This window comes from Citrobacter sp. KH_055_1 (assembly GCF_057838705.1).
In genome coordinates, this window is the sequence record NZ_CM174473.1 from 2,297,788 (window position 1) to 2,755,408 (window position 457,621).

448 protein-coding genes, 2 tRNA genes, 1 other RNA gene, 13 pseudogenes and 1 other annotated feature (2 of these 465 running past the window's edge) are annotated in these 457,621 nt (G+C 51.7%); of the genes and pseudogenes, 212 read left to right on the forward strand and 252 right to left on the reverse strand.

Features of this window, described 5'->3' with window-relative positions; all coding sequences use genetic code 11:
* The 7 genes in view from AC3ITF_RS10665 to AC3ITF_RS10695 are tightly spaced (at most 48 nt apart) and all read right to left on the reverse strand, a layout consistent with a single transcriptional unit that may run on beyond the window.
* Positions 1–128 carry the start of an oligopeptide/dipeptide ABC transporter ATP-binding protein gene (locus AC3ITF_RS10665; RefSeq protein ID WP_181820312.1) on the reverse strand. It extends 811 nt beyond the left edge of the window, so only the first 128 of its 939 coding nucleotides appear in the window; it begins with the start codon at positions 126–128; its stop codon lies beyond the left edge, outside the window.
* Entirely contained in the window at positions 121–1,107 is a 987-nt protein-coding gene (locus AC3ITF_RS10670; protein WP_489176403.1) for an ABC transporter ATP-binding protein, read from the reverse strand. Before AC3ITF_RS10670 ends, AC3ITF_RS10665 begins: the two co-directional genes overlap by 8 nt.
* The gene (ddpC, locus tag AC3ITF_RS10675) at positions 1,104–2,000 is read right to left on the reverse strand and encodes a D,D-dipeptide ABC transporter permease (RefSeq protein ID WP_096757047.1); all 897 of its coding nucleotides are present in this window, start codon (positions 1,998–2,000) and stop codon (positions 1,104–1,106) included. Before ddpC ends, AC3ITF_RS10670 begins: the two co-directional genes overlap by 4 nt.
* Positions 1,997–3,019, reverse strand: a complete 1,023-nt coding sequence (locus tag AC3ITF_RS10680; protein ID WP_489176404.1) for an ABC transporter permease — start codon at positions 3,017–3,019, stop codon at positions 1,997–1,999. Before AC3ITF_RS10680 ends, ddpC begins: the two co-directional genes overlap by 4 nt.
* Before the next feature lie 48 nt (positions 3,020–3,067).
* Complete coding sequence (locus AC3ITF_RS10685) at positions 3,068–4,630, reverse strand: ABC transporter substrate-binding protein (protein ID WP_489176405.1); 1,563 nt, start codon at positions 4,628–4,630, stop codon at positions 3,068–3,070.
* Between the two features lie 16 nt (positions 4,631–4,646).
* Complete coding sequence (gene ddpX, locus AC3ITF_RS10690) at positions 4,647–5,234, reverse strand: D-alanyl-D-alanine dipeptidase (protein WP_096757050.1); 588 nt, start codon at positions 5,232–5,234, stop codon at positions 4,647–4,649.
* 14 nt (positions 5,235–5,248) lie between these two features.
* Entirely contained in the window at positions 5,249–6,115 is an 867-nt protein-coding gene (locus AC3ITF_RS10695) for a MurR/RpiR family transcriptional regulator (protein ID WP_115258497.1), read from the reverse strand.
* Positions 6,116–6,515: 400 nt separating this feature from the next.
* Between AC3ITF_RS10695 and hdeB the strand changes: the two genes are divergently transcribed.
* Together hdeB and AC3ITF_RS10705 are read left to right on the forward strand one after the other, a co-directional pair.
* Positions 6,516–6,845, forward strand: a complete 330-nt coding sequence (gene hdeB / locus AC3ITF_RS10700) for an acid-activated periplasmic chaperone HdeB (protein WP_115258498.1) — start codon at positions 6,516–6,518, stop codon at positions 6,843–6,845.
* Between the two features lie 156 nt (positions 6,846–7,001).
* Entirely contained in the window at positions 7,002–8,945 is a 1,944-nt protein-coding gene (locus tag AC3ITF_RS10705; protein ID WP_489176406.1) for a methyl-accepting chemotaxis protein, read from the forward strand.
* 48 nt (positions 8,946–8,993) lie between these two features.
* On the opposite strand, the gene AC3ITF_RS10710 is transcribed toward AC3ITF_RS10705, so the two are convergent.
* On the reverse strand, positions 8,994–10,133 hold the full coding sequence (locus AC3ITF_RS10710; protein WP_115259944.1) for an HlyD family secretion protein: 1,140 nt from the start codon (positions 10,131–10,133) through the stop codon (positions 8,994–8,996).
* A 2-nt stretch (positions 10,134–10,135) separates the two neighbouring features.
* Positions 10,136–10,474, reverse strand: a complete 339-nt coding sequence (locus AC3ITF_RS10715; protein ID WP_096757054.1) for a DUF3302 domain-containing protein — start codon at positions 10,472–10,474, stop codon at positions 10,136–10,138.
* Between the two features lie 375 nt (positions 10,475–10,849).
* Between AC3ITF_RS10715 and AC3ITF_RS10720 the strand changes: the two genes are divergently transcribed.
* Positions 10,850–11,311: a helix-turn-helix domain-containing protein gene (locus tag AC3ITF_RS10720; protein ID WP_137363555.1), complete on the forward strand. Its 462-nt coding sequence runs from the start codon at positions 10,850–10,852 to the stop codon at positions 11,309–11,311.
* Between the two features lie 40 nt (positions 11,312–11,351).
* On the opposite strand, the gene AC3ITF_RS10725 is transcribed toward AC3ITF_RS10720, so the two are convergent.
* The 5 genes and pseudogenes from AC3ITF_RS10725 to AC3ITF_RS10745 all read right to left on the reverse strand — a co-directional run bounded on the left by AC3ITF_RS10725 (position 11,352) and on the right by AC3ITF_RS10745 (position 21,602).
* Complete coding sequence (locus AC3ITF_RS10725; RefSeq protein ID WP_279271958.1) at positions 11,352–12,719, reverse strand: glycoside hydrolase family 10-like protein; 1,368 nt, start codon at positions 12,717–12,719, stop codon at positions 11,352–11,354.
* 12 nt (positions 12,720–12,731) lie between these two features.
* On the reverse strand, positions 12,732–13,019 hold the full coding sequence (locus tag AC3ITF_RS10730) for a VF530 family protein (protein ID WP_096757060.1): 288 nt from the start codon (positions 13,017–13,019) through the stop codon (positions 12,732–12,734).
* Between the two features lie 157 nt (positions 13,020–13,176).
* Entirely contained in the window at positions 13,177–14,511 is a 1,335-nt protein-coding gene (locus tag AC3ITF_RS10735) for an HlyD family type I secretion periplasmic adaptor subunit (RefSeq protein WP_117342788.1), read from the reverse strand.
* A gap of 2 nt (positions 14,512–14,513) precedes the next feature.
* Positions 14,514–16,253: a type I secretion system permease/ATPase gene (locus AC3ITF_RS10740; RefSeq protein ID WP_137400132.1), complete on the reverse strand. Its 1,740-nt coding sequence runs from the start codon at positions 16,251–16,253 to the stop codon at positions 14,514–14,516.
* A gap of 10 nt (positions 16,254–16,263) precedes the next feature.
* Positions 16,264–21,602, reverse strand: a pseudogene (locus AC3ITF_RS10745) (peroxidase family protein).
* Positions 21,603–22,451: 849 nt separating this feature from the next.
* Between AC3ITF_RS10745 and AC3ITF_RS10750 the strand changes: the two are divergent.
* From AC3ITF_RS10750 to AC3ITF_RS10770, 5 genes are all read left to right on the forward strand, one after another.
* Positions 22,452–23,639 carry an OmpP1/FadL family transporter gene (locus AC3ITF_RS10750; protein ID WP_174360862.1) on the forward strand — a complete coding sequence of 396 codons (1,188 nt, stop codon included), beginning with the start codon at positions 22,452–22,454 and terminating at the stop codon, positions 23,637–23,639.
* Between the two features lie 279 nt (positions 23,640–23,918).
* A complete protein-coding gene (locus AC3ITF_RS10755) occupies positions 23,919–24,548 on the forward strand; it encodes a winged helix-turn-helix transcriptional regulator (protein WP_117342784.1) in 630 nt (209 codons plus the stop codon).
* A 308-nt stretch (positions 24,549–24,856) separates the two neighbouring features.
* Positions 24,857–26,839, forward strand: a complete 1,983-nt coding sequence (locus AC3ITF_RS10760) for an alkyl/aryl-sulfatase (RefSeq protein ID WP_137363302.1) — start codon at positions 24,857–24,859, stop codon at positions 26,837–26,839.
* A gap of 112 nt (positions 26,840–26,951) precedes the next feature.
* Positions 26,952–27,248 carry a type II toxin-antitoxin system TacA family antitoxin gene (locus tag AC3ITF_RS10765; RefSeq protein WP_489176407.1) on the forward strand — a complete coding sequence of 99 codons (297 nt, stop codon included), beginning with the start codon at positions 26,952–26,954 and terminating at the stop codon, positions 27,246–27,248.
* On the forward strand, positions 27,239–27,721 hold the full coding sequence (locus tag AC3ITF_RS10770; protein ID WP_489176408.1) for a GNAT family N-acetyltransferase: 483 nt from the start codon (positions 27,239–27,241) through the stop codon (positions 27,719–27,721). Before AC3ITF_RS10765 ends, AC3ITF_RS10770 begins: the two co-directional genes overlap by 10 nt.
* 145 nt (positions 27,722–27,866) lie before the next feature.
* On the opposite strand, the gene AC3ITF_RS10775 is transcribed toward AC3ITF_RS10770, so the two are convergent.
* Positions 27,867–28,673 (reverse strand): SDR family oxidoreductase, encoded by an 807-nt coding sequence (locus AC3ITF_RS10775; protein WP_181506995.1) that lies wholly within the window; start codon positions 28,671–28,673, stop codon positions 27,867–27,869.
* Between the two features lie 148 nt (positions 28,674–28,821).
* On the opposite strand from AC3ITF_RS10775, the gene AC3ITF_RS10780 reads away from it, so the two are divergent.
* Positions 28,822–29,715, forward strand: a complete 894-nt coding sequence (locus AC3ITF_RS10780; protein WP_135912049.1) for a LysR family transcriptional regulator — start codon at positions 28,822–28,824, stop codon at positions 29,713–29,715.
* A 34-nt stretch (positions 29,716–29,749) separates the two neighbouring features.
* Here AC3ITF_RS10780 and AC3ITF_RS10785 read toward each other — a convergent pair.
* Positions 29,750–30,022, reverse strand: a pseudogene (locus AC3ITF_RS10785) (aldo/keto reductase); the annotation flags it as partial.
* Between the two features lie 462 nt (positions 30,023–30,484).
* On the opposite strand from AC3ITF_RS10785, the gene AC3ITF_RS10790 reads away from it, so the two are divergent.
* The 3 genes from AC3ITF_RS10790 to AC3ITF_RS10800 all read left to right on the forward strand — a co-directional run bounded on the left by AC3ITF_RS10790 (position 30,485) and on the right by AC3ITF_RS10800 (position 32,598).
* The gene (locus AC3ITF_RS10790) at positions 30,485–31,534 is read left to right on the forward strand and encodes an NAD(P)-dependent alcohol dehydrogenase (RefSeq protein WP_489176409.1); all 1,050 of its coding nucleotides are present in this window, start codon (positions 30,485–30,487) and stop codon (positions 31,532–31,534) included.
* Between the two features lie 119 nt (positions 31,535–31,653).
* Complete coding sequence (locus AC3ITF_RS10795; RefSeq protein ID WP_223240236.1) at positions 31,654–31,782, forward strand: hypothetical protein; 129 nt, start codon at positions 31,654–31,656, stop codon at positions 31,780–31,782.
* Positions 31,783–31,806: 24 nt separating this feature from the next.
* Positions 31,807–32,598, forward strand: coding sequence for a carboxymuconolactone decarboxylase family protein (locus AC3ITF_RS10800; protein WP_137363298.1), 792 nt, complete (start codon positions 31,807–31,809; stop codon positions 32,596–32,598).
* Between the two features lie 89 nt (positions 32,599–32,687).
* Here the strand turns inward: AC3ITF_RS10800 and AC3ITF_RS10805 are convergent, their stop codons facing one another.
* Positions 32,688–33,587 (reverse strand): LysR family transcriptional regulator, encoded by a 900-nt coding sequence (locus AC3ITF_RS10805; protein ID WP_181695614.1) that lies wholly within the window; start codon positions 33,585–33,587, stop codon positions 32,688–32,690.
* Between the two features lie 220 nt (positions 33,588–33,807).
* Here AC3ITF_RS10805 and AC3ITF_RS10810 point away from each other — a divergent pair, with 220 nt between their 5' ends.
* On the forward strand, positions 33,808–34,680 hold the full coding sequence (locus AC3ITF_RS10810) for an aldo/keto reductase (RefSeq protein ID WP_117342775.1): 873 nt from the start codon (positions 33,808–33,810) through the stop codon (positions 34,678–34,680).
* Positions 34,681–34,732: 52 nt separating this feature from the next.
* Here AC3ITF_RS10810 and AC3ITF_RS10815 read toward each other — a convergent pair whose 3' ends face one another.
* The 6 genes from AC3ITF_RS10815 to AC3ITF_RS10840 form a co-directional block, all read right to left on the reverse strand.
* Positions 34,733–35,797, reverse strand: a complete 1,065-nt coding sequence (locus AC3ITF_RS10815; protein WP_117342774.1) for an alpha/beta hydrolase — start codon at positions 35,795–35,797, stop codon at positions 34,733–34,735.
* Between the two features lie 138 nt (positions 35,798–35,935).
* Positions 35,936–36,697 (reverse strand): carboxymuconolactone decarboxylase family protein, encoded by a 762-nt coding sequence (locus AC3ITF_RS10820; protein ID WP_489176410.1) that lies wholly within the window; start codon positions 36,695–36,697, stop codon positions 35,936–35,938.
* Positions 36,675–37,154, reverse strand: a complete 480-nt coding sequence (locus tag AC3ITF_RS10825) for a (R)-mandelonitrile lyase (protein WP_489176411.1) — start codon at positions 37,152–37,154, stop codon at positions 36,675–36,677. Before AC3ITF_RS10825 ends, AC3ITF_RS10820 begins: the two co-directional genes overlap by 23 nt.
* Positions 37,155–37,218: 64 nt before the next feature.
* Complete coding sequence (locus AC3ITF_RS10830) at positions 37,219–38,676, reverse strand: heavy metal sensor histidine kinase (RefSeq protein WP_489176412.1); 1,458 nt, start codon at positions 38,674–38,676, stop codon at positions 37,219–37,221.
* Between the two features lie 15 nt (positions 38,677–38,691).
* A complete protein-coding gene (locus tag AC3ITF_RS10835) occupies positions 38,692–39,372 on the reverse strand; it encodes a heavy metal response regulator transcription factor (protein ID WP_023320379.1) in 681 nt (226 codons plus the stop codon).
* Positions 39,373–39,394: 22 nt separating this feature from the next.
* Positions 39,395–40,552, reverse strand: coding sequence for an aldo/keto reductase (locus AC3ITF_RS10840; RefSeq protein WP_489176413.1), 1,158 nt, complete (start codon positions 40,550–40,552; stop codon positions 39,395–39,397).
* A gap of 250 nt (positions 40,553–40,802) precedes the next feature.
* Between AC3ITF_RS10840 and AC3ITF_RS10845 the strand changes: the two genes are divergently transcribed.
* The gene (locus AC3ITF_RS10845) at positions 40,803–41,852 is read left to right on the forward strand and encodes a CocE/NonD family hydrolase (RefSeq protein ID WP_370922971.1); all 1,050 of its coding nucleotides are present in this window, start codon (positions 40,803–40,805) and stop codon (positions 41,850–41,852) included.
* 351 nt (positions 41,853–42,203) lie between these two features.
* On the opposite strand, the gene AC3ITF_RS10850 is transcribed toward AC3ITF_RS10845, so the two are convergent.
* The gene (locus tag AC3ITF_RS10850; protein ID WP_117342769.1) at positions 42,204–42,458 is read right to left on the reverse strand and encodes a hypothetical protein; all 255 of its coding nucleotides are present in this window, start codon (positions 42,456–42,458) and stop codon (positions 42,204–42,206) included.
* Between the two features lie 250 nt (positions 42,459–42,708).
* Between AC3ITF_RS10850 and AC3ITF_RS10855 the strand changes: the two genes are divergently transcribed.
* Entirely contained in the window at positions 42,709–42,885 is a 177-nt protein-coding gene (locus AC3ITF_RS10855) for a hypothetical protein (RefSeq protein ID WP_489176414.1), read from the forward strand.
* Between the two features lie 598 nt (positions 42,886–43,483).
* Positions 43,484–43,798 (forward strand): hypothetical protein, encoded by a 315-nt coding sequence (locus tag AC3ITF_RS10860; RefSeq protein ID WP_135912058.1) that lies wholly within the window; start codon positions 43,484–43,486, stop codon positions 43,796–43,798.
* Between the two features lie 343 nt (positions 43,799–44,141).
* On the opposite strand, the gene AC3ITF_RS10865 is transcribed toward AC3ITF_RS10860, so the two are convergent.
* On the reverse strand, positions 44,142–44,696 hold the full coding sequence (locus AC3ITF_RS10865) for a GNAT family N-acetyltransferase (protein ID WP_489176415.1): 555 nt from the start codon (positions 44,694–44,696) through the stop codon (positions 44,142–44,144).
* A 157-nt stretch (positions 44,697–44,853) separates the two neighbouring features.
* Here AC3ITF_RS10865 and tam point away from each other — a divergent pair, with 157 nt between their 5' ends.
* A complete protein-coding gene (gene tam, locus AC3ITF_RS10870) occupies positions 44,854–45,612 on the forward strand; it encodes a trans-aconitate 2-methyltransferase (RefSeq protein ID WP_117343113.1) in 759 nt (252 codons plus the stop codon).
* A gap of 104 nt (positions 45,613–45,716) precedes the next feature.
* Here tam and AC3ITF_RS10875 read toward each other — a convergent pair whose 3' ends face one another.
* Both AC3ITF_RS10875 and AC3ITF_RS10880 read right to left on the reverse strand, forming a co-directional pair.
* Positions 45,717–46,223: a CaiF/GrlA family transcriptional regulator gene (locus tag AC3ITF_RS10875; protein WP_181596739.1), complete on the reverse strand. Its 507-nt coding sequence runs from the start codon at positions 46,221–46,223 to the stop codon at positions 45,717–45,719.
* 369 nt (positions 46,224–46,592) lie between these two features.
* Positions 46,593–49,352 carry an autotransporter outer membrane beta-barrel domain-containing protein gene (locus AC3ITF_RS10880; RefSeq protein ID WP_181490203.1) on the reverse strand — a complete coding sequence of 920 codons (2,760 nt, stop codon included), beginning with the start codon at positions 49,350–49,352 and terminating at the stop codon, positions 46,593–46,595.
* Between the two features lie 327 nt (positions 49,353–49,679).
* Between AC3ITF_RS10880 and AC3ITF_RS10885 the strand changes: the two genes are divergently transcribed.
* Positions 49,680–50,063 carry a GFA family protein gene (locus AC3ITF_RS10885; RefSeq protein ID WP_115258515.1) on the forward strand — a complete coding sequence of 128 codons (384 nt, stop codon included), beginning with the start codon at positions 49,680–49,682 and terminating at the stop codon, positions 50,061–50,063.
* A 5-nt stretch (positions 50,064–50,068) separates the two neighbouring features.
* Here the strand turns inward: AC3ITF_RS10885 and AC3ITF_RS10890 are convergent, their stop codons facing one another.
* The 6 genes from AC3ITF_RS10890 to sad all read right to left on the reverse strand — a co-directional run bounded on the left by AC3ITF_RS10890 (position 50,069) and on the right by sad (position 56,157).
* Positions 50,069–50,983: a bestrophin family protein gene (locus tag AC3ITF_RS10890; protein ID WP_161959037.1), complete on the reverse strand. Its 915-nt coding sequence runs from the start codon at positions 50,981–50,983 to the stop codon at positions 50,069–50,071.
* Positions 50,984–51,198: 215 nt separating this feature from the next.
* On the reverse strand, positions 51,199–52,650 hold the full coding sequence (locus AC3ITF_RS10895; RefSeq protein ID WP_489176416.1) for a tagaturonate reductase: 1,452 nt from the start codon (positions 52,648–52,650) through the stop codon (positions 51,199–51,201).
* Positions 52,651–52,756: 106 nt separating this feature from the next.
* A complete protein-coding gene (locus AC3ITF_RS10900; RefSeq protein WP_137363285.1) occupies positions 52,757–53,284 on the reverse strand; it encodes a GNAT family N-acetyltransferase in 528 nt (175 codons plus the stop codon).
* A gap of 81 nt (positions 53,285–53,365) precedes the next feature.
* Positions 53,366–53,725 (reverse strand): DUF4186 domain-containing protein, encoded by a 360-nt coding sequence (locus tag AC3ITF_RS10905; protein WP_117343108.1) that lies wholly within the window; start codon positions 53,723–53,725, stop codon positions 53,366–53,368.
* The gene (glsB, locus tag AC3ITF_RS10910; protein ID WP_096757076.1) at positions 53,725–54,651 is read right to left on the reverse strand and encodes a glutaminase B; all 927 of its coding nucleotides are present in this window, start codon (positions 54,649–54,651) and stop codon (positions 53,725–53,727) included. Before glsB ends, AC3ITF_RS10905 begins: the two co-directional genes overlap by 1 nt.
* A 117-nt stretch (positions 54,652–54,768) precedes the next feature.
* The gene (sad, locus tag AC3ITF_RS10915) at positions 54,769–56,157 is read right to left on the reverse strand and encodes a succinate-semialdehyde dehydrogenase (RefSeq protein ID WP_489176417.1); all 1,389 of its coding nucleotides are present in this window, start codon (positions 56,155–56,157) and stop codon (positions 54,769–54,771) included.
* Between the two features lie 102 nt (positions 56,158–56,259).
* Between sad and ptrR the strand changes: the two genes are divergently transcribed.
* On the forward strand, positions 56,260–57,135 hold the full coding sequence (gene ptrR, locus AC3ITF_RS10920) for a putrescine utilization regulator PtrR (protein WP_115258521.1): 876 nt from the start codon (positions 56,260–56,262) through the stop codon (positions 57,133–57,135).
* Between the two features lie 150 nt (positions 57,136–57,285).
* Positions 57,286–58,476: a sugar transporter gene (locus AC3ITF_RS10925; RefSeq protein ID WP_096757079.1), complete on the forward strand. Its 1,191-nt coding sequence runs from the start codon at positions 57,286–57,288 to the stop codon at positions 58,474–58,476.
* A gap of 53 nt (positions 58,477–58,529) precedes the next feature.
* On the opposite strand, the gene AC3ITF_RS10930 is transcribed toward AC3ITF_RS10925, so the two are convergent.
* Positions 58,530–59,195, reverse strand: a complete 666-nt coding sequence (locus AC3ITF_RS10930) for a MarC family NAAT transporter (RefSeq protein WP_096757080.1) — start codon at positions 59,193–59,195, stop codon at positions 58,530–58,532.
* Positions 59,196–59,451: 256 nt separating this feature from the next.
* Between AC3ITF_RS10930 and marR the strand changes: the two genes are divergently transcribed.
* From marR to marB, 3 genes are read left to right on the forward strand one after another with little or no spacing between them, the layout of a single operon-like run.
* Positions 59,452–59,886, forward strand: a complete 435-nt coding sequence (gene marR / locus AC3ITF_RS10935; protein ID WP_096757081.1) for a multiple antibiotic resistance transcriptional regulator MarR — start codon at positions 59,452–59,454, stop codon at positions 59,884–59,886.
* A gap of 18 nt (positions 59,887–59,904) precedes the next feature.
* Entirely contained in the window at positions 59,905–60,288 is a 384-nt protein-coding gene (gene marA / locus AC3ITF_RS10940) for an MDR efflux pump AcrAB transcriptional activator MarA (RefSeq protein WP_138140554.1), read from the forward strand.
* A gap of 30 nt (positions 60,289–60,318) precedes the next feature.
* Positions 60,319–60,537 carry a multiple antibiotic resistance protein MarB gene (gene marB, locus AC3ITF_RS10945; RefSeq protein ID WP_096757082.1) on the forward strand — a complete coding sequence of 73 codons (219 nt, stop codon included), beginning with the start codon at positions 60,319–60,321 and terminating at the stop codon, positions 60,535–60,537.
* Positions 60,538–60,568: 31 nt separating this feature from the next.
* Here the strand turns inward: marB and eamA are convergent, their stop codons facing one another.
* Complete coding sequence (gene eamA, locus AC3ITF_RS10950; protein WP_117343106.1) at positions 60,569–61,468, reverse strand: O-acetylserine/cysteine exporter; 900 nt, start codon at positions 61,466–61,468, stop codon at positions 60,569–60,571.
* A gap of 198 nt (positions 61,469–61,666) precedes the next feature.
* On the opposite strand from eamA, the gene ydeE reads away from it, so the two are divergent.
* From ydeE to AC3ITF_RS10965, 3 genes are all read left to right on the forward strand, one after another.
* Positions 61,667–62,854 carry an efflux MFS transporter YdeE gene (ydeE, locus tag AC3ITF_RS10955; protein WP_489176418.1) on the forward strand — a complete coding sequence of 396 codons (1,188 nt, stop codon included), beginning with the start codon at positions 61,667–61,669 and terminating at the stop codon, positions 62,852–62,854.
* Positions 62,855–63,097: 243 nt separating this feature from the next.
* Positions 63,098–63,193 carry a protein MgtS gene (gene mgtS, locus AC3ITF_RS10960; RefSeq protein ID WP_096757085.1) on the forward strand — a complete coding sequence of 32 codons (96 nt, stop codon included), beginning with the start codon at positions 63,098–63,100 and terminating at the stop codon, positions 63,191–63,193.
* A complete protein-coding gene (locus AC3ITF_RS10965) occupies positions 63,193–63,309 on the forward strand; it encodes a hypothetical protein (protein ID WP_420838396.1) in 117 nt (38 codons plus the stop codon). Before mgtS ends, AC3ITF_RS10965 begins: the two co-directional genes overlap by 1 nt.
* Positions 63,310–63,461: 152 nt before the next feature.
* On the opposite strand, the gene AC3ITF_RS10970 is transcribed toward AC3ITF_RS10965, so the two are convergent.
* Both AC3ITF_RS10970 and dcp read right to left on the reverse strand, forming a co-directional pair.
* Positions 63,462–64,382, reverse strand: a complete 921-nt coding sequence (locus tag AC3ITF_RS10970) for a diguanylate cyclase (protein ID WP_181625374.1) — start codon at positions 64,380–64,382, stop codon at positions 63,462–63,464.
* Between the two features lie 151 nt (positions 64,383–64,533).
* Positions 64,534–66,579 carry a peptidyl-dipeptidase Dcp gene (gene dcp / locus AC3ITF_RS10975; protein WP_489176419.1) on the reverse strand — a complete coding sequence of 682 codons (2,046 nt, stop codon included), beginning with the start codon at positions 66,577–66,579 and terminating at the stop codon, positions 64,534–64,536.
* A 71-nt stretch (positions 66,580–66,650) separates the two neighbouring features.
* On the opposite strand from dcp, the gene ydfG reads away from it, so the two are divergent.
* The 3 genes from ydfG (at position 66,651) to ydfZ (ending at position 68,564) form a co-directional block, all read left to right on the forward strand.
* Positions 66,651–67,397 (forward strand): bifunctional NADP-dependent 3-hydroxy acid dehydrogenase/3-hydroxypropionate dehydrogenase YdfG, encoded by a 747-nt coding sequence (gene ydfG, locus AC3ITF_RS10980; protein ID WP_096757088.1) that lies wholly within the window; start codon positions 66,651–66,653, stop codon positions 67,395–67,397.
* An 86-nt stretch (positions 67,398–67,483) separates the two neighbouring features.
* Positions 67,484–68,170 (forward strand): GntR family transcriptional regulator, encoded by a 687-nt coding sequence (locus AC3ITF_RS10985; RefSeq protein WP_115258527.1) that lies wholly within the window; start codon positions 67,484–67,486, stop codon positions 68,168–68,170.
* Between the two features lie 190 nt (positions 68,171–68,360).
* On the forward strand, positions 68,361–68,564 hold the full coding sequence (gene ydfZ / locus AC3ITF_RS10990; RefSeq protein ID WP_096757090.1) for a putative selenium delivery protein YdfZ: 204 nt from the start codon (positions 68,361–68,363) through the stop codon (positions 68,562–68,564).
* Positions 68,565–68,640: 76 nt separating this feature from the next.
* Here ydfZ and AC3ITF_RS10995 read toward each other — a convergent pair whose 3' ends face one another.
* The 5 genes from AC3ITF_RS10995 to AC3ITF_RS11015 all read right to left on the reverse strand — a co-directional run bounded on the left by AC3ITF_RS10995 (position 68,641) and on the right by AC3ITF_RS11015 (position 74,378).
* Positions 68,641–70,107, reverse strand: a complete 1,467-nt coding sequence (locus tag AC3ITF_RS10995; protein ID WP_146716808.1) for a mannitol dehydrogenase family protein — start codon at positions 70,105–70,107, stop codon at positions 68,641–68,643.
* Positions 70,108–70,262: 155 nt separating this feature from the next.
* Entirely contained in the window at positions 70,263–71,642 is a 1,380-nt protein-coding gene (locus tag AC3ITF_RS11000) for an MFS transporter (protein ID WP_117343094.1), read from the reverse strand.
* Between the two features lie 53 nt (positions 71,643–71,695).
* A complete protein-coding gene (locus AC3ITF_RS11005) occupies positions 71,696–72,715 on the reverse strand; it encodes a Zn-dependent oxidoreductase (RefSeq protein WP_489176420.1) in 1,020 nt (339 codons plus the stop codon).
* A gap of 13 nt (positions 72,716–72,728) precedes the next feature.
* Positions 72,729–73,943: a starvation-sensing protein RspA gene (gene rspA, locus AC3ITF_RS11010; RefSeq protein WP_489176421.1), complete on the reverse strand. Its 1,215-nt coding sequence runs from the start codon at positions 73,941–73,943 to the stop codon at positions 72,729–72,731.
* 108 nt (positions 73,944–74,051) lie between these two features.
* Positions 74,052–74,378: a YnfA family protein gene (locus AC3ITF_RS11015; protein ID WP_096757094.1), complete on the reverse strand. Its 327-nt coding sequence runs from the start codon at positions 74,376–74,378 to the stop codon at positions 74,052–74,054.
* A gap of 153 nt (positions 74,379–74,531) precedes the next feature.
* On the opposite strand from AC3ITF_RS11015, the gene AC3ITF_RS11020 reads away from it, so the two are divergent.
* Both AC3ITF_RS11020 and speG read left to right on the forward strand, forming a co-directional pair.
* Positions 74,532–74,873: a DUF1283 family protein gene (locus AC3ITF_RS11020; RefSeq protein WP_096757095.1), complete on the forward strand. Its 342-nt coding sequence runs from the start codon at positions 74,532–74,534 to the stop codon at positions 74,871–74,873.
* 37 nt (positions 74,874–74,910) lie between these two features.
* Positions 74,911–75,471: a spermidine N1-acetyltransferase gene (gene speG / locus AC3ITF_RS11025; protein WP_115258532.1), complete on the forward strand. Its 561-nt coding sequence runs from the start codon at positions 74,911–74,913 to the stop codon at positions 75,469–75,471.
* Positions 75,472–75,476: 5 nt separating this feature from the next.
* On the opposite strand, the gene AC3ITF_RS11030 is transcribed toward speG, so the two are convergent.
* Positions 75,477–76,187, reverse strand: coding sequence for a YnfC family lipoprotein (locus AC3ITF_RS11030; RefSeq protein ID WP_489176441.1), 711 nt, complete (start codon positions 76,185–76,187; stop codon positions 75,477–75,479).
* A gap of 106 nt (positions 76,188–76,293) precedes the next feature.
* Between AC3ITF_RS11030 and AC3ITF_RS11035 the strand changes: the two genes are divergently transcribed.
* The 6 genes from AC3ITF_RS11035 to clcB all read left to right on the forward strand — a co-directional run bounded on the left by AC3ITF_RS11035 (position 76,294) and on the right by clcB (position 82,616).
* Positions 76,294–76,599: a DUF1161 domain-containing protein gene (locus AC3ITF_RS11035; RefSeq protein WP_489176422.1), complete on the forward strand. Its 306-nt coding sequence runs from the start codon at positions 76,294–76,296 to the stop codon at positions 76,597–76,599.
* A gap of 148 nt (positions 76,600–76,747) precedes the next feature.
* Positions 76,748–79,186, forward strand: coding sequence for a selenate/tellurate reductase subunit YnfE (gene ynfE, locus AC3ITF_RS11040; RefSeq protein WP_117343091.1), 2,439 nt, complete (start codon positions 76,748–76,750; stop codon positions 79,184–79,186).
* 10 nt (positions 79,187–79,196) lie between these two features.
* Positions 79,197–79,814 carry a DMSO/selenate family reductase complex B subunit gene (locus AC3ITF_RS11045; protein ID WP_489176423.1) on the forward strand — a complete coding sequence of 206 codons (618 nt, stop codon included), beginning with the start codon at positions 79,197–79,199 and terminating at the stop codon, positions 79,812–79,814.
* Position 79,815: 1 nt separating this feature from the next.
* Positions 79,816–80,670 carry a dimethyl sulfoxide reductase anchor subunit family protein gene (locus AC3ITF_RS11050; protein ID WP_489176424.1) on the forward strand — a complete coding sequence of 285 codons (855 nt, stop codon included), beginning with the start codon at positions 79,816–79,818 and terminating at the stop codon, positions 80,668–80,670.
* 42 nt (positions 80,671–80,712) lie between these two features.
* Positions 80,713–81,327 carry a Tat proofreading chaperone DmsD gene (gene dmsD, locus AC3ITF_RS11055; RefSeq protein ID WP_115258537.1) on the forward strand — a complete coding sequence of 205 codons (615 nt, stop codon included), beginning with the start codon at positions 80,713–80,715 and terminating at the stop codon, positions 81,325–81,327.
* Positions 81,327–82,616 carry a voltage-gated ClC-type chloride channel ClcB gene (gene clcB, locus AC3ITF_RS11060; RefSeq protein ID WP_137363276.1) on the forward strand — a complete coding sequence of 430 codons (1,290 nt, stop codon included), beginning with the start codon at positions 81,327–81,329 and terminating at the stop codon, positions 82,614–82,616. The genes dmsD and clcB overlap by 1 nt, the downstream gene beginning before the upstream one ends.
* Here the strand turns inward: clcB and bioD are convergent.
* The 3 genes from bioD to AC3ITF_RS11075 form a co-directional block, all read right to left on the reverse strand.
* Positions 82,572–83,267: a dethiobiotin synthase gene (bioD, locus tag AC3ITF_RS11065; protein WP_096757100.1), complete on the reverse strand. Its 696-nt coding sequence runs from the start codon at positions 83,265–83,267 to the stop codon at positions 82,572–82,574. The two genes, clcB and bioD, sit on opposite strands and share 45 nt — an antisense overlap.
* Positions 83,268–83,392: 125 nt before the next feature.
* The gene (gene mlc / locus AC3ITF_RS11070; RefSeq protein WP_115259946.1) at positions 83,393–84,613 is read right to left on the reverse strand and encodes a sugar metabolism global transcriptional regulator Mlc; all 1,221 of its coding nucleotides are present in this window, start codon (positions 84,611–84,613) and stop codon (positions 83,393–83,395) included.
* 128 nt (positions 84,614–84,741) lie between these two features.
* Complete coding sequence (locus AC3ITF_RS11075; protein ID WP_117343086.1) at positions 84,742–85,641, reverse strand: LysR family transcriptional regulator; 900 nt, start codon at positions 85,639–85,641, stop codon at positions 84,742–84,744.
* Between the two features lie 96 nt (positions 85,642–85,737).
* Between AC3ITF_RS11075 and AC3ITF_RS11080 the strand changes: the two genes are divergently transcribed.
* Positions 85,738–86,991 (forward strand): MFS transporter, encoded by a 1,254-nt coding sequence (locus tag AC3ITF_RS11080; RefSeq protein ID WP_117343085.1) that lies wholly within the window; start codon positions 85,738–85,740, stop codon positions 86,989–86,991.
* Between the two features lie 32 nt (positions 86,992–87,023).
* Here the strand turns inward: AC3ITF_RS11080 and AC3ITF_RS11085 are convergent, their stop codons facing one another.
* Positions 87,024–87,713: a CPBP family intramembrane glutamic endopeptidase gene (locus AC3ITF_RS11085; protein ID WP_135912074.1), complete on the reverse strand. Its 690-nt coding sequence runs from the start codon at positions 87,711–87,713 to the stop codon at positions 87,024–87,026.
* A 178-nt stretch (positions 87,714–87,891) separates the two neighbouring features.
* Between AC3ITF_RS11085 and AC3ITF_RS11090 the strand changes: the two genes are divergently transcribed.
* From AC3ITF_RS11090 to AC3ITF_RS11105, 4 genes are all read left to right on the forward strand, one after another.
* Positions 87,892–89,379: a carboxypeptidase M32 gene (locus tag AC3ITF_RS11090; RefSeq protein ID WP_135912075.1), complete on the forward strand. Its 1,488-nt coding sequence runs from the start codon at positions 87,892–87,894 to the stop codon at positions 89,377–89,379.
* A 137-nt stretch (positions 89,380–89,516) separates the two neighbouring features.
* Positions 89,517–89,837 carry an acid resistance repetitive basic protein Asr gene (asr, locus tag AC3ITF_RS11095; protein WP_115259947.1) on the forward strand — a complete coding sequence of 107 codons (321 nt, stop codon included), beginning with the start codon at positions 89,517–89,519 and terminating at the stop codon, positions 89,835–89,837.
* An 88-nt stretch (positions 89,838–89,925) separates the two neighbouring features.
* Positions 89,926–90,006 carry a small membrane protein YdgU gene (ydgU, locus tag AC3ITF_RS11100; protein WP_459554019.1) on the forward strand — a complete coding sequence of 27 codons (81 nt, stop codon included), beginning with the start codon at positions 89,926–89,928 and terminating at the stop codon, positions 90,004–90,006.
* A 100-nt stretch (positions 90,007–90,106) separates the two neighbouring features.
* Positions 90,107–90,928, forward strand: a complete 822-nt coding sequence (locus AC3ITF_RS11105; RefSeq protein ID WP_182038024.1) for a trypsin-like serine peptidase — start codon at positions 90,107–90,109, stop codon at positions 90,926–90,928.
* A 35-nt stretch (positions 90,929–90,963) separates the two neighbouring features.
* Here AC3ITF_RS11105 and mdtI read toward each other — a convergent pair whose 3' ends face one another.
* The 3 genes from mdtI to AC3ITF_RS11120 form a co-directional block, all read right to left on the reverse strand.
* On the reverse strand, positions 90,964–91,293 hold the full coding sequence (gene mdtI / locus AC3ITF_RS11110) for a multidrug/spermidine efflux SMR transporter subunit MdtI (protein ID WP_040233868.1): 330 nt from the start codon (positions 91,291–91,293) through the stop codon (positions 90,964–90,966).
* Entirely contained in the window at positions 91,280–91,645 is a 366-nt protein-coding gene (gene mdtJ / locus AC3ITF_RS11115) for a multidrug/spermidine efflux SMR transporter subunit MdtJ (RefSeq protein ID WP_170972989.1), read from the reverse strand. The genes mdtI and mdtJ overlap by 14 nt, the downstream gene beginning before the upstream one ends.
* Positions 91,646–91,752: 107 nt before the next feature.
* Entirely contained in the window at positions 91,753–91,923 is a 171-nt protein-coding gene (locus AC3ITF_RS11120; RefSeq protein WP_096757107.1) for a protein YdgV, read from the reverse strand.
* A gap of 136 nt (positions 91,924–92,059) precedes the next feature.
* Between AC3ITF_RS11120 and AC3ITF_RS11125 the strand changes: the two genes are divergently transcribed.
* Positions 92,060–93,094 carry an AI-2E family transporter gene (locus AC3ITF_RS11125; protein ID WP_489175656.1) on the forward strand — a complete coding sequence of 345 codons (1,035 nt, stop codon included), beginning with the start codon at positions 92,060–92,062 and terminating at the stop codon, positions 93,092–93,094.
* Positions 93,095–93,173: 79 nt separating this feature from the next.
* On the opposite strand, the gene pntB is transcribed toward AC3ITF_RS11125, so the two are convergent.
* On the reverse strand, positions 93,174–94,562 hold the full coding sequence (gene pntB, locus AC3ITF_RS11130; RefSeq protein ID WP_096757109.1) for a Re/Si-specific NAD(P)(+) transhydrogenase subunit beta: 1,389 nt from the start codon (positions 94,560–94,562) through the stop codon (positions 93,174–93,176).
* Positions 94,563–94,572: 10 nt separating this feature from the next.
* Positions 94,573–96,102: a Re/Si-specific NAD(P)(+) transhydrogenase subunit alpha gene (pntA, locus tag AC3ITF_RS11135; protein WP_096757110.1), complete on the reverse strand. Its 1,530-nt coding sequence runs from the start codon at positions 96,100–96,102 to the stop codon at positions 94,573–94,575.
* Between the two features lie 525 nt (positions 96,103–96,627).
* Between pntA and ydgH the strand changes: the two genes are divergently transcribed.
* The 3 genes from ydgH to folM all read left to right on the forward strand — a co-directional run bounded on the left by ydgH (position 96,628) and on the right by folM (position 99,898).
* Positions 96,628–97,572, forward strand: a complete 945-nt coding sequence (gene ydgH, locus AC3ITF_RS11140) for a DUF1471 family protein YdgH (protein WP_096757111.1) — start codon at positions 96,628–96,630, stop codon at positions 97,570–97,572.
* A 186-nt stretch (positions 97,573–97,758) separates the two neighbouring features.
* A complete protein-coding gene (locus AC3ITF_RS11145) occupies positions 97,759–99,141 on the forward strand; it encodes an amino acid permease (RefSeq protein ID WP_096757112.1) in 1,383 nt (460 codons plus the stop codon).
* Positions 99,142–99,178: 37 nt separating this feature from the next.
* Positions 99,179–99,898 carry a dihydromonapterin reductase gene (gene folM / locus AC3ITF_RS11150; RefSeq protein ID WP_153879534.1) on the forward strand — a complete coding sequence of 240 codons (720 nt, stop codon included), beginning with the start codon at positions 99,179–99,181 and terminating at the stop codon, positions 99,896–99,898.
* On the opposite strand, the gene AC3ITF_RS11155 is transcribed toward folM, so the two are convergent.
* Entirely contained in the window at positions 99,895–100,230 is a 336-nt protein-coding gene (locus AC3ITF_RS11155; protein WP_489175657.1) for a GlpM family protein, read from the reverse strand. The genes folM and AC3ITF_RS11155 overlap by 4 nt on opposite strands.
* A 117-nt stretch (positions 100,231–100,347) precedes the next feature.
* Between AC3ITF_RS11155 and rstA the strand changes: the two genes are divergently transcribed.
* Together rstA and AC3ITF_RS11165 are read left to right on the forward strand one after the other, a co-directional pair.
* Positions 100,348–101,091, forward strand: a complete 744-nt coding sequence (gene rstA, locus AC3ITF_RS11160) for a two-component system response regulator RstA (protein ID WP_115258544.1) — start codon at positions 100,348–100,350, stop codon at positions 101,089–101,091.
* Positions 101,092–101,333: 242 nt separating this feature from the next.
* A complete protein-coding gene (locus AC3ITF_RS11165; RefSeq protein WP_489175658.1) occupies positions 101,334–102,686 on the forward strand; it encodes a cation:dicarboxylate symporter family transporter in 1,353 nt (450 codons plus the stop codon).
* 57 nt (positions 102,687–102,743) lie between these two features.
* Here the strand turns inward: AC3ITF_RS11165 and AC3ITF_RS11170 are convergent, their stop codons facing one another.
* The 3 genes from AC3ITF_RS11170 to AC3ITF_RS11180 all read right to left on the reverse strand — a co-directional run bounded on the left by AC3ITF_RS11170 (position 102,744) and on the right by AC3ITF_RS11180 (position 105,466).
* Positions 102,744–103,772, reverse strand: coding sequence for a HoxN/HupN/NixA family nickel/cobalt transporter (locus AC3ITF_RS11170; RefSeq protein ID WP_115258546.1), 1,029 nt, complete (start codon positions 103,770–103,772; stop codon positions 102,744–102,746).
* A 121-nt stretch (positions 103,773–103,893) separates the two neighbouring features.
* Entirely contained in the window at positions 103,894–104,724 is an 831-nt protein-coding gene (locus tag AC3ITF_RS11175; RefSeq protein WP_489175659.1) for an aminoglycoside phosphotransferase family protein, read from the reverse strand.
* Between the two features lie 289 nt (positions 104,725–105,013).
* Entirely contained in the window at positions 105,014–105,466 is a 453-nt protein-coding gene (locus AC3ITF_RS11180; protein ID WP_096757119.1) for an SgcJ/EcaC family oxidoreductase, read from the reverse strand.
* Positions 105,467–106,062: 596 nt separating this feature from the next.
* Between AC3ITF_RS11180 and rstB the strand changes: the two genes are divergently transcribed.
* Both rstB and tus read left to right on the forward strand, forming a co-directional pair.
* Positions 106,063–107,364, forward strand: a complete 1,302-nt coding sequence (rstB, locus tag AC3ITF_RS11185) for a two-component system sensor histidine kinase RstB (protein WP_489175660.1) — start codon at positions 106,063–106,065, stop codon at positions 107,362–107,364.
* Between the two features lie 73 nt (positions 107,365–107,437).
* Positions 107,438–108,367 carry a DNA replication terminus site-binding protein gene (gene tus, locus AC3ITF_RS11190; RefSeq protein WP_489175661.1) on the forward strand — a complete coding sequence of 310 codons (930 nt, stop codon included), beginning with the start codon at positions 107,438–107,440 and terminating at the stop codon, positions 108,365–108,367.
* On the opposite strand, the gene fumC is transcribed toward tus, so the two are convergent.
* On the reverse strand, positions 108,364–109,767 hold the full coding sequence (gene fumC, locus AC3ITF_RS11195; protein ID WP_096757122.1) for a class II fumarate hydratase: 1,404 nt from the start codon (positions 109,765–109,767) through the stop codon (positions 108,364–108,366). The two genes, tus and fumC, sit on opposite strands and share 4 nt — an antisense overlap.
* Before the next feature lie 141 nt (positions 109,768–109,908).
* The gene (gene fumB / locus AC3ITF_RS11200; protein WP_489175662.1) at positions 109,909–111,555 is read right to left on the reverse strand and encodes a class I fumarate hydratase; all 1,647 of its coding nucleotides are present in this window, start codon (positions 111,553–111,555) and stop codon (positions 109,909–109,911) included.
* 263 nt (positions 111,556–111,818) lie between these two features.
* Between fumB and manA the strand changes: the two genes are divergently transcribed.
* Complete coding sequence (gene manA / locus AC3ITF_RS11205) at positions 111,819–112,994, forward strand: mannose-6-phosphate isomerase (protein ID WP_153879526.1); 1,176 nt, start codon at positions 111,819–111,821, stop codon at positions 112,992–112,994.
* Positions 112,995–113,101: 107 nt separating this feature from the next.
* Positions 113,102–114,610, forward strand: coding sequence for a YdgA family protein (locus AC3ITF_RS11210; RefSeq protein WP_137400162.1), 1,509 nt, complete (start codon positions 113,102–113,104; stop codon positions 114,608–114,610).
* Positions 114,611–114,678: 68 nt separating this feature from the next.
* Here the strand turns inward: AC3ITF_RS11210 and AC3ITF_RS11215 are convergent, their stop codons facing one another.
* Positions 114,679–115,707, reverse strand: a complete 1,029-nt coding sequence (locus AC3ITF_RS11215; RefSeq protein ID WP_117343075.1) for a Mal regulon transcriptional regulator MalI — start codon at positions 115,705–115,707, stop codon at positions 114,679–114,681.
* A 170-nt stretch (positions 115,708–115,877) separates the two neighbouring features.
* Here AC3ITF_RS11215 and malX point away from each other — a divergent pair, with 170 nt between their 5' ends.
* The 4 genes from malX to add all read left to right on the forward strand — a co-directional run bounded on the left by malX (position 115,878) and on the right by add (position 120,213).
* Entirely contained in the window at positions 115,878–117,470 is a 1,593-nt protein-coding gene (gene malX, locus AC3ITF_RS11220; RefSeq protein ID WP_489175663.1) for a maltose/glucose-specific PTS transporter subunit IIBC, read from the forward strand.
* 10 nt (positions 117,471–117,480) lie between these two features.
* On the forward strand, positions 117,481–118,653 hold the full coding sequence (locus AC3ITF_RS11225) for a MalY/PatB family protein (protein ID WP_489175664.1): 1,173 nt from the start codon (positions 117,481–117,483) through the stop codon (positions 118,651–118,653).
* 161 nt (positions 118,654–118,814) lie between these two features.
* Positions 118,815–118,985, forward strand: coding sequence for a YnfU family zinc-binding protein (locus AC3ITF_RS11230; RefSeq protein WP_489175665.1), 171 nt, complete (start codon positions 118,815–118,817; stop codon positions 118,983–118,985).
* A gap of 226 nt (positions 118,986–119,211) precedes the next feature.
* Positions 119,212–120,213, forward strand: coding sequence for an adenosine deaminase (gene add / locus AC3ITF_RS11235; protein WP_137400084.1), 1,002 nt, complete (start codon positions 119,212–119,214; stop codon positions 120,211–120,213).
* 47 nt (positions 120,214–120,260) lie between these two features.
* Here the strand turns inward: add and AC3ITF_RS11240 are convergent, their stop codons facing one another.
* Positions 120,261–121,301, reverse strand: a complete 1,041-nt coding sequence (locus AC3ITF_RS11240) for an oxidoreductase (protein WP_096757129.1) — start codon at positions 121,299–121,301, stop codon at positions 120,261–120,263.
* A 241-nt stretch (positions 121,302–121,542) separates the two neighbouring features.
* Between AC3ITF_RS11240 and blr the strand changes: the two genes are divergently transcribed.
* The 12 genes from blr to gstA all read left to right on the forward strand — a co-directional run bounded on the left by blr (position 121,543) and on the right by gstA (position 131,906).
* On the forward strand, positions 121,543–121,677 hold the full coding sequence (blr, locus tag AC3ITF_RS11245) for a division septum protein Blr (RefSeq protein ID WP_096757130.1): 135 nt from the start codon (positions 121,543–121,545) through the stop codon (positions 121,675–121,677).
* 285 nt (positions 121,678–121,962) lie between these two features.
* A complete protein-coding gene (gene ydgT / locus AC3ITF_RS11250; RefSeq protein WP_096757131.1) occupies positions 121,963–122,178 on the forward strand; it encodes a transcription modulator YdgT in 216 nt (71 codons plus the stop codon).
* Between the two features lie 91 nt (positions 122,179–122,269).
* Positions 122,270–122,710, forward strand: coding sequence for a DUF2569 domain-containing protein (locus AC3ITF_RS11255; RefSeq protein ID WP_115258559.1), 441 nt, complete (start codon positions 122,270–122,272; stop codon positions 122,708–122,710).
* Positions 122,711–122,786: 76 nt separating this feature from the next.
* Positions 122,787–123,368, forward strand: coding sequence for an electron transport complex subunit RsxA (gene rsxA / locus AC3ITF_RS11260; RefSeq protein ID WP_005121199.1), 582 nt, complete (start codon positions 122,787–122,789; stop codon positions 123,366–123,368).
* On the forward strand, positions 123,368–123,946 hold the full coding sequence (rsxB, locus tag AC3ITF_RS11265; RefSeq protein ID WP_096757133.1) for an electron transport complex subunit RsxB: 579 nt from the start codon (positions 123,368–123,370) through the stop codon (positions 123,944–123,946). The genes rsxA and rsxB overlap by 1 nt, the downstream gene beginning before the upstream one ends.
* Positions 123,939–126,062, forward strand: a complete 2,124-nt coding sequence (gene rsxC, locus AC3ITF_RS11270; protein WP_279271936.1) for an electron transport complex subunit RsxC — start codon at positions 123,939–123,941, stop codon at positions 126,060–126,062. Before rsxB ends, rsxC begins: the two co-directional genes overlap by 8 nt.
* Positions 126,063–127,115, forward strand: coding sequence for an electron transport complex subunit RsxD (rsxD, locus tag AC3ITF_RS11275; protein ID WP_489175666.1), 1,053 nt, complete (start codon positions 126,063–126,065; stop codon positions 127,113–127,115).
* A 9-nt stretch (positions 127,116–127,124) separates the two neighbouring features.
* A complete protein-coding gene (gene rsxG, locus AC3ITF_RS11280; protein WP_135912090.1) occupies positions 127,125–127,745 on the forward strand; it encodes an electron transport complex subunit RsxG in 621 nt (206 codons plus the stop codon).
* A 3-nt stretch (positions 127,746–127,748) separates the two neighbouring features.
* Positions 127,749–128,444, forward strand: coding sequence for an electron transport complex subunit E (locus AC3ITF_RS11285; RefSeq protein WP_115258563.1), 696 nt, complete (start codon positions 127,749–127,751; stop codon positions 128,442–128,444).
* The gene (gene nth / locus AC3ITF_RS11290) at positions 128,441–129,076 is read left to right on the forward strand and encodes an endonuclease III (protein ID WP_096757138.1); all 636 of its coding nucleotides are present in this window, start codon (positions 128,441–128,443) and stop codon (positions 129,074–129,076) included. The genes AC3ITF_RS11285 and nth overlap by 4 nt, the downstream gene beginning before the upstream one ends.
* A gap of 614 nt (positions 129,077–129,690) precedes the next feature.
* Positions 129,691–131,196 (forward strand): dipeptide/tripeptide permease DtpA, encoded by a 1,506-nt coding sequence (dtpA, locus tag AC3ITF_RS11295; RefSeq protein ID WP_115258565.1) that lies wholly within the window; start codon positions 129,691–129,693, stop codon positions 131,194–131,196.
* A 104-nt stretch (positions 131,197–131,300) separates the two neighbouring features.
* Complete coding sequence (gene gstA / locus AC3ITF_RS11300; RefSeq protein WP_096757141.1) at positions 131,301–131,906, forward strand: glutathione transferase GstA; 606 nt, start codon at positions 131,301–131,303, stop codon at positions 131,904–131,906.
* An 85-nt stretch (positions 131,907–131,991) separates the two neighbouring features.
* Here gstA and pdxY read toward each other — a convergent pair whose 3' ends face one another.
* The 5 genes from pdxY to anmK all read right to left on the reverse strand — a co-directional run bounded on the left by pdxY (position 131,992) and on the right by anmK (position 136,564).
* On the reverse strand, positions 131,992–132,852 hold the full coding sequence (gene pdxY, locus AC3ITF_RS11305; RefSeq protein WP_115258566.1) for a pyridoxal kinase PdxY: 861 nt from the start codon (positions 132,850–132,852) through the stop codon (positions 131,992–131,994).
* A gap of 55 nt (positions 132,853–132,907) precedes the next feature.
* Positions 132,908–134,182 (reverse strand): tyrosine--tRNA ligase, encoded by a 1,275-nt coding sequence (gene tyrS, locus AC3ITF_RS11310; RefSeq protein WP_096757143.1) that lies wholly within the window; start codon positions 134,180–134,182, stop codon positions 132,908–132,910.
* 126 nt (positions 134,183–134,308) lie between these two features.
* Positions 134,309–134,965, reverse strand: a complete 657-nt coding sequence (gene pdxH, locus AC3ITF_RS11315) for a pyridoxamine 5'-phosphate oxidase (protein ID WP_096757144.1) — start codon at positions 134,963–134,965, stop codon at positions 134,309–134,311.
* A 60-nt stretch (positions 134,966–135,025) separates the two neighbouring features.
* Positions 135,026–135,349 carry a C-type lysozyme inhibitor gene (gene mliC, locus AC3ITF_RS11320; protein WP_096757145.1) on the reverse strand — a complete coding sequence of 108 codons (324 nt, stop codon included), beginning with the start codon at positions 135,347–135,349 and terminating at the stop codon, positions 135,026–135,028.
* A 93-nt stretch (positions 135,350–135,442) separates the two neighbouring features.
* A complete protein-coding gene (anmK, locus tag AC3ITF_RS11325) occupies positions 135,443–136,564 on the reverse strand; it encodes an anhydro-N-acetylmuramic acid kinase (RefSeq protein WP_115258567.1) in 1,122 nt (373 codons plus the stop codon).
* Positions 136,565–136,837: 273 nt separating this feature from the next.
* On the opposite strand from anmK, the gene slyB reads away from it, so the two are divergent.
* On the forward strand, positions 136,838–137,305 hold the full coding sequence (slyB, locus tag AC3ITF_RS11330; protein ID WP_096757147.1) for an outer membrane lipoprotein SlyB: 468 nt from the start codon (positions 136,838–136,840) through the stop codon (positions 137,303–137,305).
* A gap of 50 nt (positions 137,306–137,355) precedes the next feature.
* Here the strand turns inward: slyB and slyA are convergent, their stop codons facing one another.
* Positions 137,356–137,796: a transcriptional regulator SlyA gene (gene slyA, locus AC3ITF_RS11335; RefSeq protein ID WP_269473706.1), complete on the reverse strand. Its 441-nt coding sequence runs from the start codon at positions 137,794–137,796 to the stop codon at positions 137,356–137,358.
* A 193-nt stretch (positions 137,797–137,989) separates the two neighbouring features.
* Here slyA and AC3ITF_RS11340 point away from each other — a divergent pair, with 193 nt between their 5' ends.
* The 3 genes and pseudogenes from AC3ITF_RS11340 to AC3ITF_RS11350 all read left to right on the forward strand — a co-directional run bounded on the left by AC3ITF_RS11340 (position 137,990) and on the right by AC3ITF_RS11350 (position 141,129).
* Positions 137,990–138,226 (forward strand): DUF1656 domain-containing protein, encoded by a 237-nt coding sequence (locus tag AC3ITF_RS11340; RefSeq protein WP_096757148.1) that lies wholly within the window; start codon positions 137,990–137,992, stop codon positions 138,224–138,226.
* Positions 138,227–138,228: 2 nt separating this feature from the next.
* The gene (locus tag AC3ITF_RS11345; protein WP_117343063.1) at positions 138,229–139,092 is read left to right on the forward strand and encodes an efflux RND transporter periplasmic adaptor subunit; all 864 of its coding nucleotides are present in this window, start codon (positions 138,229–138,231) and stop codon (positions 139,090–139,092) included.
* Positions 139,089–141,129, forward strand: a pseudogene (locus AC3ITF_RS11350) (FUSC family protein). Before AC3ITF_RS11345 ends, AC3ITF_RS11350 begins: the two are co-directional and overlap by 4 nt.
* Here AC3ITF_RS11350 and sodC read toward each other — a convergent pair.
* The 3 genes from sodC to AC3ITF_RS11365 all read right to left on the reverse strand — a co-directional run bounded on the left by sodC (position 141,105) and on the right by AC3ITF_RS11365 (position 142,892).
* Positions 141,105–141,626, reverse strand: a complete 522-nt coding sequence (gene sodC, locus AC3ITF_RS11355) for a superoxide dismutase [Cu-Zn] SodC (protein ID WP_115258570.1) — start codon at positions 141,624–141,626, stop codon at positions 141,105–141,107. The pseudogene AC3ITF_RS11350 and the gene sodC overlap by 25 nt on opposite strands.
* Before the next feature lie 80 nt (positions 141,627–141,706).
* The gene (locus tag AC3ITF_RS11360) at positions 141,707–142,603 is read right to left on the reverse strand and encodes an aldo/keto reductase (RefSeq protein WP_181219710.1); all 897 of its coding nucleotides are present in this window, start codon (positions 142,601–142,603) and stop codon (positions 141,707–141,709) included.
* Positions 142,604–142,652: 49 nt separating this feature from the next.
* The gene (locus tag AC3ITF_RS11365) at positions 142,653–142,892 is read right to left on the reverse strand and encodes a DUF1289 domain-containing protein (protein WP_115258572.1); all 240 of its coding nucleotides are present in this window, start codon (positions 142,890–142,892) and stop codon (positions 142,653–142,655) included.
* Positions 142,893–142,993: 101 nt separating this feature from the next.
* Between AC3ITF_RS11365 and AC3ITF_RS11370 the strand changes: the two genes are divergently transcribed.
* The 4 genes from AC3ITF_RS11370 (at position 142,994) to rnt (ending at position 145,996) form a co-directional block, all read left to right on the forward strand.
* Positions 142,994–143,593 (forward strand): TetR/AcrR family transcriptional regulator, encoded by a 600-nt coding sequence (locus tag AC3ITF_RS11370; RefSeq protein ID WP_117343060.1) that lies wholly within the window; start codon positions 142,994–142,996, stop codon positions 143,591–143,593.
* Between the two features lie 58 nt (positions 143,594–143,651).
* Positions 143,652–144,749 (forward strand): alkene reductase, encoded by a 1,098-nt coding sequence (locus AC3ITF_RS11375; RefSeq protein ID WP_135912092.1) that lies wholly within the window; start codon positions 143,652–143,654, stop codon positions 144,747–144,749.
* A 97-nt stretch (positions 144,750–144,846) separates the two neighbouring features.
* Positions 144,847–145,254 (forward strand): lactoylglutathione lyase, encoded by a 408-nt coding sequence (gloA, locus tag AC3ITF_RS11380; protein WP_115258575.1) that lies wholly within the window; start codon positions 144,847–144,849, stop codon positions 145,252–145,254.
* Positions 145,255–145,348: 94 nt separating this feature from the next.
* On the forward strand, positions 145,349–145,996 hold the full coding sequence (gene rnt, locus AC3ITF_RS11385; protein WP_096757157.1) for a ribonuclease T: 648 nt from the start codon (positions 145,349–145,351) through the stop codon (positions 145,994–145,996).
* A 50-nt stretch (positions 145,997–146,046) separates the two neighbouring features.
* On the opposite strand, the gene grxD is transcribed toward rnt, so the two are convergent.
* Entirely contained in the window at positions 146,047–146,394 is a 348-nt protein-coding gene (gene grxD / locus AC3ITF_RS11390) for a monothiol glutaredoxin 4 (protein ID WP_003832760.1), read from the reverse strand.
* Positions 146,395–146,726: 332 nt separating this feature from the next.
* Here grxD and AC3ITF_RS11395 point away from each other — a divergent pair, with 332 nt between their 5' ends.
* Both AC3ITF_RS11395 and sodB read left to right on the forward strand, forming a co-directional pair.
* Positions 146,727–147,557 carry a C40 family peptidase gene (locus AC3ITF_RS11395; RefSeq protein ID WP_117343058.1) on the forward strand — a complete coding sequence of 277 codons (831 nt, stop codon included), beginning with the start codon at positions 146,727–146,729 and terminating at the stop codon, positions 147,555–147,557.
* Positions 147,558–147,684: 127 nt separating this feature from the next.
* Positions 147,685–148,266, forward strand: a complete 582-nt coding sequence (gene sodB / locus AC3ITF_RS11400) for a superoxide dismutase [Fe] (protein ID WP_096757159.1) — start codon at positions 147,685–147,687, stop codon at positions 148,264–148,266.
* Between the two features lie 40 nt (positions 148,267–148,306).
* On the opposite strand, the gene AC3ITF_RS11405 is transcribed toward sodB, so the two are convergent.
* Positions 148,307–149,476 carry an MFS transporter gene (locus AC3ITF_RS11405; RefSeq protein ID WP_115258577.1) on the reverse strand — a complete coding sequence of 390 codons (1,170 nt, stop codon included), beginning with the start codon at positions 149,474–149,476 and terminating at the stop codon, positions 148,307–148,309.
* Positions 149,477–149,654: 178 nt separating this feature from the next.
* Entirely contained in the window at positions 149,655–149,744 is a 90-nt protein-coding gene (gene cydH / locus AC3ITF_RS11410) for a cytochrome bd-I accessory subunit CydH (protein WP_072036634.1), read from the reverse strand.
* Positions 149,745–150,041: 297 nt separating this feature from the next.
* Here cydH and purR point away from each other — a divergent pair, with 297 nt between their 5' ends.
* Positions 150,042–151,067, forward strand: a complete 1,026-nt coding sequence (purR, locus tag AC3ITF_RS11415) for an HTH-type transcriptional repressor PurR (RefSeq protein WP_096757161.1) — start codon at positions 150,042–150,044, stop codon at positions 151,065–151,067.
* 17 nt (positions 151,068–151,084) lie between these two features.
* Here the strand turns inward: purR and punR are convergent, their stop codons facing one another.
* On the reverse strand, positions 151,085–151,996 hold the full coding sequence (gene punR, locus AC3ITF_RS11420) for a DNA-binding transcriptional activator PunR (RefSeq protein ID WP_135912093.1): 912 nt from the start codon (positions 151,994–151,996) through the stop codon (positions 151,085–151,087).
* A 112-nt stretch (positions 151,997–152,108) separates the two neighbouring features.
* Between punR and punC the strand changes: the two genes are divergently transcribed.
* Both punC and cfa read left to right on the forward strand, forming a co-directional pair.
* Entirely contained in the window at positions 152,109–153,317 is a 1,209-nt protein-coding gene (gene punC, locus AC3ITF_RS11425) for a purine nucleoside transporter PunC (protein WP_096757163.1), read from the forward strand.
* Positions 153,318–153,602: 285 nt separating this feature from the next.
* A complete protein-coding gene (gene cfa, locus AC3ITF_RS11430; protein WP_135912094.1) occupies positions 153,603–154,751 on the forward strand; it encodes a cyclopropane fatty acyl phospholipid synthase in 1,149 nt (382 codons plus the stop codon).
* 45 nt (positions 154,752–154,796) lie between these two features.
* Here the strand turns inward: cfa and AC3ITF_RS11435 are convergent, their stop codons facing one another.
* The gene (locus tag AC3ITF_RS11435) at positions 154,797–155,438 is read right to left on the reverse strand and encodes a riboflavin synthase subunit alpha (protein ID WP_096757165.1); all 642 of its coding nucleotides are present in this window, start codon (positions 155,436–155,438) and stop codon (positions 154,797–154,799) included.
* A gap of 217 nt (positions 155,439–155,655) precedes the next feature.
* On the opposite strand from AC3ITF_RS11435, the gene mdtK reads away from it, so the two are divergent.
* A complete protein-coding gene (gene mdtK / locus AC3ITF_RS11440; protein ID WP_096757166.1) occupies positions 155,656–157,029 on the forward strand; it encodes an MdtK family multidrug efflux MATE transporter in 1,374 nt (457 codons plus the stop codon).
* 45 nt (positions 157,030–157,074) lie between these two features.
* Here mdtK and AC3ITF_RS11445 read toward each other — a convergent pair whose 3' ends face one another.
* Positions 157,075–157,773, reverse strand: a complete 699-nt coding sequence (locus AC3ITF_RS11445) for an RluA family pseudouridine synthase (RefSeq protein WP_115258581.1) — start codon at positions 157,771–157,773, stop codon at positions 157,075–157,077.
* Between the two features lie 143 nt (positions 157,774–157,916).
* Between AC3ITF_RS11445 and AC3ITF_RS11450 the strand changes: the two genes are divergently transcribed.
* Positions 157,917–158,225 carry a monooxygenase gene (locus tag AC3ITF_RS11450; RefSeq protein ID WP_135912096.1) on the forward strand — a complete coding sequence of 103 codons (309 nt, stop codon included), beginning with the start codon at positions 157,917–157,919 and terminating at the stop codon, positions 158,223–158,225.
* A gap of 127 nt (positions 158,226–158,352) precedes the next feature.
* Here AC3ITF_RS11450 and catA read toward each other — a convergent pair whose 3' ends face one another.
* The 4 genes from catA to AC3ITF_RS11470 all read right to left on the reverse strand — a co-directional run bounded on the left by catA (position 158,353) and on the right by AC3ITF_RS11470 (position 160,578).
* Positions 158,353–159,030, reverse strand: coding sequence for a type A chloramphenicol O-acetyltransferase (gene catA, locus AC3ITF_RS11455; protein ID WP_135912097.1), 678 nt, complete (start codon positions 159,028–159,030; stop codon positions 158,353–158,355).
* 214 nt (positions 159,031–159,244) lie between these two features.
* Positions 159,245–159,493 (reverse strand): hypothetical protein, encoded by a 249-nt coding sequence (locus tag AC3ITF_RS11460; protein WP_135912098.1) that lies wholly within the window; start codon positions 159,491–159,493, stop codon positions 159,245–159,247.
* A gap of 82 nt (positions 159,494–159,575) precedes the next feature.
* A complete protein-coding gene (locus tag AC3ITF_RS11465; RefSeq protein WP_115258584.1) occupies positions 159,576–159,950 on the reverse strand; it encodes a hypothetical protein in 375 nt (124 codons plus the stop codon).
* Between the two features lie 238 nt (positions 159,951–160,188).
* Complete coding sequence (locus AC3ITF_RS11470) at positions 160,189–160,578, reverse strand: hypothetical protein (RefSeq protein WP_135912099.1); 390 nt, start codon at positions 160,576–160,578, stop codon at positions 160,189–160,191.
* A gap of 729 nt (positions 160,579–161,307) precedes the next feature.
* Between AC3ITF_RS11470 and AC3ITF_RS11475 the strand changes: the two genes are divergently transcribed.
* Positions 161,308–161,652, forward strand: coding sequence for a DUF1294 domain-containing protein (locus AC3ITF_RS11475; RefSeq protein ID WP_117343122.1), 345 nt, complete (start codon positions 161,308–161,310; stop codon positions 161,650–161,652).
* Between the two features lie 28 nt (positions 161,653–161,680).
* On the opposite strand, the gene AC3ITF_RS11480 is transcribed toward AC3ITF_RS11475, so the two are convergent.
* Positions 161,681–162,253: a TetR/AcrR family transcriptional regulator gene (locus tag AC3ITF_RS11480; RefSeq protein ID WP_115258586.1), complete on the reverse strand. Its 573-nt coding sequence runs from the start codon at positions 162,251–162,253 to the stop codon at positions 161,681–161,683.
* A 99-nt stretch (positions 162,254–162,352) separates the two neighbouring features.
* Between AC3ITF_RS11480 and AC3ITF_RS11485 the strand changes: the two genes are divergently transcribed.
* The 5 genes from AC3ITF_RS11485 (at position 162,353) to trpS (ending at position 168,536) form a co-directional block, all read left to right on the forward strand.
* Positions 162,353–163,246, forward strand: coding sequence for an ABC transporter six-transmembrane domain-containing protein (locus tag AC3ITF_RS11485; RefSeq protein ID WP_210424340.1), 894 nt, complete (start codon positions 162,353–162,355; stop codon positions 163,244–163,246).
* Between the two features lie 119 nt (positions 163,247–163,365).
* Positions 163,366–164,475, forward strand: a complete 1,110-nt coding sequence (locus tag AC3ITF_RS11490) for an AI-2E family transporter (protein ID WP_117343050.1) — start codon at positions 163,366–163,368, stop codon at positions 164,473–164,475.
* Positions 164,476–164,593: 118 nt separating this feature from the next.
* On the forward strand, positions 164,594–166,378 hold the full coding sequence (locus AC3ITF_RS11495; RefSeq protein ID WP_489175667.1) for a diguanylate cyclase: 1,785 nt from the start codon (positions 164,594–164,596) through the stop codon (positions 166,376–166,378).
* A 116-nt stretch (positions 166,379–166,494) separates the two neighbouring features.
* Positions 166,495–167,298: a PhzF family phenazine biosynthesis protein gene (locus AC3ITF_RS11500; protein ID WP_489175668.1), complete on the forward strand. Its 804-nt coding sequence runs from the start codon at positions 166,495–166,497 to the stop codon at positions 167,296–167,298.
* Positions 167,299–167,531: 233 nt separating this feature from the next.
* Positions 167,532–168,536: a tryptophan--tRNA ligase gene (gene trpS, locus AC3ITF_RS11505; protein ID WP_135912102.1), complete on the forward strand. Its 1,005-nt coding sequence runs from the start codon at positions 167,532–167,534 to the stop codon at positions 168,534–168,536.
* Here the strand turns inward: trpS and AC3ITF_RS11510 are convergent.
* Complete coding sequence (locus tag AC3ITF_RS11510; protein WP_115258589.1) at positions 168,522–168,707, reverse strand: hypothetical protein; 186 nt, start codon at positions 168,705–168,707, stop codon at positions 168,522–168,524. The genes trpS and AC3ITF_RS11510 overlap by 15 nt on opposite strands.
* Before the next feature lie 197 nt (positions 168,708–168,904).
* On the opposite strand from AC3ITF_RS11510, the gene AC3ITF_RS11515 reads away from it, so the two are divergent.
* The 3 genes from AC3ITF_RS11515 to AC3ITF_RS11525 all read left to right on the forward strand — a co-directional run bounded on the left by AC3ITF_RS11515 (position 168,905) and on the right by AC3ITF_RS11525 (position 169,693).
* Positions 168,905–169,288 carry a cupin domain-containing protein gene (locus tag AC3ITF_RS11515; RefSeq protein WP_115258590.1) on the forward strand — a complete coding sequence of 128 codons (384 nt, stop codon included), beginning with the start codon at positions 168,905–168,907 and terminating at the stop codon, positions 169,286–169,288.
* A gap of 247 nt (positions 169,289–169,535) precedes the next feature.
* Positions 169,536–169,612: transfer RNA gene (locus tag AC3ITF_RS11520), tRNA-Val, on the forward strand.
* A gap of 4 nt (positions 169,613–169,616) precedes the next feature.
* Positions 169,617–169,693 (forward strand) — tRNA-Val (locus AC3ITF_RS11525).
* A 163-nt stretch (positions 169,694–169,856) separates the two neighbouring features.
* Here the strand turns inward: AC3ITF_RS11525 and AC3ITF_RS11530 are convergent.
* The 3 genes from AC3ITF_RS11530 to AC3ITF_RS11540 all read right to left on the reverse strand — a co-directional run bounded on the left by AC3ITF_RS11530 (position 169,857) and on the right by AC3ITF_RS11540 (position 176,195).
* On the reverse strand, positions 169,857–171,518 hold the full coding sequence (locus AC3ITF_RS11530; protein WP_489175669.1) for a hypothetical protein: 1,662 nt from the start codon (positions 171,516–171,518) through the stop codon (positions 169,857–169,859).
* A 75-nt stretch (positions 171,519–171,593) separates the two neighbouring features.
* On the reverse strand, positions 171,594–172,256 hold the full coding sequence (locus AC3ITF_RS11535) for a ZirU family protein (RefSeq protein ID WP_223240221.1): 663 nt from the start codon (positions 172,254–172,256) through the stop codon (positions 171,594–171,596).
* A gap of 54 nt (positions 172,257–172,310) precedes the next feature.
* Positions 172,311–176,195: an inverse autotransporter beta domain-containing protein gene (locus AC3ITF_RS11540; protein ID WP_489175670.1), complete on the reverse strand. Its 3,885-nt coding sequence runs from the start codon at positions 176,193–176,195 to the stop codon at positions 172,311–172,313.
* A 545-nt stretch (positions 176,196–176,740) separates the two neighbouring features.
* Here AC3ITF_RS11540 and AC3ITF_RS11545 point away from each other — a divergent pair.
* Together AC3ITF_RS11545 and AC3ITF_RS11550 are read left to right on the forward strand one after the other, a co-directional pair.
* Entirely contained in the window at positions 176,741–177,676 is a 936-nt protein-coding gene (locus AC3ITF_RS11545; protein WP_153880365.1) for a LysR family transcriptional regulator, read from the forward strand.
* A 99-nt stretch (positions 177,677–177,775) separates the two neighbouring features.
* Positions 177,776–178,501 (forward strand): substrate-binding domain-containing protein, encoded by a 726-nt coding sequence (locus tag AC3ITF_RS11550; RefSeq protein WP_489175671.1) that lies wholly within the window; start codon positions 177,776–177,778, stop codon positions 178,499–178,501.
* Here AC3ITF_RS11550 and AC3ITF_RS11555 read toward each other — a convergent pair.
* The 4 genes from AC3ITF_RS11555 to puuE form a co-directional block, all read right to left on the reverse strand.
* Positions 178,485–179,237 (reverse strand): ABC transporter ATP-binding protein, encoded by a 753-nt coding sequence (locus tag AC3ITF_RS11555; protein ID WP_489175672.1) that lies wholly within the window; start codon positions 179,235–179,237, stop codon positions 178,485–178,487. The genes AC3ITF_RS11550 and AC3ITF_RS11555 overlap by 17 nt on opposite strands.
* Positions 179,234–180,238 (reverse strand): FecCD family ABC transporter permease, encoded by a 1,005-nt coding sequence (locus tag AC3ITF_RS11560; RefSeq protein WP_489175673.1) that lies wholly within the window; start codon positions 180,236–180,238, stop codon positions 179,234–179,236. The genes AC3ITF_RS11555 and AC3ITF_RS11560 overlap by 4 nt, the downstream gene beginning before the upstream one ends.
* Positions 180,225–181,280: an ABC transporter substrate-binding protein gene (locus tag AC3ITF_RS11565; RefSeq protein WP_115258598.1), complete on the reverse strand. Its 1,056-nt coding sequence runs from the start codon at positions 181,278–181,280 to the stop codon at positions 180,225–180,227. Before AC3ITF_RS11565 ends, AC3ITF_RS11560 begins: the two co-directional genes overlap by 14 nt.
* 186 nt (positions 181,281–181,466) lie before the next feature.
* Positions 181,467–182,732, reverse strand: coding sequence for a 4-aminobutyrate transaminase (gene puuE, locus AC3ITF_RS11570; RefSeq protein ID WP_489175674.1), 1,266 nt, complete (start codon positions 182,730–182,732; stop codon positions 181,467–181,469).
* A 107-nt stretch (positions 182,733–182,839) separates the two neighbouring features.
* Between puuE and pdxR the strand changes: the two genes are divergently transcribed.
* On the forward strand, positions 182,840–184,315 hold the full coding sequence (gene pdxR, locus AC3ITF_RS11575; RefSeq protein ID WP_117343040.1) for a MocR-like pyridoxine biosynthesis transcription factor PdxR: 1,476 nt from the start codon (positions 182,840–182,842) through the stop codon (positions 184,313–184,315).
* Positions 184,316–184,406: 91 nt separating this feature from the next.
* Here the strand turns inward: pdxR and AC3ITF_RS11580 are convergent, their stop codons facing one another.
* From AC3ITF_RS11580 to AC3ITF_RS11595, 4 genes are all read right to left on the reverse strand, one after another.
* Complete coding sequence (locus AC3ITF_RS11580; RefSeq protein ID WP_489175675.1) at positions 184,407–185,618, reverse strand: cytochrome c; 1,212 nt, start codon at positions 185,616–185,618, stop codon at positions 184,407–184,409.
* Positions 185,619–185,621: 3 nt separating this feature from the next.
* Positions 185,622–187,514 carry a flavin monoamine oxidase family protein gene (locus AC3ITF_RS11585; RefSeq protein WP_115258602.1) on the reverse strand — a complete coding sequence of 631 codons (1,893 nt, stop codon included), beginning with the start codon at positions 187,512–187,514 and terminating at the stop codon, positions 185,622–185,624.
* An 82-nt stretch (positions 187,515–187,596) separates the two neighbouring features.
* Complete coding sequence (locus tag AC3ITF_RS11590) at positions 187,597–188,070, reverse strand: ester cyclase (RefSeq protein WP_117343038.1); 474 nt, start codon at positions 188,068–188,070, stop codon at positions 187,597–187,599.
* Between the two features lie 11 nt (positions 188,071–188,081).
* On the reverse strand, positions 188,082–189,509 hold the full coding sequence (locus tag AC3ITF_RS11595) for an aminobutyraldehyde dehydrogenase (protein ID WP_181638007.1): 1,428 nt from the start codon (positions 189,507–189,509) through the stop codon (positions 188,082–188,084).
* A 291-nt stretch (positions 189,510–189,800) separates the two neighbouring features.
* On the opposite strand from AC3ITF_RS11595, the gene AC3ITF_RS11600 reads away from it, so the two are divergent.
* The gene (locus AC3ITF_RS11600; protein WP_115258605.1) at positions 189,801–190,526 is read left to right on the forward strand and encodes a FadR/GntR family transcriptional regulator; all 726 of its coding nucleotides are present in this window, start codon (positions 189,801–189,803) and stop codon (positions 190,524–190,526) included.
* 24 nt (positions 190,527–190,550) lie between these two features.
* Positions 190,551–191,249 (forward strand): cache domain-containing protein, encoded by a 699-nt coding sequence (locus AC3ITF_RS11605; protein ID WP_096757190.1) that lies wholly within the window; start codon positions 190,551–190,553, stop codon positions 191,247–191,249.
* A 34-nt stretch (positions 191,250–191,283) separates the two neighbouring features.
* Here the strand turns inward: AC3ITF_RS11605 and AC3ITF_RS11610 are convergent, their stop codons facing one another.
* Together AC3ITF_RS11610 and AC3ITF_RS11615 are read right to left on the reverse strand one after the other, a co-directional pair.
* Positions 191,284–192,765, reverse strand: a complete 1,482-nt coding sequence (locus AC3ITF_RS11610) for an APC family permease (protein WP_096757191.1) — start codon at positions 192,763–192,765, stop codon at positions 191,284–191,286.
* Between the two features lie 274 nt (positions 192,766–193,039).
* Entirely contained in the window at positions 193,040–193,171 is a 132-nt protein-coding gene (locus AC3ITF_RS11615) for a hypothetical protein (protein WP_282597281.1), read from the reverse strand.
* Between the two features lie 137 nt (positions 193,172–193,308).
* Here AC3ITF_RS11615 and AC3ITF_RS11620 point away from each other — a divergent pair, with 137 nt between their 5' ends.
* The 5 genes from AC3ITF_RS11620 to AC3ITF_RS11640 all read left to right on the forward strand — a co-directional run bounded on the left by AC3ITF_RS11620 (position 193,309) and on the right by AC3ITF_RS11640 (position 196,958).
* Entirely contained in the window at positions 193,309–193,449 is a 141-nt protein-coding gene (locus tag AC3ITF_RS11620; RefSeq protein ID WP_096757192.1) for a hypothetical protein, read from the forward strand.
* A gap of 403 nt (positions 193,450–193,852) precedes the next feature.
* Entirely contained in the window at positions 193,853–194,686 is an 834-nt protein-coding gene (locus AC3ITF_RS11625) for an ABC transporter substrate-binding protein (protein ID WP_115258614.1), read from the forward strand.
* A 1-nt stretch (position 194,687) separates the two neighbouring features.
* Positions 194,688–195,506, forward strand: a complete 819-nt coding sequence (locus AC3ITF_RS11630; protein ID WP_135912115.1) for an amino acid ABC transporter ATP-binding protein — start codon at positions 194,688–194,690, stop codon at positions 195,504–195,506.
* The gene (locus AC3ITF_RS11635) at positions 195,506–196,291 is read left to right on the forward strand and encodes an amino acid ABC transporter permease (RefSeq protein WP_181688176.1); all 786 of its coding nucleotides are present in this window, start codon (positions 195,506–195,508) and stop codon (positions 196,289–196,291) included. Before AC3ITF_RS11630 ends, AC3ITF_RS11635 begins: the two co-directional genes overlap by 1 nt.
* Positions 196,281–196,958: an amino acid ABC transporter permease gene (locus AC3ITF_RS11640; protein WP_137362977.1), complete on the forward strand. Its 678-nt coding sequence runs from the start codon at positions 196,281–196,283 to the stop codon at positions 196,956–196,958. Before AC3ITF_RS11635 ends, AC3ITF_RS11640 begins: the two co-directional genes overlap by 11 nt.
* A gap of 9 nt (positions 196,959–196,967) precedes the next feature.
* On the opposite strand, the gene ydhT is transcribed toward AC3ITF_RS11640, so the two are convergent.
* From ydhT to ttrS, 9 genes are all read right to left on the reverse strand, one after another.
* A complete protein-coding gene (ydhT, locus tag AC3ITF_RS11645; RefSeq protein WP_117343031.1) occupies positions 196,968–197,780 on the reverse strand; it encodes a protein YdhT in 813 nt (270 codons plus the stop codon).
* Between the two features lie 3 nt (positions 197,781–197,783).
* On the reverse strand, positions 197,784–198,569 hold the full coding sequence (gene phsC / locus AC3ITF_RS11650; RefSeq protein WP_489175676.1) for a thiosulfate reductase cytochrome B subunit: 786 nt from the start codon (positions 198,567–198,569) through the stop codon (positions 197,784–197,786).
* Complete coding sequence (locus AC3ITF_RS11655) at positions 198,566–199,234, reverse strand: 4Fe-4S dicluster domain-containing protein (RefSeq protein WP_096757199.1); 669 nt, start codon at positions 199,232–199,234, stop codon at positions 198,566–198,568. Before AC3ITF_RS11655 ends, phsC begins: the two co-directional genes overlap by 4 nt.
* A gap of 64 nt (positions 199,235–199,298) precedes the next feature.
* Entirely contained in the window at positions 199,299–199,976 is a 678-nt protein-coding gene (locus AC3ITF_RS11660) for a YdhW family putative oxidoreductase system protein (RefSeq protein WP_489175677.1), read from the reverse strand.
* Between the two features lie 10 nt (positions 199,977–199,986).
* Complete coding sequence (locus AC3ITF_RS11665) at positions 199,987–202,089, reverse strand: aldehyde ferredoxin oxidoreductase (protein ID WP_115258620.1); 2,103 nt, start codon at positions 202,087–202,089, stop codon at positions 199,987–199,989.
* Between the two features lie 120 nt (positions 202,090–202,209).
* Complete coding sequence (locus tag AC3ITF_RS11670; RefSeq protein ID WP_096757202.1) at positions 202,210–202,836, reverse strand: ferredoxin-like protein; 627 nt, start codon at positions 202,834–202,836, stop codon at positions 202,210–202,212.
* A gap of 510 nt (positions 202,837–203,346) precedes the next feature.
* On the reverse strand, positions 203,347–203,556 hold the full coding sequence (gene fumD / locus AC3ITF_RS11675) for a fumarate hydratase FumD (protein ID WP_096757203.1): 210 nt from the start codon (positions 203,554–203,556) through the stop codon (positions 203,347–203,349).
* A gap of 93 nt (positions 203,557–203,649) precedes the next feature.
* Positions 203,650–204,234, reverse strand: a complete 585-nt coding sequence (ttrR, locus tag AC3ITF_RS11680) for a tetrathionate respiration response regulator TtrR (protein WP_115258621.1) — start codon at positions 204,232–204,234, stop codon at positions 203,650–203,652.
* Positions 204,209–205,990 carry a tetrathionate respiration histidine kinase TtrS gene (ttrS, locus tag AC3ITF_RS11685; protein WP_137400047.1) on the reverse strand — a complete coding sequence of 594 codons (1,782 nt, stop codon included), beginning with the start codon at positions 205,988–205,990 and terminating at the stop codon, positions 204,209–204,211. Before ttrS ends, ttrR begins: the two co-directional genes overlap by 26 nt.
* Positions 205,991–206,169: 179 nt before the next feature.
* Between ttrS and ttrB the strand changes: the two genes are divergently transcribed.
* The 3 genes from ttrB to ttrA are packed head-to-tail and all read left to right on the forward strand — an operon-like array spanning position 206,170 to position 210,991.
* The gene (gene ttrB / locus AC3ITF_RS11690; protein ID WP_217439024.1) at positions 206,170–206,904 is read left to right on the forward strand and encodes a tetrathionate reductase subunit TtrB; all 735 of its coding nucleotides are present in this window, start codon (positions 206,170–206,172) and stop codon (positions 206,902–206,904) included.
* Positions 206,905–207,927 carry a tetrathionate reductase subunit TtrC gene (gene ttrC / locus AC3ITF_RS11695; protein WP_117343027.1) on the forward strand — a complete coding sequence of 341 codons (1,023 nt, stop codon included), beginning with the start codon at positions 206,905–206,907 and terminating at the stop codon, positions 207,925–207,927.
* The gene (gene ttrA / locus AC3ITF_RS11700; RefSeq protein ID WP_489175678.1) at positions 207,920–210,991 is read left to right on the forward strand and encodes a tetrathionate reductase subunit TtrA; all 3,072 of its coding nucleotides are present in this window, start codon (positions 207,920–207,922) and stop codon (positions 210,989–210,991) included. The genes ttrC and ttrA overlap by 8 nt, the downstream gene beginning before the upstream one ends.
* 87 nt (positions 210,992–211,078) lie before the next feature.
* On the opposite strand, the gene AC3ITF_RS11705 is transcribed toward ttrA, so the two are convergent.
* The 3 genes from AC3ITF_RS11705 to AC3ITF_RS11715 are packed head-to-tail and all read right to left on the reverse strand — an operon-like array spanning position 211,079 to position 213,596.
* Positions 211,079–211,891, reverse strand: coding sequence for a MetQ/NlpA family ABC transporter substrate-binding protein (locus AC3ITF_RS11705; protein WP_096757208.1), 813 nt, complete (start codon positions 211,889–211,891; stop codon positions 211,079–211,081).
* 21 nt (positions 211,892–211,912) lie between these two features.
* Positions 211,913–212,581, reverse strand: a complete 669-nt coding sequence (locus AC3ITF_RS11710; RefSeq protein ID WP_096757209.1) for a methionine ABC transporter permease — start codon at positions 212,579–212,581, stop codon at positions 211,913–211,915.
* Positions 212,574–213,596: a methionine ABC transporter ATP-binding protein gene (locus tag AC3ITF_RS11715; protein WP_115258625.1), complete on the reverse strand. Its 1,023-nt coding sequence runs from the start codon at positions 213,594–213,596 to the stop codon at positions 212,574–212,576. The genes AC3ITF_RS11710 and AC3ITF_RS11715 overlap by 8 nt, the downstream gene beginning before the upstream one ends.
* 334 nt (positions 213,597–213,930) lie before the next feature.
* Between AC3ITF_RS11715 and ynhH the strand changes: the two genes are divergently transcribed.
* From ynhH to lpp, 3 genes are all read left to right on the forward strand, one after another.
* Complete coding sequence (ynhH, locus tag AC3ITF_RS11720) at positions 213,931–214,161, forward strand: protein YnhH (RefSeq protein ID WP_420022522.1); 231 nt, start codon at positions 213,931–213,933, stop codon at positions 214,159–214,161.
* Between the two features lie 7 nt (positions 214,162–214,168).
* A complete protein-coding gene (gene pykF, locus AC3ITF_RS11725; RefSeq protein ID WP_096757211.1) occupies positions 214,169–215,590 on the forward strand; it encodes a pyruvate kinase PykF in 1,422 nt (473 codons plus the stop codon).
* 308 nt (positions 215,591–215,898) lie between these two features.
* Positions 215,899–216,135 (forward strand): murein lipoprotein Lpp, encoded by a 237-nt coding sequence (gene lpp, locus AC3ITF_RS11730; RefSeq protein ID WP_003029373.1) that lies wholly within the window; start codon positions 215,899–215,901, stop codon positions 216,133–216,135.
* 69 nt (positions 216,136–216,204) lie between these two features.
* Here lpp and ldtE read toward each other — a convergent pair whose 3' ends face one another.
* The 8 genes from ldtE to AC3ITF_RS11770 form a co-directional block, all read right to left on the reverse strand.
* Positions 216,205–217,206 (reverse strand): L,D-transpeptidase LdtE, encoded by a 1,002-nt coding sequence (ldtE, locus tag AC3ITF_RS11735; protein WP_115258626.1) that lies wholly within the window; start codon positions 217,204–217,206, stop codon positions 216,205–216,207.
* A gap of 123 nt (positions 217,207–217,329) precedes the next feature.
* Positions 217,330–217,746, reverse strand: coding sequence for a cysteine desulfuration protein SufE (gene sufE / locus AC3ITF_RS11740; RefSeq protein WP_115258627.1), 417 nt, complete (start codon positions 217,744–217,746; stop codon positions 217,330–217,332).
* A gap of 12 nt (positions 217,747–217,758) precedes the next feature.
* Complete coding sequence (gene sufS / locus AC3ITF_RS11745) at positions 217,759–218,979, reverse strand: cysteine desulfurase SufS (protein WP_115258628.1); 1,221 nt, start codon at positions 218,977–218,979, stop codon at positions 217,759–217,761.
* Positions 218,976–220,247 (reverse strand): Fe-S cluster assembly protein SufD, encoded by a 1,272-nt coding sequence (gene sufD / locus AC3ITF_RS11750; RefSeq protein WP_297711083.1) that lies wholly within the window; start codon positions 220,245–220,247, stop codon positions 218,976–218,978. Before sufD ends, sufS begins: the two co-directional genes overlap by 4 nt.
* Positions 220,222–220,968, reverse strand: a complete 747-nt coding sequence (sufC, locus tag AC3ITF_RS11755; RefSeq protein ID WP_489175679.1) for a Fe-S cluster assembly ATPase SufC — start codon at positions 220,966–220,968, stop codon at positions 220,222–220,224. The genes sufD and sufC overlap by 26 nt, the downstream gene beginning before the upstream one ends.
* Positions 220,969–220,984: 16 nt before the next feature.
* Entirely contained in the window at positions 220,985–222,472 is a 1,488-nt protein-coding gene (gene sufB / locus AC3ITF_RS11760) for a Fe-S cluster assembly protein SufB (protein ID WP_096757217.1), read from the reverse strand.
* An 8-nt stretch (positions 222,473–222,480) separates the two neighbouring features.
* Positions 222,481–222,849 carry a Fe-S cluster assembly scaffold SufA gene (gene sufA, locus AC3ITF_RS11765; RefSeq protein ID WP_115258631.1) on the reverse strand — a complete coding sequence of 123 codons (369 nt, stop codon included), beginning with the start codon at positions 222,847–222,849 and terminating at the stop codon, positions 222,481–222,483.
* Positions 222,850–223,347: 498 nt separating this feature from the next.
* Positions 223,348–224,223: a LysR family transcriptional regulator gene (locus tag AC3ITF_RS11770; protein ID WP_115258632.1), complete on the reverse strand. Its 876-nt coding sequence runs from the start codon at positions 224,221–224,223 to the stop codon at positions 223,348–223,350.
* 122 nt (positions 224,224–224,345) lie between these two features.
* Here AC3ITF_RS11770 and AC3ITF_RS11775 point away from each other — a divergent pair, with 122 nt between their 5' ends.
* Positions 224,346–225,197: a Vmh family MBL fold metallo-hydrolase gene (locus AC3ITF_RS11775; RefSeq protein WP_117343022.1), complete on the forward strand. Its 852-nt coding sequence runs from the start codon at positions 224,346–224,348 to the stop codon at positions 225,195–225,197.
* A 68-nt stretch (positions 225,198–225,265) separates the two neighbouring features.
* Here the strand turns inward: AC3ITF_RS11775 and AC3ITF_RS11780 are convergent, their stop codons facing one another.
* The 3 genes from AC3ITF_RS11780 to ydiJ all read right to left on the reverse strand — a co-directional run bounded on the left by AC3ITF_RS11780 (position 225,266) and on the right by ydiJ (position 228,995).
* Positions 225,266–225,454, reverse strand: coding sequence for a YdiH family protein (locus AC3ITF_RS11780; RefSeq protein WP_135912127.1), 189 nt, complete (start codon positions 225,452–225,454; stop codon positions 225,266–225,268).
* 77 nt (positions 225,455–225,531) lie between these two features.
* Positions 225,532–225,942, reverse strand: a complete 411-nt coding sequence (gene menI / locus AC3ITF_RS11785; protein WP_096757221.1) for a 1,4-dihydroxy-2-naphthoyl-CoA hydrolase — start codon at positions 225,940–225,942, stop codon at positions 225,532–225,534.
* The gene (gene ydiJ, locus AC3ITF_RS11790; protein ID WP_489175680.1) at positions 225,939–228,995 is read right to left on the reverse strand and encodes a D-2-hydroxyglutarate dehydrogenase YdiJ; all 3,057 of its coding nucleotides are present in this window, start codon (positions 228,993–228,995) and stop codon (positions 225,939–225,941) included. Before ydiJ ends, menI begins: the two co-directional genes overlap by 4 nt.
* 213 nt (positions 228,996–229,208) lie before the next feature.
* Here ydiJ and ydiK point away from each other — a divergent pair, with 213 nt between their 5' ends.
* Together ydiK and rprA are read left to right on the forward strand one after the other, a co-directional pair.
* The gene (gene ydiK / locus AC3ITF_RS11795) at positions 229,209–230,318 is read left to right on the forward strand and encodes an AI-2E family transporter YdiK (protein WP_117343020.1); all 1,110 of its coding nucleotides are present in this window, start codon (positions 229,209–229,211) and stop codon (positions 230,316–230,318) included.
* Positions 230,319–230,503: 185 nt separating this feature from the next.
* Positions 230,504–230,611: antisense sRNA RprA (gene rprA, locus AC3ITF_RS11800), an RNA gene on the forward strand.
* Between the two features lie 3 nt (positions 230,612–230,614).
* Here rprA and AC3ITF_RS11805 read toward each other — a convergent pair.
* On the reverse strand, positions 230,615–232,990 hold the full coding sequence (locus tag AC3ITF_RS11805; RefSeq protein WP_135912129.1) for a glycoside hydrolase family 3 N-terminal domain-containing protein: 2,376 nt from the start codon (positions 232,988–232,990) through the stop codon (positions 230,615–230,617).
* Positions 232,991–233,262: 272 nt separating this feature from the next.
* Between AC3ITF_RS11805 and AC3ITF_RS11810 the strand changes: the two genes are divergently transcribed.
* From AC3ITF_RS11810 to AC3ITF_RS11840, 7 genes are all read left to right on the forward strand, one after another.
* Complete coding sequence (locus AC3ITF_RS11810; protein ID WP_135912876.1) at positions 233,263–233,619, forward strand: YdiL family protein; 357 nt, start codon at positions 233,263–233,265, stop codon at positions 233,617–233,619.
* A 47-nt stretch (positions 233,620–233,666) separates the two neighbouring features.
* The gene (locus tag AC3ITF_RS11815) at positions 233,667–234,878 is read left to right on the forward strand and encodes an MFS transporter (protein WP_411509006.1); all 1,212 of its coding nucleotides are present in this window, start codon (positions 233,667–233,669) and stop codon (positions 234,876–234,878) included.
* A gap of 239 nt (positions 234,879–235,117) precedes the next feature.
* On the forward strand, positions 235,118–236,353 hold the full coding sequence (locus tag AC3ITF_RS11820) for an MFS transporter (RefSeq protein WP_117343014.1): 1,236 nt from the start codon (positions 235,118–235,120) through the stop codon (positions 236,351–236,353).
* Between the two features lie 21 nt (positions 236,354–236,374).
* A complete protein-coding gene (gene ydiB / locus AC3ITF_RS11825) occupies positions 236,375–237,241 on the forward strand; it encodes a quinate/shikimate dehydrogenase (protein WP_115258641.1) in 867 nt (288 codons plus the stop codon).
* Positions 237,242–237,276: 35 nt separating this feature from the next.
* Positions 237,277–238,035 (forward strand): type I 3-dehydroquinate dehydratase, encoded by a 759-nt coding sequence (gene aroD, locus AC3ITF_RS11830; RefSeq protein ID WP_181517227.1) that lies wholly within the window; start codon positions 237,277–237,279, stop codon positions 238,033–238,035.
* Between the two features lie 157 nt (positions 238,036–238,192).
* Positions 238,193–239,788, forward strand: a complete 1,596-nt coding sequence (locus AC3ITF_RS11835) for an acyl CoA:acetate/3-ketoacid CoA transferase (protein WP_146716764.1) — start codon at positions 238,193–238,195, stop codon at positions 239,786–239,788.
* A gap of 13 nt (positions 239,789–239,801) precedes the next feature.
* Complete coding sequence (locus AC3ITF_RS11840) at positions 239,802–240,953, forward strand: acyl-CoA dehydrogenase (protein ID WP_115258643.1); 1,152 nt, start codon at positions 239,802–239,804, stop codon at positions 240,951–240,953.
* Positions 240,954–241,006: 53 nt separating this feature from the next.
* On the opposite strand, the gene AC3ITF_RS11845 is transcribed toward AC3ITF_RS11840, so the two are convergent.
* Entirely contained in the window at positions 241,007–241,897 is an 891-nt protein-coding gene (locus AC3ITF_RS11845) for an AraC family transcriptional regulator (protein ID WP_115258644.1), read from the reverse strand.
* A gap of 507 nt (positions 241,898–242,404) precedes the next feature.
* On the opposite strand from AC3ITF_RS11845, the gene AC3ITF_RS11850 reads away from it, so the two are divergent.
* The 5 genes from AC3ITF_RS11850 (at position 242,405) to fadK (ending at position 247,472) form a co-directional block, all read left to right on the forward strand.
* Positions 242,405–243,169 (forward strand): electron transfer flavoprotein, encoded by a 765-nt coding sequence (locus AC3ITF_RS11850; RefSeq protein WP_117343012.1) that lies wholly within the window; start codon positions 242,405–242,407, stop codon positions 243,167–243,169.
* 21 nt (positions 243,170–243,190) lie between these two features.
* The gene (locus tag AC3ITF_RS11855) at positions 243,191–244,126 is read left to right on the forward strand and encodes an electron transfer flavoprotein subunit alpha (protein ID WP_489175681.1); all 936 of its coding nucleotides are present in this window, start codon (positions 243,191–243,193) and stop codon (positions 244,124–244,126) included.
* A gap of 59 nt (positions 244,127–244,185) precedes the next feature.
* The gene (locus tag AC3ITF_RS11860) at positions 244,186–245,475 is read left to right on the forward strand and encodes an FAD-dependent oxidoreductase (RefSeq protein WP_146716761.1); all 1,290 of its coding nucleotides are present in this window, start codon (positions 244,186–244,188) and stop codon (positions 245,473–245,475) included.
* On the forward strand, positions 245,472–245,765 hold the full coding sequence (locus AC3ITF_RS11865) for a ferredoxin family protein (RefSeq protein WP_489175682.1): 294 nt from the start codon (positions 245,472–245,474) through the stop codon (positions 245,763–245,765). The genes AC3ITF_RS11860 and AC3ITF_RS11865 overlap by 4 nt, the downstream gene beginning before the upstream one ends.
* A gap of 81 nt (positions 245,766–245,846) precedes the next feature.
* Positions 245,847–247,472, forward strand: coding sequence for a medium-chain fatty-acid--CoA ligase (gene fadK, locus AC3ITF_RS11870; protein WP_146716760.1), 1,626 nt, complete (start codon positions 245,847–245,849; stop codon positions 247,470–247,472).
* A 93-nt stretch (positions 247,473–247,565) separates the two neighbouring features.
* Here fadK and ppsA read toward each other — a convergent pair whose 3' ends face one another.
* Complete coding sequence (ppsA, locus tag AC3ITF_RS11875; protein WP_117343008.1) at positions 247,566–249,944, reverse strand: phosphoenolpyruvate synthase; 2,379 nt, start codon at positions 249,942–249,944, stop codon at positions 247,566–247,568.
* Positions 249,945–250,273: 329 nt separating this feature from the next.
* Here ppsA and ppsR point away from each other — a divergent pair, with 329 nt between their 5' ends.
* The 8 genes from ppsR to AC3ITF_RS11915 all read left to right on the forward strand — a co-directional run bounded on the left by ppsR (position 250,274) and on the right by AC3ITF_RS11915 (position 258,391).
* Complete coding sequence (ppsR, locus tag AC3ITF_RS11880) at positions 250,274–251,107, forward strand: posphoenolpyruvate synthetase regulatory kinase/phosphorylase PpsR (RefSeq protein ID WP_096757238.1); 834 nt, start codon at positions 250,274–250,276, stop codon at positions 251,105–251,107.
* Between the two features lie 155 nt (positions 251,108–251,262).
* Entirely contained in the window at positions 251,263–252,309 is a 1,047-nt protein-coding gene (gene aroH, locus AC3ITF_RS11885) for a 3-deoxy-7-phosphoheptulonate synthase AroH (protein ID WP_096757239.1), read from the forward strand.
* Between the two features lie 178 nt (positions 252,310–252,487).
* Positions 252,488–252,676 carry a hemin uptake protein HemP gene (hemP, locus tag AC3ITF_RS11890; RefSeq protein WP_115258651.1) on the forward strand — a complete coding sequence of 63 codons (189 nt, stop codon included), beginning with the start codon at positions 252,488–252,490 and terminating at the stop codon, positions 252,674–252,676.
* A gap of 75 nt (positions 252,677–252,751) precedes the next feature.
* Positions 252,752–254,734, forward strand: a complete 1,983-nt coding sequence (locus tag AC3ITF_RS11895; RefSeq protein ID WP_489175683.1) for a TonB-dependent hemoglobin/transferrin/lactoferrin family receptor — start codon at positions 252,752–252,754, stop codon at positions 254,732–254,734.
* 46 nt (positions 254,735–254,780) lie between these two features.
* Positions 254,781–255,809 (forward strand): hemin-degrading factor, encoded by a 1,029-nt coding sequence (locus AC3ITF_RS11900; protein ID WP_489175684.1) that lies wholly within the window; start codon positions 254,781–254,783, stop codon positions 255,807–255,809.
* Positions 255,806–256,627, forward strand: coding sequence for a heme/hemin ABC transporter substrate-binding protein (locus tag AC3ITF_RS11905; protein ID WP_117343004.1), 822 nt, complete (start codon positions 255,806–255,808; stop codon positions 256,625–256,627). The genes AC3ITF_RS11900 and AC3ITF_RS11905 overlap by 4 nt, the downstream gene beginning before the upstream one ends.
* Positions 256,627–257,619 (forward strand): FecCD family ABC transporter permease, encoded by a 993-nt coding sequence (locus AC3ITF_RS11910; RefSeq protein ID WP_489175685.1) that lies wholly within the window; start codon positions 256,627–256,629, stop codon positions 257,617–257,619. The genes AC3ITF_RS11905 and AC3ITF_RS11910 overlap by 1 nt, the downstream gene beginning before the upstream one ends.
* Positions 257,612–258,391: a heme ABC transporter ATP-binding protein gene (locus AC3ITF_RS11915; protein WP_489175686.1), complete on the forward strand. Its 780-nt coding sequence runs from the start codon at positions 257,612–257,614 to the stop codon at positions 258,389–258,391. Before AC3ITF_RS11910 ends, AC3ITF_RS11915 begins: the two co-directional genes overlap by 8 nt.
* Here AC3ITF_RS11915 and selO read toward each other — a convergent pair.
* From selO to thrS, 14 genes are all read right to left on the reverse strand, one after another.
* The gene (gene selO / locus AC3ITF_RS11920) at positions 258,388–259,830 is read right to left on the reverse strand and encodes a protein adenylyltransferase SelO (protein WP_137399248.1); all 1,443 of its coding nucleotides are present in this window, start codon (positions 259,828–259,830) and stop codon (positions 258,388–258,390) included. The genes AC3ITF_RS11915 and selO overlap by 4 nt on opposite strands.
* Before the next feature lie 61 nt (positions 259,831–259,891).
* Entirely contained in the window at positions 259,892–260,605 is a 714-nt protein-coding gene (locus tag AC3ITF_RS11925; protein ID WP_174361058.1) for an EAL domain-containing protein, read from the reverse strand.
* 318 nt (positions 260,606–260,923) lie between these two features.
* Entirely contained in the window at positions 260,924–261,388 is a 465-nt protein-coding gene (locus AC3ITF_RS11930; protein ID WP_096757248.1) for an NlpC/P60 family protein, read from the reverse strand.
* Between the two features lie 77 nt (positions 261,389–261,465).
* Complete coding sequence (btuD, locus tag AC3ITF_RS11935) at positions 261,466–262,215, reverse strand: vitamin B12 ABC transporter ATP-binding protein BtuD (protein ID WP_117343000.1); 750 nt, start codon at positions 262,213–262,215, stop codon at positions 261,466–261,468.
* A complete protein-coding gene (locus AC3ITF_RS11940; RefSeq protein ID WP_137363003.1) occupies positions 262,215–262,766 on the reverse strand; it encodes a glutathione peroxidase in 552 nt (183 codons plus the stop codon). The genes btuD and AC3ITF_RS11940 overlap by 1 nt, the downstream gene beginning before the upstream one ends.
* 66 nt (positions 262,767–262,832) lie before the next feature.
* The gene (btuC, locus tag AC3ITF_RS11945; RefSeq protein ID WP_096757251.1) at positions 262,833–263,813 is read right to left on the reverse strand and encodes a vitamin B12 ABC transporter permease BtuC; all 981 of its coding nucleotides are present in this window, start codon (positions 263,811–263,813) and stop codon (positions 262,833–262,835) included.
* A gap of 279 nt (positions 263,814–264,092) precedes the next feature.
* Positions 264,093–264,392 carry an integration host factor subunit alpha gene (gene ihfA, locus AC3ITF_RS11950; protein WP_003030571.1) on the reverse strand — a complete coding sequence of 100 codons (300 nt, stop codon included), beginning with the start codon at positions 264,390–264,392 and terminating at the stop codon, positions 264,093–264,095.
* 4 nt (positions 264,393–264,396) lie between these two features.
* Positions 264,397–266,784, reverse strand: a complete 2,388-nt coding sequence (pheT, locus tag AC3ITF_RS11955; RefSeq protein ID WP_115258661.1) for a phenylalanine--tRNA ligase subunit beta — start codon at positions 266,782–266,784, stop codon at positions 264,397–264,399.
* Positions 266,785–266,799: 15 nt separating this feature from the next.
* Positions 266,800–267,783 carry a phenylalanine--tRNA ligase subunit alpha gene (gene pheS / locus AC3ITF_RS11960; RefSeq protein ID WP_045442121.1) on the reverse strand — a complete coding sequence of 328 codons (984 nt, stop codon included), beginning with the start codon at positions 267,781–267,783 and terminating at the stop codon, positions 266,800–266,802.
* 125 nt (positions 267,784–267,908) lie between these two features.
* Positions 267,909–268,033 (reverse strand) — a sequence feature (Phe leader region).
* Complete coding sequence (gene pheM, locus AC3ITF_RS11965; protein WP_001386830.1) at positions 267,984–268,028, reverse strand: pheST operon leader peptide PheM; 45 nt, start codon at positions 268,026–268,028, stop codon at positions 267,984–267,986. It overlaps the preceding feature by 45 nt.
* Positions 268,034–268,153: 120 nt before the next feature.
* Positions 268,154–268,510 (reverse strand): 50S ribosomal protein L20, encoded by a 357-nt coding sequence (gene rplT / locus AC3ITF_RS11970; protein WP_003030578.1) that lies wholly within the window; start codon positions 268,508–268,510, stop codon positions 268,154–268,156.
* A 55-nt stretch (positions 268,511–268,565) separates the two neighbouring features.
* Positions 268,566–268,763 (reverse strand): 50S ribosomal protein L35, encoded by a 198-nt coding sequence (gene rpmI / locus AC3ITF_RS11975; RefSeq protein ID WP_003030583.1) that lies wholly within the window; start codon positions 268,761–268,763, stop codon positions 268,566–268,568.
* A gap of 96 nt (positions 268,764–268,859) precedes the next feature.
* Positions 268,860–269,402: a translation initiation factor IF-3 gene (gene infC / locus AC3ITF_RS11980; protein ID WP_071830666.1), complete on the reverse strand. Its 543-nt coding sequence runs from the start codon at positions 269,400–269,402 to the stop codon at positions 268,860–268,862.
* A gap of 3 nt (positions 269,403–269,405) precedes the next feature.
* Positions 269,406–271,334 (reverse strand): threonine--tRNA ligase, encoded by a 1,929-nt coding sequence (gene thrS / locus AC3ITF_RS11985; protein WP_096757253.1) that lies wholly within the window; start codon positions 271,332–271,334, stop codon positions 269,406–269,408.
* 305 nt (positions 271,335–271,639) lie between these two features.
* On the opposite strand from thrS, the gene yniD reads away from it, so the two are divergent.
* On the forward strand, positions 271,640–271,747 hold the full coding sequence (gene yniD / locus AC3ITF_RS11990; RefSeq protein ID WP_096757254.1) for a small membrane protein YniD: 108 nt from the start codon (positions 271,640–271,642) through the stop codon (positions 271,745–271,747).
* A gap of 186 nt (positions 271,748–271,933) precedes the next feature.
* Here the strand turns inward: yniD and AC3ITF_RS11995 are convergent, their stop codons facing one another.
* Both AC3ITF_RS11995 and AC3ITF_RS12000 read right to left on the reverse strand, forming a co-directional pair.
* On the reverse strand, positions 271,934–272,167 hold the full coding sequence (locus tag AC3ITF_RS11995) for a YdgH/BhsA/McbA family protein (RefSeq protein ID WP_181517236.1): 234 nt from the start codon (positions 272,165–272,167) through the stop codon (positions 271,934–271,936).
* Between the two features lie 263 nt (positions 272,168–272,430).
* Complete coding sequence (locus AC3ITF_RS12000) at positions 272,431–273,189, reverse strand: DUF481 domain-containing protein (protein ID WP_117342997.1); 759 nt, start codon at positions 273,187–273,189, stop codon at positions 272,431–272,433.
* A gap of 287 nt (positions 273,190–273,476) precedes the next feature.
* Here AC3ITF_RS12000 and pfkB point away from each other — a divergent pair, with 287 nt between their 5' ends.
* Both pfkB and AC3ITF_RS12010 read left to right on the forward strand, forming a co-directional pair.
* Positions 273,477–274,406, forward strand: coding sequence for a 6-phosphofructokinase II (gene pfkB, locus AC3ITF_RS12005; protein ID WP_117342996.1), 930 nt, complete (start codon positions 273,477–273,479; stop codon positions 274,404–274,406).
* Positions 274,407–274,670: 264 nt separating this feature from the next.
* The gene (locus AC3ITF_RS12010) at positions 274,671–275,531 is read left to right on the forward strand and encodes a fructosamine kinase family protein (RefSeq protein WP_117342995.1); all 861 of its coding nucleotides are present in this window, start codon (positions 274,671–274,673) and stop codon (positions 275,529–275,531) included.
* A gap of 68 nt (positions 275,532–275,599) precedes the next feature.
* On the opposite strand, the gene AC3ITF_RS12015 is transcribed toward AC3ITF_RS12010, so the two are convergent.
* A complete protein-coding gene (locus tag AC3ITF_RS12015) occupies positions 275,600–276,136 on the reverse strand; it encodes a YniB family protein (RefSeq protein ID WP_115258665.1) in 537 nt (178 codons plus the stop codon).
* Positions 276,137–276,306: 170 nt separating this feature from the next.
* Between AC3ITF_RS12015 and hxpB the strand changes: the two genes are divergently transcribed.
* The 4 genes from hxpB (at position 276,307) to tcyP (ending at position 280,096) form a co-directional block, all read left to right on the forward strand.
* Positions 276,307–276,975 (forward strand): hexitol phosphatase HxpB, encoded by a 669-nt coding sequence (gene hxpB / locus AC3ITF_RS12020; RefSeq protein WP_096757260.1) that lies wholly within the window; start codon positions 276,307–276,309, stop codon positions 276,973–276,975.
* A gap of 149 nt (positions 276,976–277,124) precedes the next feature.
* Positions 277,125–277,886, forward strand: a complete 762-nt coding sequence (gene kduD, locus AC3ITF_RS12025) for a 2-dehydro-3-deoxy-D-gluconate 5-dehydrogenase KduD (RefSeq protein ID WP_137399321.1) — start codon at positions 277,125–277,127, stop codon at positions 277,884–277,886.
* Positions 277,887–277,981: 95 nt separating this feature from the next.
* Complete coding sequence (locus AC3ITF_RS12030; protein ID WP_096757262.1) at positions 277,982–278,569, forward strand: metal-dependent hydrolase; 588 nt, start codon at positions 277,982–277,984, stop codon at positions 278,567–278,569.
* A 135-nt stretch (positions 278,570–278,704) separates the two neighbouring features.
* Entirely contained in the window at positions 278,705–280,096 is a 1,392-nt protein-coding gene (gene tcyP, locus AC3ITF_RS12035; RefSeq protein ID WP_096757263.1) for a cystine/sulfocysteine:cation symporter, read from the forward strand.
* Positions 280,097–280,160: 64 nt separating this feature from the next.
* Here the strand turns inward: tcyP and cedA are convergent, their stop codons facing one another.
* A complete protein-coding gene (gene cedA / locus AC3ITF_RS12040) occupies positions 280,161–280,403 on the reverse strand; it encodes a cell division activator CedA (RefSeq protein WP_242461270.1) in 243 nt (80 codons plus the stop codon).
* Between the two features lie 212 nt (positions 280,404–280,615).
* Between cedA and katE the strand changes: the two genes are divergently transcribed.
* Positions 280,616–282,874: a catalase HPII gene (gene katE, locus AC3ITF_RS12045; RefSeq protein ID WP_489175687.1), complete on the forward strand. Its 2,259-nt coding sequence runs from the start codon at positions 280,616–280,618 to the stop codon at positions 282,872–282,874.
* Between the two features lie 36 nt (positions 282,875–282,910).
* Here katE and chbG read toward each other — a convergent pair whose 3' ends face one another.
* From chbG to osmE, 7 genes are all read right to left on the reverse strand, one after another.
* On the reverse strand, positions 282,911–283,669 hold the full coding sequence (gene chbG / locus AC3ITF_RS12050) for a chitin disaccharide deacetylase (protein ID WP_489175688.1): 759 nt from the start codon (positions 283,667–283,669) through the stop codon (positions 282,911–282,913).
* Positions 283,670–283,681: 12 nt separating this feature from the next.
* Complete coding sequence (locus AC3ITF_RS12055) at positions 283,682–285,037, reverse strand: 6-phospho-beta-glucosidase (RefSeq protein WP_117342989.1); 1,356 nt, start codon at positions 285,035–285,037, stop codon at positions 283,682–283,684.
* Positions 285,038–285,160: 123 nt separating this feature from the next.
* Positions 285,161–286,003 carry a transcriptional regulator ChbR gene (chbR, locus tag AC3ITF_RS12060; protein WP_117342988.1) on the reverse strand — a complete coding sequence of 281 codons (843 nt, stop codon included), beginning with the start codon at positions 286,001–286,003 and terminating at the stop codon, positions 285,161–285,163.
* A gap of 10 nt (positions 286,004–286,013) precedes the next feature.
* Positions 286,014–286,361 (reverse strand): PTS N,N'-diacetylchitobiose transporter subunit IIA, encoded by a 348-nt coding sequence (gene chbA / locus AC3ITF_RS12065; protein WP_096757270.1) that lies wholly within the window; start codon positions 286,359–286,361, stop codon positions 286,014–286,016.
* A 54-nt stretch (positions 286,362–286,415) separates the two neighbouring features.
* Positions 286,416–287,774, reverse strand: coding sequence for a PTS N,N'-diacetylchitobiose transporter subunit IIC (gene chbC / locus AC3ITF_RS12070; RefSeq protein WP_115258672.1), 1,359 nt, complete (start codon positions 287,772–287,774; stop codon positions 286,416–286,418).
* 85 nt (positions 287,775–287,859) lie between these two features.
* Positions 287,860–288,180 carry a PTS N,N'-diacetylchitobiose transporter subunit IIB gene (chbB, locus tag AC3ITF_RS12075; RefSeq protein WP_003832547.1) on the reverse strand — a complete coding sequence of 107 codons (321 nt, stop codon included), beginning with the start codon at positions 288,178–288,180 and terminating at the stop codon, positions 287,860–287,862.
* 298 nt (positions 288,181–288,478) lie between these two features.
* The gene (gene osmE, locus AC3ITF_RS12080; protein ID WP_096757272.1) at positions 288,479–288,820 is read right to left on the reverse strand and encodes an osmotically-inducible lipoprotein OsmE; all 342 of its coding nucleotides are present in this window, start codon (positions 288,818–288,820) and stop codon (positions 288,479–288,481) included.
* 334 nt (positions 288,821–289,154) lie between these two features.
* On the opposite strand from osmE, the gene nadE reads away from it, so the two are divergent.
* A complete protein-coding gene (nadE, locus tag AC3ITF_RS12085) occupies positions 289,155–289,985 on the forward strand; it encodes an NAD(+) synthase (protein WP_135912148.1) in 831 nt (276 codons plus the stop codon).
* A 131-nt stretch (positions 289,986–290,116) separates the two neighbouring features.
* Positions 290,117–291,004: an excinuclease Cho gene (gene cho / locus AC3ITF_RS12090; protein ID WP_489175689.1), complete on the forward strand. Its 888-nt coding sequence runs from the start codon at positions 290,117–290,119 to the stop codon at positions 291,002–291,004.
* On the opposite strand, the gene ves is transcribed toward cho, so the two are convergent.
* The 7 genes from ves to astC all read right to left on the reverse strand — a co-directional run bounded on the left by ves (position 290,964) and on the right by astC (position 298,739).
* Positions 290,964–291,539: an environmental stress-induced protein Ves gene (gene ves, locus AC3ITF_RS12095; RefSeq protein ID WP_115258676.1), complete on the reverse strand. Its 576-nt coding sequence runs from the start codon at positions 291,537–291,539 to the stop codon at positions 290,964–290,966. The genes cho and ves overlap by 41 nt on opposite strands.
* 342 nt (positions 291,540–291,881) lie before the next feature.
* Positions 291,882–292,367, reverse strand: coding sequence for an ATP-independent periplasmic protein-refolding chaperone Spy (gene spy / locus AC3ITF_RS12100; RefSeq protein WP_096757276.1), 486 nt, complete (start codon positions 292,365–292,367; stop codon positions 291,882–291,884).
* A gap of 347 nt (positions 292,368–292,714) precedes the next feature.
* Entirely contained in the window at positions 292,715–293,680 is a 966-nt protein-coding gene (gene astE / locus AC3ITF_RS12105; RefSeq protein ID WP_489175690.1) for a succinylglutamate desuccinylase, read from the reverse strand.
* On the reverse strand, positions 293,673–295,016 hold the full coding sequence (astB, locus tag AC3ITF_RS12110; RefSeq protein WP_135912151.1) for an N-succinylarginine dihydrolase: 1,344 nt from the start codon (positions 295,014–295,016) through the stop codon (positions 293,673–293,675). The genes astE and astB overlap by 8 nt, the downstream gene beginning before the upstream one ends.
* Positions 295,013–296,491 (reverse strand): succinylglutamate-semialdehyde dehydrogenase, encoded by a 1,479-nt coding sequence (gene astD / locus AC3ITF_RS12115; protein ID WP_153880408.1) that lies wholly within the window; start codon positions 296,489–296,491, stop codon positions 295,013–295,015. The genes astB and astD overlap by 4 nt, the downstream gene beginning before the upstream one ends.
* Complete coding sequence (astA, locus tag AC3ITF_RS12120) at positions 296,488–297,522, reverse strand: arginine N-succinyltransferase (protein ID WP_489175691.1); 1,035 nt, start codon at positions 297,520–297,522, stop codon at positions 296,488–296,490. Before astA ends, astD begins: the two co-directional genes overlap by 4 nt.
* Positions 297,519–298,739, reverse strand: a complete 1,221-nt coding sequence (gene astC, locus AC3ITF_RS12125) for a succinylornithine/acetylornithine transaminase (protein WP_181625285.1) — start codon at positions 298,737–298,739, stop codon at positions 297,519–297,521. Before astC ends, astA begins: the two co-directional genes overlap by 4 nt.
* Before the next feature lie 443 nt (positions 298,740–299,182).
* On the opposite strand from astC, the gene xthA reads away from it, so the two are divergent.
* The 7 genes from xthA (at position 299,183) to AC3ITF_RS12160 (ending at position 306,306) form a co-directional block, all read left to right on the forward strand.
* The gene (gene xthA, locus AC3ITF_RS12130; protein WP_115258681.1) at positions 299,183–299,989 is read left to right on the forward strand and encodes an exodeoxyribonuclease III; all 807 of its coding nucleotides are present in this window, start codon (positions 299,183–299,185) and stop codon (positions 299,987–299,989) included.
* A 328-nt stretch (positions 299,990–300,317) separates the two neighbouring features.
* A complete protein-coding gene (locus AC3ITF_RS12135; RefSeq protein WP_249417565.1) occupies positions 300,318–300,869 on the forward strand; it encodes a TVP38/TMEM64 family protein in 552 nt (183 codons plus the stop codon).
* On the forward strand, positions 300,866–301,573 hold the full coding sequence (locus AC3ITF_RS12140) for a TVP38/TMEM64 family protein (RefSeq protein WP_135953058.1): 708 nt from the start codon (positions 300,866–300,868) through the stop codon (positions 301,571–301,573). The genes AC3ITF_RS12135 and AC3ITF_RS12140 overlap by 4 nt, the downstream gene beginning before the upstream one ends.
* 27 nt (positions 301,574–301,600) lie before the next feature.
* On the forward strand, positions 301,601–302,770 hold the full coding sequence (locus AC3ITF_RS12145; RefSeq protein ID WP_135912154.1) for an ABC transporter substrate-binding protein: 1,170 nt from the start codon (positions 301,601–301,603) through the stop codon (positions 302,768–302,770).
* On the forward strand, positions 302,743–304,278 hold the full coding sequence (locus AC3ITF_RS12150; RefSeq protein WP_117342980.1) for an ABC transporter permease family protein: 1,536 nt from the start codon (positions 302,743–302,745) through the stop codon (positions 304,276–304,278). Before AC3ITF_RS12145 ends, AC3ITF_RS12150 begins: the two co-directional genes overlap by 28 nt.
* Positions 304,278–304,910, forward strand: coding sequence for an ATP-binding cassette domain-containing protein (locus AC3ITF_RS12155; protein ID WP_489175692.1), 633 nt, complete (start codon positions 304,278–304,280; stop codon positions 304,908–304,910). Before AC3ITF_RS12150 ends, AC3ITF_RS12155 begins: the two co-directional genes overlap by 1 nt.
* A gap of 88 nt (positions 304,911–304,998) precedes the next feature.
* On the forward strand, positions 304,999–306,306 hold the full coding sequence (locus AC3ITF_RS12160) for a sulfurtransferase (protein WP_137399332.1): 1,308 nt from the start codon (positions 304,999–305,001) through the stop codon (positions 306,304–306,306).
* Between the two features lie 7 nt (positions 306,307–306,313).
* Here the strand turns inward: AC3ITF_RS12160 and AC3ITF_RS12165 are convergent, their stop codons facing one another.
* Both AC3ITF_RS12165 and AC3ITF_RS12170 read right to left on the reverse strand, forming a co-directional pair.
* The gene (locus AC3ITF_RS12165; protein WP_115258687.1) at positions 306,314–306,937 is read right to left on the reverse strand and encodes a CDP-alcohol phosphatidyltransferase family protein; all 624 of its coding nucleotides are present in this window, start codon (positions 306,935–306,937) and stop codon (positions 306,314–306,316) included.
* Positions 306,930–307,499 (reverse strand): carboxymuconolactone decarboxylase family protein, encoded by a 570-nt coding sequence (locus tag AC3ITF_RS12170; protein ID WP_117342976.1) that lies wholly within the window; start codon positions 307,497–307,499, stop codon positions 306,930–306,932. The genes AC3ITF_RS12165 and AC3ITF_RS12170 overlap by 8 nt, the downstream gene beginning before the upstream one ends.
* Before the next feature lie 79 nt (positions 307,500–307,578).
* Between AC3ITF_RS12170 and AC3ITF_RS12175 the strand changes: the two genes are divergently transcribed.
* Entirely contained in the window at positions 307,579–307,986 is a 408-nt protein-coding gene (locus tag AC3ITF_RS12175) for a pyrimidine (deoxy)nucleoside triphosphate diphosphatase (RefSeq protein ID WP_117343117.1), read from the forward strand.
* Here the strand turns inward: AC3ITF_RS12175 and AC3ITF_RS12180 are convergent.
* The gene (locus AC3ITF_RS12180) at positions 307,952–308,227 is read right to left on the reverse strand and encodes a YnjH family protein (protein ID WP_137399333.1); all 276 of its coding nucleotides are present in this window, start codon (positions 308,225–308,227) and stop codon (positions 307,952–307,954) included. The genes AC3ITF_RS12175 and AC3ITF_RS12180 overlap by 35 nt on opposite strands.
* A 237-nt stretch (positions 308,228–308,464) precedes the next feature.
* Between AC3ITF_RS12180 and gdhA the strand changes: the two genes are divergently transcribed.
* Entirely contained in the window at positions 308,465–309,808 is a 1,344-nt protein-coding gene (gdhA, locus tag AC3ITF_RS12185) for an NADP-specific glutamate dehydrogenase (protein ID WP_096757292.1), read from the forward strand.
* Between the two features lie 18 nt (positions 309,809–309,826).
* Here the strand turns inward: gdhA and AC3ITF_RS12190 are convergent, their stop codons facing one another.
* From AC3ITF_RS12190 to AC3ITF_RS12200, 3 genes are all read right to left on the reverse strand, one after another.
* Positions 309,827–311,767, reverse strand: coding sequence for a DNA topoisomerase III (locus tag AC3ITF_RS12190; RefSeq protein WP_115258690.1), 1,941 nt, complete (start codon positions 311,765–311,767; stop codon positions 309,827–309,829).
* 4 nt (positions 311,768–311,771) lie between these two features.
* A complete protein-coding gene (gene selD / locus AC3ITF_RS12195; protein WP_115258691.1) occupies positions 311,772–312,815 on the reverse strand; it encodes a selenide, water dikinase SelD in 1,044 nt (347 codons plus the stop codon).
* A gap of 116 nt (positions 312,816–312,931) precedes the next feature.
* Complete coding sequence (locus tag AC3ITF_RS12200) at positions 312,932–313,483, reverse strand: NAD(P)H nitroreductase (protein ID WP_096757296.1); 552 nt, start codon at positions 313,481–313,483, stop codon at positions 312,932–312,934.
* A 173-nt stretch (positions 313,484–313,656) separates the two neighbouring features.
* Here AC3ITF_RS12200 and sppA point away from each other — a divergent pair, with 173 nt between their 5' ends.
* The 4 genes from sppA to yajD all read left to right on the forward strand — a co-directional run bounded on the left by sppA (position 313,657) and on the right by yajD (position 317,741).
* Complete coding sequence (sppA, locus tag AC3ITF_RS12205; protein ID WP_489175693.1) at positions 313,657–315,513, forward strand: signal peptide peptidase SppA; 1,857 nt, start codon at positions 313,657–313,659, stop codon at positions 315,511–315,513.
* 56 nt (positions 315,514–315,569) lie between these two features.
* Positions 315,570–316,586 carry an asparaginase gene (ansA, locus tag AC3ITF_RS12210; protein ID WP_096757298.1) on the forward strand — a complete coding sequence of 339 codons (1,017 nt, stop codon included), beginning with the start codon at positions 315,570–315,572 and terminating at the stop codon, positions 316,584–316,586.
* Positions 316,587–316,599: 13 nt separating this feature from the next.
* Positions 316,600–317,238 (forward strand): bifunctional nicotinamidase/pyrazinamidase, encoded by a 639-nt coding sequence (gene pncA, locus AC3ITF_RS12215; RefSeq protein ID WP_489175694.1) that lies wholly within the window; start codon positions 316,600–316,602, stop codon positions 317,236–317,238.
* Positions 317,239–317,396: 158 nt separating this feature from the next.
* On the forward strand, positions 317,397–317,741 hold the full coding sequence (yajD, locus tag AC3ITF_RS12220; RefSeq protein WP_003030690.1) for an HNH nuclease YajD: 345 nt from the start codon (positions 317,397–317,399) through the stop codon (positions 317,739–317,741).
* Between the two features lie 61 nt (positions 317,742–317,802).
* Here yajD and AC3ITF_RS12225 read toward each other — a convergent pair whose 3' ends face one another.
* Entirely contained in the window at positions 317,803–318,078 is a 276-nt protein-coding gene (locus tag AC3ITF_RS12225; RefSeq protein WP_115258693.1) for a YeaC family protein, read from the reverse strand.
* A gap of 41 nt (positions 318,079–318,119) precedes the next feature.
* Positions 318,120–318,533, reverse strand: coding sequence for a peptide-methionine (R)-S-oxide reductase MsrB (gene msrB, locus AC3ITF_RS12230; protein WP_489175695.1), 414 nt, complete (start codon positions 318,531–318,533; stop codon positions 318,120–318,122).
* Between the two features lie 341 nt (positions 318,534–318,874).
* On the opposite strand from msrB, the gene gapA reads away from it, so the two are divergent.
* Together gapA and AC3ITF_RS12240 are read left to right on the forward strand one after the other, a co-directional pair.
* Positions 318,875–319,870: a glyceraldehyde-3-phosphate dehydrogenase gene (gapA, locus tag AC3ITF_RS12235; RefSeq protein WP_096757311.1), complete on the forward strand. Its 996-nt coding sequence runs from the start codon at positions 318,875–318,877 to the stop codon at positions 319,868–319,870.
* Between the two features lie 76 nt (positions 319,871–319,946).
* Complete coding sequence (locus tag AC3ITF_RS12240; RefSeq protein ID WP_489175696.1) at positions 319,947–320,831, forward strand: D-hexose-6-phosphate mutarotase; 885 nt, start codon at positions 319,947–319,949, stop codon at positions 320,829–320,831.
* 36 nt (positions 320,832–320,867) lie between these two features.
* Here the strand turns inward: AC3ITF_RS12240 and AC3ITF_RS12245 are convergent, their stop codons facing one another.
* Both AC3ITF_RS12245 and AC3ITF_RS12250 read right to left on the reverse strand, forming a co-directional pair.
* Complete coding sequence (locus tag AC3ITF_RS12245) at positions 320,868–321,722, reverse strand: aldo/keto reductase (RefSeq protein ID WP_489175697.1); 855 nt, start codon at positions 321,720–321,722, stop codon at positions 320,868–320,870.
* Positions 321,723–321,887: 165 nt separating this feature from the next.
* Positions 321,888–322,634, reverse strand: coding sequence for a MipA/OmpV family protein (locus AC3ITF_RS12250; RefSeq protein WP_115258696.1), 747 nt, complete (start codon positions 322,632–322,634; stop codon positions 321,888–321,890).
* Between the two features lie 433 nt (positions 322,635–323,067).
* Between AC3ITF_RS12250 and yeaG the strand changes: the two genes are divergently transcribed.
* Together yeaG and AC3ITF_RS12260 are read left to right on the forward strand one after the other, a co-directional pair.
* The gene (gene yeaG, locus AC3ITF_RS12255) at positions 323,068–325,002 is read left to right on the forward strand and encodes a protein kinase YeaG (RefSeq protein ID WP_096757315.1); all 1,935 of its coding nucleotides are present in this window, start codon (positions 323,068–323,070) and stop codon (positions 325,000–325,002) included.
* A 122-nt stretch (positions 325,003–325,124) separates the two neighbouring features.
* Complete coding sequence (locus AC3ITF_RS12260) at positions 325,125–326,402, forward strand: YeaH/YhbH family protein (protein ID WP_096757316.1); 1,278 nt, start codon at positions 325,125–325,127, stop codon at positions 326,400–326,402.
* Between the two features lie 86 nt (positions 326,403–326,488).
* Here the strand turns inward: AC3ITF_RS12260 and AC3ITF_RS12265 are convergent, their stop codons facing one another.
* The 3 genes from AC3ITF_RS12265 to AC3ITF_RS12275 are packed head-to-tail and all read right to left on the reverse strand — an operon-like array spanning position 326,489 to position 328,354.
* Positions 326,489–327,121 carry a CatB-related O-acetyltransferase gene (locus AC3ITF_RS12265; protein ID WP_170973041.1) on the reverse strand — a complete coding sequence of 211 codons (633 nt, stop codon included), beginning with the start codon at positions 327,119–327,121 and terminating at the stop codon, positions 326,489–326,491.
* A gap of 38 nt (positions 327,122–327,159) precedes the next feature.
* Positions 327,160–327,570, reverse strand: coding sequence for a hemerythrin domain-containing protein (locus tag AC3ITF_RS12270; protein ID WP_489175698.1), 411 nt, complete (start codon positions 327,568–327,570; stop codon positions 327,160–327,162).
* 13 nt (positions 327,571–327,583) lie between these two features.
* Positions 327,584–328,354 (reverse strand): class I SAM-dependent methyltransferase, encoded by a 771-nt coding sequence (locus AC3ITF_RS12275; RefSeq protein ID WP_117342967.1) that lies wholly within the window; start codon positions 328,352–328,354, stop codon positions 327,584–327,586.
* A gap of 177 nt (positions 328,355–328,531) precedes the next feature.
* On the opposite strand from AC3ITF_RS12275, the gene dgcJ reads away from it, so the two are divergent.
* The 3 genes from dgcJ to AC3ITF_RS12290 all read left to right on the forward strand — a co-directional run bounded on the left by dgcJ (position 328,532) and on the right by AC3ITF_RS12290 (position 331,162).
* Positions 328,532–330,022, forward strand: a complete 1,491-nt coding sequence (dgcJ, locus tag AC3ITF_RS12280; protein WP_096757320.1) for a diguanylate cyclase DgcJ — start codon at positions 328,532–328,534, stop codon at positions 330,020–330,022.
* A 45-nt stretch (positions 330,023–330,067) separates the two neighbouring features.
* Complete coding sequence (locus AC3ITF_RS12285; protein ID WP_135912163.1) at positions 330,068–330,571, forward strand: YbaK/prolyl-tRNA synthetase associated domain-containing protein; 504 nt, start codon at positions 330,068–330,070, stop codon at positions 330,569–330,571.
* A 144-nt stretch (positions 330,572–330,715) separates the two neighbouring features.
* Positions 330,716–331,162: a DUF441 domain-containing protein gene (locus tag AC3ITF_RS12290; RefSeq protein WP_016152803.1), complete on the forward strand. Its 447-nt coding sequence runs from the start codon at positions 330,716–330,718 to the stop codon at positions 331,160–331,162.
* Here the strand turns inward: AC3ITF_RS12290 and AC3ITF_RS12295 are convergent.
* A pseudogene (locus AC3ITF_RS12295) lies at positions 331,145–331,937 on the reverse strand (AraC family transcriptional regulator); the annotation flags it as partial. The gene AC3ITF_RS12290 and the pseudogene AC3ITF_RS12295 overlap by 18 nt on opposite strands.
* A 99-nt stretch (positions 331,938–332,036) precedes the next feature.
* Here AC3ITF_RS12295 and AC3ITF_RS12300 point away from each other — a divergent pair.
* Positions 332,037–333,224, forward strand: a complete 1,188-nt coding sequence (locus tag AC3ITF_RS12300; protein WP_489175699.1) for a CynX/NimT family MFS transporter — start codon at positions 332,037–332,039, stop codon at positions 333,222–333,224.
* 37 nt (positions 333,225–333,261) lie between these two features.
* Here AC3ITF_RS12300 and AC3ITF_RS12305 read toward each other — a convergent pair whose 3' ends face one another.
* Entirely contained in the window at positions 333,262–333,969 is a 708-nt protein-coding gene (locus tag AC3ITF_RS12305) for a CTP synthase C-terminal region-related (seleno)protein (RefSeq protein WP_117342964.1), read from the reverse strand.
* Between the two features lie 198 nt (positions 333,970–334,167).
* Between AC3ITF_RS12305 and AC3ITF_RS12310 the strand changes: the two genes are divergently transcribed.
* Positions 334,168–334,515: a DUF488 domain-containing protein gene (locus AC3ITF_RS12310; RefSeq protein WP_137363032.1), complete on the forward strand. Its 348-nt coding sequence runs from the start codon at positions 334,168–334,170 to the stop codon at positions 334,513–334,515.
* Positions 334,516–334,522: 7 nt separating this feature from the next.
* Here AC3ITF_RS12310 and AC3ITF_RS12315 read toward each other — a convergent pair whose 3' ends face one another.
* Complete coding sequence (locus tag AC3ITF_RS12315; RefSeq protein ID WP_137363033.1) at positions 334,523–334,771, reverse strand: putative hemolysin; 249 nt, start codon at positions 334,769–334,771, stop codon at positions 334,523–334,525.
* Between the two features lie 186 nt (positions 334,772–334,957).
* Here AC3ITF_RS12315 and AC3ITF_RS12320 point away from each other — a divergent pair, with 186 nt between their 5' ends.
* The 3 genes from AC3ITF_RS12320 to yoaJ are packed head-to-tail and all read left to right on the forward strand — an operon-like array spanning position 334,958 to position 336,206.
* On the forward strand, positions 334,958–335,983 hold the full coding sequence (locus AC3ITF_RS12320) for a sensor domain-containing diguanylate cyclase (protein WP_489175700.1): 1,026 nt from the start codon (positions 334,958–334,960) through the stop codon (positions 335,981–335,983).
* A gap of 47 nt (positions 335,984–336,030) precedes the next feature.
* Positions 336,031–336,129 carry a YoaK family small membrane protein gene (locus AC3ITF_RS12325; protein ID WP_096757327.1) on the forward strand — a complete coding sequence of 33 codons (99 nt, stop codon included), beginning with the start codon at positions 336,031–336,033 and terminating at the stop codon, positions 336,127–336,129.
* Positions 336,130–336,131: 2 nt separating this feature from the next.
* Positions 336,132–336,206: a protein YoaJ gene (gene yoaJ, locus AC3ITF_RS12330; RefSeq protein WP_099530266.1), complete on the forward strand. Its 75-nt coding sequence runs from the start codon at positions 336,132–336,134 to the stop codon at positions 336,204–336,206.
* A gap of 49 nt (positions 336,207–336,255) precedes the next feature.
* Here the strand turns inward: yoaJ and AC3ITF_RS12335 are convergent, their stop codons facing one another.
* The gene (locus AC3ITF_RS12335) at positions 336,256–336,504 is read right to left on the reverse strand and encodes a GlsB/YeaQ/YmgE family stress response membrane protein (RefSeq protein WP_115258707.1); all 249 of its coding nucleotides are present in this window, start codon (positions 336,502–336,504) and stop codon (positions 336,256–336,258) included.
* Between the two features lie 358 nt (positions 336,505–336,862).
* On the opposite strand from AC3ITF_RS12335, the gene fdhF reads away from it, so the two are divergent.
* A complete protein-coding gene (fdhF, locus tag AC3ITF_RS12340; protein WP_489175701.1) occupies positions 336,863–339,010 on the forward strand; it encodes a formate dehydrogenase subunit alpha in 2,148 nt (715 codons plus the stop codon).
* Between the two features lie 54 nt (positions 339,011–339,064).
* On the opposite strand, the gene AC3ITF_RS12345 is transcribed toward fdhF, so the two are convergent.
* From AC3ITF_RS12345 to leuE, 4 genes are all read right to left on the reverse strand, one after another.
* Entirely contained in the window at positions 339,065–339,709 is a 645-nt protein-coding gene (locus AC3ITF_RS12345) for a hypothetical protein (protein WP_115258709.1), read from the reverse strand.
* A gap of 208 nt (positions 339,710–339,917) precedes the next feature.
* The gene (locus AC3ITF_RS12350) at positions 339,918–340,100 is read right to left on the reverse strand and encodes a DUF1869 domain-containing protein (RefSeq protein WP_096757331.1); all 183 of its coding nucleotides are present in this window, start codon (positions 340,098–340,100) and stop codon (positions 339,918–339,920) included.
* A 3-nt stretch (positions 340,101–340,103) separates the two neighbouring features.
* Positions 340,104–340,466 carry a DUF1971 domain-containing protein YeaR gene (gene yeaR / locus AC3ITF_RS12355; protein WP_096757332.1) on the reverse strand — a complete coding sequence of 121 codons (363 nt, stop codon included), beginning with the start codon at positions 340,464–340,466 and terminating at the stop codon, positions 340,104–340,106.
* Positions 340,467–340,641: 175 nt separating this feature from the next.
* Complete coding sequence (gene leuE, locus AC3ITF_RS12360) at positions 340,642–341,280, reverse strand: leucine efflux protein LeuE (RefSeq protein ID WP_117343116.1); 639 nt, start codon at positions 341,278–341,280, stop codon at positions 340,642–340,644.
* 236 nt (positions 341,281–341,516) lie between these two features.
* Between leuE and ycaC the strand changes: the two genes are divergently transcribed.
* On the forward strand, positions 341,517–342,143 hold the full coding sequence (gene ycaC / locus AC3ITF_RS12365) for an isochorismate family cysteine hydrolase YcaC (RefSeq protein WP_489175702.1): 627 nt from the start codon (positions 341,517–341,519) through the stop codon (positions 342,141–342,143).
* Positions 342,144–342,200: 57 nt separating this feature from the next.
* Here ycaC and zinT read toward each other — a convergent pair whose 3' ends face one another.
* From zinT to AC3ITF_RS12395, 6 genes are all read right to left on the reverse strand, one after another.
* Positions 342,201–342,812 (reverse strand): metal-binding protein ZinT, encoded by a 612-nt coding sequence (gene zinT / locus AC3ITF_RS12370; RefSeq protein WP_489176442.1) that lies wholly within the window; start codon positions 342,810–342,812, stop codon positions 342,201–342,203.
* A 156-nt stretch (positions 342,813–342,968) separates the two neighbouring features.
* Entirely contained in the window at positions 342,969–343,559 is a 591-nt protein-coding gene (locus AC3ITF_RS12375; RefSeq protein WP_115258711.1) for an ATP-binding cassette domain-containing protein, read from the reverse strand.
* Positions 343,543–344,337 (reverse strand): ATP-binding cassette domain-containing protein, encoded by a 795-nt coding sequence (locus AC3ITF_RS12380; protein WP_181694778.1) that lies wholly within the window; start codon positions 344,335–344,337, stop codon positions 343,543–343,545. Before AC3ITF_RS12380 ends, AC3ITF_RS12375 begins: the two co-directional genes overlap by 17 nt.
* Positions 344,331–345,143: an ABC transporter permease gene (locus AC3ITF_RS12385; protein WP_341516394.1), complete on the reverse strand. Its 813-nt coding sequence runs from the start codon at positions 345,141–345,143 to the stop codon at positions 344,331–344,333. The genes AC3ITF_RS12380 and AC3ITF_RS12385 overlap by 7 nt, the downstream gene beginning before the upstream one ends.
* Positions 345,133–346,107 (reverse strand): ABC transporter permease, encoded by a 975-nt coding sequence (locus AC3ITF_RS12390; RefSeq protein WP_489175703.1) that lies wholly within the window; start codon positions 346,105–346,107, stop codon positions 345,133–345,135. The genes AC3ITF_RS12385 and AC3ITF_RS12390 overlap by 11 nt, the downstream gene beginning before the upstream one ends.
* Positions 346,107–347,693: an ABC transporter substrate-binding protein gene (locus AC3ITF_RS12395; RefSeq protein ID WP_117342956.1), complete on the reverse strand. Its 1,587-nt coding sequence runs from the start codon at positions 347,691–347,693 to the stop codon at positions 346,107–346,109. The genes AC3ITF_RS12390 and AC3ITF_RS12395 overlap by 1 nt, the downstream gene beginning before the upstream one ends.
* A gap of 434 nt (positions 347,694–348,127) precedes the next feature.
* Between AC3ITF_RS12395 and AC3ITF_RS12400 the strand changes: the two genes are divergently transcribed.
* From AC3ITF_RS12400 to AC3ITF_RS12410, 3 genes are all read left to right on the forward strand, one after another.
* Complete coding sequence (locus tag AC3ITF_RS12400) at positions 348,128–350,215, forward strand: TonB-dependent receptor (RefSeq protein ID WP_489175704.1); 2,088 nt, start codon at positions 348,128–348,130, stop codon at positions 350,213–350,215.
* Between the two features lie 268 nt (positions 350,216–350,483).
* Complete coding sequence (yibB, locus tag AC3ITF_RS12405) at positions 350,484–351,341, forward strand: protein YibB (protein WP_135912173.1); 858 nt, start codon at positions 350,484–350,486, stop codon at positions 351,339–351,341.
* Positions 351,342–351,806: 465 nt separating this feature from the next.
* The gene (locus AC3ITF_RS12410) at positions 351,807–353,387 is read left to right on the forward strand and encodes a phosphoethanolamine transferase (protein ID WP_146716721.1); all 1,581 of its coding nucleotides are present in this window, start codon (positions 351,807–351,809) and stop codon (positions 353,385–353,387) included.
* Between the two features lie 164 nt (positions 353,388–353,551).
* On the opposite strand, the pseudogene AC3ITF_RS12415 reads toward AC3ITF_RS12410, so the two are convergent.
* Positions 353,552–353,713: pseudogene (locus AC3ITF_RS12415) on the reverse strand (NADP-dependent isocitrate dehydrogenase); the annotation flags it as partial.
* 659 nt (positions 353,714–354,372) lie between these two features.
* Here AC3ITF_RS12415 and AC3ITF_RS12420 point away from each other — a divergent pair.
* From AC3ITF_RS12420 to AC3ITF_RS12430, 3 genes and pseudogenes are all read left to right on the forward strand, one after another.
* Positions 354,373–354,693: an adhesin biosynthesis transcription regulatory family protein gene (locus AC3ITF_RS12420; protein WP_255432727.1), complete on the forward strand. Its 321-nt coding sequence runs from the start codon at positions 354,373–354,375 to the stop codon at positions 354,691–354,693.
* Positions 354,694–354,914: 221 nt separating this feature from the next.
* On the forward strand, positions 354,915–356,123 hold the full coding sequence (locus AC3ITF_RS12425; RefSeq protein ID WP_489176443.1) for an autotransporter strand-loop-strand O-heptosyltransferase: 1,209 nt from the start codon (positions 354,915–354,917) through the stop codon (positions 356,121–356,123).
* Positions 356,116–358,962 (forward strand): annotated as a pseudogene (locus AC3ITF_RS12430) (autotransporter outer membrane beta-barrel domain-containing protein). Before AC3ITF_RS12425 ends, AC3ITF_RS12430 begins: the two are co-directional and overlap by 8 nt.
* Positions 358,963–359,050: 88 nt before the next feature.
* On the opposite strand, the pseudogene AC3ITF_RS12435 reads toward AC3ITF_RS12430, so the two are convergent.
* Positions 359,051–359,134 (reverse strand): annotated as a pseudogene (locus tag AC3ITF_RS12435) (DUF1441 family protein); the annotation flags it as partial.
* 326 nt (positions 359,135–359,460) lie between these two features.
* Here AC3ITF_RS12435 and AC3ITF_RS12440 point away from each other — a divergent pair.
* Entirely contained in the window at positions 359,461–359,865 is a 405-nt protein-coding gene (locus tag AC3ITF_RS12440; protein WP_137363078.1) for a DUF1398 family protein, read from the forward strand.
* A gap of 173 nt (positions 359,866–360,038) precedes the next feature.
* Here the strand turns inward: AC3ITF_RS12440 and AC3ITF_RS12445 are convergent.
* A pseudogene (locus AC3ITF_RS12445) lies at positions 360,039–360,206 on the reverse strand (NADP-dependent isocitrate dehydrogenase); the annotation flags it as partial.
* 1,077 nt (positions 360,207–361,283) lie between these two features.
* Between AC3ITF_RS12445 and AC3ITF_RS12450 the strand changes: the two are divergent.
* The 5 genes and pseudogenes from AC3ITF_RS12450 to AC3ITF_RS12470 all read left to right on the forward strand — a co-directional run bounded on the left by AC3ITF_RS12450 (position 361,284) and on the right by AC3ITF_RS12470 (position 365,365).
* Positions 361,284–362,267 carry a hypothetical protein gene (locus AC3ITF_RS12450; RefSeq protein ID WP_212023837.1) on the forward strand — a complete coding sequence of 328 codons (984 nt, stop codon included), beginning with the start codon at positions 361,284–361,286 and terminating at the stop codon, positions 362,265–362,267.
* 316 nt (positions 362,268–362,583) lie between these two features.
* A pseudogene (locus AC3ITF_RS12455) lies at positions 362,584–362,673 on the forward strand (hypothetical protein); the annotation flags it as partial.
* 30 nt (positions 362,674–362,703) lie between these two features.
* A complete protein-coding gene (locus AC3ITF_RS12460; RefSeq protein WP_048216591.1) occupies positions 362,704–362,949 on the forward strand; it encodes an excisionase in 246 nt (81 codons plus the stop codon).
* Positions 362,930–364,057, forward strand: coding sequence for a site-specific integrase (locus AC3ITF_RS12465; protein WP_489175705.1), 1,128 nt, complete (start codon positions 362,930–362,932; stop codon positions 364,055–364,057). Before AC3ITF_RS12460 ends, AC3ITF_RS12465 begins: the two co-directional genes overlap by 20 nt.
* 213 nt (positions 364,058–364,270) lie before the next feature.
* Positions 364,271–365,365, forward strand: a complete 1,095-nt coding sequence (locus AC3ITF_RS12470) for a hsdR (protein WP_489175706.1) — start codon at positions 364,271–364,273, stop codon at positions 365,363–365,365.
* Between the two features lie 187 nt (positions 365,366–365,552).
* Here the strand turns inward: AC3ITF_RS12470 and AC3ITF_RS12475 are convergent, their stop codons facing one another.
* The 3 genes from AC3ITF_RS12475 to icd form a co-directional block, all read right to left on the reverse strand.
* The gene (locus tag AC3ITF_RS12475; RefSeq protein ID WP_234610638.1) at positions 365,553–367,319 is read right to left on the reverse strand and encodes an ATP-binding protein; all 1,767 of its coding nucleotides are present in this window, start codon (positions 367,317–367,319) and stop codon (positions 365,553–365,555) included.
* Complete coding sequence (locus AC3ITF_RS12480; RefSeq protein WP_489175707.1) at positions 367,309–368,487, reverse strand: hypothetical protein; 1,179 nt, start codon at positions 368,485–368,487, stop codon at positions 367,309–367,311. The genes AC3ITF_RS12475 and AC3ITF_RS12480 overlap by 11 nt, the downstream gene beginning before the upstream one ends.
* Positions 368,488–369,039: 552 nt before the next feature.
* A complete protein-coding gene (icd, locus tag AC3ITF_RS12485) occupies positions 369,040–370,290 on the reverse strand; it encodes an NADP-dependent isocitrate dehydrogenase (protein ID WP_096757396.1) in 1,251 nt (416 codons plus the stop codon).
* Between the two features lie 202 nt (positions 370,291–370,492).
* Here icd and rluE point away from each other — a divergent pair, with 202 nt between their 5' ends.
* The 9 genes from rluE (at position 370,493) to roxA (ending at position 379,291) form a co-directional block, all read left to right on the forward strand.
* Complete coding sequence (gene rluE / locus AC3ITF_RS12490; RefSeq protein ID WP_135912179.1) at positions 370,493–371,116, forward strand: 23S rRNA pseudouridine(2457) synthase RluE; 624 nt, start codon at positions 370,493–370,495, stop codon at positions 371,114–371,116.
* A 43-nt stretch (positions 371,117–371,159) separates the two neighbouring features.
* Complete coding sequence (locus AC3ITF_RS12495) at positions 371,160–372,089, forward strand: hypothetical protein (RefSeq protein ID WP_489175708.1); 930 nt, start codon at positions 371,160–371,162, stop codon at positions 372,087–372,089.
* Between the two features lie 10 nt (positions 372,090–372,099).
* Entirely contained in the window at positions 372,100–372,561 is a 462-nt protein-coding gene (locus tag AC3ITF_RS12500; protein ID WP_117342947.1) for an NUDIX hydrolase, read from the forward strand.
* A gap of 53 nt (positions 372,562–372,614) precedes the next feature.
* Entirely contained in the window at positions 372,615–373,721 is a 1,107-nt protein-coding gene (mnmA, locus tag AC3ITF_RS12505; protein WP_096757400.1) for a tRNA 2-thiouridine(34) synthase MnmA, read from the forward strand.
* Positions 373,722–373,756: 35 nt separating this feature from the next.
* On the forward strand, positions 373,757–374,398 hold the full coding sequence (gene hflD / locus AC3ITF_RS12510) for a high frequency lysogenization protein HflD (protein WP_117343114.1): 642 nt from the start codon (positions 373,757–373,759) through the stop codon (positions 374,396–374,398).
* A 3-nt stretch (positions 374,399–374,401) separates the two neighbouring features.
* The gene (gene purB, locus AC3ITF_RS12515; protein ID WP_096757401.1) at positions 374,402–375,772 is read left to right on the forward strand and encodes an adenylosuccinate lyase; all 1,371 of its coding nucleotides are present in this window, start codon (positions 374,402–374,404) and stop codon (positions 375,770–375,772) included.
* A gap of 174 nt (positions 375,773–375,946) precedes the next feature.
* A complete protein-coding gene (gene phoP, locus AC3ITF_RS12520) occupies positions 375,947–376,618 on the forward strand; it encodes a two-component system response regulator PhoP (RefSeq protein WP_096757402.1) in 672 nt (223 codons plus the stop codon).
* The gene (phoQ, locus tag AC3ITF_RS12525; RefSeq protein ID WP_146716607.1) at positions 376,618–378,081 is read left to right on the forward strand and encodes a two-component system sensor histidine kinase PhoQ; all 1,464 of its coding nucleotides are present in this window, start codon (positions 376,618–376,620) and stop codon (positions 378,079–378,081) included. Before phoP ends, phoQ begins: the two co-directional genes overlap by 1 nt.
* 88 nt (positions 378,082–378,169) lie before the next feature.
* Entirely contained in the window at positions 378,170–379,291 is a 1,122-nt protein-coding gene (gene roxA / locus AC3ITF_RS12530; RefSeq protein WP_096757404.1) for a [50S ribosomal protein L16]-arginine 3-hydroxylase, read from the forward strand.
* 105 nt (positions 379,292–379,396) lie between these two features.
* On the opposite strand, the gene pepT is transcribed toward roxA, so the two are convergent.
* Positions 379,397–380,623 (reverse strand): peptidase T, encoded by a 1,227-nt coding sequence (gene pepT / locus AC3ITF_RS12535; protein ID WP_096757405.1) that lies wholly within the window; start codon positions 380,621–380,623, stop codon positions 379,397–379,399.
* 250 nt (positions 380,624–380,873) lie between these two features.
* Here pepT and potA point away from each other — a divergent pair, with 250 nt between their 5' ends.
* Both potA and potB read left to right on the forward strand, forming a co-directional pair.
* The gene (potA, locus tag AC3ITF_RS12540) at positions 380,874–382,010 is read left to right on the forward strand and encodes a spermidine/putrescine ABC transporter ATP-binding protein PotA (protein WP_096757406.1); all 1,137 of its coding nucleotides are present in this window, start codon (positions 380,874–380,876) and stop codon (positions 382,008–382,010) included.
* Positions 381,994–382,857 carry a spermidine/putrescine ABC transporter permease PotB gene (potB, locus tag AC3ITF_RS12545; RefSeq protein ID WP_115258721.1) on the forward strand — a complete coding sequence of 288 codons (864 nt, stop codon included), beginning with the start codon at positions 381,994–381,996 and terminating at the stop codon, positions 382,855–382,857. The genes potA and potB overlap by 17 nt, the downstream gene beginning before the upstream one ends.
* A gap of 171 nt (positions 382,858–383,028) precedes the next feature.
* On the opposite strand, the pseudogene AC3ITF_RS12550 reads toward potB, so the two are convergent.
* Together AC3ITF_RS12550 and AC3ITF_RS12555 are read right to left on the reverse strand one after the other, a co-directional pair.
* Positions 383,029–383,233 (reverse strand): annotated as a pseudogene (locus AC3ITF_RS12550) (S24/S26 family peptidase); the annotation flags it as partial.
* A 12-nt stretch (positions 383,234–383,245) separates the two neighbouring features.
* Complete coding sequence (locus AC3ITF_RS12555) at positions 383,246–384,805, reverse strand: EAL domain-containing protein (RefSeq protein ID WP_115258722.1); 1,560 nt, start codon at positions 384,803–384,805, stop codon at positions 383,246–383,248.
* 290 nt (positions 384,806–385,095) lie between these two features.
* Between AC3ITF_RS12555 and AC3ITF_RS12560 the strand changes: the two are divergent.
* Together AC3ITF_RS12560 and AC3ITF_RS12565 are read left to right on the forward strand one after the other, a co-directional pair.
* Positions 385,096–385,218: pseudogene (locus tag AC3ITF_RS12560) on the forward strand (DinI-like family protein); the annotation flags it as partial.
* A gap of 323 nt (positions 385,219–385,541) precedes the next feature.
* Positions 385,542–386,120 (forward strand): serine acetyltransferase, encoded by a 579-nt coding sequence (locus AC3ITF_RS12565; protein WP_121528395.1) that lies wholly within the window; start codon positions 385,542–385,544, stop codon positions 386,118–386,120.
* A 19-nt stretch (positions 386,121–386,139) separates the two neighbouring features.
* On the opposite strand, the gene AC3ITF_RS12570 is transcribed toward AC3ITF_RS12565, so the two are convergent.
* The 24 genes from AC3ITF_RS12570 to AC3ITF_RS12685 all read right to left on the reverse strand — a co-directional run bounded on the left by AC3ITF_RS12570 (position 386,140) and on the right by AC3ITF_RS12685 (position 406,301).
* Positions 386,140–386,718, reverse strand: a complete 579-nt coding sequence (locus tag AC3ITF_RS12570) for a tail fiber assembly protein (protein ID WP_181820219.1) — start codon at positions 386,716–386,718, stop codon at positions 386,140–386,142.
* Entirely contained in the window at positions 386,718–388,415 is a 1,698-nt protein-coding gene (locus AC3ITF_RS12575; protein ID WP_181820218.1) for a phage tail-collar fiber domain-containing protein, read from the reverse strand. The genes AC3ITF_RS12570 and AC3ITF_RS12575 overlap by 1 nt, the downstream gene beginning before the upstream one ends.
* Entirely contained in the window at positions 388,408–388,971 is a 564-nt protein-coding gene (locus AC3ITF_RS12580) for a phage tail protein I (protein WP_181820217.1), read from the reverse strand. The genes AC3ITF_RS12575 and AC3ITF_RS12580 overlap by 8 nt, the downstream gene beginning before the upstream one ends.
* Complete coding sequence (locus AC3ITF_RS12585; RefSeq protein WP_489175709.1) at positions 388,961–389,881, reverse strand: baseplate assembly protein; 921 nt, start codon at positions 389,879–389,881, stop codon at positions 388,961–388,963. The genes AC3ITF_RS12580 and AC3ITF_RS12585 overlap by 11 nt, the downstream gene beginning before the upstream one ends.
* Positions 389,865–390,218: a GPW/gp25 family protein gene (locus tag AC3ITF_RS12590; protein ID WP_103285462.1), complete on the reverse strand. Its 354-nt coding sequence runs from the start codon at positions 390,216–390,218 to the stop codon at positions 389,865–389,867. The genes AC3ITF_RS12585 and AC3ITF_RS12590 overlap by 17 nt, the downstream gene beginning before the upstream one ends.
* Positions 390,219–390,257: 39 nt before the next feature.
* Positions 390,258–391,376, reverse strand: a complete 1,119-nt coding sequence (locus tag AC3ITF_RS12595) for a contractile injection system protein, VgrG/Pvc8 family (RefSeq protein WP_489175710.1) — start codon at positions 391,374–391,376, stop codon at positions 390,258–390,260.
* A gap of 1 nt (position 391,377) precedes the next feature.
* The gene (locus tag AC3ITF_RS12600) at positions 391,378–391,593 is read right to left on the reverse strand and encodes a tail protein X (RefSeq protein ID WP_016150410.1); all 216 of its coding nucleotides are present in this window, start codon (positions 391,591–391,593) and stop codon (positions 391,378–391,380) included.
* Positions 391,568–392,029 carry a phage tail protein gene (locus AC3ITF_RS12605; RefSeq protein ID WP_430640141.1) on the reverse strand — a complete coding sequence of 154 codons (462 nt, stop codon included), beginning with the start codon at positions 392,027–392,029 and terminating at the stop codon, positions 391,568–391,570. Before AC3ITF_RS12605 ends, AC3ITF_RS12600 begins: the two co-directional genes overlap by 26 nt.
* Positions 392,030–392,034: 5 nt before the next feature.
* The gene (locus AC3ITF_RS12610) at positions 392,035–393,960 is read right to left on the reverse strand and encodes a hypothetical protein (RefSeq protein ID WP_181820213.1); all 1,926 of its coding nucleotides are present in this window, start codon (positions 393,958–393,960) and stop codon (positions 392,035–392,037) included.
* A 102-nt stretch (positions 393,961–394,062) separates the two neighbouring features.
* The gene (locus tag AC3ITF_RS12615; protein WP_016150413.1) at positions 394,063–394,362 is read right to left on the reverse strand and encodes a phage tail assembly protein; all 300 of its coding nucleotides are present in this window, start codon (positions 394,360–394,362) and stop codon (positions 394,063–394,065) included.
* 58 nt (positions 394,363–394,420) lie between these two features.
* Positions 394,421–394,927: a phage major tail tube protein gene (locus AC3ITF_RS12620; protein WP_016150414.1), complete on the reverse strand. Its 507-nt coding sequence runs from the start codon at positions 394,925–394,927 to the stop codon at positions 394,421–394,423.
* The gene (locus AC3ITF_RS12625) at positions 394,924–396,393 is read right to left on the reverse strand and encodes a phage tail sheath family protein (protein ID WP_489175711.1); all 1,470 of its coding nucleotides are present in this window, start codon (positions 396,391–396,393) and stop codon (positions 394,924–394,926) included. The genes AC3ITF_RS12620 and AC3ITF_RS12625 overlap by 4 nt, the downstream gene beginning before the upstream one ends.
* A 38-nt stretch (positions 396,394–396,431) precedes the next feature.
* Positions 396,432–397,049, reverse strand: a complete 618-nt coding sequence (locus tag AC3ITF_RS12630; RefSeq protein ID WP_489175712.1) for a phage baseplate assembly protein V — start codon at positions 397,047–397,049, stop codon at positions 396,432–396,434.
* On the reverse strand, positions 397,042–397,596 hold the full coding sequence (locus tag AC3ITF_RS12635; protein ID WP_079813811.1) for a hypothetical protein: 555 nt from the start codon (positions 397,594–397,596) through the stop codon (positions 397,042–397,044). The genes AC3ITF_RS12630 and AC3ITF_RS12635 overlap by 8 nt, the downstream gene beginning before the upstream one ends.
* An 11-nt stretch (positions 397,597–397,607) precedes the next feature.
* The gene (locus tag AC3ITF_RS12640) at positions 397,608–398,264 is read right to left on the reverse strand and encodes a hypothetical protein (protein WP_040230738.1); all 657 of its coding nucleotides are present in this window, start codon (positions 398,262–398,264) and stop codon (positions 397,608–397,610) included.
* 1 nt (position 398,265) lies between these two features.
* Positions 398,266–398,622, reverse strand: a complete 357-nt coding sequence (locus AC3ITF_RS12645; protein ID WP_040230736.1) for a head-tail joining protein — start codon at positions 398,620–398,622, stop codon at positions 398,266–398,268.
* Complete coding sequence (locus AC3ITF_RS12650) at positions 398,622–398,957, reverse strand: capsid cement protein (RefSeq protein ID WP_181820211.1); 336 nt, start codon at positions 398,955–398,957, stop codon at positions 398,622–398,624. Before AC3ITF_RS12650 ends, AC3ITF_RS12645 begins: the two co-directional genes overlap by 1 nt.
* 72 nt (positions 398,958–399,029) lie before the next feature.
* Positions 399,030–401,132, reverse strand: coding sequence for a ClpP-like prohead protease/major capsid protein fusion protein (locus tag AC3ITF_RS12655; protein ID WP_489175713.1), 2,103 nt, complete (start codon positions 401,130–401,132; stop codon positions 399,030–399,032).
* The gene (locus AC3ITF_RS12660) at positions 401,089–402,600 is read right to left on the reverse strand and encodes a phage portal protein (RefSeq protein ID WP_101701294.1); all 1,512 of its coding nucleotides are present in this window, start codon (positions 402,598–402,600) and stop codon (positions 401,089–401,091) included. The genes AC3ITF_RS12655 and AC3ITF_RS12660 overlap by 44 nt, the downstream gene beginning before the upstream one ends.
* An 8-nt stretch (positions 402,601–402,608) precedes the next feature.
* Positions 402,609–402,824: a hypothetical protein gene (locus AC3ITF_RS12665; RefSeq protein ID WP_047357968.1), complete on the reverse strand. Its 216-nt coding sequence runs from the start codon at positions 402,822–402,824 to the stop codon at positions 402,609–402,611.
* Entirely contained in the window at positions 402,821–404,938 is a 2,118-nt protein-coding gene (locus AC3ITF_RS12670) for a phage terminase large subunit family protein (protein ID WP_489175714.1), read from the reverse strand. Before AC3ITF_RS12670 ends, AC3ITF_RS12665 begins: the two co-directional genes overlap by 4 nt.
* 3 nt (positions 404,939–404,941) lie before the next feature.
* On the reverse strand, positions 404,942–405,448 hold the full coding sequence (locus AC3ITF_RS12675) for a DUF1441 family protein (RefSeq protein WP_181517291.1): 507 nt from the start codon (positions 405,446–405,448) through the stop codon (positions 404,942–404,944).
* A gap of 348 nt (positions 405,449–405,796) precedes the next feature.
* Positions 405,797–405,964, reverse strand: coding sequence for a YnfU family zinc-binding protein (locus tag AC3ITF_RS12680; protein WP_219816768.1), 168 nt, complete (start codon positions 405,962–405,964; stop codon positions 405,797–405,799).
* Between the two features lie 190 nt (positions 405,965–406,154).
* A complete protein-coding gene (locus AC3ITF_RS12685) occupies positions 406,155–406,301 on the reverse strand; it encodes a hypothetical protein (protein ID WP_158654543.1) in 147 nt (48 codons plus the stop codon).
* 244 nt (positions 406,302–406,545) lie between these two features.
* Between AC3ITF_RS12685 and AC3ITF_RS12690 the strand changes: the two genes are divergently transcribed.
* Entirely contained in the window at positions 406,546–406,794 is a 249-nt protein-coding gene (locus AC3ITF_RS12690; RefSeq protein WP_080625351.1) for a hypothetical protein, read from the forward strand.
* 161 nt (positions 406,795–406,955) lie between these two features.
* Here the strand turns inward: AC3ITF_RS12690 and AC3ITF_RS12695 are convergent, their stop codons facing one another.
* From AC3ITF_RS12695 to AC3ITF_RS12710, 4 genes are all read right to left on the reverse strand, one after another.
* On the reverse strand, positions 406,956–407,093 hold the full coding sequence (locus AC3ITF_RS12695; RefSeq protein ID WP_182260258.1) for a hypothetical protein: 138 nt from the start codon (positions 407,091–407,093) through the stop codon (positions 406,956–406,958).
* Between the two features lie 333 nt (positions 407,094–407,426).
* On the reverse strand, positions 407,427–407,981 hold the full coding sequence (locus AC3ITF_RS12700) for a hypothetical protein (RefSeq protein ID WP_182260257.1): 555 nt from the start codon (positions 407,979–407,981) through the stop codon (positions 407,427–407,429).
* A complete protein-coding gene (locus AC3ITF_RS12705) occupies positions 407,978–408,526 on the reverse strand; it encodes a glycoside hydrolase family protein (protein ID WP_182260256.1) in 549 nt (182 codons plus the stop codon). The genes AC3ITF_RS12700 and AC3ITF_RS12705 overlap by 4 nt, the downstream gene beginning before the upstream one ends.
* A complete protein-coding gene (locus tag AC3ITF_RS12710) occupies positions 408,498–408,776 on the reverse strand; it encodes a phage holin (RefSeq protein ID WP_016150433.1) in 279 nt (92 codons plus the stop codon). Before AC3ITF_RS12710 ends, AC3ITF_RS12705 begins: the two co-directional genes overlap by 29 nt.
* A 304-nt stretch (positions 408,777–409,080) precedes the next feature.
* On the opposite strand from AC3ITF_RS12710, the gene uspF reads away from it, so the two are divergent.
* Positions 409,081–409,515 carry a universal stress protein UspF gene (uspF, locus tag AC3ITF_RS12715; protein WP_182260255.1) on the forward strand — a complete coding sequence of 145 codons (435 nt, stop codon included), beginning with the start codon at positions 409,081–409,083 and terminating at the stop codon, positions 409,513–409,515.
* Between the two features lie 265 nt (positions 409,516–409,780).
* Positions 409,781–409,993: a KTSC domain-containing protein gene (locus AC3ITF_RS12720; RefSeq protein ID WP_182260254.1), complete on the forward strand. Its 213-nt coding sequence runs from the start codon at positions 409,781–409,783 to the stop codon at positions 409,991–409,993.
* A gap of 26 nt (positions 409,994–410,019) precedes the next feature.
* Here the strand turns inward: AC3ITF_RS12720 and AC3ITF_RS12725 are convergent.
* From AC3ITF_RS12725 to AC3ITF_RS12750, 6 genes and pseudogenes are all read right to left on the reverse strand, one after another.
* Positions 410,020–410,158 (reverse strand): annotated as a pseudogene (locus tag AC3ITF_RS12725) (putative holin); the annotation flags it as partial.
* Between the two features lie 1,286 nt (positions 410,159–411,444).
* Entirely contained in the window at positions 411,445–412,050 is a 606-nt protein-coding gene (locus tag AC3ITF_RS12730; RefSeq protein ID WP_182260253.1) for a hypothetical protein, read from the reverse strand.
* A 13-nt stretch (positions 412,051–412,063) separates the two neighbouring features.
* The gene (locus AC3ITF_RS12735) at positions 412,064–413,092 is read right to left on the reverse strand and encodes a DUF968 domain-containing protein (RefSeq protein WP_182260252.1); all 1,029 of its coding nucleotides are present in this window, start codon (positions 413,090–413,092) and stop codon (positions 412,064–412,066) included.
* Positions 413,089–413,448: a RusA family crossover junction endodeoxyribonuclease gene (locus tag AC3ITF_RS12740; RefSeq protein ID WP_182260251.1), complete on the reverse strand. Its 360-nt coding sequence runs from the start codon at positions 413,446–413,448 to the stop codon at positions 413,089–413,091. The genes AC3ITF_RS12735 and AC3ITF_RS12740 overlap by 4 nt, the downstream gene beginning before the upstream one ends.
* 2 nt (positions 413,449–413,450) lie before the next feature.
* Positions 413,451–413,651: a hypothetical protein gene (locus AC3ITF_RS12745; RefSeq protein WP_182260250.1), complete on the reverse strand. Its 201-nt coding sequence runs from the start codon at positions 413,649–413,651 to the stop codon at positions 413,451–413,453.
* Positions 413,652–414,064: 413 nt separating this feature from the next.
* On the reverse strand, positions 414,065–414,298 hold the full coding sequence (locus AC3ITF_RS12750; RefSeq protein ID WP_102803796.1) for a DinI-like family protein: 234 nt from the start codon (positions 414,296–414,298) through the stop codon (positions 414,065–414,067).
* A 400-nt stretch (positions 414,299–414,698) separates the two neighbouring features.
* Here AC3ITF_RS12750 and AC3ITF_RS12755 point away from each other — a divergent pair, with 400 nt between their 5' ends.
* Positions 414,699–416,105: a M48 family metalloprotease gene (locus AC3ITF_RS12755; RefSeq protein ID WP_182260249.1), complete on the forward strand. Its 1,407-nt coding sequence runs from the start codon at positions 414,699–414,701 to the stop codon at positions 416,103–416,105.
* Between the two features lie 250 nt (positions 416,106–416,355).
* Here AC3ITF_RS12755 and AC3ITF_RS12760 read toward each other — a convergent pair whose 3' ends face one another.
* From AC3ITF_RS12760 to AC3ITF_RS12780, 5 genes are all read right to left on the reverse strand, one after another.
* Positions 416,356–416,775 carry a PerC family transcriptional regulator gene (locus AC3ITF_RS12760; RefSeq protein ID WP_102803798.1) on the reverse strand — a complete coding sequence of 140 codons (420 nt, stop codon included), beginning with the start codon at positions 416,773–416,775 and terminating at the stop codon, positions 416,356–416,358.
* 15 nt (positions 416,776–416,790) lie between these two features.
* The gene (locus tag AC3ITF_RS12765; protein ID WP_142385459.1) at positions 416,791–417,336 is read right to left on the reverse strand and encodes a replication protein P; all 546 of its coding nucleotides are present in this window, start codon (positions 417,334–417,336) and stop codon (positions 416,791–416,793) included.
* The gene (locus AC3ITF_RS12770) at positions 417,248–418,159 is read right to left on the reverse strand and encodes a DnaT-like ssDNA-binding domain-containing protein (protein WP_489175715.1); all 912 of its coding nucleotides are present in this window, start codon (positions 418,157–418,159) and stop codon (positions 417,248–417,250) included. The genes AC3ITF_RS12765 and AC3ITF_RS12770 overlap by 89 nt, the downstream gene beginning before the upstream one ends.
* Before the next feature lie 252 nt (positions 418,160–418,411).
* Entirely contained in the window at positions 418,412–418,966 is a 555-nt protein-coding gene (locus AC3ITF_RS12775) for a toxin YdaT family protein (protein WP_103285479.1), read from the reverse strand.
* 3 nt (positions 418,967–418,969) lie between these two features.
* Positions 418,970–419,221 carry a helix-turn-helix domain-containing protein gene (locus tag AC3ITF_RS12780; RefSeq protein ID WP_306458484.1) on the reverse strand — a complete coding sequence of 84 codons (252 nt, stop codon included), beginning with the start codon at positions 419,219–419,221 and terminating at the stop codon, positions 418,970–418,972.
* A 66-nt stretch (positions 419,222–419,287) separates the two neighbouring features.
* Here AC3ITF_RS12780 and AC3ITF_RS12785 point away from each other — a divergent pair, with 66 nt between their 5' ends.
* The 10 genes and pseudogenes from AC3ITF_RS12785 (at position 419,288) to AC3ITF_RS12830 (ending at position 427,368) form a co-directional block, all read left to right on the forward strand.
* Positions 419,288–419,668, forward strand: coding sequence for a helix-turn-helix domain-containing protein (locus AC3ITF_RS12785; RefSeq protein ID WP_003832307.1), 381 nt, complete (start codon positions 419,288–419,290; stop codon positions 419,666–419,668).
* Between the two features lie 287 nt (positions 419,669–419,955).
* Positions 419,956–420,102: pseudogene (locus AC3ITF_RS12790) on the forward strand (hypothetical protein); the annotation flags it as partial.
* Between the two features lie 45 nt (positions 420,103–420,147).
* The gene (locus tag AC3ITF_RS12795) at positions 420,148–420,486 is read left to right on the forward strand and encodes an RrF2 family transcriptional regulator (RefSeq protein WP_257663862.1); all 339 of its coding nucleotides are present in this window, start codon (positions 420,148–420,150) and stop codon (positions 420,484–420,486) included.
* Positions 420,487–420,627: 141 nt separating this feature from the next.
* Positions 420,628–423,099 (forward strand): 3'-5' exonuclease, encoded by a 2,472-nt coding sequence (locus tag AC3ITF_RS12800; protein WP_182260695.1) that lies wholly within the window; start codon positions 420,628–420,630, stop codon positions 423,097–423,099.
* Positions 423,100–423,166: 67 nt separating this feature from the next.
* The gene (locus AC3ITF_RS12805) at positions 423,167–423,430 is read left to right on the forward strand and encodes an excisionase (RefSeq protein WP_137397962.1); all 264 of its coding nucleotides are present in this window, start codon (positions 423,167–423,169) and stop codon (positions 423,428–423,430) included.
* Entirely contained in the window at positions 423,405–424,523 is a 1,119-nt protein-coding gene (locus AC3ITF_RS12810; protein WP_489175716.1) for a phage integrase Arm DNA-binding domain-containing protein, read from the forward strand. The genes AC3ITF_RS12805 and AC3ITF_RS12810 overlap by 26 nt, the downstream gene beginning before the upstream one ends.
* On the forward strand, positions 424,502–424,711 hold the full coding sequence (locus AC3ITF_RS12815) for a hypothetical protein (protein WP_137397961.1): 210 nt from the start codon (positions 424,502–424,504) through the stop codon (positions 424,709–424,711). The genes AC3ITF_RS12810 and AC3ITF_RS12815 overlap by 22 nt, the downstream gene beginning before the upstream one ends.
* Positions 424,708–425,487, forward strand: coding sequence for a spermidine/putrescine ABC transporter permease PotC (gene potC, locus AC3ITF_RS12820; protein WP_003030794.1), 780 nt, complete (start codon positions 424,708–424,710; stop codon positions 425,485–425,487). Before AC3ITF_RS12815 ends, potC begins: the two co-directional genes overlap by 4 nt.
* 154 nt (positions 425,488–425,641) lie before the next feature.
* Positions 425,642–426,688 carry a spermidine/putrescine ABC transporter substrate-binding protein PotD gene (gene potD / locus AC3ITF_RS12825; RefSeq protein WP_489176444.1) on the forward strand — a complete coding sequence of 349 codons (1,047 nt, stop codon included), beginning with the start codon at positions 425,642–425,644 and terminating at the stop codon, positions 426,686–426,688.
* 173 nt (positions 426,689–426,861) lie between these two features.
* A complete protein-coding gene (locus AC3ITF_RS12830) occupies positions 426,862–427,368 on the forward strand; it encodes a methyltransferase (protein ID WP_146716606.1) in 507 nt (168 codons plus the stop codon).
* A gap of 21 nt (positions 427,369–427,389) precedes the next feature.
* On the opposite strand, the gene cobB is transcribed toward AC3ITF_RS12830, so the two are convergent.
* From cobB to lolC, 5 genes are read right to left on the reverse strand one after another with little or no spacing between them, the layout of a single operon-like run.
* Positions 427,390–428,211, reverse strand: coding sequence for a Sir2 family NAD+-dependent deacetylase (gene cobB, locus AC3ITF_RS12835; RefSeq protein WP_181219562.1), 822 nt, complete (start codon positions 428,209–428,211; stop codon positions 427,390–427,392).
* A gap of 15 nt (positions 428,212–428,226) precedes the next feature.
* Complete coding sequence (nagK, locus tag AC3ITF_RS12840) at positions 428,227–429,138, reverse strand: N-acetylglucosamine kinase (protein ID WP_096757410.1); 912 nt, start codon at positions 429,136–429,138, stop codon at positions 428,227–428,229.
* Between the two features lie 18 nt (positions 429,139–429,156).
* A complete protein-coding gene (gene lolE / locus AC3ITF_RS12845) occupies positions 429,157–430,401 on the reverse strand; it encodes a lipoprotein-releasing ABC transporter permease subunit LolE (protein ID WP_096757411.1) in 1,245 nt (414 codons plus the stop codon).
* Positions 430,401–431,102, reverse strand: a complete 702-nt coding sequence (gene lolD / locus AC3ITF_RS12850) for a lipoprotein-releasing ABC transporter ATP-binding protein LolD (protein WP_489175717.1) — start codon at positions 431,100–431,102, stop codon at positions 430,401–430,403. Before lolD ends, lolE begins: the two co-directional genes overlap by 1 nt.
* Positions 431,095–432,294: a lipoprotein-releasing ABC transporter permease subunit LolC gene (gene lolC / locus AC3ITF_RS12855; RefSeq protein ID WP_117341987.1), complete on the reverse strand. Its 1,200-nt coding sequence runs from the start codon at positions 432,292–432,294 to the stop codon at positions 431,095–431,097. Before lolC ends, lolD begins: the two co-directional genes overlap by 8 nt.
* 261 nt (positions 432,295–432,555) lie before the next feature.
* Here lolC and AC3ITF_RS12860 point away from each other — a divergent pair, with 261 nt between their 5' ends.
* The 3 genes from AC3ITF_RS12860 to ldtC all read left to right on the forward strand — a co-directional run bounded on the left by AC3ITF_RS12860 (position 432,556) and on the right by ldtC (position 438,302).
* On the forward strand, positions 432,556–433,620 hold the full coding sequence (locus AC3ITF_RS12860) for an acyltransferase family protein (protein ID WP_489175718.1): 1,065 nt from the start codon (positions 432,556–432,558) through the stop codon (positions 433,618–433,620).
* Between the two features lie 117 nt (positions 433,621–433,737).
* A complete protein-coding gene (mfd, locus tag AC3ITF_RS12865) occupies positions 433,738–437,184 on the forward strand; it encodes a transcription-repair coupling factor (protein WP_115258743.1) in 3,447 nt (1,148 codons plus the stop codon).
* A gap of 152 nt (positions 437,185–437,336) precedes the next feature.
* On the forward strand, positions 437,337–438,302 hold the full coding sequence (gene ldtC, locus AC3ITF_RS12870) for a L,D-transpeptidase LdtC (protein WP_489175719.1): 966 nt from the start codon (positions 437,337–437,339) through the stop codon (positions 438,300–438,302).
* Between the two features lie 87 nt (positions 438,303–438,389).
* Here ldtC and bhsA read toward each other — a convergent pair whose 3' ends face one another.
* The gene (gene bhsA, locus AC3ITF_RS12875; protein ID WP_096759426.1) at positions 438,390–438,647 is read right to left on the reverse strand and encodes a multiple stress resistance protein BhsA; all 258 of its coding nucleotides are present in this window, start codon (positions 438,645–438,647) and stop codon (positions 438,390–438,392) included.
* Between the two features lie 241 nt (positions 438,648–438,888).
* Here bhsA and comR point away from each other — a divergent pair, with 241 nt between their 5' ends.
* Positions 438,889–439,542 carry a TetR family copper-responsive transcriptional repressor ComR gene (comR, locus tag AC3ITF_RS12880; RefSeq protein WP_137363086.1) on the forward strand — a complete coding sequence of 218 codons (654 nt, stop codon included), beginning with the start codon at positions 438,889–438,891 and terminating at the stop codon, positions 439,540–439,542.
* 81 nt (positions 439,543–439,623) lie between these two features.
* Here the strand turns inward: comR and AC3ITF_RS12885 are convergent, their stop codons facing one another.
* The 8 genes from AC3ITF_RS12885 to hinT form a co-directional block, all read right to left on the reverse strand.
* Complete coding sequence (locus AC3ITF_RS12885) at positions 439,624–440,163, reverse strand: glycine zipper 2TM domain-containing protein (RefSeq protein WP_096757417.1); 540 nt, start codon at positions 440,161–440,163, stop codon at positions 439,624–439,626.
* A gap of 168 nt (positions 440,164–440,331) precedes the next feature.
* Positions 440,332–441,636 carry an NADH-quinone dehydrogenase gene (gene ndh / locus AC3ITF_RS12890; protein WP_117341953.1) on the reverse strand — a complete coding sequence of 435 codons (1,305 nt, stop codon included), beginning with the start codon at positions 441,634–441,636 and terminating at the stop codon, positions 440,332–440,334.
* A 238-nt stretch (positions 441,637–441,874) separates the two neighbouring features.
* Entirely contained in the window at positions 441,875–442,417 is a 543-nt protein-coding gene (ycfP, locus tag AC3ITF_RS12895) for an alpha/beta hydrolase YcfP (RefSeq protein ID WP_115258746.1), read from the reverse strand.
* Positions 442,418–442,437: 20 nt separating this feature from the next.
* Positions 442,438–443,463, reverse strand: a complete 1,026-nt coding sequence (gene nagZ / locus AC3ITF_RS12900) for a beta-N-acetylhexosaminidase (RefSeq protein WP_096757420.1) — start codon at positions 443,461–443,463, stop codon at positions 442,438–442,440.
* A 10-nt stretch (positions 443,464–443,473) separates the two neighbouring features.
* Complete coding sequence (gene thiK / locus AC3ITF_RS12905; protein WP_489175720.1) at positions 443,474–444,298, reverse strand: thiamine kinase; 825 nt, start codon at positions 444,296–444,298, stop codon at positions 443,474–443,476.
* Positions 444,279–444,920 carry a penicillin-binding protein activator LpoB gene (gene lpoB / locus AC3ITF_RS12910; protein WP_096757422.1) on the reverse strand — a complete coding sequence of 214 codons (642 nt, stop codon included), beginning with the start codon at positions 444,918–444,920 and terminating at the stop codon, positions 444,279–444,281. Before lpoB ends, thiK begins: the two co-directional genes overlap by 20 nt.
* A 13-nt stretch (positions 444,921–444,933) precedes the next feature.
* Complete coding sequence (locus tag AC3ITF_RS12915) at positions 444,934–445,308, reverse strand: YcfL family putative periplasmic lipoprotein (RefSeq protein ID WP_096757423.1); 375 nt, start codon at positions 445,306–445,308, stop codon at positions 444,934–444,936.
* Between the two features lie 2 nt (positions 445,309–445,310).
* A complete protein-coding gene (gene hinT / locus AC3ITF_RS12920; protein ID WP_096759427.1) occupies positions 445,311–445,670 on the reverse strand; it encodes a purine nucleoside phosphoramidase in 360 nt (119 codons plus the stop codon).
* 350 nt (positions 445,671–446,020) lie between these two features.
* Here hinT and fhuE point away from each other — a divergent pair, with 350 nt between their 5' ends.
* Positions 446,021–448,210: a ferric-rhodotorulic acid/ferric-coprogen receptor FhuE gene (gene fhuE / locus AC3ITF_RS12925; RefSeq protein WP_135912196.1), complete on the forward strand. Its 2,190-nt coding sequence runs from the start codon at positions 446,021–446,023 to the stop codon at positions 448,208–448,210.
* A 69-nt stretch (positions 448,211–448,279) separates the two neighbouring features.
* Here fhuE and paaY read toward each other — a convergent pair whose 3' ends face one another.
* From paaY to paaC, 11 genes are all read right to left on the reverse strand, one after another.
* Positions 448,280–448,876 (reverse strand): phenylacetic acid degradation protein PaaY, encoded by a 597-nt coding sequence (paaY, locus tag AC3ITF_RS12930; RefSeq protein ID WP_137399362.1) that lies wholly within the window; start codon positions 448,874–448,876, stop codon positions 448,280–448,282.
* Positions 448,877–448,887: 11 nt separating this feature from the next.
* Entirely contained in the window at positions 448,888–449,814 is a 927-nt protein-coding gene (gene paaX / locus AC3ITF_RS12935; RefSeq protein WP_181505925.1) for a phenylacetic acid degradation operon negative regulatory protein PaaX, read from the reverse strand.
* A gap of 157 nt (positions 449,815–449,971) precedes the next feature.
* Complete coding sequence (gene paaK, locus AC3ITF_RS12940; protein WP_135912197.1) at positions 449,972–451,282, reverse strand: phenylacetate--CoA ligase PaaK; 1,311 nt, start codon at positions 451,280–451,282, stop codon at positions 449,972–449,974.
* Positions 451,283–451,310: 28 nt separating this feature from the next.
* Positions 451,311–452,516 (reverse strand): 3-oxoadipyl-CoA thiolase, encoded by a 1,206-nt coding sequence (gene pcaF, locus AC3ITF_RS12945; RefSeq protein ID WP_279271868.1) that lies wholly within the window; start codon positions 452,514–452,516, stop codon positions 451,311–451,313.
* Positions 452,516–452,938: a hydroxyphenylacetyl-CoA thioesterase PaaI gene (gene paaI, locus AC3ITF_RS12950; RefSeq protein WP_062773526.1), complete on the reverse strand. Its 423-nt coding sequence runs from the start codon at positions 452,936–452,938 to the stop codon at positions 452,516–452,518. Before paaI ends, pcaF begins: the two co-directional genes overlap by 1 nt.
* Positions 452,931–454,349, reverse strand: a complete 1,419-nt coding sequence (locus AC3ITF_RS12955; RefSeq protein WP_489175721.1) for a 3-hydroxyacyl-CoA dehydrogenase — start codon at positions 454,347–454,349, stop codon at positions 452,931–452,933. The genes paaI and AC3ITF_RS12955 overlap by 8 nt, the downstream gene beginning before the upstream one ends.
* Before the next feature lie 3 nt (positions 454,350–454,352).
* On the reverse strand, positions 454,353–455,141 hold the full coding sequence (gene paaG / locus AC3ITF_RS12960) for a 2-(1,2-epoxy-1,2-dihydrophenyl)acetyl-CoA isomerase PaaG (protein ID WP_181539753.1): 789 nt from the start codon (positions 455,139–455,141) through the stop codon (positions 454,353–454,355).
* A 2-nt stretch (positions 455,142–455,143) separates the two neighbouring features.
* Positions 455,144–455,911 carry a 2,3-dehydroadipyl-CoA hydratase PaaF gene (paaF, locus tag AC3ITF_RS12965; RefSeq protein ID WP_489175722.1) on the reverse strand — a complete coding sequence of 256 codons (768 nt, stop codon included), beginning with the start codon at positions 455,909–455,911 and terminating at the stop codon, positions 455,144–455,146.
* Entirely contained in the window at positions 455,908–456,978 is a 1,071-nt protein-coding gene (gene paaE / locus AC3ITF_RS12970; protein WP_489175723.1) for a 1,2-phenylacetyl-CoA epoxidase subunit PaaE, read from the reverse strand. The genes paaF and paaE overlap by 4 nt, the downstream gene beginning before the upstream one ends.
* A 7-nt stretch (positions 456,979–456,985) precedes the next feature.
* Positions 456,986–457,486: a 1,2-phenylacetyl-CoA epoxidase subunit PaaD gene (gene paaD, locus AC3ITF_RS12975; protein ID WP_489175724.1), complete on the reverse strand. Its 501-nt coding sequence runs from the start codon at positions 457,484–457,486 to the stop codon at positions 456,986–456,988.
* A 12-nt stretch (positions 457,487–457,498) separates the two neighbouring features.
* Positions 457,499–457,621, reverse strand: partial view of a 1,2-phenylacetyl-CoA epoxidase subunit PaaC gene (gene paaC / locus AC3ITF_RS12980; protein WP_489175725.1) — the end only. Its footprint extends 633 nt past the window's final position; only the last 123 of its 756 coding nucleotides appear in the window; the start codon falls outside the window, past its right edge; its stop codon occupies positions 457,499–457,501.

Sequence of the window (457,621 nt, forward strand, 5' to 3'; positions counted from 1 at the left end):
TCCCCCTGGCGAATCTGTAAATCTAACCCGTTGAGCGCGTGCACGCGCTCGGTGACCTTGCCAAGCCAGTTTTTACGGGCCGGGAAGTTGACATGTATATCCTGAAGCGACAGCAAAATGTCAGTCATGACGAGTCTCCAGTTGGGGATACCAGCAGGCGGACTGCTGATCCGCATGCCCCTGACTGCGTAATGCCGGGACCGCGTCACACTGTGTCCCGGCCGCATAACAGCGTTCGCGGAATGCACATCCGGCAGGCAATTGGGTTAAGTTCGGCACGGTACCCGGGATTGCGGGCAGCAGCGCGCGGGGCTCTCCGTGTTCTGGCGCGCATTTCAGCAAACCAATGGAGTAGGGATGCGTCGGGTGCTGAATCACCGTCTGCGTCGGGCCGCTTTCGATCACGCTTCCGGCATACATGACATACACCCGGTCGCACAGTTGCGAAACCACCGCCATATCATGGCTGATAAACAGCACCGCCGTGCCGCTGGCCCGCGCTTTATGCTTCAGCAAGCGCAGTACCTGCAGTTGCACCGTCACATCCAGCGCGGTCGTCGGTTCATCAGCAATAATCAGCTCCGGCTCGCAGGAAAAAGCCAGCGCGATCATCACCCGCTGGCGCATACCGCCGGAAAGCTCAAACGGGAAGCGCGACATGACTTCGGCGGCGTCCGGGATTTGCATCTCCTCCAGTAAGGCGATGGCTTTTTGTCGCGCATCCGTGCGGCTGAGTAATTGATGATGGCGGATCACCTCTACCATTTGCTGGCCAATGCGCCGGGTCGGGTTTAGGGCCGTCATCGGCTCCTGAAAAATCATTGCCACGCGCGCCCCGCGCCATTTGCGCATTTGCTTCTCGCTGGCGTTCAGCACATCTTCACCGAGCAGCGACACGCGCCCCTGGTGAATGCGATAACTGCCCTCCGGCAGCAGGCGCATGACAAGCATGGCGGTAACGGATTTCCCGGAGCCGGACTCGCCGACCACGCCGACAATCTCACCCCGGTTGATGTGCAACGAGACATGGTTCAACGCATGCACGTCAGCTTTATAGCCGGGGAAGCTCAGGTGCAAATTTTCAATTTCCAGGACGGGTTGGCTCATGACTGTTTTCCTCCGGCTTTCGGGTCCAGCAGGTCACGAATACCGTCTCCAAAGAGATTGAAACCCACGGCGGTGATCAGAATGGCAGCACCGGGAAACGCACAGTACCACCACTGGTCAAGCACGTAGTTGCGGCCAATTGCCACCATGGCTCCCCATTCCGCGCTCGGTTGCTGCGCACCCAGCCCGATAAACCCCAGCGTGGCGGCCATCAGGATCGCACTGCCGATGTCCAGCGAGGCCTGCACGATCAGCGGCGGCAGCGAATTACGTAAGATATGCCAGCTAATCAGATGCCAGCGGGACGCGCCGTACGTACGGGCAGCCTGTACGTAGGTAAACTGGCGGACTACCAGGGTTTGTCCCCGGGCCAGACGTACGTAGAAAGGAATGCGCACAATCGCAATGGCCAGCATGGCGTTAAACAGGCTGGGCCCCAGCGCAGCGGCCAGCGCCATGGTCAGCACCAGCGAGGGGATCGACAGCATTACGTCCATCACGCGCATAATAATCGCGTCCGCCCGTCCGCCCATCACGCCGGACAGGCAGCCCAACAGTGAACCAATCCCACCGGCGATACCCACTACCACCAGTCCTGCTACGATCGACTGCTGGCTGCCGACCAGTACACGGCTAAACAGATCGCGTCCCACTTCATCAGTACCAAACCAGTGAGTAGCTGACGGGGGGAGCAGACGTGCGGTGAGGTCGATCGCATTGGGATCGTAAGGCGTTATCCACGGTGACAGCACCATCATCAACAGCATCAGCACGATGATCGCTCCGCCAATCAGCGTCAGCGGGCTGCTTTTCATCATCCAGAACAGTTTGGCCCAGTCGCGGCGACGGTGAGCGCTCGGCGAGGTGGCGGGCGTTTCTTGTGAGAGCATCATTGTGTACCTCCGCGTCCGATGCGCGGGTCAATCCACAGGTAGAGTAAATCCACCACCAGGTTGACCAGCACATAGGCAAATGACACCACCACGGCAAATCCCATGACGGCCGGGAAGTCGAGCGCCTGTATGGAGGTGACGACCCAGGCCCCCATGCCTGGCCACGCGAATACCGTTTCGGTAAGTACCGCGCCGTAGAGCAGATCGCCCAGCGCCAGCCCCAGGACGGTGATGGACGGAATGAGCGCGTTGGGCAGCGCATAACACAAAATGATGTACCAGCCCGGTAAACCGCTGGCGCGGGCAGTGCGGATGTAATCCTCGCTAAGCTGTTCGAGCATAGCGGAGCGGATCTGGCGGGCGACAATACCAAGATGTACAAAGGCCAGCGTCAGAGACGGTAATATCAGATGCAGGAGCGCATTGAAAAACACCTCGCCATTGCCTTCCAGCAGCGCATCTATCAGGTAAAACCCGGTAACGTGCGTCGGTGGATCCAGCCAGTCATCCAGGCGTCCACCGCCGGGTAATATTTGCAGATGACCGTAAAACAGTACGATAACCCCGAGACCAAGCCAGAACGCCGGCGTCGAAATACCGGTGATTGCCATCAGACGCACAAGGTGGTCGAGCCAGCGGTTACGCCAGACTGCGGATAAAATCCCCAGCGGGATCCCGATAATCAGCGCCAGCAGCAAGGAGCAAAAGGCCAGCTCAAGCGTGGCGGGGAAGAACACGCGCAGCTCATCCATCACCGGACGTCCGGTACGAATCGAGGTGCCTAAATCGCCCTGAAACACATCGCTGACGTAGCGAAAAAATTGCACGTACAGCGGCTGATTAAGACCCAGCTGTTGGCGAATATTCTCAACAATTTCATCACTGGCGCGATCGCCCGCCAGCAGCCGCGCGGGGTCGCCCGGGATCAGGTGCGAAATAATAAAGGTGATGACGCAAACACCGGCCACCACCAGGATAAGTCCCCAGCAGCGCTGGCGTAAAATGCTCCAGAAAGTCATTGGCTTCCCCTTGCGGAGCCAATGCGGCTCCGCATAAACGTGGTGAGATTATTTACTCATGGTGGAGATGTTGAAGACCTGTTCCAGCATTGGGTTAAATACAAATCCTTTGACGTCTTTGTTCATCGCCAGCTGGTAGTTTTTCTGGAATAAATAGACGTAGGCCGCTTCATCAATCACGATGGTTTGCGCCTGCTGGTAATCGTTGGTTCTGGCCACCTGGTCGGTCGTTGACAACGCGCTGCGCAGCAGCTTATCGACCTCACTGTTTTCATAGAATGAACGGTTGCCTGGTAAGCCTTTTTTATCCGACTCAAACCAGTAGTTCATAAACATGTACGGGTCGGCGAAGTCCGGGCTCCAGTTGCCGATGGCGATGTCGTAATCACCTTTACCAACGCGATCACGCATGGTGGCGTTGGCCAGTTTTTCCAGCTTGACCTTGATCCCCAGCTTGCCAAGACTGGCCTGGGTGGCGAGGGCAATCGGCTCCCAGTTCGGGTCGTTATCCGAGTACAGGAAGCTCAGGCTGTCTGGTTTGTTTGCGACTTTGTCCCACTCGGCTTTGGCTTTCGCTTCATCAAAGCTGTATTGCATGGCTTTTTCATCAAAGCCCCACATGCCTTCGGGGATCGGGCCGCGCATCTGCTTACCGTTGCCGCTGAGGATCCCGCTCACCATGCCCTTATAATCCGTTGACCACGAAATAGCGCGGCGTAAATCCACCTGATTGAGCGGTGCTTTACTGTTGTTCAAGTAAAGGTAGGTCACGCGCAGTGACGGGTAATCCGCTACTTTGACTTTGCCTTCCTGCTTTAAGGCGGCAAGCTGATCGACGGGCAGCGCATCAGCAATATCGATATCGCCGCGCGACAACTGCAGACGGCGGGAGGCGCTTTCACCGATGATTTTCACCGATACGCGCTTAAATACTGGCTTGGTGCCCGCCCAATGCGGGTTCGGCACCAGAACCAGCTGCTGTCCTTTTTGCCAGCTCTTTAACATAAAAGGACCCGAGCCCGCCGTATTCTGGGCAAGGAAACCGCGCGCATCGTCGGCGGAATGTTCTTTTAACACCGCCGGGTTGATTATTGACGCGCCGTCATTCGCCAGCGTGTACAGGAAAGGCGCGAACGGCTGGCTGAGGGTAAATTTCACCGTACTGGCATCAATGGCCTCTACCTTCAAATCTTTCGGGAACGCTTCGGCAGGTCCCTGACCAATTTTGATCAGGCGTTCAAAAGATTGCTTCACCGCCTCAGCCGTTACCGGCGTGCCATCGGCAAATTTGGCCTCGCTTTTCAGGGTGAAGGTCCACTCTTTTTGATCGTCAGACGCCTTCCAGCCGCTGGCTAAATCGCCTTCTACTTCCGTGGAGCCTTTATCACCTTCAGTTTTGTACTGCACCAGACGCTGATAAGACGGATAGGTTACCGTCCAGTCGTTGTTATCAATCGTGACGGCAGGATCGAGCGTTTGTGGATCGGCGGCTTTACCGATCACCAGCATATCCTTAGGTACCGCGGCTTGTGCAGCGGGCAGGGCTGCCGCTAATGCTAAAGCAATCAGCGCGGGGCGAAACAGCGATGTTAAGGTGTGTGTTGTCTTCATAACCAGGCTCCAGAAATTAAAGGGGGTGTGGTGTTGTTATTTGGGGGGCAGGGAAACACGCAATACAGTCATCAAGCAGGGGGTAACGAGCTGCGTCTGGTAATTCAAAATGCCACCATTCGCTGCTGATCCCGACAAAACCGCCACCGGACATAATGGCATTCAGCATCAGTCGATTACGCTGTGCGGGTGGCGCAACGGAAGGATGCCAGGCGTGGGAACGATCGTGCATTTCATCAAAATCGGCCCCCATATCGAGGACATTGCCACGTTCGTCCATCAGCGTGACGTCAATGGCCGTGCCACGGCTGTGATTGGAGCCAATCGCGACATCGACAACGTACTGCGGATCCGGGCAGGCATTCCATAGCATCGCCTGCGCCTGCTGCGGACGATAAGCGTCGTACACCACCAGATTCAGGCCCGCCAGTTTCGCAATGCTGATGCTTTTGGCCAGTCCCGTGACCGCATCGGTGTGTAACAGGCAGCGCGCTTCCCGGTAGACGGGTGCGCCGGTAATGTTATCGCGGGTAGCGTATTTGAGATCGATATGCAGTGACGGAAAGATCACCGACAGATCGACCAGAACAGAGGTTTCTGGCATAGCACGATTCCTGTTTATTGTTCGAATTGACCAAACTGCTGTTGGAGTTGGCGATTGGTTTGCAGGCGCCCGGCGAGAGCGTCGCCCAGTTGCGCCACCACCGCGGAGAGTAATAAGTTGAACAGACAGCTGACGGGGGCAAGGGAGTCCCAGAAATGCCCGGTGTCGGTTTTCACCTGGAGTAAATCAATACCGTAGTCTCTGGCCCACGGACACCAAACATCGGTTATCAGCGCCAGCGGAATGTGGCGGTCGCGGGCGACCCGGCAATATTGTCGTGATGTTGCCGAGTAGGCGCGCATATCGGTTATCACCACATACGGCTGGTCAAATCCTGAATTCAGTGACTCAACCCAGCTTCCGGACAAGCCTTCGGAGTAACTGACTTTAGGTCGCAGGTATTCCAGATGGCTGAAAAAGGCGTTGGCAATCCCGCGGGTCGACTGAATGCCGAGGATATACACGGCCTCGGCGTGTGCCAGCTGTTGCGCAATGCGTAAAAATGTGTCGCTTTGCGCCAGTTGATAAACATGGGTAATGGCATCAATTTCCAGCAGCAGCGACTGCTGCGCCCGGTCCGGCAGACGTTGCTGCTGGTGCCAGGAATCAAGCCGTTCATTCATTCCCCACGGCTGATAGGGGATAACAGGCAGTTCGCGCAGGCTGGCTTTAGCATCTTCCAGATTGCGAAAACCCAGTTTGCGCAGATAGCGTCCAACGGTAATGCCACTGGTTCCCGTGGCCTTAGCAATGCCGTCTGCAGTTTCAAACGGAATCTGCGCAGCGTGTGCTAACAGCCAACCGGCAACACGCTTTTCACTCGGCGTAAGCTGGCTGAAGGTATGTTCTACGCGGGCGAATAATTCAGGTTTTGATGTCATTACCGTCTCGCTGTTAGTTGCCTGTCAGATGCCGTGTCGTTGTTACTGGATTAACAATGCAGGACGCGTGCCATGTCTGCGCCCCCGGTTTACTGGCGCCATTTGTTAAGCAATGCGTAATTTTATTAACCAATGATCAACATTTGTGCAGCGTAGTTCAGTTTTGGTGCAACGGTAGGGAAAGCGGGGTATGAATCGGTGGATTTCGTCGGGACGATCACATTGTGAGCGATATTTTCCCCACTGACATCAGAATTGGTAACCCGAAATATAAATTTCAGCCATATCAACGACCATCATCTTTATTCTTTTAATAGTAGGGGTATTATTTTTCCCGAGCTACATTAACGGTTTAAAGCGCAAGTGTAGATATTATCTATATTATAAATGGAGTACTACAATGAATAAATTCTCCCTTTCTACCGCAGGTATTCTGGTTGCCGCGTTGTTAACCAGTGTCAGCGTCAATGCAGCAACTGAGACCACAAAAACTGAAGTGACGCCTAAAGGGATGAGCTGCCAGGAGTTTATTGATTTGAACCCACAAACCATGGCGCCGGTTGCCTTCTGGGTGCTGAACGAAGATGAAGACTTCAAAGGGGGTGACTACGTAGACTATAACGAAACGATCACTACTGCGGTTCCCCTGACCATTGAAATGTGCAAAAAAAATCCACAGAGTGAATTAAGTAAAATAAAAGCTGAGATCAAAAAAGAATTATCTAAATAAGATTAAACACTTATTAAAACCCAGCCACAGTGCTGGGTTTTGCTATACGTGACAGTGTCACATATATATTTTCACATCCTCTGATAAATCATCATAAAGATATAAACACCCGTGCCGATACTGCTTAAAAGTTAGCCTTTTGCAGAAGGAGTTTGTATGGCCTGGTATCCTACTCGTATTTCCACACGTTTAACCATTGGCGGCATTCTGCTGCTTGCCGTCACCACCCTGGTGATTGTCGCGATTATGCTCTGGCGCGGTCAGCCCAGGGTTGTTGAGATCAATACCGCCCTGATCGAAGAGACGGGGCAAGGGTTAACCCGCCAACTGAGTACTGTGTTATCGCGTATTGAGGGTGAGACCGTTAGTCTGTCACGTCTGGCTGAAGTATTACCTAACGATGAATCCCTGTACCAAAGCGTGGTGCCGCACCTGATTGGCGAGGATAAGAATTCGATTATTACCGGCGGCGGGATCTGGCCGGAGCCAAATGCTTTCACTCCGGGCGTGGAGAAGCGCAGCTTTTTCTGGGCGCGTAACGCGGAGGGAAAACTGGATTTTTCCAACGACTATAACGCCGAAGGTTCAAATGGCTATCACAACGAAAGCTGGTATCAGCATGCCAAAGGGCATTCTCAGAACAGTTGTTTGTGGTCTGATGTTTATCAGGATGCCAGTTCTGGCGTCAATATGGTGACCTGCAGTATCCCATACCTGCACTCGGGCACGTTTGCCGGAGTAGCGACCACCGATATTCGTCTGGATAACGTCGCGACCTTTATGCAGCAGCAGGGCAACAGCACCGGTGGCTATGCGTTTGTGGTCGATAAACAGGGACAAATCCTGTACTTCCCGCAGGCCGATAACGCAAAACAGAAAACATTTAGCGATCTGTCCCGCACTGCGCAATGGCTGGCTCCGGTCGAAAATGGCCTGAAGTCGCTTCGCGTTGCCAACGGGGTGAAAACCATTACGCTGGAAAATGATGGCGTGCTGAACACACCGTCGCGGGTGATGCTGTTCCCGATGGCGGACACCGGCTGGGTGGTGGGCCTGGTCACGCCAGAATCACGCATTGTTGGCCTTGCAAAAGTGATGATGCAGGACGTCCTGGAAGTGTTGATCCCGATTATGACGGTTCTGCTGGTGGGCTCCTGGCTGGTGGTGCGCAGACTGATCTCGCGTCTGGACGATACGCGTCGCGCTCTGGATGATATTGCGCAGGGCGAAGGTGATTTGACCCGTCGTCTCGATGTCCGCGGCAAAGATGAGATTTCAGCCATCGCGGAGGCGTTTAATCTGTTTGTCGATAAAATCGCGGCCATCCTGATTACCGTCAGAAGCAGCAGCGTGGTGGTCGCCAATAACGCGGTCAGCCTGGCAGACAGCAATATGGAGCTCTCTTCACGGGTGACGCAGCAGGCAGCGGCGCTGGAAGAAAGTTCAGCGGCAATGGAACAGTTAAATGCGACCGTTCATCAAAATGCGAGCAATACGCAGCTGGCAGATGAGTTATCCGACAATACCGCGCAAACGGCCAACCGCTGCGGCGATGTGATGCAGGGGGTGATCTCCACCATGGATAACGTCAGCGGCTCATCCGGCAGAATGGTAGAAATTGTCGCGGTGATTGACAGCATTGCTTTCCAGACCAACATTCTGGCCCTGAACGCTGCCGTTGAGGCCGCTCGCGCGGGCGATGCGGGGAGAGGATTTGCCGTTGTCGCCTCTGAAGTTCGTACGCTGGCACAGCGCAGCGCTACGGCCGCTCAGGAAATCAAAGCGCTGATTGATGAGTCGGTGTCTCATGTGGGCAGCAGCAGTCAGCAAATTCACACTGCCGGCGTACGGCTGGAAGAACTGGTCAGCAATGTGCGCCAGGTACGCCAGTTGATGGGCGAAATTCGCGTAGCGGGAGAAGAACAACGCAAAGGTGTTTCAGAAGTCACGCTGGCGGTAACTGAAATGGACAGCACCGTGCAGCAGAATGCGTCATTAATCGATGACGCTGCCGCACGTACCCAGGTGCTTAAAGAAGAGGCCGAGCAGTTAGCGCTGCTGGTTTCGACATTCAAATTGCCTGAACCAGCTGCGGCCTGATTCCGCAAAACTGGTATTCGGGCGCAACGTCTGCGCCCGAATACGCCATTAGTGATCCAGATACAGGTAGTGCATCCAACTGGTCATACGCAACAGTATTTTTCGCAGCAACGACAAGGCTTCAAAATGGTGTGCGGAATAGACCGCAACCTGCGCGGCCACGCCATCTGGCAACTGCTGTTCCGCCTGATTCTCACCGACATCAATGCTCACAAGCACTTTGTTGCTTCCTGGCGCCATATTCAGTGATTGTAACGTGCCCTGGGCGTAATAGGCTCCGGTAGGGATTACCGGGGCCACGTTCACCACTTTTCCTTCGATCACCTGTCCCGGCAACCCGTTAAAAACAATCTCTGCATCGTCGCCAACATTAAGACGTAAAATAGCGTTCTGACGGAAAGCCGCCACAATTTGATTCTTATGGGCAGGAATAAATACCATCACCGGTTTAAAAGGGAGCCTCGAGGCATAGGTTCCGGGCCGCACTAGGAGTTGACTGATATAACCGTCACTTGGAGCACGAACAATCGTTTGTTCATAATTGAATCGCGCCTCATCAATTTGTGCCTGTAAACTGGCAATCTGTGAATTTTGACCATTAATACTGCTGTCGAGTTCTTTTTGAATGCTGTTCAATTCAGCATGGGCGGCATCCATCGCCGCATCCTGCGCCAGATAATCCTGACGCGCGGTATCAATATCATTGGCGGTAAAGGGATTAACCTTAGCCCGACTTCCTTGCTGGTAGCGCTGATAATTTTTGTAATACTTATCGCGCTCTGCTTTCGCCTGCTCAAACTGAAGACGCGCGCTATTGCGTTTTTCTTCCAGCGCCATAACGTCATGTTTTTCCGTGACAATGTCCGCTTCCAGTTTTTCCAGTTTGGCTTTGTAGCGGGTAGGGTCAATTTTAAACAGAATCTCACCTTTTTTGATCGGTGTATTAATTTTGTCCGTGACTTCAGACACCACGCCCGTAACCTGTGGGACAACAGGAATACCCACTACCAGTTTTTGCGCATCCTCGGTATAGGGATGGTTGTAATTCATGGTGAGAATTAACGCGCCCAGCATAACTATCCCACCAAGAACCGCTGTAGGGACTGTCCATTTATTTAACGGTACTTTAAATATCTTGAAAATGGCATAAACAATAGCGGCGTAACTTAATACTAATAATGTTTCCACGATCAATTCACCTTCGATTCCTGCACATTACCGGGTGCTATTTTTTCGAGTGTTTTCTCCAGCGAGGCGATCCGCGCGGTAAGTTCCTGCGTATCATTACGCGAGACATGACCATGCCAACCCTGTTTATCACTGTATAACGTTGCCCATATCCACAGAAATGGCCAGAGCGCATGTAGCGTAAACAGGCTTACCCAACCAGCTACATGGATCGCATCCAGATGTGGGTGATTTCTCTTTTTGGCAATTTCATAGGGAATGTCATGCAAAATCAGTACGCCATAAAAAATAACTAAGAACACGAAGATGAGCATCGCTAATGCAATATAATTGAGTACCATAAAAACTCCCGTTGTTAGCGATACATTATCGCCATATTTTTAATGGCAAAGAGTGTTAATATGTTAAAAGTATAAAATAAGACTTCCTCGAAAATTATCCGATATAAGCCAATCCAAAATTGGATTTTCCTCATTTGCTTTTTCCGTTCAGAAGGATAATTATTGAAGAGAGGCAATATAAATAATCTTGAGAATGCTATGACAAATCCCCCCGAACAATCAGGTCGCAGTGACGAACTTCTGTCGGTAAATATTTCCCGACTTTTCAATGCGTTATTACCACTTTCCGAACCACAATCCTTATATCGCAGTGGGTCTTTTATTATGGACTCGCAGGGAGAGAACGGAATTTGGCTGCTGACAGAGGGGAGAATCGTGATAAGACGTCGCATTGATGGTCTTATTCTGGCAAGCCAGCAGGCGCCGATAATGCTGGGAATGGCAGAGTTTTTTCTTCCTACCGGGCAAAATTTTTATGATATTGAGGCCGTCAGTCCTTGTACGACACACGTTATCAAGAAAACAGATTTTATGACGGTCGTGAATCGCGATCAGTTATGGGAGTCGGTAGCGGTCGTTGAAGCCTACATTATCCAGGTGATGAGCCAACGCGATCGCCTTATCACCAGCCGGAGTGCCACAGATATGGTCTGGGGACACCTCGAACTGCTGCAACAAGAACCTGAGGAGATCAGACAAAGGATCTCTGCAGCACAATACATTCGGGATCGTACTGGACTTTCGCGTAGCACGGTTATGGATACCCTTGCCAGACTCAAACGGCAGGGGGCAATCCAGCTTCAGCGCGGTCATCTGGTGTGCATCTGTATCGACTAACATCCGCCGCTTGATGCCATAGCGGCGGACAGTGGCAACATTACTGCCCCCAGCGGGTGCGGATATAGGTTACCGCATCCTGGGTTTGGGGTTGATTAAGGTAATCCTCTCTGAACAGGATCGTACCGTTGATGTGCGGTTCAGTTTCGTTCATATCGAGCTGTTTTTTCAGTTCCGGAACACCACCGTTAACCGCCCAGTCGGGCTCTTTTCTTGACGGCTCACCAACCTTATACAGCGCAACCCCGATATACAGGCGCGTGTTGGTTGACTTGACCACGTTCGCCCACCATTTTGCCAACACATCGTAACGCGCGGCATCCCGGGCAAAAGGCCAGTAAAGCTGTGGGGCGATGTAATCCAGCAGGCCCAGTTGAACCCAGCGGCGTGTATCTGCATAGGATTCATCATAGGCCGCCGCACCACGCGTGTCGGAACCCGCCGGGTCGTGCGAACGGTTACGCCATACGCCTGCCGGGCTGACGCCGAACTCCACTTCAGGATTCAGTTTCTTGATAGTCTGCGAGACCTGCGCAATGAGCTTTTCTGTGTTATGGCGTCGCCAGTCCGCTTTCGAGGCAAATCCTTGACCATATTTTCTGAAGGTCTGACTGTCGTTGAGCGCAGAACCGGGTGATTCGGTATAGAAGTAGTCATCAAACTGCACGCCGTCGACGGGATAATTCTCAACCACTTCCGCCACGATGCTGGTTACCCAGTCCCTGACTTCAGGAATGCCCGGGTCGAGGACGAAACGCTCACCCGCCGTGCGGATCCAGTCCCGATGCAGAACAAAGACGCTGGATGGATTCTGGGACAAGGTATTATTTAATTCCGTTACCGTTCCGGGTTTGGTGTTGACAGAAACGCGATACGGATTAAACCAGGCATGGACTCTCATCCCACGCTTATGGGCTTCGTCGAGCATAAACTGCAGCGGATCGTAACCCGGATCTTCACCAATTTTGCCCGTCAGGGTATCTGACCACGGCAAAATTTTGGATTGCCATAGCGCGGTGGCATCCGGCTTGACCTGGAAAAACACGGTGTTAATCCCAAGACGTTTAAGATTATCCAGCTTGTCCGTCAGCGCTTTTTTCTGCTGGCTAATGCGGATGGCGGACGAACTGCCGTTAACCGAGGAGATCGGCGGCCAGTCCAGGCGCGAAACCGTTGCCAGCCAGACACCACGCATCGGCTCCTGGCTACGCTGCGGTTTGGTTAACGGCGGCTGTGGCGAGGTTTTCGGCACCGGCGGCTCGGAAGAGCAACTGCCGAGTAAGAGCATGCTGCCGACGAGCACGGCGAACCATTTCACGTTGGTTATTGGCAGTATGTTGCGAGAACGGGCGACGAGATTCGCCAGCTTTTTCTGGTAATGACCTGAAATAAAACCGGGTGCAGACATCTGAAAGGGCTCTTATTTCTTATTAGCGCGACTATTAGCCCAGGGATCGAAGTCCGGTGACTCGGTGTTTTCCGGGGCGTCATCATTCAGGGAATCAAGATACAACGCTTCTACTTCAGCGCGCGCCCAGGGTGTGCGGCGCAGAAATTTTAAACTGGATTTAACGCTGGGATCGTTTTTAAAACAGTTGATGTTGATGAGTTGGCTCAGCTCAGCCCAACCAAAGCGGTCAACCAGCGCAGTGACCTGCATTTCAAGCGTTACGCCGTGTAAAGGGTCTTTCGAAGTATGAGCATTCATATGAAGTCCAGTTCAGGGGTGCAAATTAATCATTCACGCACGCAGTAGGCTTGCGAAGGGGAAGGTTACAAGAAAGCAGGGCGACCAGCAATGGCATAAACAGGCCTGATGCTCGCGAATGAGCACCAGGGTTCCTGTCAGGGTAATGAATTGGCGATCAGTATTCTTTAAACGCCAGTTCCAGACGGGCGAGTAAGGGTTTAAACAGGTAGCTTAAAAATGTCCGCTCGCCGGTTTTTATCGTTACGCTGGCGGGCATCCCGGCTTTAATCTTGTAATCACCCAGCAAGCGCGCACCTTCAGAGGAAACCTGCACTTCGGCGAGATAATAGGGCTGTTGGGTGGCTTCATCAATTAACCGGTCAGCGGAGACGGTTAATACATGCGCAGGTACTGACGGCAGCAACGCGTGGTTAAGGGCCGGGAACAGGACGTCCACGGTTAACCCTGGCGCCAGTTTATCAATGGCATGTACCGGTATTTTGGCATCGATTTGCATCGGTTGTCCGGCGGCAACAATATCCATCAGATGTTCGCCCGGCTGAATTACACCTCCAACGGTACTGACCTTAACGTCCAGTACCACACCGTTAATGGGGGAGCGAATTTCTGTGTTATCCAGCTCATGACGGGTAGATACCAGTTCATCTTCCAGCATGGCGACTTCTTTTTGGTTTTCGGTCAGTTCAGACTCTACCTCACGCAGGTATTGATGACGCGCCTGATATGCTTTGATTTTCAACTCATTTTGCTGAGATTTGAGTTTGGCAATGTTCAGAATATCTTCGGATACACTGCTGGAGATTTCAGCGGCCTCACGTTCAAGCACCAGTAATTGCGCTTTCGGGTAGTAGTTTTTTTCACTCAATGCACGAATTGCGCCGAGCTCGCGGTTAATCAGCGTGAACTGATGATCGCGATAACCTTTTATTTTGTTGAGATTTTCCGTCTGCCCGATCAGGCCATCAAGCGTTTCCTGAATCATCGACAATTCATCCTGAATCGTTTTACGCCGGGTATCAAAGAGTTTGGCCTGCAAATTTCTGACTTCTGTCAGACGTTTATTCCCGGAAAATTGCTGAGTCAGCGCGCTATTGAAGGCAATCTCCTCCAGGCCGTCTCGCTCTGCCATCAGCCGGTCTTCAATACTTTTTGCTGAAATATACTGCGCGTTTAAGGCACTGAAACGCATATCGAGCTGCATTTTATCCAGACGGACGAGGACCTGATTTTTTTTGACCTGGTCACCTTCTTTAACGAAGATATCCGTTACACGTCCGCCGCTCAGATGTTGAATTGTTTTCCGGTTGCTTGATACCGTCACCGTGCCATCCGCGACCACCCCGGCATCCAACGGCGCCTGTACCGCCCAGAGCAGAAAGCCGCCAACGCCGAGCACGATGACGATGATTCCCCGAACAATCGGCGCCCAGATATTGGTATCCACACCTGAAGAACCCGGATTTCCAGAACCTTTTGTATTCTTTTTCATCTTCATGCCTCGCGTTTTTGTTCATTGTTGGATGAAGACGCTGTCGCCACTGGTTTTAATACATTGGCCTGGCGTAACGTGGTAAAGACCTGATCACGGGTACCAAACTCCTGGATAGCCCCTTCATTGAGCAGTAAAACCTTGTTCACCACACCGAGCAGCGTGGGGCGATGGGAAATGATTACGGTGGTTTGCCCCTGGGTTCTGAGGGTATTAATCGCCTTGATGAGGGCAAATTCACCGGCATCATCCAGGTTAGCATTTGGCTCATCAAGGACCAGAAATGCGGGGTTGTTATACACCGCGCGCGCCAGCCCGATACGCTGACGCTGACCACCTGATAATTGATATCCACCTGAACCCAGTAAAGTGTCATACCCCTGCGGCAGGCGCAGGATCATCTCGTGCACACCCGCAAGCAGCGCGGCCGCCACGATAAGTTCACTGTCATTTTTCGTAAAACGGGCAATGTTTTGCGCGATTGTGCCGTCAAACAGCTCGACATCCTGCGGAAGGTAGCCGATGGACGGACCCAGCAGTTCTTTATCCCACTGACAAATATCCGCGCCGTCGAGCCTGACTTTACCCGATAACGGTTTCCACACGCCGACCAGCACTTTAGCCAGCGATGTTTTGCCTGAGGCTGACGGGCCGATAATCCCCAGTACTTCGCCTTGTTCAAGCTGAAATGAAATATTGCGTAGCAGCGGAGTATGCTGACCGGGGGCGGCCGCAAAGACGGCTTCGACGCTGATATTGCCTTTGGGTTTTGGCAGCGTCAGGACATCTTTCGGTGCCGGGTACTCCTTCAGCAGGTTTGATAACTGGTGCCACGCGCTGCGAAATTGCACAAACTGCTTCCAGCTGCCGATCACCTGTTCAACCGGGTTCAGAACGCGCCCCAGAATAATCGAGGCGGCAATCATCAGGCCCGGGGTAATTTGTCCCCCGATCACCAGTAGCGCACCGGCGCCCAGCGCGATGGACTGCAATAACACTCGCACGAAGCGGCTCAGGCTGCTTAATCCTGCCGTTTTGTCGGCGATCTGCGTTTGTAATACCAGCACCTTGTCATGCTGGGTTTGCCAGTTGGACTTGAGGGTAGAGAGCATCCCCATCGCTTCAATGGCATCGGAGTTTTGCAACTGCTTATTGAGTTTTGTGGCATTGTTGATGGTCAACGCATGGGCTTGCTGAATAGGTCGCTTCGTCGATAATTCAGACACTATGGTGAGAATAAACAGTATGGATATCCCGCCGAGGGAGAGATATCCCAATAAAGGGTGGACAAGAAAGGCGATGAATAAATAAATGGGGGTCCACGGAATATCCAGCAGAGCAAACAGGCTATTGCCAGAAAGAAACTGACGAACCTGGTCAAGTTCTGCTATTGACTGCGCGGGATTGTTCTCTCCGGTGGCAATCTTTCTTTTAAACGCCGAGTTAAAAATTAGCTGGCTTAACTTCACGTCCAGCCGATTTCCCAAACGAACCATGACCTTAGCACGGGCTGATTCAATCATGGCAATGACAGTATATAAACCGACAATAAGTAAGGTTAACATTAACAGCGTGGTGGTGTTTTTACTCACCAGAACGCGGTCATAAACCTGTAGCATATAAATTGCCGGCGCCAGCATAAGCATATTAATCACACAACTAAAAAATAACAGGATAAGAAAAGTAGGTTTCGTTCCTTTTAATGCATCATTCAGTTCTGTTGGCGTATGCTGGCGCGACATAGTCTTCTCCTTATACGATCAATGAACCGTTGCCGTTATTACTGGCAAGGGTGTTCGGCGTTTCCAGATAAAAATCACCTATCGTGACGGTGCTTGAATTGACGCCGACCAACGTGATGTTGTCAGCCCCGATAGTCACGATGGTATTGCCGTTGCTGCCGGTGATGGACACGCTGCTGGCAAAATTCCCCGCATTAATGCCCAACTGAACCAGGTCAAGATAGTCCTGACCACCATTAGGATTACTGTCAAAACCGGTGATGCGGTCTCGCCCAAAGTTGGCGGCAAAGGCGAAGATGTCATTCCCGGTACCGCCATCCAGATTGTCATTGCCTTCCTGACCATTGAGGATGTCGTCACCGTTACCGCCGGTGAGGGTATCGACGCCCGCGCCGCCAATCATGACGTCGTTGCCGTTTCCACCTTGCAGGTTATCATTGCCGTCTCCGCCATCCAGGAAGTCATTCCCGATCCCACCGAACAGCTGATCGTTGCCTCCCATACCAAACAGCTGATCGTTGCCCGCACCACCGGTAATGATGTTGGCGAGTCCATTACCGGTACCGATAAAGCTGCCGCTGCCGGTGAACACCAGTTCTTCAACGTTACCGGTCATGTCGTAGCTGCTGAGGCTGGTGCGAACCACGTCCGTCCCGCCGTTCAGACCTTCGATCACCAGATCACCAACGTCATTCACGATGTAGGTGTCATTACCGGCACCCCCGGTCATGCTATCTGCCCCCAAACCACCATCGAGGAGGTCATCTCCGGCATCGCCTTGCAGCGTGTCTTGTCCCGCGTCACCAGACAGGCTGTCGTTTCCGGCCCCTCCGACCAGCAGGTCATCACCCGCACCACCAAACAAATTGTCATTGCCGTTTTCACCGCGCAGAATGTCACTCCATGCGGTACCGTTCAGCGTGTTGTTTCCGTTATTACCAACAATCAGATCCCCCACCGGTTGAGTGGTGGTTGATGTCAGAACAACAGGGGGGTTGCCTTCGTCATCAACGACGGTGACCACTACCTGCAACGTGCGTCCCACAGCGGCCTGACCTGGGGTATAGGTTGCCGATGTTGCACCAACAATGTTGATGAACCCTGTCGGGGAACTCATTCGCCATTGGTAGCTGAAGTTGCCGCCACTCAGACCGTCAGCATCAGCAATGCCGGAGACCACTGCGGTCAACGTCAGGCTTTCAGTCGGCGTCAGGTCGTTAATCACCGGTGCGCCGGTGGTCGCCTGATTGCGTGGCATAATGGCCTGGGTTTGTGCTGAGACTAAGGTTTCCGCATCGCCCATTTGGTCGTTAAAACTGGCGACCACACGCAGCGGAGCGCCCTGAATAGAGCCCGGTACTCTGAACTCTACGCCGGTTGCCTGATCGCGCCATTGTCCGTTGACCAGAGCCTGCCAGGTCATGGTGATCACCGTATTTGCCGCGAGTCCGTTACCATCCAGCAAGTTGGCCACGTTAACGCGCAGCAAGTCACCGACCGAAGGTGTCGCGCTGCTAATGTTGACGTTACCTGTCGCTTTTTGTGCGGTGACCCACAGCTGTTGACCGTCGCCAAACTCCAGTTTTTCGATATTCAGCAGGCGGTCAGTGCCGTCATCCAGGTTGAGGGCGGCATTCGGCGTTGCGTGGTCGACCCGAAGGCTACCGTCCGCCATACGGGTAAAGGCATAGTTCGTGCTGATATCGCGATACACCGCAACGTCAGTTTCGGTGCCGTTACCTTCACGCAAGATCTCACGCACGATCGACAGCTGGTTCGGTTTCAGGGTGCCGGCCAGCATGTACGACTTCAGCTCAGCCATGCTTTCTGCACTGGTGAGTCCTGCCATGCCGGTGACGGCAATACGCACGTTCAGCCAGGCATCGCCATCAATGATGTCGTTACCCGCTTTACCCATAATACGGTCGCTGCCGCCACCGCCGAGGATGATGTCGCTGCCGTCATCCGGATTCAGCAACACCGCATTCGGGTTAGAGGAACGCTCGACGCCGAGAATAGACTGTAGGCCGTTGATCCTGTCCGCACCTTCCTGCGTCAGGTTATTGGAGAGCGGGGTGCCCTGAACCGGCGCGGTGCCGATCGGCTGTTCCGTGCCGGTCAAAATGTCGTTGTGCTTCCATCCTGAAAGCCCTTCGACCAGGTCAAAGCGGTCACGCAGAATGAATTCCTGCTGATTAACGAAAATCGGGATCCCGAGATCAGAGTTCGCACCGTTCGGGTCGCCTTTATGGATTGCCCAGTCGAAACCGGCCATACCATTGTTGCGTTGAATACCCGCGCCCTGAACCATAATATCGTCGCCAGCTTCACCATCGTAGTCGGTATCGTTGCCCTGACCGTTCAGCACATCATGACCAATAATGGTACTGTTGAAGAACAGCTCAGAGTTATCACCGGCGAGCGTGTCGAAGCCGTCGCCGCCTTCCAGCCAGTCGTCACCTTCGTTACCCATCAGGGTATCAGCCCCGGATCCGCCCAGCGCAAAGTCGTTATCCAGACCGCCGAAGACCTCCTGTGCATCTTCGCCAACCACCACGAAGTCGCTACCGCTGCCGCCAAAGACCAGGTCGTTACCGTTACCGGAGAAGATGACATCATGCCCGGCATCGCCGTGCAGGAAATCAGCATCGCCAACCGGTGTCCCGGTGTCGGTAATAATGTCATTGCCATCACCACCGTGGACCACATCGGCTTCGTCGCCACCGTCCAGACGGTCATCACCACCGTCACCCCACAGGCTATCGATACCTTTACCACCAATTAACGTGTCGTTTCCGGCAGTGCCGCCGAGTACCACATGTCCGTCGCCGATGTATTTCAGGTAGCCGCCGTCGGCATGGGTATCACCATCCACATCATTCCCCGGAGCCCGTCGCACCAGTAAAGGTGTCAGCAGGTCTTTCAGCGGATTCCCCCATGTTGGATCACTTTCCATTTGCAACAAGGTGTTGACTTCGAAGATATGATCCGGCGTCTGGAACAGGTTAGCGGGCAGGTGAGAGGAATTCGCTTCGCCAAGGTCGCTGTTACGCATCACCAGTGCGGAGAACGAGTTTGCCTCCAGTTCATTGAGCAGGTTCAGGCCCTGAACACGGCTCAGGTAGTAGAACCGGTCGCCGTCCTGCAGCATTTCCATCTGCGTTTCAAACACAAAGTTGAAGGTCGAACCCAGCATGCCGCCGAATTCGTTTTTGCGCTCGGCCAGGCCGCCGATCCAGAAATCGACCATATTCAGGCCGGTTTCTTTGGTAGCCCATGAGTTGGTGCTGTTGAAGAAATCGAGCGCATCTGCTGGTGGGGCATTGTTTTTATCGCCAAACAACAGGAAGTTAACCGCCGCGCGTTTTTCGACGAGGGTGGTGGCGTTAAGGATCAGCTCATGCTGACCGTAGGCGGCCATAAAGTTAATAATGGACGCCGGGTTTTTCAGGTAGGTGGTGAAATCGGCCCAACTGGTATAGGGGCGCAACTGCGAATCACCGCTGAGTTCAAAGAACTGCTCGCGAGCCTGGTTCAGCGTCGGCATTGCGGTATCGCGACCGCGCGCAATGTTGAGTGCACCTAAGTCCAGCGGTAACCCGATGAGGTTATTGCGCAAGGCATCGGTAATAAACTCATCAATCTCGTTGCCCACCTGACGCGTCATGCCGCGAACAATTGCGCCGATGGCCGCATCATCAGAAACACCCACACCGTTGATTTGATTAAATGCCACCGGGTTGAGGAACGCAGTAATTAAATCGAGATCGCCGTTTTCGTTGTCGATATCGGTACGCGCCACGGTTTCTGTGAGCATCGAGTGGCCAAAGCGATACACCACATGTGCAAACTCGGCAAAGATCAGCGGGTTAATATCCGCCGTGTTAGAGAAGACAAACGGGTCGACGGCAGGCTGCACTGTACGGGCAAATTCCTCGAACACCAGGTGCTGGTACTGCATTTCCGTAGAGAAACGTCCTGCCTGGAATAAGTACTCACCATTCCAGACCAGGGTGCTGGTATCTGCGGGCAACTCTTCTATTTGATGGTTCGGCATCAACCACTGATTGATGAGGCCAACATCGCCGGTTTCCAGCAGGGTGGTTTTATATTGTTCCACCAGGCGGTTATGTTCGCTGTGGAACACCGCATGGACGGCAGTCAGGCCAATGTTTTCATTACCACGCCCGTCGCCGGTGATAAAGTGGCGATCGAGCAGTTCGTTGTCATAAGTACCTGCTGGTTGCTCGGTTGCGTTACCGTTGCCAACGGCACCATCACTATCAGCAGCCAGGCCCGCTTTTGGCGCAGCCGTGTGGGCAATATCATCGAGGAACGCATGTCCCGTCCGGAATGTATCTGAGGGTAACGGGCCACCGTTAGCCTCAACCAGGCCACCTTTAGTGACAATTTGTACTTTACCGCTGTCACTTAAAATCAAATTACCGTAACGGTCGGTCGCCAGCAGTGGAACACTAAAGACATCCTGATCGGTGAGTGTAATACCGAGTAAGGTCTCAGCCTGCTGTTTGACGTCAGCCCAGGTCGCCAGACCACCGTTAGCACCGCCCAACAAATTACCGGTAGGCTCAGGTTTACCGTCAATTAATACGTATTCACGGATGAAAATCTGATGCGAAGGGTGAGAGGTGTAGGTTTGGTTTTGATCAATAAATGGCGTCGTCGTGTTGACCGTTTCACGGTCTTTATCAACCGTGGCCCGGGTTAGGATCATAAAGTTAGTTGGTGAACCTTCCACGTACAACGGGTCATCGGATTGCAAGGGAATAAAAACAATCCCGTTGCACCTTTAGGGATCAGATCCAGGCCGTGGTCAAAAAACTGACCAAAGAACGTCATCCAGCCGTTAAAAGCAGGGGAGAGTCCCACATCCGGAGACTGGTTAGGGATGGTTAAGGTATTGCCTTCCCCGGTGATGGTACCACCGCCTGGCACGCCTGATAATGCGTCAAACACCTCCTGCGCGGCCGGGTTAGATGCCGTTTGATCGGATATTAAGTTACTGATAATACGGGGGTCTGCATCAATAACCGTGCCACCGATTTGGAAGTAGCTGGTGTCCAGATCGGCATCCTGCCAATTCAATGCGGTTAACCTTGGCATTGTCTGGTCGGCAGAGCCGTATAACTCCTGGCCGGGCAAAAGGCTATTCCACGAACCGTCTACCGTGCGCAGTCCATAGGGTAATAGCGGGCTGGATACTGACTCTCGAAGGGCATCGCCATTGATCGAACCATCCGGATTAGTTGCTGCTTCAGATATTTTGATCTGCTTAAGAATAAAAGCGAGATCGTGGAGTGTGACAGTAAAGTCATATTGTGAGGCCATAAATAATTACCCCTATCTTTACTTTGGATTAGCTATCATCTGTCATCTCTGTTACTAACTAAAACAGATATGAGAATGAGTCTTATTTGATTCTCGTGTGCTATTACGCGTACAGATTCCATTCTTCAAATAGTTAAAATACTGGCGTCATTATTAAAGTTATTCTCCTGGTTTGCGTGCTAATATATTCACCTCACTTATTGATTAGGTTTGAAAAAATGGAAGTATTTTTAACCCATTGAATCTAATCACATACTCAGGGCACACAGTTTTGCGAAGACGACGTCTTCGCAAAGGTTAAAAGTGGCGTTTTTATCTCACATGACATTTTTGTTATGATCATAACTATGGATTTTCCTGTGGCGACTTCACTCATACTTTATAATGAAAATATCAAATTTTCATTTCTTTACATTTGAGTTAATTATCACCACGCGGTGCTGACGACCACCATTAAATAATGCTTCAAAGACCAATATGTATTGAGGAGTGGTAAGGCATGAGGACCTATGATTCTTTAAGCATTTTGGTCATTATTTAACAAACTAAGCCACTGAGGGTAAGCAAACCCTATGACGAACGTCAATGTAGTCTTATTCTTAATACTCTACGTAAAACAGATGATTTAAATGTGTTTTGTAATAGTGAAGTCGTAGTACTGAAATTGAAAATTTAATATTGGATCGATTTTGTCACGACATCACGCCAGTCCCCTGATTATGATGTTACCGAAAACAATAAGACAATCTTTGCGAAACAGAGGGGTAACTCTATAGTTTTTAGAGAGACGGGCACGTTGTTGGCCATACTCCTTACACAAAAAGATTATCCATCAATGCAGGTAACCAAATGAAGAAAAAAATCATTCTCATCTCCGGGATGCTATTTTCAACGCTCAGTCATGCAAGTGCGCTCTATTTTTACGAAATAGGTACGGAGGATACCGCGCTAGCGGGAGCCGGGCAGGCTGCCCGGGCCCAGGATGCGTCAACGCTATTCACTAACCCCGCAGGCATGACTCGCTTACCTGACCACATGGTTACCACAGGATTGCAGGCAATGGGGGGAGATATTCCCTATTCGTTGAATAACGAATCGGCGGATCGACAAAGCCCCGGCAACGTCATGACAATTTTTCCTAATGCCAGTCTGTTTTATACACAGCAACTCAGTGATTCCGTTTCGGCGGGGATTGGATTATATGGCAACTATGGACTGGGTATCGATTTTGGCAACTGGGCAGGGGATCGGTTAATTAAAAAAAGTACGATGGTAGCAATGACCCTCAGCCCTGGGATGGCCTGGAAGTTGAATGATAAAGTCTCAGTGGGTGCGGCTGTGGGGCTAAACTATGGTTTTCTGTCGCTAACCCGAAATGTCGGGGGTAATGATGAGAAACAAAACGATCATGACTGGGCGACGAATTACCGTCTTGGCTTGCTAATGGATTTAACCGATCGCACCCGAGCAGGTATTACCTGGACCAGTAAGACCGATTATCATTTCAATATCGATGGAAAAGCGCGTTTCCCAAACCTGCCAAATGTTGAGTATGACCTGCCGATCTCCGCACAAGTTCGTGCACCGCAGCAGGTGATGTTGAGTCTGGTTCACGATATCAACACGCAGTGGTCGGTGATGGGCGATCTTGGCTGGCAGGACTGGAGTCAGTTTGGTAGCCCACAAATAACCGTTAATGGTCAATCGAACGAACACGCCAATCGTATGAGAGATACATGGCATACCGCGTTAGGCGTACAGTATCGCCCTGATGAGCAGTGGCGAATTAATGCGGGAGTTGCGTTTGACAGTTCGCCGTACAAAACACAAAGTGATGTTGCTCTGTCGTTACCTACCGGCGACGAATGGCGATTTGGCACCGGGGCACAATACCAAATTACACCTGCCAGTAATATTGGGTTTGCCGTGGAGTACTTGCATATGCAGTCTTCTCAGGTTAAATCAGATGCTTTTGCGGGCGAATATAAAAAACCGTGGCTTTGGTTTGCCAGCGTTAATTACAGCTATCAATTTTAGCGCATCATTTTAATAAACCCGGCTTTAGAGTGATGCTAATAGTAACGTTTGTGGACTATTGAATTCACAACATCTGTTCCCGTGTCATACAGGGAGCGTGCAGTGGCATAATTAATCGTCTGTCGCTACCGGCTGGTGGCCTTTTCCATATGACATAGCCTAATAAAAATAAAATTGTTCTTTTATTAATAGGAACCCTATGGCTGGAATATGGTCTATCTTCATTGAAGTTATCTTGGTTTACATCGTTAGCTCAATTGAAAGAGTACGGGTTTTATCATGCAAATTTTACCACCGGTACGTCCTGAACAAAGTATCCAACGCTTGACGCAAGCGCTTGAACCCATAGCAGAAAAACTCAAGGTTGTGCCACGTCGGCGTATCCTTTGGATGCACAAAAATCAGCCTCAGTTGTATCTTTTTCTGCAAGGAGAGCTTTCTATTTTGCGTTCGTCGGATGGCCTACTGATCGTCACGGTCTATGAACCTCATCTGTTCGGTCTCGCGGAGATGCTCCAACCAATTCACGGTCATTTATTACGTGCAGAAACAGAGTCAACAATACTACGCGTCGATGCGCATAAAGCGCGAGAGCTGTTTCATAAAAATGGTTTATGGGAAGACGTTGCCTCCATAGTTTCCTACCATACCGGTTATCTCTTCTATCGTGATGATTTAGTGGTACAGCAGCGTACCTATTCAGTAATACGCAATCATCTGGAGGAGATGATGCTTTTACCCGAGGAGACACGCCAGCGAGTCGCTATTTTAGATTATATCCAAGAGCGTACGCACTTATCGCGTAGCAGCATTTTGAATGTTGTCTCCGCGTTAAAAAAAGGTGGTTATATTGATTTCGAACGTGGGGGATATCTGACATCAATCAGCAGATTACCTGAGAGGTTTTGAGTAAATCCAAAAATAAATTAAATATCAGTTATCAGCAGGGCTTGAATATTCTATTGTGGTGGTACGTTATATCCATCAACCATGGCTGTATTTCCACAATAGGTAAGATATGAAAAAGACAATCATCACACTCATTTAAGAGTAAATGAAAATTTATAATTAAACATCTTTTTAATTAACCCCATTGGTTTTTGGTGTTAGTCTTTTATTATCGAATAATACAGACTTACATTTTCACCCTTATACAACTTTTCAACATTCAAAAGAGTCGGGAAGCCCTGCTCATAAAGTATATTAGCCGAGGATTTATGCAACTTAATAAAATAGTGGGTTATATGGTCATCGCTGGTGTGTGTTCCACATCATTAATGTCGCTGCCAGTTATGGCGCAAGAGGGAGCGAAAGATGCCACGGCACAAACGAAAAGTGCAAACGATGCATTGTACGGGCAGTTACCTTTCAATGATAAAACTGATTTTTCTAATGCTCACAAAGGATTTATTGCTCCGCTTCCGGCTGACCTGATTAAAGGAAAACAAGGCAATATAGTCTGGAATCCGCAGCAGTATGCGTTTATTAAAGAAGGTGAAAAAGCGCCCGATACAGTGAATCCAAGCCTGTGGCGTCAGTCACAACTGATCAATATCGGTGGACTTTTTGAAGTAACCGAAGGGGTTTATCAGATCCGAAATCTGGACCTTTCAAATATGACCATAATGGAAGGTAAAGAGGGTATTACGGTGGTTGATCCGCTGGTATCTGCTGAGACCGCAAAAGTGGGGATGGATCTCTATTATCAACATCGTGGAAAGAGACCCGTCGTGGCGGTCATTTATACTCACAGCCATGTTGACCATTATGGTGGCGTTCGCGGCGTCGTTGATGAATCCGACGTAAAATCCGGGAAAGTGAAGGTGTATGCACCGGCTGGTTTTATGAAAGAAGCGGTGTCAGAAAATATTATGGCAGGTAATGCCATGAGTCGCCGCGCCAGTTATATGTATGGCAACTTATTACAGCCCGATGCGAAAGGACAGGTTGGGGCGGGGCTTGGGACGACAACCTCCGCCGGGACGGTGACGCTGATTGAACCTACCAACTACATCACCCACACCGGGCAGAAAGAAGTTATCGACGGGCTGACCTACGATTTTATGATGGCTCCAGGTTCGGAAGCTCCATCAGAAATGCTGTGGTATGTAGAAGAGAAGGGCATGATTGAAGCGGCAGAAGATGTGACTCACACGCTGCATAATACCTATTCGCTACGCGGTGCAAAAATTCGCGATCCGTTGGCATGGTCAAAATATATCAACGACGTGATTGGTCGCTGGGGCGGTAAAGCAAACATTATTATTGCTCAACACCACTGGCCAACATGGGGCAATGAAAATGTCGTGACGCTAATGAAGAGCCAGCGCGATATGTATCGCTACATTAATGATCAAACTTTACGCATGGCTAACCAGGGACTGACCCGTGATGAAATCGCGGCGAACTTCACGTTGCCGCCCGGTCTGGCAAAATCATGGGCCAGCCGTGGTTATTACGGTTCTGTCAGCCATGACGTGAAAGCAACCTATGTTTTTTACCTCGGCTGGTTCAATGGCAACCCGGCAACCCTCGATGAATTGCCACCCGTCGAAGCGGCAAAGAAATATGTTGATTACATGGGCGGCCCTGATGTCATTATGCAAAAAGCAAAAGCAGATTATGCCCAGGGCAATTATCGCTGGGTGGCGCAAGTTACGAACAATATCGTCTTTGCCGATCCTAACAACAAAGAGGCACGCAACCTCGAGGCCGATGCCCTGGAGCAAATGGGATATCAGGCTGAATCAGGTCCGTGGCGGAATTTTTATCTGACCGGTGCCCAGGAGTTACGCAACGGCGTGGTGAAAGGTGCGACACCAAATACGGCCAGCCCAGATACGGTTAAAGCTATGTCACCGGAGATGTTCTTTGATTATTTGGCGGTGCACATCAACGGCGAAAAGGCAGCAAATGCAAAAGCGGTCTTTAATGTCGATTTAGGCAATGACGGTGGCAACTATAAGCTGGAGCTGGAAAATGGCGTGCTTAATCATAGTGCTAACGTGCAGGCCAGTAACGCTGATGCTTCAATTGTATTGAACCGCGCGACCCTGAACAAAATCATCCTCAAAGAGGAGTCGCTAAAACAAGCAGAAGAAAAGGGCGAGTTACACGTCAGCGGTAATCACGCAAAACTTGACGAATTCCTCGGCTATTTAGACAGCTTTGATTTCTGGTTTAATATTGTAACACCTTGATTATGTAGAAGGTGAAGTTAAAACCCGCCGAATCAGGCGGGTGCAACTCAAGTTTCGTATAGCAATCTGCTACCAATTGGGCTAAGGTTTGTGTATAGCAATTTGTTACCATATGGAGAAACTTATGCAAACCAGCGCTCGTAAGCCAACTCGCGATAAGCAAATTAATATCCGCGCTACTGATGAGGAACGCGCAGTGATTGATTATGCCGCAAGTTTGGTTAATAAAAACCGCACTGACTTTATCATTGAGAAGGCCGTGCATGAGGCCCAGAATATCATTCTGGATCAGCGTGTGTTCGTCCTGGACGATGCCCGATATCAGTCTTTCATTGAGCAGCTTGAAGCGCCTGTACAAAATATTGAGGGGCGTAAACGCCTGATGGATGTGAAGCCAGAATGGAAATAAACGTCACGGCGCCGTCGTTGCTGACAGAAGGGCATGAGCTGCAGCCATTCGATTGCGGTAATGAGGTGTTAAATGATTGGCTACGTCGCCGGGCGATTAAAAATCAGTACCTCAACGCATCGCGCACATTCGTCATTTGTCTGGAGTCTACTCAGCGCGTAGTGGGTTACTATTCCATTGCAACTGGATCCGTGAGCCACGCTGACTTAGGCCGTAGTTTACGTCAGAATATGCCCGATCCTGTTCCGGTTGTTCTGTTGGGCCGTCTTGCTGTTGATGCCAGTACGCAAGGTCATAGTTTTGGAAAATGGTTGCTTAATGATGCTGTACTGCGCATTTCCAACTTAGCCGATCAAGTGGGTATCAAAGCCATCATGGTACATGCTATTGATGGCAAGGCCAGAGCGTTCTATGAATATTTTGGTTTCGTTCAGTCCCCAATAGCGGCAAATACGTTGTTCTATAAAATTTAAGCAACCGTATTGTTCCTGAATCGCCAGAATGCGTATTACTTGACCACTACAAATGAAAGTCCTGAAAGTCAAAACGGCAGGGTATAACCTCTGATCTCCTCTGTACATTCAAATATACAGGCCTAAGCTGTCATGAGACTGACCGCTATTTGACAAAATTGTCAGGGTTGTAGATTGGTTGATTTTTTGAATACAGGTTCAGCTCGTTAATAATGCACTCCGGTTCTTCCCGGAGAGGCATATTGTCTATGTCTAAAACCCCATCATTTTTTTGTGGATCATCAGCCTGCAGGTCTGCAAACAGTGGCGTAAGATCCTGCTGTGCTTCGCCTCGTTCAGCCACCAACTCGAATGTTTTATTTTTTGCCTCGTCGTTGGTCAGGGCACTGACCAGGACCTGGGCGATTTGCTCTCGAGATATCACACCGTCTTCCGGCGTTCCCGCATGGCGACGATCTCCCTGGAGCATCACGATTCTGTGCTCATCATCATTGTTGTAATCAAACCAGCCGGGCCTGACGATGGTATAGGGATGACCGCTGGCCCTGACCAGACGCTCGGCACGTCTTTTCCAGTCATGAACCTCAGTGCGCTGATTCCAGGTGCTGAGCCGTTCAGTCACGCCAATCGTGGTCATCAGGCTGATACGAACAGGTACACCCTTGAATATTCGTAAAATATTGCGTACTCCGCCGTAATCGATAGCGCGGGCACCAATTCGACCCTGACCATCAGAACCGAGTGTGAAGATGATGGCATCAATATCTTTCGGTAATTCGGTGAGTGTTTCAGGCATTGAAACATCGCCGTAAAAAATATCCGTTCCCCGAGGAAGCAATTTTACTTTGCGTTTATTTCTGACCAGCGCCACGGGCTGATGACCCATTTCAATAGCGGTATTGACGACATGAAGACCAATACTTCCTGTCGCCCCGGCAACGAGTATTTTCATGATAAACCTTCTGATAATGCAGACTTATTTTCGATACAGCCAGAATATCAATTATCATTATTGTCAGTAATAGGGCTAAAATGATTGTGTCTATGAACACCCTTCATGAGTGTGCGATGAAGGGAATGCCTCCATAAGGAAATCGCCTATGCTCAAAGAAAACTTCAACGAACTGCAAATCTTTCTTGTGGTAGCGAGGGAGCGAAGTTTTACCAAAGCAGCGGGTAAACTGGGGGTTTCTCAGTCAGCACTCAGCCACGCGATGAAGGCCCTGGAGGAAAGGCTGAATATCCGCCTTCTGACCCGCACGACTCGAAGCGTTGCCCCTACAGAGGCCGGTGAGAGAATTATTGCCTGCCTTGAACCGCGTATTGCCGATCTTGAACAGGAGCTGGAATCGCTGGTTCAACTGAACGGTACTGCCTCCGGCAATATCCGTTTATCTGCCGGGGAGCATGCCGCGCGAAGTCTGGTCTGGCCGAAGCTAAAACCCTTCCTCAGGGAATATCCGGAAATTAATCTCGAGCTGGTGGTGGATAACGGCTTTGTCGATATTGTTGAGGGGCGTTTTGATGCCGGGATCCGACTGGGTGAAAGCGTGGATAAGGACATGGTTGCGGTAAGAATTGGGCCGGACATGAGAATGGCCGTAGTGGGAGCCCCATCTTATTTCGCTACAAACCCTGCACCCCAAACGCCGCACGAGCTACAAAATCATCGGTGTATCAATATGCGCCTGCCGACAGCCGGTGGGCTTTACCACTGGGAGTTTGAGAAGGAAGGGAAACCGTTACGGGTCAGAGTGGAAGGGCAGGTCACATTTAATCTGCAGGCAGAAAGGATTGACGCGGCGTTATCCGGTTTTGGCATCGCCTGTATACCTGAAGACAGGGTGCAGGATTATATCAAGTCAGGAGAGCTTATTCAGGTTTTGCAGGACTGGTGCCCATCTTTCCCCGGATATTACCTCTACTACCCGAGCCGTAAGCAGCATCCGCCGGCTTTTGCGCTGTTGATCGATGCACTTCGCTATTCAGAGTAACGGGCCCGCATTTTGCTGTGGACCCGTTTGGGTATTAACGGCCTACGCGTACCTGGTGTTCAGGAGAATAACGTTCACCGACGATTTTAATCGTTTCAAGCGCCTGGGTTATCTGCCGTGAGTCATCCTGTGAAAGAACAATGTCGGCAGCCCCCAGGTTTTCTTCCTGCCGGTGTAGCTTGGTGGTACCAGGGATAGGAACAATCCACGGCTTTTGTGCCAGCAGCCATGCCAGCGCGATTTGTGCAGACGTCACACTTTTCTCTGCCGCCAGTTCACCCAGCAATGAGACCAGCTTTTCATTGGCTTAATCAAGGGAAGACGTTGCGATGAGGATAAAAACGCGGGTAAAACCAAAACAGTGAAAGCGCTGATCGATTTTCTGATAGCCACAACGGTGTGATAAAAACCAGCAATCCACTGTTAAGTACAGAGCGGTGAATCTCGTGGACGTTTATGATGAACTCTGCGATTTATTAATTATGTTCATTATTGATATCACAATTGTGCTGTTGTGCGGAGAAAGTCGTTGTTGTTACCTTTATGAACGTTTTGACGAATAATCTTCGCATCAAAATGGCACCAATTCATTAATTGGCGCGTCTCTTGCCAGATAACTGCACGCGCTAACCAGAGGCTTTACTGATTCTGAAATTGAAAAAGGGCGTTGTTATTAACAATCGTTAACAGGCGATACGGCTTCATCTGTCATAATTATCTGATTGCATATTAAAACAACGCCATTTTTCCGTCACGATATGAGGTAGTTATGAAAACGGTTGGTTATGCAGCGCACACTGATGACGCGAAACTGGTTCCTTATCATTTTGAGCGTCGTGATTTACGTGAAAACGATGTCGCCATTGAAATACTTTACTGCGGCGTCTGTCACTCAGACTTGCATACGGTCAATGGGGACTGGGGCCCGCAGCCTTATCCTTTGATCCCGGGCCACGAAATTGTGGGTGTCGTCACGTCCGTGGGACCGCGCGTCAAAAAATATCATGTAGGCGACCATGTCGCCGTTGGCTGCATGGTGGATAGCTGTATGCACTGCGATCAGTGTGAGCATGGCGAAGAGCAATTCTGTCGTAACGGGATGACGCCTACCTATGGCGCACCGGACCGTTTGAGCGGTGAAGTCACCCAGGGTGGATACGCCAAACATATTGTCGTCCGCGAAGAGTTTGTACTGCGCGTACCGGAAAATATGGACCTGGCAAAGACCGCACCGATCCTTTGCGCTGGTATCACCACCTTCTCTCCGCTGCGTACCTGGAATGTGGGTTTGGGAAGTCGCGTTGGCGTGATCGGATTAGGTGGCCTGGGTCATATGGCGGTTAAGCTGGCCGTGGCGATGGGGGCCGAGGTGACCGTCATCAGCCGCAATAAGAACAAAGAGGAAGAGGCAAAAGCACTGGGTGCGAAAGGAATTCTGCCTTCTTCTGATCCACAGTCATTGCAGGATTCAGCCTGCGCATTCGATTTAATTATTGATACTGCGCCCGTTAAGCATGACCTGAATATCTATACCCCATTATTAGATATTGATGGCTCGTTAGTCATTGTCGGCCAGGTTGGTCTGATGGATGAACCGCTCACGGTACCTCTGATCATGGGACGCCGTCGCGTTGCGGGTTCGCTGATCGGCGGCGTTGCGGAAACTCAGGAAGTCCTGGATTTCTGCGCGAAGCATGATATCTATCCTGAGTGCGAAATGATTAGTATCGATCAGATAAACGATGCTTTCACCCGCCTTGCACAGGGAGACATGGCCCACCGTTTCGTCATTGATATGGCCTCGCTGAGCGCAGAGTAAGCAGATACTGCAGGGGAGGAGAAAATAAGTGACTTACCTTCCCGGTTGACCACCGAAGGTTCACCCGAAGGAACGACAGCAAAAAAAGGGATATAACGATTTATGCCCCATGGGGAAATCTGGCTATTTTTTATAAATCCCATAGTTATGTGTCTGGCTTAATTAAACTGGGGCAATTAGATGAGCCTGACGCATTGCCCGTCCCCCCTGATGCCTACAGCGCCAGATTTGAACTGATGACAGAATAATCGTCACTCGGCGGGAGAACATGAATGATAAACAGGGCATTCCTGGCGATTGTTTCTCTGTTATTGATGAGCGGATGCGTTTCCCAAACCACGCAAAACAGGAGTTTGAAAATGACACCAGAAGATACACATGACGCTGTCGTTGAAGTCGCACCCGCTATGGCTGCGTATGCTGAACGATTTATTGAAAAGGATCTCTGGAATCGTCCGGAGTTGTCGCGTCGCGACCGCAGCCTTGTCACAGTTGCTGCACTCATCAGCCGCAATGATACGGCTGAGCTTCCGCACTACCTTAACGTGGCGCTGGATAGCGGCGTTAAGCCTGCTGAAATCTCTGAAGTAATTACCCATCTGGCATTTTATGCTGGCTGGCCAAATGCCACCTCTGCGGCGCTGGTTGCCCGCAACGTCTTTGCGCAACGCCATATCGATACGGCGTCATTGTCAGGGGATAAAGTGGATTTCCTGCCTCTTGATAAAGCGTCGGAAAACCAACGTGCCACGATGGTTGAGTCAAACTTTGGCAAGGTATCACCAGGTGTAGTGAAATATACCACGGATGCGCTATTCCTTGACCTGTGGCTGCGGCCGGGTCTGGCACCACGGGACCGAAGCCTGGTAACCGTCAGCGCACTGGTTACCGCCGGACAAGTGGCGCAAGTGCCGTATCATCTTAATCGGGCGATGGATAATGGTTTGACCCAGACTCAGGCCTCAGAGGTCTTGACACAGCTGGCCTTTGTGGCGGGCTGGCCAAACATTTTCTCGGCATTACCCGTATTTAAAGAGGTATTTACAGGCAGAAATCACACCTGACGGATGACGATGAGCAAAAGCCAGGACCTGAACAGGTGCTGGCTTTATTCTCCCTGGAGTCATATGTCGTTAATCCTGCCAGGGAATACTCAGGGATGTTTGTAGTGGCGCAGCGCGTCAATAACGAGCTGGAAAGCTTTCGAGTGATTTCTGTTTTCCGGGTAGTAAATGTAATAACCATCCCAGTAAGGACACCAGTCTTCAAGGACGCTAATCAGTTCGCCGTGGGCGAGCTGTTTCTCAGCGATATCACGGGGAACATATGCCAGTCCGTATCCTTCTATGGCAGCCTGTAGATTCTGATAGATACGGCTAAACACAAGCTGACCGCTAACTTTGACGTTCAGGCTCTTACCCTCTTTTTCGAACTCCCAGACATACAAATTACCGTGAGTTGGAAACCGAAGGTTGATGCAGTTGTGATCAATAAGATCGTTAGGATGCTGCGGGTAAGGGTGATGGGAAAAATAGTCAGGAGAACCCACGACGGCAAAGCGTACATCCGGGCCGATACGCACTGAGATCATGCCATTAGATATTTGCTCTCCGAGCCGCGTTCCTGCATCAAAGCGGCCGGAGACAATATCCGTCAGCGCATAGTCATCAATCAGCTCCAGAGTAATATCCGGGTATTCCTTGAGTAGCGGCTCAAGCTTGGGCCAGATAACAGAGCCGATCGCATAATCTGACGTTGATATACGTACCGTACCGGCGGCTTTACTGTTGAGATCCTTCAGTGACTGTAATCGCCCCTGGATCCCATCGATATAAGGGCCGAGGTCATCCAACATGGATTGCCCTATATCGGTCAACGAAATACTGCGCGTGGTGCGGGTCAGAAGTTTCATCCCAAGACGGGATTCGAGGGTTCGAATGGTATGGCTGAGGGCTGATTGTGAAACGCCTAAATGCGCCGCTGCTTTGGTAAAGCTCTTTTCACGCGCGACGACTATAAACGCCATTAAATCATTAAGGTTTTCCCGTGCCAACCTGTGCCCCTTACTGCCAAAAGAGAGTGAAGGGGTAGTGTAGCGTAATGCATAGCGAAGGGGCACTTAATGGATGGGCAATTTACTGATTTTAACCGGGTCGGCTTCAGAGGGCGTAATTTATGAAAATCGTGCATAAGTCATATCAGATTTCGCGCCTTACTCATGTCTGTCTTTTTATTCTAGAATGATTGATTAGGTATAACAGAGGAATTCAATAGTGGATTATTCATTATTAAACAACAACCTGAAAATGCCGATGGCTGGCTTTGGTGTTTTTCAGGTAACAGATAAAGAAGAATGTAAACAGTCTGTATTGACTGCTATTCGTGCTGGCTATCGCCTTATCGATACCGCAGCAGTTTACGGTAATGAAGATGCCGTTGGTGACGCAGTGCGCGAGGCCATTGCCGAAGGGTTATGTAGCCGCGCAGAGCTATTTATTACCTCCAAACTGTGGGTACAGGACATGGCCAATTACGATATGGCCAAAGCAGGGATTGAAGCGTCGTTAGAAAAATCTGGGCTGGAATATTTTGACCTTTATTTACTGCATCAGGCCATGCGTGATTATTTCAGCGCGTGGCGTGCACTGGAAGATGCCTATGATGCCGGTAAGCTTAAGGCAATTGGGGTGTCCAATTTCTATGCTCATGTATTAGCAAACTTCTGCGAAACCGTCAGAATCAAGCCAATGGTGAATCAGGTTGAATTGCATCCTTACTTTGCTCAGCCTGCTGCACTTGAAACTATGAAGTATTACAACGTTCAGCCGGAAGCATGGGCGCCCTTAGGTGGCGGAAGACATAAGCCCTATGAGAATGAAATGCTGCAACAAATTGCCGATGCTCACAAAAAAACGGTTGCTCAGGTTGTCCTGCGCTGGAATGTACAGCGTGGTGTCACTGTCATCCCTAAATCCACCCGTCAGGAACGTATTGAAGAGAACTTTGCCATCTGGGATTTCTCATTGACTGAGAGCGAAATGGCGCAAATCAGCTCACTCGATTTAGGCTACGTTGGTGATGCCGTGAAACACTTTAATCCTGAATTTGTGCGTGGCTGTCTTGGTGTAAAAATTCACGATCGTTAATGCTGATATTAGTATTGAGCCTTCAATAATGAAGGCTCAATACGACTTCTTTCTATTGCAGATTTTTCTCTTTCAAAAACTGACTCACCAAATCAGCAATCTGCACATTATTTAAATCAGAGAACGGGAAGTGGGTATTCCCTTTGATTCCCACTTCTGGCAGATGCGTCACCGTCACATCCCCGCCATGTTTGTTCACCACGTCACGCCACTCGCGAGCCATTGCCAGACGTACGCGCCAACTGTCCTGCGCGGGCATGGCGACAGGTTTATCCGGTATGTTATCGCCGTAAATAATCAGAATCGGGATTTTGGTCAGTGCCATAAACTGCGCCATTGGCACAGGCTCACCCTTCAGCGTGTCGAATGCGCTTGGCATAGGGGCAGGGAGTTCTTTTTCCGGGAAGACAAAGCTGCTGCCTGGCTCGAAGGCGACAATGGCTTTGACCTTGTCATTTTTCATCGCCGTGTACCAGCCTGGTCCGCCACCCTGAGAGTGGGTGAAGAGGATAGCGGGGCCGGATTTATCCACGACGGCGGACATCGCATCAGAGATGACATTGATATCAAACGGCCCGGTATTTGGGGTCATCTGACGGAAATACTGATTCAGTGCTTCTTTGTCGTGAGAGAACTGAACGCCTTTAAAATACTCTGGCCACACGCCAACGCGGAACTGGTTGAACCACATCTGTTCATCCGGTTTTGGCGTAACAGTACCTTCTACAGTCGTGCGACCGGCGCTGCCCCGGCGTGGCTGATCGACAAGATAAGTTGAGAACCCGCGACGCAGGAAGATGTTCTGGAACCCTTCGCGACCATCCGGGGTACTTTCCCAGGTACGGGAGAACTGACCTGCGCCGTGCAGCATGACGATAGGGTATTTATGCGGATTTTCCGGAATTTGGTAGAACACAGAGGCATGATCGCCATGATAGGTTTGGCCAGCAGAATCCAGCGGCTTTTTCGCGTCAAATGTTCCAGGCGCGGTGATGATAGTGCCACCTGCAGAAAAGCTTCCCTGTTCCTGAATGACCAGCGGCTCGGCATAGACCGACTGAGCCACCAGGCCACCCGCCATGATGCAGATGGCCAGCGTTTTTAAGATTGTCTTCAATATTACATCCTCTGTTATGTTTGCCGTTCAATCATATCTGAGTTGTCAGCGTTAATTATTTAGCACCCCTGATTGCCCTTATTTGGCAGACTCATGAATGCGGACGATTAGCTGCGTATCGTCTCTAACCAACTTAACTTATTTGCTATCGAGCGCCTGTTGCAGCGCCTTTTCAGCTCGCGTTGCTGCATCACTTTCGCCATGTTCACGCAGCACCTGTGCCAGTTGGCGCAACTGCGCTGCCGTCAGGCCGACCCGCATGCTGGCTCGCGTATGCGACAGCAGCTGTGATTCCACGCCTGGTGTGGCCGCTAATGCGCCAACCGTTGCCAGCTCGCGGCTTTGCCAGTCGAGGTTATCGCGGGCGAAAATATCGCCAAACAGATGCGTTTGCAGGAACTGGTTAATCACTGGGGCAAAATCAAACAGCGGGCCTTGGACGGGAGCGCCTGAGATTTTTGTCTGGTTTGCGGTACCGACACGGCGAAGCTCATCCCCGACAGGGATCGGGGCAACCGGTTCTTTACCCTCAACGTCTTTGATACCACGTTGTTTACGTGCTTCGACGACTTTCATCAGTTCATTAAGCGCATTCAGGCTACGAGGGAAGCCCGTATAGGCATAAAGCTGGACGAGAATCTCTTTGGTTTCGTTTATCGTGAGCCCTGCGTCAAGACCCTGATTCAGGGCTGCATTCAGCTTATCCATCTGGCTGCTGGCCATCGATGCCGCAATCAACGGGATGGCCTGTTGGCGGGCTGACAGCGTATCTGAAACCGTTTGTTCGTGGTTCATTTCTGAGGCTCCTTTACTGACGGGTGCAGCATGTGCCGCGAGACCAAAACCAAAGGTCAGCAGTACCGCTGCCGCTAATGCTTTAATGGGCGTGGTATTGTTCATCTGTCACTTTCTCCATCCAGTTAACGCTTTTGCCATCCACAATCCCGGTTATCGCCAGATGCGTCATCGCGCTGCCGGGGGCCGCCCCGTGCCAGTGTTTGACGCCCGCCGGGCAAGAGACAACGTCACCGGCGCGGATAACCTGCACCGGCTGGCCTTCTTGTTGGGTGAGCCCAACACCCGAGGTCACAATCAGCCGCTGACCTGCCGGATGCGTATGCCAGGCGGAACGAGCGCCGGGTTCAAACGTGACATAAGCCCCGGAAACAGGGATGTCGTTATCCGGTTTGAAGAGAGGATCAACCCTGACACGACCGGTAAAGTTCTCGGCTGGCCCGAACACCGCATTCTGACTTCCTGCGGGGGCGATATGGACAGCGGGATTTTGCTCCGCTGCCCAGGATGAAAATGTGAAGAGGGGCAGTAACAGCCCGAGGTAACGTAAATGTCTAATCATACAAAGCGTCCTTATCAATGAAGAGGGGATTGCCTGCGATGATTTTATCGAGAGTATGATGACGTCAGACTGACGCCCCCCTGACAATTCTGTCAGTTAACCCTGGTCCCGGTTCAGCGTCGGATTGAGCATTGCCCGCCGCTTTATCCGCTTGTATCGCAAAGGTGAGGCCGAAAGTATTGATGCCACTTTCACTACGGGCAAAGGCATCTCCCCGGTGCATAATGGCGACGGCGCGTACAATTGACAGGCCCAGCCCATGATGGGTATCACTTCTGGGCCGGGAGGTGTCAACGCGATAAAAGCGCTCGAAAAGCCGGTTTAAGTGCTCTGGTGCTATCGGATCGCCCGGGTTTGAAACTTCAACACAGGCCTGATGACCTTTTTCGCTTAAGCGCACCGTAACCGTGCTGTTGGAGGGGGAGTGTCTTGCGCTGTTTTCCAGTAAATTAGCCAGTGAGCGGTGGAACAGCCGCCGGTCGATATGCGCGGTGACGTCCCCCTCCACATCCAGAGAAAGCTGTTTTTCCGCAAATGAGGGTTCAACATACTCCGCTGTTTTCAGGGTTTCTTCTCGCAGGGACACCTGGGTAAGCTGGGAAGCATGTTCACCCGCGTGAGCATGAGACAGGAACAGCATGTCGTTAACGATAGACGTCATGCGTTCAAGTTCTTCCAGATTAGAGCCCAATAACTCTTCCAGTTCATCCTGCGAGCGTCGGCGTGATAGCCCTAACTGCGTCTGACCAATCAGGTTAGTCAGTGGGGTACGGAGTTCATGCGCAACATCGGCATTAAAGCTTTCGAGCTGCCGCCAGGCAATTTCCTGGCGCGCTAACACGCCATTAAATGATGATGCCAGTTGCTGTAGTTCTTCGGGCAATGCGTGGGTATTCAGGCGCTGACTATGGTCTCCCGGCGCGAGATGCTGGGCCTCTTTACTGAGTGCTTCAACGGGACGAAGACCGATCCTTGATACGATGTATCCCAGCAAGGCGACAATCACGACGCCCAGTGCGGCTATGATTAGCAACGTCCGGGTGAAGGCATTCAGTGTGCCCATATATGGCGTGGAGTCGATGGCTACAATATAGCGCAGCTCAGGTCTGTCACCGTTAGCGGGGATCTTTTTCACTAACAGAAACAGTGAGCATGCGCCTTCCGATGCGCCGGGTACTTTATTAAAGCCCTCCTGCAAAGAAGACCACTGAACCCCCACCGGTGGTGTTCCCCCCATGCTAAAGCGCGGGTTATCGCTCACTATCCAGTAGCGAACGCGCTCACCTTCAGAATTGGTTAATACGGTAAATTTATTGGCAAGCGTTGACCAGCCGTCAGCCGACGTTTGTGCAGTGATCCACGGGCTCATTAATGATTCGCGGAACAACAGTTCGTTGTGCATCTGCTTTTGCAAAGAGTCATGCAGGGAGCTTCTGAGCAGGATGCCGATAACGGATACAATCAGCAGCGCGGATAAGGCAAACATCAGCGCCAGGTGAACGGAGATGGAACGCTTAGGCATGCTTATCCCCTTCATTTATTCGGACCGGACTTCGAGGACATAACCCATCCCACGAACGGTATGTAATAGCTTGACGTCGAACGGCGCATCCACTTTGGCTCGAAGTCGTTTAATGGCCACTTCAACCACGTTGGCGTCGCTGTCAAAATTCATGTCCCATATCTGCTCAGCTATCATCATCTTTGACAGAATCTCTCCTTGGTGTCGGGCAAGAAGGCTCAACAGGGAAAACTCTTTTGCGGTCAGCTCCAGCCGTGTTCCGGCGCGAAATACCCGGCGAGCCAGCAGGTCGAGATGCAGATCGTGAATTTGCAGTTGGGTAATGTCTGCGCCATCCGTAGCGCGACGACGCACCAGCGCCTGAATACGCGCCACCAGTTCAATAAGCGAAAAGGGCTTGGGCAGATAATCATCCGCGCCAAGACGAAGCCCTTTAACTCGCTCGTCGACCGAGCCGCGTGCCGAGAGCATCAGCACCGGCGTCTGTTTAGCTGCTCGCACACCCTCAAGTACCCGGTAGCCATCCATCCCCGGCAGCATCACATCCAGTATTATCGCGTCGTAGTCGAACTCTAGCGCGTAATGAAGACCTTCCGCGCCATCTGCAGAGACATCTACCGTAAATCCAGACTCGCTCAACGCACGGTTGAGATAGGTTGACGTTTTTTCTTCATCTTCGACTAACAACAGGCGCATAACGGGATTTCCTCTTAACTTTTCAAGGTGCTTCAACATCAGAATAAACCTGCACAGCATCCGGCAGACGTTGCCCCTGGATAGTGATGGCGTCCAGTGAGCGGGTGAGTTCGGTCATCTCGGCGAGAGTCAGCGACACGCTGGTAGCCGCTGTGTTTTGCAGCATATGGTCTTTATTGGTGGTGCCAGGGATGGGAACAATCCAGGGTTTACGCGCAAGGAGCCATGCCAGCGCAATTTGTCCCGGGGCGGCATTTTTTCTTATTGCCCAGGATTTCAGTAGTTCAACCAGCTGTAAGTTGTGTGGCAAGTTTTCAGGCGCGAAACGCGTTTCCGTCGCGCGGAAATCACCGGCAGCGAACCGGGTATTCTCATCAATCCAGCCCGTTAAAAACTGCACGCCGAGTGGGCTCCATGGTACAAAGCCAATGCCCAGCTCTTCACACACCGGAAGGACCTGCTTTTCAGGGCCGCGCCAGAGCATGGAGTATTCACTTTGTACGGCGGTCACGGGTAATGCTGCATGGGCGCGTCTCAATGTGTTGATGCCCATTTCAGACAGCCCCCAGTGCAGGACTTTCCCTTGATCCATTAAATCCTTCACCGCGCCGGCAACATCTTCGATTGGGATCTGCGGATCAACACGGTGTTGATACAGTAAGTCGATACGATCGGTACGCAGGCGTTTGAGCATGTTCTCGACGACATGTCGGATATGCTCCGGCCTGCTGTTAAGGCCCGGCAGACGCTTACCCGTTTGTTGGTCAATGTTCCAGCCAAACTTAGTGGCGATAACGATTTTGTCCCTGAACGGGGCGACGCCTTCACCGAGAATTTTTTCAACTTCAAACGGGCCGTAGGCTTCAGCGGCGTCGAAGAACGTGACTCCTTCATCAAATGCCCGGTGGATGATATTGATCATCTCGGGACGCCAGGGTGCAGAGGTGTCGTATTTGCGACTCATGTTCTGCACGCCCAGACCGATGGCTGAGACTTCCAGTTGCCCGAGTTTACGTTTGCTGGGAGGAGCAGGGCGTTGGTGGGTTTGTCTGGATGAATCTACCTGAGATGATTGGCTCGCCGCTGATACGTGCGGAATCAGCGAAGCGGCGGCAATGCCCGCTCCGGCGGCTAATAGCTTGCGTCGCTCTGGCATTGTTGGGTCATTCTGGCTTTTCATTGATCGCTCCTTTTCTCAGAAAATTGAACGTGAATCTCATTTAAGCGAGACCATTCTGCCTTCTGATTGCCAACATAAAGCTGACGGTTACCTGACAGCGCTGTCAGAAACATTTATCCATCCCAGTCCGTTTCCTGACAAAAATGTTATTTTCCTGTCACGATGCTGACAGCCCTCTCCGCCTAATCTGAGCCTGCAAATTTGATTCCGCGAGCCTGAATAACCAGGCCGACACTCATCGGGAGAGACCATGAAATTCACGCTTATCAGTGCAATGCTACTCACGGCAATGGCTGGGGTGACCTCAGTCAATGCGGCTGATTACAAAAAAAATTCCTTCACTCTCGTTTATGACGGTGCCATTACTGAGAACGTCAAAGGTAAGGTCAACATTCACCCCGTCAAATACGATCTGCATGGCATCCAGATTGCTGCGAATGTCTATACCCCTGCTAACTACGATCCCGCCAAAAAATACCCTGCTGTGGTGGTCGCGCATCCTAATGGCGGCGTAAAAGAACAGGTCGCCGGGTTGTATGCTCAGCGTCTTGCCGAGCAGGGCTACATCACGATTACCGCTGATGCGGCGTATCAGGGCGCTAGCGGCGGGATGCCGCGCAGCGTGGATAAACCTGCTAATCGCATTGAGGATATCCACGGCATGGCTGACTACATCAGCCAGTATCCTGGTGTAGATACCGCCCGCCTTGGTCTACTGGGTATTTGCGGAGGCGGCGGGTATTCACTTGTTGCGGCTGAAACTGACAAGCGGTTTAAATCGATAGCCACCATCAGCATGTTTAATTCAGGCCTTGTGCGCCGCAACGGTATGCAGGATTCACAGCTGGATACTATCCAGCAGCGTCTTCAGCAGGCTTCTGACGCACGTGCTCAGGAAGCCGCCGGAGGCGAAGTGCTTTACTCCGGCGATGCCAACCTCACTGATGAACAGATTGCTAAATTACCTTTTGCCTTGTACCGCCAGGGCTACGAGTACTACTGGAAAACCCATGCGCACCCGAATTCCACGTTTAAATACACCACCAGCAGTCTTCTGGATTTGATGAGCTTTGACGTCACGGACCATATCAATCTCATCAATAAACCGCTGCTGATGATTGCCGGTACAAAAGCGGATACGCTCTATATGACTGAAGATGCGTTCGCGAAAGCCACCGGTACGAAGGACAAAGAACTCTTCCTGATCGATGGCGCTACCCATATCGAGACGTATTGGGTGCCAAAATATGTTGATGAGGCTTTGCAAAAGTTAGACGTATTCTTCGATAAGAATATTTAGTTAGCCTCTAATGAAGCCCCAGCCTTGCAGGCTGGGTGTGTCCATCAGCTGTAGCCACTTTCCGCTTGCGTGTTCACGCGATAGACCCAGATTAACGAAGTTGCGGTTAAAGATAATTACGCTGCTTAAATAGACGCTATGAATGGCATTCATAAGAGTGGTGGATGTGGGTTGGGGCGGCAGTGTGGCTTGTGTGATAAGTGATAAGTGATAAGTGATTTCAAATCATAGATGGACGGGAACGGCGGGAGTATATTTTCTTCTATGTTCGGCAGATACCTTTTAATCTGGCAGAAACAGCGGACGCTGTGTCAGACTAAAAAAAGCCCCGCGTCAATGCGGGGCTGATGTTTATTGCTTGTCTTTTTCTAATGCATTACAAATGCGGAACAGAAATTCGTTATTTTTAAACGAAATCATTATCAGTTCAAATGAAATGCGAGTAATAACTAAAACAAGAATACTTAAACCACAGGCGCTAAAATTACCGTTAAATGCAAATATAACAGCAGCGATAATATAAATAATAGTTAATACCCAGTAAACGGCGACGAGTATTTTGGGTGTTATTAAAGTACCAAACGTTGCAAACTCTTTAAAAGCCATAATCAATCCCTTTGAAATATTAAAAGTGCAGTCATCATACACCTACGCACACTACCTATAGCAAATGTTTTTTAAAGCATCATGTCTAGTATATAAACACATTTAAATTGATTCGTTAATTAAATATGACGGCAATCAGCAACGGCAGGTTAAACCCTCACAAAGTAACACTGCAATTATTGTCACCGAATCCGGACTTGCCATCACCTTTGATGCCAAGACGAGCGAGGGTTACGAGCTGTCGCGCGACGTGGCGGAAGCGGCACTGGAGAAAGGTTATAAAATTGCTGACGGTATCGTAACGAATCAGCCTGAAATCAGTTTCGAGGGCATCGTCACAAGCGTTTATCAGACGGGGTTGTCAGGGCGTCGGGTGTGGGATTCTGTCGCCGCTGCAGCCGCCGTGGCGAATATGCAGGCGATATGAGATAGCGGGGAATTCTTTTCGGCGTACAATCAGTAAAAACAGTAACGTTTGCATATACAAAAAACGCGCCACCGGCGAAGAATAAATCCGGCGATGCAAGCGCGAGCGGGAAAGAATCATCGTGCAAAAAAAATCGACCGAAACTTTTTTACCTACAGGCGGGATCGGTATTTATCCGACATTCACACATGTTGACGTCCGAAAAAGTCGCACGCGCTGGCAGGGTCACTGATGGTCAGTAAATACAGCCTGGAAAAGTTACACTGTCACTTTTTTGGGTTCTCGGCGGCGTCGTATACAAAAACAAGCAGGTCAGGCGGCGGCACGGTTACACACGCGCAGGTCATGCCAGGTGCAACGCTAAAATACGAACCGATAACCGGTGAATTATGTCTGACCGCTGCCAGTGTAGGTGGCAAGTGTGAATGCAAAACGATTTCAGACGATAAATAATTTGCCTGCATTGCCATTCGGGTGTATCTGATGCAGGACGGCGACGAGATTGTCATTTTACTGTGTGCCGGTTTCAAGGACCGGCAAAATAACGACCTAGACGCCGCCGAAAAATATCGGGCTGATTATCTGAGGAGTAAAAAACATGGCCGCGCATGACATCGAAAAAATGTGGGAAAACCTGCTTAAAGAGGACATCGGGTCACGTGTTCAGATTATCCAGGAGATCCACGAGTTAATCCTGGCCGGTGAAATCGAAGTCGCAAAAGGAATGCTGCGCACGCTGATTAAGGTCACGTGCGGTTATCCAGCGATTTCAGACGAGGTCGGCAGGAATTCAAAATCAATTATGCGCATGTTGTCGCCGGATGTGGATCCGGGTGTCAAAGCGTTTATGGCCGTTGTCAGAGCTGCAGAGCGTCAGTCTGAGAAAGCAGCGGCCCAGGCAAAAATACATTAAGTCAGAAACCGTCACGACGAACCGGCCACAATGGCCGGTTTTTTTATGTCTGCGTGGTGTGCTGCGTGAAATCGTGTGCAGGATTACTGGTGAAAATCTGCAGAATTCACGCAGCGTCACGACAGGGAAGGGATCAAACGGACAGGCACGATTCAGACTGCATTAACACGTCTTTTTTAAATGCTCTCTGTCATTTAACATAATATACATTATGCGCACCAATGTGGTATCAGACAGAATCCAGCACTTTATGGTCATCCTTGGTCTGGTTGTTGATAGACTCTGAACGCTATCTTGGCTTCACATACCTTCACTATCTTTGCTCGAATACTGTCTCTCATTTTCATCCTTGGTCTTCAGAATTAACCAATACAGAAATCTTTTGGATTCGATACAGAACATGCAGGGACAGCCGATGATTTGCCGGCAACGCTGGATGCGGAAACTCTTCCACTTTTTTCATACCAAGCCGTTTCATTAAGTGTTCTGAAGGTTTGTTGAGTACCGATGTAAACGATACGACTTCATCCAGCATCAGAACCGTAAAAGCATATTGCAGACAGGCTTCAGCGGCCTCCATGGCTAACCCTTGATGCCAGTACGTTTTGCTGAGACGCCAGCCAATTTCGGTACAGGGAGAAAATGGAAATTTATCAGGCTGCGGGTGCAGACCGACACAGCCAACAAATTCATGCGTTTCTTTGGATTCAACGGCCCAAAAACCCCAGCCGCGTTGTTCTATTCCGTCCCTGAATCTCTCTGCTAGACTGTCGCTCTCCTGTCTCGTCATCGGTGCCGGAAAAAAGCGCATCACATCTGGGTCTGCATTCAGATCGGCAAATGCTGCCATATCTGTTTTTCCCCACTGCCTTAAAATGAGCCTTGATGTTTCAATCATATTGCATTCCTTACCATTATGTTTACATCATCACTCAGCGTTATTCTAGGCACTAGACACTTTACTGCGCCCTTCCCGCTTCAGCAAATACAGCCATAATGTCGTACGCTTAACGTGAAGATTGAATACGATCTCATCTTACACAGGAGATAGCTACATGGCCGACTGGAACCCTGCACTTTATCTGCAATATGGCAGCGAACGCTCAAGACCCGCAGCAGAATTATTGAGCAGAGTAGCGTTAGAAAATGTTCGTTCAGTCGCCGATCTGGGGTGCGGTCCGGGAAATAGCACGTCATTACTGTATCAACGATGGCCTTCGGCCAACATAACAGGCGTGGACTCTTCGCCAAATATGCTCAACGAGGCGCGTGCAACCTTACCGAACTGTCATTTTGTTGAAACAGATATCAGCGAGTTCCGGGCGGAGCAACCTCTTGATCTGCTTTATGCGAATGCTTCATTACAGTGGGTACCCGATCACTACGAATTATTCCCATATCTTGTCTCGCAGTTACACCGTAACGGCGTACTTGCTGTGCAAATGCCGGATAACTGGCTGGAGCCGACACATATTTTAATGCGTGAAGTCGCCTATGAGCAGGATTATCCCGATCGCGGTCGATCGCCTCTTCCCGGCGTGCATGCTTATTATGATATTTTGACTGAAGCGGGATGTGACGTTGATATTTGGCGCACGACCTATTACCACATTATGGATTCACATCAGTCGATTATCGACTGGGTCAGTGCGACAGGCTTACGTCCCTGGTTGCAAGATCTGAGCGAAAGTGAGCAACGAAAGTATCTGGCTCGATACCATGAACTTCTACAGGAGCAATATCCGCTGCAGGAAAATGGCAAAATCCTGCTGGCATTCCCACGCTTGTTTATTGTTGCCAGACGCGATTTTTAATCCCCTTATACTTGCATTGGCCTTTCATTGCAGAGGCTAATGTAGGTAAATAGAAATAGTATTTAGTTGGTATTATTTTATTTCGAAAAGTGACTATTCAACAATTACTCTTCGGTGAATTTGATATTATCATAAATTGGGCACCCCGCTTTCCATGCTTCCAATTGTGTTGCATTATTACCAGTCGGCCTTGATAACATCCAACGGGCCATAAGCTGGTCCAGTTGATTGTTTGTTTTCACGTCCTTTCTGGTATTGCTGCTTTTTTCTGGTTTTCTTACCGATGTCGGGGACGTTGCTACCTTGAGAATTCGTACGGCAAGTTGACAACAACCGCCCTGTACTGGGATTTTACGCATTTCAAATGTGATATCATCATACCCATGTCGATGACAAATATAGCTAAGTATGCCACTGGAACGTCTCAAATCTATCTGAAACGCCTGGCTAACATCATCCCGAGTAAACTCAGTTTTACGCAGAAAACCCCACCAGGCTACCGCCCTGTAAAGCGACATATCACCAAGATGGCGGATCTCGTCTGGAATATGAAAATGACCATGGTGTTTTTGTTGGGACTGTTCACCTGCCCTATTTGACTGATTTATCATAAAATTAACCTGTTTATTCACTATTCATAAAGAGAGGATAAGCAACGTCAAATGCTTTATTGTAAAAAGCGGGAATGAAATATATCTCATGGGTTAATGCAGTGTTGATTTTAAGATGATCAATAAAGAGATATTAGCGATTCGACGAGCCATTACTTTTTTACATGATAGTACGCAGGAATCAATTGATCTTAACCACTGTCTTTTAGTTAGATGAAATAACCTTGTAACACGCCTGTCGGTATATTTTCACACCGTAAGATTATTATGCGATTTGTGAATTAACACTTTTGGTTAATACATTTTCCGCGTGCGAATGGTAGTGGCGAAATAAACACCCCGCATCCTGATTTAGGATGCGGGGTGTTGTCAGAATAACACCTTCACACCGAACATTGCCTGAGAATCACTGTAACCACTGTCGCCAATTTGTTGACCTACGTTTCCCCAAAGGTGCAGACGCGTATTTACTTTCGCTTCAACACCTGCTCTGAGTTCAGCGATATTTTTTGCGCCATCAACGTCACCCTGTATTTCATTCATTGATATCGAATAATTTCGGGAATTATGAAGCCAGTTAGTTTCAATAAATGGCTGAAAAAGCCGATCTTTTCCTTCATCGCGTTGGTTATAGCCTCGCAAATACGCTTTAACCCCCAACCGGCTTTGCAGATTCCCTTTGCCTTTATCTCGGATCACGGTGCCGTTTGCCTCCTGATGATCGTCAGACGATACGTCCATCCAGGTCAACTGAACCTGGGGTTGTAGCCAGTAACTCAGGCGTGCCGTCTCCTTCAACTTAAAGGCATATCCTGCTTCAAGCGAGGCGGTCACCCCCCGTGAACGATATTTCTCTGTCGCCAGTTGTTCACCGCGAACGGTGTTATCAAACCAGTTATAAAGCATCCAGCTGTCAACATATCCCCCGCTTTTCTCCACATTGTTGGCATACCAGGTTGCGTACAATCCGGCGCTGTAACCTGATATCGAACCGTCAGCGCGGTAATGGCTGACGTCTGACCGCGTATTACTTTGGCTGTTTGCGTAGCCGAACATGACGCCCAGATGCCAGCGCTCAACCTCGTCTGAACTCCATTGTGCGACATCACCACCTATTTGCAGAACATAACGGTTACTTTGCGTCTTCAGTTGCCCGCTACTATCACGAAACCGGGTATGCCCACCGACGTTGCGTAACCACATGCTGGTCACGTCTGACTCACCCGTTATGGGGTCAATATAGTGACTTTCGCCCAGGCGATCGTGCAAACGTGTCGTAAACAGCGTATTTCCCGCCGATTTATTCGCAAGGTAAGCGCCTAATTCAGGGCGTAAAACCGAATCGTGAGATGCGGGTTCTTCTTGTTGGACAGGTAACACCGGTGTGTCGGGATCAATAGCCGGTTCTTCTGGGTCACGTATTGGTTCTTCTGGATCGCGTATCGGTTCTTCAGAAGGAGTCCACGTATTGGTCAAATACCAATGATTCGAATCAGGAATGAGTGCGGAGTCATCCGTATTATTTCCCCGCAGTAGTGCGTAATCATAGGCGCCCGCGGTCAAACGGCCAACTGCAACAAACTCACCACCTGACTCGCCGTCCACCCGCACTACCCGTGCACCATTGAGATTACTGACCGTCTGGCTGCCCAGTGCCTGCAAAGCGACACGAGTGGTCCCTGATGTATTCCCCATCACGTGAAGTTGGTTCACCACCGCTTTTTGTTGCACGGCATCTTCTGTTGTATTGAGGATAAGAAGACCGTTGTTGCTGCTGTAATTACCGCTAACGGTCAGGATACTATTGGAACGTTTTAGTGCCTCGTCCGTTCCCGGCTGGCCAAAACTGAGCATACCGTCGAGCGACAGCGAGCGGATAGTCTGACTAAAACCATTCAGATCGACAGTCGCCGTCTCATCCACAGTGAAATCTGAGTTGCGGCTAAAGGCATCCGTGCTGCCAGCCCGCAGCGTACCGTTGCGTAGCGACGTGATGCCCGTGTAGGCATTATTTCCCGACAATAATGTCGTTCCCGGACCATTATGATTGACCTGACCACGTCCGGTTATATCTGCTGCGAGTGAAAAATCGTCACTGTTATGATTAAAATTCAGTTGAACAGTGCTGGTATTGTCGGCAGTATCGCCAAGATAGATCCACGGAACGTTAATGACGCCAGCGCGCTGCGCGACGTCCCCCTCTTCAGACCCTACGTTGACAATGCCTGTACTTCCCTTACCGACGCCTAACCATAAATATTTCCCGGATTTTACCGTGCCACCATTACTCACGGTTAGCACGCCGCGTGCATCATTGTTGCCGGTTCCGTATCCCCCTAGCAAAATCGGCTTAGCGACGTCCAGTAACGAATCCTCACCATCAACCCTGACGGCACCGTTACCAAACAAGTTATTGCGATCTGTTTTACCAACATAGCCAATATTCATGTGTTCGGTTGCGACCACCTGCCCACCATTAAGAATATCGAGCTTGCCGGTGTCCTGATCGCCCACCACGACCCAGTTCGTTTTAACAGTAGATCCCGTTCCGTCAATCATGACGCTGCCGTAGGCGCCGGCATAAAATTCGCCGATGCGGAGTTCATTAATTCCGCTTATTTGGCTGCCAAGCTCCACCAATAAGCGGCCACTGCCGCTGTTAGTCCCTAAAACGAGATCTCCCCCTCTCAGTATCCAGATTGCCCCATTGGTCAGGGTCACAATGCCGGCACTTCCCCGACCAATTGAGCCTGTAAGCGAAGAAATTTGGCGCCCATCAATGACCAACGCACCTGCAGAATCTTTACCAACAATCAGGCCACGAAAAGTATTCCAGACGTCGTCAGTATTTTCAGTATTTGATAACAGAACACTGGCGTTATTATTAATGATCGCATCACTGGTGGCATTGGCGGGTGTATACGGTTGGGCCGCCAATAATATGCGGCTGGCTTGCAGTGTAGTTTTACTTTTATTTTCCGTGCATAACGCGGCTGATTCACGTTCACATAGCCGTTCTTCTGCGATGGCGTCTACGGGTACCAGCAGACCTGTTGACGCTAACAGCAGTCCGGGAATAATCGCTAATCGGCCGGGGCGTTTTGCAGGCATTAGCTGAAAGTTTTTCATAGATAATCCTCCTGATTATCGTGCATACATCCTTTTAAAGCGTCAGCAGGTTAATCCTCCTGACGACATGGATTTTTTATACGAACGCCATGATTACACTTTCAACGGTTTTATCGAGACAATGATCTATTCTGTGAATGGCCTTACGCTCCGCGGAGATAAATAAGCCTTCGTATTGACAATCACAGGTTGTCGTTCATTTAATGGTCTGTTTTATCTTTACACCGGGTATCGCATATGCGTGCCATCGCTTTTTTAAGATGTGCTTCTAGTGGCGAGGCTTGTCATCTGCTAGTGTCAGATAACGTTTCGCTGAAGAGAGTCGTCGTGTCTAAAATCTATTCTGGCGGTTGCCTGTGTGGTTCGGTACGCTTTACCGCAACGAATCCCAACAACTCACATTCCTGCTCCTGTGATATTTGCCGCAGACATACGGGTGCGCCCACCGTAGTGTGGATTGAATTTAACGCTGAAAACGTAGAATGGACGGGCATTGCGGGTCAACCTGCTACCTGGCGATCATCAGAAATATCCAGCCGAGCCTTTTGCCCACAATGTGGTAGTTCCGTGGGCGCCATCGATGACGCCCCGATTATTGCCCTGTTAGCCGGGGGATTTGACGATCCCGATGATGAGAATCTGGCGCCACAGTTTCACTCTTTTTCCGATATGATGCCGGTATGGTGGCAAAAAGGACATGGCGAAAATTGATTCGGTTATGTCAGTTGATAGTGCTTATCGGGCATATGTTTAGCAGGTACAGTCGTTTCATCGTTCATTTGCAGCAAATCAATTTCAATCGCATTACAAATCGCATCCAGCGGCAAGTCGTTATTTTCCGTGCCGAACGGGTCTTCAAGCTCTTCTGCCAACGTGTCGAGAGAAATGAACGTATATGAAATCAGCACGGAAATGAACGGCGTCATATAGTGCAGATCGACCACCAATGCGAATGGCAGCATGATACAAAACAGATAGACCGTGCGATGCAGGATCAAGGTATAGGCAAATGGCACCGGTGTATTAGCAATCCGCTCACAACCTGCAAGTACCGCCGACATATCATTTAATCTATTGTTTAAACTGTGAAATAATATGTCAGATAGCTCGCCATTACGCCTGCGTACGGCTAACCACTCCCCCATCAACAGCAGAATACGGTTGGCCGGTGATTGGCAGGCAAAGACAGTTTGCAAATCTGAGGCACTGAGATATTTCGCTAATGGTTCCGCCTGCGGGTTACGACGCAGGGTCATGCGTAAACAGTGGGCAAAGGCGATTTGCAGACGTACAAACTGCCCCAGCTCGACGTCGTCCGGTAATGTGTTTTTTACCTCACGCAGTAGCGAACGGGAGGCAATCATTAATTGTCCCCACAGGTGTCGAGCTTCAACGTAGCGCGAGTAACAGGCATTGTTGCGAAAGCCTAAAAAGATAGCAATGGCGACGCCCAGGATGCTGAATGGCGCCAGGGTAAATTTGATACCCAGCATCGTATACCATGGCAGCATGATGATAACGGCAATGGAAAGCAGAAAATTCAGCAGTAGGCGCGAGAAAATCTTCGATAACACTGAACCATGCCAGACGAATATCAGACGCAGCCAGTGTTGTTGAGGTCGAACAATCATAGTTATCTTCGGAAAATGTGAAAGCCGCGCCATTAAACGTGATCGCGATCAATGTTGCAAGCACCTCACCGCACTAAATCCCGCCTTTTTACCTGCCTGAACAAATGAGGCGCTACAGTCTCAGACGGTAACTGTATTTAAGAAGCACACTGTATGTTGTAACTAATAAAAAGGTATAAAAAACCCGGCCTAAACCGGGTAATTATGTGACTATTTTAGCACAGTGGCTTCACGGCTTCGCGCATACCGTTGGACAGAATGGCGTCCAGATCGGCAGAAACCTGTTCAACCAGACCGGGAACCTGCGTCAGATCCTGCTCCCAGTGCTCGTTGACCGTCAGTACCGAGTGGACCAACGCTTGCGTGCTTATTTGACGATCGTGGTGCTGACTCCATAGCAGCTGGAAACGCTCAATCCAGTGGGCATCATCCTGAACAGGATAAGACTCACCGTTACGCTCGCCGCGATAGAAAGCAATCAACGCCGCCAGCGCAAACGTCAGACGCGCCGGCAATTGACCATTGGCCTGCTGCCCTGCCAGCAACTGCGGCAAAATACGCGTGCGGAATTTAGTCATTCCGTTCAGGGCAATCGACAACAGCTGATGCTTGATGTACGGGTTGCAGAAACGTCCGGTCACCGCGCTGGCGAATGATGCCAGCTCATCACGTGGTAAATCGAGCACCGGAATGATCTCTTCGTAAATGGCTTTTTCGACAAAAGCGCAAATCTCTGCGTCATTCATCGCCTCACCCACCGTGTCTAGCCCTGCCTGGTAGGCTACCGGTACCAGCGCGGTGTGCGCACCGTTAAGGATGGCAACTTTACGCTCTTTGTACGGCTTAATATCATCAACAATCAGTACATTCAGCGGATATTTGTCCAGACGCAGTTCAGTCGCTAATGACTTCGGCCCCTGAATCACAAACAGGTAGAAGTGCTCTGCAGTATCGAGGAAAGCATCGTGATAACCCAGCTCGGCTTCCAGCGTGGCCACTTCGTCACGCGGGTAACCGGTAACGATGCGGTCCACCAGCGTAGAACAAAATGCGTTAGCCTTGTCCAGCCACTGCACGAACGCGTCCGGCAACGCCCACTCCTGCGCATAACGCAGCACCAGTTCACGCAGCGCATCGCCGTTGTAATCAATCAGTTCGCAAGGAATGATTATCCAGCCTTTATCCAGCGCGCCGTCAAAATGGCTGTAACGCTCAAACAGCAGGCGGGTCAACTTGGCCGGATAGCTTACCGCAGGCGCATCGTCGAACTTGTCGCCCGCGTGATAACTGATCCCGGCTTCCGTTGTATTGGAGAAAACAAAACGCATATCAGGGTTATGCGCCAGTTTCAGGAACTCATCGTATTCGCTATAGACGCTGATTTCACGGTTAACCGAGCGAATTAAACGCGCGTCGCTGACAGCCTCGCCCTTTTCATTCAGACCACGAATGATGGTGGTATAGAGACCATCCTGCGTGCTCAGTGATGGCGGAAATGTACTTTCGATAGGACGAACAATGACCACACCAGAATTCAGATCGGTATGTTCATTCAGTAAATCAACTTGCCAGTCAACAAAGGCGCGCAGGAAGTTTCCTTCACCAAACTGAATGATGCGTTCAGGATAGTGAGCACCGGGAAAATCGCGACGATTTAGTGTTTGCACAATGGGTTCCCTTTTTGATTAGTCATACAACCTGATTGAATTGGTCCAATAGGTTAGCAAACTTTAATACCTTGAAACCCTGTTTTGATCAATCCCTGGTAACAAATTACAATGATTTATAGAAAAGTGTGGTGCCCGTCAGCGTTCCGTCCGGCATTTGGGCGTAGTTGGGGATCATGCCCGCGTTTTGCCAGCCGCAATTGTGGTAGAACAACTCCGCAGCGCTACCGGTGGCCGTGTCGAGCACCAGCGTAGTTTTATGCTGTTGACGCGCACACGTTTCCAGCGCGTTCATCAATTCCCGGGCGATACCCGTTCGTCGTGCAGACGGATGCACCAGTAATTTGGCGACGTCGGCACGATGCGGTTGGTTTTCAGGTTGATCGACAATAAGCTGGACGGTTCCCACCAGGATACCCTGCGTGTTTTCAGCCGCCAGCACAATTCTCTCGCCACGGGCAACGCTTTGCGCAACGCCCGTCCAGAATGGCAGTGACTTATCGCGATTGAAGGGGTGTATAAAACTTACAGATGCACCGTCATTCACGCACTGTTCAAGAACGTCACAAAGCTCGTCGATTCTCGACACAATCTGTTGTGCGCTCAGCACGATGCAGGGGGTACCAGTGGCCATTTTTTTCTCCTCAGATAGTCCCCATGATAGTGCGTTTAACTTTTTCGCAACACAAGGGGTCTTATCATAGGATTATGTTATCTATGGCTGGTTCATTTGCCGCACTAACCAGTGATAAATTACCGTGACAACGTAACGTTGCTGTTCTGCACTTAGCGCCTGCCCTTGAGGAATATCATGCCATTTTGCCAGACAGCCGCGACAGCAGGTTGCCGTCGCATGCTGGGCAATAAATACCGGATGCCCGCGCATCGGCGTCTGCTTACCGTCGTTGGCCGGGAATGCAGGCGCCAGGCGTTTGGCAATAAAATCGGCGGCATGTTGCTCAATCACCGGCGCGCCTTTCTCCATACAATAGCGTCGTTCTTTGTCACCAAGGCGAAACCGTGAACGAAAGGTCGATTTCGCCAGTCGGGAAAACAGCGGTTCGAGCGAGTTCATCAGTAAACCGAACGCCCCATCTGTTGGGTTAACTGTTCCAGCACCGCAATACCTGCCAGTGAATTCCCTGCCGGATCCAGTTCCGGGCTCCAGACCGCTATCGCCATTTCATGCGGCACGATCGCCACGATACCCCCCCCCACCCCGGATTTTGCCGGCAGCCCCACTCGCCACGCAAATTCACCGGCGTTCTGGTACATACCACTGGTCGCCATCAGCGCATTAATTTGTCGGGCCTGCATCGGCGTGACCACCGGCTCATTGAGATGAAAGGCATGCCCCTGATTAGCCAGAAAGACAAAGGTACGCGCCAGCTCCACGCAGCTCATTTTCAGCGCACAGTAGTGGAAATAGTTTTGCAGAACGGTGGCAACATCATGTTGAAAATTGCCAAAGGATTTCATCAGCCAGGCAATGGCCGCATTACGTGCCGAATGCTCAAACTCAGAGCGGGCAACTGTCGCATCATAGGCGATATCCGGCACACCGCTTAGCGCCCGTACGACTTCGAGCATGCGTTGACGTGGCGCACTCAGACGCCCCTGCAGCATGTCGCAAACCACCAGCGCCCCGGCATTAATAAACGGGTTGCGCGGTATTCCTTGCTCCATTTCCAGCTGTACCAGAGAGTTAAACGGATGTCCTGACGGATCTTTGCCTACTCGCTGCCAGATCTCATCTTCCTGATAATGACGCATCGCCACCACCAGACTGAGCACCTTCGAGATCGACTGAATTGAAAAACGTTCTTGCGCATCACCCGCCTGATAGTGCTGACCATCAACGGTACAAATGGCAATACCCAGTTTGGAACCATCAACGGAGGCTAATGCGGGGATGTAGTCAGCGACCTTCCCCTGACCAATCAGCGGGCGAACCTGCTGCACAATGGTTTCTAAGATTGAATTGTCCATGGCCCTGGCCACAACATGCTCCTTGCTCGCAGGTCTGAAAGGCCTGCGAGTATAACAGAGCTGAATGCACCGCGTCAGGATGCAGATGATATGCATGGACGGGTGTCCCGTGTGGAGACACCCTGAAGATTAGATACGGTTTTTCCAGACGGTCTGCACGTTACAAAACTCATGCAGGCCAAAGTGCGAAAGCTCCCGACCAAAGCCGCTTTTCTTCACCCCGCCAAACGCAACGCGGGCATCACTGGCACTATAACCATTGATAAATACCCCGCCACATTCCAGGCGTGCAGCCATATTCTGCGCCAGCGTCTCATCAGCGGTGAAAATCGTTGCCGACAAGCCAAAATCACTCTCATTCGCCAGTACTAACGCATGCTCTGCGTTCTTCGCAACGGTAATTGCTGCTACCGGGCCGAACAATTCCTGGCGGAAAGCGGTCATCTCAGGTGTCACGTCACCAAGAACCGTGATGGCATAGTAGTTACCTTTTCCGGCAATTTTTTCGCCACCGAGTAACAACGTCGCCCCTTGTGCCAGCGAAGCCTCAACCTGCTGATGCAGTTCATCACGCAGATCAACGCGTGCCATTGGGCCGAGATCGTTTTCCTCATTCAGAGGATCGCCCATTTTTAGCGCACTGGCCGCCGCCACAAAACGCTGAGTAAATTCTGCCGCAATCCCTTCCTCAACAATAAAACGTTTCGCTGCCGCACAAACCTGCCCGGTGTTCTGATAACGACCGGCGACTGCCGCCTTCACGGCCAGATCGAGGTCAGCATCGTTAAGGACAATGAACGGATCGGATCCACCCAGTTCAAGCACGCATTTCTTCAGCGCCGCCCCCGCCTGAGCACCAATTGCCGCCCCGGCTCGCACACTTCCCGTTACCGTAACGGCGGCAATACGCGGATCGTTGATTATCTGGCTAACGCCCGAGTTATCGGCATTCACCCAGCCATATACCCCCTGCGGGATACCGGCATCAGCAAACGCCTGCGCAATAATATCGGCACACCCGGTTACATTCGGTGCGTGCTTTAACAGGTAACCATTCCCGGCCAGTAAAATAGGCACGGCACCGCGCATGACCTGCCACAGCGGGAAGTTCCACGGCATAACGGCCAGAATAGTGCCCAGAGGACGATATTCGATCACCGCCTGGTTATTCTCCACCTGTGTTGGTTCAGGATTAAGCATCAAAGGCCCATGCTCTGCATACCAGTCACACAGCGCCGCGGATTTCGCCACTTCTGCACGAGCCTGTTTTATCGGTTTCCCCATTTCCCGCGAGATACACTGCGCCATCTCTTCCGCACGCTGGCGCAGAGCGTGCCCAACCTTGCGCAGCATCTGCGCCCGATGCGCCACGGTGGTGTGTTTCCATTCATTAAATCCACTGGCGGCCAGATCAAGCGCATGGGCAATCTCATCCCGACTAGCCCACGGCATCGCCGTTAACCTTACGCCGTTCACAGGATTGACGGAAATCGCATGTGTTGCTGATGTGATGGTCATAGCTGTCTCTCTTTTTGCAGGGTATGGTCATATCATGAGCGTATTTACTCTTTCTGAAAAATGAATAATATTAACTACACCATTCACGAATAGAGAAAAATAATGGATCTGACGCAACTGGAAATGTTCAATGCGGTGGCGGAAACCGGCAGCATTACGCAGGCCGCCGCGAAGGTACATCGTGTGCCGTCCAATCTCACCACGCGTATTCGCCAGCTTGAAGCCGACCTTGGCGTCGATCTGTTTATTCGTGAAAACCAGCGCCTGCGACTTTCCCCGTCCGGGCACAATTTTTTGCGCTATAGCCAGCGGATCCTTGCCCTGGTAGAGGAAGCACGCATGGTCGTTGCTGGCGATGAGCCGCAGGGACTGTTCTCTCTCGGTTCGCTGGAAAGCACCGCTGCCGTACGCATTCCCGCGACGCTGGCTGAATATAATCGACGCTACCCTAAAATCCAGTTTGCGTTGGCTACAGGGCCTTCAGGCACCATGCTGGACGGTGTACTGGAGGGGACGCTGAGCGCCGCCTTTGTCGATGGCCCGATCACCCACCCGGGACTGGAAGGCATGCCGGTCTACCTTGAGGAGATGATGATCGTTACCCCTCACGGACACGCCCCCATACAGCGGGCCAGCGACGTTAACGGCTGCAGTATTTATGCCTTTCGCGCGAACTGCTCTTACCGCCGCCATTTTGAAAGCTGGTTTCACGCCGATCGCGCAATGCCGGGCACCATCCATGAAATGGAGTCGTATCACGGCATGCTCGCCTGCGTGATTGCCGGGGCGGGAATTGCGCTGATTCCGCGATCGATGCTGGAAAGTATGCCGGGACACCATCAAGTTAACGCCTGGCCGTTGAGTGAAAACTGGCGTTGGCTCAATACATGGCTGGTCTGGCGTCGGGGTGCGATGACGCGACAACTGGAAGCATTTATTGAGGTGTTGAACCCCCAACTGGCGCAGAATGCAGATTAGCTGACGCCGGGTGGAGCAAGTTCACCCGGCCCTCCTTTCCAGGCATTAGGCATAAAAATGTGATTTGAATCACGAAATGATTGTATTTTCACCAGTAACCGTTTTAAGATCGTGACCTCACCTTTTCGCAGCTAATCCAATTTATTTGATATGACAACACACACTGTTTCCCGCAAGGTCGCGTGGCTACGGGTCGTTACGCTGGCTATTGCCGCTTTTATTTTCAATACCACGGAGTTTGTTCCCGTCGGTTTGCTCTCCGACATCGCGCAAAGCTTTAATATGCAAACAGCGCAGGTCGGGATCATGCTGACCATCTATGCCTGGGTCGTTGCCCTGATGTCACTGCCGTTTATGCTGCTTACCAGTCAGGTGGAGCGACGCAAACTTCTGATTTGCCTTTTCGCGCTGTTTATCGCCAGTCATGTGCTCTCTTTCCTGGCATGGAACTTTACCGTGCTGGTCATTAGCCGTATTGGTATTGCCTTCGCACACGCCATTTTCTGGTCGATTACCGCGTCATTAGCGATTCGCATGGCACCCGCCGGCAAACGTGCGCAGGCGTTGAGCCTGATTGCTACCGGGACCGCGCTGGCGATGGTGCTGGGTCTGCCTATTGGCCGTATCGTCGGCCAGTATTTTGGCTGGCGCACAACCTTCTTCGCTATCGGCGTCGCCGCATTAGTCACCTTGCTCTGTCTGATTAAACTGCTGCCAAAACTACCCAGTGAGCATTCAGGCTCGCTAAAAAGCCTGCCGCTGCTGTTTCGCCGCCCGGCGCTGATGAGCATTTATTTACTGACGGTCATTGTAGTCACCGCGCACTACACGGCTTACAGCTATATAGAACCCTTTGTTCAGACCGTTGCCGGACTGAGTGCCAATTTTGCGACCGTGTTGTTACTGGTTCTGGGTGCGGCGGGCATTATCGGCAGCCTCATCTTTGGCAAGCTGGGTAATCAGCATGCATCCGGGCTGATAAGTGCGGCTATCGCGTTACTGACGGTGTGCCTGGTGCTGCTATTACCAGCCGCTGACAGCGAGATGCACCTCGCCATACTGAGTATTTTCTGGGGTGTGGCCATTATGGTGATAGGTCTGGGGATGCAGGTGAAAGTGCTTGCGCTGGCACCCGATGCCACCGACGTCGCCATGGCGCTGTTTTCCGGGATCTTTAATCTGGGTATCGGCGCGGGCGCACTGGTGGGAAATCAGGTCAGTTTGCACTGGTCGATGTCCACAATCGGTTACATCGGTGCGATACCCGCACTGGCTGCGCTGATATGGTCCGTGATTATCTTTCGCAAGTGGCCGGTCGCGCTGGAAGAACAGCCTAACTAGCCATAAAAAAGGGTCCGGTAGACTATACCTGACCCTTTTTTTAAGCGTAGGTTTTATGCGTAGGTTTTGATAATTTCCAGTACGCCATTAATAATAAACTGCACGCCCATACACACCAGCAAAAAGCCCATCAGACGGGAAATCGCTTCAATGCCCCCTTTGCCGACCAGACGCATAATTCCGCCTGAACTGCGCAGGCAGCCCCACAGAATGACCCCGATCACCGCAAAAATAATCGGTGGAGCGACCATAATAACCCAGTCCGGAAACTCAGAGCCTTGACGTACGGTCGAGGCCGAACTGATGATCATCGCAATGGTACCCGGACCGGCAGTACTGGGCATTGCCAGCGGCACGAAGGCAATATTGGCCGTCGGTTCGTCTACAAGTTCTTCTGACTTACTTCTCGCTTCCGGAGAGTCGTGCGCCTTCTGCTGCGGGAACAGCATCCGAAAGCCGATAAACGCAACGATTAACCCACCCGCAATACGCAATCCGGGAATCGAAATCCCGAAGGTATTCATCACCACCTGCCCGGCATAGTACGCCACCATCATGATGGCAAACACGTAGACAGACGCCATTAATGACTGACGGTTACGCTCTGCGCTGTTCATATTGCCGGCAAGGCCGAGGAACAACGCCACGGTGGTTAACGGGTTCGCCAACGGTAACAGGACTACCAGTCCCAGACCTATGGCCTTAAACAAATCCATCATAATTCATCTTTCCTGTGCGTTAATCGTCAACGGCAAGTATACGGTGAAAACACCCGTTTAAGCCATTTTCGCGATGTAAGGATTCATTTTTCTCCTCTACGCATAAGCCTGTGAAATCAAAATATTGAAACGAACGTTCGGTTAGCCAGGTGCAGACGTTTTAGCAAAACGTGGCATTTGCCGACCCATTCATTTGACTTATATTTGCCTAAGCAATAATATCAGCCGTGACTAACTACTTGCCAGGGCAACCATTGTGAAAAACACCAGTGATCTGTTCAACGAAATCATCCCACTGGGCCGTTTGATCTATATGGTTAATCAAAAAAAAGATCGTTTGCTAAACGACTACCTGTCACCGCTGGATATCACGGCATCGCAGTTTAAGGTGCTTTGCTCCATCCGCTGCGCGGTGTGCATCACCCCTGTTGAATTGAAAAAAGTGCTGTCTGTCGATCTTGGTGCGCTGACGCGTATGCTCGACAGACTGGCCTGTAAAGGCTGGATTGAAAGACTTCCTAATCCACATGACAAACGCGGCGTGCTGGTGAAACTCACCGAGCATGGCGCGACAATTTGTGAGCAGTGCCATCAATTAGTCGGGCAAGACCTGCACCAGGAACTAACAAAAAACTTAACGGCGGACGAAGTGGCAACACTTGAGCATTTGCTTAAGAAAATCCTGCCGTAAACAGAAAGAGGTATGACGATGTCCAGACGCAATACTGACACAATCACTATTCATAGCATTTTGGACTGGATCGAGAATAACCTTGAATCACCGCTGTCACTGGAAAAGGTGTCAGAGCGTTCAGGTTACTCCAAATGGCACCTGCAACGGATGTTTAAAAAAGAAACCGGCCATTCATTAGGTCAATATATCCGCAGCCGCAAAATGACTGAAATAGCGCAAAAATTAAAAGAAAGTAACGAACCGATCCTCTACCTGGCGGAGCGTTATGGCTTTGAGTCTCAGCAAACGCTGACCCGGACCTTCAAAAACTATTTTGATGTGCCCCCCCATAAGTACCGTATGACAAATATGCACGGCGAATCCCGGTATTTGCATCCGCTGAATCAATGTAACTGCTAATCGCCTGATAAAGACGTAACCGAGGAAATCATGAAACTTCTGTCATCTGCAATGCTGGCCCTGCTGCTTGTTGTTTCGGGCCAGAGCATGGCGGAACAAACCGCGCAGCCCATAACACCCAATAATCGCGACGCAATAATTATGCCTCCTACGCAGGAGCAGTCCCCGTTTGATTTTAATCATATGGGTGCCGGCAGCGACAAGTCCGACGAACTGGGTGTGCCTTATTACAACATGCGCAGTTTATAAGTCATGATGCCCCGCCACGGCGGGGCTACTGTTATCCCCTCGCCTGAGCGGTCCTGCGCAAACGAAAACCAAACACGTTGATGTACAGCCCCGCCATAATCAACAGCGCGCCGATAAGTTGCAGCCCACTTAGCGTTTCATCCAGTAACACTGCCGCACTCGCCAGCCCAACCACTGGCACGAGTAAAGACAGCGGGGCCACGCGCCAGGTCTCATAGCGTCCCAGCAACGTACCCCATATGCCGTATCCCACAATCGTCGCCACAAATGCCAGATAGACCAGTGAGAGAATAGTCGTCATATCAATAGCAATAAGGCTGTGTACGATGAGACCTGGGCCATCAAGGACGAGCGATGCCAGAAAGAACGGTAAAATAGGGATCAAGGCACTCCACACCACCAGCGACATCACTGGCGGGCGGGATTCATGTTGCATAATTTTCTTGTTGAAGATATTGCCGCAGGCCCAACTCAGCGCTGCCGCCAGCGTCAGCATAAAGCCGAGCATCGTCACGTGCTGTCCATTCAGGCTGGCTTCGATCAACACCAGCACGCCAAACACTGCCAGCGCGATGCCGACCCGTTGCTTGCCCTGTAAACGCTCACCAAAAGCGAATGCGCCCAGCACAATGGTGAAAAATGCCTGCGCCTGCAATACCAGTGACGCCAGTCCAGCGGGCATGCCAAATTTTATGGCGCTGAACAGAAACGCGAACTGGCCAAAGCTGATGGTCAGGCCATAACCGAGCAGCAATGAGAGAGGGATTTTCGGGCGGGCAACAAAGAAAATAGCCGGAAATGCCACCAGTAGGAAACGTAGCCCTGCCAGCATCAGCGGCGGCATATTGTGCAGGCCCACTTTGATGACGACAAAATTTAGCCCCCATACCACCACGACCAGTAGTGCTAACAACCCGTCTTTACGTGACATTCACCCGCCCCTGAAATTATTAAATTTTTGTAAACAAGTTAAAGTAGCGGAAATCGTTGCCGGGTAACAGATCATTAATACAGGTAGGTATAACTGGGCATTTTCAGACAACTTTTTGAGTGTACATCACACTTTTGCCGTGCTATTTCTGTCTGAAATTTAATAAAAACATAACAACATGCATTGTCGGGCAAGAAAATGAATACCACTCTGAGAAGATCCACCCTCGCTTTACTCGCCTCCTCACTATTACTGACGATTGGGCGGGGTGCCACGCTCCCGTTTATGACCATCTATCTCAACCGACAGTACGGCCTGAGCGTCGATCTGATTGGTTACGCCATGACGGTCGCCCTGACTATTGGCGTTATCTTCAGCCTGGGCTTCGGTATTCTGGCCGATAAGTTCGATAAAAAACGCTATATGCTGCTGGCGATTACCGGTTTTGCGTCTGGCTTTATCGCGATCCCTCTGGTGCATAATGTTATCGTAGTGGTGTTGCTTTTTGCCCTGATCAACTGCGCCTACTCCGTCTTTGCCACCGTGCTGAAAGCCTGGTTTGCCGATAACCTCTCTGCCACCAACAAGACCAAAATTTTCTCACTTAACTATACAGTACTCAACATTGGCTGGACCGTGGGTCCGCCGCTCGGCACGCTGCTGGTGATGCAAAGTATCAACCTGCCGTTCTGGCTGGCAGCGCTTTGCTCAGCCTTCCCGTTGGTATTTATCCAGACGTGGGTGAAACGTTCAGAAGTGCCATCCGAGGGACTGAACGTATCCGTCTGGTCCCCCTCGGTACTGCTGCGCGATAAAGCGTTATGCTGGTTTACCCTGTCAGCGTTTTTGGCCTCGTTTGTGGGCGGCGCATTTGCGTCCTGTATTTCTCAGTACGTGCTGGTGGTTGCTGACGGTGATTTCGCAGAAAAAGTGGTGGCCGTGGTCCTGCCCGTCAACGCGGCAATGGTGGTTACATTGCAATATGCCGTCGGGCGCCGTCTTTCCAGCGCCAACATCCGCCCGTTAATGGCCGGCGGAACATTATTCTTTGTGCTGGGATTAGTGGGTTTTATTTTTTCCGGCAACAGTCTGCTGATGTGGGGCATTTCTGCAGCGTTTTTTACCATCGGCGAAATCATTTACGCACCGGGCGAATATATGCTTATCGACAACATTGCCCCCGCGGGGATGAAAGCGAGCTATTTCTCCGCCCAGTCACTGGGCTGGCTTGGCGCGGCATTTAACCCGTTAGTCAGCGGCGTTATTCTGACGACCCTGCCGTCATGGTCGCTGTTTGTGGTGCTGATGATTGCCATCATTCTGGCCTGGGCGCTGATGCTAAAAGGCATGCGAGCTAAACCCTGGGGCCAGCCTGTAGTCTGTTAATTTCTCTGGCGACAGAGCATGTGCTGCCCTGTCGTTTTTTCAGAAAACCCCGATATATTTTCCCTGCTCCGCATATTTTAACATCCTTATTTATTTTTCTCTGCCAATAACGCGATAACTTTACTATTCAGACGAAATAATTCACCTGGTTCAATCTTTGTTTAAGATTAAATTGCTAGTATGGTCCTTAACGAGGTGAAATTAAGGTAAGAGAGGAAACTCACAAATAAAGGAGCATAGACAATGCTGGGTAATATGAATGTTTTTATGGCCGTTCTGGGAATTATTTTATTTTCTGGTTTTCTGGCCGCCTACTTTAGCCACAGATGGGATGATTGATGAACGACGATAGTCCTGCACCGAACCGGCCCCTTGTAGCATCACTGCTCAAGGGGCCATTTTTTTGTCCTGAATGCCGACTACCTGAACGACAGGTAAAAAAAACCGCCGGATAAACCAGCGGTAAATGCTTGCATGGATAGATTTGTGTTTTGCTTTATACGCTATCAGGCAATTCCCTGCGCAGATAACGAATAGTCACCCAACGTATCATCAACAACCCCAATGAACGTTAAACGAAACCAAATCATCTCAACAAAACTCACGCTCAGGCTTGCGTCGTTACCCGCTCTTTGGCACCCACCCGTGTGATCTGCTCATGTTCATCCATAAACATGCAGCGATTCCTGCCAGTCTGCTTCCCTTCATACATGGCTCGGTCAGCACGCCCGAGAGCCGTGTCCAGCGTTTCGCCCTGACGAACTCGTGTGATCCCGGCCGTTACCGTAATATCAATCTCCCCCTGCGGGTAAGGGATCTTTTTTTGTTCAATGAGATGACACAGGCGCAAGCCCGCGAGAGATGCCTGCTCATCCGTTTTTGTTCTGATCAGAATGATGAACTCTTCGCCACCGTAGCGATACGCGATCTCATCATAACGAGTCCATGACAATAAATTTGATGCCAGATTGCGCAGTACGACGTCACCAACCAGATGGCCGTAGGTATCATTGACGTATTTAAAACGGTCGATATCCAGCAATAATAAATATAAATTAAGCGGTTGCGCGTCAAGTAACTGCTGGTCAAAAGACTCATCCAGCATTCTTCGGCCAGGTAAACCGGTTAATACATCGATATTACTGCGGATAGTCAGTAAATGTATTTTATAATCCATCACCGCCGACGTAAAAGCCAGAAGCGCATCCTGAAAACTGTCGAAATGCCATGACTGACTGCGTTCTTCTACTATTACCGATAGCAAGTCCTTACCTAATAAATGCATTTTTTCATGGGCCGCATTTATCTTACTCAAATAACTATAATCTGCGTCATCCTTGACCAGACGCGGGGTAAGCCACTGTCCGAATTGACAGGCACAGTGCGAATTCTTACCTGAAATATCCGCCTGAGTGACATCAGATGACACCACGCAGTGAAACATTTTGACTAGCCATTTATAGTGCGCATCAATCGAGTGATTCAACTCCATCAAGATTGAATCTATTTCTGCCGTTTCTCTCATCATCACGAATCCTTTCCCTGTGTGAGTATTGCTGATAGACAATAGTTTAGCGGCTATAAAGAAAATTTATGTAAATTTATTAATAGTAATTAATATGCCGCAGTCTCGGCCACCGATAATACGGTCAGATTGTAAGCTGACCGTATTATCCCGGCTACTGTTCTAATCCCCGGTTGCGCAGCATTGCATTAATTCCTGGTTCACGCCCACGCCATGCGGGATACAGACCATGCAAATCTGCACTATTACCGCGCGAGAGGATTGCCTCACGAAAATACTGGCCGTTTTCACGGGTTAATCCACCGTTTTCGACAAACCACTGATAGCCATCGTCGGCCAACATTTGCGTCCATAAATAGGCGTAATATCCCGCGGCATAGCCACCACCAAAAATATGAGCAAAATAAGTGCTGCGATAACGCGGCGGCACAGCAGAAATATTCAGCCCTTCCGCAGTCAGCGCACACGGCTCAAACTCCGCTACTGACAATATCCTCTTGCCGTTTTCCAACGCGTGCCAGTGCATATCCAGTAATGCGGCACTGAGCAACTCGGTCATATCGTAGCCCTTGTTAAACATGCTGGCCCGCTGCATCTTATCCTGCAGCGATTCTGGCATTCTTTCCCCGGTTTCAACATGGCGCGCGTAGCGGGCAAAGACCAGTGGATGACTCGCCCAGTGTTCATTAATTTGCGAAGGAAATTCAACGAAATCACGCGGGGTATTGGTTCCTGAGAGTGTGGCATAACGTTGACTGGCAAACAGGCCGTGCAGCGTGTGTCCAAACTCATGGAACAGCGTAATGACGTCATCCCACAGCAGCAAGGCGCGCTGACCCTGGGCAGGTTTTTGGTAGTTACAGACGTTGTAAATCACCGGTCTGGTTTCGTTAAGCATCGATTGCTCAACAAAATTCCCCATCCATGCGCCACCGCTTTTTGATTCCCGGGCAAAGAAATCACCGTAGAACAACGCCAGCCCCGTGCCGTCGTGGTCAAAAATTTCCCATACCCGTACATCCGGGTGATATACAGGGATGTCGAAACGCTCGATAAACGTAATGCCATAGAGCTGGTTTGCCGTCCAGAACACACCATCGTTCAGCACCGTATCTAACGCAAAATAGGGTTTCAGCTGTGCCTCATCTAGAGCATATTTTTCACGGCGAACCTGTTCGGCATAATAGGCCCAGTCCCAGGCCTGCACGCTAAAATCGCCCTGCTCTTTATCTATGGCATTTTGGATTTCAGCCAGTTCATCATGGACTCTCCGACGCGCAGCCGGAACGATAGCGCGCATAAAAGTGAGCGCTGCTTCCGACGTTTTTGCCATTTGGTCGGCAATTTTCCACGCTGCATAATGAGCAAAACCAAGTAACTTCGCCTGCTGCATTCGGATTTCCGCCAGCCGCTGAACGATGGCGCGCGTATCGTTGGCATCATTATTTTCAGCCCGCGTCCATGCACGGGTAAACAGCGTCTCACGGGTCTGCCTGTCATGTAACGCGGCAAGCGCAGGCTGTTGTGTCGTGTTCAACAGCGGGATAACCCAATGGTCCTGAAGCCCTTTCTCCCTGGCAATTGCAGCCGCCATGGCTTTCTCTTCCGGGCTTAATCCATCCAGTTGATGGACATTATCCACCACCAGGGCACCTGATTTATTCGCCGCCAGCAGGCGCTGATTGAACTGGCTTGTCAGCGTGGCTGATTCGGTGTTCAGCAATTTGAGACGCGCTTTGTCTTCTTCATTCAATTGGGCACCAGCCAGTACAAAACACTGATAGACGACCTCCAACAACCGTAAGGACTCTGCATCCAGTCCTAACACGGCACGCTGTCGCCAGACGGCCTCTACGCGCGCAAAAAGTGCCGCGTTAAGATAAATATCATTCGCCAGCGCCGCCAGCTCAGCGGAAAACGCTTCATCAAGACGCTGTAATTCATCGTTGGTATGCGCTGCCGTCATGGCAAAGAACACGCTGGTGACGCGCGTTAACAGTGCCCCGCTCTGCTCAAGTGCCAGCAGCGTATTAGCAAAATTTGCGGGCTGTGAATTTTGCACAATGGCGTCGATTTCGGCACGCTTTTGCCGAACACCTTCGTCAAACGCGGGACGGTAATGATGCACGTCTATGTGATCAAATGGCGGAGCCTGATAAGGCAAAGTGCTTTGACGTAAAAAAGGATTCGTTAACGACATCTTTCACTCCTGAAAACGATTTATTGACGTGGTATGGTAATAGCACATAAAAAGCGTTGAGGAACAGTGAGATGATCGTTTTAGTAACCGGAGCAACCGCAGGTTTTGGTGAGTGCATTACGCGTCGTTTTATTGAGAATGGGCATAAAGTTATTGCCACCGGACGCCGCCATGAGCGTCTGCAAGAGCTGAAAGACGAGCTGGGCGATAACCTGTATACCGCACAACTTGACGTACGTAACCGTGCCGCAATTGAAGAGATGCTGGCCGCCCTACCAGCCGAATGGCGCAACATAGATATTCTGGTCAACAACGCCGGTCTGGCGCTGGGTCTTGAACCGGCCCATAAGGCTAACGTTGACGACTGGGAAACCATGATCGACACCAACAACAAAGGGTTGATTTATATGACCCGTGCCGTACTGCCGGGTATGGTCGAACGTAATCGTGGTCATATTATCAATATCGGTTCAACCGCCGGTAGCTGGCCCTATGCCGGAGGTAACGTGTATGGCGCAACAAAAGCGTTTGTTCGCCAGTTTAGCCTGAACTTACGTACCGACCTGCATGGCACTGCCGTGCGCGTGACCGATATTGAACCGGGCCTGGTTGGCGGTACGGAGTTCTCTAACGTGCGTTTCAAAGGCGACGATGATAAAGCCGTCAAAGCCTACGAAAACACCACCGCGCTGACGCCGGAGGATGTCACTGAAGCCGTGTGGTGGGTGGCGTCATTACCTGCGCATGTCAACATTAACACCCTTGAAATGATGCCTGTTGCACAGTCTTTTGCAGGCTTGAGCGTCCACCGGGGTTAATTTTTATACCCGGCCTTGTGCCGGGTATAGATACCACCGAATAAGTGATAAAGTATTCGGGTTAACTCTCTAAAAAGTAAGAATGAATGACCGTAGAAACGCAACTCAACCCTACACAGCCGGTAAATCAGCAGATTTATCGTATTCTTCGTCGCGACATCGTGCAGTGTCTGATTGCGCCCGGTACGCCGCTTTCGGAGAAAGAGGTTTCCGTCCGCTTTAATGTATCACGCCAGCCAGTACGCGAAGCATTCATCAAACTGGCTGAGAACGGCCTGATTCAGATCCGTCCTCAGCGTGGCAGTTACGTGAACAAGATTTCGCTGTCGCAGGTGCAAAATGGGTGTTTTGTTCGCCAGGCCATTGAATGCGCGGTTGCCCGTCGCGCCGCGTCGATGATCACTGACAACCAGTGTTATCAGCTCGAGCAGAATCTGCATCAGCAGCGCATCGCTATTGATCGTAAACAGCTTAACGATTTTTTCCTGCTGGACGATGAGTTTCATCAGAAGCTGGCGTTAATAGCGGATTGTCAGCTCGCCTGGGACACAGTGGAAAACATCAAGGCAACCATCGATCGCGTTCGCTATATGAGCCTCGATCACGTCTCCCCGCCGGAAATGCTCCTGCGTCAGCATCACGACATTTTTGCCGCGCTGGAAAAGCATGACAGCGATGCCGTTGAGCGCGCGATGATGTTGCACCTGCAGGAAATCGGTGAATCTGTTCAGCTGATTCGTCAGGAAAATAGCGACTGGTTTAGCGAAGATTAATCACTCCCTCACCTCGTTCCGGGGTGAGTTTATGCATCCCTTTATCTCCCCCTCTGAACCGCCAAAAAAAAGCTGTGATTTTGATCGAAAACAAAAAAATTCTTTAACGAGAAGCGTATTTATATTGCGCCCGTTACGTGGGTCTAAAAGCCCACGGGCTTTGACGGTAAGTTGGAGAGGAGAAACCACCATGAAAACATACGATCGTAACCGTAACGCAATCACCACCGGCAGCCGCGTCATGATCAGTGACACTGGCATTACTGGCCGCATCAAGGCTATTGATTCCGATGGCCTGACCGCAGAGCAAATTCGCCGCGGGAAAACAGTGGAAATCGAGGGTTGTGAAGGTAAATACGCCCCTCTGGAATTGATTCGTCTGGGTATGAACTGATTGGTGTGAGTGCCAGAAAATAACGCGCCATCTGGCTGGAGTATAAGCCGGATGGCGACATCAACGTTTTACGTCGTTACTTCAATTTCGCGGCATACTTCGCCACCGTCACCTTCGCCCCTTCCGCCAGTAAGGCCAGATACGCTTCGGTAACTCGGGTTCTGAACAACTCAACCTGCGGCAGCTCACGACCAAAGATAGCATCGATTGCCAGCAGCGCCTGAACACGTTCTTCGCCCTCTTTACTGCTCTGCACCGCATTCTGGATAACCGGCAGTAACGGATCGCTAATCTCAATCGCGTCGCCCTTTTCATCCACGCCACCTACGTAGCGCATCCAACCCGCCACACCCAGCGCCAGCAGGTCGAAACGGCTGCCGTGCACAAGATGCCAGCGTACGGAATCGAGCATACGCTGCGGAAGTTTTTGGCTGCCGTCCATTGCTATCTGCCAGGTACGGTGACGCAGTGCCGGGTTGCTGTAACGTTCAATCAAACGATCGGCATACTGCTGTAAATCAACGCCTTTCACTTTCAGCGTCGGGGCCTGCTCCTGCAACATCAGCGCACGGGCGGCAACACGATAATTGTCGTCCCCCATACAATCGTTAATGTGTTGGTATCCCGCCAGATAGCCGAGATAGGCGAGGAAAGAGTGGCTGCCGTTAAGCATACGCAGCTTCATCTCTTCGAACGGGATAACATCGGCCACCAGCTCAGCTCCTGCTTTTTCCCATTGTGGACGACCGGCAACAAAGTTGTCTTCAATTACCCACTGACGGAACGGTTCACACGCCACGCCCGCCGGATCGCGCACGCCGGTAAGCTGTTCAATTTTATCCAGCGTATCGGGCGTTACGGCAGGAACAATACGGTCAACCATGGTCGACGGGAACGTCACATGCTGTTCGATCCAGTCTGCCAGCCCGGCGTCCACCGCACGCGCGTACGCAGTAACCACGTTACGCATGACATGACCGTTTTCAGGCATGTTATCGCAGGACATCACGGTAAATGCGGCCAGACCGGCAGCTTTGCGGCGAGCAAGCGCTTCAACAATGACGCCCGGCGCAGATTTGGGCTGATGCGGATTTTGCAGATCGGCGGCGATCAGCGGGTTTTCCAGCATCAGTTGTCCAGTTGCCGGGGAGTGGCAGTATCCTTTCTCGGTAATAGTGAGAGAAACGATAGCCACCTGCGGTTCGCACAGGGCGGCAAAAACAGCCTCAAGACCATCAACCTGCGCATGCAGCGCGTTTTTGACAACGCCAACCACTCTCGCCGTCCAGGCATCGGCCGACATTTCCGCGACGGTATACAGATTATCCTGCTGTTTCAGGTCGGCAATCTGCTGCTCGCCGCCGATCAGGTTAACTTCGCAATATCCCCAGTCACTGTTGTGCTCGGCCGCCAGGATATCCGCGTAAACGCCCTGATGCGCACGGTGAAACGCACCAAACCCCAGATGAACAATACGTGGGACCAGTTTGCTACGATCGTAGTCAGGAAGTGCAGCCTTAGCTGCCAAGAGTTTGTTTTGCATGGTATGACCTACTTATCAATGAAATCAGGACTGTCTCAGAGTAACGCCTGTATGGTTGTATGTTTTGATTTGCATTAAACTTTTTACTATTGGTATGACATCATTTGAAGTTATGTGACAGCATGGCCGAATTCCCGACCATGCTGATTAGCGCATCAACTGACCTGAGTCGCACCGGCACGGATCTTCTCGGTTTTACTCACCTCAGCCGCATCTTCCAGAACACTCAGGTCACGATCTTTAACTTCAGGCATCAGGAGTGCTGAAACTAAACCGATCAGTGAGTAGATAATGACCATCACTAAAATAGGCCACCAGGACTGGGTCATGTTACAGAAAATACCGGCTAACACGGGACCAAAACCAACGGCCACTAATCCGCCAGCCTCTTTTGAAATGGCCATGCGCGTAAATCGATTACGAGCACCGAACATTTCAGCCATGGTGATATTTTCGAGGGCAAATAACCCCAATACGGCAAAGTTATGGATAACAATCAGCGCGGTCATGATGACGCCAGGACTATACGAATTATCAACCACAATAGACAGCATTGGATAAGCCAGAATGATGGCTGATATATTCAGGATGATATAAGGCAAACGACGACCATATTTATCAGACAACCATCCCAGAAGCGGTATAGTAATAAATCCAATAACCGAACTTATCATCAACGCATCGGTGGGTATTGATTTATTAAATAACAACGTCTGTACCAAATAACCAGCAAGGAAGGTCTGAATTAAACCTGAGTTACCCGCCTGACCAAAGCGTAATCCGGTTGCCAACCAGAAAGATTTACTGCTGAACATCGCACCCAGCGAACTCTCTGAAGGGTCATTCAATGCAGGTGCATTTTCCCCATCATTTACTTTCTCAAATACCGGGCTTTCTTTGAGATTCATACGTAACCAGATGGCGAAAATCATCACCACCACACTAGCCAGGAACGGAATACGCCAGCCCCAGGCTAACAACTCTTCGCGATCAAGCGCGAAGAACATCACCGCCCAGATGGCCGTGGCGCTGAGCGTCCCGCAGTTTGTTCCCATCGCAACCAGGGAGGAAATAATGCCGCGTTTTCCTTTTGGCGCATACTCTGCAAGCATGGTTCCCGCGCCAGAAATTTCAGCACCGGCACCCAATCCCTGCACAATACGCAGCGTCACCAGCAACACTGGCGCAAAGATACCAATCTGCGCATAGGTCGGCAGCACGCCAATTAGCGTGGTACAAATCCCCATCATGGTGATGGTAATGAACAGCACCTTTTTACGCCCGATGCTGTCCCCCATCTTTCCAAATATAAATGCCCCAACGATACGAGCAATATAACCAGCTCCGTACGTGCCCATCGCTAAAATGAGCGCCATGGCGGCTGATTGTTCCGGGAAAAATATCTCATGGAATACCAGTGCGGCACCCAAAGAATATAACTGAAAATCCATAAATTCGAGAGCCGTGCCTAACCATCCTGAAACGGCGGCTCTCACCAGATCTTTCGTTGATCTTTCGTGTTTTTCTTGATTCATATTGGCTATCTCTAAGAGGTAAGATGCGTACCACTTACTCGCAGTAATTAATATTATTCAGCGAATGTGAGTAAAACTTTGCAGCAGTGCTGCTGGTCTTTCTCAAACAATTCGATTGCGTCTGTAACGTGGTGATAGTCAAAAGTGTGGGTAATCAATTTATTCGGGTCGATAAGCCCTTTAACCAGCCAATCAATAACCACCGGGAATTTATTCGCGTTTAACCGTGATGAATAAATGGAAAGTTCTTTCCCGGTAATGCCCTGCTGTACAATCTGGCAAGGTTCGCTGGAGAATCCCATCAACAGAATCCGTGCCGCCGGCGACGCCAGCGTAATAGCCTCCTGTAAAATAGATGGATGACAAGCTGCATCAACGATGATTGTGGGTTTTAACCCTTTTTCAGCCAGAAAATCCTGTAGCGATTGCTGACCATTATTTATGGTCCAGTCAGCACCACACTGTTTAGCCATTGCCAGACGTTCTTCAATCCTGTCGGCAATCACCACCGTTTTTACGTTATAAACACGTTTAAGTGCCTGAACGGTCGTCAGCCCCATCGGCCCCGCACCGTAAATCAGCGCAATGTCGTTTTCTGTGGGTTTAACTTGTCCGGTCACGTTTGCCGCAATAGTAAAAGGCTCAACCATAACGGCATGCTCATCTTTCACTGAGTCCGGGATCGGCCAGGCATTTTTTGCCGGTACAACAGCAAATTCACTGAAACCGCCATCACGATGGACGCCCAGCACCACCAACGACGTGCAGACGTTCGGTTTACCTATTGAGCAGGGGTAACAGTGTCCACAGCTGATCACGGGATCAACAGATACTCGCTCGCCTAAACGCGAACGATCAACACCCTCGCCTACCGCATCAATAATGCCAAAAAACTCGTGGCCGATGACGCGTGGATATTTTGCGAAGGGATTATGCCCACGATAGATATGACTATCGGAGCCACAAATTCCTGCCAGCTTAATCTTGACCCTGACTTCGCCCGACGCTGGAGTAGGAATTGCTCTTTCTTCAATCACCAGCGTATTCGCTTTTTCAATCACAATACTTTTCATAGCAAACCACTCCTTACCAGTTCCACAAAGTGCCATCTTCCAGGCGCGCGACGGGCAAATAGGCCGGATCGTACGGATATTTCGCCGCGAGTTTTTCGTCGAATTCAATACCCAGACCCGGTTTGTCACCAGGGTGCATATAGCCGTTATCGAACGTCCAGTTATGCGGGAAGACCTCCAGCATCTGCTCGGAATAACCCATATATTCTTGTACGCCGAAATTTGGCACCCACAGGTCAAAGTGCAGCGCAGCAGCCATGCAGACAGGTGACAAATCAGAAGGTCCGTGAGAGCCGGTGCGCACCTGGTACAGCGACGCAAAATCCGCAATGCGACGCATGCCGGTGATGCCACCCGCATGGGTAATGGTGGTGCGGATGTAGTCGATCAGCTGTTCTTCGATCAGCTGTTTGCAATCCCAGATACTGTTGAAGACTTCCCCTACCGCAATCGGCGTCACCGTGTGCTGGCGAATCAGTCGGAAACATTCCTGGTTTTCAGCTGGCGTCGGATCTTCCATCCAGAACAAACGATACTGCTCAATGCTTTTGCCAAACCGCGCGGCTTCAATCGGCGTCAGGCGATGGTGCATGTCGTGCAGCAGGTGTTCGTTGAAGCCGAATGTATTACGCACGGCGTCAAATAACTGAGGGGTAAAATCAAGGTACTTTTCCGTCGACCACAACTGCTCTTCCGGCCATTGCCCTTTGGTCGCTGGCTCATAGGCCAGGCCTTTGCCTTTTGACATACCGTAGGTGGTTTTCATACCCGGCACGCCGCACTGGACGCGAATCGCTTTAAAGCCCATCTCCTGATGGCGTGCGTAATCTTCCAGCACATCATCAATGGTACGGCCAGTGGTATGGCAGTAAACCATCACGCCTTCGCGGGACGCGCCACCCAGCAGCTGATAAAGCGGCATATTCGCGGCTTTCGCTTTGATATCCCACAGCGCCATATCAACGGCAGATATCGCCGACATCGTGACCGGACCACGACGCCAGTACGCGCCTTTGTAGAAGAACTGCCAGATGTCTTCAATGCGGTGCGCGTCGCGGCCAATAAGTTGCGGACACACATGGTCCCTCAGATAGGACGCAACGGATAACTCACGTCCGTTCAGCGTGGCATCACCTAACCCCGTGATCCCGTCCTCAGTGGTAATTTTCAGCGTGACGAAATTACGCCCTGGACAGGTGACAAAAACTTCAGCCCCTACAATCTTCATTCTCTATTCCTTACATCGCTGTGTCTGATGCAGGAAATTTACTCAACTGAGCTACTACCATACAAGTATAATGATCGTAAAATCGCTAGCTGATCACAAAAAAAGGCGCTATGCGCGCCCCCATCCAGCCACGATGATCAACATTCCGCACAGCGCGATCAGCGCGCCAGACCAGTCGTACAAGCTCAGTTTTACACCATCGACAATGCGAAGCCACATCAGTGCGGTCACCACATACACGCCGCCATACGCCGCGTATACGCGCCCGCTCGCGGCTGGGTGCAGCGTCAACAACCAGACAAACAAGGCCAGTGACACCCCGGCTGGCAGAAGCAACCAGGCCGTTGCGCCTCGCTTTAACCAGAGCCAAGGTAAAAAGCAGCCGATAATTTCGCACAGCGCGGTGATGAAAAAAAGTAATGTCGTTTTAAGCATGGACAGTATTCAGTGACGTTTGGTTTAAACATGATACGACAGAATGCGGGCAGTTTATCCATATCCGCCAGGCGGGTATGACCCGGAACAGGAATGGTGTAGAATTTAACCCTGTTTTATCGTTTTTTGCCTTTCTCATTAAAGGAATTCACCATGAACAACACACTGAGCAAACGCCTGTGCCTGACGGCCATGTTGACGCTGGCGGCGGTTGTATACACCTCCTCCGCCTTTGCTGAAACCAGCAAACTGGTCATTGAGTCCGGCGACAGCGCCCAAAGTCGTCAACAGGCGGCGATGGAAAAGGAACAGTGGAACGACACGCGCCAGTTACGCCAGAAAGTGAATACGCGCACCGAGAAAGAGTGGGATAAAGCCGACGTGGCCTTTGACAGCCGCGATAAATGCGAGCAAAGCGCCAACATTAATGCCTACTGGGAACCGAACACCCTGCGCTGCCTTGACCGCCGCACCGGCCGTACCGTCGCGCCATAATTTTTATGCCCAATAAAGGAAATGGAAAGGATACGTTATGACAAGCGCCCTCAGTGTTAAGTTGCGCCCGCTGGAGCGTGAAGATTTACGATTTGTCCATCAGCTTGATAACAATGCCAGCGTGATGCGTTACTGGTTCGAAGAACCGTACGAAGCGTTCGTTGAGCTGTCGGACCTGTATGACAAGCATATTCATGACCAAAGCGAACGCCGCTTTGTGGTGGAGTGCAACGGTGAAAAAGCCGGTCTGGTGGAACTGGTGGAAATTAACCATGTACACCGCCGTGCCGAATTCCAGATCATTATTTCGCCAGATTTCCAGGGCAAAGGTCTCGCCACTCGCGCGGCAAAACTGGCAATGGATTACGGTTTCACCGTACTCAATTTATATAAGCTGTATCTGATCGTTGATAAAGAGAATGAAAAAGCCATTCACATCTACCGCAAACTTGGTTTTATGGTGGAAGGCGAGTTGATTCACGAGTTCTTTATTAACGGACAGTACCGTAACACCATCCGCATGTGTATCTTCCAGCATCAGTATCTGGCGGAACATAAAACACCCGGTTCCAACCTGTTGCAGGCTACTGCACAGTAACGCGGTTAGTAGTAATCAATGGTGTTTTTAATCGTGTAATGGTGTTCAACTGCCGGCTTCACGCTATCATCAACGATGACAAGCTGGCAGTTGAGCGGATTCGCATGATCATCGTATTCACACGTTTGCGTGACGTTTCCCAACGAACGATCGTTCAATAGACTCTCTGCCGTATAATCCAGTTTTTTCAGCGGATCGGCTGACGGTTTCGCATTAACACGTAACGTGTTGTCTTTACTGATGGTGGTTTTTCCCAGCGGATAGCCCTCCGCGTCGTACCGGTACTGCACCTGCATTTCTTTCCCTGTTCCTGAAACAACGAAGCCGTTATCGTCGGTGTCCCACACCACCCCGGCAGCAGGTAATTCCGCCAACTGGCATTTCCCCTGTAAACGGATCTTTTTTTCCAGCGTCTCGGCGTCCAGGTAATAGTTAGCATCCAGCACTAACGCCATTCCGCTGTTGCTCTCAGTATCGTGTAATTCCAGCGTATCAAAGCAGCCTTCTTGCGAGAGAGTGCCACGCACACGCTTGGCCACTTCACCGTTCTCATTCAGCAGTGTCTGGCTGAAATCTTTTACCGTACCACGCAGCGGATCAAACTCGAATTCATTGGAAAAACTGGCCATTTCCGGCGTGAAGGAAACCAACTCCTTGCCGTTATCACAGCCGATCAACACGACGCACAGGAAACCTAACAAGGTCTGTTTCTTCACATTTTTCACCGGCATAAAGAGATTATTCTCAATCATATTAGCAAATACAGTTATTTACACCAGAAATGCTAATCTTAATAAATGTCTGTCATGAAAGGAGTTGGTGATGAAATTCTCTACAGGAATTGTCGCAAGTTTGCTTATCCTCGCCTCCCCACAGGTTCTGGCGGCGCCAGAATCGTGCGAGAGAGTCAGGAGCGATATTGAGCAGCGTATTATTAATAATGGCGTTGCACAAGACAGCTTCACCTTAAGTATCGTGCCAAACGACCAGGCCGATCGACCGGATTCTCTGGTCGTGGGACATTGTGCCAACGACACGCATAAAATCCTTTACGCGCGTACCAGCAACGGCAACGCCCCCGCCAATAGTACGCCGTCTCAGGACGGTCACCCCGCCGAACCGCAATAAACCTGCCCTCCGTTCGCGGAGGGTTACGCTTAATTTGATATGCATTAATAAGCCCTACCCCAGAATAGGTAAACTCAGTCCATCATTAGCATGCTATTAATTTCGTTGTGACGCGTAATATATAGCGATAACTATAATGGAGTGGGTTATGTCTGAAGTTGACCAATATGGAGGTATTAGCCGCAGGACGTTAGTGAAGTCCTCGGCTATCGGTACACTCGCGCTTGCCGCAGGAGGCGTGTCACTGCCTTTCGGGATGCGTACCGCTGCCGCTGCGGTACAGCAATCAATCTCGCCGGTTGAAGAAAAAATCGTCTGGGGCGCATGCTCAGTTAACTGCGGCAGTCGCTGTGCTTTGCAGTTACATGTCAAAGATGACGAAGTTTGTTGGGTAGACACCGACAATACCGGCGATGACATCTATGGTAATCACCAGGTCCGCGCCTGCCTGCGCGGTCGCTCTATCCGCCGACGTATTAATCACCCTGACAGGCTTAATTATCCTATGAAGCGTGTTGGTAAACGTGGTGAAGGTAAATTTGAACGTATTAGCTGGCAGGAAGCCCTGGACACCATCAGCGCCGGTCTAAAAAATACCATACAGAAATACGGCAATGAAGCGGTATACATTAACTACACCTCCGGCATTGTCGGTGGCAACATTACCCGTTCTTCCCCTTATGCCTCGCTAGTGGCGCGCCTGATGAACTGCTATGGCGGCTTCCTCAGCCACTATGGGACGTACAGTACGGCCCAAATTGCAGCCGCAATGCCCTACACCTACGGCTCAAACGACGGCAATAGCACTTCAGACATCGAAAACACGAAACTGGTCGTTATGTTCGGCAATAATCCTGCCGAAACGCGTATGAGCGGTGGCGGTATTACTTACTTCCTGGAGCAAGCCCGGGAACGCTCAAATGCCAGAATGATTGTTATCGACCCTCGTTATACCGATACCGCAGCGGGTCGTGAAGATGAGTGGATCCCGATTCGTCCGGGCACTGACGCCGCACTGGTGGCAGGAATTGCCTGGGTACTGATTACTGAGGAGCTTGTCGATCAACCGTTCCTCGACAAGTACTGTATTGGTTATGATGAGAAAACCCTTCCGGTCGACGCTCCCGCAAACGGACATTATAAAGCCTATATAATGGGTGACGGCGACGATGGCATTGCAAAAACACCAGAATGGGCATCGCACATCACCGGGATCCCAGCCGCGCGCATTATTAAATTGGCCAGAGAGATTGGGAGCGCCAAACCAGCGTACATCTGTCAAGGATGGGGGCCACAGCGCCAGGCAAACGGTGAGCTGACTTCCCGCGCCATTGCCATGTTACCCATCCTGACCGGTAATGTGGGCATCAACGGCGGTAACAGTGGCGCACGCGAATCCACCTATACCATTACGATTGAGCGCATGCCGCTGCCCGACAATCCCATCAAGACGCAAATATCCTGTTTTAGCTGGACCGACGCTATCGCACGTGGAACCGAGATGACTGCCACCCGCGACGGCGTGCGCGGAAAAGAGAAGCTGGATGTACCGATTAAATTTATCTGGAACTATGCGGGCAATACCATTATCAATCAGCATTCGGATATCAATAAAACGCATGAGATCCTGCAGGATGATTCGAAATGCGAAATGATTGTGGTCATTGAGAATTTCATGACCTCCTCGGCCAAATATGCCGATATTCTGCTGCCCGACCTGATGACCGTTGAACAAGAAGACATTATTCCGAACGATTACGCCGGGAATATGGGATACCTGATTTTTATTCAACCCGCGACTTCCGCAAAATTCGAGCGTAAACCCATCTACTGGATAATGAGCGAAATCGCGAAACGTCTTGGAGACGACATCCACCAACGGTTTACCGAAGGACGCACGCAAGAACAATGGCTGCAGTACCTGTATGCCAAAATGCTGGCTAAAGACCCTGCACTACCTTCGTATGATGAGCTAAAAAAAATGGGGATCTATAAGCGTAAAGATCCTAACGGGCACTATGTCGCCTACAAGAAGTTCCGCGAAGACCCTGATGCCAATCCACTGAAGACACCGTCAGGCAAGATTGAGATCTACTCGAGTCGACTGGCAAAAATTGCCCGTACCTGGGAACTAGAGAAAGATGACGTGATTAGTCCGCTGCCTGTTTACGCATCGACCTTTGAAGGCTGGGACGATCCCAAACGCAGTCACTTCCCACTACAGCTATTTGGTTTCCACTATAAATCTCGAACCCACTCAAGCTACGGCAACATCGACGTTCTCAAAGCATCCTGTCGCCAGGAAGTCTGGATTAACCCACTGGATGCGCAAAAGCGTGGTATTTCCAATGGCGATATGGTGCGTGTTTATAACGATCGTGGCGAAGTGCGTATTCCCGCAAAAGTGACCCCGCGTATTCTCCCCGGCGTTAGCGCAATGGGCCAGGGTGCCTGGCACGATGCTGATATGTCTGGCGACAAAATTGACCATGGTGCCTGTGTTAACACACTCACCACCCAGCGCCCGTCACCGTTAGCCAAAGGTAACCCGCAGCACACTAACCTGGTTGAGATTGAGAAGGTTTAAGGAATAGCTCATGAATGCGCAGTACGGATTTTTTATCGACTCCGCCCGTTGCACCGGTTGCAAAACCTGCGAACTGGCCTGTAAAGACTATAAAGATTTAACCCCGGATGTTAGCTTCCGGCGTATTTACGAATACGCAGGGGGTGACTGGCAGGAAGATAACGGCGTCTGGCAGCAAAACGTCTTCTCCTATTATTTGTCGATCTCATGTAACCACTGCGAAGATCCGGCCTGCACTAAGGTGTGTCCGAGCGGAGCCATGCATAAACGTGAAGATGGCTTTGTCGTTGTTGATGAGGACGTGTGTATTGGCTGCCGCTATTGTCATATGGCCTGCCCTTACGGCGCTCCGCAGTACAACGCGACCAAAGGACATATGACCAAATGTGACGGCTGCCATGACCGCGTTGCCGACGGTAAAAAACCCATCTGCGTTGAGTCCTGCCCGTTACGCGCGCTAGACTTTGGCCCCATTGATGAACTGCGCAAAAAGCACGGGACGTTGGCGGCGGTGGCTCCACTACCGGGTGCACACTTTACCAAACCGAACATTGTGATTAAACCCAACGCCAACAGCCGTCCAACCGGGGATACCACCGGTTATCTGGCAAACCCGAGGGAGGTGTAACATGGGCAATGGATGGCATGAACGGCCGCTGGTACTGTTTACGGTACTAGGACAATGCGTCGTTGGCGCGCTGATTGTGAGCGGGCTATGTTGGCTCTCCGCCAAAGATGATGCGACAAGACAGCGTCTCGTTCGCAGCATGTTCTTTCTGTGGGTGGTGATGGGCATCGGGTTTCTCGCCTCGGTAATGCACCTGGGCTCTCCACTGCGGGCACTTAATTCACTAAACCGGGTCGGTGCCTCGGCGCTGAGTAACGAAATAGCCAGCGGATCGTTATTTTTCGCCATCGGTGGCGTCTGGTGGCTGGTGGCTTTTCTCGGTAAAATGCCCGCAGCGCTGGGTAAAATCTGGCTGCTGGTGAGCATGCTCCTCGGCGTTGTATTTGTCTGGGCGATGACCCAGGTTTACCAGATAGAGACCGTGCCGACCTGGTATAATGGTTACACCACCGTGGCCTTTTTCATGACGGTGTTGCTGAGTGGCCCGCTGTTTGCTGCCCTGCTACTGCGTACCGTTCGCGTCTCATTTAACGCCGCGACATACGCCAGCATTAGCGTTCTGGCCCTGTTGGTTTGCATTGGGGTTATTGCTCTACAGGGCGTGTCGCTCGGTGAAATTCACAGTTCGGTGCAACACGCAACGGCGCTGGTACCCGAGTATGGCCGTTTGCAGGTTTGGCGCATCCTGTTGCTCGCCGCCGGTCTGGGTTGCTGGATTTGCCCCCTGATCCGCCGCAAAGAACCTCATATTACAGGTCTGGCGCTCGGCTTAATTCTCCTGCTTGCCGGTGAAATCATTGGCCGCGGATTGTTTTACGGTCTGCATATGACAGTCGGTATGGCTGTTGCAGGTTAACTCACGAGTGCGGGGAAGCCCGCACTTTTCAGGATTGTTTGCATGACCTCTTTTTCTCAACGTGACAACTTCTCCACCGCAGCGCGCGTGCTGGGTGCACTATTTTACTATGCGCCAGACAGCGCAGAAGCGGCCCCGCTCATTAGTGCGCTAAGAGCCAATGGCTGGCAGACGCAATGGCCACTGTCTGACGATACGCTGTGCGAACTGGTTAGCCAGTTTCAGATTGAAGCCGATGAATCACTCTCACAGGCCTGGCAGCGTTTGTTCGTTGGTCCGTACGCACTGCCTTCTCCGCCATGGGGTTCCGTCTGGCTGGATCGTGAAAACGTCTTGTTTGGTGAATCCACGCTGGCATTGCGTCAGTGGATGCGCGACAACGGTATCCAGTTCGACATGCAGCAAAACGAACCCGAAGATCACTTCGGCTCTCTGCTGCTATTAACCGCTTGGCTTGCTGAAAATGGCCATCACAACGCGTGTGAACAACTGCTGGCCTGGCATCTGTTACCCTGGTCAGGCCGTTTCCTCGAAGTCTTTATCGAGAAAGCCGATCATCCGTTTTATCAGGCCCTGGGAGAACTGGCCCGACTCACGCTGGCGCATTGGCAGTCGCAGTTGTTGATCCCCGTCGCTGTGAAGCCATTATTTCGTTAATGCATCATTTGCACGCCTATCCCGACCTGCGCGCGATGCTTCGCCGTCTGGTGTTCGCTGCGCTGATTGGTATCCTGGCAGCACTGGCGGTGGCCGGGTTCCGCCACGCCATGCTGCTCCTGGAGTGGCTTTTCCTGAGTAATGATACCGGCAGTCTGGTTAATGCGGCGTCCAGTCTGTCACCACTGCGACGCATGCTGACCCCGGCTCTGGGCGGCCTTACCGCAGGCTTACTGCTGTGGGGCTGGCAGAAATTTAACCGGCAGCGCCCGCAGGCGCCTACGGATTATATGGAAGCACTGCAAACTGACGGCCAGTTTGACGTTAGCGCCAGCCTGGTGAAGTCGTTGGCGTCATTGCTGGTGGTCGCCAGCGGGAGTGCCATCGGACGTGAAGGCGCCATGATCTTACTGGCGGCGCTGGCAGCATCCTGTTTTGCACAACGCTTTACCCCACGCACGGAATGGAAGTTATGGATTGCCTGCGGTGCTGCCGCCGGCATGGCCGGTGCGTACCATGCGCCACTGGCCGGCAGCCTGTTTATTGCTGAAGTCCTGTTTGGCACGTTAATTTTGGCATCGCTGGGACCGGTTGTCGTCTCCGCCGTTGTCGCCTTGCTCACCACTCATTTACTCAGTGACAGTAACGCGCTGCTTTATACCGTGCATTTGTCGCGAGAGCTGCACGCGCTGGACTATCTGATGATTGTCAGTACCGGCGTGGCGGCAGGGATCTGCGGCCCTCTCTTTATGTGGCTGATGACCACCAGCCACACCGGTTTTTTACGCCTGAAACTTTCACCACCGTGGCAACTGGCGCTGGGGGGATTGATCGTTGGCGTGCTGTCGATATTCACACCAACCGTTTGGGGAAATGGCTACAGCGTGGTGCAGTCGTTTTTACTCTCCCCGCCGCTGCTTTCGGTTATCTCCGGGATTTTTATCTGCAAATTACTGGCTGTACTGGCCAGCAGTGGTTCTGGCGCGCCGGGCGGTGTGTTCACACCGACCCTGTTTGTCGGCCTGTCGGTTGGTATGCTGTTGGGTCGTCTGTGGGGATTCTGGCTTCCCGGTACAGATGAGATTGCGGTGCTGCTGGGATTAACCGGGATGGCGACGTTGTTGGCGGCGACAACGCACGCACCGATTATGTCTACGTTGATGGTCTGTGAAATGACCGGGGAGTATCGTCTACTCCCCGGCTTATTGATTGCTTGCGTCGTGGCTTCCGTGCTGTCGCGAACGTTACGCCATGACTCTATCTACCGACAGCACGCTGCCGAGCATTGACAGTCGGATATACTGAGACAGCTCTCGCTGCTCTGCGCGCGGCAGGTACGGCAACTCGCCGATCAACGGGGCAGGTAATTTCTTGCCGAGCACGTCGATGATTTCAGCGTAATGCGCCAATCCGGGGTTAATGCGGTTCGCTACCCAACCAATCAGCGGCAGTCCGTCACTGGCAATCGCCTGCGCCGTAAGGATGGCATGATTAATGCAGCCTTCCTGAATCCCCACTACCATCAGCACGGGTAGCTGTTCCTGAACCACCCACTCCGACAACGGACGCAAATCGTTCATCAGACTGCGCCACCCGCCGGTCCCTTCGACCACCACGTGATCAACCTTTTCGCTCAGGCTGGCGAGTCCATTGGACAACAGGGTGTAGTTGATCGGGCCGCTATGCGCCACACTACTTTCGTCTTCGCTCAGCGCAATAGGATTAACCGCCTCGTAAGGCAATTCCAGGGAAGAAACGCTTTGCAGCACTAGCGCATCTTTGTTCCGCAAGCCTTCCGGCGTCTCTTTGCTGCCTTTAGCCACGGGTTTATAACCCGCAACACATTTACCCCCTGACGCTAACGCTTGTAGTAATGCGCGGGAAACCACTGTCTTCCCAACAGAAGTGTCTGTACCTGTAATAAAGAAACGCTTCAGCATCACTAACTCCACCGTTATGCTTTGAAAATATAAGCCAGGAAAATAATACAGTGGAGAAAGTCTAAGGTAAGAGAACCTGAATCAGCTTGAGATAGCGCAATTTTTTGTACAACAGTTAAAAAATGTTAACCCTGTAATAGACGAATCAACAAAGAACCGTTATACATCGCGTCCTTCACGAGTGCGGCCCCCGCCATCGTTCCCTGATTGGTAAACTGTGTGCTCTCAACAACAATGTGCTTACTGTAGGCTGGCAACGCCTGTTGGCGAATACTGTCAGCAATGGTCGGAAACAGAATATCTGCGGCCTTGCTGAGCGGAGAACCGATCAAAATCTTTTGCGGGTTGAATAAATTCACCATGATGGCCAGGATGCGTCCCACATGCGTACCGACGCCGTTAATAATATCTTTCGCCAATAAATCACCCTGCATGGCGGCAAGGCATATTGAATCCACCGTCAACGGTTGGCCATGCAGTGAGGAGCTCATCGACTGCTTCAGACGCACCTGTGCGAGTTCAAGAACGCTGTCTACACTGGCTATCGTTTCCAGACACCCATGATTCCCGCAGTAACAACGCTTGCCATACGGGTCCACCTGCGTATGGCCAATCTCGACCAGACTGCTGCTGCCCGCATGCAGTAAATGGCCGTCGGTGATCACCCCCGCGCCCACGTTGTGGTCAATCACTACCTGAATCACGTCGCGGGCACCGCGCGATGCACCAAAAAGCGCTTCAGCCATGGTCCAGGCGCTGATATCGTGCTGAATGTATACCGGTACCCCGGTATGACTCTCCAGCGCGTCACCCAGTGGCATCTCTTTAACGTCATCGTAAAACGGCATGCGATGAACGATGCCATTCTCGGTATCGATAATGCCCGGCATGGTGATGGCAATGGACGTTAAGCGTTCAAGCTTTTGCTGATGACGAATGAAGAATTGATCGACCTGCGCAATCACGCGATCGAGCAGCGGGATCTCGGAGACCAGCGCCATTTCAAGGCAATCTTCAACCACCAGTTTGCTGCTGAGATCGCGCAGTGCGAGAAAAATTTCGCCACGACTGATACGAATAGATAAGTAGTGCCAGGCTTCCGTCTCGACAACCAGGCCAACGGCCGGACGCCCACGACTCCCGGCTTCTTTGATTTCCAGTTCTTGCACCAAATGTGCTTCGAGCATTTCGCGGACAATCTTGGTAATACTGGCAGGCGCTAATTGCGCCAGGCGAGAGAGATCAATACGCGATACCGGTCCGAGCTGATCTATCAGGCGATAAACCGCGCCCGCATTGGTCTGCTTAATTTGATCGATATGCCCAGGCTGACTATCAGCAACCACCACTTACTCCCTTTATTTTCGCGCTCCGAAATAATCTGTAGGCTATGGTGAAGTACTTCAATGGTTTCCGTCAACTTTTTACTTAGCCGTGTGATTTACCGCACATTTTCACCGGTTTTTAAACTAATTTAAGCACGCTGTACCGCCGCTAAAAGCTGCTGGCGAAAGCGTTGCGCAGCATGGCTTTGCTCGCGATGTTTAGGCCACACCAGCCACATTTCAGATACAGCATCCTCTTCTGCTATCGGTACCCAACACATTTCATACAGCTGTACCCGTTTAAAGGAGGCTGGCAGAATAGACACCCCCAACCCCGCCGCCACCAGGCCGATAATGGTCATCGCCTCCCCGACCTCCTGAGTTATAGTCGGCTTCAGGTCGTAGCGACGCATCAGGCCAAGAATATCGTCATACAATCCGGTCCCCACGTGCGGGTCAAAAAAGACAAACGGCTCGCGGGAAAGTTCCGCCAGAGTAACAACCGGCTTTTGTGCCAATGGATGCGCTCGCGGGATCATCGCCATCAGCGGTTCGTGCAGGATAACCTCCCGGTGCAGAGTGTCAGGCAGTTGCGTATTGCGCAGCAGTCCCATATCCAGCGTCCCTTCGCTTAATGGGGCAATTTGCTCGCGGGTGTTCATTTCACGGGTTTGCATATGCACATCGGGGTAAGCCTGGCGAAAAAAGGACAGCGTATCTGACACCGCCTTAATAAACGGTGCTGAGGAGGTAAATCCGATACGCAACTCACCCGCTTCGCCCAAATGCAGACGTTCAGCTCTTGCTGCGGCTTCATTCACCAGCCCGAGGATCTGCCGACTGTCGGCCAGAAACTGCCTGCCTGCGGCGGTCAGCGCCACGCTGCGGTTGGTTCGCGCCAGCAATCTGGCACCCACCTGCTGCTCGAGGATTTGGATCTGTTGGCTCAACGGAGGTTGGGAAATGTTCAGCCGCGCCGCCGCACGGCCAAAATGGAGTTCTTCCGCAACCGCCACAAAGTAGCGCAGGTGACGCAGTTCAATATTCATATTTTTAAAATATTATTTGAGATTATTAATATATTAGACAGAATATTGTGATTTTCATACTCTAAAGACTAGTCCTGTATACCCAATGGATTTCATGTGAGCCGTACAACTACTGTCGATACTGCCCCGACAAGCGATGTTGATGAACAGATTATCTCCCCGCCAGATGCGTTTATAAAACGCGGCACCGCCTCTTTTATGCGCGTCACGCTGGCTCTGTTTTCCGCCGGGCTGGCGACATTTGCCCTGCTGTATTGTGTACAACCGATCCTGCCGGTACTGTCCCATGAGTTTGGCGTATCGCCTGCCAGCAGCAGTATTTCACTGTCTATCTCCACCGCCATGCTGGCAATCGGTCTCCTGTTTACCGGCCCGCTTTCCGACGCCATTGGCCGCAAGCCGGTAATGGTCACCGCGCTCCTGCTGGCTTCCTGCTGCACCTTACTTTCAACGATGATGACCAGCTGGCACGGTATCCTGATCATGCGTGCATTGATTGGCCTGTCATTAAGCGGGGTCGCCGCGGTAGGTATGACCTATCTCAGCGAGGAGATCCACCCTAGCTTTGTCGCCTTTTCGATGGGGCTGTATATCAGCGGTAACTCGATTGGCGGCATGAGTGGCCGGTTGATCAGCGGAGTATTTACCGACTTTTTTAACTGGCGTATTGCGCTGGCGGCTATCGGCTGTTTTGCGCTGGCCTCCGCGCTGATGTTCTGGAAAATCTTACCCGAATCGCGCCACTTCAGACCGACGTCACTGCGGCCTAAGTCATTGTTTATTAATTTCCGCCTGCACTGGCGTGACCCCGGATTGCCGCTACTTTTCGTGGTCGGATTCTTATTGATGGGGTCGTTTGTCACGCTGTTTAACTACATCGGCTACCGCCTGATGCTGTCGCCCTGGGAACTCAGTCAGGCGGTGGTCGGCCTGCTGTCCGTGGCTTACCTTACCGGTACCTGGAGTTCCCCCAAAGCAGGGTCAATGACCACCCGCTACGGTCGTGGCCCGGTGATGTTGTTCTCGACTGGCGTGATGCTCGTAGGCTTGTTGATGACGCTGTTCACCTCACTGTGGCTGATTTTTGCCGGGATGCTGCTCTTTTCCGCCGGTTTCTTTGCCGCACATTCGGTGGCCAGCAGCTGGATTGGTCCGCGCGCTAAACGCGCCAAAGGTCAGGCCTCGTCGTTGTATCTGTTCTGTTATTACCTGGGATCGAGCATTGCGGGTACGCTGGGTGGCGTTTTCTGGCATAACTACGGCTGGAACGGCGTCGGCGGGTTTATTGCGTTGATGCTGATCCTTGCGCTACTGGTGGGGTCCCGTTTACATCACCGTTTGCACGCCTGATTGTGATGCCCGGTATCGCCGGGCACACCGCATTACGTGGACGGCACGAATGCCTGAGCCGCGATTTGCATGCCCACCACCGTCCCGTTCATCAAGATATGCAGCATAATTGGCATCAGTATGCCGTTACTTTTAATTCGGGCATAAATCAGAACCAGTGACACGATAAACAACAGCAATAACGTCCTAAAATCCACATACTGCGTGTGCATCAGCGCGAAAATGGCGGACACCACCGCTGACGTCAACCAGGTTTTATCCTTGAACCAGTACTGAAAGGCATTGAACAGGCAGCCGCGGAAAATCATTTCCTCATAAACCGGGGCAATAAATATCAGCGACAAACTCGACAGCCACAGCGCATAACTACGTAGTGATACCTGGGTTGTCACCCATTCTTCATTTTGTCTTATTCCCAGCAGCCAGGGCCCGGCAAACTGCACCAGCAAAAGTGCGACAAATAAAATACCAAACCACGTCACGTTAAACGTGCCCTTTCCCAGACCTGCTCTTTTGCTAAAAAAGAAATAATACAGCGGTACCAGCACAACGAACTCCGCAGCAAACAGCAGTGGGAACAGTAATCCCTGCGCCTGTAACAGCGCGCTTTCAGCAAAAAAAAGGGGGACAAACGTGAGGCCAAACATCAGAATAAACATCGAAAAACAACCGGATACTGCCCGAGTTCTGGCGATATAGTCACTACTGATTTCCTGTTGCATACCGGCTCCCTGCTAAAAGATTACGCCATAGTTTAAAACATCAAATTTTGTTTATGATAAAAAGTATCATTATCACTTACAAGCTACCAACATTTCGCATTCTCTGCCGAGGAATGGGTAAATGCGGTAAATCACGTTAGACTCACAGGTCTGGTCCAACAGAACGAGAACGAAAATAATGAGTAACAGTACGAATTACCAACAGCTCACCCGCGCGTTCCAGCGGCTCTCTCGCTTCTCCCACCTCTCGGCTATCGCCAGTTGGGACATGTTCACCATGATGCCTCCTGGTGGCAGCCAGGCCCGTGGCGAAGCGCTGGCGGAACTGAACGTCCTGGAACATCAGCTGTTAACCGATCCTAAGGTCGCCACCTGGATTGCCGGGGCGCAACACGAAGAATTGAATGATGTTGAACAGGCCAATTTGCGAGAAATGTCGCGTCTGCATCATCAGGCATCATTGTTGCCGGAATCACTGGTTGAAGCCAAATCCCTTGCGGGTAGCCGCTGCGAACACGCCTGGCGCAGCCAGCGCCCGGCCAATGACTGGGAAGGTTTTGCTGAGAACCTGAAGGATGTGGTGAAGTACAGCCGCGAAGAGGCCAGACTGCGTGCCGAGGCCAAGGGTTGTTCACCGTATGATGCGCTGCTGGATGTGTTTGAACCAGACATGACCAGCGCCCGCCTGGACGTGTTATTCGCCGACCTCAAAGGCTGGCTACCGGACCTGTTAAGCAAGGTGGTCGCCAAACAGTCCCGGCAATCGTTAATCGCGCCGGTTGGCCCTTTCCCGACGGCGGTGCAGCGCGAGTTAGGCCTTGAGACCATGGCGCAGTTGGGATTCGACTTTGCGGGCGGACGGCTGGACATTAGCGCCCACCCATTCTGCGGCGGCGTACCGGAAGATGTGCGCATCACCACACGGTATGATGAAAACGAACTGCTGAGCGCACTGTTTGGCGTTATCCATGAAACCGGCCATGCCCGCTATGAGCAGAACCTGCCGCGTAACTGGTCCGGTCAACCTATCGCCCTGGCACGCTCGACCGCCATTCATGAATCTCAAAGCCTGTTCTTTGAAATGCAGCTGGGTCGAAGCAGCGCCTTCCTGACGCGGCTAATCCCGGCGGTGAAGCGGCATTTTGGCGATCAACCCGCCTTTGAAGAAAGTAATTTTATCGCCTGGAACCAGCAGGTGAAGCCGGGCTTTATCCGCGTTGATGCCGATGAAGTGAGCTACCCCGCCCACGTGATCCTGCGCTACGAAATCGAGCGAGCACTGATTAACGGCGACATTGAAGTCGATGATATACCGGCCTTGTGGAATGAGAAAATGCAGGCGTGGCTGGGGCTGTCAACCATCGGCAATTACCGTAATGGGTGTATGCAGGATATCCACTGGACCGACGGTGGCTTTGGCTACTTCCCTTCCTATACCCTTGGAGCCATGTATGCAGCACAGTTGTTTAGTGCGGCAAATCGCGCGTTGCCGGGGTTAGAAACGGCCATTGCTCAGGGTGATTTCAGCGCACTGTTTGACTGGTTACGCCAGAACATCTGGCAGCACGGTAGCCGCTTTACCACCGAACAGCTGATTACGCAGGCCACCGGTGAACCACTCAGTAGCCGCTATTTCCGCGCACATCTGGAAGCCCGTTATCTGTAATTGCTTACCGTGAGTCATTGTACATATGGTTACACGCCGAAACCAATGACTCACGGAAGCCTTGATATTACAGCGATATAGTTATTTCAACGGCCCCGCAGTGGGGTTGAATGAAAAACCAAATCGAGGGTATGACAATGAAAAAAGTATTAGCTCTGGTTGTTGCCGCTGCTATGGGTCTGTCTTCTGCTGCATTTGCTGCTGAAACAACGGCCACCACGACTCCGGCCGCTGCAGCCACCACCAAAGCAGCCCCGGCTAAAACCACACATCATAAAAAACAGCACAAGGCGGCACCGCAGAAAGCGCAATCTGCCAAGAAACACACCAAAAAAACCACCGCTAAACCTGCTGCAGAACAAAAAGCACCAGAGCAAAAAGCACAGGCAGCTAAAAAGCACAGCAAAAAAGCCGTAAAACACGACGCAGCTAAACCTGCGGCTCAGCCAGCGGCATAATCCGTCAGAAATAACGCTGGCGTCCCCCACGCCAGCGCCTACGGCGCTAGCTCTTGTCGGTTTAGCGCCGCGTTCGGAGGGTAAAAGGGTGTCCCATTACCGCTTTGAGTTCATTCTTATTACACTGATAATTTGCGGCCTTATTGCCACGCACTTTTATCTTTCCTGAGTGTAGTTACCTGATTTTACTCCCACTTTCCCACCGTCCCGTCTATAGTATTCATTGAGGGTTTGCTTTTAATAATCATAATTCCCCACCAGAGTGTGATATGCATAAAACCATTGCGGTATTACTGGGTTCTATTTATCTTTCTCCTGGCGTTGCGCATGCGGATCGGCCAGCAACGCCCGCCACTGAAGCTGAAGACATTAAAACGCTCTTCTTTGGTCATGACGATCGCGTACAGATCCCAGACCCGACGCAATCTCCCTGGGACGCCATCGGACAACTGGAAACCGCCAGCGGTAACCTGTGTACGGCCACGCTCATTTCTCCGCATCTGGCCTTGACCGCCGGGCACTGTCTGTTAACGCCCCCTAAAGGCAAGCCGGATAAAGCCGTTGCGCTGCGCTTTGTGTCAAAAAAAGGCGTCTGGCGCTATGAAATCCACGGCATTGAGGCACGGGTTGATCCTTCACTTGGCAAGCGCTTAAAAGCGGATGGCGACGGCTGGATTGTGCCCCCTTCTGCGGCACCCTGGGATTTTGGTCTGGTGGTGTTGCGTTACCCCCCATCAGGAATTACACCGCTTCCCTTGTATGAAGGCGATAAAACCGCATTAACCGCTGCGCTGAAAGCCGCCGATCGCAAAGTCACTCAGTCAGGCTACCCGGAAGACCATCTGGACGATCTGTATGCGCATCAGGATTGTGTAGTGACCGGCTGGGCGCAAAACACCGTCATGTCCCATCAGTGCGACACGCTCCCGGGTGACAGCGGTTCCCCATTGATGCTGAAGACAGATGCGGGCTGGCAATTGATTGGTGTGCAGAGCTCCGCTCCGGCGGCGAAAGATCGCTGGCGGGCCGATAACCGCGCGATTTCGGTCACCGGTTTTCGCGATAAACTGGACGCGTTAGCGAAGGGATAACAACATGCTGCCCGCAGATACAGGCAGCATTTTTATCAGGCGAGTTTAATCATGATCATACCGGCCAGCAACAATGCCACGCCGATCCAGCCTTTATTATTCAGGCGCTGACCAAAAAGCACCCAACCTGCGGCCAACGTGGCGGCAATCCCGAATCCCCCCCACAGGGCATAAGCAACGGAAAGGTCGATGCCTTTTACCGCCTGAGACAGCGCACTAAAGGCTGCCAGCACGGCGACCAATGACAGCACGCCATAGGCTTTACGACGAAAACCATCGGAAAATTTCAAAAAGACGTTAGCGACAATTTCCAGCACGATGGCCATCCCCAACCAGGCGCCGTGAACCCATTCAAACTGCTGCATGGGTCACCTCGCCCCTCGCTTTTGCTGGCTTTCGTGTGCCTGATTTAATCAGCACGATACCGAACACTAGCGAGACTAATCCGGCCACCTTCATCGCCGACAGGGTTTCATCAAATAACAGCACGCTAAACAGCGTAATAAATAAAATACCGATACCTTCCCATAACGCGTAGGCCACGCCGAGGGCGATTTTTTTAACGGCGAAACTGAGAAAAATATACGATAAGGCGATCATTACCAGCATTAAAATAAAGCCCGCATTACCATTACCTACGCTTGCCCATTTCATCGACAGCGTACCTGTAATTTCAGCCGCAATGGCCAGACCTAATAAAATCCAGTAAAACATGATACTTCTCCTGCTAGAGAATAAAGTCCTTTGGGCTTACTGCATGCAGCAAACCAAAAAATAAAATCAGATAGCTCAGCGCATAACGCCAGCTCAGGCAGAAGAAGGGACTAAAGCGCGTTGCGCCAGAGTTGCTCACCTGCAAGCAGGAAAGTAGAAGAGGTACGAAGAAGTGTAGGTAAACGCAAAAACATCCTGAACGTATTGTCCATAATATTACAATTATCCGCAGTGTTGCTTCTCGTCATCGCGGATGATAATTGTCCTCGGTAGTTAAACACACGCAATTTGTATCATAGGTTCAAGACGAACTCAAAATCTTTTCACTTCTTTACCTGGTTCGTTTGATTTTTGTTATAACGACTCGAGGCAGATCACACTATTATCCAGGTTCAGGATAACTCTTCAGGAATAAACATGGCGAAACCCATTATCACGCGTAGCGGTCTAAAATTAGTCATTATGTTGGGCATGCTGGTGATCATTCTGACCGGCGTCCGCTTTGCGGCCGATATCATTGTCCCCTTTATTCTGGCGTTATTTATTGCCGTGGTGCTTAATCCCGTGGTCCAGCGAATGGTCAAACTTCGCATTCCGCGAGTATTAGCCGTGTCATTGCTGGTGGTTATTATTGTGATGCTAATGGTGCTGCTTTTAGCATATTTAGGGACATCCTTAAATGAATTAGCGAGAACGCTACCGCAATACCGTTCTTCACTGGTTATCCCGCTGAAAAATATCGAACCGTGGCTGCAGCGCGCGGGAATTGGTGTTTCCGTCGACGAACTCGTGAAGTATATCGACCCTAATGCGGCGATGACGCTGGTGACCAATTTGCTGACGCAATTGTCCAATGCCATGTCATCTATCTTTTTACTGCTGCTGACCGTCGTGTTTATGCTACTGGAAGTGCCACAGTTACCCGGCAAACTCAAACAAATGATGAGCAGACCCGTTGAGGGAATGGCCGCTATTCAACGCGCAATCGACAGCGTGTCACACTACCTGGTCCTCAAAACGGCCATCAGTATTGTCACCGGTCTGGTCGCCTGGGGCATGCTGGCCGCACTGGATGTCCGCTTCGCATTTGTCTGGGGACTGCTGGCTTTCGCGCTGAACTACATCCCCAATATCGGATCCGTGCTGGCGGCGATCCCCCCTATTGCTCAGGTACTGGTGTTTAGCGGATTTTACGATGCCCTGGTGGTGCTGGTGGGCTATCTGGCGATTAACCTGATATTCGGTAACATTCTCGAACCGCGCATCATGGGACGCGGACTGGGGCTATCGACGCTGGTGGTTTTTCTGTCGTTGATATTCTGGGGCTGGTTACTGGGACCGGTTGGCATGCTGCTTTCTGTCCCACTCACCATCATCGTTAAAATTGCACTTGAGCAAACTGAAGGCGGCCAAAGCATTGCCGTTTTGCTGGGCGATCTCAATAAAGCGTGAAGCCGCCTCTCTCACTAATAAGCGGAATGTGCCATAAAAAAACGGCCTCCGAGGAGGCCGTATGACATGCTAGTAATAATTACAGCGCTTTCAGAATCGCATCCACGCTGGCTTTGGCATCGCCAAACAGCATATGGGTGTTATCTTTAAAGAACAGTGGGTTCTGCACGCCGGCATAACCGGTATTCATTGAACGTTTAAACACAATGACATTCTGCGCCTTCCACACTTCCAGAACCGGCATACCGGCGATTGGGCTTTTCGGATCGTCCAGCGCCGCCGGGTTAACGGTATCGTTCGCGCCGATGACCAGTACGGTGTCTGTATCGGCGAAATCATCGTTGATTTCATCCATTTCCAGCACGATATCGTAAGGCACCTTCGCTTCCGCCAGCAGCACGTTCATATGCCCCGGCAGACGCCCGGCAACCGGGTGGATACCGAAACGCACCTTGATGCCGCGCGCACGCAGTTTCTCGGTGATTTCGGCCACCGGATACTGTGCCTGCGCCACCGCCATGCCATAGCCTGGAGTGATAATCACCGAGTGCGAATCCTTCAGCATTTCTGCCGTTTCTTCCGCGGAAATCTCGCGATGCTCACCCGCTTCCTGATCGTCACCAGTAGAAGAACCGTCGGTACCAAAACCACCGGCAATGACGCTGATGAAGGAGCGGTTCATCGCCTTACACATAATGTAAGACAGGATCGCACCCGAAGAACCCACCAGCGCACCGGTAACAATCAGCAGATCGTTGCTCAACATAAAGCCCGCCGCCGCTGCCGCCCATCCTGAATAGGAGTTCAGCATCGATACCACAACCGGCATATCTGCCCCGCCGATAGACGCCACCAGATGCCAGCCAAACGCCAGCGCGATAATGGTCATCACCAGCAACGCCAGAACCTGCAGACCCACGCTTTCAGTACGCACGAACAGCACCAGCAGCAGGAACGAAACCACCAGCGCCGCAAGGTTCAGCTTGTGGCGATTCGGCAGCATCAGCGGCTTAGAGGATATCTTGCCGCGCAGTTTACCAAACGCCACAATAGAACCCGTGAAGGTCACCGCACCGATGAAGATGCCAAGGAACACTTCAGTCAGGTGAATATTCACCAGAATCGGTTCCAGACCCGCTTCGTGATACAGGTAGCTGTTAAAACCAACCAGCACCGCCGCCAGGCCAACGAAGCTGTGCAGGATCGCCACCAGCTCCGGCATCTCGGTCATTTCGACTTTCTTCGCCAGACGAATACCAATCGCGCCACCGATGATCATGGCAACCAGAATCCACGCGACGTTACCGGTATCCGGACCAAAGATCGTGGCAATCAGCGCAATCGCCATCCCGGCGATACCGAAGTTATTACCCTGCTGGGACGTTTCATGCTTAGAAAGCCCCGCCAGGCTGAAAATAAACAGGATCGCGGCAACAATGTATGCAGCTGTAACTAATCCTCCAGACATGTGCTACCCCTTAGTTTTTCCGGAACATTTTCAGCATGCGCTGAGTCACGGTGAAGCCACCGAAAATATTAATGCTGGCAATAAGTACCGCGATAAAGCTCAGGAAACTCACCCAGCCACCCTGGCCAATCTGCAATAATGCCCCCACAACGATGATCCCGGAGATGGCGTTCGTCACAGACATCAGCGGCGTATGCAGCGCATGCGACACGTTCCAGACCACGTAGTAACCGACCACGCAGGAAAGTGCGAACACGGTAAAGTGGCCAAGGAACTCTTTTGGCGCCACATCGGCCAGCCAGCCAAACAGAATAACCACCAACGCCATCAGGGCGTATTTACGCCACGGTGAGACTGGTTTTTTCTCTTCAACCGGTGCAGGTGCAGCTTTTGCTGCCGCCTGAGGCTGAGCGGAAACCTGGATTGGCGGCGCAGGCCAGGTGATTTCACCTTCGCGAACCACCGTCACACCGCGCACCACCACATCGTCGAAATCCACGGTGATATTGCCGTCTTTCTCTTTGCACAGCAGCTTCAGCAGGTTAACGAGGTTGGTCCCGTATAGCTGGGAAGACTGCGTCGGCAAACGGCCCGGAAGGTCGGTATAACCAATAACCTTGACGCCGTTCTCGGTCGTGGTCACCTGATTCGCCACGGTGTATTCGCAGTTACCGCCGTTTTGCGCAGCGAGATCGACAATCACGCTGCCCGCTTTCATGGAGTCAACCATTTCACGGGTGATCAGTTTCGGGGCCGGTTTACCCGGAATCAACGCGGTGGTGACGATAATATCGACGTCTTTCGCCTGCGCGGCGAACAGTTCCATTTCCGCTTTGATAAACGCTTCGGACATCACCTTGGCGTAACCATCGCCGCTGCCCGCTTCCTCTTTGAAATCCAGCTCGAGGAATTCAGCGCCCATACTTTGCACTTGTTCTTTCACTTCCGGGCGCGTATCGAAGGCGCGAACAATCGCCCCCAGGCTGTTGGCCGCACCAATGGCCGCAAGACCCGCCACCCCGGCACCGATCACCATCACTTTGGCTGGCGGGACCTTACCCGCGGCGGTAATTTGTCCTGTAAAGAAGCGACCGAACTCATGCGCCGCTTCAACAATGGCGCGATATCCGGCGATGTTGGCCATCGAACTGAGGGCATCCAGCGACTGCGCACGCGAAATACGCGGTACGGAGTCCATTGCCATCACGGTGACATTGCGCTCGGCGAGTTTTTGCAGCAACTCCGGGTTTTGCGCCGGCCAGAGGAAACTGACCAGCGTGGTCCCCGGATTCAACAACGGAATCTCAAATTCTTCTGGTGCGTTGACCTTCAGGATAATCTCTGACTGCCAGACCGCATCCCCGTCAACAATTTCCGCACCCGCTTGCACAAACGCCTTGTCGTCAAAACTTGCCAGTTGACCCGCGCCGCTTTCAACCGCGACGCTAAAACCCAGCTTCAGCAGCTGCTCAACCGTCTTCGGTGTGGCTGCTACGCGGGTTTCATTGGTTAACCGTTCTCTTGGTATGCCAATTCGCATAATGTTCCCTTCCATCTGTATTTTTGATGATGGTTTATCAATGTTCGCAAGCGGCCTGCGCGCACTTACGTAAGAGGTAAGTGTTACCCCAACAAAATAAAACAGTAACAAACTCTGTATAACCTACTGAAATTAACGCCTGTGATCTAGCGCCAAAAAACAGTATTTATTATGAAATTCGCAAAACCGGGATGAATTAACCCGCAGACAGGGATAATGCCCTTGAAATAGCCCGCAAAGGCCGATAAATCGCTCAAGCCAAGCGGCAAAACATGATTAAGCGCCACCACGGAACAATTGATTAACATTAAATTAACTTATGAAATTCAACCGATTTATCAGTTTTAGCGCTGAAATGCCGAATTTTTAGACATATCACGAAATGTTATCGATGTTGTTACGACGGCTGGCACGATGAGTGAAAAATGACGCAGACACTGACACAATTTAAATGCAATAATCAGCCACGTTTCTAGTCAATAACAATACCAGTACCTGGTTTGCGCAAGGCGAAGGATTATTTTTATGAAGCTTAAGAACACTCTCCTGGCGTCCGCACTTCTTTCTGCGACTGCTTTTTCTGTAAATGCAGCGACAGAATTGACGCCGGAGCAAGCGGCTGCCCTGAAACCCTATGACCGCATTGTGGTGACCGGCCGTTTTAATGCTATCGGTGATGCGGTTGCCGCCGTATCCCGCCGTGCAGATAAAGACGGTGCAGCCTCCTTTTACGTTGTTGATACCTCAGATTTTGGCAGCGGCGGTAACTGGCGTGTTGTTGCCGACGTTTATAAAGCCGACGCAGAAAAAGCGGAAGCTAACAAAAATCGCGTCATCAACGGTGTTGTAGAATTACCCAAAGATCAGGCCGTGTTGCTGGAACCGTACGATACCGTCACGGTGCAGGGTTTCTACCGTAGCCAGCCTGAAGTCAACGACGCCATCACCAAAGCGGCGAGAGAGAAAGGGGCTTACTCTTTCTATATTGTCCGTCAGGTCGATGCTAACCAGGGTGGCAACCAGCGTATTACCGCATTTGTCTATAAAGCCGATGCGAAAAAACGTGTTGTACAAAGCCCTGACGCCATCCCAGCTGATTCTGATGCCGGACGTGCAGCATTAGCAGCCGGTGGCGAAGCCGCGAAGAAAGTTGAGATCCCGGGCGTAGCTACCACCGCATCTCCGAGTGCAGAAGTGGGTCGTTTCTTCGAAACGCAGTCAACCAAAGGTGGACGTTACACTGTCACGCTTCCGGATGGTACGAAAGTAGAAGAACTGAACAAAGCAACCGCCGCCATGATGGTGCCGTTTGACAGCATCAAGTTCACCGGTAACTACGGCAACATGACTGAAGTTTCTTATCAGGTTGCTAAACGTGCCGCGAAAAAAGGCGCCAAGTACTACCACATTACCCGTCAGTGGCAGGAACGTGGTAACAACGTGACCATCAGTGCCGATCTGTATAAATAACGGTCACGAGTAACAATATAAGGCGGCTTTTTGCCGCCTTTCGCATTTTTAGTCACAAATCTCCCCATGCCCATTGCATGCGCTCCCTTCTCTCCGTAAAATTCCGCGCCTTAGTGGCTTCCTCCATTTTTATGCGGTTTGCCAAAATAATTATTCTCTCACTCTCGTTTTTGTCACTGGATACAAATGGAAAAGAAATTGGGTCTGAGCGCACTGACCGCGCTGGTTTTAAGCTCAATGCTCGGCGCGGGCGTTTTCAGCCTGCCACAAAATATGGCAGCGGTTGCCAGCCCGGCCGCATTACTGATTGGTTGGGCGATTACCGGCGCGGGAATTCTCCTGCTGGCCTTTGCCATGCTCATCCTGACGCGCATCCGTCCCGATCTGGACGGCGGTATTTTTACCTACGCCCGTGAAGGTTTTGGCGAACTGATTGGTTTCTGCTCGGCATGGGGTTACTGGCTGTGTGCCGTTATCGCCAACGTTTCTTATCTGGTGATCGTTTTTTCCGCACTCAGCTTCTTCACCGATACGCCTGAATTGCGTTTATTTGGCGATGGAAATACCTGGCAGTCTATCGTCGGGGCCTCAGTGCTGCTGTGGGTGGTCCATTTTCTGGTATTACGCGGTGTACAAACCGCCGCCAGCATTAACCTGGTAGCGACACTGGCGAAATTATTGCCGCTGGGTCTGTTTGTCGTGCTGGCCTTTATGCTGTTTAAGCTTGATACCTTTACTCTGGATTTTACCGGTATTGCGCTGGGTGTTCCGGTCTGGGAACAGGTCAAAAACACCATGCTCATCACACTGTGGGTGTTTATCGGGGTAGAAGGCGCGGTCGTAGTGTCAGCACGTGCCCGCAATAAACGCGATGTCGGTCGCGCCACGCTGCTTGCGGTATTGGCCGCGCTGGGTGTTTATCTGTTGGTTACCCTGCTTTCCCTTGGCGTGGTTGCTCGCCCGGAACTGGCTGAAATCCGTAACCCGTCAATGGCCGGACTGATGGTCAAGATGATGGGGCCGTGGGGTGAAATTATTATTGCGGCCGGTCTGATAGTTTCCGTCTGCGGTGCCTATTTAAGCTGGACGATTATGGCAGCCGAAGTGCCGTTTCTGGCATCGACGCACAAAGCGTTCCCGCGCATTTTCGCACGTCAAAATGCGCAAGGTGCACCGTCGTCTTCACTGTGGCTCACCAATATCTGCGTACAGGTGTGTCTGGTGCTGATCTGGCTCACAGGCTCTGACTATAATACGCTGCTGACGATTGCCTCCGAGATGATTCTGGTGCCTTATTTTCTCGTTGGCGCATTTTTGCTGAAAATCGCCACCCGCCCGATTCATCAGGCTGTTGGTGTCGGTGCCTGCATTTATGGCTTATGGTTATTATATGCTTCTGGCCCAATGCACCTGCTGCTGTCTGTGGTTCTGTATGCGCCAGGATTATTGGTCTTTCTTTACGCCAGAAAAACGCACACGCACGATAACGTGCTGAACCGCCAGGAATTGGTTTTGATCGGCCTGCTGCTGGTCGCCGCCGTTCCGGCTACCTGGATGTTGATGGGGTAAACGTCATACCCATCGTTTGATGTTAATGGAGATTACGATGGGTAAAAAGCCCCTGCCAGTACTTATCACCGGCGCAGGCCGTCGCATCGGCCTCGCAATTGCATGGCATTTTTTGAATCAAAAACAGCCGGTAATTATCAGCTATCGTACGCATTATCCATCGATTGATGGTCTGCAAGAAGCCGGCGCGGTGTGCATTCAGGCCGATTTTTCGACCGATGCCGGCGTGCTGGCCTTCGCTGATGACGTAAAAAACCGAACGGATGGATTACGCGCCATCGTGCACAATGCCAGCGCCTGGGTTGCAGAAAAACCCGGTAAACCGCTGTCTGACGTGTTGTCCAGCATGATGCAGATCCATGTCAACACGCCCTACCTGCTCAACCACGCGCTGGAGGGCCTGCTGCGCGGTCACGGCCACGCCGCCGGCGACATCATCCATTTTACAGATTACGTCGTCGAGCGCGGCAGCGACAAACATATCGCGTATGCCGCCAGCAAGGCTGCACTGGACAACATGACCCGCTCATTCGCGCGTAAACTGGCACCAGAAGTCAAAGTGAACGCCATCGCCCCATCGCTTATTCTGTTTAACGAAGATGACGACGCCGAATATCGTCAGCAGGCTCTGAACAAGTCACTGATGAAAACCGCGCCCGGCGAGAAAGAGGTCATTGAGTTAATCGATTATCTGTTGACCAGCTGTTTTGTCACCGGGCGTAGTTTTGCCCTGGATGGCGGTCGCCACCTGCGTTAGTGCAGTTTTACCCAACAAATAATCAGCAACCACGCGCTCAGGCCCCAGCAGACTACCGCCCCGCCGAGCGCGACGGGCAGGCGCATAAACCCGGTGAAGTACCACAGTGAAACAAGGTAGACAAAATAGGGAATAATTGACCACATACTGAAGACAATTGTGGTGCGTAACGCTTCAATACCGCGCTCGCTGGCCACAATATAGTGAGCGATCAGCGCAAATGTCGGGAACAGCGGAATTAATCCGGCAATATAGTAATTCTTTGTTTTAGCCAGCACGCCAATCACCACCACCACCAGCGCCCCCAGCGCCGCTTTTATAAGTAACCCCATCACTTTGCCTTAACACATCAATAACATCAGCCCCTAGCATAACGGAAGCGTTCTCGTTTAGAAAAGATTAATGGAAGGAAAAACAGGGGCGGTGTATGTTGGCACTTTATAATCAAAATGAATGATATGAACACCATCGTATTTGTTGAAGATGATCCTGAAGTCGGTTCGCTGATTGCCGCCTACCTGGCCCGGCATGATATCGAGGTCATCCTTGAACCGCGCGGCGATTTAGCCGAAGAGAAGGTCCTGCAGGTTCAACCCGACCTGGTGTTGTTAGACATTATGCTGCCTGGTAAAGACGGAATGACCATCTGTCGTGATTTGCGCGGGCGCTGGCAGGGTCCAATTGTTCTGCTGACGTCTCTCGACAGCGATATGAACCATATACTGGCGCTCGAAATGGGAGCCTGTGACTACATTCTGAAAACGACGCCGCCGGCGGTGCTGCTGGCCCGCCTGCGCCTGCATTTACGCCAGAACGAACATTCGACGCAGTCAAAAGGTATTCAGGCGGCCACCCTTACGCCGCATACCATACTGCGCTTTGGTACGCTAACTATCGACCCAACCAATCGTTCCGTGCTACTTGCTGGTGACCCCGTTTCGCTTTCTACCGCCGATTTCGAACTACTGTGGGAGCTGGCAACCCATGCAGGACACATTATGGATCGCGATGCGTTGCTGAAAAATCTGCGCGGTGTGAGTTATGACGGGATGGATCGCAGCGTTGATGTGGCGATTTCCAGACTGCGCAAAAAACTGCTGGATAACGCCACAGAGCCGTACCGCATCAAGACCATCCGTAATAAAGGCTATTTGTTTGCCCCGCACGCCTGGGATGATGAACCACGCAAATAACCCCGCCAGGCTGGTTTTAACCCAGCCCAATTCGCCATTTAACGTTACACTGTCACGCAAATCGTCTACAGGATAAGCATAAAGACCTCGTCTCGGTCTGAACCACACTTTTTGTGTGGCTGTCAGTGGTCCCCCTCCCTATAATCCGTCCCGGTCCTGAGCCACTATGGCTCAGCGTTTTATTTCAAAAATACACTCTCTTTCCGGCATTTCAGGTGCTGAATGAGGCAAGAGGCTACATTATGTTCGTTACTCTCGCGTATATCGCGTTATTTTTGGTTTGTTCATGGGCTGTATTCAGAATCGACCAAAAAAGTCACTCCCTGTCCAAAAGCGTTTTCATTGCCATTTTTATCGGTGCCGTTATTGGCTTATCCCTGCATTTTATTGCAGCCGACAACAGCAAAACAATTATCGACTGGTATAACGTCATCGGTAACGGTTATGTCAATTTACTCAAACTGGTTGCGGTTCCGCTAATCTTTATCTCTATCCTGTCGGCGATTAATAAGCTCGAAAACAGCGCCGGAATTGGCAAAATGTCACTCACTATCGTAGGGAGCATGCTCTGCCTGGTGATGATCGCCGGATTTGTTGGCCTGCTCACCGCCCACGTTTTAGGTCTGGATGCCAGCGCGTTTGGCCATATGCAGTCAACATTGACGGCTGAGGATGTGAGTAAAACAGCCGCCGTTTCACTGCCTAAGCTAGTCATCTCGCTGATCCCCACCAATATCTTCCTCGATCTTACCGGGGCCAGAAGCGTTTCTGTTATTGGTATTGTGATTTTCACTCTGCTTGCCGGGGTAGCATTATTAAAAGTAAAACAAGATGCACCGCAAGAAGGTGAAAAATTAAGCGCGGGCATTAACGCCATCCAGATTTGGGTGATGAAAATGGTGCGCATCGTTATTGCCCTCACCCCCTATGGCGTGATGGCATTAATGGCTGGCGTATTTTCCGCTTATCGGTTTGAACAATTTGCCAGTTTGTTAGGCTTTATTGCCGCCTGCTACATTGCCGTGCTGATGATGTTTATCGTGCATGCGCTAATTTTGCTGCTTAGCGGAAACAATCCTGTGCGCTATTTTAAAACCGTGTGGCCGGTTTTAACCTTTGCGTTTGTTTCGCGCAGCAGCGCTGCCTCTATTCCACTGGCCATTACCGCGCAGGAAAAATTTGGCGTACAAAATACCATTGCCAATATCGCGGCTTCATTTGGTTCCAGCATGGGCCAGAATGGCTGTGCCGGGATTTACCCTGCGATTATGGTGGCAATGATTGCACCGACAATGGGCATCGATCCGCTGTCGGTACATTTTCTGCTCGCGATGCTACCGGCGATTGCGCTGGGATCGATTGGGGTGGCGGGCGTCGGTGGTGGTGGGACGTTTGCCGCACTGATTGTGCTTTCCACGCTGAATTTTCCGGTCGCGCTGGTGGGGATTTTTATTGCTATTGAGCCGATTGTCGATATGGCGAGGACTGCATTAAACGTCAACGGTTCGATGATGTCAGGCGTGCTGGCTAACCGAATATTGCGTAAAGAAACGTCCGCGCAGCAACCGTCCACATCGCTCAGCAACGCTGAATAACCGTTCAGAGCAGTGCCAGATAATAGCCTTCCCGCTGACAGGAAGGCTTTATTTAGGTTAGCTGAGCATCAACCTGTCATAGTTTTTCCAGCGATAATTCAGCGCGGAGAGGATCCAGCAACCGAGAAATACAGCAATAATCATAAAACCAACATTACCCATGTGGTCACTCATATTGCTTACCGTATCCCACATTCCGCCCTGAAGTGAAAACGCATCGGACAGTAATCCTAACGCTTCCAGCCCGCCAATAAATACCGCCACAATCACCGAGGTTCCGGTGATGGTCATATTGTAATACAGCTTTCGCTGCGGCTTATTAAAGGCCCAGCCATAGGCCTCGACCATCAGAATACTGTCGAGGCAATCAATTAACGCCATGCCACAGGTAAACAATGCCGGAAACACCAGAATGGACCAGATGGACATCCCACTGGAAGCACCTGAAGCAGAAATGCCTAACAGCGAAATTTCTGTGGCAGTATCAAAACCCAGCCCAAACAAAAAGCCGACAAAATACATATGCCAGTCTTTCCCCACCAGCCTAAAGGCCGAGCGGAAGAGCCAACTCAGAGGCCCTGAAATCGTGATTTCTTCCGCGGTTCCGTAATAGGTGCCCGTACGTTTTAAATGGCGGAATGCCTTCCATACCTGGCAGAAGATAATCAGATTGATGGTCGCCAGAATCAGCAAGAACGCTGCAGAAACGGCCGTACCGATCACGCCCCCAACATTCTGCAACCACGCCATATGATGTTTAAACACGCTGGTAGTGAGGGCAATGCCAATACTTGCCAGTACCACAATGGTGGAATGTCCGAGAGAAAACCATGCCCCGGTGGTCAATGCGCGCTTTTTTTGCTGCATCAGTTTGCGGGTTGCGCTGTCGATGGCGGCGATATGATCGGCATCCACGGCGTGGCGTAAACCGTAGCACCAGGCGACCAGGCTCAGCGCCAGAAGCGAGGTATGATGACTAAACACCGTGAAAGCCCACAGCCACGCCACAATGTTTGCCCCGACCAAAATCGCCACCAGCAGCATAATATCCGGACGTTTTTTGCACACTGAAAACAACGTGTTCATTGTTTTCGGCCCATTAACTTATTCATAAGAGACACAACCTAACCCGCCATTTACTGATTGGTAATCTAAATATTTATCAGCCTAATGATAACGGTTTAAAATTGCTGACGCGTGTCGTAGATCAAAGTTGCAGAGACCCTGAGTCCAGTTCAGCAAACGCGAGATCCGCCACCCGCAGGGTTATTGCCGCAGTATCCCCGTCTTGCAGAAACCAGGCGGATGAAAGCCCACACCATGCCGCGATCCACAGAAGAAGACGCTCGCGTTTAAGTCCGGCAGCCTCTGAAACGATGTTGACGCGCTGGGTGAACCGCGATGGATCAATGGCGATGCCAATACCAGGATCGGCAAGATCGGGATTGGTGAAAATATTGGCGTAATCAAACCCACGCTCACCCAACAACCCTTTCGGATCGATAGCCAGCCATCCAGACTCTGCAAAATCAAGCACATTTCCGTGGTGTAAATCACCGTGCAGCACCACGACATCTTGCGCAGTGGAGAAAAGCATATTGGCTGCCTGCGCGCAACGAAGCATGATCCCACCAAAACGTTGCGCTGTCGGCTCAAGATCGCGAAACCAGTGTTCAAGCGGCGTGAGCAGCGGTGTTGAGGTATCTGCCGCAACATGGAGTCGACGGGCAGTTTGGCAAATGATGCGGCAGGCTCGCGCATCCTGGTCTTCCCGGGACATATCCGTCAGCGATTGTGTCCCTGTGGCACGCTCTAACAGAATCGCCCCATTTTCATGAGCCAGCACCCTCGCCGCCCCTTTCCCGTTCCACCAGGTCATCAACTGACAACCGGTTCGCTCACTGTCATCATCCGTGAGTTTAAGAATGGCTTTCTTGCCACCGTGAATTGTTGTCACGGGTAACAGATACGATGTATGAGTCACGATGGGAGCACCATCAGGGATGAGTTTCCAGCGGCTTAACCAGGTACTGAACATATGCTTTCCAAAGTAATGCCACCCTCTTCAGCCTGAGTGAATCGCTGGTGGAACATTAGCGAGATTTTTACCGCATTATAACGATGACGGGTCAGGGCGACACCTACATCTATACAGAATTTTATGCTAGGTTGAAAAATACAGCCCTCGAGAAAGAGGCAAACGCCAGCTTCAAAAACAGATCGTTTATGCTGCTTTACGGTCGATTTCGCCATAGAATTCAGAATAAAATAAAATCACATCATCGATAAAAACAGGGAGCGCTGAATTCTCGCCCCCTGCACTTTTTTTACCCCTCAGGCATCGCCGAAGAGTGATGGGTGGAGATTTTCCACTCTTTTCCATCCCATGCGTAAGTGAACGTATATCGTGCTGAAACGGTAGATTTATCGGCGAAGGTAAATGTGTAGGTACCGGTATCTATCGCCTTGTTGCACCCCAGACGAATAGTGCGAGTATCAATTTTTCCGGTAGGTTTCTTCGCCAGAAAATGCTCAAAATAATCAATGCGTTCAGCATCCGTTAAGCGGGCTTTATTGGATACCGTTGGCAGTAACACCGCATCGCTGAGATAGTTTTCTGAAACCGTCTTCGCGTTGCCCGTTTTTAACGATGCGTTCCACTTATCAAATAGCGCTTCGATTTGAGCGTTATCGACCTTCACGCAGTCAGGTGCCGACACCGCAAAAACCGGGCCAGACAGAAGGGTCAGTGAAGCAATAAGACCAAATAATTTCTTCATTTTAATCAATCCATTCGTGATCGTATGGCAATGCTGAACCATTGATAACCAGGCTATAAAAATCGCATGGCATGTCATTATCAATGGGAATCATCAACATACGCTGTGTGTGAAAATAAAGAATCCGTGAGGGAAAGGGTATTCAATACGAAGGAGTTATAAGAGATTTTTGTGTTATCGCCACGGGTAGAGACTGTTCAACTTCCTGGTTAATTATAGTTCAGTGATTATTGCTGAAGCATGACTTTCAGTATTTTTGCCCGCATCCAGTACGGGCTTTTTAGATGATGCTCCCCTCATATCGCGCACTCACCTTGCACAAAGACAACCGCCAGCAGCAATTACTCTGTTAAGACGAGACTGTTTACCGGGCCCAACTGCCCTCGCACGTTCAAGACATGCTGTATTTATTACGGGCCTCATGGGCCATGAGAATGCAGAAAGGGTTTATACAGTGTACTCTGCCGGGATAAGCGCGATTGACGATACTCAGACTGAATTTCTGAATCTGCGTCTCGGTGGATACAGCAATCCCCCCGTCAGCCCCTGACTGCAAAAGCGTATTAGCTAACTTATTGAGCGTCCGGTGATTTGTTATGAAGAAGCTGTTTGTACAGTTTTACCTGTTGCTGTTCGTCTGCTTTCTGGTGATGACTCTGCTGGTCGGTTTGGTATATAAATTCACCGCAGAGCGCGCCGGCAGGCAGTCGCTTGATGATTTAATGAAAAGCTCCTTGTATTTGATGCGCAGTGAGCTTCGCGAGATCCCGCCCCATGAGTGGGGGAAGACGCTGAAAGAGATGGATTTAAACCTCTCGTTTGATCTGCGCGTGGAGCCGCTGAATAAATACCATCTGGATGCCACTACCCAGCAGCGTCTGCGCGAGGGCGATATTGTGGCACTTGACGACCAGTACACCTTTATTCAGCGTATTCCTCGCAGCCATTATGTCCTTGCCGTCGGCCCGGTTCCCTATCTCTATTTTCTGCATCAAATGCGCTTGCTGGACGTCGCGCTGATGGCGTTCATCGCCATTTCGCTGGCCTTCCCGGTGCTTATCTGGATGCGTCCGCACTGGAAGGAGATGTTGAGGCTGGAAGCGGCGGCGCAACGGTTTGGTGAAGGACACCTGAGTGAACGGCTGCATTTTGACAGCGGTTCCAGTTTTGAGCGGCTCGGCGTGGCGTTCAACCAAATGGCGGACAATATCAATGCGCTCATTGCCAGCAAAAAACAGCTGATTGATGGCATCGCCCATGAGCTGCGCACACCGCTAGTGCGTTTACGCTACCGGCTGGAGATGAGCGATAACCTCAGCGAACAGGAATCCCAGGCGCTGAATCGTGATATTAGCCAATTGGAAGCGCTCATCGAAGAGTTACTCACCTACGCACGACTCGACCGGCCACAGAATGAGTTAAACCTCACGGAACCAAACCTACCGGTATGGCTCACCACCCATCTGGACGATGTACAAAGCGTTAATCCTGACCGCACGGTACGCCTGCGCCATCTAACCTCCGGTGATTACGGTGCGCTGGATATGCGCCTGATGGAGCGCGTCCTTGATAATTTACTCAACAACGCCCTGCGCTACTGCCAGTCTACGGTTCACGCCAGTCTGCTGCTTCAGGGTAATCAAGCGATGCTGATCGTCGAAGACGATGGCCCCGGCATTCCACCTGACGCCCGTGCGCAAGTTTTTGAACCGTTTGTTCGTCTCGATCCCAGCCGCGACCGGGCCACCGGCGGCTGCGGACTCGGGCTGGCCATCGTCCACTCGATTGCGCAGGCCATGGGCGGTACGGTGATGTGTGACGAAAGCGAACTCGGCGGCGCGCGTTTCACCTTTAGCTGGCCCCTCTGGCATAACATTCCTGAATGTTCCGCTACTTGACCCCTACGGCTCGGTGGTCAGGTAACGTTGGGTGTGCTATAAAAAAGTATGTTGTAACTAAAATGGTAACTCTATGGCTCGTTACGATCTCGTTGAACGTCTGAACAGCACTTTTCGCCAGATGGAACAAGAACTGGCGCAATTCACTGAAAATCTGCAGCAGCGCACGCTACTGATTGCCCGCGTGTTCTCCTTGCCAGAAATCGCAAAAGAGTCGGAGCACGCCCCGCTGGGGGCCATCGACGTAAAACAACATTTAGGTAAAGAAGCTGAAAGTCTGGCGCTGCGCCACTATCGCCACCTGTTTATTCAGCAGCAGTCCGAGAATCGCAGCAGCAAAGCTGCCGTGCGCCTACCCGGCGTGTTGTGCTATCAGGTCGACAGCCCTTCTCAGGCGACGCTGGAGGCGCAAATTCAGCGTATCAACCAGTTGAAAACAACCTTTGAGCATATTGTGACGGTGGATTCAGGTCTGCCACCCGCCGCACGTTTCGAATGGGTGCATCGCCATTTACCAGGACTCATCACCCTCAATGCTTATCGAACGCTGACGGTGGTCAGAGAACCTGCGACCCTGCGATTCGGTTGGGCCAATAAACACATTATTAAAAACCTGAAACGCGATGAGGTACTGGAACAACTGGAAAAGAGCCTGAATTCACCGCGCAGCGTACATCCATGGACGCGCGAAGAGTGGCAGGCTCGTCTGGAGCGCGAGTATCAGGACATTGCCGCCCTGCCGCAACAGGCGAAACTGAAGATAAAAAGACCGGTGAAAGTCCAGCCCATCGCCCGCGTCTGGTACAAAGGGCAGCAAAAGCAAGTGCAATATGCGTGTCCGACACCGCTGATTGCACTGATTAATAACGATAATGGTATGAGTGTGCCGGACATCGGCGAGTTGCTGAATTACGATGCCGACAACGTGCAACACCGTTTCAAACCGCAGGCGCAGCCGTTAAGGCTGATTATTCCCCGGCTGCACCTGTATGTGGCAGATTAACGTCCCGGTCGCATACTTCCGACCATCAGTTCCGGGCGCACCCAACTGTCGAACTCGGCTTCGCTAAGGTAGCCCAGCGCCAGCGCCGAGGCTTTTAACGTCAGCCCCTCTTTGTGGGCCTTTTTGGCGATCTCCGCGGCTTTATCGTACCCAATATGGGTATTCAGGGCAGTCACCAGCATCAGGGATTCGTTGAGCAACTGGTCAATGCGCTCGCGATTGGGCTCAATGCCGGTCGCGCAGTGCGCATTGAAGCTTTCCATACCATCTGCCAGCAGACGAACTGATTGCAGGAAATTATGGATAACCATCGGTCGGTAGACGTTAAGCTCAAAATTACCGGAGGCTCCGCCAATGTTGATAGCCACATCGTTGCCCATTACCTGACAGCACAGCATTGTTAAGGCTTCACATTGTGTGGGGTTGACCTTACCAGGCATGATGGAGCTGCCTGGCTCGTTTTCAGGAATCGCTATCTCGCCGATACCACAGCGCGGACCAGACGCCAGCCAGCGCACATCGTTGGCAATTTTCATTAACGATGCAGCCAGACCTTTCAGTGCACCATGGGCATGTACCAGCGCATCACAGGTGGCCAGCGCTTCGAATTTATTCGGCGCGGTGACAAACGGTGCACAGGTGATCACTCTCAGTTCATCCGCGACCCGGCGAGCATATTCAGGATGTGTATTCAGTCCGGTGCCGACGGCCGTTCCTCCCAAAGCCAGTTCAGCCACATGCGGCAGGCTGTTTTCTATGTGCTTCAGGTTATGTTCCAGCATCGCCACCCAGCCAGAAATTTCCTGACCCAGCGTCAACGGTGTAGCGTCCTGCAGATGCGTACGGCCAATTTTGACAATATCTGCAAACGCGTGGGATTTTTTACTCAGTGTTTCAATTAAAACATTCAATTGTGGAATAAGTGACTTACGCAGAGCCAGCAGTGCGGCAACGTGCATCGCCGTGGGGAACACGTCGTTTGAACTTTGGCTTTTATTGACGTCATCGTTGGGGTGTATTTTACGTTCCATCCCCCGCACGCCGCCCAGCAGTTCGCTGGCCCGGTTCGCCAGCACCTCGTTCATGTTCATATTGCTTTGCGTACCGGAACCGGTCTGCCAGATAGCCAGCGGAAACTCGTCAGCGTGTTTATCAGCCAGCACTTCATCTGCCGCCTGCATGATGGCGTTCGCTTTTTCTGCCGCCAGCAGCCCGAGGTCCTGATTTACCTTCGCGGCAGCACGTTTAGTGAGCGCCAGCGCGTGGATCAGCGAGACCGGCATTTTCTCCGTAGAGATACGAAAATGCTCCAGCGATCGTTGGGTTTGTGCGCCCCAGAGTTTATCGGCCGGAACCTCAATCGCCCCCATTGAATCATTTTCGCGGCGTACCGTTACCATGACCTGCTCCTTATATTAACAATTGATTAGGTTATGTTTCGACATTGCCCATTGCCATTGGTCTTATGAGTATTGACGAGGATGGAACCCTCGTTTGGTGGTTCGTGCGGTAAAAAAAACCGCCCCGAGGGGCGGCTGACGTTACTTAACGCAGCGTGCGCACTGCGACGTCTGAATCTGTTGGAAGAAATCGTTACCTTTGTCATCCACCAGGATAAACGCCGGGAAATCTTCCACTTCAATTTTCCAGATGGCTTCCATCCCCAGTTCCGGGTATTCCACACATTCCAGGCTCTTGATACTGCCTTGCGCCAGCACTGCCGCAGGACCGCCGATGCTACCTAAATAGAAGCCACCGTGTTTATGGCAGGCGTCAGTAACCTGCTGGCTGCGGTTGCCTTTTGCCAGCATGATCATGCTGCCACCCGCAGACTGCAGTTGATCAACGTATGAATCCATGCGCCCGGCGGTGGTTGGGCCCAGCGAACCCGAAGCATAACCTTCCGGCGTTTTCGCCGGACCCGCGTAATAGATTGGATGATCTTTAACATACTGCGGCAAACTTTCGCCGTTATCCAGACGCTCTTTCAGTTTTGCATGCGCAATATCACGTCCGACGATGATTGTGCCATTCAGTGACAGGCGCGTGGAAACAGGATACTGCGACAACTGAGCCAGGATCTCTTTCATCGGGCGGTTAAGATCGACGCGCACCGCTTCGCCTTCACCGGCCTGACGCAACGCTTCCGGGATGTACTTGCCGGGATTATTTTCCAGCTTCTCAATCCAGATCCCCTGGCGGTTGATTTTGGCTTTGATATTACGATCCGCTGAACAGGAGACGCCCATGCCAACCGGGCATGACGCACCGTGGCGCGGCAGGCGGATCACGCGAATATCGTGGGCGAAGTATTTCCCGCCGAACTGCGCGCCCAGTCCAAGGTTTTGCGCTTCAATCAACAGCTCTTTTTCCAGCTCGACATCGCGGAACGCCTGACCATGCTCATTACCTTCAGTCGGCAATTCATCATAATATTTAGCCGACGCCAGCTTAACGGTTTTCAGCGTTGCTTCTGCCGAGGTTCCACCAATCACAAAAGCAATGTGATACGGCGGACAGGCTGCGGTTCCCAGCGTACGCATTTTCTCGACCAGATAATTTTTCAATTTACCCGGCGTGAGCAGCGCTTTGGTTTCCTGATACAGATAGGTTTTATTCGCCGATCCCCCGCCTTTAGCGATACAGAGGAATTTGTACTCGTCACCATCCACGGTATACAGGTCTATCTGCGCAGGCAGGTTGGTTCCGGTATTCACCTCGTTATACATATCCAGCGCAGCGTTTTGCGAATAGCGCAGGTTATCTTCGATATAAGTGTTATACACCCCACGCGCCAGAGCAGCTTCATCACCCCCGCCGGTCCAGACACGTTGCCCTTTTTTACCGACAATAATCGCCGTACCGGTGTCCTGGCAGGTCGGTAACACGCCTTTCGCCGCGATGTCGGAGTTACGCAGGAATTGCAGGGCCACATATTTGTCGTTTTCGCTGGCATCCGGGTCGCGAAGAATATCCGCAACCTGCTGCTGATGCGCCGGACGCAGCATAAATGAGGCATCATGAAATGCCTGGCGGGCAAGGAGGGTTAAGGCTTGCGAATCAACTTTAATGATTTCGTGGCCTTCAAATTCGGAAACGGAAACATGGTCGCTGGTCAACAGATAGTATTCGGTATCATCCTTTTTGAGGGGGAAAGGATGCTGATAATGAAAGGGTTTGTTTGACATTGTGCTCTCACTTACTGCTCGGTCTGGTTATTCTCTGGGCAGATGTTCCATTGCCCTGCTTCCCTGTCGCGGGTCCGGTTGTGCCAGCAACGGCCTTTGTGCAACCAGAATTGCTCAGGGTATTAAAAGCGAGTCATCATATCCTACACAATTTTTTAACAAAAACTGAGACAAGTACGACTTTTTACATGCGCAGGTTACTTCCCCGTGGGTTTCTTGGTTTAATAGTCAGAGATAATTCCACATTGAAACAGGGCTTGATAATGCAAAAACTCATCAACTCAGTGCAGAACTATGCCTGGGGAAGCAAAACTGCCTTAACGGAACTTTATGGCATTGAAAATCCGACCCAGCAACCGATGGCAGAGCTGTGGATGGGCGCCCATCCGAAAAGCAGTTCTCGAGTTCAGAACGCCGACGGCCAGACGGTTTCCCTGCGTGACGTGATCGAGCACGATAAGTCAGCACTGTTAGGTGATGCCGTAGCACAACGCTTTGGTGAACTGCCTTTCCTGTTTAAAGTGCTCTGCGCTGCCCAGCCTCTTTCGATTCAGGTCCACCCGAACAAACACAATTCTGAGGTTGGCTTTGCCAAAGAAAACGCTGCAGGGATCCCAATGGACGCCGCCGAGCGTAATTACAAAGATCCTAATCACAAGCCCGAACTGGTGTTTGCCCTGACGCCTTTCCTGGCGATGAATGCGTTTCGCGAGTTTTCCGAGATTGTGGCGCTGCTACAGCCAGTGTCTGGTGCTCATCCGGCCATCGCTCACTTCCTGCAGGAACCCAACGCCGAGCGTCTGAGCCACCTTTTCGCCAGCTTGTTGAATATGCAGGGTGAAGAGAAATCGCGTGCGCTGGCCGTACTGAAATCTGCCCTTAACAGCCAACAGGGTGAGCCGTGGCAAACTATCCGTCTGATAGCGGATGTCTATCCGGATGATAGCGGCCTGTTCTCTCCGCTGCTGCTCAATGTGGTAAAGCTGAATCCAGGCGAGGCGATGTTCTTGTTTGCCGAAACCCCACACGCCTACTTGCAAGGTGTAGCGCTCGAGGTCATGGCCAACTCCGATAACGTACTGCGCGCCGGACTGACGCCGAAATACATCGATATTCCAGAACTGGTCGCCAACGTTCAGTTTGTCGCTAAACCGGCGAATCAACTGCTGACAACCCCAGTCAAAACAGAGAGTGAACTGGATTTCCCAATCCCGGTTGACGATTTCGCGTTCTCCCTACATGAACTGTCTGCCCGTGAAGCCACTATCAGCCAGCACAGCGCCGCCATTTTGTTCTGCGTTGAGGGCGAAGCCGTGCTGAGCAAGGGCGAGCAACGCTTGGTACTGAAAGCAGGTGAATCGGCATTTATCAGCGCCAATGAGTCGCCGGTGAACGTCAGCGGCACCGGTCGTTTAGCGCGAGTTTATAACAAGCTGTAGCAAGATACTGATATTTTTAACAACTCTTGCTAAGCTAGTAGTGAGTTAAAGACATGTCACCCCTCCAGGCGTCTTCAAACGCCTGGATTTATTTTATGGATATCGAAATGAAAAAAACGCTGGTAGCTGCGGGTGTGGTGGTTGCACTGGGAATCGTCTGGACGGGCGGTGCATGGTTCACGGGAAAGAAACTGGAAACCCATCTTGCTGAGATGGTGACGCAGGCAAACGATCAGCTCAAACGCCTCTCGCCCGAGGCAGGCATTGAGCTGAGTTATGAGAACTACCAGCGCGGCGTGTTCAGCAGCCAGCTGCAACTGGTGGTAAAACCTGTTGCTGGTCAGGAAAATGCCTGGCTGAAGCCAGGGCAAAGCATCATTTTGGATGAATCCGTCGATCATGGCCCTTTCCCGCTAGCCCAGCTTAAGTCATTCAACCTGGTACCCGCGATGGCCGCAGTGAAAACCACGCTGGTGAATAATGACGTCAGCAAACCGTTATTTGACATTGCCAAGGGTGAGTCACCTTTCATCATCAATTCCCGCGTGGGCTATAGCGGCGATACCCGCTCTGACATATCTCTCAAGCCGCTGAGTTACGAAAAAGGCGATGAGAAAGTAGCCTTTAGCGGAGGCGAATTCCAGCTCAGCGCCGACAAAGACGGTAACGCGGTTTCCCTGACCGGTGAAGCGCAAAGCGGCGTGGTCAATGCGGTTAACGAGTACGATCAAAAAGTACAAGTTACCTTTAATAATCTGAAGACGGATGGCTCAAGCTCGGTTGCCAGCTTTGGTGAGCGTATTGGCGATCAGAAATTGTCCCTTGATAAGCTGTCTATTTCCGTCGAAGGCAAAGAGCTGGCGGTGCTGGAAGGCATGGGCATCGACGGTAAATCAGACCTGGTTAACGAGGGTAAAACCGTCAACAGCCAGCTGGATTACACGATCAACAGCCTGAAATTGCAGGGTCAAGATTTGGGTAGCGGTAAGCTGACGCTGAAAGTAGGCCAGATTGATGGCGAAGCATTACATCAGTTCAGCCAGCAGTATAGTGCCCAAACCAAAGCATTGATGTCACAGATTGACGTAGTGCAAAACCCGGAGCTGTATCAGCAGAAAGTGACCGAAGCGTTCTTCAGCGCTCTGCCTATTCTGATGAAGGGTGAGCCGGTTATTACCGTTGCGCCACTGAGCTGGAAAAATGCCAAGGGTGAGACCAGCTTTAATCTGTCCCTGTTCCTGAAAGACCCGAATGCGAACCAGGAAGAACCAAAAACGCTGGCCCAGGAAGTGGATCGCTCAGTGAAATCACTGGACGCAAAGCTGGCGATCCCGATGGATATGGCAACTGAGTTCATGACCCAGATTGCCAAACTGGAAGGATATCAGCAGGAAGAAGCGGCAGGTATGGCGAAACAGCAGGTCAATGGTCTTGCTGCGATGGGTCAAATGTTCCGCATCACGACGGTACAGGACAACACCATCGGCTCCAGCCTGCAGTACGCAAACGGTCAGGTGACGCTCAACGGCCAAAAAATGCCGCTGGATGAGTTTGTCGGCATGTTTGGTATGCCAACACTTTCCGCACCAGATGCCCCGGCCATGCCGCAGCCGTAATTTCCATCTGCGTGATGTCCGCCACAGCCCGATAAAGCAATTTATCGGGCTTTTTTACCTCTGGCGCATTACTTTTGCGTCACCAGTCTGGCGGATAACGTCAGATTGCGCGAATGCCCCTCATCACTGCTGATTCGCTGGAGTACGCGTTCAGCCAGTGTATATCCCATTTCACGCGCAGGCGTGCTGGCCCAAATAATCGGTAAATCATCCAGAGCGTTCTCTGCCACATCGGCAAAGGCGGCTAGCGAGATCTGCTGTTCAAAATAACGGTCAACGCCAATTTCACCACTCTGTCGCCCTGCTTTCATCAGGCCAAACCAAGCCCCAACGGCGATAGTTTCGTTATAGCACACCACCGCACTGATGGTCGGGTTATGCCGTAGTAGCGCCGTCACGGCGTCTGCGGCCTGCTTCTGGCTTGAGGCGCACTCCAGTACCCAATCGCTGTGAAAGGGCAGTCCAAATTTAAGCAGCGTGGCGCAATATCCCCCCACGCGTTCTGCACGGGTCAGAGAGGAGCTCTGTCCCCCTAACCAGGCGATTCGTTGATGACCATGCCCGACAAGATGCTCAACTAACAGCTGCGCAGCCTGCATATTGTCGGGTCTGACGGTGTCAGCATCATCCAGATAGCTGGCGCGTGAAGCAAACACTACCGGAATACCCTTTTCACCGGCCAACTGCCGTAACGCGTCGCTGCTGCCTGCGGCTCCGGCGATCACCACCCCGTCAACACCCTGATTGAGTAACATCGAGAAACGCTGGGCCAGCTGTTCGCCGTCCTTACCGCCATGCAGTAAAAATACCATCCGCCCCTGAGCTTCTAAGGCTTCCGTCAGTCCTGCCGTCAGTTCGGCATAAAACGGCGTCGAGAGATCGCGAACGATTAACCCAATAACCCCACTCTGCCCACCACGCAGCGCCGATGCCTGGCGGTTACGTACGAACCCCAGTTGTTCGATGGCAGCATTGACCCGTTCTCCGGTCGCTGATGAGATACGCCCTTTGCCGCTAAGAACCAATGAGACGGTACTGACTGAAACACCGGCCGCCAGCGCTACATCATGAATGGTTATTTTTTTGGCTATAGCCATAAAACCAGAAAGCTCCCTGATAACGTGATGGATAAAACGTTTTATCAATCATCCGTATTTATACGCCCTATTATCCTTCGATAATGTGATTTGTAACGCACTAAAATTAGGTAAAACGTTTTATCTTCTCGCCATCATTCGTTGGTCGATTTTTTACAAGGAGTCGTTAGATGACGACGAGAACCACACCAAAAGTCACGTTATGGGAATTTTTCCAGCAGTTGGGCAAAACCTTTATGTTGCCCGTAGCACTGCTCTCGTTTTGCGGGATCATGCTGGGGATCGGCAGCTCATTAAGCAGCCATGATGTCATTACGCTGATCCCCGCGTTGGGGAACCCGATGTTGCAGGCGCTGTTTACCTGGATGAGCAAAGTCGGATCCTTCGCATTTAGTTTTCTGCCGGTGATGTTTTGTATCGCTATCCCGCTTGGCCTGGCGCGCGAAAACAAAGGCGTTGCGGCCTTTGCCGGTTTTGTCGGCTATGCGGTGATGAACCTGGCCGTCAACTTTTGGTTAACGGCCAAGGGAATATTGCCCACCACGGATGCGTCGATCCTCAAAGCCAACAACGTGCAAAACATTCTGGGGATCCAGTCGATCGACACTGGGATCCTCGGTGCGGTAATCGCCGGGATCATTGTCTGGATGCTGCATGAACGTTTCCACAACATTCGCCTGCCGGATGCGCTGGCGTTCTTCGGTGGTACCCGTTTTGTGCCGATTATTTCGTCGGTAGTGATGGGACTGGTCGGGCTGGTCATTCCGCTGATTTGGCCGTTCTTCGCCATGGGTATCACTGGCTTGGGTAACATCATCAATAGCGCCGGTGATTTTGGTCCGATGCTGTTTGGTACCGGTGAACGTCTGCTGTTGCCGTTTGGCCTGCATCACATTCTGGTGGCCTTAATTCGCTTCACTGAAGCTGGCGGTACGCAGGAGGTGTGTGGTCATAGCGTCAGCGGCGCGCTGACTATTTTTCAGGCTCAACTGAGCTGCCCGACCACCCAGGGCTTCTCTGAAAGCGCCACGCGCTTCTTGTCTCAGGGTAAAATGCCGGCGTTCCTCGGCGGTTTGCCGGGCGCAGCGTTAGCGATGTACCACTGCGCTCGCCCTGAAAATCGTCATAAAATTAAGGGATTATTAATCTCTGGTCTGATTGCCTGTGTGATCGGTGGTACCACCGAACCCCTGGAATTTTTATTCCTGTTCGTGGCACCGGTACTGTATGTAATCCACGCGCTGTTGACCGGGCTGGGGTTCACCGTAATGGCAGTACTTGGCGTCACCATCGGCAATACCGATGGCAACCTGATTGACTTCGTGGTGTTTGGCATCCTGCACGGGTTGTCCACCAAGTGGTATCTGGTACCGGTTGTCGCTGCTATCTGGTTCGCGGTGTACTACGTCATCTTCCGCTTCGCCATCACCCGCTTTAATCTTAAAACACCGGGTCGTGATGTCGAAATTGCCAGCAATATTGAGAAAGTCATGGCAGGAACGCCGGGCAAATCAGGCTATAACGTCCCGGCTATTCTGGCGGCGCTGGGTGGTGCAGAAAATATCGTCAGCCTGGATAATTGCATTACCCGCTTGCGTCTTTCCGTGAAAGATATGTCGCTTGTGAACGTGCAGGCGCTGAAGGACAATCGCGCGATTGGCGTCGTTCAACTCAATCAGCATAACTTGCAGGTCGTCATCGGTCCACAGGTCCAGTCGGTGAAGGACGAAATGACGGTTCTGATGAATACCGTACAGGCATAAGGGCAACAATATGTTTGATTTCTCAACTGAAGTGGACAGGCACGGTACCTGGTGCACCCAATGGGATTATGTCGCCGACCGGTTTGGTTCAGCCGACCTGCTACCATTCACCATCTCAGATATGGATTTTGCCACCGCACCATGCATTCTCCAGGCGCTGACGCAGCGCCTGTCACACGGTGTGTTGGGCTACAGTCGCTGGAAAAATGATGATTTTTTGGCGGCAATTAGCCACTGGTTCCTGACCCGCCATAACACCCAAATCGATCCGCAATCTGTAGTTTATGGCCCCTCCGTCATCTATATGGTGTCGGAGCTGATCCGCCAGTGGTCATCAACGGGTGACGCGGTGGTTATCCATACTCCAGCTTACGATGCGTTTTACAACGCCATCAAAGGCAACCAGCGTACAGTGCACCCTGTTGCACTGGAGAAACGTGCGCACGGCTGGTATTGCGATATGGCTAAGCTGGAAGAAACCCTCTCGCGGCCTGAAAGCAAAATTCTTCTGCTCTGTAGTCCGCAGAATCCGACCGGCAAGGTCTGGACCCGAGATGAACTGGAAACCATGGCTAGCATGTGTCAACGGCACGGCGTGAAGGTCATTTCCGACGAGATTCATATGGACATGGTATGGGATCAACAACCTCATATCCCATGGAGTCAGGTTGCTCGAGGCGACTGGGCGCTGCTCACATCCGGTTCCAAGAGTTTTAATATTCCGGCGTTAACAGGGGCTTACGGAATCGTTGAAGACGCCGATAGCCGTAACCACTACCTTGCGGCGCTAAAAGGCCGAGATGGCCTTTCCTCACCTGCAGTACTGGCGCTTACCGCGCATATTGCTGCTTATCAGCACGGCGCCCCGTGGTTGGATGCATTACGCGATTATCTGGCCGCTAATCTGCACTATGTCGCATATGAGCTTAATGCTGCGTTCCCTGAGTTAAACTGGCAGATCCCACAATCAACTTATCTGGCATGGATTGACCTGCGTCCGCTCAATATTGATGATCATGCGTTGCAGGATGTGCTCATCCATCAGCAAAAAGTCGCGATCATGCCGGGATATACCTATGGTGCAGAAGGTCGCGGTTTTGTCCGTCTGAATGCCGGATGTCCGCGTGCAAAACTGGAAAAAGGTGTGAATGGGTTAATAAACGCTATTCGTTCGCTACGCTGACTTTACTTGCGCAATACGTCCTGTATTGCGCAATTTTACCTGCTGGGGAATCCGCCTTCTTTGTTACTCTCTCACCATTGCACAATAGGGCAATGTGAGAAAAAACAGTATTTTTCAGCTAACCGTGTATAGTGGGCTTCCACTCAAATCAGGAAGAGCCTATGTCTGAACGTAAAAATGTGAAATCCCGCCGTAATTTTCTTATCAAATGTCCTTGCCCTAACTGCACCGCGCATTCTGAACACAGTTTTTCTCGCGTACAAAAAGGTGCCATGTTGATTTGCCCGCAGTGCAATAAACTATTCCAGGCCGATACCAAACTCCTCGCGTAAACTGCTATTCAGATAACCGCTGCTCAAAACAATTATCATGAATTGCGGTTATCACAGCATAAATCATCACTCCGAATCTCACGACATCTGTCATCTATAATTTCAGCAAATATCACGCCTAAATTAGGCTATTACAAAGCGAATACCTACTTTCTGGATGGTTTTAGCGGATGATGTTTCTGTTGTATAATGGTGCGCACTTTTACTAAAAACAAAGAGTGCGACCATGATTGATAAATCCCTCCCCTTAACCGACATCCATCGCCACCTTGATGGCAACATTCGTGCGCAAACCATTCTCGATCTTGGCCGTCAGTTCAATTTAACGCTTCCCGCTCAAACGCTGGAAACGCTGATTCCGCACGTGCAGGTCACCTCGACAGAACCGGATTTAGTCAGTTTTTTGTCGAAGCTCGACTGGGGCGTGAAGGTACTGGCCTCACTGGATGCCTGTCGCCGCGTGGCATTTGAAAATATTGAAGATGCCGCCCGTAACGGGCTGCACTATATGGAACTGCGCTTTTCGCCCGGCTATATGGCGATGGCGCATCAACTCCCCGTCGCGGGCGTGGTTGAAGCAGTGATTGCGGGCGTACGTGAAGGCTGCAAGACTTTTGGCGTGGAAGCGCGCTTAATTGGCATTATGAGCCGTACTTTTGGCGAAGCCGCTTGCCTGCAGGAACTGGATGCGCTGTTAGCACACCGTGACCACATTACCGCACTGGACCTGGCGGGCGATGAACTGGGTTTCCCAGGCAGTCTGTTCCTGTCTCATTTTAATCGGGCGCGCGATGCAGGCTGGCACATTACCGTGCACGCTGGTGAAGCAGCAGGCCCTGAAAGCATCTGGCAGGCAATCAGAGAACTGGGCGCTGAACGTATTGGTCATGGCGTTAAAGCTGTGGAAGATCGTGCATTGATGGATTTTCTTGCCGAGCAGCGAATTGGCATCGAATCCTGCCTGACCTCCAACATCCAGACCAGCACCGTTGCTTCACTGGCTGCACATCCGCTGAAGACGTTCCTCGAACAGGGTGTGTTGGCCAGTCTAAACACCGACGATCCCGCGGTTCAGGGCGTGGATATTATTCACGAATATACCGTTGCTGCTCCAGCTGCAGGGTTGAGCCGCGAGCAGATCCGTCAGGCGCAAATTAATGGTCTGGAAATGGCGTTTTTGAGTACTGAAGAGAAACGTGCGTTGCGTGAGAAAGTCGCAGCAGCATAACGATGATAGTGCCGGATAGCGCTAACGCTTATCCGGCATTTCCGTAATCAGGCAAGACACAACGTAGAACGATGTTTTGCCGATTCAATACCCAGCTCAATCAGTTCCATAATTTGAATGGCCTGTCGTGCTGGAACCGGGTTTTCACCATTGCCGTTCAGTGCATCACGGATACCCGCATAATAAGCCGGATAGTTACCCGGCACGGTTAACCAGGTCTCTTCCACACGTTCTTCGCCTTCGACCCGCGTCAGCACGCCATCGCGCATGTCGTAACCCCAGTCTTCCTGCGGCAAACGTTCACCATTTTTTAAACGTTCTTCCTGCGGATCAAGACCGTATTTCACATAGCTCCCACGCGAACCGTGCACGATGTAGCGTGCCGACTCGGCGGCAGCCAGCATGGTGCCGTGCAGAACCACCCGACGCTGAGGGTAAGTCAAAATAGCGTGGAAATAATCTGTCGATTGTGCGCCAGGACGCAATTGCGCAAGGTCCACCGTCAGGCTGACGGGCAAACCAAACAGGTTAATGGCCTGATCCAACAGATGCGGCGCTAAATCGTACCAGATTCCGCTTCCTGGTCCGCCCTGTTCACGCCAGCGGTCGCGGACCTGCGGACGGAAACGATCGAAGTGGGATTCAAAGTAAGCGACTTCACCCAACACTCCGTCTGCCAGCAGAGCTTTCAGCGTCAGGAAATCACTGTCCCAGCGGCGGTTATGGAAAACAGACAGCACACGACCCAGGCTACGCGCCAACGCATCCAGTTCGCGAGCTTGTGACAGTGTCACGGTAAATGGCTTATCAACAACCACGTGTTTACCCGCTTCCAGCGCTGCTTTAGCGAGCGGGAAATGCGTGTCATTCGGCGTGGGGATCACAATCAGGTCGATGCTGGGATCGTTAAACAGATGCTTAGGCTCACTCACCACCGTAACAGAAGGCCAGTCCGCCTTCACTTTTGCTTCGTCACTACTGGATACCGCGGCCAGCTCCAGCCCCGGGGTGCCCACAATCAGAGGGGCATGGAAAGTTTTGCTGGCATAGCCATAGCCAATCAGCCCAACGCGGATGTTGTCACTCATGTTATTGCCTCTCAATTCAGGACCGACCTATTTCACACCATACATCGCAACGTCACAACAGTTTAATAACCTTTGAAGGGAAAAGGTTGTTTCTTAACTTAAGTCAAACATATGCCACTTAGCGATAACTTGCTGCGAAAAAGTCGTCGAAATCGTTCCCAATGCTCTTGCCGTCTTACTTATTGATAAGTAACATTTGCCTCCTGTGTTTAAGGATAAATCAAAGCAAATGTCGTCAGTAATGAATCGTCTTATTGAGTTAACAGGTTGGATTGTTCTCGCGGTTTCCGTCATCCTTTTAGGTATTGCCACGCATATCGACAACTACCAGCCACCAGAACCAACGGCTTCGGTGCATGCGGTGCAGAAAAAATAACCCACGGCCTCCTTTTTTAACCCAGCAGTCATGCTGGGTTAGGTTGTAACAGCGTCATTTCTATCAAAAATAGCGAATTGTGCAGTCCCCCACCTTGGCACTTATTGCCTGCGATAGCGAAGCGCGTTACCCTTTGACCGGGTGCTCAGCGTGCCTGCGTATCTATCAGTACGAACACTCTTATTTGTATCTTTGCACACCCTGCGTTTTTATCTGTGCAACCTTGTTTATTTTTTAATATTAACTACTCCGTTGGTGTTATTTTCTTAATATGGATCTCCACATATGACTGTTCAGGATTACTTATTAAAATTCCGCAAAATCAATTCCCTCGAAAGCCTGGAAAAACTGTTCGATCATCTTAACTACACGCTCACCGACGATCGCGACATTATCAATATGTATCGCGCGGCGGATCACCGCCGGGCGGAGCTTATCTCTGGGGGACGCCTGTTTGATATCGGCCAGGTGCCAAAATCCGTCTGGCATTATGTGCAATAAATAAGAAAGTAGCGCTCATCGTTAAAAGCTTTATAATAATCGCCCCAAAATGAATGGCATGTTTGTTTGCACGCGTAAATCTGGAGAAGAGATGACGACGACACCGGCACAACGTATCGGAGGCTGGCTACTTGGTCCACTGGCCTGGCTGTTAGTGGCGTTGTTGAGCGCTTCGCTGGCGATCCTGTTGTATGTAACTGCGCTGGCAACGCCGCAGACGTTTCAGACGCTCGGCGAACAAAGCGCCACTAATTTACTGTTATGGGGCGTTTCCTTTATTACCGCTATCGCCATGTGGTACTACACGCTGTGGCTGACTATCGCGTTTTTCAAACGCCGACGCTGTGTACCTAAGCACTATATTTTATGGTTACTGATCTCCGTGTTACTGGCTATTAAAGCCTTTGCGTTTTCACCTGTTCCGGATGCCTTTGCCGTCCGCCAGCTACTGTTCCCGTTGTTGGCTGCTGCATTGCTGGTGCCCTATTTCAAGCGTTCGCAGCGCGTGAAATCGACGTTTGTGAACCCGTAATAACCCTACAGTTAACCTGTTGTCGCCTGTTGTAGATTGTCAGATAATAGGCGGCTTTTTTATTTCAGGCCGAAAAATGACTGATTACCTGCTGCTGTTTGTCGGAACTGTACTGGTCAATAACTTTGTACTGGTCAAGTTTCTGGGTCTCTGCCCGTTTATGGGCGTTTCCAAAAAACTGGAAACGGCGATGGGCATGGGCCTCGCCACGACCTTTGTAATGACGCTGGCATCGATTTGCGCATGGCTGATTGACACCTGGATCCTCATCCCGCTCGATCTCATCTACCTGCGTACGCTGGCGTTTATCTTAGTCATCGCCGTGGTCGTGCAATTTACCGAAATGGTGGTGCGCAAAACGAGTCCTGCGCTGTATCGCCTGCTGGGGATCTTCTTACCGTTGATCACCACTAACTGTGCGGTACTGGGCGTCGCGTTGTTGAATATCAACCTCGGTCATAACTTTTTACAGTCGGCGCTGTACGGTTTTTCCGCTGCCGTCGGCTTCTCGCTGGTGATGGTACTGTTCGCCGCCATTCGCGAGCGCCTCGCCGTGGCTGATGTTCCGGCACCTTTTCGCGGTAATGCGATTGCGCTGATTACCGCCGGTTTAATGTCGTTGGCCTTTATGGGCTTTAGTGGTTTGGTGAAGCTGTAATGAATGCTATCTGGATTGCCGTTGCTGCAGTGAGTCTACTGGGTCTGGCATTCGGCGCTGTTTTAGGCTATGCCTCCCGACGTTTTGCCGTTGAGGACGACCCGGTCGTTGAAAAAATCGATGAGATTCTTCCGCAAAGTCAATGTGGCCAGTGCGGGTACCCTGGCTGTCGCCCGTATGCGGAAGCGATTGGCTGTCAGGGCGAAAAAATCAATCGCTGCGCCCCCGGCGGTGAAGCGGTGATGCTAAAAATTGCGACGCTGCTGAACGTCGATCCGCAGCCTATTGATGGCGATGAACAGGACGTTACGCCGGTGAGAATGCTGGCGGTCATTGATGAAAATAACTGTATTGGCTGTACAAAGTGCATTCAGGCCTGCCCGGTTGATGCCATCGTCGGCGCGACGCGTGCGATGCACACAGTCATGAGCGATCTCTGTACCGGATGCAACCTGTGCGTTGATCCTTGCCCGACTCAGTGTATTGAATTACGTCCGGTTGCCGAAACGCCTGATAGCTGGAAGTGGGATTTGAACACTATCCCCGTGCGCATCATTCCCGTGGAACAACATGTTTAAGCTATTCTCTGCATTCAGAAAAAACAAAATTTGGGACTTCGAAGGCGGCATTCATCCGCCCGAAATGAAAGCCCAGTCAAACGGCACGCCGCTGCGACAAGTCCCACTGCCGCCGCGTCTGGTGATTCCGCTCAAACAGCATATTGGTGCTGAGGGTGAGCTGTGCGTAAACGTCGGTGACCACGTCCTGCGCGGCCAGGCGCTGACGCGTGGACGAGGCAAAATGCTGCCAGTGCACGCGCCAACCTCCGGCACCGTTGTGGCCATTGCTCCGCACTCCACTGCGCACCCTTCAGCATTGGCCGAGCTCAGCGTCATAATCGATGCTGATGGCGAAGATCGCTGGATTGAGCGTGAAGGCTGGGCTGACTATCGTTCCCGCAGCCGAGAAGAGCTTATTGCCCGTATTCATCAGTTCGGCGTTGCCGGACTGGGCGGTGCTGGTTTCCCTACTGGCGTAAAACTGCAGGGCGGCGGCGATAAAATTGAAACATTGATCATCAACGCTGCGGAATGTGAGCCCTACATTACCGCTGACGATCGCCTGATGCAGGATTGTGCAGCTCAGGTGGTGGAAGGCATCCGCATTCTGGCCCACATTCTTCAACCGCGCGAAATATTGCTGGGGATTGAAGATAACAAACCGCAAGCGATATCAATGCTGCGCGCGGTGCTGGCGGACTCACATGATATCAGCCTGCGCGTTATCCCAACCAAATATCCTTCCGGCGGCGCGAAGCAGTTGACCCAAATTCTGACCGGAAAACAGGTCCCACACGGTGGACGCTCCTCGGATATCGGCGTCCTGATGCAAAACGTCGGTACGGCCTATGCTATCAAACGCGCAGTGATCGACGGAGAACCGATCACCGAACGCGTCGTAACGCTGACCGGCGAAGCCGTTAGCCGTCCGGGCAACGTCTGGGCACGTTTAGGCACGCCTGTTCGCCACCTGCTTGATGACGCAGGTTTTTGCCCTTCCGCAGAGCAAATGGTCATCATGGGCGGCCCGCTAATGGGCTTCACTCTCCCCTGGCTTGATGTCCCCGTAGTGAAGATCACCAACTGCCTGCTGGCGCCATCTGCCAGTGAAATGGGTGAACAGCAGGAAGAAAAAGGCTGCATTCGCTGTAGCGCCTGCGCCGATGCCTGCCCGGCCGATCTCTTGCCTCAGCAGCTTTACTGGTTCAGTAAAGGACAGCAGCACGACAAAGCAATCGGTCACAATATCGCTGACTGCATTGAATGCGGTGCCTGTGCGTGGGTATGTCCCAGCAATATTCCGCTGGTGCAGTATTTCCGTCAGGAAAAAGCTGAGATTTACGCCATAAGCCAGGAAGAAAAACGCGCCGCAGAGGCAAAAGCACGATTCGAAGCCAGACAGGCACGCCTGGAGCGTGAAAAAGCCGCGCGTCTTGAACGTCATAAAAGCGCCGCCGTTCAGCCTGCCGCGAAGGACAACGATGCCATTGCTGCCGCACTTGCACGGGTGAAAGAGAAACAAGCACAGGCTTTACAACCGATTGTTATTCAGGCCGGAGAGAAACCGGATAATAGTGCCGCCATTGCCGCCAGAGAAGCACGGAAAGCACAGGCCCGGGCCAAACAGGCGGAAAATGTGCCTGCTACCGACAGCACCACCGATACCGATCCGCGCAAAGCCGCGGTAGAAGCCGCTATTGCCCGTGCCAAAGCACGCAAGCTTGAGCAGCAACAGGCCGTCGCCGAGACTGCAGAACCGGTTGACCCGCGCAAAGCCGCGGTAGAAGCCGCCATTGCCCGCGCCAAAGCACGCAAGCTTGAGCAGCAGCAGGCCGTCGCCGAGGCTGCCGAGCCGGTTGACCCGCGTAAAGCCGCGGTAGAAGCCGCCATTGCCCGCGCTAAAGCACGCAAACTTGAGCAGCAGCAGGCCGTCGCCGAGACAGACGAACCGGTTGACCCGCGTAAAGCCGCGGTAGAAGCCGCCATTGCCCGTGCTAAAGCACGCAAACTTGAGCAGCAGGTTGTCGCCGAGACCACCGAACCAGTTGATCCACGCAAAGCCGCCGTTGCGGCCGCTATTGCACGCGCTCAGGCTAAAAAGGCCGCCCAGCAGCAGGTTGTTAACGAGGAATAAATGGTATTCAGAATCGCAAGCTCTCCCTATACCCATAACCAGCGCCAGACATCGCGTATTATGCTGCTGGTGTTAATTGCCGCGTTACCGGGGATTGCCGCTCAGCTTTGGTTTTTTGGTTGGGGCACGTTGGTACAGATTTTTCTCGCCGCCATCAGCGCCATTGCCGCTGAAGCAGGCGTATTGAAACTGCGTAAACAGCCGGTTGTCGCTATTTTAAAAGACAACTCTGCCTTGCTCACCGGGCTACTGCTTGCCGTTAGCCTTCCGCCGCTGGCCCCCTGGTGGATGGTGGTCCTGGGTACCGTATCTGCCGTGATCATTGCCAAGCAACTGTATGGCGGCCTCGGGCAAAACCCGTTTAACCCGGCAATGATCGGCTATGTGGTTCTGCTTATCTCCTTCCCGGTGCAGATGACAAGCTGGCTTCCCCCGCATGAAATTGCGGCCACGGTACCGGGATTTGTTGACGCCATTAACGTCATTTTTACCGGACATACCTCAAGCGGCGGTGATATGAACACCTTACGCATGGGTATCGATGGCATTAGCCAGGCGACGCCGCTTGATACGTTCAAGACATCGTTGCACGCCGGACGCACGGTAGAACAGGTTATGCAGTACCCCATTTACAGCGGGATGCTTGCAGGCGCAGGCTGGCAGTGGGTAAACCTGGCCTGGCTGGCGGGCGGCGTCATGCTATTGTGGAAAAACGCTATTCGCTGGCATATTCCGGTCAGTTTCCTGCTGTCGCTCGCTGTCTGTGCGACGTTAGGCTGGCTTTTCTCTCCCGAGTCGCTGGCGTCACCACAGCTGCACCTGCTCTCTGGCGCAACCATGCTCGGTGCGTTCTTTATTCTTACCGATCCCGTTACGGCATCGACGACCAATCGCGGTCGGCTGATTTTTGGTGCACTTGCCGGTCTGTTGGTATGGCTGATTCGCAGTTTTGGTGGGTATCCGGATGGCGTGGCCTTTGCGGTATTGTTGGCAAATATCACGGTCCCGTTGATTGATTATTACACCCGCCCTCGCGTGTACGGACATCGCTAAGGACACCCTATGCTGAAAACGATTCGTAAACACGGTATCACTCTGGCACTCTTTGCCGCTGGCTCTACGGGCTTAACAGCGGCAATCAATCAGCTGACTAAGTCTACGATTGACGAGCAGGCAACGCTGCAGCAAAAAGCGCTGTTTGATCAGGTTCTGCCAACTGACCGCTACAATAATAATCTGCGCGACAGCTGTTATCTGGTCACGGCTCCGGCGTTGGGTAAAGGGATGCACCGTGTTTATATCGCCCGCCAGGACGAGCGACCGGTTGCTGCCATCCTCGAAGCCACCGCGCCAGACGGCTACTCCGGCGCGATACAACTGCTGGTTGGTGTCGATTTTAACGGTACCGTGCTGGGTACGCGGGTCACGGAGCATCATGAAACGCCAGGTCTGGGCGATAAAATCGAGCTTCGACTGTCCGACTGGATAACGCACTTTAGCGGCAAAACGATCTCTGCTGAAAACGATCCTCATTGGGCGGTGAAAAAAGATGGCGGTGACTTCGACCAGTTCACCGGTGCCACCATCACCCCCCGCGCAGTCGTCAATGCGGTGAAACGCGCGGGCCTGTATGCACAGACGTTGCCTGCACAACTTCCTCAACTTCCCGCCTGTGGAGAATAAACCATGAGCGAAATTAAAGACGTTATTGTTCAGGGATTGTGGAAAAACAACTCCGCACTGGTACAGTTACTTGGCATGTGCCCGCTGCTGGCAGTCACCTCTACCGCGACCAATGCCCTTGGGCTGGGACTTGCTACCACACTGGTTTTAACGCTAACCAACCTGACCATCTCTGCCCTGCGCCGCTGGACGCCGTCTGAGATTCGTATTCCTATTTATGTCATGATCATCGCGTCGGTAGTCAGTGCCGTACAGATGCTTATTAACGCCTACGCCTTCGGGTTGTATCAGTCGTTGGGGATCTTCATCCCGTTGATTGTGACCAACTGTATTGTGGTTGGTCGTGCCGAGGCCTTTGCGGCAAAAAAAGGCCCCGCACTCTCCGCGCTGGATGGGTTTTCCATCGGAATGGGGGCAACCGGTGCGATGTTTGTGCTGGGCTCACTGCGCGAGATTATCGGCAACGGCACGTTGTTTGATGGCGCTGATGGTCTGCTGGGTAGCTGGGCAAAAGTGCTGCGCATTGAGATTTTCCATACAGACACACCGTTCCTGTTAGCCATGCTGCCGCCAGGCGCGTTCATCGGGCTGGGGCTGATGCTGGCCATCAAGTATCTTATTGACGAGAAGATGAAGAAACGTCGCGCGCAGGCTGCGTTAACAGACGTTCCGGCGGGTGAAACAGGGAATGTGTCATGAACAAAGCAAAACGGCTGGAAATACTGACGCGCCTGCGCGATAACAATCCGCACCCCACCACCGAACTCAATTTTACGTCGCCGTTTGAGCTACTGATTTCGGTGCTGCTTTCGGCGCAGGCGACCGATGTCAGCGTCAATAAAGCCACCGCAAAACTGTACCCTGTCGCTAACACCCCAGCCGCGATGCTGGAACTCGGGGTCGACGGCGTAAAGTCTTATATTAAGACCATCGGATTGTTCAACAGCAAAGCGGAGAACGTGATTAAAACCTGCCGTATTTTGCTCGAACAGCACAATGGCGAGGTTCCGGAGGACAGAGCAGCACTGGAAGCGTTGCCTGGCGTCGGGCGTAAAACCGCCAACGTGGTGCTCAATACCGCCTTTGGCTGGCCCACTATCGCTGTCGATACTCATATATTTCGGGTGTGTAACCGAACACAATTCGCCCCAGGGAAAAACGTCGAGCAGGTCGAAGAAAAACTGCTGAAAGTCGTTCCCAGTGAATTTAAAGTCGACTGCCATCACTGGTTAATTCTTCATGGTCGCTACACCTGCATTGCCAGGAAGCCGCGCTGCGGCTCCTGTATCATTGAGGATCTCTGTGAATTCAAAGAAAAAGTCGACATCTAATGCTATCGGGGTAACGTTCGTTGCCCCTTATTACCATAACGATTAGTTATGCACTCTCCAATCGCTTAATCCCCGACAATGATGCCATGCTATTGCGTATATCTAATGCAATATTCTTGTGCTTTAACACCTGAGCAGGTTAATCGTTTTTTTAGTAGTAGAAATTTCTATTCATACGTGATCAAGATCACATTGATAATGTGATGTTAATTTTTCTTATTTTTATAGTTAAAATGACAATCAGATGACCTATTCCCGTCGATTCGATACAAAACATTACACTGGGTATTTTTCAGATAATGGCCTATATCACTGGATTCAACACTGAATAGCAGAACATATCGCCGCTTTGCCATTTTCGCCCCCATTGAACAGTGAAAAAAACTGCCATTTTTCAATTGAAGAAATTTAACGCTAGATAACATTTACCTGCCCCGATGATTTCACCACCCTGGATATATGTAACAGAGTATTACAAACCTCTTGTCTGAAGGGGCAAGATAGTGAACATTACTTGCCGTTTCCCCTCCCACTATAACAATCGGACGGATGAACTTGACTCATCACGTACCTGAACACCCCCGTAGATATGGGATGTAAAAAAAGAGGTAAAAGTGTCTACTGCAAACAATAAACCAACTGAAAGCGTGAGCTTAAACGCCTTCAAACAACCAAAAGCGTTCTATCTCATTTTCTCAATTGAGCTGTGGGAACGTTTTGGCTACTACGGCCTGCAAGGGATTATGGCCGTCTACCTGGTGAAACAACTGGGTATGTCAGAAGCGGATTCCATCACCCTTTTCTCCTCCTTTAGTGCCCTGGTTTACGGCCTGGTGGCTATTGGCGGCTGGTTAGGTGATAAAGTTCTGGGTACTAAGCGTGTCATTATGCTGGGTGCCATTGTACTGGCTATCGGTTATGCGCTGGTCGCATGGTCCGGTCATGATGCTGGTATCGTATATATGGGTATGGCGGCCATCGCGGTCGGTAATGGCCTGTTTAAAGCGAACCCATCTTCCCTGCTTTCTACCTGCTATGCCAAAGATGACCCGCGTCTTGATGGTGCATTTACTATGTACTACATGTCCGTCAACATCGGTTCATTCTTCTCAATGCTTGCTACTCCATGGCTGGCGGCACGATACGGCTGGAGCACCGCATTCGCACTGAGCGTCGTCGGGATGCTGATTACCGTCGTAAACTTCGCATTCTGCCAGCGTTGGGTTAAACAATACGGGTCTAAACCAGACTTTGAGCCGATCAACTTCCGCAACCTGCTGCTGACCATTGTTGGCGTGGTGGTGTTGATTGTTATCGCAACATGGTTACTGCACAACCAGGGCATTGCACGTATGGTTCTGGGCGTCGTGGCTATGGGTATCGTGTTTATCTTCGGTAAAGAAGCCTTCGCCATGAAAGGTGCCGCACGTCGTAAAATGATCGTCGCCTTCATTCTGATGCTGGAAGCGATTATCTTCTTCGTGCTGTACAGCCAGATGCCGACATCACTGAACTTCTTTGCAATTCGTAACGTTGAGCACTCTATTCTGGGCATCGCGTTCGAACCTGAGCAGTATCAGGCACTGAACCCGTTCTGGATCATCATTGGTAGCCCAATCCTTGCCGCTATCTATAACAAGATGGGTGACACCCTGCCAATGCCGACCAAGTTTGCTATCGGTATGGTGCTGTGTTCCGGTGCATTCCTGATCCTGCCGCTGGGTGCGAAATTTGCCACCGATGCGGGTATCGTTTCCGTTAACTGGCTGATCATTTGCTACGGTCTGCAGAGTATCGGTGAACTGATGATCTCTGGTCTGGGTCTGGCAATGGTTGCGCAGTTGGTACCACAGCGTCTGATGGGCTTCATCATGGGTAGCTGGTTCCTGACCACTGCCGGTGCAAACATCATCGGTGGCTATGTTGCTAACATGATGGCTGTACCGGAGAATGTGACCGACCCACTGATGTCTCTGGAAGTCTATGGTCGTGTGTTCCTGCAAATCGGTATTGCAACGGCAGTTATCGCTGTTCTGATGCTGCTGACGGCACCGAAGCTGAACCGTATGACTCAGGACGATGATGTCAGCGAGAAAGCCTCTAAGACCGCAACAGCGTAATTCTCAGGGAAACTTCTTTTCAGGCCGCTAACTGATGTTAGCGGCTTTTTTTTTGGCTGAGGTCGCACTACCATACGATATACCTCAGCCAAAAGGAGTTACCGATGAAACTGTTCTACAAACCGGGCGCGTGTTCTCTCGCTTCGCACATCACGCTTCGCGAAAGCGGTAAAGATTTCACCCTTGATGGTGTTGATCTGATGAAGAAACGCCTGGAAAACGGCGATGATTTTTTCGCGGTAAACCCAAAGGGACAAGTTCCTGCTCTGCTGCTGGACGATGGTACGCTACTAACCGAAGGCGTGGCCATCATGCAGTACCTGGCCGATTCGGTACCCGATCGCCAGCTTCTTGCCCCAACCAGCAGCCTCTCGCGTTACAAAACGCTGGAGTGGCTTAACTATATTGCGACAGAACTGCATAAAGGCTTTACGCCATTATTCCGTCCCGATACGCCGGAAGAGTACAAGCCGACCGTACGCGCACTGCTAGAGAAAAAAATGCAGTATGTGAACGATTCACTGCAGGACAACCCGTGGATCTGCGGCCAGCGTTTTTCCATTGCAGATGCTTATCTGTTCACCGTACTGCGTTGGGCGTATGCCGTGAAATTGAATATGGCAGGATTAAGCCATATCGAAGCCTATATGGCGCGGATGGCTGAGCGCCCGGCAGTGGCAGCGGCGCTTAAGGCAGAAGGGTTAAATTAATGGTTGTTGCCGGGTGGCGCTTGCTCACCCGGCCTACAGCCAAACAAACGTAAGCCCGATAAGCGTGAGCGCCATCGGGCATTAATTACAGCTGCGTAGCGCTAAAATAGTGTTCTGGTTTTGCAATGCGATCCTGTGCAGCAACGACCTGCAGTTCATACTCATGCATCTCTTTGGTCGCAATCATAATCTCATACACCGCCGCCGTTACATGCTCAAGCGCCTGCTGCACCGTCGCGCCCTGTAACAGTTTTACCAGTAGCAAACCGCTGGTCACATCACCCACACCCACAGGCTGACGCGCACCAAAATCCACCAGCGGACGACTGATATGCCACGCCTGCTCAGCGGTGACCAGCAGCATCTCGAAACGGTCAGGACTCATCCCTGCGCGAGCAAGATGTTTCACCAGCACCACCTCAGGCCCTTGAGCAATCAGCTCACGCGCCGCTAATACCGCTTCATCAACGTTGGTCACCGCGTGCTCGCAAAGGATCTCAAGCTCTACCAAATTAGGCGCGATAATATCGCTGGCCGGCAACGCGTGGCGCACGTGAAACTCGGCGACGCCCGGTGCGACAATACAGCCTTTTTCCGGATGTCCCATCACGGGGTCGCAGAAATACTTCGCCTGTGGATTAGCCGACTTTACCTGACGGACAATTCCCAGAATATGTTCGCCCTGCTCTGCTGAACCGAGGTAGCCGCTCAGCACTGCATCACAAGTTTTAAGTTTATCGATATCGGCAATACCCTGGACAATTTCGGTCAGGTGGCTGGGCGGCATCACGCAGCCGGTCCATTTGCCGTATTGGGTATGGTTAGAGAACTGAACGGTATTAAGAGGCCAGACGTTGGCGCCAAGACGGCGCATCGGAAATTCTGCTGCACTGTTGCCCGCATGACCAAAAACAACGTGGGACTGGATGGCGAGGATATTCTTCATTTTTTTACCTGAACAAAAATAAGGGAGTGATTTCTCACTCCCATTCCTTAACGCATTATTTCCAGCAAATCAGACAATAGTTCTTTTTGCCGCGGCGCAGTAACGTGTAGCGCCCAAACAAAATGTCACTGTCCTGGAAGAAGTATTCCGGATCTGACTGTTTTTCACCGTTGATGGTTACCGCATTCGACGCAATGGTCTTACGCGCCTGGCCGCGAGACGGCTGCAGTTCTGAGTCCACCAGCGCCTGCATCAGATCGGCACCTTTTTCCATTTCGATCATCGGCACGCCATCCTGGGCCAACTGCTCGAAGTCAGCTTCGCTGAGATCGCTTAAGTTCCCGTTGAACAGGCATTCGGTAATGCGTTTTGCCGCCACCAGACCTTCTTCACCGTGAACCAGACGCGTAACCTGCTCCGCCAGAACATACTGGGCACGCGGCGCTTTACCGCTGTTCTTATCTTCTTCTTCCAGGGCATTGATCTCTTCAATGTCCATAAAGGTGAAGAATTTAAGGAAGCGATAGACATCAGCATCGGCTGTGTTAATCCAGAACTGGTAGAACTTGTACGGACTGGTTTTCTTCGGATCCAGCCAGACTGCGCCACCTTCCGTTTTACCGAACTTGGTCCCGTCTGCTTTGGTGATCAGCGGAACCGTCAGGCCGAACACCTGATTCTGGTGTAAACGTCGGGTCAGATCGATACCGGAGGTAATGTTACCCCACTGGTCAGAACCCCCGATTTGCAGCGCCACACCGTGCAGTTTGTTCAGGCAGGCGAAGTCATACCCTTGCAGCAGGTTGTAAGAAAACTCGGTAAAGGAGATGCCCTGATCGTCACGGTTCAGACGCTGCTTCACCGCTTCTTTGTTGATCATCTGGTTCACAGAGAAATGCTTGCCGATATCACGCAGGAAAGTCAGTACATTCATACCGCCAAACCAGTCGTAGTTGTTCGCAGCAATCGCGGAGTTGTCGCCACAGTCGAAATCGAGGAACGGTGCAACCTGTTTGCGGATTTTATCCACCCACTCTTGCACGGTGTCTTCGGTATTCAGTTTACGCTCGGCGGCTTTAAAGCTCGGGTCACCAATCAGACCGGTTGCACCACCTACCAGTGCGACAGGCTTATGGCCTGCCTGCTGGAAGCGTTTCAGGCATAACAATGGAACCAGATGCCCCAAATGCAAGCTGTCAGCGGTAGGGTCGAAGCCGCAATAGAGCGCGATCGGGCCTTGCGCCAGTCGCTCTGCTAACGCTTCTTCGTCCGTCACCTGGGCCACCAGCCCCCGCTCTTGCAATTGTTTAATCAAGTTACTGCTTGCCATCAAAATCTCCATGTATAAAACGACTGCACCTTTGCCGGTACACGACTTTTCGCCTGATGCGAAAGAGACATAGAATAAAGCGCCGGATTCATCAGTGCCAGCGCTTAAAACAAGAATTTTGCATCTTTAGGGAGCCAGGCGATCGATTTTCCACGCGTTGTCTTCACGCTGGTATAAAAAACGATCGTGTAAGCGGTTTTCGCCGCCCTGCCAGAACTCCATTTGCTCAATACTCACGCGAAAACCGCCCCAGAAACTTGGCAGCGGGACTTCCCCCTGCTGAAACTTCTGCTTCAGTTCAAGAAATTTGCTTTCGAGAATACCGCGTGCGGAGATACGACTGGACTGTTTTGATACCCAGGCGCCAATTTGGCTGTCGCGTGGGCGACTGTGGAAGTACTTCACTACCTCAAGCGTAGAAAGACGTTCGGCCTTACCAATCACCATCACCTGCCGTTCCAGCGTATGCCACGGAAACAGCAGGCTAATGCGGGGGTTATGCTCTATCTGGTGCGCCTTACGGCTGCCCATGTTGGTATAAAATACCAAACCTTTGTCATCATAATGTTTGAGCAACACGATGCGCTGGTACGGCTGGCCGTTTTCATCAACGGTGGCCACTACCATGGCAGTCGGATCGGCGAGTTTGGCGTCACAGGCTTGTCCGAGCCAGCGCTCAAAAAGCGCAAGCGGCTCGGCGGGAAGATCGCGGCGGCGAAGACCGCCTTTCGTGTATTCACGGCGCAGATGCGCGATTTGCTGCAATTCGTCGTTATCAGACATGATGTTTGGGCTACGGATTGTCAGTGGGTGACGCTATTGTGCGCCGCCCAGGTGAAAATCTCAACGCTTCGGGTTCTGTAACTGACAGTTATTTAACACAACTCTGTCACGTTTATAGACCGTCGCGCTGTCGCCTTTAGACCAGAAGACATAGATGCCATCGGTGTAACGCGCGCCCGATGCTGATACACCCTGTTTAAGATTCACTAACTGATTATCGTAAACAAAGCTTGCCGTTTGTTGGGTATTGTTCAATTTCACGGTCAGCGGTTTTTCATCACAGCGATATTCGAGGGTATCCGTTTGCATACGCTCGACAAATTGGTTGTAGACACTACAGCCGGTAAGCAGTACCGGCAAACATACCAATAACAGTTTTTTCATAGCTCTATCCTGAAGACATTCCTGGTCCCGGAGGGGAATAACCCCCTCCCTAACATCCCTAGTTTACCGGCATCGTCGCCAGGATAATTTCAGTTAACTCTGAGTTCGTGGGTTTGCGGGAAAAATAGCGCCTAAAACGCTGGATTCCGTCGCACCGGTAACTGAGGGTAAATTGCCAGGTAATCCCGCCAGCGTGCGCCATGCCAGCCAGGCAAAAGCTAACGCTTCCATATCATCCCCGCTAATACCGGCTTCATCGGTCGAGGTCACTTCCGTGCCGGGCAACAGTGCCGCCAGGCGCATCATCAGCAGCGGATTACGGCTTCCACCGCCGCAGACCATCAAGCGCTCGCAGCCACCGCTCAACAGGACCTGCTCGGATATCGTCACCGCCGTCAGTTCAGCAAGCGTCGTCTGCACATCACGTGCGGCCAGTCCCGGGAACTGCGCCAGATGACGTTCGATCCAACCATAATTAAAGTACTCGCGGCCGGTGCTTTTAGGTGCCGGCGCGGCAAAATAGGGATCGCTCAGCATGCTTTGCAACAACGGAAGAATAACCGTACCTTCGCAGGCCCATTGCGCGTCTTTATCGTAAGGTTTTCCACATTGCCGCCAGATCCAGGCATCCATCAGCATATTACCTGGCCCGGTGTCATAACCTCGTACAGGGCGCTGAGGAATAAGCAGTGACAAATTAGCTATACCGCCGATATTCAACACCATCCGACGCTCAGTTGGGTGCGCCAACAGCGCCTGATGAAAAGCGGGAACCAGCGGTGCACCCTGCCCGCCTAGCGCAATATCACGACGGCGAAAATCGCCGACTACGGTGATGCCGGTATGCGCCACAATCTGGTTGTTGTCGCCAATTTGCAGGGTATGCGGCGCACTGCCTGTCGGCTCATGCCAGACGGTTTGTCCGTGGCAGCCAATTGCGACAATATCCTGCGGCTTTAATTTTTGCTGCGCCAGCAGCGCATTTACCGCCTCGGCGAATAAACGCCCCAATTGTGTATCCAGTTGCCCATACTGCGAGAGGGTGAGTTGCTGCCCCTGGCAGATATCGAGAATGGCCTGTTTCAAATGGAGAGGGATGGGCCAGGTCAGACTCGCCTGCTGCGCGACCATCGTTTCATCTATTGCTGCCAGCACAACATCAACACCATCAAGGCTGGTTCCAGACATAACACCGATAAAACGGCCCGATTTCATACGTCATCCTTTTAAACACGTTAGCCTTGACACTCAACCATAAAGTGCTGATTAATTCCATGCTTCGTTGATGATTTTTGATGGCTAATCATGACAAGCTGCCATCTATTCAATCAATTTGATGAATGATTCGTTTATACTCAGTTAACCTGATTTCGGTTAAGATTTTCATACTGTTCCAGTAGAACATGTGACCTTAGGCTCACAAATGCCATATAATTTAACCATGAAGGGTGCTTTATTAGCGTTTCGTGGTGTAAAGGAGAGTTATAAATGATTAAACGTGCACTGATTGTTTCATTAATGGGATTATCTTTAGCGGGTTGTGTTAACAGTGATAGTCTTTCAGGTGACGTGTATACCGCATCCGAAGCGAAACAGGTGCAGAACGTAACCTACGGTACGATCGTTCATGTCCGTCCGGTGCAAATTCAGGGTGGCGATGATGCCAACGTCATCGGCGCGATCGGCGGCGCTGTACTCGGTGGATTCCTTGGTAACACCGTCGGCGGCGGTTCTGGTCGTTCATTAGCTACGGCGGCAGGTGCGGTTGCAGGCGGCGTAGCAGGTCAAAGCGTCCAGGGTGCGATCAATAAAACACAGGGTGTGGAACTGGAAATCCGTAAGGATGACGGGAACACCATTATGGTGGTGCAGAAACAAGGCGCGACCAAATTCGCTTCAGGTCAGCGTGTTGTGATGGCCAGCAACGGCAAAGAAGTTACCGTTTCTCCGCGCTAATCGAATTTACGTGTGGTCAGTCAGATACTGGCCACACGTAGATTTTCGCATCAGCCCTGAGACTGTAGCTCAATAATATTGTGTTCCAGTCGGGCAACCAGTTTAATCAGCAGATTAATTTCCTCGGTTGAAATCCCTTCCAGAATCTCTCCGCGCGTTTTGTTGATAACCGCTTCCATATCAGCGATCAGCGGCTCGGCTTTCTCCGTCAGTTTAATTCTCTTTGCTCGACGATCGCTGGCGCAAGTCTGTCGTGAAATGAGTCCCTTTTCTTCCAGTTGGTCGAGCGTACGCACCAGAGAAGGCTGCTCAATCCCTATCGCTTTAGCCAGCTGGATCTGCGATTGATCCGGTGGCAGCTGATGAATGTTGTGCAGCGTCACCCAATGCGTCTGCGTCAACTCCAAAGGCTTCAGGCGATGGTCAATCAGAGCACGCCAAATGCGCACCAACCGTGCCAGATCAGAACCTAGTGGCGATTCCAATTTCATCTCCTTATAATTAGCTTGCTAAGTTGTTATGCTGATTTTAGAATAGTGTGCAGCATTTGTATTCCCAAAACAAATGTATTGCCAAATTTGCTTACCGGATGACATTTTTTCAGACATTATGCGTTAAAGAGACTGATTGTCCCTTTTTTTGCTAAACCTATAGCAATGCTCTCTTCCGTCAAGGATTTTGCCCGTGAAGTTTATGTTTAATGCAACAGGATTGCCCCTACAAGATTTAATGATCGGTGCATCTGTCTACTTCCCTCCACTTTTCAAAGCGTTTATCTGCGGATTTATCTTCTGGTTGGTTGTTCATCGCGTACTGCGCGACTGGATGTACTCCGGCGAAATCTGGCATCCCTTGTTAATGGATCTGTCGCTCTTTGCGCTTTGCGTGTGTCTGGGCTTTGTTATGCTGATTGTGTGGTGATTATGTCGCTCAAAACCGTTAAATACTTCTCCACTATTATAGTCGCAGTTGTTGCCGTTCTCGCGGGTTGGTGGATGTGGAATTATTATATGCAGTCCCCCTGGACGCGCGATGGCAAAGTTCGTGCGGAGCAGGTCAGTATCACCCCACAGGTTTCCGGCAGCATTACCCAACTCAATATTAAAGATAATCAGTTTGTTAATGCAGGCGACGTGCTGTTTGTTATCGATAAGACGCCGTTTCATATTGCTGAACTGAATGCACAGGCGCAGCTGGCGAAAGCACAGTCCGATCTGGCAAAGGCTAATAACGAGGCCAATCGCCGCCGTCATCTGTCGCAAAATTATATCTCTGCCGAGGATCTGGACACGGCCAACCTCAACGTGAAAGCGATGCAGGCAAGCGTGGAGGCAGCCCAGGCCCAATTACGGCAAGCGCAGTGGCAATTGACCCAAACGGAAGTTAAAGCTCCAGTCGCTGGTTGGGTGACGAATCTTTCTACACGCGGTGGCGATTATGCCAGTACCGGTAAACCCCTGTTTGCGCTGGTCGACAGTCGTTCATTTTATGTGATGGGCTATTTTGAAGAAACCAAGCTACGCCATATTCGCGAGGGCGCACCGGCGCTGATTACATTGTACAGCGGCAATATAAAGTTACAGGGTCACGTTTCCAGTATTGGTCGTGCGATTTACGATCAAAGTGTAGAGAGTGATTCCGGTCTGATTCCTGACATCAAACCCAACGTACCGTGGGTGCGTCTGGCGCAACGGGTGCCCGTGCGTATCGAATTTGACGCACTACCGCACGATGTCACACTGGTTTCAGGTACCACCTGCAGCGTGTCGATTGGTCAGAAAAAATGAAACGGCTTCACCTGACGCCGGGCAATTTACCGTGGTTGAAAGCCACCGCGGCACAGTGGCGTTACGCGCTGCGAAACACCATCGCGATGTGCCTGGCGTTAACATTCGCCTATTACCTGAATCTGGATGAACCCTACTGGGCGATGACCTCCGCTGCGGTGGTTAGCTTTCCCACCGTGGGCGGTGTCATCAGCAAAAGTCTGGGCCGCGTGGCAGGCAGTTTGCTTGGTGCCACGGCGGCATTGATTATTGCTGGCCACACCCTCAATGAACCGTGGTTATTTTTACTCAGCATGTCGGCCTGGATTGGTTTATGCACCTGGGCCTGCGCGCACTTTACCAATAACGTGGCCTACGCGTTTCAACTGGCAGGCTACACCGCGGCTATTATTGCGTTTCCGATGGTCAACACCATTGAGGTTACGCAACTGTGGGATATTGCCCAGGCGCGCGTGTGCGAAGTGATGGTCGGGATACTCTGCGGGGGCATGATGATGATGATCCTGCCCAGCACGTCTGATGGTACAGCGTTGCTGACGGCGCTGAAAAACATGCACGCGCGTTTGCTGGAACATGCCCGCTTACTCTGGCAACCCGAAACCACCGATGCGATCCGCTCAGCCCACGAAGGGGTAATCGGCCAGATTCTGACCATGAATCTGCTGCGTATTCAGGCATTCTGGAGCCACTATCGCTTTCGACGGCAGAATGCCCTGCTCAATTTACTGCTGCATCAGCAACTGCGTCTGACCAGCGTGATCTCCAGCCTGCGCAGAATGCTGCTTAACTGGCCAAATCCTCCTGCTCACACCCGGGAAGTCATCGAACAGCTACTCAGTGCACTGGTGAAATCCGATACCGATAGCTACACGGTAGCCCGCATTATTGCCCCCCTGCGTCCGCAGGACTCCCACGACTACCGGCATGTCGCCTTCTGGCAACGGCTACGTTATTTCTGCCGAATTTACCTGCAAAGCAGCCATTATCTGCATTTGCTGGAAAAAGGCGTGACCGCCGAGCGCATTAGCGTGAACCGCACGCCGGGCCTGGCCCGCCATACCGACAACGCGGAAGCCATCTGGAGTGGGTTACGTACCTTCATCACATTGATGGTGATTGGCGCGTGGAGCATCGGCGCACAATGGGAATCCGGCGCGGGTGCGCTGACGCTGGCGGCGATTAGCTGCGTACTGTATTCCGCCGTTGCCACCCCGTTCAAATCACTCTCACTGCTGATGCGCACGTTAGTGCTGCTGTCATTGTTCAGCTTTGTGGTGAAGTTCGGTCTGATGGTACAAATTACCGACCTGTGGCAATTCATTCTGTTTCTCTTCCCACTGCTCGCCACCATGCAACTGCTAAAGCTGCAAATGCCTGCTCTGGCGGGGCTTTGGGGGCAGTTGATCGTCTTTATGGGATCGTTTATCGCCGTAACCAATCCGCCGGTGTATGACTTCGCCGATTTCCTGAATGATAATCTGGCAAAAATAACCGGCGTAGCGTTATCCTGGTTGGCCTTTGCTATCCTGCGGCCAGGCTCAGACGCGAGAAAGAGTCGTCGTCATATTCGCGCCCTGCGCCGGGATTTTGTCGATCAGCTCAGTCGGCATCCGGCACACAGCGAAAATGAATTTGAGTCGTTAACCTATCATCATGTCAGCCAGCTCAGTAACAGCCAGGATGCGCTGGCGCGTCGGTGGTTATTACGCTGGGGCGTCGTGTTGCTGAACTGCACGCATGTGGTGTGGCAGCTGCGCGCCTGGGAAGCGCGCTCCGATCCGTTGGCCCGCGTCAGGGACGTGTGTATTTCACTGCTGCGCGATGTGATGAGCGAGCGTGGCGTCCAGCAGCGTCCACTGAATGCCACGCTTAACGAGTTACAGCGCATCTGCGATACGCTTGCCCATCATCATCAGCCTGCCGCACAAGAGCTGGCGGCGCTTATCTGGCGTTTACACTGTTCGTTGTCTCAGCTTGAACAGGCTCCGCCGCCAGGCACGCTGAGCCGTTGATTATTTGATAACCCCGCAGGCGTAACGCGCCCCGCCACCGCCTAGAGGTTTTGGCTGATCGGACATGTTATCGCCACCCACATGGACCATCAGCGCCTTACCTTTGACCTCATCCAGTGATTTCAGGCGTGGGGCGGTAACAGCCGTTGTGGCGTGACCTTCGGCATTGACCACCAGCAACGGTAGGTCGCCCATGTGCCCAGCCCCCTCCGGACCTTCATGTTTTCCGGTTTTATGCGGGTCAAGATGTCCCCCTGCCGATTCAGCGGCAGAAGCTTTGCCTTCTTTAATCGCAGGCTGACAGCTGCCGTTGGCATGGACATGGAAACCATGTTCTCCTGGCGGCAGTGCTTTCAGGTCAGGCGTAAACGCCAGCCCTTGCGCAGTTTCAGAAATAGTTACTGAACCAATCGACTGACCTACCCCTTGCGAAGTCACCAGGTTCATCTCAACTTGCTCACTGGCAGCCTGTGCGCCCGCACAGGCCAGTAAGGTGATTATGGCGATACTCAAACGCTTCATACGACCTCCGTCACTATGTGTCTGACTGATAAGTGTAAACCAGTGACGCAATTTTGAGCGACGGAACGCCGAAAACGCGATTACGGTACGTCGTAACCCAGCGCGGCTTTACGGATACGGAACCATTGCTGGCGGGACATGGTTAACGATTCGGCCTCAATAGCAGCGCGAACACGCTCAATTTTCCCTGAGCCAATAATCGGCAGCGGCTGTGACGGTAGACGGAGGATCCACGCATAGACCACCTGCTCAATGGACTGCGCATTCAATTCTTGCGCAATGACGGCGAGTTCATTGCGCAGCGGTTGGAAAGCATCATCATTGAACAGTCGTCCACCACCCAGACAGGACCAGGCCATTGGCCGGATACGCAGTTGTTGCAGCTGATCTAAGGTGCCATCCAGCAGCAGTGGCTGATGCACCGGGGAAATCTCAACCTGATTGGTTGCCAGCGTAAACGGCAGACGTGATTGCAACAGGGAAAACTGCGCAGGCGTAAAGTTAGACACGCCAAAGTGACGCACTTTGCCGCTATGATGCAGTTTCTTAAACGCTTCAGCCACTTCGTCGGCATCCATCAGCGGATCGGGACGATGGATCAAGAGCAGATCAATATGGTCGGTCGCCAGCAGTTTCAGCGACTGCTCCGCGCTGGCAATAATATGGTCGCTGTCGGTGATGTAGTGACCGAGGGTATTTTCCGCCCGTGCCGTGGTGGCAATACCGCATTTGGTCACGATCTGCATTTTTTCACGCAGATGCGGAGCCAGCTTCATCGCCTCGCCAAACGCCGCTTCGCACTGGTATCCACCATAAATATCAGCGTGATCGACGGTGGTTACGCCCAGGTCAAGATGTTCTTCAATAAAGCTGACGAGCTGGCGCGCGGACATATTCCAGTCCATCAGCCGCCAGTACCCCATGACAAAGCGAGAAAATTCCGGGCCTTGCGGCGCAATAGTAATACGCTGAACCATAGCAGCTTCCTTAACAATGAGTGTGCATCGAGTATACGCAATTACGCTTTTAAAAGAGTGAAGGTTGTTGCGGTTCTTCTGGCGGGCTGGGTTTGTTTGCACGTAATTTACGCATCAGACGCTGACGACAAAGACGCAGCACATCCTGCTTTTCGGCATCGCTCATTTTCTGCCAGTTAAAGCGCTCATCCCGGCTACGAAAACATCCACGGCAAAAGCCGCGTTCGTCGGACTGGCAGATCCCACGGCACGGGCTCTGGACGGGGAAAAACTCCAGCTGTTCGGCCACATCCCCTCCTTACGTAAGATAGTTATACCTATTGAAGACGCTAACTGAATTTCTGGCAAGCGCTATTGCATTAGACCGACTGGTCTATTACACTCCATGCCATGAACAAAGCAACTGAACACGACACACGCGAACATCTTCTGGCAACCGGCGAGCAGCTTTGCATGCAGCGCGGTTTCACCGGTATGGGTTTAAGCGAACTGCTGAAAACCGCCGAGGTGCCCAAAGGGTCGTTTTACCACTATTTTCGCTCTAAAGAAGCGTTTGGTGTTTCCATGCTTGAACGCCATTACGCGGCCTACCACCTTCGGCTGGCCACACATTTAGCATCGGGTGCCGGTAACTACCGCGACAGAATCCTCGCCTACTATCAGGAAACCCTGAATCAGTTTAGTCAACACGGCATTATTAGCGGTTGCTTAACGGTCAAACTGTCGGCTGAAGTATGCGATCTCTCTGAAGATATGCGTACGGCGATGGATAAAGGCGCTCGGCACATTATTACCCTGCTGGCGCAAGCGCTGGAAAAAGGTCGCGACACACACTGCCTGTCGTTTAGCGGCGAACCGCTGCAGCAAGCGCAAGTGCTGTATGCGCTGTGGCTCGGGGCCAACCTGCAGGCCAAGATGTCTCGCAGTGCCACCCCACTGGAAAATGCGCTGGCACACGTTAAAAACATTATTGCAACGCCTGCCGTTTAACAGGCGTTTTTATTTACCCAATTGCTAGACGACCGGTCTATTCATACCTGGAGTTAATATGTCATCTGAAAAATTGTTTTCCCCGCTGAAAGTAGGAGCCATCACGGCGGCCAACCGCGTATTTATGGCCCCACTGACGCGCCTGCGTAGCATTGAACCTGGCGACATCCCAACTCCGCTGATGGCCGAGTACTATCGCCAACGCGCCAGCGCTGGTCTTATCATCAGCGAGGCCACTCAGATATCTGCTCAGGCAAAAGGCTACGCCGGTGCGCCGGGATTACACAGCGCAGCACAAATTGAAGCCTGGAAAAAAATCACCGCCGCCGTCCACTCTGAACAAGGTCATATTGCCGTACAGTTGTGGCACACCGGTCGTATCTCTCATGTCAGCCTGCAGCCGAACGGACAACCGCCAGTTGCCCCTTCCGCCATCAGCGCCGGTACCCGTACCTCGCTGCGCGATGAAAACGGTCTGGCAACGCGTGCCGACACCTCAATGCCGCGCGCCCTGGAAACCGACGAAATCCCCGGCATCGTCAATGATTTCCGTCAGGCCATCGCCAACGCACGCGAAGCTGGCTTTGACATGGTTGAGCTGCACTCTGCCCATGGCTATTTGCTACACCAGTTCCTGTCACCCACCTCTAACCAGCGTACCGATCAGTACGGCGGCAGCGTCGAAAATCGTGCACGTCTGGTGCTGGAAGTCGTTGATGCCGGTATCAAAGAATGGGGCGCAGACCGGATTGGCATCCGCGTATCCCCTATCGGCTCTTTCCAGAACGTTGATAACGGCCCGAATGAAGAAGCCGATGCGTTGTACCTGATTGAACAGCTGGGTAAACGTGGTATCGCTTATCTGCACATGTCCGAACCAGACTGGGCCGGCGGAGAGCCGTATAGCGATGCGTTCCGCGAGAAAGTTCGCGCGCGTTTCCACGGTCCGATTATTGGTGCTGGTGCCTACACCCCGGAAAAAGCAGAAGCGCTGATTGAGAAAGGGTTGATCGACGCCGTCGCCTTTGGCCGCGCCTATATTGCCAACCCGGATTTGGTCGCACGTTTGCAGCACAAAGCAGAACTGAACCCACAGCGCGCAGAGAGTTTCTACGGCGGCGGTGCAGAGGGTTACACGGATTATCCGACCCTGTAATTGCGCAATCTCCGTTCTGGCATTGATAGCGGCGCAACAACGCCGCTATACTAAAACAACATATTGAATGTACTAGCCATTTTTGAAGGGGAAAAAGATGCGTTTACTTCATACCATGCTGCGCGTAGGTGACCTGCAGCGTTCCATCGAATTTTACACCAACGTGCTGGGCATGAAGCTGCTGCGTACCAGTGAAAACCCTGAATACAAGTATTCTCTGGCCTTTGTCGGTTACGGTCCTGAGACCGATGAAGCCGTCATTGAGCTGACCTACAACTGGGGCGTCGACAAATATGACCTGGGCACTGCCTACGGCCACATTGCTCTGAGCGTAGACAACGCCGCAGAAGCCTGCGAGCGCATTCGTCAGAACGGCGGCAACGTGACGCGCGAAGCGGGTCCGGTCAAAGGCGGGACGACGGTTATCGCATTTGTAGAAGATCCGGACGGTTACAAAATCGAACTGATCGAAGAGAAAGACGCAGGCCGCGGCCTGGGTGACTAACCTCCCCTCGGGCGCAGATCGTCTGTGCCCGTAGTTTTATACTCATCATTTTGTCATAATACGCGCTGCAATTTTCCCGTATTAAGAGACCCAGATGTCCGATAACGCTCAACTTTCCGGTCTGTGTGACCGTTTTCGTGGTTTTTATCCTGTCGTCATTGATGTAGAAACAGCAGGATTTAACGCCAAAACCGATGCGCTGCTCGAGATTGCAGCCATCACGCTGAAAATGGATGAACAAGGCTGGCTGATGCCGGACATGACGTTGCATTTCCACGTCGAACCGTTTGAAGGGGCAAATCTGCAACCAGAAGCACTTGCGTTTAACGGTATTGATCCGAGCAACCCGCTGCGCGGCGCGGTCAGCGAATACGACGCCCTGCACGCCATCTTCAAAATGGTGCGTAAAGGCATCAAAGACAGCGGCTGCAATCGGGCGATTATGGTTGCGCATAATGCCACCTTCGATCACAGCTTCATGATGGCAGCCGCCGAACGCGCCTCGCTGAAGCGCAACCCATTTCACCCGTTTGTGACCTTTGACACTGCGGCCTTAAGCGGTCTTTCGCTCGGGCAAACCGTACTGTCTAAAGCGTGTCTGGCTGCAGGAATGGAGTTTGATGGCAACCAGGCGCACTCTGCGCTGTATGACACCGAACGGACGGCAGTGCTGTTTTGCGAAATCGTTAACCGCTGGAAACGCCTTGGTGGGTGGCCCCTGCCAATGCCTGAAGAGGCATAAGCGGACCATAAAAAAAGCGACCAGATTGGTCGCTTTTTCGTTTCTGCTGATTACTCAGCGTCCGGCTCTTCGGTTTTGTACTTCGCCGCAGTCTCTTTGATAAGCTGCTGCAATTCACCGCGCTGGTACATTTCGATTAAAATGTCGCAGCCGCCAACCAGCTCACCATCAACCCACAGCTGCGGGAAGGTTGGCCAGTTTGCGTATTTCGGCAACTCGGCGCGAATATCCGGGTTTTGCAGAATATCAACATAAGCAAAGCGTTCACCACAGGCAGACAGCGCCTGCACAGCCTGAGCGGAAAAACCGCAGCTTGGCAGTTTTGGAGAACCTTTCATGTACAGGAGAATCGGGTTTTCAGCGATCTGGCGCTGGATTTTTTCGATAGTGGTGCTCATTATCTTGCTTCCTTAACTTCTTTTACGGCAGTAGTCTGACATTGTAACGGGTCTGACTGACAACGGAAAATAACATTTTTCTTACGGTTATTATTTTATCGCCAGTCGCCATAAGTTGCATTCAGAATCTTACTTATCCCTTTTATGCACAAGGAATTGATTATCCCTTCGCCAGTATTGGCGTTGATTGCTGTTTTTTTTTGCGGTCGGTAACGAAACACTATTTTAAACAAAAAAAGCTATTAACTTTCCCCGTTTCTATAGATTAGAATCATCAAGTTTTGAAAATCACACGCAGGCATGATAGACCTGCCCTAACAGAGGACTGCTCAGTGGCGCGGATAAACCGGATCTCGATCACGCTCTGTGCTTTGCTTTTTACCACACTCCCTTTTACGTCAGTGGCCCATGCTTCCAAGCAGGCCAGGACGACACCTGCCGTTTCCCACACGCTCAAAACGGTAGATAAAAAGAAAAGCGCGACAGCCAGTAAAAAAGTCACACAAACCAGCAAGAAAACGGCAAAAAAAACCACCAGTAAATCCAGCACCAAAACCGCTTCCTCTTCCAAAAAACGCACCGCGACACCTGCAAAAACAACCAAAACGGTCAACCGTCGCAGTAAAGTCGCAACAACACAAACCGCTGCGGTCACCTGGACTGAAAAATGCACCCCGCGCAAAGGTCACAAGCCGCGCTGTGTAAAAGTAAAATCAACAGCCCCGGTAGCCCTCGCTGATGCCCATAAAGTGAAAGTGCAAAAAGCGACCAAAACCGCGATGTCTACTCTGATGAACCAGATCGGTAAACCCTACCGCTGGGGTGGCTCTTCGCCGAGAACCGGTTTTGATTGCAGTGGTCTGGTTTATTACGCGTATAAGGACCTGGTGAAGTTCCGCATTCCGCGTACTGCCAATGAAATGTACCACCTGCGCGACGCAGCACCGATCGACCGCGATGAACTGAAAAACGGCGATTTGGTCTTCTTCCGTACCCAGGGCCGCGGCACCGCCGATCACGTTGGTGTCTACGTTGGCAACGGTAAGTTTATTCAGTCACCACGTAGCGGTCAGGAGATCCAAATCACCTCCCTGAGTGAAGATTACTGGCAGCGCCACTATGTGGGCGCTCGTCGTGTCATGACGCCAAAAACAATTCGCTAAAATCTTACCCTACAGTATGTGCTGTAGGGTAAGTTCTTCTTTTGCATAACCTTTCAATTTGCTACCCTATCCTTACTCACAATGAGGCTATTGTGTGTACTCAATATAAATAATAAGGAGAGAAGCAATGTCGTTCGAATTACCTGCATTACCGTATGCCAAAGATGCTCTGGCGCCGCACATTTCTGCTGAAACGCTGGAATACCACTATGGCAAACACCACCAGACTTACGTTACTAACCTGAATAACCTGATCAAAGGCACGGCGTTTGAAGGCAAATCACTGGAAGAGATCGTACGTAGCTCTGAAGGTGGTGTGTTTAACAACGCGGCTCAGGTCTGGAACCACACCTTCTACTGGAACTGCCTGGCACCCAACGCGGGCGGCGAACCGACCGGTGAACTGGCTGAAGCCATTGTTGCATCTTTTGGTAGCTTCGCTGACTTCAAAGCGCAATTCACCGATGCGGCGATCAAAAACTTCGGCGCTGGCTGGACCTGGCTGGTAAAAGGTACTGATGGCAAACTGGCTATCGTTTCCACGTCAAATGCCGGAACACCGCTGACCACCGATGCAACGCCGCTGATGACCGTTGATGTGTGGGAACACGCCTACTACATCGACTATCGCAACGCGCGTCCTGGCTACCTGGAACATTTCTGGGCGCTGGTGAACTGGGAGTTTGTTGCGAAAAACTTCGCAGCATAAAAATGATAACGCAGAAGGGACTCCCTTCTGCGTTTTAGCGTTAGTTCGTGACGCTGCAGGCCTCGTCAGGCTGTTTTCTCGCGGAGACAAAGACCAGTAGCAACGCCATCCCAGCCACAATTGCCCCCATCACCGGGACAAAACTGTAACCTAAACCACCCGATATCACTGCGCCACCCGCCGCCGCACCTAGCGCATTCCCCAGATTAAACGCACCAATGTTGACCGAGGATGATAAGCCCGGCGCGTCGCTGGCAACGCGCATCACACGCATCTGTAACGGCGGAACTACCGCAAAGGTTGCCGCGCCCCAGACTACCATGCTGATGGCTGCACCCAATTCACTACGCGCCAGTAACGGGATTGCCAGCATAATCACCATCAATAGCAGTAAGAAGCCTTTCAGCGTGCCGTTGACTGAGCGGTCCGCCAGCTTGCCGCCCAGATAGTTACCGATTGAGAACCCGACGCCAATCAGCACCAGCATTCCGGTTACAAAGGCAGGCGTGGCATGGGTGATGCTATGTAGCACCGGTGAAATATAGGTATAGAGCGTGAACATCGCACCGGCGCCCAGCACAGTAGTCAGCAACGCTGACACCACCTGCGGGCGCATGAGCACCGCCAGCTCTCTGCGCACGTTCGGGCGCTCCCCTGCTCCGCCTTTCGGCAACGAGAAGAACAGGCTGACCATCGAGATAACCCCCAGACCCGCCGTTGCCATAAAGGACATGCGCCAGCCGATGGTTTCACCCAGCCAGGTCGCTGCAGGAACGCCACCAATATTGGCGATGGTGAGTCCCATAAACATGGTGGCGACAGCGCTGGCCTGTTTGTGCTTTGGCACCACGCTTGCCGCTACAACCGAGCCGAGACCAAAAAAGGCCCCATGGTTAAGACTGGTCAGAATACGCGACAGCATCAGAGTAGTGTAATCGGGAGATAACGCCGACAGCACGTTGCCGAGCGTAAAAATCGCCATCAGAAAAATCAGCGCATTGCGGCGCCCGCGATGAGAAAGCAATAAGGTCATTAACGGTGCACCGACCATCACCCCTACCGCATAGGCGCTAATTAGCATCCCTGCCGCCGGAATCGAGACATCGACGCCTTTAGCGATGACGGGTAATAACCCCATCGGAGAAAACTCTGTCGTGCCGATACCAAACGCCCCTATCGCCAGCGCCAGTAGTGGATAATTTATTTTCATACAGCGACTCCGTAACGTCGAGCCGTGGCACGACACAGAATAAGAGTCAAAAGCATGACATTGATCGCAAAAATAATAAAGTTAACAAAAATGCAAAAGACTTTTGCTTATTTGCAAACAATAGCAGTGGGGGGACGGGTTGGCGGGATGAGGGAGATAGCTCTCCCTCGGCGATACATCAATGCAGCGCGGCGGTTAAACCACTGGCAACAATCAAACCCAGAACAATAATGGTGGTGACTAACGAAAATTTCAGATCGGTGCTCATCAAGTTTTCTCCTTTTTATTCCCACACAAAAAGTGATATTGCGCATTTTTGCACACTTGAAGGTAAAAATCTCTCACGATTTATATTGATAAATGCTTTTAACTCTTCCCCTTTTCGTAAAGATCAGACAAAATTCCACGCTTACTTGATTAGCGTACCGGCCATTGACCCCTTCCTGACGTTCCGTGTCGTTTTCCTGGCGTACCGCAACCCTGATGTTGCGCGAAGGGTGTGTGAAGGCAAACGTTTACCTGGAGTATTCTCAGGAACTTAGGATATGGTCTGGAGTGAGATGTAATGGCAACAATTAAAGATGTAGCGAAGCGAGCAAACGTTTCCACTACAACCGTATCACACGTAATTAACAAAACACGCTTTGTCGCGGAAGAAACGCGCAATGCCGTCTGGGCAGCAATTAAAGAACTACATTATTCCCCAAGCGCGGTGGCACGCAGTCTGAAGGTGAATCACACTAAATCGATTGGCTTGTTGGCGACCAGCAGCGAAGCCGCCTACTTTGCGGAAATCATCGAAGCCGTTGAGAAAAACTGCTTCCAGAAAGGCTATACGCTGATTCTGGGCAACGCGTGGAACAGCCTCGAGAAACAGCAGGCCTACCTCTCCATGATGGCGCAGAAGCGCGTAGATGGTCTGCTGGTGATGTGTTCTGAATACCCGGAACCTCTGCTTTCCATGCTCGAAGAATATCGCCATATTCCGATGGTGGTGATGGATTGGGGCGAAGCCAAAGCCGATTTTACCGATACGGTCATCGATAACGCCTTTGAAGGCGGTTATATGGCAGGCCGTTATCTGGTTGAACGCGGTCATCGCGAGATTGGTGTGATCCCAGGACCTATGGAGCGTAACACCGGCGCCGGACGCCTGGCGGGCTTTATGAAGGCGATGGAAGAAGCGCTGATTAAAGTGCCTGACAACTGGATTGTCCAGGGCGATTTTGAGCCTGAATCCGGGTATCGCGCCATGCAGCAGATCCTCTCCCAGTCGCACCGCCCGACCGCCGTCTTCTGTGGTGGTGATATCATGGCGATGGGCGCGCTTTGCGCCGCTGACGAGATGGGCCTGCGCGTCCCGCAAGATGTGTCGCTGATTGGTTACGACAACGTGCGTAACGCCCGCTTCTTCACCCCGGCATTAACCACCATTCATCAGCCAAAAGATTCGCTCGGTGAAACGGCCTTTAACATGCTGTTAGACCGTATCGTGAATAAACGCGAAGAGTCACAGTCTATTGAGGTGCACCCGCGCCTGGTAGAACGTCGCTCCGTGGCCGATGGTCCGTTCCGCGATTATCGTCGATAATCTGTTGTGCGGGAGCCTTACTCTGGCTCCCGCAGCCACTCTTTATTCAACGTTTCACTGTCCCCTAAATAGTCCAGCAGCCATCTCAGTGCGGGTGACGTATCGTTTTGCTGCCAGGTCAGGCAACACGCGGCATCAGGAAAGGGATTTTCAAGCTGTAGTGCAACCCATTTTCCGCTGTCGATCCACGGTTTGGAAAAATGCGTTGGCACCATCCCAACACAGAGTCCAGCCGATAAACAGGTGGCAGATGACTCCCAGTCAGGCACTACCACCCTTTTTTGGTTATCCAGTAGCCAGGTAATACGTTTTGGCAACGTACGGGAGGTGTCTTCTCGTACCAGCGACGGCCAGTTGCGCAACGTATCGTCACTGAGCGGTCCCGGCATCGACGCCAGCGGATGATGACTTGCCACCACGCAGTTCCAGCTCAACATTCCCATATCGCGAAACGTATAGCGCCCCCCTACCGGAATAGCCTGCGTCGCGCCAATCGCCAACTCCACGCGCCCGTCCGATAACGCATCCCAGACGCCGTTAAACACCTCCTGAAAAACGATTAACTCCACATCATCAAAATGACGGTAGAAATCCACAATCATCTGTCGGGTCCGTTCCGGCCTGACAATATTATCGACGGCAATCGCCAGTTGCCCACGCCAGCCGTTGGCAATTTGCTGACATTGTTGGCGAGTGATCTGCATTTTTTTGATAACAGAGCGCCCTTCTTTTAAAAAACACGCCCCGGCGGGGGTTAATTCCACATCCCGATGGCGACGTTCGAAAAGAGGCACAGCCAGCCACTCCTCCAGTTGACGCACGGTATAGCTCACCGCCGAAGGCACGCGGTGCAACTCCTGGGCGGCAGAACTAAAGCTGCCGTTGCGTGCGACTGCATCCACCACTTCAAGGGAATATTCTGACCACATACTCTGCCTGCAAAAAATTTGAAATCAATAAGCAAATATTAGCGTTTCACAGCAAGAATTTCACTCACTACACTCAGCGGCACTGTTCTATTGCTTATAAAGAGAAATAATGATGCAACCTGGAAAAGGGTTTTTAGTCTGGCTGGCAGGTCTTAGCGTGCTCGGTTTTCTGGCAACGGATATGTATTTGCCAGCATTTGCGGCTATTCAGTCCGATTTGCAAACCCCAGCATCAGCCGTCAGCGCCAGCCTTAGCCTGTTCTTGGCGGGTTTTGCCATCGCGCAACTTCTGTGGGGGCCACTCTCCGACCATTATGGCCGCAAGCCTATTTTGCTACTGGGCCTCTCCATCTTCGCGCTGAGCAGTCTTGGCATGCTTTGGGTCGAAAACGCCACCGGCTTGCTGGTGTTGCGCTTTATCCAGGCTGTGGGCGTCTGTGCGGCGTCGGTTATATGGCAGGCGCTGGTTGCTGATTATTATCCCTCGCAAAAAGTGAACCGTATCTTTGCCACCATTATGCCGCTGGTCGGGTTATCTCCCGCGCTCGCGCCATTATTAGGCAGTTGGATCCTGATGCATTTTTCCTGGCAGGCTATCTTTGCCACCCTGTTTGCCATCACCCTGATCCTGATGCTGCCGGCCCTGCGCCTGAAGCCCACGGCTAAAGCGCGTGACGATAGCCAGGATAAGCTCACCTTTGCCACCCTGTTGCGCTCCAGAACCTACCGCGGCAACGTGCTGATTTATGCGGCCTGTTCCGCGAGCTTTTTCGCGTGGCTGACCGGTTCGCCATTTATCCTGAGCGAGATGGGCTATAGCCCGGCCGTCATTGGCCTGAGCTATGTGCCGCAAACCATCGCCTTTTTGATCGGCGGATACGGCTGTCGTGCCGCCCTGCAAAAATGGGAAGGTCGTCAATTACTGCCGTGGCTGCTCATTCTGTATGCAGTGAGCGTTATCGCTACCTGGGCGGTCGGCTTTATTCACCACGTTGCGCTAGCCGAAATCCTGATCCCATTCTGCGTGATGGCAATAGCGAACGGTGCTATCTATCCGATTGTCGTTGCTCAGGCTTTGCGTCCCTTCCCACAGGCAACAGGACGTGCCGCAGCCCTGCAGAATACGCTGCAACTGGGCTTATGCTTCCTGGCAAGTCTGGTTGTGTCGTGGTTGATCAGCACGCCGCTATTCACCACCACCGGCGTCATGCTGTCTACGGTGTTGCTGGCCGCGCTGGGGTACAAAATGCAGTCGCAGAAAGAATGTCGCTCTCACGCTGATGAGGTTTCTACTGCTGCGCCTGGCGAATCACATTCATAGCGCTTGAATAATTAATTAGCGGGCTAATATTTTTTGATTGAACCCACAAAAATTCAGGCCTATACTGATTTCCAGTTGTTACAAAAACGATAATTTTTATGTGTTAACGGGAACACGCATGTTCCCGCTTAACCACGGATGGCCTTTTCGGTAAGGGGTTCTCCCTTCCTCTGTTCTACGTCGGAAAACAGATTCGCGGATTCATTCCGTGAGATTTCTCACAAAGCCCAAAAAAGCGTCTACGCTGTTTTAAGGTTCTGATCACCGACCTGTGATGGAGAAGCTATGAGTTCATCGTGTATAGAAGACGTCAGCGTACCAGATGATGACTGGTATCGAATCACCAGTGAATTATTAAACCGTGCGGGCATTACCATTAATGGTACTGCACCGGCAGATATTCGCGTTAACAACCCCGATTTTTACAAGCGAGTTTTACAGGAAGGTTCGCTGGGTTTAGGTGAAAGTTATATGGATGGCTGGTGGGAATGCGATCGGCTGGACATGTTTTTTACTCAGGTTTTACGTGCCGGCCTTGAAGACCAACTCCCCCGCCACTTTAAAGACACGCTGCGAATCGCCGCCGCGCGCCTGTTCAATTTACAGAATAAAAAACGCGCGTGGGTTGTCGGAAAAGAACACTACGATTTAGGCAACGATCTCTTCACCCGCATGCTTGATCCCTACATGCAATATTCCTGTGCCTACTGGAAGGACGCCACGACCCTGGAGTCAGCCCAACAGGCGAAGCTCAATATGATCGCCGAAAAATTACAGCTCAAACCGGGGATGCGCGTGCTGGACATTGGCTGCGGCTGGGGAGGCTTGTCCCAGTTTATGGCCGCCCATTACGGCGTCAGCGTCGTGGGGGTGACCATTTCTGCCGAACAGCAGAAACTGGCACAAACACGGTGTGAAGGGCTGGATGTCACTATTTTGCTTGAGGATTACCGCGACCTGCACGATCGTTTCGACCGCATTGTCTCCGTTGGCATGTTTGAGCATGTGGGTCCAAAAAACTACAACACCTATTTTGATGTTGTCGATCGCAATTTAAAACCAGAGGGTCTGTTTTTGCTCCACAGCATTGGATCCAGAAAAACCGACAATAACGTCGATCCGTGGATCAATAAGTATATTTTCCCGAATGGTTGCTTGCCGTCCGTGCGCCAGATTGCGAAAGCCAGCGAGCCGCATTTTGTTATGGAAGACTGGCACAACTTTGGCGCCGATTACGATACTACACTGATGGCCTGGCATACGCGCTTTATGGCAACCTGGCCTGAAATCACCGATCACTACACCGAGCGCTTTAAACGTATGTTCAGCTACTACCTCAACGCCTGTGCCGGCGCATTTCGCGCCCGTGATATTCAGCTCTGGCAGGTGGTATTCTCACGTGGCGTAGAACACGGTCTGCGCGTTCCACGCTAGTCATTCTCGCCCCCGCCTTCAACGGGGGCCTGGAAACGCGCCGGCTTAGACTTCGCCGGTGACGTGATTTACTGCACTTTCTTTTGCCGCCAGCACGCGCTCAACGGTATCCACGACCGCCTGCGTTTGTGGGTCGATTTCGATGTTGACCCGAGCCCCCAGTTTTTTCTTACCAAGCGTCGTACGCTCCAGCGTTTCCGGGATCAAATGCACGCAAAAACGCGTCGGTGTTACTTCGCCAACCGTCAGGCTGATACCATCAATGCCGATAAATCCTTTGTACAGGATATATTTCATCAACGACGCATCCTGCACCTTAAACCAGATCTGACGATTATTTTCTGAGGTCAGAATTTTTGATATCTCAGCGGTAGTCATAATATGGCCTGACATTAAATGCCCGCCGATCTCATCGCTGAATTTTGCCGCGCGCTCTACGTTGACCCGATCGCCCACTTTAAGCTCGCCCAGATTGGTAATACGCAGCGTTTCTTTCATCAGGTCAAAGCTGATGTGATTGCCGTTAATGTCGGTCACCGTCAGACAACAACCATTGTGTGCAACTGATGCACCCGTCTCCAGGCCATCCAGCATGTATTCAGGTAACTCCACTACATGCGTACGAAAATTTGGTTTCTCATCAATAGACACCAGTTTCGCGGTGCCCTGCACAATACCCGTAAACATACCTCTAACTCCTGAACGTAATTAAGACATATCTGTTGTGCACAATAGCAGGTGAAAATTGCGGTTGCCAGCAATGCACCGCCCCCACCTGTTTTTTCACTGGAGAATTACGTATTCCTCGCTACAATAGACTGCAATTTCCCCTGTATTTTCTTCTTGCTGCCCTCTCAGGCGGCTTTTTTAGTCTCTCAAATAACAACAATATAATGGTGTAAACGTGCAAAAGTATGTAATCGAAGCGCGTCAGTTATTAGCTCTGGCAATTCCGGTGATTCTTGCGCAAATCGCCCAAACCGCAATGGGGTTCGTCGATACCGTCATGGCGGGTGGATACAGCGCGACGGACATGGCTGCCGTCGCTATCGGGACCTCCATTTGGCTCCCGGCCATCTTATTTGGTCACGGACTCCTGCTGGCATTGACGCCAGTCATCGCGCAACTTAACGGATCGGGTCGCCGCGACCGCATTGCTCATCAAATACGCCAGGGTTTCTGGCTGGCGGGCAGCGTATCTGTGCTCATTATGGTGGTGCTCTGGAATGCGGGATACATTATCCGCTCCATGGATAATATCGATCCGGCGCTGGCCGATAAAGCCGTCGGCTACCTGCGCGCGCTGTTGTGGGGCGCGCCTGGCTATTTATTCTTCCAGGTAGCTCGTAACCAGTGTGAAGGTCTGGCCAAAACCAAACCGGCGATGGTGATGGGGTTTCTCGGCCTGTTGGTCAACATCCCGGTTAACTACATTTTCATCTATGGGCATTTTGGCATGCCAGAACTCGGCGGCGTAGGCTGCGGCGTTGCCACTGCGGCGGTGTACTGGGTGATGTTTCTCGCCATGTTGTCCTACGTTAAACGTGCGCGCTCAATGCGTGATATTCGCAACGTCCGCGGTTTCCAGAAACCCGATACCGCGGTGATGAAGCGCCTGATCCAGTTGGGCTTACCGATTGCGCTGGCGTTATTCTTTGAAGTAACGTTGTTCGCCGTAGTGGCATTGCTGGTTTCCCCGCTGGGGATTGTGGACGTGGCCGGACACCAAATCGCGCTGAACTTTAGCTCGCTCATGTTCGTTCTGCCGATGTCGCTGGCAGCCGCCGTAACGATTCGCGTGGGTTATCGTCTGGGCCAGGGGTCAACGCTTGACGCCCAAACTGCAGCCAGAACCGGGTTGGGCGTCGGTGTTTGCATGGCGGTGTTAACCGCAGTGTTCACCGTGACCCTGCGTGAGCACATCGCCCTGCTCTACAACAATAATCCTGAAGTGGTGACGCTAGCTGCCCAGCTCATGTTGCTGGCCGCCGTGTATCAGATATCGGACTCGATTCAGGTCATTGGCAGTGGGATCCTGCGTGGTTATAAAGATACGCGCTCCATTTTCTTTATCACCTTTATCGCTTACTGGGTGTTGGGTTTACCGAGCGGATATATCCTCGCACTGACCGACCTGGTAGTTGAACGCATGGGTCCAGCAGGTTTCTGGATCGGCTTTATTATCGGTCTGACCTCTGCTGCAGTAATGATGATGCTGCGCATGCGTTATCTGCAACGCCAGCCGTCCGCCATTATTTTACAACGCGCGGCGCGATAACACCCCGCAATAGCCGTCCCCCGGCGGCTATTCTCTCCACCCTATTCAGAACGGACTGCCATTGTGGGCGTTGATCGCTTCTCCGCTGACAGGATGCTTAAAATGCAGTTCGCTGGCATGCAGCATCAGTCGTGGCGTCCGTTCTGTACCCGGCAACAGACGCCCCCCGTACAGATCGCAGCCCCAAATGGCGTATCCCAGATGTTGACAGTGAATACGCAACTGATGGGTGCGACCGGTTTCGGGGAAAAGCTGTACCCGCGTTAATGGCAGTACAGTCCCGTCTTTCAGCGGATGATTAAAGCGCTCGACAACCCGATAGCGGGAGCGCGCGGGTTTGCCGCTGATGGCGCATATCGACATCAGCGGAAACAGCGCCGGATCCTTGGCAATAGCAGCGTCTATCACCCCTTCATCCTCGCTCAAATGCCCACAGAGCAAGGCGCTATACACCTTGGTAACAGCGCGCAGGCTGAATTGCTGGCACAGCGCAGCATTGGTAGCCTTATTGCGGGCAATCACCATCAGCCCGGAAGTGCCAAAATCAAGTCGATGCACCAGCGTGCAGCCGGGATAAATCTGAACCAGCCGGTGATGTACCGAGTCGATATTTTGCGGATTTTTTCCCGACAGACTTAGCAAACCGGTGGGTTTATTGATAAGAAGCAGATGGTCGTCCTGATAGAGGACCTCTATCTCGTCATGGCACGGCGGAGCAATAAAGGTATCAAAGAGAGTAGACATCAGGCAGCCATGATAAAGTACGGGAGCGGATCATAACGAATTTTCAACCGACTGGCGAATCAGCGATCTTTTGACGTTTATTGTGCAATAAATTAAAAATAAGATACTGACTTACCCGCATCAGCGTTATCCATGGAGGAATTATGTCAAACACACTATTGCAGTTGCACTTTGATTTTCAGGGCCCGTTTGGCGAAGAGATGTCACGCCAGCTTGTCGACCTGGCAGAATCCATTAACCAGGAGCCTGGCTTTATCTGGAAAATCTGGACAGAAAACGAAGCAACCCAGGAAGCCGGCGGCATCTACCTGTTCCAGGACGAAGAAACTGCGCTGGCATATGTTAAAAAGCATACAGCCCGTCTGAAGCCGCTGGGTGTGCAAAACGTGCAATTCAGAATCTTTAATGTCAATGAACCGTTAACGCGCATTAACCACGGCATGGCTGAGTAACATTGTTGCTTTATCACAGGCAAAATAGAGGGCGGCTTTACGTTCAAGCTGCCCTGTAGCGGGAGGTTATGTACTCTTAGCAGACATGACTGCTATCCTTGCTGGTAATAAGAGATCGTCAGGCACATCAAGCATTGCGTTCTTCTGAATGGTGCAATATGTTATCGCTAATCTCTTGTAACTCATTGATCAATCTTGCCACATGAAAACCATCGCACACGGAATGATGTACCTGAATGGCGAGAGGTAACAATACTTTTCCATCCTGGTTGTAGTATTTCCCAATAGTGAACATGGGGGAAAAAAAGTTCTGCATGTTGGCAACGTTGATATTGAAACTGGTAAAACTTACCCAAGGAATGGCCGACACGAAAAATATATTTTCCAGCGACTCTCCCTTAGGCCAGTAAGAAAGGTTATTACTATAGCGTGCCATGTCTTCTGCATAAACATGTTGAAAGTGATGAATATTGCCATCGTAGTGACTCCATAATGATGAAAAGGTCTCCGTTTCATTATGGAAAATCGTATAACTTGGATGAACTTCATTCCATATGACAAGCTCATTGTCCTTTATCGCCATACGAAACTCTGTATGTCTGTTTACGACTTTAGAGAGCAGGAAAATAATAGTAGGATAAAATTTCCAGCCAACCTCTTTTATATGTTTTAACAGCACGGTAATGTCTAAGAGAACTGTTTGGTTAAATGTGCTTTGTGCAAAGGTCTGAAATACCTCAAAATGCTCCTTCCTTGCCCAACAAGATAAGTCAACTGGCGTATATTCTGGGATTGTTTTTTTCATTTTTAGTAGCCTTTAATAAGCACGCATACAGACCCGAACCATTTTGGTTGCGAACGCATTCGTGAGAGTAGCGCATCCTTGTAAATAAGGGAAGGAAATGATAACCCTTTAATATATAAGATGATAAAGGGAGACGTATCGCCTCCCTTGAAGTATTGAACGCGAGCACTATCAATGCGCTAACACGACAACGCTGTCAGTTGCGTATCGTTTATCATTCGAACCAGCAACGGTTGCCATTATCTGCCTGGGAGGCATCGGGGATTTCATCACAAGGCGGCAGAGTGAATCCGTCTCGAGTCACATAATGGCTATGATTTCCTGCTTCTTCATTATAACCCTTATTGTTTTTATGATGATGGTGGCCAGCTCCCTGATAATCATCATTTGCAAGAGGTACCACACAGCCATAGAGGGAACCACAAACCGCAGAAACCATCAGAATTTTAAAAATAGTTTTCATTGTTCAACTCGATAAAGATGAAGTGTTATGATGTAACCTACTAAACAGACTACCGCCCACAGTATAAAAATAGGATTATTCATTATTTTAAATTTACGCCCTGCACCTGATCATTAGACTGATTAACGTCTAAAATCATCCGTACACCTTCTTTTGAGACAAATTCTAAAGGTGCGTTATCATCCTGTTCCCAGCCATTAGCAACCAGTAGGGGAACAACCTCACTCAATTTTTTACCGGCTACAGCCTGATCTATAGTGCGTTCAGCGGGGGCTAATTCCGCGTGATGGTGTTTCATGTTTTCGCGTTTACTTTTATGAATATCACATGTGCCGTTACCATCAGTAACTTGTGTGCAACCTGATTTCTCAAGCTGGCTACGGTATGAGGCGCTAATAGCGTTAGCATTACCCACCACAGACAAACAAAGCAACACCATAATTAATTTTGCTTTCATTACATTTACCCTTTGTGTATATCGTCAATGTTTTTTTACAGATCACTCAATCATACCGCCACGTATTTTATGCTTTAAAAAGCTTTTCTTTATCCATGGCGATAAACTACATATTTCTGAAGAATATCCCCCCTATATCCAAAATAATTCGAATTTCATAAAGTCAGTAATTGTGTGATAAATTCGTCAGGAACGAATTTGAACAGCCGAAGGCTGGCCCCCGGTGTGGGGTCTTTTATTACTTGATGATCTGGGCATTTGCCACAAATCCTTTTTTATCCTCAATGACGCGCATCAGGTGAGCGCCTTTTTTCCAGTCGCCATCTGCCTGCTGACGCCAGCCACGCTCTATCAAATATTCTTCTGCGGCGATCCCTTTGAGGTTGATAATATTCTCAGTCTCTTTAACGTACTGCGGCACGTTGGATTCATTTACCGAGTTAGGTGTATGCTTCACGGCGTTTTTTGCATTCTCTGCCTTTGTTTTGTGGATGTCGCACCCCTTGCCAGCATTCATCTCGTTGCAGCCGGAACGCTCCAACTGGGCACGGTACTGTGCGTTGATGGCGTGCGCTGGTGCGGTGGTCATTGCGACTAAGGTCAGGCTAGCGATGAGTACTTTTTTCATTCTTTGGTTTCCAGTTCGTTAAATCCGTTGCACCGCGTCCACGGGCGGTAGTGATATTTCGCGTGTTGAAATATGACCGTCTGGTAAATTCAAGTCAACGGCTGAAAACACCTTGAAATTTGTTCGTTAAATGTTAAAAGCAGCATCTATTTAGCGCATTTACTTCATATGAAAGTTATCATAATAAGTGGGAAATCAGAAGAACGATGAGAAGACACAGTGATATTGAAAGGAAAATATGGTGGTGTTGAATACATAAAAGTGAATCTGCATTACACTATGCTCACTTTAATTATAAGCACTGACAATACATTACGATATATAATAAAAATCGGTTTATAATATATTAATGTAGACATTCACACCTGCCCAGCCATTAACTTTTCAATTTCCCCACTCGTCAAGCCTCTCCTCTTAGCAATAACCCTCTATCATCTCTGTCCATATCTGTAACAACCCCTTAAAGAAGGATGTGTATTTATCTCTAAAGGAGTAGTAAAAATAGGACTAAAGATTGATGTAAGTCAATTGGCATCGCGTATTTTTATTTGTGAGCGTCCTTGCGCACAAGTCTAGTATTAAAAAGACAAATTTTAGAATAGAACATTATTCCAGTAAGGTTTATGAGTAACAGGTTATGGTTACGGCTTCCGACAGGGCTTCAGCTCACCGTGGGTATTGCGTACAATGCAGGGTCGATACTCTCTGGAAATGGCTGTGGCGAATACTATGAATCTCAATCGCGGTTGTTATTTGCTGCTGATCCTCGCTGCGATCGGCAGCCTGTTTACATCACATCCCTTTATTATATGGTTACTGCTCGCCAACGTACTGACGCTGGTGATTTACGGCATGGACAAAATGGCGGCGCGAAAAGCCTGGCGCAGAGTGCCAGAGTTCACATTACTGATGTTTGGCGTTGTCGGCGGATGGCCCGGCGCGATAGCAGGTCAGCAACTCTTTCGCCACAAAACACAAAAACAGCCATTCAAAACCTACTTTATCATCAGCGTATTATTGAGCATCTCCGTGATGGTAGCGGTGTATCAGCTCTATCCTTTTTCGCCTTTCTGAACATTGGCTACGCGCGAACTATACAGCTTTACAACATCTGCCTGATAAAGTCGTGGAGATCGTCGCTGGCCAACTGACATTTTTCAGGTGAAGGATGAATAATCAGGTTCTCTGAGTACCCGTTAAGCATGGCAACGAACTGGCGTGTAACACGTTCGGCATCCAGCGCCCGGAACGCTTTCAACCCCACACCTTCACGAATAATGTCGGCGATCATTTCCATCCAGCAATTCATATTGCGCTCTGCAAGCTCTGCGTAAGCGGCGTCATGGCTCGCCAGACGCCATAAAGAGTCATAAAGCTGCCAGACGGCATCCGGACCTTCAGGAAGGTAGTATTTGATCAATACGCTTAACTTTTCGTGAGGTTCGCGCCCGGCTAACGATTCGGCTAAATCGTCCAGCTCTTGTTGCATAAATCTTTCCAGCGCGGCAAGGCACAGTGACTGCCAGTCCTTAAAGTAGTGATAGATATGGCTGCGAGAAAGGCCGAGATGTTCCGTCAACTCCCGGGTTGTCACCTTCTCTATCCCTTTTTCGATAAACAGCGCCACCGCGCCATCCAGAATTCGTACTCTCAACTCTTCTGTCTTTTTTTTCATCAATTCACCCCGTATTGACTTTGAGCAACCGCTCAAATACACTCGACCTGCAATAATTGAGCAACCGCTCAATTATTAATTTTAGCAGAATCACAGATAATGATAAGCCTGAAGAGTCACGATAGATCCACATCCTTATACAGTGCAGTTGGCACGCTTAAGTCTCTGGCCCGCCGCCACCGTAAAAAACTCCTGGTCACATTTCTTCTCGTAGTTGCCGAGAACCTGACGTATCTGCTGTATCCGCTAATGGCCGGCTTTGCCATCAATGCAATTATTGCGGGTAACGCCTTACACGCGGTTTTTTATGCCGTTGTGGTCTTTATTATGTGGGCCATAGGGGCGGCTCGTCGGAGTGTTGATACCCGTACATTTACCCGGATCTATGCTGAGTTGGCTGTTCCCGTCATTCTCGCTCAACGTCGGGACAATCAAAATACCTCGACCATTGCAGCACGGGTCGCGCTTTCCCGCGAGTTCGTCGATTTTTTTGAAAAGCATCTGCCTGCGTTTATCACCTCAATCGCCTCTATTCTGGGGGCTGCCATCATGCTGCTGGTTATAGAGTTGTGGACGGGTGTGGCCTGTCTTGTCATTCTTGGTTTTTTTTCACTGTTCCTGAGCAGCTATACACGCAAAAACGAAGCGCTTTTCCTGCGATTAAATAATCGACTCGAAAAAGAGATAGCCATGGTCAATAGTGCCGCCGCCTCCCCGCTCGGCAAACATTACCGCCTGTTGTCCAGGCTGCGTATTTGTTTATCCGACCGTGAAGCGCTGGGTTACTTGTCCATTGGCATTGTGGTCGCTCTGTTATTTGGCATGACGATCCTCATCATGACGCTCGGCGGCGGGGCTGATGCGGGTCACATTTACTCTGTGATGACCTATATGTGGATGTTTGCCATGAGCCTGGATGATGCTCCGCAGTTGCTGGAAAAGTATTCTCAGCTCAAAGATATTGGTAAACGAGTAAACACCGGACATGAATAAACCCCGGTAGACTCACGTCCATTTCGCTCAGCGTGCCCTGGCACGCCGACAGTTGCAGGTTGGTAAATCCGCTGAACAGTTCTATAGTCGGGACTGCTTCTTATTTACAGGATCCACTAATGCGTTTTAACGGACTGACCAAAGGTTTTTTCATTTTCATTCTCGCCCTCGTGACGTGGGCGTTCTTTGATGTGCTGTCCCCTTACTTTTCCGCCATTCTGTGGGCCGCGATATTAACCACTATTTTTAATCCGGTGAAAAACAAACTGCGCAGCGCCCTGGGCGATCGCAACGGGCTGGCGTCGCTTATCACCATTGGCATTATCTGCCTGATTGTCTTTATTCCCCTGATGGTGATCCTGTCATCACTGGCTATCGAACTGAACGTGGTGTACAGCAAGCTGCAACAGAACGACACGCAGTTCCCGGAAGTCGTCACCGCGATCCTGTCGTATCTCCCTGACTGGGCCAGAGGATTCCTTGCGGACCACCATCTGGATAACGTGGCACAAATTCAGCAAAAGCTCTCCGATGTTGCATTACAGGGCGGGCAGTACCTCGCCGGCAGTGCATTCCTGATTGGCAAAGGGACATTCGGCTTTGCCATCAGCTTTGGCATCATGCTGTATCTGCTGTTTTTCCTGCTCAAGGACGGGCCGTACCTGGTGCGTCAGATTCTGGATTCTTTACCGCTGACCGATTTCGCTAAACAGCACCTGTTTGCCAAATTTGTCGGTGTCACCCGTGCCACGGTAAAAGGCACAGCGGTGGTCGCGGTGGTTCAGGGCACACTCGGTGGCATTGCTTTTGCCATTGTGGACATCGACGGCAGCGTTCTGTGGGGCGCATTGATGGCGTTTCTCTCACTGGTGCCTGCAGTGGGTTCAGCCATTGTCTGGGTACCCGCGGCAATTTTCCTCTTTGCCACACAGCAGTTGTGGCAAGGACTGTTTATCGTCGGATTCTTCGTCATTATCGTCGGGCTGGTAGACAATATTTTGCGCCCATTGCTGGTGGGCAAAGACACCAAGATGCCCGATTATCTAATTTTGATCTCCACCCTCGGCGGGATGGAGATTTACGGTATTAACGGGTTTGTCATTGGCCCGTTGATCGCGGCACTGTTCCTTGCCTGCTGGAATCTGTTATCCGGGCGCGATCACGAGGGCAACGTGGAGGAGATCGATAAAGACTTTATGGAAGAAGGAAAAAATCCTCCAGATTTATAACGGTATGACGATAACAAAGGGCGACCACGGGGTCGCCTTTTTATTGTCACGCAAAATCATACGTTTTCTATAATTTCAATCATGCACATTCATTACTCGTCGCAAAAGGAATAAACAGGTGCGAATAGCCACAATCACCAACTGGGCCTACAGTGCGACGGTATGCCTGACCCTCGCCTCCGGCGTGGTCATGCTAATGGCGTCAAACGCCGATAACACCGAACGACAGGCGGTAGAACAGCGGTATATATTCGATCAGCTGACCGAAGAAGTTGAAATTGACGCCTGGTCACTGTCCGATCTGGCGCGCCTGTATGTGGTCAGTAAAGATCCTGATGCGTTGCAAGCCTACCAACAGAAAGAGACCTCGCTAAAAGCCGTTGAGCACCGATTGACGAAACTGAAGGATACCGGAGCATCAGGGGAAGAATTGGCGCTCCTGCACGAGGGATTGCAAATTGTTGATACGCTACAGAACGAACAACAGACGGCGATCGAAAGCGTCGCGCGCGGAGAGCAGGCGCAGGCTATCGCCCTGCTCTTCGGTAAATCCTATGAGCAGGAGCTCGAACGGACGCAGGATAAAATAGACCATTTCCGCCAGATGCTCGACAGCCGCGCCCGCAACGCCATTGAGGACGCCACGCAGACGTCCCGTACACTGCGCACGCTGTCTGAAGTGATGGTCGGACTGACGGCACTGCTGTTTTTGTTTGTCCTCGGCTTTATTTTAAAACGTCGGGTGCTACGCCCCGTCGTGCGACTGAGCGACGTCGTTCATCGACTGGCCTCGCAGGATTACGCGGTTGAAACACCTAACTTTAACCAGATAGATGAAATCGGCGATATGGCACAGGCCATCCGCATTTTTCGCGAGAACGGCCTGGTACGGCAGCGGCTGGAGAAAGAGCGTGACGCCGACTGGGCGATACGCGAACTGCTGGCACGGATGACTCAGCGCTTACAGGGCTGTGAGAACTTCGCTGACGTTATCAATGTTGCACAACTGTTCGCGCCGAATATTGCTCCCGGTGTCGCCGGACGCCTCTACATTCTTGACCGGGAACCGTGGCAGATGCGCTGCGTCGCTGAGTGGCTTTCTCCGCAGGGAAAAGCAGATGCCTTCCACCCGGACGAATGCTGGGCCGTGCGTCGCGGGCAGAGTCATCCCCCGGTCCACGGCGAGCCGGACATCGCCTGCTACCATCTGCCAGAGTCATGTCAGGATCACACGCTGTGTGTGCCGTTGATTGCTCAAGGTGAGGCTATCGGCCTGCTCTCATTTCAGAATCTCAGCAATGATACCGCGCCTTCCCGCGCGTATCTGGAACTGATGGCAGAAGCGCTCGGTCTGGCATTAGCCAATCAGCGTCTGCGCGATGCGTTACTGGAAAAAGCACTCTACGACCCGCTGACCGGTCTGCGCAATCGCCATCATCTGGAAGACACTTTGCGCACCCAGATGGGCCAGGCGATACATAATCAGACACCCATCAGTTGCCTGATGATTGATATTGATCACTTCAAAGATGTCAACGATCGGTTCGGCCACGAGGCGGGCGATGGCGTTATCAAGGGCGTTGCCGCGATTATTCAGCGCGCCATACGCGACAGTGGGATGGCGTTCCGCTACGGTGGTGAAGAGTTTCTGGTCCTGCTCAGCGGCATGGGTGAAGAAGAGGCTAACCGCATGGCGACGGACATCTACAACGGCGTGCATGCGCTTACGCTGCGCTTTGGGACGTCGGACATCAGCCATATCGACGTGTCTATTGGCGTTGCCAGCTACCCACAGCACGCCCAAAGCGACAACCTGCTGCGCGCCGCTGACGTGGCCCTGTATCGCGCCAAAGAGTTGGGCCGATCGCGAATCGTGAGCTTCGGTATGCTGCAAGCGAGCTAAACGCGGGCATATCGCGATATGTTATTGCCTGCAAGAGCATAAACCAATACGAAATTGCACGTTGTCATGGCATGGTAGAGCGTGAGATGACCGGAGAACAACAAGAGGACTATACGATGAAGCACATTGATTTTTACATGATAGATGCCTTTACCAACACCACTTTTGGTGGCAATGCCGCCGCAGTGTGTCCTCTTACAGAATGGTTGCCCGATGAGATATTATTAAAAATGTCTCAGCAACATAACCAGTCAGAAACCGCCTTCTTTGTCACCACCGATAGCGGCTTTGAGCTACGTTGGTTTACCACTCAGGGTGAAATCAATTTATGCGGGCATGCCACACTGGCTGCTGCACACGTCATCTTTGAACATCTTGACTACCCGGACACCACAATTCACTTCGAAACCCGATTTATTAGCCCGCTGACCGTGACCCGCAGTGGCGAATGGCTGACGCTTGATTTCCCCGCCTGGAATACCGAATCGGTTATACCGCCGCCTTTACTATTGGAAACGCTGGGTATCACGGAATACAAAGAAGTCCGCGTGGCACGTGATTACATGGTCGTTATGGAGAATCAGCAGCAGATTGCAGCAGTACGCCCGGATATTCACGCCATGCTTCCGCTGGGAAAAATGGTCTGCATTACGGCGCCAGGCGATGGGGAATACGATTTTGTCAGTCGTTTCTTCTGCCCAGGCGAGGCCGTTGCGGAAGACCCTGTCACAGGTTCGGCACATAGCATGCTCATTCCATACTGGGCTGAGAAACTGAACAAAACACAGATGCTGGCACGCCAGGTGTCCGAGCGCGGCGGGGATTTACGCTGCAAGTTAGTGGGCGATCGTGTCCATATTGGTGGTCAAGCCACAACGTATCTGACAGGTAAAGTACAGTTGCGTGAGAACGCGCGATAACAACGGTTGTCACGCCAATCAGCTCGCAGCGTGCATGGCTTTACCTCTTCATCACACCATGATATGTTCATTAAATGAATACAAAACACGATGTAAACAGCGTTAATAACAACCTGTGGTGGCAGCCTTCTTAAAGGCGGCCAGAATGTGTTTTCCCCATTTTAAATAACCGCCGAAAGGCGGTTATTTGCATTTGAAAGACCCCTTTCGGTTTGATGACTAAGGAGTCTGGCATGAACAACAAAACCATTATTCTTACTGGCGATCGCCCAACCGGCCCATTACATCTCGGCCACTTTGTTGGCTCGCTACGCCAGCGTGTTGCCCTGCAACGTGACTATCAACAGTTTGTGCTGGTCGCGGATCTTCAGGGGCTTACCGATAACGGCAGCAATCCGCAAAAGATCCGCAATAACATCCCCGAAGTGCTCGCCGATTATCTTGCCGCAGGGATTGATCCTTCACTCACGACAATTTGCTTGCAGTCTGCTCTACCGGCACTTGCTGAACTGACTGCGCTTTATATGAACATTGTTACCGTGGCGCGCGTAGAGCGTAACCCAACGGTAAAAAATGAAATTATGCAAAAAGGGTTCGCCCGCTCTTTGCCGGTTGGTTTCCTGGTTTACCCGATCAGCCAGGCGGCAGATATTACGGCCTTCAAAGCCAACGTTGTTCCCGTCGGCGACGATCAATTACCGATGCTCGAGCAGACTAACGAAATTGTACATAAGATGAATAGCCTGTTACCGACTCCCGTTTTACAGCATTGTAAGGCAATGCTCAGCGAAACCAGTCGCCTCCCGGGTATCGACGGCAACGCCAAAATGTCGAAATCACTTGGCAATACGTTGCTCCTTTCTGCCAGCGAAGAGGCCATTCATCGCGCGGTCAGCGCCATGTACACCGACCCTCACCATTTAAAAGTGACCGACCCGGGGCAGATAGACGGCAATATAGTGTTCACATATCTGGACGCATTTCACCCGAACAAAGCAAAAGTTGCGGAGATGAAAGCGAACTATCAACAAGGCGGGCTGGGGGATAAAACCTGTAAAAATGAGCTGGAGGTGTGTTTACAAGAACTCATTGCCCCCATGCGAGAACGCCGTGCGACCTACATCCAGGATAAGGGCATGTTGATGGCGCTATTGCAAAAAGGGAGCGAGCGGGCGCACGACGTCACGCAGAAAACAGTAAGGGAAGTGAAGTGTGGGCTGGGATTACCCGTTTTCTGACACGCGCAATTTCCCGCTTCTCAGCAGCGCCATCTCTTGCTTGCAGAGCAGCACCACAGCCTGACGTCCCTTGACACGGCGGGATGTCAGAGCCCTTTTCACCGTACGGCGACTCGCGCCAGATTCCAGCATCTGAAAACACATCAGGGAGAGCGTCGGATTATTTTTCATCAAAAATTCACTTGGTTGAGTTAGCCAGTAGCGTTGCGGCAGAAAGCGGACATTTTACGCTAATCCGGGCACGGCTTAAACCCGGTCTACGGGTAGGTCCTGTTGCAGAATTCCCCATGGTGAAACCGAACAAAAAACAACCAGGCTGATATAATTGAAGAGCGGCCATGTGCGTAATCAAGCTAAGGAGGTGCGCAATGGACAAAGCAGATGTGAAATCATTCGATATACCAGATGAGGTTCGCGAGTTTGCGAATGGACGACTGGAACTTCTCAATATCGGCGGAGCCATCGTCGGACGTGCGGTGCTGGAGCCCGGCTGGCGATGGGCGACATCGATCCAGTCGATAGCGGGAACAAAGAGTTGTGAAGCCCCGCATTTTCAATACCACGTAGCCGGGGTGCTGCGGGTAAAAATGGACGATGGCAGTGAATTTGATTGCCGCCCCGGCGATCTGTCACGCATCCCTCCAGGGCACGATGCCTGGGTCGTCGGGGATGAGTCGGTGGTCATTGTTGACTTTCAGGGCATGGTCGACTGGGCCAGACATAAAAATACCGGCTGTAACGACTCGCCATAACAGCAAAAAGCCCCGGATGATCGCGACATTCGGGACTTACAGGAGTGGTTCTGATTCTCCCCCGCACGCCTGACTTGTGCACCCAAAGGATCGGGTGAATAAAAAACACGCTGCAAAATCAACAAAATATAATCAACTTGCTTAATTACTCTGCAATCGCGTGAAAACATGCAGAAAAACACAATTTCCCTCTTGCCTCATTCGGTCTGTGCCGCTAATATTCGTCCCCGTTGTCACCTACAACGTTGCGTTCATAGCTCAGTTGGTTAGAGCACCACCTTGACATGGTGGGGGTCGTTGGTTCGAGTCCAATTGAACGCACCATCTTGCGTCCGTAGCTCAGTTGGTTAGAGCACCACCTTGACATGGTGGGGGTCGGTGGTTCGAGTCCACTCGGACGCACCAAATCAATTTCCGTTGATTTGGTGCTTACTCTCTCGTCCTTATCTACACTTTCATTGTTTCAAAAAAACACTCTTACGTAATTGCTATTCGGCCTTCAACAATTGGCTGTGGCTGCCTGCTTTCCTCACCGTCTTACAGGCAACCATTCGTTCAGAAAAACGCCTTAATTCACATCCGCTATACAGACCACGTGACTGCTTTTCCTGCTATTCGTCACTATCCCGTTACTCATATTCAACGTATTTTTACTGCCCAGTTCATCTATCCAGTAAGGTGCGTTGACCCAGTTGCCACCAAAGTTGTACAACGGCCCCCACTCGCTCCACCAGCGTCCGGTTGAAGCCGCTCGCTCGCCGTTGCGGGTCGATTCCTCTGCAGTCGGCCGACGATAGCCATCGTCTTGTTTACCACACCAGTCATTATTAAATCCTGTTGGATTGCCGTCAGTGATTAACCACTTCGTGACCGTGAAGGTATAAGCATAAGATCCACCATCATTTTTCGACCGTATGGTAATGGTGGCAGTTTTCTCTGCGCCTTCAGGCCGACGGTTAAACGTCACCACACCCTTATCATCCACGCTTAACCACGAACGATCGTCATGCCAGGAATACTCCCGGTTGCTGGCAGCATTGCCATTCATGCGCAACTGGAAGCTGGCACCAACCAATCCGCTGCGAGGAAAACCGCTGTCGGTATCAAACGTGGCGCCATTGACGTGAATAGTCGTGTTCCCAGGGAGGACGTTGCTGCCGCCTGGTGCCACTTGATCGCTGACCGTACTGACCATTGTCCCCATTACCGTGTCATAGCTTGCTGGCGTGGCTTCCACCACCAGATAGCGATTTACATCCTCTGCAACGGGGGTATAACTTTTTTCAACCGCGCCTGGAATTGCCGTTTTTCTGGCCGTTCCTGCGGCGTTATCCGCACGAAACCACTGAAAACGCGACCGGTCGGGAATCGTCTCATTCCCCTGATAAAGATAGGAAAGTGTGACATCTTCCCCTTCGCGGGGCGCCGGTATCGCTAAATTGACGATCGCCGGGAGCATGTCAGGTATACCGGTTTGCGCGCACACCACTGTCTGTCTGCTGGCGTTTGCCGCCGCGCTACTACGCCCATCGGTAAAAGCATTAATCACCGCATGGTGCGTATCATTGAGCGCGCGTGTCGTCCAGATAGCGTTACGTCCAGCAATGCCATAGGTATGCCGTAAATCGCCTTTAGAATCTTGCCCCACACGATTTGCCCGAGTGTAGGTCACAAACATATCCTGCAGATCGCCCTCATCTGGTAAACGCATGCCGTTGTTCGCACAGTGCATATACGCATCCCCCCAGCGCAGCGCTGGCGAAGCATAATGAAACGCGGCCGACAAGTCTGCTCGCGCGGGTAGCACCGGCGCGTTCGCGTTTGGGCTGACAAAAGGCGCATCCGGTCGGTCGGGATCGGAAGGTTCAATCTCAACCGGCAACACCTTAACCGTCAGGTAGCGTTTATTCTGCGCGGGGCCGGGCGTATAAAGACGCTCATTCGCCCCTGAGATTACCTGCTCGTCGGCCAACCAGCGAAACAGGGTCTCTGATGGACTTTCCTGCAAACCATCAGGATCGTGAAATTGATACGCAATCTCCAGCGTATCTCCCTGAGCCGGATTTAATCCCGGCGCAGAGGTGTTAATCACCTGCAGTTGACCGGCCACAGGCGGGCGTCCTTTTACCGTCTCGGTCTGTGCTGTCACCGCCAGGGCTTCCGTGGCGACAAAAACAACCAGCACACCCGCGGCGCTGCGCAGAGTGAGCGCGACACTATTCAGCTTCATAGCTCTGGCAATCCGAATGAACGGCGATTATACGCAGCAGCGCTTGAACACTACGCTGCTGCTCAATGGGTGACATTAATTCACCTCGATCTGAATCTTACGTTTCTGATCCCCGGCTACCGGTTTGTAAGTCTTACCGTTCGCACCTGGAATATTTTGGTATACGCCAGAACCAATCGCGGTCTCAATCTTCCACTGATAGGTGCCAGCATCACCGGCGCTGCCGTCAGCCAGTTGTACGACGGCGCTAAGTTCAGTATCAACCTGCGGGAAGCCATTCACTGCGCCATCAATCTGTACGGCGATCGGCGTCGATGCAGAAGCCGCTGACAGCTCATTTGACGCAACTGCGATACCGGTATCCGGATCGGTTATCGTTGGATCAGTATGCGGCGTAACCAACACGGTGATCTTTTTGCCTAAATCACTCGCCGTCACGGTGTAGGTATCACTGGTGGCGCCCGAAATATCTGCCCCATCCGCCTGCCACTGAAAGGTTCTTTGCGATTCTGCATCCCCGTCCGGGTCGCTGAACGCGCCCTGCTGGCTGATGGAAATCACATCGCCAATGTCGAAGACGCCGTTGCTGTTGGTATCAGCAGAAACAATCGTGCTCTGGGTGATAACCGGCACGCGTCCTTTTACGGTATCGGTTGGATCGGACAAGACGGCCAGGGCGGGAAATGACAGGATTAACATCGCGCTACTGGCGGTTAAGGTAAAGTTTTTGCGTTTCATTTGCGTACTCAATAATAAAAAGGGATTAAGGCGTCAGCCGGGAAATTACGGGTTTCAGGGTGATTCTTGTGTTTCCACGCGCAAAGCACGTTTTTGCCATTCGCCAGACACAACATAGATACGGCCCGTCGCCTGTGGAATCGCGGTGAATTGGTTACTGCCTGCAGCGGTTTCCCCCTGCCACTGAAAATGTTCTGGCTGCTCTTCGCAGACAATTTCACCGCACATGACGACAGCGGATAAACGGTCGCCCACCTGCGGATGGGTGGTCAGCGCTTGCCCATTGCGTAGCACTTTCACCGATGATGCAAAGGGGGCAAAATTAACCGACACGTGCTCGCCGCGACGATTAATTAGCGCCACAACCTCGCTGCGTCCCGCAGCCGTGCTCGTCAGGGTCGCTGTTATCACGCCGTTCGCATCAGTCACACCCTGTGCAGAAGCACGTACGCCGTGGCTGGCCTTAAATTTCACCTGCTGCCCCGCCACAGGATTACCAAACGCATCCCTGACGGTCGCGCTGACTTTATTTTCAGCAGTGCCGTTAGCTAATGCGTTGTCCGCTATGATGCGCAGGTCGCCAGGGAAAATGGTGGCGCTGCCTTCATCAGACAGAAAGGTGAGTTCAACCTGCTGGACATGTCCGTTTAACATCACCGACACCACGGATTTTCCGGCGATGCGATTGGTCACCATGGCAAATGCTTCGCCTTCGCTATTAGTCATCACCGAGGTGGGTACTGCCGCCCCGTTAGTCGCCACGAATCGCACCGCCTGCGCGCTGGCCGGACGCCCATCCGCATGGTGTATGGTGACCTTCACCTGATTCGCCGATCTGCCATTGGCCGGCGCATTGTCTGCCACCACCTGCGTGACGCCCTGCCCGGCCTCACCCACTTTTGGCGTGAGCGTAACGCTCACTGGAGTAACCGCAAAGTGATGGTCATTCACGTTGACAGAAATCTCGGCCACGCCCGCTGTTACGCCAGATAACGACGCTTTATACAGGCCGTTATGGTTATCCTTAGCCTGACTGATAGTCGTGCCCTCCAGAGGACTGGTGAAGGTCACTTTTTGCCCGGTAACCGGGTTGCCCTGCTGATCCCTTAATAAAAAGTGAATAAATGATTCAGCATTGCCATTCGCTTCAATACGTTCAGGGACGACATTCAGTTGAGATTTCGCTGGATCCAGGCTGTCATCATCAACGGCAAAACTCGTTTCAACTTCCTCTGTGCTGCCGTTAAGTTCGACAATCACCGTGACCTCACCCGCGACCCGACTGGTCAACGACACCGAGACCTCACCGTTAGCATCGGTGGTGGCTGCTGGGGGAATATCCGCATGATTGTTCGCGTACAGTCGTACGGTTTCACCCGCAGCAGGCGTCCCATCCGCGTTAAAGGTGGTGACTTTGATGACATTCTCATCTACACCATCCGCCAGCGCATGATCGTCAAGCACCACCACAGCCTCAAGACTGACCGAATTGTCATCACGTACCAGCTTGACCACCGTCGGCGCGATAGTGGTCAGAAACCCGTTAACATGCGTCCTTATTTTTGCGTTTCCGGTTGCGGTACCCGTCAATGTGGCGGTATACGTACCATCCTCCCGGTTAGTGACGTTGCCGATCGTCGTTCCGGCGAGGCTACTGGTAAATCGGACGTTTTTTTCTTTCAGTGGGTTCCCGCTGCTGTCGGTTAACTGCAGAACCAGAGTCGATTCCGCGTTACCATTGGCGGATATTCTTCCCGGCGTCGCATTTAAAGAAGATTGCTGCGGGTCGACAGGGTTACCGGTGGAGATGAGGGTAACCGGACGGCGCAAGGTCTTCGCCACGACATTTCCCTGCATAACCTGCACCACGCCTTTCCCGGCATGAATACCGCTCAACTTTGCACGATAAATACCCGGCGCGACTTCACGCACTACTGTGGAGGTGGTATTGGGCACACCGGACACCTGAAACGACACGTTCTCGAGGCCCGTTACCGGCTCGCCCTCGCTGTTATTGGCTTTGTAGGTCATTTCAGCAACATCTTCGCCATCGGCCCGAATCACCGCCGGGTTCACCAGCAACGCCGAGTACATTTCATCGACACCCGAATTCGCCTGGCTATACAATACTTTCGCGCTCTGGCTCAGTTCATGCACCCTGGCCGTCGCCGTTGCCTGACCCGCAACGTGAGAGACCACGCTGTACATCGCCCGCCCTGCCGCATCGCTCATCACATCCTCAGCGGTGATACTGCCGTCGGCGAATGTCATTCCCATGGTGATATTTTTTCCGCTAACCGGTTTGCCGTCATCATCGACCAGGGTTGCGGTCACAGTAACCGGCGTTTTACCATCAGCGGGCGCACCGTTACCGGTGACCTGTAACGCATCGCCAAACGCCAGATTTACGGGTAGAACCTCAATCAGCAAGGTCTGGGCATTACTGGTATTCCCTTCGGTATCCTCTGCCATCGCAACGACGCGATACTGGTTTGCCGTCCCGTCTGAGGATGGAGAGCGTTGGTAAGGAGGCAATGTCAGTGAAAACATATTCACGCTCAGCTCGCGAAACTCTCCGCCAGCCGCCAGAAACGCCGCGTTATCCCAGGTGACCTGCGCCAGCGGGTATTCACTCGTGACATCGGTCGAAATCGTATGCACCGTATATTCAGCGTCCTGAATCGCCTCTTCAGAAAGCGTCAACTGCACAAGATCCTGTGCCTGATATTCCAGAGTGATGACATTATTACGATCAACCAGGCTGTAGCGGCTACCTTCCAGCTCGCGCAGAGAGGCCACTTCATCAGGCGAAAGTTGAGATTCCAGGGTTTCACCCGGTCGCCACGCCAGCTCCATTTGCACGCTGGTGTCTCGCTCATCACCCTTTTCCATACTCTGCTCAATACCCAGCGTCATCAGTGGGAACGGCGTCCAGGTGATACCGGTCGTGAAGGCCCAGGCATTTTTCTCACGTTCGTCTTCGCCAGACAGCCTGACCTCATCGCCAAAATACTGCTCATAGATAAACTTGCCGCCAAGGTGCGGATAGTCAGGCAACCAACCTTGCACTCTGACATCAAAACCGTTCGCCGGGCGTTCGTCATAATTTTCCACGTCTTTCGAGGCCTTCCAGTCAGACAGTCTGAAATACCCGTTGGTAGCAAGTTGAAAATAGTCGCGCCACAGTTCAGCCCCAACGCCAAGGCGACGATGATCGCCACTCAAATCGGCGTCATAAAAGGTATTAAATCCCAGCATCCAGTCATGGCTGAAATGACGTACGCCCACGCCAACGTTCAGCGTATTACGGTCGTCCTGATTCTGATAACCCAGTTGGGTGAATAAGACATTCGTCTGTGTTTCATATACCGGCACCAGCCAATCTACGCTGCTATCATCAAGGGAAAACTGTTCGCCGACATTCAACTGCGCCCGTACCGTGCCAAACTGCCCTAACCAGCCAGTGACTGTTTCATTCGCTTTACTGTTAATTTCCGAACGGACCAGACCGCTGGCCGCTTGTGCCGCATCGCCGTTTTCCAGAATATTCGCCAGGCCCGAAGCACCGCTGGCAAGGCGTTTAACCCCGGCGTCGTTTTCCTGTTCCTGGTGTAGCTTGTCACTCGCGCCTGCCGCCTTATTCCCACCGGAGGCTGAGGCCGGAATATCAAGCTCATCACCCTGATCTAATTGTTCAAACGGTTTGTTAAATGTTCTGAATTGGTTGAAATAGCGCAGTTGGGTGGTCGTCAGACCTAAGCGTTCGGCAACGGAATCCGTCGTTTCTTCGGCCTGAAGCACATATACGACAGAAGGTCGTGCAAGTAATTCGCTTTGCCATTGCGACGATTGAGGTTCGCTTGTTATTGTTGCCAGTACCGGCGTCGTAATGATCGACAGGTGTACAATCAGGCAAAGCCATGCAGTTCTTTCGATCATAATAAGTGTGCGACTTTTACAGAGGGCTCAGGGTTTAATTTGTAATAAAAGTGAATAAAACGTTATTCATTCGGTAAAATTTGCTTAAGTATTAACTCGTTATCCCTGAATCCAGCCTGTGACCATAAATTTGCGCGGTATTCTAGTCAGATTCACCTCATGCGTCTCGCAAACAATGTGCATAACATTATGCGTAATAGATATAATGCGTTACCTACACTCCTGCAGTAACCTTAAAATGGGTAGAAACAGGCTTTATCTACCGCCCACCCATTATCAAAATAGTCATGAACCCCGTAACAACACGTTTATTCATTGTAATTTTCGCATTTTGCTTTTTTGTTTTCTTACACAAACCATGCTATCTTTTAATGGATAAGAATTGGTTAAAATATTATTGTGCAACCGTTTAAAAGGTATGTTCACGTAACATGCCTGCGCTATTTTTGTTGGCTGGACTGTATACATTCAATTTCAAAAGACACTGGCCGAAGCCGTGCGGGAATGTATACAGATAATATTCACAAGGCATATCTGAGGTCTCAGTGGTCCAGAAAATCAGCTTTAACGATAACGAACTCCGTATCCTTTATGAACTTTCGTGTACCCGTAGTTTGAGTCTGGCTGCGGAAACGCTAAAAATTGCGCAACCCAATATCAGTAGAACCTTACAACAACTGGAGGACCGTTTTGGATTCTCCGTGTTCGATCGCTCTTGTCGGCCGATAAAATTGACCCGTTTCGGTGAAGAGCTTCTCCCCTACGTCAAAAAACACATGAAGTCATGTGAAGATATCCAGAAGTTTACAATGGCCTATAAGCTGGCGTCTGATGGGTTTGTCAGGATCCATGCCCCTACCGGTCAGCTGTTATTTATCTCCAAGTACGTCATTCCTGGGTTGAAAGCGCAGCATCCGGAAATTAAATTAATGCTGACCACCAGTAACCTCAGCAACGCTGAATTTACCCTTGGCGTCCCTTTTAGTGATGACTGCGACATCTTGTTTACGCATTCATTGCCCGACAATGACGAACTTATTGCGCGAAATATCGCATCGATTCCGGCCAATATATATGGCACCCGCGACATGATTGCGAGATATCCGATCCACTCCATTGAAGATTATGGACACAGTCCCTGTATACTTTTTTTCTCACATATGGAAGACAATCATAACATCTGGTATATAAATGACGACTCACGTAAAGAAATAAGAAAGATAATCATTAGCGGTGATTTTGCCTGCGATAACTCGTATGCCGCAATCGAACTTGCCAAAGCGGGTCTTGGTTATTTATTTATGCCCGAGTTGATCATTAAAGAAACAGATATCGACGGTCTGGTCCCTACACTTCCTGATAACTTCTCCACCCATCTGGATCTGTTTGTGATTTACAGTAAAAAGACCCAGCAGCCTTTCCGGGTACAGCTAATCATTAATTCAATTGTTAATATCTTAAAAAAATTATTACCCAGATAATTATTGCCATTTGCATCGAATAGTTGGTCATATACAATATGATGACGTTTAAGATGTCTGTCATTCATTTCGGATCTCGAATTCAGGACTCGCTACATTATGTCATGCCCCATCACGCTCTTCGCTGCTGGCAGTTTACGGCTGGCCTTTACCCCGCTGATAAACCAGTTCACGTCTCTAAGCGGAATTGACGTTTGTGTGGAATACGGCCCGGCCGGATTATTACGCGAACGTATAGAAGCCGGTGAACCTTGTTCCTTATTTGCCTCGGCCAATCGTGCACATCCGCAGCAGTTGCTGGCCAGCGGTAGGGCACTGTCCGCGCATACCTTTTGCTGGAACCAACTGAGCCTCACCACCCGCAAAACCGGCGAATGGCTGGAGTTACTGCGAGATCCAACCCTGCGTATTGGCACCTCAACCCCCGGCTGTGACCCTTCCGGGGATTATACCTGGGCATTATTCGACTGCCTCGATGTGCTCGAACCCGACCTTGGACAGCGCCTGCGCGAACGCGCTATTCCCCTTGTCGGTGGCCGTGACACGGTTAAGGTGCCAAATGGCGAACTGGCCAGCGCGTGGATTATTCGCCAGGGCCTGGCGGATTTGTTTATTGGCTACGCGCACTATGCAACAGCACTTGCCGGGCAGCCCGATATTCGCTGCGTAACGATCCCCACGGACCATAACATTCGCTGTGAATACCAGCTGGCGGTGCTCGAGGCGTCTAAAAACGTCAAAGCGCTGGTTGATTTTATCCTCGCGCGCGACGGACAAACATGTTTGGCCAGCGCCGGTTTTAAAACACTTAACGATGAATGGTAAACAGCGGCGCGATAAACGGCGTCGGATGCGGGTCCACGCTAAATTTTCGCAGCGGTAAACCGTACGCCTGGAACAAATTATCTTCCGTCACAATCTTCTGAGTTGGCCCCGCCAGCCATCTCCCCTGCGGCAACAACAGCAGCGTATGACTGGCTATCTGTAGTGCATGCTGCGGATCGTGCGTTGTAAAGAGAATGCTGCAGCCCTGGCGATACGCCAGATCGCTGATAAGCTGCAGCACCACCTGCTGATTGGCTAAATCCAGCGCGGAACAGGGTTCATCAAGCAACAGCGTTTGACAATCCGTGACCAACGCCCGGGCGATCATTACCAACTGTTGCTGCCCGCCGGAAAGTGAACAAAAGGTACAGGACGCAAGATGCGCAATATTGAGCTGCTCCAGCGCCTGCATCGCCCGCTTTTTATCCTGCTGGCCCGGTTGAGCAAATAACTTTACATGCTGCGCGCGGCCCATCAGCACGACATCGCTAACGGTGTAGGGAAACGGTAAGCGCGTATGCTGCGCCACAATACCCATTCCCCCCTCACTTTGTATGTTTCCACCCAACAACGGCAGCGTACCGGTCAGCGTATCCAGCAACGTGCTCTTCCCCAGACCGTTACGCCCGAGCACGGCCCAGATATTGCCTTTCTCACAGCGGAACGTGAGCGGCGCAAACAACGGCATCCGGTAGCCATACTCCAACTGATCGACGTTAAGTGCGGCAGATATCATCGTTTCCCCCGTCGGCTGGACTGAATCAGCAAAAAGGCAAACAGCGGCGCACCGAGCAAGGCGGTGATGATCCCCAGAGGAATTTCCGTAGGTAGCAGCGTGCGGGCAATATCATCCACCACAATCATAAAACCGCCGCCCAGCCAGAAAGCACAGGGGAGTAACCGACGGTGATCAACGCCTACCAGCAGGCGGGCCAGATGCGGGATCACCAGACCCACCCAGGCAATACTGCCGCTGACGGAGACCTGCGCCGCAACCAGCAATGCGCAGCACAGCAACACGCTGCGCCGCAGCGGAACCACCGCCACCCCGAGCGCTGTGGCGTCTTTATCGTTGAGTGATAACAGGTTGATTCGCCAGCGCAACTGGTACAACAGCATGGCCGCAATGCCGACCGGCACCGCCAGCAGCCACACTTTATGCCAGTTGGCGGTCGCAAAACTGCCCAACAGCCAGAATACAATGCTGGGTAACGTCTCTTCGGTATCGGCCTGGTATTGAATCAGGCTCACCAGCGCGGCAAAAAAACCACTCAAAATAATGCCCGAGAGGATCAGCACCAGCGTGTTTTCCAGCCCCTGTAGCGCGGCAATGGCATATACCAGAATCAACGCCGCCAGACCAAAGAAGAACGTCGACCCCATCATCAGGAACGGATCAAGCCCAAGCAAAATCGCCAGCGTGCCGCCAAATGCTGAGCCAGAGGTCACCCCAATAATATGCGGGTCCACCAGCGGATTATGAAACACGCCTTGCAGCGTAGCCCCACATAACCCCAGCGCGCCGCCCGCCAGCAGTGCCATCAAAATACGCGGGAGTCTGACGGTCCAGACGACCTGGTGCGCCATACCCTGCGAGTCTGCGTAATGGCTCAACAGTGAGAACACATCGCGCAGCGACAGCGGATATTGCCCCACACACAGTGAACCAACACCCAGCAGTAGCACCACGGTAATCAGTATCGGTTGCAGGGGGAAAGCGCGATTACTTAGCGGCATCGGACTGCCAGTTCACGCGGTAAAAACGATGGTAGTAATCCTGTGCCTGCGCATCAACATCGATGTTTTTATAGGCATCCGGATAGAGTTTTTTTGCCATCCACAATTCACCGAGCGCCAGCGCTTCCGGCATCGGATATCCCCAGGCTTTGGCGTATTCCGGCATCAGCCAGACGCGATGATTTTTTACCGCATCGATGTTCTGCCAGTTGGGATCGTTTAGGATCTCCGTCACCACCTGCGGGTAGCGGTCCTGGACAAAAATCACCTGCGGGTTCCACGCTAACACCTGCTCCAGCGAAACCTGCCGCGCGCCTTTAACGCTCGCCGCAGCCACGTTTAGCCCTCCGGCATGCTGCATCATCAGGCCCGTGTACTTTCCGGCACCGTAAGTCATGAGATCGGGGTTGGCCATATAGATACGGACTTTTTGCGCCTGTGCAATCGCCGCCACCGGCGCATTGAATTTAGCCCTGGCCGAAAAAACGTAGTCGATCAGCGTTTCAGCCTGCGGTTTACGTCCCACCACGTCGGCAATCAGGCGAATCCCCTGCTTTAAGCCTTCGTTGTAGACCTGCTCTTCGTCAGCCATAGTCGGGTTCATTTTGTTCTGCTGGCCAGCAGCATCCTGACGTAATGAGATAGCCACCACCGGAATCCCGGCATTCTGAATCTGCTGAATCATCTCGGCAGGTGCATAGTTGGCAACAAACACCACTTGCGGGTGGGTAGCCAGCAGGCTTTCAATATTCACGCTGGTGAGATCGCCCGGCGTCGGCAGGGTCGTAATCGTCGGCATAAAGCGGGCGAACGCCGGTCCAAGCTGTTTTTTCCAGCTCGACATCACGCCGACAATGTCCTGCGTGGCATCTAGTTGAACCAGAATATTCAGCGTCTGGTGTTGTAACACCACCACCTTATTGACGCTATCGGGGATCGTGACCTGGCGGCCAAGCTGATCGGTTATCGTGCGGTCTGCCTGCGCCGAAAACGCAAACAACATGCTGGCGCATACCAGCAAAAATGAACGAAGAGTTAACATAGATACCATCTGGACAGGAGAAAAATCGATATATATTAAATTATATAACGAGGTATCTGGCAACGAATTTCCAATAAATCAGGTAACTCTACCGATGAAGATCAATTGACGTTGAGAAACCGACAGGAACAAAAAAGCCGACGATGTGTACCACCGTCGACCAGGGTTGACGCTATACGCGCACTATCACGATTTAGTGACGGATTTAATAATTTCCAGCGCTTTTACGAACTGTTCCTGCGGAATAGTCAGCGGGTAGAGGAAACGGATCACGTTGCCGTACTGGCCGCAGGTAAGCAGCAGCAGTCCCTGCTCAAGGGCTTTCTTCTGTACGCGTTGCGCCGTGGCTGCAGAAGGCTCTCCGGTGCTGGCATCACAAAACTCAGCGGCAATCATCGATCCTAACCCACGCACTTCGGCAAGTTCCGGACACCACGCACGGGCATCGGTCAGCGTGGCACGCAGTTGTTCACCCAGCGCCGCTGCTCGCTGGCACAGTTGCTCATCATGAATGATATCAAGCACCGCGTGAGCGGCCGCCACGGCGAGCGGGTTACCGGCATAGGTACCGCCCAGACCACCCGGTGCAGGGGCATCCATAATTTCGGCTTTGCCGACCACGCCGGACAGCGGCATACCGCCCGCCAGGCTTTTCGCCATGGTCATCAGATCGGCTTTGTGGGCGTAATGGTCCATGGCAAAAAGCTCGCCGGTGCGGGCAAAACCACTCTGGACTTCATCGGCAATCATCACAATACCGTGCTCATCGCAGATGCGGCGAATAGCGGCAACGAATTCAGGTGGGGCCACCACAAAGCCCCCTTCACCCTGGACGGGTTCGAAGATAATCGCTGCGACCTGGCTGGCGTCGATATCAGCTTTAAACAGACGCTCGATGGCTTTTATCGAATCTGCGGTGGTGATGCCCTGCAACTCAGAAGGATACGGTGCGTGGTAAACCGATCCCGGGAACGGCCCGAAGCCTTTTTTATACGGTGCGACCTTGCCAGTCAGCGCCATCGTCATATAGGTACGGCCATGAAATCCCCCGCCAAACGCGATCACGCCGGGACGGCCGGTGTGCGCGCGGGCAATTTTAACCGCGTTTTCGACAGCTTCTGCGCCGGTGGTAAAGAACGTGGTTTTACGCAAACCGTCAATCGGCGCGGCCGCATTGATTTTCTCCGCCAGCGAGACGTAGCTTTCGTACGGGACAATCTGATAGGCCGTGTGGGTAAAGGCTTGAAGTTGCGCTTCAACCGCCTGCACTATACGAGGATGACGGTGTCCAGTATTCAGGACGGCAATCCCGGCAGCAAAATCAATATATTGATTGCCTTCGATATCGGTAATGGTGCTGTTTTCTGCCGACTGGGCGAAAAAGTCACACATTACGCCCACGCCACGCGGGGTTGCATCCAGACGACGTTGTTGCAGGTTTTTATTATTCATTCTCTACACCTTGTTCATAAACACATTCAGGGTTGAATTACCCTTTAAATCTAGACGCCATCTGGTACTTTAATCGAGAGCCAAATCGTTTTATTTTAAGGATCCAAATGCGTTCACTTGCCGGAGATGTGATCAAGCATGCATTTAGCCAGCAAACCGACGAGAAACTGCACCGGCGTTTGTATGCCGCCATCTGCAGCTGCATTCTTGAAGGCAGCTTGAAACCCGCCACCCGTATGCCACCTTCGCGCGATCTGGCGGGCGAACTGGCGTTATCGCGCAATACCGTCTTGCGAGTGTATGAGCAACTGCAGGCCGAAGGGTATATTTCTGCACGTACCAGCAGCGGCACGTTTGTCACCGATAGCGTGCTGGACAACCTCGCGCAACGGCCCGATAAAAAAAACGCGCCCCCCGCACAGGAAGACCGCGCCAGCCTGTCCGCCCGCTGCCTGGAGCTGCTCGGTAATGCCAGCGCCAGCCCACGCCAGTGGGGGGCGTTTATTCCTGGCGTTCCGGATGTGCAACATTTCCCCCACCGCACGCTTAAAAAAATTCAGGACCGGCTGGCAAGACGCCTGCGCCCGGAGTTTCTCACCTATGATGCGGCGGGTGGCGACGGTGAACTAAAAGAAGCGCTGGCGGACTATTTGCGTACCGCGCGCGGCGTCAGGTGTGCTCCTGAACAGATACTGATCACCGAAGGCATTCACCAGGCGTTGGATCTGGTGACCCGCACCCTGTGTAACCCTGGCGATAACGCCTGGATTGAAGAGCCAGGCTATTGGGGAATCAAAAATATTCTGCGCATCAACGCGGTTAACTTCTCGGCGATGGCGGTTGATGAACAGGGCATGGTACCGCCAGTGTCGTCAGCGGTGTCCCCGAAGCTGATTTTTGTGACACCGTCACATCAGTATCCGCTGGGGTCGGTGATGAGCCTGAGCCGGCGACGGCAGTTACTGTTTCGCGCACGTGAAACACGCAGTTGGATCGTGGAAGATGACTACGACAGCGAGTTTCGCTTTTCGGGGCAGCCTATTCCTTCACTGCAAGGACTGGAGGAAGAAAGTCCAGTTATCTACATCGGCACATTCAGCAAAACGCTCTATCCTGCCCTCCGACTCGGGTATGTTGTGCTGCCCAAACCGCTCGCTGCACCGCTGAAGAAAGTGCATAACGACCTCTATCGCGGCGGACACCTTTTGATTCAGGCCGCGCTGGCAGAGTTTATCCGCGAAGGCTACTACGCCGCGCATATCCGTAAAATGCGCCAACTGTACAGCCGCCGTCGTCAGACGCTGGTGGACCTGATCGCCACGCAACTCGGAGAGGATTATCTGGGACCGTTCAACAGTAACGCCGGGCTGCATCTGATATTACAATTGCCAGCCCATGCCGACGACAGCATGATTGCACAGCTGGCGAATACGCAGGGGTTATTGGTACGACCGCTGTCACGTTACTACGTCAACGAAGAGAAACGCAGCGGTCTGTTGCTGGGTTTTGCCAGTATTGAAGAACATGAGATGGCCGCGGCGTTTTCCCGGCTGGCGGGCATTATCAAGGCAAACGTAGGATAAACGTTGCCGGATGGCGTCACTAACGCGTCTTATCCGACCTACAATAAGGTTTTTATAGGTCGGATAAGCGCAGCGCCATCAGGCATAACGCTTAGTGTGTAGCTGGTTTAAGTCCGGCAAGCTCCTCCTGACTGACCTCGCCATTGCCTTCACCCCAACTTTTTCGTACATAGTTGATCACATCGCGCATCTCAACTTCGGTCAGCAATCCGTTATACGCTGGCATCTTAAACGACACGTTGCCCCGCGTGGTCGGCGTTTCCGCGCCCTGCGAAATCACCCTGAACAGCGGAGTCGGATCGTCAACCATCACCAGCGGATTGTGGATAAGTGACGGCGCGTTGTTATCCGTGCCCTTGCCTTCCTGACCGTGACAGGTCGAGCAATAACGGTTGTAGACCACTTTTCCCGCCTGCGGTGAATTCGACCAGGACGCCGTGGTAGTGCCCGCTCGTGTCGGCTCCGGTTTGGCGTTTTTCAGGCTCCGCAGATACTGTGCAATCGCTGCAGCATCTTCATCCGTCAGGTATTGCGTACTCTCACTGACGACTTCAGCCATTGAACCCGAAACCGCAGCATGCTTGCTTTTACCGGTCAGTAACAGCGACGTTAACTCCTGCTCAGACATCCCGGTGCCCCGAAGGGACGGCGCATACCAGCCGTCAATCATCGCCCCGCTCAGGTACTGTGCATCGGCATGAGTATAGGCTTTCTCATTCATCGCCATTCCCCTCGGGGTATGGCAGGAGCCACAGTGGCCGGGTCCTTCAACCAGATAAGCTCCGCGCTGGATCCGCGCGGCACTGGCATCGGTACTGTTGCTGCCTACCAGAGCCGTTGCAGGAGCGTCGGTAAAGAGCCAGTTCCAGATATGCAGCGGCCAGCGGGCTGAAATCAGCCAGGGGATCTCATTCTCTTTATTTGCTGTCGCAGACGGCGTGACATCATGCATAAAGTAGCGATACAGCGCCTGGACATCTTCGTCGGAGAGCTTTGCGTAAGACGGATATGGCATGGCCGGGTAAAGCGGATGGCCATCTTTGGCAATGCCCTGACGCACCGCTTTTTCAAAATCCTCGTAGGAATAGTTACCGATGCCGTGGGTTTTGTCCGGCGTGATATTTGTCGAGAAAATATCACCGACCGGCGTGGGAAACTTTTTGCCCCCTGCCATCGCGTCCCCACCCTCAGCGGTGTGACAGGCTACACAGTCTGAAATTCTGGCGATGTACTCGCCGTGAGAGTCCGCGGCGGAAACCGTCGCGCTAAACAAACAGGCGACAAGAACGGTTACATTACGCATAGATCACCTCATACCCTTGAGTTCGTTAACCGCCCGCAATGCCTGATCGATCGCCGCATGTGCATACGCGCTCCAGTCGGCATCAGAGTTAGCAATCGCAATTCGGCCGATGGGTTGGCGTGCCCGCTCAACAACCTTCTCCATTTCATCCATGTCGTCGAACAGCGGGTTGGCGTAATAGGCATAGCCATGTGCCCAGCGGTTAACCGTAATAGCCGCGATATCACGTTGATTGTCAAAGCCTGTCGAGCCAAACATCTCCTGCAACTGACCACGGATCATCTCTTCATGCGCAGCAAACGTGGTCCCCAGCAGATAGGCCCGTCCCAGGCGGAATTGTTCTCTCGCCGGTAAGTTACTGCCCGGATAGGTTGGCACATAGACCATATGAATCACCATCGGATCGTCCGGGGTCGCCGGGTGCTGATAGCCGCCAATGCTGACTGGATAGTCGAGCTTAATGCGGCTGTACGGCGCAGCCGGGGAATAAAACTCATGTACGCCGAGTTGCTTAAACGCCTGCCAGTTTTTCACCACTACGTTGGTGTACACCAGCGGCGCCTTTACGTTCAGCTTGAGATCTGCCTGTTGTTGTTTCGGCATTTCCGGCACCAGGTACGGGATCATCATGTTATAACCCGCCATGATGGCGTTTTTTGCGTGCACACGATGCAATTTGCCGTCACGCAGATAGGTTACGGCCACGCCGCCCGGCACGTTGGCCGCATTAATCACGCTACTGTTGAGGCGCAAACGCGTGGTATTTTCCGGCAGATCCAGCTTTTCGTAATGCAATCTGGCGAGGACGGAATCCTCCATGGTGGTCCCCGGCAAGGCATCCGGGAGCATATATCTGACCATTATTCGTGCCAGTCCCGCGTTGCCATCGGGGAAGTGATAAACATACGGCTCTTCGAGGTCGGCCAGTGACTCGCCGTCCAGCGGCGGCAGACCTAACGCTTCCATGCCCGGTAAGGCGCATGCCCGGGCATCGCTACAGGAAATGCCCTCAATGCCGATAGCAAAGAAATCGTTGGAGCGCTGCTGGAAATAGAGCAGTGCCATTTTGCTTAAACCGACTTTCGTGGCCAGAAATTCACTGTAGCTGTGGGTATCCAGCCAGCTACTTTTCTCCTCGACCGTCATGCCCGGAAGGTAGTCGCCAGGGCGTACATGTAGATCGATAAGCGCTTTTCGGTCGCTCTCACTCAACGGAAAATCATTGATAAAGTCTTCAATCTTACGACCGTTGAGCCGGTCCGGTGGAATATCGTCGGAAACCGCGCGTCCTGGATCGCCGCTGACGATTTTGGTCTCGCCAAAATTCTTTTTGTCGAAAAAGACGCCGCGACTGAGCTGCCAGTCTGGATAGAAGTTGACGTCAAAACTCTCTTTGAGCTTGGTGGCGCTCACGCCGAGTGTTTCCATCAGCTTTTGTACGTCCGGGCTGAAATTATGCGCTGGCGACTGAAACGACTCACTGCCGCCATAGCCGATCAGCTTTTTTCCGGCTGTGCTAAATTCGTTACGTTTGGCGTGGCCGCCAAAATCATCATGGTTGTCGAGGATCAGAACCTTGCTGTTTTGCCCGACAAGTTGCCGCCAGAAACATCCGGCAGCCAGCCCGCTAATGCCGCCACCGACCACCACCAGGTCGTACTCTTCCTCGACCGGAAGCGCCGTTAAATCAAATTTTTTCTGTTCCCGGCCCAGCGCGTGAGCCATTTCAAACGAGCCCGGATGGTTACCACGCAGCCCCGTCAGGCTGGGAGGGTAATAACTTCCATCGATAAATTCATGTTCTTTTCCTGCCGCTCTGACCATATCCAGAGGGGTCAGCCCCGCGGCGATGGTGACCGCCACACCGTTGAGAAAATCACGTCGGGTAATTGCCATTAACTTGTCCTTTTGCCACGCACACACTGCCCTAAACACAGCACAAATGAGAGGGTCCCCCTCTCACAAGGGGGACCACCGACTACTTCACTGGCTTGAGTTCTTCATCCAGTTTTTTAGAATCATAATAATCACCCTGCCAGGTGATTTTTCCTGCCTTAACATGAATATAGCTGACGCCTTCAAATTTGATCGGATTATTTGTCGGCGGACTTCCTGCCCATTCGCCGCTATTTTTACCCGAGAACTCCCAACGAAATGCCACGGTATCTTCGTCATAGACGGGTTTGCCGACCATTTTCCAGTTCAGATCCGGGACCGCCTTAATGAATGCTCCAATCACCTCTTTCTCGGCTTTTTCCCTGCCAGTTATCGGCTCCCCGGCGGCGGCATCGTAATAGACCGCGTCGTCGGCCAGATACTGCGCTGCGAGCGGCGCGTTATGCGCATTCCATGCCGCCATATACGCTTTTACGGTGTTCAGCGGGGAGCTGTCTGCCAGACTAAACCCCGAGAACATCACCAGCGACAGCGCAGCTATTTTTAATGTTTTCATCGTATTACCCGCTATTCAGAAATATCGCACATGATATGTTTCACTCGGGTGTACTCATCGAGTGAATAAGAGGAGAGATCTTTACCGTAGCCGGATTTCTTGAACCCGCCGTGCGGCATTTCCGCACACAGTGGAATATGGTTGTTGATCCACACCGTGCCAAAATCGAGGTCAATGCAAAAACGCTGTGCGCGGCCGTGGTTACCGGTCCAGACGCTTGCGGCCAGGCCGTATTCCACATCATTGGCTTTGTGCAACGCGTCTTCGTCAGTCGAAAAGGACTGAATCGCCATTACCGGACCAAACACTTCATGTTGAATGGCTTCGTCGTGCTGATACAGACCGGAGATGATGGTTGGCTCAAAGTAGAAGCCCGGTCCGGGCCCTGCTCTGCCACCCGTTTCAATTTTTGCATGCGCAGGCAGACGCGCAATAAAACCTTGCACCTGCTCCAGTTGGTTCCGGCTATTCAACGCGCCATATAGCGCATCCCTATCCTGCGGGGGACCAAATTTGATGCTTTTTGTTTTCTGGATCAATTTTTCCAAAAACTCAGCATAAACGGACTGCTCGACGAGAATTCGCGTGGCGGCAGTACAATCTTGCCCGGCATTGAAAAAGCCGGCGGTAGCGATCGTCTCAATCGCCCTGTCGATATTCGCGTCGGCAAATACCACGGCGGGCGCTTTACCGCCCAACTCCAAATGGGCTTTGGTCAGGTTTGCCGCCGCCGACGCGGCCACCTGTAGACCCGCACGTACCGAGCCAGTAATCGAAACCAGTGAGGCCGTCGGGTTCGACACCACCAGCGAACCGGTTTTGGCTTTCCCTAATACCACATTAAACGCCCCTTTCGGGAACAGCGGCGCGGCCAGCTCAGCCAGCAGCAGCGTGCTAACCGGCGTGGTGTCACTCGGTTTAAGCACCACCGTATTGCCTGCCGCCAGCGCAGGGGCTATCTTCCACACCGCCATCATAAACGGGTAATTCCACGGCGTGACTTGCCCCACAATACCCAGCGGTTCGCGACGAATGGTTGAGGTGAACCCGGCAGAATATTCACCGGCAGCCTTCCCTTCAAGGCAGCGCGCGGCACCGGCAAAAAATCGAATGGCGTCGCAGGAGGCCGCGATCTCTTCTTTCTCAATAAAATGGCGCAGCTGTCCAGTTTCCTGACTCTGGGCGTTAACCAGTCGCTCTACATTGCGTTCGATTTCATCAGCCAGTGCCAGAAGCGCTTTTTGCCGCTGTGCGGGCGTCGATTTCTTCCAGATACTGAACGCGGCAGCGGCGGCCGAGTAGGCCAGATCGACTTCTGCTGCCCCACCATTGGGCGATAACGCGTATGTTTCACCGTCCACCGGGCTGACCAGCTCAAACGCGTCTTCGGTACTGCCCGCCACGTAGTGTCCGTTAATAAAATGCTTCAGGGTTTTCATGGCTATCTCCTGCCCGTTAATACATAAATAATCTTATGTAATATATATATTGTAAAATTTTTTCAAATGCGCAACATTGACAGTATGATAAACGTCGCATTTTTAACTTAAATTTTACATTTCCGCGGTAAGGTTATTCATCGTCATTTGACGCTAACGGGACACACATCCGCCTGTGCAACGGTTTTGTGCATGGGCAGGTAAAATAACGCGACCATTCTGACCTTCCTTGCCTGACAGGCTTGTGTTAGAAAGGGTTGTTGTTTCAGGGAATTGAGTGCAGAAAAGATTATGATTACTCATGCGGTCATATTTGCGCCTATCGGGCAGGTCAGTCGTTCCGACCAGATTGTGCAGCGCCTTTCAAACGCCATCATTACGGGATTGCTCGAGCCAAAAGAGCAACTGCCCAACGAAACCGACCTGGCAAAGATGATGGGCGTCTCACATATCACCATCAGAGAAGCACTCAACACGCTTCGGGCTAATAATCTTATCCATACGGTTCGTGGCCGAAATGGCGGCAGCTTCGTTTGCGAAAATATTGATGGCAAAAATAGCGTCCTGCATCCGTTTAAATCGATTGGCACCGATTACCTTTCCGACTTAGGCGAAATGCATTGCGCCATTATCAGCCACAGCGCCAGGCTGGCCTCCCGGCGCATGACCAATGCGGATATCGCTAAATTTCGCGAGTTTGTTGAGGTGTTAAGAAAGGCTGATTCACCCGAATTAATGACTCAGGCCGATATGCGTTGCCTGCTGGCGATCGCCGCCAGTTCGCATTCAGCGCGGCTGGCGAATCAGGAGCTGCAGGTGCAGGCGGAGTGGGCTTCGCTGGTCGCTATACTCTATCGTTCTGGCACTATTCACGCCGAGATCATTGCGCTCTATTCGGCGCTGGCCGATGCGCTGGCCGCGCATAATGAGACAGAATCGGTGCAGTTTGCCACCCAGATTATCGATACCTGTACCTATTATCTTATTGAAAAAAAGCTGAAATATAACGCGAACTGACCATCAGTGAAGGCAGGAAAGACCATGAGCTCTTCGACATCCCTTAGCGCATTAATCCGTAAAATTGATGATATTACTGTCTCTACCGTAGAGTCTACCGTTGCGCTGGCGAGGAGCATCCACGAGGCGATTGCCGGTGTACAAAAAGGCTCGGCAGAGGTGGTCCTCGACCCGGCAGTGAGAGCCACTGTTCAGCAGCACATTAAACACACGCTGAATCACAATCACTATTGCTCGGGTGCCGGATTCGCCAGCCATATTGAGAATACGCCAACCCGCAACGAGTATTGGCTGCTGGAGTGGTGGTATAAGAAAGATAACGGTCTGAGTCAGGCGCATCTGGATTTAGATCAGGCCACCCAACAGCGGCTGGATTTCAGAACCTTCGAGTGGTTTAAGCATTCTCCTCCTGCAGGTGAAGCCTATATTCACGGGCCTTACGTCGACTATATCTGCAACATTTCTTACACACTGACCTCGGCGGTGCCCGTTTACTACCATGACCAGTTTCTTGGCGTCGCCGCTGTCGATCTGCTGGTTAGCCAGATCGAGGCAGAACTGCTCTCCTGCCCCCAACCTGACTATGTCATTCTGACCAATCTGGAAAACCGGATTATCTTCTCCAGTTGGCCACGCTGTCGCGTGGGAGAATTACTGTCACCGACGAATACCCGTATTGTGTATCAGAGCGACTACTTCATTCTTTACCACTACCAACACTAAGGGGATAGGCTCTAAGGGCCCGAAGGCCCTTTGTTTAATTATCCTGCCCCATATTGAGCTTGTTTGCGTAGGCTATCGCATCATTTTCCGGCGCAGCAGAGCGACCAAACGGACGCGTCAGGAACATGTAGATAAGCCCCGAACCCACCACAATCGCCAGCCCAAACAGCACCGTCCAGCGGTCGATGAAATCACTGCTGTCAGCGGGTTGGGCCAGCAGCCAAATCCCGCACAACCCGTAAGCTAACGCCAGCACGTTAACCAGAGTCCCCCAACCACCGATGGTCCACTCACCCGCCGGTTTCCAGCCTTTCAGGCGCTGGCGCAGCGCTGCCAGCACGACCATCTGGAAGGAAATATAGATACCGATAACGGCAAACGCGGTAATGCGCGACAGATTATCGGGCTGGAAATAGACCCAAACACAGATAATCACCGGCAGTAAGCAACTGACCACCATGGCATTATCGGGAACACCATTTTTAGAGATTTTGGACATCCACTCGCTTCCCGGCAGCATTCTGTCACGGGAGAAAGAGAAGATAAGGCGGCTCAGCGCAGCCTGGAGAGATAGAATACACGACAGCATGGCGATAATCGCGACGATGATAAAGACCGTCGCGCCGGTTTCCCCCAGGGCCTCATTGAGGATAGCCGGGATCGGATCGGCCGTTTTACCGTTGACAATACTGACCAGATTCGGCGAAGCCAGCAGATACCCCATGACGGAAATAATGGCCGAGATCGCACCAAACACGATACTCAGGATCATCGCAATCGGGATTTTTTTGCTTGGGTTCTTCACCTCTTCCGCAACGTTGCCGCAGGCTTCAAAGCCAAAGAACATAAACAGGCCCATCAGCGCGGCAGACATAAAGGCGGTGGAGTAACTCCCGTCCTGGGCCAGCACGCCCATTGAATCAAATATCACCGAGAATGGCTGTGAACGGTGGAATATCAGCAGGTAAATCCCCAGCGCAATCACGCTGACGATCTCACACCAGAAACCAATTTTGGCGACCCGGGCAAGATTCTTTGTCCCGGACATATTCACCGCCATCATCAAGAGCAGCAGCACCACGGATGTCAGCAGCATGGTGGCCGGAGTCTGACCATAGTGGAATAATGACTCGACGAAGGTTGAGGTGTATTCCGCGATTGAGGTGATGGTCACCACCAGCGCCCACAGGTAAATCCAGGCGGCGATCCACGCATATTTTTTCCCCCACAACCTTCTGGCCCAGGGATACAGCCCTCCGGTTATCGGATACTGAGACGCCACTTCGCCAAACACCAGCGCAACCAGAAGCTGCCCACAGGCGACGATTAAAATCCACCATACCGCCGGTGGCCCTGCCAGCGTTACAGCAAGCGCAAACAGCGAATACACGGCGGTGAGTGGCGACAGGTAGGTAAAACCCAGCGCAAAGTTAGAGATAAGTCCGATCGAACGGTTGAACTGCTCTTTGCCATCTTTTTGAAAATTATCGTTTTTATTATCAGGTATCTGTTCCATATCTCTTTCTCTTTTGTGGAATAGTCACAGGGGTTAACGATTAATGTATAAAAGATATTAAGTTATATGTATAGTGATTTTGTCATGATATTGTTAAAAATGATCGCGCATCACGTTACTGAATAAACAGGCTTGCCGCATGATTGCGAAACATATTATTAACATTTCTGTGAGTTGTGACGGGTTAAAAAACGGACACAAAAGAAGTGGTTAGCGAGGTCCGCCGCGCACCGGAGCGGTGTTTCAGTTCAGGGGCGCGGCGTTGGCGTGCATGTCAGGTTGTCGGTTCGGACAACACCGACAAACCGAACTGTTCAATAAAGCGATCGACCGTATTTATATCCTCATCCGTTAAGGTCCAGCCGGGTTTTCGACAATACTCATCCTGAGCGCCGCCAACCGACATCTGTGGACCACGCTACCGGAAAAATACGCACATCTGATTTGATAGTCGCCTCTAAATCGCAAGAATCGCTGCTGTTCAGCAACATTTTTGCAATATAATAAGGGGGATGTTAAACGCTGAACCTGAACAGGTGACTGATGGAAATTGATCTCGATAATCTGGTCTTTGATGGGCTCGATGAAGCGCAAGAGCGCAATGCGGAACGTCTGGAAGATGCAGACAAAAAAGCACAGGAAATGATTGCGGATAATGACTGCGGCGATGCCTGCAAAATCTAATCCCTGAACCGGCGTAATGCCGGTTTTTTTATCTCCAGTCTGCGTGTATAGCGCAATGCTTCAATCAGCTGTGCAAAGGCAGCGGTGTGCTGTTTGCGGCTGGGATAATACAAATAATAACCCGTAAACGGCGCGCCTGGCCGTCTTTGAGATAATAGAGATCGTTAAAATTATCACGCAGCATGACTGGCCCCCAATTCCACATCGGTTATCGGTTTATGGTACAGGCCCGCATGGAAATACAGTAGCGTTTCTGGATAATTTGCATTGTATTTACCCATTATTAACAGCTATTTCACTAATATCATTTTGTATATAGATAAGAATTTTTTCTTATTTTGCGCCATCGATAAGTTATGGGAGCGTTAATAGCACAAACCAATAACTACAGGGATTTCATATAATGATGGCAACGAAAATTCAGCGCGCTAAAAAATCAATCCTGGCACTTAGCATATTGTCCGCGTCGGGCATGATGGCTTCGCAGGCTCAGGCCGATCAACTGGCCGATATCAAAGCTGCAGGCGTGGTGAAAGTCGCAACGTTCGACGCTAACCCACCGTTTGGCTCTGTTGATGCGAAAACACATAAAATTGTCGGCTACGACGTGGACTTTGCCGAAGCGCTGGCAAAATCACTCGGTGTAAAACTGGAACTGGTGGCAACCAATCCAGCCAACCGCATTCCGCTGTTGCAATCCGGTAAGGCCGATTTAATCGTTGCGGATATTACGATTACGCCGGAGCGGGCGCAGGTCATCGACTTTTCGGTCCCCTATTTTGTCACCGGACAGCAGTTCCTGGTGCCCGCAAAATCCCCGGACAAGCTTGATGATTACAGCAAGGCACGCATCGGCGCGGTGAAAGGCACTACCGGTGAACAGGCGCTACATCAGCGCTTCCCACAGTCACGCGTGCTGGCCTACGACGATATTCCGCTGGCGCTGACCGCACTGCGCAATGGCAATGTTCAGGCCATCACCCAGGACAGTACTATTCTGGCGGGCCTGTTAGGTGGCGCACCGGATAAAGCAGATTTCAAAATTTTACCTGACCTGCTGAGTAAAGAAGAGATCGGCGTAGGGGTGAAAAAAGGCGAAACGGCGCTGTTAAACGCGGTAAACGACGAGCTGCTGAAGCTTGAGTCGACCGGTCAGGCGGCCAAAATCTACGATGTCTGGTTTGGGCCTGAAACCAAAAATCCCCAGCCCCGCGCCTTTAAAATAGAAGCGAAGTAATATGCTCTCAGGTCTGTTTCCTCGCTCCGCAGCGCCAGCTGCGGATTTTACGCAGTTGCGTCAGGCGCGGGTCGAGCTGCGCAATGTGCATAAACAGTATGACGCACAGGTGGTGTTAAATGACGTTAACCTGACCGTGGAGCCCGGTGAAGTGGTCACCATTCTGGGCCCTTCCGGCTCAGGGAAATCTACGCTTATTCGCCTGATCAATCAGCTTGAATCACTTAGCGGGGGCGATATTTTCATTGATGATCACCCGATCGGCCAGCTGCGCGGCGCGGCCTTACGTCAGTTACGCAGTCGCATTGGTTTTGTGTTCCAGCAGTTCAATCTTTACGCACATCTGACGGCGCAGCAGAACATCTCGTTGGCGCTGGAATATGTTCACGGCTGGAATAAAACGGAGGCGAAACGACGCGCACTTGAGCTGCTGGAACAGGTCGGACTGGCTGACAAAGCCGGGGCCTACGCCGCACAGCTTTCCGGCGGTCAGCAACAGCGCGTTGCCATCGCGCGCGCCCTGGCCTCCTCTCCACAAATCATCCTGTTTGATGAACCCACTTCCGCGCTGGATCCCGAAATGATCGGCGAAGTGCTGCTGGTGATGAAAAACCTCGCCCATAGTGGCATCACGATGATTGTCGTCACTCACGAAATGCATTTCGCCCGCGAGATTGCCGATCGGGTGGTTTTCATTGATGGCGGCGACATTCTCGAAGTGGCGCCCCCCGAGGCGTTCTTTACCCGCCCGCAGCACCCAAGGACCCGACGTTTCCTGAAAAAAGTTCTCGACCCGTTACATCAGGAGTCATCGTTATAATGCACGCAATGGACTGGCAGGGAGTGCTGAGCGGGCAACCTCTGCAATGGATAATGTCAGGTTTTCTGACCACGCTATGGGTGACACTGGTGGGGATCGTACTCGCCACATTGCTGGCCATCTTACTGCTCGGCCTGCGCCTTTCGGGTAATCGCATCGCCGGTGGCATGGTCAGCGTGTGGGTTTCAGTTTTTCGCAACACGCCGTTACTGGTACAACTGATGTTCTGGTATTTCGCCGCATGGAATCTGCTTCCCCGGGGGGTAATTACCTTCATCAATGCTGAGCACCCGTGGTCCATTCTGCCGGGAGAGGTCTGGTGGTTAACGCCGGAGTTTCTCTGTTCGGCCTGGGGGCTGGGGATTTTTACGTCAGCTTTTTTGGTGGAGGAAATCGCCTCCGGTTTACAGGCGGTGTCCAGCGGGCAGCGGGAGGCCGCCGTGGCGCAGGGTTTTTCTTCCTGGGCGGCCTTTCGGCATATTCTGTTGCCTCAGGGCCTGGCGAACGCCTGGCAGCCAATCGTCGGGCAGTATCTCAATTTAATGAAGCTCTCATCGCTTGCCAGCGGTATTGGTTTCGCTGAACTGACCTACCAGGTTCGGCAAATCGAGAGTTATAACGCCCACGCACTGGAAGCGTTTGCCGTCGGCACCGGGCTGTATCTGCTCACTGGGCTTGTGCTGGGAATGCTACTCACGCGACTTGGCCCTCGGCCCGTACCGGCAAAGCGATCTGCGGTAAAAACCCACATCTTGAGCATCCGGAGTCCACAGCATGATCGCTAATATTTCGGTGATTACCGACAATCTGGACTATCTCCTGTGGGGACGCGCGGCACAGGGACAGCCGGGGGGAGTTCTGCTCACGTTACTGATGGCAATTGGCGCTGCGGTGCTGGCGCTGCCCGCCGGGATTCTCCTCGCCTGCTGCGCGTGGCGGTTCCCGGGCCTGGTGCGCAAGGGACTGTTTGTCTGGGCGGAGTTTATTCGCGGCATTCCGCTCATTTTTGTCATTTTCTGGATGTGGTACCTGCTGCCCATGCTGACAGGCAGCGATCTGCCAGGGGCGGCGACCGTCACGCTGGCGCTAGCCTGGTTTACCGCCGCCTCGGTGATGCACTCCGTGTATGCGGGCTTAAACGCGCTGCCTGGCGGTCAGTATGAGGCGTCAGTGGCTCAAGGATTTCGCCCGTTTCAGACGTTGTGGCTGATTTTACTGCCACAGGTGCTGCGTAATATTCTGCCATCGCTGACGGGGATTTTTATTGGGTTACTAAAAGATACGTCGCTGGCGTTTATCGTCAACGTCCCTGAACTGACGACGGTTGCCGGTCAGGTGAACAGCCGCGTGCAGATTTACCCGGCTGCGATTTTTGTCTTTACCGGACTGGTTTACTACCTGCTGTGTTTTGGGCTGGAGAAAGTCGCCCGGCATCGGTTCGCGCTAAAATAATGCCACGGCTCAACAGGCCACGAACTGGTGGTCGTCGTTGAGCCGGTATTTCACACCGGCACGGATATTATTCTCACCCTCGATGGCAACGGCAAACCGCATTCTCTCCCCGTCGTGATAGGCAAGCGCGGCACATCCACCGGGGCCGAGAATGATTGAATCGACCTCGCCGGTACTGGCAACGACCGCATTTTCACCGCTGGCAATAATGTGCACATTGTCAGCACAGTTAGCAATCTTTGACTCAGGGCCAAAGCTGGCGATCTGCGTGAGATCGCCGCTGCTGGCAATACGGCTGCGCTCGCCCAACGAACTGATACGCACACGCATGCCGGTACTGGCGATGCGCGTGCCGTTTCCCACGCTGCTGACGCGCGTGGAATTTCCCGCAACCGCAATTCTGCTGCGATTGCCGGAGCTGCCGACATGCGTATTGTACCCCACGCTGCCAATGCGGGCGCTGTACCCCGCGCTGGCAATCTGTGCGGCGTACCCGGCGCTGGCGATTTTGACGTTATCACCTGCACTGCCAAGGCTGTCGCTGTCCGTTGCACTCGCCAGCTGTCTGCCGTTGTCGTCTGCCGTTTGCGGGCTGGCTAAACGCGCCATCGCGAAAATATCCTGCTGCACAAAACGTGCTTCATCCAACCATTTAGACCAGCCATATTCCACGAGGCTGTCCGCCCAGTCGCCGAAACCCTCTCGCTCAAGCGCACGGTGAACATCCGCATAGCTGCCACCGTCCGGAAACGAACGCAGAAACCAGCGGTACAACACGGGCCCGACGCGCCAGGCCCGTAAGTCACTAGAGGTTATCATCATTGCTTAATGCCGATGATAGCCATCCACCATGCACCTGAAGGTTTCGCCCGGTGTGCGTCCCGTGGTGCAGAGATAAAGATGTCCAAAAATGAAAAACAGACTCACTATCGACAGCGCAAAGTGCGCCTGCAGCAACCAGTAACGCACACCCGGGAACAGATCGCCCACCGCTTGCGGATACAGCGACAGCAAACCAGAAATCAGCAACAGCGGTAACAGTCCGTACATTACGCCGACATAGGCCGCCTGCTGTAACGGGTTGAACTTAGACCGCGTGGATGCCGGGAACGGGTGTGCCTCACCCTGCATAATGCCAAACAGATAAAACCGCGTCTGTCGTTGCGCCCGCCCAATCCAGCCCTGGCGTTTAATCATATAGTGATGCCCGTTGCCACCGATCAGGTTGATCAGCACAAAGCCAATCCAGCACGCCAGCAGCAAGAAGCCACAGATTTCGTGCACAGCATGCAGGCTTTTCATTACCGGGGCGCTGACGGCAGAAAAGTGGTTGACCAGGCCACTGCCCAGCAGCAGTAAAAACAGCAGCGCATTCGACCAGTGCCACAGGCGGACCGCCTTAGAGTACAGATAAACTTTCTCACCGTGCCCGGCTGACGCTTTATTGGCAGAGCGAAAGCGCAACATGGCGTGTAGCGCCAGCACCAGCCACATCCCCACCAGCATTACCCCGGCAGCCACCAGCCAGACGGGCCAGTAGTCGGGCTTAAACAAGGGGACGTACTGCGCCAGTTGCGCATGAAACTGTTCGGCATTCTGCGACGCGTTCATACATTATCCTTTTTAATCAAATGTTGACCGAACCGACGATACAGATGGGGTTTCCCGGCACCTGCCAGCTGATACTCGTAAAACTTGTTTTCGCGCAGCCAGGCCTGAACCTGCGGACTATCTTCACGCCCAAATATCAGCGCATGTTCCGGGCACGCATTCACGCAGATAGGCGGGAAGCCTTTTGCCAGACGTGACTCGGCGCAGAAGTCACATTTGTCGGCCACTTTGGTTTGCGGATTAAGATAGCGAACCTGATAAGGACAGGCCCCTATGCAGTAGCTACAGCCAATGCAACGCGCGGCGTCAACCCGCACAATCCCATTCTCATCGCGCCAGGAAGCACCGGTCGGACACACCTCAATACAGGGCGCATCGTCACAATGCTGGCAGGACTGGCGGAAATAGTGATACAGGGTTTCGTTGTCGTTATCCGACACCGGAATATGGGCAATCGACAAACGGCTACCCTGGGCTGGAACATGGTTGGTTTTTCTGCACGCTCGGGCACAAATATTACAGCCGTTGCACAATGACTCATCATGAATCATGACATAACGAACCGCTTGCGTATTTTTGGTACTTGCTAACAAGGTTTGGCCTGGGCCGGTGAAAAAAATCACCGTCCCCATGCCAATGACAAATTTTCGTCGGGTGAAGGACATCGGGTTATCCTCTAATGCTGTGACAGTGATCGTCCACACGTTCCATGACATTTACCTGATCAATTCAGGGGTTCTGGTACTGCTCAACCTCAAGCCATTCACACAGGCCGTACGCCTTGCCGTAGCGCATAAGGCGCTCGCTAAACAGATAAGGTTCCGCATTCGACGCTTCCACAACGCGTATATCTGCGTAATCCGGGTGCGTTTCCATGGCGGTCAGCGCCGCGGCTATCTGTTGAGGTGCAAAGTGATACGGCGACTGTCCGAGCATGGCGACCTTATACGGGCGAGGATACGTTCGGCAGTCAAAGCGCACCGCCTCGGCGATCGCCCGGCAGATATCGTTTTCCACCACCTGCACGCACATGTCGGCATAGTTAGCCGTCATGGTCTGCGTCGAGTAGAAATACACATCTTCCGCACCCTGCACGCAGGTAATATCCGCACTTCCCGCCTGCTCATGCATGGCGTCCAGCAGCAGCGTAAGGTCTGTTTCAGACATTGAATAAGGTGGCTGCAAAAACACACCGCGCGCCACCAACTGGCCCGACGTGGAGTGCTGGCGGATAAAATCCGCCATTATCGACTCCGCCGTCACCGGCTCTTCGACCTGCGGCGTGTTGCTGTGCTCTACGGCCGGATGTAACGCCTGTAGCCACTGTCGTTTTTGGCTATCCACCTCATCAGGAAGCGCTATACACGCTTCCTCATCGGCGACCAGAACGTCGCTCACGTTAGTCATCTCGCGTTCCTTACGCCGGCAGCAGATTCTGCGCAGCCAGATCGGCTGCCACATCCTCAAGACCGAGGCGATTCAGGGTTTCACGTGTTGGGCAGCCGAGTTCCGGGTCCCAGCCCATTTCCTGATAGAACATCGTCAATGACTGGCGCATATCTTCCCGATCCATTTTGTCGGTCCCTTCGGTAAACACCGGGATCTTAGGATCTTTGTCGAAGACCCAAGAGCAGATAAGATCGTGCTCATTGCGCATGTCTTTGGTTTGCATCAGTTTCACTGTATAGGCACGGTGCAACGTAAAAATACGCTCGGCGGCGAGATCCAGGCTTGCCTGCGTTGTTTCATCACCGGTTACCGCCTGGAAGAATTTCGCTTCCAGATCCAGATCCCCACGATAGTTTCGACTCTTCAGCGGCGACACCGTCATCGGCCAGACCCAGTTGCACAGCGTGACGGCGTTATGGAGACAGACCTTCAGCAGCGTCCATTTGGCATATTTAATTTTGGCGGCGTTGATTGGGGTGTAGTTTTTTGTTTCGTCGTAGGCATCCTGTGAGCCAAACAACTCACCCGCCACTTCACGCTGTAATTTCAACGGCAAACCAGAGCCGATAAAGTTGATGTGGGTGTGCGCCATGCAGTCACGGTTAAACATGCAGTTGGTGATCGCCCCCACCTGTGCCGAGGCCTCGTTAGCATGGTGAACAGGAAAACCAAACGGCGACCACAATTTGTTTTTGGCATAGCCCCAGTACTCGTCGCCTAAATTCCAGCGTTCGGCAATGGCATATGACCCATCTGCAAGGTGGCTGAGTTCGCCGACGCGATGCGCCAGGCGGTAGTAGAAATCTTTAATAAAATTAGGATCGCCCGCTTCCAGCTGATCCCAACGGATCTCGGCATACTCTTCAGCCGGCAGCACGCGTTTAAAAACGCCTTTGGCGTAGCAGTAGGTAAAATCACGGTGCAATTGCCCGTAGTTACACCAGATACCGTAGTCGTCGAACAGGTTCAGGCCAACCAGATTCCCCACCACGCGGCCATCATCTTTCTCGTCAAAATCTTTCGGGCCGTTCGGGAAAATCGTGGTGTGCACGAAGTTCGCCACGCAGGTGTTACCACCGGTACTCGGTACACCAAAATCTTTAACACGCGGGACGTTGAGCTGGGTCATACAGCGAATCGGGCATGAGTGACAGCCGCTCATTTTGACCGTGTATTTTTCTGCGGCCGGTCCGAGATCGAACACCGACTTGTAGGTACGAAAGCCGACGGTATTTTGGTTGCCTGGCGGGATTTCCCCCGTTTCAATCGGGCCGCCTTCCGCCGCGCCCCAGAACAGCCCTTTACGCGCCGTCCAGCGTGAGTTTGGCGATGAATATTCAGCCCACGCCTGTGGCGTGCTCGGCACCACATGGTTGTTGTTAGCGCCGATAAGCTCGGTCATCATGTAATCGTTCAGCCGCTTCATCTCTTTGCGATCGGCGATGTTGACCCCTTTTGTGCCTTCAACCGCAATGGCCTTCAGGTTCTTCGAGCCCATCACCGCACCGGTGCCAGCACCGCCGCTGTGGTTGCGGCTGTTGATCATACAGGACAGAGGTACCAGATTTTCTCCCGCCTGACCGATGGCGGTGACGCAGGTTTCCGGGCTGGTGATGCGACAAATTTCTTCGGTCGTAGCGCGTGTACCCTTGCCCCACAGGAAGTCAGCTTTTTCGATGCTGACTTTGTCGTCTTTGATATTGATCCAGACAGGCGATGCCGCCTTACCTTCAATCACAATCGCGTCATAGCCGGCAAATTTCATTTGTGCCGCAAAGAAGCCGCCCATATGGGCATCAACGACTAAATTACCTTTGGTAAAGGTTGATAATGAGGTGATATTGACGCGTGAACTGCAGGGTGCGCCCGAGCCAGTGAGGGGACCGGTGGCGAAAACCAGTTTATTCCCTTCATCAAAAGGTTTTGTGCCTGGCGGGACTTCGTCGTACATAATTTTATAACCAAAGCCCATCCCACCGACAAATTTTTTAAATTTACTGGAATCTTCCACGGTGATATTACCCGTCGTGAGATTGACCCGTAAAATATTACCTGTCCAACCATTAGCCATCATGTTTTCCTTTGCTAGAAGGTTTAATAGATATACCCGTCATTTTGCTGGCCGCATTTCCGTACATAGCGGCAATTTTTTTGGCAATTAATGACGCGTATCAGGCAAGCCTGCGATCCATCAAACGGTAATCTCTTTCCATTCGATAATTTTTAATGCTCCAGTCGGACAAGCATTGGCGCATTCCCCACACAACACACATTTCGAGGATTTTTTAGTTTCGGTATTCACGGTCGCCATCATCCAGGGACAGGCCGTGGTACACGCGCTACAGCCAATACAGCGCTTGTGATCCACCGCAATACAACCGTCTTCCTGTTTCCAGGTAATTGCGCCTATCGGGCAGACAGCCATACATTGCGGATCTTTGCACTGGCGGCAGGTATCGGCGGTGTAGTTTAAATCGCCGTATAGCCCGCCACCGGAACCGACACCGTTGTCACCAAAGAAAAAGTTGCGATGGATTTTGATACGGGAAAAGAAGGTGCCAACGGCGCCATCGTTATAATTCGTACAGGAAATTTCGCAGCGGTGGCATCCTGTGCAGCGTGCGCGTTGCGTCACCAACACTCCTTTCGGCGTGTTAATCAGCCCGACAGTGCCGCTATCGACATCTTCCTGCTTACAGCCAAAAAGTGATAACAGTGCGGGGGCAATGGTTAACCCTGCCAGACCTTTTCCTGATATCCGCAGAAATTCAAGTCGCGTTAAACCACAATCTAAAAATGGACGATCAACCTGGTTCATTTATTTCGCATCCTCTTCGCAAACGCTGTAGCAGCAACACATCCAGTGCTCATGTTTATACGCGCCGGGCAGGCCAAATCGGGCCACTGATGTTGCCGACAACACGTGATATTTTTGCCCTAACCTGATCGCATCAATGACGGTGGTTAAACGGAGTGAATCTTTACCCTCAAGATAGGAATAACCCTTTAGGGTTAGGCGGATAAATAATGTGGTTATTCATAGCCTGTAACCTTGATCGTTATCAAGTAAAAACGGGAAGGAGAATAATTAATGCGGAGTGATATTTATTATCATTAAGGCAGGTTGAAATAGCATTTCATCTGCATTACAAATATTTGTGATTACACCTCCAAATATAAGCGTTTGTTTTAATCGATATATAATATAATACATAACGACAAATACATTTTTCTACACTTTTTATTTTCAAAGATGAATTATATATATTGATAGAATACCGTGGCAGAATTACAGGGCGGTAGCCTTTCTCCACCGCCCTTTTCAGGATTAACCGGCTAACGCTTTAATCACCGTCTCCATGGCCTGTTTTTCTAACTCACTGCGTTGCACACGCTGATTGGCGAGGGTGGTTCTCAGTACACCGGCAATGACGATATGCTTAGGCTCTTGTCCCAGATCGCGCATTTCCAGTACTACTTTACCAACAACTCTGCACATCTCGCGGTACAGTTCGTCATCTTTGGTCTGATTACCCATATTTGCCTGCTCGTCATTAGCTCAAACCAACAGCATATATCAGTCTGGCTTATTAGACAAAAAATCAATGAAAATCAAATAACTGTCATGAATCTACAGAACCTGCTGGAGTCGGTGAACCAGCTCAGCCAGGCTCCCCGCCTGCATTTTTTCCATCACTCTTGCCCGGTGAACCTCAACGGTACGGACCGCAATATTCATTGCATCTGCGATTTCCCGGTTCATCAACCCTTGTGCCACCAGACCGGCCAGTTGGCGTTCCTTTGGGGTAAGCTGTTGGTAGCAAGCGACAATCTCATGGCGCGTGCATGCCGTAATGGAAACCTGCAGAGCATGTTCCAACGCGACCTGAAGTGGTCCGGCAGAAACCGGCTTTTGCAGAAAATCGACCGCTCCACGTTTCATTTGCGCGACCGCCATCGGTACATCGCCATGCCCGGTAAGAAAGACCACCGCCAGCGTGCTGCCGCGCCGTAGCATCTCGTCATGTACACCTTGTCCATCCAGTCCCGGCATACGCATATCCAGCAATACAACCCCGACCTGATGCAGATTGACCTCGGCCAGGAAGGTTTCTCCGTGCTGCCAGCACCGGACCTCGTATCCCAGACTTTCCAGTAAAAATGCGCAGGCCTGGGTGACGGCTACATCGTCATCCAGCAGATGAATGATCGCCACAATCGCCCCCTTTCTGTGTTGGCTTAAAATGTAATCTTACCGCGACACCCGCCCGACCATCTGGAGCCTGTTGATTGTTGATGCTAATCTCGCCGCCGGCATAGCGAACCAGGCGTTGGCATATGACCAATCCCAGCCCCATTCCTTCTTTGCGGGTAGTCATAAACGGTTGGAACGCTTGATAAAGCTGAGTTTCATCGATTCCCCCGGCGTTATCCTGTACCTGTATGCTGATACCGTCGTCCTCATGTTGAGCGGTAAACCACACCGTGCTGGCCCCTGCCTGAGCGGCGTTAAGCACCAGATTTGCCAGTACTTGTTCCAGCAGAACGCTGGGCAGCGTCAGCGTTAAGTTTGCGCTGACCGTCGTTTGCAGCGTGACGTCAGGGAATTGCTGTGTCATACGCAATAATTGCCACACGTGGTGGACAGCATCACGGATGTTGATCGCCTGCCAGTCATCCGTCATTACTGGATTGCCCTGGGCCTGGCTGGCCCACAGACGCAGATTGCGCAACGTATCGGCCCCCCGCTGTGCCTGAGCATCTATCTGTTCAAGCGCAGGTAACAGCGGATGCTGTTGATCCTGACCGCGCAGGCGAATCAGGCAGCCTTGCGCATAGTGACGGATAGCCGAGAGCGGCTGGTTAAGTTCATGGGCAAACCCGGACGTCATCTCGCCGAGGACGCTCATCTGACGCGCGGTTTCCAGTGCCTGCTCCTGCTTGCGCAACAGTACATTGTTACGCTCCAGCAGCCTGCCGCGACGACGGACCAACAGCATCACCCAGATGTAGTTGAGTGTGAGCAACAGCAGAACCACCGCTGCTGCCCCCATTACCAGTTGATGCTGGATAAACCAGCTTTTGATATCCAGCCACAGTTGACGCTGCTGCGGGTGCTGACGAACGTCACGTAGTAACGTTTCGACCTCGCGGGTCGAGGCGGGAGCTCCCCAGCGAAAAGGCGCATCTTGTGGTGCATTAAACAGAACCCGGGTGACGCGATCGGCAAGTTCATCACTCACTGCAGGCAGTGCGGCGAAGGACCAGTCAGGATAAAGCGGCGTGCTGCTCAGGCAGGGAATCGACGTCGGATGGTTGAGCACCACCTTAAAATCGGCTTTATGGATCAGCCCTTCTTCATCCATTTTTTCCAGCAGACACACCGGCACAATCACGGCCTGAACGGCTTTCTCACGCAATAAATACACTAACGCATCGGCAGGAAAACCCGTGAACCTCAGGCGCAAATCGCGCTCCGGGCGCAATCCCGCATCGATAAGCGCTTTATAACCCAGCAAATAGCCGCCAAATGCCTGGGCATCGATCGCCCCAACCGTTTTGCCGATCAGATCGTGTGCCGACGCGATCTCTCCGTCACGCCTGACTAGGATCGCACTACCAATCACATTGCTGGTCGCTTTTCCGCCGCGGGTGGAGCGTAAGGATGCCAGCCAGCGTAGCGCTGCGCGGTTGTTTAACTGCACAAACTGCGCCGGATTGGTCACCACAAACTGCACGGTTCCCCGGTTCACGGCATCTTGCATCTGGTGCAGGTCCAGCGGTTGAATATGAAACCGTTCACCGGCGATTTGCTGATTCAGCAGGGTTTCCAGCGGCTGCCAGTGATTACGTGTGGTGACCTCCCCACGCATGGCTAAGACGCCAATGTTCCATGTCTGCGCCCAGGCCGCTCCGCTCAGCATCCACAACGCTGCCAGCACCGTCAGGCAATGTACTACTTTACATCTCACGCCATTATCCCTGTCATTTATGTTGTTTTAGATCAACAACAAGCCGGGTATGTGGTTAACCACAATAGAGTACCCCCCGCCACGATTTTTACACTGTAAATCATCAAGATTCTTTATTCATCACACGCAAACCAACGGCGTGACCAATGTTTCGTTGTTGCATTGTGACGGGAGAAAATATGGACAGCAGTAAACGGCAGTTTCTCCAGCAACTGGGCGTTCTGACCGCAGGCGCATCCCTGGTTCCCCTGGCTCAGGCCGAGTTTCCCTTCTCGCCAGAACGCCACGAGGGGTCGCGCCAGCATCGCTACGCCATGTTGATTGATCTGCGGCGGTGTATCGGCTGTCAGGCCTGTACCGTCAGTTGCGCCATTGAAAACCAGACGCCTCAGGGCGCGTTTCGTACCAACGTCAACCAGTATCAGGTACAGGTTGAGGGTCAGCAAAGCGTCACCAACGTGCTGCTGCCGCGCCTGTGTAACCATTGCGATAACCCACCTTGTGTGCCCGTTTGTCCCGTGCAGGCCACCTTTCAGCGCGAAGATGGCATTGTAGTGGTCGACAATACGCGCTGTGTGGGCTGCGCCTACTGCGTGCAAGCCTGCCCATACGATGCTCGGTTTATTAACCATGAAACGCAGACCGCCGACAAATGCACATTTTGCGTGCACCGCCTGGAAGCCGGGCTGCTCCCGGCCTGCGTGGAGTCCTGTGTGGGCGGCGCGCGCATCATTGGCGACATCAACGATCCGCACAGCCGGATTTCACGCATGCTGCACGAACACCATGACACCATCAAAGTCCTGAAACCGGAAAGCGGCACCTCGCCTCACGTGTTCTATCTGGGGCTAGATGACGCCTTCGTCACCCCGTTGATGGGACGTGCTCAACCCGCTCTGTGGCAGGAGGTTTAAATGACCCATTCACTGATTATCGAAGAGGTGCTGGCCCATCCGCAGGAAATAAGCTGGTTGCCCTGGGCGGTACAGTATTTCTTTTTCATTGGCATTGCCGCCTGCGCGGCGCTGTTCGCCTGCGTGCTCCACTGGCGTAAAAAAGCGCAGCCGCAGCTAGAAAACCTGACGCTGCTGATCGCCCTGACCTGTGCCATCACCGCCCCGCTGGCGCTGACCGCGGATCTGCACCAGACCGCGCGCGTCTGGCATTTCTATGCCTATCCGACACCGTGGTCATGGATGCCGTGGGGGGCACTGTTTTTACCGTTGTTCACCGGGTTTCTCGGGCTGTGGTTTCTGGCGCAGCAGGTCAAACGGTTTACGCATAAAAGTTACAGCGTCACTAAATGGCTAGCTGTGGGCAGCGCGCTCTCAGCCATTGGATTATTGGTGTATACCGGCCGCGAAGTCTCCGTCGTGCAGGCGCGTCCCATCTGGTTCAGCTATGCCTTCCCGCTGGCGATGTTCCTCAGCGCGCTGCAAACCTTCTTCGCCCTGCTTATCGCCAGCATAAACCGCGACAGCACACTACCGCGCAAACTGGCATGGGGGCAGATTGTCACGTTGATCGCCCTGGCCATTGTGATGGCGTGGTGGGTGAGCGGCGATACGCTTTCCGGGTCGGCGATTCGCCAGTGGCTGGATGTCGCCGCGTCTGCACGGCACTACGCCATCGGCTGGGTAGTGCTGTGGGCTGTCTCACTGGCACTTTGCGGATGGGTGTTACGTCACCCATCGTCATTACCGCTGCGCATTACGCTGGCCTTCAGCGCCATGGCGCTGTGCTGGCTGATGCGCTGGACGATACTGATTCAGGTGCAGACCATCCCCAAATTTAACGCGCAATTCAATCCGTACTCCCTGCCCGGCGGCACAGATGGCTGGCTGGCCATTGTAGGCACCTTTGGCCTGTGGGTTGCGCTACTCATTATTGTTCATGAAGGCCTCAACGCGATCGCAAGGAGAATGCAACATGGCTAATTTAACCCGTCGTCAGTGGCTTAAAGTTGGTCTCGCCGTTGGCGGGATGGTGACCTTTGGCCTGAGTTATCGGGATGTGGCAAAGCGCGCGATTGACGGTTTGCTGGATGGCACCTCGGGGAAAATCACCCGCGATCGCATCTTCGGCAATGCGCTGATCCCCGAAGCCAACGCCCAACCGCGCTGGCAGCAGGATCCGCAGCAGGTGATCGCCATGACCCAGTGCTTCGGCTGCTGGACCCAGTGCGGTGTGCGGGTCCGCGTCGACAGCAAAGCGGGGAAAGTTCTGCGCATTGCGGGCAACCCCTACCACCCACTGTCGCATGAACATCACATTGATTCGTCGGTTCCGTTTGCCACGGCAATGGAACAACTGGCGGGCGAAAGCGGTCTTGATGCGCGTTCCACCGCCTGCGCCCGGGGCGCAACCCTGCTCGAAGGCCTGTACAGCCCGCTGCGAATTCTGGAGCCGATGAAGCGCGTCGGTAAACGTGGCGAAGGTAAATGGCAGCGCATCAGCTTTGAACAGCTCATCAAAGAGGTGGTGGAAGGCGGCGACCTGTTTGGTGAAGGTCACGTTGACGGCCTGCGGGCCATCCACGACCCCATCACCCCGTTAGATGCTAAGCACCCCGGCTTTGGCCCGAAATCCAATCAACTGCTGGTCACCAATACCAGCGACGAGGGACGCGATACGTTTATCCGCCGTTTCGCACTGAACAGTTTTGGTAGTAAAAACTTCGGCGCGCACGGTGCGTATTGTGGGCTAGCGTATCGGGCCGGTTCCGGCGCGCTAATGGGCGATCTGGATAAAAACACCCACGTCAAACCGGACTGGGATAACGTTGAGTTCGCGTTATTTATGGGCACCTCCCCGGCGCAGTCCGGCAACCCGTTTAAGCGCCAGGCTCGCCAACTCGCCAGCGCCCGCTTACGCAATGATTTCGAGTATGTCGTTGTCGCACCCGCCCTGCCATTAACCACGGTACTGGCTGACGATCGCGGTCACTGGCAGCCTGTGCACCCGGGGAGCGACTCGGCGCTGGCAATGGGAATGATCCGCTGGATCATCGAAAAGCAGCGTTACAACGCCGATTACCTCGCCATCCCTGGTGTCCAGGCCATGCAACAGGCCGGAGAAAAAAGCTGGACCAACGCCACGCATCTGGTGATTACCGATGAGATCCCAACGCTTGCCGGACAGCATCTCACGCTCGCCCATCTGAACACCGACGCGCCTGGCGAACCGCTGGCCGTTAACGAGGCCGGTGACATGGTAGCAGCCAGCAGCTGTCAACGCGCACAGCTGTTCGTGACCCGCGAAGTAACGCTGGCCGACGGGCAAACCGTGACGGTCAAAAGCGGATTCCAGCGTCTGAAAGAGTCTGCCGAAAAGCTGTCACTGGCGCAATACAGCCAGCAGTGCGGCGTGTCGGAGGCAAAAATAGGCGCGCTGGCGGACGCCTTTACCCGTCACGGGCGTAAAGCGGCGGTGATCACCCACGGCGGGATGATGGCAGGCAACGGATTTTACAACGCCTGGGCGGTGATGATGCTGAATGCGCTGATTGGCAACCTCAGCCTCGAAGGCGGGGTCTTTGTGGGCGGCGGTAAATTCAACGGTGCCACTGACGGACCGCGCTACAATATGGACAGTTTCGCCGGAAAGGTGAAGCCGAAAGGCCTGAGCATCGCGCGCAGTAAAACCGCCTATGAATCCTCGGAAGAGTACCGTAATAAAGTGGCTGCCGGACAATCGCCCTTCCCGGCGAAAGCCCCATGGTATCCGTTTGTCGCCGGGCAGTTGACCGAATTACTCGTCTCGGCGCTCGAAGGCTATCCGTATCCGCTAAAAGCCTGGATCTCCAACATGACTAACCCGTTCTACGGCATTGCGGGGTTGCGTGGCGTGGCGGAAGAAAAGCTCAAAGATCCGGCGCGTCTGCCGTTGTTTATTGCCATTGATGCTTTTATGAACGAAACCACCGCGCTGGCGGACTATATTGTCCCGGATACCCACAACTTCGAAAGCTGGGGATTCAGCGCCCCGTGGGCAGGCGTGGCGAGCAAGGCCACCACCGCCCGCTGGCCGATTGTTGCACCCGCCACCAGCAAAACCGCCGACGGCCAACCAGCATCCATGGAGTCATTTTGCATCGCGGTGGCAAAACGCATTGGGCTGCCGGGCTTTGGCGATAACGCCATTACCGATCCGCAGGGCAATCACTATCCGCTGAACCGCGCGGAAGATTACTACCTGCGACTGGCCGCCAACATTGCGTTTATGGGTAAGGCGCCGGTCGCCGAAGCCGCGCCGGAAGATATCTCGCTGACCGGCGTGACGCGGATCCTGCCGGTCATCACCGACACGCTAAAAGCCGACGAAGTTCGTCGCGTGGCGTTTGTCTACTCGCGCGGTGGTCGTTTTGCGCCAGATAAGAGTGGCCGCACCGATAACCGCGTCGGTAATGCGTGGGAGACACCTCTGCAAATCTGGAACGCGGATGTCGCCGCACACCGCCATGCGATCACCGGCGAGCGCTACAGCGGCTGTCCGGCCTGGTATCCTTCCCGCCTGTCCGACGGGCGTTCGGTGGACGAATTGTTTCCGCAGCAGGAATGGCCACTGAAGATGATCTCCTTTAAGTCCAATACCATGTCCAGCGCCTCGGCGGTGATCCCACGTCTTCACCATCTCAAGCCTGTGAATCTGGTGGCGCTCAACCCGCAGGACGGCGCGCGTTATGGTGTGTCACACGGCGACACGGTGCGCATCATCACGCCGGGTGGACACGCACAAGCGCAGGTCAGCCTGCTCAACGGCGTTATGCCGGGCGTTATCGCAATTGAACATGGCTACGGACATAAAGAAATGGGGGCAGCACAGCATACGCTTGACGGAGAGCCGATGGCGTTTGATGAAAAGATTAAATCGGGGATTAATATTAACGATTTGGGTTTTGCCGACCCGACGCGTCAGGTGGCCAATACCTGGCTGGACTGGGTCTCAGGAGCGTCTGTGCGCCAAGGGCTACCGGCGAGAATCGAGCGAGTGCAACTCTAGCGCCGGATGGCAACGCTACTGCGTTTTACCCGGCCTACAGACGTTGTAGGCCGGGTAAGGCGAAGCCGCCACCCGGCAGAAAGTGGATCAGTTATTTACCGGGATCACCGCGCCTTTATATTTGGTGCGGATCCAGTCCTGAATTTCTTTTGAGTGCAGTGCGTCAACCAGCGCCACAATATCCTTTTTCTTCTCATCGCCGCGATGCACGGTAATGATGTTGGCATACGGGTTGTTTTCGCCGCTTTCGACAGCAATCGGATCTTTCACCGGATCCAGCCCGGCATCGATAGCGTAGTTGGCGTTGATCACCACTGCATCGCCTTCATCGTTGTTATACATCTGCGGCAACAGTGCCGCTTCAACGTTAGGCAGGAACTTCAGCTTTTTCGGGTTCTCAACGATGTCGCTGATGCGCGCGGTGACTTTATCAACGCCTGGCTTGAGCTTAATCACACCCTCTTTTTCGAAAATCGACAGAATGCGCCCTTCTTCGGACACCGCATCACGCATGATGATCTTTCCGCCCTCCGGCAGGTCCTTCAGCGACTTTACCTTTTTAGAATAGATACCAATCGGCTCAATGTGAATCGCCCCGGCGCTGACGAAATCATAGGTCTTATCACCCGCATGATCCTTCAGTACGCTGTTCAGGTACGGAATATGCTGGAAGTAGTTGGCGTCAATCTCACGCCCCGCCAGCGCGGTGTTTGGCAGAATGTAGTCCTGGAACGGTTTAATCTCCAGCTCGATCCCCTGCTTTGCCAGGATCGGTTTCGCCTGTTCGAGGATCTCAGCGTGCGGCACGTTGGACGCGCCCACGGTCAGCGTATCTGCCCACGACGCAAAGCTCAGGGCGCTTAAGGTGGCGGCGGCGAGTAATGTCAGTGATTTTTTCATGATAATGGTTTCCGTATTTTATTAGCGTTTATCTAACAGAGAGGTGATCACATCGCCGCAAAACTGGATGATGAAGACAATAACCAGAATGGTCACCGTCGCCACCAGCGTAACGTCGCTGTGGTTGCGCTGGAATCCTTCCAGATAAGCCAAATTCCCTAAACCACCGGCACCAATCACACCAGCCATTGCGCTGTAGCTAACCAGGGCAATCAGCGTCACGGTGATACCGGACACCAGAGCGGGTGATGATTCCGGCAGTAAAACCCGAAAAATAAGCGTACTCAGACGTGCCCCCATGGAGCGGCTCGCTTCAATAACGCCTTTATCTACTTCACGCAGGGCAATTTCGACCAGACGGGCATAGAACGGTGCGGCACCCACGATCAGCGCGGGTAGCGCGGCGTTGGCACCAAGAATGGTGCCAACCAGCGTTTTGGTCACCGGGATCAGCAGCACGATCAAAATGATGAACGGGATTGAGCGGAAAATATTCACGATCAACGAGATGGCGCTGTACAGCGTGCGGTTCTGATACAGGCCGCCACGCGCGGTCAGAAATAGCGCCAGTCCGAGCGCAATACCCAGTACAAAGGTCGCCACACCGGAAAGCGCGGTCATGTAGAGCGTTTCCTGAGTTGCCGCGAACAGTTGGTCCCATTTCAGATGGGGAAACAGGGAATCAGCCATGTTGGATAACCTCGCCGTCAACGTCGCTGTGGCGCAGATCGGCCAGAATATTGTTGAGTTGTTCTTCAGTGGCCACCACGTGCACCCACAGTTGACCAAACGCGCCATGGGCGGTTTGCGTCATCTTGCCGTGCAGAATGTTAAACGGCAGGCCGTAGCGCAGGGTCAGTTCCCCGACCACCGGCCGATGGGTACGCTGTCCGGTAAACGTTAACTTAATCACCGCACCGCCGAGTTCGCTTGCCAGTTGCGGATTAAACTCATCTTCCTCGGCATATTGACTTACCTGACGGACAAACTGACGGGTGATCGGCTGCTGCGGGTGGCTAAACACGCTGAGCACATCGCCCTCTTCAACCACTTTGCCGTTCTCCATCACCGCCACGCGATCGCAAATTTTGCGCACCACGTGCATCTCATGAGTGATCAGCACAATGGTTAATTTGAAACGCCGGTTAATATCGAGCAGCAAATCCAGGATTTGATCGGTGGTTTGCGGATCCAGCGCGGAGGTGGCTTCGTCGCACAACAGCACGTCCGGGTTGTTCGCCAGCGCACGGGCAATCCCGACACGCTGTTTTTGCCCACCGCTGAGCTGCGACGGCCAGGCGTTTTCTCGACCATCCAGCCCGACCAATGTAATCAGTTCGGCCACACGTGCTTTAATTTTTGCTTTTGGTACACCGGCGATTTGCATTGAGAAGGCAATGTTTTCGCTGACGGTCCGCGACCACAGCAGATTAAAGTGCTGAAACACCATGCTGATTTTCAGTCGGGCCTGGCGTAACGATTCCCCGCGCGCCGTGGAGATATCGTGACCATTGACGGTCACACTGCCGGAAGTTGGCTGTTCAAGACCATTAAGCAGGCGAATCAGGGTGCTCTTACCGGCACCGCTGTAGCCAATAATTCCGTAAATCTGCCCCTGTTCAACCGTCAGGTTGACGTTATCGACAGCGGTAATAGCAAGCCTGCCTGGCGTAAACACTTTCGAAATATTTTTCAGGACAATCATGTCGTTTGGGTATCCGCTGCTGCTTATCGTTATCCTGCTAACGCTTTTAGCTGTTTAGCAGTATGGATGTCCAAACGAGTGTAATCAGGGAAATGGGCTTTTGATATGAATTAAAAAGAATTTGATATAACTATAAGGAATAACTGTTTTGCACTATTGTCGTTTGCAAGAGCCGGGAATGAACAACCTCGTGTTGTTGCGCAACAGACCACCGCTGCGGACAACCTCTTTATCCATAGCAATGAACAAATTCGTGAATATTTTTTCGTGAAACTGCACAGAACGCTTTTGAAACACCGTTTCCATTTTCCTTTTAGATAATTTTCAGCGTATAATGCGCGCCAATTGTCTCTTGAATGGTTTCAGCACATTGACCTGTAAAACTCAACGACTACAAAACTCTCCTACCCGTTGGGCTGAAACGCAAGCGCACATTCCTCTGCACGCTCTTTCGATGTCACCTATCCTTAGAGCGAGGCATCACAACTTTCGTAACTCAGGTTTAGCTTCCCATCCGTGCGCGACGGAAGCCAGATTTCCATATCCTTCTCAACTTAAAGACTAAGACTGTCATGAAAAAGACGAAAATTGTTTGCACCATCGGTCCGAAAACCGAATCCGAAGAGATGTTAACCAAAATGCTGGACGCGGGCATGAACGTCATGCGTCTGAACTTCTCCCACGGCGATTACGCAGAACACGGTCAGCGCATTAAGAACTTGCGCAACGTGATGAGCAAGACCGGCAAGAAAGCGGCCATCCTGCTCGACACCAAAGGTCCGGAAATCCGTACCATTAAACTGGAAGGCGGTAACGACGTTTCTCTGAAAGCGGGTCAGACCTTCACGTTCACCACTGACAAATCTGTCGTAGGTAACAACGAAATCGTTGCTGTTACTTATGAAGGCTTCACCAATGACCTGTCCGTTGGCAACACCGTGCTGGTTGACGATGGTCTGATCGGCATGGAAGTTACCGCAATCGAAGGTAACAAAGTTATCTGTAAAGTGCTGAACAACGGCGACCTGGGCGAAAACAAAGGCGTTAACCTGCCGGGCGTTTCTATCGCGCTGCCAGCACTGGCTGAAAAAGACAAACAGGACCTGATCTTCGGTTGCGAGCAAGGCGTTGACTTCGTTGCGGCGTCCTTTATCCGTAAACGTTCTGACGTCATTGAAATTCGTGAGCACCTGAAAGCGCACGGCGGCGAAAACATTCAGATCATCTCCAAAATCGAAAACCAGGAAGGCCTGAACAACTTCGACGAGATCCTCGAAGCGTCTGACGGCATCATGGTTGCACGTGGCGATCTGGGCGTAGAAATCCCGGTTGAAGAAGTTATCTTCGCGCAGAAGATGATGATCGAAAAATGCGTACGCGCACGTAAAGTGGTCATCACCGCGACTCAGATGCTGGACTCCATGATCAAAAACCCACGTCCGACCCGTGCTGAAGCCGGTGACGTGGCAAACGCCATCCTCGACGGTACTGATGCAGTCATGCTGTCTGGTGAATCCGCTAAAGGTAAATACCCGCTGGAAGCCGTTTCTATCATGGCAACCATCTGTGAACGTACCGACCGCGTGATGACCAGCCGTCTGGACAACAGCCATGACAACCGCAAACTGCGTATTACCGAAGCCGTTTGCCGTGGTGCTGTAGAAACCGCTGAAAAACTGGAAGCTCCGCTGATCGTCGTAGCGACCCAGGGTGGTAAATCTGCTAAAGCCGTACGTAAATACTTCCCGAACGCGACCATTCTGGCGCTGACCACCAACGAAGTGACTGCGCGTCAGCTGGTTCTCAGCAAAGGCGTGGTGCCGCACCTGGTGAAAGAAATCGCTTCTACTGATGATTTCTACCGTCTGGGTAAAGAAGTTGCGCTGCAGTTAGTTGAGCGCGGCCTGGCACAGAAAGGTGACGTTGTAGTGATGGTTTCCGGTGCGCTGGTACCGAGCGGCACCACCAACACGGCATCTGTTCACGTGCTGTAATAATTCCATCGGGAATTAATTTGCCTAAAAAGCGCCCTTGCGGCGCTTTTTTTATTTCCGCGATAGCTACTATTAATAAAAAATCAAATCGGATTTCACTATCTAATTAGAGATTATCTAAGATGAATCCGATGGAAGCTTTCTGTTTTCACTCGGGTTTTTAGCCGTTTTTGCACAATTCGATGCTTCTTTGAGCGAACGATCAAAAATAAGTGCATTCGCATCAAAAAAATATTCTCAACCTAAAAAGCTTTGTGTAATACTTGTAACGCTACATGGAGATTAACTCAATCTAGAGGGTATTAATAATGAATCGTACTAAACTGGTACTGGGCGCGGTAATCCTGGGTTCTACTCTGCTGGCAGGTTGCTCCAGCAATGCTAAAATCGATCAGCTGTCTTCTGACGTTCAGACTCTGAACGCTAAAGTTGACCAGCTGAGCAACGACGTGAACGCAATGCGTTCCGACGTTCAGGCTGCTAAAGATGACGCAGCACGCGCTAACCAGCGTCTGGACAACGCAGCTACTAAATACCGTAAGTAATAGTATCTGTGTAATAGAAATGGCGCACATTGTGCGCCATTTTTTTTGCCCTTCATTCCTCCTTCCCTGTTACTGCATCGTCCGCACGTCCCCTGCTTCTGGCAATCCATTCTGTGCCGACTTCACCTCTGGCCCGTTGGCCACAATCGGTGCCTGCCCGGCCGTAACGGTAACCGGATAACCTGCCCGACGATACAGCGCCCGATCCACCAGCCCCAGGTCTACGGCTTTACTGTCTTTAAACTGGGTAAAACCGGCAGGCAGTACATACGGCATGGTCTGTACGTTTTGTTCTTCCTCTGGCGACAATGGTCGGTGCACTTCAACATAACGCATGCCGTTAGGCTCGATGGCGTACTTTATCGGCTCATTAATCACTCTGACCGGCGTGCCGGTTCTGACCTGAGCAAACAGGGCTTTGATGTCCGGCGCGTTCATGCGAATACAGCCAGAGCTGACGCGCAGGCCTACACTGTCGGGTGCGCTGGTACCGTGGATGAGGTATTCACCGTTTCCATGCGCCAGACGCAGCGCAAAGCGTCCTAACGGATTATTGGGCCCGGCGGGCACTACAGGGGGTAGCGTAATGCCGCGCTCCAGAGAACGCTTACGGATGCCTGGTGTTGGGGTCCATGTAGGGTTAGGGATTTTCTGTCCCACCCGAGTTTCCATCACCGGGGTCTCCAGTCCCTGTAAACCAATGCCAATCGGGAATACCTGAACAATATTCTCTCCCGGCGGGAAATAATACAGACGCAATTCTGCCAGATTAACAATAATACCTTCGCGCGGCGCATCCGGTAACAGCAGTTGCGAAGGAATCGTAATCAGGGTGCCGGGGCTGGGTACCGGGGCGATCGTATTATTCGCTTCGAGGATCAGCATCGCGGCGGTATCAAACCGGCGGGCTATTGCCTGCAAGTTTTTATCGCCTTCCTGCACGGTGTAGGTTTGATTCTGCCCGACAAGACGACTGTTCGCCGCAGGCAAAGGATAATCGACCGCCCAGGCGGCCTGTATAGCGCTGTAAGCGCCAATTAGCATTAGAGTAATAATAGACGCGCGTTTCATACTCACTCACCCCCCTGGCGTTATTGCCGGATAACGGCTGCTGCGGTATCCGGCCGACGAGTCATTGCATAAATCTGCTCAGCGTTATCTTGCAAGGTTTGCCGGATAACGTGTTTTATCAGTTTAGCTAAGAGTTGCCGCTTGCGTACGAATAGCGCGAATCATCGCTTCCAGCCCCTGTGAACGCGATGGCGTGAGATGTTGCGTCAGTGCCATTTTCTCGAACCACGGACGCACATCAAAACGCACAATATCTTCGGCAGTCATTCGATCATATAAAATGAATACCACAGCAATCAGTCCTTTCACAATTGCCGCATCACTGTCGCCCTGTAATTCAATAATTCCGTCAGCATTCTGACGCATTGTTATCCATACCTGACTCTGACAGCCCTGAATACTATTTTTCTCACAGCGATCATCAGCATTTAATTCTGGTAAACGCTGACCTAATTCAATGATATACAGATACTTCTCTTCCCAGTTCGCGCAGCGCAGAAAATTACGCAACAACTTTTCTTTATCCGGTAGCGCAGCCATACCCCCTCCCTGTTATCCCAATAAGTGATGAATACGTTTAAGTCCCGTTACCAGTCGATCCACCTCTTCCTGAGTGTTGTACATGGCAATCGAGGCCCGGCACATCGCAGGGACGTTATAATATGCCATCAACGGCATGGCGCAGTGGTGCCCGGTGCGTACGGCAATACCGTAGTTATCAAGAAAACTACCCACGTCGTAGGCGTGGTGTTTACCGAGGTTAAACGCGATGACGCCCAGACGCTCCTGCGGACCGTACAACGTCAGATCCGGCACACTGGCCAGCTGTTCTAGCGCGTAGCACATCATGAACTGCTCGTACTCGCTGATGTTATCCAGACCCAGCGCACTCACATATTCAATGGCAGCGCCCAGGCCGATAATACCGCCGGTATTGGGCGTTCCCGCTTCAAAACGCCACGGCGCTTTCGTCCAGGTGGTTCCCTGGCTCAGGCTAACCGTTGCTATCATTGAGCCCCCGCCTTCCCAGGGCGGCATCTCCTGCAACAGCGACTCACGGGCATACAGCACGCCAATGCCGGTGGGTCCATACAGCTTATGGGCGGAGAAGACATAAAAGTCGCAATCCAGCGCCTGCATGTCTACTTTATGGTGCATCACCGCCTGCGCGCCATCGACCAGCACTTTTGCCCCGTGCTGATGCGCCAGCGCAATCATCTCTGCTAACGGGTTTTCGGTACCCAGCACGTTGGATACATGGGTAATCGCCAGCAGTTGGGTGCGTTCGTCGAACAGAGTTGGCAGTGTATCCAACTGCAAGGTGCCATCAGCATTCAGGGGGATGACACGCAGCTCAGCACCCACGCGGGCACACAGCATCTGCCATGGCACGATGTTGGCGTGGTGTTCCATCTCACTGATGATGATGTTATCCCCCGCCCGCACATTGCTGGTGCCCCAACTGTTGGCTACCAGATTAATCCCCTCGGTCGTGCCACGCACAAATACCAGTTCTTCAGCGGAGCGGGCATTAATAAACAGCGACGCCAGCTTACGCACATTCTCCATTTTTTCCGTCGCCTGGGCGCTTAGGGTATGAATACCACGGTGAACCGCCGCATAGCCATGGCGGTAAAACTCAGCTTCGGCATCAATCACCTGATTCGGCTTTTGCGCGCTGGCAGCGCTGTCCAGATACGCCAGCGGCAGGCCGTTCACTTCACGGGTCAGGACCGGAAAGTCGGCCCGCACTTTTTCAATCGGAAATGTCATGCTACGCCTCCCGGCAGGCGTTGGGCTATACGCGCCAGAACCTGTTGTTTAAGCGTTTCATCGCTCAGGGCTTCCGTCAGCTCAGCGGCAAACGCATAGAGAATCATCTGTTGAGCATCCTGCTGGCCGATCCCACGCGAACGCAGATAGAACATCTGCTCATCGTCGATCCGCCCTACCGTCGCGCCGTGGCTGCATTTCACGTCATCGGCATAGATTTCCAGTTGCGGTTTGGTGTCCACTTCCGACAGCTTACCAAGCAGCAAATTATTGTTCGTCATCTGTCCGTCGGTTTTAATCGCGTGCTGCGCCACGTTGATCAGACCATTGAACACCGCCCGACCTTTATCGCTGACGATGGTTTTATGCAGTTGGCGGCTGTTGCAATAGCCTTTGTTATGCTCAAGCCAGGTGCGGGTATCGCAGACTTCGTTTTTCACCGGCATCGCCAGACTGTTAATCCGCAGCGTGGTGTTTTCGCCGTTCAGTTGGGTGCTGGTGTTATGGCGCAACACCGCGTCGCCGAGCAAAAAGCTGTGGCTTACCGCCGTAGCATCTGCGCCCAACTGAATGTCGTTATGGGCGAAGTGATGGCTGTTCGGGTTCTCAAACGCCAGCTTGATATGCTGCAAGTGGGCATTGGCCGCCACGTTCATCGTAACGCGCGCGCCGGTAAAGTGCTTCAGCGTGTTGAGGCTGACAAAATGTTCGATGAGGGTGGCTTCTGCGCCCTCCGCCAGTTCAAGGTGGTGGCGATAATGCGCGGTATTGACGTCATCGCCCGCCACTCCCTGGGTGATGTGCATCAACAGTAGCGGTTTCGCCGGGCGCTGATTACGTTTCACCTTGATATGCGTCACACTGCGCGACAGGCTTTCCGTCAGATGCAGAAAAACCTCTGGCTGAATCGGTGCCGGTAGCGACAGGTGCGCATCGTCAACAGTAATGTCAAAGCCGCTACCGTCCGTGCTGTCGCTAAGCGCTTCGCAGAATTGCCCGTCGACAAACACCAGACGCACAGCATCAATGCCAGTGGCTAACGCCTCGCACTGCGCCGGGGTTATCGCGGCAAGATGACTAACAAACTGGCTACTGGTTAATCCTTCCAGCGGCGTGTATTTCCAGTCTTCATGCTTACGCGTAGGCAGCCCAAGACGCAGCATCTGCTGTAAGTGCTGCTGCGCGTGCTGCGAGCGGGTTTCGCCCTGTGACTCAAACAAGTGATGCCACTGCTGCAGCACATTACTGCTGTTCACTAAGCCAGCCATATCCTTGCTCCTCCAGCTGTTTAACCAGCGTGAAATCGCCGGACTTAACAATGCGTCCCTGATACAAAACATGGACGTAATCGGGTTTGATATAGTCGAGGATGCGCTGATAGTGGGTGACAATAATGAATGAACGCTTGCCGTCGCGCAGCGAATTGACGCCATCAGCGACAATTTTTAGCGCATCAATATCCAACCCCGAATCAGACTCGTCGAGAATGCACAGCTGAGGCTCCAGCACCGCCATCTGCAAAATATCATTGCGTTTTTTCTCACCGCCGGAGAAACCGACGTTTACCGAGCGGGTGAGCAAATCCTCCGGCATTTTCAACAGCGCGATTTTCTCCTCCATCAAATCCTGGAAGTCGAATCGATCCAGCGCGTCTTCGCCACGGTAACCGCGCACTGCATTAAGCGCGGTTTGCAGGAAAAACTGATTGCTGACGCCGGGAATTTCCACCGGGTATTGAAACGCCATAAAGATGCCTTCACCGGCCCGGTTTTCCGGTGACAGTTCCAGTAAATCTTTACCGTTAAATTCCACCGTTCCCCCGGTGACGGCATAATCATCACGCCCGGCCAATGTTGCCGACAGCGTGCTTTTTCCTGAACCGTTCGGCCCCATAATGGCGTGAACTTCACCCGGGCGGACCTCCAGGCTCAGCCCGCGCAGGATCGCCTTCTCTTCGACGCTGACCTGTAAATCTTTAATGCTTAACATGTGCTTTCCTTAAATTTTAACCGACGCTGTGTTCAAGGCTGATGGCGAGAAGTTTTTGCGCTTCAACAGCGAACTCCAGCGGCAGTTCAGAGAACACGTCTTTACAGAACCCGTTGACGATCATCGAGATGGCGTCTTCTTCGCTGATACCGCGCTGCAGACAGTAGAACAGCTGATCTTCACCAATACGTGAGGTGGTGGCTTCGTGTTCAAGCTGGGCGCTGTTGTTGCGACACTCTACGTACGGGAAGGTGTGCGCCCCGCAGTCCGCACCAATCAGCATCGAGTCACACTGGGTATAGTTACGGGCGTTGGTGGCCGTCGGCATGATTTTTACCAGGCCGCGATAGCTGTTCTGGCTGTGCCCGGCGGAGATCCCTTTCGAGATAATGGTCGATTTGGTGTTCTTGCCGATGTGGATCATCTTGGTGCCGGTATCGGCCTGCTGATGACCGCTGGTCAACGCAACGGAGTAGAATTCGCCGATGGAGTTATCGCCGCGCAAAATACAGCTGGGGTATTTCCAGGTGATGGCCGAGCCAGTTTCCGACTGGGTCCACGACATTTTGCTGTTTTCGCCTTCACACAGTGCACGTTTGGTCACGAAGTTCAGAATGCCGCCGGTGTTGCCATCGCCAGGGAACCAGTTTTGCACCGTCGAGTATTTCACTTCAGCATCTTTGTGGATGATCACTTCCACCACCGCCGCGTGCAGCTGATAGCTGTCGCGCACCGGAGCAGAACATCCTTCAATGTAGCTGACGTAGCTGCCTTCATCCGCCACCAGGATAGTGCGTTCAAATTGCCCGGTTTTTTCCGCATTAATACGAAAATAGGTGGAAAGCTCCATTGGGCAGCGTACGCCTTTCGGCACATAGATAAACGTACCGTCTGAGGCAACCGCCGCATTCAGCGCGGCAAAGAAATTGTCGTTGCCCGGCACCACCGTGCCGAGATATTTTTTCACCAGTTCCGGGTGATCATGAATGGCCTCACCGAACGAGCAGAAAATAATGCCTTGCTCAGCCAGCTTTTCACGATAGGTGGTCGCCACCGATACCGAGTCAAAAATGGCATCGACCGCCACTTCTCGCCCTTCACGTACCGGCACGCCAAGTTGTTCGAAAGCGTCCTCAACCTCTTTACTTAAAAACGCATTCGCGCCCGTTTGCTGTACCGCTCCCGGCTCTGAGGCGCAGGTCTCATCGCAGTTGCCGCAGGAAGGTGCGGAGTAATAGCTGTAATCCTGATAATTCAGCTTATCGTAATGCGCTTTTAACCAGTGCGGCTCCTCCATCGTCAGCCACGCCTTAAACGCATCCAAGCGAAATGCCAGCATCCAGTCCGGTTCGTTGCGTTTCGCGGAAATCGCCCGCACGACCTCTTCATTGATGCCCTTCGCCAGTTCATCAGTTTTTAGTTGGGTGAAGAATCCCTCTTTATAATTGAGGTGTCCGCCAGCCCAGGTGTTGACATCGTCAGTTGCTTCAGTGTTACGCGACATAGTACCGCCTATACCCCAAAACTTTCGCCACAGCCGCATTCGTTCTGGGCTTTCGGGTTATGAAATTTAAATAACTGATTTAATCCTTCACGAACAAAATCGACTTCGGTTCCGTCAATAAACGGCATCGCCTGTAACGGCACATACAGCCTGGCGCCATCGGTTTCGAACACCAGATCGTCTTTTTCCGGTTGGCTGACGGTATCCAGCACATAGCCAAACCCCGCACATCCTGTTTGCTTCACGCCTAACCGCACGCCCAGCATATCGGGCTGTTTTGCCACCAGTTCACGAATATGCGCCGCTGCGGCTGGCGTTAACGTCAACCCACGCCATGCAAAATCGTTCGGATTAAATGTTCCTGAATGCAATTCCATAGGGTTACCTCGAGTCATTAACCTGCACGCTACAACACCATGTTAGTGATAATGATTATCACTTCAACCCCTGTTCAGCAGGGGCATTCGGGTTAACCGCCATTTTTGGTTACTTTTATTAAGCATAGACCCTGCGGCGAGGGTTTACAGAGAGGGATTATTTTGTTCAATGCTTTGATAAATAATGGGTTACAAACCGTTAATCGTTCAGCAAGGTAAAACGCAAAAAGATGTATAGAAAATGTCTATTTAAGAGATAGGGGAAAGACGGAGAAATAGAGGTAACCGCGTGCAAAACAGCGCAGACAGACAATAAAAAAACCCTTAAGGCTGCTCTATTAGCAGGCTTAAGGGTTCCGACCCCATCCGGCGCTTATCTCCGGCACTCACGATGGCTTAGCTCTTGAAGGGGCGATAAGAATAGTCTCACGACCTGACGCCGTGTTTTTAACACAAACTGCGGTTTGTCTGATTTACAGGCAGACGCAGCTCACATATTCAGACCAGAATCTCATGCAGGGCATCCAATAGCAGACGCAGCCCTGCCGGTTGATGCTCACGAGACAGGTATAAGCCGTAAATTGGCAGACGTCGCGGCTTGAGTTGGGGCAAAAGCCGGATCAACTGGCCGCGTGCCAGCCCTTCACGCGCCTCTTGTTCCGGCACCAGCGCAATACCCATACCAGCCAACGCCGACTCACATAATAGCGCAGAGATCCCCGCGCTGAGATTTCCCTTTATCGCCACCGATACAGCGTTGCCCTGCTCATCATCAAAGTGCCATGATTTTCCGGCAAACCCGCTGTAGTAAAGGCAATTATGCTGGGCGAGACAGTCCAGGGTTTGCGGAATGCCATGCTGGCGCAGGTAGTCCGCAGAGGCGCATAACACCGACTCACAGTCACCCAGACGACGGGCGATAGTACCCGGTTCAGGATTATCCGTAATGCGGATCGCCGCATCAATACGTTCACCGACCAGGCTCACCGGTTGATTGTTAATCTCAACCTCAATGCGCAGTTCAGGGAAACGCGCCAGAAAAACGGGCAGTACCGGCGCCAAAATATGCATCGCAGTAAAATGCGCGCAAGCCACACGTAGCGTGCCGGAAGGAATCTCTGCTGCGCTGGCGGCGCTGATATCCAGCGACAGCTGCGCCAGCGAGCGCGTCTTCACTAACGCCTCTTCCCCCGCGGGCGTAATAGTCAGCCGACGCGATGAACGGTGGATTAACCTTGCACCCGCCCATTTTTCCATCTCGTCGAGGTAGCGACTGACCATCGGACGGGAAAGCCCCAGCGCGCGCGCCGCGGCGCTCAGGCTGCCCAAATCGCAGATGTGGTTAAACACCGTTGCCGCCATGACTCTGTCCATTGCATCCCATCCGATCGTTTTATGAAACTCAGCATGTCCTGATAGAGGAATTCTAACAGATATAAATATCCGTAAAATAAAGAACAAGAAAAAGACATTTCATCTGCAAAAGGTAATCCCCCATGAAAGTGAACGCCCTGGCCCTGCTGTTACCTCTGTTTGCCTCGCCGGTATTCGCCGCACCACTCCAGCTTGACGTCTACAATCCCCAGGAAAAAGCTATTTTCCCGGTATCCTCAACGCTGGTGTCCGGCCCGAAAGAGGCCATTTTATTTGATGCGCAATTCAGCACCAAAGACGGTGAAAAGCTGGCGCAGATGATTCGCAACAGCGGCAAAAAACTGCAGGCCATCGTGATCACCTCTGGCGATCCGGATTTTTATTTTGGTCTGCAGCCGATTGTTAACGCCTTTCCCGAGGTAAAGATTTTGGCAACACCGCACGTCGTGGAGCACATTCGTGCTACCAAAGATGCCAAACTGCAGTTTTGGGGCCCGCAGATGAAAGACGGCGCACCAACGACGCTCATCGTGCCGCAGGTCACGACGCAGACACGCTTTACCATTGATGGTGAAACGCTGGAACTGCGCCGCTCAAATGATTACGCGGCCTATGTCTGGATCCCGGCTAACCGGGCGATCCTCGGCGGCACCGGCGTGGCTTCCGGTATTCATGTCTGGACTGCGGACACACAGTCTCCTGAACAGCGTCGCGCATGGCGCAACGTGCTGAGCGAAATGCAAACCTTACGCCCAACCGAGGTGATCCCCGGTCACTACATCGGCGAACGCCCGGCAGGCGATCAAGCGATCCGCTTCACCGGTGATTACTTGCACGCTTTTGAGCAGGCGCTGGGCGCAAAAAAAGGGTCTGCATATGTGATTAAAACGATGAAGGCGGCATGGCCAGGGCTTGCGGACGACAGCTCGCTGGAGCTGAGTGCGAAGGTCAATACCGGGGAGATGAAATGGTAAACCCGATTTAAGGCAAAAAATAACCCCGAACAGGTGTCGGGGTTTTCATCACGATAAGCATACTGGAATCAATGAACGCCGTGCCGCCAGGCAAAATAGATTTCTTCTTTGAGTTCAGTCGAAGAAAGCGCCAGTAAATCAGCAAACTCCAGCTCTAATTGTTTCAGTCTTTTCAGGTACTGAGCCGGTGAAAGATCGCTGTTATCACGACGTATAAATTCTATTGCCAGTTGGGCCGGGTCTAATTGGGTAGACATATCATCCTCGCTTGTGTTCAAAACCTGCACAGTATAGCACCTTTCCCTGCGCAGATAATGACCAAACGCAACATGCGTCACAAAATAGCGGTCGTCAGACGCGAGGTACAGCATAACCGTCCCTGCTCATCGAAGATTTCGATTTGCCAGACCTGATGACGAGAACCGGTATGCAGCGCGCTGCACACCCCTCTCACTCTCCCTTCCCGCGCGGAGCGGATATGGTTGGCATTGACCTCAAGACCCACCACTTTTTGATCACCTTGAGTGCATAAATAGCCGGCCACCGAGCCAATGCTTTCGGCCAGCACCACCGACGCGCCACCGTGTAACAGGCCAAAAGGCTGTTTGGTCCGGTGATCCACCGGCATTGTGGCTTCCAGCGTATCGTCACCAATGTGCTCAAAACGAATATCAAGCAGACCAACCATATTTCCCTCACCCATGGCATTGAGCGCCTCGAGTGAAACTTCACGTTTCCAGATCATCCAATAATCTCCAGCAGTGCCTGTAATGGGTGGCGAACGCCCGTGCCTTCCACGCGTTTCACCTGGCTGCGACAAGAATATCCCGCAGCCAGACAGCGATTGCGCGGTAGTCTCTGCATCGCCTGATGCCATGATAGCTCATAGATGCCCAGCGAGTTCTGGTGATTCTTCACTTCATGACCGTACGTGCCCGCCATGCCGCAGCACCCGACACTGACGTTTTCCAGCTGCGCGCCAAATTTGGCAAAAATGGCCGCCCACTGCGCTGGCGCACCCGGCAGGGCCGTTACTTCGGTGCAGTGTCCAAAGAAATACCACGGCTCACCCGCAACAGCGGCAGGCTGCTGAGAGGCCAGGACAGTTGACAGCCACTCGTTCACCAACAGTACATGGAAGTCTCCACGCTGATCGCCAAGCGCCAGCTTGTATTCATCGCGATAGCACAATACCAGCGCCGGATCGACGCCGACCATTGGGATGTTCAACGTCGCCACCCGATTGAGAAATTCAGAGGTCTTTTTCGCCGTTTTGGCAAAACGGTTTAAGAAGCCCTTAATGTGCTGCGCCTTGCCATTAGGCGAGAACGGTAGCAGGACCGGCTGTAAACCGAGTTTTTCCACCAGGCGGATAAAATCAGCTACCACCTGCGCATCGTAATAGCTGGTGAACGGATCCTGGACCACCAGCACAGTGCGGGCTTTCTGTTCCTGACTCAATAGCTCGAGCTGTTCCAGCGTCATATTGGCGGAGCGGTGCCCGACCAGCTGACGTTGTAACGACGGCGCGGACAGTAGCGGCAAATCCACCATGCCAATATGCTTTTTGGCCAGCGTACGCACCAGCGGCTGGTTAATGAAGAAGTTGAATGTTTTTGGCGCACGCGCCATTAGCGGCGCATAGCTTTCGACGGTTGCCACCATGTGATCGCGCAGCGGGCGTAAATAACGCGTGTGGTACAGTTGCAGGAAGCGAGAGCGGAACTCCGGGACGTCAATTTTGATCGGGCACTGCGTGGAACACGCTTTACACGCCAGACAGCCGGACATCGCCTCTTTGACTTCGTGCGAGAAATCGTACTCCCCCTTGCGCGCATGCCAGCTGTTACGCGTGCGGGCAATTAACGTGCGCAAGCTGGCACCTTTTTCCGGTAACTCTTTTTCCAGACGAACCGGATCAATGCCGCGGTCAGCCAGCAGGCGTAACCATTCCCGTACCAGCGTTGCGCGTCCTTTGGGGGAGTGAATTCGGTTCATGCTGATTTTCATCGACGGGCACATGGGGCTGTTGGCATCGAAGTTAAAACATAACCCGTTGCCGTTACACTCCAGCGCCCCACGCCACTCCTGCCTTACGGCCAGTGGGATCTGGCGATCGTAGGTACCGCGTTTAACCGCATCGACTTTCATCATCGGCGCATCGACGCCTTCCGGTGGGCATATTTTACCAGGGTTCAGTCGGTTTTGCGGATCAAACGCCGACTTAACCTTGCGCAGTTCACCGTACAATTCATCGCCAAAGAAAGCCGGACTGTACTCCGCGCGGAATCCTTTGCCGTGTTCGCCCCACAGCAGGCCGCCGTATTTTGCCGTCAATGCCACCACGTCATCAGAAATGCGTTTCATCAGCACTTCCTGCTGCGGATCGCACATGTCCAGCGCAGGCCTGACGTGTAACACCCCGGCATCCACGTGACCAAACATGCCATAGCTCAGGCCGTGGCCGTCAAGCAGCGCGCGGAACTCCGCGATATAATCCGCCAGATGCTCAGGCGGTACGCAGGTATCCTCCGCGAACGGAATCGGCTTGGCGGCCCCTTTTGTATTACCCAGCAGACCGACGGCTTTTTTGCGCATCGCGTAGATACGCTCCACGCCCGCCAGCTCAGTACACAGCTGCCAGCCAATAACGCCAGCTTCCTGACGGGCAATTAAACCGTCCAGGCGTTCACACAACGCGCTGACCTGCTCATCAATCAATGCTTCGTCGTCACCGGCAAACTCGACGATATTCAGTCCCAACATCTCTTTATTCGGTACATCGGTAATCAGTTCGCTAACCGAATGCCAGACAATGTCTTCGCGTGCCAGATTCAGCACCCTGGAGTCCACGGTTTCTACCGACAGCGCGCGCGCGTCAACCATTACCGGGGCATTGCGCAAAGCGGAATCAAATGTGTCATATTTGACGTTGACCAGCCGCCGCACTTTCGGCAATGGCGTGATATCGAGGCGAGCCTCGGTAATAAATGCCAGCGTGCCCTCGGAACCGGTGAGGATGCGGGTTAAATCAAACTCGGTCATCTCATCGTTAAAGACGTGCCGCAGATCGTAGCCGGTTAAAAACCGATTCAGCTTCGGAAACTTATCCACGATCAGCTGACGATTTTCGCGGCAGCGCTGGTAAACGGTCTTATAGATGCGCCCGATGGTGGTATTGGTGTTACCGAGCATTTCAGCCAGTTCCACCGGCATCGGCTGCGTATCAAGGATATCGCCGCCCATCAGTACCGCACGTACGCCCAGTACGTGGTCGGAGGTTTTACCGTATACCAACGAGCCCTGTCCGGACGCATCGGTGTTGATCATCCCGCCAAGCGTTGCCCGGTTACTGGTCGACAATTCTGGTGCGAAGAAATAGCCGTACGGCTTTAGATACTGGTTAAGCTGGTCTTTTATCACCCCGGCTTCGACCCGTACCCAACCCTCCCGCGGATTGATTTCAATAATGCGGCTCATATAACGGGACATATCCACGATAATGCCCTGATTCAGCGCCTGACCATTGGTACCCGTGCCGCCGCCGCGCGGGGTAAAAATCAACGAGGAAAAGAGAGGTTCTGCCGCCAGACGGGCGATCAGCGCCACATCCGCCGTTGAACGGGGAAAAACCACGGCATCAGGAAGAAGCTGATAAATGCTGTTATCTGTCGACATTGTCAGGCGATCGGCATAGCTCGTTGCCGTGTCGCCCGTAAACCCTTGCTGCTCCAGCGCCTGCAAAAAATTAAGCACCAGTTGAACGACACCAGGTGCCTGAGAAATTTGTGGAATCATTATAGTGACCCTTTCCTGCGGTCTGTGTTGTGAATTTAATCGTTTGCGTGTTGCTTTGTTTGTTGTATCACATTTTTTTCTAATACGCCCGGCAGATTTAAAGGCAGAATCTGGCTGTTAAAAACCGCTGAAATTGCTCATCATTATAGGGTGGGGTTTTAGCGTTCACGTCGCGTCAACGTCCTGACGTACAGAAAAGGTGAAAAAGTATTTATGGTAAATTTCCGTCAGCCCAGGGATATCGCACAAGTGCTGCTCTCGGTGCTGTTTTTAGCCATCCTGATTGTGGCCTGTTTGTGGATAGTGCAGCCCTTTATCCTTGGTTTTGCGTGGGCTGGAACCGTGGTCATTGCGACCTGGCCTATCTTGATACGCATACAAAAATTGTTATGGGGACGCCGTTCTCTGGCCGTGCTGGTAATGACCCTGCTGCTGGTCCTTTTGTTTATCATTCCCATCGCGCTATTGGTCAACAGTATTGTTGATGGCAGCGGACCGTTGATCCATGCCGTAACCGCGGGCGATATGACGTTGCCGGACCTGGAGTGGCTGAACAGTATTCCATTAGTGGGCGCCAAAATTTATGGCGCATGGCACAGCCTGCTGGATATGGGCGGCGCGGCAATTATGGCCAAAGTGCGTCCTTATATCGGTTCCACAACGACCTGGTTTGTTGGTCAGGCCGCGCATATTGGTCGCTTTATGATGCACTGTGGCCTGATGCTGCTGTTCAGCGCCCTGCTCTACTGGCGCGGCGAGCAGGTGGCATTAGGGATTCGGCACTTCGCCTGTCGCCTGGCTTCTAAGCGTGGTGATGCTGCTATTTTGCTGGCGGCACAAGCGATCCGCGCGGTGGCATTGGGTGTGGTCGTCACCGCACTGGTGCAGGCCGTTCTCGGGGGTATTGGTCTGGCGGTAACGGGTGTGCCGTACGCCACGCTGCTGGCGGTGTTGATGATCCTGTCCTGCCTGGTGCAGTTGGGTCCTCTACCGGTGCTAATCCCGGCCATTATCTGGCTGTACTGGACGGGGGACTCCACCTGGGGCACGGTGCTGCTGGTCTGGAGTGCCGTGGTCGGCACGCTGGATAACGTAATCCGCCCGATGCTGATTCGTATGGGCGCCGATTTACCGCTGATCCTCATCCTGTCGGGTGTCATCGGCGGGTTAATTGCCTTCGGCATGATTGGCTTGTTTATCGGCCCAGTGGTCCTGGCGGTATCCTGGCGTCTGTTCTCTGCTTGGGTGAACGAAGCCCCGGCTCCAGGTAACGATCCGGACGAAATCCTCGAAGAAATCGCTGAAATCGAAAACAACAAATAACCCTGAAATCAGGCGGCATCGCCGCCTGATTGTTTAACGCTGCTTATTGATGCTTCAGCACTCATTGCCCCAATCCCACGCCTCCTGCCTTAAAACTCTCATTTGTGTCGCAATTTCTTTACAGTTTTTAAACTATTGAGATGAATCTGATCGACGTAAAAAATCGACATGCCTACTATTGTCTCAAGGCTTTAGATCAACACATTGATTTATAAGCATGGAAATCCCCTGAGTGAAACAACGAATTGCTGTGTGTAGTCTTTGCCCATCTCCCACGATGGGCTTTTTTTTAACATTTACTCGCAGCTCACCACGCAACGGCTCATCATCTGCCATTTCTTCGGCATAATCTGTAGCGTACCAACCACATTGACCGTCGTGCTCGCCCAGATGTTCGCAGATGAATTCCCGACCATCAGGTCGAACTCGCCAGGTTCAACCACCCGTTTGCCATCCCGGCGGGTGAAGTTAAGCATATCCACCGGCACATAAAAGGTCAGCGTCGCGCGTGCACCGGGCTCCAGCGTGAGGCGCTGAAACGCTTTCAGCTCTTTAACGGGGCGTACCATCGAAGCCACTTTATCGTGGACATACACCTGCACCACTTCACTTCCCCTGCGCTCGCCACGGTTACTTAACGTTACCTGCAAAGCAATCTCGCCTTCCACCGGGACATCCTTCGCCAGCGCTGCTACCTCCTCACAGGCAAAATCGGTCCAGCCTTTGCCGTAGCCGAAGGGATAGCGGGATCCAAAGTGGAACGCAAACGGCGTTCCGCCGCTTTTCAGTTTGTGATTGTAGTAATAGGGCATAGCACCTGCGCTTTTCGGCACGCTAACCACCAGCCTGCCCAGCGGCTCAGCCCGTCCGGTCAGCACATCGGCAATAGCCCAGCCACCTTCCTGACCCGGCGCCCAGGCCACTAACAGTCCGGCGACATGGTCCTCCAGCCCCTGCAGGTTGTATGGCCTACCGCCTGTCATCACCACAACAACCGGTTTACCCGTCGCCACCAGAGCCTCCAGTAGTTGTTGCTGTACACCCGGCAGAGTGAGGCTGTCTGTATCCGAGCCTTCTCCCACCGTGCCGCTCTGGAAAAGTCCGGCCAGATCGCCGACACAGACCACCGCCACATCGTTGCGACGGGCGACGGCAACCGCTTCAGGAATCAAACGTTGGTCAGTGGAAACCGGGGAGGACTGCATCGGTTTGCCACTGCTGTCACCGGGAAACACCGGTGCGCCCGCCAACCGTTTCTCTATGATATGACAGCCCTTCGCATAGTCGATATGGTCATCGCCCAGATAGTGGCGCAGCGCGGCCAGCGGGGTCGTCACCTGCACGGCGCTGTCAGCCATATCGCTGATGATCAGATGCACCGGGAAGCTGTAACCACTGAGCAGCGCCAGCGGGTCGTCCGCCGTGGGGCCGATCACCGCAACGCGCGGTCTGCCCTGCAGCGGCAAAATACCGTTATTTTCCAGTAGCGTTATCGAGCTAGTGGCAACATCACGCGCTGCCTTGCGTGCCTCATCGGACTGTAGGTCAATCGCGGACACATCGGTATACGGCTGTTCGAACAGGCCAAGACGGAATTTCTCCGTCAGGATGCGGGAGACAATCTCATCGACTTTGGTCATGGTCATCAGTCGACGCTCAACCGCCGTAGCTAAATGGCGGGCGCAGTCGTCTTTCGGCAACTCAACGTCCAACCCGGCATTAAAGGCCAGCGCTGCAGATTGCGCAGCATCATGCGACACGCCATGATGCTGATGCAGCAAACTCACACCACCGTAATCCGCCACAATAATCCCATCAAATCCCCATTGCTCGCGCAAAACGGTGGTTAACAGATAATTGTCACTGTGCCCCGGCTGGTTATCAATATCATGATAGGCAGGCATTACCGATCCGGCATTGGCCAATTTAACCGCCATCTCGAACGGCAGCAGGAAGGTATCGTTAAGCTCACAGAATCCCAGATGCACGGGCGCATGGTTGCGCGCACCTTCGCTGAACGAATGCCCGACATAATGCTTCAGCGTCGCCAGCACATCGCGTTTTTCGCCCTGTAAGCCCTGCACATAGGCACAGGCCATTACCCCCACTAGCCATGGATCTTCACCAAAGGTTTCTTCCGTCCTACCCCAGCGGACATCGCGTGAGACATCCAGCACCGGTGCCAGCCCCTGGCGGCATCCGGTTGAACGCGCCTCCAGGCCAATCTGCCTGGCGGCACGCTTGACCAGTTCAGGATCCCAGGTTGAACCGTAGTTCAGCGACGAGGGAAACAGGGTGGCATCTTTACATAACAACCCCACCAGGCACTCCTCATGAAACAGCGCGGGAATGCCCAGTCGCGTCTCTTCCACTAACATCTTTTGTAAACGATTCGCCGCCCGCACGCCCGTTTTTGCCTCAACGATATGGGTACCCAGCGGGCGCGTAATCTGTCCAACACCCATTTTCAGTCGCTCGGTGAGTGCTGCCTGACCGCTCACACCGGCAAACTCGTCACTCATGTCGCTGCGTTCCCGATGGTCGCCCTTTTCAGATAGCACCAACCAGTAAGCATGCATTTGTGCGAACTTCTCTTCAGGTGTCATGCGCGCCAGCAAATCGGTCACGCGTTCGTGCACCGGCCGTTTTGCATCCTTGTAAATACTCATCATTGTAACTCCCCTCTCTCCATCAACCATTGCTCTGACAAGTATCGAGAGGCGCGACAACGTGAACAATTGCGGAAATAGCCAGTGGGATTACGTTATTTAGTTAATGTGATCGGCCGCAAGGGGTGATTTACTCGCGACCTGAAAGGCCAATCACCGTCGTATTCACAGATTAATAACAAATAATATTGCACAAGATACTGTGACTCTCTTCAAGTTGAAATATTCGCAGTAATGTTATTACTACTCCACCGTTTTTATTAAGTGATGACATGATGAACGCATTCGAATTGCAGGCATTCCGCCACCTTTTTGCGCTATCGATTGAAGAAAGTGCGATTTATATTGCAGGTGATGGCAATGTTACCGCCTGGCAACAATGGGAAAATGGTGATCGTGATATACCAGAGAGCATTGTACAGCGCTGTGCAGAAATGAAAACAAAGCGCAAAATGCGAATTAATGCCATCATCGAAAAAATCAACAATCGTATTGGTAATAATACGATGCGTTTTTTCCCCGACCTGATGTCTTTTCAGGCGGTCTATCACAACGATAATTTCCTCGACTGGAAAATTTATCAATCGACGGCAGTTGAACTTTTTGCCCATGATCTCGAGCGTTTGTGCTAGGAAACTGCGACGCCACACCCTTTAGCCTCTTCGCTGAGTAACACATTATGAAAAATACCTATTTCGCCACTGCGATAGGGCTGTACCTTAATTATCTGGTACACGGTATGGGGGTCATTTTGATGAGCCTCAATATGTCCTCACTGGAACAACAGTGGCAAACCAATGCGGCAGGCGTGTCGATTGTCATTTCTTCTCTCGGCATTGGTCGATTAAGCGTCTTATTACTGGCGGGTTTACTCTCCGATCGCTATGGGCGCAGGCCGTTTATCCTGCTCGGCATGACCTGCTATCTCTGTTTCTTCGTGGGTATTATCAATACGCACAATATTTACATTGCCTACGCGTTTGGTTTTTTAGCCGGGATGGCGAACAGTTTTCTCGATGCGGGAACATACCCCAGCCTGATGGAGGCATTTCCCCGCACACCCAGCACCGCGAATATTCTGATTAAAGCCTTTGTCTCCAGCGGCCAGTTCCTGTTGCCGATGTTCATCAGTCTGTTGGTGTGGGGTGAATGTTGGTTTGGCTGGTCCTTCCTGCTGGCGGCAGGCATCATGATTTCCAACGGCATATTTTTATTTCGCTGCCGATTTCCTGCGCATCCGGGACGCCAACCCACCGTCAAGGAAGCACCCGAAACAACGATGGCTACGCATCGTTGTTCCCTGATCGATCTTGGCAGCTACACCCTGTACGGCTACATCTCAATGGCCACCTTTTACCTGGTGAGCCAGTGGCTGGCTCAGTACGGTCAGTTTGTCGCTGGCATGTCCTATACGTTATCCATCAAGCTGTTGAGCGTTTACACGTGCGGTTCGCTACTGTGCGTGCTGATCACCGCCCCGCTGGCGAGGAAGGCCGAACGCGCACCGACGCTGTTAATGCTTTACACCTTCATCTCGTTTATTGCTCTGCTGGCGGTCTGCCTGCACCCTACACCAACGGTGGTGATCGCGTTTGCTTTTGTCATCGGTTTTTCATCTGCTGGCGGCGTGGTGCAAATCGGGCTAACGCTGATGGCGGCGCGCTTCCCGCATGCCAAGGGTAAAGCCACCGGGATCTATTACAGTGCGGGCAGTATTGCCACTTTCACCATTCCCTTGATTACGGCAAAACTCTCACAATCCAGCATTGCCCATATCATGTGGTTTGATACCGGCATGGCTGCCATCGGCTTCTTGCTGGCACTGTTCATTGGTTATCGCAGCCGCATGGCGACAAAGTATCCATTAAAAATGGCGCCACTCGCCGAATAGCACGGATGCAATATTGTTCCCCCCGTCTGCAAAATAATTTGCGGACTATTTAAAACAACAGCAAAACGGCAACAGGAAGAATTAATTTCACACTTTGCTATGCAATATACCTGGTCACTTAAGCGTCATGCTATGTAGGTACAGCATCCGTCACTCGGTATAGTAATGACATCATCATCGCAATCAATATTATTACGATGAAAACGAACCCTATTAAAATCTGCAAGGAGTTATGCGAAATGTCTCAGAGCAAGGCTTTTAATACGCCATTTCTTCTGGCAATAACCTGTATTTATCTCAGTTATTTCCTGCATGGCATTAGTGTCATTACGCTGGCACAAAACATGACTTCCCTGGCAGAGAAGTTTTCCACCGACAATGCGGGGATTGCCTATTTAATTTCCGGTATCGGATTGGGCCGTCTGGTCAGTATTTTATTCTTTGGCGTACTCTCCGATAAATTTGGTCGTCGGGCCATTATCCTGTTAGGCGTCATTCTTTATATGCTGTTCTTCTTCGGTATTCCCGCCAGCCCAAATCTGATGATTGCTTTTATTCTGGCGGTTTGTGTGGGCGTCGCCAACTCCGCGCTGGATACCGGTGGCTATCCGGCGTTAATGGAGTGCTTCCCCAAAGCGTCCGGTTCGGCGGTTATTCTGGTGAAGGCGATGGTGTCTTTTGGGCAGATGATCTACCCGCTCGTTGTCAGCACCATGTTATTGAATCATATCTGGTACGGCTATGCCGTCATTGTCCCGGGCATCCTGTTCGTGGTGATTACCTTAATGCTGCTCAAGAGTCGCTTCCCCAGCCAAGTGGTGGACGCAGGCGTGGCGAAAGATCTGCCGCAGATGAACAGTAAGCCGCTGGTGTGGCTGGAAGGTGTGGCATCAGTGATGTTCGGCGTGGCCGCATTTTCAACCTTTTACGTCATCGTGGTGTGGATGCCGAAATACGCCATGGCTTTTGCCGGGATGGCCGAAGCCGACGCGCTGAAAACCATCTCTTACTACAGTATGGGTTCCCTGGTCTGCGTGTTTATTTTTGCTGCACTGCTGAAGAAATTAGTCCGTCCGATCTGGGCCAACGTCTTTAACGCCGGGCTGGCAACGATTACAGCAGCGGTTATCTATTTGTACCCCTCGCCGCTGGTTTGTAACGCAGGCTCATTTCTCATCGGGTTCTCTGCCGCTGGCGGTATTTTACAACTGGGCGTCTCGGTGATGTCGGAGTTCTTCCCGAAGAGCAAAGCCAAAGTCACCAGCGTTTATATGATGATGGGCGGCGTTGCTAACTTCATTATCCCGCTGATCACCGGATACCTGTCTAACATCGGCCTGCAATACATTATTTTGCTCGATCTGGTCTTTGCCCTGCTGGCATTTATCACGGCCATTATCGTCTTTATCCGTTACTACCGCGTATTTGATATACCCAAAAACGATGTGCGGTTGGGCGAACGTTATTTTCAATAAAGAGTTCACAAGGAGTTAAAAATGGATGTTACTGCAAAATATGAACTGATTGGCCTGATGGCCTACCCCATCAGACACAGCCTGTCGCCAGAAATGCAAAATAAGGCGCTGGAAAAAGCCGGACTGCCGTTTACCTATATGGCATTTGAAGTCGATAACACAACCTTTGCGGGTGCCATTGAAGGGTTGAAAGCGTTAAAGATGCGCGGTACCGGCGTCTCGATGCCCAATAAACAGCTGGCGTGCGAATATGTCGATGAATTAACCCCAGCCGCTAAACTGGTCGGTGCCATCAATACCATCGTCAATGACAATGGCTATCTTCGTGGCTACAACACCGACGGCACCGGCCATATTCGCGCCATTAAGGAAAGCGGCTTCGATATAAAAGGCAAAACCATGGTACTGTTGGGCGCGGGCGGTGCATCGACCGCGATCGGCGCACAGGCCGCCATTGAGGGCATTAAAGAGATTAAACTGTTTAACCGTCAGGATGATTTCTTTAGCAAGGCGCTTGAGTTCGCCAAACGCGTGAATGAAAACACCGACTGTGTGGTGACCGTTATCGATCTGGCCGACCAACAGGCGTTCGCCGAGGCTCTGGCCAGTGCAGACATTTTGACCAACGGCACAAAAGTCGGCATGAAACCACTGGAAAACGAATCCATTGTTAGCGATGAATCGCTCCTACGCCCGGATCTGCTGGTAACCGAATGCGTCTACAATCCGCATATGACCAAGTTACTGCAGCAGGCGCAGCGTGCCGGTTGCAAAACCATTGATGGTTACGGCATGTTGTTATGGCAAGGTGCTGAGCAGTTCAAATTGTGGACCGGGAAAGATTTTCCGCTGGAATACGTTAAGCAGGTTATGGGGTTTGCCGCCTGACGGGCAACAATCTGTGAATTTTTAAAGGGTAATCAATGAAAACCGTAACCGTAAGAAACCTCGTGATTGGCGAGGGTGCGCCGAAGATCATTGTTTCGTTAATGGGTAAAGACATCGCCACGGTAAAAACCGAAGCGCTGGCCTACCGCGACGCGGACTTCGACATCCTGGAATGGCGTGTTGACCATTTTGCCGATGTCTCTTCCATTGACGCGGTGCTGGAAGCAGCCCGCACGATCCGCGACGTGATGAGCGATAAGCCGCTACTTTTCACCTTCCGCAGCGCCAAAGAAGGCGGTGAACAGGCGCTGTCTGTTGCAGACTATATTGCGCTTAACCGTGCGGCGGTGGATAGCGGGCTGGTGGATATGATCGATCTGGAGCTGTTCACCGGCGATGAACAGGTCAAAGCCACCGTCGAGCATGCGCACGCGAAGCAGGTCTTGGTGATTATGTCGAATCATGATTTCCACAAAACACCGGCGTCAGAAGAGATTATCCAGCGGCTGCGTAAAATGCAGGAACTGGGCGCAGATATCCCGAAAATTGCGCTGATGCCACAAAACAAGACGGATGTCCTGACGCTGCTTAGCGCTACGCTTGAGATGCAGGAGCACTACGCCGACCGCCCAATCATTACTATGTCGATGGCCAAAACCGGCGTAATTTCGCGACTGGCGGGTGAAGTTTTTGGTTCTGCGGCGACCTTTGGTGCGGTGAAAAAAGCCTCCGCGCCCGGGCAGATCTCGGTTTCCGATTTGCGCAGCGTACTGACCATTTTACATCAGGCTTAATAACAGAATATTTCTGTACTGTTTTAAATACCCCCCCCTGCCCTGTTATTCATATTATTTTGAATATCGGGCAGACGGTTAGTTATTTTTAAAATAAATAAATTTCTTTTATCGAATAAAACGATAGGCAGCCTCACGCCTGTAACCTGGAGTTTATATGAAACTTAACAGACCTGAACGTATTAACGGTCGGGTGCCGGTATTATCGGCAGCGGATGCAGTTGATTATATTCCTGATGAAGCCACGCTCTGCGTATTAGGCGCCGGCGGCGGTATTCTGGAGGCCACCACATTAATTAGCGCACTGGCCGAAAAATATAAAACCTGTCAAACTCCGCGTAATTTATCGCTAATTAGTCCGACGGGATTGGGCGATCGCGCCGACCGGGGTATTAGCCCGTTGGCACAAGAAGGATTGGTCAAATGGGCGCTATGCGGACATTGGGGGCAATCACCGCGCATTTCCGATTTAGCTGAACAAAATAAAATCGCCGCCTATAACTATCCTCAGGGCGTATTGACGCAAACGTTGCGTGCAGCCGCAGCCCACCAGCCGGGTATTCTGAGTGATATTGGGATCGGCACGTTTGTTGACCCCCGCCAGCAGGGCGGCAAGCTCAATGACGTAACCACCGACGATCTGATCAAACTGGTGGAGATAGACAACAAGGAGTACCTCTACTACAAGGCCATCGCGCCCACCATCGCCTTCATTCGCGCTACCACCTGTGACAGCGAAGGCTACGCCACGTTTGAGGATGAGGTGATGTACCTCGATGCACTGGTGATTGCCCAGGCCGTGCATAACCACGGCGGCATCGTCATGATGCAGGTACAAAAAATGGTCAAGAAAGCCACCTTACACCCCAAAGCGGTGCGGATCCCGGGCTATCTGGTGGACATCGTGGTGGTTGACCCTGATCAGACCCAACTGTATGGCGGGGCGCCGGTTAACCGTTTTATTTCCGGCGACTTTGTCCTTGATGACAGCCAGCAAATCGCCCTGCCGCTCAACCAGCGCAAACTGGTGGCCAGGCGCGCCCTGTTCGAAATGCGCAAAGGCGCGGTGGGTAACGTTGGGGTCGGTATCGCTGACGGTATTGGTCTGGTTGCTCGTGAAGAAGGCTGCGCCGACGACTTTATTCTGACGGTCGAAACCGGCCCAGTGGGAGGGATAACCTCGCAAGGCATTGCCTTCGGTGCCAACGTTAACACCCGTGCCATTATGGATATGACCACCCAGTTCGATTTCTACCACGGCGGCGGTCTGGATGTGTGCTATTTGAGTTTTGCTGAAGTGGACAGCCACGGCAACGTCGGCGTACATAAATTCAATGGCAAGATTATGGGCACCGGTGGATTTATCGATATTAGCGCCACTTCCAAGAAAATTATTTTCTGCGGCACACTCACTGCCGGAAGTCTGAAAACAGACGTCGCCGACGGCAAGCTGAATATTGTCCAGGAAGGTCGGGTGAAAAAATTCGTCAGTGAATTACCTGAAATAACCTTCAGTGGAAAAATTGCTCTCGAACGCGGATTAGAGGTGCGTTACATCACCGAACGTGCCGTCTTTACCTTAAAAGAGGATGGTCTCCATTTGGTAGAAATTGCCCCCGGTGTTTCTTTGCAAGACGATATTCTGGACAAAATGGATTTCACCCCGGTTATTTCTCCTGAGTTAAAACTGATGGACGAAAGATTATTTATCAATACCCCCATGGGTTTTGTCTTGCCCGACGCAGCCAATTAAAAGGAGTACCCTAATGGACTTTTCGTTAACTGAAGAACAAGAGCTGCTGCTTGCCAGCATTCGCGAACTGATCACCAGCCATTTTCCGGAAGAATATTTCCGCACTTGCGATCAGACCGCCACCTACCCAAAAGAGTTTATGCGCGCCCTTGCGGATAACGGTATTTCGATGCTGGGCGTGCCGGAAGAGTTCGGCGGCATACCGGCAGATTATGTCACCCAGATGCTGGCGCTGATGGAAGTGTCAAAATGCGGCGCTCCGGCATTTTTAATCACTAACGGGCAGTGTATTCACAGCATGCTCCGTTTTGGTTCCGCCGAGCAGTTACGCAAAACGGCGGAAAGCACCATGGAAACCGGTGATCCCGCATATGCGCTGGCGTTAACCGAACCGGGTGCCGGATCTGACAACAACAGTGCCACCACCAGCTACACGCGAAAAAACGGCAAAGTGTATCTCAACGGGCAAAAAACGTTCATTACCGGTGCTAAAGAGTACCCGTACATGCTGGTACTGGCCCGCGACCCGGAGCCAAAAGATCCGAAGAAAGCCTTTACGCTGTGGTGGGTCGATTCCAGTAAACCGGGTATTAAGGTGAACCCGTTGCACAAGATCGGCTGGCACATGTTAAGCACCTGCGAAGTCTACCTCGACGACGTTGAAGTTGACGAAAGCGATAGGGTTGGTGAAGAAGGCATGGGCTTCCTCAACGTAATGTACAACTTCGAAATGGAACGGCTGATCAACGCCGCACGCAGTACCGGCTTTGCCGAGTGTGCCTTCGAAGATGCCGCGCGTTATGCTAATCAACGAATTGCCTTCGGCAAGCCGATCGGCCACAACCAGATGATCCAGGAAAAACTGGCGTTAATGGCGGTTAAAATCGAAAACATGCGCAATATGGTGTTGAAGGTCGCCTGGCAGGCCGATCAGAAGCAATCACTGAGGACCAGCGCTGCGCTGGCAAAACTGTACTGCGCGCGTACGGCGATGGAAGTGATTGACGACGCGATTCAAATTATGGGAGGACTGGGGTATACCGATGAGGCTCGCGTGTCCCGCTTCTGGCGCGACGTACGCTGTGAGCGCATTGGCGGCGGCACGGATGAAATCATGATTTACGTTGCGGGCCGTCAGATCCTGAAAGATTACCAGAACAAGTAAGCGTTAATGGCCCGGTAGGCGTCAAACTTACCGGGCACGCAGAAAACCGCTAATTAGATCTCCGGCATCAGGCATTCCTGCTCAAGCAGATTGTTTTTAAATTGCTTGCGATACTCGCTGGGCGAGCAGCCTACGTGGCGCTGAAAGAGTTTGGCAAAGTGATCGACATTTTCATATCCCACTCGCCACGAAATTTCTGCCAGTGATGATTCGGTATTGGTCAGAGAAAATTTAGCCTCCGTCATTCGCCGCTGAATAACATAATTAATCGGTGAGATCCGATACTCTTTAGTAAATTCATGACAAATGTAACTAACGCTGGCGCGAAATTTTTTTGACAACTGTTCAAGTGTAATTTTTTCCCGAAAGTTGTTATTTAAATACACCAGCACATCTTTAATTAAGATATCTTTTTTAATATATCCCTGCTCCGAACGGTACGCATTTTTGAAATTTTCATAATACAGCACGGTTAACGCATAGGCGAAAGCTGCGTAAGCCGTCGAGGTCGGGTTATTTTTGCTTCGTGGCAGCATAATACTCAGTTCATTAAAAATACTTTTAATCACCTCCTTTCCCTGTCCGACGCTGATAACCGGGCACGAATGCGCCTGCAGCAGTTGGTTATCCTGCCAGCCGTTAAAGCGGAATCCTGCCAGTGCGCAAGTGTAGGTGGTAGCCGGTGCGCTGCTGTCAGACGCGACCGCATGCAGCCTGCCTTGCTCTATCACCACAATATCGCCGGCGTGGGCAACATACAGTGACGAGTCGATAATGAACCTGGCGACACCTTTTTTGACATAAATGAGCTCGGTTTCATTGTCATGGACATGGTGGCCTGACTCCCAGTTCGGATCGTCGCTGATGACGAAGCGTGAAAACACAGGGGTTTTCCCCTGCTCAAAAAGGGTTTCCATGGCATTATCAAAACATCGTTGATACATGACAACCTCCACCTTAAGACCGGATAATTTTGGATGAATAATAGCGATGAAATAAAGGGACTGAGCATGTTATACAACGTTATTTCACCCTGAAGAAACAAAATTATTGGGGCCTCCTGCAAGATGGTACGCATAGTCAACAGGCATTATCCGCACAGCTTATTAACGTTTTAAAATTAATAAAAAGCATAAATGTTATTATTTAGCCGTCAATTATTCACATAACAGAAACATAAATAATCATATGTTGATTAAAAACATGATGCATTTCGCAATTTTCACATCCTGCGCGTTTTTTCTGTTTATTGCCGCCCCCCATGACGTTTAATCAGCGCTTATCAGTAAAGCGTCCGGTCGACACTTTTTTTTGCAAGATTGTTGGAAACGAAAACAGATTGTCCCGTCGAAAATGCCCCTCACCTGCCGCACACTAATTTCAGTCAACTTTCCCTACTGCCGATAATGACGCTCCCCGTCATCATCTGAACATGATTCACCGGAGATGCCATGAAAATAGTCACCTGCTTTAAGTTGGTCCCTGAAGAACAGGACATTGTCGTTACCCCTGAGCGTTCGCTTAATTTCGACAGAGCCGAAGCCAAAATCAGCCAATTTGACTTAAACGCCATCGAAGCCGCAGCGCAACTGGCTGCAGAAAGTGACGAGATCGTCGCCTTAACGGTTGGCGGCTCGCTGTTGCAAAACTCCAAAGTGCGTAAAGACGTCTTGTCCCGCGGGCCGGACAGCCTGTTTATGGTCCAGGATGCGCAACTGGAACATGCACTGCCCAGAGATACCGCCCAGGCGCTGGCCTGCGCCGCAACAAAAATCGAATGTGACCTGATGTTATTCGGCGAAGGGTCGGGCGATATCTATGCACAGCAGGTGGGCTTGCTGGTAGGCGAACTCCTGCAGTTGCCCGTCGTCAACGCGGTGAGCAAGATTGAACGTCACGGTGAGCGGATTCTGGTCGAGCGCACGCTTGAGAACGAGATCGAAGTGCTTGAACTCCCGCTCCCCGCCGTGCTTTGCGTCACGTCAGATATCAACACGCCGCGCATTCCGTCAATGAAAGCCATTCTTGGCGCCGGGAAAAAAGCCGTCACCCCCTGGCAGGCCAGCGATATTGGCTGGACGCCTGTGCCGCCGTTAGCGGAACTGGTGGCAATAACGGTTCCGCCACAAACCGAGCGTAAACGCATCATTCTGGAAAATGATTCAGCGGACGCCATTGCTGAACTGGCCGACCACCTGAAAAAAGCCCTGAATTAAGCCCAACGGAGAGAAAACATTATGAGTAAATTAGCCAACGTCTGGGTATTTAGCGATAACGCTGAACGCTACGCAGAATTAATGACCGGCGCGCGTCAATGGGGTGAACAGGTCCATATCATTGTGCAAGGTAGCGAGCAGGCAAATCAGGTTCTGCCGCTGGGGGCCGATAGCATTATCGTGCTTGAGCAATCTTCCGGCTTACAGCGCATTGAAAACTATGCCGAAACCTTCACTTCGCTGCTGCAAGATCACAACGGTTTACTGCTGATGCCCGCCACCAAGCGCGCGAAATCCCTTGGCGCGCGTCTGAGCATTCAACTCAATGCGGCGATGGTGAATGACGCCACCTCGGTAAGTCTTGATACTGGCGCACTGTTCGTTGAACACCGCATGTATGGCGGTCTGGCATTCGGCAAAGAAAAGCTCAATAGCGCGCTGGCCATTATCACGCTTGCATCCGGCGTACTGGAGTCGAGCGAGGCCAACCCGGCACACACCTGCCCTGTTACCGCTGCGCCGTACATCCCCCCTCGCCATGAAATTATGTGTCAGGAGCGTCGCGCCAAACCCCTGAGCAGCGTGGATCTCAGCAAAGCCAAACGCGTGGTGGGCGTCGGCCGCGGTCTGGTGGCACAAGCCGATCTGGAGATGGTACATAAACTGGCGGCCGTGCTGGGCGCAGAGGTCGGTTGTTCCCGTCCGATTGCTGAAGGCGAAAACTGGATGGAGCGCGAACGCTACATTGGCGTTTCCGGCGTGTTGCTGAAATCTGACCTGTACCTGACGCTGGGCATCTCCGGACAAATCCAGCATATGGTCGGCGGTAATGGTGCAAAAGTCATCGTCGCCATCAACAAAGATAAAAAAGCGCCGATCTTTAATTATGCCGATTACGGCCTGGTGGGCGATATCTACAAAGTTGTGCCGGCCCTGATCGAACAGTTAAGCCGCTAACCCCCCCCTCATTTAATCCACATCTCCCGCTGCGCTCGCGGCGGGAAGGGAGCATAAGCATGTCAGATGAAAAATTTGATGCCATTGTGGTTGGTGCTGGCGTGGCGGGAGCGGTCGCTGGCTACGTAATGGCAAAAGCCGGACTGGACGTACTGGTCATCGAGCGCGGAAACCGTGCGGGCAGTAAGAACATGACCGGCGGGCGTCTCTATGCACACAGCCTTGAAAGCATCATGCCAGGATTTGCCGAGGAAGCGCCTGTCGAACGCAAAGTGACGCGCGAAAAAATCTCCTTTCTAACCGAAGAAAGCGCCGTCACGCTCGATTTTCATGGTGAAAAAAACACGGCCGCAACGCAGGATTCGTACACGGTTTTACGCAGCCGTTTTGACCCGTGGCTAATGGATAAAGCCGAACAGGCTGGCGCGCAGTTTATTCCAGGCGTACGCGTCGATGCATTACTCCGCGAAGGTAATAAGGTCACGGGCGTTCAGGCCGGTGACGATGTTCTGGAGGCTAACATCGTCATCCTCGCTGACGGCGTCAACTCCCTACTCGGTCGCTCGCTCGGCATGGTCCCGCCCGCTTCAGCACACCACTACGCCGTCGGCGTTAAAGAGTTGATTGGCTTGCCGCCCGCGGTCATTGCAGACCGTTTCAATCTTTCGGGCAACGACGGCGCAGCCTGGCTGTTTGCCGGTTCCCCGTCAAACGGCTTGATGGGCGGTGGTTTTCTGTACACCAATCAGGATTCAATTTCTCTGGGCCTGGTTTGTGGGCTGGGCGATATCGCCCACGCAACGAAGAGCGTTCCACAAATGCTGGAAGACTTTAAGCAGCATCCAACCATTCGTCCGCTGATTGCCGGGGGTGAACTGCTGGAATATTCGGCGCATATGGTGCCAGAAGGCGGCCTGGCAATGGTGCCTAAACTGGTCGATGACGGTGTGATGATCGTCGGCGATGCCGCCGGCTTCTGCCTGAATCTGGGGTATACAATCCGCGGTATGGATTTGGCCATTGCCTCCGCAGAGGCTGCGGCGAAAACGGCTATCGCGGCGAAAGAACGCCAGGATTTCTCCGCCAACAGCTTGATGGAATACAAGCGCTCCCTCGAGCAGGGTTGCGTCATGCATGAGTTACAGCATTTTCGCAAGATCCCGGCACTGATGGAAAACCCACGTCTGTTCACCCAGTACCCGCGCATGGTGGCGGATATCATGAGCGAAATATTCACCGTTGACGGACGTCCGACGCCCCCAATGCGCAAAAGGATCATGCCCCATGTAAAACGCATTGGGTTAATGAACTTACTGAAAGACGGCATTAAGGGAGCGACCGCGTTATGAACCAGGACAACACCGTGAACGTTGACGTCAAGCTGGGCGTCAATAAATTCAACGTTGATGAAGGACATCCGCACATTATTCTGGCCACCCACCCGGTTCTGAACGAGTTTCGCAAACTGCTCTATGCCTGCCCCGCCGGACTGTACAAGCAGGACGAGGCCGGAAATATCCATTTTGATTCCGCCGGATGTCTGGAGTGCGGAACCTGTCGGGTGCTGTGCGGCGAAACAATACTTGAACAATGGACGTACCCGCTCGGCACTTTTGGCATCGATTTTCGTTATGGATAACGGATATTGCCAGTTGCAGGCCGGATAAGGCCCAGTCGCCGTCCGGCAAGACGTATGCCGCAATCATCCAGGGACAAAGCAATGAGTGTCAGATTAACGTTTAACGCCGAGCGTCGTCATGCCTGGCGACAGCAAGGACTGTGGGGTGATGCCTCACTGGGCGATTACTGGAGCCAGACCGCCCGGGCCGTACCGGATAAAATTGCCGTGGTCGATAATCACGGCGATGCCTACACCTACGCCGCACTTGACCGCGCCGCCAGCAGCCTGGCCACCTGGTTTTTAGCCAGCGGCATTCAACCCGGCGATCGTGTGGCCTTCCAGTTGCCGGGCTGGTGTGAATTTACCGTGATTTATCTGGCTTGCCTGAAAACCGGTGCCGTTTCCGTACCGCTACTGCCTGCCTGGCGCGAAGCAGAGCTGGTATGGGTGCTAAACAAATGTAAGGCGAAGCTCTTCTTTGCGCCAACCCTGTTTAAACAGACTCGCCCGGTGGATCTGATCCTGCCCTTACAGAATCAGTTGCCGCACCTGCAACAAATTATTGCCGTGGATAAACTGGCCCCGGCAACTGCTTCGCTGGCGCTGAGCCAGCTTCTGACCTCCCCCCCGTTAACCCACACCGTTAGCGTACACGCCGACGCGTTAGCCGCCGTGCTGTTCACTTCCGGCACAGAGGGTATGCCAAAAGGAGTAATGCTGACCCATAACAATATTCTCGCCAGCGAACGCGCCTACTGCGCCCGCCTTAACCTCAACTGGCAGGATGTTTTTTTAATGCCTGCACCGCTGGGGCACGCCACCGGTTTTCTGCACGGTGTCACGGCCCCCTTTTTAATCGGCGCACGCAGCGTGCTGCTGGATATTTTTACCCCAACAGCCTGTCTTGAACTGCTGGAGCAACAGCGCTGTACCTGCGTCCTCGGCGCCACGCCCTTCGTCTATGACATGCTGTGCTGCGTGGAAAAACGGCCTTACGACCTCTCATCGTTACGCTTTTTCTTATGCGGGGGCACCACCATTCCGCAGAAAATTGCCCGCGAGTGTCAGCAGCGCGGCATTAAGTTGTTAAGTGTTTACGGCTCGACCGAAAGCTCACCGCATGCAGTGGTGAATCTCGATGATTCGCTTTCCCACATGATGCATACCGACGGCTACGCCGCTGCGGGCGTTGAAATTAAAGTGGTTGACGAGGCACGTAATACGCTGCCACCTGGCGTGGAAGGCGAAGAAGCCTCGCGCGGGCCGAACGTGTTTATGGGCTACCTTGATGAACCCGAAATGACTGCCAGAGCACTGGATCAAGACGGCTGGTACTACAGCGGTGACTTATGCCGCATGGACGAGGCGGGCTACATTAAGATTACCGGACGTAAGAAAGATATTATCGTGCGCGGTGGCGAAAATATCAGCAGCCGTGAGGTCGAGGACATTTTATTGCAGCATCCGCGTATTCACGATGCCTGCGTGGTGGCGATGCCGGACGAGCGTTTAGGGGAAAGGTCGTGCGCTTACGTGGTGCTTAAACCGCCACATCACTCGCTGTCGCTGGAATCGGTGGTGGCCTTCTTTAGCCGCAAGCGGGTAGCAAAATACAAATATCCAGAACATCTGGTGATTGTCGATAAATTACCGCGCACCGCCGCCGGTAAAATTCAGAAGTATCAACTTCGTCAGGATATTATTCAGCGCCTGAGCAAGGTATGAATGCCGGATGGCGACGCTCTCGCGCCTTATCCGGCCTACGAATAATGCTGACCGTAGGCCGATAAGGCATTTACGCCGCCATCCGGCAGGGTATTACTTGTTCAGTTCCGCCAGGCTCAGCCAGGTCTGTACGACGGTGTCCGGGTTCAGCGACAGACTGTCGATCCCCTCTTCCATCAGCCAGGCCGCGAAGTCTTCGTGGTCAGAGGGGCCCTGACCGCAAATACCCACGTATTTACCCTGTTTCTTGGCCGCGCGAATCGCCATCGACAGCAGCGCTTTCACCGCGTCGTTACGCTCATCAAACAGTTCAGACACCACGCCGGAATCACGGTCCAGACCCAGCGCCAGCTGCGTCATGTCGTTCGAGCCGATAGAGAAACCGTCGAAGTACTCAAGGAACTGCTCAGCCAACAAGGCGTTGGATGGGATCTCACACATCATGATAATCTTCAGCCCGTTTTCACCGCGCTTCAGACCCTGACGAGCCAGCTCTTCCACCACTGCCTTGGCCTGCGCCACGGTACGCACAAACGGCACCATCACTTCAACGTTAGTCAGTCCCATCTCGTTGCGCACACGTTTCACCGCGTCACATTCGAGTGCGAAGCAGTCGCGGAAGCTGTCTGCCACGTAACGGCCTGCCCCGCGGAAGCCCAGCATCGGGTTTTCTTCATGCGGCTCGTAACGCTCGCCGCCGACAAGGTTGGCATACTCGTTGGACTTAAAGTCTGACATCCGCACAATGACGCGTTTTGGATAGAACGCCGCACCCAGCGTCGCGATCCCTTCGGTCAGACGACCGACGTAGAATTCACGCGGCGAATCAAAACCTTTCATCATCCCGCGGATTTCGTTTTGCAGTTCCGGCGTCTGGTCATCAAATTCCAGCAGCGCGCGAGGATGCACGCCAATCATGCGGTTGATGATAAATTCCAGACGCGCCAGCCCAACACCTTCGTTTGGCAGGCAAGCGAAGTCGAATGCACGGTCCGGGTTACCGACGTTCATCATCACCTTCAACGGCAGGTCCGGCATCGTTTCGACGCTGGAACTCTTAACGCTAAAGTCGAGCATATCGGCATACACGTAGCCGGTGTCACCTTCGGCACAGGAGACGGTCACATTCTCGCCTTCGGTGATGCGATCGGTTGCATCACCACAGCCTACTACCGCCGGGATCCCCAGTTCACGGGCGATGATTGCCGCGTGACAGGTACGACCACCACGGTTGGTGACAATCGCCGCCGCTTTTTTCATGATCGGTTCCCAGTCCGGGTCGGTCATGTCAGTAACCAGCACGTCACCAGGTTCAATGCGGTTCATTTCGCTGATGTCATGAATGACTTTTACCGGACCCGCACCGATGCGATGGCCGATAGCACGGCCTTCAGCAATGATTTTGCCCTGCGCATGCAGCGTATAACGCTCCATCACCTGGCCGCGAGAACGAACGGTTTCCGGACGCGCCTGCACAATAAACAGCTTGCCGGTGTGACCGTCTTTCGCCCATTCAATGTCCATCGGACGACCGTAGTGCTTCTCGATTTGCACCGCCTGCTTCGCCAGTTCCTGCACTTCCTCGTTCGTCAGTGAGAAAATATCGCGCTGTTCCTGCGGCACATCTTCGATCGTCACCTGTTTGCCGTGTTCCTGGGTCGGCGCGTAGATCATGCGGATTTTTTTCGAACCCATGGTGCGACGTACGATAGCCGGACGGTTAGCCGCCAGGGTCGGTTTGTGCACATAGAATTCATCCGGGTTAACGGCACCCTGCACCACCATTTCGCCCAGGCCCCATGCGGAGGTGATAAACACCACCTGATCGAAGCCAGATTCTGTGTCGATAGAGAACATGACGCCCGAAGAGGCCAGGTCGGATCGCACCATCCGCTGAACGCCAGCAGAAAGCGCTACGCCGCGGTGGTCATAACCCTGGTGCACACGGTAAGAAATTGCACGGTCGTTAAACAGCGAAGCAAAGACGTGCTTGATGGCCACCAGCACGGCATCAAAGCCCTGGACGTTGAGGAACGTTTCCTGCTGACCGGCAAATGAAGCATCAGGCATATCTTCTGCGGTGGCGGAGGAGCGCACAGCAAAAGAGGCATGGGCATCGTCCGCGGAAAGCTGCGCGTAGGCATCACGGACGGCATTTTCCAGCTCAGGCTGGAAAGGAGTGTCGATAATCCACTGGCGGATCTGCGCCCCGGCTTTGGCAAGCTCGGTGACATCGTCGATATCCGTTTTATCCAGCAGTTCATAAATGCGCTGGTTTACACCGCTTTGCTCCAGAAACAGGTTAAACGCATCGGCGGTCGTTGCAAAACCATTCGGTACGGAAACACCCATACCTGAAAGGTTAGTAATCATTTCACCCAGGGAGGCATTTTTGCCTCCAACTCTGTCTACATCATTCATGCCGAGTTGGTTATACCAAAGCACCAGCGGTGACGAGCCATTGTTGGACATCGAACAATCCTTATATATGAACGAGGTTAGGAAACTCAATTTTGCGTAATTATCTTTGCATATTTACCGCGGCGAAAAAAACGGTGAATCGTTCAAGCAACTTTATTTTTTATTTTTTCAGATTGTTTCCGCATTTGCGCAAACCCGCGAGCGGCACGGGATCACCACAAAAACAGTCGGTCTAAACATTCGTTCCGAAAAATGAAATGTACTTTTCAGTAAATATAAAAATACCGTTTCATTTTATAAAATGGCGACAACAATATTCGCTTCTGACGCATTTTAATTTATGCTTTCAGAGAATTATATCTGCCCCCAGGATGAGCAAAATGGATAATGCTGTTGATCGTCACGTATTTTATATTTCTGATGGCACGGCCATCACCGCAGAGGTATTGGGCCACGCAGTGATGTCGCAATTTCCGGTTACGATCAGCAGTATTACGCTGCCGTTTGTTGAAAATGAGAGCCGCGCCCGCGCGGTGAAAGACCAGATTGACGCCATTTACCAGCAAACGGGCGTACGCCCGTTAGTGTTCTACTCCATTGTATTGCCGGAGATTCGCGCAATCATTTTGCAAAGCGAGGGCTTCTGTCAGGATATCGTCCAGGCGCTGGTCGCACCGCTGCAACATGAGATGAAACTCGACCCGACTCCAATCGCTCATCGCACGCACGGACTGAATCCCGGCAACCTCAATAAGTACGACGCACGCATTGCCGCCATTGATTACGCCCTCGCCCACGATGACGGTATTTCGTTGCGCAACCTCGATCAGGCGCAGGTTATTTTGCTCGGCGTCTCCCGCTGCGGTAAAACGCCAACCAGCCTGTATCTGGCGATGCAGTTTGGCATTCGGGCGGCGAACTACCCCTTTATTGCCGATGATATGGATAACCTGGTACTGCCCGCGTCGCTAAAACCGCTGCAACACAAACTTTTTGGTCTGACCATTGATCCGGAACGTCTGACGGCGATCCGCGAGGAGCGTAGAGAAAACAGTCGTTATGCCTCGCTGCGTCAGTGCCGCATGGAAGTAGCCGAAGTTGAAGCGTTATACCGTAAAAACAAGATCCCATGGCTCAACAGTACCAACTATTCGGTAGAAGAAATTGCCACCAAGATCCTCGATATTATGGGACTAAATCGCCGCATGTACTAGAATGCTAGTGCAATGGTTCATTTTTTGTTAGCATAAACTTTGGCTTGTGAGGTGTGACACGCCTCGCACTTGAAATCAGCAGGGATTGGTTTATCGTGATGCGCATCACTTCCCGGTAGTCCTGCCGTTGAAGCAATAAATTTCTGAGACACGTAATGAACCGAACTGATGAACTCCGTACTGCGCGTATTGACAATCTGGTCACTCCCGCTGAGCTGGCGCAACGGCATCCTGTGTCGTCCTCTGTCGCTCATCACGTGACGGATTCCCGACGCCGGATAGAAAAAATACTGAATGGCGAAGATCCTCGTTTGCTGGTGATCGTGGGTCCCTGCTCGATTCACGACCTCGATGCGGCCCTGGAGTACGCCACGCGCTTGCAGACGCTGCGCACCCAACACCAGGCACGCCTGGAAATCGTGATGCGGACCTATTTTGAAAAACCGCGCACCGTCGTCGGCTGGAAAGGCTTAATTTCCGACCCGGACCTGAACGGCAGCTACCGCGTTAACCACGGCATTGAGCTGGCGCGTAAACTCCTGCTACAGGTCAACGAGCTGGGGGTCCCTACGGCCACCGAATTCCTCGATATGGTCACCGGCCAGTTTATTGCCGATCTGATCAGCTGGGGCGCTATCGGCGCACGTACTACCGAAAGCCAGATCCACCGTGAAATGGCCTCTGCGCTGTCCTGCCCGGTTGGGTTTAAAAACGGGACGGATGGTAATACGCGTATCGCCGTCGATGCGATTCGCGCTTCCCGCGCCAGCCATATGTTCCTCTCACCGGATAAAACCGGTCAGATGACCATCTATCAGACCAGCGGCAACCCGTACGGGCATATCATCATGCGCGGTGGTAAAAAGCCGAATTACTTTGCAGAAGATATTGCCGCCGCCTGCGATACGCTGCATGAATTTTCGCTGCCGGAGCATCTGGTCGTCGATTTCAGCCACGGCAATTGCCAGAAGCAGCATCGCCGCCAGCTGGAAGTGTGTGATGACGTCTGTCAGCAAATTCGCAATGGCTCAACGGCCATTGCCGGGATTATGGCAGAAAGTTTCCTGCGCGAAGGGACACAAAAAATCGTCAGCGGTCAGCCGCTGGTCTACGGTCAGTCCATAACCGATCCCTGCCTGAATTGGGAAGATACCGAACTGCTGGTCGAAAAACTCGCGGCTGCGGTGGATAGCCGCTTCTAACTTTTTCGCCGGGTAGCATATGTTACCCGGTGACAATCCCTTGTTTTCCTCCTGTTTTTTCCTCTTTTTTGCTCAAAAATCGCTCTCGTCACAATTTTTTCACAAAAAGGCTTGCCGCAAATTTTTACTTTGATGATAATGATTATCATTGTTACATTGATTGTTATTTTTAAACACTATGTCACGTATGGATAACACAACGGCAACGCCTGCAAAAAAGAAGACACCACCCCCTACCCCCGTCGCTGAGCGTCGAATTGACAGCAAAAGCCTACTGGGCAATGAGGGACGTGTGATCATTGAGCATGACGGGCAGCATTACCTGCTGCGCCAGACCCATGCCGGAAAACTAATTTTAACGAAATAACCCCACACATTTCGCCAGCCACCCAGGTTATCCCCAGGCAGCCAGCGCTTTTCGAGTTTCTAATGGAGAGTTGCTATGCCTTACCTGCACACCGCGAGGATGCGCCCATCGCTGCTGGCGCTGGCGATCGTCTGCAGTCTTCCTGGCGCCGCCTACGCGGCGGTTGAAGACATGACCGTTACCGCGACCGGCAATGCTCGCAGCGCCTTTGAAGCACCGATGATGGTCAGCGTCATCGACGCGACGGCCCCGGAAAATCAAACCGCCAGCTCCGCCGCAGACCTGCTGCGCAGGGTCCCCGGCCTGACTCTTGACGGCACCGGTCGCACCAACGGCCAGGACGTCAATCTGCGCGGCTACGACCGACGCGGCGTGCTGGTACTGGTTGATGGCGTCCGTCAAGGCACTGACACCGGACACCTCAACAGCACCTTCCTCGATCCTGCCCTCATCAAGCGTATTGAAGTGGTGCGCGGCCCGTCCGCGCTGCTGTACGGCAGCGGCGCGCTGGGCGGCGTCATTGCCTATGAGACGGTGAATGCCAGCGATCTACTGGGTGCGGGAAAAAACAGCGGGTATCGCGTGTTCGGTACCGCTGCCACGGGGGATCACAGCCTCGGGATGGGTGCCAGCACGTATGGCCGCACCGATACGCTGGACGGACTGCTGTCCTGGTCCAGCCGTGACCGGGGTGACCTCCGTCAGAGTAACGGCACCACCGCGCCGAACAACGAAGCGATTAATAATTTGCTGGCGAAAGGCAGCTGGAAAATTGACAACGCCCAGACGTTGGCCGGCTCACTGCGCTATTACAACAACGACGCACGGGAACCTAAAAACCCGCAGGCCAGTGACGCGGACAGCAGCAATCCAATGACCGACCGTTCGACAATCCAGCGCGATGCCCAACTGACCTACTCGGTAGCCCCGGCGGATAATAACTGGCTGAATGCCGATGCGCGCATTTACTGGTCTGAAGCGCGCATTAACGCACAAAACCCGGATGCCACCGGCGAGTTTCGTAAGCAAACCACCACAGGTGGGAAGATTGACAACCGTACGCGCCTGTTTAGCGACACCTTTGCCGCGCATCTGCTGACATATGGCGGCGAGTACTATCGTCAGGAGCAAAAACCAGCGGGAGCCACTACCGGTTTCCCACAGGCGAAAATTGATTTCAGCTCCGGCTGGCTACAGGACGAAATCACCCTGCGTGACCTGCCGGTGACCTTGCTGGGCGGCACGCGTTATGACTCTTACCGCGGTAGCAGCGACGGTTACGCGGACGTCGATGCCGATAAATGGTCGTCCCGCGCAGGAATGACCGTAACCCCAACCGACTGGCTGATGCTATTTGGATCTTACGCCCAGGCCTTCAGAGCGCCAACCATGGGCGAAATGTACAACGATGCGAAACACTTCTCCATCGGTCGCTTCTACACCAACTACTGGGTACCTAATCCGAATCTGCGCCCGGAAACCAACGAAACGCAGGAGTATGGTTTTGGTCTGCGCTTTGACGATTTGCTGCTGGCGAACGATGCCCTTGAATTTAAAGCCAGCTATTTTGACACGAAAGCGAAAGACTATATCTCCACCCGCGTCGATTTCGCCGCCGCAACGACGATGTCCTACAACGTTGCTAACGCCAAAATCTGGGGCTGGGACGTGATGACAACTTATTCCACCGATCTGTTCAGCCTGGATCTGGCCTATAACCGCACGCGCGGCAAAGACACCGACACCGGTGAATATATTTCCAGCATTAACCCGGACACCGTCACCAGCAAGCTAAACGTGCCTGTCGCGCACAGCGGTTTCTCAGTTGGCTGGCTCGGTACCTTTGCCGACCGTTCAACCCATATCAGCAACAGCTACACTAAACAGCCCGGCTATGCGGTCAACGACTTCTATGTCAGCTACCAGGGGCAGCAGGCGCTGAAAGGCATGACCACCACGCTGGTGCTGGGTAACGCCTTTGACAAAGCGTACTGGTCGCCGCAGGGCATTCCACAAGATGGACGCAACGGCAAAATTTTCGTGAGTTATCAGTGGTAATCACTTTGCCCCGGACACCGGGGCAGCAATCGGAAAGGAAGAGGCAATGAATTACTACACCCGCTGGCTGGAACTGAAAAAAGAACATCCTGGCAAATACGCCCGTGACATCGCAGGTCTGCTGCATATCAGCGAAGCTGAACTGACCTTTGCGCGCGTTGGTCATGACGCCTGGCGCCTGCGCGGCGAGGTGCGCGAGATCCTCAGTGCACTGGAGGCCGTGGGCGAAACCAAATGCATTTGTCGCAATGAATACGCGGTGCATGAAGTTATTGGCGCGTTTACGAATCAACACCTGAACGGCCATGCTGGGCTCATTCTGAATCCGCGCGCCCTCGATCTGCGCCTATTCTTGAATCAATGGGCCAGCGCATTTCACATCAGCGAGAACACCGCTCACGGCGAGCGCCAGAGCATCCAGTTTTTCGATAGTCAGGGCGACGCGTTGCTAAAGGTCTACACCACGCAGCATACCGATATTGCTGCCTGGGGCTCGCTGCTGACCCGTTTCATCTTTGCGGAAAACCCACCGCTGATGCTGCAAACACTCGAAACCGCCGTTTCTGGCGTTAACGCAGACGCTACGGCGGTAGATGCAGAGTGGCGCACCATGACCGATGTGCACCAGTTTTTTGGCCTGCTGAAACGCCACAACCTAACCCGTCAGCAGGCCTTTCGCCTGGTGGGTGACGATCTGGCCTGCAAAGTGGCGAACAGTGCGGTGGCCCAATTGCTGGAAACTGCACGTCAGGATGGCAACGAAATTATGGTATTTGTCGGCAACCGCGGCTGCGTGCAGATTTTTACCGGCGTGGTAGAAAAATTGGTGCCAATGAAAGGCTGGCTGAATATTTTCAACCCGACCTTTACGCTGCATCTGCTGGAAGAGACCGTCGCCGAGACGTGGGTCACGCGTAAGCCGACCGCTGACGGTCACGTCACCAGCCTGGAACTGTTTGCAGCAGACGGTACGCAAATCGCCCAACTGTATGGGCAACGTACGGAAGGCGAGCCAGAACAGAAGCAATGGCGTACGCAAATCGACGCGTTAGCATCGAAAGGGCTGGCCGCATGAAGATACTGTGGGTCCTGATGGCGTTTCTGCCGCTGACGGCTCAGGCCGCGCCCGAAGAGAAAGTGGTCGCCCTCGGCGGTGACGTGACAGAGATTGTCTTTGCGCTGGGCGCGCAGTCATCCCTTGTGGCGCGGGATAGCACCAGCCAGTGGCCGGCGGCGGCAACGGCATTGCCGGACGTGGGCTATTTACGTCAGCTCAATGCCGAAGGGATCCTGGCCACCCGCCCTACGCTGGTTTTGGCCAGCGCACAGGCGCAGCCCTCATTGGCGCTTGAACAGCTCAAGCAAAGTCAGGTCAACGTTGTTACGGTGCCGGCAGGTAATGCGCTTAGCGTGATTGATGAGAAAGTCCGGGTGATTGCACAGGCAACCCATCGTCAGGCTCAAGGCGAGGCGCTACGCCAAACCCTACGCCAGGCGCTGGCTGAACTGCCCTCCTCGGAACTCAACAAACGCGTGCTGTTCATTCTCAATCACGGCGGAATGACCGCCATGGCGGCCGGACAGCAAACCGGAGCCGATGCAGCCATTCGTGCCGCAGGTTTGCGCAACGCTATGCAAGGGTTTACCCGTTACCAACCCTTGTCTCAAGAAGGAGTGATTGCCAGTCAGCCCGATCTGGTGGTGATTTCCCAAGACGGCGTCAACGCGATGGGGGGTGAAGATAATCTGTGGACGCTGCCGGGACTGGCGCAAACGCCCGCTGGTCGTAATAAGCAGGTGTTGCAGATTGACGATATGGCATTGCTGGGTTTTAGCGTGCGTACGCCGCAGGCCATCCAGCAACTGCGTGCCAAAGCGGAGCAATTGCCCTGATGCCCTGGCGTATCACCTGCTCTTTGTGGATGCTGGCCGCTACGCTGGTCGTGATGACGATTGTGGCCACCGGTTTTGGCGCATTGCGTCTGCCGGTAAGCCTTTTCTGGCGCGAGGGAGATGGCGCGCTGCGTCAAATCTGGCTCACTATTCGACTGCCGCGCGTGCTGCTGGCGCTGGTGATTGGCGGTTCACTGGCGCTGGCGGGCTGTGTGATGCAGGGGTTGTTTCACAATCCACTTGCCGATCCGGGCCTGTTGGGGATCAGTAGCGGAGCCGCCTGCGCCGTCGCATTGTGGGTAGTATTACCGGTCACCTTACCGGCGCTGCTGATGCTGTATGCCCCGATGCTGGCGGCGTTTCTCGGCGCACTCGCCGCCACCGGAGTGATTTTTATCCTCAGTCAACAGCGCGACGGTTCGCTTTCACGCCTGTTGCTGGTGGGTATTGCCATCAATGCATTGTGCGGAGCTGCGGTCGGCGTGTTGTCGTGGGTCAGCAATGATGCGCAACTGCGCCAGTTGTCGCTGTGGGGGATGGGCAGTCTGGGAACAGCGCAGTGGTCAACACTGTTGGCGGTCACTTCGCTGATGCTGCCCACGGTGCTTTTCATCTGGCGTTTAGCCCCGACGCTGAATCTGCTGCAGCTCGGAGAGGAAGACGCGCACTATCTTGGCGTGGATGTCCGTCGGGTGCAGTGCATTTTACTGCTATGCAGCGCACTGTTAGTAGCCGCAGCCGTCGCGGTCTGCGGCGTAATTGGTTTTATCGGTTTGGTTATCCCTCATTTGATGCGCATGTGGCTTGGTAGCGATCATCGGGCGGTGATCCCAGGCTCTGTATTGGCGGGGGCATGTTTACTGTTGATCGCCGACACCCTCGCGCGAACAGCGGTTTCGCCCGCTGAGATGCCGGTGGGTCTGTTGACCAGTATTCTCGGTGCGCCGTGGTTTTTGTGGCTTATTTTTCGTCAGCGAGGTCCGCATGGCTGAACATTTCATCGCCGAAAATCTGCACTATCAAGTGGTGGATCGTTCGGTGATTCGCGACGTGTCACTGACGCTGACAAAGGGTGAACTGGTGGCGTTAATCGGCCCAAATGGTGCGGGGAAGTCCACGCTGCTGCGCCTGCTGACCGGCTTTCTGACGCCGACAGCCGGGCGCTGCTTACTGAACGGAAAACCGCTGAATGACTGGCGTATACAGTGTCTGTCTCGCCATCGCGCAGTCATGCGGCAACAAACACAGATAGGCTTTGACTGGCAGGTCGAAGCCGTGATCGCCATGGGGCGAGCGCCCTGGACCCAACGACCAGAACCGGCGCTTATTGCTCAGGTGATGGCGATGACCGGATGTACACCGCTAGCTGGCAGGCACTACGCCACGCTTTCCGGCGGCGAGCAGCAACGAGTACAGCTTGCCCGTGCGCTGGCGCAGTTGTGGTGCGACGGCGCGCCGCGCGGCTGGCTATTCCTTGATGAACCTACTTCAGCGTTAGATCTCTACCACCAGCAGCAGCTGTTACGTTTGTTAACGTCGCTAACGGCTACGGGGGAGTTACACGTATGCGTAGTCCTTCACGATCTCAATCTTGCCGCGCTGTGGGCCGACAAAATTATCTTGCTCCATGACGGACATATTGTCTCTCAGGGGACGCCAGAAGCCGTATTACAGGCCAATGAGCTGATGCGCTGGTACGGTGCCCAGCTTCACATTGGCCTGCACCCGGCTAACGCCTCGCCGCAGGTTTTTCTCGCCCGTTAGCTTGAACAACTGACTTCCAGCCGCTTACCCCAGTCTGGCGGACGGCTGACATAGTCATCATCCCTGTCGGCATACGGCGTGCGCAACGCAATGTGTAAGCGATGCAGTTCAGCGTAATCCCCCTGCTCTGCCTGGCTAATTGCCCGCTGCGCCAGCCAGTTGCGTAACACCATTGCCGGGTTGGCAGCTTTCATTTGCGCCTGTCTTACTTCGTCCGCCACGTTATCCTGTTGCAAACGTGAACGATAGCGCGCAAACCAGTCATCAAATACTGCGCGGTCGATAAACTCATCGCGCAACGGCGAAGACGCACTATGTTGCTCCGTCTGACTCAGCATACGAAACGTTCGCGTAAAATCGCTTCTTTCCCGTGCCATCAGGCTAAACAGTTCGCTGAGCAATTCGTTATCGTTTTTTTGCTCGCTAAAGAAGCCCAACTTTTGTCGCATCCGCTGCCCATAACGGGTCAGCAGCGCCAGTTGATAGTTATCCAGCGCGTCATTGAGTGCGTCGGCCGCAATAAACGGCGACAGGGTTTGCGCCAGCCGCTGCAAATTCCACAGCGCGGCAGCCGGTTGATTATCGAAACTGTATCGCCCCTGGTGATCCGAATGATTACAGATAAAATCAGGCACATAGTCATCCAGAAAACCGAAGGGACCGTAGTCCATCGTCAGCCCCAGAATCGACATGTTGTCGGTGTTCATCACCCCGTGCGCAAACCCTACCGTCTGCCAGTCGGCAATTAAGGTCGCGGTGCGCGTGACCACGTCCTGAAACCACCGTTGATATTTATCCGCCTCGTCCTGCCAGTGCGGCCAATAATAGCGAATCGCAAAATCGGCCAGTTGACGTACTTTTTCCGGTTCACGACGATAGTAGAAGTGTTCAAAGTGACCAAAGCGCATATGACTTTGCGCTACGCGAATCAGCATCGCCCCGGCTTCTACCGTTTCGCGGTAGACCGGCGTGTCGCTGGTGACCACCGACAGCGCTCGCGTCGTGGGGATCCCGAGATAATGCATGGCTTCGCTGGCCAGACTTTCGCGGATCGTCGAACGCAGTACCGCACGCCCGTCTCCCATGCGCGAATATGGCGTAAGTCCCGCGCCTTTCAGATGCCAGTCAAGCGTCGAGCCATCGGCGAGCAGCTGTTCGCCCAGCAGGATCCCGCGTCCGTCACCCAACTGCCCTGCCCAAACACCAAACTGATGTCCGCTATAGACCTGCGCCAACGGCGACATGCCGGGAAGCAGCGTTTCACCGCCGCAAACGCCTGCGTTATTTTCACTATTAAACAACGTAGCCGGGATCCCTGATTGCTCAGCAAGCATATCGTTATGCCAAATTACGCGCGCATTTTTCAGGGGAGTAGGCGAAAGTGCTGTATAGGTTGCTGGCAATTCATCACGCCAGCGGGTGGTAAAAGACAGGGTCATAGGGCCTCCTGCCTCTAGTGTAGACTGTTAACGAACGGTTAAACACCGGCAAATGCAAGGGTTATCCTTGCATCAATGAGGTTATCTGCGCGGGTAAGACAGCTGGCCATAGCGCACCCTGCATGGCGCTGAATCCCAGGGGCAATACCCGTTCGAGCATCTCCTGCGTATCAATGCCGCTGATGATTATTGATTCGCAGTCTGGGGATATTTGTGCCTGAATGGCGCGCATAAAAGGCTCAAACGAATTTTGCGTAATACGTTGTTGAATAAAGTGTTTATCCAGTACGACACGTTTGAACAGGCCATCAAAAATTGCACGCGTGGATATGCCTGGCGCGCCGAAGTTAGTCAAGACTAATGAAAATCGCGCCGCTAATGCCGCCAGTATTGGATTTTCTTTACCCTTGTTTAACTCGGGAAAACTTTCATTAATGGTTAATTCAATAAATGAAAATCGTTCAATACGCGAAGCATATTCTGCATCTAATAATAAAGTATTAGCGACTGCTGGAGTTAAATTAAGCCACGCAGAAATGTTGCGTTGAATAAAAAAATGTTGGCATGTTTCGATTAATTCGAGTTTTTCGCTAAATAAACGACGCTGCTCATCGTCCGACATCCGAGGTATGACCAACCCTGATGGCATATGCACTACGCCGTCAGGACTAACAAAATGGGTGATGATGTCTACGTATTTAAGATCGCCTCCTGCACTTCTCGCAGGAAGAAAAGAGAACTCAGAATGATAAAGATTATCCAGTGAAACTATCATTGTGCCAGCCCCGCTGCATGGGTGTAATCCGGCATCCTGTAGCAAAGGATGGAAAAATACGTCACATCAGATGCAAATTGAGGCTCTTTCATTTTTCCCTTTTTAGCCAGTAAATCGAATCCTTTTTTTTAGCTTATCCTGATTATAAGCTAATATCCAGCTTTGTACTTTTTAATAACTCGGCATAAATCATATTTTTAGCAAAATACTCTCTTAATGCACAGGGTTATTGTCAGTGCAGCAGCAGAAGTGAAAGTTGACTTTAAATGGCGATGATGGAGCTGCTTCATACATGACCAGCCCCATCACCCGGGAGATTTAAATACGTCGCGCCTGCCAGAAATTTTTACGCCAGTAGACATTATCAAGCGAGGAGCGCATCACGCCACGACTGGTGGAGGCATGAATAAATTGATTATTGGTATCGTAAATACCGACGTGTAGCCCGCTTTCACCCGATCCGGTTTTAAAGAAAACCAGATCGCCTGGTAGCAATTCATCTTTATCAATTTCGGTACCAATCTTTGACTGCGTGCGCGTATCGCGCGGTAATTGCAGGTCGAATTTATCGCGCATCGTCATCAGTACAAAGCCAGAACAATCCACGCCGCTCCGGCTCATGCCGCCATAACGATAAGGTGTACCACGCCAGTGCTGTAACTGGTCGTTAAGACCGGCAATCACGGCGATAGAGTCCGATAACCGGGCATTGGGTGCGGGAGCGCGATGGCTACTGCACCCTGCCAAAAACAAAGCTGTGATAAAAAGAAGCCAAAAACGCATGCAGGACGAATCCTCTATTTTTTATTCTTGCGCCAATTTAGCGTGGAAATAATGGGGTTTTCAAGAGCCCATTTAACTTAAGTGGTTGATATGAGCATTCTGTGGCCTTCGATATCCAGACGACGGAAGTTTACGCCATAAGCCTGAGAGAGATTAGCCGGCGTCAGCACCGCATCGCGTGTACCACTGGCCAGCAACTTCCCGCGCTTGAGTAACCAGGCTTTGTGCGCATGACGCAACGTATGGTTCAGGTCATGACTGCTCATCACAATTGCAATTCCCTGCTGACAGAGTCGGCCCAATAGGCGGTCCAGCGCATTTTGTTGCGCAACATCCAGACTGTTCATCGGTTCATCTAACAGCAACAGTTGGCCGTGCGGATTAGCCTGCGGACAAATTTGCAGTATTACCGCCGCAAGACGCACCCGCTGCCATTCGCCGCCAGAAAGCTGATTCGACCCACGTCCAAGTTTATCACCCAACCCAAGCGCGTCGGCCGTCTCCTGCAGCAAATCGGTACGCGTTTTATCAGGCTGATGCAGCGTCAGAAAATGCCAAACCGGCATGGCAAACGGGGGGTTTTGTTGTTGCGCAAGATAAGCGCGATGTTGCGCCAGTTTTGCCGCAGGCCAGTCATCGAGCGGCACATCACCCAACACGATGGTTCCTTCACCGGTCGTTAACCCCGCCATCCTCGCCAGCAGCGTGCTTTTTCCTGCGCCGTTGGGTCCGACAAGGTGTAGGATCTCCCCGGCCCTTATCTCACCGGAAAGCGGGCCAAGCCGGGTCGATTCCGCCACATTCTGGAGCTGCATCAAAGGAGACATTATTTTGCCAGCGCCGCGTTGATATGTTCCACAAGGATGGGGTCTTCAGGCGTCATATCGGGTGAAAAACGCTGTAAAACCTGACCATCGCGCCCGACTAAAAACTTCTCGAAATTCCACAGAATATCGTCCGGGTAGAGCGGCGCGCGCCCTTTGCTCGCCATGCGCGCATAAAACCCACTGTCGGCTGGCGCTACGGCGGTGGGCGCGGCGGCAATCAGCTTCTGATACAGCGGATGGCGCGCTTCGCCGTTGACATCTATTTTACTGAACATGGGGAAAGTAACGCCCCAGGTAGTACTGCACCAGGTTTTAATTTCCTCTTCACTACCGGGTTCCTGACCGAGAAACTGATTGCAGGGGAACCCCAACACGGTAAATCCCTGCTCGTGCCATGTTTTCTGCAGATTCTCCAGTTGCTCATACTGCGGCGTTAATCCACATTTTGAGGCAACATTAACAATTAACAGGACTTTTCCGGCATACGCTTGTAATGAGACGACATCTCCGTCGATAGTCGTCACTTCGGTATTGAAAATAGTGTCTTGCATAGCATCTCCAGGTGGATAGTCAGCGATCAATTTTCCGTGTTTAATCATAGTCCGAACCGCAGACGTCTAGCGCCCGGATTTTAACAATAACCAGATAAATACCGGTGCACCCATGGTTGCCGTTACCACGCCGATAGGCAGTTCAGCCGACGCCAGCACCAGACGTGCCACAACATCCGCTAACAGTAACGCAATAGCCCCCGCCAGCGCACAGCCAGGCAGCAATACGCGATGATCGGTTAATCCACACAGTCGCAGAATATGCGGGATAACCAGGCCGATAAAACCAATGGCGCCAGCAAGCGCCACGCTGACCCCCACCATCCAGCCGGTGGCCACCACCAACAGATTCCGCCAGAACCATAAAGGCAGCCCTAGCTGGCGCGCAGACGTCTCCCCCAGCGCCAGCATATTCATCGGCTGCGACTGACAGCAAATCCACAGTAAAACGGGCAGTAGCGCGACCATCAGCCAGGCCTGCTGCCAGTCGACACCGCCAAAGCCACCCATCATCCAGTACATTAACTGTCGCAGATCAAAAGAGGTTGAGAAGTAGATAGCCCACGTCATCAAGGCGCTACAAATAATACCCAGCGCCACGCCCGCCAGCAGCAGACGGCTGGTCGACAGGTGGCGGCGGGCAAAACGCAGAAGGATAAGCGTGATGATCAGCGCCCCGGCAATCGCGCACAGGCCCAGCGCCCAGCCGGGTAACTGGCCCTGCCCCAATAGCACCGCGGCGATGAGTCCAACGCCTGCGCCGTTAGACACGCCCAGCAGGCCTGGTTCGGCTAACGGGTTTTCGAACAGCGCCTGCATCACAGCACCAGACAGCGCCAGCGCGGCACCGACCAGCAGTACGGCCAGCGTACGAGGAAGTCGAATTTGCCAGACGAACAGATCGCCACGGGCGCTAAACCAGTTGCCGGGCGCAATCCACTGTTCGCCTGCGCACAGGCTGAGGATCGTTGCCAGCAGCATCAGCGCTGACAGAGACAATATCCAGCGTACATTTCGTCGCTGTTGTTGATGGGCGAAGGTCAGCATGTTTTCCATTCTGCTGAAAAGAGATGGGGGGATTTTACGGTGCTGATTCGGTAGTGGAAAGGAAAAAGGCCGCAGAGCGGCCTTTTTAGTTATACCCGTCATACTTCAAGCTGCATGTGCGTTGGCTTTACTCGCTCACCCCAGCCACGTACTTATGTACGCTCCTGGAGATTCGCTGCGTCGCCGCCTTCCTGCAACTCGAAGTATTTAGGGTATATATACGTCATGCTTTTCACTGCCGCTTTGATGGCGGCGTAAGTGACTTAGCGGAACGTCAAATCACTCTTCTTTGGGCGTTGCGTTTTCGACCCGACTTTTTAACTTCTGTCCGGGTCTGAAGGTCACCACGCGCCGTGCTGTAATGGGAATATCTTCGCCCGTTTTCGGGTTACGTCCCGGGCGTTGATTCTTATCACGCAGATCGAAGTTACCAAAACCAGAGAGTTTTACCTGTTCACCATTTTCCAGAGCACGACGGATCTCTTCGAAAAACAGCTCGACCAGTTCTTTGGCATCCCGCTTGCTAAGCCCAAGCTTATCAAACAGATATTCTGACATTTCAGCTTTTGTAAGCGCCATAGGTTCAATCCCTCAATGATGCCTGGAATCGCTCTTTTAATGCCTCTACACATTTGGCGACGGTAGCGGCAATCTCCTCTTCTTCAAGTGTACGGCTGGTATCCTGAAGGATCAGGCTGATAGCGAGGCTCTTATAACCCTCCGCAACACCCTTACCGCGGTACACGTCAAATAAGTTTACGCCAACTACCTGATTTACGCCAACTTTCTTACACTCGGATAAAATATCCGCAGCGGGAACGTTTTCTGCCACCACCACGGCGATATCACGGCGGTTCGCCGGGAAGCGAGAAACTTCACGAGCCTGAGGCACCACGCGGTCTGCGAGCTTGTTCCACTCCAGTTCAAACACTAAAGTGCGACCGTTCAGATCCAGTTTACGTTCCAGCTCAGGATGAACAACCCCAATGAAACCAATACGTTCACCTTTCAGATAAATCGCCGCAGACTGGCCCGGATGTAATGCCGGATTGGCTTCAGCTTTAAACTGAATGTCACCCAGTTTACCGGTCAGGTCGAGAACCGCTTCCAGATCGCCTTTCAGATCATAGAAATCAACGGCCTCTTTTGCCAGGTTCCAGTGTTCATCATGACGGTTGCCGCAGATCGCACCTGCCAACATCAGATCCTGACGGATCCCGAGGTTAGCCTGGGTATCGGGAACAAAACGTAAACCCGTTTCGAAAATACGCACGCGGTTCTGCTGACGGTTCTGGTTATACACCACCGTAGACAGCAAGCCGGTCCACAGGGACAAACGCATTGCCGACATGTCGATTGAGATTGGGCTTGGCAGCAACAGCGCTTCTTCACCCGGATGCAGCAACGCCTGAACTTTCGGGTCGACGAAGCTGTAGGTGATCACTTCCTGGTAGCCTTTATCATTGAGCATGGTTTTGACACGCTTCAGCGATAAATCTGCTTCGCGATGCGTCCCCATGATCAGGCCTGCCTGAATAGGCGTATTCGGGATATTGTCATAACCGTATACGCGGGCAATTTCTTCGACCAGGTCTTCTTCAATCGACATGTCGAAACGCCAGCTCGGTGCAACCGCCAGCCACTCATCCTGGCCTTCCGTCACGTCACAACCCAGACGACGCAGAATATCGCTCACCTGCTCATCGGCAATATGATGGCCAATCAGACGATCCAGTTTGCTACGACGAAGCGTAATGGTTGCGCGTTTTGGCAGCGTGGCTTCGGTCGTCACATCGATAACCGGACCGGCTTCGCCGCCGCAGATATCAATCAGCAGACGCGTTGCACGCTCCATGGCTTTGTGCTGCAGCGCCGGATCGACGCCACGCTCATAGCGGTGAGAGGCATCGGTGTGCAGACCGTGACGACGCGCGCGACCCGTAATGGACAGCGGGCTGAAGAACGCACATTCCAGCAGGACGTTTTGCGTCTCATCATTCACTCCAGAGTGCTCTCCGCCAAAGATGCCGCCCATTGCCAACGCTTTGTTGTGGTCAGCAATAACCAGCGTATCCGCATTCAGTTTTGCTTCGCTGCCGTCCAGCAATACCAGGGTCTCACCCTCTTTTGCCATACGCACAACAATTCCGCCTTCAATGCGGTCTTTGTCGAACGCATGCATCGGCTGACCCAGTTCGAGCAGTACATAGTTGGTCACATCAACCACGGCATCGATGGAACGGATCCCGCAACGACGCAGTTTCTCTTTCATCCACAGCGGCGTTGGTGCTTTAACATTGATACCTTTAACCACACGGCCCAGATAGCGCGGACAAGCGTCAACGGCTTCAACCTGGATTGGCAGCACGTCATCAACTGTCGCCGCCACTGGGACGATTTCCGGCTCAACCAGCGGGGCTTTGTTCAGTACCGCAACATCGCGTGCAACACCGATGATGCCTAAGCAGTCGGCGCGGTTCGGCGTAACGCTGATTTCGATAGTGTTATCGTCAAGCTTCAGGTATTCGCGGATATCGGTGCCAATCGGCGCATCCGCCGGCAGTTCGATAATCCCGTTATGATCATCGGAAATACCCAGCTCAGAGAACGAGCACAGCATCCCTTCTGACGGCTCACCGCGCAGTTTGGCGGCTTTAATCTTGAAATCGCCCGGCAGAACGGCACCGATGGTCGCCACGGCGACTCTTAATCCCTGACGGCAGTTAGGTGCGCCACAGACGATATCCAGCAGACGATCGCCGCCCACATTAACTTTGGTGACACGCAGTTTGTCTGCGTTCGGGTGCTGGCCGCACTCAACCACTTCACCGACCACTACGCCGTTAAATTCACCGGCAACGGCTTCAACGCCGTCGACCTCGAGGCCCGCCATGGTGATCTGGTTTGACAGCGCATCGCTATCAATTGCCGGGTTTACCCATTCGCGTAACCACAGTTCACTGAATTTCATTGTTTTATCCTGCCTTTATTTAAACTGTTTGAGGAAACGCAGATCGTTTTCGAAGAAAGAACGCAGATCGGTGACGCCGTAACGCAGCATGGTCAGACGCTCCATACCCATACCGAAGGCAAAGCCTGAGTAGATTTCTGGGTCGATACCAACGTTACGCAGAACGTTCGGGTGGACCATACCGCAGCCCAGCACTTCCAGCCATTTGCCATTTTTTCCCATTACGTCAACTTCTGCAGAAGGCTCAGTGAACGGGAAATAGGAAGGACGGAAACGTACCTGCAGATCCTCTTCAAAGAAGTTACGCAGGAAATCGTGCAGCGTGCCTTTCAGGTTGGTGAAGTTGATGTTGGTATCAACAATTAAGCCTTCCATCTGATGGAACATCGGGGTGTGCGTCTGATCGTAGTCGTTACGATACACGCGACCCGGCGCGATAATGCGGATTGGCGGCTGTTTTTCTTTCATGGTGCGGATCTGCACGCCAGAGGTCTGGGTACGCAGCAGGCGCGTGGCGTCAAACCAAAACGTGTCGTGGTCAGCACGCGCCGGGTGATGGCCTGGAATATTCAGCGCATCGAAGTTGTGGTAGTCATCTTCGATTTCCGGTCCCGTCGCCACGGTAAATCCGAGCTCACCGAAGAAGCTTTCAATCCTGTCGATGGTACGTGTGACCGGATGCAACCCGCCGTTTTCAATACGACGGCCCGGCAGGGAGATATCAATGGTTTCTTCTGCCAGACGTGCATTCAGCGCAGCATTTTCTAAATCAGCTTTACGCGCGTTCAGCGCCTGCTGTACCTGCTCTTTGGCTTCATTGATAACCGCACCTGCTGCCGGACGCTCTTCAGGCGGCAGTTCGCGCAGGGTTGTCATTTGCAGGGTCAAATGCCCTTTCTTACCCAAATATTCGACGCGGACATTGTCTAACGCGGCAACATCTGAAGCCTGGTTAATGGCGGCCGTTGCACTGGCAACCAGCTCTGCGAGATGTGACATGGTTTTCCTCGTTGTGTGGCGATATTCATATGTCGCTCATATATACACAAAATCATTCAAGTTGCATCCAGGCGGCAAGAGAGCAAAATGCAGCCAATACAGGGGCCGCTTGAAGGATTACGTGTATAAAAAAAGCCTCCACCAGGGAGGCTCTTAGGCGCTGTTTTCCGTTTCTTCTTTCACGCGCTAGCCTCCCGGATTCAGGTGCTAAAGTAAAAAAAGAAGCGGAAAATAGCAGCATTCATGCTTGCGTTACCTTATGTAGTAAAAACCGGACAACCTTTATTGAAAAGGCTTACGGGTGAATTGTCAACTAATTGATTACGCTACAAATAAAAGAGAGGGAGCCAGGCTCCCTCTTTTCACCGGCTTATGCCAGAGCTGCTTTCGCTTTTTCAACCAGAGCGGTGAACGCTACTTTGTCGAATACTGCGATGTCAGCCAGGATCTTACGGTCGATTTCAACAGAGGCTTTTTTCAGGCCGTTGATGAATTTGCTGTAAGAAATACCGTTCTGACGTGCTGCTGCGTTGATACGCGCAATCCACAGTTGACGGAACTGACGCTTTTTCTGACGACGGTCACGATAAGCGTACTGACCAGCTTTGATAACAGCCTGGAAGGCAACGCGGTATACGCGAGAACGCGCACCGTAGTAGCCTTTAGCTTGTTTCAAAATTTTCTTGTGACGTGCACGGGCAACTACACCACGTTTTACGCGAGCCATATGTGCTCTCCTGTATCTATATTCTTAGTAAAAAAATTAATTAAACGTTAACGGCTTATGCGTACGGCAGGCACGCGATAACCAGACCCAGATCGCCTTTAGACACGAGGCCTTTTGGACGCAGGTGACGTTTACGCTTAGTAGATTTTTTGGTCAGAATATGACGCAGGTTTGCGTGCTTACGCTTAAATCCACCACCACCGGTTTTTTTGAAGCGCTTAGCAGCACCGCGTACGGTCTTAATTTTTGGCATTTTAATAACTTCCACTTCGCATTGTTAATAAACGAAACATAGGCGAACAAAACCTGCGAAGCCCGTAGGCTCCACAGGAATTGCTACTTGAAGGCCTTACTGTTTCTTCTTAGGAGCGAGCACCATGATCATCTGGCGGCCTTCGATCTTCGTAGGGAAGGATTCGACCACTGCCAGTTCACTCAGATCGTCACGGACGCGCGTAAGCACTTCCATACCGATCTGTTGGTGAGCCATCTCACGGCCGCGGAAACGCAGCGTGATCTTAGCTTTATCACCCTCTTCCAGAAAGCGTACCAGGCTGCGGAGTTTTACCTGGTAATCGCCATCGTCGGTGCCAGGACGGAATTTAATTTCCTTAACCTGGATAACTTTTTGCTTTTTCTTCTGTTCCTTAGAAGATTTACTCTTTTCATAAAGGAACTTGCCGTAGTCCATAATACGACAAACTGGCGGTTCGGCGTTAGGGCTGATTTCAACTAAATCTACTCCAGCTTCTTCAGCTTTTTCGATAGCTTCTCTCAGACTCACAATACCCAAAGCTTCGCCTTCCAGACCTGTTAAGCGAACTTCCAGGGCGCGAATCTCGCCATTGATACGATTCGGACGTGCCGTTTGAACTCGTTTTCCGCCTTTAATACCTTATTCCTCCAGTTGTTGAAGACTGCGGCTGCGAATCTCTTGTTGCAGCTTCTCGATAACTTCACTTACGTCCAGGCTGCCCAAGTCTTTGCCACGACGGGTACGCACGGCAACTTTGCCTGCTTCTACCTCTTTGTCGCCACAGACCAACATGTAAGGGACACGACGTAAAGTGTGCTCGCGGATTTTAAAGCCAATCTTCTCATTTCTCAAGTCTGCTTTTACACGAATACCCGCATTTTGTAATTTCTGCGTTAATTCGTTGACGTATTCAGACTGCGAATCGGTAATATTCATGACTACAACCTGAACCGGCGCAAGCCAGGTCGGGAAGAAGCCAGCGAACTCTTCGGTCAGGATACCAATGAAACGTTCCATTGACCCAAGAATCGCGCGGTGAATCATTACCGGTACCTGACGCTCGTTGTTTTCGCCAACATAAGAGGCGCTCAGACGAGACGGCAGAGAGAAGTCCAGCTGTACAGTACCGCACTGCCATGCGCGATCGAGGCAGTCATACAGGGTAAATTCAATTTTCGGACCGTAGAATGCGCCTTCACCCAGTTGGAACTCAAACGGGATGTTGTTTTCTTCTAGCGCAACCGCTAAGTCCGCTTCAGCACGGTCCCACATTTCATCGCTACCGATACGTTTCTCGGGGCGAGTGGAGAGTTTGACGACGATTTTCTCGAAGCCAAAGGTGCTGTACATATCGTAGACCATACGAATGCAGGCGTTAACTTCATCACGAATCTGCTCTTCGGTACAGAAGATATGCGCATCATCTTGAGTGAAGCCACGTACGCGCATCAGGCCGTGCAGCGCACCTGACGGTTCGTTACGGTGACAGCTACCAAATTCCGCCATACGCAGCGGCAGGTCGCGATACGATTTCAGACCCTGATTAAAGATCTGAACGTGGCCTGGGCAGTTCATTGGCTTGATGCAGTATTCACGGTTCTCTGAAGAGGTGGTGAACATCGCATCCTTGTAGTTGTCCCAGTGCCCTGTTTTTTCCCACAGCACACGGTCCATCATGAACGGGCCTTTCACTTCCTGATACTGGTATTCTTTCAGTTTCGAACGAACGAAAACTTCCAGTTCACGGAAAATTGTCCAGCCATCGTTATGCCAGAACACCATACCTGGCGCTTCTTCCTGCATATGATACAGGTCAAGCTGCTTACCAATTTTACGGTGGTCGCGTTTAGCCGCTTCTTCCAGACGTTGCAGGTAGGCACTCAGCGCTTTTTTATCGGCCCATGCAGTACCATAAATGCGCTGCAGCATCTTGTTGTTGCTGTCGCCGCGCCAGTATGCCCCAGCAGTCTTCATCAGTTTGAAGTGATGACAGAAACGCATGTTCGGCACGTGCGGGCCACGGCACATATCGACGTATTCTTCATGATGATACAAGCCAGGCTTGTCATCATGGGCAATATTTTCATCAAGGATAGAGACTTTATAGGTCTCGCCACGCTTCACGAACGTTTCACGCGCTTCGTACCAGCTGACTTTCTTCTTAATGACATCGTAGTTTTTCTCAGCGAGCTCGTGCATCCGCTTTTCGAGCGCGTCGACGTCTTCCTGGGTTAACGTACGGTCAAGATCGATATCGTAGTAAAAGCCGTTGTCAACAACCGGTCCGATCGCCATTTTGGTGTGCGGCCAGAGTTGTTTGATCGCGTGCCCTAACAGGTGCGCACAGGAGTGACGAATGATCTCCAGACCTTCATCATCCTTAGCGGTAATGATGGAGAGTTTCGCATCCTGTTCAATCAGATCGGAAGCATCAACCAGCTCACCGTTTACACGGCCAGCGATGGTGGCTTTCGCCAGACCTGGACCGATGTCCAGCGCAACATCCATGGGACTTACAGCGTGGTCGTAATGGCGTTGGCTGCCATCAGGAAGAGTAATAACAGGCATGTTATATCCTTATTTGCAGTGGTGCCCCACACGTAAGAGCACATACAAAGTTTCACTATTTAAAATTTATCAAAAAGGTGTGGGCTGATTCCCGCTTCACTCTGCGAAATATGTCACGCATTACCTGACTGGCAACGCTGTAACCTACACCCGCTTTTTGATAACACCGCCTGACAGTGTACACGGCATTACGGGTCGTTCAAAGCGACAATCAACGCGCCATCTATGATGTAAATCAATTCACTGGCGCCCTGCCGTCTTTGTTACACTATGCGGTAATCATTGTTACTGACCAGGAAAGAACCATGCCAAAAAATCGCTTTGCCAAAAAACACTGGAAAATGGTTGTGGTACTGCTCGTCATTTGCGCGGCAATGCTGATGTTAAGGTGGGCAGCAATGATTTGGGGTTGAACCGTCACGCCGTTAATAAATGGTACTTTGCGTTATTTCGCGATGTACACAGAAGCATCCAATAAATTAAAAAAGATATTTCAATATTACTTTACTGTTTATGACAAAATAAAAACCGGTACATCAATATCCGGTTTTTTCATTACGACATTTGGCTGAATAGACGTCTGGATACTGATGAAGATATTAAGACCATTCGCCAGCAACCAGGGTATGAACATTAAACGCATCATTCATACTTTGGCCAGTTGACTGGGAACCAGGAGCGATATTTGAACCTGCTTCCACATCAGAGGCATGCGTGATGCCAACTTGTGTCGTGTTATCAGACGGTGCGTTGGTGGCCGGAACGGCTGCAAACACACCGAAGGACAGCGCAGAAAGCACGATGACAGCAGCCGTCGCTTTGATATTTTTCATAGGTATCTTCTCTTACTTTAATTAATGCTAAGGTCTGAAGGCGATTAATTGCCTGTAGGTAAGAGTGTAGATCTGGCTCACACTTTTTCCTAGTCAATTTATTTATCAATTCGTGTCAAATAAATTGAATATGTACCCAAAAGAGTAATTATGGAGAAAGTATGAAGAAATTTTTTTCGAAAAAATTAAAATGCCGGTCAGAAAATAATAACACTGAAATTTTATTTGGAAAAGCCGGGCCATTTATTTGACCCGGTTTTTTACTACATACGATAGCCGAGCGAAACGGTCGTTCGACGATCGGTATGTTCCGGTGCCGTAGCCGGTGGTTCTGAGTTCCAGGTGACGTTATAAGCCACTTTCAAACCGAAGTGTTCGTTGATAGCCACATTTAACGCTGTTTCAGAGTTAAGCGTCGTATCTTCAGCACCAAACACCGACACCCCTTGTGTGAATTTGGTGGTGTCCGTCATCTGCCACGCATAAGCGCCTGACGCATAACCCAGCGGCTGCGTTTCGGTTGTGCCATCGGTGTGTTCGTCATAGCGTACGCCTGGACCGAATTCGAAACGGAAGCTGTGTACCGGCCCATTAAGGAACTGACGACCATAACCTGCAGTCAGTACGTCACGCTCGCGATAGCCGTTGTAGCGGTCGGTCAACCAACTGGCCTGTCCGAACAGGTAATCATAATCCGTCATATTAAAACGACTACGACCACCTACGGCGTATTTCTCCGAAGAGCGTTCATCATTCGACGAGGTATTGCTGGCATTGCCCCACAGAGACCACGCCGTGGTTTCACCGTACCAGGTCATGGTGGTATCTGCGGTTAAAGAAGAACTTTTTGTGTTGCCTGACTGGGCGAGGTATCCCGCGTTCAGGTTACCTTCAAAGGGTTTTTTCGCGCTGGAGGGGTCATCCATGACAGTAAAAACGGAATCATCGGCGGCGGCATGCATTGACGCAAACACGCCCCCCATCAGCACGAGTGCTGCGGGTACTGTCTTCAAAAGCTTCATTTATAAAGAGTCCGTACAACAAAAAAAGAGACCATTACGGTCTCGGAAACTTTCATAGGGATCAATGACAAAAGCCCCTTGAAAGGTAACAAATTATAAAAAGACTCGAATAACATAGCAATAATTTCTTATTTCATTTTTTGAATAAGAGCGTTCTTAAACCGTAATTTTATTTATATATCTTTGCCGAGATAATTTTAAATAAAGATGCGATAAATCATGTTGTTAATTACTTCACTTTCGTCACATTAAGTGTCAGACTGAGGACAGCCTAACAGGAGGTAAAGATGGTACGTATCTATACGTTAACACTTGCGCCCTCTCTCGATAGCGCAACAATCACCCCGCAAATCTATCCCGAAGGTAAACTTCGCTGCACCTCGCCGGTTTTTGAACCCGGTGGTGGTGGTATTAACGTGGCCCGTGCCATTGCTCATCTTGGCGGAAACGCAACGGCTATCTTTCCGGCTGGCGGCGCTACCGGGGAACACCTGGTATCATTGCTTGCCGATGAAAATGTCCCGGTCGCCACCATAGAGGCCAAAGACTGGACCCGGCAAAATCTTCACGTCCACGTAGAATCCAGCGGCGAGCAGTATCGATTTGTTATGCCTGGGGCAACACTTACCGATGACGAGTTCCACCAGCTTCAGGATCAGGTGCTGGAAATTGAGTCCGGCGCGCTGCTGGTGATAAGCGGCAGCCTGCCACCCGGCGTGAAGCTTGAAAAACTCACCCAGCTTATTACTGCGGCACAAAAGCAGGGCATTCGCTGCATTGTTGATAGCTCAGGTGAGGCACTGACTGCCGCATTAACGCTCGGCAATATCGAACTGGTCAAACCCAACCTCAAAGAACTCAGCGCATTGGTTAACCGCGAACTCACACAACCTGATGACGTCCGTAAGGCCGCAGAGGAAATTGTGCACAGCGGTAAAGCGCAACGTGTTGTCGTTTCGTTGGGACCGCAAGGGGCACTGGGCGTTGACGGTGAAACCTGCGTACAGGTGGTACCCCCGCCGGTTAAGAGCCAAAGTACCGTTGGCGCGGGTGACAGTATGGTCGGCGCGATGACACTGAAGCTGGCACAGAATGCGCCATTTGACGATATTGTTCGTTTTGGCGTAGCGGCAGGTAGCGCGGCAACCCTCAATCAGGGTACCCGTTTATGCTCGCAGGACGATACGCAGAAAATATACGCATACCTTTCGCGGTAATGCCCTTCCCCCTCATCATCAAGGGGGATTTACCAACAAAACTGTCGACATACGTGTTATGCGTCTATGCTGAAAAATCACGTGATAACAAAGCAGTGGATCACGTGAACCCATAACTGCAGCGCTCTGGCAAGGAGTGAAATAGCAACAAACATTACGTGCTTTTTCAGCGATAACGCGTCCACGGTGTGCGTTGGTTCGTGTTTTTTTACCGCATTATTGCGCTAACCTTATGATCTGGCAGACAACATGGGGAGAGACATCATGTGGCAGGCTATCAGTCGTCTTTTAAGCGAGCAACTCGGTGAAGGCGAAATCGAGCTGCGTAATGAACTGCCCGGCGGTGAGATCCACGCCGCATGGCATTTACGCTATGCGGGGCGCGATTTTTTCGTCAAATGCGATGAAAGGGAGCTATTAACCGGCTTTACGGCAGAAGCCGACCAGCTGGAACTGCTTTCCCGCAGCAATACCGTTTCAGTCCCCAAGGTCTGGGCGGTCGGTGCAGACAGAGACTACAGCTTTTTGGTGATGGATTTCCTCCCTCCCCGTCCACTGGATGCCCACAACGCCTTTATTCTCGGACAACAGCTCGCGCATCTTCATGAATGGAGCGATCAGCCGCAGTTTGGCCTCGACTTTGATAATGCACTCTCTACCACGCCTCAACCCAATACGTGGCAGCGTCGCTGGTCTACCTTTTTTGCAGAACAGCGGATTGGCTGGCAACTGGAGCTTGCCGCCGAAAAAGGGATCGCATTTGGCAATATTGACGCCATTGTTGACCATGTTCAGCAGCGTTTGTCATCACACCAGCCACAGCCTTCACTACTGCATGGCGATTTGTGGTCGGGGAACTGCGCCCTTGGCCCTCATGGTCCCTACATCTTTGACCCCGCCTGCTATTGGGGCGACAGAGAGTGCGACCTGGCAATGCTGCCATTACATAGCGATCAGCCACCGCAAATTTATGACGGCTATCAGTCGGTTTCCCCCCTGCCGCTGGATTTTCTCGACAGGCAGCCTGTCTATCAGCTTTATACGCTGCTGAATCGAGCGATTCTGTTCGGCGGGCAACATATGGTGGTGGCGCAGAAAGCGATGGACAGGATACTGGCGGCTTAACAGATATATAGCGGAAGTTCTTTGCTAATCAGGCCCGCAGCTTTCGCGTGGGCCTGATAGTGACGCGCTTACAAAAAACCTAGTAGCGAAAAGAAGAAATAGCCAATCACGATGACGATAACCGGCAAAATATAGAGCGGGAATATTTGTAAGAAAATCGTATGATGCGGCACGACAATACGCGACTCAATCTGCTCTCGCGATAACCCTTCACTGCCCTTCGCCTGCTCCAGAATCAGCTGATCTTCAACGCCTTCACGTAAAAAACGAGCCTGACGGCTCATGCGAGCACCCGAATCCTGCATCGCCAGCCCGATAAAAATAAGAATAAAAATCAGCCAGAAAACCAGATTCAGTCCGCTTTGAAAATCAGGTGTCGGTGAGTTATACCAAAACAGGTTAAGAAAGGGAGTGTTTACCCGCATCATGTCAATCATCACGTGGGCAAAGTCGAGCATCACCGCGTTAATCCCCTCCTGCTTTTCACTGTGCGCATACATAAACTTCAGTACTGAAACCAGCGTTGAAATCAGCGCCGGGATAAAAATCACCCATCCCACCAGCCTTTTCAAGACAGCAATGCGTCCAGCTTGTTGATACGTCATGAGTTCCCCTTGATTAAGACGTGTCATTTTGGCCTAAGTTTACCCGTTGATAACCATTTTCGCCTGATCTTTAAAGGCGGTATAATCGAGGATTAGCCATAATGAACGCTGAGAGCCGGTTCACCCAGGCTCTTAATCCCTGCTGTTTCATGTTCAAAGGAGAGGTTGTGATGTCAACCCCGCGTCAAATTCTTGCTGCAATTTTCGATATGGATGGATTACTGGTCGACTCTGAACCCCTTTGGGATCAGGCTGAACTGGATGTGATCGCAAGTTTAGGCGTAGATATCACTCGCCGCCATGAACTGCCCGATACGCTGGGGCTGCGTATCGATATGGTTGTAGATCTATGGTTCGCCCAGCAACCGTGGAGCGGCCCATCTCGCCAGGAGGTCACCGATCGCATTATCACCCGGGCTATCGCCCTGGTTGAAGAGACAAAACCACTGCTGCCTGGCGTACGTGAAGCCGTCGCGCTGTGCAAATCCCAGGGCTTACGAGTGGGTCTGGCATCGGCCTCCCCGCTGCATATGCTGGAAAAAGTGCTGACGATGTTTGATCTTCGCGACAGCTTCGACGCGCTGGCCTCGGCAGAAAAATTGCCCTACAGCAAACCGCATCCTCAGGTCTACCTCGACTGCGCGGCAAAATTGGGTGTGGAGCCCTTATCTTGCGTAGCGCTGGAAGATTCTGTCAACGGCATGATTGCATCAAAAGCAGCACGCATGCGCGCGATCGTCGTACCTGCACATGAGAACCAGGACGATGCCCGCTTTGTTCTTGCTGACGTTAAATTGACCTCGCTGGCCGATCTCACCGTCACGCATCTACGCGGATAATTCCCTGATGGGCAATGGTTGCATTGCCCGTTTTGCCAGGTCAGTCATATTTTTGAAACGTTGTTTCATTTTTCATTGTATTTCCTGCCAGCCTCTCCTATTCTTTCACTCACAGCATGCGTTAAAACCATTTGATAGCCGGGGTGAATATGATTTTGGATGCTTTTCGTCTTGAAGGTAAAGTAGCAATCGTCACCGGATGTGATACCGGGCTTGGGCAAGGTATGGCGGTCGCGCTGGCGGAGGCCGGCTGCGATGTGGTCGGCGTCAATCGTAAAATTCCTGTGCAAACCGCTGAGAAAATCCATGCACTCGGGCGACGCTTTCTGACTATCCAGGCCGACCTCAGCCAGCAGGACTCGCTGAACGATATCGTGACGCAAACGGTCTCCACCTTTGGTCGGATCGATATTCTGGTCAATAACGCGGGGACCATTCGCCGTGAGGACGCCCTGAGCTTTAGTGAGCAAGACTGGGATGATGTGATGAACCTGAATCTCAAATCCGTTTTCTTTTTGTCACAGGCCGTCGCCAGACAATTCCTGAGCCAGGGTCAGGGCGGAAAAATCATCAACATTGCGTCAATGCTCTCCTTCCAGGGCGGTATCCGCGTACCTTCCTACACCGCTTCAAAAAGCGGCGTGCTGGGCATAACCCGCCTGCTGGCCAATGAATGGGCCGCACAGGGTATTAACGTCAATGCCATTGCGCCGGGCTACATGGCGACCAACAATACGCAGCAACTGCGGGACGATGCTGACCGTAATCAGGAGATTGTCGACCGTATTCCGGCCGGACGCTGGGGAACGCCTGACGACCTGAAAGGCCCGGCGGTATTCCTTGCCAGCCGCGCCTCTGACTACATTAATGGCTATACATTGGCCGTCGACGGTGGCTGGCTGGCACGTTAATCGCCTATTTGTGACAAAGGGTTACAACGTCACCTCTTTCGCCTACTGTATAAAACCCCTATACTGTATGAATTGACAGTTTATTGGGTTTTATCATGACGGCGGAAGGCCACCTTCTTTTCTCTATTGCCTGTGCGGTATTTGCCAAGAATGCCGAACTGACGCCCGTTCTCGCGCAGGGTGACTGGTGGCATATTGTTCCTTCAGCTATCTTGACCTGCCTGCTGCCCGATATCGATCATCCCAAATCGTTGCTGGGGCAGCGTCTGAAGTGGGTCTCAAAGCCCATAGCCCGGGCATTTGGTCATCGCGGGTTTACGCATAGCCTGCTGGCGGTGTTTGCCTTGCTGGCGACGTTCTATTTGAAAGTACCCGAGACCTGGATAATCCCGGCGGATGCGTTACAGGGGATGGTGCTCGGCTACCTTAGTCATATTCTGGCCGATATGCTGACCCCAGCCGGCGTTCCTCTGCTGTGGCCCTGCCGCTGGCGCTTTCGCCTGCCGATCCTCGTACCGCAAAAAGGCAACCAGCTGGAGCGTTTTTTATGCATGGCGCTGTTTGCCTGGGCTATCTGGATGCCACAAACTTTGCCTGAAAACAGTGCAGTACGCTGGTCATCGCAGATGATTAATACACTACAAATGCAGTTTAATCGTTTTATAAAACACCAGGCTGATTAAGAAATCGGCCAAAATGTCATTTTTGGCATAAACAATTCCATTTGAATATAAGAGGCAAGTCACAGTTCTGCTAATCTTGCGCCAACAGAATCACTGTAGTTCGGTGATACATAAAAAAAGATCAGGAGAACGGGGATGAACTTTCCATTAATCGCGAACATTATCGTGTTCGTTGTACTGCTGTTCGTGCTGGCGCAAGCCCGTCACAAACAGTGGAGTCTGGCCAAAAAAGTACTGGTTGGTCTGGTTATGGGCGTGGTATTTGGCCTTGCCCTGCATACGATTTACGGCTCAGACAGCCAGGTACTGAAAGATTCTGTACAGTGGTTCAACATTGTCGGCAACGGCTATGTTCAACTTCTGCAAATGATCGTCATGCCGCTGGTATTTGCCTCTATCCTCAGCGCCGTTGCGCGTCTGCACAACGCCTCTCAGCTGGGGAAAATCAGCTTCCTGACCATCGGGACGTTGCTGTTTACAACACTTATCGCCGCGTTAGTTGGGGTACTGGTCACTAACCTGTTCGGCCTGACGGCGGATGGACTGGTACAGGGTGGTGCTGAAACCGCCCGTCTGAACGCCATCGAAACCAACTACGTGGGTAAAGTTGCCGACCTGAGCGTGCCGCAGCTGGTGCTGTCGTTTATCCCGAAAAACCCGTTTGCCGATCTCACTGGCGCTAACCCAACCTCCATTATCAGCGTTGTTATCTTCGCCGCATTCCTTGGTGTCGCGGCCCTGAAACTGCTGAAAGATGATGCCCCGAAAGGCGAACGCGTATTAACCGCTATTGATACCCTGCAAAGCTGGGTGATGAAGCTGGTTCGTCTGGTGATGCAGCTGACGCCGTACGGTGTTCTGGCGTTGATGACCAAAGTGGTTGCCGGCTCCAACCTGCAGGACATTATTAAGCTGGGCAGCTTCGTGGTGGCTTCGTACCTCGGTCTGGGCATCATGTTCGTGGTACACGGTATTCTGCTGGGTATTAACGGCGTGAGCCCGCTGAAGTACTTCCGTAAAGTCTGGCCGGTACTGACGTTTGCCTTCACCAGCCGCTCCAGCGCTGCGTCTATTCCGCTGAATGTGGAAGCGCAAACCCGTCGTCTGGGTGTGCCTGAGTCGATTGCCAGCTTTGCCGCCTCTTTTGGCGCCACGATTGGTCAAAACGGTTGTGCGGGGCTGTACCCGGCAATGCTGGCAGTGATGGTTGCGCCGACTGTGGGGATTAACCCGCTCGACCCAATGTGGATTGCAACACTGGTCGGTATTGTGACCGTTAGCTCCGCCGGAGTCGCGGGTGTGGGTGGGGGTGCAACGTTTGCCGCGCTGATCGTGCTGCCGGCGATGGGCCTGCCGGTTACGCTGGTCGCTCTACTGATCTCCGTAGAACCGCTGATCGATATGGGTCGTACTGCGTTGAACGTCAGTGGCTCCATGACTGCCGGTACGCTCACCAGCCAGTGGCTGAAGCAAACCGACAAAACGATTCTGGACAGTGACGATAACGCCGAACTGGCACACCGTTAAACCGGTTTCCTGAAGCGTAAAAAACCGCCGGAGTATCATGCTCCGGCGGTTTTTTTATATCCCATTAATCGCTCAGTTCGTTTTCCTGACGGACCTGGTTTGCCCAGCGTTGCGCCGACTCCGGAACCGTAAACGCAGGCGAACGTTGAAACGCCTCTCCTATTAAGACAAAAGCGACATATTTTCCGCGCAGTATCCATACGTCACGAAACGCATCCATTTTTATCGCATGCTCTGGTGGCGCGGGCTCCACACGCGGAACGTAGCTGATAACCTTGCGATTTTGTTGGCGAAGAGGTTTCATAATCAGTTGCTTCACTAAAGACAAATTCTAAAAATCAGAAAAACGCTATCTTAGCCGATTTTGCGCCCTGACGTCCTGCCTTGCGTGCGCTGTTTGCCTTGTTCATTACAGTATTCCCCTTCAACGGATCCCGGCTCACCTGGATGCGTGGTCTATAGTTAATGTTTTTGACAGCAACAACGACCCTTTCAGCAATGAAAACAGGAGACGAGTTCATGTCGCAGAATGACAAGCATCCACTCAATCACCCGGCACCGGTTCATGATGCCAGCGAATCCAGACCAGGGCTAGATTCCCTGGCCCCCGCAGACGGCTCGCACAAACCCGACGCCAAACCCACACCGCCGGGCATGCAGCCCACTGCCCCTGGTAGTGCAAAGGCCCCCGACACCGTTAATGACAAACTCAACTCACTGGAGCCTTTTCGTAAAGGCAGTGAAGATTTTGCCCTGACCACCAATCAGGGTGTCCGCATTGCAGACGATCAAAACTCATTACGCGCCGGAAACCGTGGGCCGACGCTGCTCGAGGATTTTATCCTGCGTGAGAAGATTACCCATTTTGATCATGGACGCATTCCGGAACGAATCGTTCATGCCCGTGGCTCCGCCGCGCATGGTTACTTTCAGTCCTATGCCGATTTAAGTGCCGTCACCAAAGCCGACTTCCTGTGCGAGGCAAATAAGATAACCCCGGTTTTTGTGCGTTTCTCCACCGTCCAGGGCGGCGCCGGTTCAGCAGACACGGTCCGGGATATTCGCGGATTTGCCACAAAGTTTTATACCGAAGAGGGGATATTTGACCTGGTAGGAAATAATACACCGGTGTTTTTTATCCAGGACGCCCATAAATTCCCGGACTTCGTCCACGCGGTCAAACCAGAGCCGCACTGGGCTATTCCACAGGGACAAAGCGCGCATGATACCTTCTGGGATTACGTCTCTTTACAGCCAGAAACACTGCATAACGTGATGTGGGCCATGTCAGATCGTGGGATCCCTCGCAGCTATCGCACGATGGAAGGCTTTGGCATCCACACGTTTCGACTGATTAACGCGCAAGGCAAAGCCACCTTTGTGCGCTTCCACTGGAAACCCCTGGCAGGCAAAGCCTCTCTGGTTTGGGATGAAGCGCAAAAACTTACCGGTCGAGACCCTGACTTCCACCGTCGCGATCTGTGGGAGGCCATCGAAGCCGGTGATTACCCGGAATATGAGCTGGGACTGCAACTAATTGCGGAAGAGGACGAGTTTAAATTCGATTTTGATCTGCTCGACCCAACAAAGTTGATCCCCGAGGAATTGGTTCCGGTTCAGCGCGTCGGAAAAATGGTGCTTAACCGTAACCCGGATAATTTCTTTGCCGAAAACGAGCAGGTAGCATTTCATCCAGGACACATCGTCCCCGGTATTGATTTCACCAACGATCCGCTGCTACAGGGCCGACTGTTTTCATATACCGACACGCAGATCAGCCGTCTGGGCGGACCTAACTTTCATGAAATTCCGATTAACCGCCCGACCTGCCCGTATCACAATTTCCAGCGCGACGGCATGCATCGCATGGATATTGATACCAACCCGGCCAACTACGAACCAAACTCGATCAATGATAACTGGCCGCGCGAAACGCCACCTGGCCCTAAACGCGGGGGATTTGAATCGTATCAGGAACGTATTGAAGGCAGTAAGATCCGTGAAAGAAGCCCCTCTTTCGGCGAATACTATGCGCACCCTCGCCTGTTCTGGCTAAGTCAGACGCCTATTGAGCAGCAGCATATTGTTGGCGGATTCAGTTTTGAACTGAGCAAAGTCACCCGCCCGTATATCCGCGAGAGAGTGGTTGAACAACTGGCGCACATTGATACCACCCTTGCACAATCTGTTGCCGACAACCTCGGTTTTGAACTAACCGACGAACAGCAGCAAATCGCCCCGCCTGCGGACGTCAACGGGTTAACTGAAGCCCCATCACTCAGTTTGTACACAGGGGAACAAGGCGATATCAAAGGCCGGATAGTGGCCATTTTGCTGAATGACGAGGTCAAATCGGCCGATATGCTCACCATCATGCAAGCTCTCCAGTCCCGCGGTGTGCATGCAAAATTGCTCTATTCGCGGATGGGGAACGTGGTTGCCGACGATGGCTCGGTGCTGAACATTGCCGGTACCTTTGCCGGTTCGCCATCACTGACCGTGGATGCGGTCATTGTGCCTTGCGGCAATATTGCGGATATCGACATGCGCGGCGATACCCGTTACTACTTACTGGAAGCATACAAACATTTGAAACCCATTGCGCTAGCAGGCGATGCGCGTCAGTTGAAAGCCGTGCTGAAGGTTAGCAATCAGGGTGAAGAAGGGATTGTTGAAGCGGACAGCGCAGATGCGCAGTTTATGGATACCTTGCTGGCGCTCATGACCGCGCACCGTGTCTGGTCTCGCAGCGGAAAAGTCGACACCATTCCGGCCTAAAAAAAGCGGCGCATTGACGCGCCGCAAACTCAGGAATTACACGTTCAGAAAACTGCCGAGACGATAACCGCGCTCCGCAATAGCATATTTCAATACCGGAGACGTCAGCACATCAAGTTCAGTTAAGCGGGGGTAACAGTAGGCGCTTTGTCGAATGATATTATCGACAAAGGCCGGGTGGCACATCACTTCCAGCGAGGACTCGCCCCTGTCTGCAGAGGCGTCTAGCACCTGCAAAAACAGCTCTTCGGAAATCGCCTCGCCGTAAAACTCGCTGCTAAATCCCTGCGACGTGCGCAACGCAACAGGTAAGTCAGCAGCCTCAAACACCGTCTTACGATCGATGCGTAACGCAATACCGTGTTGGGCCGCAAAATTGGCCACTACAGGGAAAATCTGCGGGAACATATGCACATGGTGATGGCTATCCAGATGCGTCGGCTCCCGGCCGAACAGGTCGATGAAACGCTGATACTGTGCGGCCAGTTCGTGCGAAATTTCATCCAGCGGCAAGGTGTCCTCCTCGGCCATCTGCCAGATCCATTTCCCCAGCAGTCCGTCGCGGGTCAGCCCTGGCATTGCCGTCAGCGGTTTCCCCAGCGTCAGCACAAAGTGCATGCCAACAGCCAGTTCAGGAAGCTCACGACTCAACTGCACCGCATGCTCAATGGCCTCGCCGTTGACCAGCGCCGTTGTCGAGGTGACAACACCATGGCGACAAGCGTCAATAATGCCGTAGTTTTGCCCTTTGCTCAGGCCAAAATCATCCGCATTCACAATCAGTACGCGTTCCATAGCCGACCTCTATCAGTGTTGTTCGCTTTTGAGCGTCTCGATGCACCCGGCAAAGTTTGGCAGCCATTTTTCATGGGCAAGGATCAGTTCCCGCGCCAGAATTTCGGCATCACGGTCAGAATGCACCAGTGGGCTCAGATTTAACGCCAGCAGCACATCATTAAATTCACCGCTCAGTGCCGCATTACTCGCCGCCACCTCAAAACCTTTAATGGTATAGATAAGGCCAAGCACTTTCTCATCAAAATGCGTGATCCGTGGATGCGGGGTCGCACCATTGCGCCCCAGCGTACAGGTCATCTCAACCGCCCAGTCCGCAGGAATGTTGTCTACATGACCATGGTGAGGAATGTTGACATAGTGCTCGGTCTGCTTGTCGTTGTAGATGGCGTTGATCACCTCACACGCCGCATCGGAGTAATACGCTCCACCGCGCTGCTCAAGCTCCTTCGGTTTCACATTCAGTTCAGGATTTTTATACAGCTCAAAAAGTTGTTTCTCCACTTTTTGCACAACCTGCGCGCGTGCACCGCCCTTATAGTATTCACCCATTTCAATCGCCAGCATCTCTTTTGGCTTGAAATAGTAAAGCAAATACGAACATGGCAGCAGTTTCAGCGAGCGAATCAATCCTTCGCTAAACGGCAGGTCGAAAATGTTCTTCACGGTAGACGCTTTTAACTGCCCCGAGGCCACGCCGTCGAGCAGTTCGTCAAAACGTGACTCGCCGTTGACCAGCACATCTTTAATAAACACCATATGGTTCAGGCCAAACAGATCGATAGATAAATCATCGCTCTCTTTTAACGCCAACACGTCGGTAATAAACATTTTCATGCCGATCGGAATATTGCATACCCCGATGAATTTCTTAAAATTTGTATGGCGATAGACGGCTTCAGTGACCATTCCGGCCGGGTTAGTAAAGTTAATCACCCACGCATTCGGGCACAGTTCTTCGACATCTTTCACGATGTCAAAAATAACCGGAATAGTCCGCAAACCTTTAAACAGGCCGCCCGCGCCGTTTGTCTCCTGGCCCAGATAACCGTGGCTCAGCGGGATTCGCTCGTCCTGCTCACGGGCTTTAAGTTGTCCAACGCGCAGCTGCGTGGTCACAAAGTCAGCGTCTTTCAGCGCTTCGCGACGATCCAGTGTTTTATACAGCTTCATCGGCACGCCGGCATTGTCGATCATGCGTTGGCACAGGTCGAAAATAATATCCAGCTTCTCTTTACCGCCGTCGACATCAACCAACCACAATTCAGACACCGGTAACTCATGATAACGCTTAATAAAGCCTTCAAGTAATTCAGGGGTGTAGCTGCTCCCGCCACCGATAGTGACGACTTTTAATTTCTGGCTCATACTTTCTCCCTTCAGTGTCAAAACACTGACGTGTATTATGCTCAACCCGTTTGTCAGATATAGCGTGGCTGTCCCGACGCTATTTTGGGCAAGCTATAAAAATGGGTTATTGGCAAATAATAGCTACTGATTAAACTCAGTTAACTTCTTCCGGTAGCTATTGGGCGTAAACGACGTCAGTTTTTTAAACGTTTTAATAAACAGGCTTGGGCTGCTGTAACCAGACTCATAAGCAATATCCGTGACCGAATAGTTGGTCATTTCCAGCTGTTTTTTAGCAAAGTTAATGCGGATTTCATTAATAATCTGCATCGGTGTTTTACTGTAATAACGCTGGGTGGCACGAGTCAGATATTCCTGAGATTTTGCCGACAGCTGGACCATGTTTTCCAGCGCATTCTCGCTAAACTGACGTTTGTCGTGCATCGTTTCCACGGTCGCTCTCAGCCATTGTGGAATGTCATCCAACACTTGTTCTTCACGGTGATGCCGGAGTCGATTAATAATGTAGAAGGTGACCACTTCGACAAATTCATCCAGCCCGCTCTCGCGAAAGTTCAGTGATGCAATGACCGTTTCGATATAGGTGAGAAAGGAGTTATTCGCCCGATACACCTGCGATGCAACAAAACAAAACGGCAATAAAGGATGATAGTGCTGTTCAAAAAAACGCTTACTGATACCGACGTTAAGGATCCGCGTGGCGCCGAAATCATAGAAACTTTGGTGATGCGATCCCAGGGGGATAAAAACAAAGTCACCACGTTCCAGCAGCACACGTTTACCGTTGATTTCCTGATAATAGCGACCGGTTAATACCAGCGTAAATTCATAGTAATCGTGCTGATGCAGTCCACTGATACTTTCAGTTTTGTTATAGATAAACACATGGAAATTTTTGCCATTAAACAACTGCTGCTCGTAAACGGTTTTGATTTCCGGTGCGTTAATCTGTAATTGCATCATGCACTCCTCGCTATTTCAGCTTCTCGTGAAGCTCAATCAGTTCCGTCACCAGTTCGCGTGCCAGCATCGACGTCATCAGGTGATCCTGTGCGTGAACCAGAACCAGGCTCACTTTCATTTTACCTTCGCCCTGATCGCCTTCAATCAGTTTCGTTTGTACGAGGTGCGCTTCGTTCAGCGCCATACGAGACTGTTCCATCATGGCCTTCGCCGCCTCAAAATCGCCCTGTTTGGCCATCTTGAGTGCGCCATAGGCCAGGCTACGCGCCTGCCCCGAATTGATGATAAGCCCCATCACCACTTCTTCAAGCTCTTCAGCTTCTGACGATGTATCCACGATATTTTCGATATCCAACATACTCTTTTCCTCTGGTTCAGTCCGGCATGACCGAGAAGCCATGCCGGATTAAATTTAGAATTTCAATGCGTTAGCGATATCTTCTTCGCTTTCTTCTTTATCAATAACGTTCTGCGCTTTGTTGGCGACGACGACGAATGGCAGATACACCAGCGTGGCGACCCCAAGGTTGAACAGTGCCACCAGCAGAGCCGCAACGCTACCGTTGGTGTTAAAGAACGCGCCTAACCCGGTTGGCATCGTCCACGGCGCAATATTGGTAATCGGTGGAATAATGCCAGTGTAGTAGGCTGCCAGCATAATCGCGGCCAGAATCGGTTGAACCAGAATGAACGGGATGAACATAACCGGGTTCATGATAATTGGCAGACCGAACAGAATCGGTTCGTTAATCTGGAAGATACCTGACGGCAGGGCCAGTTTCGCCACCTGACGATAATCCGGACGACGAGATGCCAGGAAGATAGCAATAATCAGACCCAGGGTTGCGCCGCTACCGCCGAGGAAGATGTAGGAATCCAGCATCGGTTTTGCCCAGACGTGGAACGTCTTACCGGCTTCCAATGCTGCGTCTACGGAACCAAACTGTTGATAGATAGCGATGTTTTCCAGTGCCCAAGGCGTCATGATACCGCTGTCCAGCGCGGTCAGCGCCAGTGAACCGTGAATACCAAAGAACCACAGCAGCGGAACAAAAATCACGTAAGCCCAGCCCACTACGCTGCCCAGCGACGCCAGCGGAGTCGAAATAGAATCCATGATGATCTGGTGGAAGTTGGTGCCCCAGATTGCCAGTGCCCAGCCAATGATCCCCATAATGGAGAGAATGATAAAGCCAGGAATCAGTGCTGAGAAGGAGCGCGAGACCGAGGCAGGAACGCTATCGGGTAATCTGATAACCCAATTACGACGGACCACAAAGGTGAACATTTCTGCGACCACAAGACCGATAATAATACCGGAAATAATGTTCGCACCACCCAACCAGTTAGCACCAACGGCATAGGCTTCACCCACACTATAAGGCGTGACGGTCATAAAGGCTGCGACGGAGAGCAAACCTGCGGCCAGAGAGTCAACTTTGCGTTCATCGGCCATCGCCATGCCGATAAAGAAAGGCGCCATCAATGACATGATACCCAGCGTACCGTTATAAACGTTCCCACCGATACCTTTTAAGCTATTGAGATTCTCAATAGTCGAAGCATCAAGTCGGATACCCATTGAATAAAAAAACGACCCCTCCCCAAAGCTCAGGAAAACGTTATTGATTAATACAAACATGGCCCCTGCGAGGGTTAACGGCATTAAACGAATAAAACCGTTTTTGATTGCATTAACGTGTGGCTGCTTTCCAATTTTTACAGCAAAAGGAAGGAGTACCTTTTCAAGTGAAGCAATAGCGTTACTCATAGAAAAATACCCTTAAATACCGCAATATAATATTGCGGTGAATGTTAATGAAATAACTCTTTGACGGGAAATTTAAAAAATATAATTAATTTGCTGCGGCTTTTTTAATTGCTGCAACTGCAGCCTTAAGCACGCCTAAACCATCGACTTTGCCATATAACAGCGAGTCAATCACTTCTACAGGCTTGTTAGGTAACAAACGCTGAATTTCGGGTAACATATAAGCAATTTGCGGGCCTAATAACACGACGTCAGCAACAGGACCTTTTTCCCCAGCCAGCGTTTCAGGGAATGCTTCAATAATAACCGGTACTTCGTATTTTTCAGCCTGCGCACGCATCTTTGAAACTAACAAGGAAGTCGACATGCCCGCAGAACAAAACAGATAAATGTGTTTCTTTTCCATAAAAACGATCCTCATATGCGATTATCTGTCATCCAGACACTCCGCAAGCCATAACCTGCATCCATGCTCTGGGTAACTTGCGTCAGCTAAATTACTTTTTTAGGTGGCTGAAATGAGTATACGGGATTGCACCAGAGGATGGTATTTCCTTGACCAACTAAATTGTCTCTCATTGACCTGGCGTTATGACACCCCTCACATTTCAGGCAAATAATTCGCGACATTAAATAAGATCGTACGGCACAAAAAAACCGGCGCAATGGCCGGTTCCGTTGAGTGCTCAGGCATTAAGCAGTCGTTACTGCTTCGCCGCCTGCGGATCGGTGTCGTACTCGGCACAGGTCTGATAACCAGAATTAACCACGTGTCCCGTATCATCCAAAGCTACAAAATAGGTCTCTGCTTTACCATCTCGTTGACCCAGGATGTAGGTCTGACACGTCCCGCGAGCATGCACCATTGTCACTTCAGAAGACGGCTTGCCGGCAATCTGCGCAACCTGCGCCCGGCTCATCCCTTTCTTCACATCTTTCACCACGGGCTGAACAAATTGGTCTTTTGTACGATCGTAGGCCGTACACCCCGCCAGCATAGTCAATACCGCCGCTGCACCCAGAATTCCTGTTAGATTCTTGTTCATTTTCTCGTCCTCTTGTTTTTCAGCGTGTTATATAAGCCTGGAGCACAACAACACATTTTTCAAGCTTACAGATGAGTCTCACACCATTTCGGAAAAATCTATACCCTAAATAATTCGAGTTGCAGGAAGGTGGCAAGGGAGCGAATCCCCAGGAGCTTACTAAAGTAAGTGACTGGGGAGAACGAGTGCAGCCGACGCACATGCAACTTGAAGTATGACGGGTATATTAAAACAAAATACTGCGATATCAGGCTGCATCCCTTGTCGTTTGGACGTCAACGCGTTAGCTTTAACCGATCATATTTTTTGTCATTATTTTTTTCGGAGGGGTTAGATGACTCTGCAGCAAGAGATAATCCAGGCACTTGGCGCACAGCCGCACATTAATGCAGAAGAAGAAATTCGCCGTAGCGTAGATTTTCTGAAATCCTATCTGAAAACCTATCCTTTCCTGAAATCACTGGTATTAGGGATTAGCGGCGGTCAGGATTCAACGCTCGCCGGAAAGTTATGCCAAATGGCCATTTCAGAGCTGCGCGACGAGACCGGGAACGACGCGCTGCAGTTTATTGCCGTGCGCCTCCCTTACGGTGTGCAGGCCGATGAACAGGACTGCCAGGACGCCATCACCTTCATTCAGCCGGATCGCGTGTTAACCGTCAATATCAAAGCTGCGGTGCTGGCCAGCGAACAGGCATTACGTGAAGCCGGTATTGAGCTGAGCGATTTTGTGCGCGGTAATGAAAAAGCCCGTGAACGTATGAAGGCACAGTACAGCATCGCCGGAATGACCAGCGGCGTAGTGGTTGGCACCGATCACGCTGCGGAAGCGATTACCGGCTTTTTCACCAAATATGGCGATGGCGGCACCGACATTAACCCACTATTCCGCCTCAACAAGCGTCAGGGGAAACAGCTGCTGGCCGCGCTAGGCTGTCCGGAGCACTTATATAAGAAAGCGCCTACCGCCGACCTCGAAGACGATCGCCCTTCTCTGCCCGATGAAGCCGCCTTAGGCGTAACGTACGACAACATTGATGATTATCTGGAAGGCAAAATTCTGGATGATACTATCGCGAAGAAAATTGAAGGCTGGTATTTAAAGACGGAACACAAACGTCGCACGCCCATTACGGTGTTTGACGATTTCTGGAAAAAAGCGTAATCCACCTTCTTGCATAACGCCGGACAGCAACAAAGCTTCGTATGTCCGGCGTCAACAACTTCACACATGTTGCTTTTTTAATCAACAATCGCCTGCTATACTGGATGAATAACCAGCATCCGGAGTAAACAGTGGTACGCCGCCAATCAGCCCCTCGTATTACCTTTGAAGCAGCTGCAATTTATGAGTACCCCGAGCAACTGCGCCCCTTTTTACAAGCGCTTCCGGCCACGCCCGGTGTTTATCTGTTTCACGGCGAAAGTGACACCATGCCGCTTTATATCGGTAAAAGCATCAATGTTCGCAGCCGGGTGATGGCGCATCTACGCAACGCAGACGAAGCGGCCATGCTACATCAATCCCGACGTATTACCTGGATTTGCACGGCGGGTGAAATGGGTGCCCTGTTGCTGGAGGCACGACTAATTAAAGAGCAACAACCTTTATTCAATAAGCGCCTGCGCCGCACTCGCCAACTCTGTGCTCTGCAATTAACCGATCAACGCGTCCAGGTTATCTACGCGCGCGATGTGGATTTTTCACATACCCCGAATCTGTTTGGCCTGTTTGCACACCAGCGTGCGGCGCTGCAGGCATTACAGACGGTCGCCGACGAGCACCAGCTTTGCTACGGTTTGCTGGGACTGGAGCCGCTAAGTCGCGGTCGCGCCTGCTTTCGCTCAGCGCTTAAACGTTGCGCCGGAGCCTGCTGTGGGAAAGAAAGTCCCGAGGCGCATCATCTGCGTCTGATGACGGCACTGGAAAGATTGCGTGTGCTCTGCTGGCCATGGAGCAATGCGATTGCGCTAAAAGAAAGCTGCGCAGAAATGACCCAATATCACATTATCAATAACTGGCTATGGCTGGGCGCGGTTTCATCGCTGGATGAAGCCGCTTCGCTGGCACGAATGCCCGCCGGCTTCGATCATGATGGTTACAAAATTCTCTGCCGGCCGGTAATGTCCGGTCACTATGACATTATTGAACTGGATCCGGCGAATGCCCCGGCATCCAGTTAATCTCACTAAACAGCAGCTTCCCTTCCGCTTTTAACAACCGCAGCGTATGCTTGCCGTCGTGCCAGCATGCGCCCTGGTCCGCCGTCAGTAACTTATCGCCCAACTGCCAGGCTCCGCTTAACACAAACACCACACCGCCGCGCGAACCAAAGGTGGTAAACGTTCGATCCGCAACCCTGACTTTGGCCTGGCAGACATCACGACGGGTCATAATATTGAAATCCATCGACATCTGACCTTCTGTCAGTTTGGCTTTGACTACCTGATCGCCCGCAAAGGTAAACGGTTGATGCTGTTTCAGGGTATGGCTGAAGGGATTGGCGCCTTCCAGAGTCACTTCGCCTCCTTCCAGCAGGGTAATCACTCGCTCTACGCCCGGGAAAAGAGAAAACTCACCGTTCGCGGCAATGGACGCGATACTTGCCCGCCAGTGAAAATCGCGGGTCGCTGGCGGAAAACAACAAATCTCTCGCGTTTCACCCGCACCATTGCGCCAAAGATTAACCGGCATTTTGCGGATATCAAAGTATTCCATCATCCCTCCAGAAAGGCGCGGTACGTCAGCGTGACGCTCCCTGGCCGCCATAAGTTCACTCTGCACATTTATTGTTATCGGCAGCAGAGTTGATTTGCCTTAGCGAGGATGAGGACGTTTTAAGAAAAAAGATTAACGCGCTGATCCAGGTAGAATTTTCGCAGGCTTCAGGAGAATAGCGTGTCGGTTGCAGGGTGCAATAGGCTGGAAAGAAAAAACCGCCGATCCTGCCCACCTCGTTAAACGTGTTGTGGACAAGACCGGCGGTCTTGAGTTTTGATTCGCGCCATCCTGAGCAATGCCCAGACACAACGCGAATAATGTAGTGTAGACGCTAATCGGTTACTCAGCAGCCTCTGGCATTTTACCTTTCTGCGCCGCGCGTTCTGTCAGACGCTTCTCAAAATTGGCATTAAACTGTTTTTTCTGTTCCGGCGTCAGGATGTTGTAAATCTTGTTCTGGGTTTCCATATGCGCCAGCATATTAGCTTTGCGCTGTTCTTCCATCTTCGCAATCTGCGCTTCAGCTTTCGCTTTGTCGAAGCTGTCGCTGGCGATGATATCGTGCATTGCACGGCGTTCTTCCAGCGGCGGACGTTTCATCTGATCGCGCTGGCCTTTCATAATGTCGCGGATCTGCTGTTTCTGCGCATCAGTCAGATTCAGATCTTTAAACATCATGTCGTGGTGCGGGCCAAACTTGCCGTTATGGTGCATCATCGGTTTGGCATCGGCCGGAGCGGTAGTTGTGGTATCAGCGGCGTGTGCCAGATTTGCAGCGCCGAGCGCCAGAGTAGAGGCAACAAACAGAGCAGTCAGTTTACGCATAATTTCTATCCTTCCTTTCAGTTATTCTGACGACATTCTTACGATGCTTATCTCATCGGATGTCGTGTTGACGAGATTAACTTTACCGGTAGAAGCGTCAATTAATCAGAGCAACGGTAAAACAATGAAAGTATAAAAAACAAATTCTCATCAATTATGGAGAAAAAAAGAATTAATTGCGCAGAATTGAAATTAAATATTACAACAGGATGATTTTGAAAGGATTATGGAGAACTATACATGAAGCCTGATTATTAATAAAGCAACTTACCAGGAATAATCCGTAATAATGAAAGCGCACACAAAAAAAATACCCCCCGGAGATAAACCCGAGGGAAAGATATTGATTATAACCTTTCCAGCATCAGCCCCGCGCGTAAACCACAGGCCACGTTTGGGTTGGGAAACAGCACATATTCGACATCATGAGTAACAACAAAACGCGCATCGCCGTCCTGCGCCAGCAATGTGCCCTCGTTAAAAGGGGTAAAATTCAGCGTCTGATTGTCCATATGAAGAATAAAATCGTCGCTGTGTCGCGTGATTTGCGACACCACGCGATAGCGCAGCGGCGTGGTTTGCGTTGATGATGCACGCTCACCCTGCAACAAAGCCGCCAACGCCTCCGCCGTGTGAGCAAACTGCGTCAAATCGTTTTGCCCGAACGCCAGAGCCTTACCCAGCTCCAGCGTACAGGCCAGCGCACCGAAATGCTCGCCACTGAAATGGGTAAATGTCCCGCCCGGTGTCTGATGGAAAACCAGCGCCTCCAGTCCCGCATCCCCCAGCCACGATAGAAACCCTTCGTCCCAGGGCACGTTGCGCTGCGGCAGTACGCCAAAGCGCAGATGATGCGAACCGCGAATGGCGGTGTGCAGATCCAGATGCCAGCGCACGGACTCCCTGGTGCGCGAATAAAACGCTTCCAGGCACAGCTCAAGTTCGCGGGCGCGCCGCGTTTCACCGCTCTCGACAAATATCTGCCAGCGCCCGCCAAACATACGGTTCATGTCGCTATGGCAATAGCGCGTCCCCTCTGCCAGCGCCTGCGGATTGCCCAGAATCACCAGCAACCGCCATGTCAGCGTCAACTCGCCACGAAAAAGCGCGGACAGCAGCGCATCCAGCATCTCAACCGGTGCCGTTTCATTGCCATGAATACCTGCAGAGATCACCAGCGAACGATCAACCTCGGCGACCGGCGTCAGCTCCAGCATCCCGTGCCCTGTCCACCGCCAGCTAAAACTATGAGCCTCACCGTGGGTGATATCCGGCGAGGTTCCCGCGAGGGTCAGGGCCAGAAAGTTATCCATAGATCGCCCGCTCCTGCTGGAAAGGATACACCGAGCCGAGATTGAGCAGTTGCGTCAGCGAATCCAGCGCTTCGCGCCCTTCACGTAACAGCTGGGGGTCAGCAAGATCTGCAGCGGTAAGCCGGTCCCGGTAGTAACGATCAACCCAGTTATTGAGCGTATTGAACAACGTGTCGTTCATCATTACCGCCGGATTCACCGCCTGCAGTTCCTGTGGTGTTAACACCACTCTCAGTCGCAGGCATGCCGGACCGCCGCCGTTCGACATACTTTCACGCAGATCGAATACCCGCAGGTCGTCGAGCGGATTATCCGCGTCCAGTAGACCGTTCAGATAGCGCCACACGCCCGCGTGTTCCCGACACTCCTGTGGTAAAACCAGCATCATTGAGCCATCATCACGGCTCAACAACTGGCTGTTAAACAGATACGTTGCCACCGCATCCGCCACCGACACCTCCGCAGCAGGCACTTCCAGCACCGTAAACCCATCAACCTGAGCGCGTAGCTGGCTCAACAGCGCCTGCTGTCGGACAAATGCCTGTTCATGGCAAAACAGCACCTGGCGATTCGATACCGCGATCACGTCGTTATGGAACACGCCACTATCGATAACGTCCGGGTTTTGCTGGGCAAAGATAAGTTGATGCGGATTAACCTGGTTCAGCCGCGCCACCGCTTCGCTGGCCTCACGCGATTGTCTGGCCGGGTAGCGCCTCGGCTGTGACACATTCCCCTCCTCGCGACCGTAAACAAACAGCTGCACACCAGGTGCACCGTAATCTCCTCCAAGGCGATTGTGGTTGGCCGCCCCTTCATCACCCAGCAGCGCCACCTGAGGTAGTGCGCTGTGGACCGCAAAAGCATGCTCATCACGGAATATCGCCCGTAATAACGCTTCGGTAGTCGGCGCTTCCAGTGAACGGTGGAATTTGTTGTTCAGGTTCGCCACCGTCAGATGCACTTTCCCATCCAGTGAATCGGCCGAAGGACAGACCGTGGCCGCATTCGCCACCCACATCGGCGAGGCCGAGCTGGCGCTGGAAAGCCAGTGTGGCGCCTGACGCGCCACCTTTTCCAGGATCTGCTCGTCGCTACCGCTGAAGCCGAGCTGACGCAGAACCGGAATATACGGACGTTCATGCGGCGGGATCACCGCCTGAGGAAACCCGGCATCTGCCAGCGCTTTCATCTTTAATAAGCCCTGCTTCGCCGCCAGACGGGGATTCGACACCTGAAAACGGTGCCGGGTCGAGGCCTCATTGCCAAACGACAGCCCCGCATAATGGTGGGTCAGTCCCACCAGCCCGTCGAAATTGACCTCACGCGCTTTCATCGCTTTTCTCCACGAGAAAAATCCAGACCTGGGCTCAGCGTCGTCGGCAACGTTAATGCCGGTGACTCCAGACTCGCCATTGGCCAGGCGCAGTAATCTGCGGCATACCACGCGCTGGCACGATGGTTTCCTGAAGCCCCCACTCCGCCAAACGGTGCCGTACTCGCCGCCCCGGTCAACGGTTTATTCCAGTTAACGATGCCCGCCCGCGCTTCCAGCAACAGCTGGTCAAACTGATTGCGATCCGGTGAGACCAATCCGCATGACAGGCCAAATCGGGTGTGGTTCGCAAGGCTTATTGCCTCGTCGAAACTGTCATAACGCCAGACGCCGAGCAGCGGACCAAATACCTCTTCATCCGGCACGTTGGCCACACCGGTGAGTTCGATAATGCCCGGCGCCAGCAGTGACGTGCCCGCTTTTACCCGACGCGGCGCCAGCAGCGTACGGCCACCTAACGCCTCAAGACGCTGCCAGGCATCACAGACATGTTGCGCCGCCTGCTCAGATATCAGTCCGCCGATAAACGGTTGCGGCTCGTCATCCCACTTGCCGGGCAGTAAACGCTGGCTGACTTCAACCAGGCGCGCCAGAAACGCATCGCCCTGCGCGCCTTTTTTTACCAGCAGACGGCGGGCGCAGGTGCAACGCTGCCCGGCGGTGACAAACGCCGACTGAATAGTCAGATGCACGGCGGCATCAATATCTTCCGGATTCTCAATAATTAACGGGTTGTTGCCCCCCATCTCCAGCGCGAGGATTTTTTCCGGCTGACCGGAGAGCTGTCGGTGCAGTTGATAACCCGTATTGGCGCTACCGGTAAACAGCAAACCGTCGAGATCTTCCAGCGCGCTTAGCGCCTGCCCGGTTTCGCGCCCACCCTGCACCAGGTTTAGCACGCCCGCAGGGAGTCCCGCCTGCGCCCACAGTTTAGTCACCGCTTCACCGGTCCACGGCGTCAGTTCACTGGGTTTAAAAATCAGCGTATTGCCCGCCAGCAGCGCCGGAACGATATGACCGTTGGGGAGATGGCCGGGGAAGTTATACGGACCAAACACCGCCAGCACACCGTGCGGACGATGGCGTAACGTCGCCGCGCCGTCGGGTAATTCGTTGTGTTGCTCTCCGGTACGCGTGTGGTACGCCTTTACGGAAATGGCGATTTTATTGATCATCGCCGTCAGTTCGGTGGCTGCTTCCCAGCGTGGTTTTCCGGTTTCCCTGGCGATAATGGTCGTCAGCTCGGCTTTGTTGCTCTCCAGCAATGTGGCGAATTTTTCCACCACCGCCTGGCGCGCGGAAAAGGGTTGCCTGGCCCAGCCCGCAAATGCCGCTCGTGCGGCGCGGCATGCCTGCGCCACCTGCGTAGCATCTGCATCATGGCCTTGCCACAATACATCGCCGCCCACCGGATTAGTTTTAACCCGACGCTCGCCCTGGCCCGTTACCCAGTCGCCGTTTATCCATAAAGTCATACTGTTTTCTCCTCTGCACATAGACGAACGAAACGGACGTGGTCACCCGCATGGCACTTCAGGGCATCCAGCTGCGCTGCCGTCAGCACCAGCCGCTGGGTATGCGGATCGGCGCGCACCAGCATGACGCGGAAGTTATGGTAGTTTTCATTCGCCACCAGACAGGCCGGATACTCGCCCGGCGCGGGCTGGCCTTCAGCCACCTCCACCAGCCGGCTTTTCCGAATCGCCCGCACCCGGTCGATATCGCATTCCAGCGTCGGTCCGCCGTCGAAAATGTCGACATAGTTGCGATAGCGGAAGCCTTCTTTCCCCAGTACCGCACGCGCCGGTGCCGTTTGCGGATGCACTTCGCCAATCACGCTTTGCGCTTCATCCGACAGGAAGTGGGTATAGATAGGATGCTTGGGCATCAATTCGGCAATAAAGGCTTTTTGCCCGGTGCCGCAAAGAAAATCGGCACGGCTAAACTCCATCGAAAAGAAGCGTTTGCCGAGGCTCTGCCAGAACGGGGAGTAACCGTGTTCATCAATCACGCCACGCATCTCGGCCACCACTTTTTCATTAAACCGGTCGCGGAATGCCGCCATAAACATAAAGCGCGATTTCGACAGCAAATAGCCGTTGCCCTCTTTACGCCAGTCCGGATCAAGAAACAGGGTGCAAAGTTCGCTGCTGCCGGTGTGATCGTTACTGAGAAACAGCGTCGGCAGCGCGTTATAGACGTTCAACTCCTTCGAGGCATGGACCAGCGTCCCGACGCGATAGTTGTACCAGGGGTCGTTTAGCCCGACCGCCACTTCAATCGCGCAGATCCCGGCCACGGTACCGGTGGCACTGTCCTCGAGTACAAAAACGTAGCCCTGCTCACTTTTTGGCAGTTCGCCCTGCCAGGTTTGCAGTGAACGCTCAATACGCGCCATCAGCGTGGCTTCGTTAGCCGGAAGCGAGGTCAGCCCACCACCGGTCTTACTGGCCAACTGCATCAACGCCGTAATATCGGCGCGTTCAATGGGACGGATCACCATCATGATGAACCTCCTGCTTTAATACGTTCGCAGGCCAGCGCAAAGCGATCCAGTCCGCTGGCAACCTCTTCTTCGCTAACGTTCAGCGCAGGTGCAAAACGCACCACGCTACCGCCAGCAATCAGCACCATCACGCCGACATTGGCCGCCTCTTGCGAGATAAGCTTCGCTTTACCGGCAAACTCTGCATTCAGCACACAGCCGATCAGCAGGCCCAGTCCACGAACCTCACTAAACAATCCAAAACGTTCGTTAATGGCGTTAATACGCTCCACAAACCAGTCGTGACGCTGTTTCACGCCAGTGAGGATTTCCGGCGTGTTAACGATCTCCAGCAGTTTTCCGGCCACCGCAGAAGCCAGCGGGTTTCCGCCGTAAGTGGTGCCGTGCGTACCCACCGTCATAACGCTTGCGCATGATTCGGTCGCCAGCAGCGCCCCAATAGGGAACCCACCGCCCAGCGCTTTGGCCGTGGTCAGCAGGTCCGGCGTCACGCCGTAGTGCATATAGGCATACAGTTCGCCGGTACGTCCCACGCCAGTCTGCACTTCATCAAAAATCAGCAACGCATTGTGGCGATCGCAGAGTTCGCGCAGTCCCTGCAAAAAGGCCTTTGTTGCAGGCACCACGCCGCCTTCACCCTGAATCGGCTCAACAATAACCGCACAGGTGGTGTCATCAATCAGCTGGCTGGCAGAGTCAAGATCGTTATACACCGCATGGCGGATATCCGGCGGCAATGGCGCAAAATCCTGCGAGTAGGCCGGCTGGCCCCCGGCGCTGACGGTAAACAGCGTGCGACCGTGGAAGGCGTTTTTAAACGCGACGATGCCGCTTTTCTGCGTGCCGAAACGGTCGTGAGCATATTTACGCGCCAGTTTTAATGCCGCTTCGTTGGCTTCTGCGCCGGAGTTACAGAAGAAGACACGCTCGGCAAAGGTGGCATCAATCAGTTTTTTTGCCAGCCGCAGTACCGGCTCGTTAGTGTAGCCATTTCCGGTATGCCAGAATTTACCGGCCTGATCGTTTAATGCTTCGCGCAAAGCCGGGTGTGCGTGACCCAGCGCGTTAACCGCAATGCCTCCCGCGAAATCGATATACTCTTTGCCCTGCTGATCCCACAGTCGCGAGCCTTCACCGCGAACCGGCACAAAAGGAGCCGGCGCGTATACGGGCATCATCCATTCATCAAAATTTTCACGCGTAACTGACAGAGACATAGCGACCTCTACGGTAAATAAAAAGTTATTTATATGTTAATAAATATAGTGTTTGCGGTGTAAATGTAGAGTGCAGGGTTCGTGCCAGCCAGCAAAAATATGCATAAACACGATGAGACAACGAAATATCAATAAGTTACGAACCATCAATATTCATCATATGTGCATATAAAGTGAATACGTTCGCCAGCGGGGTGAATAATTAGAGGAAAAAACGCAATTCTATTCAGTCGCCAAATATAATTCTGGAATTGTGATCGTATACGAAATTTTTCGGAAATTATTGCCCCATTCTGACGCGTATCGCGCCAAAACAGTGCAGTTTTTGCCCCATCGTTAACACCATTAGCAATCATTGTTGGAATCAGGTGACAAGAAGCAGTCAGCCTGCGGAAATTCTGCTACCATCCTTGCACTATTCATCTTGCAAAGTGGCAGCGACTATGAAATTTGTCTCTTTTAATATCAACGGCCTGCGTGCCCGTCCTCATCAACTGGCAGCCATTGTCGAAAAACACCAACCGGATGTGATCGGCTTGCAGGAGACAAAAGTCCACGATGACATGTTCCCTCTCGAAGAGGTCGCAAAGCTGGGTTACAACGTTTTCTATCACGGTCAAAAAGGCCATTACGGCGTCGCGCTGCTGACGAAAGAAACGCCCATTTCGGTGCGTCGTGGCTTCCCGAACGATGACGAAGAAGCTCAGCGCCGTATTATCATGGCCGAAATCCCGTCTCCACTGGGGAATATCACCGTGATTAACGGCTATTTTCCGCAAGGCGAAAGCCGTGACCACCCGCTGAAGTTCCCGGCCAAAGCCGCGTTTTATCAGAACCTGCAAAACTATCTGGAGACTGAACTGAAGCGCGACAATCCGGTGCTGATCATGGGGGATATGAATATCAGCCCAACCGATCTGGACATCGGCATTGGTGAAGAGAATCGCAAACGCTGGCTGCGTACCGGCAAGTGCTCCTTCCTGCCGGAAGAGCGTGAGTGGATGGAACGACTGATGGGATGGGGTCTGGTGGACACGTTCCGTCACGCACATCCGGACACCGCCGACCAGTACTCGTGGTTTGATTACCGTTCAAAAGGCTTTGACGATAACCGTGGTCTGCGTATCGATCTGCTGCTGGCGAGCAACCCGCTGGCGGAGCGCTGCGAAGAAACCGGCATCGACTATGAGATCCGCAGTATGGAAAAACCGTCCGACCACGCGCCGGTATGGGCCAAATTCCGCGTCTGATCGCCTGAGCGTTGTCACTCTCCGGGCCTTGCCTGGAGAGTCGGTGTAGCCTGAGCAAAATCAAAAAAACCACGGTAATACATTGTTACCAACGGGGATTTATTATATCTTCGCGCGCACTTTCGCTGGCGAAACGCGTTATTACCCTCGGTATTACAGGAGACCCCCATGAAAAAGAAGTTCGCATAAAGCAGAATACAGACTGCTGATCGTTGCGCTACTCCTCTGTGTCCTGGTGGGCGTTCTCCATTATTCTGGCCTGAGTGGCCTGATAACCCATTTCCACCTTTTACAAGATCTCATCCGCCAGAGCGGCATATACGGCTACGTGCTGTACATTCTGCTGTTTATCGTCGCTGCGCTGTGTCTGATACCCGGCAGCATGCTGGTGATCGTCGGCGGTATCCTGTTTGGCCCGCTGGTGGGGACGCTTGTATCGCTGTTTGCAGCCACCGTGGCCTCGGCGCTGTCGTTCTTACTTGCCCGCTGGCTGGGTCGCGATCTGCTGCTGAAATATGTCGGGCATACGGCCACCTTCCAGGCGATAGAAAAAGGCATTGCCCAAAGTGGTAGCGATTTTCTGATCCTCACCCGCCTGGTGCCGTTATTCCCGTACAACATTCAAAATTATGCCTACGGGCTGACCGCCATCCCATTCTGGTCATTCACCGTCATTTCTACACTCACCACCTTCCCCGGCCTGTTCATCTATACGCTCATGTCGCATGAACTCGTCAGCGACGGCATCACCCTGGCGTTTATGGTTAAACTCAGTATTGCTGGCATTATTTTATTTACCCTGGTACAGGCAGCCAAAGCCTGGGCCCGCGTGAAGCGTATTGATCCCTCTGTCCAACGTGAGTTAGCCGATAAATCATGAAGCTGAACAAAACGCACGTCATACGCTATTGCCGGACCGGGCTGATTCTCCTGTTATTGCTGGCGCCGATCGCCTGGGTATGGGTGCCCGGCGTCAGTGATTTTGTCAGTCACAGCCTGGCGGCATTCGCCACGGTTGACCAGCACGCCATTGAAAATCTCATTCGGTCATACGGTGCTCAGGCTGCGGTGGTATCGTTTTGCTTAATGATCTTACAAGCCATTATCGCCCCGCTTCCGGCGTTTGTGATCACCTTTGCCAATGCGTCATTGTTCGGCGCATTCTGGGGAGGCGTACTCTCCTGGACCAGCGCAATGGCTGGCGCGGCGCTATGCTTTTTCATCGCCCGTATTTTTGGTCGTAGCACGGTGGAAAAGCTGACCGGAAAAACGGTGTTGAATAGCATGGACGCCTTTTTTGCACGCTACGGCAAACACACTATTTTGGTCTGTCGCCTGTTACCTTTCGTTCCCTTTGACCCGGTCAGTTACGCCGCCGGTCTGACATCGATCCGCTTTCGTCATTTTTTCCTCGCCACCGGCGTCGGTCAGCTACCCGCGACTCTCGTCTATTCCTGGGCCGGCAGCCTGTTAACCGGAGGAGCATTCTGGTTCGTGACCGGGCTATTTGTATTATTTGCGCTGACTGTGGTTATCTCCGTGGCGAGAAGCATTTATCTTGAACGGCACAGAAAACACGTCTGAGGCCCCCCCTTAACAACTGGAGAGTGTATGCGTTATTGCTTATTGTGCCTGAGTTTGCTGTTTTCACCGCTGGCGACCTTCGCGCAAGATCACAGCTGGCAGCAGATCAAAAACGACGCCCGTGGCCAGACGGTGTGGTTCAACGCCTGGGGAGGCGATAACGCAGTGAACCAATATCTCGACTGGGTAAGCGGCGAGATGAAAACACATTACGCCATTAACCTGAAAATCGTGCGTCTGGCCGATGCTGCCGACGCGGTTAAGCGTATTCAAACAGAGGCCGCTTCCGGGCGTAAAACCGGCGGCTCTGTCGATTTACTGTGGGTGAACGGTGAAAACTTCCGTACGCTGAAAGAGGCAAACCTGCTGCAAACGCAGTGGGCGCAGACGCTACCCAACTGGCGCTACGTTGATACCCTGCAGCCTGTCAGCGAAGACTTCTCCATCCCTACAGAGGGAGCCGAGTCACCGTGGGGAGGCGCGCAGCTTACTTTTATCGCTAACCGTGATGTGACCGAACAGCCACCACAAACCCCGCAGGCGCTGCTGGCATTTGCCAAAGCGCATCCTGGTACGGTGACCTACCCGCGCCCCCCGGATTTTACCGGGACGGCATTTCTTGAGCAGTTACTGATGGCGCTTACTACCCAACCACAAGCGTTGAAAATGGCGCCCGATACCGCGACGTTCGCTGATGCTACGGCTCCGCTGTGGCAGTATCTTGACACGCTGCATCCGTTTTTATGGCGTGAAGGTAAAGACTTCCCGCCTACGCCCGCACGAATGGATACGCTGCTGAACAACGGCGTACTGCGCTTGTCGCTGACCTTTAACCCCGCGCATGCACAACAAAAAGTGGTCAGCGGTGAATTGCCCAAAAACAGCTACAGCTTTGGTTTTACGCAAGGCATGATTGGCAACGTGCATTTTGTCACGATCCCGGCTAACGCCAGCGCCAGCGCAGGGGCGAAAGTCGTCGCCAACTTCCTGCTCTCTCCGGAGGCGCAACTGCGTAAAGCCGATCCCGCCTACTGGGGCGACCCTTCGGTTCTCGACCCGCAAAAATTACCTGCGGCACAACGTGAAGCTCTGCAGGCGCGGATCCCCAAAGGACTACCCACCGTGCTTCCTGAACCCCATGCGGCCTGGGTAAACGTACTGGAACAAGAATGGCTACGCCGTTACGGTACGCATTAATCCTGCTGATATGGGGCGTCATGGCGGTGATTTATTTGCCGCTGGTACCTGCCGCCATCGCACTTTTCACACCAGCGCTCTCCATCACTCATTGGCTGGCGCTGTTTGCCGATCCCCAGCTGCCGCAGGCGCTGATGGCGACGCTGGTTTCCGTGACGCTGGCGACCCTCGGTGCGTTGGTCATTGCCCTGTTGGCGATCCTCGCCATGTGGCCCGGCGCGGGCTGGGCGCGGCTGTGCACCCGGCTGCCGTGGCTGTTGGCGATTCCGCACGTCGCGTTTGCCACCAGCGTCCTGTTGTTGTTTGCCGAAGGCGGTCTGCTGTACCGCGTGTTGCCTTTTCTTACCCCACAGGCTGACCGCTACGGGATCGGTCTGGGCTTGACGCTAGCCGTCAAAGAGAGCGCTTTTTTGTTATGGGTACTCTCGGCCCTGCTCAGTGAAAAGCAGCTTGCCCGGCAGGTGACCGTGCTGGACTCGCTGGGATATAGCCGCCTGCAATGCCTCAACTGGTTGGTCTTACCCGCCATCGCACCGGCACTGGGAAAAGTGATGTTGGCGGCCACTGCATGGTCATTGTCGGCGGTGGATGTGGCGATCGTGCTGGGTCCGGGCAATCCGCCAACGCTTGCGGTGTTGAGCTGGCAATGGCTCACTCAGGGCGATGCCGACCAACAGATAAAAGGCTCGCTCGCCAGCCTGCTGCTGGTACTGCTGCTGTGTGTGTATGCGCTGGTTGGTTATCTGCTCTGGCGCAGCTGGCGGCGTACCCTGCCGGGGATTAGCGGGAAGCGTCAGCGTTTTTCATCCTATCCACTGGGGCGCTCACTGGCGCAACTGGTGCCCGTAAGCGGCGTACTCTGCCTGCTGGTTCTGGCCCTGGTTGCACAGTATTCATTCATCGATAGCCAGACGTTATTCACCAGCCTGCAAGTGGGAATGATTGCCAGCGCACTGGCATTAATCACGCTGTTGCTATGGCTGGAATGGGGACCACAGCGCGGACATCGTTGGGTCTGGCTGCCGATTATCCTGCCTGCACTCCCGCTGGTCACCGGACAATATACGCTGGCGCTACACGCACAGCTGGATGGTCAGTTGTTGACGGTTGTCTGGGGACATTTGCTGTGGGTCACACCGTGGATGCTGTTTATCCTCAAACCGGCGTGGCAGCGAATTGATCCACGGTTAATGTTGATTGCGCAGACGCTGGGCTGGTCGCGGGAGCGCATCTTCTGGCAGGTGAAATGTCCACTGCTGCTGCGCCCGACGCTGATTGCTTTCGCGGTGGGATTTTCCGTCAGTATTGCCCAGTATATGCCGACCCTGTGGTTAGGGGCCGGACGCTTTCCCACGCTGACCACCGAGGCCGTTGCATTGAGCAGCGGCGGCAGCGCGGCACGGCTTGCGTCACAGGCGCTCTGGCAACTGCTGCTGCCGCTGTTGGTTTTCGCACTGTCAGCATTACTCTCCGCATGGGTTGGCCGCTGTCGACAAGGACTCCGCTAATGCTAATTGTGAAAAATGTTTCGCTACATCTGGGGCCTTGCGTTCTGCTCAACGAGGCCAATTTCGAGGTCAACAAAGGTGACATTGTCACTATTATGGGTCCCTCCGGCAGCGGCAAATCATCGCTGTTCTCGTGGATGATTGGCGCACTTTCTCCAACGTTTCAGGCGAGTGGCGAGCTGTGGCTTAACGACCGGCGCATCGACTCGTTACCCACGGCGCAGCGCCAGATTGGCATTTTGTTCCAGGATGCCCTGCTGTTCGACCATTTCAGCGTGGGGCAAAATTTGCTGCTGGCACTCCCCGCAAGTCTGAAAGGATCGGCCAGACGAGATAAGGTCGAGCGCGCCCTTGAGCGTGCCGGGCTGGCGGGGTTTTATCATCGCGATCCGGCGTCACTCTCCGGCGGGCAACGATCGCGTATCGCCCTGCTGCGTGCGCTGTTGGCACAACCACAGGCGCTGCTGCTGGATGAACCCTTCAGCCGACTGGACACCTCGCTGCGCGACGCGTTTCGCCAGTGGGTCTTTACCGAAGTGCGCAAGCTGGGTATTCCCGTGGTGCAGGTTACCCATGACGCGCAGGACGTGCCGCCCGCGGGCCGCGTTTTGCAGATGGCAAACTGGGCGTGAATGTGGCGATATGCTGCGTTAACGCAATGATTTTATCAGGCTGGCGGCACAGAATGTCGTCTTCTTTTTTTCAACGTCGGGCTATTCGATGAAACGTGTTTCTCAAATGACCGCGCTGGCACTGGCTTTAGGGCTCGCTTGCGCTTCTTCCTGGGCTGCTGAAACAGCACAGACGCTCACCCTCCACCAGTTACAGCAGCAACAAGGCGCGGCAATCGATACCCGTCAAAGTGCGTTTTATAACGGCTGGCCGCAATCGCTTAATGGCCCTTCCGGCCATGAACCTGCCGCCCTGAACCTGTCTGCCGCCTGGCTCGACAACATGAACGACGAGCAACTCACCGCCTGGGTTAAGCAACATCAGTTAAAAACCGATGCACCGGTAGCGCTGTATGGCAGCGAAAGCGACATGCAGGCCGTTAAAGCGCGTCTGCAGAAAGTGGGCTTTAGTCAGCTTTCCACGCTCAGCGATGCACTGCAGGATCCCGCGCGATTGCAGCGCCTACCGCACTTCGAACAGCTGGTCTATCCGCAGTGGCTACACGACCTGCAACAAGGCAAAGCCGTCACCGCTAAACCGGCCGGTGACTGGAAAGTCATTGAAGCGGCCTGGGGGGCACCGAAGCTCTATCTGCTCAGTCATATTCCGGGTGCCGGATACATTGATACCAACGAAGTCGAAAGCGAACCGCTGTGGAACAAAGTCTCCGACGCGCAGCTCAAAGCGATGCTGGCTAAACACGGTATTCGTCATGACACGACGGTGATTTTGTATGGCCGTGATGTCTATGCGGCGGCGCGTGTCGCACAGATCATGCTGTACGCGGGCGTGAAAGATGTTCGCCTGCTCGACGGTGGCTGGCAGACGTGGTCCGACGCAGGATTACCGGTCGAACGCGGCACGGCACCGACGGTTAAACCGGAGCCTGATTTTGGCGCGACGATCCCTGCACAGCCGCAGCTGATGCTGGATATGGAACAGGCGCGTGGCCTGCTGCATCGTCAGGATGCGTCGCTGGTCAGCATTCGTTCGTGGCCGGAATTTGTCGGCACCACCAGCGGTTACAGCTACATTAAACCAAAAGGTGAAATTGCGGGGGCGCGTTGGGGTCATGCGGGCAGCGACTCCACGCATATGGAAGATTTCCATAACCCGGACGGCACCATGCGCAGCGCAGACGATATCGCCGCAATGTGGAAACAGTGGAACATCTTGCCGGATCAGCAGGTTTCCTTCTACTGCGGTACCGGCTGGCGTGCCTCGGAGACGTTTATGTACGCCCGTGCGATGGGCTGGAAAAACGTCTCGGTGTACGACGGTGGCTGGTTCGAGTGGAGCAGCAATCCGAAGAACCCGGTAGCCAGCGGCGAGCGCGGCCCGGACACCAGCAAGTAATCGCTGATTATTCCTGACGCTGGACCGATTTCAGCGTCAGGTATCCGCTCCAGATCCGCGTGAACGTTGTCAGCCAACACAGCGCACCAAATACCCACGCCAGCACGGCAAAATAATCAGGGAACAGACAGCCCAGCACGAACAGCAATATCGTCTCGGTGCCTTCGGTCAACCCACCTAAATAATAAAACGATTTATGCGCATAACCGGGGTTATCAATCTGATGCTTCGCCGCCAGCGCGGCAAAGGCCAGGAAACTGCTGCCGGTGCCGATAAACGCAAACAATAGCCAGCTGCCCGCCAGCGCATTCTGCTCGGGTGCCGCCAGAATAAAGCCAAACGGCACCAGCGCGTAAAACAGAAAATCGAGTGAAATATCGAGGAATCCGCCGGCATCGGTCAGTCCCCTGCGCCGCGCCAGCGCGCCGTCCAACCCATCAAACAGACGATTAAGCACAATGGCGACCAGCGCCGCCGAATACCAGCCTAATGCCAGAAACGGCAAGGCCAGCACGCCAATAGCGAAACCGAAGAGCGTCAGACCGTCCGGCGAAATACCGGGCTTATCAATCATGCGAGCGCACTGATGTAGCAGCGGTTTTAACCGCGGATGAAGATGGCGGTCAAGCATGTGGCCGTCCTTTGAAACTGTCGCACAATCCCTGCGAAGGAATATCCAGCGCGGCGTTAAAGCGTGCCGAGAGATTTTGAAAGGCAATCAGCGCGGTCATTTCGGTAATCGTGTCATCGGTAAAATGCTGCTGCATTTGCGTCTTCAGCGCATCATCAAGGCGCGGCGGCGTGGCAGTCATCGCATCCGCATAGGCCAGCGCCACACGCTCTTCTGCGCTAAACAGTGCAGACGATTGCCAGTTCGCCACCTGTAACACTTTATCCAGCGCCCCGCTGCGTTCGGCCAGCCGTAAGCTGTTGGCATCCACGCAGAACGCGCAATGACACACCTGCGATACCCGCGTCATCAACAGCGCGCGCATCACCGGGGTTAATCGCGCCCGTTTACGCTCCAGAAATCCGACAAACAGCGCGACCAGCCAAAACAGAAACGGCATACGCCCCCACCAGCGCGTGGGATGCAGCACGTCGCCGTAATGTTTTTTCTGCGTCGCGACAAGCGGTTTCAAACTGGAAGGGATACGCGTCAACGGTTTTACCCACGCCTGAGGATCGTTCAACGGTGACTCCTGAATACTTTAGATAAAACAAAGATAGCGATAGTATGTCACTTTCTGCTGTTAGATCTTGATGAATATGATGAAAACCCTCGACGTGGTCGCCGCTATCCTTGAACGTGATGGCAAAATATTACTCGCTCAGCGCCCGGCGCATGCGGATCAGCCGGGTATGTGGGAGTTTGCGGGCGGTAAGGTAGAGCCCGGCGAGAGCCAGCCGCAGGCGCTGAGGCGTGAACTGCACGAAGAACTCGGCATTGAGGCGGTTGTTGGGCAGTACGTTGCCAGCCATCAACGCGAAGTATCAGGCCGGATTATCCATCTGCATGCATGGCATGTGCCAGATTATCAGGGCGAACTGCACGCGCACGAGCATCAGCAACTGGTGTGGTGCCTACCTGAAGAGGCGCTGACGTATCCGCTGGCGCCTGCCGACATCCCGCTCTTACAGGCGTTTATTCTTTTACGCGACGCCAGACCAGCGGATTAGTGCCGATCGTTTTCTCATCGCGCTGGCATTGCAACAACACGCCATCAGCCTTGATCACCGCGCCTTCCGAATAGTTTTGATCCTGATAAACGCAGCACTGATTACAGGGCTGCGCCCGCTGACCGCTGGAACTGAACACTTCTGGCGGCACATTAACCTGCACATCCGGGCGATAAAGCTGATTTGCCAGTGCCGTGCTGGAGAGCATAACCAGCGCACCTGCCATGATAAAACGGCGCATACTCTTTCCTTTTAAACTGACCTCTATGCTCAGTATAACGGTATAAACCAGCAGAAACTTTAGTCCCTTCCCGCATCGTTTTTAGTTATGACCTACGCCGCAATATTAATTTCCTTAGCGGGGTTAATTTTTTCTTGCGTCCCGTCACACTGCTGATGTTATAGTCAAAAACTGCACAACACATAACATAAACATCAAAAATATAACCATATCAATACATAAGAGGTTCTTATATCTATGGATCAGACATGTTCTTTGGCGTCATTTCTCAACCATGTGCAAAAGCGCGACCCGAATCAAACCGAGTTCGCGCAAGCCGTTCGTGAGGTCATGACGACGCTGTGGCCGTTCCTCGAGCAAAACCCGCGCTATCGTCAAATGTCATTGCTGGAACGTCTGGTTGAACCTGAGCGCGTGATCCAGTTCCGCGTGGTCTGGCTGGACGATCGTAATCAGGTACAGGTTAACCGCGCATGGCGTGTACAGTTTAGCTCGGCGATTGGTCCTTACAAAGGCGGCATGCGTTTCCATCCGTCGGTAAACCTGTCGATCCTGAAATTCCTTGGCTTCGAGCAGACTTTTAAAAACGCCCTCACCACGCTGCCGATGGGCGGAGGTAAAGGCGGGAGCGATTTCGATCCAAAAGGCAAAAGCGAAGGCGAAGTGATGCGTTTTTGCCAGTCCCTGATGACCGAACTGTTCCGTCATTTAGGACCAGACACTGACGTTCCGGCGGGTGATATCGGCGTGGGCGGTCGTGAAGTCGGCTTTATGGCCGGGATGATGAAAAAACTCTCCAACAACAGCGCCTGCGTCTTTACCGGCAAAGGTCTGTCGTTCGGCGGCAGTCTGATCCGCCCGGAAGCGACCGGCTACGGCCTGGTGTACTTCACCGAAGCAATGCTTAAGCGCCATGGTCTGGGCTTTGAAGGCATGCGTGTCGCCGTTTCCGGCTCCGGTAACGTGGCGCAATTCGCCATTGAAAAAGCCATGGAGTTTGGTGCCCGTGTGGTGACCGCCTCCGACTCCAGCGGTACCGTGGTTGACGAGAGTGGCTTCACGAAAGAGAAACTGGCACGTCTGTGTGCCATTAAAGACAGCCGCGATGGCCGCGTGGCGGATTACGCCCGTGAGTTTGGCCTGACCTATCTGGAAGGTAAGCAACCGTGGTCAGTGCCGGTGGATATCGCCCTGCCGTGCGCTACGCAGAACGAACTGGATGTGGACGCTGCGCAGATGCTGATTGCCAACGGCGTCAAGGCCGTAGCGGAAGGTGCAAACATGCCGACCACCATCGAAGCCACCGATCTGTTCCTCGAAGCGGGCGTACTGTTTGCGCCGGGTAAAGCCGCCAACGCCGGTGGTGTGGCGACATCAGGCCTGGAAATGGCGCAGAACGCCGCGCGTCTGGGTTGGAAAGCGGAGAAAGTGGATGCGCGCCTGCACCACATCATGCTGGATATTCACCACGCCTGCGTCGAGTACGGTGGTGAAAGCAAACAAACCAACTACGTGCAAGGCGCCAACATTGCTGGCTTCGTGAAAGTTGCCGACGCGATGCTGGGCCAGGGTGTGATTTAATCATCAGTCATGACCGCATTACAGGCCTGCCTCCTCTGAAGGCGGGCTTTTTTTCGCCGGACGTTTTCGCGGCGCGCTCTTTTTCTTCTCCGCGCCAGCCGGCGCGGTTATCCCGCGGAATCGGCGTACTGGCGTACGTTTAGCCTGGTCAATCAGCTGATACAGCGTGTCCACCAGCGGCTGCATAAAGTCCTGATAGCGGCACTGCTTTTCACTGATTTGCGTCAGGATCGACTCCCAGTGCGCGGTCATATCCGGACGCGTTGCCATTTCTGGCAACGAATGGAACAGCGCCTTTCCGGGATCCGTCGAGTGTATATAGCGACCCTTTTTCACCAGGAACCCGCGCTTAAACAGCAGTTCAATAATCCCCGCACGCGTAGCCTCCGTTCCCAGTCCGTCGGTGGCACGCAGGATTTTTTTCAGATCTTTATCCTGCACAAACCGTGCTATCCCGGTCATCGCCGACAACAGCGTCGCGTCGGTAAAATGGCGCGGCGGTTGGGTCTGGCGTTCCACCACTTCGCCCTTTTCACACAGTAGTTCGTCATCACGAGCCACTACCGGCAACGGTGTGCCGTCGTTTTCTTCGTCGCGCTCTTTGTTACCCAGCAGCGTACGCCACCCGGCTTCCGCCAGGAAACGGGCTTTAGCAACAAATTTGCCTTTCGCAATATCCAGCTCAATGACGCACTTGCGGAATACCGCGTCCGGGCAGAACTGCATCAGATACTGACGCGCAATCAGGTTGTACACCTTGGCTTCATTGTCATTCAAATTGATGGATGAACTACGCGCAGTGGGAATAATCGCGTGGTGCGCATCAACCTTTTTATCGTCCCAGCAGCGATTACGCGTATCGGGATTAACCGCAGGCTGCGGAAATAAATCCGGAGCGTGCACGCTAATCGCATTCATCACCGCATGGCGACCGGCAAAATGTTCTTCCGGCAGATAGCGGCTATCAGAACGCGGATAGGTAATCAATTTGTGGGTTTCATACAGCTTCTGGCAGATATCGAGCACGTTTTGCGCGCTCAGTCCGAAGCGTTTAGCGGCTTCAATCTGCAACGCCGACAGTGAGAACGGCAACGGTGCGGATTCTGATTCCCGTTTATCGTTATAGCTGGTGACTATCGCTGGCTGACCGTTGATGCGTTTCACCACATGCTCCGCCAGCGTACGGTTCAGTAAGCGCCCTTCTTCATCCTGATAAGGTTCACACGCCTCGCTCGGCTGCCAGATAGCGGTAAACCGCTCGTCTGCAGGTGTGACGATATGCGCTTTGACCTCAAAGAAATCTTTGGCGACGAAGTTTTCAATCTCTTCATCACGGCGCACCACCAGACCAAGCACCGGCGTCTGCACACGCCCCACGGACAGCACGCCTTGATAACCCGCGTTACGCCCAAGAATGGTATAGGCGCGCGTCATATTAATGCCGTACAGCCAGTCGGCACGCGCTCGCGCCAGCGCCGAAACGCACAGCGGGATGAACTCGCTGTTGGCGCGCAGACGAGAAATTGCCCGCTCCACCGCCTGTGGGTTAAGGTCGTTAATCAGACACCGTTGTACCTGATGCCGCTTTTCCGGCGCCAGTTGCAGGTAATCCAGCACTTCATCGACCAGCAGCTGTCCTTCACGATCGGGGTCTCCCGCGTGAATGACTTCACTGGCCTCATGCAGAAAGCGCTTGATGACGTTGAGCTGTTTGGTGACGGAGGGACGCGGCTGCAATTGCCACTTTTCCGGTACAATCGGCAAGTCGACCAGACTCCAGCGTGCATAGCGACTGTCGTAGGCGTCTGGCTGCGCCTGTTCAAGCAGGTGACCGATACACCAGGTCACCACTTGCCCATTTCCGCATTCAATAAAGCCATCACCTTTGCGATGTGGCTTAGGGAGCACATCGGCAATCGCGCGCGCCAGACTCGGTTTTTCGGCAATAAACAACCGCATCGAATTAACGGATCTCAACCATGGCGCGACCGCCACGTGCTTCAACCAGCTCACCAATCGCGGTGAGATCAATGCCAAACTGCGCGGCAACCGCTTTCACTTCAGCCTCAGATTCCGGTGTTACCGCCAGCAGCAGGCCGCCGGAGGTTTGCGGATCGCACAGCAGGTCTCGTACCGCCTGCGGCATCTCACCCATCAGATGCCCGTAGCTGGCAAAGTTACGCTGCGTGCCGCCCGGCACTGCGCCTTGCGCGATGTACTCTTCAACACCAGGCAGTTTTGGAATATCCTGGTAAACGATTTGCGCCTGAACGCCCGCGCCCTGACACATTTCGCTCAGGTGTCCCAGCAGGCCAAAACCAGTCACGTCGGTCATGGCTTTCACGCCTTCAATGTCCGCAAACGCTGCGCCCGCAATATTCATGCGGCACATCACTTCCGTCGCCAGCCCAACATGCTCAGGCTTAAGCAGCGATTTTTTCTCAGCGGTGGTCAACACGCCAATGCCCAGCGGCTTGGTGAGGAACAGCTTACATCCCGCTTCTGCGGTGCTGTTTTTCTTCACGCGCTCAGTAGGGACCACGCCCGTCACGGCAAGACCAAAAATCGGCTCTGGGGCATCAATAGAGTGACCACCCGCCAGCGCAATGCCGGCCTGGCGACAGGCGAAACGCCCGCCTTCGGTCACTTCACGGGCGACTTCCGGTGCCAGCTTATCGAGCGGCCAGCCCAGAATCGCGATAGCCATAATCGGTTTGCCACCCATCGCGAAGATATCGCTGATGGCGTTGGTCGCGGCGATGCGGCCAAAATCAAACGGATTATCGACTATCGGCATAAAGAAATCGGTGGTGCTGATAACGCTGGTGCCATTACCCAGATCGTACACGGCCGCGTCGTCGCGGGTTTCATTCCCCACGAGTAAATTCGGATCAACAAATTTCGCCTGCTCGCTGTGCAGGATGGTTTCCAGCACTTTGGGGGAAATTTTACAACCGCAACCGGCTCCGTGGCTGTATTGCGTTAAACGAATAGCGTGCTCGCTCATGGACATCTCCTGTCATTGCAATCGGGCTATGGTAGCGCTCATTCCATGATGTGGTAAGAGTGACTGTCTGAATTCGGGTGTCTTTGCTCATAATCCAGACAGTTTAGCCGCTGAAATCAGAAATACTGGACGAATGCGCTCGGATCGGCAGGGTTAATCGTGGTGGATGCTTTAAGCTGTGGCGTGCCCAGATAGAGGAAGCCGACAATTTTATCCTGCGCACGACAGTCAAATGCCTCGCGCACCACTGCACTTTCGGTTAATGCACCGCTGCGCCAGATCCCGCCAAAGCCTTGCGCAATCGCCGCCATTTGCATGGCCATTACCGCACAACCCGCTGACATTTCCTGTTCCCACAGTGGAACCTTGTCACTTTCTTCACATTTCGCCACCACCGCAATAATCAGCGGGGCACGAAACGGCGCAGTACGCGCTTTTTCGACAGCCTTTTCGTCGCCCTCTGCGGCAATAGCCCCTTTTTCGAGCACGGCGCTAAAACGCTCACGCCCTGCACCTTCAATCACAAAGAAACGCCACGGCTGCAGCGATTTGTGATCCGGGGCGCGCATCCCCGCCCGCAGGATATTTTGCAGTTGCTCACCCACGGGAGCGGGTTCAACAAGACGAGAGGCGCTACGGCGGGTAAGAAGTAATTCGAGTGCATCCATTTGCTTAACTCCAACAATGAAATTTGTTCACAAAATTAACACGTGAGCGGATTTTGTTACAGCGCCAGCGGTGATTCCTGCTGACAATTGCCTGCCGGGTCATTACGATAGCCACATCTTAACGCCTTCTCCGGTAAAACGGGGGGCGTGTTGTTCATCGGTAGGGAGAATACATGCGAACCCTGTGGCGTTTTATTGCCGGAATTTTTAAATGGACGTGGCGAATACTGAATTTCGTCCGCGAATGTGTACTGAACCTGTTCTTTATCTTTTTGGTCCTGGTGGGCGTGGGGATCTGGATGCAGGTCAGCAGTAGCACCTCCAGCGAACACGCGGAGCGTGGCGCACTGCTGCTCGATATCTCCGGCGTTATTGTCGATAAGCCCTCGAGCACCAGCCGCTTAAGTGTCATCGGACGTCAGCTGTTTGGCGCCAGTTCCGATCGCCTGCAAGAAAACTCACTGTTCGATATCGTTAACACCATTCGCCAGGCAAAAGACGATCGCAACATCACCGGCATCGTGATGGATTTAAAAAACTTTGCCGGGGCCGATCAGCCGTCCATGCAGTATATCGGCAAAGCACTGCGCGAATTCCGCGACAGTGGAAAACCGGTATTTGCCGTGGGCGATAACTTCAGCCAGGGACAGTATTACCTCGCAAGCTTTGCCAATAAAATTTGGCTCTCCCCGCAGGGTTCGGTTGACCTGCACGGCTTTGCGACCAACGGTCTGTATTACAAGTCTCTGCTGGATAAACTAAAAGTCTCCACCCACGTTTTCCGCGTCGGTACCTATAAGTCCGCCGTCGAGCCGTTTATTCGCGACGATATGTCCCCGGCCGCACGTGAAGCCGACAGTCGCTGGATTGGCGAGCTGTGGCAGAACTATCTCGATACCGTTGCCGCTAACCGCCAGATCCCGGCGCAGCAAGTGTTCCCGGGCGCACAGGCGATGCTTGACGGCCTGACGAAAGTGGGTGGCGACACCGCGAAGTACGCCCTCGACAATAAACTGGTCGATGCTCTCGCCTCCAGCGCTGAAGTGGAAAAACTGCTGACTAAACAGTTTGGCTGGAGCAAAACAGAGAAGAACTACAGTGCCGTCAGCTATTACGATTACACGCTAAAAACCCCGGCGGATACCGGTGACAGCATTGGCGTAATCTTCGCCAATGGCGCGATCATGGACGGAGAAGAAACACCGGGCAACGTCGGCGGCGACACCACTGCGACACAAATCCGTGAAGCGCGTCTCGATCCGAAGGTAAAAGCCATTGTCCTGCGCGTTAACAGCCCAGGCGGCAGCGTCAGCGCCTCGGAAGTGATCCGCGCTGAGCTGGCTGCAGCAAAAGCGGCAGGTAAACCGGTGGTGGTTTCCATGGGCGGCATGGCGGCCTCCGGCGGTTACTGGATCTCAACCCCGGCAAACTACATTGTGGCGAACCCCAGCACCCTGACCGGCTCCATCGGCATCTTTGGCGTGATCAACACCGTTGAAAACAGCCTCGATTCCATTGGTGTACATACCGACGGCGTGGCGACCTCGCCGCTGGCCGATATTTCCGTCACCAAAGCGTTACCGCCGGAAGTGCAGCAGATGATGCAACTGAGCATCGAGAACGGCTATAAGCGCTTCATCACGCTGGTCGCGGATGCACGTAAGACAACGCCAGAGCAGATTGATAAAATCGCCCAGGGCCACGTCTGGACCGGTCAGGATGCAAAAGCGAATGGTCTGGTCGACAGTCTCGGCGATTTCGACGACGCTGTAGCAAAAGCGGCAGAACTGGCGAAACTGAAACAATGGCACATTGAGTATTATCAGGACGAGCCCACGTTCGTAGATATGGTCATGGACAGCATGTCTGGTTCCGTTCGCGCTATGCTACCAGAAGCCATTCAGGCCATGCTCCCGGCACCACTGGCCTCTGCGGCAAGCGTGGTAAAAACCGAAAGTGATAAGCTGGCCGCGTTTAACGACCCGCAGAACCGTTATGCGTTCTGCCTGACCTGCGCCAACGTCCGCTAACTCTTGACCCCTCTTCGGGATGAAGAGGGGTTTTTCTTTGAGACAGAAGAAAAGTCATGCAGAAGAAATCGATTTACGTTGCCTATACCGGCGGTACCATCGGTATGCAGCGCTCAGAACAAGGTTACATTCCGGTTTCCGGCCATCTTCAGCGTCAACTGGCATTGATGCCTGAATTCCACCGCCCTGAGATGCCAGACTTCACCATTCACGAATATGTCCCGCTGATGGATTCCTCCGATATGACGCCAGAAGACTGGCAGCATATTGCGGAAGATATTAAAGCTCACTACGACGAATACGACGGTTTTGTGATTCTGCACGGCACCGACACCATGGCGTTCACCGCCTCAGCGCTGTCGTTTATGCTGGAGAATCTGGGCAAGCCGGTTATTGTGACAGGGTCACAAATCCCGCTGGCTGAGCTACGTTCAGACGGACAAATCAATTTGCTGAATGCGTTGTACGTTGCGGCCAATTATCCGATCAATGAAGTCACTCTGTTCTTCAATAACCGACTGTATCGTGGTAACCGCACCACCAAAGCGCACGCCGACGGTTTTGACGCCTTCGCTTCACCTAACCTTGCACCTTTACTGGAAGCCGGGATCCACATCCGTCGTTTGGGCACCCCGCCCGCGCCGCACGGTGCGGGCGAGCTGATTGTGCACCCTATCACCCCGCAGCCGATTGGCGTGGTCACGATTTATCCTGGAATTTCCGCAGACGTGGTGCGTAACTTCCTGCGCCAGCCAGTCAAAGCGTTAATTCTGCGTTCTTACGGCGTGGGCAATGCCCCGCAGAATAAAGAGTTCCTGAAGGAGCTTGAGGATGCCAGCTCACGCGGTATTGTGGTCATTAACCTCACGCAGTGCATGTCCGGCAAGGTCAACATGGGCGGTTATGCGACGGGGAATGCGCTGGCACATGCGGGCGTGATTGGCGGTGCGGATATGACCGTTGAAGCAACACTGACCAAGCTGCATTATTTGCTGAGCCAGGGTCTGGACACGCAGGCCATCCGTGACGCGATGACGCAAAACCTGCGCGGTGAGCTGACGCCAGATGATTGAAGGAGGAGTGACGATGGCACGAACATTACTGCTGGTTGATTTACAAAACGATTTTTGTGCCGGAGGCGCACTTGCCGTTCCAGAAGGTGATAGCACCGTGGATGTCGCCAATCGCCTGATTGACTGGTGTTCGCTGCGCGGTGAGAAGGTTGTTTCCAGTCTGGACTGGCATCCGGCTAATCACGGCAGCTTTGCCAGCCAGCATCAGGTCGCCCCTTACACGCAGGGACAACTGGATGGCCTGGCGCAGACATTCTGGCCGGATCACTGTGTACAGAACTCGCAGGGAGCGGCCCTGCACCCTCTGCTGAATCAGCGCGGCATTGATAAGACGTTCTATAAGGGCGAAAACCCGCAGGTTGACAGCTACAGCGCATTTTTTGATAACGGTCGCCGTCAGGCAACGGAACTGAATGCGTGGCTTGTGCAACAGCGTATTACCGACCTCATCATCATGGGGCTGGCAACCGACTACTGCGTGAAGTTTACCGTCCTCGATGCGCTGGAACTGGGCTATACGGTGAACGTCATTACCGACGGTTGTCGAGGGGTGAATATTCAGCCTCAGGACAGCACGCAGGCGTTTATGGAAATGGCCGCTGCGGGTGCAACGCTGTATACGCTGGCAGACTGGGAAGAAACTCAGCGTTAAGTTTATTGCCGGAGGGCGGTGAAAATAGCTTATCCGGCCTACACATGGTCACTAATAAACTCTGATCCCCACGTCGTGCACAATAGGTTATGATTATCACCATCTGCTGCGCCTGACGTTGGCGCAGCTTTTCATATTCTACAGGAGCACGAGGTTTTATGGCTTTTATCCCTAAAAATTACGCCCGTCTGGAAGTCGGATACCGGGAAAAGGCGCTTAAACTGTTCCCCTGGGTCTGCGGGCGCTGTTCGCGCGAGTTCGTGTATTCCAACCTGCGCGAGCTGACGGTACACCATATCGATCATGACCATTCCAATAACCCGGAAGATGGCAGTAACTGGGAGATGTTATGCCTGTATTGCCACGATCATGAGCACTCGAAATACACCGAAGTGGATCAGTATGGTTCTACCGTGGTGGCAGGCGAAGATGCGCAGAAAGACGTCGGCGAGGCGAAATACAACCCGTTTGCCGACCTTAAGGCGATGATGAACAAGAAGTAAGACTTTGCAGGTCCGTTACGGTAAGCCGTGCCGGACCTGCGAATTCATGTTGTTTCCGCAATCAGGATTTGAACGTCGCAATCGGCTCAGGCGTTATCCCAAATTCAACTTTCAGCTGCTGCTTACTCTTCATGACCATCTCACCGTTGGTGTCGATAGTCATATGCTGCGCATCGATATTGTTACGCGCCTGCCATAACATCACCAGTTGCATGCTGTTCTCTTTTTGTTCTGCCGTCAGCGCGACGCCATCCGGCCATTTTCCCAGCTCAACGGCCGTCGATAAGCGCTGATAAACTTCCGGCGTCATGCTGTTAATCATCTCATCAAGATTCATCTTAAACCCACTCCCGTAGAATAATTTGCTGAATCGTTTCTTCAGCCTTTAATCTGCTCACCGTTTTCATCGTCAGTAAAGTTCAAAGACGCTGAGTTGACGCAGTAGCGTTCACCGGTAGGTTTTGGACCATCCGGGAAGACATGTCCCAGGTGCGCATCACAGTTGCCGCAACGAATTTCAATGCGCTGCATGCCGTGTGACGTATCCTTAATGTAACGAATCGCCTCTTCACTGACAGGCTCGTAAAAGCTAGGCCAGCCGCAGCCAGAATCGTATTTTGTATCAGAACGAAACAGCGGTTTGTCACAGTTCAGGCAGAGGTAAACACCGTCCCGCTTGTTATGCAGCAAACGCCCGGTAAATGGCGGTTCTGTCCCATGATTTTGTGTCACGTAGAACTGCATTTCGGATAAATTTTTCTTTAGGTCTTCTGGAGAAGGTTGATTAGCCATTTGCTCACATCTCGCTTTATCTAAACTCACATTGCGAGACAGATTCTAACAAAACATTAACACCGCAGGGCGAACTTTTGTTCTAAACTTGATCATTGCGAAATGGCAGCCTATAAATCGTGATAGCAATCACGTTTTTATCTTGATTGCCCTTTAAAATTCGGGCCGCCGCCCCCATGTGGTTTCAAGCCCAAAGGAAGAGTGAGGCGAGTCAGTTGCGCAAAGCTTAGGCAGCAGATTGATTTGTCGCAATGATTGACACGATTCCGCTTGACGCTGCGTAAGGTTTTTGTAATTTTACAGGCAACCTTTTATTCACTAACAAATAGCTGGTGGAATATATGACTATCAAAGTAGGTATCAACGGTTTTGGCCGTATCGGTCGCATTGTTTTCCGTGCTGCTCAAGAACGTTCTGACATCGAGATCGTTGCAATCAACGACCTGTTAGACGCTGACTACATGGCTTACATGCTGAAATATGACTCCACTCACGGCCGTTTCAACGGTACCGTTGAAGTGAAAGACGGTCATCTGATCGTAAACGGTAAAAAAATCCGTGTTACCGCTGAACGTGATCCGGCTAACCTGAAATGGGACGAAGTTGGTGTTGACGTAGTTGCTGAAGCTACTGGCCTGTTCCTGACAGACGAAACCGCTCGTAAGCACATCACTGCTGGCGCGAAAAAAGTGGTTCTGACTGGCCCGTCCAAAGACAACACTCCGATGTTTGTTAAAGGCGCTAACTTTGACAAATACGAAGGTCAGGACATCGTTTCTAACGCTTCCTGCACCACTAACTGCCTGGCTCCGCTGGCTAAAGTTATCAACGACAACTTCGGTATTATCGAAGGTCTGATGACTACCGTTCACGCGACCACCGCGACTCAGAAAACCGTTGATGGCCCGTCTCACAAAGACTGGCGCGGCGGTCGTGGCGCAGCACAGAACATCATCCCGTCCTCTACCGGTGCTGCTAAAGCAGTAGGTAAAGTACTGCCAGAACTGAATGGCAAACTGACTGGTATGGCGTTCCGCGTTCCTACTCCGAACGTATCCGTTGTTGACCTGACCGTTCGTCTGGAAAAAGCTGCTTCTTACGAAGAAATTAAGAAAGCAATCAAAGCTGCTTCCGAAGGCCCGATGAAAGGCGTTCTGGGTTACACCGAAGACGACGTTGTATCTACCGATTTCAACGGTGAAGTTTGCACTTCAGTGTTCGATGCTAAAGCAGGTATCGCACTGAACGACAACTTCGTGAAACTGGTATCCTGGTACGACAACGAAACCGGCTACTCAAACAAAGTTCTGGATCTGATTGCTCACATCTCCAAATAAGTTGAGATGAAAATCTGATCCAAAAAGGCGACCTCGGTCGCCTTTTTTTATGGTTTTCAACATCAAGGATTGCATCATGATTAATAAAATTTTTGCACTTCCGATAATCGAACAAATTTCCCCTGTCCTCTCCCGTCGTCAGTTGGATGAACTGGAGGTCGTGGTGGTCGATCACCCGCAGGTGAAAGCCTCTTTCGCCCTACAGGGCGCGCATCTTCTGTCATGGAAACCGACCGGCGAAGATGAGGTCCTGTGGTTAAGCAGCAATACGCCGTTTAAAACGGGCGTAGCGCTGCGTGGTGGCGTCCCTATTTGCTGGCCATGGTTTGGCCCGGCGGCACAGCCAGGGCTTCCCTCGCACGGTTTTGCCCGTAATCTGCCGTGGACGCTGAAAGCGCACAACGAAGATGACAACGGTGTGGTTCTGACGTTTGAACTGCAAAGCAGTGCTGAAACGCGTCAGCTTTGGCCGCATGAGTTTACATTGTTAGCGCGTTTCAAAGTGGGTGCTACCTGTGAAATAGAACTGGAAGCCCACGGTGAATTTGAAACCACCTCCGCGCTGCACACCTATTTTAACGTCGGTGACATTGCAGCGGTGAAAGTGAGTGGCCTTGGTGACCGTCTGATCGATAAAGTTAACGATGCGAAAGAAGATGTCCTGGCTGACGGTATCCAGACGTTCCCGGACCGCACCGACCGCGTGTATCTGAACCCGGAAGCGTGCAGCGTCATCCATGACGATTCACTGAACCGCAACATCGACGTCGTACACCATCAACATCTGAACGTTGTCGGCTGGAACCCAGGGCCGGCCCTGTCTGTCAGTATGGGTGACATGCCGGACGACGGGTACAAAACATTTGTCTGCGTAGAAACCGTTTACGCGACCGCGCCGCAGAAAACCACCGCTGAGAAGCCTTCTCGCCTGGCACAAACAATTCGTGTTGCTAAGCGCTAAGATTTTGCCAGTTGCCTGATGGCAACTGGCGTTTTATCAGGCCATATCTAGCGGTGTTTTAGCTGCTGGGGCTGGAAAAGCCGAGTCTAACAACATCAACTCCTCGTCAGAAAGCGTCATATTTAGCGCTGCGGCATTCTGCTCAACGTGTGCGACATTTGCCGCCTTCGGAATGGCTATCACTCCCGGTTGTCGAATAACCCACGCCAATAAAATCTGCGCGGCGCTGGCCTTGTGCGCGTGCGCAATCTCACTCACCACCGGATTAGTGAGCAAATCTCTGCGTAAACGCCCCGCCTGGGCCAACGGGCTGTAGGCCATGACCGGTATCTGCCGTTGCTGACACCATGGCAGCAAATCAAACTCAATACCGCGTGACGCCAGATGATACAGCACCTGATTCGTGGCACACTGCTGTCCACCAGTAACCTGCCATAGCGCCTGCATGTCTTCATAGTCGAGGTTAGAAACGCCCCAGCGGCGGATTTTCCCTTGCGCGATCAACCTTTCCATCGCCTCAACCGTCTCTGCAAATGAAAAATTACCCGTCCAATGCAGTAAGTAGAGATCCAGATAATCGGTCTTCAGTCGCCGCAGGCTCGCTTCGCAGGCCGCGATGGCTTTCTGGCCCCCAGCATTCCAGGGATAAACTTTTGATACCAGAAAAGCGTCATCGCGTCGCCCCAATAACGCCTCGCCGACAATCTCTTCCGCTGCACCATCAGCGTACATTTCTGCAGTATCAATAAGGCGCAAACCCAGATCCAGTCCAGCACGCAGCGCCGCCACTTCAGCTCCCCGGCAATGGGCGTTTTCACCCATATACCACGTCCCCTGCCCGATAGCAGGAAGCGTGGCCTGCCCGGTAAACATCACCTGTTTATCTTTCATCGCACTCTCCTGTATTTTGCACCACAGTAAAGCAAAACAGTGCGCATGTGTCCTGTAATGGTGCACAAATTGCACCATCATCGTTTGGGCTATTTGTTGCCCGGCCTGCCAGCAGACAAAAAAAAGCCCGCTGTAATGCGGGCTTCTGTTTAGAATGGTCAGTTATCAGAACTTGTAGGTAATACCCGTAGAGATCAGACCCGTCCAGGATTTGTCTACCATCGGACTGTCGGTCACTTCATCAGACAGGTGGGTATAACGCGCCGTCGCGTATGCACTCCAGTTGCCGATGAAGTTATAATTTGCGCTCAGCTCCAGGTACGGGCTCCAGCTGCTATTTGGATCGTAGCTACGCAGGCCGCTGCGAGAGGATTCATGATGCGATACACCATAATAGTATTCGTTTTGGTTTTCGCTGTTCCACTCGACACCGATCCCCGGCGTCAGCGTCAGGCCACCGTTAGTGTAACGATATAACCACGCCAGATCCCAGACGATACCATTACTGTTGTCCAGCGCGTCTCCCGCAAGGCTGGTGCGCAGGAAGCCGTATTGCGTATTGTGGACGTAAGACAGACCGGCCATCATGGTGCTCTTACGTTTATCCAGTCGACGCAATTGACTGTTATCGCTGTCGCCCGGTTTAAAGTACATCGGTGACCAGTAAGCCATGACAGACAACTTATCGGTATTGTCATTCCACAGGTAGTAACCGCCCCCCAGCCCACGGAACCAGAAGTTCTCACTGTCATAGGTCACTACAGGTACCGGGTAAACGTCGTTATCGTATTGTTTATAAGCGTTCTCAACCACACCAACGCCCGCGCCCAGCGACAGGTCGCTTTCTGCTTGTGCTACGCTGGAAGAAGTGGCAATAAGCACGCCAAGTGCCAGAAGTTTGAGTTTGGTCACAGTCCATAATTCCTTATTCAAATGTAAAGCACCCAAAGTGTAACCGTCATTGCGTGACAGCCCAACTATTTTACGTATTCATCTCGTTATGTAACCCTCTAATTTCTCAGCGAGTGATGACATTTTACTTGCAGTCCGATGAACAAGGCATGAATTCCGTCCTATTTCTTTACATAAGATGTCTATTTTTTGCCGATGAGTTATTGATATGCCATTGAAATTCGTTTGAGCGCGCAGGCAAGTTTTGCAAATGCCATCTACGCTTAATTTTAGAAGGTGTATCACCGAATACGTTGATCTTCTGACCATCAAAATGGCATGAGAGTTGCTTATTTTTCCAGCAGCGACGTCGTTCAGTTTACCTCTTCAGGGGCCTCTACTATTCATATGAACGGCTCTTAACATGTGCTAAAAAACGAAAGGACGGCATACCATGAATATATTCGATCACTATCGCCAGCGTTATGAAGCTGCCAAGGACGAAGAGTTCACGCTGCAGGAGTTTCTTACCACTTGTCGGCAAGATCGCAGTGCTTATGCCAACGCGGCAGAGCGGCTATTAATGGCTATTGGTGAGCCTGTCATGGTCGATACTGCCCATGAACCTCGACTTTCTCGACTCTTCTCTAACCGGGTTATTGCACGTTATCCCGCGTTTGAAGAGTTTTACGGCATGGAAGACGCGATTGAACAGATTGTCTCCTATCTGAAGCACGCGGCGCAGGGGCTGGAAGAGAAGAAGCAGATCCTGTATCTGCTGGGGCCTGTAGGGGGAGGAAAATCCTCTCTTGCTGAGCGACTGAAGTCGCTGATGCAGAGGGTACCGATTTATGTCCTGAGCGCCAACGGTGAACGCAGCCCGGTTAACGATCACCCGTTATGCCTGTTTAATCCGCAGGAAGATGCACAAATCCTGGAGAAAGAGTACGGGATCCCACGTCGCTATCTTGGCACCATTATGTCGCCATGGGCCGCGAAGCGTCTGCATGATTTTGGTGGAGACATCACCAAATTCCGCGTGGTTAAAGTGTGGCCGTCTATTCTGGAACAAATCGCTATCGCCAAAACGGAACCGGGTGATGAGAACAACCAGGACATTTCCGCGCTGGTCGGCAAAGTGGATATTCGTAAACTCGAACACCACGCCCAGAACGATCCGGATGCCTACGGCTATTCCGGCGCACTGTGCCGGGCTAACCAGGGGATTATGGAGTTCGTGGAGATGTTTAAAGCACCGATTAAAGTGCTACATCCTCTGCTGACCGCAACGCAGGAAGGTAACTACAACGGGACAGAAGGTATTTCTGCCCTGCCGTTTAACGGCATCATTCTTGCCCACTCAAACGAATCTGAATGGGTGACGTTCCGTAACAACAAAAATAACGAAGCCTTCCTTGACCGCGTATACATCGTGAAGGTTCCGTATTGCTTACGCATTTCCGAAGAGATCAAGATCTACGAGAAATTGCTTAATCACAGTGAATTGACCCACGCGCCGTGCGCACCGGGTACGCTGGAAACGCTGTCTCGCTTTACCATTCTTTCTCGCCTGAAAGAGCCAGAAAACTCGAGCATCTACTCGAAGATGCGCGTTTACGATGGCGAGAGCCTGAAAGACACCGATCCGAAAGCGAAATCCTATCAGGAGTACCGGGATTACGCCGGAGTCGATGAGGGGATGAACGGTCTGTCAACGCGCTTCGCGTTTAAGATCCTCTCCCGCGTGTTTAACTTTGACCATGTAGAAGTGGCAGCCAACCCGGTGCACCTGTTCTATGTTCTGGAGCAGCAAATTGAGCGCGAGCAGTTCCCGCAGGAGCAGTCCGAACGTTATCTCGAGTTCCTGAAAGGTTATCTGATCCCGAAATACGCTGAATTTATTGGCAAAGAGATCCAGACCGCCTATCTGGAATCCTACTCCGAGTATGGACAGAACATTTTTGACCGTTATGTCACCTATGCGGATTTTTGGATCCAGGATCAGGAATACCGTGACCCGGATACCGGTCAGCTGTTTGACCGCGAGTCGCTGAATTCAGAACTGGAAAAAATTGAAAAACCGGCGGGTATCAGCAACCCGAAAGATTTCCGTAATGAGATCGTCAACTTTGTTCTGCGCGCCAGAGCGAATAACAGCGGTCGTAATCCAAACTGGACCAGTTACGAAAAACTGCGCACGGTTATTGAGAAGAAAATGTTCTCCAACACCGAGGAGTTGCTGCCGGTCATTTCGTTTAACGCTAAAACCTCAACTGACGAGCAGAAAAAGCACGACGATTTTGTCGACCGCATGATGGAAAAAGGCTACACGCGTAAACAGGTGCGTTTACTGTGCGAATGGTATTTGCGCGTACGTAAATCGTCTTAACATAAGTGCCCGGTGGCGCATGGGCTTACCGGGCATGCAAAACAATGTTCCGTAGGCCGGATAAGCGCCAGCGCCATCCGGCACTTACAGACATGGCGAACAGTTGGCAGTACGGGGGGCATATGACCTGGTTCATAGACCGACGTCTTAACGGTAAAAACAAGAGCACGGTTAACCGCCAGCGCTTCTTGCGCCGTTATAAATCACAAATTAAACAGTCGATCTCCGAGGCCATTAATAAGCGTTCGGTGACTGATGTCGATAGTGGCGAGTCTGTCTCTATCCCAACCGATGATATTAGCGAACCGATGTTCCATCAGGGGCGTGGAGGCCTGCGCCATCGCGTACATCCGGGTAACGACCATTTTGTACAGAACGACCGTATAGAACGCCCTCAGGGCGGCGGCGGGGGTTCAGGAAGCGGGCAAGGCCAGGCCAGCCAAGATGGAGAAGGCCAGGATGAGTTCGTGTTTCAAATTTCTAAAGATGAGTATCTGGATCTGCTGTTTGAAGATTTGGCACTGCCGAATCTGAAGCAAAATCAGCAACGCCAGTTAACGGAATACAAAACCCACCGTGCGGGCTTCACCTCCAATGGGGTGCCAGCCAATATCAGCGTGGTGCGTTCCCTGCAAAACTCACTGGCGCGCCGCACGGCGATGACGGCAGGTAAACGTCGGGAGCTGCACGCGCTTGAAGCTGACCTGGAGACCATCGCCAATACAGAACCGGCGCAGTTGCTGGAGGAAGAACGCCTACGCAAAGAAATTGCTGAACTGCGGGCAAAAATTGAACGCGTCCCGTTTATCGACACCTTTGATTTACGCTATAAAAATTATGAGAAACGACCCGATCCTTCCAGCCAGGCGGTGATGTTCTGTCTGATGGACGTTTCCGGCTCGATGGATCAGTCAACGAAAGATATGGCCAAGCGGTTTTACATTCTGCTGTATCTGTTCTTAAGCCGTACCTACAAAAACGTGGAAGTGGTTTACATTCGCCACCATACCCAGGCAAAAGAGGTGGACGAGCATGAGTTCTTCTACTCTCAGGAAACCGGGGGCACCATCGTCTCCAGCGCGCTGAAGTTGATGGATGAAGTGGTGAAAGATCGTTACGATCCTGCCCAGTGGAATATCTATGCGGCGCAGGCATCAGATGGCGATAACTGGGCGGATGACTCACCGTTGTGCCATGAGATTCTGGCGAAAAAACTGCTGCCGGTGGTGCGATATTATAGCTATATCGAAATCACCCGCCGCGCGCACCAGACCTTATGGCGTGAGTACGAGCATCTGCAATCGACCTTTGATAACTTTGCCATGCAGCATATCCGTGACCAGGATGATATCTATCCGGTGTTCCGGGAACTGTTTCATAAGCAGAGTGCCACAAGTTGAGATGAACCATTGACGATCGGCCAGTTACGTACTGTTTCTGGCTGATTTTTCAACAAGACACGCCCACTCTACGCCCAATTCGCCGTTTACACTTGTCTCTGCCGGGCAACACTCAACTCCAACGCTGAAATATCGCCAGATGACAACAGCGGTTGCAACGCCACCAGCGTCTCTTCCGCCAGTTGATACAAATCCAGCGCCAGCAATCGTTTAATATCCTCTTCGGGAAGTCGATATCTTATGATCTTCGCCGGATTCCCGCCGACAATCGCATACGGAGGTACATCTTTGGTCACGACAGCACCCGCAGCCACGACAGCGCCTTCTCCAACCGTCACGCCAGGCATAATCATCGCGCGCATACCTAACCAACAGCCATCCTTGAGAACCGTGTCTCCGCGAAACTGGTAGGCATCGTTGATGGACGCCATAAAGGGGTAAAGACTTATCCAGTCCAACCGGTGGGTACTGTTTCCCCCCATAACAATCACGCTCTCGGCACCAATACAGACGAAATTACCGATGATCAACTTATCCAGATGCCCGAGCGGTTCCCACTCTCTGCTAACCTCGTCGCCAAGTAAATATCGCACGACTGAAGCCTCAAAGCCTTTATCCCAGCAGTCGCTGTAATAACTGTGCGTCCCTTTAATTACGATATTGGGATTCGTCACTGTCTGGTGAAGATATTCCATTCTCGACCAGTGTTTTTCTGACATTCCAGTAGCCCTTTACTCAGTTATGTTCTTAACGCACATTACATCCTTTCTACCAGCGGATAGAAATCTTTATTTTCCCGCTGCATACGCTCAAACACTTTGCGTAATACGGTATTGGTGTCGCGTCTGAACGCCTCGTCATTACCCATCAGCTTGCTGGCAATATTCCAGCGGCGCGAAAACGCATCATACTCACCAACAATATCCGCCATTTCACGTTGAAATTGGGTACTGACCTGTCTGAGTTTACTATTCCCATCCTGTTCAATTTGAGGATAAAGAAACTGATCTTCCGCTGACAGATGCGTTTTAATGATCGCACTCATGCTCACGATCGCCGCAGCAATTTGCTGCGCATTGGATGATACCCCGGACTGGCTTAACGTACGTAGAAAAGATATTTTTTCGAGAATATCAACGTGCTGATGTTTCATTTTATCCAGATTCATCCCTTTATCCTTTTTATTTACCCTTTACGGAACAGCAGGCGATATAGTTGAGTTGGTGACGCTGTGCGCGGAAAAAACGGAACATCTTAAGAAAACGCTGGCGATTCTCATGCGTGCGTAGTCCGTTATAAGCAATTTTAAGGGCGCCGTTAAATCCCTCATCACGAATTAACCCCTGCGGCGACATTAGCGACATTTCACCATTTTGCTGTAGCACCTGTTCAAATCCCGCGCCCAGAAATAGATCGCGCCAGCCTTGCTGCGTCAGTGGACTCACATTTGACTTCACAACCTGCTGAAGCTGGTTTTGATCGCCCTCTCCCAGTTTTTGCGCCGTAAACATAATGTCATGGGTTAACAAGCGCCCACCAGGTTTCAGTACCCGATGGTATTCCGCAATCAACTTCGTCTTAGCCTTATCACCGTACATCGTGAGCATGGCTTCATTAATCACCACGTCAAAACTGTTGTCGGCGAAAGGAATAGTATTCGCATTAGCGGCCATGACATGAATGTGATTTTCCAGCCCATGGACAGCGACGTTATTTCTCGCCTTAACCAGCGCACTTTTATCCATATCAATGGCGTATACAGTGCAGCCAAAGCGTTGCACCAGTTCAATCGCCGTGGTCGCCATGTTACACGCCACTTCAAGCACCTGACTGTCTGACGTCAATTGCGACTGGCTGAACAGCCATTCTGTGGCTTCTATCCCCCCCGGGCGCAGGCGGGTTTTCCCCAGGCTGGCCAGAAATGTATGGCCAGCTTTTTCCATCGTACTCATCGGCCTGTCTCCTTTTCTATAAGTTGCATTATAAATACAACATTAAAGATTAAAGGTGAAGAGTACGAATGATTTTTATTACAAAAATAGCCAACAATGGGTCATTCCCATACCGTTAGAGTGGACGTTTAGCGTGTGATAAACTGAAGTATCGGACTTACAGGGCTGAAAAACATTATGAAATTTCATCATAAAGCGCTCCGGCACTTTATCTCCGTAAGCGTTATTGTTTTGACCTCTTCTTTTCTGGTGTACGAACTGATTGCCAGCGATCGAGCAATGAACGCCTATATGCGTTATGTCATTGAGAAAGCCGACTCTTCTTTCCTGTATGATAAATACACTAATCAGAGTATTGCCGCCCATTTAATGCGCCGTTTTTCATCGCCCAAAGCCCCTGTTTCTGCTGAACAACGAAAAGCACTGTGCCAGGCATTTGAGCACGTTAACGGCACGTACGGGCTGAATCTCACCTCACATAGCTACCTGCCGTTACGCGGTACTTTACAGACCCACTCAGCAAACTGTATTGAACAACTTGATGACATATTCTTGTTGCCCGCTTTCGACCAGGCGGTCAACGTCAATCGTGAACTGGTCGATTATGGCCATGGATTAGCCACACTGGAGTATAAATTTCGTTATTACATTGATTTAAATAATAACTATATCTATTTCTACAACCTGATTAACTCTAATCAGTTCACGATGAATCATTGGTCTTTTTTGCAAAAAGGCACGCTGGGAATTCACCAGAACGATATCGATGATGTTTTTACCGGCCGCACCGTCATTTCCAGTATTTATGAGGATGATCTGACGCAAGAAAAAGTCATGAGCTTTATCACCCCGGTCTATTACGCCGGTAAACTCAAAGGCGTCGTGATGGTCGATGTGAACAAGGACAATCTGCGGCATATTTTTTATACCAGCGATCGTCCCCTCGTCTGGCGTTATCTGAACGTCACGTTGTCTGACGTCAGTTCAGGAAAAGAGATCGTCATCAACCAGAGTGAATCAAACCTGTTCCAGTATGTGCAATATGTTAATGATATTCCCGGCGGAATACGGATCACACTCTCCCTTGATTTAATGTACTTTATTGTCTCTTCCTGGAAAATTTTCGCTTTTTACCTGCTGGCAACCGCGCTACTGCTGAATTTGGTCAGAACCCACTTTCGTTTGTATCATAACGTCCGGCGCGAAAATATCAGCGATGCGATGACCGGGTTGTACAACCGTAAAATCTTAACGCCAACGCTTGAGCAACGTTTGCAGCAACTGGTCAACGCCGGAACGCGGGTGACATTTATCGCTATTGATTGTGACAAGCTAAAAACCATTAATGACACGCTGGGACACCAGGAAGGCGATCGTATTATCACTATTCTGGCCAAAGCGATTCAAAACGCGATCCGCAAAAGTGATTATGCTATTCGCCTCGGGGGCGATGAGTTCTGCATGATTCTGATCGATTATCCTGCCGAGCTCACTCCTCAGTTGCTGGAACGGATCGACGAGAACTTACACATTATTGCGCCGGGGACCTCCGTTAGCTTTTCCGCCGGCATTTATAATATGCAGCCGGGTGACACCATTAACGATGCTTACAAAGCCTCTGACGCCCAGCTGTATCTCAACAAACAGAAAAAGCACCCTCGTTCGTGATACTTTTTCTGCGCAGGATTTTTATTGTGGTATCAGGAGTAAGAGATGACGGAAGTAAATACAGGTAATGTAACCCATCAACGTTTGGTCGCGTTATTGTCGGAACACGGCGCAACGTACCGCGTGGTCAGCCACGACGCCGTCGGCAAATGCGAAGCGGTATCAGAGATTCGTGGCACAGCCTTGGGTCAGGGTGCAAAAGCCCTGGTGTGTAAAGTGAAAGGCAATGGCGTCAATCAGCATGTGCTTGCTATTCTTTCTGCCGATCAACAGGCTGATCTGAGCCAACTCGCCAGCCATCTTGGCGGCTTGAGGGCCTCCCTGGCAAGCCCTGCTGAAGTGGATGAACTGACGGGATGCGTCTTTGGCGCCATTCCTCCCTTCAGCTTCCATCCTCAGCTCAAGCTGGTCGCCGATCCACTCTTGTTCGAGCGTTTTGATGAGATTGCCTTTAACGCTGGGGTGCTGGAAAAATCGGTCATTATGGACACCCAGGATTACCTGCGCATTGCGCAACCGGAGTTAGTCACGTTTCGCCGCACGCAATAACACGCTATAACGCCCCGTTACCGGCACAGAAACGCACGGTTATGCGTTCGCCCAAATAGCGTATACATCACTAAAAAAAGCCTGTTCCACCACGCATTTGCGCGTACAGTAAGCAGGCTTATCTTTTTTGGCAAGGAAACTACGATGTTTGATGTCACTCTGCTGATCCTGCTCGGACTGGCAGCTCTGGGCTTTGTCAGCCACAACACCACTGTCGCCGTTTCAATCCTGGTGCTGATTATTGTCCGTGTCACCCCGCTGAACACCTTTTTCCCGTGGATTGAAAAACAGGGCCTGACTGTCGGAATTATTATCCTGACGATTGGCGTGATGGCACCGATCGCCAGCGGAACGCTACCGCCCTCCACGCTCATTCACTCCTTCGTAAACTGGAAGTCACTGGTCGCCATTGCTATCGGCGTGTTCGTCTCCTGGCTGGGTGGACGTGGCGTCACGCTGATGGGCAGTCAGCCGCAGTTAGTCGCCGGGTTGCTGGTCGGTACGGTACTGGGCGTTGCGCTGTTTCGCGGCGTCCCTGTGGGACCGCTCATCGCCGCGGGTCTGGTTTCGCTGATTGTGGGGAAACAGTAGCCAGCCCCGTCAGATAACGGCCTGGGGTTTGACCCAGGCCTTTTTTGAACATGGTGATAAAGGCGGTTGTTGAATCGTAACCCAGCATGTGGGCGACCTGCTGGACGTTACGACCATCAACCAGCGCCTGTAATGCCAGAATCAACTGTAGTTGCTGACGCCAGCGGCGAAAACTCAGCCCGGTCTCTTTCACCACCAGCCGGGCAAGATTGCGTTCGCTCATCGCAAACACGCTAGCCCACTGGCCCAAGGTCTGCCATTGCGCGGGCTCCTGCGCCATCGTTGCGACCATCCTGCGAATTTTCGGATGATCGGAAACCGGCAGCTGCATTTGCTCCTGCGGTTGCTGCGGAAGTTCATCAAACAAGACCTGCGTCAGCCGCTGCGTTGACGGCTCCAGCCGCTGGGCATCGGTTCTGGTCGCCAGCGAAAGAATCAGTTCCCGGCAGAGTGGTGATATTTTCAGCGTGCAGCAACGTTCAGGCATCACTACCGCCTGCGGTTCAATAAACAAAAAACACAGCTCAGCGCCAACGGTGACGTGATTGCTGTGAGGGATCTCACCCGGGATCCACACCGCGTACTGGGGTGGCACCATCCACATGGCGTGTTCAACTTCACAGGTAATCGCGCCATGCAATGCCAGGATCAACTGGCCTTTACGGTGCTGATGCAGCGGGCTGAAGAGTTCGTCTTCCTGAGCCTGAATACAAAAAGCCACAGCGGCATCGTGATAGCGATCCGGTTCATACCCGTCCAGCCTCAGTCCCAGCATAACGTTGTCCGATTTTAGCGATAATCTGTCATTTTAGCTTGATTCATCCATGGTGTAAAAACGGTAAGGTATCGCCTCGCCTGACGATAAGAGAAAAAGATGACTTATTCCCCTTCCCCCCGCGGCAAGCAAGGTGCATTGCTGATTGCGGGTATCCTGATGATCGCCACCACGCTTCGCGTTACCTTTACCGGTGCTGCGCCGCTGCTGGATGCCATTCGCGCAGATTACGCGCTGACGACCGCCCAGACGGGGCTCCTGACTACCCTACCGCTGCTGGCCTTTGCGTTAGTTTCCCCCCTGGCGGCGGGCGTTGCCCGTCGATGGGGTATTGAGCGCAGTCTGTTTGCCGCCATGCTGCTGATTTGCGCCGGTATTGCCATACGTTCATTGCCCTCGCCGCCATTCTTATTTGGTGGAACCACCCTCATTGGCTGTGGGATAGCATTAGGCAACGTGCTGCTTCCGGGGCTGATTAAGCGTGATTTTTCACAACATGTCGCAAAACTTACCGGGGCGTACTCGTTGACGATGGGAGCTGCGGCCGCCATTGGCTCAGCCATCGTGGTGCCGCTGGCGCTTAACGGATTCGGCTGGCGCGGTGCGCTGATGATGTTGATGGTCTTTCCGCTGCTGGCGCTGTTTATCTGGCTACCGCAGTATCGCCAGACGAGCCATGCCACGATGAGTAACTCGCGCGCGTTGCATTCCCGAGGGATCTGGCGCTCCAGCCTCGCCTGGCAGGTGACGCTGTTTTTGGGGATCAACTCACTCGTCTATTACGTGATTATCGGCTGGTTGCCCGCTATTTTGATTAGCCATGGCTACAGCGAGGCGCAGGCGGGTTCGCTGCACGGTTTGCTGCAACTCGCTACTGCCGCACCCGGCTTACTGATCCCTTTAATCTTGCTTAAATTGAAGGATCAACGCGCCATTGCCGCTTTGGTCTCATTAATGTGTGCGATTGCAGCCGCAGGATTCTGGCTGCTACCCAACCAGGCCGTGTTGTGGACGATTTTATTTGGCTTTGGCTCGGGCGCGACGATGATCCTCGGACTGACGTTCATCGGACTTCGTGCCAGTTCTGCGCACCAGGCGGCTGCGCTATCCGGTATGGCGCAGTCTGTGGGGTACTTGCTGGCGGCGTGTGGACCGCCGTTAATGGGCAAAATTCACGACCTCAACGGTAACTGGCAGATACCGTTGATTGGCGTCGCCCTGCTAGCGACGCTGATGGCTGTGTTTGGCCTGTATGCTGGACGCAGCCGTGAGATAACCTCGCCATAACGCATGGGGCAGGCTCATTGCAGACCTGCCCGACTTTTTATCCGCGCGCCGCGCGTAACATCGCCTGAACCAGCGGCACGGGTTTCCCCGCCAAGGCACCCCGTTCATGTTGAAAGAGCGTGCCAACATAAAAAGGATGCGTCACCAGTTCAATGGCCCGAATATCTCCCGCCTCATCCCAGCCCGTTACGCGTAAATCCCCACGCTCCAGTTCGTCGGCAAAGGCTTGCGATACGCCGTAGTTGCAGTGATAACCTTCGGAGATCACCTCCTGATTGTAGGCTCTGGCGATCAGCGTATTCGCCCGCAGTTCGATATCATCCGTTTTTTCGACCAGCGAGCAGCTCAACGGGGCAATTACCATGCGACCTTCGGTATCCGTTTCTGCGTGTGCGGCATCGTGCCAACCCAGCACGTTGCGGGCATATTCGAGGATGGCATGCTGAAAACCACCGCAGGTGCCGAGAAAGGGAATACTGTTTTCACGGGCGTAACGAATAGCCGTCAGCGCACCTTCTGGATGCTGATACGGGCTACCGGGCACCACCCAAATAGCGTCATAGCCGACCAGGTCCTCACCGCTATTAATATCCGATGTGGTTAGCCAGTCGTAATCCGCCATTAATTCCAGCACCGCGGCAGCGTCATCAATAGCAAGGGGAATCGCCTGATGCGCGACAATGTCAGGGTTGTAGTCACCGACCAGCGCAATGCGAAGTGTATTTTTTACAGGGGAAATGTCCATGAGAGTTTCCTTGTGTCCAGACAATAAGGGACAACATAAGGAGCCTCACCCTACCGATATTTTGTTGTTTTCACAATCCCTTAAATTGGGAGTCAGTCGCGACAAAATGCTATAATGGTCACGTTTTACGATCTTAATGTACCGTAAAGACGATAATAAAACGTCTCCATTCGGTGACATAACGGAGCGGATTGAGAAATGAATATTCAATGTAAACGCGTGTATGACCCGGCTGAACAAAATGATGGTTATCGCGTTCTGGTCGACAGACTGTGGCCACGGGGGTTAAAAAAAACCGACCTGGCCTGCGATGAGTGGAATAAAGCGCTCACGCCCTCGACTGAATTACGCAAAGCATTTCATGCTGAACTTATTGATTTTAAACATTTCGCAGAACAATACCGCGCCGAGCTTGCTCAACAGCAGCAGGAAGGGAAACGGCTTGCTGACATCGCGCGTCAACAGACCGTCACGCTACTGTATGCGGCAAAAAATACGCATCAAAACCACGCTCTCGTGCTGGCCGAGTGGCTACGTCAATGGTAGCAGGCTCTCACTGCGTTTTAGCCGGGTGATCTCTGCGCCAAAGCGCCCATTCGTCGATCACTTCTCCACCGGGGAGCTTGCAGTCAGAACGTACCCCTTGCGGCGTTTGTACCGCAGTCAGCGAACCTCCTTTTTGCTGGCAATAGACGGATGCCGGATTCGCCATACCCACTTTCGGTGGCATTGGTGCATCGGGTTGCGTCGAACATCCCGCTAACATCAGCATACCTGGCAACACAATAAACAAAGATTTCATGACCGCTCCTGCAAATAATGTTATTGCGGCAGATTACCCTGACTGCCCGCCTACCTCCATGTTTTACTGATGCGTTTTCATTCTCCGCTTACATTTCATACAGTTCGGCTTGTTTCATCTTTCACAGTGTTGTTTTATCATGCAGGCATCACCGTCGTTGTTACTACTCAGGAGTATTTACCTCTCATGTCTGACATGATCCTTGCCAGAGTCTCACAATCATTAGCCACCGAGCAGTCTGTTGAGGGTCTGGTTCGGCAACTTCTGGAGATGCTGGAAATGGTGACTGACATGGAGTCGACCTATTTAACCAAAGTCGATTTAGATGCACGCCTGCAGCATATTCTGTATGCACGTAACAGCCGACAGATGCATATACCCGAGGGTTTGTCGGTGCCCTGGGATGAAACGTTGTGCAAGCGCGCAATCGAAGAAAACTGCCTGTACAGTGATAACGTCCCCGCTCGCTGGCCAGACTGTGCCGCCGCACGCGCGCTGGAAATTACCACCTTTTTGAGCACGCCTGTCCACCTTCCGGATGGGACATTTTACGGCACGCTTTGCGCCACCAGCCGGCAGCAACAAACGTTGAGCCAACGCGGAGAGCAGGTCCTGCATCTGTTTGCGAGTCTGATTGCCCAGTCGATTCAAAAAGAGTCACTGGTGGCGCAATTACGTAAAGCGAATGCGGCACTCATTGCACACTCCTACACCGACGCACTCACCGGATTACCGAATCGTCGGGCCATTTTCGAAAATATGGAAACCCTCTTTTCGCTGGCTCGCCATTTGCAGCAAAAAATTATCGTCGCCTATATTGATTTAGATGATTTCAAGCTGATCAATGACCGTTTTGGCCATGAAGTTGGTGACCAATTTTTGATCCAGGTTGGGCAACGTTTGCGCCATGTGTGTAGTGAAAACGATATTCTTGGCCGACTGGGCGGCGACGAATTTCTCGTCGCGGGTCTGTCACAAAAAAGTGAAGAAGATCAACACACGCGCATGCAAAGGGTTAAAGACCAGTTGCAACAACAACTCTGCGGCGACTATCAGCTTGGCGCTATCAGCCTGTTTTATCCTGGCGCCAGCCTGGGCGTGATTGAAGTCGATCCGCGAGAAACCGACTTAAACTGTGCGCTTCATAACGCTGATAGCGCGATGTACCTGGATAAAAAACGCGAGGGCAAAACTGCTTTTGTCACGCATTAAGCCCTGTTATTCTGGCTCATCTTCACATAACGTTGGCTGGTGAAACCATGCGGATTGGTATTATTTTTCCTGTCATTATCTTCATTTCCGCCGTTGTTTTTTTATCCTGGTTCTTTATTGGCGGCTACGCCGCTCCGGGAGCATAACCATGAAAAAAACAACGCTCATCATGATTGGCGTCGCCATTATTGTGGTACTCGGCACCGAATTGGGCTGGTGGTAAAAAAATAAAGGCCACACGAAGTGGCCTCTACTTCAATATCTGTTTTGATTTAGCTTTTGACTTTTCTGTAGATAAACAGAACAACGAGCGCGCCGATAATCGCCACGGCAAAGCTGCCAAAGTTGAAACCATCCACTTTGCCAAAGCCAAGCAATGTACTGATCCAACCGCCAACGACTGCACCGATAACCCCTAAAATAATAGTCATAAAGAATCCGCCGCCGTCCTTGCCTGGCATAATCCATTTTGCCAATATCCCAGCGATAAGACCGAAAATAATCCATGAAAGTATACCCATTTTTTTCCTCGCTTATGTTTTTACGTGAACGATTGACTCGTTATTTAAAAGCATAGCATAGCGCCGAAAAATTAAAATTTGTGATCACCATCACCATGGATTTTCATCTTATTCCGATGTTTCATGATCTTAGATCACCGCAAATGGCGATCTTTTCTGACGTTTATCGTCATTAATGTCGTTTCGTCAGTGACTTTACGTTTAATTTCGCAGCCCAACCCTACCGTGACTACGTTTTCAATTCTGGCACACTTTATGCTTTAACAGCCCGTCACTACGATACATCGTAGCCCGTGACCTATTCACGTGGCTGCGTCTACAATTCGCGCTATTTCAGCATTTAACAGGTCTGTTATTGATGAAAAAAATCACCAGTGTATGCCCATACTGCGGGGCCGGGTGCAAGCTCAAGCTTGTTGTTGAAAATAACAAAATCATCCGCGCCGAAGCCGCTGAAGGGGTGACCAACCAAAATCAGCTATGTCTGAAAGGCTACTACGGTTGGGATTTTCTTAACGACACGCGCCTTCTGACTCCCCGTCTAACTCGCCCGCTGATCCGTTATGAAAAAGGGGGAAAGTTCACGCCCGTCAGCTGGGATGAAGCCATTCGCTACACGGCAAAACGCTTATCCGACATCAAAAATGCTCATGGTCCCCGCGCCATCATGACTACTGGCTCTTCCCGTGGAACAGGAAATGAGACCAACTATGTGATGCAAAAGTTCGCACGTGGCGTGCTCAACACCAACAACGTCGATTGCTGTGCTCGCGTATGCCATGGCCCTTCCGTTGCCGGATTGCAGGAAACCTTAGGCAATGGCGCAATGAGCAATTCCATCAGCGACATTGAAAATTCCAAATGCCTGCTCATCTTTGGCTATAACTGCGCAGACTCTCATCCGATAGTCGCCCGCCGGGTCATCAAAGCCCGTCAGAACGGGGCGAAAATCATTGTCTGCGATCCTCGCCGCATTGAAACCGCGCGTATTGCAGACCAGCACCTGCAGTTGAAAAATGGCTGTAACATGGCGCTGGTCAACGCCTTTGGACACGTGCTGATTGAAGAGCAGCTCTACGATCGTGAATACGTACAAAAGCATGCCGAAGGCCTGGAAAGCTATTGGGAAACCGTAAAGGACTATGCGCCTGAAACCGTTGAACACCTCACCGGGGTGCCAGCTCAACAGGTACGCCAGGCGATGCGCACCTTTGCCGCCGCACCGTCAGCGACGGTGATGTGGGGAATGGGCGTGACGCAGTTCGGCCAGGCTGTCGACGTCGTGCGTGGGTTGTCGAGTCTGGCCTTGCTGACCGGCAATCTGGGTCGACCTAACGTCGGCGTCGGCCCGGTACGCGGGCAGAATAACGTTCAGGGCGCATGCGACATGGGCGTGCTTCCCAATCAATTTCCGGGCTATCAGGACGTTACCGATCCCGCAGTGAGAGCGAAATTTGCTCAAGCCTGGGGGATTGACGTCAACCTGATGGATGACAAGGTGGGCACACGGATCACCGAAGTCCCGCATCTGGCGATTGAAGGCAAAGTTAAAGCCTACTACATCATGGGGGAAGATCCGCTGCAAACCGAAGCCGATTTGGGCCTGGTTCGAGAAGGCTTCAACGCGCTTGATTTAATCGTGGTGCAGGACATCTTCATGACCAAGACGGCGGAAATGGCCGACGTTATCCTGCCCGCAACCTCATGGGGCGAACACGGTGGCGTCTTTACCTGCGCCGATCGTGGTTTTCAGCGTTTTGAGAAGGCGATCGAACCCACCGGGGATGTGAAGCGCGACTGGGAAATTATCAGTCTGTTGGCGACCGAAATGGGTTACCCAATGCAGTATCAAAACAACCAGCAAATCTGGGATGAGATGCGCGAACTCTGTCCGCTATTCTATGGGGTAACGTATGAGAAAATGGGCGATATGGGCCATATTCAGTGGCCTTGCCCGGATCTCGATCACCCTGGCACCCCGTATCTCTATCAGAATAGTCGGTTTGATACCGCCAACGGTAAGGGCAAGCTGTTTGCCGCTCAGTGGCGAGCCCCTGCCGAAGTACCGGATGAAAAATACCCGATGGTGCTCTGTACCGTACGCGAAGTGGGGCATTACTCCTGTCGTTCCATGACCGGCAATTGCGCAGCACTGCAGGCGCTGGCAGATGAACCAGGCTATGTGCAAATCAATACTCAGGATGCCGCCAAACAGGGGATCCGTCATCGTGACCTGGTGTGGGTGAGTTCCCGTCGTGGGAAAGTCATTAGCCGTGCCGATGTCTCCGAGCGCATCAATAGCGGAACGGTGTATATGACGTATCAGTGGTGGATTGGCGCATGTAACGAGTTAACCCAGGATAATCTTGATCCTATCTCGAAAACGCCGGAAACCAAGTATTGCGCGGTGAATATCGAACACATCATCGATCAACATTGGGCAGAGAAGTATGCTGCGCAATCATATAGCGAGATGAAGTCACGTTTATGTGAGGCTATTGCGTAAATAACAGTACACACAGCCTGAGTCTTTTGTTCAAGGCTCAGGCTGTTATTTCGATCACTTAGCCAGCAGTTGCTTGCCTACACGAACAGATGCGTATTCTTCCTTCTTATCTCGCCGCATAAAACCAAGGTTCATCAGAAATAATCCCACCATAAACGGCAGTTCATACAGCTCTTCAATAAGATCGCCGTAATGGGCATTATGCAGAAACAGTGGCGACAGCAGGCGATGATGTTCTACGGTGTCAGATATTAAAAATGCACAGGTGGTGATTGCCAGCAGCCAAATCGGCAGCGGTTCATTACGTACACGACGTGCAATATCCTGCCGTAAGCGCTTCGACAATAACACTGGCAGAATAATCATGGCAATTAACACGACTGAAATGGTTCTGAACAGAAGTTTAGGGTGCTCAGGGAAATAATCACGTCCCCAACTGGTGCTTCTGCCCAGTAAAACCAGCCACCACACTGCCGCCCACAGCCAAAATTGCTTCTCACCTTCAGGACGAGATAAAGGCCGAATATAGACGAGAGTAAATATCGCGCCAAACAGTAGCCACAGCGCCTGCCCATTTTCAATCCATCTGACAACGGTGCCGTTTAACAGAGGAAGATTCCAGTTTGCGGTGAACGGGATCGCGACGATGACCAATCCAAGAATGAGTGTGGGTAATGTAAGCTGGGTGTTCAATTTCATAAGCAAGATGTTCTGTAGTGTTACTGTGTACCGATCATAACCCCTGTGAATGGTTGCCTATTAGCAATGAATGCGATGTTCTTAAGGTTTTCTTAAGAATTCTTTTTTCGGACTGTTTAAGTAACCAGTCACAGGATGTCAGTCAATAAAAAAACCGCAGCATGCTGCGGTTTTTTATATAAATCATAGAGTAACGGCGTTTATGGCGTTACCAGCCGCAAACATCGTGTTCATTTTCTGTATCGTACGAACGTACGGTATTCACCAGATCTTTGACCACTTCGGCTGCCACGTCGGGTACCAACAGCGTCATTGGCGCTTCCGTTTCATAATCAACAGAAACGCCATTGCTGTTATTGGTTACGGTGACGGTATAGGTTGCTTTACTCATGACTCACTCCTTGCCGGTACGCACGACTTTTCGTTGATTAGCACTCTCCATCAGAACCTCAGGCGCAACGAAAAAATCGATATTAAAGTAGGTGTCGTCGGTCATCACTTCAATGTTGTGCCATTTTTCCGGTGGAAAAACGCCAAACTGACCGGCTTCAATAATCATCACCTCTACGGGCTCCGGGCTGTGCTCATCTGCGAATCCGAGATATTTGACCGCCCCCTGCATAACCGACAGTCGAGGATAAACCCCCGCACGGGTACCTTTATCAAGGTGGCGTTCGAAAATTCCGGCAGGCGCAGTGTCTTTGTTCCAAAACGGCGTTGAGCGTGTATGAATGTGATTCTGTGGAATTTGAAGCATCTTTCTTCCCTTTTCCAGTCGACAACCAGCGAGCCTTATTGAATCGCTGCTGTGAACAGGGTACGCCTCAAAATATACATTTAAAATACCATTTATTGGTTAGTATTCTTACTGATGGGCAATGATAAGAATGGGGAAAAACGCAAAGCCCGCCGCCTGGAGCGGGCTAATGGCGTTAAGACTGAAGCGTCGCCAGACGGGCGGCAAATCCCACAAAAATTAAACCGATAAGGGAATTGCCCACCTTCGCCAGTTTCTTCTTGGTGCGAATATACTGCGTGACAAAAGCGCCTGAGAAAATAAGGAAACTCAGATAGAAGAAGCTCACGATTTCAAGCGTAATGGCCAAAATAAAGAACGACAACCCTGAATGTGGTGCATTGACGTCAATAAATTGAACGAAAAACGACACATAAAACAGAATGGCTTTTGGATTAGTCAGACTCAAAATTAATGCACGTTTGAAAATAGCACCAAAGGGCGTTTCTTCGGCCGCAGTCTCCGTCGCCTTCGACTTTAACGTGGCATACAGAATCTTCGCGCCGAGATATAACAGATAAAAAGCCCCCAGATAACGCACGATATTAAACAAAACGGGCGTTGTTTTGATCAGTGCCGCAACACCTGCGTAGGCCAAAAACATCAGCACGGCATCACCGATGAACACCCCGCAGGCTGCAAGGTAACCGCCCTTCACCCCTCGCCCTACGCTGTTCTTCAGCACGAATATCGTATTGGGCCCCGGTACCAGTACAATAAAAATAGCCCCCACCAAATACGTCCAGTAATTCAGAACTCCATACTCTGCGAACACGTTAACCTCTTCCTGATAAAACACATGCACTTGCTGCGAGACAATATGCTAACGAATGCATCACCTGATGGAAAGAGAAGCTTATGAATAGCGCACTCTGTTGCAGAATATTTTTCGTTCCAGATTTGCAACGATGAAACTCATTTTTGCGACTACCCAATACCCCGGATAGCCACTACTGTTTATCAATAGATTTCGCCGTCGAGGCCCCCTCTCATCACCTGGAGAAAGAAAAAATGACGATTACCTATAAACGTGTGGATAAGGATCAGGCTGCCGTACTGTTGGTCGATCACCAGGCAGGTTTACTGTCGCTGGTCCGTGATATTGATCCCGACAAGTTTAAAAACAACGTGCTGGCGCTGGCCGATCTGGCGAAGTACTTCAAACTCCCCACCATTCTGACCACCAGCTTTGAAACCGGTCCTAATGGCCCTCTGGTTCCTGAGCTGAAAGCGCTGTTTCCTGACACCCCTTACATTGCCCGCCCGGGGCAGATTAACGCCTGGGACAACGACGATTTTGTCAACGCGATTAAAGCGACGGGTAAAAAACAGCTGATCATTGCCGGTGTCGTCACCGAAGTGTGCGTCGCCTTCCCTGCGCTATCGGCCATTGAGGCAGGGTTCGACGTGTTCGTGGTTACCGATGCGTCCGGCACCTTTAACCCGCTGACCCGCGACTCTGCCTGGAACCGTATGTCTTCTGCCGGCGTGCAGTTGATGACCTGGTTCGGTCTGGCCTGTGAATTACACCGCGACTGGCGTAATGACGTTGAAGGGCTGGGCACGCTGTTTTCCAACCATATTCCTGACTATCGCAACCTGATGACCAGCTACAGCACGCTGGCTTCCGGAAAATAATATCCGCAATTTATCAACCCGCCGTTATCGGCGGGTTTAAATACAGCCGGATGGGAATTAATGATGCAGCATCTCGTCAATCACCGCTTCTGCTTTGAGCTGATACGGATAATAGGTTGGCCAGTTGTCCATCTCTTCAAGCAGCGCTGCCTGTGAGGTATTTCCCATAAAGATGTGATAGTGGCTCGATTTGCGTGGTGCGATAATATGATCGCTAAATTGAACGTATTTCGGCGCCTGACTATTTGCCTCTTTGCACTCAAACAGATACCGCACACCTTTCTTGCCTGACGTATAGGTCAATATTTTGTATCCGGCGTAATCATATTTACACGACGCGACCTTATTACCCGTATGAAATTCCATCACACCGTTTTCGATACCGATAGTGTCCACGCTAGTGGCATAGCCTGTGCGGTAATAGGTTTTATACTCCTCCACCGTTTTACTTTTATCCTTTTCGGCCTTCTGCTTGAATACCGGATCCAGTTCACCGCTCTGCAGATAAGGGTAAACGGACTGCCACACGCCATCCCAGTCGCTCAGAGCCCTGTCCTTCACATGGCTATTATCAAAAACGCCCTCTGACGCTTTTTGCTCTATTTCTGTCATCGGCGCGCCATGGGAATGGTGCCCATGTGCCAGGACCTGACTACTGGCTAACAGCATCCCCAAAACAACCGCCAGTCTTTCCAAACGAATAGCCAAAATTTCACCCTCAATATGGTTGCGAGTGAATTGTTATAATATAACGTAACAATTTAATCAACGCGGATATGCAAAATTCATCCACAGCGATAAATCGGCCACACGGAGAAAGGACGACTACGGCCAGGGCAACCTTCGCGAACAAAGCTGATCAAGCAATGCCTGCTGATGGCTAATGATGAGCATTCCTAACGGACGACGCTGGCATTCTTCAAGAAGCAGCGCCCATATATCTCGTTGAATAGAAGGGTCAAGCTGGGCGGTAATTTCATCGGCAATGAGAAAACGCGTGCGCGGATCAAGCGCGCGCAGTAGCGCAATACGCGCCAGTTCACCACCAGAAAGCTGCCCGGGTCGGCGGGTTAACCACTCGGGATTGATATGTAAACGGGCGAGCGTTGAGGCATCCGGCAGCCAGGCATCCCGCACCGCATCACCGGTACTTCGCCAGGGGTTGAACGTCAATTCAGGATGTTGCGGCACCAGTTGTACCGGGCAATATTGCCCGACCGGTAACGGTTTATCATCGACTAAAATCTCACCGGAGGTTGGTTTTTGCCAGCCAGCCAGCACGCGTCCCAACGTGGTTTTCCCGGTCCCGCTAGGAGCGCAAATCCCCATGCGCTCCCCAACAGCCAGCGAGAACGTCAGGTTTTGCCACAGCACCTTACCGCCCTGGCGTATAACAACATCACGACAGCACAGCATTCAGCTCTCCAAATAGTTGGTTTCTCTCAGGTAACGCCCGCCATTGCCGCTGCAAATGTTCGCTGATATCGCCACGCAGCAGCTGTTCCCGGCTCACGTTATCCGATACCCGTCCCTGATGCAGGGCAACAATCCGGTCCGCATGGCGTGCAGCCAGCGTGAGATCGTGGGTTACCCACAGCACACCGCAGCCCTGCTCGCAAAGGCCTCGTAAATGCCCCAGCAGTTGATTCGCCAAAGGCGCATCCAGCCAGGCGGTAATTTCGTCAGCAAGGATATAGCGCGCCTGACTGAGTGACGCATGGCACGCCAGAACACGTTTTGCCATCCCACCGGACAGCTGGCGCGGGAAAGCACCTAATACGCTGGTGTCCAGTTGGCTCCGTTCAAGAAGTTGCGTTACCTTCCCCACGTCCCAGGGATGACCGGAGAGTTGACTCGCTCTTTTCAAATGCTTTTCAATGGTCAGCAGTGGATTAAGCGCCTGAACCCCTTGCGGTACATAACTAAAGGTATTGCCGCGACATGCACGGATGTCATTACGGTCCAGCGTTTTTCCATCGAGGGTTATCGCGCCCTGAACGCGCAGATTGTCTGGTAACAGATCGAGCAGACACTGCAACAGCAGACTCTTACCTTCCCCGCTGCCGCCGACTAATGCCACCATTTGACCGGGGGCAATATCAAAAGAAATATCCTGGAGTAGCGATGACCACTTTCTCGCGCCGTACCAACGATAGCGCGCCACGTCCAGCGAGACCTGCTGTAAACTCAACATGCGTCACCTCTCAACCACAAACGATGTACCGCCCGGGCAAACTGATCAAATAACATCACCAGGCTGAACAGCATTAACCCCGGAAACAGCACCAGCCACCAGTTGCCGTGGCTGATAAATCGCAGCGCATCCGCCAGCAACAGACCCAGCGACGGCTCATGCGGCGCCAGCCCGAAACCAAGAAAACTTAACGCCGCGCTATGTAACACCGCGTGCGGAAACATCAACAACGTCCCGGTCAACCATTGTGGCAATAGCGCAGGTAAGTAGTGATGACGCCAGCAGTAAAAATGCCCGTGTCCCAGCCGTCGGGTCAGCATCAGGTAGTCACTGTGTGCGACGCGTTCCGCCTCCGCGCGCAGGATCAAGGCCAGACGCGGCCAATGGGTCAGCGCAACCGCCAACACCACCCCACTTTTACCACCGCCGAGAGTAAAGCAGATCAAAATCAGCAGCAGCAGATGCGGCATCGACAACATCGCGTCAGTGACTAAGCGCATCAGAACATCCATGCGCGGATGCAAACGCGAAACCGCCGCCATCAATAAAGCAATTACCCCGCTACACACCGCCGCGCCGATACCAATTTGCAGGCTGGTTAACGCCCCCTGAAAGCAGCGCACCCATAAATCACGCCCGAGATTATCGGTGCCAAACCAGTGCAGCGCATCCGGTGGCAGATGGCGGGCCAGCAGATTAACGCTCAGTGCGCTATCCAGCGTAGCGTTGCCATAAATGGCGATGAAGAGTAAACCGCCCGCAGACAGCAGAAGGCGAATCAACGTTGGGGTTGGGTTATAGAGCATCTGGACGCTCCACCGCGCGATTTAGCACATGGACTAACCAGGAAGAGAGCGAGTTGCCGATGAACACCTGAACGGTGCTGAACAAGACAATCCCCATCAGCAACGGCACATCGCCGCGTAATCCGGCATCAATGGTCGCCTGCCCCAGTCCGGGATACGCAAAGACTTTTTCTGCCAGCAATGCGCCGCCAAAAAGTTCGCCAAGCGAAGCAAATTGCAGGCACAGCGCAGGCGTTATCGCATGACGCAGGACCTGGTGACGCAGCAGCGACCATCCCTTGTCTCCCTGCGAGCGAGCAAAGCGGACGAAGTCGCTTTTCATCACGCTGGCGATACTTTCTCGGGTGTGCAGCGTAATTTGCCCTAACCCTAATAAACTGAGGGCGCATACCGGAAGAATCAGATGACGCAGACGCTCAGTGAAGCCAGCCATATCACCACTGTTGCCAGGCTCCCACGCGCAGCAGACCGGGAGCACCGGCCAGCGCACCGCAAACACGGCCAGAAGCAGCATTCCTATCCAGAAGGTTGGCAACGATGAAAGCAGATAGCTGAGGCGGCAGATCATTTTATCCGGCCAGCGGTTCAGGAAGCGCCCGGCAACGAACCCCATTGCCGTACCCAGTAACCCCGACATCAACCATGCGCCACAGAGCAGAGCAAATGAGGTCGCAAAACGCTCTTTGATCACGCTGGCGACCGGTGCATTAAACAGCATCGAATACCCGAGATCACCCTGTAAGACGCGTGCAAACCAGTGCCCGAAACGCTCCCACAGCGGCTGATCCAGCCCCCAGCGTGCGGCGATACGCGCATACTGTTCTGGCGGAACATGCAGGAGATCGTTACCAATATAGGCACGAATCGGATCGACCGGCGAGAAGCTGAGCAAGATGAAGGTGCCAGCAGCGACCAGCACCAACAATACGATCAGCCGCAGAAAATGACCCACAACAGACTTCATCAACGGCAGGTCCAGGTCCATTCATCAAGATTGTTGAGCACGGACCAGCTGCCGTGAATTTCCGGCGCCCCTTTGCCCAGGTCAATGCACGGATTAGCCAGATAAGTATGCTGGATATTCAGCAACCATGCCCACGCAGCGTCACCCTGAACGCCTGCACCCTGCTTGCCATCCCACTCCACCTGCTGCCAGAAAGGCACTGCTTTTTGCCAGTCCGGCGCATCAATGGCCTGTTTGAGATGCTGTTCAACCGCAGGATTGCTGTAATAACCGGGGTTGTAATACTCAACGCCCGCGGCCTGCCCGCTGTAGTGATGGAAAAGCTCCATCGGATCTAAACTCCCCCAACCAAACAGCGTGGGATTCGAATGCATGTGGCGCTCAACGGTTTCCCAGCTTCCGGATTGCAGCGACACCGCAATGCCAACAGGTTCGAGCATGGCACGCACCGCTTCGGCTAAATCACGACGCGTACTGTCGCCGCTCGCATACCATAAGGTCAGACGGGCTGCTTTGCCGTCTTTTACACGTACACCATCCGGGCCAACTTTCCAGCCAGCCTGTTCCAGAAGCGCGCGCGCTTTGTCACTGTCGCCATCTTTAAACGCAACCGATGGTCCCTGCCACGGCAGTCCCTGCACCGCGCTGTACGCCGGGATAGCGTGGCCTTCCATAACCTGTTCAGCCAGTTGCTTACGATCGATGGCGTAGTTAATAGCCCGTCTGATCGCGACGTCGGCCGTTATATCGTTACCGACCGGATAACCGTTAGCATCTTTTTTACCCGCAGGGACCATCGGGAACACGATCCCCCGGTTCTCTACGCTGTTGCGAACCCACAGCTTCAAATTATCTTGCTGAGGTGCAACGGCCATTGATGGCGCAATACGCACCAGCCCCAGTTGACCACTGCGTGCGGCCGCGTAAGCGTTATCTTCGTCCAGGAAGACAAACACCAGCCGGTTAAAATCATTTTTCTTACCCGCGTACCAAGGGTTCGCTTCGACGATGAGCTGTTGGCCCGGCTGAAAACTCACCAGCCGATAAGGGCCTGCGCCAATTGGATTTCTGGCAAAGGTTTTTTCATCGTATTGTTTTGCCGGAACAATGCCTAACGAGCCCAGCACGTTCACAAACGTACTCTGCGGACTGCGTAGCGTCATTTCTACCGTGCGATTATCTTTCAGGCGGGCATGGGTGAAATTCCCCATATCGATTTTCCCACCGCTTTTCGCGGCTTTGTTGAAGGTAAATACCACATCTTCCGCCGTGAGCGGGGAGCCATCAGAGAATTTAAGATCGGGTTTTAAGGTTAATGTCCAGGTTTTCCCATCAGCGCTGGTCTCCACCTTCTCCGTCAGCAGGCTTCCCCAGCTCATATCAGCATTTTGTTTTAACAAAGGTGCATGCAGGAGCAAATAGCTACCGTGACTCCAGCCTAGCATTGGGTCGAATCCCTCCGTGGGTTCGGGTCCAATTGCCAGTTTCAATGTTTGCCCTTCCACCGCCGGTTGTGCTGCGAAAAGGGAGGTCGAAAATGCCAGAGTCAGTGCGCACGTCAACCGTGCCAGCTTGCCGTTAATCATTACCTAATCCCGCTTTTGCGTTGTTTTTATACCGCACAACAGCACATACCCGTTGTGAGGTCTCCTGGGGAAGGGATTATGGCGGACCACTTTGGCTAAAAAAATGATACAGCGCAGAAAAGTATGACGATTTTAAAAAAACATCATACAACTGTCGAATTCTCACCTCTCGACGTGCAGTGATTCACTGCCGTGATTTTTATCTCCTTCTCTATTATTCAATCTCATATTAAATGAATATTAATAATTACCGTAAAAACTACCCACGCATTTGTCATTACTCCCTATCTAAAATTAGTGACAATTTATGTATATTTATTCAAGAAATATACAGAGAGTGACAAGTTATGTAAATTTGTAATGATAATTATTTGTATTATCATTTTCATCAATTATCTTACTGCCTTTGAATTTTTAACAAAGGAAGTTTGACTATGCGTTTAAAACCTGTTGCCTCTGTCGTTCTGTCCTGCCTTGGATTCAGCGGTACTTATGCCTTCGCCGATGATGTCATGGTCGTGACCGCGTCGGGTTACGAAAAAAAGATCACCAACGCGGCTGCCAGCGTGTCGGTTATTTCTCAACAAGAATTACAAACCAATAAATATAATGACTTAGGTGAATCCCTGCGCTCCGTTGAAGGGGTTGATGTTGAAAGCAGCACCGGTAAAACCGGCGGTCTGGAGGTCAGTATTCGCGGCATGCCTGCCAGCTATACGCTGATCCTGATAGACGGTATTCGTCAAAATGGCAGCAGTGACGTGACGCCCAACGGCTTCTCTGCCATGAACACCAGTTTTATGCCTCCGCTGGCAGCCATCGATCATATTGAAGTGATCCGCGGTCCCATGTCGACGCTGTACGGTTCAGATGCTATCGGCGGTGTCGTTAACATCATTACCAAGAGAAGTACGGACAAATGGAGCACGTCCATTAATACCGGCGTTAACCTGCAAGAAAGCAATAAATGGGGTAACAGCACGGTAGCCAACTTCTGGTCAAGCGGCCCGCTAATTGCTGGCGTGCTGGACATGCAGGTACGCGGCAGCACGACACAACGACAAGGCTCCAGCGTCACCTCTCTGAGCGATACCACATCGACGCGCGTGCCGTATCCAACGGAATCTGAAAACTACAACATCGGTACCCGTCTGGACTGGAAAACCGGCGCAAATAATACGCTGTGGCTGGATCTCGACTCCGCCAGACAGCGCTATGACAATGATGATGGGCAGTTGGGTAATCTCACCGGCGGATACGATAAAACCCTGCGCTATGAACGTAATAAGGTCACGCTGGGTCACGATACCGCATTAACATTTGGTACCTGGAAATCCTCCGTGGGCTGGAATGAAACCGAGAACAAAGGCCGCCAACTGGTCTCATCCGCACTCACGCCAGAAAACGCGGGCCGGGCCGGTGACGCTCGTGAATTGAAAAATACCAACGTCATCCTGGACTCGGTCCTGCTGACGCCATTGGGTGATTCGCATCTGCTTACTCTCGGCGGCGAATACTGGGATGCCCGCATGAAAGATGGGGTGGTGCTGGCCAATACCGGTGAGACATTCCACCAGAAAACCTGGGCGACCTACGCGGAAGATGAGTGGCATATTCTCGACTCGCTGGCGTTGACCGCAGGCACTCGCTATGAGCATAACGATGTCTTTGGCGGACACCTTAGCCCACGAGCTTACATGGTGTGGGACGTATCGGAAGAATGGACCCTGAAAGGTGGCGTCACAACCGGATACAAAGCCCCGTCACTCAGCCAGTTGCACAACGGCATCAGCGGTGTGACCGCTCAGGGAACCGTCAATACGGTCGGCAACCCCGACCTTAAACCCGAAGAAAGCACCAGCTATGAAACCGGGTTGTACTATGAGAACGACGCGGGGCTGAACGCCAACGTTACCGGCTTCTACACCGAATACAAAAATAAAATTGTCTCGTATTCCATCGATGACAATACCAACAGCTATACCAACAGCGGCAAGGCGAGAACGGACGGCGTTGAATTCGCCAGCACCTTCCCGCTTTGGTCTGACGTGCTGAGCTTATCGCTCAACTACACCTATACGCAGAGCAAACAAAAAGATGGCGAAAACAAAGGCGCACCGCTGAGCTATACCCCCAAACATATGGCTAACGCCCGTCTGAACTGGCAGGCAACCGAAGATATGAATGCCTGGTTAAGCGCACGCTATCGTGGTAAAGCCCCACGCTTTACCGAAAACTATGACAACCTTAGTGCAGTCCAAAAAGCCGTGTACGATGATAAAGGGGCCAATTTAAAAGCCTGGACCGTTCTCGATATGGGCATGTCCTATAAGCTGACCAAAGAACTGACGCTGAATACGGCGATAAATAACGTGTTGGATAAAGACTTTAGCGACGTCACTCTGTATCAGGTTGGCCGCAGCAGCACCTACGCGGGCGACTACTTCCAGACCGCACAATCCACAACCGGATACGTCAATCCGGGTCGCAACTACTGGGTGTCGTTAAACTACCAGTTCTAATTGGTTTTTCACCTACAGGCCGGGCTATAACGAATCGCCCGGCCTCTTTCTGATGTTGTCTCTGCACCTGCAAACAATCCGTAAAATCACAGAATATATTCACTGCTGTCAACTACCAGAATTTTAGATCAACACGCGTATCACTTACTGTATGGATTTCAACTTCCTGTTTGGCGTGGGTACTGATAAACTGTGTCTAAAAATGTCAGACTTATTATTTTTATATAATTACCTACTGGATAAGTACAAAGTACGCAGGTTGACGGAAATGGATTCATCGATAACTATCGTTACAGCATTTTTTGATATTGGACGAGGTAACTGGACAGCCAATAAAGGTTTCTCGCCACATTTAGAGAGAACGCCTGAAACTTACATTGATTATTTTAAAAACTTATCCACTCTGGATAACGAAATGATCATTTTTACCTCTTACGACCTTAAACCAGCAATTGAAAAAATTAGAGCGGGTAAAAAAACCACAGTTGTTACCTTTGACATTAACACTAAGTTCACTGCAATTCGGCAAAAAATTCACGACATCCAAAAAGATGATGCTTTCAGAAACAGACTTGAAACGCGCCAGCTAATAAACCCTGAATATTGGTCCGCTGAGTACGTGCTGGTGTGTAACCTGAAAGCTTATTTCATAAACAAAGCGTTAGAGATGAATCTTGTTAACAATGAGATGGTTGCCTGGATTGATTTCGGCTATTGCCGTAACCCGGAAGTCACAAACGGTTTATCCTTATGGAATTATCCATTTGATAAACGTAAAGTAAATTTATTCACAGTTAAACGTGGTCTAAACCCCAAATCCATTGATCATGTTTTTGAACACATGATCAATAATCGCTCTTATATTATTGGCGGTGCCATCGTTGCGACACAAGAAAAATGGCAAGCGTTTTATAAACTGGTACGCCGCTGCCAAATAAAGACCCTTAGAAATAAAATAGTTGATGATGATCAAGGGATTTTCATCATGTGCCATTACTTAAACCCGGAGTTGACAAAGCTAAACTACCTTGGAAAAAACAGATGGTTTTATTTGTTCAAAATGTACGGTAAAAAAGATCTAAAAAGCAGATTGCTACGCCTAAAAGTGTTGCTTCGTGGCAAATAAAAACTCACCGTCCCTGCGACACAATCAACCGGCTCCGAGCAGTAACATGGCCGGAAGATCTTGGGGAATATCCATTTATACATATATATGATGTTAGCTGATCCAGTCCAAAAACTGTATAGTATTAAATCAGCCAAGCTTATTTCTTACAGGAACGGAATGCTTTCATCAGAGTGATGTGGTTGTGCCCGCACGCCTGAATGCCAGCCAGTGATTAGATTAACGCGTTGAGGCATGCGTTCTGTTTCATAACTAACGGGATAAGCAGAATAAAAAATAAATAATTCGAGTTACATTGACGTTACGGGTACTCAGCCGTAGGCAGGCCTACACGAGTCGTAGCCATATCACTTATTCATCAGTACACAGTTGCATAAATAAACACAAAAGAGCGAACAAGCTAGAGACAATTTCGCTACATACGCTTTACTCTAATTTAAAAATCGGATCAGTTAATTATAAATTATGTTCATCCAACTTAGACTTAAAACAGCTGAAAAGGTTTCGCGACTATCTGAAGTTTCCCCACTCATTATTTCCGTGCTAATAGTTTTTGGTGTTAATATTTTAACCGCGAAATATAACGCGGTAATCAACCGGACGCTAGTATTTATATTGATCATGTTTTCATTGCGATGCATACAGCATAATTTACTGAGAAATACTCTGGCCGTTGTGATTTTGATCCCTGTTGCATTGGACACTACGATTCAATTATATGCTTGGCATAACTTTAGAACAGAATTTAGCTATGGTTTCGCACTAAGTATTTTGGATACTACGCCGAGTGAGGCCAAAGGGATGCTCGGGTTATACTGGCGCGATTGTCTTTCGTTTGTCACGTTAGCAGCATTTTTTATATATGCGGCGAATACTGGAGCAAACCTGATACCGTATCGATTTCATCGCTATCCCCCTATTCTTCTTGCTATAACCATCATTGCATTTGTTGGCCAGGCATATCTACACCAAATAAGGAAAAGTAATGTTGAAAGCCTGATGCAACGAGTCCTGTCTGCCACTCCCCTCAGTACCGGCAAAGTGTTTATGCAGGCAATACAGGATATCTCTATCATGTCTGATATCGGTAACAATATACCAGATTATAAAATTACTTTAACCGATACCGGCATTGAAAACTATGTACTTATTATTGGAGAGTCTGCACGTGCGGTAAATATGGGGCTCTATGGCTATCCAAGAGATACAACGCCTGAACTCATCAAGCAAAAACATCAGCTTTTGCTGTTTCAAAACGCGATTGCCCCGGCACCGGTGACCATTATGGCTGTCCCAATGGCAATGACAGCGGATTCCGTGAACGCCCACGATCCTCGAAAATATAGCGATAATGTTATCAATATCAGTAACAAAGCTGGTTACGATACTTATTGGTATAGTCGTCAAGGAAAAGGGGGGGCGCATAACAATATTATTACCGGGATTGCCATGAACGCCCATCAGCAAGAATGGGTGGATCATGGCTATGATGAGGCCTTACTGCCATTATTGCAAAATGCCTTACAGAAGTCCGGTAAGAAACTAATTGTGCTGCATCTCTATGGCAGCCATGAACCATCCTGTGAGCGTTTTCCTGAAAGTAGTACTATATTAGCCGGGGAAAGTCAGGCTGATGATTGTTACGACAACTCTATTCGTTATACTGACACACTTATGGGCAACATATTTAGTGCACTGCAAAATACCCGCTCATCTGTAATGTATTTTTCCGATCATGCACTGATCCGAGACCCCAAGCGCGCAGTCGTTTATTCACACGGTGGCGTCACACCGCCAAAAGAGGCGCTGCATATTCCGATGTTTATCTGGTACAGCCAACTGGTTGATGCAAAAACTAAACTCACTGGGGATTATCGTACCCAGTGGTCTTCCGATGATCTTAATACGCTTGCGGAGTTGTGGCTGGGTATTCATCGTCAGGGTGCGCCAATCAATACGCTGAGTTCCTGGTTAATGAATTACGATAAAACTATTTTCATCATGGATACCACGGGTAAACAGTATGAATGGCGAAATGTCCGTTGATACACGTCGTTGAAAAATCAGCATGCCCGCAATAGATATCCTCCAGGTTAGTCCTGTCTATTGATCAGATAGCAGGATTAAGAAACAGAGCCTATTTGGGATCTTCCATAGATAAAAAAACGGGAGCCCATCGGCTCCCGTTCTCATACAACCCAGAATCTGGATTACATATTTTCAATGATCGCGGCACCAAACTCTGTACATTTCAGCAGATTAGAGCCGTCCATCAGAGGTTCGAAGTCATAGGTTACGGTCTTGGCGTTAATCGCGCCGTCCATACCTTTAACGATCAGGTCAGCCGCTTCAGTCCAACCCATGTGGGGCAGTCATTATTTCATTAAATTACTAATGATGACGTAAAAAACTCATAGATTCATCTCCTGTTAACTCCAGGAGTGGCGCAGTTCCTATGAAGTTATTTAAACCTCCACACTCTGTCGTTGGGGAGTAATCTTCATCGCTGAAGGTCAGTATATATTCATATCAGCAATTAAACACGTTTAGTCAAAGCAGTGACGTGGTTGGAATTGTCGTACTTATCACCCTGCACGGTTTGGTAATCCCCTGAAGATTTCTTTGTTAAATTGTGAAAATAGTTAATACAACGCTATATAGTTTAACACAACATTGTTCCTTGAGAAAATTAAGCATCTGATGATATCTCAACAAACAATCACATTGTTTACCATTTTCATAGATAAGCCATATTTGAAATGTTGCTAATTTCAAAAAACAAAACAAATTCAACATTGTTAAAAAAAGATAATAATTCCAATAAAATACATTTTTGCAAAAAAATATTTTGAATAACCAACATTAATTAGCATAAAAATATGCTATTATTTATTATGTCAGATTTTTACACTACTAGTTTTTGTTTTTTCTTGAAATTCACTTTGGTATACTTCCAACCGCTCCCGGATGGTATTGTTTTTAATGATGACAGTCCTTGTTATGAATTAGATAATGCTTAATGGAGACGAAGGTGGAATACATAAAAGAACATAGCCAGCAACCTCAGCAGGGCTCTTTCCTGGAAAAAAAGAATCATATTCTTCCTTCAGGAAATATGTCTGATGATGAGTTCTGGTTTCTGATCGAACTGACACCCATCCGCAGCGATAAAATCATCAGGGCGTTGCACGATTATTTTGTATTGAATCGCCCAAGATCTCACTGTTGCGATAAACATGGTGTTAGCAATGGCTACTTTGGGGTATGCATCAGCAGATTTGAGCATGTCATCCAGGTTGTTAATGCGCTACTTAATTATTATAAGATGTCAAAAAGCGAAATGACCGAATGAATACCCTGCGAAACCATTCAATATTTTCGAGTAATGCAGTGAATTTTAAGAGCATCTCAAATTTGTAACCGGTAGACAATATTAAAATCATTACACATCCTGGGCGCATAAGGTATGCGGATACGTTTGTCAGCTTTCCGCAACTAATACTTAATAATTTCTGTACTTTTCAACGCTTATATATTTTTTAAGGTGGGGAATATGTCAACGCTGAAGAATACATTTTTATCCCTCCGCCTGATATTCCAACACAGGCCGGACCTGAAAATATCTTTTATGATTTTAATGATGGCGCTCGTGTTCTGCTTCCTGAAGGGAAATGGCACGTACGTTTGCTTGATGCCGACTCCGATAACATTCTTTTCTGCTGCGATGCAGATAACGGGTGGGTGACTAGTAGTAAGAAATATTTTGTGCGCTTCCGCATTCAGGTATTCCGTCAGGGGGAAGAGACTCCCCTGCTGGATGAAACCCTGAAATTAAAAGACCGGCCTGTGCTGATTTCATTCCCCACCGGGACGTTAGGCGACCTGCTCGGCTGGTTTCCTTATGTCGAACGCTTCCAGACTCTGCACAAGTGCCAGCTGGAATGCACGATGGCACAGGACATTATCGACCTGCTGGCACCTCAGTACCCGCAGATACAGTTTTCCACGCCGGATAATCCACGCACGGTAGCGCCTTACGCAACTTACCGCATAGGTCTCTACTTTGGTGGCGATACAGATAATCAGCCCGTGGATTTTCGCAAAGTCGGTTTCCATCGTTCTGCAGGCTACATTCTGGGCGTTGACCCGCGTGAAGCCCCCGTCCGACTTGACTTGTCTGCACCCCGGGTTATCCAGGAGCCTTATGTGTGTATCGCCACACAGTCCACCTGTCAGGCGAAGTACTGGAACAACGGCACCGGCTGGAGTGAGGTTGTCGCTCACCTGAAATCACTGGGGTACCGGGTGCTGTGCATTGACCGGGACGCCCATTATGGCCAGGGCTTTGTCTGGAATCACATTCCCTGGGGAGCAGAAGACTTTACCGGCAAGCTCCCCCTTCAGGAACGGGTGAACCTCCTGCGCCATGCCAGCTTCTTCATTGGCCTGCCAAGCGGCCTGTCATGGCTGGCATGGGCTGCCCGTATTCCGGTGGTGCTGATAAGTGGCTTCAGCCTCCCGAACAGCGAATTTTATACCCCGTGGCGGGTATTTAACCCCCATGGCTGCTATGGATGCTATGGATGCTGGGACGATACATCGCTGAATTTTGACCACCACGATTTTCTGTGGTGCCCGAGACATAAAAACACCGACCGGCAATTTGAATGTACCCGACTGATAACCGGCGCCCAGGTCAATGGCGTCATCAATAAACTTCACCGTTCTTTAACTGAACAGGGTGTTGAGGCCACCCTGAAAAAAGGAGTAAGCAATGAATAAGGTCTATAACACTGTCTGGAATGAATCCACAGGAACGTGGGTCGTAACTTCAGAACTGACCCGTAAAGGGGGCCGACGCCCTCGTCAAATCAAGCGTACCGCGCTGGCAGGGCTTATTGCGGGCCTGCTTATGCCGTCACAGCCCGTGCTGGCGGCAGCCTATGACAATCAGACAATTGGAAGTGGTGAAACACGCAAGTCCATGCACCTGTCTGCAGGCGACACGGCAAAAAAAACGACCATTAACAGCGGTGGGAAGCAGTATGTCTCCAGTGGTGGCAGTGCCACGAGTACCACCATTAACAACGGCGGGGTTCAGCATGTTTCTAGCGGCGGTAGTGCCACTAGTTCCACCATCAACAACGGTGGGCACCAGCATGTCTCCAGTGGTGGTAGTGCTACGAATGCAACTGTTAACAATCGTGGGAGACAGACGGTATTCAGCGGCGGCAGTGCCATGGGCACCATAATTAACAGCGGAGGAGACCAGTATGTAATCAGTGGTGGCAGTGCCACAAGCGCATCAGTTAACGACGGAGCGCGACAGTTTGTCTCCAGTGGCGGCATCGCCAAGGCGACTTCTGTTAATAGCGGTGGTCGCCAGTATGTCCGTGACGGCGGCATTGCCACGGACACCGTGCTTAACAATACTGGGCGTCAGATTGTCTCCCACGGTGGTAGTGCCACTAACACTACAATTAATTCCGGTGGGCAACTGACTGTCAGTACCGGCGGCAGTGCCACTAACGCTACAATTAATTCCGGCGGGCAACTGATTGTCAATATCGGCGGCAGTGCCACTAACGCTACAATTAATTCCGGTGGGAGGCAGTTTCTCTACGGCGGAAGTGCCACGGGCACCTCTATTAACAACGGTGGGGTTCAGCATGTTTCCATCGATAGTAGTAGCGGAAGTGGCGGAAGCGCCACTAGTACCATCATCAACAGCGGCGGGGTTCAGTTCGTCTCCAGCGGCGGTAGTGCCACTAGTACTACCATCAACAACGGCGGCGTCCAGCTCGTCTCCAGCGGCGGTAGTGCCACTAGTACCACCATCAACAGCAACGGGACGCTGGATGTTCGCAGCGGCGGTGTGCTCTACGGCACCACCACCCTGACTGATAAAGGGACGCTGGTCGGTGACGTAGTCACAAACGAAGGCAACCTGTATTACCTCAACAACAGTGCTGCAGCCTTCGCAGGTACCCTGACGGGGACCGGTACCCTGACACAGGAAGGCGGAAGCACCCGTTTCAGCGGTCTGTTGTCTCAGGACGGTGGGATTGTCCTTAAGAGTGGCGGTGCCATGACGATGGATGCCCTTCAGGCTAAAGCCAATGTGACGACACTATCAGGCACCACCCTGACTCTGGATAACGGGACTATCCTGACGGGGAACGTTGCAGGAGACAGCACCGGCGCAGGTGATATGGCGATTAAAGGTGCATCTGTCTGGCATCTCGATGGTGACTCCACTGTCGGCGCATTAACGCTGGATAACGGGACCGTTGATTTCCGTCCGTCAACAACCACGCGTCTGACACCAGCCTTCCAGGCGGTTTCGCTGTCGCTCGGGAGCCTGTCGGGTAGCGGGACATTCCGGATGAACACTGATATCGCGTCGCATACCGGAGATATGCTGAATGTCGCGGGCAACGCCAGTGGTAACTTTGTGCTGGATATCAAAAATACCGGCCGGGAGCCAGTATCCGCTGGTGCGCCGCTTCAGGTGGTGCAGACCGGTGGCGGTGACGCCGCGTTTACCCTGAAAGGCGGGAAAGTCGATGCTGGTACCTGGGAATACAGCCTGAGCAAGGAGAATACCAACTGGTATCTGAAGACTGACACCCCACCTCCGGTTACTCCGCCGACCACCCCGGATGCAGGTAACCCGGATGCAGGTGTGCCGTCTCCTGCGCATCGCACAACAAAATCTGCCGACGCGGTACTGAGCATGGCGACAGCACCGGCATACGTCTTCAACAGCGAACTGTAGAATCTGCGTTTCCGTCACGGTGACGTGATGCAGAACACCCGTGCACCAGGAGGAGTATGGGGCCGTTATACAGGGTCAGATAACCGCATCAGCGGCGGGGCCAGCTCGGGCTATTCTCTGACCCAGAACGGTTTCGAAACTGGTGGCGACAAGGTCTTTGAGCTGGGTGACAGCCATTTAGCTGTGGGTGCTTTCTTCTCTTACACCGACAACAGCATTAAGCATGCCCGTGGTGGAAAAAGTACGATCGACAGCACAGGCGGTGGTTTGTATGCAACCTGGTTTGATAATGACGGCTACTACGTGGACGGGGTTATCAAATTCAACCGCTTTAGTAATGAGCTGCGCACCTGGATGAGTGACGGCTCGGCGGTGAAGGGAGATTACAGCCAGAATGGTTTTGGCGGCAGTCTCGAAGCTGGTAAGACCTTCAACCTGAATGAGAATACATGGGCGCAGCCATACGTGCGGACAACGGCGTTCCGGGCAGATGAGAAGGATATCAGCCTGAATAACGGCATGAAAGCCAGCATCGGGGCAACCAAGTCTTTGCAGGCCGAGACCGGTGTGAATCTGGGTATGAATCTTGACGTTGCCGGAAAAACAGTCAAACCGTACCTCAAGGCTGCGGTCAGCCACGAGTTTTCGGACAACAACAAGGTGCAGATCAACAACCGCTATGACTTTACCAACGATATCTCAGGCACGACAGGTAAATACGGTGTCGGGGTGAGTGCCCAGTTGACACCAAACGCAGGGGTGTGGGCTGAGGCAAACTACCAGAAAGGAGAGAATATCGAGTCTCCGGTAACCGGTAGCGTAGGTTTCCGCATCAACTTCTAACCAGGGATGGAAACGACAGCCACATCTGTGGCTGTCTCCCCTACTACTGAATATTCACGCAATGAGCGGTGCCGGTCATTTTAATGCACGCCGCAATGGTCTGACGATGCACATCAGACAATGTGGCCAGTTGGCTAACATTTAGTTGTAAGTTTTTTAGTTCACAATCCATAGTTCACCCGAGGAAAAAACTTGCATCCTGCGAGCACCTTTTAAAAACGGCGTCAGTGATGAACAAAGCGCACATATTCGACACTATGAAATTTATCTCATTAAATATCAATAAATTATACTAACAGTGATGGCCGATGAAAATGCAAAAACCAGCCTTGCTACGCGCCGCACCCGCCCCGTAGCAAGGCCCCCCTACTGGGAGAACCCTTAATCGTCCCATGACCTCGCTATCCGCACCACACCAAGAGATCTGACCAGATTGAAGCGACAAAACTGATCGTGCACACTACACGCTCTCATAACTAACAATAGGTTATAACCCTGATGGATCAGGTTACTGTTCTTGAAAAGATGTTTGAGCAAGTGAGAAAGGAACATAATTTTTCGTGGTTTTACTCTGAACTTAAACGCCAGAATATTGCTCATTATATTTACTACCTGGCTACTGATAACATCAGAGCTGTTACAGCGAATGATGAAGTAATATTAATAAGAGGGAAAAGAGATTTATTAAAAGTCAGTACAACCAAGAACCCTGAACAAGTAAAAAAAGCAGCCCAGGCACATATTTCCGGGGAATCCACATTTCGGGAATATATTACAACACTTGTTAGTGCTGGCGTTTTCCGATGGGTTACTGATGTCAATGATAACAAACGGTATTACTACTCTGTCGACGATACACTTTTATACATGGAAGATGTCGAGAACAACAATCCATTAATATAATGATAATTAAACTAACAGTCCGGTTTCTTCCCCCCTGGCACCGGATAAGCTGACATAAGTGCCAAACCTGGTTTTGGGGAAACGTTTTGGCGAGAGTTTTGGGGAAGGAATTTTGCAGGTATAAAAAAACGGGAACCTCTCGGCTCCCGTTCTCATACAACCCAGAATGTGGATTACATGTTTTCGATGATCGCGTCACCAAACTCAGAACATTTCAGCAGCTTAGCGCCGTCCATCAGACGTTCGAAGTCATAGGTTACGGTTTTCGCGTTGATCGCACCGCTCATACCTTTAACGATCAGGTCAGCCGCTTCGACCCAACCCATGTGGCGCAGCAGTAGTTAAACAATTCAAATTCAACAACTTGATAAATAACATAATATTAGCAATTCTTTGTAAATACACTTGATTTAATATCCCCTCTAACCTATTGATTATAAACATATGTTTTTTGGTTTTGATAATCGTTTTATAGAGTAAACCAACTGCCAGTACCTATCAGCCACTACACAAGAAAGGAATTTTAAATAATAAATTTTATTAATAAAAATTAATATGATAATTGAAAATGTAAGTATCAATGGTGTGGCTTTTAAAGCACTTAAAATCTGACATTAGGGAATAGCAGACAACAAACATTCTAGGTTATGTTACATAATCGTCGAAAAAATAGCCGGATAAAGCCCAGTTTCTCCACCGCCATCCAGAATATCTTGAGCAAACTATCTTACGTGAGTTAGGTAGGGACTCAGATAGATGTTTAATAGGAGACAGCAACTGTCTTAGTCAGATTGATTTTGCTACAAAAATCGCAGCGAGAGCGACCGACGCTGTTATCTTTAGTGAAATTGGAAATGTTTTTCGAGCACCGACATTACATCTGCATGCACGGATATTACCGCCATCTAGCACAGCTAGTAGATCAGTCAATGAAGCATTGAGCATCAAGAGTAGAAAATAACCTATTGGAAAATACTTTAATCACTTCTTTTGTTAAGCACTATTAAAGAAGTTCTTCATGTAGCGTATAGCGAAGGTCAATCATGCCATCAAACCTCGAAGACAGCATACAAACCATGTCATTTATATTTCTCTGCCCTCCTTCCAGTTGGCATCCGATTAGTAGTGTTGCTGTTTGACCTAGCAGTATAAGCTGTTTGATAAAACATACCTCATCGTGATTGTTTCTCTTTACATTTTTCAACATGCTGTGAAAACAAAAAGTTATTACAATCATCGTTATCAATGTACATACTAAGATAGCTAATGATAATTGCTGTTTACTATTTGATGTTTGATGTTTGATGTTTGATGTTTGATGTTTGATGTTTGATGTTTGATGTTTGATGTTTTCTGATATAAAATTTAAAGACTTAGCAGTTTAATAAAATAATACTAGCAAAAAAGAGATAGATTAAATGGAAAGAAAATTTATACATGAATATGCAATTGGATATCTGAATAGTTTTTCAGCAATGGTTACCGCACAGCAACTAATGTCTGATGGACAAATGAATTCAACTCAAGAAGAACAACTATCAAAATGCCATATATATTTTATATGCGCCAGGCCAAATTTTTATTTTATTGACGGAACAGTTAATCATGAAAATAATTATCTCACAGGAGAGATTGGATACAGAATTAATGGTGCAGAAAAAAGATTTAGCTTTGAATACAAGTGGATACTAGAAGATGGTGCAATCGATGTGAAATGTAATTATCCTTTTAGAGAAGTCGTTAGTATTAATAAAGAAGGGGAAGAGGTAAGATATGTGTCCGCATCTATAATTGCCACCCTTTATTCAGAAAAACATGGCTGTTATTCAGACCTGTCCTCTTACGAGGTTCTTTATATTGGTCAAGCAGTAGGTGTCAATGGTAGTAGAAATGCGGTTGAACGTTTACGAAACCATTCAAAACTCCAAAAAATATTAGCACAAACTTCTTATAGCGATCCTGATAGAGAAATTATGTTATTTATGTATGCCTTTGAGCATGAAAGAATATTTTCGTCCATAGATGGCAGATCTGGAATAACTGTTGATCACGATGAGAATAATCAGAGGTTTAACAATGCGTTAAGAAATCTTCCAAGCAAAAACCAATCCATTAATATGATTGAAGCTGCGTTAATAAGATACTTTCAACCTACATACAACGAAAAATTCAAAGAGAGCAAGATATCACCGAAGTTAAAAGCATTATCTAAATGTTATGAACTAGATATATCTGGAATTATTGTGGAACTAAATACAGAAAACCTTTTTTATTCATTGTATTCTGAAAAAATTAATAAAAACTATCATCATATGGTGAAGATAGATTTGGTTTCTCATCAAAAAAGATTATCTTTCTTTCGACCAACTGGGTTTGAGGCGCAACCAAACATCATTGAATGATTCTCATTTTGATGTTATTTCTAGTTCTCCATGCTAACTTATATTGTTAATTTTGATGCTACATCGTCAAGCATGGCACTTTTTTAGAACTAAATTAATCCAGGTTTACCGCCTCCGGTATGTAGGGGAGGAGATTCACATCCTTTCGAACCACTCTAAACGCCTTAATACACCAGCCTGTTACGGCTGGTTTTTTTATGCCTATTTTCTGAACGAGTACGCTCTCGGGAATAAAACCGTCAAATGTTGTACCCGGCTCTCTAGCAAACAAAGATTAATTAACCTGTTCACTTTCGGAATTCATCAATTCACAAAACGATCCATCCTGATAGTTGTGGCCACAGGTGCTCTTCTCTGTTTTGTGGAGAAACTAACCGACCTTGCAGGGTCGGTATGCAGAGACTGAACAGTTAGTGAAGTAATAAGGTGATCGCATATGCTACAAATGTTAACTCTTGAAGAATGGGCTACTGAAAAATACAGAAGCAATCCTCCAAGCGTGTCCACATTGCGTCGTTATGCTAAGCAGAATTTATTTTGCCCACCGGCCATGAAACAAGGTCGGTTATGGCGAGTGCGTGAGGATGCCGAGTTAGTTGGAGAGCTGGTAACGCCAGTAATCAAGAAAAATGACTCATTACTTTTGCAACGGATTTTGAGTGATGGCAGCCAGACCGCGTAAGAATAATGTTTCAGTCCCTAACTTATATCCGCTTTATAGTAGAAAGGTAAATAAAGTCTATTGGCGGTATAAGCATCCAGTAACAGGGAAATTTCATGCGTTGGGAACTAACGAAGCTGAAGCCATCGCTATTGCCACTGAAGCCAATACACGCCTGGCTGAGCAAAGAACTCGGCAGATTCTGGCTATCAGTGACAGGATCGCAACCAGCAAAGGAAAAGCGATCACAACATCTACATGGTTAGACCGTTACCAAGCTATCCAGGACGATAGGCTGAAAAGTGGTGATATAAGACTCAACACCTATAAGCAGAAAGCCAAACCAGTATCCTTGCTCAGGGAACGAGCAGGAATGAAGTTGATCTCAGCCGTTGATGTCAGAGATATAGCGCAATTGCTTGAAGAGTATATCTCCGCTGGACAGCCTAGAATGGCCCAAGTCGTAAGATCTGTATTGATCGATGTGTTTAAGGAAGCACAGCATTACGGCGAAGTTCCGCCTGGGTATAACCCTGCTCTTGCGACGAAGCAACCCAGACGGAAAATTACCCGTCAACGCCTCAGCCTGGAAGAATGGCAAAAAATATTCGATATCGCAGACGCCAGTCATCGTTACATGGGAAATGCCATGCTGTTAGCACTGGTTACTGGCCAGCGATTAGGTGATATATCGCGTATGAAATTTAGCGATATTTGGGATGAGCATCTTCACGTCATTCAGGAAAAAACCGGGAGCAAAATCGCCATCCCGCTTTCTCTTCGTCTCAACGCGATTAGCTGGAGTTTACGCGATGTAGTAGCTCGCTGCCGTGACTATGCAGTCAGTCCATACCTTGTACATTTTTTCCGTACGACTTCACAGGCTGAACGTGGCGCACAGGTTAAATCCAACACATTGACGATGAATTTCAGTAAAGCGAGGGATTTGGCAGGAATTGACTGGGGCGATGGCTCACCCGCAACATTCCATGAACAACGGTCTTTATCTGAACGTCTGTACAAAGAACAAGGGTTAGACACACAAAAGCTGCTTGGTCATAAAACGCAACAACAAACCGATCGTTATCATGACGATCGTGGCAAAGGATGGAGTAAAGTAGCATTGTGAAACTTTAAACGTCTCAACGCCACCTAAAATTTATAGAACCAAACAGTCCGCTTTGAGCTGTGAGTTCAATGGGTCGATGCAACGCTATCCTTAGTCAAATGGGTGATGGTCTAGGATATAATCATCCCGCTGGAAGATTTTTAAAGGTGAGTGCTCCGGTTAAGCAGGATACTTACAATGCGTGCCTGATGAATAAAGATAGGTTATATAGCCATGAAAAATAAAAAATACAGCTTTGAGCGCGATGACGAATCATTTTTATCTAAAGATGTTCAAGCACTGATCAACAACGGTCTGGAGTTTCTGGATAAGGCACGCGAAGAACTGGAGGCCTCCAAGCCAAAATTTTCCATTGTCAGTTTCTGGACAGCGGTAGAGATCATGCTGAAAGTGCCGCTGGTACACGAACACTGGAGCCTGGTGTGCTCTGGGAGGAAAATTGAACGAGCAAAATACCTTGCCGGTGATTTCCAGTCGGTTACATACGATGAAACCTGTCAGCGATTAGGTGATGTGCTTCAAAATCCCCTACCGAAAGAAACCATCGCTGTATTCAAAAAAGTTAAAGATCATCGTAACCGCGTGGTTCATTTTTTTCATTCCGACTTCACCGACACTCAAGTGAAGACAATCCTTGATGAACAGGCTGACGCTTGGTTTGCGCTAAACCGTTTTATGCGTGATCAGTGGTTCGACCTTTTTGGAGAACCTCTGAACTCAAAGCTGGCATCAGATGAAGACCGAATGCTCAGGAGTTCATTGTTCTATGCTGATGCAAAATTTCGTTATCTCCAGCCCACACTCGATGATCTCAGAAAACAGGGATGCACGATCTCAACCTGTCGTGCCTGCAGCAAAAAAGCTGCCGTTGACATTCCTATCAATGAGGAGAGCGGGAATACTCTTCACGAGACAAATTGCTTAGTCTGCGGTTGCAGGGCTGATCCTTATGTCGAAGTTACATGCCCTGGTTGCGGGGGAAGGCAGGACCTAAACGCTACCGGTGAAACGGATTTCAATTGCAGTAACTGTAATTACTCATCATCCCGATACGATCTGCTAGATGAGTGGGTTGGCAAACCAGAAGATAGTAGTTATTCGGGTCTTCCAGCAAGCTGTTCCGATTGTGACAGCTATGAGACGGTATGTGAGTTCGGAGGTGGATATCTGTGCACGAACTGCCTTGTTTTTCATGATTCACTCAGTACTTGCGGCTACTGTGGAGGAAGCTCTACATCAGTCAGTGAAATGAGTGGGCTGGTTGGCTGCGGATTTTGTGACGGAAATACTAAGTACCTTAATGACTGAAATTGATACTAAAAGGACTGGTGCGAAGGTGCTATTGACCTGTTCTCTATTGATTAACACGCCTTGGTATTAGCAAAGTCCGTTCCTGGCACTCAGCAGACAGACCAAGGAGTTGCCCCCACGACCGTAGATTTTTCCTGTCCTCGCGAGGAGGCCTGTTCAAAGGCCTCAGGACTGGCACTGTCTTTCACTTTCTCCAGCGTTCAATGACTTGTGCGAAAGCCACATCGCGCCATAGCGATTTCCACTCATTATGAACTTTCACACTTTGGGAATGGGGTTCTGGTACCGGTAGTGGCATTTTGATCACAGCAGGCAATAAAACCGCATCACCAACTACCACGCACTCACCAGGAGCCAAGTTCGGTAAAATCTCGGTGATACCATTGGCATTGTCAGGAAATAGTCGTCGCACATAGGACTGATCTGCATCGTTAGTAAGACGTAGCGAGATGAAGTTATTGCATTGAGCAAAAATGGTTTCTGAGACCTCTGAGGGACGCTGGCTTACCACCATCAGGCTCAAGCCATATTTTCTGCCTTCTTTTGCTATGCGTTCAATAGATTTCCTAGATGCCCGATAGGATGCATGCCCGTCCCGAGGTACATAATTGTGCGCCTCTTCGCAAACTAACATAACTGGGATGTCATTGAGCTTGCCGATTGCATGCTGTAGCTTTGAATAATGGAAGCAAAAGTCGAAAATTAGGCGAGAGATAAGACTGACCGTAACGCTGAGAACTTCAAATGGCACCCCGCTTAAGTCAATGACAGTGACGTTCGATTTATCCAGGTAGCCAATGAATTGCTTCATCAGCGTCTCGAAGTCCTCTGTAACATGTTCATTCCCGTCAACTTTCTTGGCATTCAACAGGAACCGGAGACGTTTATCTGTAAGCTTGGATTCTAGCCGCGAAGCAAACCTGTTGAACTCGCCACTGAAAGGCCCAACGGTTGCCTTTGTTGCTACCGCAGACGAGGTAGCGATAAAATCGTGAATCTTGTCAAAATAAATCGTTCGATCGGTGACCAGAGTTCCATCAGCCAGCTTTGGCTTATCCTCCCCTGCGATCCTACTAATGACCTCTCGATTCATGTTTTCAATGTAGTAATAGACTTCTCTAATTGAGAAATACACTGGAGTGTCATATGTTACTTCTGGAACATTCGGGTTATGTTTTTCCTTGTTCAGCACAACGGCATGCTTGAATTGGCTCACTTGATTATGAGAGTTGTTCTCATTACTTTCGATGAACATGCTTTCAAGCTCTTCGGAGTTCATCAGCCAGTAAGGCAATTGGAGGGAGTCAATGTCCAGCCGGGTCAGGGTAAACAGTTCTTCTTCTTGCAACCTGAACGCGGCAGAATATTCATCGTGAATATCGAAAATCACAACATGCGAGTTATTCTGCTGGTTTTTATTGCTGTTTTTATACTCAGAAATTCCAACAATCCTCTGTAAAACGCTCGCAACAGTACATGACTTACCGGATCCAGTGGATCCGACAATGGCAATGTGCTTACTGAAGAATCTGTTACCGCTGATCATGAGATCAGTGTCTTTATTCATGGAAAGCTTGCCGAGGGGGAAATCGTGCTCACTATCAGCTGAAAAGATTTTATCTAAGGTATCACTTTCAGCAATGAAGGCATGCTCGGTGGGTACCGGAAGCAAGAGGCTGCTGCGGTCAAAATTTTTATCATCCACGAGCGTTCCGATGGCCTGGCACTCAATCAGGAAGCTCCAGGTCGGCTTACCTTCTGGATCAGTGGTGTTAGTGCCTTTGATATTACGGATGGTGACAATCGTAAAATCATGATTCCCTTGAGCAATTTTCAGAAAACGTCCAACCTGAAGGTTTTCTTTATTTGTTTCAAATATCTCAAGACTTTCTACCGCAACGATGACAGCTTCTGGCGCACACGATAGTACTGCTCCGATTTTAGTAGCCATTACTGATCCCCATCATATATTTAATTTCATCAAATTTATCGGCACCCAAAGATTCAAGATTTACATCCCGAAGATCCAGTTCTGTAACATCTCCATCTCCGATTACAAAAAAATCATCTGCCTTAACTTTGGGGTGAAGGTTTTTGTAATCGTCCCAGCGAATAAAGCGCAGCACAAATTCTTTTTTATCCCGGGTAACAATAGGCTCACTAAAAAATTTTTTCTCGGAGAAGGTTTTTACGTGGCGACCGATATTTGGGATCACATCCTTTCCGTATAACCGTTCCGCAATGTCATCAAAGTCAGGTTGAGAAATATCCAATATAAAAATGGGAGTGTGCGTATGAGCTTGTTTAAAATGATACTTATCAATAAAGGATTTTATAAACAGGACTATCTGGTTATCGAACTCTTCAAGTAGATCAGGGAAAACTAATAAGAAACGCAATCGGGCGTTTAAACTTAGATTTTCTTTCAATTGCTTTCGTCGGGAATCCAAAATTTTTTGTCGCGTTTTTAATGCAAGTGTCCATTGTGAAACGGCTGTAGATCTAATACGACGCAATTCTTCTAGAAAGAACTTCCTAGTGATTTTCCTCGACTTTTCATCATGTTTGATGCTTCTTTCACCAATTATCTGAATGGCATTCGGGTAAAATAACGTATCGACTTCGCTCTTACTGAAGCCCAGACCAACAAGAAGTTTTGTGTTCTCCTCCATCAAATCGTCATACTTTGGCGTAATTGTGATGGAAAATACCTCCAGAAACTTTTGAACATCAACCCCCTTAGCATCCGCTATCAATGTTTTTAAGTTTTGATTACTAGAATTCAGAGCACTATTAAGCTCTATAGCAGAGATACTAACCGAGGGGGTATCAGGGAAGTGTGCGAAGAGATGATAGTTTATTTTAGCAGTTGGATTTGACTTAAAGTGTTTCATCATCTGAAGCAAAGGATCATAAAGTATGCTCAGGGAATACTTAGACTGCGCCTCATGGTATTTACACTGTATAGCTTTAGTTCCTGTAAAGGTCTCCACCTCAATATCTTCAACAATTCCTTCTATTGTGATTTCCGCCTCATCTGCTGCTTTCAGCAGTTCAGAGAGCGTCATATTAAACTGATATAAAAACCCTTGAATGGTGTAATCGGCCGAACGTCCCATTTTGACCTCATTAGGTTAGAATCCTAGATGTAAGCGGCATTTTCACATTGCGTAATACTATAAGCTGGTAACTCAGATTTCACTAGATTGACAATGTCAACATTATTTAACGTTGATGGACCTTCATATCATGAGAACAGTACATCCCAATTTTTATATCCTAAGTTGTTCTTTATGGCAGGCCCCACTTCCTGACATCGGTACACACAGCTTAAGAGACCCAAGCTGGACTATAGTGACGACCCATTTCTAGTCATATACGCGTCTTCTTACCGAACTGTTTCTCGTTGATTCATACATCGTGATGTCAGCAATGTCCGATCTTAGCGCACAGACCTTAAATATTAACGAACGTCCACCAGCAATAATAAAAATCTGAGGAATGCTTGGTGGGAACCTAGCAGTAGAACTGCCATCTGATCGTCCAACCAACCCCAAACTACCAAGGGGTTTTGATAACTTGTTTTGATAAAATTTTGATAACCGTTAGCAGCCTAACAAAAAACAACGGGAGCGTTACGCTCCCGTTAATAAATTTAACAAACTACGGCATTACATGTTTTCGATGATTGCGTCGCCAAACTCACTACATTTCAGCAGCTTAGCGCCGTCCATCAGACGTTCAAAGTCATAGGTTACAGTCTTGGCGTTAATAGCGCCTTCCATACCTTTAACGATCAGGTCAGCCGCTTCGACCCAACCCATGTGGCGCAGCATCATTTCAGCAGACAGGATGATGGAACCAGGGTTCACTTTATCCTGACCCGCATACTTCGGTGCAGTACCGTGGGTGGCTTCAAACAGTGCACACTCGTCACCGATGTTTGCACCCGGCGCGATACCGATACCGCCAACCTGCGCTGCCAGGGCATCAGAGATGTAGTCACCGTTCAGGTTCATACAGGCAATAACATCATACTCTGCCGGACGCAGCAGGATCTGCTGCAGGAACGCATCGGCGATAACGTCCTTAACAACGATCTCTTTCCCTGTTTTCGGGTTCTTGATTTTCACCCACGGGCCGCCGTCGATCAGTTCACCACCAAACTCTTCACGCGCTAACTGGTAACCCCAGTCTTTGAACGCGCCTTCGGTGAACTTCATGATGTTACCTTTATGTACCAGGGTAACAGAATCACGATCGTTAGCGATGGCGTATTCAATCGCCGCACGCACCAGACGTTTTGTCCCGTCTTCGGAACACGGTTTGATACCGATACCGCAATGTTCCGGGAAGCGAATTTTCTTCACGCCCATCTCTTCGCGCAGGAATTTAATCACTTTCTCTGCATCAGCAGAGTCGGCTTTCCACTCGATACCGGCGTAGATGTCTTCAGAGTTTTCACGGAAGATGACCATGTCGGTCAGTTCAGGATGTTTAACCGGGCTTGGGGTGCCCTGGTAGTAACGAACCGGACGCAGGCACACGTACAGGTCAAGTTCCTGACGCAGTGCAACGTTCAGTGAGCGAATACCGCCGCCAACTGGGGTAGTCAGTGGGCCTTTAATAGCAACACGGTAGTCACGAATCAGATCAAGTGTTTCAGCAGGCAGCCAGACGTCCTGGCCGTATACCTGAGTGGATTTCTCGCCGGTGTAGATTTCCATCCAGGAGATTTTACGCTCGCCTTTATAGGCTTTCTCGACAGCAGCATCGACAACTTTGATCATCGGTGGGGTTACATCAACGCCGATACCGTCGCCTTCAATGAACGGGATAATCGGATTTTCAGGAACGTTGAGTTTGCCGTTTTGCAGGGTGATCTTCTTACCTTCCGCCGGAACAACTACTTTGCTTTCCATTCACCTCTCCTTCGAGCGCTTCTGGTTCTGCTCGTCTGTCATCACGCTGCATGTGCATTTGCGTCCTGCTACACGGATGCGTTAGAGCAACTTTTTGTTAATGATTTGTAATGAGCGTGTCAATACTACCCTATTGTTCGCCGCCATGAAAGACACTCGTTCTTAGGCTATAATGCGGCAATTGATATAATCTGAAAATACCATGCAAAAAACTTCTTTTAGAAATCACCGGGTTGAGCGATTCAGCTCACGACAAGTCACTAAACAGCGTAAAGAAAACCAGCCAAAACGCGTGGTTTTGTTCAATAAACCCTACGATGTTTTGCCACAATTTACTGACGAAGCGGGTCGCAGCACGTTAAAAGATTTTATTCCCGTACAGGGCGTCTATGCTGCGGGGCGCCTGGACAGGGATAGCGAAGGCCTGTTGGTACTGACCAATGACGGTGCATTACAGGCCCGATTGACGCAGCCGGGTAAGCGCACCGGAAAAATTTATTACGTACAGGTCGAAGGAGAGCCGACGCCAGAGGCGCTGGATGCCCTGCGCAATGGCGTGACGCTCAATGATGGCCCAACGTTGCCAGCAGGCGTTGAGGTTGTTGCCGAACCTGACTGGCTGTGGCCGCGAAATCCACCGATTCGCGAGCGCAAAAGCATTCCCACCCATTGGTTGAAAATCACGTTGTATGAGGGGCGTAACCGTCAGGTGAGACGCATGACGGCGCATGTGGGTTTCCCCACGCTGCGGTTAATTCGCTATGCCATGGGTGATTACACGCTGGATAATCTCGCCAACGGCGAATGGCGTGAGCTGCAGCCGTAGCATCCATTTTTAACGCAACTATTAACAGGGAAGAACACGGCATATGGATAAACGGATCGTTGCAGCGCTCATGTTGTGCGGAGTTTCACCATTTTGTTATGCAAAACAGGACTGTGAAACGCTCGCCGGGATCGCGGCGGGAGAGGCAAATTATCTTTACGCCACTGCCAACGTCAGCGCTGACTCTCGTCTGCATTTCTACTCTGCACCGGCCAGCGGATGCCAGCTCCCGGCGTTTTTGGTCAATAGCGACACTGTAGAGGTACTCAGAAGTTCGCAGCGTTATGAAAGCACAGGCATGCTGTCCAAAGACGAACCTTTTCGTTACGTCCGCTACCGGGGCGCAAACGGCACTTTCGCTACCGGTTGGGTTACCGCTGACGGACTCACGCCGTTAGCTAACCCGCTTCCTGTTAGCCCTGCCTGCCAGACATGGGCCAATAAAGCGATGTCACAACGCGAAAAAATGCCCCCCGCCGCCAGCAACCATTATCAGGTCATCGGCAGCTCGCGCGCTGGATTCTATTCAATGCCAAATGCACAGTGTCGCAACAGTTCCGTATTCCTGGTTCCCGGCGACGTGGTTTCTGCTCAGGAAGAGTCCAAAGACGATTTTATTGAGGTGGTCTATTACACCGCTGATCGTCATAGCGTGCGCGGCTGGTTGAAAAAATCACAGCTGCAACCTTTAAACAGCGGTGACCGCTATCGCGACGACATCAATCCACTCTCTACGGATACAGCCACGCGGGTCGCCACTCTCAGTTTGCGTTATGACTATCAATGTGTTTTTTATGAGAGCTGGAATGCGAAAAACGCGATTGAAATCATCGTGCGCGAAGACCACCAAACCGAATTTTGCCGGGGTGCCGCCGATCCACAAACCTCCCCGCCGGTGGCCTATATCAGTATCGATAAAGCCACGGGTGAGATCAGCTGGCCAGATGTGTCTGAAGGCTTTAAAGAAGAATAAGAGGTGAACCATGTTCAAACCGCACGTCACCGTCGCCTGCATTGTGCATGCTGAGGATAAGTTTTTAGTCGTTGAGGAAACCATCAACGGCAAAGCGTTATGGAACCAGCCTGCCGGGCATCTGGAAGCGGACGAAACTCTGGTACAAGCCGCTGCACGCGAACTGTGGGAAGAAACCGGCATCACCGCGCAGCCGCAGCATTTTATTCGCATGCATCAATGGATAGCCCCGGACAGAACCCCGTTCTTGCGTTTTCTGTTTTCTATTGAGCTTGCCAATATGTGCGCTACTGAGCCGCATGACAACGATATAGATTGCTGTCGCTGGGTCAGCGCTGAAGCGATTTTATCTGCACCGAACCTGCGTTCGCCGCTGGTTGCTGAGAGCATTCGCTGTTATCAGAGCGGGCAACGGTATCCGCTGGCAATGATCGGAGAATTTAACTGGCCGTTTACAGAGGGTGTCAAGTAAAGGGCTGCGTGATAGAATATGCCGCCTTTAAGTTCAATGTCGTGAGTATTCCTATGTCTGAAAGCCCAAAAAAAGTGATCGTCGGCATGTCCGGCGGTGTCGATTCCTCCGTTTCTGCCTGGCTGTTGCAACAACAGGGTTATCAGGTTGAAGGCCTGTTCATGAAGAACTGGGAAGAGGACGACGGTGAGGAATACTGTACCGCTGCTGCCGATCTTGCAGATGCGCAGGCAGTCTGCGACAAACTCGGCATTGAACTGCATACCGTTAACTTTGCCGCAGAATACTGGGACAACGTCTTTGAGTTGTTCCTTGAAGAGTACAAAGCGGGTCGTACGCCAAACCCGGATATTCTGTGCAACAAAGAAATTAAGTTTAAAGCCTTCCTCGAATTTGCCGCTGAAGATTTAGGTGCCGATTTCATCGCCACCGGTCACTACGTGCGCCGCGCGGACGTCGACGGCAAAAGCCGCCTGCTGCGTGGACTCGACGGCAATAAAGACCAAAGCTATTTCCTCTATACGCTCGGTCACGAGCAGATCGCCCAAAGCTTGTTCCCGGTCGGTGAACTGGAAAAACCGCAGGTGCGCAAAATCGCCGAAGATCTGGGCCTGATTACCGCGAAGAAAAAAGACTCCACCGGCATCTGCTTTATTGGTGAACGTAAATTCCGCGAGTTCCTTGGCCGTTACCTTCCGGCTCAGCCAGGAAAAATCATCACCGTGGATGGCGAAGAAATCGGCCAGCACCAGGGGCTGATGTATCACACTCTGGGCCAACGTAAAGGTCTGGGTATCGGCGGAACCAAAGAAGGGACCGAGGATCCATGGTATGTGGTCGATAAGGACGTTGAGAACAACATTCTGGTTGTCGCTCAGGGTCACGATCACCCGCGTCTGATGTCCGTTGGCCTGATCGCGCAACAGCTGCACTGGGTCGATCGCGAACCCTTCTCCGGCACAATGCGCTGTACGGTGAAAACCCGCTATCGTCAGACCGATATTCCGTGCACCGTTAAGTCGCTGGATGACGAACGTATTGAAGTGATTTTTGACGAGCCGGTTGCGGCGGTGACGCCAGGTCAGTCGGCCGTCTTTTACCGCGGCGAAGTGTGCCTCGGTGGCGGTATTATCGAGCAGCGCCTGCCTCTGCCGGTATAATTTATCTACATATCTAATACAAGGAAGCAGTGAACGTGGCAAAGAATTATTATGACATCACCCTCGCTCTGGCAGGCATTTGCCAGTCGGCTCGCCTGGTGCAACAACTGGCACACCAGGGGCACTGTGATGCCGATGCACTACACGTTTCACTCAACAGTGTTATTGATATGAATCCCAATTCTACGCTGGGCGTGTTTGGTGGCAGTGAAGCCAATCTGCGTCTGGGCCTTGAAACGCTGCTCGGTGTACTGAACGCCAGCAGTCGTCAGGGACTGAACGCGGAACTCACCCGCTATACCCTGAGCCTGATGGTGCTGGAGCGCAAGCTGTCAGCCGCCAAGGGCGCAATGGACACGTTGGGGGACCGTATTAATGGCCTGCAGCGCCAGCTAGACCATTTCGATTTGCAGTCAGAAACGTTAATGAGCGCAATGGCGGGCATTTATGTTGACGTCATCAGCCCGCTCGGCCCACGTATTCAGGTCACGGGATCCCCAGCTATCCTCCAGAGCCCGCAGGTTCAGGCCAAAGTCCGTGCGTCGCTTCTGGCTGGCATTCGTGCTGCCGTACTCTGGCACCAGGTCGGTGGCGGTCGTCTGCAACTCATGTTTTCTCGTAATCGCCTGACCACTCAGGCAAAACAAATTCTTGCTCATTTAACCCCGGAGTTGTGATCTATGGAATTATCCTCACTGACCGCCGTTTCCCCTGTCGATGGACGCTACGGCGATAAAGTCAGCGCGCTGCGCGGGATTTTCAGCGAATACGGTTTGCTGAAATTCCGTGTACAGGTTGAAGTACGCTGGCTGCAAAAACTGGCCGCGCACGCAGCGATCAAGGAAGTTCCTGCTTTTGCTGCCGACGCAATCGGTTTCCTTGATACGATCGTCGCTAACTTCAATGAAGAAGATGCCGCGCGCATCAAAACCATTGAACGCACGACCAACCACGATGTGAAGGCCGTTGAGTATTTCCTGAAAGAAAAAGTCGCTGATATCCCGGAACTGCACGCTGTTTCCGAGTTTATCCACTTCGCCTGTACCTCAGAAGATATCAACAACCTGTCTCATGCGCTGATGCTGAAAACCGCCCGCGATGAAGTGATCCTGCCTTACTGGCGCAAGCTTATCGATGCGGTAAAAGACCTGTCCGTGCAGTATCGTGACATTCCCCTGCTCTCCCGTACGCACGGCCAGCCGGCAACACCCTCTACGTTGGGCAAAGAAATGGCTAACGTGGCATACCGTATGGAGCGCCAGTATCGCCAGCTAAACCAGGTAGAAATTCTCGGTAAAATCAACGGTGCCGTCGGTAACTATAATGCCCACATCGCCGCTTATCCGGAAGTTGACTGGCATCAGTTCAGTGAAGAATTCGTCACTTCGCTGGGTATTCAGTGGAACCCGTACACCACGCAGATTGAGCCGCACGACTACATTGCTGAGCTGTTCGATTGCGTCGCGCGTTTTAACACCATCCTGATCGATTTTGACCGCGACGTCTGGGGCTATGTGGCGCTGAACCACTTCAAACAGAAAACCATTGCCGGTGAAATTGGTTCTTCCACCATGCCGCACAAAGTTAACCCTATCGACTTCGAAAACTCCGAAGGCAACCTGGGCCTGTCTAATGCGGTACTGCAGCACCTGGCAAGCAAACTGCCGGTTTCCCGCTGGCAGCGTGACCTGACGGATTCTACCGTTCTGCGTAACCTGGGCGTGGGAATTGGCTACGCGTTGATCGCGTATCAGTCCACACTGAAGGGTGTGAGCAAACTGGAAGTAAACCGCGATCATCTGCTGGATGAACTGGACCATAACTGGGAAGTGCTGGCCGAGCCGATTCAGACCGTTATGCGTCGTTACGGCATTGAAAAACCGTACGAGAAGCTGAAAGAGCTGACCCGCGGCAAGCGCGTTGACGCCGAAGGCATGAAGCAGTTTATCGACGGACTGGCCCTGCCAGAAGACGAGAAAACGCGCCTGAAAGCGATGACGCCAGCCAACTATATTGGTCGCGCCATCACCATGGTTGATGAGTTGAAGTAATCAATCCTGCGCCAGATGGCGCTCACGCTTATCTGGCCTACATTTATCCCGCGTAGGCCAGATGTGGCGTTCATGCCACCTTCCGACATTCCCCTCGGTTTATTAAATGTTTATCCCCACAGCCACATAATCAGCGTTAAACTATTCATACCGTCAATTTAGGGAGAAACGAAGATGCGCGTACTGGTTGTTGAGGATAATGCCTTATTACGTCACCACCTGAAGGTTCAGTTACAGGATGCAGGCCACCAGGTTGATGATGCTGAGGATGCAAAGGAAGCAGATTATTACCTTAACGAACATCTGCCAGATATTGCGATCGTCGACTTAGGTCTGCCCGATGAAGATGGCTTGTCACTGATCCGCCGCTGGCGCAGCAATGACGTTTCGCTCCCCATTCTGGTGTTGACCGCCCGCGAAGGCTGGCAGGATAAAGTGGAAGTGCTCAGCGCTGGGGCTGATGACTACGTGACAAAACCTTTCCATATTGAAGAGGTGGTCGCCCGCATGCAGGCACTGATGCGCCGCAATAGCGGCCTGGCCTCGCAAATTATCTCGCTGCCGCCTTTTCAGGTTGACCTTTCCCGCCGCGAATTATCAGTGAATGATGAGGTTATCAAACTCACCGCGTTTGAATACACCATCATGGAAACGCTGATCCGCAATAACGGCAAAGTGGTCAGCAAAGACTCACTGATGCTACAACTTTATCCGGATGCAGAACTGCGTGAAAGCCACACCATCGATGTACTGATGGGACGTCTGCGCAAAAAAATTCAGGCGCAATATCCGGATGACGTGATCACCACCGTACGTGGACAGGGCTACCTCTTCGAACTGCGCTAATGAACAAATTATTGCGTCATTTTTTCCCGTTATCGCTGCGTGTACGCTTTTTGCTGGCGACCGCTGGCGTTGTCCTTGTGCTTTCACTGGCCTATGGCATGGTCGCGCTGGTGGGTTACAGTGTAAGCTTTGATAAGACCACATTTCGTCTTCTGCGCGGTGAAAGTAACTTGTTTTACACCCTCGCGAAATGGGAAGACGGCAAGCTCCAGGTCGAACTGCCTGAACATCTCGATATGCAAAGCCCCACCATGTCGCTGATCTACGATGAAAATGGCAAATTGTTGTGGGCACAACGCGATGTCCCCTGGCTGACGCACAGTATTCAGCCGGACTGGTTAAAAACGAATGGTTTTCATGAAATAGAAGCCGATGTCGATGCCACCAGCACGTTGCTGCGCGAAGATCACTCCGCGCAACAGCAGCTTAAAGAAGTCAGAGAAGATGATAACGATGCCGAAATGACCCACTCGGTGGCGGTAAACGTCTACCCTGAGACCGCCCGCATGCCTCAGCTTACCATTGTCGTTGTCGACACTATCCCCATTGAGCTCAAGCGCTCATATATGGTCTGGAGCTGGTTTATCTATGTATTGGTCGCCAACTTGCTGCTCGTGATCCCGCTGCTATGGGTCGCCGCCTGGTGGAGTTTACGGCCTATCGAGTCACTGGCGCGTGAGGTCCGAGAACTTGAGGAGCATCACCGTGAAATGCTCAATCCCGCCACCACGCGGGAACTAACTAGCCTGGTACGTAACCTCAACCGACTGCTGAAAAGTGAGCGTGAGCGTTACGATAAATACCGCACGACCTTAACCGATCTCACCCATAGCCTGAAAACACCGCTGGCGGTATTGCAAAGCACGCTACGCTCGATGCGCAATGAAAAGATGAGCGTAACCGATGCCGAACCCGTGATGCTGGAACAAATTAGCCGCATTTCCCAGCAAATTGGCTACTACCTGCATCGCGCCAGCATGCGCGGTGGTAACGCCCTGCTCAGCCGCGAACTGCACCCGGTTGCCCCTTTGCTGGATAAGCTAACCTCCGCCCTCAATAAGGTGTATCAGCGTAAAGGCGTCACTATTAGTCTCGATATCTCACCCGAAATCAGTTTCGTCGGCGAGCAGAATGATTTTGTCGAGGTCATGGGTAACGTGCTGGATAACGCCTGTAAATACTGTCTGGAGTTCGTCGAGATCTCCGCTCAGCTGTCCGACGATCGCCTACATATTCTGGTGGAAGATGACGGTCCTGGCATTCCACAAGCCAAGCGTGAAGTGGTTTTTGATCGCGGCCAGCGTGTGGATACCTTACGCCCCGGGCAAGGCGTGGGGCTGGCGGTAGCTCGCGAAATTACCGAGCAGTATGACGGGCAAATTATCGCAGGCGATAGCCTGTTAGGCGGCGCGCGCATGGAGGTCATTTTTGGCCGTCAGCATCCGGGGCATAAAGACGAGTAAGTTGTTTGTAATATTTATGTACCGGGATCACTTATCCGGTTAAGCATCCGTTATAATCGGAGCAACCAACAGTCTGCGGATGCGCATTATGGAATACCAATTAAACCTCAACTGGCCCGACTTTCTCGAACGCCACTGGCAAAAGCGCCCGGTGGTCTTAAAGCGTGGTTTTACAAACTTTATCGATCCGCTTTCCCCTGATGAACTGGCCGGACTGGCGATGGAAAGTGAAGTCGACAGCCGACTGGTCAGCCATCAGGACGGTAAATGGCAGGTGAGCCACGGTCCATTCGAAAGCTATGACCATCTCGGCGAGAACAACTGGTCGCTGCTGGTCCAGGCCGTCAACCACTGGCACGAACCGACCGCCGCGCTGATGCGTCCGTTTCGCGAATTACCGGACTGGCGTATTGATGACCTGATGATCTCCTTTTCCGTGCCCGGCGGCGGCGTTGGTCCGCACCTGGATCAGTACGATGTGTTTATCATTCAAGGCACCGGTCGTCGTCGCTGGCGCGTAGGCGAAAAACTCCAGCTAAAACAACACTGCCCACACCCGGACCTGCTGCAGGTTGATCCGTTCGAGGCCATCATTGATGAGGAGCTGGAGCCGGGTGATATTCTGTATATCCCGCCAGGATTCCCGCACGAAGGCTACGCGCTGGAAAACGCGATGAACTATTCTGTCGGTTTCCGCGCCCCGAACGCCCGGGAGTTAATCAGCGGATTCGCCGATTACGTTCTGCAACGTGAGCTGGGCAGCACCTATTACAGCGACCCGGACCTGCCGCCGCGCGACCATCCGGCGGATGTTCTGCCACAAGAAATGGATAAACTGCGTGAAATGATGCTGGGGCTGATTAATCAACCTGAACATTTCAAACAGTGGTTTGGTGAGTTTATTTCCCAGTCGCGTCATGAGCTGGATGTCGCCCCGCCGGAGCCACCTTATCAGCCCGACGAAATCTACGACGCGCTGAAACAAGGGGATGTGCTGGTACGTCTGGGCGGATTACGCGTTATCCGTGTCGGCGACGAGGTTTACGTCAACGGTGAAAAAATTAACTCACCGCATCGCCCTGCCCTCGAGGCGCTGGCCAGCCATATTGTGCTGACAGCCGAGAACTTTGAAGATGCGCTGGAAGATCCGTCTTTCCTCGCCATGCTGGCCGCGCTGGTTAACAGCGGATACTGGTTCTTCGAAGGGTAAATTAGTAGTGACTGCGCCGGATGGCGCTTCGCTTATCCGGCCCACGGAATGAGGTATCTGTAGGCCGGATAAGGCGCAAGCCACCATCCGGCCTCTACACACTCTTTATTTTTGTTTCGCGGCCAATTCGGCAATACGCACGATCACCTGCACCGCTTTTTCCATTCCTTCCAGCGTCACAAACTCATGTTTACCATGATAGTTGTAGCCGCCGGTGAACAGATTCGGGCACGGTAATCCCATAAACGACAGCTGCGCACCGTCAGTGCCGCCACGAATAGGTTTCAGCACAGGCTCAATGTCGCAATCACGCATCGCCTGCTGGGCAATATCCAGCACGTGGGGGTGCTCAATCACTTTCTCGCGCATATTGTAATAGCTATCTTCAATCACCAGTTCGATATAGCAGTCCGGGTGTAACCCTTTGCCAACCTTTTTGGCGATCTCCATAATTTTACGTTTGCGCGCTTCAAACTGTTTACGGTCAAAATCACGGATAATGTAGTGCATGTCCGCCCGGTCAACGGTGCCTTTCATACTCGCCAGATGGTAAAAACCTTCGTAACCTTCGGTCGTTTCCGGGCTTTCATCTGCCGGAACCTCTGCGTGGATACGAGCAGCCAGCGACAGCGCATTCACCATCACCCCTTTTGCGGTACCAGGGTGCACATTGTTACCAACGATTTTGATATTGACCGACGCCGCGTTGAAGTTTTCAAACTCCAGTTCACCCACGCCACCCCCATCAACGGTGTAAGCCCACTTCGCATCAAATGCGGCGACGTCAAAGTGCTTCGCCCCTTTACCCACCTCTTCGTCGGGCGTAAAGGCCACACGAATATCGCCATGGGGAATGTTTTTATGCTTCAACACAGCCAGCGCGGTCACTATCTCCGCCACTCCGGCTTTGTCGTCCGCACCCAGCAGGGTTTTACCGTCGGTGGTGATCAACGTTTGTCCCAAAAGTTGATGTAACACCGGGAACATCACCGGCGACAGAACTTCGTCACCAATGCCTAACGCAATATCGCCCCCACGGTAGTTTTCAACAATTTGCGGGTTGACGTTTTTACCCGTGAAATCCGGTGAGGTATCGACATGAGAAATAAAGCCAATCGCGGGAATATCACCGGCAACGTTTGCGGGTAACGTTGCCATCAGTGTTCCCTTCTCACTTAATGAAACGTTAACCAGCCCCATTTCTTCAAGCTGTTGTTTGAGCAGCTGTAATAGCTTCCACTGCCCCTCAGTGCTGGGTACCTGCCGCACACCCGATTTGGACTGAGTGTCCAGCGACACGTAGTGTAAAAAACGCTCAAGTAGTTTATCCATGCAGTCACCCTCACTTTTCGTGACAACATTATCAATAAGCAAGAAAAGACAAATATTGCGTCAGGTCATTTTTATCCCCGCAAGTGAGAATATTTGTCTCTGACACCCCTTCTGACTATAAGGGTAAGTCAGTAATTCGCAACAAGGATTGGCGATTACAATGGTTTGCCGTAGAATAATCGCCCTCATTAAGAGTCATCAAGGTGGTTAACCACAAACCCCGCAGCGGTCAGCCATCCGTTGCGTTTACATGGGACAGAGTAAAAAATTGAATAAACAACCGCGTTCGCTTTCTCCACTGGTGCAATTAGCGGGAATTCGCAAAAGTTTCGATGGCAAAGAGGTGATTTCCGACCTGGATTTGACCATCAACAATGGCGAATTTCTCACGCTGCTCGGCCCCTCTGGCTGCGGTAAAACAACCGTTCTTCGCCTGATTGCGGGTCTTGAAACGGTTGATTCCGGTCATATCATGCTGGACAACCAGGATATCACTCACGTACCTGCGGAAAACCGCTATGTGAACACCGTATTCCAAAGTTATGCGTTATTCCCCCACATGACCGTGTTCGAGAATGTGGCCTTCGGTTTGCGCATGCAAAAGACCCCGACTGCCGACATTCAACCTCGCGTCACCGAAGCCTTGCGCATGGTGCAACTGGAAGAGTTTGCCCAGCGTAAACCCCATCAACTCTCCGGTGGACAGCAGCAGCGTGTGGCAATTGCCCGTGCAGTGGTCAACAAACCTCGTTTGCTATTGTTAGATGAATCGCTCTCCGCGCTGGACTACAAACTGCGCAAGCAGATGCAGAACGAACTGAAAGCGCTGCAGCGTAAGCTCGGTATCACCTTTGTCTTTGTCACTCACGATCAAGAAGAAGCGCTGACCATGTCAGACCGTATCGTGGTGATGCGTGACGGCAAAATTGAGCAGGACGGCACGCCGCGAGAAATTTACGAAGAGCCGAAAAATCTGTTCGTCGCCGGGTTTATCGGTGAGATCAATATGTTCAACGCGACGGTGATTGAACGTCTGGATGAACAACGCGTTCGTGCTAACGTTGAAGGTCGAGAGTGCAACATCTACGTGAATTTCGCCGTTACGCCGGGACAAAAACTGCATGTTTTGCTGCGTCCGGAAGATCTGCGCGTAGATGAGATCAACGATGACAACCACATCGAAGGACTTATCGGCTACGTGCGTGAACGCAACTACAAAGGCATGACGCTGGAGTCGGTTGTCGAACTGGAAAATGGCAAGATGGTGATGGTTAGCGAATTCTTCAACGAAGACGATCCTGACTTCGATCACTCTCTGGACCAGAAAATGGCCATTAACTGGGTAGAAAGTTGGGAGGTCGTACTGGCTGATGAAGAACACAAGTAAATTCCAGAGTGTGGTGATCGTCACCATTGTCGGTTGGCTTGTGTTATTTGTCTTCCTGCCCAACCTGATGATCATTGGCACCAGCTTTTTGACCCGTGACGATGCGAATTTCGTCAAAATGGTCTTTACGCTGGAAAACTATGCTCGCCTGCTCGATCCGCTCTACTTTGAGGTGTTGATTCACTCCCTCAATATGGCGCTGATTGCCACGTTCGCCTGCCTGGTGCTCGGCTATCCGTTTGCCTGGTTTTTGGTAAAACTGCCGGAAAAAGTGCGTCCACTGCTGCTGTTCCTGCTGATTGTTCCGTTCTGGACCAACTCGCTTATTCGCATCTATGGACTCAAAATTTTCCTCAGTACCAAAGGCTATCTCAACGAGTTTCTGCTGTGGCTCGGGGTCATTGATACCCCCATTCGCATTATGTTCACCCCCAGCGCGGTCATTATCGGCCTCGTTTACATCCTGCTGCCGTTTATGGTTATGCCGCTTTATTCCAGCATTGAGAAACTCGATAAGCCGCTACTGGAAGCCGCGCGCGATCTGGGTGCCAGCAAATTTCAGACCTTCACCCGCATCATCATTCCGCTGACCATGCCGGGAATTATCGCCGGTTGCCTGCTGGTGATGCTGCCAGCCATGGGGTTATTTTACGTGTCTGATCTAATGGGCGGCGCGAAAAACCTGTTGATTGGTAACGTGATAAAAGTTCAGTTCCTGAACATTCGTGACTGGCCGTTTGGTGCCGCCACCAGCATTACCCTGACCATCGTGATGGGACTGATGTTATTAGTTTACTGGCGCGCCTCCCGCTTGCTGAATAAGAAGGTTAGCGACATAGACAGTTAGTTTATATTATTCAATAGGTTAACTTGCTTTTTGGCATGCTTTTTACCTTCAAGTAAACTGCATGCCAAACTCTGTAAAATCATGTAGTTGCACATGAGTTTTGGAGAACAATTTTTCGCTAATTATCCTGCTGATGATATTTGCCTACGATGGCATCTGCGGATTCTCACATCACCAGTCATCAAACTCCGCTTTCCTGGCATCATTAATGATGTACGTGATCACTCCGAATATTGCGTGTGAAGAATTGTAGCCATCACCTTCTTCTGGCAGAGCTTCCGCTCCCCGGATTAATCAGATGTGGTTGAGGATGTGTTCGGTAACGCTTGCTCCTGAATTCCCCGTCGATCGGGCATATCAGCAGTGAACCATCGCAGGAAAATACATATTAACACTCATTGACATCATTAACTAATTTTGTCAATTTATCAATAGAGAGTGGCTTCGAGTAATACCAGCCTTGGACACAGCACTCAGGGAACATTTCAGTTAAATATTTCACCTGAGTTGAAGTCTCGACACCTTCGAAAACGACTTTGTGAGTTATATCTTTAAAAATCTCCACCAATCCTGATAAGACATTGTTATTTACAGAGAGTTCACCAATAGAATCTGTAATTGACTTATCAATTTTAACCTCATCTATTTGTAAATTTGATAACCAGTTTAAATTTGAATAGCCAGTCCCGAAATCATCAATAGCTATTGATATACCCTTATTATTAAATAAAGAAATTACCTTTTGGAGAGAATTTATTTCCGCACTCTGCCTCTCTGTTAACTCCATCATTATCATACCAGGTTTTATATTTAATTCATCAATCATCTGAAACACTTTGCTTTGAAATGATTCCGATAGAAGGTCTTGAGAACTAACATTAATGCTTATAATAATATTAAATTCCTCAGAAAGAGACATGGTTTCTTTTACTACCCTTCGAAATACAAAATCACTTATTTCATGGATTAAATCATGTTTCTCTGCAATAGGGATAAAAATATCAGGGGGGATGCTACCAATATCATAATCATCCCATCTAATTAGTGCTTCCACACCAATAATCTTTCCGGTTTTTATTTTATAAATAGGTTGATACACAAGATATAATGATTCACTTTTTATGGCATTTTTTAATCTTGAAACTAATGATTGCTTGCGTGCAACTCTTTGGTTATAAAAAACCCCCAGAAGAACACCGGTTACAATAGATGTAAAGGCAATCAATAACATCATTAACCAACTATCGAAACTCATCCACGGAAATTTAACTCCCCCCATGACACAGATATTATTATTTTTATTACAGCTTTGCGTGGTAATAAGTCCTAGTTGGTAGGATTTATCATGCTGAGCCTCTTCAAGAAGATCAACCTGCTCACCAAATTTGAACAAATGAAGCGAATGATCTCTGTCACCTACAATTGCAGAAAACCCCTTCTCTTCATGGTCTGTAACAAATCTATTAAATGCAAATGGTGAAATCGTTATAGCTAATTTTTGATTGCTTAGCAAATCAGCTTTTACATTATTTTCCAGTAACACACCAAAAAACCAAGTTACATTGTCCTTTTCAACTTTTCTATCATAGATATTGAGAAGTAATGGCGCTGGCAACACTCCCCATAAAGCACTACATATGACTGCACCATTTGAAATAAATGATATATCTTTTATAAGAGCATATGGCCATAAGGCCACTCTTAGAGCATGAAGTTGTAGTTCACTACAAGGACTATAAGCATTAAACATTTCATAATTATCATTTATTTTATCAATTTGTTGAATGAGACTAACGCTTCTATTCAAAACTCGTTCTGTATATGATGCAATCTTCTCCTTGTATATATAATACACTGAAATCTCAGATAATGAGAAAAAAATAAAAAATGAAAACGTGATTGATATCACATAAGGCTTGATTTGTTTTAAATTGTGGTTATTCTTCACACCGGCCTCTTTATATGCCTGACCCTATGTGACAACATACATTCTACTATCTGTCGTGAAACAAATACATACAGTTGAAACAGATTATCGGCTAAAACAATTATTTCTTTATGTTTTTTATTAGAAAAAAACATTATAAAATAACGTAAAACCATATCCAAGTTAGATTTATGTTTGCATTTTAACCAAATAAGTGGCATTTCATCTTATATTTATATGTCTAATGTAAAAGATGTAATTCTAAGGGACATAAGTGTGAAACTGCCCCCTTTCCCGATACTGGTACTTGGATTAAACCGATGATGGTACTGCCGGTGATCAACACAGACGCCAGCAAGCATGAGAAAGAACAGATAAGCCCTACTGTTCAGGAAATGTTTGAAGAGGCAGACACATGGATAGTAAGTGAGTAACGTGTTTACAGCATATCCTTGTATGCATTTTCTTACTTAAGCCCAATCAAAATTAATAACATCAGGTATAATTAGAATTTCATTAATTATACCTAATGTGCATTTTAACGGAGCGGCAGTAAACAGTAATACCATAACGTAATTATTTCAGCTCTACTTAACAAAGTATAAAAACCCAGCATGTTACTTTGGAGGTTGTTACAGACACCTTGCAACTTATTTGCTATCCTCCCTCGAATGGCTATAACGCTGGACAGACATTTGATGTAACGTGTACTCGAAAATGTTTGAAATCGTTACTTTATTTAATATGGCAATGACAAATGAAAACCATATCTATAATTACTTTTTTACTTTCAAAAAAAAGCAAACCATTAAAACAGATGTGGAGAGATGAGATAACCCCAAAGGGAAAAATAACTCCATTACGCCTATTAATCGCTCATAGATGCCGGACTCGCCATTTTTTAATGTGGTGGAGACTCGCGAATCAAATGTATATCCATGGTAATAAATCTCAGAAACGTGCCGCGAAAAAAATAAACTGGGCACTACAATTCAAATACGCATCAGAGATAGGTTTAAGAGCATCCATTGGTAAAAAACCGAATTTTGTACATCTAACAGGTGTTGTTATCTCTGATGCAGTAAGAATAGGCAATAATGCCATTATACATCAAAATGTTACAATAGGCGTCAGGGATGATGATGATCACTCCGTAGCAACTATAGGTAATAACGTAACTATTGGCGCAAATTCTTGCATTATTGGCGGTGTTATTATTGGTGATAATGTTAAAATTGGAGCCATGTCCATGGTATTATCAAATATAGATAATGACTCCACATACATTTGTAAAATCCAGCCTGTAATATTTCAGAATAAATGTATTCAAAACTGAAATAACTGCTCTTACTTCTCTAAGCTGGTTGTTCTGGCCAGCTAATATCTGACGCATCATCTGGCTTAATACGATTAATCAGGACCCTATATTTTTTCCACGCCAGTAAAAGCGCTGTTTCCGCATCGGTTGCAATGCCCAGATCAACAGCATCCTGAAGCGGTCCGATTTTTGATGTGGCAAATGTCAGAAGGCTGTCTTTTTGCTGCGTCAAAAGAGTAATCATCGCCGTTTTTTCTGCTTCAGTATCATGCACCCATTTTTTCCCGTCCCACTTAACAAATTGACCTTCAGGTGCAACAGTAACAACACCATCAGGCAAGTTCCCCAACTGGCCAATCGTGGTGGCATTCCCTGTATGAATGTCGTAAACCGTTTTTCCTCGATGGTCTTCAACAACCGTCCACTTACCTGACTCAAAATTAAAAACAGCAACAAAGCCATCAGATGCTGAAGGTGGTGCAATATCAGTACTGTAAGCGGGTAGCCCCGTATTTGCCGGGATATACCCATCTCCTTTACCGATAAATTCATTCGTGGAAGATGAAAGATTATAGATAGTAATAACTCGATCTTTATCAGTCATTTTAAAAGCCATTAGGCAAGCCTCACTAAGTAGTTAAATGCTGTATTTTTTACGGTGTTTTCTGTATTACCCGCAGCGTTAACCGTAATTGCGTGATTATGTGATCCCAACACTACGTTATGGATATGGGCTCCGATACCAACAGTATGTGTATGAGCGCCTATGCCAACAGTGTGTGTATGCGCACCGGCAGACTCGATAGTATCTGTGGCCCATGAACTGGTTGCCCCGGCATTGGCTGTTACCGTTGTAGACCCTCCACCACCGTACGCAATTTTTGTTCGGTGACTATGAGCTCCTGCATTGCTTGTTGTTTTAGTTCCATAATCAAATGATGACGATGTTTTAGTACCGTAGTCAAATGACGTTGTCGCTTTTGTCCCAAGGTCAGTATTTGCAGCAGAGGCACTATGACTATGCGATTTAATTCCATCCAGCTCTTGTGACAACACAGCGCGGCCGCTGTCGGGTTTACCTTTAATCGTCTGGCCGCGCATATCAGGGATAATCCCAGAGGGATAAGCTATAGCAAGCAGCGGATAAGATGACTTATTAAAATTTTGCCCCTGCATACGTGCATAACCAGCCGGTATTATGTCTGAGGGCCAGGGTATTGGCGATCCAACTGGGTAGGCTTCTGGTGGTGGGTTATTAACTGAGTACAGAGGATCCCAATCAGACCATGTATTTACTGAATACAATGCTCGGACATATTTAACAACGGGATTAAATGTTGTGTATTCCTGGATTGTTCTGTTATCTGAACCCTGGCTAACCCGCAGAACGCCACCACTGTTTACAGGGAAATTTTTTGCGGAGGCTCCGGGATTAATAGTGCTGAATGTTGCGACCATACCTACATAATCATTCAAGTTGCAATTTTCAGGCAGCACTATGCTGATGCCGTTTCCCATCCAACCAACAGCTGGCAGACGTCCTGCCGTTTTATCTGTTGCCGATGTGGTAACGTCGGTAATTTGCAATGCGTTAGCCGCTCGATTTATCGTCTCAACCAAACCGAGGTTTTGTAGAAATAATGCAACATTCGGAATGTCACCACCGTTCCGGTCTTTAGCCAGTCTCGCATTCGCATTATCCATGGCGATTTTAACTGCGTAAGGTGTGGCTGCCTGAGTTTCACTGGTGTTATTCACCGCACTATTAAGTTGTACAAGACCCTTTCGTTGTGTCGTGCCATCAAGGACACCAATGGACTCACGCGATGTTTTTTGTGCTTCCGCGCCACGAGCTTTTATCTCTTTCAGGTTCTGGTCAATGCGCAGGAATAACCCGTCGCCTGTTGCAACATTCAGCGTGATATTTGAAGTGTCTGATACCGCGAGGCGAAACTGCATATTAACGCTGACACCACCAACCGGCTTATCGATCGATGGGCAGTTTGCCACCGCGTAAAGCTCTCCGGCGTCAGTCATTAAACCGACTTCGCGAACGGTGAATCCACCAACCCCGGTCGGCAGAACGATTTTCGCCATTAACTGCGTGGACTGCTCCGGGGACACCACCAGCTCAGCGATATCTCCCCGGAACGTTTCATTGATTAACCGGATTTGTGCCGGATCGGGTTTGACCTGCTTGCCATTACTGTCACCCACCACAAAGTGAGTCAGTACAATCAGGCGACCACTGGCCAGCGCCTCCGCCTCCAGTTCTTTACCCCGGTTAGTGATAATTGAGTAGTAATCAGCCATGAGATTCCCCGGCAAAAATGTCCACATCTATATGCGCTGTTGTCGCACCCGAAATATAAAAAGCCCCGTCCATACCCACATTCGCCATCACATCAATTTTGCTCAGATAGCTGCGCAGGTTCTTGGCCCGATCGGTTAGCTGGCGGATCTGATGATAGAGAGCGTCGCTGACCCCCTCGCTGCTCTGTACTTCGATCCGGAAGGTGTAAGGTTCAGCGCGTGGGGTGTCTTCCCACCACTCAACCACGGTCGTGGGCAGGTTGACTGACCCGAGAGAACGGCGTACCGCCCCGGCCGTTCCTCTGTGCTGATGCACATACGCAGCATCTTTTATCACCTGACGCTTCTGCGCCTCAGTCCAGCCGTCATCCCAGAAATCAACGGCATGCTCCCAGGCCAGCCAGGGCAGAAGATGCTCCGGGCAGGTGTCAGGATTTTTGGACTTTCGTACCATATTGGTATCGAGGGTGGCGATTTGCTCAGCGCTGGCCTGCTCCTGCGCCCGCTCTTCATGAAATGCGCCAGGAGGAAGCAGAGATCGAAACTTAGCCGTCATTGCTGCTTACCTCCCTGCGGGTGACATTAATGGCAGTACACCACGGGGCTTTACCTGCTTCCGCTTCCAGATCTTCCACCGGAGAAATCAGCCTTACCCGGACCACGCCGGATTGCTGCAGCGAGGCATAAATGGCGGACAGCGGGATAACGGTTTTAATCCGATGGGAAAGCGTGGTGTATGACCGTAAAACATCGATGGCATTATTCAGCACAGTACTGGCGTCCGGTCCTTCCGGGATCTCCAGCTCAGCCGTAACGGCATAGTTTGCAATCGTGGCGCTTTTAACCGTCACAAAGTCCGTTAACGGGCGGATTTCATCCGCATTCAGTGTACTGTTAACCTTATCAAGCAGGGGTTGCCCCGCCGTTCCATCCCCGGTACGGGACAGGACATAGACATCAACGTAGCCGGGCCGGTTATGGGTTTCCGGCCCACAGGCATCGGCATCCAGAACATCCGTATCGGCAGATTTCGCATGAAAGCGATATGCGTTACGCGCGCCTGCTGTATTCAGTTGCGCCCATGAAAGCTGGATACGTTCGCGAAATGCCGCATCGTCTTCCAGTTCAGGCTCCACGGGCGGAATGGCAAGCGGATCGCCAGGCTTAATCTCCTGCCGTTTAACGTTGAATGCGGCACCTAGCTGGTCAAGGTCAGCCTCTTTTGCACTCGCGAGAAATACCGCCCGCACGGCATCATTAACCCGCTGAAAAGCCAGCGTCAGCTGGTAGGCATTCACCTCCCCCTGTTTAAACGTCGGATCGGATTCCACCAGCGCATCAAACTGCTTATCTAGTTCCCTCAGGCGCGCCAGCCACCGGGTGAATATTTCATTCGCATCCGGCACCACAATGGCATCCGGTACGTCCAGTTCGGACAGGTTGATCACGTCATAGCTGCTTGCCATAAATCGTTATGTCTCCCGTTCTGACAGGTAAATTGGTTTCCTTGTTGATCCCCTCGATATCCAGCACACAGCCGGACTCCCCTTCAGGAAAGGAAACAAGCACACGTGTTACCTTCAGCCGCGTCTCCCACCGTGCCAGTGCGGTCGCAGACGCAGCGATTATTTGTAGTCTGGTAAAATCATCCCGGGGGTTATCCACCAGCGAAAACAGATCACTGCCATAGTCCCGGACAAGAACCCGGCTCCCGATGGGCGTGGTCAGTATGTCGCTGACGGACTGGCGCAAATGGGCGACGCCGGACAGGCGTTTTCCGGTCCGGTTGTTTACACCGTTCATGATTAAATTCCGTTACTGAGTCGCCGGATGGCGGGAGGGTTAACCGAAGTAGGAGGGGCCTTTTTTGTCCTGCTTTTCTGATTTTTTCGAAGCCGCTGCGGGTTTACGAATATCCACGACAAGGTTGTAGGTGTAGCTGAATCCTGCGGACGTCAGAGAAAAGACCAGAGACTCAACCACCCAGGCCCGATCCTCACGGGAGCCAAAACCGGAAGTCGTCACACTTGCTTCTGCAGTCAGCGGAACATGTTTAGGACGACATGGCCCCGTGAGCGTCATTTTCTGCTCGTTACGCTTCGCCTGTGTTTTCCTGGAGTTTGCCTGTTGCTCGGCGGTGTTTTTCTCCGACTGGGTATAGGGATTGGTCATCGCCGGGCCATCATGTTCAACGGAGGAAGTCTTTGTCGTGCCGTCCTCCTCGTCGTAATAACGCACACCGATTTTCTCTTTGGCTTTACCTCCGCTCCCCGTAGCTTTCCCCGTCGAACTCCCCCGCTCACCTTCACTGTAGGACCAGTTTGATACTTCATCCGGTGTGATGGTGATCCCGCCAGTCTGTTTTCCTGAAGCCGTTGCCGTGGCCCCTTGCTGTAAAAAAAGCCAGTAGCCTCCTGATGGTTTGCTCACTGCGTTGTAGTCACGTGCAAGCCTTGCGAGCAGGTTGGCATCGGATTCCGCCACCTGATCGATGTGATTGATATAAATATCTTTCAGCGCGTCAGCCATGCGGGGAATAAGCCCGTTATCGGTGGCCACGGTTTTGACAATATCGGCAAGGCGAAGGTTATCCCAGCTCCGGGTTTTCTGGCTTGTCACATCTCCGGGTTGTTTCTGGGCGTTCATCGGCGCGGCGGTCGCATAAAGCTCAAGACGCCTCGGCGGGCCGCTGCTCGAGACACCACTGACAACAAACCAGCCTTTATCGATCAGCTGGTCATTGAATCCCAGAGCAACCCGAAGCCGGGCACCTTTAGTGGGAAGCGCCAGCGTTTCAGAGATGAGGCTGATTTTCAGTTCATCGGTTTTCGCTGTTGCCCCACCATAATCCGTCAGGGTCAGTTCACTCAGGCATTGTTGCAGCACCCGGGTTATATCTTTCACTTCGGCCTGAATGCTGAAGGCCGGCGCATATTCCGGCATCGCTGTCTGATCTGCCATATCAATCCCATAAACTGAATGGCGATTCCGCCACGGGCGTCACCAGATCCGGCAGTGTGATATACAGGCCGGAAGGATACATAGCCCCCTGATCCGCCAGCCCCTGATTGGCTTCAAGAACCTGAGTCACTGAGTCTGAAAGATTTTCAGTACCGTAATGCACGGCACAAATTGCATCCAGTACATCTCCGTCACGGGTTTGATAGATCGTCGGCATAGTGTTTTAGCGTCATCGTCCAGTTTTTGTTTCGGTGACCGCCACCCGGTAAAAACTTACTCGTCGTGTCTGAAAAGTCGGTCACCACCCACCACCCCAGCACATCACCTTCTCCGCTGACAAGCTGCTGGGGTTTCGCCTGTTCGGCAAGATCAAATAAATCATTCACCCCTTCCACCCCTTTACGGAAAAAGGCGTGAGACTGCCCTTCAAGCCTGACGGTACGCCCGGGCTTTCCGGTGTACTGAAGAAGGTCCTGTTTGCCTATGCGTTCCTGTTCACTCCAGCGCCAGCTGGCCTCACGGGTGAGCTGATGATAAGCCGCTGTATCAATCGAAAAGGCGAAATTCCCCAGCATCATCATTACGCGGGCTTCCTGCCCACCCCGTAATGAGCCTGTACTGCGCTGGCCGGAATCTTCGAATATCGGGATAATTTCACTCACCAGACAAGTCCCCCATCCAGAAGGCTGTTATCACCATTAAAGGCAGAATTGTTTTTCGTCACCGTGGTCACTTCATCGGCAATGGCTTTCTCATCCTGTCCCGGCGCGGCATTAATTTCGAAGTGGTACTCAAATTTGCGGTTATCAGTTATCTGCCGTGATGGCGGCTGCTTATCCAGTACATCCATTTTTTGAAGCAGGCTTTCCCAGTAACCGCCCGTGCTCTCGTCTTTCAAAATGACCGGCTCAGCAGGTGATCTGTCTGTTGCAGTAACATGTCTGTCCTGCTGCACTGCAGGAAGAAGGGGCGCATTTGGATACTTATCCCCTGCGCGGGCACTTTCTCCTTCCCCCTGGCTGTACGTCAGTACTGATGGTTCTCTTTTCCACTGACTGGCAGATGTTACCGGCTCATGCGCGTAATTATCCCAGGCACCGGCACTGCTTTCCGGCTCCTCTTTAACGGTTTGCGCTGCATGCTCCTTGTTCTGCTGTAGCGCTACATTCCAGTTTAAAAGCGAGTCGCCGCCTTCCGGTGACAGGTATTTATCAAGCGATTTGTTAAATGTTTCATCATCAGAATCAAAGCCAAACAATCCCCGGGTGGATTCCCAGTAGTGCTTAACTTTTTGCGGCAGGTCCGGACGCTCTTTCAGTTGCTGGTCAAACCATTCCCCCTGTCCATTCTGGCTGGCCCTGAAACGCGCTCTTTCTATCCCATTTGCCGCAAGCGTTTTGAGTACGTCACGCTGATCATTTCGTTCATCCGGAAGTAACCAGGACAGTTTTTTAGCCAGCGCGTAAATAATTTTGCCGACAAAAACCACCCCCTGCCCGAACGACAGAACGCCGGGATAGAGGTCGTTTCGCAGGAAAGTCACAATGCGCTTGATCCCGCCACCTTTGAACCAGTCAGCAAGATCATTTGTCAGATTACGGATATCAGGCGCCAGTTCATTTCCCAGTTGCCCGGAAATTTCAGCAACCGCAGAAGAGAAAACAGTGCGGAGATTATTGATAGCCTGATTACCCGCAACCGCCCCATCAGCCCCCTCTTTAGTCACAAGGTTGTAGCGCCGCTGTTCGTCCATCAGGTCGCGGTAGCTCCGGCCAGACTGCTTGATAAGCATCAGCAGTTTGCTCGCTTCCCCGCCAAAAAGAGAATCCAGTGCGAAGGAGGCTTTTGACTCGTCCTGAAGGCTGAGCGCCCGTTCAACAATTTTGTCGAACTGCGCCATATCGCTGAGCCCGGCAAAATCCCCCGCTTTGAACCCGAGCGTTTCAAACGCATCCTGCAGCGAGCCCTGCTTACCGTTCTGTTTATACTCCCCGGATTTGTGCAGATACTCTTCAAAGAGATCGCCAATGTTTTCCGCATTCATGTCGTACTGCTTCGCCAGAGAATCCCAGGCATTAAACGTGGCCACGTCCACGCCGTAACTTTTTGCGACATTAGTGCGGGTTGCCGTTTCAGCATTGGTTGCAGCTGGCGCTATCAGTGTGCCAAGTGCTGAAGCCACCACACCGCCACCGCCAATAGCCAGCCCGGACCCAAACATCCCGCCCACCTGCCCGGCGATCCCCAGACCGCGCCGGAACAGACCTTTACCGGCTCCTTTGAATGCCTGAATGCGCTGTGCTTTTTGCATCTGTACATTCAGTTTCTGCTGCTCCGCCTCCGTTTTGCGGATTTCCCTGGAAACATCGGTATAGCGGCGCTTCAAATCCCCGAGGCTTTCACCGGCCAGTTTGGCGCGCTTGATTTCTGCTGCCAGTCTGGTCTGGTCTTTTGTCAGTCGTTCGGACTGCTTTCCGACATCTTTCAGGCTTTTTTGCAGACCATCTGCAGATCGTTTCCATGAATTATCCAGGTTTCCGCCAAAGGTAATGACGGCCTTAAGGTTCTGGCTTATTCCGCCCACGGTTTATCGTCTCCAGTTCGTCGGTCAAAAAATCAGAGAAAGTGCTGAACGGCATATCGAGGTATTCCGCCATCGGAAAATGCAGTCGCCGCCCCAGAAATCTTATTGCCCGGAGGAGCCCGCCTTCGGTCGCTTCGCGGGCGGGAGCATAAAAACGTTAAAGGCATCCAACAGCTGTGAGTAATCTGCCGCCGTCATTAGCCAGAGATCCTGTTCACTGAGATTGCACAGCAGCGCAATCATGCGGGCTTCTTTCTCTTCTTCGTTGCCGCGGTCTTTGGCATGAGTGATGCGATCGCGAACCAGCGGTTCACGCATGGTGACTTCATCGATCACAACCCCGCTATCAAGTGATACGGGGGAATACAGTTTTATAACGCGGGTTTCACCAGGAAAGCTCATAATGTGCTCCATAAAAAAACGGCCCGCAGGCCGTTACAGTGGTGGGATAACAGTAAAATCAGAGACGCACTTTGGCAGCCAGGCCAGAAAGCACATCCACGCCATTCACCCGGCGGGCGAAACGCTCTGTATCGATGGCGAACAGTTCGCGCCCGTCCAGTGACTGACGGTAGTAGCTGACAGCAATATCAACCGTCACGGCATTTTCGGAAAGCGTGTCCTTACTCCGCGCATCCGGTGTGACGGTCTGTACAAACCCCTCAATTTCCTCAACCGTACCGCGCGCAGTGCCGTTACCGAGATAGCCCTGATAAGCCGTAAAGCGTGAACGGCTGCCGCTGACAAAACCGAAGCTGGCCAGCATATCCGTATCTATCCCATAAAATTTAACCTGACAGGTCAGTGCTTCCATGCCGTCATCAACCGGGGTGGGCGCATCCTGTGCGCCGGTACGCAAATCCGTTTTAACAATAGCCAGAGACGGCGGCGTAAATTCATGCGCCCCCTGAATACGGATCCCCTGCCGGAAGAAGGTCCAGACGCGTAGTGTGTTTTTATCGCTCATGCTGCAAGTATCTCCTCAAGCGCATAGTTATTGTTCACCCGGACGCGCAGGCTGATAAGTTCAGTCGGCGATTTCGGACCAAAGTCATAGTTGATGTACAGGACACCCGACGCCATGGTTTCCGCGGTGTTCAGTTCTTCATCCAGCCAGGCTCGCCCACCGAATATGGCGCCAAGACCGACCAGGTGCCGCATATAGGCATTGATGGTACCGATAATGTCATCCGCATTTTCCCGGTCCAGTGGGCGGTCAACATACTCCAGCATGCTTTCCTGAATGCTGTCCTCAATAACATCAGCAGTACGGCGGACAGATTCAAAACGCCACTGTGGATTGGTAGCACACAGGCGGTTACCCCAGTGTTTAAAACCCGCCCGGCGGATAATGGTGGACACGTTCTGCATGTTGAGCAGGTTTGCGTCGCAGTTTTCATCCCCGAGGATAAATTCATCGATCTGCTCAACACCGAGGATGTTGTTGATGTCCTGGTTCGACTTGCTCCACCACCAGCCTTTTTCAAAGTCGATGCGGGCGCGTAACCCGGCAGCAAACGCAGAGTAAGGGCGATAAACCAGCTGGCCATCTGCATCGCTCGCCTGGACCCGCGGGCGCAACAGTTCAGTTCGTGCGCCATAGGACTGGCGACGCTGTACCACTTCCTGCAGCGTCGCACCGGAGGCGCAGTCAACATAGGCAACGGCGCGCAATTTACCGGCCACGGTTTCCAGCCCCTTACCAACCGCATCGTCCTCACTGAATCCTGGTGCAATCACAATACGCGGCTGGTACGTGGTAACAGATTTCGCTGAAGACAGGGTGCCGATCCCCTTCAGTACCGCAGCGCGTCGTTTTGCCACATCGTTTTCATCTGCCACACGCACTACCACCGTCAGCGCATTACGCTGATCGTTAATGTCTGTCAGTGCCTGTTTCAGCGTACCTTTTTCACCCAGGCGGGATAACAGCGTGGTGCCGACGACCGCCACCGGCGTATTGAGTGGAAAGGGTTCATCTTCACCCCCCGCTAATTGCAGGCTGAAAGGCTGGACAATCCCGTCACCGCGCCCGCTCGCACTGACTTTTGCGCCATCAACACCACCGACAGCCTCAGCAACGTCTCCGGGTTTAGCCGTGATAACACCGTGCTCATCACAACCCAGCGTGATTTTCAGTGTCAGCGATTCAGGATCCCAGCTTGCTGACGTCACAACCGTAGCAGGATTTTCGGCTGCCGGCTGTCCGGCCAGCGCAGCGACATTGATGACATTGCCTTCCCGCCCCTTAATTGTTGCAGTGAAGTCGATAACGTTATCGAGAATGGGTGTACCGGATGATCCCGATGCGGCTGTTCCCCCCGACGCATCAGGTGCCGTTCCCACCAGGCCGATAATGGCGGTCTGAATCGTGGTAACCGCCACCGTACCCGAGGTGAGTTCAATAGTTTCAACGCCATGTAACTGAGACATGTTTTTTCTCCAGGCATAAAAAAACCTGCCGCAGCAGGTCACATATTCTGATTAGGTTTATCGGTGAGCCCGCCGCTGTCGCCGCGGTGATCGTGGTTGTTAAAGACTTCACGTATCTTGCTCATGCTGCCGGATTTGTCCGTTATCTCCTTTGACGCCCCGATATTCCCTGCAACCGACGTGTCAGCATTAATCTGGGTTTTGCCCTGAACTGTCAGGGTATCGGTAATTTCAACCGGACCATCCAGCGTGCCTTTACCGACAATTTTGTAAGTTCCACCATCAGCCAGCATAATCGTCAGGGCATGCGCGTTCCTGTCATAACGGATCTCGGTCCCGTCGCTGTAACGGGTAATGTGCTCGCTGTCACTTCCTTCCGGCACCGGCAGCTTTCCCGTGTTCCATCCGGGAAACACACGCCCGTTGTTGAGATCTCCGGCTTCGGACAGGACCGTAACCGCATCCCCCACGGCATAAGGATTTGAATCAGCGCGGTTAGTTCCGGAAAACCCCTGGCACAACGGCAGCCAGGTCGTAATGATATCCCCCAAATCCACCCGGCATTTTGGGATGCGATCGTGCCTGACGGAGTGGATAACGCCGCGCCGGACAAGGTTCGCCAGCCTGCGCTGCAGGTCGCCTGCTATATCACTCATCGGGCTGAGCCTCCCAGATAAGCTGATAGTCATCCACATGATTACGGCCCGTATCAGGTGCAGCACCCAGCCAGGCCTGCTGCAAAGGCATGCCATTGTTTGCAAAGGGGTCAGTACCAAATGCAGCCGCCTGGGTGAATGAAATACGCCAGACCAGATAATCATCCATTCGCGGATCAAACTCATCACGTTCAGCCGTGGTGAATACCGCAGGCTCAATATGGCCCAGACCAAACTGCTGTCCGTCAATCCATTGGGTAATATCGGCCGCAGCGGTTCTGACAAAAATCTCAGGCTGACTCACACCCGATCCGGCGGCATCCACCACCACGAAGAGATCACAGGTTAAATTAACGCTCAGTTGCCCCTCATTACCTCCGCCCTGTTCCCAGCTGTTAATCGAGAAATACACCGCGGGCGTGGTCAGCCCCGAAAAGCGGGGAACATTTCGTTCCGGATACGCACCGGCATCACGCACCCATCCGATTTTTTTTAATGCGTCAGTCACAGCATCGTGATACCGCCCCAGCAACAGTGGCTCGGCCATCGTTCGTTACCTCAGACAGAAATACGGGCTTTTACGCGCCCGCGAATGTCGGTTTCAAAGTGATGCATAAAAATCTCCATCGCTTCCGCAAATGCGTTGTCTTCGATGTAGTTCAGCATCGGTTCGTAGATATCCATTTCTGCTTCGCGTGTCCGGCGGGTCAGGGGATCGCGAATAACCACCGTCCGGCGATTATCCCGTTTTGAACGGGACACCTCCCCGTTTTCAAACGACCGTTCGCTCAGCAGATTACCTTTTGGGGAAAATCCGGCGTTTTCTGCCTGGCGACGCGCTTTAATAAAACGCCCCGTGTTGCGATCACGCCGGGTATGGTGCGGTCGCAGCCGCCCGTTGATTCGTCCTTTAAGGTCTTTCACCTTAATGGCATTCAGCCCGAACCAGAGCCGGAAGTTATCCAGTTGCGATCCCCTGTCCAGACGAAAAGACAGCAGACGGCGCCGGACCAGATCCATACTGCGTGGGGCCAGCCCGTCTTTCAGATCCGCCATCGCTTTCTTTCGCAGCGTGGCGGCAGTACGCCTGAGCGCGCGCGAGTATGCTGCACGGAACTGTTTTTGCGTCGCACCGATACTGTCCGCAATTCGCCAGATAACATCCACATCAATATCGACGGGTAAATCCCGCCGCAGTCGAGACTCCCGCGCCATATCAGCTCCATTTATCGATCTGAGGCTGTGTTTTGCCGGGTTCCCCATATGCCAGCGTGACGCGGGTCCGCCCTTCTTCATCCGCGCCGATATGTGTCACCCGGTAAGGGATGGTATTGATCACCACACCGTCATGTTTTTCGAGACCGGAAATATCCGCAGTCATTGCACTGAACGCCGGGGAATGGTTCTGAATTTCCCCGCCGCCCGGTACACCCGACAGTGCATCCGGTGATTCAAAAATCACGGTCACCAGACGCGGGCCTTCACCCGTTTGCAGGCATGCAGGGACTTCTTCGGCAAACGCCCGGTTAATCCGGGCATCTGCTTTAGCCAAACGCTCCCGAAACCGGCTCATCAGAACCCCAGGCGGACGGCAACATCAGCATCATCCGCCTCAGCTGCTCCCCAGGCGGAACCAACAACCGGGTTTGGCGTTGCATCATCGCCTTTTGCCACCGTCAGCTTGCCGCCAGCCAGATACAGTTTCTGGCCTGCCGCAATTTCTTCTGCCGCTTTAGGCAGGACAAAAACACCGGCCATATGCAGTGTTCCCCACTCGCCAGCAGGAATATCGCTGAGTGCCACCCCGGCAATTCCGCCGACCGCCACCAGCGCACCGGATGAAACGGCATCAACACCCGCATTGTGATAATCCAGTGTGGTACCGTCCTGCTGATAGTTATTCGCCATGTTTTTTCTCCATAAAAGGAAAAGGCGACCAGCGCCGCCTTCAGGGATAAAAAAACCGCCAGGCGGCGGTCGTTATTTTTTGGTGACTTTAACCAGCCCGCGCCAGTCAAGCGGGGCCACACCCGCATCAATGCGCACCTTGAATGCGGCACCGTCCACAGTAAAGCCCTGCTGCTGTTCCAGATACGGCGTGTCGATACCGTCCAGATAGGCCACTTCAATGGTGTCGCGCCCCTGCGCAGCAGTCAGATAAAAATCCGTCGGGCTGCTGTCATCCAGGCGGGCCTCAGAAGCCACTGTCACAAAGTTCTGGATCGGGTTAACGATCCCGCTGTTCGCGTCTGCGCCCGGTACGCTGGCGGACTTAATCAGCTGGTTTGCCCGTGACTCAATTGCCACTGGCGTCAGCATGTAGGCCGGACGAATATTCAGACGACGATCGCCGGATTTTTGCAGCAGCATTGCCTTACGTGCAGTATCCAGCCCTTCAATACTCAGATCGGCTGCAACAAGGTTGCCATGATCGGCGTGGAACAACGGCTTACCGTCCGACATTTTCGGGTTGCTGGTCAGTACAGCCCAGACCAGATCGCCGACCGTGGCTCGCGCAGCAAGCCCCATTGCCTGCGGGATACGCGTCAGCATATCCAGGTCGTCGTTGATGATAGTCTGGCGGTCAATGCTGAAAAGCTCACCATAGGTGGCCAGTGCAATCGGCTCACCGCGATCTTTAATGGTGACATATTTATATTCCGCCCCGGCACGAACCTTACGCAGCGATGCCAGTGATTCCAGGCCAACGCGGTGCGCGGTTTTGAAATCGGTCAGTGTGCCTTTACGGGTCCACTGTTCGAATGTTTCGCTGGCCTCATCCCAGCCAAGCAATGCCGCCTTATGCGCCACATCCATCAGGATATTGCCGAAATCGCTGCTGCTGTGGGTGAACGCCAGCCCAACCATCGCCTGTGCGGTACCGACACCAGAAATACCGATACCACGATCCACCAGCGAGGCGCGGGCCAGTTCGCGCAGGGTATACCCGTTGTACGCGTTATCTTTTTCCACCTGGGCATAGCCCGCACGGTTCATCACCGCCGCACGAATGGAATCACCAACAATATTCCCGTTACCCGCATGGATGTGAACTGCACCCGGACCGGCACTCGGGGTAGTCCCTGCCGCCAGCGCATTGAGCAATTTGGTGCGGGCCTGTTCCGCTGAGCAGGAAATATCCGTGATGCATTCTGCTTTCAGCGAGCCGAAAGCAGGAAACGCATCAAACACAGCAGAAACTGCGCTGACTCGTTCAGTATTCGCCGCCTGCATCTGCTGCTGGAGCTGGGCGGCCAGCGCGGTAATGTCGATATTTCCTGCCAGCGGTTGCTGGGTGGGTTGCTGTGCCGATGGGTTATTTGCGGCCTGCGGCGCCGGGTTCTGTGCGGGTTGCGGCTGACTTGCAGGGGCTTCGGCACGCGGCCCAAAAAGGTTTTTCATCTGTTCTGGCATATTCTGGTAATCCTTCAGTTTATTTTGATTCACACAGGCCGCGGCCTGCAGTTCTGGTTCAAGCGTGTCAGCGAAACCTTTTTCCACCGCCTCCGCGCCATTAAGCCAGGTTTCAGCTTTCAGCATCGCCTCCAGTTCTTCCTGCCCCAGCCCGGTCTTGTTCATGTAGGCACTGAGCATCAGCGCTTCATTACGATCAAGCCAGGCAGCGTAATCACGCATATCATCGGAATCCCCGGCAATCCCGCCCCACGGCTTGTGTACCATCAGCCAGGCGTTTTCCGGCATATGCACCGTGGCACCGGGCAGGCAGACAATCATTGAAGCCATACTGGCAGCCACGCCGTCCACCCAGATATCCAGCTTCGCCTTCAGACGGGACAAGGTGTTAAAGATGGCAAATCCCTGCATCACATCGCCGCCCGGGCTGTGGATATGTAGATCGACGGCGCTGGCCTCAAACACCCCGGCCTCCTTACAGTCGGAGACGAACTGCTGAGCGGTAATCCCCCAGCCGCCGATCACGTCATAGAGAAATATTTCCACGCGCCCTGCAGCCAGTGCGCGAATCTCATACCAGCACTGACCGTTTGCGGCATCGATACCAGCCACACTGGCGCGGGGGTTAATCATCGTCCCGTGACGGGGCGGGCTTATCATTTGCTGCATCAGGGAGCACTCCTTTATCGTTGGCGGCGTCTGAGTCAAACACCAGCCCGTTTTCTCGGTTGAATTGGGTTTCCCGGAGACGCTGACGTTTCACCTCCTGCGGATTCTGACCACGTGCGCGCGTCCATTCGGCTTCTGTGCCTGCCCCTCCACGGACAATTGCTTTCCAGGCAGCAGCCTCTTTTCCCGGATCAATCCATGGCATGACTGGCCCAAGATAGAGCGCGTTGTAAAGGGATTTTTTGTCGACATCTTTGGGGATGGTAACGCCGCTGAGCAACGCCATTGCCAGCCAGTTTCGGTATACAGGACGGCTTTGCTGCCCAACAAACCACTGCTGCAGCACGTTGTAACCTTCAAAACTCTCTACCAGCTCCTGCCGCTGTGAACTGTAGGTGCCGTTGTAATCCCGCGCGATGCTGGAATAACTGCCACGTGTCCCCGCCGCCACAGCACGCATCTGACCGTTCCTGAACTCATACAGATGAACATTCGGGCGATTCGACTCCACCATGCCCAGATCCTCGCCTGGCTTTAGCTCGTCATAAATCATCCCCGGCGCAATATCGTAATGGCGCTGTCCACCCGGTGTTGAAAACTCGGTTTCTGTATCAAGAGACTGAGCATCCCCACGTTTGATATAGAAACCTAGCGCCGCCGCAATACGTGCCGCCACGCGCTCACTCTCTTCATAATCCTTAATATCGGAGAGCCGGGTGATCACACCATGGATGAGGCTGATCCCCCTTAACTGGTGAAGCCGTTTACGCATAGCCAGGTGCAGCATGCTGTCAGCCGAAACAGTTTTTAAATCAGCATTGAGTCCCGCAAAACTGGCAGGATGGTTCTTATAAACTCTGTAGCCCGTCGGTCGTCCCCAGGCATTGACAATAATCCCCTGGCGGATCTGCTGCCCGGAGGTACTGTTCAGGTTAAACGGAACAAAATCCGCCTCCAGCAGTTCTAGAGAAAACGGTACCTGGGTTGAATGCTGCAAACCGGCTACATTTCCCCGTACCATCTGTGTAAACACTTCACCATCACGCAGTGCTGAACGTAACAAAAGCCGCTCGGCTTCCGGACGGGTAAACATCCCGGTCACTTCCGGACGAACCGACCATTCCGCCCAGAGCGCGGATAACTGACCAGCAAACTCAGAGTGAAGATTACCCTCAAGATCAAGCGGCTGCGGTTCAACGTGGATCCCGTGAGCACCGATAACCCGATCCTCCATCTTGTCAAAAAGACCAATCACCAGATCATGGTTTTCATCAAGCCAGCGGGCCTGCTCTCGTAATGAAGTACCGGCTGCAAATACAGCGGTGTCCGCTGACCGGGATTCACGTTTCCCCTTATGCAGGCGAGTCGGATTTGCTGCCTCATAGGCTCTGAGTCTGAGTCGGTTTTGTGCGCGTGATGCCGCCCACCCGGGCGATATTGCGCCCAGTGCCTTTTCAAAAAATCCCATGATTTGCCTTACAGAAAGTTAGCGAGTTTGAACGAGCCGCTGCGGTTTGAGACAGCGCGCCAGCGCCTTTCCCAATATTCAAGCTCGTCACGCAGGGCTTTAGGGTCATGGTTGGTAATTGCCCGGCCATTAACCCCCGTGAATGACACGCTTTTACCGTCCAGAGAATCCCAGTAAGCCTGGCGTACAGCTACCAGCATCTGTTGAACTTCTGATTTCGTCACAGCCAGCCTCCGTTACCACTGACACCCAGCCAGCCACCAGATAACGGGCTGGACTGTTCAGATTCAGGAACAGGAGACGAACGTACAGGTACCGCTTTTTTCACAGCAATCTCCCTGGGGTGCTCCCCGTCAATGATGTTTGAATTACTCTCCTGAGCAGCAGCCCATACCGGGGGCTGTTCCCAGTCCCGGATTTTTTCATAACCACGCAGGACAGCGACGGCGTGGGCATAACAGAAAAGGTCAAAGGCTTCGTTATTACCTTTTCCGGGTTTGCGCCATTTTCCGTCCGTACCGCGTTCCTCGTAGGTCAGTTCTTCGTAGAACCACTCCCCCAGCCAGTCAGGAAAATGGATATACCCGGCACCGGGTGTTTCACGCTCAAGGTTGTTACTGAGCTGATCTTTCAGCAGGTCTGTCTGCAACAGATATACCGGAACCTCACCACGCGCATCCGCCCGGCGATCGCTTCGGCCTGTGTTGTCAGGGTGCGTTTTGGTAATGATTTTCTGACGTCGGGTGCTGTCACCTTTTATCAGGTAAACCCGTTTACCCAGTCCGTCACGACGACACTGGCGCCAGAATTTATAGGCGTTATCCGTTACCCCATCTTCCCCGCCGCTGTCGACAGCCATTGCAAGAATGGGCATCCGTCGTGAAGGGTCTGACTGCAATGCATAGGTTTTTTCGAGGACATCCGTGATGAGCAGTTGCCAGTCTTCCGGATAGGATCCGGGATGCACCTGCTGTGCCTCACCATTTTCATCACAACGCAGGGACTGGCGGATGTTATAGCGGTCCACCAGCCAGCGTTCGCCGTTTTCACCGTACCCGATGATCTGGACGACAAAACGGCGCTTCTTCCCACCCTGCACATCCACCGACGCCAGAAGAAAACGGACTTTCGGCGGCACAAGTCGTTTGCCATAATCTTCTGCCCGCAGCATCAACACGTCAGCACGTCGCTGCTCACAGGCTGCACGGGGAAGATAAGGAAGCCCCCAGTCAGTATTAATTACGGTCTTGAGCGTTTCTTCGCTTCCGGTGGCCTCATAGTCCTGTTCCGCCGTCAGTAATTTGTAGACCAGTTGCGCCCATGTCTGGTATGCCGCCGCTGGTCCCTCCATCCAGAACGAGGCAATGCGCGAGCGTCGGGCTTCTCCGGTGATGTTGCCCTCACGGTCGATAGTTTGTCCCTCTCTCAACCAGACACCCTTTCCGTTCAGTTCCCGCTTCCTGTCGGCGGTAATCATGCCGCTACAATGCGGACAATCAATATGCGCCGCTTCACTGGCCTTTACCGGGTCAGACGTTTCCCGGTAGCCTGTCATCGCCTCCATGGCTGGTTGAAAGTATTCCCCGCAATGTGGACATGGCCAGTACCAGCGGCGACGATCGCCGCGGTTATATAAAGACAGGATCCCGGTCGTGGGAGGGGCTTCGTGAGGTGACTTTCTCCGCCACTTCGTATTGGTGATTTCCCTGCCCGGTGAACTCTCGACCAGCGTCATCCCCGCCGACATAAAGGTGGTGGTACGTTTTGAAGCAAGCGAAAATCCATCCCCTTCCCCGTCGATATCTTCCGGGAAGCGATCGTAATCCGTCAGCGCCACACACTTAAAATCTGAGGATGACATGATGTTGATAGACGGCCAGCCTATCTTCAGGTAGTTCCCGGCAAGGAAAGTCCGGTCATGCACGTTGTTGTCATTGCGTGAGGGACTCAGCCGGCATGCCACTTCCGGGCTGACACGAAATGTTCGGGCCAGACGTTTTTTGGAGTGTTCGCGCGCTTTCTCTTCCGTCATCTGAATGATGAGCATGTCAGACGGATCGCAGACAACGTTGTACACCACCCAGCCATCAATCAGACCAATGGTTTTACCCGTTCGGGCAGGGCCAACAAAAATGACAGCATCATATTCGCGTGATGCCAGGCAGTTCATCGGCTCCACAACATAAGGGGCAAGATTAGGATCCCACTCAACGGAGTTACCCACACCGACCGGAACACGCATATATTTATGTACGGCTTCGGCTACAGGCATTCGGCGCGGTGCTCTGATGATCCCGGCAGTGTTTTTTCTTAGCTCCGCCGCCGTGGCCTGTCGCATGGCTTACTCCTCTTCTGGCGAACTGTCCTCCTGTTCCGGTGTATCTGCCTGCTCAACCTTCAGGGCTATCTGATCTCGCAGGTCATCAATGACTTTTTGCACCCGAACGACAGCTGCAGGCGTCATCGCACAATCACGTTCAAGAATATCCGGCAGCGTTTCCAGCACCTGAACGACGGCTTTTGCCATCGATGAAAATTCTCGGGTAACTGTCGATGCCAGGATTAACTCACCTGTTTCCTGCTGGAATTTAAGCCTCTCGCGTTCGGACTGAAACCACGCCTTACGATCCGGCGGTAACATCTTATCGATATCCACCAGCTCGGGTGCCGTGGTTCGGCCCAGCAGTTCCCGGAGAATATCCACGACAGAGTAAAGCTTGAGACGAGAATTACTTCCTGGAGCGGGCTCAACATTATTCAGCCTGCTTGCGATCGTCTGACGATGAAGATCGGTCACCGCTGCCAGTTGATTGATGTTGAGGCGAAGGTTTTTCAGTTCGTTATCCATGATGATGAACAATATTTAACCATTTCGACATCGTGAATAATCTCACGACTGAAATATCAACAAGTTAAGGGAATGATGATGATGCCGATAAAATGCAAAAAACCAGCCGTTTTCCGCGTGTCCTCGCACCCTCGGTGTTCAGAATCGCCAGGAGGACCCGCACAAATAATAATGATTATCAATTGCAGTCAGCATCATCCACAAGTTAACTGTTCAAGCGTTTGAAAAGAATTCAACTCGAAAAGCATCCCAGCACACAGCTGATGAAAGATATCTCTTTGATGTACGCGCGCAATGTGCACAAAAAAGCCCCGCAATTGCGAGGCCTGGGTTTATTTCTCTCTCGAACTACTTGTTGTGAATGACAAATAACGATTTACATTTAGGACAAAGCAACGCCTGTTGCTGTCGTACTTTCGTGGTCGACTGTGTGGAATTATGCCCACATATCGGACACATAACAGTCATGCTGGCTACAAGGCCAACGCGACGCATTGCGTTATCAAAATATGACATGATGGTTAACCTTTAAATGAGTGTGGTTTACCATATCATAACCAGTTCATTTATTAACCAACTATTCTCGTATATTTGACATTATAACTATTTATCATAGCCATGCCTGCCTACAGCAATACCCTGAATTAGCCCGAAGATTAGCAATGAAGATTTTTCCCTTTTTCACCGTAATTGTAACAGCACTTCATTAGGCGCTGGAATAATCATCGGGATTCTTCACAACCCAGTCACCTTTCCTGTCCTTTACAACCTCAATAAATTCATCAGCATGAGAATATGAACCACCTTCATCTTCCCACTCATTTAACGAATGTAACCATTCATCCTGTGTCACAATTTTTCCTGTTACAGTACTACGCAAAAAAATAGTCATAACTATTTAGCCGGTAATTTAAGGAATCGATTCACTTTGATTTTAGGTTAGATATCACATAGCATATCTCCTATAGCTCCTGAAAATATATCAAATAAAATCATTAGAACATTTTAATATATATTAAATCATTATCAGCGTTTCCCATGTGCATTTATTCTAACTGCTATACTTTATAGATCACTAATTATTGGAGATTTAGTTTATGTTTGGTATAAAAAAAGATAAAAACCATATTATTCATGGTGAGCTGGAGGAAAGTTATGGTGAGGCTCTGGAGTCACCTGACCATAAATTTAATGATACAGCAAGAAAATACGCATCCAGAGCAGGGGATGCAGTGCGAACAAGTACAGATAACATCAAGAGTCAGATAGAGTCCAATCCAATGACGTGCGTCGCCGTAGCTGCGACAACCGCGTTTATAATTGGTTTTTTGATTGGGCGGCGTTAAATAATAAATGGCTCACACCGAGCCATTTAAACCGTAGAACGCTTAAGTAGCAAAAATAAACAACATTGCTTATTATTTTAAATTTCACTTATACGAAGTTCTAATCGAATTCTCAACACATAAAAAACCGCCTAGATTACGACGGTTTATTATGATGCGTATCATTTAGGAGAATCCCTTTCAATTTCTGGATCATCTGGCTCTGAGGGTTCTCCGTCATCTGGATAAATAGGTTTATCTTCTCCAGGGAAGGGTAAATCTTCAGGCATCGGCTCAACTATATCAGGACGGTCTGTCATAAAACCACCTTTAAATTACTAAGAAAACAACAAAATATTATGTTTACTTTTGTGTTTTTTTAGTTTTATTCTTTTCCTCATCATCATTTTTTCTATCCTTGTTCTTAGATTGATCAGGAGATATGTTCATTGAGTAAAAATTCATGGAAAACTCCAATTTATTCTCCAGCAAGTCGCTGTGGTTATAGTATAGTCAAAAAAAAACCATAAAAATTAACGAGGCGGTTATTATTTCGCGCAAGCACACCCATGTCATTAATTAATGAGAAATTAAAAAACTATACTTACAATTAATTTACATAATCCTATAGGGCGAGATTATTTTTATGTTTTCTAATTACCCACATCGCTTCCAACCTTCCTCTGCCTTTTTATCTCTTCAATTTCTCTAATCCCTGCAAGTTGGTTGTTTGCCTTCTCTATTGCTGCAAGAAGAGGTTTAATCCAGAGTACGGCCTGGCAGTACGTCAGCGCGCGGGAGGCAACGGGACTATCACCGGTTGCGTCAGCGTCCCCGGAATCGGAGTACATTGAGCTGGCACGTAAACGGTTCGCGTAGTTGAGCAGCCCGCCAGCGACATCAGCAGGAACAGGTAGATCACAGTTTTTTTCATATCGAAGGATCTCCCGGTATTCGATGACGGTCTTTTCGATACCCGCATCAATGAGCGAATTTAAGCGACTGGAGTTTTCCGCAACCTGATTAAACCGGTTGAAGTTGAAAGCCTGAGTGGTTATTACCGTCGCTTGCAGCGCGTTATCACTGCGCAAAACCCGGTTATCACTCTGAGTCTTTTCCAGCGCTATGCTACTGCGCGCCAGTAATACACTGAGAACCGCGATAATAGTCACCGCTACAATCCCAACAAAAATCAGGGTTCTGTTCACTGGTCTATCCCCCAGCACGCCAGCACGCTTTCCTGGTCCCTCCGTTCTACCTGCCCGTAGCAGCCATTCTTCTGGCCTTTGGTCAGGCGACAATCGCGGCCACCGTCTTTAATCCACCAGCGAATCGATTCACATGCACCTTTACGATCGCCAGCATTAATTCGCTTATAGAACGTTGACGGAAAACATTTTCCTGGACCGATGTTATATGGGCAGAAAGATGCGATCCCAGCTTTCTGTGGTTCGGTCAGCGGTACCTTAATATTTTGCTCAACCCACGCCAGCGCCTTATCGCGCTCAATAGCATTTACCTGGGCGCATTTCTCAGCAGACAACGTCATGCCCTGTACTACTGGCTTATCATCAACCATCGTGGCACCACGGCAAATGGTCCAGAGTCCACCGCCGTCGCGATATGCCGTCAGGTTATTACCCTCTTTCTCATCCAGAAACTGATCGAGAATCACCGGTGCGGAAGCCCCGGCAAGAATCAAACCAATTACCGCTGCGCTCAGTTTATTCTTCAGCTTTGGTGGCATAGCCATTGCGCCGGTCCTCCCGTTCTTTCCAGCGGAAATACCAGTTCACTGCACAGGTGATAACGGTACATGCGATACCGACAATGATTGCCCAGTCACTCAGGCTTAATCCTGCAATTCTGTCGGCCAACATCCAGGACACCTCTTTTGCTGTTTTAGCTGTTTCGGCGTATGCCTTTGCTGATACACCGCAACCAGCTAACGTGGTTCCTGAACCATATGAAAGTCTGCTGTAAATGGTGCTCATTCTGGTCATAACCTCACCTCCGATAATTCGGATGGCACTGTGTTTTTTAAATGGGTAGGTTTCACAGGCTGGATTTATCAACAAAGCACTTAGCGGGTATTTCTCTCGGACGCGAAATAAAAACTGTTCACCACAACAAAATTGAGATTATCTGGATTATTTACCAGCACAGGAAAATCCAGTCCTCTGAATTCATTAGAGCGATATGCCAAATAGTATAAAAGTACCAATTCACAAAATTTGCCCGCCAAGACACATTTCTTTTCAACCACGAGACTAAAATCAAATCCGAACAAAAAACAGGAGGACTAAAGTGTACAATTCAATTTTAGTACCAATTGATGTTTCTGAAGCCGATTTGACGCGTCAAATCATACCCTATGTTCAGGTGCATTCCGTATTGAACACAGCCAGGGTTCACTTGTTAACTGTAGTTCCTACACTGCCCTATTACTCATCATTCGGTGTGGCATATACAGCCGAAATGCCAAAAATAAAAGAATTTCAACATGCTGCATTATTAAAGCTGGATGAAATTGTAAAGCAATTCAAAATTCCTCTGGAAAAAATACAAACACACGCAGTCTCGGGTTCCCCAAAAGACAAAATACTTGAGCTCGCTAAAGCTATAGACGCTGATTTAATTATTATCGCCTCACATCGACCGGATATCACAACCTATCTCTTAGGTTCTACTGCCGCCGCAGTTGTTCGGCACGCAAATTGCCCTGTTCTGGTGGTTCGGTAGCAAACTTAAGCCCGTGCGTCGCGGGCTTAACAGATAGTTCACCTGAAACAACGTTTAAGCTCTCCGCTCCTGGATTAACCAATTAGCTAACAACAATTAAACTTGATCAGATACTCTGCCCTCAGGGGAGTTCACCATCCGGATAGCGAACCTTTCCAAGAGTCTCGCGTCATAAAAAATGACATGATATCGATGTAATTATCCCTAAAACTGTTTACAGGGTGTACTATCAGAAGCGGATTACAGTAAAAGATAAGGAGGTAAAATGTTCCACCAGATAGTTAAATCTTCGAAAATAAAATCCATAGGTTACTTTCCTTCAGAGAAAATTCTGGAGATAGAGTTTATTAAGTATGGAACCTACCAGTACGTTAGTGTTTCAGCAAAAACTTACAACGCCTTTCTGAAGGCAAAATCTAAAGGGCGTTTCTTTGATGGCGTGATCAAGGATAAATATCTTTGCCGAAAAATTGGATAATTCAGTACTATGATTCTGCGTTAGTTATTTGCCGCTGTCGCCACATAAAAACTGTAGCAAAAATGAGCCAAATACCACGCCATAATCAATACCGTTTACAAGGTCAAACACGCCAGCATCCATCAGGTCACCAGCAGCAGTCGTGCCGGGAACATGATCGGACATTAGCCTCCCTCTTCGCTGTAAGTTCTCTCAAAACGAGGGGAAGTAGCTTCAGCCTTCATGAGCTTGATTTATCAACAAAGCACGTAGCGGATGATTCCCCGTGAGCCTGAAATTGATGAGCATGTCTGAAAAATCAGAGACTTTATTAAAATAACTCGATAAGTGTGTTTAAATGAGAGTACGTTCTTAAAATTCAATTAGTACAAATGATAACCAAACCCTGCCCTTTTTGTGGATAACTTATCGCCCCACAATCTCTGATATGTCACACTGCCTCGTAGCTACCCCTTTTGTGAAAGCGGCTCGAAGAGAGCGATTAAGGAATGTGCTTGCATTCACCACGGTTGCTTTGCTTCTGGTCGCATTAATGGTCTTACTTTATTTGTAAAGGTTATAATATAGAATCAACTGGAACGCCCAGCGGGGAATCACAGCATAGTGCGTGAAGCATCAGAGGCTATGATTGGACGACTCTCGCTGAGATGAGATTCGCCACGATTCAATACTACTCCTGGGCATGAACTGGGGATTTGCGAAAATCTGCACAGAAAGGCGGCATGACCTGGGTGCAACAAACTATTCATGGGAGTATTTATTGAAAAAGCAATATAGCCTTCATGACTGGAGCACTGGACTTAAAGCCCTGGCATCAACCTTCATGTTTATCATGTTTATCATGTTTTTGGTTTACGCTGTCTAATGTTGATAACAGAATCAATACCTACCAAGCGCTGTCACTCATAAAAGATTAACACTATACCCGCCGGCTGGCTGGGATGTTTGGTCTGGTCCGCCACCGGGGTCTCGAACCTCGTACTAAAACATTATGTTGTCGCTCTTCCCGATGAGCTAGTGGCGGTTGGTGGCTCTTGCTGGACTTGAACCCGCGACCGGGCGATTATGAGTCGCACGCTCTAACCAACTGAGCTTAAGGGCCGGGAGCAGGATAATACATAGTTCGCGCAGTCCATTCAAATAATGTGAGCACTTTCAGAATATTCAAGTCACTGAAATGAAAAGGCTCCGCTTAGTTGTGAGGCTTTATATTTGTGGAAGATTAGATCGACGATATGACAGGGGTACTGGTGCAATGCACCTCGCGAATACCCCTGTCGTATCGCCGGAAAGCAAAAACCCCGCGCTGGCGGGGTCCTCGTTATATTCAAATTGTTCGCTTTTCGTCGCTGCCATCGTGGCGCAGCTCTGCCAAGCATGAATGGATTATCTAACTTTCTGGGTAGTTTTCAATACCAGACACAAAAAAACAGCACAAAAAAGCAAAAACGTTATTCCTCGCTTTCCAATAGTGCTTTCGCTGACAGGTACACCTTTGCTCTGAAAATCTGTAAACACCACTTCACTCGCTCTCTGGCCTGTTCTTGTGTCAGCCAGGGCGCAATCGCCTGCAGTTCCCGGGTTATATCTGAGATTTTTTTTCGTGTGGTGTAATACTGAAGACCAACAACATAAACCGGATCGTTAATATCCAGCGCCTGCAGTACACATTGCTCAACAAAATCGACATCATCATTATGCAGGGCTTCATCAATCACACTGGCAGGTGACTGGGGCCAGAGAATGCTGTGCGCCCTGTTCATTGCCTGCTGCCCACGGAATCCCTCTTCTCGAGCCTGGTTCAACGCCGCGGTGAAGCGCTCTAACGCCTTATCTGACCAGTTCCGTCCCTTAAGTACATTCCAGCACGCGTGTCCTCGCGGCATACGTGGTGCTATTTTTCCACCCACACCATCACCCCATGTAGTGAGCAGGGATTTAATCCATCCGGACTGGATCCCTGTAAGGAGAATACATTTACCCAGCCAGCTTTTGCGTGGAGCAGAAGCCGCTTTACCCAGCGCTTCCAGATGATTGCGGCGTTGACGTGGTGTCATCCTGTTCTTCTCCTTACGCCAGAACACCGAGCCTATAAGCCCGGTCCAGCACTCTGATAATCATTACCGGCTGAGGTACATGTTTTTGCTCAAACTTCACCGGGTCGTTATGTAGTTCTGTATGGCACTGGCGACACAAAGGGATCGCGAAAATATCATGCGCCTTCGTTGCCATACCTCCCTGCCCCCAGCCAATTAAATGGTGTGGGTCATCTGATGATTTACCGCAGGATTCGCAGGGCTGTGTTTTAATCCATGCCAGATATTCGGGGGCCGTCCAGCGGATCCGCTTTGGACGTTTCATATAGGTTTGCGGGGACTCAGGATCGACCAGAACACCAACTACGGGCTTAACCGCTGGCACCTGCACTACGGTTACTGTGCTGGCTCTGGCTGTAATGATGCTGGTGGAGGAGACACCCGGTTCGATATCGCATTCACGCATGACTGACTGATGCTCTTCCGAAGGAATACGGAGCGCCCGGCTGGCTACGGATTCGGGAATTGCGTCGCTAACCCCCATACGAACCGCCCACCAGCAAAGCTCCGCCAGCGACAGTTCTCTGAAAGGATCCTGATTCAGCGCCACCATAATGCTGTTGATAATCCAGCTAATAACATTACATCTCGCCAGCTCTGCAAGTTGTTCGCTGTAGTGGTCGCGCAAATGGTTATCACAATGTCCACACAGAAGAACCGATCCGGGTTCATGGCGCAGGATGGTTAACTCGTGATAATGGTAATCGCTGCATGGCCACTGACAGCATTGGCCGCCATAACGCAGAAGCCAGTAATCAAGACCACTCAAACCACCAGCAGCTTTCATAACCTTTTCATCCAGGAAGAAAGGCCACAGTGACTCGTCACTGGCAAGCGGCTGGCGAACGTCAGGAACACGGCCTGCAGGCAACCTTTCCATGCCTGCTGGCTGGCTTTCCACCAGCACACGTTCACAACTGAATAATGACATCAGCTCACTGCCAGGCTTGAGCAGCACAATTCCAAGCTCACGCGCAACCACCGGCTTCAGCAGCGCCCTCATACTGCAATCTCCCCGATAATTATTTGTCCCTTCTCTCCCCATAATTTTGTGACGCGTGAATCCCAGATGTGAGCGTCATCTTCGTAAATAGCATCCATCAGGGCTTTCATCATGTTGTCGAAATCAGGTTTAGTCTGGTGTGGTTTACCGTTGAACTCAGCCCGTTTCTTTTTGCTCCAGCTCGCTGGCATCGGAAGAATGAAAGTGACATGCGAACCGCTTTCCGCCAGCTCAACACCCTGCAGACGAACTTCATCACAGAAAGCCCGGTAACGCAGAACCTCGGGGCGCTTTTTCCATTTGTCAGCGCGCGTCATCCTAGGCTTGCCCATTGGGGTGATATCGTAGACTTTCACAATCACCTCCAGACCCGTTGTTGCCAGGTTCTGTCCTGACGAGGAGGCCTAGATGCTTCCGGCAAGAACGCGCTGATCGTCCAGTGAATAAAGTCATTATCCAGACTACGCTCGGTCTTAATCTGCTTTGCTTTATAGCGGGCTTCCAGTTCATCAGCCTGCTCAGTGGTGAGTTGTGTATGTTGAAACCAGCTTTTCTTCATAACGCACCTCTGGATGCGGCAAAAAGAAAATCGCTGGCGTTGGATAACGTCAGTATGAGGGATTGCTTGAATTGTTCTTGCGCCATGGGGCTTTTCTCCTGTGGCGCAGCAGGTATAGGTTGTTCAGGCCTATGACGGGAGTGTAACAGAATTCTGGGTAACGCGATAACCCGCCCTTTCCAGCATCTGAGTAAACAACGTAGGTGTGCCAATAATTTCATCATCCTGAAGAGGCATAAATGACACCATGCTACCGCGTCGGTACATCAGGGCGCGCTCACACTCAGGAAATGATTGCAGCCTGGCAACGATGACTCCATCGTGACATCTGATGACTGCATATCCATAATTTGGTAATTCTTCTTTCTGTTCCACCACTCCCCCTCCACACTGGAAAGTCATTGCATGCTGTATCAACAAAACCAGTCGTCTGCGCTTTCCCTAGTATGCTGGAGGATTACCTCAACTTTCTTCTTGGCTTCTTTCTCACCACCGTAAGCACGTAACCTATCGGGACCTGCACGGCGTATGATCAGACTGCACTCATCGAACTGATTCTGGAGCCGTTTTAACAATTCTTTTTCAAGTGCGGGAACCGTGCCTTTCGGAAGTTCTTTAGTACGATCAATGGTTAATTCAACTTTCATAAATGCCTCTGTCGCCTTAACTGTATATTCATACAGTACACTGATGAGTGTATTTGATCAACGACTTAGCCGCACAAAATGCTAATGTAAATGCCCACTCATGAAAAATACCCATTGCTAAGCGGCTCTAATAGAGCTTATCCATTTTTTTAATACAATCCTTACCGAGAATTTTAGGCGCTAAGCTCTTTGCAGCTAAGATAAAATGTTCACTTTTCAACCAACTGCGTCACCAACAGCACCCAAGTTGAGTAAAATACCAATCCAGGTAGTTGCATTAGAGCGTTTTAAACAAGCAAAATGAGCAGGGTTATGAAAAATAGTTACTCCTGAGTTTAAGTAATCATCTTAACGATCTCTAATTCAATAATCACAGAAGTGAATAATTAAGGATATAAAAGTGAAAAAAAAGATAAAAATTAAAAAAAGAAAAAGAAATAAAAAAATAGCATCGACTCGAAAAAGACTTTATTCGTTCAATGATAAGTACGCGAATTATATGGGGAGTGATTGCAAACTATGCAAACCATTATTAAACAAAGATCAAATCTCCTTAATGCTCTTCAACACTCAAAATCTTCTAGAAAAAATGAAGATAGAGATAAAAAAAACCAAGGCAATCACTTTTGACTTGGATCAATTAATGACACTTGATTATAGGTCACTCCCTAAAGTAACGACTGAACAAAAAATTGCAATTGAGGAGATATTTAATTCCTCACCAACATCACCCGAAGAATTAATATTCCAAACTTTAAGAACCTTTTTATTTACGAGTTTCCCACTTCCTGAAAGTGAAGATGAACTTGTTAATATGGCTTTCCATAGAGACATTGAAAATTACGTAGCATTAAAAATGGCATACGCATTATCTGAAGAATTTGCAGAACCGATGTCATTGCAACCATACTGGCCTAGGCTAAGTCAATTACGTATTATGATGCATATACCTGAGGAAGTTATAAAAAAAACAAAACTTGATAATATTATTTTCTATCCTGTAAAAAAGAAGGGGATGAATGCTTCTTCTTTAGTATATGATAACTTCAGATTTATAACAGTTAATTACGCACTTGAGCCAATATTAGATGACTTCAATACCATACTAATTCACTTCCACTCAACAGAAGAAATGGCCGGAGTTAAGAGATACGATAGAGCACTATCCTATTTACTCCCTCGATCCTTGTATTTTTCAACAGAAATCTCCCCTTTAAAATTCCCCGCAAATCCGATCTGCTTTGAGAATAACGCACAAAACATACATAACATCACTGCCGAACAAATAGACTTTATAATGATGCATGAATTATCACATCATTTATATCATCACCCTCAGAGAAAAAAGGATGTATTAAAGAAAGATGATGCAAGTAGTATCTTAAGAAGCTTTGAAATTGAAGCGGATGCTCTTGCAGCCAAGATGATTGCGATAAAATTCCAAGATGGAGTAAACAGATCATTAAAAAGAAAAGAAAGAAAAATCCCTTACGAAGTCGAATACTCCTTAAGTTTATCACTTACGTCTACATTAATACTTTTTGAGCATATGTACTTCGTGGAAGAATCCCTCAAAATAATGAGTACCAAATTAATCGACTTACTGCCAATAAAAACAATCTCTGGAACACACCCTCCAGCCAAAGAGCGGAAAGAAAGATTTCTTGAAGCAATGGGCGACCGCCTTCGAGGTTCATCACCTATTAGTAGATATTCCTCTGTATTCTATAATAAGGCATTAACTAAACTTGAAAGCCTGACTGCAGATGAAATCATGGAAATTTTAAAACCTTGTTTATACGAGTAAATATCAAATTTCTATTCAATCAGATTTTTATGCGAGTCTGTTTAAATATTTATTTTGAGCATAACAAAAAATTCAGCCCAGTGATATGCCGCATTAAAGCGGCATTTCTTTTCACGTAGGGCTGTGATCCATTGCAAGACGACCATCATAACCGCAAGCTTCTGTGGCGGGTGTGTTTGATCTTGCACTTTTCCAACAACTAGGGAAAAGATTTGCTCCAGCTTACTGTATGTTTTGCACTAGTCATCGGTTATGCCCTCCCCGCCTGGCGCAGACAGTCTTTGCGACGCTTGGCAATACGGGCAACCTCAACAGCACTACCAGCGATCCCAAACATATCCGCATACACAGCTGCAGCACGTCGCCACAGACCCTCCTCCTCAAGCTCCTTCGCTCTTTGCTTGGCAGCCTGCATCCTGACCGGATCACTTTTATCAACCATGCACGGAAGGACCGCCTCAGAGATTTCCGCATCAGGGGCAGCCGAATAAGTAAACTGAACTCTGTTACGTGTTCGGTTTAATATCCCTTCGTCACTTAACTCTCCCAGTAACTTCCCAGCTGTAGCACCATGCATATCAAACGCCTCGGAAACGTCGCCAACTGCACTGTTCAGTTGGTAGCGTACAAAAACTGCCACCTGCTCTTTTTGGGTTAAGGATTTGGTCATTGGTCAATACTCGTTTTAGTTCGTTAAACCCGCCGCTTTGCGGCGTTTGTATTCTTCCATCAGTATTTGCGCTGGCGTTGGTCCCGCCGGATGGTGCGGCGCCGCCAGTTGACGTCGAATTGGTGGGACACTTAGTCCATTACCAACATGCTTCGACCACTTCGTAAGTAACTTTTCCGCCAGTCGTTTCAGCTCCCCCTCAGTCATTTGTCGTTCTACGCCCGTTCTGCGCATTTCGATGCAGATGTGATAAAGCACAGGCTGAGGCCATGGATATTTATCGCTACCTGAATACCGATATGACTCATTGCGCCAGCGCCGGTACTCCGCCATAACCTGCTCCGACGTCAGTCCGAATGGATTCGCTCCACTCTCTGAAACCAGAGAAACAAACTCAGCCAGGTCGGGCGGCCATGTATTTCCCATCGCGCAGCGCTCCATGCACTGCTGACAGACCAGCCGAATTTGAGGTTCAGTCATCGAACCTATCTGGGCTATCCAGATAGGCGAAGGCTCCGCACCGTTCTTCTGGGTCCATCGGTTCGAATACACCTCCCCCATGACCTGCCACAGTCGCCAGGCTGTTTCCGTCGCCATCAAGTCCATTCCTGCGGCGCCACTCTGCGTGGGCTGACTGAATTTGCTGAACTGCCCGGGATGCTGTTGGTTCTGATCCTGCTCCCACATGACTGTTACCTCCGGTTTCTGGTTTTACCTGCGTTCTCACCCGGGCTACATGTCGGGCAAATTTTTGTTCCCACTGGATTTGCGTAAAAACTTTCCCTTCTGACTCCCAGTACGCGGTGAATTCCGCGAGTTCAGTCAGAAGATAATCTGGCTCAGGCAGGGAGATACCCCACGATGCGGCACGCTGTCTGAAGTCTCTGGAGGGAAGCCAGCTATCTGCCATGCTGAATTTCCCGATCGGTTCATCAACACAGTCCAGGTATCGGGGCATGGCCGGGGATGGCAGTTCATCCCCATTCGGATTTTTCATCGCGCCCGCGTTAAGAGAGGGGTTTAAGATCTGTTTACTGCTAACTGCTTTCTGGATACCTGATGGCAAAGGTTTAGCCAAAGACTTAGCCTTATCCTTAGGCAAGGCGAAAGCCTTATCAAAAGCCATACCCATAGCGTCAGAAACCCCGTAGCATGCGGCTTTGAGAGCTTCATATGCTTTATCTTTCAGTGAACATTCAGGCAGTAATTCAAACGATCTTGCCCATGATTTGATCACGTTCACTGATGCTGGCGGGTTATGTTTCACCGCATTAGGCAACCAAAAAACTCTGGCTTTAAGATCGGCTTCCACCATACCTAACGCTATGGCTTCACCTAAGGCTAAGTCGAAGGCTTCGACATCCCAGTTTAATTCTTCGGCCATAGCCGCCCTTCCCGCCTTATACAGCCCGGGAATAATCCCTGTGAATGGTCCAGTAAGCAGGTAAATAAACAGACTCTGCCCACTTGGCGGGAGTGGTGATAAGGCTCGAAACTTAGGATCATCCCACATGGTAATCTTCACCTTACGGTAAGGCTCGTTACTAGCCTTACTCTTAGGCATGGCCTTAGCCAAAGGATTAGGCATACTTCACCCCGCGAGTTGCAGTAATAATGGTCATTGGTCAAAACTCGATTAAAACAATTGCGGCGCTACGGCGCTTATACTCGCCAGTAGTGGTCCCGCCGCGTCAGCAGGTAGCATGTTGAACAATGCGATTGCCGCTTCACGAATCTCCTTCTCGAGCTTCTGTAACGGAGCACCGATTAATTTCGCCTGGTGTGCCTCACTGCATTCTTTGATAGCGTTAGCCACCAGCTCCGCCTCTGTGCTCGCATTACTTAACCCGTGCTTCCTGGCAATCTGAACTGGCATAGCGGCGATGATTGAGCCTGACAGCTGCATCACGTAAGCCGTGTACTTTTCTGACCCTCCTCCGTTTTTCAGATATCGAAATAAATTCTGTTTATTAACAGCAATTCCACGACCATCTGCCTTGGCCCACTCTTCAGCCACCAGCTGAGCGATCCGTTCCTGTGCCTGTCCTGGTAATGTCGATTCCCATTCACGAACGGCTGCCAATATGACGCGGTGCTGAATGCTGTCGCGTCGCTGGGGTTTAAATTGATTTTGCGATTTCACCGCAGCGGCTACTCGTGGTTTATTATGGGTATAAGCTACTGATTGCATCTTTCAGACCTCGCTTTGTGGCGGAAATACACTATCAAGAGAGCAGGTGCGCCCTAACTCGTTAAGCTTCTCCACAATCAATCTGCATTCCGGTAGGCCAGGCTGACGTGTTCCGTTCTCATAATTTGAGAGCCTTGACTGACGCCACCCGAATAATTTGGCTAATTGCTCTTGAGTTAAACCGAGCGCTTGCCGTTCTTTGGCGATGTTGTTCATCTTGTCCTCACATCTAGTGTTTAGCTGAATTAAACACATAATGTGTTAGATAGTCAAGACGAAACGTTCTTTGAGCGTTAACACGTAACGTGGTAAAAATCAGTAATGAATATAAACACTGCAATTGCCGCCAGACTGAAGCAGCTACGCGAACAGAAAAATATGTCGCAATCTAAACTCGCAGAGTTATGTGGGTGGGCTCAGTCACGCATCGGGAACTATGAAGCGGGTCGCCGCAATGTGGGCGTTGACGACGCTATAACGATATCTAAAGCTCTCGGAATTAGCCCGGCTGAACTGATGTTTGGTGATGATCACGCCGAATCATGGTTAACGCCAAAACATCGTAAGTTGATTACTCTTTTTGACCAGTTGCCGGAGTCTGAACAAGACAGAATGATCGATACCTTTCAATTGCGGCTGAAAGAAATTGATGAGTATGTCGAGAAGTACCTTCGGGGACGATTAAAGCCAACTGACGATTAAGCTACAATTTTTAACAATCTAACCAGCCTACTTGGCTGGTTTTTTTATGCCTTTCACCTTCCCTTTTCCCATATCGTTATCATCCTCGCCACCTTAAACACATGCCGTGTTGACTTTTAAACACATTTGGGGTTTAAATATAAACACAGTTTGAAAAGCGTCATCAAGGCAGGACGCCCACGAAGTAGCTGCCGGCGGCATACGAATCACCGGATGAGATGACAAGCATTAACACGCAGCAGGTTCAACGTTCCGCCAGCCTGGCGACAAGGGCAAAGCAAGAGGATAAATCCATGATCGATTTCGCACGTAAACCAGTGCGGTGTCAGGCCGTACATCTAAACCGTATTGAAGTAATCATTCGACTGATTTGCTACATGCTCGCCCAGAAGGGCGACCCGTCTGCCGACCAACAGACTTCAGTTCGTTCATAACGAGTTTGACCAATGGCTGTTGCCAGCATCAGTAAGGAAGTGACTATGGAGTTTGGAATGAAACGTGTGGTGGCATCTGTTCAGGTGGTTGCCATCCTCAACAGGATTTACAACGGCAGCCCTGTTTCCATCGCATCTATCAGTAAAGAATCAAAGCTGTCTGTGTCTTACCTCGAGCAGATTTTCTCGAAGCTGCGCAGCAGTGAAATCGTCACCAGCCAGCGTGGCGCTGGTGGCGGGTACCACCTTAGCAAAGCAAACCCCAGCGTGGCTGACGTCGTTCGCGCCGTTACTCACACGCCTGATTCATTTGAGCCCGTGCTGAATGCTCTGGAGTGGGTCCCCGTCGCACAGCTGACGCAGGGAAAATCCCCTACCCCATAAAGCACAAAACCCGCGCAAGGCGGGTTAAGTACCCGGTCAGCCGACCAAAGCTTTCCGGAACGAGTTTTGACCAATAACCACTACCTTAGGCGGCGATCATCAGCTGCCGGGTATCTTACAATCCTATGGAGCCCGAACGCAATGTTAACGTATGCGTATCTTATTAAAGCCAAAGCGAAAGCAACTGAGGCAAAAAACCTGTTTTGCTGGTTCTCTGCGAAATCAGATTCCCGTGCAGAACGCGAAATCCTCAATATTCTCGAAGACAACGATATTGCCGTCGGTCGTGGCGCCGACTATCAATTACCTGTCCGCACCAACTGGTTTGTTGTTGACGATCTTCCTGAGGAAAGCACACTTGATGACACATGGTGCGATCGTTACGAACTGGCAGAAGACCAGCAAACGTGGCAACTGAAACAGAAGCCGGATAATGAAAATCTGGAGGCTTCCAGCCAGCAAAAACCTGAAACCTCCAGTGCCAATGTACCCACCAGCGATGCACCAACGTTGCTCCGCCCCATATCTCGCCTGCGCCTGTCTCAGCGACTGATTGCGCACCTGGTCAATGACACTGAAGAGAAGGAAATCAGTGAAGCGCAGCACATCCAGATCGGACAAATGGAACTGGACGAAAATGATCTCTATGTACAAAACCTGTTACTGTCCGTTGCGAATGTGCCGTCGGTGAAAGAGCTTTCTGCTCATGTTGAGTGGAAGCTGGCAAATGCAATAAAAGAAGTCTTTGACCGTGAGCAGGTCTATACCGTTGCTACATTTGAGCAATTTATTTCCGAATGGATTGAAGAACCAGAAAAGCGGGCTCTTACCGTTCAGGAGTGGGTTAATGATAAGAAAGCACGAGTTGCGGGTGATGAACATGCCACTCCACCTGTAACGCCAGAGCTTATTTCCGTTGCGACTCTGCCGCTACGCCAGCGCCTCTTAGCTCACTTTATTTCTGAAGAATATGCTTACCATATTGATACTGAGCAGAAGAAAACCATTCAGGAACTCGAGCTGGATGTGGATAACAGCTATGTGCAGAACCTGCTGCTTGCCGCCGAGAATGTAGAACCATTCAGGAAAGCGCCAGAGATCGATATCTGGAAGATCGTCAGCGCGCTGAAAACCGTTTTTCCGGTTGATGGAAAACGAGTTGATCTGGTCACCATTATTCAGTTCTTTAAGGCCTGGTTCAACACTGAACACATTGACCGTGGGCTGCTGGTTAAAGAGTGGTGTAAGGGCAATCGTGTGTCGGGAATTCAGCGCACTGACTCCGGAACCAACGCTGGCGGCGGCAATGGGACCGATCGCAACCCGGAACTTGTCCACACGCTGGACACTCTGGACATTGATATTGCGCTGGCCACACTTCCAATGGATTTCAACATCTACGATATCCCAGGTGGCGTTTTCCGTCGTGCAAAAGAGATCATTGCTAAAAATGAAAGCCCGTTCAAAGAGTGGTCCGCCGCCCTGCGCAAACGCGCTGGCATCCTGGATTATTCCCGCGCCGCTATTTTCGCGCTTATTCGTAGTGCAGAAGAAAACACTCACCATTTCCCGGAACTGCTGAGCCGTTACATCAACAAAAACCTGACTGAAACCGACCACCAGCACCCAACTGAAGAAACCCTGGCGGCAGCCGGTCACGTACCAGAAAAAAGCTGGGAAAACGAGATTAAAGAGAGGTCCACAGCTGAACAGAAGGCAATAGCCGAACAACCAGAAATCGCCAACATGGGCAACGGTGTTTTCTCCATTGATGGCCTGATGGGTAACCAGCCGGCGCCAGCGCTTTCTGTCGTAGACCAGGTACGCCAGCGCGCCGTCGAAGAAAAATTACATCAAGCCAATACCGAGGAAACCACCAGCGATGTGCAGATGGAAAAAACTGACAACAGCGAAATCAAAACCAATCCTGATGTGCCTCAGGGCGAAGCAGCAGCTTTGCCAGTTGAAAGCACTGATGCAACTGGTGAGCCTCCAGCTTCCCTGAATAATGAACCCGTTCACCATATAGATACGGATCACCTGAACGCTTTTTATACTCACCTGATGGTTGATTTGGAAACTATGGGCAGCGGTCCTGATGCACCAATAGTCTCTATCGGCGCCGTATATTTTGATCCTTCAACTGGTAACACTGGTGCCGAATTTTACCAGGTTGTCAGTCTTGAATCATCGATGTCGTTTGGCATGAAACCGGATGCGTCGACAATTCAGTGGTGGTTGAAACAATCATCTGAAGCCCGCTCTGCCATTCTTGTTGATGAGGCCCTGGGGCTGCGTGAAACCCTTGAACTCCTGGCTGACTTTATCGCTGAAAACGCTGCTAACGGTAGCCACACTGTTCAATTATGGGGTAATGGTTGCTCGTTTGATAACGTCATTCTGCGCCGCGCATACGCGTTAACAGAAACTCCCTTCTCTGTTCCGTTCTGGAATGACAGGGACGTAAGGACCATGGTCGAACTGGGTAAATCTGTCGGTATCAATCCACGCTACGACATCCCGTTTGAAGGCGACATGCACAATGCGCTTTCTGACGCCCGACATCAGGTCAAATACGTCTCTGCAATCTGGCAACGTCTGACCGCAAACTGATTATTGAATATCAACCAATGCCAGCTGTTGCGCGTATCGTAATAGCTGGCTATCGCGAGTGATGGCTATGAGTGAACAATTTCTGATACCGCTGACAGAATGGAAAGCCGGTCGCTTTGGTTTTGTAATTACCAATACCACGCTGGTGAAATACGGCAAGCTGGGCTACATAAACCCGAAGCCGGAAAAAATTTGCGGGCGCTGGTGTGTAGATCGCAATGCAGTGTATGTCGGCCCCGGCGCTGTCGGCGTGGCGCCAGAAATTCATGATAACGATGATGACGCGCTAAAGGAGATCCTCAATCATGTCGCCAAGGCCACGAAAAAATAGCATCTCCATTCCCGGGCTTTATGCCCGGTTTGATCGCCGAACCGACAAAACCTATTACCAATATAAAAACCCAGTAACCGGAAAATTTCACGGACTCGGAACCGATAAAACCAAAGCAGAAAAAATAGCGGTCATCGCCAATCAGCGACTGGCTGCGGCAGAAGCTGATTATTTCCTGAAAAAAATCGATGAAAAGCCATCATTAAATAAGGCGCGCGGGATCAGTTTAAAGGCGTGGATTGTTCGCTATGAAAAAGTGCAGCGCACACGTGTAGACAACGGTGATCTGTCAGAAACCCGACTCAAAGAAAAGATGAGGATGGCTAATCTTTTGGTTGGTCGACTTGGTAATCATCCGTTGCGTAGTCTGGAAGTCAGGGATTTTTCCCTGATACTGGAGGAATGGCTCGATAAGGGGCAGGCCAGCACAGCGCTAAACAATCGCGTGGTGTGGGTGGATATTTATCGCGAAGCACAGCATGCGGGTGAAGTTCCTCCTGGCTGGAATCCTCCGGAGGCGACGCGAAAACCGGTACCGAAAGTGACCCGGGCACGACTCAGCATCGAGGACTGGCGGGCCATATTCAATGTTACCCCTGAAGGGCATTACAACAGGAACGCCATGCTTCTCGCCCTGGTTACCGGCCAGCGAAGAGAGGATATTGTCAGAATGAAATTTTCTGATGTGTGGGACGGTCATTTGCATGTCATTCAGGGCAAAACAGGTATGCGCCTTGCGTTACCCCTGTCACTTCATTGCGATGCCGTGGGCATGACGCTCAAAGAGGTCATTGCCGGTTGTCGCAACAAGATTGTTAGCCCTTACCTGGTTCACAGCCGGTTGCAGAAAAAAGGCCAGCCAATGAGCAAAGACAACCTGTCAGATTATTTTGCGGGTGCCCGGGATCTGGCGGGAATTAAGCCACCAGCCGGGAAAACGCCAACGACATTCCACGAGCAACGCTCGCTAGCCGAACGACTGTACCGCGCGCAAGGGATCGACACTAAAACGCTGCTGGGCCATAAAGTGCAGGCAACAACAGATCGCTATAACGACACTCGTGGACAGGAATGGCTAAAGCTAGTCATTTAAATGGGCATTTTTTTCCGATCACCTGGAAAATTGTTGTAAAATTCGCGGCCTTAGTGATGGCCGCTTATTTTTTGGCTGTCTGTTTTGGTGGGAAGTTTTGGAGAGATTTTGGAGAAGAGAAAAAGTTGATTATTTTCAATGCTCTGAAAGCGTCACGCCTTCTGAATAAAAAGGTGGAACTCGAATGATCGGTCGACTGCTTCGCGGTGGTTTCATGACCGCCATCTACGCGTATCTGTACATTCCAATCATTATTTTGATTGTGAACTCCTTTAACAGCTCGCGCTTTGGCATCAACTGGCAAGGCTTTACCACCAAATGGTACGGCCTGCTGATGAACAACGACAGCCTGCTGCAGGCGGCACAGCATTCACTGACGATGGCCGTATTATCCGCAACCTTTGCCACCCTGATCGGCTCACTGACGGCGGTTGCGCTTTACCGCTACCGTTTTCGCGGTAAACCGTTTGTCAGCGGTATGCTGTTCGTGGTGATGATGTCGCCGGATATCGTGATGGCGATTTCACTGCTGGTGCTGTTTATGCTGATCGGTATTCAACTGGGGTTCTGGTCGTTGCTGTTCTCGCATATCACCTTCTGTTTGCCTTTTGTGGTGGTGACAGTGTACTCACGCCTGAAAGGATTCGATGTGCGTATGCTGGAAGCCGCAAAAGACCTGGGCGCCAGCGAAGTCACCATTCTGCGCAAAATCATTCTGCCGCTGGCGATGCCAGCGGTCGCTGCGGGCTGGTTACTGAGCTTTACCCTGTCGATGGATGACGTGGTTGTTTCATCGTTCGTCACTGGACCAGGTTATGAAATTCTGCCGTTAAAAATCTACTCAATGGTTAAAGTCGGCGTGTCACCAGAAGTTAATGCGCTGGCCACCATTTTGTTGGTTCTGTCGCTGGTCATGGTTATCGCCAGCCAGCTTATTGCACGTGATAAAACTAAAGGCCGCTAACAGGCCCATACCCTATGGATTTCGAGTTGCATTGAGGCGGCAAGCTCGTGAGTCCCCAGGAACATAGATAACGATGTGACTGGGGTGAACTAGCGTAGCCAACAAAAATGCGGCTTGAAAGACGACGGGTATGTTATTCAGGGGACGTTAAATGATGAAACAATGGTCACGCCACCTGCTCGCCGCGGGTGCTCTGGCACTGGGTATGAACACCGCCACAGCCTCCGACAACAACACGCTCTATTTCTACAACTGGACCGAATACGTTCCGCCAGGACTGCTGGAGCAGTTCACGAAAGAGACCGGTATTAAGGTTATCTATTCGACCTACGAGTCGAACGAAACCATGTATGCCAAACTCAAAACGTATAAAGACGGCGCCTACGATCTGGTGGTTCCCTCCACCTACTACGTGGATAAAATGCGCAAAGAAGGCATGATCCAGAAGATTGATAAGACCAAGCTCACCAACTTCAACAATCTCGATCCGGACATGCTCAACAAGCCGTTTGACCCAAATAACGACTACTCCATTCCGTATATCTGGGGAGCAACGGCTATTGGCGTCAACAGCGATGTCATTGATCCGAAAACCGTGACCAGCTGGGCCGATCTGTGGAAACCGGAATACAAAGGCAGCCTGCTGTTAACCGATGATGCGCGTGAAGTGTTCCAGGTAGCGCTGCGCAAGCTGGGCTACTCCGGTAACACCACCGACGCGAAAGAGATCGAAGCCGCGTATAACGAGCTGAAGAAACTGATGCCTAACGTCGCGGCGTTTAACTCAGACAACCCGGCAAACCCGTATATGGAAGGTGAAGTCAACCTCGGTATGGTGTGGAACGGCTCGGCATTCGTTGCGCGTCAGGCAGGCACGCCGCTGGAAGTCGTGTGGCCGAAAGAAGGCGGCATTTTCTGGATGGACAGTCTGTCTATTCCGGCGAACGCCAAAAACAAAGAAGGTGCGCTGAAGCTGATTAACTTCCTGCTGCGCCCGGATGTCGCAAAAGAAGTGGCCGAAACCATCGGTTACCCAACGCCAAACCTGGCGGCACGTAAACTGCTCAGCCCGGAAGTGGCCAATGATAAAACGCTCTATCCTGATGCTGATACCATCAACAAAGGCGAATGGCAGAACGACGTCGGCTCAGCTAGCACAATTTATGAAGAGTACTATCAGAAGCTGAAAGCAGGACGCTAATCCCCTTATAACCCGGCGACACTTAGCTGCGCCGGGTTATTACCTGCATTCCTGTGTCGGCTAAATCATACCCAGGTTCCGGGGAAAATACCTTTTCTACACCTTTTGACTGATATCACCTACTCTGCCAACGGCTACGCTTACACTATCCCAACTCTGCTTTGAGGCTCCCAATGGCAACGCTATGGATGCTACTTGAGCTGGCTAACCTCATCATATTCACCCTTTTTATACTGCCCCGTCGGCAGCCAGCTGACGCTCGCCCGTTACTGCCGTTCATCGCAACGCAATTGCTACGGCTCACTTTTTTTATACCGATTCTGGCGTTTGGTTACAGCCTGTTTTTCGAGCACCTCATTAGCGCTGTGGATTGGGTATATCTGGTGATTGCCATGATCGGCAATGTGTTAGTCATCAAAGGGAAATGGGATCTGGGCGGGAGTCATACATGGACAGGCTACTATTTACCGAACGCAAAACGCGTCTCGCGCGGCATTTTCGCCTGGATTGCTCACCCAATGTACACCGGAATTATTTTAGTCATTATTTCATGCAGTATGGTCTACATCACCCGGCTGCCCATGTGGCTGAGCGGGTTGGCATTGACCTGCTGTTTTTACATTATTGGATTTTTGATTCTGGCGGCTCTGCGTGAGAACCGCCATCTGACACAAGCTTAAACAAGGAGGGATTTAAACCGATTACAGCCCTTTCAATAACTTCTCAACAAACTCAGGCACCACCTGGCTTGCCGGACCGTAATACTTTTCTTCGAACTCGCTGCCTACCTGGCTCGGCTCAAGGTTAAGTTCCACCGTATGCGCCCCGTGCAGGCGCGCTTCGTGTACAAATCCGGCCGCCGGATAAACATGCCCGGACGTACCGATCGCGATGAACACATCCGCCATCGCCAGCGCCATATAGATTTCATCCATCCCCAAGGGCATTTCGCCAAACCACACGACGTGCGGGCGCAACGGTGCCGGAAACTGGCAGCAATGGCACTTATCTTCCGGGGTCACATCTCCTGTCCAGTCCAGGATCTGTCCGCTTTGCGAACAGCGCACTTTGAGCAGTTCACCGTGCATATGGATGACGTTCTGGTTACCGGCGCGCTCATGCAGGTTATCGATATTCTGCGTCACCAGTAAAAAACGGTCGCCCAGCTCCGCTTCTAGTTTTGCCAGCGCAATGTGCGCCGCGTTGGGTTGGATTTCAGGCTGTTGTAGCTGAAGACGACGTGCGTTATAAAACGACTGCACAAGTCCGGGGTTACGCGAAAATCCTTCCGGAGTCGCCACGTCTTCCACCCGATGTTCTTCCCAGAGACCATCCGCAGCGCGGAAGGTACGAATACCTGATTCGGCGGAGATCCCCGCCCCCGTCAGGACTAATACTCTTGGTTTTTCCATCAATTCAGGCACCACTCTGTCTCTGAAAAAGATCCGTTGACGCAGGCGATCGCGCATATGGCGTTTATTTTTACGAAAACGGCTTAACCGATGACCCCGACGCGACAGCATAACAACCTCTTTGTATTAATCGGTAAGATGTAGGAAAGCAGCTCCACGCATTCCACCCGCATCACCATGGCGTGCCCGTTCAATACGCGGCACGCGGGCAACCGGCAATAAATGGCGTGGCAAACGGTCTGCCAGTTGCGCCGTTATCGCGGTAAAATTCGACAAACCACCGCCAATGACCACTAAATCCGGATCAACGATAGTCAGAATATTCCCCAGACACACCGCCAGCAAATCAAGATAGCGTTCGACGTGGGCAAGCGCCTGTTCATCACCCTGCTCCCAGAGCGCGATAATTTCACGGGCGTCCAGCGGTTGATGGGTGTAATGCTGATACAGCCAGGCAAATCCGCCACCGGAAAGGTAGCTCTCGATGCAGCCTAACTGACCGCATCCACAGCGACGCAGCGGGAAGTCAAATCCCATTAGCGTTAACGCATCTACCGGCAGGCGTATGTGACCAAACTCACCGGTAATATAGCTGCGTCCGGTGATGGATTTACCGTTCAGCACCAGGCCGCCTCCAACCCCCGTGCCGAGGATTAACCCCATCACTAACGGGTACTGGGTGAATTCATCATCCCAGGCTTCGGAGAGGGCAAAACAGTTAGCATCGTTGTCCAGACGCACATCGCGGTCCAGTCGCGCGCTGAGGTCGGTACGCAGAGGTTTTCCACTGGCAGCAGGAACGTTAGCGGCATACAACGTACCGTCTTCGGTTTCTGGCATACCGGGAATACCAATTCCCACTGAACCTTTAACGCCAAATCGCTGGTCGGCCTCCGTCACCAGGTCGCACACCGCATCGAGGAAAGCATCATAGCTATCGCGCGGCGTAGGAACACGTTTTTCCCATTGCAAACGGCGTTGATTATCGAAGACGCCTAACGCAATTTTTGTCCCGCCAATATCAAACCCGTAGTACATCACCGCTCCTTTTTATTGCTACTGGCCGCTTAGCACTCTCGCAGGATCAATATTACTGGCGCGACGCGCCGGATACCAACTCGCCAACAGACTCAGCAATAATGCTGTAACCAGCACGTAAATAACGTCCAGCCAGTGTAATTCCGATGGCAAGAAGTCAATAAAATAGATATCACCGGACAGGAACTGATGGCCAATAAGCGCCTCAATACCGTTAATAATCGGCGTCAGTTGCAGCGAAACGACGATGCCAATCACGACGCCGATCAGGCTACCAAACAGTCCTGCCAGCAAGCCATACCAGACAAAAATGGCACGGATCAGCCCGTCTTTCGCGCCCAATGTTCTTAATACCGCAATATCGCCGCTCTTGTCTTTTACCGCCATCACTAACGTCGAAACAATATTAAAACAGGCGACACCAATCACCAGCACCATCGCCAGGTACATAATGGCGCGGATCATCTGAATATCACGATACATATAGCCGTAAGTACCAATCCAGCTTTTAATGTAAACGTAATTATTGGTCACTTCACCGGCATCTCTGACCAGCTTATTCGCATTGAAGACGTCGTTAACCTTCAGCGCAATACCCGACACGCTGGACCCCATATCCAGATACTGCTGCGCATCTTCCATTGGGATCATTGCAAAGCTGTGGTCAAGCTGGCCGCTCAACTGCAAAATACCGATGACGTGTAACCGTACGCGCTTGGGTTGCATCAGTTTGTGATCGGCACTGGCGTTAGGGATCATGATTGACACCCAGTCACCCTGCTTCACCTTCAGCGCATCAGCAATCCCTTTCCCTATGATTATCTGCTGCTCACCGGCTTTGAAATTATCCCAGGCATGGTTCTGTACAAACGTAGGCAGCGCACTCAAACGTTGTTCCTGTTTGGGATCGACACCTTTCACCTGCACCGCGCGTAAATTTGCGCCACTTTCCACCAGCCCGGTAAAGTTGATATAGGGCGCCGCAGCGGCAATGCCCGGCACTTTCTGTACTTTATCCAGCGCTTCCTGCCAGTTGTTCCAGGGCTGGTTAACCGCTTCAATCTCGCCGTGCGGGACAACGGCCAGAATGCGGTTGTTCAACTCGCGCTCAAATCCGTTCATCGCGCTCAAACCGACAATCAAGACCGCCACACCCAATGCGATACCGATGGTAGAAATCACAGAGATCAGCGAGACCATGCCCCCACGCCGCCGACCACGGCTAAAGCGTAAGCCAATCAATAACGATAAAGGCGCAGCCATTACTCAGCTCCCATCAGGCTCAGTTCGGCCGTCAGGCGACCATCGCGCATTTCAAGCTGGCGGCTCATGCGCTTCGCCAACTGCAGATCGTGGGTCACCACCAAAAATGCCGTCCCCTGAGAGCGATTCAGCTCACCCAGAAGCTCGAAAATACTGTCAGCGTTGCGCGCATCAAGGTTACCGGTGGGTTCATCCGCCAGCACCAGACGTGGGTTATTGACCAGCGCACGGGCAATCGCCACGCGCTGGCGCTCACCGCCCGACAGCTCAGACGGGCGATGGCTGGCACGATGATCCAACCCTACTGCTTTCAGCATATTGCGTGCACACTCGGTAATTTCAGCCGGTTTTTTCTTGCCTATAAGTAGCGGCATCGCCACGTTTTCCAGCGCGGTAAAGTCCGGCAGCAGATGGTGAAACTGGTAAATAAAGCCGAGCTTTTGATTACGCAGTTCCGCTTTTGCCGTCGAAGAGAGTTTACTCATCGGCTGTCCGCTAAAAATAACGTCGCCCGACGTTGGCGTATCCAGTCCGCCCAGCAGATGCAGCAACGTACTCTTACCGGATCCAGAGCTGCCGACAATCGCCACCGTTTCACCCTCGCCAACGCTAAAGCTGACATCGTGCAGCACATCAGTTTGCACGGTGCCTTCCTGATAGCGTTTGCACAGGTTGTCGCATTGCAACAGGATCTTATTCATAACGTAAAGCCTCAGCGGGTTGAGTGGCGGCGGCGCGCCAGGAAGGATAAAGCGTAGACAGCAGCGCAATGGCCATGGCCACCAGCGCAATGACGACAACCTGTAACGGCTCAATGGCAACCGGCAGCGCAGCGCCATCCAGTAATGCCCCAATGATCGGCATCAGGTTGTTCAGTTGGCTGGCAAGTAATGCCCCCAACGCGGCACCCAGTAGCGCGCCAATAATCCCGGCGCTGGCCCCCTGCACCATAAACACCATCATGATTTGCCGCGGCGTAAGTCCCTGGGTTTGTAAAATCGCCACTTCGCCTTGCTTCTCCATGACCATCAGGCCCAACGAGGTAATAATGTTAAACGCCGCGACCGCCACGATCAGGCTCAACAGCAGCCCCATCATGTTTTTTTCCATCCGCACAGCCTGGAATAATTCCCCTTTGCGCTCACGCCAGTCCTGCCATTTGGTGCCTTGCGGCAGCGTTTGCTGGCTCAACGTGTCGACCTTCAGCGGTTCATTCAGCCACAAACGCCAGCCGGTAATATTGCCCGCCGGGTAGCGCATCAGGCGTGACGCATCCTGAATATTGGTCAACATCTGGTAGCCATCGACTTCACTGTTGGCGGCAAAGGTGCCAATTACCGTAAACAAACGCTGGCTTGGCAGACGTCCCATCGGCGTGAACTGGCTGGCTGACGGCACCATAACGCGGATTTGATCGCCACGATTCACGCCCAACTGACCGGCAAGCTGCTCGCCAAGGATGACATTATACTTACCCGGCTCGAGATCGGTTTGCTTCACATTGACCAAATACGGCGTAAGCGGATCTTTTTGCGTCGGGTCGATGCCCAGCATCACGCCAACCGCTACGCTGCGCGCGCTTTGCAGAACCACATCACCGGTTGTCAGCGGGGCAATACGATTGACACCGCTCAGCTTCACCGCGTTTTCCGGCAGCTGTTGCGGGTTCAGAGAACCCTGCTCTGACGAGAGAATGGCCTGAGGCATCAGGCCAAGAATATTATTTTGCAGCTCACGCTCGAAACCGTTCATCACCGACAATACCGTGACCAGCGCCATTACCCCAAGAGTAATGCCAATGGTGGAAAGCCAGGAAACAAAACGACCGAAGCGATCTGCTGCACGCCCACGCATATAACGCAGGCCGATGAATAGAGCGACAGGTTGATACATGAAATCCGTCTGGTTGCTGTTAGCAAAGTCACGAGTATATAAGCGAAAGCGGAATGGGTAAATGACTGAACCGTAAGTGTTCGTCAGCATTATTCTGAAAAGCATAAACAAATCAATTCGCTAAAGTGAACCACCTGCTCATCAAGCCTAATACCTGATCTTTATCTGAAAAAACAAAAATGCAGACGGTTACGCATTACAGCGACGCCTGCCATCCGCAGGATAGCAGGTTATGTTTAACACTACGGATACGTCGACGTAATGATAAAAAAAGAGCTATGGATTAACCAAATCAAAGGGTTATGTATTTGCCTGGTGGTCATTTACCATTCCGTGATTACCTTTTACCCCCATCTCACCAGTTTTCAGCATCCGCTGTCAGAACTGCTGACCAAGTGCTGGATTTACCTCAATCTTTACCTGGCTCCGTTTCGCATGCCGGTGTTTTTCTTTATTTCGGGATATCTGATCCGTCGATACATCGATGGCGTGGGCTGGACGACCTGCGTAGATAAACGGATCTGGAATATTGCCTGGGTACTGCTGCTGTGGGGAATGGTGCAATGGCTGGCACTCACCATGCTCAATCACTGGCTGGCACCAGAGCGCGATCTGAGCCAGGCCGCCAACGCCGCGTATGCCGGTTCCGTCGGCGACTTTTCCTGGGGCATGCTGACCGCCAGCACCAGTTTATGGTATCTGTATGCGCTGATCGTCTACTTCATTCTGTGCAAACTTTTCAGCCGCTGGGCGCTGCCGCTGCTGGCTCTGTTCGTATTGCTCAGTGTGGCGGTCAATTTTTTTCCGACGCCGTGGTGGGGAATGAATAGCGTGATACGTAATCTGGCGTATTACAGTCTCGGGGCATGGTTTGGCTGCACGCTGATGGCAGGGATTAAAGAGGTTCCGCTGCGCCGCCACCCGATCCTGTTCTCGTTGACGATGATTCTGGCGGTCATCGCATGGCTGGCCAACGTTTCGCTGCTGCTTTCATTGGTTTCCATTGTGCTGATCATGAAGCTGTTTTATCAGTTCGAGCAACGCTTCGGTATGCGTGCGACCAGCCCATTAAGCGTGATCGGCTCTAACACAATCGCCATCTACACAACCCACCGAATTTTGGTCGAACTGTTCAGCTTAACGCTGATTCCCGTCATCAATCATGCTAAATGGTCTGCGCATGCAGAACTGGCCCTGCTGCTGATTTATCCGTTTGTCTGTTTGCTGCTGTGTACCTTGTTTGGCCTGCTGGTACGCAAAATTTCACAAAAAACCGTTGCCGACCTGCTGTTTTCCCCACCCTCTTTACCGGCCGCCTCGCGCTAACCTTAACGCGCTTTTTGCCCCCATCAGGGGGCGAATCAATTTGCTTATGAGAAACGTTTGCGGATAATAAGAACATTGCTTATCAGACGTATATCTAAACGAGATCCTGACAACCTAATGCCTGAACAACATCGTTACACGCTCCCGGCGAAAGCTGGCGATCAGCGCCAGTTAGGTGAACTTACCGGTGCCGCCTGTGCCACGCTGGTGGCAGACATTGCCGAACACCACGCCGGCCCCGTGGTACTCATCGCACCTGACATGCAAAATGCCCTGCGCCTGCATGACGAAATTCGCCAGTTTACCGACCAGATGGTGATGAACCTCGCGGATTGGGAAACGCTCCCGTACGACAGTTTTTCACCGCATCAGGAAATCATCTCCTCGCGGCTCTCCACGCTATATCAACTGCCGTCCATGCAGCGCGGCGTGCTGATCGTACCGGTCAACACGCTGATGCAACGCGTGTGTCCGCACAGCTATCTGCACGGTCACGCGCTGGTGATGAAAAAAGGTCAGCGTTTATCGCGTGACGCGCTGCGTGAACAGCTGGAAAGTGCCGGTTATCGCCACGTTGATCAAGTCATGGAACACGGTGAATATGCCACGCGCGGTGCACTGTTGGATCTGTTCCCGATGGGCAGCGAGTTTCCCTATCGTCTTGATTTTTTTGATGATGAAATTGACAGCTTGCGTCTGTTTGATACCGATACCCAGCGCACGCTGGAAGAAGTCGACGCCATTAATCTGCTGCCCGCGCACGAATTCCCCACCGATAAAACGGCTATCGAACTGTTTCGCAGCCAGTGGCGCGACACCTTTGAGGTGAAACGCGACGCGGAACATATTTATCAGCAGGTCAGTAAAGGTACGCTTCCTGCCGGGATCGAATACTGGCAGCCGCTGTTTTTCAGCGAGCCGTTGCCGCCGCTATTCAGCTACTTCCCGGCCAATACGCTGCTGGTGAATACCGGCGATCTAGAAACCAGCGCCGAGCGCTTTCAGGCCGACACGCTGTCACGCTTTGAGAATCGGGGCGTTGACCCGATGCGTCCACTTCTGCCGCCGGAATCACTGTGGCTGCGGGTGGATGAGCTGTTCTCTGAACTTAAACGCTGGCCCCGCGTTCAGCTGAAAACCGAGAGCCTGCCGAAAAAAGCGGCGAATACCAACCTCGGGTTCCAGAAGCTGCCAGACCTGGCCGTCCAGGCGCAGCAAAAAGCGCCGTTGGACGCATTACGTAAGTTCCTTGAAGCCTTTACCGGTCCGGTGATTTTCTCGGTAGAAAGTGAAGGCCGTCGCGAAGCTCTCGGTGAACTGCTCGCCCGTATCAAGATTGCGCCGAAGCGCATTTTGCGCCTCGATGAAGCGGTCGATGCCGGTCGTTATCTGATGATTGGCTCGGCGGAACACGGGTTTATTGATAGCAAACGTAATCTGGCGCTGATCTGCGAAAGCGATCTCCTCGGCGAGCGCGTGGCGCGCCGTCGTCAGGATTCGCGTCGCACCATCAACCCCGATACCTTAATCCGCAACCTGGCGGAGTTGCACCCCGGTCAGCCGGTGGTGCATCTGGAGCACGGCGTGGGGCGCTACGCCGGCATGACCACGCTGGAAGCAGGCGGTATCACCGCTGAATACCTGATGCTCACCTACGCCAACGACGCCAAACTGTATGTACCCGTGTCGTCATTACATTTAATCAGCCGTTACGCCGGTGGTGCAGAAGAAAATGCGCCGCTGCATAAACTCGGCGGTGACGCCTGGTCACGTGCGCGGCAAAAAGCCGCCGAGAAAGTGCGCGATGTGGCAGCAGAACTGTTGGACATCTACGCCCAGCGTGCGGCGAAAGAAGGCTTTGCCTTTAAGCATGACCGCGAACAGTATCAGCTGTTTTGCGACAGCTTCCCGTTTGAAACCACCCCCGATCAGGCGCAGGCCATTAACGCGGTACTCAGCGATATGTGTCAGCCGCTGGCGATGGATCGACTAGTCTGCGGCGACGTTGGCTTCGGTAAAACCGAAGTTGCGATGCGCGCCGCCTTCCTCGCCGTCGAGAACCACAAACAGGTCGCCGTACTGGTACCGACCACCCTGCTTGCTCAGCAGCACTTCGACAACTTCCGTGACCGCTTTGCCAACTGGCCGGTACGCATTGAGATGTTGTCGCGTTTTCGTAGCGCCAAAGAGCAAGCGCAGATCCTGGAGCAGGTCGCTGAAGGTAAAATCGATATTCTTATCGGTACCCACAAACTGCTACAAAGCGATGTGAAGCTAAAAGATTTAGGTCTGCTGATCGTCGATGAAGAGCACCGCTTCGGCGTGCGGCATAAAGAGCGAATCAAAGCGATGCGCGCTGACGTGGATATTCTGACGCTAACCGCAACGCCGATCCCTCGCACGCTGAATATGGCGATGAGCGGTATGCGCGATCTGTCGATCATTGCCACGCCGCCCGCCCGCCGTCTGGCGGTCAAAACCTTTGTACGCGAGTATGACAATCTGGTGGTACGCGAAGCCATTCTGCGTGAAGTGCTGCGTGGCGGTCAGGTCTATTATCTGTTCAACGACGTTGAGAACATCCAGAAAACTGCCGACAGGCTGGCAGAACTGGTGCCGGAAGCGCGTATTGCCATCGGGCATGGACAGATGCGCGAGCGCGAGCTGGAACGCGTGATGAACGATTTCCACCACCAGCGATTTAACGTGCTGGTGTGTACCACCATTATCGAAACCGGGATCGACATTCCGACTGCCAACACGATTATCATCGAACGTGCGGACCACTTCGGTCTGGCGCAGCTGCATCAGCTACGTGGTCGCGTGGGACGCTCGCATCACCAGGCCTACGCCTGGCTGCTGACACCGCACCCGAAAGCCATGACCACCGACGCACAAAAACGCCTCGAAGCCATTGCCTCACTGGAAGATTTGGGTGCAGGTTTTGCGTTGGCGACCCACGACCTCGAGATTCGCGGGGCAGGCGAACTGCTGGGTGAAGACCAGAGCGGCTCAATGGAAACCATCGGTTTCTCGCTGTATATGGAGCTGCTGGAGAACGCGGTGGATGCGCTCAAAGAAGGGCGTGAGCCGTCGCTGGAAGATCTCACCAGTCAACAAACCGAAGTGGAACTGCGCATGCCGTCGCTGTTGCCGGATGATTTCATTCCCGATGTGAACACGCGACTGTCATTCTATAAACGCATTGCCAGTGCAAAGGGTGAAAATGAACTGGAAGAGATCAAGGTCGAGCTAATCGACCGCTTTGGCCTGCTGCCCGATCCTGCCCGCACGCTGCTGGATATTGCCCGTCTGCGCCAGCAGGCGCAAAAGCTGGGTATCAGAAAGCTCGAGGGTAATGAAAAAGGCGGTACCATTGAATTTGCAGAGAAAAACCACGTCAACCCAGTGTGGCTGATCGGTTTGCTGCAAAAACAACCACAGCACTTCCGCCTGGACGGTCCCACGCGCCTGAAGTTTATTCAGGACCTTGCTGACCGTAAAACGCGTATGGAGTGGGTGCGTCAGTTTATGCGCCAACTGGAAGAAAACGCCGTAGCATAGCCATCAGGCCGGGTGCAGTTCACCGTACGCACCCGGCCAGTTGAATTTACAAACTCTTTGCACTTCCCTGCACTTCCCGACACAGCAAACCGCCATAATTCCTGTTTACTTTTACATGATAAAAACCACGTAAAAACAATGGACTTATGGCAATGTTAAACAATAAGCAATTCTCTCGCTGGCTGACGTATTTTACGCTTGCCGCGTCTCTTGCGCTGGCGCTTCCGGCCCAGGCGAACACCTGGCCGCTGCCTCCGCCAGGAAGCAGACTGGTGGGTGAAAATACCGTACACGTTGTCGAAGATAACGGCGGTTCACTGGAAGCCATTGCGAAAAAGTACAATGTGGGTTTTTTAGCGCTGCTACAGGCTAATCCTGGCGTCGACCCTTTCGTGCCAAGAGCCGGTAGCGTATTAACCATTCCGCTGCAAACCCTGCTACCGGATGCCCCGCGCGAAGGGATTGTGATTAATCTTGCCGAGTTGCGTCTGTACTATTATCACCCAGGTAAAAATTCGGTGACCGTGTATCCGATTGGTATTGGTCAACTGGGCGGAGATACCCTGACCCCCACCATGGTAACCAGTATCTCTGATAAACGAGCCAACCCGACCTGGACCCCAACGGCCAATATCCGCGCCCGTTACAAAGCCAATGGTATCGACCTGCCTGCCGTCGTCCCTGCGGGTCCGGATAACCCGATGGGTCATCATGCCATCCGCCTGGCGGCTTACGGTGGAGTCTATTTACTTCACGGTACCAACGCTGATTTTGGTATCGGTATGCGCGTCAGCTCTGGCTGTATTCGCCTGCGCGACGGTGATATTGAAACCTTATTCCGTCAGGTTACGCCAGGTACCAAGGTCAATATTATCAACACGCCAATCAAAGCCTCTGTTGAACCCAACGGCGTGCGCCTCGTAGAAGTGCATCAGCCGCTGTCGGAAAATATTGATGACGATCCGCAGGTGCTGCCGATCGTACTGAACGCGTCGATGAAGACGTTTAAGAATGCAGCACAAACGGATGCCTCCGTCATGGAACACGCTATGGAACTGCGTTCCGGGATGCCGGTAGACGTAACGCGTCATCACGACGTCAGTCAGCAGTCACTGTAAACGGTTGCCCATAAAAAACCCCCGCTGGATGTTATTCCGCGGGGGTTTTTTTAGTTAACTCGCAGTGGCATTGCGATGGGTTAAAACTTATTTGTAGATTACCGCTGTACCATGAAGAGTGTTAGGACCGGTCACAGAGGTAATACGGAACGATTTCGCCCCCATTTCATCTGCTTTCTGCGCCAGTTGATCTTCCAGAGAACCTAAGTTAGTCCCCGCATTCGCAGAGATAATCCCTACCTTCTGTTGGCCTTCAGGCGTGGCCTGAACTTCTACAGCGGCAAAGCTGGCAAATGAAAGTGAGCTCAGAACCGTAGCAAGTAGCAGCGTTTTTACGTTTTTCATAATAGTGACCTTATGCAGATGAATGTCTGTCGAAAAGATTAACTTAACGATCGATAGGGAAATCATAGATGTGATCCAGGTCACACGTCAATGTTTTTTATAACGATCGTTATATAAAATACAAAGGTCTTATTTTTCATATCAATAGAAACAAATTATTTTTATCGTGAATACACTGGAGAGTGTGGGCAAATATTTTTATAATGATTGTTCAATAAACCCAACCAGGTACGACGGCACCATGACAACTGAAACGACAGGTTGTGCAAAAAAAAGCCGTGGCCGACCAAAAGTGTTCGACAGGGAAGCCGCGCTTGATAAGGCCATGACACTCTTCTGGCAGCACGGATATGAAGCGACCTCGCTCGCCGATCTCGTGGAAGCAACCGGTGCCAAAGCGCCCACGCTGTATGCGGAATTCACCAATAAGGAAGGGTTATTTCGTGCCGTGTTGGACCGCTACATCACCTGCTTCGCTGCAAAGCACGAAGCCCAACTCTTTTGCGAAGAAAAAAGCCTCACCTGTGCGCTGGAAGACTATTTCACGGCAATCGCCACCTGCTTCACTAGCAAAGACACCCCGGCAGGATGTTTTATGATTAATACCTCCGCAACGCTTGCCGCCTCTTCTCGCGATATTGCGCACACGGTGAAATCCCGCCATGCCATGCAGGAGCAAACGCTGACCCAGTTTCTTCGCCAGCGCCAGCAACATGGCGAAATTCCGGCACACTGCGATCCGCAGAAACTGGCCGAATTTCTGAACTGTATTTTACAAGGCATGTCGATCAGCGCCCGCGAAGGGGCAACTTTTGAGAAATTGATGCAGATAACCCGGACCACGCTGCGTCTGTGGCCTGAACTGCTGAAAGAAGAAACCGCGCCTCTGGCCTGAACTCCGCATTAACCTTCTGATAAAAAAAGCCCCCCAGCCTGAGCGAATGGGGGGCTAATTAATGTACAGAGCAAGACTATTTTACGCGTTGTTATTCAGCACCAACTGGCCGTTGTTATCCAGTGGGATTTGCGAGCCAGGGTCTTTATCCATGCGGATTTTGCCCTGCTGATCGCCAATTTTGTAGGTCACGTCGTAACCCAGCATTTTTTCCGATTTGTCATACACTGTTTTACAGCGCTGCTGCGTACTGGTGTAAGTATCGTTTTCCTGCATCGAACCCTGGATCTGGTTCCCGGCATAACCGCCACCTAATGCCCCTGCAACGGTGGCAATATCTTTACCGCGTCCGCCGCCAAACTGATGACCGATAACCCCACCCGCAACAGCGCCCAGCACTGAACCCGCAATACGATTTTCATCCTGCACCGGTTTACGGTGGGTAACCGTCACGTTACGGCATTCCTGACGCGGCGTTTTTACCGTTTCTTTAATCGGGGTCGCAGAGACAACATGTGCATATTGTGGGCCACGCTCAAACACGTTAAGACTGGCCACTGCTGCCACACCCAGCGCAGCAGCTACGCCAATCCCTATACCCGCCAACATTGATTTATTCACGGGACTTCCTCCTTTTTTGCTATTAGCAACAACTTTGCAACAGGAGATGAAAAATGCCAATCAGATTACGGATGAAAATAGCGGAACAAGGAAGCAAAGCAGCAGGATTCAGAGAACTCTTAAGGAAGGGGCCGGATGAACAGCGTCATCCGGCATCACACATCGATATTAGTGCAGTTTCAGGCGCGGGCGAATTACACGGTTGATACTACCCACCAGCATCATCAGGCCGGTTTTGAAATAGCCGTGCAGCGCAATCTGGTGCATACGGTACAGCGAGATGTAGACAAAGCGCGCAATGCGCCCTTCCACCATCATCGAACCGCGCGTCAGGTTGCCCATCAGGCTACCAACGGTAGAGAAGTTAGACAGTGAAACCAGCGAGCCATGATCTTTATACTGATACGCCTTCAGCGGCTTGCCGTTCATCTGCGCCAGAATGTTGCTCATTGCGCACGATGCCATCTGGTGTGCAGCCTGGGCGCGCGGCGGGACAAAGCCCCCTTCCGGACGTGCGCAGGAGGCACAGTCACCAATCGCGTACACGTCAGGGTCGCGCGACGTCTGCAGAGTCGGTTCAACCACCAGCTGATTAATGCGGTTCGTTTCCAGACCGCCAATATCCTTCATAAAGTCTGGCGCTTTGATACCTGCCGCCCAGACCATCAGATCGGCTTCAATATACTCGCCGTCTTTGGTGTGCAGACCGCCTTCATCAGCGCTGGTCACCATCGTCTGCGTCAGCACACGCACGCCCAGCTTGGTCAGCTCATTATGAGCCGCGCTGGAAATACGTGGCGGCAACGCAGGCAGAATACGCTCACCGGCTTCCACCAGCGTCACGTTCAGCGCTTCGTTGGTTAACCCTTTGTAGCCGTAGCTGTGCAGCTGTTTCACCGCATTATGCAGTTCAGCCGACAGCTCAACGCCCGTCGCACCACCACCGACAATAGCGATATTCACTTTGCCGTTAGCGCCCAAATTCGCCGAATATTTCAGGAACAGGTTCAGCATTTCCTGATGGAAACGGCGAGCCTGATGCGGGTTATCAAGGAAGATGCAATGATCTTTGACGCCCGGCGTGTTGAAATCATTGGAGGTACTACCCAACGCCATTACCAGCGTGTCATACGCCACTTTGCGCTCAGGAACCAGCAGTTCACCTTTCTCATCGCGCAGCTCAGCGATAGTAATAGTCTTCGCTTCACGATCGATATCCATAACCGAACCCAGCTGGAATTCAAAGCCGTGGTTACGGGCATGCGCCAGATAGCTCAGTGCATCAACACCCTCATCCAGCGATCCGGTTGCCACTTCGTGCAGCAACGGTTTCCATAGATGGCTGTGATTTCTGTCTACCAGCGTGATTTTGGCCTTCTTCTTGCGCCCCAGCTTTTTACCGAGCTGCGTCGCCATTTCCAGTCCGCCAGCACCGCCGCCGACAATCACGATCCTTTTCAATGGTGTAGTCAACGTGACCCCCTTAAATTTTATTAACCAATTGTTAATTAAACGTTATAGGCATAGCCTTTAATTAACAACACGTTACGATAATGAAAATGTCCTTCGAGACTGAGAATAACACGAACGGTGCATTGGTCATACCAAATTTGATGTGCATCAAGTTTTGATGCTGAAAAGATAGACAACTGGAATTTTAAAGATAAAAAAACCAGCCCGCAGGCTGGCTTTGTTAAACGTGGGTGAGTGACTAACCTAACGTCTTAAAGGCTTTGATTCGCTGCAAATGTGGGGAGATATTTTTAAATTTATGGGTCTGATCTTCGTCCCATACAATTTCATAGTAGTGATGCAGCTCTTCGGAAGAACGCTGGCTGTTCAGCGCTTCATCATGCCGTGACAGAATGACCAGACACCGGTCGCGATTCTTCTCACGGAAATTGGTCACGCATTTTGTGGCGATGTCAGCGTACTCTTCCGGCCTGTCGATTTTTCCTTCCATGTTCTCATTCGGGAACAAGTTAGGGTTAAACACCACCTGGCGAATATCACACAGAAAACCAATCCTTTCTGCCCAGTAGCCGCCCAGACCCACACCGCAAATCAGCGGTCGGTCGTCGACATTAAGCTGCAACATTTTATCTACTTCTTTCAGCAGATGCTGCATATCATGTTTAGGATGCCGTGTACTGTAGCTAATCAGCCTGACATCCGGGTCAATAAACTGTAATTGCAACACTTTCTCGTGGTTGCCCGGACTGTTAGAGTCAAAACCGTGTAAATAGATAATCATCGCATCCTCGCAAACTTGCGTTAATGACCTGCTTTCTCTTCCTGCCAGCGTTCATGAAGCTGGTTGAGCTGGGCGCTGATTGTTTTCCAGCGATCCGAGTCCATCAGTTCCTGACGCGAAAATGAACCTTTATGATACAAACGTGTAACACGCTCTGCATTGATCGGCGACAGATTATCTAACACACTGACTGCCCCTTTACGATTATTGCAGACCAGGATCATATCGCAACCTGCATCCAGCGATGCCTGGCCTCGCTCTGCATAGCTCCCCATGATTGCCGCACCTTCCATCGACAGATCGTCAGAGAAAATCACACCGTCAAAACCAAGCTCCTGACGCAGGACCGTTTTTAGCCAGTGCGGTGAACCACTCGCCGGGCGGGAGTCTACTTCGCTATAAATCACGTGCGCAGGCATAATCGCGTCGAGTTTGTTTTCCGTAATAAGCGCCTGGAACACCGACATATCGTTAGCGCGAATTTCAGCTTCCGGTCGCGGATCGGTGGGCGTTTCTTTGTGTGAATCCGCCGTCACTGCCCCATGTCCAGGGAAATGTTTCCCGGTGGTTTTCATGCCTGCCGCGTGCATACCGTCGATAAAGCGCGTCGCCATCGCCAGCGCTTTTAGCGGATCGGCATGATACGAACGCTCGCCAATCGCGGCACTAATATGGCCGACATCCAAAACGGGGGCAAAACTGATATCAATGTCCATCGCAATCATCTCGCTGGCCATCAACCATCCGGCGTTTTCAGCCAGCTTTCCACCCTCTTCCAGACCGTGCAGTGCGGCAAAGGATTGTGCCGCTGGCAGGCGGGTAAAGCCTTCGCGAAAACGCTGCACGCGCCCGCCTTCTTGATCCACCGCCACCACCAGATGATTACGTGACGCCGCGCGGATCTGACGCACTAATTCACGTAACTGTTCCGGGTCGTGGTAATTGCGGGTAAAGAGGATTAAACCACCCACCAACGGGTGCGCCAAAATCTCACGCTCTTCCGCGTCCAGCTCATACCCTTCAACATCCAACATTACTGGACCCACACTGCTCTCCTTATCCTTTCATGGTTAGCTGCCGCCAGGTGTCATCGGCCAGCCTGATAAATTGTCGATCGCCAGTCTGTTGCCAGCGATACTCAAACCACCCCGCCTTCAGCATCAGTATCCAGGGTTGCCACTGTCTGATCTGCCGCCACAGAACGTTTGGGTCAATATGCGCATGGCGGGCATAGGCGTTGACCAACTCGCGATGTTGCGACTCGTCAGCGACCCACACTGCCGCCAGCTCGAGGGCGATATCGCCGTCCCCGGCATACTCCCAGTCAATCAACCGCAGACCTGACGCCGTATGCACAATGTTGTCGCCGTGGACATCCATATGCAAAGGCCCCAAACGCAAGGGATGAGGTTCCCGTCGTTTTCTCAGACGCTTTAGCACACGTAACCAGCGCGATGTGCGACGCGTCGGATCACAACACTGCCAGTACTGTTCCAGCAACGGCAGCAGACTCACTCGCCAGCCAAAATGGGGTTGTTGGTGAAGATGATACAGTAAGCGCGCGAGTTCGTCGGCTTCCGGTAATCTGGAATCGACCTTACCGTGAAAATAGTCGATGGCCATCCACCCGCGCGTATAAAAACGAGGTTCAGGAGCCAGGCTGTCCGACAGGCGTTTTAGCGCATGATAGTGGCGTAAAAAATGCGACTCTGGCGCGTCAGGATCGTGATGACGGCGCAGTACGAGGCGATGGGAATGATGTTCAATGACGCAGCTCCCGCCGCTCAAGCCAAGCTTACCAGCTGCGACGGGACGATACTGCGGGAAATAGCGCGACAACACCTCATCGCGCGTCAATGGCTTATTGTTGCTGAACGGCACCTTTACCTGACCAGATTATCTCACCCGTTTGTACCAGCATTAATTGCATTTGCAGTGATGGCGTATTGACGTTACCGGATGCGCTGGAATACAGCACATACTGGGCACCGACGTTACGGGCAATGCCAATCGCTTTGCTGCGCGTGCCTAAGCTGTCGTGCGGTGATAAACCGAGTTGCTGCTTCGCTATCGCCAGTTGCTGCGCCGAAACCAGGGTAAATTTCCCGTTATTCGCCAGGGCATTGCGCAGCGTCTCGGTGGCTTCCCCTGCATTAAGTGAACCGTTAGTGCGGTTGTTCACGCTGTCGACCAGCAGAACGCCCCCGGCTTTTACGCCATCCGCCTGCAGCATTTTGCCCACCATCGGCTGCATCGCCCCGTTCCAGTCATAATGACGTACTCGCGGAGCGGGCTGCGCCGTTTGATCCTCATGTTCAATCGGACCCGGCTGCTGCGGAATGGTCGGCACTGTAGGTACAACCGGCACAGGCTGTTGCGGCTGCGCGGGCTGTTCCGGTACCGGTTTTACTTCATCTACCGGTGCAGGCTCACGTTGCGCCACACAGCCAGAGAGAAATATCGCCAGCGCAGCAACCACGGCGTAGCGATTCAATTTGATCATCAAGATTCACCTCTTACAAATAAAGATAAAGTCTAACCTTGTGCGCCCCCAGAAAATTGGCGCTGCCATACAATGTCACCGACGAACGTGCCGGAATCGTAACGCTACGTGGTGCCTCCAGAGGGTGCATTTCCAGCCCTCTGGCGTCATACCAGTAAAACCGATAATGAACGGTGACGGGTTCTTGCCTTTCGTTATAGAGTCGTGAGGATGCCGAAGGCTGAATATCAGACGTGGTTAACGCAGGTTGTTCTGCTGTTATACCCGCGGCCAGTATTGTTGATTCCATCACCAGAGACTGTTCATCACTGACCGGAATTTCGGGGTGTGAACGACAGCCAGCCAGCAACAGTAAGCCCAGCGTCAGCGCGATGCATCCTCTGGTCATTATCATAGACCTTTATGTGCAAGCATTGGCCCCAACACACGGCCCCCTAGCAGATGCATGTGGATGTGATACACCTCTTGTCCACCGTGGCGATTGGTATTCATGATCAAACGGTAGCCATCTTCGGCAATACCTTCCTGCTCGGCGATTTTGGCCGCCACGGTGATCATTCGGCCCAACGCCTGCTCATGTTCTGCCGTTACATCGTTAACGGTTGGGATCAGAACGTTGGGAATGATCAGGATATGCGTGGGTGCCTGAGGTGAAATATCACGAAACGCGGTTACCAGTTCGTCCTGATACACGATGTCTGAGGGAATTTCACGACGAATAATTTTGCTGAATATAGTTTCTTCTGCCACGACGTTTTCCTTTTTCATTAACAGCCCATGCGTTGTGCCATGCTACGCCGAGCGACTCTGCGAGTATAGAGTATGAGCGAGTTACTCACGCTCTTTCAACTTTAACCCCCGATTTTTTAAGCAAAAAGCTCCCCCTCCGCTGTTCTTATAACCATTTACCGCCGCTATTGCTCAGACATAGTACTGAAACAATATTTCATTTATCTCTGTAGCATCTGTTTACACGTTGAATATGAATGCGTATATTTCGCATTTGCATTTACATACAAATTTAATAGTTAACAACAAAAGGGTTCATCACCCGCAACGGTGATTAGAACTTAATATTAATAATTATCAAGGACTTATTGATGTCTTTCACAACATACAACCGGGATTCTCAGCGTCAACCCGCACTCGCCCCTTCCTTGCTTACCGTCTGTATTGCCATGGCTTTTATTCCCGCTTCAGGCTTCGCCGCCAACGAAGATACGGTAATCGTTGATGGTTCAGCCACCGCAGGCTCGGCATCCGGCGAAGAACAGGATTACAGCGTGAAGTCGACGACAGCGGGCACCAAAATGCAGATGACCCAGCGCGATATACCTCAGTCGGTCACTATCGTTAGCCAGCAGCGCATGGAAGATCAGCAGTTACAGACTCTCGGTGATGTGATGGACAATACGCTCGGTATCAGTAAAAGCCAGGCTGACTCCGATCGTAACAGCTATTTTTCCCGCGGTTTTGAGATTGATAACTATATGGTCGACGGGATCCCGACCTATTTTGAATCCCGCTGGAACCTCGGCGATGCACTTTCCGACACCGCCTTGTTTGAACGCGTAGAAGTGGTGCGCGGAGCGAACGGTTTGATGACCGGAACGGGCAATCCTTCAGCCTCCATTAACATGATTCGTAAACACGCCACCAGCCGCGAGTTCACCGGTAATGTGTCGGCAGAATACGGCAGCTGGAATAAACAGCGCTATGTCACTGATTTACAGAGTCCGTTAACCGAAGATGGCAATGTGCGCGCTCGCATCGTCGCCGGATATCAGAATAACGACTCCTGGCTTGACCGCTACAACAGCGAAAAAATGTTCTTCTCCGGGATTGTCGATGCGGATCTGGGTGACACCACCAGCCTGTCTGCCGGTTATGAATACCAGCGTATTGACGTTAACAGCCCAACCTGGGGTGGCCTGCCGCGCTGGAATACCGACGGCAGCAAAAACAGCTATGACCGTTCGCGCAGCACGGCTCCGGACTGGGCCTACAATGACAAAGACATCAACAAAGTCTTTGTCACGCTGAAACAGCGTTTTGCCGATACCTGGCAGACAACCCTGAACGCTACCCACTCTGAGGTTAAGTTCGACAGCAAAACAATGTACATCGATGCCTATGTCGACAAAAACACCGGTATGCTGGTCGGCCCTTATGCTAATTATGGACCTGGCTTCGACAACGTCGGCGGTACGGGGTGGAACAGCGGCAAGCGTAAGATCGATGCGGTTGATCTGTTCGCCGACGGTGGCTACGACCTGTTTGGTCGTCAACATAACCTGATGCTCGGCGGCAGCTACAGCAAACAAAACAACCGTTATGTCAATGCCTGGGATAACGTGTATCCGAACGAAGTGGGGAATTTCAATAACTTCGACGGTAATATTCCTGAGACTAACTGGCGTCCACAATCGCTGGCCCAGGACGATACCACCCACATGAAATCGCTCTACGCGGCGACGCGTGTTTCGCTGGCCGACCCGCTGCACTTGATCCTCGGCGCGCGTTATACCAACTGGCGTATCGACACCCTGACCTACAGCATGGAAAAAAATCACACCACACCGTATGCCGGTCTGGTGTATGACATTGATGATAACTGGTCAACTTACGCCAGCTATACCTCTATCTTCCAGCCACAGAACAAACGTGACAGTTCGGGTAAATACCTCTCCCCGATCACCGGTAACAACTATGAGATGGGGTTAAAGTCGGACTGGATGAACAGTCGCCTGACCACCACCCTTGCGGTATTCCGTATCGAACAGGATAACCTGGCACAGTCTACCGGTACGCCAATTGCCGGCAGCAATGGCGAAACGGCCTATAAGTCGAGCAATGGTACAGTCAGCAAAGGGGTTGAATTCGAAGTGAACGGTGCAATCACCGATAACTGGCAGATGACGTTTGGCGCAACGCGCTACGTTGCTGAAGATAACGAAGGCAAGGCGGTGAACCCAAACCTGCCACGTACTACGGTGAAACTGTTCACCCGTTATCGTCTGCCAGCGATACCGGAGCTGACCGTCGGCGGTGGTGTTAACTGGCAGAATCGCGTTTACAGCGATACCGTGACGCCGTACGGGACGTTCCGTGCCGAACAGGGTAGCTACGCATTGGTAGATTTATTCACCCGTTACCAGGTGACAAAAAACTTCTCCCTGCAGGGCAACCTGAACAACCTGTTCGATAAGACTTACGACACCAACATTGACGGCTCTATCGTCTATGGTGAACCGCGTAACGTCAGCGTCACCGCCAGCTATCAGTTCTGATAAGAACATTGTGCCCGGCGTTGTCACCCCGATGACAACGCCGGTAACCCGACGCCCGCTTGCCCCGAGCTAACTCGCTGATTTCGGCTTCAGATCTTCATCAAACTCCAGCCGCTTACGGTCGGGCTCCGCTTCGGTCAGCGGTTGCACTTCAGAAAGCGTGTGCTGACAGCGTTCCACCAGTACCTGATATTCACGGGTGCCCTGCTTCTTCCACGTCAGTTCCTGCTCGGTTAGGGTGCGAATCGCTTTTGCCGGACTACCGACAATCAGATGGTTGGCGGGCATCTCAGCCCGGGCTTTTACAAACGCCGACGCACCGACAATACTGTTTTCACCAATGGTCGCCCCATCGATAATCACCGCGCTCATACCGACCAGCGCATTACGGCCAATTACGCAACCGTGCAGAATGGCACCGTGGCCGATATGCCCGTCTTCTTCCACCACAGTGTCCTGGCCCGGGAAACCGTGCATTACGCAGTTATCTTGAATATTCGCGCCATCTTTCACCACGATACGACCAAAATCGCCGCGCAGGCTAGCGTTAGGACCCACGTAAACCCCTTTGCCGAGGATCACATCGCCAATCAGTACGGCGGTTGGATGAACATAGCTTTCGTTAGGTACGACGGGGATCATACCGTCCATCTGGTAAATCGGCATGGCTTCTCCTGTTACGCCTCGGCTAATCCACCAAAGCGTTGATAATAGAGCGGCCCCGGCGCGGGCAGTTCGCCCACTGAACTTTCGCCTTTTTCACTGACAAAAGCCTGAGCACCGGGCGCGACGCGTTGATAGATATTGATACACAACTGGCGTGCGGTCTGACCCAGCCAGTGGGCGGGCAGCAGTTCCTCTGGTAACAGCGGATCTTTCAGTACCACCCGACGATAGAAATGGATCAGCAACAGACGGATCTGGAAGCAGCGTTCCGGCGTCAGCTCATCCGCCTCGGCGTCACGCAGCAGCGGCAACAGCGGGCGGAACAATGTGATAAACGCCTCGTACATGGCGTTCTGTTCGGTCAACTGCCAGCACTCTTCCACACGCTCACGCAGCGCAGCGCGAGAAATGGCCAGCGGTGAATGTGCTTCAAATACAATCACATTTTCCGCCACGCCCGCTTCGTGTAGTAGCGACTGCACATCCGCCAGCTTTTGCGACGGCGAGGCCAGCAGGCTTGGCGCAAGGACGCCGAACCCCTGCCAAATCAGCTGCTTTTTAACTTCATTAAGGGTATTTTTTTCTAGCCCTTCAGAAAGTAACAACAGCCAGGTGCCGTCCCATTCCGGGGCACTGGCGCGATAAATTTTGCTTTCGGCGCGTCGTGTCAGGCGCAGGCCTTTATCACTCAGGCGGTAGAAGCTGCGCCGGCCAATGCGCACCACGTCCAGCCACTCTTCTTTATTAAGGCGAAACAGCGCGGTGCGCACAAAGCGTTCACCAAAGCCGAGTCCTTCAAGCAATGCCGCCACGCTGCCGAGCCACACTTCGCCGCCACGCTGGGACAGGCAGTCACCGTATAACGAGGCGATAAGCGAGGTACCGCTAATGGGCATCGCGGTCACCGCCTGCTGAATAAAGCTGTCGAGTTTGTCCATATGATTCATTCTGTTGTTATTTATATCCTTTTTGAATCATAGCACAGGAATAATTCCGCGAAACGGCGGGAATTGGTAGGCCGGATAAGGCAACGCCGCCATCCGGCAATCTGTGCGCTTTCGCCTGATGGCGCTGCGCTTATCAGGCCTACGAGTCTTAACCGTTTGCTGCGACTTTACGCAAATCAAACACGCGGCACGCTTTGCCTTCGGAGCGTGGAATACTGCCGCAGTTCACAATACTCACGTCAGTAGAAATACCGACCATCGACTTAATGCGGTGACGCAGATGGTGGCAAATCTGACAGCGCTGCTCATGGTCCAGCGCCAGACCGCTCTCTTTTAGCTCCACGCGCACGGAAAGTGAATCAAGATGCCCGCGACGATCCACTTCCAGCTGATAATGCGGCGCCAGATGCTCAATCTTGAGGATCTCTTCTTCCAGCTGCGACGGGAAGACGTTAACGCCGCGAATAATCAGCATGTCATCGCTGCGCCCGCTGATGCGATCCATCCGGCGCATGGTGCGGGCGGTGCCCGGTAGCAGGCGCGTCAGGTCGCGGGTGCGGTAGCGGATCACCGGCAACGCTTCTTTGGTCAGGGTGGTGAACAGCAGTTCGCCATGCTCGCCGTCGGCCAGCGGCGTGCCGTCTTCCGGGTTAACCACTTCCGGGAAGAAATGATCTTCCCAGATAGTCGGGCCGTCGCCGGTTTCAATACATTCCATCGCCACGCCCGGCCCCATCACTTCAGACAAGCCGTAAATATCCAGTGCGGTAATGCCGAGGCGACGTTCAATTTCTGCGCGCATTCCCGCCGTCCACGGCTCGGCGCCAAACACGCCGGTTCGCAGCGAACAGCCGCGCGCGTCGCCGCCCATCTGGCGTTCGAGTTCTTCAATCAGATTCAGGCAGTAAGACGGCGTCACCATGATCATGTCAGGCTTGAAATCACGAATCAGCTGCGCCTGTTTCTCAGTTTGTCCGCCGGACATCGGGATCACTGTGGCCCCTAAACGTTCCGCGCCGTAATGTGCGCCCAGGCCGCCGGTAAACAGGCCATAGCCGTAGGCGACGTGGATTTTGTCTTTCGCCGTACCGCCCGCAGCACGCAGGGAGCGCGCCACGATATTGGCCCAGGTGTCGATGTCGTTTTGCGTATAGCCGACGACGGTCGGTTTGCCGGTGGTGCCAGACGACGCATGGATACGCACCACCTGCTCCATCGGCACCGCGAAGGTGTCGAACGGATAGTTATCACGCAGGTCCTGCTTGGTGGTGCAGGGAAACTTGCTTAGGTCACTCAGCTCACGGAAATCATCCGGATGAACGCCCGCCGCATCGAACTTACGGCGATACATCGGCACATTTTCATAGGCGTGTTTTAACGTCCACTTCAGACGTTCGGTTTGCAGAGCCTGTAATTCGTCACGCGATGCAGTTTCAATCGGATCTAATGTTGTTGTCATTTTGTAGGGTATCCGCAGGTCAATTAGCTCACACTCGCTCGAGGATCAGGGCGATACCCTGGCCCACGCCAATACACATCGTACACAGCGCATAGCGTCCATTGCGTCGTTCCAGTTCCAACGTTGCCGCCAGCGCTAAGCGCACGCCGCTCATTCCCAACGGGTGGCCTAAGGCGATGGCGCCACCGTTGGGATTCACGTGCTCAGCATCATCTGCCAGACCGAGCTGGCGCATCACGCCCAGCGCCTGAGCGGCAAAGGCTTCGTTCAACTCAATCACATCCATATCGTTAATATTCAGCCCGGCACGCTCCAGCACTTTACGCACTGCCGGTACCGGCCCCAGCCCCATAAACTTCGGCTCCACACCCGCCGTCGCCATCGCTACGATGCGTGCTCGCGGCGTCAGCCCCTGCGCCTTTGCCTGTTCTGCGCTGGCAATAATCATCGCCGCCGCACCGTCGTTCACGCCGGAGGCGTTCCCGGCGGTAATTACGCCGCCTTTACGGAACGGGGTTTTCAGTGAAGAGAGTTGTTCGAGGGTGGTTTCCGCACGCGGATGTTCATCATCACGCACCGCGCTGACCACGCCCTTCTTGCCAATAATCTGCACTGGCACAATTTCCTGCGCCAGAATGCCGTCGCGCTGAGCTTGTGCCGTGCGCTGCTGGCTGCGATAAGCAAAGGCGTCCTGATCTTCGCGGCTGATATTTAACAATTCAGCTACATTCTCCGCCGTTTCCGGCATGCTGTCAGTTCCAAATTGTTGCTGCATGAGCGGGTTCACAAAACGCCAGCCGATGGTGGTATCAAACATCTCCGCCTGACGCTGAAACGGCGAGGTGGCTTTGCCCATCACAAACGGCGCACGGGACATAGATTCCACGCCACCGGCAATCAGCAGATCCGCATCACCGGCTTTAATCGCCCGAGCGGCAAAGCCAATTGCGTCCAGACCGGAACCGCACAGGCGGTTGATGGTCGTGCCCGCCACAGAGTGCGGATAACCCGCCAGCAGCGTCGCCATATGCGCCACGTTACGGTTATCTTCCCCCGCCTGATTAGCACAGCCGAAGATCACATCGTCGATGGCGCTGGCATCCAACTTCGGATTCCGGTTGAGTAATTCCCGCAGCGGAATGGCCGCCAGATCGTCGGCGCGAACGCCGGCCAACGCGCCGCCGTAGCGACCAATCGGGGTACGAATGCCGTCACAAATAAACGCATCACGCATTAGACTTCTCCTGTAATGGTGCCGCCGATGCGGTGCGATTTCCCGCGAAAGAGGGCCACGATTTTTTGCTGCTGGTTGATAATTTCAATGTCGTAAACGCCGGTCAGTTTGCCCTGCTGCTTGACCCGCGCGGTGGCGGTCAGCAGTTCACCAACAAAGGCCGGACGCAGGAAATCGATACTGGCGGCAGAGGCCACCGCCGCCAGCCCCTGGCTGTTGCAGGCGTAGGCGAATGCGGTATCTGCCAGCGAAAACAGTTGTCCACCGTGGCAGGTTTGATGGCCGTTCAACATATTCGGTGACACCGCCATGGTCATCTGCGCGTAGCCTTCGTCCATTTCGATAATCTTGATACCCAGCGTTTTCGCACAGGTATCGTTCTCATACATGGCGCGAGCGTTGCGCCAGGCTTCATTACTCATGACGCATCTCCAGTAGCGCTTTTTCGCGCAGCAGCGCACTCGGGCGATAGCGTTCTTCGCCGTAATGCTGTTGCAGATTCTCCAGCAGACGCAGGACGCGCCCCCAGCCCAGTGATTCACCCCAGCCAATCGGGCCGCGCGGGTAGTTGACGCCCAGACGCATGGCGGTATCAATATCCTCGGCGCTGGCAACGCCTTTTTGCAGCGCGTCCAGCGCTTCGTTCGCCAGCATCGCCACCGTGCGCCACACCAGCAGACCGGGATAATCGGCGATGTGCAGCACCTTTTTGCCCTGCTGCTGGAAGAAATAAACCGCTTTATCGGTGGCGGCTTGTGAATTGGTGGCAGCACTTGCCAGCACTACCGTGTCGCCCGCCGCGTAGTCGTACACCACCACCGGGCGGTTGTGCTGCACACTTAAGGCCAGCGCGGTTTCACCCGTGGTTTCCAGCAGCAGCACATCGTCTAATTCAGTGACAACGTCACGCTTAACGCTCTTTGCAGCATATTCCGCAGACACCACAGCCAGCGCCAGTTCCGGCTGTGCTTCAACAGGCCAGCGATAAACACCGTGACCGCTTTTCTTACCCAGACGCCCGGCAATGGCCAGCTCCTGTTGCAGCAGCGACGGCAGAAAACGTCGGTCCTGCCAGAAAGCGTTAAACACCGAACAGGTCACCGCAAAATTGACGTCCTGGCCGATAAGATCGGTCAGCGCCAGCGGCCCCATCGGGAACCCGCCGCCGTCGCGCAATGCGGCGTCAATCACTTCAGGCGCCGCCACCTGCTCTTCCAGCGCCCGCCAGGCTTCGGCGTAAAACGGCCGCGCCACGCGGTTGACGATAAAGCCCGGCGTTGAACGGCAGCGCACCGGCTGTTTGCCCCAGGCGCTCACGCACTGGCACAGTTGCTCAACCACTTCGGCTGAGGTCGCCAGACCGCTGACCACTTCGACCAGCTTCATCACCGGTGCCGGGTTAAAGAAATGCAGCCCGGCTACGCGCTCGGGGTGTTTAATGCCAGCGGCAATGGCGGTAATGGAAATCGACGAGGTATTGCTGGTCAGCAGCGTCGACGGGGAACAGATCTCCGCCAACTGGCTGAACAGCGCCAGTTTGATCTCCAGACGCTCGGACGCGGCTTCGATCACCAGTTGCGCATCCGCAAGTTGATTCAGTTCAGTTGCCGGAGTAATACGCGCCAGCAGCATCTGTGCTTGCTCGGCGCTGATTTTCCCGCGACTGACGCGGGAATCCAGACGCTGGGCAATACCGTCGATGGCGCGAGTAATCGCGTCGGCGGAAATGTCATACAGCAGTACCGAATGCCCGACGCTGGCAGCCACTTCAACGATGCCTGCGCCCATGGTGCCACCGCCAATCACGGCGACGGTGTGGAGTGTTTGCGTCATGGCTTATTTCCCGCTGAACTGTGGAGGACGTTTGCCGAGGAAGGCGCTGACGCCCTCGCGGTAGTCGTCGCTGCGCCCGGCAAGGCGCTGGAAATCGCGCTCAACGTCAAGCTGGTCATCCAGGGAGTTGGTTTCCGCCAGCTGCAACGCTTTCTTGATGAGCCCTAAACCGTAGGTGGGTTGGGAAGCCAGATGGCGCGCCAGCGCCAGGCTGGTGTCTTTCAGCTCTGCGTCATCAACCAGTTGCCAGATCATGCCCCACTGCGCGGCTTGTTCTGCGCTCAAGCTGTCGCCCAGCAGCATCAACCCCATCGCGCGGGCGCGGGTAGTGACGCGCGGTAATACCCAGCTACCGCCGCAGTCCGGTACCAGACCTAGCTTGCTGAAAGCCATCACAAATTTCGCAGAACGCGCCGCCAGCACGATATCGCAGCCCAGCGCCAGCGTGGCACCGGCACCTGCCGCCACGCCGTTGACCGCGCAAATCACCGGCTTCGGCAACGCGGCTAAGCGGCGCACCAGCGGGTTATAAAAACGCTCCACCGACATGCCTAAATCCGGTGCGGGGCCGCTTGGGTCAACGTTACGATCGTTCAGATCCTGTCCGGCACAAAAACCGCGCCCAGCACCGGTAATCAGCAGGCAGCGAATGGTCTCGTCGCGTTCAGCCTGCTTCAGGCATTCGGACAACTGCTGGTGCATGGCGTCGTTAAAGCTGTTGAGTCGGTCCGGGCGGTTCAGGGTGAGGGTCATCACGCCCTGGTCGATATCGCTAAGAATGAATGCGTCCACGGTTAACGTCCTTTGAAGGCTGGGGTGCGTTTTTCTAAAAAGGCAGCGATGCCTTCGCGACGGTCTTCGGTGGCGCTCAGCACGGTAAACAGCTGGCGCTCCTGGGTTAGCCCGGCCTGCAAACTGACCTCCTGCGCCAGACGTAACGACTGTTTGGCGGCACGCAGCGCCAGCGGCGAGTGGCGGGCAATCGTCGCCGCCAGCTTCAGTGCGTATTCGTCAGAAAGGTTGGCTGGGTGGATATCGCTGACCAGCCCCGCCTGCTGTGCCCGCTGAGCATCAATGCTTTCACCGCTCAGTACCATGCGGCTGGCCAGCGCTTTCCCGACGCTGCGAATCAAACGCTGGGTGCCGCCCGCGCCCGGCATGGTGCCGAGGGTGATTTCCGGCAGCCCAAAACGGGCGTTATCCCCGGCAATCACCAGGTCGCACAGCAGCGCCAGCTCGCAGCCCGCGCCCAGCGCGTAGCCGTTGACCACCGCAATCAGCGGCTTGTTAAAGGCATCGATACGCGCCCATAAGCGCGGGCGAATATCGTCGAAGGTGGCGGGCAGATCTTTTTCCGCCATTTCATTGAGATCGGCACCTGCCGCGAAATAACGGGTATTACCGCTAATCACGCACACGCTCACCGTGTCGTCCGTTGCCGCACTTTCCAGCGCCTCGGCAAGCTGGGTCAGCAGCGCATTATTCAGCGCATTACGAGCCTGCGGACGGTTCAGCGTCAGTTGTAAAACGCGGTCATGACGGGTAATAAGGAGTTCGCTCATGCCATCCCCCGCGCATCAAAGTCGACCACCACATCGCCACTGGTTGGCAGCGCCTGACAGCTCAGCACGTAACCTGCTGCCAGTTCGTCGGCTTCGAGGCTGTAGTTGGCGGCCATCGCCACTTCGCCGCGCACCACTTTGCATTTGCAGGTGGCACAAACGCCGCCTTTGCAGGCAAACGGTAAGTCGGCCCCCTGACGCAGCGCGGCATCGAGAATGCTGTCGTCATCGGCAGTCAGTGAAATCAGACGTTCACGACCGTCCTGACGCAACGTCACCGTGCGCCCTTCTGCCTGTACGCCAGTGGCGCGTTTAACGCTGGTCCCCGGCGTATTGAAGCGCTCAAGGTGAATGGCTTTTTCCGGCATTCCCAGCGCACGCAGCGTGGTTTCAGCGTCGTCCATCATCGCCGACGGGCCGCAGATAAAGGCGTCGTCAAAGCGGCTGAAATCAAGCAGATGCTCAGACAGCACGCGCAGTTTGTCGCCGTCAATACGCCCCTGTAGCAAGTCGCTGTCCATCGATTCCTGGCTGAACAGATGAATCACCTGTAAACGCTGCGGATAGCGATCTTTCAGATCGGCCAGCGTCTGACGGAACATCATGCTGTGGCTGCTGCGGTTGCCATAGATCAGGGTGAAGCGGCTGTCGCTTTCCACCGCCAGCGTGGCTTCGATAATCGCCATCATCGGCGTGATCCCGGAACCGGCGGCGATCGCCAGATAGTGGGCGCTGCGATCGACCTGTGGCTGGTAGCCAAAGTGACCCTGCGGCACCATCACCTCGAATTCCATGCCCTGCTGGATATCGCTCTGGGCGAAGCGTGAAAAACGGCCACCGTCGATGGCTTTCACCGCCACGCTGATTTCTGCCGGTGAGCGGCTGCGGCAGATGGAGTAGCAACGGCGCAGTTCTTCACCACCAAGACGGGTTTTCAGCGTCAGATGCTGGCCCGGACGGAAGGCGTAGGCGCTACGTAGCGCGTCGGGAATGGCAAAGGTGATGGTCACCGCATCGCGGGTTTCCGGCTCAACGTTTGCCACGGTAAGTGAATGAAATGTTGTCATCGCGACCTCAAATACATTTAAAGTAATCAAAGGGTTCACGGCAGCTTTCGCAGCGATACAGCGCTTTGCAGGCCGTGGAACCGAATTCGCTAATCAGCGAGCTGTGGGTGCTGCCGCAGCGTGGACAGAGCACATCCTTCGGCATTTCGTCGGCGTGACAGGCGTGGGCCTGCGGCGGGCTGATGCCGTACTGCCGCAGGCGTTCGCGGGCGTCCGGGCTCATCCAGTCGGTGGTCCACGGTGGGTCAAGCTGCAACACAATGTGTACCGGGGTGTAGCCGTGCTCGGTCATCACCGCGCGAATTTCACCTAACAGATGTTCGGTTGCCGGGCAGCCGGAATAGGTTGGCGTGAAGCCAATCACCCAGCCGTCGCCGTGACGTTCCACACTGCGGACCATACCGAGGTCGGTAATGGTCAGCACCGGCACTTCCGGGTCGGGGATGGCGCTTAGCAATCCCCAAATGCTGTGCACCTCAGCGGGCGCGATGGTGGCAAGACGTTGCATAGCGACCTCCGTTTACCACTGCTGACCGGGGTAAGCACGTTGCAAGTACTGCATCTCTGCCAGCATCGGCCCCAGATGTTCACTGTGCAGCCCCTGTTTCCCGCCGCTACGGAACGCCGCTTCTTGCGGGATCTG

What these genes read in the sequence shown, in the direction of transcription:
- AC3ITF_RS10670 (WP_489176403.1), bottom strand. Translation starts at nt 1,107, where the DNA reads ATGAGCCAACCCGTCCTGGAAATTGAAAATTTGCACCTGAGCTTCCCC.
- ddpC (WP_096757047.1), bottom strand. Translation starts at nt 2,000, where the DNA reads ATGATGCTCTCACAAGAAACGCCCGCCACCTCGCCGAGCGCTCACCGT.
- AC3ITF_RS10680 (WP_489176404.1), bottom strand. Translation starts at nt 3,019, where the DNA reads ATGACTTTCTGGAGCATTTTACGCCAGCGCTGCTGGGGACTTATCCTG.
- AC3ITF_RS10685 (WP_489176405.1), bottom strand. Translation starts at nt 4,630, where the DNA reads ATGAAGACAACACACACCTTAACATCGCTGTTTCGCCCCGCGCTGATT.
- ddpX (WP_096757050.1), bottom strand. Translation starts at nt 5,234, where the DNA reads ATGCCAGAAACCTCTGTTCTGGTCGATCTGTCGGTGATCTTTCCGTCA.
- AC3ITF_RS10695 (WP_115258497.1), bottom strand. Translation starts at nt 6,115, where the DNA reads ATGACATCAAAACCTGAATTATTCGCCCGCGTAGAACATACCTTCAGC.
- hdeB (WP_115258498.1), top strand. Translation starts at nt 6,516, where the DNA reads ATGAATAAATTCTCCCTTTCTACCGCAGGTATTCTGGTTGCCGCGTTG.
- AC3ITF_RS10705 (WP_489176406.1), top strand. Translation starts at nt 7,002, where the DNA reads ATGGCCTGGTATCCTACTCGTATTTCCACACGTTTAACCATTGGCGGC.
- AC3ITF_RS10715 (WP_096757054.1), bottom strand. Translation starts at nt 10,474, where the DNA reads ATGGTACTCAATTATATTGCATTAGCGATGCTCATCTTCGTGTTCTTA.
- AC3ITF_RS10725 (WP_279271958.1), bottom strand. Translation starts at nt 12,719, where the DNA reads ATGTCTGCACCCGGTTTTATTTCAGGTCATTACCAGAAAAAGCTGGCG.
- AC3ITF_RS10730 (WP_096757060.1), bottom strand. Translation starts at nt 13,019, where the DNA reads ATGAATGCTCATACTTCGAAAGACCCTTTACACGGCGTAACGCTTGAA.
- AC3ITF_RS10735 (WP_117342788.1), bottom strand. Translation starts at nt 14,511, where the DNA reads ATGAAAAAGAATACAAAAGGTTCTGGAAATCCGGGTTCTTCAGGTGTG.
- AC3ITF_RS10740 (WP_137400132.1), bottom strand. Translation starts at nt 16,253, where the DNA reads ATGTCGCGCCAGCATACGCCAACAGAACTGAATGATGCATTAAAAGGA.
- AC3ITF_RS10750 (WP_174360862.1), top strand. Translation starts at nt 22,452, where the DNA reads ATGAAGAAAAAAATCATTCTCATCTCCGGGATGCTATTTTCAACGCTC.
- AC3ITF_RS10755 (WP_117342784.1), top strand. Translation starts at nt 23,919, where the DNA reads ATGCAAATTTTACCACCGGTACGTCCTGAACAAAGTATCCAACGCTTG.
- AC3ITF_RS10760 (WP_137363302.1), top strand. Translation starts at nt 24,857, where the DNA reads ATGCAACTTAATAAAATAGTGGGTTATATGGTCATCGCTGGTGTGTGT.
- AC3ITF_RS10765 (WP_489176407.1), top strand. Translation starts at nt 26,952, where the DNA reads ATGGAGAAACTTATGCAAACCAGCGCTCGTAAGCCAACTCGCGATAAG.
- AC3ITF_RS10770 (WP_489176408.1), top strand. Translation starts at nt 27,239, where the DNA reads ATGGAAATAAACGTCACGGCGCCGTCGTTGCTGACAGAAGGGCATGAG.
- AC3ITF_RS10775 (WP_181506995.1), bottom strand. Translation starts at nt 28,673, where the DNA reads ATGAAAATACTCGTTGCCGGGGCGACAGGAAGTATTGGTCTTCATGTC.
- AC3ITF_RS10780 (WP_135912049.1), top strand. Translation starts at nt 28,822, where the DNA reads ATGCTCAAAGAAAACTTCAACGAACTGCAAATCTTTCTTGTGGTAGCG.
- AC3ITF_RS10790 (WP_489176409.1), top strand. Translation starts at nt 30,485, where the DNA reads ATGAAAACGGTTGGTTATGCAGCGCACACTGATGACGCGAAACTGGTT.
- AC3ITF_RS10800 (WP_137363298.1), top strand. Translation starts at nt 31,807, where the DNA reads ATGATAAACAGGGCATTCCTGGCGATTGTTTCTCTGTTATTGATGAGC.
- AC3ITF_RS10820 (WP_489176410.1), bottom strand. Translation starts at nt 36,697, where the DNA reads ATGAACAATACCACGCCCATTAAAGCATTAGCGGCAGCGGTACTGCTG.
- AC3ITF_RS10825 (WP_489176411.1), bottom strand. Translation starts at nt 37,154, where the DNA reads ATGATTAGACATTTACGTTACCTCGGGCTGTTACTGCCCCTCTTCACA.
- AC3ITF_RS10830 (WP_489176412.1), bottom strand. Translation starts at nt 38,676, where the DNA reads ATGCCTAAGCGTTCCATCTCCGTTCACCTGGCGCTGATGTTTGCCTTA.
- AC3ITF_RS10835 (WP_023320379.1), bottom strand. Translation starts at nt 39,372, where the DNA reads ATGCGCCTGTTGTTAGTCGAAGATGAAGAAAAAACGTCAACCTATCTC.
- AC3ITF_RS10840 (WP_489176413.1), bottom strand. Translation starts at nt 40,552, where the DNA reads ATGAAAAGCCAGAATGACCCAACAATGCCAGAGCGACGCAAGCTATTA.
- AC3ITF_RS10845 (WP_370922971.1), top strand. Translation starts at nt 40,803, where the DNA reads ATGAAATTCACGCTTATCAGTGCAATGCTACTCACGGCAATGGCTGGG.
- AC3ITF_RS10850 (WP_117342769.1), bottom strand. Translation starts at nt 42,458, where the DNA reads ATGGCTTTTAAAGAGTTTGCAACGTTTGGTACTTTAATAACACCCAAA.
- AC3ITF_RS10860 (WP_135912058.1), top strand. Translation starts at nt 43,484, where the DNA reads ATGGCCGCGCATGACATCGAAAAAATGTGGGAAAACCTGCTTAAAGAG.
- AC3ITF_RS10865 (WP_489176415.1), bottom strand. Translation starts at nt 44,696, where the DNA reads ATGATTGAAACATCAAGGCTCATTTTAAGGCAGTGGGGAAAAACAGAT.
- tam (WP_117343113.1), top strand. Translation starts at nt 44,854, where the DNA reads ATGGCCGACTGGAACCCTGCACTTTATCTGCAATATGGCAGCGAACGC.
- AC3ITF_RS10875 (WP_181596739.1), bottom strand. Translation starts at nt 46,223, where the DNA reads ATGATAAATCAGTCAAATAGGGCAGGTGAACAGTCCCAACAAAAACAC.
- AC3ITF_RS10880 (WP_181490203.1), bottom strand. Translation starts at nt 49,352, where the DNA reads ATGAAAAACTTTCAGCTAATGCCTGCAAAACGCCCCGGCCGATTAGCG.
- AC3ITF_RS10890 (WP_161959037.1), bottom strand. Translation starts at nt 50,983, where the DNA reads ATGATTGTTCGACCTCAACAACACTGGCTGCGTCTGATATTCGTCTGG.
- AC3ITF_RS10900 (WP_137363285.1), bottom strand. Translation starts at nt 53,284, where the DNA reads ATGGCCACTGGTACCCCCTGCATCGTGCTGAGCGCACAACAGATTGTG.
- AC3ITF_RS10905 (WP_117343108.1), bottom strand. Translation starts at nt 53,725, where the DNA reads ATGAACTCGCTCGAACCGCTGTTTTCCCGACTGGCGAAATCGACCTTT.
- sad (WP_489176417.1), bottom strand. Translation starts at nt 56,157, where the DNA reads ATGACCATCACATCAGCAACACATGCGATTTCCGTCAATCCTGTGAAC.
- ptrR (WP_115258521.1), top strand. Translation starts at nt 56,260, where the DNA reads ATGGATCTGACGCAACTGGAAATGTTCAATGCGGTGGCGGAAACCGGC.
- AC3ITF_RS10925 (WP_096757079.1), top strand. Translation starts at nt 57,286, where the DNA reads ATGACAACACACACTGTTTCCCGCAAGGTCGCGTGGCTACGGGTCGTT.
- AC3ITF_RS10930 (WP_096757080.1), bottom strand. Translation starts at nt 59,195, where the DNA reads ATGATGGATTTGTTTAAGGCCATAGGTCTGGGACTGGTAGTCCTGTTA.
- marA (WP_138140554.1), top strand. Translation starts at nt 59,905, where the DNA reads ATGTCCAGACGCAATACTGACACAATCACTATTCATAGCATTTTGGAC.
- marB (WP_096757082.1), top strand. Translation starts at nt 60,319, where the DNA reads ATGAAACTTCTGTCATCTGCAATGCTGGCCCTGCTGCTTGTTGTTTCG.
- eamA (WP_117343106.1), bottom strand. Translation starts at nt 61,468, where the DNA reads ATGTCACGTAAAGACGGGTTGTTAGCACTACTGGTCGTGGTGGTATGG.
- ydeE (WP_489176418.1), top strand. Translation starts at nt 61,667, where the DNA reads ATGAATACCACTCTGAGAAGATCCACCCTCGCTTTACTCGCCTCCTCA.
- mgtS (WP_096757085.1), top strand. Translation starts at nt 63,098, where the DNA reads ATGCTGGGTAATATGAATGTTTTTATGGCCGTTCTGGGAATTATTTTA.
- AC3ITF_RS10965 (WP_420838396.1), top strand. Translation starts at nt 63,193, where the DNA reads ATGAACGACGATAGTCCTGCACCGAACCGGCCCCTTGTAGCATCACTG.
- AC3ITF_RS10970 (WP_181625374.1), bottom strand. Translation starts at nt 64,382, where the DNA reads ATGATGAGAGAAACGGCAGAAATAGATTCAATCTTGATGGAGTTGAAT.
- dcp (WP_489176419.1), bottom strand. Translation starts at nt 66,579, where the DNA reads ATGTCGTTAACGAATCCTTTTTTACGTCAAAGCACTTTGCCTTATCAG.
- ydfG (WP_096757088.1), top strand. Translation starts at nt 66,651, where the DNA reads ATGATCGTTTTAGTAACCGGAGCAACCGCAGGTTTTGGTGAGTGCATT.
- AC3ITF_RS10985 (WP_115258527.1), top strand. Translation starts at nt 67,484, where the DNA reads ATGACCGTAGAAACGCAACTCAACCCTACACAGCCGGTAAATCAGCAG.
- ydfZ (WP_096757090.1), top strand. Translation starts at nt 68,361, where the DNA reads ATGAAAACATACGATCGTAACCGTAACGCAATCACCACCGGCAGCCGC.
- AC3ITF_RS10995 (WP_146716808.1), bottom strand. Translation starts at nt 70,107, where the DNA reads ATGCAAAACAAACTCTTGGCAGCTAAGGCTGCACTTCCTGACTACGAT.
- AC3ITF_RS11000 (WP_117343094.1), bottom strand. Translation starts at nt 71,642, where the DNA reads ATGAATCAAGAAAAACACGAAAGATCAACGAAAGATCTGGTGAGAGCC.
- AC3ITF_RS11005 (WP_489176420.1), bottom strand. Translation starts at nt 72,715, where the DNA reads ATGAAAAGTATTGTGATTGAAAAAGCGAATACGCTGGTGATTGAAGAA.
- rspA (WP_489176421.1), bottom strand. Translation starts at nt 73,943, where the DNA reads ATGAAGATTGTAGGGGCTGAAGTTTTTGTCACCTGTCCAGGGCGTAAT.
- AC3ITF_RS11015 (WP_096757094.1), bottom strand. Translation starts at nt 74,378, where the DNA reads ATGCTTAAAACGACATTACTTTTTTTCATCACCGCGCTGTGCGAAATT.
- AC3ITF_RS11020 (WP_096757095.1), top strand. Translation starts at nt 74,532, where the DNA reads ATGAACAACACACTGAGCAAACGCCTGTGCCTGACGGCCATGTTGACG.
- speG (WP_115258532.1), top strand. Translation starts at nt 74,911, where the DNA reads ATGACAAGCGCCCTCAGTGTTAAGTTGCGCCCGCTGGAGCGTGAAGAT.
- AC3ITF_RS11035 (WP_489176422.1), top strand. Translation starts at nt 76,294, where the DNA reads ATGAAATTCTCTACAGGAATTGTCGCAAGTTTGCTTATCCTCGCCTCC.
- ynfE (WP_117343091.1), top strand. Translation starts at nt 76,748, where the DNA reads ATGTCTGAAGTTGACCAATATGGAGGTATTAGCCGCAGGACGTTAGTG.
- AC3ITF_RS11045 (WP_489176423.1), top strand. Translation starts at nt 79,197, where the DNA reads ATGAATGCGCAGTACGGATTTTTTATCGACTCCGCCCGTTGCACCGGT.
- AC3ITF_RS11050 (WP_489176424.1), top strand. Translation starts at nt 79,816, where the DNA reads ATGGGCAATGGATGGCATGAACGGCCGCTGGTACTGTTTACGGTACTA.
- dmsD (WP_115258537.1), top strand. Translation starts at nt 80,713, where the DNA reads ATGACCTCTTTTTCTCAACGTGACAACTTCTCCACCGCAGCGCGCGTG.
- clcB (WP_137363276.1), top strand. Translation starts at nt 81,327, where the DNA reads ATGCATCATTTGCACGCCTATCCCGACCTGCGCGCGATGCTTCGCCGT.
- bioD (WP_096757100.1), bottom strand. Translation starts at nt 83,267, where the DNA reads ATGCTGAAGCGTTTCTTTATTACAGGTACAGACACTTCTGTTGGGAAG.
- AC3ITF_RS11075 (WP_117343086.1), bottom strand. Translation starts at nt 85,641, where the DNA reads ATGAATATTGAACTGCGTCACCTGCGCTACTTTGTGGCGGTTGCGGAA.
- AC3ITF_RS11085 (WP_135912074.1), bottom strand. Translation starts at nt 87,713, where the DNA reads ATGCAACAGGAAATCAGTAGTGACTATATCGCCAGAACTCGGGCAGTA.
- AC3ITF_RS11090 (WP_135912075.1), top strand. Translation starts at nt 87,892, where the DNA reads ATGAGTAACAGTACGAATTACCAACAGCTCACCCGCGCGTTCCAGCGG.
- asr (WP_115259947.1), top strand. Translation starts at nt 89,517, where the DNA reads ATGAAAAAAGTATTAGCTCTGGTTGTTGCCGCTGCTATGGGTCTGTCT.
- AC3ITF_RS11105 (WP_182038024.1), top strand. Translation starts at nt 90,107, where the DNA reads ATGCATAAAACCATTGCGGTATTACTGGGTTCTATTTATCTTTCTCCT.
- mdtI (WP_040233868.1), bottom strand. Translation starts at nt 91,293, where the DNA reads ATGCAGCAGTTTGAATGGGTTCACGGCGCCTGGTTGGGGATGGCCATC.
- AC3ITF_RS11125 (WP_489175656.1), top strand. Translation starts at nt 92,060, where the DNA reads ATGGCGAAACCCATTATCACGCGTAGCGGTCTAAAATTAGTCATTATG.
- pntB (WP_096757109.1), bottom strand. Translation starts at nt 94,562, where the DNA reads ATGTCTGGAGGATTAGTTACAGCTGCATACATTGTTGCCGCGATCCTG.
- pntA (WP_096757110.1), bottom strand. Translation starts at nt 96,102, where the DNA reads ATGCGAATTGGCATACCAAGAGAACGGTTAACCAATGAAACCCGCGTA.
- ydgH (WP_096757111.1), top strand. Translation starts at nt 96,628, where the DNA reads ATGAAGCTTAAGAACACTCTCCTGGCGTCCGCACTTCTTTCTGCGACT.
- AC3ITF_RS11145 (WP_096757112.1), top strand. Translation starts at nt 97,759, where the DNA reads ATGGAAAAGAAATTGGGTCTGAGCGCACTGACCGCGCTGGTTTTAAGC.
- folM (WP_153879534.1), top strand. Translation starts at nt 99,179, where the DNA reads ATGGGTAAAAAGCCCCTGCCAGTACTTATCACCGGCGCAGGCCGTCGC.
- AC3ITF_RS11155 (WP_489175657.1), bottom strand. Translation starts at nt 100,230, where the DNA reads ATGGGGTTACTTATAAAAGCGGCGCTGGGGGCGCTGGTGGTGGTGGTG.
- rstA (WP_115258544.1), top strand. Translation starts at nt 100,348, where the DNA reads ATGAATGATATGAACACCATCGTATTTGTTGAAGATGATCCTGAAGTC.
- AC3ITF_RS11165 (WP_489175658.1), top strand. Translation starts at nt 101,334, where the DNA reads ATGTTCGTTACTCTCGCGTATATCGCGTTATTTTTGGTTTGTTCATGG.
- AC3ITF_RS11170 (WP_115258546.1), bottom strand. Translation starts at nt 103,772, where the DNA reads ATGAACACGTTGTTTTCAGTGTGCAAAAAACGTCCGGATATTATGCTG.
- AC3ITF_RS11175 (WP_489175659.1), bottom strand. Translation starts at nt 104,724, where the DNA reads ATGTTCAGTACCTGGTTAAGCCGCTGGAAACTCATCCCTGATGGTGCT.
- AC3ITF_RS11180 (WP_096757119.1), bottom strand. Translation starts at nt 105,466, where the DNA reads ATGAAGAAATTATTTGGTCTTATTGCTTCACTGACCCTTCTGTCTGGC.
- rstB (WP_489175660.1), top strand. Translation starts at nt 106,063, where the DNA reads ATGAAGAAGCTGTTTGTACAGTTTTACCTGTTGCTGTTCGTCTGCTTT.
- tus (WP_489175661.1), top strand. Translation starts at nt 107,438, where the DNA reads ATGGCTCGTTACGATCTCGTTGAACGTCTGAACAGCACTTTTCGCCAG.
- fumC (WP_096757122.1), bottom strand. Translation starts at nt 109,767, where the DNA reads ATGGTAACGGTACGCCGCGAAAATGATTCAATGGGGGCGATTGAGGTT.
- fumB (WP_489175662.1), bottom strand. Translation starts at nt 111,555, where the DNA reads ATGTCAAACAAACCCTTTCATTATCAGCATCCTTTCCCCCTCAAAAAG.
- manA (WP_153879526.1), top strand. Translation starts at nt 111,819, where the DNA reads ATGCAAAAACTCATCAACTCAGTGCAGAACTATGCCTGGGGAAGCAAA.
- AC3ITF_RS11210 (WP_137400162.1), top strand. Translation starts at nt 113,102, where the DNA reads ATGAAAAAAACGCTGGTAGCTGCGGGTGTGGTGGTTGCACTGGGAATC.
- AC3ITF_RS11215 (WP_117343075.1), bottom strand. Translation starts at nt 115,707, where the DNA reads ATGGCTATAGCCAAAAAAATAACCATTCATGATGTAGCGCTGGCGGCC.
- malX (WP_489175663.1), top strand. Translation starts at nt 115,878, where the DNA reads ATGACGACGAGAACCACACCAAAAGTCACGTTATGGGAATTTTTCCAG.
- AC3ITF_RS11225 (WP_489175664.1), top strand. Translation starts at nt 117,481, where the DNA reads ATGTTTGATTTCTCAACTGAAGTGGACAGGCACGGTACCTGGTGCACC.
- AC3ITF_RS11230 (WP_489175665.1), top strand. Translation starts at nt 118,815, where the DNA reads ATGTCTGAACGTAAAAATGTGAAATCCCGCCGTAATTTTCTTATCAAA.
- add (WP_137400084.1), top strand. Translation starts at nt 119,212, where the DNA reads ATGATTGATAAATCCCTCCCCTTAACCGACATCCATCGCCACCTTGAT.
- AC3ITF_RS11240 (WP_096757129.1), bottom strand. Translation starts at nt 121,301, where the DNA reads ATGAGTGACAACATCCGCGTTGGGCTGATTGGCTATGGCTATGCCAGC.
- blr (WP_096757130.1), top strand. Translation starts at nt 121,543, where the DNA reads ATGAATCGTCTTATTGAGTTAACAGGTTGGATTGTTCTCGCGGTTTCC.
- ydgT (WP_096757131.1), top strand. Translation starts at nt 121,963, where the DNA reads ATGACTGTTCAGGATTACTTATTAAAATTCCGCAAAATCAATTCCCTC.
- AC3ITF_RS11255 (WP_115258559.1), top strand. Translation starts at nt 122,270, where the DNA reads ATGACGACGACACCGGCACAACGTATCGGAGGCTGGCTACTTGGTCCA.
- rsxA (WP_005121199.1), top strand. Translation starts at nt 122,787, where the DNA reads ATGACTGATTACCTGCTGCTGTTTGTCGGAACTGTACTGGTCAATAAC.
- rsxB (WP_096757133.1), top strand. Translation starts at nt 123,368, where the DNA reads ATGAATGCTATCTGGATTGCCGTTGCTGCAGTGAGTCTACTGGGTCTG.
- rsxC (WP_279271936.1), top strand. Translation starts at nt 123,939, where the DNA reads ATGTTTAAGCTATTCTCTGCATTCAGAAAAAACAAAATTTGGGACTTC.
- rsxD (WP_489175666.1), top strand. Translation starts at nt 126,063, where the DNA reads ATGGTATTCAGAATCGCAAGCTCTCCCTATACCCATAACCAGCGCCAG.
- rsxG (WP_135912090.1), top strand. Translation starts at nt 127,125, where the DNA reads ATGCTGAAAACGATTCGTAAACACGGTATCACTCTGGCACTCTTTGCC.
- AC3ITF_RS11285 (WP_115258563.1), top strand. Translation starts at nt 127,749, where the DNA reads ATGAGCGAAATTAAAGACGTTATTGTTCAGGGATTGTGGAAAAACAAC.
- nth (WP_096757138.1), top strand. Translation starts at nt 128,441, where the DNA reads ATGAACAAAGCAAAACGGCTGGAAATACTGACGCGCCTGCGCGATAAC.
- gstA (WP_096757141.1), top strand. Translation starts at nt 131,301, where the DNA reads ATGAAACTGTTCTACAAACCGGGCGCGTGTTCTCTCGCTTCGCACATC.
- pdxY (WP_115258566.1), bottom strand. Translation starts at nt 132,852, where the DNA reads ATGAAGAATATCCTCGCCATCCAGTCCCACGTTGTTTTTGGTCATGCG.
- tyrS (WP_096757143.1), bottom strand. Translation starts at nt 134,182, where the DNA reads ATGGCAAGCAGTAACTTGATTAAACAATTGCAAGAGCGGGGGCTGGTG.
- pdxH (WP_096757144.1), bottom strand. Translation starts at nt 134,965, where the DNA reads ATGTCTGATAACGACGAATTGCAGCAAATCGCGCATCTGCGCCGTGAA.
- mliC (WP_096757145.1), bottom strand. Translation starts at nt 135,349, where the DNA reads ATGAAAAAACTGTTATTGGTATGTTTGCCGGTACTGCTTACCGGCTGT.
- anmK (WP_115258567.1), bottom strand. Translation starts at nt 136,564, where the DNA reads ATGAAATCGGGCCGTTTTATCGGTGTTATGTCTGGAACCAGCCTTGAT.
- slyB (WP_096757147.1), top strand. Translation starts at nt 136,838, where the DNA reads ATGATTAAACGTGCACTGATTGTTTCATTAATGGGATTATCTTTAGCG.
- slyA (WP_269473706.1), bottom strand. Translation starts at nt 137,796, where the DNA reads ATGAAATTGGAATCGCCACTAGGTTCTGATCTGGCACGGTTGGTGCGC.
- AC3ITF_RS11345 (WP_117343063.1), top strand. Translation starts at nt 138,229, where the DNA reads ATGTCGCTCAAAACCGTTAAATACTTCTCCACTATTATAGTCGCAGTT.
- sodC (WP_115258570.1), bottom strand. Translation starts at nt 141,626, where the DNA reads ATGAAGCGTTTGAGTATCGCCATAATCACCTTACTGGCCTGTGCGGGC.
- AC3ITF_RS11360 (WP_181219710.1), bottom strand. Translation starts at nt 142,603, where the DNA reads ATGGTTCAGCGTATTACTATTGCGCCGCAAGGCCCGGAATTTTCTCGC.
- AC3ITF_RS11370 (WP_117343060.1), top strand. Translation starts at nt 142,994, where the DNA reads ATGAACAAAGCAACTGAACACGACACACGCGAACATCTTCTGGCAACC.
- AC3ITF_RS11375 (WP_135912092.1), top strand. Translation starts at nt 143,652, where the DNA reads ATGTCATCTGAAAAATTGTTTTCCCCGCTGAAAGTAGGAGCCATCACG.
- gloA (WP_115258575.1), top strand. Translation starts at nt 144,847, where the DNA reads ATGCGTTTACTTCATACCATGCTGCGCGTAGGTGACCTGCAGCGTTCC.
- rnt (WP_096757157.1), top strand. Translation starts at nt 145,349, where the DNA reads ATGTCCGATAACGCTCAACTTTCCGGTCTGTGTGACCGTTTTCGTGGT.
- grxD (WP_003832760.1), bottom strand. Translation starts at nt 146,394, where the DNA reads ATGAGCACCACTATCGAAAAAATCCAGCGCCAGATCGCTGAAAACCCG.
- sodB (WP_096757159.1), top strand. Translation starts at nt 147,685, where the DNA reads ATGTCGTTCGAATTACCTGCATTACCGTATGCCAAAGATGCTCTGGCG.
- AC3ITF_RS11405 (WP_115258577.1), bottom strand. Translation starts at nt 149,476, where the DNA reads ATGAAAATAAATTATCCACTACTGGCGCTGGCGATAGGGGCGTTTGGT.
- cydH (WP_072036634.1), bottom strand. Translation starts at nt 149,744, where the DNA reads ATGAGCACCGATCTGAAATTTTCGTTAGTCACCACCATTATTGTTCTG.
- purR (WP_096757161.1), top strand. Translation starts at nt 150,042, where the DNA reads ATGGCAACAATTAAAGATGTAGCGAAGCGAGCAAACGTTTCCACTACA.
- punR (WP_135912093.1), bottom strand. Translation starts at nt 151,996, where the DNA reads ATGTGGTCAGAATATTCCCTTGAAGTGGTGGATGCAGTCGCACGCAAC.
- punC (WP_096757163.1), top strand. Translation starts at nt 152,109, where the DNA reads ATGCAACCTGGAAAAGGGTTTTTAGTCTGGCTGGCAGGTCTTAGCGTG.
- cfa (WP_135912094.1), top strand. Translation starts at nt 153,603, where the DNA reads ATGAGTTCATCGTGTATAGAAGACGTCAGCGTACCAGATGATGACTGG.
- AC3ITF_RS11435 (WP_096757165.1), bottom strand. Translation starts at nt 155,438, where the DNA reads ATGTTTACGGGTATTGTGCAGGGCACCGCGAAACTGGTGTCTATTGAT.
- AC3ITF_RS11445 (WP_115258581.1), bottom strand. Translation starts at nt 157,773, where the DNA reads ATGTCTACTCTCTTTGATACCTTTATTGCTCCGCCGTGCCATGACGAG.
- AC3ITF_RS11450 (WP_135912096.1), top strand. Translation starts at nt 157,917, where the DNA reads ATGTCAAACACACTATTGCAGTTGCACTTTGATTTTCAGGGCCCGTTT.
- catA (WP_135912097.1), bottom strand. Translation starts at nt 159,030, where the DNA reads ATGAAAAAAACAATCCCAGAATATACGCCAGTTGACTTATCTTGTTGG.
- AC3ITF_RS11460 (WP_135912098.1), bottom strand. Translation starts at nt 159,493, where the DNA reads ATGAAAACTATTTTTAAAATTCTGATGGTTTCTGCGGTTTGTGGTTCC.
- AC3ITF_RS11465 (WP_115258584.1), bottom strand. Translation starts at nt 159,950, where the DNA reads ATGAAAGCAAAATTAATTATGGTGTTGCTTTGTTTGTCTGTGGTGGGT.
- AC3ITF_RS11470 (WP_135912099.1), bottom strand. Translation starts at nt 160,578, where the DNA reads ATGAAAAAAGTACTCATCGCTAGCCTGACCTTAGTCGCAATGACCACC.
- AC3ITF_RS11475 (WP_117343122.1), top strand. Translation starts at nt 161,308, where the DNA reads ATGAATCTCAATCGCGGTTGTTATTTGCTGCTGATCCTCGCTGCGATC.
- AC3ITF_RS11480 (WP_115258586.1), bottom strand. Translation starts at nt 162,253, where the DNA reads ATGAAAAAAAAGACAGAAGAGTTGAGAGTACGAATTCTGGATGGCGCG.
- AC3ITF_RS11485 (WP_210424340.1), top strand. Translation starts at nt 162,353, where the DNA reads ATGATAAGCCTGAAGAGTCACGATAGATCCACATCCTTATACAGTGCA.
- AC3ITF_RS11490 (WP_117343050.1), top strand. Translation starts at nt 163,366, where the DNA reads ATGCGTTTTAACGGACTGACCAAAGGTTTTTTCATTTTCATTCTCGCC.
- AC3ITF_RS11500 (WP_489175668.1), top strand. Translation starts at nt 166,495, where the DNA reads ATGAAGCACATTGATTTTTACATGATAGATGCCTTTACCAACACCACT.
- trpS (WP_135912102.1), top strand. Translation starts at nt 167,532, where the DNA reads ATGAACAACAAAACCATTATTCTTACTGGCGATCGCCCAACCGGCCCA.
- AC3ITF_RS11510 (WP_115258589.1), bottom strand. Translation starts at nt 168,707, where the DNA reads ATGAAAAATAATCCGACGCTCTCCCTGATGTGTTTTCAGATGCTGGAA.
- AC3ITF_RS11515 (WP_115258590.1), top strand. Translation starts at nt 168,905, where the DNA reads ATGGACAAAGCAGATGTGAAATCATTCGATATACCAGATGAGGTTCGC.
- AC3ITF_RS11530 (WP_489175669.1), bottom strand. Translation starts at nt 171,518, where the DNA reads ATGAAGCTGAATAGTGTCGCGCTCACTCTGCGCAGCGCCGCGGGTGTG.
- AC3ITF_RS11535 (WP_223240221.1), bottom strand. Translation starts at nt 172,256, where the DNA reads ATGAAACGCAAAAACTTTACCTTAACCGCCAGTAGCGCGATGTTAATC.
- AC3ITF_RS11540 (WP_489175670.1), bottom strand. Translation starts at nt 176,195, where the DNA reads ATGATCGAAAGAACTGCATGGCTTTGCCTGATTGTACACCTGTCGATC.
- AC3ITF_RS11550 (WP_489175671.1), top strand. Translation starts at nt 177,776, where the DNA reads ATGTCATGCCCCATCACGCTCTTCGCTGCTGGCAGTTTACGGCTGGCC.
- AC3ITF_RS11555 (WP_489175672.1), bottom strand. Translation starts at nt 179,237, where the DNA reads ATGATATCTGCCGCACTTAACGTCGATCAGTTGGAGTATGGCTACCGG.
- AC3ITF_RS11560 (WP_489175673.1), bottom strand. Translation starts at nt 180,238, where the DNA reads ATGCCGCTAAGTAATCGCGCTTTCCCCCTGCAACCGATACTGATTACC.
- AC3ITF_RS11565 (WP_115258598.1), bottom strand. Translation starts at nt 181,280, where the DNA reads ATGTTAACTCTTCGTTCATTTTTGCTGGTATGCGCCAGCATGTTGTTT.
- puuE (WP_489175674.1), bottom strand. Translation starts at nt 182,732, where the DNA reads ATGAATAATAAAAACCTGCAACAACGTCGTCTGGATGCAACCCCGCGT.
- pdxR (WP_117343040.1), top strand. Translation starts at nt 182,840, where the DNA reads ATGCGTTCACTTGCCGGAGATGTGATCAAGCATGCATTTAGCCAGCAA.
- AC3ITF_RS11580 (WP_489175675.1), bottom strand. Translation starts at nt 185,618, where the DNA reads ATGCGTAATGTAACCGTTCTTGTCGCCTGTTTGTTTAGCGCGACGGTT.
- AC3ITF_RS11585 (WP_115258602.1), bottom strand. Translation starts at nt 187,514, where the DNA reads ATGGCAATTACCCGACGTGATTTTCTCAACGGTGTGGCGGTCACCATC.
- AC3ITF_RS11590 (WP_117343038.1), bottom strand. Translation starts at nt 188,070, where the DNA reads ATGAAAACATTAAAAATAGCTGCGCTGTCGCTGGTGATGTTCTCGGGG.
- AC3ITF_RS11595 (WP_181638007.1), bottom strand. Translation starts at nt 189,509, where the DNA reads ATGAAAACCCTGAAGCATTTTATTAACGGACACTACGTGGCGGGCAGT.
- AC3ITF_RS11600 (WP_115258605.1), top strand. Translation starts at nt 189,801, where the DNA reads ATGATTACTCATGCGGTCATATTTGCGCCTATCGGGCAGGTCAGTCGT.
- AC3ITF_RS11605 (WP_096757190.1), top strand. Translation starts at nt 190,551, where the DNA reads ATGAGCTCTTCGACATCCCTTAGCGCATTAATCCGTAAAATTGATGAT.
- AC3ITF_RS11610 (WP_096757191.1), bottom strand. Translation starts at nt 192,765, where the DNA reads ATGGAACAGATACCTGATAATAAAAACGATAATTTTCAAAAAGATGGC.
- AC3ITF_RS11615 (WP_282597281.1), bottom strand. Translation starts at nt 193,171, where the DNA reads ATGTCGGTTGGCGGCGCTCAGGATGAGTATTGTCGAAAACCCGGCTGG.
- AC3ITF_RS11620 (WP_096757192.1), top strand. Translation starts at nt 193,309, where the DNA reads ATGGAAATTGATCTCGATAATCTGGTCTTTGATGGGCTCGATGAAGCG.
- AC3ITF_RS11625 (WP_115258614.1), top strand. Translation starts at nt 193,853, where the DNA reads ATGATGGCAACGAAAATTCAGCGCGCTAAAAAATCAATCCTGGCACTT.
- AC3ITF_RS11630 (WP_135912115.1), top strand. Translation starts at nt 194,688, where the DNA reads ATGCTCTCAGGTCTGTTTCCTCGCTCCGCAGCGCCAGCTGCGGATTTT.
- AC3ITF_RS11635 (WP_181688176.1), top strand. Translation starts at nt 195,506, where the DNA reads ATGCACGCAATGGACTGGCAGGGAGTGCTGAGCGGGCAACCTCTGCAA.
- AC3ITF_RS11640 (WP_137362977.1), top strand. Translation starts at nt 196,281, where the DNA reads ATGATCGCTAATATTTCGGTGATTACCGACAATCTGGACTATCTCCTG.
- ydhT (WP_117343031.1), bottom strand. Translation starts at nt 197,780, where the DNA reads ATGATGATAACCTCTAGTGACTTACGGGCCTGGCGCGTCGGGCCCGTG.
- phsC (WP_489175676.1), bottom strand. Translation starts at nt 198,569, where the DNA reads ATGAACGCGTCGCAGAATGCCGAACAGTTTCATGCGCAACTGGCGCAG.
- AC3ITF_RS11655 (WP_096757199.1), bottom strand. Translation starts at nt 199,234, where the DNA reads ATGTCCTTCACCCGACGAAAATTTGTCATTGGCATGGGGACGGTGATT.
- AC3ITF_RS11660 (WP_489175677.1), bottom strand. Translation starts at nt 199,976, where the DNA reads ATGACTAACGTGAGCGACGTTCTGGTCGCCGATGAGGAAGCGTGTATA.
- AC3ITF_RS11665 (WP_115258620.1), bottom strand. Translation starts at nt 202,089, where the DNA reads ATGGCTAATGGTTGGACAGGTAATATTTTACGGGTCAATCTCACGACG.
- AC3ITF_RS11670 (WP_096757202.1), bottom strand. Translation starts at nt 202,836, where the DNA reads ATGAACCAGGTTGATCGTCCATTTTTAGATTGTGGTTTAACGCGACTT.
- fumD (WP_096757203.1), bottom strand. Translation starts at nt 203,556, where the DNA reads ATGGGTAATCAGACCAAAGATGACGAACTGTACCGCGAGATGTGCAGA.
- ttrB (WP_217439024.1), top strand. Translation starts at nt 206,170, where the DNA reads ATGGACAGCAGTAAACGGCAGTTTCTCCAGCAACTGGGCGTTCTGACC.
- ttrC (WP_117343027.1), top strand. Translation starts at nt 206,905, where the DNA reads ATGACCCATTCACTGATTATCGAAGAGGTGCTGGCCCATCCGCAGGAA.
- ttrA (WP_489175678.1), top strand. Translation starts at nt 207,920, where the DNA reads ATGGCTAATTTAACCCGTCGTCAGTGGCTTAAAGTTGGTCTCGCCGTT.
- AC3ITF_RS11705 (WP_096757208.1), bottom strand. Translation starts at nt 211,891, where the DNA reads ATGAAAAAATCACTGACATTACTCGCCGCCGCCACCTTAAGCGCCCTG.
- AC3ITF_RS11710 (WP_096757209.1), bottom strand. Translation starts at nt 212,581, where the DNA reads ATGGCTGATTCCCTGTTTCCCCATCTGAAATGGGACCAACTGTTCGCG.
- AC3ITF_RS11715 (WP_115258625.1), bottom strand. Translation starts at nt 213,596, where the DNA reads ATGATTGTCCTGAAAAATATTTCGAAAGTGTTTACGCCAGGCAGGCTT.
- ynhH (WP_420022522.1), top strand. Translation starts at nt 213,931, where the DNA reads ATGCGCGCCAATTGTCTCTTGAATGGTTTCAGCACATTGACCTGTAAA.
- pykF (WP_096757211.1), top strand. Translation starts at nt 214,169, where the DNA reads ATGAAAAAGACGAAAATTGTTTGCACCATCGGTCCGAAAACCGAATCC.
- lpp (WP_003029373.1), top strand. Translation starts at nt 215,899, where the DNA reads ATGAATCGTACTAAACTGGTACTGGGCGCGGTAATCCTGGGTTCTACT.
- ldtE (WP_115258626.1), bottom strand. Translation starts at nt 217,206, where the DNA reads ATGAAACGCGCGTCTATTATTACTCTAATGCTAATTGGCGCTTACAGC.
- sufE (WP_115258627.1), bottom strand. Translation starts at nt 217,746, where the DNA reads ATGGCTGCGCTACCGGATAAAGAAAAGTTGTTGCGTAATTTTCTGCGC.
- sufS (WP_115258628.1), bottom strand. Translation starts at nt 218,979, where the DNA reads ATGACATTTCCGATTGAAAAAGTGCGGGCCGACTTTCCGGTCCTGACC.
- sufD (WP_297711083.1), bottom strand. Translation starts at nt 220,247, where the DNA reads ATGGCTGGCTTAGTGAACAGCAGTAATGTGCTGCAGCAGTGGCATCAC.
- sufC (WP_489175679.1), bottom strand. Translation starts at nt 220,968, where the DNA reads ATGTTAAGCATTAAAGATTTACAGGTCAGCGTCGAAGAGAAGGCGATC.
- sufB (WP_096757217.1), bottom strand. Translation starts at nt 222,472, where the DNA reads ATGTCGCGTAACACTGAAGCAACTGACGATGTCAACACCTGGGCTGGC.
- sufA (WP_115258631.1), bottom strand. Translation starts at nt 222,849, where the DNA reads ATGGAATTGCATTCAGGAACATTTAATCCGAACGATTTTGCATGGCGT.
- AC3ITF_RS11770 (WP_115258632.1), bottom strand. Translation starts at nt 224,223, where the DNA reads ATGGACAGAGTCATGGCGGCAACGGTGTTTAACCACATCTGCGATTTG.
- AC3ITF_RS11775 (WP_117343022.1), top strand. Translation starts at nt 224,346, where the DNA reads ATGAAAGTGAACGCCCTGGCCCTGCTGTTACCTCTGTTTGCCTCGCCG.
- AC3ITF_RS11780 (WP_135912127.1), bottom strand. Translation starts at nt 225,454, where the DNA reads ATGTCTACCCAATTAGACCCGGCCCAACTGGCAATAGAATTTATACGT.
- menI (WP_096757221.1), bottom strand. Translation starts at nt 225,942, where the DNA reads ATGATCTGGAAACGTGAAGTTTCACTCGAGGCGCTCAATGCCATGGGT.
- ydiJ (WP_489175680.1), bottom strand. Translation starts at nt 228,995, where the DNA reads ATGATTCCACAAATTTCTCAGGCACCTGGTGTCGTTCAACTGGTGCTT.
- ydiK (WP_117343020.1), top strand. Translation starts at nt 229,209, where the DNA reads ATGGTAAATTTCCGTCAGCCCAGGGATATCGCACAAGTGCTGCTCTCG.
- AC3ITF_RS11805 (WP_135912129.1), bottom strand. Translation starts at nt 232,990, where the DNA reads ATGATGAGTATTTACAAGGATGCAAAACGGCCGGTGCACGAACGCGTG.
- AC3ITF_RS11810 (WP_135912876.1), top strand. Translation starts at nt 233,263, where the DNA reads ATGAACGCATTCGAATTGCAGGCATTCCGCCACCTTTTTGCGCTATCG.
- AC3ITF_RS11815 (WP_411509006.1), top strand. Translation starts at nt 233,667, where the DNA reads ATGAAAAATACCTATTTCGCCACTGCGATAGGGCTGTACCTTAATTAT.
- AC3ITF_RS11820 (WP_117343014.1), top strand. Translation starts at nt 235,118, where the DNA reads ATGTCTCAGAGCAAGGCTTTTAATACGCCATTTCTTCTGGCAATAACC.
- ydiB (WP_115258641.1), top strand. Translation starts at nt 236,375, where the DNA reads ATGGATGTTACTGCAAAATATGAACTGATTGGCCTGATGGCCTACCCC.
- aroD (WP_181517227.1), top strand. Translation starts at nt 237,277, where the DNA reads ATGAAAACCGTAACCGTAAGAAACCTCGTGATTGGCGAGGGTGCGCCG.
- AC3ITF_RS11835 (WP_146716764.1), top strand. Translation starts at nt 238,193, where the DNA reads ATGAAACTTAACAGACCTGAACGTATTAACGGTCGGGTGCCGGTATTA.
- AC3ITF_RS11840 (WP_115258643.1), top strand. Translation starts at nt 239,802, where the DNA reads ATGGACTTTTCGTTAACTGAAGAACAAGAGCTGCTGCTTGCCAGCATT.
- AC3ITF_RS11845 (WP_115258644.1), bottom strand. Translation starts at nt 241,897, where the DNA reads ATGTATCAACGATGTTTTGATAATGCCATGGAAACCCTTTTTGAGCAG.
- AC3ITF_RS11850 (WP_117343012.1), top strand. Translation starts at nt 242,405, where the DNA reads ATGAAAATAGTCACCTGCTTTAAGTTGGTCCCTGAAGAACAGGACATT.
- AC3ITF_RS11855 (WP_489175681.1), top strand. Translation starts at nt 243,191, where the DNA reads ATGAGTAAATTAGCCAACGTCTGGGTATTTAGCGATAACGCTGAACGC.
- AC3ITF_RS11860 (WP_146716761.1), top strand. Translation starts at nt 244,186, where the DNA reads ATGTCAGATGAAAAATTTGATGCCATTGTGGTTGGTGCTGGCGTGGCG.
- AC3ITF_RS11865 (WP_489175682.1), top strand. Translation starts at nt 245,472, where the DNA reads ATGAACCAGGACAACACCGTGAACGTTGACGTCAAGCTGGGCGTCAAT.
- fadK (WP_146716760.1), top strand. Translation starts at nt 245,847, where the DNA reads ATGAGTGTCAGATTAACGTTTAACGCCGAGCGTCGTCATGCCTGGCGA.
- ppsA (WP_117343008.1), bottom strand. Translation starts at nt 249,944, where the DNA reads ATGTCCAACAATGGCTCGTCACCGCTGGTGCTTTGGTATAACCAACTC.
- ppsR (WP_096757238.1), top strand. Translation starts at nt 250,274, where the DNA reads ATGGATAATGCTGTTGATCGTCACGTATTTTATATTTCTGATGGCACG.
- aroH (WP_096757239.1), top strand. Translation starts at nt 251,263, where the DNA reads ATGAACCGAACTGATGAACTCCGTACTGCGCGTATTGACAATCTGGTC.
- hemP (WP_115258651.1), top strand. Translation starts at nt 252,488, where the DNA reads ATGTCACGTATGGATAACACAACGGCAACGCCTGCAAAAAAGAAGACA.
- AC3ITF_RS11895 (WP_489175683.1), top strand. Translation starts at nt 252,752, where the DNA reads ATGCCTTACCTGCACACCGCGAGGATGCGCCCATCGCTGCTGGCGCTG.
- AC3ITF_RS11900 (WP_489175684.1), top strand. Translation starts at nt 254,781, where the DNA reads ATGAATTACTACACCCGCTGGCTGGAACTGAAAAAAGAACATCCTGGC.
- AC3ITF_RS11905 (WP_117343004.1), top strand. Translation starts at nt 255,806, where the DNA reads ATGAAGATACTGTGGGTCCTGATGGCGTTTCTGCCGCTGACGGCTCAG.
- AC3ITF_RS11910 (WP_489175685.1), top strand. Translation starts at nt 256,627, where the DNA reads ATGCCCTGGCGTATCACCTGCTCTTTGTGGATGCTGGCCGCTACGCTG.
- AC3ITF_RS11915 (WP_489175686.1), top strand. Translation starts at nt 257,612, where the DNA reads ATGGCTGAACATTTCATCGCCGAAAATCTGCACTATCAAGTGGTGGAT.
- selO (WP_137399248.1), bottom strand. Translation starts at nt 259,830, where the DNA reads ATGACCCTGTCTTTTACCACCCGCTGGCGTGATGAATTGCCAGCAACC.
- AC3ITF_RS11925 (WP_174361058.1), bottom strand. Translation starts at nt 260,605, where the DNA reads ATGATAGTTTCACTGGATAATCTTTATCATTCTGAGTTCTCTTTTCTT.
- AC3ITF_RS11930 (WP_096757248.1), bottom strand. Translation starts at nt 261,388, where the DNA reads ATGCGTTTTTGGCTTCTTTTTATCACAGCTTTGTTTTTGGCAGGGTGC.
- btuD (WP_117343000.1), bottom strand. Translation starts at nt 262,215, where the DNA reads ATGTCTCCTTTGATGCAGCTCCAGAATGTGGCGGAATCGACCCGGCTT.
- AC3ITF_RS11940 (WP_137363003.1), bottom strand. Translation starts at nt 262,766, where the DNA reads ATGCAAGACACTATTTTCAATACCGAAGTGACGACTATCGACGGAGAT.
- btuC (WP_096757251.1), bottom strand. Translation starts at nt 263,813, where the DNA reads ATGCTGACCTTCGCCCATCAACAACAGCGACGAAATGTACGCTGGATA.
- ihfA (WP_003030571.1), bottom strand. Translation starts at nt 264,392, where the DNA reads ATGGCGCTTACAAAAGCTGAAATGTCAGAATATCTGTTTGATAAGCTT.
- pheT (WP_115258661.1), bottom strand. Translation starts at nt 266,784, where the DNA reads ATGAAATTCAGTGAACTGTGGTTACGCGAATGGGTAAACCCGGCAATT.
- pheS (WP_045442121.1), bottom strand. Translation starts at nt 267,783, where the DNA reads ATGTCACATCTCGCAGAGCTGGTTGCCAGTGCAACGGCCGCCATTAAC.
- rplT (WP_003030578.1), bottom strand. Translation starts at nt 268,510, where the DNA reads ATGGCTCGCGTAAAACGTGGTGTAGTTGCCCGTGCACGTCACAAGAAA.
- rpmI (WP_003030583.1), bottom strand. Translation starts at nt 268,763, where the DNA reads ATGCCAAAAATTAAGACCGTACGCGGTGCTGCTAAGCGCTTCAAAAAA.
- thrS (WP_096757253.1), bottom strand. Translation starts at nt 271,334, where the DNA reads ATGCCTGTTATTACTCTTCCTGATGGCAGCCAACGCCATTACGACCAC.
- yniD (WP_096757254.1), top strand. Translation starts at nt 271,640, where the DNA reads ATGCCAAAAAATCGCTTTGCCAAAAAACACTGGAAAATGGTTGTGGTA.
- AC3ITF_RS11995 (WP_181517236.1), bottom strand. Translation starts at nt 272,167, where the DNA reads ATGAAAAATATCAAAGCGACGGCTGCTGTCATCGTGCTTTCTGCGCTG.
- AC3ITF_RS12000 (WP_117342997.1), bottom strand. Translation starts at nt 273,189, where the DNA reads ATGAAGCTTTTGAAGACAGTACCCGCAGCACTCGTGCTGATGGGGGGC.
- pfkB (WP_117342996.1), top strand. Translation starts at nt 273,477, where the DNA reads ATGGTACGTATCTATACGTTAACACTTGCGCCCTCTCTCGATAGCGCA.
- AC3ITF_RS12010 (WP_117342995.1), top strand. Translation starts at nt 274,671, where the DNA reads ATGTGGCAGGCTATCAGTCGTCTTTTAAGCGAGCAACTCGGTGAAGGC.
- AC3ITF_RS12015 (WP_115258665.1), bottom strand. Translation starts at nt 276,136, where the DNA reads ATGACGTATCAACAAGCTGGACGCATTGCTGTCTTGAAAAGGCTGGTG.
- hxpB (WP_096757260.1), top strand. Translation starts at nt 276,307, where the DNA reads ATGTCAACCCCGCGTCAAATTCTTGCTGCAATTTTCGATATGGATGGA.
- kduD (WP_137399321.1), top strand. Translation starts at nt 277,125, where the DNA reads ATGATTTTGGATGCTTTTCGTCTTGAAGGTAAAGTAGCAATCGTCACC.
- AC3ITF_RS12030 (WP_096757262.1), top strand. Translation starts at nt 277,982, where the DNA reads ATGACGGCGGAAGGCCACCTTCTTTTCTCTATTGCCTGTGCGGTATTT.
- tcyP (WP_096757263.1), top strand. Translation starts at nt 278,705, where the DNA reads ATGAACTTTCCATTAATCGCGAACATTATCGTGTTCGTTGTACTGCTG.
- katE (WP_489175687.1), top strand. Translation starts at nt 280,616, where the DNA reads ATGTCGCAGAATGACAAGCATCCACTCAATCACCCGGCACCGGTTCAT.
- chbG (WP_489175688.1), bottom strand. Translation starts at nt 283,669, where the DNA reads ATGGAACGCGTACTGATTGTGAATGCGGATGATTTTGGCCTGAGCAAA.
- AC3ITF_RS12055 (WP_117342989.1), bottom strand. Translation starts at nt 285,037, where the DNA reads ATGAGCCAGAAATTAAAAGTCGTCACTATCGGTGGCGGGAGCAGCTAC.
- chbR (WP_117342988.1), bottom strand. Translation starts at nt 286,003, where the DNA reads ATGATGCAATTACAGATTAACGCACCGGAAATCAAAACCGTTTACGAG.
- chbA (WP_096757270.1), bottom strand. Translation starts at nt 286,361, where the DNA reads ATGTTGGATATCGAAAATATCGTGGATACATCGTCAGAAGCTGAAGAG.
- chbC (WP_115258672.1), bottom strand. Translation starts at nt 287,774, where the DNA reads ATGAGTAACGCTATTGCTTCACTTGAAAAGGTACTCCTTCCTTTTGCT.
- chbB (WP_003832547.1), bottom strand. Translation starts at nt 288,180, where the DNA reads ATGGAAAAGAAACACATTTATCTGTTTTGTTCTGCGGGCATGTCGACT.
- osmE (WP_096757272.1), bottom strand. Translation starts at nt 288,820, where the DNA reads ATGAACAAGAATCTAACAGGAATTCTGGGTGCAGCGGCGGTATTGACT.
- nadE (WP_135912148.1), top strand. Translation starts at nt 289,155, where the DNA reads ATGACTCTGCAGCAAGAGATAATCCAGGCACTTGGCGCACAGCCGCAC.
- ves (WP_115258676.1), bottom strand. Translation starts at nt 291,539, where the DNA reads ATGGAATACTTTGATATCCGCAAAATGCCGGTTAATCTTTGGCGCAAT.
- spy (WP_096757276.1), bottom strand. Translation starts at nt 292,367, where the DNA reads ATGCGTAAACTGACTGCTCTGTTTGTTGCCTCTACTCTGGCGCTCGGC.
- astE (WP_489175690.1), bottom strand. Translation starts at nt 293,680, where the DNA reads ATGGATAACTTTCTGGCCCTGACCCTCGCGGGAACCTCGCCGGATATC.
- astB (WP_135912151.1), bottom strand. Translation starts at nt 295,016, where the DNA reads ATGAAAGCGCGTGAGGTCAATTTCGACGGGCTGGTGGGACTGACCCAC.
- astD (WP_153880408.1), bottom strand. Translation starts at nt 296,491, where the DNA reads ATGACTTTATGGATAAACGGCGACTGGGTAACGGGCCAGGGCGAGCGT.
- astA (WP_489175691.1), bottom strand. Translation starts at nt 297,522, where the DNA reads ATGATGGTGATCCGTCCCATTGAACGCGCCGATATTACGGCGTTGATG.
- astC (WP_181625285.1), bottom strand. Translation starts at nt 298,739, where the DNA reads ATGTCTCTGTCAGTTACGCGTGAAAATTTTGATGAATGGATGATGCCC.
- xthA (WP_115258681.1), top strand. Translation starts at nt 299,183, where the DNA reads ATGAAATTTGTCTCTTTTAATATCAACGGCCTGCGTGCCCGTCCTCAT.
- AC3ITF_RS12140 (WP_135953058.1), top strand. Translation starts at nt 300,866, where the DNA reads ATGAAGCTGAACAAAACGCACGTCATACGCTATTGCCGGACCGGGCTG.
- AC3ITF_RS12145 (WP_135912154.1), top strand. Translation starts at nt 301,601, where the DNA reads ATGCGTTATTGCTTATTGTGCCTGAGTTTGCTGTTTTCACCGCTGGCG.
- AC3ITF_RS12150 (WP_117342980.1), top strand. Translation starts at nt 302,743, where the DNA reads ATGGCTACGCCGTTACGGTACGCATTAATCCTGCTGATATGGGGCGTC.
- AC3ITF_RS12155 (WP_489175692.1), top strand. Translation starts at nt 304,278, where the DNA reads ATGCTAATTGTGAAAAATGTTTCGCTACATCTGGGGCCTTGCGTTCTG.
- AC3ITF_RS12160 (WP_137399332.1), top strand. Translation starts at nt 304,999, where the DNA reads ATGAAACGTGTTTCTCAAATGACCGCGCTGGCACTGGCTTTAGGGCTC.
- AC3ITF_RS12165 (WP_115258687.1), bottom strand. Translation starts at nt 306,937, where the DNA reads ATGCTTGACCGCCATCTTCATCCGCGGTTAAAACCGCTGCTACATCAG.
- AC3ITF_RS12175 (WP_117343117.1), top strand. Translation starts at nt 307,579, where the DNA reads ATGAAAACCCTCGACGTGGTCGCCGCTATCCTTGAACGTGATGGCAAA.
- AC3ITF_RS12180 (WP_137399333.1), bottom strand. Translation starts at nt 308,227, where the DNA reads ATGCGCCGTTTTATCATGGCAGGTGCGCTGGTTATGCTCTCCAGCACG.
- gdhA (WP_096757292.1), top strand. Translation starts at nt 308,465, where the DNA reads ATGGATCAGACATGTTCTTTGGCGTCATTTCTCAACCATGTGCAAAAG.
- AC3ITF_RS12190 (WP_115258690.1), bottom strand. Translation starts at nt 311,767, where the DNA reads ATGCGGTTGTTTATTGCCGAAAAACCGAGTCTGGCGCGCGCGATTGCC.
- selD (WP_115258691.1), bottom strand. Translation starts at nt 312,815, where the DNA reads ATGAGCGAGCACGCTATTCGTTTAACGCAATACAGCCACGGAGCCGGT.
- AC3ITF_RS12200 (WP_096757296.1), bottom strand. Translation starts at nt 313,483, where the DNA reads ATGGATGCACTCGAATTACTTCTTACCCGCCGTAGCGCCTCTCGTCTT.
- sppA (WP_489175693.1), top strand. Translation starts at nt 313,657, where the DNA reads ATGCGAACCCTGTGGCGTTTTATTGCCGGAATTTTTAAATGGACGTGG.
- ansA (WP_096757298.1), top strand. Translation starts at nt 315,570, where the DNA reads ATGCAGAAGAAATCGATTTACGTTGCCTATACCGGCGGTACCATCGGT.
- pncA (WP_489175694.1), top strand. Translation starts at nt 316,600, where the DNA reads ATGGCACGAACATTACTGCTGGTTGATTTACAAAACGATTTTTGTGCC.
- yajD (WP_003030690.1), top strand. Translation starts at nt 317,397, where the DNA reads ATGGCTTTTATCCCTAAAAATTACGCCCGTCTGGAAGTCGGATACCGG.
- AC3ITF_RS12225 (WP_115258693.1), bottom strand. Translation starts at nt 318,078, where the DNA reads ATGAATCTTGATGAGATGATTAACAGCATGACGCCGGAAGTTTATCAG.
- msrB (WP_489175695.1), bottom strand. Translation starts at nt 318,533, where the DNA reads ATGGCTAATCAACCTTCTCCAGAAGACCTAAAGAAAAATTTATCCGAA.
- gapA (WP_096757311.1), top strand. Translation starts at nt 318,875, where the DNA reads ATGACTATCAAAGTAGGTATCAACGGTTTTGGCCGTATCGGTCGCATT.
- AC3ITF_RS12240 (WP_489175696.1), top strand. Translation starts at nt 319,947, where the DNA reads ATGATTAATAAAATTTTTGCACTTCCGATAATCGAACAAATTTCCCCT.
- AC3ITF_RS12245 (WP_489175697.1), bottom strand. Translation starts at nt 321,722, where the DNA reads ATGAAAGATAAACAGGTGATGTTTACCGGGCAGGCCACGCTTCCTGCT.
- yeaG (WP_096757315.1), top strand. Translation starts at nt 323,068, where the DNA reads ATGAATATATTCGATCACTATCGCCAGCGTTATGAAGCTGCCAAGGAC.
- AC3ITF_RS12260 (WP_096757316.1), top strand. Translation starts at nt 325,125, where the DNA reads ATGACCTGGTTCATAGACCGACGTCTTAACGGTAAAAACAAGAGCACG.
- AC3ITF_RS12265 (WP_170973041.1), bottom strand. Translation starts at nt 327,121, where the DNA reads ATGTCAGAAAAACACTGGTCGAGAATGGAATATCTTCACCAGACAGTG.
- AC3ITF_RS12270 (WP_489175698.1), bottom strand. Translation starts at nt 327,570, where the DNA reads ATGAATCTGGATAAAATGAAACATCAGCACGTTGATATTCTCGAAAAA.
- AC3ITF_RS12275 (WP_117342967.1), bottom strand. Translation starts at nt 328,354, where the DNA reads ATGAGTACGATGGAAAAAGCTGGCCATACATTTCTGGCCAGCCTGGGG.
- dgcJ (WP_096757320.1), top strand. Translation starts at nt 328,532, where the DNA reads ATGAAATTTCATCATAAAGCGCTCCGGCACTTTATCTCCGTAAGCGTT.
- AC3ITF_RS12285 (WP_135912163.1), top strand. Translation starts at nt 330,068, where the DNA reads ATGACGGAAGTAAATACAGGTAATGTAACCCATCAACGTTTGGTCGCG.
- AC3ITF_RS12290 (WP_016152803.1), top strand. Translation starts at nt 330,716, where the DNA reads ATGTTTGATGTCACTCTGCTGATCCTGCTCGGACTGGCAGCTCTGGGC.
- AC3ITF_RS12300 (WP_489175699.1), top strand. Translation starts at nt 332,037, where the DNA reads ATGACTTATTCCCCTTCCCCCCGCGGCAAGCAAGGTGCATTGCTGATT.
- AC3ITF_RS12305 (WP_117342964.1), bottom strand. Translation starts at nt 333,969, where the DNA reads ATGGACATTTCCCCTGTAAAAAATACACTTCGCATTGCGCTGGTCGGT.
- AC3ITF_RS12310 (WP_137363032.1), top strand. Translation starts at nt 334,168, where the DNA reads ATGAATATTCAATGTAAACGCGTGTATGACCCGGCTGAACAAAATGAT.
- AC3ITF_RS12315 (WP_137363033.1), bottom strand. Translation starts at nt 334,771, where the DNA reads ATGAAATCTTTGTTTATTGTGTTGCCAGGTATGCTGATGTTAGCGGGA.
- AC3ITF_RS12320 (WP_489175700.1), top strand. Translation starts at nt 334,958, where the DNA reads ATGTCTGACATGATCCTTGCCAGAGTCTCACAATCATTAGCCACCGAG.
- AC3ITF_RS12325 (WP_096757327.1), top strand. Translation starts at nt 336,031, where the DNA reads ATGCGGATTGGTATTATTTTTCCTGTCATTATCTTCATTTCCGCCGTT.
- AC3ITF_RS12335 (WP_115258707.1), bottom strand. Translation starts at nt 336,504, where the DNA reads ATGGGTATACTTTCATGGATTATTTTCGGTCTTATCGCTGGGATATTG.
- fdhF (WP_489175701.1), top strand. Translation starts at nt 336,863, where the DNA reads ATGAAAAAAATCACCAGTGTATGCCCATACTGCGGGGCCGGGTGCAAG.
- AC3ITF_RS12345 (WP_115258709.1), bottom strand. Translation starts at nt 339,709, where the DNA reads ATGAAATTGAACACCCAGCTTACATTACCCACACTCATTCTTGGATTG.
- AC3ITF_RS12350 (WP_096757331.1), bottom strand. Translation starts at nt 340,100, where the DNA reads ATGAGTAAAGCAACCTATACCGTCACCGTAACCAATAACAGCAATGGC.
- yeaR (WP_096757332.1), bottom strand. Translation starts at nt 340,466, where the DNA reads ATGCTTCAAATTCCACAGAATCACATTCATACACGCTCAACGCCGTTT.
- ycaC (WP_489175702.1), top strand. Translation starts at nt 341,517, where the DNA reads ATGACGATTACCTATAAACGTGTGGATAAGGATCAGGCTGCCGTACTG.
- zinT (WP_489176442.1), bottom strand. Translation starts at nt 342,812, where the DNA reads ATGCTGTTAGCCAGTAGTCAGGTCCTGGCACATGGGCACCATTCCCAT.
- AC3ITF_RS12375 (WP_115258711.1), bottom strand. Translation starts at nt 343,559, where the DNA reads ATGCTGTGCTGTCGTGATGTTGTTATACGCCAGGGCGGTAAGGTGCTG.
- AC3ITF_RS12380 (WP_181694778.1), bottom strand. Translation starts at nt 344,337, where the DNA reads ATGTTGAGTTTACAGCAGGTCTCGCTGGACGTGGCGCGCTATCGTTGG.
- AC3ITF_RS12385 (WP_341516394.1), bottom strand. Translation starts at nt 345,143, where the DNA reads ATGCTCTATAACCCAACCCCAACGTTGATTCGCCTTCTGCTGTCTGCG.
- AC3ITF_RS12390 (WP_489175703.1), bottom strand. Translation starts at nt 346,107, where the DNA reads ATGAAGTCTGTTGTGGGTCATTTTCTGCGGCTGATCGTATTGTTGGTG.
- AC3ITF_RS12395 (WP_117342956.1), bottom strand. Translation starts at nt 347,693, where the DNA reads ATGATTAACGGCAAGCTGGCACGGTTGACGTGCGCACTGACTCTGGCA.
- AC3ITF_RS12400 (WP_489175704.1), top strand. Translation starts at nt 348,128, where the DNA reads ATGCGTTTAAAACCTGTTGCCTCTGTCGTTCTGTCCTGCCTTGGATTC.
- yibB (WP_135912173.1), top strand. Translation starts at nt 350,484, where the DNA reads ATGGATTCATCGATAACTATCGTTACAGCATTTTTTGATATTGGACGA.
- AC3ITF_RS12410 (WP_146716721.1), top strand. Translation starts at nt 351,807, where the DNA reads ATGTTCATCCAACTTAGACTTAAAACAGCTGAAAAGGTTTCGCGACTA.
- AC3ITF_RS12440 (WP_137363078.1), top strand. Translation starts at nt 359,461, where the DNA reads ATGGATCAGGTTACTGTTCTTGAAAAGATGTTTGAGCAAGTGAGAAAG.
- AC3ITF_RS12450 (WP_212023837.1), top strand. Translation starts at nt 361,284, where the DNA reads ATGGAAAGAAAATTTATACATGAATATGCAATTGGATATCTGAATAGT.
- AC3ITF_RS12460 (WP_048216591.1), top strand. Translation starts at nt 362,704, where the DNA reads ATGCTACAAATGTTAACTCTTGAAGAATGGGCTACTGAAAAATACAGA.
- AC3ITF_RS12465 (WP_489175705.1), top strand. Translation starts at nt 362,930, where the DNA reads ATGGCAGCCAGACCGCGTAAGAATAATGTTTCAGTCCCTAACTTATAT.
- AC3ITF_RS12470 (WP_489175706.1), top strand. Translation starts at nt 364,271, where the DNA reads ATGAAAAATAAAAAATACAGCTTTGAGCGCGATGACGAATCATTTTTA.
- AC3ITF_RS12475 (WP_234610638.1), bottom strand. Translation starts at nt 367,319, where the DNA reads ATGGCTACTAAAATCGGAGCAGTACTATCGTGTGCGCCAGAAGCTGTC.
- AC3ITF_RS12480 (WP_489175707.1), bottom strand. Translation starts at nt 368,487, where the DNA reads ATGGGACGTTCGGCCGATTACACCATTCAAGGGTTTTTATATCAGTTT.
- icd (WP_096757396.1), bottom strand. Translation starts at nt 370,290, where the DNA reads ATGGAAAGCAAAGTAGTTGTTCCGGCGGAAGGTAAGAAGATCACCCTG.
- rluE (WP_135912179.1), top strand. Translation starts at nt 370,493, where the DNA reads ATGCAAAAAACTTCTTTTAGAAATCACCGGGTTGAGCGATTCAGCTCA.
- AC3ITF_RS12495 (WP_489175708.1), top strand. Translation starts at nt 371,160, where the DNA reads ATGGATAAACGGATCGTTGCAGCGCTCATGTTGTGCGGAGTTTCACCA.
- AC3ITF_RS12500 (WP_117342947.1), top strand. Translation starts at nt 372,100, where the DNA reads ATGTTCAAACCGCACGTCACCGTCGCCTGCATTGTGCATGCTGAGGAT.
- mnmA (WP_096757400.1), top strand. Translation starts at nt 372,615, where the DNA reads ATGTCTGAAAGCCCAAAAAAAGTGATCGTCGGCATGTCCGGCGGTGTC.
- purB (WP_096757401.1), top strand. Translation starts at nt 374,402, where the DNA reads ATGGAATTATCCTCACTGACCGCCGTTTCCCCTGTCGATGGACGCTAC.
- phoP (WP_096757402.1), top strand. Translation starts at nt 375,947, where the DNA reads ATGCGCGTACTGGTTGTTGAGGATAATGCCTTATTACGTCACCACCTG.
- phoQ (WP_146716607.1), top strand. Translation starts at nt 376,618, where the DNA reads ATGAACAAATTATTGCGTCATTTTTTCCCGTTATCGCTGCGTGTACGC.
- roxA (WP_096757404.1), top strand. Translation starts at nt 378,170, where the DNA reads ATGGAATACCAATTAAACCTCAACTGGCCCGACTTTCTCGAACGCCAC.
- pepT (WP_096757405.1), bottom strand. Translation starts at nt 380,623, where the DNA reads ATGGATAAACTACTTGAGCGTTTTTTACACTACGTGTCGCTGGACACT.
- potA (WP_096757406.1), top strand. Translation starts at nt 380,874, where the DNA reads ATGGGACAGAGTAAAAAATTGAATAAACAACCGCGTTCGCTTTCTCCA.
- potB (WP_115258721.1), top strand. Translation starts at nt 381,994, where the DNA reads ATGAAGAACACAAGTAAATTCCAGAGTGTGGTGATCGTCACCATTGTC.
- AC3ITF_RS12565 (WP_121528395.1), top strand. Translation starts at nt 385,542, where the DNA reads ATGAAAACCATATCTATAATTACTTTTTTACTTTCAAAAAAAAGCAAA.
- AC3ITF_RS12570 (WP_181820219.1), bottom strand. Translation starts at nt 386,718, where the DNA reads ATGGCTTTTAAAATGACTGATAAAGATCGAGTTATTACTATCTATAAT.
- AC3ITF_RS12575 (WP_181820218.1), bottom strand. Translation starts at nt 388,415, where the DNA reads ATGGCTGATTACTACTCAATTATCACTAACCGGGGTAAAGAACTGGAG.
- AC3ITF_RS12580 (WP_181820217.1), bottom strand. Translation starts at nt 388,971, where the DNA reads ATGACGGCTAAGTTTCGATCTCTGCTTCCTCCTGGCGCATTTCATGAA.
- AC3ITF_RS12585 (WP_489175709.1), bottom strand. Translation starts at nt 389,881, where the DNA reads ATGGCAAGCAGCTATGACGTGATCAACCTGTCCGAACTGGACGTACCG.
- AC3ITF_RS12590 (WP_103285462.1), bottom strand. Translation starts at nt 390,218, where the DNA reads ATGAACGGTGTAAACAACCGGACCGGAAAACGCCTGTCCGGCGTCGCC.
- AC3ITF_RS12595 (WP_489175710.1), bottom strand. Translation starts at nt 391,376, where the DNA reads ATGGCAGATCAGACAGCGATGCCGGAATATGCGCCGGCCTTCAGCATT.
- AC3ITF_RS12600 (WP_016150410.1), bottom strand. Translation starts at nt 391,593, where the DNA reads ATGCCGACGATCTATCAAACCCGTGACGGAGATGTACTGGATGCAATT.
- AC3ITF_RS12615 (WP_016150413.1), bottom strand. Translation starts at nt 394,362, where the DNA reads ATGAGCTTTCCTGGTGAAACCCGCGTTATAAAACTGTATTCCCCCGTA.
- AC3ITF_RS12620 (WP_016150414.1), bottom strand. Translation starts at nt 394,927, where the DNA reads ATGAGCGATAAAAACACACTACGCGTCTGGACCTTCTTCCGGCAGGGG.
- AC3ITF_RS12625 (WP_489175711.1), bottom strand. Translation starts at nt 396,393, where the DNA reads ATGTCTCAGTTACATGGCGTTGAAACTATTGAACTCACCTCGGGTACG.
- AC3ITF_RS12630 (WP_489175712.1), bottom strand. Translation starts at nt 397,049, where the DNA reads ATGAGTGATATAGCAGGCGACCTGCAGCGCAGGCTGGCGAACCTTGTC.
- AC3ITF_RS12635 (WP_079813811.1), bottom strand. Translation starts at nt 397,596, where the DNA reads ATGGCCGAGCCACTGTTGCTGGGGCGGTATCACGATGCTGTGACTGAC.
- AC3ITF_RS12640 (WP_040230738.1), bottom strand. Translation starts at nt 398,264, where the DNA reads ATGGCGCGGGAGTCTCGACTGCGGCGGGATTTACCCGTCGATATTGAT.
- AC3ITF_RS12645 (WP_040230736.1), bottom strand. Translation starts at nt 398,622, where the DNA reads ATGAGCCGGTTTCGGGAGCGTTTGGCTAAAGCAGATGCCCGGATTAAC.
- AC3ITF_RS12650 (WP_181820211.1), bottom strand. Translation starts at nt 398,957, where the DNA reads ATGGCGAATAACTATCAGCAGGACGGTACCACACTGGATTATCACAAT.
- AC3ITF_RS12655 (WP_489175713.1), bottom strand. Translation starts at nt 401,132, where the DNA reads ATGCAGCAAATGATAAGCCCGCCCCGTCACGGGACGATGATTAACCCC.
- AC3ITF_RS12660 (WP_101701294.1), bottom strand. Translation starts at nt 402,600, where the DNA reads ATGGGATTTTTTGAAAAGGCACTGGGCGCAATATCGCCCGGGTGGGCG.
- AC3ITF_RS12670 (WP_489175714.1), bottom strand. Translation starts at nt 404,938, where the DNA reads ATGCGACAGGCCACGGCGGCGGAGCTAAGAAAAAACACTGCCGGGATC.
- AC3ITF_RS12675 (WP_181517291.1), bottom strand. Translation starts at nt 405,448, where the DNA reads ATGGATAACGAACTGAAAAACCTTCGCCTCAACATCAATCAACTGGCA.
- AC3ITF_RS12680 (WP_219816768.1), bottom strand. Translation starts at nt 405,964, where the DNA reads ATGTCATATTTTGATAACGCAATGCGTCGCGTTGGCCTTGTAGCCAGC.
- AC3ITF_RS12690 (WP_080625351.1), top strand. Translation starts at nt 406,546, where the DNA reads ATGTTTGGTATAAAAAAAGATAAAAACCATATTATTCATGGTGAGCTG.
- AC3ITF_RS12695 (WP_182260258.1), bottom strand. Translation starts at nt 407,093, where the DNA reads ATGACAGACCGTCCTGATATAGTTGAGCCGATGCCTGAAGATTTACCC.
- AC3ITF_RS12705 (WP_182260256.1), bottom strand. Translation starts at nt 408,526, where the DNA reads ATGGCTATGCCACCAAAGCTGAAGAATAAACTGAGCGCAGCGGTAATT.
- AC3ITF_RS12710 (WP_016150433.1), bottom strand. Translation starts at nt 408,776, where the DNA reads ATGACCAGAATGAGCACCATTTACAGCAGACTTTCATATGGTTCAGGA.
- AC3ITF_RS12720 (WP_182260254.1), top strand. Translation starts at nt 409,781, where the DNA reads ATGTTCCACCAGATAGTTAAATCTTCGAAAATAAAATCCATAGGTTAC.
- AC3ITF_RS12730 (WP_182260253.1), bottom strand. Translation starts at nt 412,050, where the DNA reads ATGACACCACGTCAACGCCGCAATCATCTGGAAGCGCTGGGTAAAGCG.
- AC3ITF_RS12735 (WP_182260252.1), bottom strand. Translation starts at nt 413,092, where the DNA reads ATGAGGGCGCTGCTGAAGCCGGTGGTTGCGCGTGAGCTTGGAATTGTG.
- AC3ITF_RS12745 (WP_182260250.1), bottom strand. Translation starts at nt 413,651, where the DNA reads ATGAAGAAAAGCTGGTTTCAACATACACAACTCACCACTGAGCAGGCT.
- AC3ITF_RS12750 (WP_102803796.1), bottom strand. Translation starts at nt 414,298, where the DNA reads ATGAAAGTTGAATTAACCATTGATCGTACTAAAGAACTTCCGAAAGGC.
- AC3ITF_RS12760 (WP_102803798.1), bottom strand. Translation starts at nt 416,775, where the DNA reads ATGACCAAATCCTTAACCCAAAAAGAGCAGGTGGCAGTTTTTGTACGC.
- AC3ITF_RS12765 (WP_142385459.1), bottom strand. Translation starts at nt 417,336, where the DNA reads ATGGGGGAGGTGTATTCGAACCGATGGACCCAGAAGAACGGTGCGGAG.
- AC3ITF_RS12770 (WP_489175715.1), bottom strand. Translation starts at nt 418,159, where the DNA reads ATGGCCGAAGAATTAAACTGGGATGTCGAAGCCTTCGACTTAGCCTTA.
- AC3ITF_RS12775 (WP_103285479.1), bottom strand. Translation starts at nt 418,966, where the DNA reads ATGCAATCAGTAGCTTATACCCATAATAAACCACGAGTAGCCGCTGCG.
- AC3ITF_RS12780 (WP_306458484.1), bottom strand. Translation starts at nt 419,221, where the DNA reads ATGTGTTTAATTCAGCTAAACACTAGATGTGAGGACAAGATGAACAAC.
- AC3ITF_RS12785 (WP_003832307.1), top strand. Translation starts at nt 419,288, where the DNA reads ATGAATATAAACACTGCAATTGCCGCCAGACTGAAGCAGCTACGCGAA.
- AC3ITF_RS12795 (WP_257663862.1), top strand. Translation starts at nt 420,148, where the DNA reads ATGGAGTTTGGAATGAAACGTGTGGTGGCATCTGTTCAGGTGGTTGCC.
- AC3ITF_RS12800 (WP_182260695.1), top strand. Translation starts at nt 420,628, where the DNA reads ATGTTAACGTATGCGTATCTTATTAAAGCCAAAGCGAAAGCAACTGAG.
- AC3ITF_RS12805 (WP_137397962.1), top strand. Translation starts at nt 423,167, where the DNA reads ATGAGTGAACAATTTCTGATACCGCTGACAGAATGGAAAGCCGGTCGC.
- AC3ITF_RS12810 (WP_489175716.1), top strand. Translation starts at nt 423,405, where the DNA reads ATGTCGCCAAGGCCACGAAAAAATAGCATCTCCATTCCCGGGCTTTAT.
- AC3ITF_RS12815 (WP_137397961.1), top strand. Translation starts at nt 424,502, where the DNA reads ATGGCTAAAGCTAGTCATTTAAATGGGCATTTTTTTCCGATCACCTGG.
- potC (WP_003030794.1), top strand. Translation starts at nt 424,708, where the DNA reads ATGATCGGTCGACTGCTTCGCGGTGGTTTCATGACCGCCATCTACGCG.
- potD (WP_489176444.1), top strand. Translation starts at nt 425,642, where the DNA reads ATGAAACAATGGTCACGCCACCTGCTCGCCGCGGGTGCTCTGGCACTG.
- AC3ITF_RS12830 (WP_146716606.1), top strand. Translation starts at nt 426,862, where the DNA reads ATGGCAACGCTATGGATGCTACTTGAGCTGGCTAACCTCATCATATTC.
- cobB (WP_181219562.1), bottom strand. Translation starts at nt 428,211, where the DNA reads ATGCTGTCGCGTCGGGGTCATCGGTTAAGCCGTTTTCGTAAAAATAAA.
- nagK (WP_096757410.1), bottom strand. Translation starts at nt 429,138, where the DNA reads ATGTACTACGGGTTTGATATTGGCGGGACAAAAATTGCGTTAGGCGTC.
- lolE (WP_096757411.1), bottom strand. Translation starts at nt 430,401, where the DNA reads ATGGCTGCGCCTTTATCGTTATTGATTGGCTTACGCTTTAGCCGTGGT.
- lolD (WP_489175717.1), bottom strand. Translation starts at nt 431,102, where the DNA reads ATGAATAAGATCCTGTTGCAATGCGACAACCTGTGCAAACGCTATCAG.
- lolC (WP_117341987.1), bottom strand. Translation starts at nt 432,294, where the DNA reads ATGTATCAACCTGTCGCTCTATTCATCGGCCTGCGTTATATGCGTGGG.
- AC3ITF_RS12860 (WP_489175718.1), top strand. Translation starts at nt 432,556, where the DNA reads ATGATAAAAAAAGAGCTATGGATTAACCAAATCAAAGGGTTATGTATT.
- mfd (WP_115258743.1), top strand. Translation starts at nt 433,738, where the DNA reads ATGCCTGAACAACATCGTTACACGCTCCCGGCGAAAGCTGGCGATCAG.
- ldtC (WP_489175719.1), top strand. Translation starts at nt 437,337, where the DNA reads ATGTTAAACAATAAGCAATTCTCTCGCTGGCTGACGTATTTTACGCTT.
- bhsA (WP_096759426.1), bottom strand. Translation starts at nt 438,647, where the DNA reads ATGAAAAACGTAAAAACGCTGCTACTTGCTACGGTTCTGAGCTCACTT.
- comR (WP_137363086.1), top strand. Translation starts at nt 438,889, where the DNA reads ATGACAACTGAAACGACAGGTTGTGCAAAAAAAAGCCGTGGCCGACCA.
- ycfP (WP_115258746.1), bottom strand. Translation starts at nt 442,417, where the DNA reads ATGATTATCTATTTACACGGTTTTGACTCTAACAGTCCGGGCAACCAC.
- lpoB (WP_096757422.1), bottom strand. Translation starts at nt 444,920, where the DNA reads ATGATCAAATTGAATCGCTACGCCGTGGTTGCTGCGCTGGCGATATTT.
- AC3ITF_RS12915 (WP_096757423.1), bottom strand. Translation starts at nt 445,308, where the DNA reads ATGACCAGAGGATGCATCGCGCTGACGCTGGGCTTACTGTTGCTGGCT.
- fhuE (WP_135912196.1), top strand. Translation starts at nt 446,021, where the DNA reads ATGTCTTTCACAACATACAACCGGGATTCTCAGCGTCAACCCGCACTC.
- paaY (WP_137399362.1), bottom strand. Translation starts at nt 448,876, where the DNA reads ATGCCGATTTACCAGATGGACGGTATGATCCCCGTCGTACCTAACGAA.
- paaX (WP_181505925.1), bottom strand. Translation starts at nt 449,814, where the DNA reads ATGGACAAACTCGACAGCTTTATTCAGCAGGCGGTGACCGCGATGCCC.
- paaK (WP_135912197.1), bottom strand. Translation starts at nt 451,282, where the DNA reads ATGACAACAACATTAGATCCGATTGAAACTGCATCGCGTGACGAATTA.
- pcaF (WP_279271868.1), bottom strand. Translation starts at nt 452,516, where the DNA reads ATGCGTGATGCGTTTATTTGTGACGGCATTCGTACCCCGATTGGTCGC.
- paaI (WP_062773526.1), bottom strand. Translation starts at nt 452,938, where the DNA reads ATGAGTAATGAAGCCTGGCGCAACGCTCGCGCCATGTATGAGAACGAT.
- AC3ITF_RS12955 (WP_489175721.1), bottom strand. Translation starts at nt 454,349, where the DNA reads ATGACGCAAACACTCCACACCGTCGCCGTGATTGGCGGTGGCACCATG.
- paaF (WP_489175722.1), bottom strand. Translation starts at nt 455,911, where the DNA reads ATGAGCGAACTCCTTATTACCCGTCATGACCGCGTTTTACAACTGACG.
- paaE (WP_489175723.1), bottom strand. Translation starts at nt 456,978, where the DNA reads ATGACAACATTTCATTCACTTACCGTGGCAAACGTTGAGCCGGAAACC.
- paaD (WP_489175724.1), bottom strand. Translation starts at nt 457,486, where the DNA reads ATGCAACGTCTTGCCACCATCGCGCCCGCTGAGGTGCACAGCATTTGG.